The organism is Photorhabdus akhurstii, assembly GCF_018448925.1.
GTDB classification, from domain to species: domain Bacteria; phylum Pseudomonadota; class Gammaproteobacteria; order Enterobacterales; family Enterobacteriaceae; genus Photorhabdus; species Photorhabdus akhurstii.
Genome location: NZ_RCWE01000001.1, coordinates 115,344 through 440,986 on the forward strand (window position 1 = coordinate 115,344; position 325,643 = coordinate 440,986).

General features: G+C 42.0%; 264 protein-coding genes, 5 tRNA genes, 14 pseudogenes and 2 CRISPR repeat arrays. Of the genes and pseudogenes, 147 read left to right on the top strand and 136 right to left on the bottom strand.

Going from position 1 to position 325,643, the window contains the following annotated elements:
* Positions 1-103: 103 nt before the first annotated feature.
* Positions 104-1,393: a serine--tRNA ligase gene (serS, locus tag EAE93_RS00520; RefSeq protein ID WP_214038838.1), complete on the top strand. Its 1,290-nt coding sequence runs from the start codon at positions 104-106 to the stop codon at positions 1,391-1,393.
* A 117-nt stretch (positions 1,394-1,510) separates the two neighbouring features.
* On the opposite strand, the gene EAE93_RS00525 is transcribed toward serS, so the two are convergent.
* The 3 genes from EAE93_RS00525 to EAE93_RS00535 all read right to left on the bottom strand — a co-directional run bounded on the left by EAE93_RS00525 (position 1,511) and on the right by EAE93_RS00535 (position 6,710).
* Positions 1,511-2,311, bottom strand: coding sequence for a BPSS1780 family membrane protein (locus EAE93_RS00525; RefSeq protein ID WP_214038839.1), 801 nt, complete (start codon positions 2,309-2,311; stop codon positions 1,511-1,513).
* Positions 2,312-3,546: 1,235 nt separating this feature from the next.
* Entirely contained in the window at positions 3,547-4,341 is a 795-nt protein-coding gene (locus tag EAE93_RS00530) for a BPSS1780 family membrane protein (RefSeq protein WP_214038840.1), read from the bottom strand.
* A gap of 1,571 nt (positions 4,342-5,912) precedes the next feature.
* The gene (locus EAE93_RS00535; RefSeq protein WP_250150829.1) at positions 5,913-6,710 is read right to left on the bottom strand and encodes a BPSS1780 family membrane protein; all 798 of its coding nucleotides are present in this window, start codon (positions 6,708-6,710) and stop codon (positions 5,913-5,915) included.
* A 371-nt stretch (positions 6,711-7,081) separates the two neighbouring features.
* Between EAE93_RS00535 and EAE93_RS00540 the strand changes: the two genes are divergently transcribed.
* Positions 7,082-7,561 (top strand): Hcp family type VI secretion system effector, encoded by a 480-nt coding sequence (locus EAE93_RS00540; RefSeq protein WP_036806741.1) that lies wholly within the window; start codon positions 7,082-7,084, stop codon positions 7,559-7,561.
* Positions 7,562-7,907: 346 nt separating this feature from the next.
* Here EAE93_RS00540 and EAE93_RS00545 read toward each other — a convergent pair whose 3' ends face one another.
* Positions 7,908-8,753 (bottom strand): DUF4225 domain-containing protein, encoded by an 846-nt coding sequence (locus EAE93_RS00545; RefSeq protein ID WP_214038841.1) that lies wholly within the window; start codon positions 8,751-8,753, stop codon positions 7,908-7,910.
* Between the two features lie 502 nt (positions 8,754-9,255).
* On the opposite strand from EAE93_RS00545, the gene EAE93_RS00550 reads away from it, so the two are divergent.
* Together EAE93_RS00550 and EAE93_RS00555 are read left to right on the top strand one after the other, a co-directional pair.
* Positions 9,256-10,293 carry an Rpn family recombination-promoting nuclease/putative transposase gene (locus tag EAE93_RS00550; protein WP_214038842.1) on the top strand — a complete coding sequence of 346 codons (1,038 nt, stop codon included), beginning with the start codon at positions 9,256-9,258 and terminating at the stop codon, positions 10,291-10,293.
* Positions 10,294-10,410: 117 nt separating this feature from the next.
* Positions 10,411-10,731 (top strand): annotated as a pseudogene (locus tag EAE93_RS00555) (ISNCY family transposase); the annotation flags it as partial.
* 244 nt (positions 10,732-10,975) lie between these two features.
* Here EAE93_RS00555 and EAE93_RS00560 read toward each other — a convergent pair.
* The 5 genes from EAE93_RS00560 to ycaO all read right to left on the bottom strand — a co-directional run bounded on the left by EAE93_RS00560 (position 10,976) and on the right by ycaO (position 17,496).
* Positions 10,976-11,257 carry a hypothetical protein gene (locus EAE93_RS00560; protein WP_214038843.1) on the bottom strand — a complete coding sequence of 94 codons (282 nt, stop codon included), beginning with the start codon at positions 11,255-11,257 and terminating at the stop codon, positions 10,976-10,978.
* A gap of 140 nt (positions 11,258-11,397) precedes the next feature.
* Entirely contained in the window at positions 11,398-12,138 is a 741-nt protein-coding gene (pflA, locus tag EAE93_RS00565) for a pyruvate formate lyase 1-activating protein (RefSeq protein WP_040149173.1), read from the bottom strand.
* Between the two features lie 79 nt (positions 12,139-12,217).
* Positions 12,218-14,500: a formate C-acetyltransferase gene (gene pflB, locus EAE93_RS00570; RefSeq protein ID WP_214038844.1), complete on the bottom strand. Its 2,283-nt coding sequence runs from the start codon at positions 14,498-14,500 to the stop codon at positions 12,218-12,220.
* Between the two features lie 55 nt (positions 14,501-14,555).
* Positions 14,556-15,413 (bottom strand): formate transporter FocA, encoded by an 858-nt coding sequence (focA, locus tag EAE93_RS00575; protein WP_214038845.1) that lies wholly within the window; start codon positions 15,411-15,413, stop codon positions 14,556-14,558.
* A 319-nt stretch (positions 15,414-15,732) separates the two neighbouring features.
* The gene (gene ycaO / locus EAE93_RS00580; RefSeq protein WP_040149170.1) at positions 15,733-17,496 is read right to left on the bottom strand and encodes a 30S ribosomal protein S12 methylthiotransferase accessory factor YcaO; all 1,764 of its coding nucleotides are present in this window, start codon (positions 17,494-17,496) and stop codon (positions 15,733-15,735) included.
* Positions 17,497-17,634: 138 nt separating this feature from the next.
* On the opposite strand from ycaO, the gene ansB reads away from it, so the two are divergent.
* The 12 genes and pseudogenes from ansB (at position 17,635) to EAE93_RS00645 (ending at position 27,844) form a co-directional block, all read left to right on the top strand.
* Entirely contained in the window at positions 17,635-18,678 is a 1,044-nt protein-coding gene (ansB, locus tag EAE93_RS00585) for an L-asparaginase 2 (protein ID WP_214038846.1), read from the top strand.
* 169 nt (positions 18,679-18,847) lie between these two features.
* Positions 18,848-19,123: a type II toxin-antitoxin system TacA family antitoxin gene (locus tag EAE93_RS00590; protein WP_036781182.1), complete on the top strand. Its 276-nt coding sequence runs from the start codon at positions 18,848-18,850 to the stop codon at positions 19,121-19,123.
* An 8-nt stretch (positions 19,124-19,131) separates the two neighbouring features.
* Positions 19,132-19,623, top strand: coding sequence for a GNAT family N-acetyltransferase (locus tag EAE93_RS00595; protein ID WP_200883250.1), 492 nt, complete (start codon positions 19,132-19,134; stop codon positions 19,621-19,623).
* Positions 19,624-19,794: 171 nt separating this feature from the next.
* Positions 19,795-20,883, top strand: coding sequence for a 3-phosphoserine/phosphohydroxythreonine transaminase (serC, locus tag EAE93_RS00600; protein WP_214038847.1), 1,089 nt, complete (start codon positions 19,795-19,797; stop codon positions 20,881-20,883).
* 121 nt (positions 20,884-21,004) lie between these two features.
* Complete coding sequence (gene aroA / locus EAE93_RS00605; RefSeq protein WP_214038848.1) at positions 21,005-22,291, top strand: 3-phosphoshikimate 1-carboxyvinyltransferase; 1,287 nt, start codon at positions 21,005-21,007, stop codon at positions 22,289-22,291.
* A gap of 179 nt (positions 22,292-22,470) precedes the next feature.
* Positions 22,471-23,154 (top strand): (d)CMP kinase, encoded by a 684-nt coding sequence (gene cmk, locus EAE93_RS00610; protein WP_214038849.1) that lies wholly within the window; start codon positions 22,471-22,473, stop codon positions 23,152-23,154.
* A 179-nt stretch (positions 23,155-23,333) separates the two neighbouring features.
* Positions 23,334-25,007 carry a 30S ribosomal protein S1 gene (rpsA, locus tag EAE93_RS00615; RefSeq protein ID WP_036781169.1) on the top strand — a complete coding sequence of 558 codons (1,674 nt, stop codon included), beginning with the start codon at positions 23,334-23,336 and terminating at the stop codon, positions 25,005-25,007.
* A gap of 65 nt (positions 25,008-25,072) precedes the next feature.
* Entirely contained in the window at positions 25,073-25,357 is a 285-nt protein-coding gene (gene ihfB / locus EAE93_RS00620; RefSeq protein ID WP_011145915.1) for an integration host factor subunit beta, read from the top strand.
* A gap of 237 nt (positions 25,358-25,594) precedes the next feature.
* Positions 25,595-26,810, top strand: a pseudogene (locus EAE93_RS25250) (S-type pyocin domain-containing protein); the annotation flags it as partial.
* 1 nt (position 26,811) lies between these two features.
* Positions 26,812-27,069, top strand: coding sequence for a bacteriocin immunity protein (locus EAE93_RS00635; protein WP_036806785.1), 258 nt, complete (start codon positions 26,812-26,814; stop codon positions 27,067-27,069).
* A gap of 110 nt (positions 27,070-27,179) precedes the next feature.
* Positions 27,180-27,470, top strand: coding sequence for a nucleotidyltransferase family protein (locus EAE93_RS00640; RefSeq protein WP_036806788.1), 291 nt, complete (start codon positions 27,180-27,182; stop codon positions 27,468-27,470).
* A complete protein-coding gene (locus EAE93_RS00645) occupies positions 27,467-27,844 on the top strand; it encodes a HepT-like ribonuclease domain-containing protein (protein WP_036806791.1) in 378 nt (125 codons plus the stop codon). The genes EAE93_RS00640 and EAE93_RS00645 overlap by 4 nt, the downstream gene beginning before the upstream one ends.
* 37 nt (positions 27,845-27,881) lie before the next feature.
* Here EAE93_RS00645 and EAE93_RS00650 read toward each other — a convergent pair whose 3' ends face one another.
* Complete coding sequence (locus EAE93_RS00650) at positions 27,882-28,517, bottom strand: LysE family translocator (RefSeq protein ID WP_036806793.1); 636 nt, start codon at positions 28,515-28,517, stop codon at positions 27,882-27,884.
* Positions 28,518-28,521: 4 nt separating this feature from the next.
* Positions 28,522-29,334 (bottom strand): 2OG-Fe(II) oxygenase, encoded by an 813-nt coding sequence (locus EAE93_RS00655; RefSeq protein ID WP_036806796.1) that lies wholly within the window; start codon positions 29,332-29,334, stop codon positions 28,522-28,524.
* A 615-nt stretch (positions 29,335-29,949) separates the two neighbouring features.
* On the opposite strand from EAE93_RS00655, the gene EAE93_RS00660 reads away from it, so the two are divergent.
* The 6 genes from EAE93_RS00660 to kdsB all read left to right on the top strand — a co-directional run bounded on the left by EAE93_RS00660 (position 29,950) and on the right by kdsB (position 36,991).
* Entirely contained in the window at positions 29,950-32,277 is a 2,328-nt protein-coding gene (locus tag EAE93_RS00660; protein WP_044467025.1) for a ComEC family protein, read from the top strand.
* 34 nt (positions 32,278-32,311) lie between these two features.
* Positions 32,312-34,063, top strand: coding sequence for a lipid A ABC transporter ATP-binding protein/permease MsbA (msbA, locus tag EAE93_RS00665; RefSeq protein WP_105397288.1), 1,752 nt, complete (start codon positions 32,312-32,314; stop codon positions 34,061-34,063).
* A complete protein-coding gene (gene lpxK, locus EAE93_RS00670) occupies positions 34,060-35,055 on the top strand; it encodes a tetraacyldisaccharide 4'-kinase (RefSeq protein WP_214038850.1) in 996 nt (331 codons plus the stop codon). The genes msbA and lpxK overlap by 4 nt, the downstream gene beginning before the upstream one ends.
* Positions 35,056-35,450: 395 nt before the next feature.
* Complete coding sequence (locus tag EAE93_RS00675; RefSeq protein WP_036781154.1) at positions 35,451-35,666, top strand: cold-shock protein; 216 nt, start codon at positions 35,451-35,453, stop codon at positions 35,664-35,666.
* A gap of 389 nt (positions 35,667-36,055) precedes the next feature.
* A complete protein-coding gene (locus tag EAE93_RS00680; RefSeq protein ID WP_110086178.1) occupies positions 36,056-36,235 on the top strand; it encodes a Trm112 family protein in 180 nt (59 codons plus the stop codon).
* A gap of 3 nt (positions 36,236-36,238) precedes the next feature.
* On the top strand, positions 36,239-36,991 hold the full coding sequence (kdsB, locus tag EAE93_RS00685) for a 3-deoxy-manno-octulosonate cytidylyltransferase (RefSeq protein WP_214038851.1): 753 nt from the start codon (positions 36,239-36,241) through the stop codon (positions 36,989-36,991).
* A 133-nt stretch (positions 36,992-37,124) separates the two neighbouring features.
* Here the strand turns inward: kdsB and elyC are convergent, their stop codons facing one another.
* On the bottom strand, positions 37,125-37,943 hold the full coding sequence (gene elyC, locus EAE93_RS00690; RefSeq protein WP_214038852.1) for an envelope biogenesis factor ElyC: 819 nt from the start codon (positions 37,941-37,943) through the stop codon (positions 37,125-37,127).
* Between the two features lie 153 nt (positions 37,944-38,096).
* Between elyC and cmoM the strand changes: the two genes are divergently transcribed.
* The 5 genes from cmoM (at position 38,097) to EAE93_RS00715 (ending at position 45,755) form a co-directional block, all read left to right on the top strand.
* On the top strand, positions 38,097-38,876 hold the full coding sequence (cmoM, locus tag EAE93_RS00695; protein WP_036806807.1) for a tRNA uridine 5-oxyacetic acid(34) methyltransferase CmoM: 780 nt from the start codon (positions 38,097-38,099) through the stop codon (positions 38,874-38,876).
* Positions 38,877-38,886: 10 nt separating this feature from the next.
* The gene (gene mukF / locus EAE93_RS00700) at positions 38,887-40,209 is read left to right on the top strand and encodes a chromosome partition protein MukF (RefSeq protein WP_036806809.1); all 1,323 of its coding nucleotides are present in this window, start codon (positions 38,887-38,889) and stop codon (positions 40,207-40,209) included.
* Positions 40,190-40,912, top strand: a complete 723-nt coding sequence (gene mukE, locus EAE93_RS00705; RefSeq protein ID WP_214038853.1) for a chromosome partition protein MukE — start codon at positions 40,190-40,192, stop codon at positions 40,910-40,912. The genes mukF and mukE overlap by 20 nt, the downstream gene beginning before the upstream one ends.
* The gene (gene mukB / locus EAE93_RS00710; RefSeq protein ID WP_214038854.1) at positions 40,909-45,357 is read left to right on the top strand and encodes a chromosome partition protein MukB; all 4,449 of its coding nucleotides are present in this window, start codon (positions 40,909-40,911) and stop codon (positions 45,355-45,357) included. The genes mukE and mukB overlap by 4 nt, the downstream gene beginning before the upstream one ends.
* Before the next feature lie 128 nt (positions 45,358-45,485).
* Complete coding sequence (locus EAE93_RS00715) at positions 45,486-45,755, top strand: type II toxin-antitoxin system prevent-host-death family antitoxin (protein WP_036806818.1); 270 nt, start codon at positions 45,486-45,488, stop codon at positions 45,753-45,755.
* Positions 45,756-45,913: 158 nt separating this feature from the next.
* Here the strand turns inward: EAE93_RS00715 and EAE93_RS00720 are convergent, their stop codons facing one another.
* Positions 45,914-46,804 (bottom strand): N-acyl homoserine lactonase, encoded by an 891-nt coding sequence (locus EAE93_RS00720; RefSeq protein ID WP_250150831.1) that lies wholly within the window; start codon positions 46,802-46,804, stop codon positions 45,914-45,916.
* A 183-nt stretch (positions 46,805-46,987) separates the two neighbouring features.
* Between EAE93_RS00720 and EAE93_RS00725 the strand changes: the two genes are divergently transcribed.
* Both EAE93_RS00725 and EAE93_RS00730 read left to right on the top strand, forming a co-directional pair.
* Complete coding sequence (locus EAE93_RS00725; protein ID WP_105397196.1) at positions 46,988-47,683, top strand: helix-turn-helix transcriptional regulator; 696 nt, start codon at positions 46,988-46,990, stop codon at positions 47,681-47,683.
* A 123-nt stretch (positions 47,684-47,806) separates the two neighbouring features.
* On the top strand, positions 47,807-48,676 hold the full coding sequence (locus tag EAE93_RS00730; RefSeq protein WP_214038855.1) for a hypothetical protein: 870 nt from the start codon (positions 47,807-47,809) through the stop codon (positions 48,674-48,676).
* A gap of 314 nt (positions 48,677-48,990) precedes the next feature.
* On the opposite strand, the gene EAE93_RS00735 is transcribed toward EAE93_RS00730, so the two are convergent.
* The 46 genes and pseudogenes from EAE93_RS00735 to EAE93_RS25455 form a co-directional block, all read right to left on the bottom strand.
* Entirely contained in the window at positions 48,991-50,028 is a 1,038-nt protein-coding gene (locus EAE93_RS00735) for a fucose-binding lectin II (protein ID WP_214038856.1), read from the bottom strand.
* Positions 50,029-50,090: 62 nt separating this feature from the next.
* Positions 50,091-50,882, bottom strand: a complete 792-nt coding sequence (locus tag EAE93_RS00740) for a tail fiber protein (RefSeq protein ID WP_214038857.1) — start codon at positions 50,880-50,882, stop codon at positions 50,091-50,093.
* Between the two features lie 560 nt (positions 50,883-51,442).
* Positions 51,443-52,456 (bottom strand): Insecticial toxin, encoded by a 1,014-nt coding sequence (locus EAE93_RS00750; RefSeq protein WP_214038858.1) that lies wholly within the window; start codon positions 52,454-52,456, stop codon positions 51,443-51,445.
* Between the two features lie 64 nt (positions 52,457-52,520).
* Complete coding sequence (locus EAE93_RS00755) at positions 52,521-53,423, bottom strand: Pvc16 family protein (protein ID WP_214038859.1); 903 nt, start codon at positions 53,421-53,423, stop codon at positions 52,521-52,523.
* 24 nt (positions 53,424-53,447) lie between these two features.
* On the bottom strand, positions 53,448-55,532 hold the full coding sequence (locus tag EAE93_RS00760; protein WP_214038860.1) for an ATP-binding protein: 2,085 nt from the start codon (positions 55,530-55,532) through the stop codon (positions 53,448-53,450).
* Between the two features lie 9 nt (positions 55,533-55,541).
* The gene (locus tag EAE93_RS24235) at positions 55,542-57,899 is read right to left on the bottom strand and encodes a contractile injection system tape measure protein (protein WP_250150832.1); all 2,358 of its coding nucleotides are present in this window, start codon (positions 57,897-57,899) and stop codon (positions 55,542-55,544) included.
* 62 nt (positions 57,900-57,961) lie between these two features.
* A complete protein-coding gene (locus EAE93_RS00770; RefSeq protein WP_036806881.1) occupies positions 57,962-59,266 on the bottom strand; it encodes a tail fiber protein in 1,305 nt (434 codons plus the stop codon).
* 58 nt (positions 59,267-59,324) lie between these two features.
* A complete protein-coding gene (locus tag EAE93_RS00775; RefSeq protein WP_214038861.1) occupies positions 59,325-62,225 on the bottom strand; it encodes a hypothetical protein in 2,901 nt (966 codons plus the stop codon).
* Positions 62,218-64,923: a baseplate J/gp47 family protein gene (locus tag EAE93_RS00780; protein ID WP_214038862.1), complete on the bottom strand. Its 2,706-nt coding sequence runs from the start codon at positions 64,921-64,923 to the stop codon at positions 62,218-62,220. The genes EAE93_RS00775 and EAE93_RS00780 overlap by 8 nt, the downstream gene beginning before the upstream one ends.
* Before the next feature lie 84 nt (positions 64,924-65,007).
* Positions 65,008-65,424, bottom strand: a complete 417-nt coding sequence (locus tag EAE93_RS00785) for a hypothetical protein (RefSeq protein WP_214038863.1) — start codon at positions 65,422-65,424, stop codon at positions 65,008-65,010.
* Positions 65,421-65,867, bottom strand: a complete 447-nt coding sequence (locus tag EAE93_RS00790) for a GPW/gp25 family protein (RefSeq protein WP_214038864.1) — start codon at positions 65,865-65,867, stop codon at positions 65,421-65,423. Before EAE93_RS00790 ends, EAE93_RS00785 begins: the two co-directional genes overlap by 4 nt.
* A gap of 12 nt (positions 65,868-65,879) precedes the next feature.
* Complete coding sequence (locus EAE93_RS00795; protein ID WP_214038865.1) at positions 65,880-67,481, bottom strand: phage baseplate assembly protein V; 1,602 nt, start codon at positions 67,479-67,481, stop codon at positions 65,880-65,882.
* The gene (locus tag EAE93_RS00800; protein WP_040149145.1) at positions 67,478-68,161 is read right to left on the bottom strand and encodes a CIS tube protein; all 684 of its coding nucleotides are present in this window, start codon (positions 68,159-68,161) and stop codon (positions 67,478-67,480) included. The genes EAE93_RS00795 and EAE93_RS00800 overlap by 4 nt, the downstream gene beginning before the upstream one ends.
* Positions 68,148-68,342, bottom strand: coding sequence for a DUF5908 family protein (locus tag EAE93_RS00805; RefSeq protein ID WP_214038866.1), 195 nt, complete (start codon positions 68,340-68,342; stop codon positions 68,148-68,150). The genes EAE93_RS00800 and EAE93_RS00805 overlap by 14 nt, the downstream gene beginning before the upstream one ends.
* Positions 68,339-68,797, bottom strand: coding sequence for a phage tail protein (locus EAE93_RS00810; RefSeq protein WP_214038867.1), 459 nt, complete (start codon positions 68,795-68,797; stop codon positions 68,339-68,341). Before EAE93_RS00810 ends, EAE93_RS00805 begins: the two co-directional genes overlap by 4 nt.
* A gap of 35 nt (positions 68,798-68,832) precedes the next feature.
* Positions 68,833-70,008, bottom strand: coding sequence for a phage tail sheath family protein (locus tag EAE93_RS00815; protein WP_214038868.1), 1,176 nt, complete (start codon positions 70,006-70,008; stop codon positions 68,833-68,835).
* A gap of 54 nt (positions 70,009-70,062) precedes the next feature.
* Positions 70,063-71,463: a phage tail sheath family protein gene (locus tag EAE93_RS00820; RefSeq protein ID WP_214038869.1), complete on the bottom strand. Its 1,401-nt coding sequence runs from the start codon at positions 71,461-71,463 to the stop codon at positions 70,063-70,065.
* 11 nt (positions 71,464-71,474) lie between these two features.
* Positions 71,475-72,557, bottom strand: coding sequence for a phage tail sheath family protein (locus tag EAE93_RS00825; RefSeq protein WP_214038870.1), 1,083 nt, complete (start codon positions 72,555-72,557; stop codon positions 71,475-71,477).
* 171 nt (positions 72,558-72,728) lie between these two features.
* Entirely contained in the window at positions 72,729-73,178 is a 450-nt protein-coding gene (locus EAE93_RS00830; RefSeq protein ID WP_214038871.1) for a phage tail protein, read from the bottom strand.
* Positions 73,179-73,929: 751 nt separating this feature from the next.
* Positions 73,930-74,916, bottom strand: coding sequence for an Rpn family recombination-promoting nuclease/putative transposase (locus tag EAE93_RS00835; RefSeq protein WP_214038872.1), 987 nt, complete (start codon positions 74,914-74,916; stop codon positions 73,930-73,932).
* A 99-nt stretch (positions 74,917-75,015) separates the two neighbouring features.
* Positions 75,016-75,753: a hypothetical protein gene (locus EAE93_RS00840; protein WP_214038873.1), complete on the bottom strand. Its 738-nt coding sequence runs from the start codon at positions 75,751-75,753 to the stop codon at positions 75,016-75,018.
* Positions 75,754-75,906: 153 nt separating this feature from the next.
* A complete protein-coding gene (locus EAE93_RS00845) occupies positions 75,907-76,917 on the bottom strand; it encodes a hypothetical protein (RefSeq protein ID WP_214038874.1) in 1,011 nt (336 codons plus the stop codon).
* A gap of 153 nt (positions 76,918-77,070) precedes the next feature.
* Entirely contained in the window at positions 77,071-77,451 is a 381-nt protein-coding gene (locus EAE93_RS00850) for a hypothetical protein (protein WP_181148429.1), read from the bottom strand.
* A gap of 494 nt (positions 77,452-77,945) precedes the next feature.
* Positions 77,946-78,809 (bottom strand): cytotoxic necrotizing factor Rho-activating domain-containing protein, encoded by an 864-nt coding sequence (locus tag EAE93_RS00855; protein WP_036780567.1) that lies wholly within the window; start codon positions 78,807-78,809, stop codon positions 77,946-77,948.
* Between the two features lie 419 nt (positions 78,810-79,228).
* Positions 79,229-83,185: a putative adhesin gene (locus EAE93_RS00860; protein ID WP_214038875.1), complete on the bottom strand. Its 3,957-nt coding sequence runs from the start codon at positions 83,183-83,185 to the stop codon at positions 79,229-79,231.
* 201 nt (positions 83,186-83,386) lie between these two features.
* Positions 83,387-84,049: pseudogene (locus EAE93_RS00865) on the bottom strand (Pvc16 family protein); the annotation flags it as partial.
* A gap of 24 nt (positions 84,050-84,073) precedes the next feature.
* Positions 84,074-86,140, bottom strand: coding sequence for an ATP-binding protein (locus EAE93_RS00870; RefSeq protein ID WP_214038876.1), 2,067 nt, complete (start codon positions 86,138-86,140; stop codon positions 84,074-84,076).
* 9 nt (positions 86,141-86,149) lie between these two features.
* On the bottom strand, positions 86,150-87,712 hold the full coding sequence (locus EAE93_RS00875) for a contractile injection system tape measure protein (protein ID WP_214038877.1): 1,563 nt from the start codon (positions 87,710-87,712) through the stop codon (positions 86,150-86,152).
* 73 nt (positions 87,713-87,785) lie between these two features.
* On the bottom strand, positions 87,786-88,817 hold the full coding sequence (locus EAE93_RS00880; RefSeq protein WP_214038878.1) for a hypothetical protein: 1,032 nt from the start codon (positions 88,815-88,817) through the stop codon (positions 87,786-87,788).
* Positions 88,818-89,018: 201 nt separating this feature from the next.
* Positions 89,019-91,922 carry a hypothetical protein gene (locus tag EAE93_RS00885; RefSeq protein ID WP_214038879.1) on the bottom strand — a complete coding sequence of 968 codons (2,904 nt, stop codon included), beginning with the start codon at positions 91,920-91,922 and terminating at the stop codon, positions 89,019-89,021.
* Positions 91,919-93,727, bottom strand: coding sequence for a hypothetical protein (locus EAE93_RS00890; RefSeq protein WP_110086768.1), 1,809 nt, complete (start codon positions 93,725-93,727; stop codon positions 91,919-91,921). Before EAE93_RS00890 ends, EAE93_RS00885 begins: the two co-directional genes overlap by 4 nt.
* A 42-nt stretch (positions 93,728-93,769) precedes the next feature.
* A complete protein-coding gene (locus tag EAE93_RS00895) occupies positions 93,770-94,186 on the bottom strand; it encodes a hypothetical protein (protein ID WP_214038880.1) in 417 nt (138 codons plus the stop codon).
* Entirely contained in the window at positions 94,183-94,734 is a 552-nt protein-coding gene (locus tag EAE93_RS00900; protein ID WP_214038881.1) for a GPW/gp25 family protein, read from the bottom strand. The genes EAE93_RS00895 and EAE93_RS00900 overlap by 4 nt, the downstream gene beginning before the upstream one ends.
* Positions 94,735-94,746: 12 nt before the next feature.
* Positions 94,747-96,348 (bottom strand): phage baseplate assembly protein V, encoded by a 1,602-nt coding sequence (locus tag EAE93_RS00905; RefSeq protein ID WP_214038882.1) that lies wholly within the window; start codon positions 96,346-96,348, stop codon positions 94,747-94,749.
* Entirely contained in the window at positions 96,345-97,028 is a 684-nt protein-coding gene (locus EAE93_RS00910; protein ID WP_110086771.1) for a CIS tube protein, read from the bottom strand. The genes EAE93_RS00905 and EAE93_RS00910 overlap by 4 nt, the downstream gene beginning before the upstream one ends.
* On the bottom strand, positions 97,015-97,194 hold the full coding sequence (locus tag EAE93_RS00915) for a DUF5908 family protein (RefSeq protein WP_214038883.1): 180 nt from the start codon (positions 97,192-97,194) through the stop codon (positions 97,015-97,017). The genes EAE93_RS00910 and EAE93_RS00915 overlap by 14 nt, the downstream gene beginning before the upstream one ends.
* Positions 97,191-97,649: a phage tail protein gene (locus EAE93_RS00920; protein WP_214038884.1), complete on the bottom strand. Its 459-nt coding sequence runs from the start codon at positions 97,647-97,649 to the stop codon at positions 97,191-97,193. The genes EAE93_RS00915 and EAE93_RS00920 overlap by 4 nt, the downstream gene beginning before the upstream one ends.
* 13 nt (positions 97,650-97,662) lie before the next feature.
* Entirely contained in the window at positions 97,663-98,868 is a 1,206-nt protein-coding gene (locus EAE93_RS00925; RefSeq protein ID WP_214038885.1) for a phage tail sheath family protein, read from the bottom strand.
* A 48-nt stretch (positions 98,869-98,916) separates the two neighbouring features.
* Positions 98,917-99,909: pseudogene (locus EAE93_RS25255) on the bottom strand (phage tail sheath family protein); the annotation flags it as partial.
* Positions 99,910-99,988: 79 nt separating this feature from the next.
* Complete coding sequence (gene tnpA / locus EAE93_RS00935) at positions 99,989-100,417, bottom strand: IS200/IS605 family transposase (protein WP_040154654.1); 429 nt, start codon at positions 100,415-100,417, stop codon at positions 99,989-99,991.
* A gap of 68 nt (positions 100,418-100,485) precedes the next feature.
* Positions 100,486-100,902, bottom strand: coding sequence for a hypothetical protein (locus tag EAE93_RS24245; RefSeq protein WP_250150833.1), 417 nt, complete (start codon positions 100,900-100,902; stop codon positions 100,486-100,488).
* 11 nt (positions 100,903-100,913) lie between these two features.
* The gene (locus tag EAE93_RS00945) at positions 100,914-101,993 is read right to left on the bottom strand and encodes a phage tail sheath family protein (protein ID WP_214038886.1); all 1,080 of its coding nucleotides are present in this window, start codon (positions 101,991-101,993) and stop codon (positions 100,914-100,916) included.
* A 53-nt stretch (positions 101,994-102,046) separates the two neighbouring features.
* Positions 102,047-102,496 carry a phage tail protein gene (locus EAE93_RS00950; protein WP_110090354.1) on the bottom strand — a complete coding sequence of 150 codons (450 nt, stop codon included), beginning with the start codon at positions 102,494-102,496 and terminating at the stop codon, positions 102,047-102,049.
* 660 nt (positions 102,497-103,156) lie between these two features.
* Positions 103,157-104,071: an Rpn family recombination-promoting nuclease/putative transposase gene (locus EAE93_RS00955; RefSeq protein WP_214038887.1), complete on the bottom strand. Its 915-nt coding sequence runs from the start codon at positions 104,069-104,071 to the stop codon at positions 103,157-103,159.
* A 567-nt stretch (positions 104,072-104,638) separates the two neighbouring features.
* Positions 104,639-105,097 (bottom strand): tail fiber protein, encoded by a 459-nt coding sequence (locus EAE93_RS00960; protein WP_036778931.1) that lies wholly within the window; start codon positions 105,095-105,097, stop codon positions 104,639-104,641.
* Between the two features lie 343 nt (positions 105,098-105,440).
* Positions 105,441-105,860: pseudogene (locus EAE93_RS25455) on the bottom strand (IS30 family transposase); the annotation flags it as partial.
* A 779-nt stretch (positions 105,861-106,639) separates the two neighbouring features.
* Between EAE93_RS25455 and EAE93_RS00970 the strand changes: the two are divergent.
* The 11 genes from EAE93_RS00970 to EAE93_RS01020 all read left to right on the top strand — a co-directional run bounded on the left by EAE93_RS00970 (position 106,640) and on the right by EAE93_RS01020 (position 118,202).
* Positions 106,640-107,206 (top strand): type 4 pilus major pilin, encoded by a 567-nt coding sequence (locus EAE93_RS00970; protein ID WP_214038888.1) that lies wholly within the window; start codon positions 106,640-106,642, stop codon positions 107,204-107,206.
* Positions 107,207-107,380: 174 nt separating this feature from the next.
* On the top strand, positions 107,381-108,178 hold the full coding sequence (locus EAE93_RS00975; protein ID WP_214038889.1) for a prepilin peptidase: 798 nt from the start codon (positions 107,381-107,383) through the stop codon (positions 108,176-108,178).
* A gap of 108 nt (positions 108,179-108,286) precedes the next feature.
* Positions 108,287-109,873 (top strand): shufflon system plasmid conjugative transfer pilus tip adhesin PilV, encoded by a 1,587-nt coding sequence (pilV, locus tag EAE93_RS00980; RefSeq protein WP_214038890.1) that lies wholly within the window; start codon positions 108,287-108,289, stop codon positions 109,871-109,873.
* Between the two features lie 67 nt (positions 109,874-109,940).
* Positions 109,941-110,465, top strand: a complete 525-nt coding sequence (locus EAE93_RS00985; protein ID WP_105395977.1) for a hypothetical protein — start codon at positions 109,941-109,943, stop codon at positions 110,463-110,465.
* Positions 110,466-110,584: 119 nt separating this feature from the next.
* Positions 110,585-110,926 carry a toxin co-regulated pilus biosynthesis Q family protein gene (locus EAE93_RS00990; RefSeq protein WP_036778921.1) on the top strand — a complete coding sequence of 114 codons (342 nt, stop codon included), beginning with the start codon at positions 110,585-110,587 and terminating at the stop codon, positions 110,924-110,926.
* 4 nt (positions 110,927-110,930) lie between these two features.
* Positions 110,931-112,541 carry a PilN family type IVB pilus formation outer membrane protein gene (gene pilN, locus EAE93_RS00995; protein WP_214038891.1) on the top strand — a complete coding sequence of 537 codons (1,611 nt, stop codon included), beginning with the start codon at positions 110,931-110,933 and terminating at the stop codon, positions 112,539-112,541.
* Positions 112,542-112,592: 51 nt separating this feature from the next.
* On the top strand, positions 112,593-113,861 hold the full coding sequence (pilO2, locus tag EAE93_RS01000; protein ID WP_250150834.1) for a type 4b pilus protein PilO2: 1,269 nt from the start codon (positions 112,593-112,595) through the stop codon (positions 113,859-113,861).
* Positions 113,848-114,390 carry a type IV pilus biogenesis protein PilP gene (pilP, locus tag EAE93_RS01005; protein ID WP_214038893.1) on the top strand — a complete coding sequence of 181 codons (543 nt, stop codon included), beginning with the start codon at positions 113,848-113,850 and terminating at the stop codon, positions 114,388-114,390. Before pilO2 ends, pilP begins: the two co-directional genes overlap by 14 nt.
* Before the next feature lie 22 nt (positions 114,391-114,412).
* Positions 114,413-115,969: a GspE/PulE family protein gene (locus EAE93_RS01010; protein ID WP_040152839.1), complete on the top strand. Its 1,557-nt coding sequence runs from the start codon at positions 114,413-114,415 to the stop codon at positions 115,967-115,969.
* Between the two features lie 6 nt (positions 115,970-115,975).
* On the top strand, positions 115,976-117,073 hold the full coding sequence (locus EAE93_RS01015; RefSeq protein ID WP_036778911.1) for a type II secretion system F family protein: 1,098 nt from the start codon (positions 115,976-115,978) through the stop codon (positions 117,071-117,073).
* Positions 117,074-117,086: 13 nt separating this feature from the next.
* The gene (locus tag EAE93_RS01020; RefSeq protein WP_214038894.1) at positions 117,087-118,202 is read left to right on the top strand and encodes an ATPase, T2SS/T4P/T4SS family; all 1,116 of its coding nucleotides are present in this window, start codon (positions 117,087-117,089) and stop codon (positions 118,200-118,202) included.
* A 680-nt stretch (positions 118,203-118,882) separates the two neighbouring features.
* Here the strand turns inward: EAE93_RS01020 and EAE93_RS01025 are convergent.
* Entirely contained in the window at positions 118,883-120,196 is a 1,314-nt protein-coding gene (locus EAE93_RS01025) for an FAD-dependent oxidoreductase (protein WP_214038895.1), read from the bottom strand.
* 153 nt (positions 120,197-120,349) lie between these two features.
* Here EAE93_RS01025 and EAE93_RS01030 point away from each other — a divergent pair, with 153 nt between their 5' ends.
* From EAE93_RS01030 to EAE93_RS01045, 4 genes are all read left to right on the top strand, one after another.
* Positions 120,350-121,024: a TetR/AcrR family transcriptional regulator gene (locus tag EAE93_RS01030; protein ID WP_040152841.1), complete on the top strand. Its 675-nt coding sequence runs from the start codon at positions 120,350-120,352 to the stop codon at positions 121,022-121,024.
* Positions 121,025-121,357: 333 nt separating this feature from the next.
* Positions 121,358-123,106, top strand: a complete 1,749-nt coding sequence (ldtD, locus tag EAE93_RS01035) for a L,D-transpeptidase (protein ID WP_214038896.1) — start codon at positions 121,358-121,360, stop codon at positions 123,104-123,106.
* A 99-nt stretch (positions 123,107-123,205) separates the two neighbouring features.
* Positions 123,206-123,754: a YcbK family protein gene (locus EAE93_RS01040; RefSeq protein WP_036778900.1), complete on the top strand. Its 549-nt coding sequence runs from the start codon at positions 123,206-123,208 to the stop codon at positions 123,752-123,754.
* A 45-nt stretch (positions 123,755-123,799) separates the two neighbouring features.
* Positions 123,800-124,447, top strand: coding sequence for an MBL fold metallo-hydrolase (locus EAE93_RS01045; RefSeq protein ID WP_036807099.1), 648 nt, complete (start codon positions 123,800-123,802; stop codon positions 124,445-124,447).
* A 147-nt stretch (positions 124,448-124,594) separates the two neighbouring features.
* Here EAE93_RS01045 and EAE93_RS01050 read toward each other — a convergent pair whose 3' ends face one another.
* The 5 genes from EAE93_RS01050 to pncB form a co-directional block, all read right to left on the bottom strand.
* Positions 124,595-125,785 carry an amino acid aminotransferase gene (locus EAE93_RS01050; RefSeq protein ID WP_214038897.1) on the bottom strand — a complete coding sequence of 397 codons (1,191 nt, stop codon included), beginning with the start codon at positions 125,783-125,785 and terminating at the stop codon, positions 124,595-124,597.
* 222 nt (positions 125,786-126,007) lie between these two features.
* Positions 126,008-127,183: a porin OmpC gene (ompC, locus tag EAE93_RS01055; protein WP_269468815.1), complete on the bottom strand. Its 1,176-nt coding sequence runs from the start codon at positions 127,181-127,183 to the stop codon at positions 126,008-126,010.
* 505 nt (positions 127,184-127,688) lie between these two features.
* Positions 127,689-128,837 carry a porin gene (locus EAE93_RS01060; protein ID WP_214038898.1) on the bottom strand — a complete coding sequence of 383 codons (1,149 nt, stop codon included), beginning with the start codon at positions 128,835-128,837 and terminating at the stop codon, positions 127,689-127,691.
* Between the two features lie 336 nt (positions 128,838-129,173).
* Positions 129,174-130,574: an asparagine--tRNA ligase gene (gene asnS, locus EAE93_RS01065; RefSeq protein ID WP_214038899.1), complete on the bottom strand. Its 1,401-nt coding sequence runs from the start codon at positions 130,572-130,574 to the stop codon at positions 129,174-129,176.
* Between the two features lie 207 nt (positions 130,575-130,781).
* Positions 130,782-131,996 carry a nicotinate phosphoribosyltransferase gene (gene pncB, locus EAE93_RS01070; protein WP_214038900.1) on the bottom strand — a complete coding sequence of 405 codons (1,215 nt, stop codon included), beginning with the start codon at positions 131,994-131,996 and terminating at the stop codon, positions 130,782-130,784.
* A gap of 346 nt (positions 131,997-132,342) precedes the next feature.
* On the opposite strand from pncB, the gene pepN reads away from it, so the two are divergent.
* The 4 genes from pepN (at position 132,343) to EAE93_RS01090 (ending at position 137,547) form a co-directional block, all read left to right on the top strand.
* Positions 132,343-134,955: an aminopeptidase N gene (gene pepN, locus EAE93_RS01075; protein WP_214038901.1), complete on the top strand. Its 2,613-nt coding sequence runs from the start codon at positions 132,343-132,345 to the stop codon at positions 134,953-134,955.
* 205 nt (positions 134,956-135,160) lie between these two features.
* A complete protein-coding gene (locus tag EAE93_RS01080) occupies positions 135,161-135,430 on the top strand; it encodes a CCDC90 family protein (RefSeq protein ID WP_040152855.1) in 270 nt (89 codons plus the stop codon).
* A 369-nt stretch (positions 135,431-135,799) separates the two neighbouring features.
* Positions 135,800-136,810, top strand: coding sequence for a quinone-dependent dihydroorotate dehydrogenase (pyrD, locus tag EAE93_RS01085; RefSeq protein WP_110086814.1), 1,011 nt, complete (start codon positions 135,800-135,802; stop codon positions 136,808-136,810).
* Positions 136,811-137,001: 191 nt separating this feature from the next.
* On the top strand, positions 137,002-137,547 hold the full coding sequence (locus EAE93_RS01090) for a cell division protein ZapC (RefSeq protein ID WP_036778877.1): 546 nt from the start codon (positions 137,002-137,004) through the stop codon (positions 137,545-137,547).
* Between the two features lie 399 nt (positions 137,548-137,946).
* Here the strand turns inward: EAE93_RS01090 and EAE93_RS01095 are convergent, their stop codons facing one another.
* The 3 genes from EAE93_RS01095 to EAE93_RS01105 form a co-directional block, all read right to left on the bottom strand.
* Entirely contained in the window at positions 137,947-139,242 is a 1,296-nt protein-coding gene (locus EAE93_RS01095) for a glycosyltransferase (RefSeq protein WP_082302152.1), read from the bottom strand.
* A 241-nt stretch (positions 139,243-139,483) separates the two neighbouring features.
* Entirely contained in the window at positions 139,484-140,767 is a 1,284-nt protein-coding gene (locus tag EAE93_RS01100; protein WP_214038902.1) for a glycosyltransferase, read from the bottom strand.
* A gap of 273 nt (positions 140,768-141,040) precedes the next feature.
* Positions 141,041-142,156 (bottom strand): YcbX family protein, encoded by a 1,116-nt coding sequence (locus EAE93_RS01105; RefSeq protein ID WP_214038903.1) that lies wholly within the window; start codon positions 142,154-142,156, stop codon positions 141,041-141,043.
* 100 nt (positions 142,157-142,256) lie between these two features.
* Here EAE93_RS01105 and rlmKL point away from each other — a divergent pair, with 100 nt between their 5' ends.
* The 6 genes from rlmKL to rmf all read left to right on the top strand — a co-directional run bounded on the left by rlmKL (position 142,257) and on the right by rmf (position 150,276).
* Positions 142,257-144,374, top strand: a complete 2,118-nt coding sequence (gene rlmKL, locus EAE93_RS01110) for a bifunctional 23S rRNA (guanine(2069)-N(7))-methyltransferase RlmK/23S rRNA (guanine(2445)-N(2))-methyltransferase RlmL (RefSeq protein ID WP_214038904.1) — start codon at positions 142,257-142,259, stop codon at positions 144,372-144,374.
* A gap of 5 nt (positions 144,375-144,379) precedes the next feature.
* Positions 144,380-146,293 carry an ABC transporter ATP-binding protein gene (locus tag EAE93_RS01115; protein WP_110090339.1) on the top strand — a complete coding sequence of 638 codons (1,914 nt, stop codon included), beginning with the start codon at positions 144,380-144,382 and terminating at the stop codon, positions 146,291-146,293.
* A gap of 85 nt (positions 146,294-146,378) precedes the next feature.
* Complete coding sequence (gene pqiA, locus EAE93_RS01120) at positions 146,379-147,626, top strand: membrane integrity-associated transporter subunit PqiA (RefSeq protein ID WP_214038905.1); 1,248 nt, start codon at positions 146,379-146,381, stop codon at positions 147,624-147,626.
* A 20-nt stretch (positions 147,627-147,646) separates the two neighbouring features.
* Positions 147,647-149,296 carry an intermembrane transport protein PqiB gene (gene pqiB / locus EAE93_RS01125; RefSeq protein WP_110087079.1) on the top strand — a complete coding sequence of 550 codons (1,650 nt, stop codon included), beginning with the start codon at positions 147,647-147,649 and terminating at the stop codon, positions 149,294-149,296.
* Positions 149,293-149,865, top strand: a complete 573-nt coding sequence (pqiC, locus tag EAE93_RS01130; RefSeq protein WP_214038906.1) for a membrane integrity-associated transporter subunit PqiC — start codon at positions 149,293-149,295, stop codon at positions 149,863-149,865. Before pqiB ends, pqiC begins: the two co-directional genes overlap by 4 nt.
* A gap of 243 nt (positions 149,866-150,108) precedes the next feature.
* Positions 150,109-150,276 carry a ribosome modulation factor gene (gene rmf, locus EAE93_RS01135; RefSeq protein WP_071647033.1) on the top strand — a complete coding sequence of 56 codons (168 nt, stop codon included), beginning with the start codon at positions 150,109-150,111 and terminating at the stop codon, positions 150,274-150,276.
* A 1,125-nt stretch (positions 150,277-151,401) separates the two neighbouring features.
* On the opposite strand, the gene fabA is transcribed toward rmf, so the two are convergent.
* A complete protein-coding gene (gene fabA / locus EAE93_RS01140) occupies positions 151,402-151,920 on the bottom strand; it encodes a bifunctional 3-hydroxydecanoyl-ACP dehydratase/trans-2-decenoyl-ACP isomerase (protein WP_036807145.1) in 519 nt (172 codons plus the stop codon).
* Positions 151,921-152,004: 84 nt separating this feature from the next.
* A complete protein-coding gene (locus EAE93_RS01145) occupies positions 152,005-153,735 on the bottom strand; it encodes an AAA family ATPase (RefSeq protein WP_110087081.1) in 1,731 nt (576 codons plus the stop codon).
* Between the two features lie 206 nt (positions 153,736-153,941).
* Here EAE93_RS01145 and matP point away from each other — a divergent pair, with 206 nt between their 5' ends.
* Entirely contained in the window at positions 153,942-154,397 is a 456-nt protein-coding gene (gene matP / locus EAE93_RS01150) for a macrodomain Ter protein MatP (RefSeq protein WP_214038907.1), read from the top strand.
* A 129-nt stretch (positions 154,398-154,526) separates the two neighbouring features.
* Here the strand turns inward: matP and ompA are convergent, their stop codons facing one another.
* Positions 154,527-155,627, bottom strand: coding sequence for a porin OmpA (ompA, locus tag EAE93_RS01155; RefSeq protein ID WP_214038908.1), 1,101 nt, complete (start codon positions 155,625-155,627; stop codon positions 154,527-154,529).
* A 562-nt stretch (positions 155,628-156,189) separates the two neighbouring features.
* Positions 156,190-156,753, bottom strand: coding sequence for an SOS-induced cell division inhibitor SulA (sulA, locus tag EAE93_RS01160; RefSeq protein ID WP_214038909.1), 564 nt, complete (start codon positions 156,751-156,753; stop codon positions 156,190-156,192).
* 247 nt (positions 156,754-157,000) lie between these two features.
* Between sulA and EAE93_RS01165 the strand changes: the two genes are divergently transcribed.
* Complete coding sequence (locus tag EAE93_RS01165) at positions 157,001-157,603, top strand: TfoX/Sxy family DNA transformation protein (protein WP_214038910.1); 603 nt, start codon at positions 157,001-157,003, stop codon at positions 157,601-157,603.
* Positions 157,604-157,677: 74 nt separating this feature from the next.
* Here the strand turns inward: EAE93_RS01165 and EAE93_RS01170 are convergent.
* Positions 157,678-158,391 (bottom strand): annotated as a pseudogene (locus EAE93_RS01170) (YccS family putative transporter); the annotation flags it as partial.
* Positions 158,392-158,605: 214 nt separating this feature from the next.
* Here EAE93_RS01170 and helD point away from each other — a divergent pair.
* Positions 158,606-160,660, top strand: coding sequence for a DNA helicase IV (gene helD / locus EAE93_RS01175; protein WP_214038911.1), 2,055 nt, complete (start codon positions 158,606-158,608; stop codon positions 160,658-160,660).
* Between the two features lie 124 nt (positions 160,661-160,784).
* Here the strand turns inward: helD and EAE93_RS01180 are convergent, their stop codons facing one another.
* On the bottom strand, positions 160,785-161,243 hold the full coding sequence (locus EAE93_RS01180) for a methylglyoxal synthase (protein WP_036778843.1): 459 nt from the start codon (positions 161,241-161,243) through the stop codon (positions 160,785-160,787).
* 123 nt (positions 161,244-161,366) lie between these two features.
* Here EAE93_RS01180 and EAE93_RS01185 point away from each other — a divergent pair, with 123 nt between their 5' ends.
* Positions 161,367-161,780: a CoA-binding protein gene (locus EAE93_RS01185; protein ID WP_214038912.1), complete on the top strand. Its 414-nt coding sequence runs from the start codon at positions 161,367-161,369 to the stop codon at positions 161,778-161,780.
* A gap of 424 nt (positions 161,781-162,204) precedes the next feature.
* Positions 162,205-163,553: a CRISPR direct-repeat array (repeat unit 28 nt; unit sequence GTGCACTGCCGTACAGGCAGCTTAGAAA).
* 92 nt (positions 163,554-163,645) lie between these two features.
* Positions 163,646-163,973: a CRISPR direct-repeat array (repeat unit 28 nt; unit sequence GTGCACTGCCGTACAGGCAGCTTAGAAA).
* Positions 163,974-164,012: 39 nt separating this feature from the next.
* Here the strand turns inward: EAE93_RS01185 and hspQ are convergent.
* Positions 164,013-164,333: a heat shock protein HspQ gene (hspQ, locus tag EAE93_RS01190; RefSeq protein WP_036807155.1), complete on the bottom strand. Its 321-nt coding sequence runs from the start codon at positions 164,331-164,333 to the stop codon at positions 164,013-164,015.
* A 220-nt stretch (positions 164,334-164,553) separates the two neighbouring features.
* Here hspQ and yccX point away from each other — a divergent pair, with 220 nt between their 5' ends.
* Entirely contained in the window at positions 164,554-164,832 is a 279-nt protein-coding gene (gene yccX, locus EAE93_RS01195; protein WP_036807158.1) for an acylphosphatase, read from the top strand.
* Between the two features lie 13 nt (positions 164,833-164,845).
* Here the strand turns inward: yccX and tusE are convergent, their stop codons facing one another.
* On the bottom strand, positions 164,846-165,175 hold the full coding sequence (tusE, locus tag EAE93_RS01200; RefSeq protein WP_036807764.1) for a sulfurtransferase TusE: 330 nt from the start codon (positions 165,173-165,175) through the stop codon (positions 164,846-164,848).
* Between the two features lie 184 nt (positions 165,176-165,359).
* On the opposite strand from tusE, the gene EAE93_RS01205 reads away from it, so the two are divergent.
* Positions 165,360-165,447 (top strand) — tRNA-Ser (locus EAE93_RS01205).
* Positions 165,448-165,620: 173 nt separating this feature from the next.
* The gene (locus EAE93_RS01210; RefSeq protein ID WP_046396449.1) at positions 165,621-166,832 is read left to right on the top strand and encodes a tyrosine-type recombinase/integrase; all 1,212 of its coding nucleotides are present in this window, start codon (positions 165,621-165,623) and stop codon (positions 166,830-166,832) included.
* On the opposite strand, the gene EAE93_RS01215 is transcribed toward EAE93_RS01210, so the two are convergent.
* The 17 genes from EAE93_RS01215 to EAE93_RS01295 all read right to left on the bottom strand — a co-directional run bounded on the left by EAE93_RS01215 (position 166,833) and on the right by EAE93_RS01295 (position 173,751).
* A complete protein-coding gene (locus EAE93_RS01215) occupies positions 166,833-167,039 on the bottom strand; it encodes a helix-turn-helix transcriptional regulator (protein WP_036807163.1) in 207 nt (68 codons plus the stop codon).
* The gene (locus EAE93_RS01220) at positions 167,029-167,364 is read right to left on the bottom strand and encodes a hypothetical protein (protein WP_036807166.1); all 336 of its coding nucleotides are present in this window, start codon (positions 167,362-167,364) and stop codon (positions 167,029-167,031) included. Before EAE93_RS01220 ends, EAE93_RS01215 begins: the two co-directional genes overlap by 11 nt.
* Complete coding sequence (locus EAE93_RS01225; RefSeq protein WP_214038913.1) at positions 167,361-167,543, bottom strand: hypothetical protein; 183 nt, start codon at positions 167,541-167,543, stop codon at positions 167,361-167,363. The genes EAE93_RS01220 and EAE93_RS01225 overlap by 4 nt, the downstream gene beginning before the upstream one ends.
* Positions 167,533-167,844, bottom strand: coding sequence for a hypothetical protein (locus EAE93_RS01230; protein ID WP_214038914.1), 312 nt, complete (start codon positions 167,842-167,844; stop codon positions 167,533-167,535). Before EAE93_RS01230 ends, EAE93_RS01225 begins: the two co-directional genes overlap by 11 nt.
* Positions 167,841-168,062 (bottom strand): hypothetical protein, encoded by a 222-nt coding sequence (locus EAE93_RS01235; protein ID WP_036807767.1) that lies wholly within the window; start codon positions 168,060-168,062, stop codon positions 167,841-167,843. Before EAE93_RS01235 ends, EAE93_RS01230 begins: the two co-directional genes overlap by 4 nt.
* 67 nt (positions 168,063-168,129) lie before the next feature.
* Entirely contained in the window at positions 168,130-168,771 is a 642-nt protein-coding gene (locus EAE93_RS01240; RefSeq protein ID WP_214038915.1) for a hypothetical protein, read from the bottom strand.
* Positions 168,771-169,523, bottom strand: a complete 753-nt coding sequence (locus tag EAE93_RS01245; RefSeq protein WP_040150843.1) for an ORF6N domain-containing protein — start codon at positions 169,521-169,523, stop codon at positions 168,771-168,773. Before EAE93_RS01245 ends, EAE93_RS01240 begins: the two co-directional genes overlap by 1 nt.
* Positions 169,520-169,741, bottom strand: coding sequence for a hypothetical protein (locus tag EAE93_RS01250; protein ID WP_040150845.1), 222 nt, complete (start codon positions 169,739-169,741; stop codon positions 169,520-169,522). Before EAE93_RS01250 ends, EAE93_RS01245 begins: the two co-directional genes overlap by 4 nt.
* Positions 169,742-169,780: 39 nt before the next feature.
* Complete coding sequence (locus EAE93_RS01255) at positions 169,781-170,026, bottom strand: ANR family transcriptional regulator (RefSeq protein ID WP_036807182.1); 246 nt, start codon at positions 170,024-170,026, stop codon at positions 169,781-169,783.
* A 13-nt stretch (positions 170,027-170,039) separates the two neighbouring features.
* Positions 170,040-170,405 (bottom strand): hypothetical protein, encoded by a 366-nt coding sequence (locus tag EAE93_RS01260; protein WP_044467095.1) that lies wholly within the window; start codon positions 170,403-170,405, stop codon positions 170,040-170,042.
* Between the two features lie 133 nt (positions 170,406-170,538).
* Complete coding sequence (locus EAE93_RS01265) at positions 170,539-170,907, bottom strand: hypothetical protein (RefSeq protein WP_046393844.1); 369 nt, start codon at positions 170,905-170,907, stop codon at positions 170,539-170,541.
* A 19-nt stretch (positions 170,908-170,926) separates the two neighbouring features.
* Positions 170,927-171,118, bottom strand: coding sequence for a hypothetical protein (locus EAE93_RS01270; RefSeq protein ID WP_052105718.1), 192 nt, complete (start codon positions 171,116-171,118; stop codon positions 170,927-170,929).
* A 15-nt stretch (positions 171,119-171,133) separates the two neighbouring features.
* A complete protein-coding gene (locus tag EAE93_RS01275; protein WP_052105719.1) occupies positions 171,134-171,556 on the bottom strand; it encodes a hypothetical protein in 423 nt (140 codons plus the stop codon).
* Entirely contained in the window at positions 171,557-172,279 is a 723-nt protein-coding gene (locus tag EAE93_RS01280; protein WP_040150849.1) for a hypothetical protein, read from the bottom strand. It lies immediately after the preceding gene.
* Positions 172,272-172,463, bottom strand: a complete 192-nt coding sequence (locus EAE93_RS01285; protein ID WP_036807194.1) for a hypothetical protein — start codon at positions 172,461-172,463, stop codon at positions 172,272-172,274. Before EAE93_RS01285 ends, EAE93_RS01280 begins: the two co-directional genes overlap by 8 nt.
* Positions 172,464-172,545: 82 nt before the next feature.
* Positions 172,546-172,749 carry a hypothetical protein gene (locus EAE93_RS01290; RefSeq protein WP_036807197.1) on the bottom strand — a complete coding sequence of 68 codons (204 nt, stop codon included), beginning with the start codon at positions 172,747-172,749 and terminating at the stop codon, positions 172,546-172,548.
* Between the two features lie 399 nt (positions 172,750-173,148).
* Positions 173,149-173,751 carry a helix-turn-helix domain-containing protein gene (locus tag EAE93_RS01295; RefSeq protein ID WP_036807200.1) on the bottom strand — a complete coding sequence of 201 codons (603 nt, stop codon included), beginning with the start codon at positions 173,749-173,751 and terminating at the stop codon, positions 173,149-173,151.
* 126 nt (positions 173,752-173,877) lie between these two features.
* Here EAE93_RS01295 and EAE93_RS01300 point away from each other — a divergent pair, with 126 nt between their 5' ends.
* The 6 genes from EAE93_RS01300 (at position 173,878) to EAE93_RS01325 (ending at position 178,412) form a co-directional block, all read left to right on the top strand.
* On the top strand, positions 173,878-174,105 hold the full coding sequence (locus EAE93_RS01300) for a helix-turn-helix domain-containing protein (RefSeq protein WP_036807203.1): 228 nt from the start codon (positions 173,878-173,880) through the stop codon (positions 174,103-174,105).
* A 77-nt stretch (positions 174,106-174,182) separates the two neighbouring features.
* Entirely contained in the window at positions 174,183-174,422 is a 240-nt protein-coding gene (locus tag EAE93_RS01305) for a hypothetical protein (protein ID WP_044467096.1), read from the top strand.
* Between the two features lie 181 nt (positions 174,423-174,603).
* Complete coding sequence (locus EAE93_RS01310) at positions 174,604-175,431, top strand: hypothetical protein (RefSeq protein WP_250150835.1); 828 nt, start codon at positions 174,604-174,606, stop codon at positions 175,429-175,431.
* A 4-nt stretch (positions 175,432-175,435) separates the two neighbouring features.
* Positions 175,436-176,674: a DEAD/DEAH box helicase gene (locus tag EAE93_RS01315; protein ID WP_214038916.1), complete on the top strand. Its 1,239-nt coding sequence runs from the start codon at positions 175,436-175,438 to the stop codon at positions 176,672-176,674.
* A complete protein-coding gene (locus tag EAE93_RS01320; protein WP_105397266.1) occupies positions 176,674-177,648 on the top strand; it encodes a DUF7146 domain-containing protein in 975 nt (324 codons plus the stop codon). Before EAE93_RS01315 ends, EAE93_RS01320 begins: the two co-directional genes overlap by 1 nt.
* A complete protein-coding gene (locus EAE93_RS01325) occupies positions 177,648-178,412 on the top strand; it encodes an antitermination protein Q (RefSeq protein ID WP_110087043.1) in 765 nt (254 codons plus the stop codon). Before EAE93_RS01320 ends, EAE93_RS01325 begins: the two co-directional genes overlap by 1 nt.
* A 220-nt stretch (positions 178,413-178,632) precedes the next feature.
* Here the strand turns inward: EAE93_RS01325 and EAE93_RS01330 are convergent, their stop codons facing one another.
* From EAE93_RS01330 to EAE93_RS01340, 3 genes and pseudogenes are all read right to left on the bottom strand, one after another.
* Positions 178,633-178,992, bottom strand: a complete 360-nt coding sequence (locus EAE93_RS01330; RefSeq protein ID WP_046396441.1) for a helix-turn-helix domain-containing protein — start codon at positions 178,990-178,992, stop codon at positions 178,633-178,635.
* 68 nt (positions 178,993-179,060) lie between these two features.
* Complete coding sequence (locus EAE93_RS01335; RefSeq protein WP_036807218.1) at positions 179,061-179,321, bottom strand: type II toxin-antitoxin system RelE family toxin; 261 nt, start codon at positions 179,319-179,321, stop codon at positions 179,061-179,063.
* A gap of 337 nt (positions 179,322-179,658) precedes the next feature.
* Positions 179,659-179,784, bottom strand: a pseudogene (locus EAE93_RS01340) (RNA-guided endonuclease TnpB family protein); the annotation flags it as partial.
* 132 nt (positions 179,785-179,916) lie between these two features.
* Between EAE93_RS01340 and EAE93_RS01345 the strand changes: the two are divergent.
* The 17 genes and pseudogenes from EAE93_RS01345 to cas6f all read left to right on the top strand — a co-directional run bounded on the left by EAE93_RS01345 (position 179,917) and on the right by cas6f (position 196,781).
* Complete coding sequence (locus tag EAE93_RS01345; protein WP_036807221.1) at positions 179,917-180,300, top strand: hypothetical protein; 384 nt, start codon at positions 179,917-179,919, stop codon at positions 180,298-180,300.
* Positions 180,301-180,527: 227 nt separating this feature from the next.
* Positions 180,528-180,731: a phage holin family protein gene (locus EAE93_RS01350; RefSeq protein ID WP_036807224.1), complete on the top strand. Its 204-nt coding sequence runs from the start codon at positions 180,528-180,530 to the stop codon at positions 180,729-180,731.
* Positions 180,712-180,921, top strand: a pseudogene (locus EAE93_RS24255) (glycoside hydrolase family protein); the annotation flags it as partial. The gene EAE93_RS01350 and the pseudogene EAE93_RS24255, both read left to right, overlap by 20 nt.
* A 134-nt stretch (positions 180,922-181,055) precedes the next feature.
* A complete protein-coding gene (locus EAE93_RS01355; protein WP_214038917.1) occupies positions 181,056-182,117 on the top strand; it encodes a DUF6528 family protein in 1,062 nt (353 codons plus the stop codon).
* Positions 182,118-182,454: 337 nt separating this feature from the next.
* The gene (locus EAE93_RS01360; protein WP_214038918.1) at positions 182,455-182,928 is read left to right on the top strand and encodes a recombinase family protein; all 474 of its coding nucleotides are present in this window, start codon (positions 182,455-182,457) and stop codon (positions 182,926-182,928) included.
* 4 nt (positions 182,929-182,932) lie between these two features.
* Positions 182,933-183,581: pseudogene (locus EAE93_RS24260) on the top strand (IS481 family transposase); the annotation flags it as partial.
* A 196-nt stretch (positions 183,582-183,777) separates the two neighbouring features.
* Positions 183,778-184,320, top strand: coding sequence for a tail fiber assembly protein (locus EAE93_RS01375; protein WP_332007951.1), 543 nt, complete (start codon positions 183,778-183,780; stop codon positions 184,318-184,320).
* A gap of 236 nt (positions 184,321-184,556) precedes the next feature.
* A complete protein-coding gene (locus EAE93_RS01380; protein ID WP_415186272.1) occupies positions 184,557-184,793 on the top strand; it encodes a tail fiber assembly protein in 237 nt (78 codons plus the stop codon).
* A 305-nt stretch (positions 184,794-185,098) separates the two neighbouring features.
* Positions 185,099-185,995 carry a phage tail protein gene (locus tag EAE93_RS01385; protein ID WP_040152315.1) on the top strand — a complete coding sequence of 299 codons (897 nt, stop codon included), beginning with the start codon at positions 185,099-185,101 and terminating at the stop codon, positions 185,993-185,995.
* A gap of 484 nt (positions 185,996-186,479) precedes the next feature.
* Positions 186,480-187,085: a hypothetical protein gene (locus EAE93_RS01390; protein ID WP_214038920.1), complete on the top strand. Its 606-nt coding sequence runs from the start codon at positions 186,480-186,482 to the stop codon at positions 187,083-187,085.
* Between the two features lie 564 nt (positions 187,086-187,649).
* Positions 187,650-188,078, top strand: coding sequence for a hypothetical protein (locus tag EAE93_RS01395; protein ID WP_110090326.1), 429 nt, complete (start codon positions 187,650-187,652; stop codon positions 188,076-188,078).
* Between the two features lie 849 nt (positions 188,079-188,927).
* Positions 188,928-192,404, top strand: coding sequence for a type I-F CRISPR-associated helicase Cas3f (cas3f, locus tag EAE93_RS01400; RefSeq protein ID WP_214038921.1), 3,477 nt, complete (start codon positions 188,928-188,930; stop codon positions 192,402-192,404).
* A gap of 211 nt (positions 192,405-192,615) precedes the next feature.
* The gene (locus EAE93_RS01405; protein WP_181148487.1) at positions 192,616-192,789 is read left to right on the top strand and encodes a hypothetical protein; all 174 of its coding nucleotides are present in this window, start codon (positions 192,616-192,618) and stop codon (positions 192,787-192,789) included.
* 91 nt (positions 192,790-192,880) lie between these two features.
* Entirely contained in the window at positions 192,881-194,218 is a 1,338-nt protein-coding gene (gene csy1 / locus EAE93_RS01410; RefSeq protein WP_110087106.1) for a type I-F CRISPR-associated protein Csy1, read from the top strand.
* Positions 194,215-195,183, top strand: coding sequence for a type I-F CRISPR-associated protein Csy2 (csy2, locus tag EAE93_RS01415; RefSeq protein WP_214038922.1), 969 nt, complete (start codon positions 194,215-194,217; stop codon positions 195,181-195,183). The genes csy1 and csy2 overlap by 4 nt, the downstream gene beginning before the upstream one ends.
* A 23-nt stretch (positions 195,184-195,206) precedes the next feature.
* The gene (csy3, locus tag EAE93_RS01420; RefSeq protein WP_110087107.1) at positions 195,207-196,217 is read left to right on the top strand and encodes a type I-F CRISPR-associated protein Csy3; all 1,011 of its coding nucleotides are present in this window, start codon (positions 195,207-195,209) and stop codon (positions 196,215-196,217) included.
* A 9-nt stretch (positions 196,218-196,226) separates the two neighbouring features.
* Positions 196,227-196,781, top strand: a complete 555-nt coding sequence (gene cas6f / locus EAE93_RS01425; RefSeq protein ID WP_105397276.1) for a type I-F CRISPR-associated endoribonuclease Cas6/Csy4 — start codon at positions 196,227-196,229, stop codon at positions 196,779-196,781.
* Between the two features lie 418 nt (positions 196,782-197,199).
* Here cas6f and EAE93_RS01430 read toward each other — a convergent pair whose 3' ends face one another.
* The 9 genes from EAE93_RS01430 to EAE93_RS01470 all read right to left on the bottom strand — a co-directional run bounded on the left by EAE93_RS01430 (position 197,200) and on the right by EAE93_RS01470 (position 210,610).
* The gene (locus tag EAE93_RS01430) at positions 197,200-197,997 is read right to left on the bottom strand and encodes a PhzF family phenazine biosynthesis protein (RefSeq protein ID WP_214038923.1); all 798 of its coding nucleotides are present in this window, start codon (positions 197,995-197,997) and stop codon (positions 197,200-197,202) included.
* A gap of 639 nt (positions 197,998-198,636) precedes the next feature.
* Entirely contained in the window at positions 198,637-199,464 is an 828-nt protein-coding gene (iolB, locus tag EAE93_RS01435; RefSeq protein ID WP_036807260.1) for a 5-deoxy-glucuronate isomerase, read from the bottom strand.
* Positions 199,465-199,511: 47 nt separating this feature from the next.
* Positions 199,512-200,402 (bottom strand): myo-inosose-2 dehydratase, encoded by an 891-nt coding sequence (iolE, locus tag EAE93_RS01440; RefSeq protein WP_214038924.1) that lies wholly within the window; start codon positions 200,400-200,402, stop codon positions 199,512-199,514.
* 43 nt (positions 200,403-200,445) lie between these two features.
* Positions 200,446-202,350, bottom strand: coding sequence for a bifunctional 5-dehydro-2-deoxygluconokinase/5-dehydro-2-deoxyphosphogluconate aldolase (locus EAE93_RS01445; RefSeq protein WP_214038925.1), 1,905 nt, complete (start codon positions 202,348-202,350; stop codon positions 200,446-200,448).
* A gap of 75 nt (positions 202,351-202,425) precedes the next feature.
* Positions 202,426-203,559, bottom strand: coding sequence for a Gfo/Idh/MocA family protein (locus EAE93_RS01450; RefSeq protein WP_105395852.1), 1,134 nt, complete (start codon positions 203,557-203,559; stop codon positions 202,426-202,428).
* A 403-nt stretch (positions 203,560-203,962) separates the two neighbouring features.
* Positions 203,963-205,672 carry a solute:sodium symporter family transporter gene (locus EAE93_RS01455; RefSeq protein WP_105397280.1) on the bottom strand — a complete coding sequence of 570 codons (1,710 nt, stop codon included), beginning with the start codon at positions 205,670-205,672 and terminating at the stop codon, positions 203,963-203,965.
* Positions 205,673-205,797: 125 nt separating this feature from the next.
* Positions 205,798-206,784: an inositol 2-dehydrogenase gene (gene iolG / locus EAE93_RS01460; RefSeq protein WP_214038926.1), complete on the bottom strand. Its 987-nt coding sequence runs from the start codon at positions 206,782-206,784 to the stop codon at positions 205,798-205,800.
* Between the two features lie 363 nt (positions 206,785-207,147).
* On the bottom strand, positions 207,148-209,082 hold the full coding sequence (gene iolD, locus EAE93_RS01465; protein WP_250150836.1) for a 3D-(3,5/4)-trihydroxycyclohexane-1,2-dione acylhydrolase (decyclizing): 1,935 nt from the start codon (positions 209,080-209,082) through the stop codon (positions 207,148-207,150).
* A gap of 16 nt (positions 209,083-209,098) precedes the next feature.
* The gene (locus EAE93_RS01470) at positions 209,099-210,610 is read right to left on the bottom strand and encodes a CoA-acylating methylmalonate-semialdehyde dehydrogenase (protein WP_110090317.1); all 1,512 of its coding nucleotides are present in this window, start codon (positions 210,608-210,610) and stop codon (positions 209,099-209,101) included.
* 303 nt (positions 210,611-210,913) lie between these two features.
* On the opposite strand from EAE93_RS01470, the gene EAE93_RS01475 reads away from it, so the two are divergent.
* The 6 genes from EAE93_RS01475 to EAE93_RS01500 all read left to right on the top strand — a co-directional run bounded on the left by EAE93_RS01475 (position 210,914) and on the right by EAE93_RS01500 (position 214,253).
* The gene (locus EAE93_RS01475) at positions 210,914-211,747 is read left to right on the top strand and encodes a MurR/RpiR family transcriptional regulator (protein WP_036775810.1); all 834 of its coding nucleotides are present in this window, start codon (positions 210,914-210,916) and stop codon (positions 211,745-211,747) included.
* Positions 211,748-211,957: 210 nt separating this feature from the next.
* The gene (locus tag EAE93_RS01480) at positions 211,958-212,314 is read left to right on the top strand and encodes a hypothetical protein (RefSeq protein ID WP_214038928.1); all 357 of its coding nucleotides are present in this window, start codon (positions 211,958-211,960) and stop codon (positions 212,312-212,314) included.
* Positions 212,315-212,458: 144 nt separating this feature from the next.
* On the top strand, positions 212,459-212,794 hold the full coding sequence (locus EAE93_RS01485; protein WP_040152347.1) for a tRNA-binding protein: 336 nt from the start codon (positions 212,459-212,461) through the stop codon (positions 212,792-212,794).
* 56 nt (positions 212,795-212,850) lie between these two features.
* Entirely contained in the window at positions 212,851-213,558 is a 708-nt protein-coding gene (locus EAE93_RS01490; protein ID WP_214038929.1) for a helix-turn-helix domain-containing protein, read from the top strand.
* A 67-nt stretch (positions 213,559-213,625) separates the two neighbouring features.
* Positions 213,626-213,913, top strand: a complete 288-nt coding sequence (locus tag EAE93_RS01495) for a type II toxin-antitoxin system RelE/ParE family toxin (RefSeq protein ID WP_046394394.1) — start codon at positions 213,626-213,628, stop codon at positions 213,911-213,913.
* A gap of 16 nt (positions 213,914-213,929) precedes the next feature.
* A complete protein-coding gene (locus EAE93_RS01500; RefSeq protein ID WP_046394395.1) occupies positions 213,930-214,253 on the top strand; it encodes a HigA family addiction module antitoxin in 324 nt (107 codons plus the stop codon).
* A 65-nt stretch (positions 214,254-214,318) separates the two neighbouring features.
* Here the strand turns inward: EAE93_RS01500 and EAE93_RS01505 are convergent, their stop codons facing one another.
* Together EAE93_RS01505 and EAE93_RS01510 are read right to left on the bottom strand one after the other, a co-directional pair.
* On the bottom strand, positions 214,319-215,857 hold the full coding sequence (locus EAE93_RS01505; protein WP_214038930.1) for a peptide MFS transporter: 1,539 nt from the start codon (positions 215,855-215,857) through the stop codon (positions 214,319-214,321).
* Positions 215,858-216,586: 729 nt separating this feature from the next.
* Positions 216,587-217,528 (bottom strand): Kdo(2)-lipid IV(A) acyltransferase, encoded by a 942-nt coding sequence (locus tag EAE93_RS01510; RefSeq protein WP_040152354.1) that lies wholly within the window; start codon positions 217,526-217,528, stop codon positions 216,587-216,589.
* Between the two features lie 283 nt (positions 217,529-217,811).
* Here EAE93_RS01510 and EAE93_RS01515 point away from each other — a divergent pair, with 283 nt between their 5' ends.
* Together EAE93_RS01515 and trhO are read left to right on the top strand one after the other, a co-directional pair.
* Positions 217,812-218,048 carry a DinI family protein gene (locus EAE93_RS01515; protein ID WP_036807294.1) on the top strand — a complete coding sequence of 79 codons (237 nt, stop codon included), beginning with the start codon at positions 217,812-217,814 and terminating at the stop codon, positions 218,046-218,048.
* A gap of 252 nt (positions 218,049-218,300) precedes the next feature.
* Positions 218,301-219,359 (top strand): oxygen-dependent tRNA uridine(34) hydroxylase TrhO, encoded by a 1,059-nt coding sequence (gene trhO / locus EAE93_RS01520; RefSeq protein ID WP_040152358.1) that lies wholly within the window; start codon positions 218,301-218,303, stop codon positions 219,357-219,359.
* Between the two features lie 62 nt (positions 219,360-219,421).
* Here trhO and EAE93_RS01525 read toward each other — a convergent pair whose 3' ends face one another.
* The 6 genes from EAE93_RS01525 to EAE93_RS01550 all read right to left on the bottom strand — a co-directional run bounded on the left by EAE93_RS01525 (position 219,422) and on the right by EAE93_RS01550 (position 222,684).
* Positions 219,422-220,024 carry a response regulator transcription factor gene (locus EAE93_RS01525; RefSeq protein ID WP_036775796.1) on the bottom strand — a complete coding sequence of 201 codons (603 nt, stop codon included), beginning with the start codon at positions 220,022-220,024 and terminating at the stop codon, positions 219,422-219,424.
* Between the two features lie 203 nt (positions 220,025-220,227).
* Positions 220,228-220,482, bottom strand: coding sequence for a biofilm formation regulator BssS (gene bssS / locus EAE93_RS01530; RefSeq protein WP_036775794.1), 255 nt, complete (start codon positions 220,480-220,482; stop codon positions 220,228-220,230).
* 200 nt (positions 220,483-220,682) lie between these two features.
* Positions 220,683-221,735 (bottom strand): dihydroorotase, encoded by a 1,053-nt coding sequence (gene pyrC, locus EAE93_RS01535; RefSeq protein ID WP_214038931.1) that lies wholly within the window; start codon positions 221,733-221,735, stop codon positions 220,683-220,685.
* 219 nt (positions 221,736-221,954) lie between these two features.
* Positions 221,955-222,030, bottom strand: a tRNA-Asn gene (locus EAE93_RS01540).
* Between the two features lie 259 nt (positions 222,031-222,289).
* Positions 222,290-222,365: transfer RNA gene (locus EAE93_RS01545), tRNA-Asn, on the bottom strand.
* Between the two features lie 243 nt (positions 222,366-222,608).
* A tRNA-Asn gene (locus EAE93_RS01550) sits at positions 222,609-222,684 on the bottom strand.
* Between the two features lie 700 nt (positions 222,685-223,384).
* On the opposite strand from EAE93_RS01550, the gene EAE93_RS01555 reads away from it, so the two are divergent.
* On the top strand, positions 223,385-224,461 hold the full coding sequence (locus EAE93_RS01555; protein ID WP_214038932.1) for a hypothetical protein: 1,077 nt from the start codon (positions 223,385-223,387) through the stop codon (positions 224,459-224,461).
* A 138-nt stretch (positions 224,462-224,599) separates the two neighbouring features.
* Here the strand turns inward: EAE93_RS01555 and EAE93_RS01560 are convergent.
* Together EAE93_RS01560 and EAE93_RS01565 are read right to left on the bottom strand one after the other, a co-directional pair.
* Positions 224,600-224,675 (bottom strand) — tRNA-Asn (locus EAE93_RS01560).
* Positions 224,676-224,819: 144 nt separating this feature from the next.
* A complete protein-coding gene (locus tag EAE93_RS01565) occupies positions 224,820-225,326 on the bottom strand; it encodes a YlaC family protein (RefSeq protein WP_214038933.1) in 507 nt (168 codons plus the stop codon).
* A gap of 483 nt (positions 225,327-225,809) precedes the next feature.
* Here EAE93_RS01565 and cspE point away from each other — a divergent pair, with 483 nt between their 5' ends.
* Complete coding sequence (gene cspE, locus EAE93_RS01570; protein ID WP_010847246.1) at positions 225,810-226,022, top strand: transcription antiterminator/RNA stability regulator CspE; 213 nt, start codon at positions 225,810-225,812, stop codon at positions 226,020-226,022.
* Between the two features lie 452 nt (positions 226,023-226,474).
* Positions 226,475-227,173, top strand: coding sequence for an MgtC family protein (locus EAE93_RS01575; protein WP_036807306.1), 699 nt, complete (start codon positions 226,475-226,477; stop codon positions 227,171-227,173).
* Between the two features lie 460 nt (positions 227,174-227,633).
* Here EAE93_RS01575 and EAE93_RS01580 read toward each other — a convergent pair whose 3' ends face one another.
* Positions 227,634-227,771, bottom strand: a complete 138-nt coding sequence (locus EAE93_RS01580; RefSeq protein WP_157297572.1) for a hypothetical protein — start codon at positions 227,769-227,771, stop codon at positions 227,634-227,636.
* A gap of 256 nt (positions 227,772-228,027) precedes the next feature.
* On the opposite strand from EAE93_RS01580, the gene EAE93_RS01585 reads away from it, so the two are divergent.
* The 15 genes from EAE93_RS01585 (at position 228,028) to EAE93_RS01655 (ending at position 244,397) form a co-directional block, all read left to right on the top strand.
* Complete coding sequence (locus EAE93_RS01585) at positions 228,028-228,183, top strand: hypothetical protein (protein ID WP_157297573.1); 156 nt, start codon at positions 228,028-228,030, stop codon at positions 228,181-228,183.
* Positions 228,184-230,748: 2,565 nt separating this feature from the next.
* Positions 230,749-231,099: a flagellar transcriptional regulator FlhD gene (gene flhD, locus EAE93_RS01590; protein WP_036775787.1), complete on the top strand. Its 351-nt coding sequence runs from the start codon at positions 230,749-230,751 to the stop codon at positions 231,097-231,099.
* Between the two features lie 3 nt (positions 231,100-231,102).
* Positions 231,103-231,684 (top strand): flagellar transcriptional regulator FlhC, encoded by a 582-nt coding sequence (flhC, locus tag EAE93_RS01595; protein ID WP_105398504.1) that lies wholly within the window; start codon positions 231,103-231,105, stop codon positions 231,682-231,684.
* 136 nt (positions 231,685-231,820) lie between these two features.
* Positions 231,821-232,708, top strand: a complete 888-nt coding sequence (gene motA / locus EAE93_RS01600; RefSeq protein WP_036775785.1) for a flagellar motor stator protein MotA — start codon at positions 231,821-231,823, stop codon at positions 232,706-232,708.
* Entirely contained in the window at positions 232,705-233,688 is a 984-nt protein-coding gene (motB, locus tag EAE93_RS01605; protein WP_036807315.1) for a flagellar motor protein MotB, read from the top strand. Before motA ends, motB begins: the two co-directional genes overlap by 4 nt.
* Before the next feature lie 15 nt (positions 233,689-233,703).
* Positions 233,704-235,731, top strand: a complete 2,028-nt coding sequence (gene cheA, locus EAE93_RS01610) for a chemotaxis protein CheA (RefSeq protein WP_036807318.1) — start codon at positions 233,704-233,706, stop codon at positions 235,729-235,731.
* 59 nt (positions 235,732-235,790) lie between these two features.
* A complete protein-coding gene (cheW, locus tag EAE93_RS01615; protein ID WP_036775781.1) occupies positions 235,791-236,288 on the top strand; it encodes a chemotaxis protein CheW in 498 nt (165 codons plus the stop codon).
* A 167-nt stretch (positions 236,289-236,455) separates the two neighbouring features.
* Positions 236,456-238,150: a methyl-accepting chemotaxis protein gene (locus tag EAE93_RS01620; RefSeq protein ID WP_040152376.1), complete on the top strand. Its 1,695-nt coding sequence runs from the start codon at positions 236,456-236,458 to the stop codon at positions 238,148-238,150.
* A 53-nt stretch (positions 238,151-238,203) separates the two neighbouring features.
* On the top strand, positions 238,204-239,838 hold the full coding sequence (locus EAE93_RS01625; protein ID WP_214038934.1) for a methyl-accepting chemotaxis protein: 1,635 nt from the start codon (positions 238,204-238,206) through the stop codon (positions 239,836-239,838).
* A 6-nt stretch (positions 239,839-239,844) separates the two neighbouring features.
* Positions 239,845-240,741: a protein-glutamate O-methyltransferase CheR gene (gene cheR, locus EAE93_RS01630; protein ID WP_214038935.1), complete on the top strand. Its 897-nt coding sequence runs from the start codon at positions 239,845-239,847 to the stop codon at positions 240,739-240,741.
* A complete protein-coding gene (locus tag EAE93_RS01635; protein WP_214038936.1) occupies positions 240,734-241,786 on the top strand; it encodes a protein-glutamate methylesterase/protein-glutamine glutaminase in 1,053 nt (350 codons plus the stop codon). Before cheR ends, EAE93_RS01635 begins: the two co-directional genes overlap by 8 nt.
* A gap of 69 nt (positions 241,787-241,855) precedes the next feature.
* Positions 241,856-242,245 carry a chemotaxis response regulator CheY gene (gene cheY, locus EAE93_RS01640; RefSeq protein ID WP_036807331.1) on the top strand — a complete coding sequence of 130 codons (390 nt, stop codon included), beginning with the start codon at positions 241,856-241,858 and terminating at the stop codon, positions 242,243-242,245.
* 9 nt (positions 242,246-242,254) lie between these two features.
* On the top strand, positions 242,255-242,905 hold the full coding sequence (gene cheZ, locus EAE93_RS01645) for a protein phosphatase CheZ (protein ID WP_036807333.1): 651 nt from the start codon (positions 242,255-242,257) through the stop codon (positions 242,903-242,905).
* Between the two features lie 477 nt (positions 242,906-243,382).
* Entirely contained in the window at positions 243,383-244,168 is a 786-nt protein-coding gene (locus EAE93_RS01650; protein ID WP_214038937.1) for a class I SAM-dependent methyltransferase, read from the top strand.
* Between the two features lie 64 nt (positions 244,169-244,232).
* A complete protein-coding gene (locus EAE93_RS01655) occupies positions 244,233-244,397 on the top strand; it encodes a hypothetical protein (protein WP_161786670.1) in 165 nt (54 codons plus the stop codon).
* A 127-nt stretch (positions 244,398-244,524) separates the two neighbouring features.
* Here EAE93_RS01655 and EAE93_RS01660 read toward each other — a convergent pair whose 3' ends face one another.
* The 5 genes from EAE93_RS01660 to EAE93_RS01680 form a co-directional block, all read right to left on the bottom strand.
* Positions 244,525-244,887: a nuclear transport factor 2 family protein gene (locus tag EAE93_RS01660; protein ID WP_228999632.1), complete on the bottom strand. Its 363-nt coding sequence runs from the start codon at positions 244,885-244,887 to the stop codon at positions 244,525-244,527.
* 50 nt (positions 244,888-244,937) lie between these two features.
* Positions 244,938-248,132 (bottom strand): non-ribosomal peptide synthetase, encoded by a 3,195-nt coding sequence (locus EAE93_RS01665; RefSeq protein WP_214038938.1) that lies wholly within the window; start codon positions 248,130-248,132, stop codon positions 244,938-244,940.
* Positions 248,133-248,160: 28 nt separating this feature from the next.
* The gene (locus tag EAE93_RS01670; RefSeq protein WP_214038939.1) at positions 248,161-249,426 is read right to left on the bottom strand and encodes an MFS transporter; all 1,266 of its coding nucleotides are present in this window, start codon (positions 249,424-249,426) and stop codon (positions 248,161-248,163) included.
* Positions 249,423-261,869 (bottom strand): hybrid non-ribosomal peptide synthetase/type I polyketide synthase, encoded by a 12,447-nt coding sequence (locus EAE93_RS01675; protein WP_332007988.1) that lies wholly within the window; start codon positions 261,867-261,869, stop codon positions 249,423-249,425. Before EAE93_RS01675 ends, EAE93_RS01670 begins: the two co-directional genes overlap by 4 nt.
* A gap of 93 nt (positions 261,870-261,962) precedes the next feature.
* Positions 261,963-262,781 carry a 2OG-Fe dioxygenase family protein gene (locus EAE93_RS01680; RefSeq protein WP_040152384.1) on the bottom strand — a complete coding sequence of 273 codons (819 nt, stop codon included), beginning with the start codon at positions 262,779-262,781 and terminating at the stop codon, positions 261,963-261,965.
* Between the two features lie 1,266 nt (positions 262,782-264,047).
* Here EAE93_RS01680 and EAE93_RS25460 point away from each other — a divergent pair.
* Positions 264,048-264,304 (top strand): annotated as a pseudogene (locus EAE93_RS25460) (IS982 family transposase); the annotation flags it as partial.
* A 72-nt stretch (positions 264,305-264,376) separates the two neighbouring features.
* Here EAE93_RS25460 and EAE93_RS01685 read toward each other — a convergent pair.
* The gene (locus tag EAE93_RS01685; protein ID WP_036807346.1) at positions 264,377-264,676 is read right to left on the bottom strand and encodes a helix-turn-helix domain-containing protein; all 300 of its coding nucleotides are present in this window, start codon (positions 264,674-264,676) and stop codon (positions 264,377-264,379) included.
* A 92-nt stretch (positions 264,677-264,768) separates the two neighbouring features.
* On the bottom strand, positions 264,769-266,175 hold the full coding sequence (locus EAE93_RS01690; protein WP_036807349.1) for a carbohydrate porin: 1,407 nt from the start codon (positions 266,173-266,175) through the stop codon (positions 264,769-264,771).
* Between the two features lie 1,462 nt (positions 266,176-267,637).
* Here EAE93_RS01690 and EAE93_RS01695 point away from each other — a divergent pair.
* From EAE93_RS01695 to EAE93_RS01710, 4 genes are all read left to right on the top strand, one after another.
* A complete protein-coding gene (locus EAE93_RS01695) occupies positions 267,638-269,635 on the top strand; it encodes a dehydrogenase E1 component subunit alpha/beta (RefSeq protein WP_214038940.1) in 1,998 nt (665 codons plus the stop codon).
* Between the two features lie 9 nt (positions 269,636-269,644).
* A complete protein-coding gene (locus tag EAE93_RS01700; protein WP_214038941.1) occupies positions 269,645-271,198 on the top strand; it encodes a biotin/lipoyl-containing protein in 1,554 nt (517 codons plus the stop codon).
* Complete coding sequence (locus EAE93_RS01705) at positions 271,191-273,041, top strand: type I polyketide synthase (protein ID WP_036807360.1); 1,851 nt, start codon at positions 271,191-271,193, stop codon at positions 273,039-273,041. The genes EAE93_RS01700 and EAE93_RS01705 overlap by 8 nt, the downstream gene beginning before the upstream one ends.
* A 634-nt stretch (positions 273,042-273,675) precedes the next feature.
* Positions 273,676-274,098, top strand: coding sequence for a cupin domain-containing protein (locus EAE93_RS01710; RefSeq protein WP_036775759.1), 423 nt, complete (start codon positions 273,676-273,678; stop codon positions 274,096-274,098).
* 389 nt (positions 274,099-274,487) lie between these two features.
* Here EAE93_RS01710 and EAE93_RS24270 read toward each other — a convergent pair.
* The 5 genes and pseudogenes from EAE93_RS24270 to EAE93_RS01730 form a co-directional block, all read right to left on the bottom strand.
* Positions 274,488-274,659: pseudogene (locus EAE93_RS24270) on the bottom strand (IS982 family transposase); the annotation flags it as partial.
* Between the two features lie 186 nt (positions 274,660-274,845).
* Positions 274,846-275,103 (bottom strand): colicin E3-like toxin immunity protein, encoded by a 258-nt coding sequence (locus EAE93_RS01715; protein ID WP_040152392.1) that lies wholly within the window; start codon positions 275,101-275,103, stop codon positions 274,846-274,848.
* Between the two features lie 232 nt (positions 275,104-275,335).
* A complete protein-coding gene (locus tag EAE93_RS01720; RefSeq protein WP_052740038.1) occupies positions 275,336-275,569 on the bottom strand; it encodes a hypothetical protein in 234 nt (77 codons plus the stop codon).
* Between the two features lie 279 nt (positions 275,570-275,848).
* A complete protein-coding gene (locus tag EAE93_RS01725; protein ID WP_415186270.1) occupies positions 275,849-276,049 on the bottom strand; it encodes a CPCC family cysteine-rich protein in 201 nt (66 codons plus the stop codon).
* A pseudogene (locus tag EAE93_RS01730) lies at positions 276,034-277,602 on the bottom strand (S-type pyocin domain-containing protein). The gene EAE93_RS01725 and the pseudogene EAE93_RS01730 overlap by 16 nt, the downstream one beginning before the upstream one ends.
* A gap of 305 nt (positions 277,603-277,907) precedes the next feature.
* On the opposite strand from EAE93_RS01730, the gene flhB reads away from it, so the two are divergent.
* The 15 genes from flhB to EAE93_RS01805 all read left to right on the top strand — a co-directional run bounded on the left by flhB (position 277,908) and on the right by EAE93_RS01805 (position 299,417).
* Positions 277,908-279,059: a flagellar biosynthesis protein FlhB gene (gene flhB / locus EAE93_RS01735; RefSeq protein ID WP_036807372.1), complete on the top strand. Its 1,152-nt coding sequence runs from the start codon at positions 277,908-277,910 to the stop codon at positions 279,057-279,059.
* Positions 279,052-281,133 (top strand): flagellar biosynthesis protein FlhA, encoded by a 2,082-nt coding sequence (flhA, locus tag EAE93_RS01740; protein ID WP_214038942.1) that lies wholly within the window; start codon positions 279,052-279,054, stop codon positions 281,131-281,133. Before flhB ends, flhA begins: the two co-directional genes overlap by 8 nt.
* 368 nt (positions 281,134-281,501) lie before the next feature.
* Entirely contained in the window at positions 281,502-281,867 is a 366-nt protein-coding gene (locus tag EAE93_RS01745; protein WP_040152400.1) for a hypothetical protein, read from the top strand.
* A gap of 375 nt (positions 281,868-282,242) precedes the next feature.
* Positions 282,243-282,662, top strand: coding sequence for a hypothetical protein (locus EAE93_RS01750; RefSeq protein ID WP_040152401.1), 420 nt, complete (start codon positions 282,243-282,245; stop codon positions 282,660-282,662).
* An 821-nt stretch (positions 282,663-283,483) separates the two neighbouring features.
* Positions 283,484-283,927: a hypothetical protein gene (locus EAE93_RS01755; protein ID WP_214038943.1), complete on the top strand. Its 444-nt coding sequence runs from the start codon at positions 283,484-283,486 to the stop codon at positions 283,925-283,927.
* Between the two features lie 178 nt (positions 283,928-284,105).
* A complete protein-coding gene (locus tag EAE93_RS01760) occupies positions 284,106-285,677 on the top strand; it encodes a WD40 repeat domain-containing protein (RefSeq protein WP_214038944.1) in 1,572 nt (523 codons plus the stop codon).
* Positions 285,678-285,695: 18 nt separating this feature from the next.
* Positions 285,696-286,118, top strand: coding sequence for a hypothetical protein (locus EAE93_RS01765; protein ID WP_214038945.1), 423 nt, complete (start codon positions 285,696-285,698; stop codon positions 286,116-286,118).
* A 32-nt stretch (positions 286,119-286,150) separates the two neighbouring features.
* On the top strand, positions 286,151-287,638 hold the full coding sequence (locus EAE93_RS01770) for a hypothetical protein (RefSeq protein ID WP_214039015.1): 1,488 nt from the start codon (positions 286,151-286,153) through the stop codon (positions 287,636-287,638).
* A gap of 68 nt (positions 287,639-287,706) precedes the next feature.
* Positions 287,707-289,200 carry a hypothetical protein gene (locus tag EAE93_RS01775; RefSeq protein WP_214038946.1) on the top strand — a complete coding sequence of 498 codons (1,494 nt, stop codon included), beginning with the start codon at positions 287,707-287,709 and terminating at the stop codon, positions 289,198-289,200.
* A gap of 72 nt (positions 289,201-289,272) precedes the next feature.
* Entirely contained in the window at positions 289,273-290,748 is a 1,476-nt protein-coding gene (locus EAE93_RS01780; RefSeq protein ID WP_040152413.1) for a WD40 repeat domain-containing protein, read from the top strand.
* A gap of 48 nt (positions 290,749-290,796) precedes the next feature.
* Positions 290,797-292,260 (top strand): hypothetical protein, encoded by a 1,464-nt coding sequence (locus EAE93_RS01785; RefSeq protein WP_110087455.1) that lies wholly within the window; start codon positions 290,797-290,799, stop codon positions 292,258-292,260.
* Between the two features lie 54 nt (positions 292,261-292,314).
* The gene (locus EAE93_RS01790; protein WP_214038947.1) at positions 292,315-293,790 is read left to right on the top strand and encodes a hypothetical protein; all 1,476 of its coding nucleotides are present in this window, start codon (positions 292,315-292,317) and stop codon (positions 293,788-293,790) included.
* 1,041 nt (positions 293,791-294,831) lie between these two features.
* Entirely contained in the window at positions 294,832-296,313 is a 1,482-nt protein-coding gene (locus EAE93_RS01795) for a hypothetical protein (RefSeq protein WP_214038948.1), read from the top strand.
* A gap of 68 nt (positions 296,314-296,381) precedes the next feature.
* Positions 296,382-297,878: a hypothetical protein gene (locus tag EAE93_RS01800; protein WP_214038949.1), complete on the top strand. Its 1,497-nt coding sequence runs from the start codon at positions 296,382-296,384 to the stop codon at positions 297,876-297,878.
* Positions 297,879-297,926: 48 nt separating this feature from the next.
* Positions 297,927-299,417, top strand: coding sequence for a hypothetical protein (locus EAE93_RS01805; protein ID WP_214038950.1), 1,491 nt, complete (start codon positions 297,927-297,929; stop codon positions 299,415-299,417).
* 518 nt (positions 299,418-299,935) lie between these two features.
* On the opposite strand, the gene EAE93_RS01810 is transcribed toward EAE93_RS01805, so the two are convergent.
* Complete coding sequence (locus EAE93_RS01810; RefSeq protein ID WP_052739674.1) at positions 299,936-301,261, bottom strand: hypothetical protein; 1,326 nt, start codon at positions 301,259-301,261, stop codon at positions 299,936-299,938.
* 387 nt (positions 301,262-301,648) lie between these two features.
* Between EAE93_RS01810 and EAE93_RS01815 the strand changes: the two are divergent.
* A pseudogene (locus tag EAE93_RS01815) lies at positions 301,649-302,663 on the top strand (hypothetical protein); the annotation flags it as partial.
* Between the two features lie 295 nt (positions 302,664-302,958).
* Here the strand turns inward: EAE93_RS01815 and EAE93_RS01820 are convergent.
* From EAE93_RS01820 to flgA, 6 genes and pseudogenes are all read right to left on the bottom strand, one after another.
* Positions 302,959-303,675, bottom strand: a complete 717-nt coding sequence (locus EAE93_RS01820; protein WP_052739623.1) for a YrpD family protein — start codon at positions 303,673-303,675, stop codon at positions 302,959-302,961.
* A 359-nt stretch (positions 303,676-304,034) separates the two neighbouring features.
* Positions 304,035-304,193, bottom strand: a pseudogene (locus EAE93_RS01825) (IS630 family transposase); the annotation flags it as partial.
* Positions 304,194-304,222: 29 nt separating this feature from the next.
* A complete protein-coding gene (locus EAE93_RS01830; protein ID WP_040152426.1) occupies positions 304,223-305,353 on the bottom strand; it encodes a hypothetical protein in 1,131 nt (376 codons plus the stop codon).
* A gap of 338 nt (positions 305,354-305,691) precedes the next feature.
* Positions 305,692-306,132: a flagella synthesis protein FlgN gene (locus EAE93_RS01835; protein WP_040152428.1), complete on the bottom strand. Its 441-nt coding sequence runs from the start codon at positions 306,130-306,132 to the stop codon at positions 305,692-305,694.
* 11 nt (positions 306,133-306,143) lie between these two features.
* Positions 306,144-306,446 carry a flagellar biosynthesis anti-sigma factor FlgM gene (gene flgM / locus EAE93_RS01840; RefSeq protein ID WP_036807414.1) on the bottom strand — a complete coding sequence of 101 codons (303 nt, stop codon included), beginning with the start codon at positions 306,444-306,446 and terminating at the stop codon, positions 306,144-306,146.
* Between the two features lie 125 nt (positions 306,447-306,571).
* Positions 306,572-307,231: a flagellar basal body P-ring formation chaperone FlgA gene (gene flgA / locus EAE93_RS01845; protein ID WP_214038951.1), complete on the bottom strand. Its 660-nt coding sequence runs from the start codon at positions 307,229-307,231 to the stop codon at positions 306,572-306,574.
* Positions 307,232-307,469: 238 nt separating this feature from the next.
* Here flgA and flgB point away from each other — a divergent pair, with 238 nt between their 5' ends.
* The 11 genes from flgB (at position 307,470) to flgL (ending at position 317,646) form a co-directional block, all read left to right on the top strand.
* Positions 307,470-307,883 carry a flagellar basal body rod protein FlgB gene (flgB, locus tag EAE93_RS01850; RefSeq protein WP_036775736.1) on the top strand — a complete coding sequence of 138 codons (414 nt, stop codon included), beginning with the start codon at positions 307,470-307,472 and terminating at the stop codon, positions 307,881-307,883.
* A gap of 5 nt (positions 307,884-307,888) precedes the next feature.
* A complete protein-coding gene (gene flgC / locus EAE93_RS01855; RefSeq protein ID WP_036775735.1) occupies positions 307,889-308,293 on the top strand; it encodes a flagellar basal body rod protein FlgC in 405 nt (134 codons plus the stop codon).
* Between the two features lie 12 nt (positions 308,294-308,305).
* Entirely contained in the window at positions 308,306-308,995 is a 690-nt protein-coding gene (flgD, locus tag EAE93_RS01860; protein WP_036807424.1) for a flagellar hook assembly protein FlgD, read from the top strand.
* 27 nt (positions 308,996-309,022) lie between these two features.
* Positions 309,023-310,237 (top strand): flagellar hook protein FlgE, encoded by a 1,215-nt coding sequence (gene flgE / locus EAE93_RS01865; RefSeq protein WP_214038952.1) that lies wholly within the window; start codon positions 309,023-309,025, stop codon positions 310,235-310,237.
* Between the two features lie 18 nt (positions 310,238-310,255).
* A complete protein-coding gene (locus EAE93_RS01870) occupies positions 310,256-311,011 on the top strand; it encodes a flagellar basal body rod protein FlgF (RefSeq protein WP_214038953.1) in 756 nt (251 codons plus the stop codon).
* Positions 311,012-311,034: 23 nt separating this feature from the next.
* Positions 311,035-311,817 carry a flagellar basal-body rod protein FlgG gene (flgG, locus tag EAE93_RS01875; protein WP_036807432.1) on the top strand — a complete coding sequence of 261 codons (783 nt, stop codon included), beginning with the start codon at positions 311,035-311,037 and terminating at the stop codon, positions 311,815-311,817.
* Positions 311,818-311,891: 74 nt separating this feature from the next.
* Positions 311,892-312,644: a flagellar basal body L-ring protein FlgH gene (locus EAE93_RS01880; RefSeq protein WP_036807435.1), complete on the top strand. Its 753-nt coding sequence runs from the start codon at positions 311,892-311,894 to the stop codon at positions 312,642-312,644.
* A gap of 12 nt (positions 312,645-312,656) precedes the next feature.
* Positions 312,657-313,766, top strand: a complete 1,110-nt coding sequence (locus EAE93_RS01885; RefSeq protein WP_214038954.1) for a flagellar basal body P-ring protein FlgI — start codon at positions 312,657-312,659, stop codon at positions 313,764-313,766.
* The gene (gene flgJ / locus EAE93_RS01890; protein WP_415186271.1) at positions 313,766-314,707 is read left to right on the top strand and encodes a flagellar assembly peptidoglycan hydrolase FlgJ; all 942 of its coding nucleotides are present in this window, start codon (positions 313,766-313,768) and stop codon (positions 314,705-314,707) included. Before EAE93_RS01885 ends, flgJ begins: the two co-directional genes overlap by 1 nt.
* Positions 314,708-314,963: 256 nt before the next feature.
* Positions 314,964-316,607 (top strand): flagellar hook-associated protein FlgK, encoded by a 1,644-nt coding sequence (flgK, locus tag EAE93_RS01895; RefSeq protein ID WP_214038956.1) that lies wholly within the window; start codon positions 314,964-314,966, stop codon positions 316,605-316,607.
* Positions 316,608-316,680: 73 nt separating this feature from the next.
* Positions 316,681-317,646 carry a flagellar hook-associated protein FlgL gene (flgL, locus tag EAE93_RS01900; RefSeq protein ID WP_036807445.1) on the top strand — a complete coding sequence of 322 codons (966 nt, stop codon included), beginning with the start codon at positions 316,681-316,683 and terminating at the stop codon, positions 317,644-317,646.
* Positions 317,647-317,799: 153 nt separating this feature from the next.
* On the opposite strand, the gene EAE93_RS01905 is transcribed toward flgL, so the two are convergent.
* Positions 317,800-318,063 carry a hypothetical protein gene (locus EAE93_RS01905; protein WP_241509783.1) on the bottom strand — a complete coding sequence of 88 codons (264 nt, stop codon included), beginning with the start codon at positions 318,061-318,063 and terminating at the stop codon, positions 317,800-317,802.
* 612 nt (positions 318,064-318,675) lie between these two features.
* Here EAE93_RS01905 and EAE93_RS01910 point away from each other — a divergent pair.
* From EAE93_RS01910 to EAE93_RS01930, 5 genes are all read left to right on the top strand, one after another.
* Positions 318,676-320,643, top strand: coding sequence for a type VI secretion system Vgr family protein (locus EAE93_RS01910; protein ID WP_214038957.1), 1,968 nt, complete (start codon positions 318,676-318,678; stop codon positions 320,641-320,643).
* On the top strand, positions 320,643-321,569 hold the full coding sequence (locus tag EAE93_RS01915) for a DUF4123 domain-containing protein (RefSeq protein ID WP_214038958.1): 927 nt from the start codon (positions 320,643-320,645) through the stop codon (positions 321,567-321,569). Before EAE93_RS01910 ends, EAE93_RS01915 begins: the two co-directional genes overlap by 1 nt.
* Positions 321,570-321,601: 32 nt before the next feature.
* Positions 321,602-323,203: a hypothetical protein gene (locus tag EAE93_RS01920; protein WP_214038959.1), complete on the top strand. Its 1,602-nt coding sequence runs from the start codon at positions 321,602-321,604 to the stop codon at positions 323,201-323,203.
* Positions 323,204-323,252: 49 nt separating this feature from the next.
* Positions 323,253-324,254: a hypothetical protein gene (locus tag EAE93_RS01925; RefSeq protein ID WP_250150839.1), complete on the top strand. Its 1,002-nt coding sequence runs from the start codon at positions 323,253-323,255 to the stop codon at positions 324,252-324,254.
* Between the two features lie 182 nt (positions 324,255-324,436).
* Complete coding sequence (locus EAE93_RS01930; protein ID WP_214038961.1) at positions 324,437-325,480, top strand: hypothetical protein; 1,044 nt, start codon at positions 324,437-324,439, stop codon at positions 325,478-325,480.
* Positions 325,481-325,643: the final 163 nt, after the last annotated feature.

The following is a 325,643-nucleotide window of genomic DNA, read 5'->3' on the forward strand; positions in this document are numbered from 1 at the left end:
TATTGTTGCGGTAAGGTTGACGGGTAAAAATACCTTATGGCCCATCAACTTGTGTGGGCTTATTCATATCATCTAACTTAATAACGACAAGCACAGGACTAGCATGCTCGATCCAAACATACTGCGTAATGAGCTAGGCGCAGTCGCCGAAAAACTGGCTCGCAGGGGCTATACCCTTGACGTGGATACGCTGCGCAAACAAGAAGAGCGCCGTAAAGTTTTACAAGTTGAAACTGAAACCCTGCAAGCAGAACGTAATTCCCGATCGAAAGCTATTGGTGCGGCAAAAGCCCGTGGTGAAGATATTGATCCACTGCGTCAGGAAGTGAACCAGTTAGGTGAAAAGTTGGATACAGCGAAAGCCGAACTGGAAAAACTTCAAGCTGAAATCCGTGATTTAGCCTTAAGTATCCCTAACATTCCAGATGACTCTGTACCGGTAGGTAAAGATGAGAGCGATAATTTGGAAGTGAGCCGTTGGGGTGAGCCACGTAAATATGATTTTGAGATTCAAGATCATGTTTCATTAGGTGAGTTGACCAATGGTCTGGACTTTGCCGCCGCGGTTAAACTAACGGGTTCGCGTTTTGTGGTGATGAAAGGGCAAATTGCTCGTTTGCATCGGGCCTTAGCGCAATTTATGCTAAACCTCCACACAGAACAGCATGGCTATTTGGAAACTTATGTTCCCTATCTGGTTAACCATGAAACCTTATATGGTACGGGTCAATTGCCGAAATTTGGTGAAGACCTTTTCCATACCAAACCGCTGGAAGAAGAGGTGGAAAGTCATTATGCGTTGATTCCGACCGCTGAAGTTCCGATAACCAACCTGGTTCGTGGTGACATTCTGGATGAAAGTGAACTACCACTGAAAATGACTGCTCATACTCCTTGTTTTCGTTCAGAAGCGGGGTCTTATGGTCGTGACACCCGTGGTCTGATCCGGATGCACCAGTTTGATAAAGTTGAACTGGTTCAGATTGTTCATCCTGATGAATCAATGGATGCGCTGGAAGCGTTGACAGGTCACGCAGAGAAAGTATTGCAATTACTGAATCTGCCCTATCGTAAAGTCTTATTGTGTACCGGTGATATGGGTTTTAGCGCATGTAAAACTTATGATTTAGAAGTGTGGTTACCGGCTCAGAACACATATCGCGAAATCTCTTCCTGCTCTAACATGTGGGATTTCCAGGCGCGCCGTATGCAAGCACGTTTCCGTGGTAAAGAGGATAAGAAAACTCAATTACTTCATACCCTGAATGGCTCTGGTTTGGCTGTAGGCCGTACTCTGGTTGCCATTATGGAAAACTATCAGCAAGCCGATGGTCGCATTGAAATACCCGAAGTATTGCGTCCATATATGGGTGGTTTGGAGTATATTGGTTAATTATTGTATTAATGAAAAGCGCCAGATTTGGCGCTTTTTGCTGTCTATTTTATTAATTACAAATTTACTGAAAATAAAATTACCGAATTCAGTAAATAATAAATGTATCTTTATCTTTTAGTTCACTAAAGTCGATGATTTTTCCTTACCGATAAAAATGCTACGGTAAGAGGAATAATAACTGGCGAAATATATGGGTATAGAGACTAAAAGGCCCAAGCCTAAAGTCACGATAGAAAGCACCATCATTAACCCAAAGATACTAAAGAATAATAAACCGGGCAATAAATTCTTCTTCACTGCCTCCAGGCTCATTGATACGGCAGCACCAAATTTCAAATTATGAAGAATGATTAACGCTGGTGCAAACCAGGTTAAAGCAGCAGCAATAATGCTGAAGATGAATAGAATAAAGAAACTAAGAAATAATGGGGACAAATCACCCAGGAATATGTCAACAGGAATTTCACCATATTGACTAGCTAAGAAGATATTAATCACTGCACTACCGCCGGTAATAAACATTGCTATGATACCAAGGATCATAATACCAAACGATAAAGCACCAACGCCAAGTAGTGACGCAAAGTTTTTCTGAAATCCGCTGAATAACAGCCCGAATTCAAATTCTTCGGTAGTTCTCTGTTTTTCACACAGAGCAATAATGCCTCCGGCCAGTACTGAACCTAAAATCCCTGCAAATATCCCAAGGAAAGGAATAAGCTGTAAACCAGATATGATAATGAAATAAATGATACTAAGTAGTATCCACATACCCAATTTACGTTTGACGAGACTCCATGCTTGACTAATCCATTCCATACCTTCTGTGCTACTGAGGGATTGACCACCAGGGATAAATACCTCTTGATTGTTGGGTATAGTGTTGGAATTAAAATTTAGGCTCTTATTATCCATGTATTTTCCAATTTCATTATTAACTTGTAATTTATTAAATCGCTTTTTCTGTCTGAGTTTTCAAAGTTACAGTCAGCCGTAAAAAGCTGGCAAGTATAATATATTAAATTTATTAATCAACAAGTACTAAATAGGAGTAATTACCTAATGGATGTGGTGAATTTACAAGCAATGTGTTGTTGTGTGTTTTAGCTTTTTCAAGTGGTTTTATACTTACCTAAATAACTAAGCTATCTCTGTAAAATATTGTGGTTTCTATCATGAAAATTAATTAATATTTATATTTCAATGCCGATTTTCCATCATAGATTATTTAACTGGTTTATAAAAAAATTTGCTCTTGTGGTTGAAAACATCATTAAAGTTGGTTGTTTTGGGAATGGTTAACCTATTTACATCCTGATGATCCTTCTTCATGGGATATAAGCATTAATAAATTCAATTTTTGTTTTTTATTTTTCACCGATAGCTTTATTATAGACTGATTTTAAACCTGTTATTAGAAACCATTGTTTTAACTCCTGATTTTAATCGGTATAAGGTTTTAACGGTTGTTTTTACCACGCTTGATACCTGCCTTGTATTAAGTTTAATGTTGAGTATTTAAGATATGGCGGTTTTGAATAATAAATATTACATAATAATGCTGTGAGTAACAGGATTCGTGTATTTAATTAAATCAGCTTTTTATATAAGAGTTTTAATCCCTCTATATTTGTGCTTTTAAATGATCATGGTAGGTTAGTTAAATGTAAAAATCACTGATAAATGCATTAAGGTTATGATTTTTAAAAAATTATTATAACCGTGCAAAATATTTTGTTTAAACAAGTTTTCTTAATGTAGTTACCTGACGTTTTACCACTTTGTTAATCAATTTAAACCCCGTTTTTCCTGATGTTTTCTCTTATAATATCAGTATAGCATCGGATTTTTTATCCATTTTTAAAAATCCTTAATCACTGTTTTTACCTTTCATGGTTAACGCTTTTACCTGTTTTTTGTGAAAAGAGTGCTAAAAAGCATCTGCTTTATGTTCTGGGGTGAAAGTGTAAATAAATCAGGTTTAATCGAGAAAATGGCAGGAGTTTTCTCATCATAAAAAACAAACTTTGTTTGAAATAGTAGGGTTTCTCAATTATTTCAAGATTAAATAGCGCTTTTTTGTCTTCGTTATGATTTGCTGAAAATAAAGTGATTACTTTCAGCAAATAGTAGATGTGTTTTTTAGATAATTAAAATGTGGATGATTTATTCGTATTGATAAAAATGCTGCGGTAGGAGGAATAATAGCTAACAATAAATACCGGTATAGAGATTAGAAAACCTAAACCCAAAGTCATTACCGAGATTATGAAAATGACTGTCAAGGTGATGAAGAATAACAAACCGGGCAGTAGGTTTTTTTCCACAGCTTCCAGGCTCATTGACACCGCAGCACCAAATTTTAAATTATGAATAACGATTAATGCTGGTGCAAACCAGGTTAAAGCAGTACCAAAAATGTTAAAAATAATCAGAACAAAAGCACCAAGGTATAATGAAGAGAGATCATTTTCGAATATATCAACAGGAATCTCACCATCTTGGCTATCTAACAATATCTGATCCATTGTACTGCCGCTGATAATAAGCATTGTGATAATGCCAAGGAACATAATGCCAAACGATAAAGCACCAACTCCAAGCAGTGATGCAAAGTTTTTCTGAAATCCGCTGAATAACAATCCTAGTTTGAATTGCCCAGTCGTTCTTTGTTTTTCACACATGGTAATAATACCGCCAAGAAATACTGAACTAAAAATTACATAAAGTATCCCAAGGAAAGGAATAAATTGAATAGCTATTGTAATGATGCAATAAATAATACCGAGTAGTATCCACATACTTAACTTATTTCTGACGAGCCACCATGATTGACCAATCCATTTTATGCCTTCGCCGCTATTGAGGTACTGACCGCCAGGAATAAATACCTCCTGATTGTTGGATATAGTGTTGGAATTAAAATCTAGATTCTTATTATCCATGTATTTTCCAATTTAATTATCGATTTGTAATTTATTAAATTGCTTTTTCTGTCTGTACTTTGAAAGTCACGGTCGGACGTAAAAAGCTGGTAAGTATATTATATTAATTTTATTAACCAACAAGTACTAAATAGGAGTAATTAGCCAATAAAGTGGTAGATTTATAAGCAATAATTCTCTATTTGTTTGTTTTTTAACTTGAACTAATGGTTTTACCATTACTTAAATAACTAAGCCACCTTTGTAATATATTGTATCTTCTTTCATAGAGCTTAATTAATATTTCAATGCCGATTTTTCATCATAGATTATTTAATTGGTTATGAAAAAATTTACTCTTGTAGTTGAAAACGCTATTAAAATCATCCCTTTTGGGAAAACAGATTGTTTGATTAACCTATTCATATCATTATCTTATTGGTTATATAAGTATTAATAAAAAAGTTGTTGTTTTCACTGATAAGCTTTACCAAAAGAAGGTTTTATACTGTTATTAAAAACTATTGTTTTAACTTTGGGTTTTAATTGGCATAAGGTTTTAACCATTTTTTACCACTTTTAACATCTGCTTTTCATTAAGTTTAATCATTATGAAATATCGTATTTTTCGTTTAACCAACATTAATCATACTTTTTTTATCTTTACTGGCTCTGTTTTACCTTTATCTTATCTTGATAAATCAACCAGTAAATAGCATGATGATATAAAGATATACCTTTATGTTTTCTCGAATAATCCCTTTCTTTTTCAGGGTTTAAATCCCGACACATTAACCGTTTTATCCATTTTTTATTAGGTCATTTTTATGGTTTGCTGCATAAAATAATGGCGAGAAAACACCTTAATATCAATCTATTTGGGTAATATTCCTTTACATGCTGATTTCTTTTCAGTTCTCTATTAATGGTTAATAGATTTCGATTAAGTGTAATTAATTGCTTTTATAAAAAATTGCACTATAGTTAAATATTCCTGCCACATAAAAACCTTAATCTCTCTGTGTTCGTGCTTTTAAATGGTTATGGCAGTTTAAATAAATGTAAAATGATCGGGGGGATAAAATCGTCGATAAATGCATTAAACACGACGGGGAATAAGCTGTTTTTAGCGCCTGTACTTTTTTAAAATCTGGCATTAATGGTATTAAAATCAATGCTTATTTCTTTAATGGCTTTTAATCTTTTTAAATTTTTTTATGTTAGTCTAGTTAATCTAAGGATTTTTCGGCTTCTTTTAATGATTTATCTGATTTTTTGAAAACGTATTACGGCTATGTAAAATCTTTTGTTTCGGCAAGTTTACTTAATGCGGTGATTTGTCATTTTCCCATTTTGTTAATCAATTTAGACTTCATTTTTCTTGACGTTTTTTCTTCCAATATCAGTATAACTTCGGATTTTTTTACTCGTTTTAAATAATCCTTAAATGGTTTATGCTTTGCGGTAAGAATTCAACCTATAATGGCAATCAAACGGGGTTAAGAGGGAAAAATGGCAGGAGTTTCCCATCATAAAAAAACAAACCTCGTTTTAAATAGAGAGGCTTGCCAACCTAAATATCTTTTAGCCGATTAAAATGTTGATGATTTATCCTTACCGATAAAAATACTGCGATAAGAGGAATAATAACTAACTAAAAGTATTGGTATAGAGATGAGAAAACCTAAACCAAAAGTCATTATCGAGATTATGAAGATGATCGCGGAGGTGATAAAGAATAATAAACCGGGTAATAGATTCTTTCTCACTGCGGCTAAACTCATTGATATGGCAGCATCAAATTTCAGATTGTGGATGACAATTAGTGCTGGCGCAAACCAAGTCAATGCGGCATTCACAATTAAGAAAACCATCAGAATAAAGAGACTAAGAAGTAATGAGGATAGGCCATTTTTAAGCACTTCGGCTGAGATTTCACCATGTTGAACGGCTAGTAGGATATGAAGTACGGCACTACCACCGCCCATAAATAGTGCGATAACACCGAGGAGTATGATACCAAACGTTAAAGCGCCAACGCCGAGCAGTGACGCAAAGTTTTTCTGGAATCCGTTGAATAACAGCCCCAGTTCGAATTCTCCGGTAGTTCTCTGTTTTTCGCACACAGCAATTATACCGCCGATAAATACTGGGTTCAAAAGCCCGGCAAATATTCCAATAAAAGGAATAAGCACGAAACCAGCTATACATATAGAATAGATAATATAGAGTAGTATCCACATGCCCCATTTATCCTTGGCGAGTTGCCATGCTTGACCAATCCATTTCACACCTTCAGAGCTGTTGAGGGACTGACCATCAGGAATAAATATTTCCTGACTGTCGTCAGGCATAACATTGGAGTTTGAGTTTAGATTTTGATTGTCCATATAATTTTTCAAATAATGTGTTGATACATGATATTTCAAATCGCCTTTTTGACTTTATCTCGGAAGATGCAGTCAGATTGAGAGATTAGGTAAACATATTATATTAATTCTATTGTTCAACAAGCGTTAAATATAAGTAACGACCAGAAAAGATAAATAATTTCCTACAAAGTATTGCTAAGTGTTTCTAATTGTATCAAATTGATAATAATTGTAATAAAGTGTTTCAATGTTAACTGACGGCTGAATTTAATTAACTTCTAACCCATATGATCGGAATAATTTTAATCCCATTGGGTGTTTTTTTCTGTAGAATGGAAATCCCTACTAATAGTTAGTAGTTGGCATTTTAACGCTAAGAAGGAATACATATGTCAGACTTAATCTATTTAACCTTAAAGGGCCGTAAGCAGGGATTGATATCGGCAGGTTGTTCATCGATAGATTCAATAGGAAATAAAGGTCAGTTAGATCGTACAGATCAGATATTCATATATAACCTTAATCACTCTTTAACTTGGGATCAGTATGCCAGGCACCATCCGATAACATTTAAAAAACCTGTTGATAAATCGTCACCGCTTTTGGGAATAGCGATGTCAGAAAATGAAATATTGGACGGTATCTTTGATATTTACAGAGCGAGTCAATTCGGGATTCAGGAATTGTATTACACTATAAAGGTAATTGAGGCGACGATAGTTGATTTAGCTGTTTATCACCCCCATTCGATAACACATGCTGGCGCACAGCCGCAGGAAACTATATCTTTACGTTATAAGAGTATCACATGGACTCATCATATAGCAGGGACAAGTGCTTATAGTATTTGGGATGATCGCGTTTATTAATTTATTTGCCGGTAAAATAGTGTTATTTTACCGGCAAAATTACCATTTGTTTTTCCTATAATGTTTGCCGCATGCGATCATAAATGTAATGGTACACAAGAAAGATAGTATAAAAGAAGTGTATAGCATAAAATCATTATCTGATGTGGATACACTAAGAAATGGAATTTGACCAGTATAGGCAACATTTAGATGAAAAATATTAGACGCCATCATAAGTAATATAGCTAAAAGGTTAATGTAAACATCATAGGGAATTAAAAGTTTCTTAAAAGCACAATATAATGGATAGAGTGCAAGTAAAGAAAAAATAATATATAAATAGTCTATCATTCTATATCTTCCTTCAATATGATCTATATTGCCCAAAAATGGTATTTGCGTCACCGAAAATCTCTAAAGCTATCTCTTTGTAATTCATCGTTTCTATACCTCGTTGTTTTAAGCCAATAAGCAGATCAGCATTTATATACCGATATAATCTTTGATTGTCTGGTTCAAGCTTATAACCAAAAAAACCATTAATAGACATACCAACATCAACCGATGTATATACCACATCAGCATCGCGTTTATCCATTCCAAAAGCTTTTTCTCCAACCCCTTCATAGATGAATTTAACTGGCCCAGTATAGCTTTCGCGATAAAGGATATAATAACCACTTTCAATAATATTATTGAAGCCATGAGCCATCAATGGTGCTCCAAGTGCTGCTCCAACACCGCTATCAATAGCAAGAAATCCACCAATGAGTTGTATACTGCCAGATACAAATCCAATCCATGAGACAATCAAATTAACTGTCTCATTATTCCTACTTTTAGCATTTTCACTGTTTACCTTTTTCTTTACAACAATAGCTTGCCTTACACTCTTTTGAGAAAGCATTGAATCTTGCTCTTCTAATGATCGGATTTCTTCGTCTAATAAAGCTATTGCTTCAGAGATTGAGATCTCCCCGGTATTTATCTTTGATGTGTTTTCTTGGCAATAGGCCATGACTTCACCGATAAAATGGTCTTTGGCCAGACTCCATTTTACATATTTATCGGCAACTCGGTTCATAAGCATCATCAACTCATTTTGTTTATCCATTTGAATTTTTAGGAGTTTTCTTTCTTCATTGGTACTGTTATCCAAGTATCCTCTGGCGGAAGGATTTCTTTCGTAAAATTCATCTAAAGCATCCATAATAAGTAACCTGTTTCTTTGAAATTTAGTTTAACATAGCGTTATGTACTAAAAGTATACAATTGAAATTATAAGTCAAGGTTTATTTTTACTTGTAATTTACTCGTAAGGATACTTTTTTAGCGTGTTTTAAGACGTGGGATTATTAGCAAAATCCGTTATAAATTTTCTTCAATACAAATACTAATTTCTTTATTTATTTTCTGGATGTATTTTTTTATTTAAGAAAAGTGTGATGTAATTATTTTATATAAATTAATGCCTTGATTTTTTTCGATGCTTGATAAGCTTATTGTTATTAGCGTTGTTGTGAATATAATGTTTCCTCATTTTTTCTTTTCTGATATTTGATTCTATAGGCTCTTATATTAATGCATTCGGTAAAGACCTGCCTGAGAAAATATGGCAAGATGTTTTTGGTAACTTGATTGCGGGTTTTCCAGCGATATTATAGCTTTGATAATGAGTGACGATGACTAACTGATAAGACAGAGAAACGATTGTGGTAAAGAAAGAAAAACAACGGCCTCACCATGACGCATTATTTAAACATTTTTTAACGCGGCCCGAAACGGCCAGGGAGTTTTTATCCCTTTATCTGCCCGAAGAGATCCAGTCGTTGTGTGATTTAGCCACATTGAAACTGGAACCCGGCAGTTTTGTGGACCAGCATTTGCGTCAACTGCACAGTGATGTGCTCTACTCGGTTGAAACGGCCCGGGGACAGGGCTATATCTATTGTCTGATTGAGCATCAGTCTACCCCTGATCCATTAATGGCCTGGCGGCTGATGTATTATGCCATGTTAGCAATGGCGGCCCACCTGAAAAAAGGCCATACTGAACTCCCTTTGGTGGCGCCGCTGCTGTTTTATCATGGGGAGGTTCGGCCGTATCCTTACACAAACCGGTGGCTGGATTGTTTTACGCTCCCCGAACAGGCTGCCCGCTTATACCGTCAGGCGTTTCCGTTGGTGGACGTCAGTGCGCTCAGCGATGAAGAGATCCTGACGCATAAAGGGGTTGCCCTGATGGAGCTGGTGCAAAAACACATCCGCTGCCGGGATATGCTGGAATGGGTCCCCCAATTGGTGGAACTTCTGAATGGAGGGTATAATACAACTGAGCAGCGCAATGTGGTGTTACGCTATATTTTACTGAATGGACATACGCTGGATCTCTCCCAATTTGTCCATCAACTGATTGAACAATCTCCGGAGCATGAAACGATGTTGATGACTATTGCAGAACAGCTTGAACAAAAAGGGCGCGAGCAGGGCCGAACAGAAGGTCGAACAGAAGGTCGAATGGAAGGTCGAATGGAAGGTCGAACAGAAGGTCGAACAGAAGGTCGAGCTGAAGGTAGAAAGGAAGGTCGAGCTGAGGGCCGAGTTGAGGGCAGAGCTGAAGGTCGAGTTGAAGGTAGGGAGGAAGGTAAACTGGAAACGGCTTGTGCCTTATTACGGCATGGCGTGAGTTTGGACATTATTGTCACCAGTACCGGGCTGAGCCGGGATAAAATTGAAGCGTTAAAGCATTAAATTAATCTTCTCTTTCACAACAAAATGCCGATATTCAAGATCGGCATTTTTGTTCTTATTCAGGATGATGGCTATACAGAGGACTTTTACGTTTGCTCGGTGAAGCTGAAACAGGCCAGACTGGAACAACAATCTCCGGAGCATGAAACGATGTTGATGACTATTGCAGAACAGCTTGAACAAAAAGGGCGCGAGCAGGGTCGAACAGAAGGCCGAGCTGAAGGTAGAAAGGAAGGTCGAGCTGAGGGCCGAGTTGAGGGTCGAGTTGAGGGCCGAATTGAGGGCCGAGTTGAAGGCCGAGTTGAAGGCCGAGTTAAAGGTAGGGAGGAAGGTAAACTGGAAACGGCTTGTGCCTTATTACGGCATGGCGTGAGTTTGGACATTATTGTCACCAGTACTGGGCTGAGCCGGGATAAAATTGAAGCGTTAAAGCATTAAATTAATCTTCTCTTTCACAACAAAATGCCGATATTCAAGATCGGCATTTTTGTTCTTATTCAGGATGATGGCTATATAAGGGACTTTTACGTTTGTCCAGCGAAGCTAAAACCAGATTCGTTCTGTTTCGTCAAAATCTCAATTTGTTGTAAGGTATCAAAATTTACAAATTCTGATACCGGAGAATTTGTCACATAATGCAATGATTAAAAACCATTGATATTATGAAGGTGTTATTGCAACTTTAAAATGTCACTTCTGGAATGAAAGAGCGGGGGTGATTAGCTTTATCTTCTGAGGCGACCTTTTGCTGTTTTAATGAGTCGGATGATGAGCTATTAATAATTTCAATTTGGTGATGAGTGAATGATTTGACTTCATTCTGAAATTTCATTCTTAAAATATTATCTTTAATAGATTTTGATGAAGATAATGCTGATTCATTTACTGACCTAGCTGCAAGACTGCCCATTGTTGAATAATATTCACTGTTTCTATTGCGATCTCTGCTTAATATGAAGTCCATTTTTAATAAACCTTTTTATCCCAAATACTATATCCACTTGTGCGCACAGTTTGATCCTGGCAAGCTAGGGTTTGATATTTAAGATGGTTTTTCCTTCTGTTTTTAAACGTCATTTCAGAGATGGAAATTAAATAATTTAGTTAATACACAACCTTATGACCATAACTTTCCAGAATGTTTTTTACACTATCCATTGTCTCTTTTACAGGTGGTTTCACTCCTTCTAATTGATATTCCTCGCCCATAGTAATCCATTTATGTTTACCGAGTTCGTGATAAGGCAGAAGTTCGATTTTTTCAATATTTTTCATATCTTGGGTAAATTCCCCTAGCCTATGAACGGATTCATTATCATCGGACCAATCTGGAACCACAACGTAGCGGATCCAGGTTTTCTGGTTACGTTTAGCCAAATAGCGGGCAAACTCCAAGGTGCGATGATTTGAAACGCCGACTAATTTCTGATGGATCTCATCATTAAGTTGCTTCAAATCGAGCATCACGAGATCGGTTGCATCCATCAATTCATCAATAACCGGACCATAGCGGCGGACAAATCCATTAGTATCAAGACAAGTATGAATACCTTCGGCATGACAGGCTCGGAACCAATCACGTACAAATTCAGCTTGAAGAACTGCTTCGCCCCCTGATGCAGTAACACCTCCACCGGAAGCGTTCATAAAGTGACGATAGGTTGTCGCTTCTTTTATCAACTCTTCAACAGTCACGTCTTTGCCGCCGTGGGTATCCCATGTGTCGCGGTTATGGCAATAGAGGCAGCGCATCAGGCAGCCCTGAAAGAAAACAATAAACCGGATACCGGGGCCATCAACGGTGCCACAGGATTCGAAAGAGTGGATACGACCAAGTACCGACATAACAGGTTTGCTCCAAAACTGGCAGGATAAACGAATAGAAATAGAGGCCCCAGAATTCAGGGCCTTTGTTAACAAATTATTACATAGATTGGGTGAAAGTACGGGTAATCACATCCTGTTGTTGCTCTTTAGTCAGTGAGTTGAAACGTACGGCATAACCCGATACCCGGATGGTGAGTTGAGGATATTTTTCAGGATCTTCCATCGCATCGAGCAGCATGTCACGGTTCATCACATTGACGTTCAGATGCTGACCACCTTCAATTTCAGCTTCATGGTGGAAATAACCATCCAGCAAACCTGCCAGGTTAGTTTTACGTGTTTCATCATCTTTGCCCAACGCGTTCGGTACGATAGAGAAGGTGTAAGATATTCCGTCTTTCGCATAGGCGAAGGGCAGTTTGGCCACAGAGGTTAAAGAGGCGACGGCGCCTTTTTGATCGCGACCATGCATTGGATTGGCACCGGGTCCAAATGGCGCGCCGGCACGACGCCCGTCAGGGGTGTTGCCGGTTTTTTTACCATATACTACGTTAGAAGTGATGGTCAGAACGGATTGCGTAGGTACTGCGTTGCGATAAGTATTCAGTTTCTGGATTTTTTTCATGAAACGTTCAACCAGATCACAGGCGATATCATCGACACGTGAGTCGTTGTTGCCAAATTGTGGATATTCACCTTCAATCTTGAAGTCAACCGCCAAACCATTTTCATCGCGGATTGGTGTCACTTTGGCATATTTGATGGCAGACAACGAGTCAGCGGCGACAGACAGACCGGCAATGCCACAGGCCATAGTACGGTAAACATCACGGTCGTGCAGCGCCATCAGTGCAGATTCATAGCTATATTTATCATGCATATAGTGAATGATGTTTAATGCGGTAACATACTGTTTTGCCAGCCAATCCATAAAGTGGTCCATGCGGGCCATCACTTTATCGTAATCCAGCACCGCATCTTTCATAGGTTCTTCTTTCGGGCCAACCTGCATTTTCAGTTTTTCATCCACACCGCCGTTAATAGCGTACAGCATAGTTTTTGCCAGATTCGCGCGGGCGCCGAAGAATTGCATCTGCTTACCCACAATCATCGGGCTGACGCAACAAGCGATAGCGTAATCATCGTTGTTGAAGTCGGGGCGCATCAGATCATCGTTCTCATATTGTAAAGATGAGGTATCGATAGACACTTTTGCCGCGAATTTTTTGAAATTTATCGGCAGTTTTTCGGACCACAGGATGGTCATGTTAGGTTCTGGTGATGGGCCCATCGTGTATAGGGTATTCAGAAAACGGAAGCTGTTTTTAGTCACCAGTGTGCGGCCATCCAACCCCATACCCGCCAGCGATTCTGTTGCCCAAATTGGGTCGCCGGAAAACAGTTCGTCATATTCAGGGGTACGCAGGAAACGCACCATACGCAGTTTCATCACCAGATGGTCGATCAATTCCTGTGCTTCAACTTCTGTCAACTTACCTGCTTGCAGGTCACGTTCGATGTAGATATCCAGGAAGCTGGAAACACGACCGAAAGACATCGCGGCGCCATTTTGAGATTTAACCGCCGCCAGATAAGCGAAATAGGTCCACTGTATCGCTTCCTTAGCGTCAGTGGCGGGGCCAGAAATATCATAGCCATATTTAGCCGCCATCTCTTTAATCTGACCCAGAGCACGGTGTTGTTCAGCGATCTCTTCACGCAATTGAATAGTCATTGCTAGATCTTCACCGTTTTCCAGTTTTTCCTGCAATGAATTGAACTGAGCTAATTTATCATCACGTAAGAAATCGATGCCGTATACCGCAACGCGACGGTAATCGCCAATAATGCGACCGCGGCCATAGGCATCAGGTAGACCGGTCAGAACCCCGGATTTTCGGCATTTCAGAATATCTGGCGTGTAAACATCGAAAACCCCCTGATTATGCGTTTTGCGGTATTCAGTGAAAATCTGTTTCAATTTAGGATCGAGTTCACGACCATAAACTTTGCATGAGCCTTCCACCATTTTGATGCCGCCAAATGGGATCAGCGCACGTTTTAATGGGGCTTCCGTTTGCAGGCCAACAATAGTTTCCAGATCTTTTTCGATGTAACCTGCATCGTGGGAGGTAATAGTAGCAGCAACATCAGTATCAAAATCAACCGGTGCGTGAGTGCGGTTTTCGATTTTGATACCTTCCATGACTTTTTCCCATAAGGTATCGGTCGCCTTTGTCGAACCTGCCAGGAAAGATTCATCACCCTCGTATGGCGTATAGTTTCTTTGAATGAAGTCACGAATGTTGACTTCATTCTGCCAATCCCCCTGATTAAAACCTTGCCATGCGACAGAGAATTTTTTATTTAATTCAGTCATGATACTTCTACCTTTATAATAATCGAACTTTTGAGAAACTAAATAAGGGAGCGAATTAATGTTTTTGCCCATTACGCAGATAAATTGACCAGTAAGTTAAACCCACCAAAACGGCACCACCGATAATGTTACCAATAGTGACCGGAATTAAATTATCAGTAATAAAGTGTGAAGTGGTGAGTTGAGAAAATTGTTCAGGTGTCGCCCCTATATTAATCCAGAACTCAGTTGGTGAGAAATGCTTAATAATAATACCAAGCGGGATTAAAAACATATTCGCAATACTGTGCTCAAAGCCGCTGGCAACAAACATGCTTATTGGCAAGATCATGGCAAATATTTTATCCATTAAACTACGTCCGGCATAACTCATCCAAACCGCGAGACAAACCATTAAATTGGCGAGAATACCTAGAAATAGCGCTTCAATAAAAGAGTGATGCATTTTATGGTTTGCTGTTTGCAAGACATTTAAGCCCCATAATCCGTCGGCAATACGATATTGACCGGCAAACCAGATAATGGCGACGAAAAATAACGCGCCAATCAAATTACCGAGATAAACGTCAATCCAGTTTTTAATCATTTGATGCCAGGTTATACGCCCGGTCGCTTTGGAAATAATCGTTAGCACAGTGGAAGTAAATAAATCTGCGCCACACACGACAACTAACATTAATCCAAGGGAGAAGCAGATACCGCCAACTAATTTAGCTAATCCATAAGGGACAGATGCGGTTCCTGTAGTCGCGGTAATATAAAAGACAAATGCAATGGAAATAAAAACCCCGGCAGTTATTGCTGACAGATAAGTAATGGCGACAGGTTTAGTGGTTTTATAAACACCAATGTCATTGGCGATTTGCGTCATTACCGCAGGTGGTAATAGGTTAAAGGGGTTGTCAGCTTTCATACCAACATTCTCTTTATCATTAATAAGTTACGGTACGTAACGATAGTAACAAAGGCTTGAAGAAGGAAAATTGATATAGATCATAATCCCCTGACAGTAGACTCTGTTTTGGGGAATGAAAATGGTTGAAATTCCAATTAATTGATTGATTTTAATGTAATAAAAAAATTTTAAAAATTATGATATTTTTTTATTTAACCTATTGGTAGGGCATTTGATAAGTAAAATTACAGGCTAAATTGTTGTTTATTTGTTGTTGAAAATAAATTTAATTTAACCTGAATTTTACTTTTAATTATGAATTGTCTTTTCTACAGTTTTATTTTGCGTTCCAGAAATCGCGTTTTGCTTTTTGCAGTTTCTCATAAGCGGCTAATAAAGCCTGATGAGCGGGCAGTGATTTTAAATCTGAATCAACTGACCACAGGCCATAAAAACAGTGTTCACCAGAAATAGCTGCTGATGCTGCTTCGACAGCATCTTGCCCGTACATTTTTACGAATGCTTGATAATATAGTGTCGGCTCTTTATCCTCTTCCAGAGCAAGTAAAAGCAGTGTTTGCAAACAGCGATAATAATTAGCGCGTTCGGAGGTAAAGACTGAGGCGTTAAAATCTTGAGTCCACTCTACCCAAATTAAAGCCTGTTCCAAATCACCGCCAGCCAGTGCCAACATGGATTTCAATTCACCGACACGTAAATTGCTCCAGCCATTATCTTTACCCACCGCAATACCAAGCAATTCACGGACACGGGTAAAATCATCCAAACCTTCTTCATCTAATTGATCAATTAGTGCCAGATATTCTTCGGCTTGCCATTGGTTATCCGGTAATGCTAATAAAGTTTCCCGTAGATGGGTTCCCATCGTATTATTAGCAAGATGTAAATCTTCCACAGGATAAATATCAGACATCCCCGGAACCAGAATACGGCAGGCATAAACACCGAGGTGCTCGTAGTCAGCAATATAAACTTCGGCATCCAATTGTTTGAAGATTGCCATCAAAGTGGCGAACTCTTCTTCTGTCGTGCCGCTGAAATTCCAGTCAGTAAACGCGTAATCAGCATCTTGTTTAAACAAATCCCAACTGATTAAACCGCTTGAATCAATAAAGTGAGTCTCCAGATTGGTATGTTCTGCCACTTCTTCATTATCGAAAGTGGGCGCATTGAACACATCCAGATCTTTCAAACTGCGACCCTGTAATAATTCGGTCACAGTACGTTCCAGTGCCACACCAAATTCAGGATGTGCTCCAAAAGAGGCGAAACAGGTTCCGTTATTAGGATTAAACAGCACTACACAAATAACCGGGAATTGCCCACCGAGGGAGGCGTCATAACAATAGAGTGGGAAACCTTCATCCTGTAATTTGTTAACCGCGGCAACAACACCAGGATAACGATTCATCACTTCTTGGGGAATTTCTGGCAGGCTGATGCCTTCGGCGATAATACGATTCTTCACATAACGTTCAAAAACTTCAGATAGTCCCTGAACTCTGGCTTCATTCATAGTATTACCGGCTGACATACCATTGGAAACATAAAGATTGCCAATAATATTCATCGGAATATAGACGGTATGATGATCAGATTGACGAGTAAACGGTAGTGAGCAGATACCACGCTCTTCATTATCTGATTGCAAATCAACTAACTGACTGGCGCATAAGTCATTCTCAGGATCATAAAATTTACGTAACCGGTCATCCAGAATGCCTTCTGGTAAAGAATCATCGTCCGGTAAAGCAAACCATTTTTCATTGGGATAATGGACAAAATCACCGCTAGCGATAGCTTCTCCTAAATAGAAGTCAGCAAAAAAATAGTTGGTTGACAGGCGTTCAAAATACTCCCCTAAAGCAGAAGCTAAAGCGGCTTTCTTGCTGGCGCCTTTGCCATTGGTAAAACAGAGAGGACAATCGCGGTCGCGGATATGAACTGACCAGACATTGGGAACCGGATTCAGCCATGAAGCTTCTTCAATATTAAAACCAAGGCGTTGCAGTTTTTGCTGAAAACGGTTGATTGAGTCTTCCAGTGCGGCGTCTTTGCCGGGAATAAAGGTTTGCGTCATGGTATTCACTTATGAGTGCTCGTTATGGGGCGCTCATCATACGAGTTTTTTTTCAGTAGCTAAAGTCTGGTATGTATCACAGATTTATTGTTATCATCATCCATAATCTAACAGGATATTTTTTATTAAGGAAGAAGCATGAAAAAGATGAAACACACAGCTTTAGCCAGTTTATTGGTATTAATTAGTGGTTCTGCTATTGCTTTACCAAATATTACACTTTTGGCGACGGGGGGGACTATTGCGGGTGGCGGGAAGTCTGCAATCCAATCCAATTATGTTGCTGGAAGGGTTGCTATTGATGAATTAGTCAATGCTGTTCCTGAGATCAAAAATATCGCCAACCTAAAAGGTGAGCAGGTAGTTAGTATTGGTTCGCAGGATATGAATGATCAGGTGTGGTTGACGCTAGCGAAAAGAATCAACGCTGATTGTGACAAAACCGATGGTTTTGTTATCACCCACGGTACTGACACGATGGAAGAAACCGCTTACTTCCTCGATCTCACTACCCACTGCCAGAAGCCGATAGTCATGGTTGGCGCGATGCGCCCATCTACGGCGCTTGGTGCCGATGGCCCGTTAAATCTGTATAACGCTGTGGTGGTTGCCGGTGATCAAGCATCAGCCAAGCGTGGTGTATTAATGGCAATGAATGATGCGGTTATCAGTGGGCGCACTGTGGTGAAAATGAGCACCACCGAAGTTCAGGCATTCCAGCCAATTAATGCCGGTGCTGAGGGCTTTGTTCATAATGGCAAAGTCAATTATTATGCTGACGCTAAACCGAGAGCCAATCAGGCTATTTTTGATGTCAGTAAACTCGATAAATTGCCGAAAGTAGGCATTGTTTATAACTACGCCAATGCGTCTGATCTGCCGGCGAAAGCTCTGCTGAAAGATGGCTACCAAGGCATTGTCAGCGCCGGTGTAGGCAACGGTAATATGTACAAGGCGATTTTTGATACTTTGGCCCAAGCGGCTAAAGATGGGGTTGTGGTCGTCAGATCAAGCCGTGTACCGGTCGGATATGTTACTCAGGATGCGGAAGTGGATGATAGTAAGTACGGCTTTGTCGCTTCTGAACGTCTGAATCCGCAAAAGGCCAAAGTACTTTTACAATTGGCGCTGACTGAAACGCATGATCCGGTGAAAATTCACGAGATGTTTGTGAAATATTGATTCGTGATTCAGAGATAACAAATAGGGCGCGTGGGTGACGGAGTTCCGCGCTCTATAGCGAGGGAATGTGCTGATTAAAACTAGCAGTTGAAAGTAGTATTCTGCTCAAAAAGTAGCTAAGATATTATTTGTACGGAAATTTGCCGGATAATTTTAGTCGAGGTCAATTATGGCTACTTCCACCGCGCGTTTTGAGGCGCGTATGAATCCTGAGCTACATGCCCTGATTAAACGGGCTGCTGAAATTCAAGGACGTACTATGACTGATTTTGTTGTGTCTGCTGCACAGGATGCGGCGCAACGCGCAATTGAGCAGTCAGAAGTATTCCGTTTGTCTCTGGCCGATCAGCAATGTTTTGCGCAGGCATTGCTGAATCCACCGGAACCTACTCCAGCGCTTGAACGTGCATTCGCACGGCGCCGCTCTTTGTTACGATCAGAATGAGTTCCACGATGTTTGATGTTATGCAACTCAACGAAGAACACGATCGTGATTCGTTCTACAGTGGTTCAGAATTTCTAGATGGTTACTTTCAGAGACAGGTTGGTCAGGATGTTAGGCGCCGCGTAGCAGCTTGTTTTGTTGCGCTTCATGATCACCGGGTAGCGGGATATTATACTCTGGCTGCTGCCGGTATCCAGTTGACCAACCTCCCTACGGCTACTATTAAGAAATTGCCACGATACCCAACAGTACCGGCAGTACGGATGGGGAGGTTGGCCGTTGATCAGACATTTAGAAGTCAGGGACTCGGTGGAGCATTGCTAGCTGATGCTATTGAGAGGACCATTCGTGCCGAAATTGCGTCTTATGCGCTGCTTGTTGATGCAAAAGATGATAATGCAGTGCGATTTTACCGACATCATGGATTTATTGCTTTACCCGATTCGCCATTCACATTATTCCTTCCTCTCATAGCTGTAGATAAAAAAGGTAAAAAATAAGTGGTTCACTTGTAATAGCGCTGAATGAACAAGTTTATTGGCTATTTTTGCGATAGTTTTGTTCAACGTTTGAATAACCATTGCAGCAATGAAATGGGAATGGTACAACCGATATATCAGATTATTTATTGCTATCAATCATTGTTATTTCGTCAGAATAAGGTGAGGTAAATGAATCAGGTATATAATTTCAGTTCAGGTCCCGCTATGTTACCGATTGAAGTATTGCGTAGAGCTGAACAGGAGCTATGCAACTGGAATGGTATTGGGACTTCAATTATGGAGATCAGTCACCGCGGTAAGGAGTTTATCGCGGTAGCAAAGGAGGCTGAAAATGATTTGCGAGATCTATTATCAGTGCCTGAAAACTATAAAGTATTGTTCTGTCATGGCGGCGCCCGCGGTCAATTTGCCGCTATTCCGATGAACTTGCTGGGTGATAATGTTAAAGCCGATTATATTGATGGCGGTTATTGGGCTGCATGTGCAGCTAAAGAAGCCCAAAAATATTGTGCGCCGAATGTGATTAATATCAAAACCGAAATTAATGGCTTGAAAAGCGTTAAACCAATGCGTGAATGGTCATTGAGCGATGATGCGGCTTATGTTCATTATTGCCCGAATGAAACTATTGATGGTATCGCCATTCATGAACAACCAGATTTTGATGATAATAAAGTGATTATTGCCGACTACTCTTCTTCTATTCTTTCCGGGCCGTTGGATGTTAGCCGTTACGGTATGATTTATGCGGGAGCGCAGAAGAATATTGGTCCTGCGGGCCTCACATTGGTTATTGTGCGTGAAGATTTATTAGGCAAAGCCCGCAAAGAAACCCCGTCTATTTTTGACTATGCTGTTTTGGCGGAGAATGACTCCATGTTCAACACACCGCCGACGTTTGCCTGGTATCTCTCTGGCTTGGTCTTCAAATGGCTGAAAGAGCAAGGCGGTGTACAAGAGATGGCGAAACGTAATCAGGCTAAGGCTGAACTGCTTTATAGCGCGATTGATAACAGTGATTTTTATCGCAACCAGGTTGCTCCTGAAAATCGTTCCCTGATGAATGTGCCGTTCCAGATGGCTGATGCTTCACTGGATAGCCAATTTCTGGCAGAGGCTGATGCACAAGGGTTGCAGGCACTGAAAGGACATCGGATTGCCGGCGGTATGCGTGCTTCTATTTATAATGCGATGCCGATAGAAGGGGTTCAGGCTTTAGTTGATTTTATGGCTGATTTTGAGCGTCGTAACGGCTAATTTGCCAACCATTACCGGGAACAACGGTTCCCGGTCTATTCAAGGTAAAAAAATATTTCCTCGAACGTAAAAATGACTCATTTATAATTAATGTAATCGAGAATCGGAGAGCCTGTTATTTATGCAATCCCTGATGCTACAACCTATTTCCTCCATTAGTGGAACTATTAACCTGCCAGGGTCAAAAAGTGTTTCTAACCGTGCGCTATTACTGGCGGCTTTTGCCAAAGGTACTACCTGCTTAACTAACTTGTTGGACAGTGATGATATTCGCCATATGCTCAATGCCTTGGCTGCATTGGGGGTCAGTTATCGTTTATCTGATGATCGTACCCGTTGTGAAGTTGACGGTATTGGTGGGTTAATTACCCATAAAGGGCCGGTAGAACTGTTTCTGGGTAACGCCGGCACGGCAATGCGTCCTCTAACCGCCGCGTTGTGCCTGGGCAAAAATGACGTTGTTCTTACTGGTGAACCCCGAATGAAAGAGCGCCCGATTGGTCACCTGGTGGATGCTTTGCGTCAAGGTGGGGCGGAAATTGATTATCTGGAGCAGGAAAATTATCCACCGCTACACATCAAAAGCGGCTTTATCGGCGGCAAAGTAATGGTAGATGGCCGTGTTTCCAGCCAATTTCTGACCGCATTGCTGATGGCTGCGCCATTGGCAGAAAATGATTCTGAGATTCATATTCAGGGAGAATTGGTTTCCAAACCTTATATTGATATCACTCTGGCGTTGATGAAAAGTTTTGGTATTAGCGTAAATCACGATCAATATCAGATTTTCCATATTAAAGGCCAACAGCAATACGTTTCTCCGGGTTGCTATTTGGTTGAAGGTGATGCCTCTTCTGCTTCCTATTTTCTGGCGGCCGCAGCAATTAAAGGCGGCACTATACGGGTGACCGGAATTGGTAAACATAGCCTGCAAGGGGATACCAAATTTGCCAATGTGCTGGAAAAAATGGGGGCGAAAATTCGTTGGGGTGATGATTTTGTTGAATGTGAACGTGGCACCCTTACTGGCATTGATATGGATATGAATGAGATCCCTGACGCGGCTATGACCATTGCAACCACGGCGTTGTTTGCGGCAGGGGAGACCGTCATTCGCAATATATACAACTGGCGGGTAAAAGAGACGGATCGGCTCCATGCGATGGCGACTGAATTGCGTAAAGTCGGCGCAGAGGTGGAAGAGGGGGTTGATTACATTCGCATCACACCGCCATCAAGATTATTACCGGCTGAAATTGGCACCTATAATGATCACCGAATGGCGATGTGTTTCTCGTTGGTGGCACTGTCCGATACACCAGTTACCATTCTCGATCCAGGTTGTACAGCAAAGACTTTTCCCAACTATTTCGATCAATTGGAGAGATTAAGCCAGCGAAAGTCATAATTATCGATTATTATGATTCAATAAAGCGTATTTCTTTGAGCAAAATCTATCTACATGGCATGCGCTTATTTCGTTCACTCTTTGAGTGCATATAATAAACGGCAGATATTGATTATTTTATTGAGTAAATATTCAGCATCTGGTGAAGTGTTAACTTGCCATGCTAAAGGAGAACAATAATGGTGGCGATAGCCCCAGTAATAACTGTTGATGGGCCAAGCGGCGCAGGTAAAGGAACGCTATGCCAGGCATTGGCAGAGGCTTTAGGCTGGCAACTGCTTGATTCAGGAGCTATTTATCGAGTGTTGGCACTGGCCGCGATTCATCATCAGGTGGATATCCAGTCTGAAGATGCGCTAGTTCCTCTGGCTGCTAATCTTGATGTACGTTTTGTCCCTGGCAAAGGGAAGCTCAGTGTGATGCTTGAAGGCGAGGATGTTAGTAATGAGATCCGAACTGAAACGGTCGGTAATACTGCTTCGCAAGCGGCTGCTTTCCCTCGGGTTCGTGAAGCCTTGTTGCGGCGTCAGCGTGCTTTTCGGGTTGCGCCGGGCTTGATTGCCGATGGCCGTGATATGGGAACCGTGGTGTTTTCTGATGCCCCGGTGAAAATATTCCTTGATGCCAGCGCAGAAGAACGCGCGCGCAGACGTATGCTACAGTTGCAGGAAAAAGGCTTTAGTGTTAACTTTGAATGTCTTTTGTCCGAGATACAGGAGCGTGATTACCGCGACCGTAACCGGGCAGTTGCACCATTAGCGTCGGCTGAAGACGCATTAATATTGGATTCAACCAGTATGTCTATCGAGGAAGTTATCGACCAGGCGCTAAATTATGCGAAAAAAATTCTTTCAATTACCTGAACGATTTTAAGTTTTTAGCTTATAATTGGTGACGATGTACTAAAAATTGGGTACGCGGGTAGAGAATTTTTCCGCAAACTAAACAACCCTGTTACAGGAATCGTAGCGGGGCATGTAAAACAACCCCATTCGGCGGGAAGCTAAATGGACGTTAAATTAAAATCTTGAAGATCATTAACATGACAGAATCTTTTGCTCAACTCTTTGAAGAATCCCTGCAATCTATTGAAACTCGTCCAGGTGCTATCGTTCGCGGCATCGTTGTTGCTATTGATAAAGACGTTGTATTAGTTGATGCAGGTCTGAAATCAGAATCCGCTATTCCTGTAGAACAGTTTAAAAATGTTCAGGGTGAGCTGGAAATCCAGGTTGGTGATGAAATTGATGTTGCTCTAGACGCTGTTGAAGATGGTTTCGGTGAAACTGTTCTGTCTCGTGAGAAAGCAAAACGCCATGAAGCGTGGCTGATGCTGGAAAAAGCTTACGAAGATGCAGAAACTGTTACCGGCATCATCAACGGCAAAGTAAAAGGCGGTTTTACTGTTGAACTGAACGGTATCCGTGCATTCCTGCCTGGTTCTCTGGTTGATGTTCGTCCAGTTCGTGATACAACTCACCTGGAAGGTAAAGAGCTTGAGTTTAAAGTCATCAAACTGGATCAGAAACGCAACAATGTCGTGGTTTCTCGTCGTGCTGTTATCGAATCTGAAAACAGTGCGGAACGTGACCAATTGCTGGAAAACCTGCAAGAAGGTATGGAAGTTAAAGGTATCGTTAAGAACCTCACTGACTACGGCGCATTTGTTGATTTGGGCGGCGTTGATGGCTTGCTGCACATTACTGATATGGCTTGGAAACGCGTTAAGCATCCAAGTGAAATCGTCAATGTGGGCGACGAAATCGCAGTTAAGGTACTGAAATTTGACCGCGAGCGTACCCGCGTATCTCTGGGCCTGAAACAACTGGGCGAAGATCCTTGGGTAGCAATCGCTAAGCGTTATCCAGAAGGCACTAAACTGACTGGTCGCGTAACTAACCTGACTGATTACGGCTGCTTCGTAGAAATCGAAGAAGGCGTTGAAGGTCTGGTACACGTTTCAGAAATGGATTGGACCAACAAAAACATCCACCCATCCAAAGTGGTTAACGTTGGTGACGTTGTGGAAGTTATGGTTCTGGATATCGACGAAGAACGTCGTCGTATCTCCTTGGGTCTGAAACAGTGTAAAGCTAACCCGTGGCAGCTGTTTGCTGAAACTCACAACAAAAATGACCGTGTTGAAGGTAAAATCAAGTCTATTACTGACTTCGGTATCTTCATTGGTCTGGATGGCGGCATTGATGGCCTGGTTCACCTGTCTGACATCTCTTGGAACGTTGCTGGAGAAGAAGCAGTTCGTGAATACAAAAAAGGCGATGAAATCGCGGCTGTTGTTTTGCAAGTAGATGCAGAACGTGAGCGTATCTCTCTGGGCATTAAACAACTGGCAGAAGATCCATTCAATAACTACCTGTCTGTGAACAAGAAAGGCGCTATTGTTAATGGTAAAGTTACCGCGGTTGATGCTAAAGGTGCGACAGTAGAACTAGCTGACGGCGTTGAAGGTTACCTGCGTGCATCAGAAGCTTCTCGTGACCGTGTTGAAGATGCAACACTGGTTCTGAACGTGGGTGATGCAGTTGAAGCTAAATATACTGGCGTTGATCGCAAAAACCGCGTTATCAACCTGTCTGTTCGCGCAAAAGACGAAGCTGACGAAAAAGACGCTATCGCTTCTGTGAACAAACAAGAAGACGCAAACTTTGCAAACAATGCAATGGCTGAAGCTTTCAAAGCAGCGAAAGGCGAATAATTCAAGTGAATAACGGTGGATAACACGTAAGTGTTATCCAAGTGCGGTAGTTTAGGGAGGTACTCATGACCAAGTCTGAATTAATTGAAAGACTTGCTGGCCAGCAATCTCATATTTCGGCCAAAACCGTTGAAGATGCAGTGAAAGAAATACTCGACCATATGGCAATAACATTGGCAGATGGCGAACGTATAGAGGTGCGCGGATTCGGCAGTTTTTCTCTTCACTACCGTGCTCCGCGCGTAGGTCGTAACCCTAAAACCGGTGATAAAGTGGAGCTGGAAGGTAAATACGTTCCCCATTTTAAACCTGGCAAAGAGTTGCGTGATCGCGTGAATATCTACGATTAAGTTTGAAGATAACAAGTTATTGCTTATTCTAAACGGTGTTTCGATGCTGTTTTAGATTCATAACAAAGTGCTGGCCTTTTGGTCAGCACTTTTTTGATCTAATCAAGGCTCATATAAAAAGAGCTAACTTTTATACTGAGAAAACCTTCCCCATAATCCTGTCAATTTGACGTTGTGTCCCCTGTCCCCTGTCCCCTGTCCCCGGTCCTGTGTCCTCAGAAATCACTTGCATGCGAAACCAAGACTGAACCGGTAAATAACTTTGGTAGGATGGCGATATATCAGGTTCCGTTATCTCCTGCTCCGGTAACGGTATCAAAACCTGAACAGTCTCCGCAGGATAACAAACATCCACCCAAACCGGATAAATCGCAGGATAAAAAATTACCGTGGTATAAACGGTGGCTTAGCGGCAGCAAAGATAAAGCGGAAGCTGCTGCTATCGCTGTGGCTGCAACTACTCGTGGCGCTATAGCAGATAGTGAAGCGTTGGTAATGCGTTACATCGGTGGCGGCATTACCAGCGCCGGGCGCTGGCTGGCGGTACCAAATCCGTTGACAGTCGGATTAATGGGGCTGTTTTATTCATCCAGATTAAATGAAGGCGAAGAAGATTACTTAAACCAGCATCATCTTAGTGAAATTGCAGAACAGTTTGGTAAAGCGCCGACCCGTATTCGTTTTCGCTGGATAAGAGATGAAAGAAGCGGCAGGATAACGGTTCAGGGGTATCATGTCAGTCCGGAAAGTGGCTTGGATAAAGTGCCGGTTCGTATGATGAAACTGAATCAGGCCACCGGTAATTACGAGTTCTGGGAACAGGGAGAAAATCGGCCAACGATTCTATGGACACCAAGCGAACAGGAATTCAAGGTTCCACCGCATACCGGGAATGAGGAACAGCCGTTTATTCCGTCGCAGATAACGGTATTACCGATTCCAGATAAGGTGGGTAGCGATATTGAATCGTTGCCCATACCGGAAGAGAAGGATTTCCGCGATTATATTCTGGTATTTCCAGCCAATTTAGGTATTAAACCGATCTATGTGATGTTTAATACCCCTCGAAATCAACCGGGAGTGGTCACTGGTTGAGGGTAACTGGTTAAGTCTTGCAGGACAAGATATGGGCGCACCGATTCCCAGTCAGATAGCGGATAAGTTGCGAGGAAGGACATTTAATAACTTCGATGATTTCAGAAGGGCGTTTTGGAAAGAGGTTGGTAATGATCCTGAGTTGTCTAAACAATTTAAAAGAACCAATCAAGAAGATATGAAAAACAGTTTGTCTCCTTATTCACCTAAGTTAGAGCAAGTAGGTAGTAGACAAAAATATGAAATACATCATGTTCAGTTTATTAAAGATGATGGCTCTGTTTATGGACTCGATAATCTGCGAGTAATAACTCCGAAGCGACATATTGAAATTCATTCTAATAAAGAGGAAAAATAGGATGGAATTAAAAAGTAAGTTAGAAGAATATACTGAAACGGAGTTTTTAGAATTAATTAGCATGATCTTTGAGGGGAAATATTCTTCTGAGGCAGAGCACGATGCAATCGTAAACAATATTGTGAGAGTCTCAGAATATCCTGGAGGTACAGATTTATTGTATTATCCTGAAGATGGCATTGAAGATAGCCCGGAAGGTGTGCTTAAAGTAGTAAAAGAATGGCGAGCCAGAAATGGTAAACCGGGCTTTAAAGAATAACCAGCCTGGTCACTTGGTACCGACATTACTGATGGAAAGAGGACCTTAGTATTGCTTTCCCCCTGGTACCCCCATATTATAAAACTAGATTTTGTTGTGGAGTTAATGGCATGAAACCATCAATAGCCTTAGCTGCTAATCGGGAGGCCATCCGTCGCGTAGTGGAGTCTCATCGAGCCCGTAATGCCCGTGTTTTCGGGTCTGTTATACACGGTGATGACACTGAGGACAGTGACTTGGACATCCTGATTGACCCGACGCCGGAAACCACTCTTTTTGACATTGGCGCGATCCGGCACGAGTTGTTGCAACTGCTCGGTGTGCCAGTGGATGTGCTGACCCCGAAGGCACTACCAGAGAAATTCAGGGCGGTTGTTCTTGCCGAGGCGGTGCCTGTATGAGCCGTGATCAGCAGCGCCTTGTCGACTATCTGGCGCACATCCTCGAAGCCATCAAGCGTATCGACAGCTACACGGAAGACATGGACGAACTGGCGTTCCTTAACAACCGGTTGGTACAGGATGCCGTGATTCGCAACTTCGAGATCATCGGCGAGGCCAGTAACAACATTGGGAAACATTATCCCGATTTCGCCATTGCTAACCCTGAATTGCCATTGTCGTTTGCTTACCAGATGCGTAATGCTTTGGCTCATGGCTACTTCAAGGTGGATCTTGAGATTGTCTGGAAAACGATCCACAGTGCTCTACCGGGGCTTTACCAGCAAATTCTAGAATTAATGCCTAAGGATTCCCACGAAATTTCGTTTGACTAAAAACGTTATTGGACCCTCAGGCATAGCATTTCCTGACTTAAGAAAATTTCAGATTAAATAATGTTATTGAATATGAAAAGAAATAAATTCCAAGCATAATGAGGATTACACCGCTGGTGTAATTAATAAACTTGATAACACGGTGACTGAGCATTTTCCTGGAGAAGAATATCACAGTATTAATAAAGGCAACCCAAACAATAACGCCAATAATTGTCCCTGTTGCACCAATAGCTAAACTATATTTACCTGATGCAATATTGTTCAGTTGTGCACTGACAGACAGCCAGAAAATAACATTATATGGATTTAATAGTGTTAACAATACACCATCAAAAAATTGCCTATGATAGGGTTTGGAGATGATATTGATATTTTCCTCATTTTTCTTATTTATGAAGCTGGTAATACCAAACCAAATGACCATTAATGCCCCTAAAAAACCCAAAATAGGCATGAAAATAGTATTGGAAAACAATTGCAATATACCAAAACCTAAGAGTAATAAATAAATTATATCGGCAAAACAGGCGCCTAAACCAAAAACTACTGCGTGAAGACAACTGATATTCAAGTGTCTACGCATAATTTCGATATTTATAGGGCCAACGGGAGCCGCAGCTCCCAATCCTAAAAGAAAAAATGTTCCTAATGTACTGATTACATCAACCATATAATTAATTCCATAACATGAGATGTTTATTTAGTGATAATCCAATGAAACTTTGTAATGATATTCTGCACCCCTCGGGAAAACTACGAATAGCATGGGGTTTCCTGGTGTTTATTATGATCAAATCTCCTTGTTCTGGTTTAATAAGGACGGATGGCGGAAGCGTGCCTCGCCAATCATTTTCTGCATTATCTTCGATTAACTCAGTAATAGGGATTTCAGGAACATCCCACAGCTCTAACTCTCCTCCAGTTGCAGGCATGCTTATATAGATATTCACTGAGAATTGCCCCAACAAATTGACCGATTGTTGTTGAAGGCCATCAAAATGAGGTTGCTTTTCAACCATGAAAGAGCGTTCTGGCCTGTTCATCACTCTGGCAATACCCGCATGCATCTTTTTACCTTCAAAGTTGGCAATACTGGCCCCGGCGGACCATATTTCATCCAGTTCTAAACGAAATTTATCGAAAGGGGCTAATACTGGAGCACAGAAATTTCTGACGTTTCTGATGGCAGGTAGTGCATTTTCAAAGTATTTTTTATAGCTATCGCTATCTTTGGATTTGCCAAAAGTTGTATTGTAAGATGGACCGATTCTATCAACACCATAATCAACTAAAACAACTTCATCTCCTTTTTTCAAATCATGAGGATGACATTCTAGATTTTCGTGGGAGAGGAAAAAATCAGAGAGCTTGTCTGCAAGAGAGCTATCAACATATTTCTTTATATGGATTGCTAACACTTCATCATTAAATAGTTTAGTAAGATGATGTTCTTGCAGAGAGTCAGATACAATTATTTTGTTTTTCATAAAAACCACCTTATTGTATTTAACATGATTTTTTGATTATTTTCCATATAAAAATAGAATGGAAACATTAATTTAATGTTATTTAAACTTAATCAATGCGATCGTAATCACAAAACAAAAAGTGGACAGTCATTTAAGTAGTTTCACTAATTTAGTGATCAATAACTAAAGTAATGTCTGATAATAATAATTTCTATTGTTTTACATATGGTTAGGTTGATTGCTCTATTAATTCATAGATTTGGTTAATAATTTCAAAAATGAATTTAATATTTAATTATAATAATAAGTGGATAATGTAACTTCTTGTGAGTTCATGATAACTTATAATGTTTATTTATGTCTGTAATGAGGATTACAGACAAAACCTTACGAAATATTTTATTTGATATCAGTATAGCAATATTGGATTTGCGACCAATATATAACATTTGTTAAGTAATGAGTAGGTGGGGTTTTCTGTATTTGCGAAGCTGTTCGCATATATTTTTGAAAAGATTGCTAGCCTGAAATTAATCTGCGAAGGTGTTTGATAATTTTTCTTATGCTTCTGGCGGCATTGTAAAAAATAAGGAATACTCTGCTGGAAAAATAAAAGAGTAAGGATGAATAAGGATGTGGTTTTCAGTTTTGACAAACAAGATAACGAAAAATTGGAAACAACCTATACCAATCATTAGCGTGAATCAGGCTGCAATAGCTATTATTATCGGTATTGTACCCTTGCTTTTTCTACCGGAGTTACCACGGAAATGGCAGATTATTACATTGCTATTACTGGCGCTATTCTGTTTATTCTTGCCATTTTGTCTTTGCCGAATGATTTCAATTTCATTACTGGCATTTCTTATTGGGTGCTGGCAGGGAAATCATCTGCTCGAACAGATAATCTATTTTAGTGAGAAAGTGCATTTATCTCGAGTTATTATTGAAAGCTTATCATTAGATAATGAAGAGCAAGGCAGGATTATTCTGCGTATTATTGAGAATGAAAACAGAGTTGTTTTTCCGCCACTGTATGTTTCCGCTTCTTGGGATATTTCGCCCGAATCTCTGTGTGCTGGTCAAGAATGGCTGTTGAAAATGAAATTGCGACCGGTTCATAGTCAGCTAAATCAGGGGGGATATGATAGCCAGCGTAGGGCATTGGCTATCCGTCAGCCTTTAACAGGGAAAGTCATTCATGCTGAATTAATTGACGGGAAATGTAACTTACGTCAGCGATTAGTCACTCATATTGCACCGGATATTCGTGAATTGAAACATAGTGGTATTGCGATGGCATTAGCATTCGGAGAGCGTCGGTGGTTAAGTAGGGAGGATAATTTATTATTGCAACAAACAGGTACGGCTCATCTTATGGCTATTTCCGGGTTGCATATTACCGTTGCCAGTATGTTTGGTTGGTGGGTGGCAAGATTATTACAACTCTTCTTTCCCGTGCACTGGATAGGGCACAGATTTCCATTGATTACTGGTTGGATAGTGGCAATAAATTATGTCTGGTTATCGGGTTGGGGCATTCCGGCTATTCGTGCATTACTAGGTTTAACGCTCTGGCTATATTTACGTTACAAAAATATTCTCTGTTTCCCTTGGCAGTGGGCATTGTGGACAGCCGCAATGATTCTCTTATTTGATCCCCTGACTGTGCTTTCTGATAGCTTCTGGCTCTCTTTCTTTGCTGTGATGGCGCTAATGTTCTGGTTCTTTTGGGCGCCGTTGATTGAGCCATTTCGTTATGGTTGGAAATGGCTATGGCTGCGTGGGTTATATATGCAGATGGGTATGATGCTGATGCTTATTCCTCTCCAGCTATTATTATTTCATGGCGTCAATTTTTCTGCTTTATTGGCTAACTTCTGGGCCGTGCCAATCATCTCTTTTATTACTGTTCCGTTGATTATGCTGGCATTAATAAGCAATTTTTGTTCCTTTATTCACGCTTTATTATGGCAATTGGTCGATTACTCTGTAACCTTCTCTTTAATTCCTTTGCCAGTTTTGCAACAATCATGGAGTGAAACTGGCCGTTTTCCCTTCTTAATAACGTTTATTGGTTGGTTTGTTGTCATTATTTGGCGATTTGCTTGGTGGCAATCATATAAGTTACTGATTGCTATTTCTTTGGGGATAATGCTCTGCTATTTGAGGCGCAATGAAGAATATCTGTGGCGATTTTCTATGCTGGATGTTGGGCATGGTCTTGCGGTTATCATTGAAAAAGATGGCAAAGCGCTGATTTTTGATACCGGTAATCGTTGGGAAACCGGCAGTATGGCTGAAAGAGTGATTGTCCCTTATTTGCGTTGGCATCGATTAACGCCAGAGCAGATTATTATCAGTCATGATCATCTTGACCATACGGGCGGATTGGAATTCTTACAACAAAAATATCCTGGTATTGCTGTGAGAAGTTCTTTAATCAATCAGCGACATCTTCCATGTATACGCGGTGAACAGTGGCGCTGGCAAGAGTTGAGCTTCCGTGTATTATGGCCGCCGGTAAGATCATTACACGCAGGTAATGACGAATCCTGTGTCATTCGGGTAGATGATGGCAAACATAGCTTACTTTTGACCGGAGATCTGGAAAAACAAGGGGAATACAAGCTATTGGGAATAGAAAAAGAGAATTTAAAATCGACCATATTGCAAGTTCCACATCATGGTAGTAATACCTCATCTACAGCCGCTTTTATTCATACCGTCTCACCACAATATGCACTGGCCTCTGTTGCACGTTATAGCCCGTGGCGACTCCCTTCGGTTAAGGTGCAGCGACGTTATCGTAAAGCCGGGGCAGAATGGCGTAGTACCGCAGTATCCGGGCAGATAACGGGTTATTTTTATGGCGATCATGTTGAAATGATGAGCTATAGGCAACAAATTATGTCACGTTGGTATCATCAGTGGTTTGGTATTCGTGGTGATCATGAGTAGAATAACCCGCTATTTCTTTTGTGTTGGTAACTCAATAATGAATGATAAAGACCTTTCTACCTGGCAGACGTTTCGCCGACTATGGCCAATTATCTCTCCATTTAGGATTGGGCTAGTAGTTGCTGCGGTTGCACTGATCCTTAATGCTGCCGGTGATACGTTAATGCTTTCATTGCTTAAGCCTTTACTTGATGAAGGTTTCGGCAAAGCAAGCAGTGATGTACTGAAATGGATGCCGCTGATTGTGATTGCTTTAATGATTATGCGAGGGCTATCCGGGTTTGTATCAAGTTATTGTATCTCTTGGGTCTCCGGTAAAGTAGTGATGCAGATGCGTCGTCATCTGTTCAGCCATATGATGGGGATGCCGGTATCATTTTTTGATCAGCAATCTACAGGGACTCTGCTTTCCCGTATTACTTATGATTCTGAACAGGTGGCTTCCTCCTCTTCCAGTGCACTGATTACCGTGGTCAGGGAAGGGGCATCCATTATCGGCCTGTTTGTTTTGATGTTTTACTATAGCTGGCAATTATCTCTGATCCTGATTGTGATTGCGCCGATCGTGTCATTAGTGATTCGCGTGGTATCGAAGCGATTTCGTGATATCAGTAAAAATATGCAGAACAGCATGGGGCAAGTCACCGCCAGTGCTGAGCAGATGTTGAAAGGGCATAAAGAAGTGCTCATTTTCGGCGGGCAGAAAGTAGAGACTGAGCGCTTTAATAAAGTCAGTAACCATATGCGTCAACAAGGCATGAAGATGGTGACGGCTTCCTCAATTTCTGATCCGATTATTCAGCTTATTGCTTCATTCGCTTTGGCTTTTGTTCTCTATGCGGCAAGTTTTCCGGAGATTATGGACACACTGACCGCGGGTAAAATTACCGTGGTATTCTCATCAATGATTGCGCTGATGCGTCCGTTAAAATCTTTGACTAATGTTAACGCGCAATTCCAGCGGGGCATGGCGGCCTGCCAGACTCTGTTTGCTATTCTGGATATGGAACAGGAAAAAGATGATGGCAAATTGGAGCTTAAAAAAGCGGACGGTAATATTGAGTTCCGTAATGTGACTTTTTGCTACCCGACCAAGGAACTGCCGGCGCTACAAAACATTTCTATGCATATCCCGGCGGGGAAAATCGTCGCTTTAGTTGGGCGTTCTGGCTCGGGTAAATCTACAATAGCGAATTTGCTGACCCGTTTTTATGATGTCAATGAAGGTAGTATTCTGCTTGATGACCATGATTTACGGGAATATACGCTCTCTTCTTTGCGCGGACAGGTTGCTCTGGTATCGCAGAATGTGCATTTATTTAATGACACGGTAGCGAATAATATTGCTTATGCCAGTGAAAACCAATATAGCCGTGAAGAGATTGAGAGGGCGGCTGAGATGGCTTACGCAATGGATTTTATCAGGAAGTTGGATAATGGCCTGGATACCATGATCGGTGAAAATGGCGTATTGCTTTCCGGTGGTCAGCGTCAGCGTATTGCTATCGCGCGTGCCTTATTGCGTGATTCTCCGGTGCTGATTCTTGATGAGGCAACTTCGGCGTTGGATACGGAATCTGAACGGGCAATTCAGGCGGCATTGGATGAATTGCAGAAAAATAGAACCTCGCTGGTTATTGCACATCGTCTTTCAACCATTGAAAAAGCGGATGAAATTCTGGTGATTGAAGATGGGCATATTGTTGAACGAGGTAATCACCTCTCTTTGCTGGAGCAACAAAATGGTGTTTACTCACAACTACATCGGATGCAATTTGGACAATGATTGAGCGCATATGGTCAGGCCGCTCATGGCTTTATTTACTGTTATTACCTTTTTCAGCCCTTTATGGGCTGATAAGTGGCTTACGGTGGTTGAGTTATAAAGCAGGGTTGAGGCAATCCTGGAAAGCGCCTGTACCTGTTGTGGTCGTGGGTAATCTAACTGCCGGTGGTAATGGTAAAACGCCGGTGGTTATCTGGCTGGTGGAGCAGTTACAGAAAAAAGGTTATCGGGTTGGTGTTGTTTCCCGCGGCTATGGGGGTAAAGCAGAAAATTATCCTCTGCTGGTGACTGAAAATGTCACCACGGCTCAGGCCGGTGATGAACCGGTATTAATTCATCGTCGAACAGCCGCACCTGTGGCAGTTGCCCCAAGACGGGTTGAAGCAGTGAAAGCATTACTGGCAGATACGCCATTGGATATAATCGTCACTGATGATGGTTTACAGCACTATGCTTTGCAGCGAGATTTTGAAATTGCGGTTATTGATGGTGTGCGCCGTTTTGGCAATGGTTGGTGGCTTCCGGCTGGTCCAATGCGTGAATTATCTAGGCGATTGAATCGGGTTAATGCCATTATTACCAACGGTGGTTCCCCTCAGTCAGGAGAATTATCGATGACATTAGCTGGCGAATTAGCTGTGAATATGGTTAGCGGTGAAAAACGCGCGGTGAATCTGATACCTCACGCTGTTGCTATGGCTGGAATCGGGCATCCACCACGGTTTTTTGCGACCTTGCAACAGTTAGGCGCTGACCTGCAAAAGGAGTATGCATTTGCCGACCATCAACAGTACACACAAGATCAATTGTGCCATCTGGCTGATACAAACCAGAATTTACTGATGACAGAAAAGGATGCGGTTAAGTGTTTTAGTTTTGCTCAGCCAAATTGGTGGTATTTACCGGTAGATGCTCGGTTTCCTCAGGAAAAGGGAGAGATAATGTTGAACAAGATCTGTTCGTTATTGGAGATGAATAAAAATATTAAGTAAATTTAATGTTTTAATCAAAGCGGCCTCTAACCCGATGATAGTTAACAGGGAGACTCTCTTCTGCTCCCTACCAAAATGGTTCCCACCTTGCCAACAATTCGTACAATTTCAGTAATTTTTCAGATTTATTTGATTTTTCGCCATTGTTAACTGATATTAAAACTATCCATTAAGGATAAACGACTATTGTGTATTCTTGGTTCAGACATGTACGATTCTGGTAGGATATCCGCTCGTATCTGTTACTTAAACGATGCACTACTCGAATGAAATGTATTTCAAGGTCAAGGTATTGAAACTGAGATGAGGTTCTATTCGAAAATTGAATAAAGGGTAAAAAGACATCAAAAACAATATATTAAATTATTGTGAGATGGACAAATGGGGGAGTTATTATGACATTACAATTAAAGATGGGTAGAGTGAAATGGTTTGATGAGCATAAAGGATATGGTTTTATTTCTCCACAGGATGGGGGACAAGACATATTCGTCAATAGAAAAGCGATTGCTAATACAAAAAACAAGTCACTCACAGAAGGGCAGGATGTAGAATTTTCAATTATTCGTAAAGGTTATGATTTAACCGCAGCAGATGTGATAGCATTCTGAAACCCTATCAAAATCAAGCTATTTTATTGCCATTCTTTAAGTGGTAAAGAGGAAGCATTGAACCATATGCAAACAAAGGTAATCGTTTTTTTAAACGGACCTTTGGTAAAACCCGGAGGGTAGCGAAGTGAGTCATTTTTGACAACGACGCTTACTCTCCGGTTTTTTGTTTGCTGTTTATATTGATGATTTATTGGCAATTAGGGTTTGCGCCAATTACGCCTACCGAGATGGTTTTGGGCTTTCACCAGCTTGCCTGATTTTTCAGTGGATAGTGTTGGGAAAGGGATCGAAAGATCAAATAACAAGAGTTAACGATGATGCCAAGCTTATGTTATTCTGGGTCGCACTAAGTTGCACTAAATTAAAGCTCCATAATTGGAGGATGTATGGATCACCGTTTACTTGAAATTATTGCCTGTCCTGTATGTAACGGAAAACTCAGCTACGATAAAGAGAATTTTGAACTCATCTGTAAGTTAGATCGACTTGCGTTTCCTGTACGTGATGGTATTCCCGTCCTGTTAGATAACGAAGCCCGTGAATTACCTCTGGATGAGGAAAAATAAGGCATGTTCACCGTTATTATTCCAGCTCGCTTTGCTTCAACCCGTTTACCCGGTAAACCTTTGGCTGATATTCACGGCAAGCCAATGATTGTACGTGTTATGGAGCGGGCAAAGCGTTCAGGTGCTAAACGTGTCATTGTGGCAACAGATAATCATGACGTTGTTGATGCAGTTGCGGCTGCCGGTGGTGAGGTTTGCTTAACCAACGAAAATCATCATTCAGGCACCGAACGGTTAGCTGAGGTTATCGACAAATATCAATTTGCCGATGATGAAATTATCGTTAATGTTCAGGGTGATGAACCACTGATTCCCGAAGAGATTATTAAACAGGTTGCAGAGAATTTGGCGGGCTGCAAAGCAGGAATGGCAACGTTGGCCGTGCAGATTCATGATGCAGAGGAAGCTTTTAATCCTAATGCAGTGAAAGTCGTTATGGATAAACAGGGTTATGCGCTCTATTTCTCCAGAGCAACTATTCCCTGGGAGCGTGACCGTTTTATACAATCACGGGAAACGATAGGAGATAATTTCCTGCGTCATATTGGTATTTATGCCTATCGCGCGGGTTTTATCCGTCGCTATGTGCAGTGGGAGCTAAGCCCGTTAGAGCAAATTGAAATGCTGGAACAACTGCGGGTACTTTGGTACGGCGAGAAAATTCATGTGGGAATTGCATTAAAAGCGCCGGCAGTGGGTGTTGATACCCCGGAAGATCTGGTCGCAGTCAGAAAAATGTTTACTGAGACTGATTAGCAGTTTGAATTTATTTTTGGATTAACGAAAGCGCGTCATTTATTGCTGTTTATTTCTATGTTGTTTATTTCTATATTGTTTCTATTGCGCTTTCGTTTCTCCATCATTTTGACTTCAAGAAGTAGCTTTAGGATTATTTCGGTTGAGAATGCTCTGATTTTTGTGGCTGTTCCAAATCTTTCGACGGTTTAATGCGTTGCCAGAGGGTGCCTAAAGTTTCATACCATACCCGTTCTGAATGAGACAGATAGTAAGCTGAGGGCAGATATTTTTCCCAAGGATGTAATGGTGAAGTGATCGCTAATTGGTTAGCTGGGCCGGGAATGGGGTTTAACCCATGCTGTTGAAAAAAAGTTATCGCTCGCTGCATATGATTGGCGGAAGTCACTAAAATAAAGGGTTGTTTACCAATCAGTTTCTCAACCTCATTGGCTTCTTGCTCAGTATCCATTGGTTTTGTCAGTGCGATCGTATCTTCTGCGGGTACGCCGAGCGATTGGGCTACGACAGCGGCGACTTCCGCGCTGCTTTTAATATTCGCCCCTTTACCACCGGTAAAGACCATTTTAGAGCCGGGGTTCAGGCGATATAAGCGAATGCCTTCTGTTACTCGCGGCAAGCTGTTGTTAAGTAAGTTTGAACTGGGCGCCCAATTTGGGTTATAAGTGAAGCCGCCACCAAGAACGACGATATAATCAACCGGTGGATTGATCTGATTGGGATCAGATGTGGCGCTTTTAGCATAAACCGATTCTAGTGGTAACAGCAGCTTATCGGCAACAGGTTGTAAACTTAGCAAAAGTAGCGTGAGCCAACTGAGTGTCAGAATCGTTTTACCTGTTTTTTGCCAACGGGTAAACCACAGCAGTAATAAAGCAGCAAGTGAAATTAGCAATATTAATGGCAGAGGCATTACCATTGCGCCGAGGTACTTTTTAAATAAAAATTGCATTTATTTACCTTGATTTGGTTGAATTATAGCCATATGGTTCACAGTTTGTCGTCAAAAGTGGTTATATCAACGAATGCTGTGCGAAAATAGCAGTTAGCGTAATGAAATCTCAACAGATAAATCAAATCTATTCCATTAGTGAGGCAGTTTTTCATGCGGGATCGCAATTTCGATGATATTGCAGACAAATTCTCTCGTAATATTTACGGCACAACCAAAGGTAAAATCAGGCAAGCCGTTGTCTGGCAGGATATCAGCGAATTACTGGTTCAATTACCTCAGCGTTCACTGCGTATTTTAGATGCGGGTGGTGGTGAGGGAAATATGGCATGCCAATTAGCTGCATTGGGTCATCAAGTGATATTGTGTGATTTATCAGAAGAGATGATCCAGCGGGCAAGGCTGGCCGCGGAAGAGAAAGGGGTCAGCCAAAATATGCAATTTATACAAAGCCCGGTACAGGAAATTAGCCAATATATAGAGCAGCCAGTAGATTTGGTATTATTTCATGCAGTGCTGGAATGGATTACCGATCAGAAATATGTAATAGAAGTGCTAATGAATATCATTAATCCGGGTGGCGCTCTGTCTTTAATGTTTTACAATGCCAATGGCTTGGTGATGCGTAATGCTATTTTAGGTAATTTTCATTTGGCGACGCCCAATATACAACGTCGCAGAAAACGTTCATTATCGCCTCAGAATCCATTGGCGCCGGAACAGGTATATCAATGGCTTGATGAATTAAATATGACGATTACCGGTAAAACCGGTGTGCGTGTTTTTCACGATTATTTGCAAAATCGCCAATTACAGAGCGAAAACTTCCCGGCGTTGCTGGAATTGGAACAGCGTTATTGCCGACAGGAGCCTTATATCAGCTTGGGGCGCTACATTCATGTCATGGCACGCAAGCCCGCTTTAACAGTTTAAAGGACAAATTATGAGTGAATATTCCCAGACTGTCCCGGAACTGGTGTCTTGGGCCAGGAAAAATGATTTTTCCATCTCCTTGCCCGCAGAAAGGTTGGCTTTTCTGATGGCCATTGCGGTGTTGAACAGCGAGCGTCTGGATGGCGAGATGAGCGAAGGGGAGCTGGTTGATGCCTTTCGTGAAGTTTGCAAAGGATTTGAGCAAACTACAGAATCTGTCGCTGTGCGGGCCAACAATGCCATCAATGATATGGTGCGTCAGAAAATTCTTAACCGTTTTACCAGTGAATTGGCCGAGAGCAATGCAATTTATCGCTTAACCCCGCTTGGGATGGGTATCAGTGACTACTATATTCGTCAGCGGGAATTTTCTACCTTACGTCTTTCGATGCAACTTTCGGTGGTGGCGAGTGAGTTGCACCGGGCTGCGGAAGCGGCAGAAGAAGGGGGAGATGAATTTCACTGGCACCGTAATGTTTTTGCGCCGCTGAAATATTCTGTCGCAGAAATCTTCGACAGCATCGACATGTCTCAGCGCGTAATGGACGAGCAGCAAAGCTCGGTGAAAGAAGATATTGCGGCGTTGCTGAATCAAGATTGGCAGGCAGCGATTGCCAACTGTGAGCAACTGTTATCCGAGACATCAGGTACGTTGCGGGAACTCCAGGACACATTGGAAGCGGCCGGAGATAAACTACAGGCTAATTTGCTGCGTATTCAGGAAGCCAACATGGACAGTGGCGGATCAGAGCTGGTTGATAAACTGGTATTTGATCTGCAAAGCAAATTGGACCGTATTATCAGTTGGGGTCAGCAGGCGATTGATTTATGGATTGGCTATGATCGTCATGTTCACAAATTTATCCGTACTGCGATTGATATGGATAAAAACCGGATTTTCTCTCAGCGCTTACGTCAATCAGTTCAACATTACTTTGATAACCCGTGGACCCTCACCATTGCTAACGCCGAACGTTTGCTCGATATGCGGGATGAAGAATTGACGTTACGCAATGAAGAGGTGACGGGTGAACTGCCATTAGCGCTGGAATATGAAGAATTCAGTGAAATAAACGAACAACTGGCAGAAATGATTGAAAAAGCGCTGTTGATATATCGACAGGAGCAGCGCCCACTGGATTTAGGTGCAGTGTTAAGGGATTACCTTGCTCAACATCCGCTCTCTCGTCACTTTGATGTGGCGCGTATTTTGGTGGATCAGGCTGTACGATTGGGTGTGGCAGAAGCGGATTTCTCTGGGTTGCCAGCGGAATGGTTAGCGATTAATGATTACGGAGCCAAGGTACAGGCACATGTCATCGACACATATTGAACAATTTATGCCGGTTAAACTGGCACAGGCGTTAGCCAATTCACTTTTCCCGGAACTGGATAGCCAACTTCGTGCGGGTCGTCATATCGGGATAGATGATCTTGATAACCATGCTTATCTGATGGATTTTCAGGAGCAATTGGAGGAATTTTACGCCCGCTATAATGTGGAGTTGATCCGTGCGCCAGAAGGCTTCTTCTATCTGCGTCCCCGTTCAACGACCTTGATCCCGCGCTCGGTATTATCAGAGCTGGATATGATGGTGGGAAAAATCCTCTGTTATCTCTATCTCAGCCCGGAACGCCTGGCTAATCAGGGGATTTTTACGGCTCAAGAGCTGTACGAAGAGCTGATCTCACTGGCCGATGAGGGCAAGTTGATGAAGTTTGTCAACCAGCGCTCCTCCGGTTCCGATTTGGATAAACAGAAATTGCAGGAAAAAGTGCGCACGACATTGAACCGTCTGCGTCGTCTGGGTATGGTCTATATCCTGCCAAATGACAGTAATAAATTTACCATTACTGAGGCGGTATTCCGTTTTGGTGCGGATGTACGCAGTGGCGACGATCCTCGTGAAGTCCAACTGAGGATGATCCGTGACGGTGAGGCAATGCCGGTTGAAGGCGGCTTGTCGCTTGATGATAGTGAAAATGATGAAACACCGGATAACTCAGCAGAAGATGCGGGAGATGAACAACCATGATTGAACGCGGTAAATTTCGTTCACTGACGCTGGTTAACTGGAATGGTTTTTTTGCCAGAACATTTGATCTTGATGAATTAGTAACCACCTTGTCGGGCGGTAATGGGGCGGGTAAATCCACCACGATGGCGGCTTTTGTCACCGCGCTGATCCCTGATTTAACCTTGTTGCATTTCCGTAACACCACCGAAGCCGGCGCCACTTCCGGTTCTCGCGATAAAGGTTTGCACGGCAAGTTGCGTGCGGGGGTCTGTTACTCAACACTGGATGTGATTAACTCTCGGCATCAGCGAGTCATCGTTGGGGTGAGGTTGCAACAGGTGGCGGGGCGTGACCGTAAAGTTGATATCAAAGCTTTTATGATCCAAGGCTTGCCAACCGCGATCCAGCCGACTCAATTACTGACGGAAAATGTCGGTGAAAGACAAGCGCGTGTATTGCCATTGAATGAACTGAAAGATCGCCTTGATGAAATGGAAGGCGTGCAGTTCAAACAATTTAACTCCATTACCGATTATCATGCGCTGATGTTTGATTTGGGTGTGATACCCAAACGCCTGCGTTCAGCGAGTGATCGCAGTAAATTCTATCGTCTGATCGAAGCTTCTCTGTACGGTGGTATTTCCAGCGCCATTACCCGTTCCCTACGCGATTATTTGCTGCCGGAAAACAGCGGTGTTCGCAAGGCATTTCAGGATATGGAAGCGGCGCTGCGTGAAAACCGTATAACACTGGAAGCTATCAGGGTAACTCAATCTGATCGCGATCTGTTCAAGCACTTGATCACTGAAGCAACTTCTTACGTTTCCGCTGATTATATGCGTCATGCCAATGAGCGGCGTACCTATTTGGATCAAGCATTGGCATTGCGTGGAGAACTGTTTGGCAGCCATAGGCAATTGGCAACCGAGCAGTATCGCCATGTAGAGATAGCGCGGGAGCTGACTGAGCAGAATGGCGCCTCTGACGATTTAGAAACGGATTATCAGGCTGCCAGTGACCACCTGAATCTGGTGCAAACCGCCATGCGTCAGCAGGAAAAAATTGATCGTTATCAGGGAGATCTGGAAGAACTTTCCTACCGTTTGGAAGAACAGACAGAGGTTGTTGAAGAAGCGGGAGAGCTACAGGCTGAATATGAAGCCAGAGCAGAAGCGGCAGAACAAGAAGTCGATGAGCTGAAAAGCCAGTTGGCGGATTACCAGCAGGCGCTGGATGTTCAGCAAACCCGCGCAATTCAGTATCAACAAGCGCTACAAGCGCTGGAACGTGCTCGTGAACTTTGCCGGTTACCGGATCTTTCCGCCGATAATGCAGAAACATGGTTAGAAACTTTTCAGGCTAAAGAGCAGCAGGCGACAGAAGCCCTGTTGGTGTTGGAACAGAAATTAAGTGTTGCAGATGCGGCTCATAATCAGTTCGAACAGGCGTATCAATTAGTCAAAAGTATGGTTGGCGAAATCAGCCGCAATGAAGCGTGGCAGAGTGCTCGTGAATTACTGCGTGATTGGCCGTCACAGCAACATCTGGCGGATCAGGTGCAGCCATTGCGAATGCGATTGTCTGAACTGGAACAGCGCCTAAACAACCAACAAAATGCAGAGCGTTTACTAAACGAATTTTGCAAACGTCAGGGGCGGCAATATCAGGCCGAAGATCTGGAAGGGTTACAGGATGAACTTGAAGCCCGTCAGGAAGCACTGAGCCTAAGCGTTAATGAAAGTGGTGAGCGCCGTATGGAGATGCGTCAGGCGCTTGAGCAACTGAAACAGAAAATTCAGTCACTGACTGCCCGCGCTCCGATCTGGCTGGCTGCGCAGGATACCCTGCATCAGCTATGTGAACAGAGCGGTGAAACACTGGCAAGCAGCAATGACGTGACGGAATATATGCAGCGGTTGCTTGAACGCGAGCGTGAAGCGACGGTGGAACGTGATGAAGTTGCGGCGCAAAAACGTGATCTTGAACAGCAGATTGAACGCCTCAGCCAACCAAGCGGTGCGGAAGATAGCCGGATGATTGCGTTAGCGGAACGTTTCGGCGGGGTTTTGCTGTCAGAGATTTATGACGATATCACCATTGATGATGCGCCGTACTTCTCCGCCCTGTATGGACCCGCGCGACATGGCATTGTGGTGCCCGATCTTTCCTTGGTGCGTCCACATCTTGAAACGCTGGAAGATTGCCCGGAAGATCTCTATTTAATTGAAGGTGATCCGCAATCCTTTGATGACAGCGTATTTAATGCCGAAGAGCAGACCAATGCGGTACTGGTTAAATCTTCCGACCGTCAATGGCGTTATTCTCGTTATCCTGAATTGCCGCTGTTTGGTCGCGCCGCCAGAGAAAATCGTTTAGAAGCCTTGAATCTGGAGCGCGACACTTTGGCGGAACGTTACGCCACGCTCTCTTTTGATGTGCAGAAAATCCAGCGTGCGCATCAGGCATTCAGTCAGTTTGTGGGCAAACACCTCTCTGTGGCATTTGATGCCGATCCGGAAGCGGAAATCCGCGAACTGAGGCAGAGTCACACGGAACTGGAGCGTGAATTATCCCGATTTGAAGAGCAGACTCAACAGCAGCGCCAGCAATATACTCAGGCTAAAGAGAGCCTGACGGCATTAAATCGTCTGATTCCTCAAGTCACGTTATTGCTGGATGAAACCTTGATCGATCGCGTAGAAGAAGTGCGCGAAGAGCTGGACGAAGCGCAGGAAGCGGCTCGTTTCCTGCAACAACACGGTTCGGCACTGGTGAAGTTAGAACCGATGGTTGCGGTTCTGCAAAGCGATCCACAGCAGCATGAGCAGTTGCAACAGGACTATGAAACCGCTAAACAGAGTCAGCATCAGGCTAAACAACGGGCTTTCGCGCTGGTGGAAGTGGTACAGCGTCGTGCGCATTTTAGCTACAGCGATTCTGCCGGTATGCTCAACGAAAATGCGGATCTGAATGACAAACTGCGTCAGCGTCTGGAACATGCAGAATCGGACCGCAGCCGCGCTCGCGAACAACTACGTCAACAGCAAGCGCAATATTCCCAATTTAACCAAGTGCTGGCATCTCTGAAAAGTTCTTACGAAACCAAACAGGATATGCTGAAAGAGCTGCATCAGGAGATGAAAGAGATTGGTGTTCAGGCGGATGCGAATGCTGAAATGCGTGCTCGCGAGCGCCGTGATCGACTCCATGAAGCGCTCAGTACTAACCGTTCCAGAGTCAACCAGCTTGAGAAGCAGATCGCTTTTTGCGAAGCAGAAATGGAAAGTTTGCAGAAAAAACTGCGGAAATTGGAACGCGATTACCATCAAATCCGTGAACAGGTGGTTTCTGCCAAAGCGGGCTGGTGCGCGGTAATGCGCATGGTGAAAGATAACGGCGTTGAACGTCGCTTGCATCGTCGTGAATTGGCGTATATGGAGGGCGGCGCGTTACGTTCCATGTCGGATAAGGCATTGGGGGCGTTGCGTCTGGCAGTGGCGGATAACGAACATCTACGTGATGCGCTGCGTTTATCCGAAGATCCGAAACGGCCTGAACGTAAAATTCAGTTTTTCATTGCTGTTTATCAGCATCTGCGTGAACGTATTCGTCAAGATATTATCCGCACTGACGATCCGGTTGACGCCATTGAACAGATGGAAATCGAGCTGGCTCGTTTGACGGAAGAGCTGACTGCCCGTGAACAGAAATTAGCGATTAGCTCGAAGAGTGTGGCGAATATTATCCGCAAAACCATTCAACGTGAGCAGAACCGAATCCGAATGTTGAACCAAGGGCTACAAGCGGTTTCCTTCGGACAGGTTCGTGGTGTGCGGTTGAATGTAAACGTGCGTGAAAGCCACGCGATATTGCTGGATGTGTTGTCTGAACAGCAGGAACAACATCAGGATCTATTTAACAGCCAGCGATTGACCTTCTCGGAGGCAATGGCAAAACTTTATCAGCGCTTGAATCCGCAGGTGGATATGGGGCAGCGCTTGCCGCAAACCATAGGTGAAGAGTTGTTGGATTATCGCAACTATCTGGAACTGGATGTTGAAGTTAACCGCGGATCGGATGGCTGGTTAAAAGCAGAGAGTGGGGCGCTGTCGACAGGTGAAGCGATTGGTACCGGCATGTCGATATTGGTGATGGTGGTGCAGAGTTGGGAAGAAGAGTCCCGTCGTCTGCGTGGTAAAGATATTTCCCCTTGCCGGTTGCTATTCCTCGATGAGGCGGCGCGTTTGGATGCTAAATCCATTGCCACTCTATTTGAACTATGCGAACGCCTGCAAATGCAGTTGATTATCGCCGCCCCGGAAAATATCAGCCCTGAAAAAGGGACCACTTATAAACTGGTGCGTAAAGTGTTTAAAAACCACGAACATGTGCATGTGGTTGGGCTGCGAGGATTTGGACAGGATGCACCGGCAACTCAATTAATTTCAGATGTTACCGCTTAATTAAATGGGTGACTTGCAATAGTCATAAAAATAAAGAGAGTGCGCCACGGATGGCGCAAATAGTTATTTGGCTTGATGTTGTACCCAATGTTTGGGTGTGATTTATACTATATTGAAAAGGTCATATTATGCGGAAGACCACATATAGTGTTGCAAAGGGAAATCTTGCTTCGATTATGGATCAAGCTGTTAAGGATTGCACACCAACATTGATTACCAGACAAAATGGTGGAGATTGTGTCATTATTTCGAGTGCGGAATATGCAAGCCTTGAAGAGACTGCCTATCTGCTACGTTCACCGGCTAACGCTAAACATTTGCTCAAATCATTAGAGCAGGTGAGTAATGGAAATTTACAAGAAAGACAGTCACCAAAGAATCATAAACAAGATCTTTAGCTGCAACCTGTTATTTTAGATAGAAAAAAGGCTTTATTTATGGTCTGATAATTGTCGCTAAACAAAATACCGAGAACAGAGAATAAAGCCGATGATGATTATCTCCACTACAGTAATCTCAGTATGAAAAATAGAACTTACAGTAATCCAATAATCGTTTATGGCTTAATAACTTGATCTTCAATATTAAATTTGAATAATGCATCCTCGTTTAAAGTTCTTGGCAGTAGCATTTTAACAATAGGCAAAAACTTACCTGTTGCGTTTTTATAATCACGCTGATCTTTTTGTGCATCAGCTAAACCTGAATTTTCTGAATAAAAAAGGGCTTCAATAGGTAATTTATTAGGCTCATTTTCTTCCCAGATTGAAATTCTGATTTCATTCTGTTTTGGTGGAGTATTAGGAGTACGTGGAAGTTTTTTGATACTTTCTAACATTTGATAGAAAGCTATAGCTGGATTATTCACATCTTGAGTAACATTAAATCCACATTGAAAAATATCTTGAGAGTTTACTTTCCTATAATTTTTTATCCAATCATCGGAATTCATCACATTTTGTTCTTGGCAAGATTTACCTTTACCTTTCGACTTAGTGATATTTTCACCACAACCTTGATTCGCTCTCTCATTTGTATAGCCATCAATAGGAAATGCACACAATACAGAAAAATCGACTCTATCTTTAGGCGCTATATGTTCAGGGAAAACAATAAATCCATTTCTATATCCATAAGCTAAACGTTTAAACTTAGCGTCTTTCCTTAAATATGAAAAAGAAACACCACCACTTTTTATAGATGATGGGCTAGGTTGCCAAAATCTATAATCATTTGAATGTTTAGTGCCACGCAATATAACTCCAGAGCAAAGAAAAGCAGGTGATTGAGCATCACCACAATCTTTGACGGTATTATTATATTGTTGGGTCAATATATTAGCAATATCATTTTGTACATCGATTTTATTTTCTGTTTGCGTGAAAGAAAAAGTATTTTCTGAAAAAAAGACAATACTAAGGAGCAAACCTATGGCAGGCTTTTTCATAAAATCCTCACTTAATTTAAAGTGCGTTAATTGAAATTAAATTGTTCCCCATTTACTTCCTAGTAGAGTTTTTCATTGTTTTGCTTATATCACAACTATCAGATTTGATAGTTGTTCTAGTCAATTATTGGACTAATCTTAGTATTAACGTTTTGAAATATTTAACAATACTCAGGTTAAATTATGATTGACTTATATGAATTTTATTCGGATTGTGTTGTTGAGGAGTTTAATGATCTCCATTTTGTTATTAAAACCATTCAATCTATTACTGATATAGAATGGTATTCTCTCTTTTACTCTTCAACTAAAAGTAATATTAAAGAATCAAATTTCATCACCAATAATGATCAATTAGCCTTAAACTATCAAAAAGATAAATATATCAATAACAATCCAATTTTTGAATATTGCATAAAAAACACTATCCCTTTCATATGGGATTGCAATAAACTAGAAAAAAAATCACTTTTTTCCCATGAAATTAAAGATTATGGAATAAATCATGGCATATCTTTTCCTATGCATGGTATTAATCATGAGTTTGGAATTTTAACTTTATCTTTTTATTGCAAAGAAGATGATTATATAAGGACAATAAATAAAAATTTCAATCAATTAATAGCATTAAGAGACATAATACTACACTATTTAATTATTTTAAAAAACAAAAAAAACAACATTAAATTAAGTAAAAGAGAAAAAGAAGTTTGCTCTTGGTATTTAATTGGAAAAACAACATGGGAGATATCACGCATACTTAATTGCTCAGAAGCAAATGTTAATTTTCATTTTAAAAAAATTAGAGAAAAATTTAATGTTAACTCTAGAGGTGCAGCCATAATAAAAGCCATTGAAAATGGTCAAATAGAATTATGAAGCCTTGTTTTGCTATCAATTTTGATAGTTGTGATATAAGCAAAACAGTGAAAAACTTTATTAGGAAGTGAACGGAGAACAATTTAATTTCAATTAACGCACTTTAAATTAAGTGAGGATTTTATGAAAAAGCCTGCCATAGGTTTGCTCCTTAGTATTGTCTTTTTTTCAGCAAATACTTTTGCCTTCACGCAAACGGGAAATGAAACCGATGTACAAAATGATATTGCTAATGTATTAACCCAACAATATAATAATACCGCTAAAGACTGTGGCGATGCTCAATCACCCGCTTTTCTTTGCTCTGGAGTTTTGATGAGAGGAACTCGGCCTGGATTTAATTTTTGGAAGTTAAATCCATCTTCTATAAAAAATAATGGAGTTTCTTTTTCATATTTAAGAAAAGATGCTAAATTTGGCAATACATTTGCTAGCGTAAATGGTTTTATTCTTTTTCCTGAACAGATGGCCCCTGAGGATAAGATTAAAGTTCCTGTATTATGCTCCTATGTTATTGATGCGAATACTTGGGGGCGTCAGGGAAATTATTGTGGCGCACCGCCTAAACCCTCAGATGGAAAATCATGCCAAGATTTTGGTGTTTTCACCGCTCATCAATTAAATAAAGCTATTGTAAGAAAATCTGCATGGGGAGTCTGTGCATTTGATGTTAGACCGACGGCTAAAGATCCAGCAGATGCTTTTTATCAAACATTACTTGCAATGCCTTATCATGGTAATGGTTTAAATTATAATGAGATAGTCGTTCAACCTTGGGATGAGAATAAGCCACAAACATTACCTATTGAAGCCCTTTTTTATTCAAACAGTGCAGGTTTAATTAATGCACAAAAAGATCAACGTGATTATAAAGATGCAACAGGTAAATTTTTACCTATTGTTAAAATCGAATTACCTAAAGGTACAAATGTAAAACAGGCAACAGATGCTGTATTTACATTTAACCCTAAAGATCAAGTTGTGAGTCAGTAGTAAATATTGTAGTTATACCCTATGGATTTCAAGATGCATCGGAGCGGCAAAGGAGCGAATCCCCGGGAGCATAGGTAACTCTGTGACCGGGGGGAGCGAGTCGATTGTGTCATTATTTCGAGAGTGGAATACGAAAGTTTTGAAGAAAGCGCTTATTTATTACGATCATCAGCTAATGCTAAACATTTACTTAAATCATTAGAGCAGGTAAGTGGTAGGAGTTTGCAGGCAAGAGAGTTAGATAAATAAACGCTTTAATAAAGAAAAAGCGCCAAGAATGGCGCAATAATTATTCGAAACCAAGTATTTTTAGTTTATGTCAAAGGCCAATTTAAAAATACCACACTATCATTGTAATTATTATTGGTACCGTTTTCAGCACCGATAATAGCTGTTCCCGGTTTGCCATCAAATATATTATCGAAATAACGCAGCTTGCATGGTTTGCCATCCCCCTCAATCTCAATACAGACTTTGCCTGTACCTGATGCGTAGGCTTTAGTTGCCATTAGATTATTTTGTCCATCACTGATTAATGTATCTACCAGAAGATCGTCAATATATATATATACTTTTACAGTTTGCGGAGTATCTGTATTAGCGTAGGCTATCAGGGCAAATATAATACTTTGGGGTAACTGGAAACAATGTTTACCCGTGTCATTAGTACCACATGTTCCACTACAGACGCCACTATTGTCTCGGTGACTGCCTAATAAATCAATATCGACCGATACTGCCGCTTGAATATTTTTGAAGGCTAATCTTCTCCAACCCTCATTATCGCTGGAGATGATGATAGGTCCGGCATCAAGTGCATTCAATTTTTGATCGAACCGAATAAAAGAATCATCTTTGAAAAAATAAATAAAATTTCCATCAATAGTTGGCCACAAAATAGCGGCATCAAGGTTGGTACTAAATTCTGCATATTTCCCGGTCATTCCCCACCGGTCTGAAATAGTATTCATCTTAATTGTGTGTAAATCGATGGTGTAATCTACACAGTGTCTACCTTTAAAAAAACAAACAGTGTTTGTGGTCAATTCTATAGCTGCATCTATTCCATTTTCAAATTCTGTTCCTTCTAATCCAGGCCAGCCATCTACAATGAAATTTGGCTTATCAACGACCTGTGCTTTCGCGATATCGAATTTAAGACACAGTGAACCTTTGAAAAAATATAAAAAACCATTTAAATTAATAATATCGTCAATATATCTTTGGAACTCGGCAGGCAGGTTGGGCCAATCTTTATTGATGGGTTGGGGATAACCAATGTATGTGTTTAAACATTGATTATTGAATTTAATGTTTTCTTCATTCAGGAAGAAGTAACTAGATATATTCATTGTTATATATCCTTTGTAGTTATAAAATTATAGATAATTTAAATCTTTTTGGTGCAACGGAATTAAAGTTTCATAATAAAAGCTAATAGATAATAAGGAGGAATTATATCAACGCTATGGTTATGGGAAGGGGACGATGCTGTTGCCGGGTGATTATGTCCTTGTCCTCCCCCAGTGCCTGATGTATATGCGTAATTAGCACTGGTATTATATGTATCACTATTGTTATTTACTTCGAAAACAGTACGGCTGTCATTAGTCTTGTAAGTCTTAACATTATATAGCATTCCAATAGCAGCCCGATAAGCCATACCTCCAATATGGTTATGACTAGGTATTTGTGATTCTGTTAATATTGTATTTTCCACAGTAACATTTACCGAAACCGCAGTTAATGTTGTATCTATGGAAAAGTTTTTTCCATTCCCTCTCCCACTGGCTTTATTACTGCTTTTCCCTGTCTCAGAAATAGTTTCACTACACATGACAAAACGGCTTCTTAAATCTGGCGTTCCATTATTACCATCACAAAAAGCCCAGCCGGTAGGAGTATCTTTACCGGAGAACATCACAATCATTCCTTTTGGGAATACATTATTGGGATCAATACTGATTCCGCTACTGTCTACCTTAATACCATTATTTGCTTTAATTTTTACACTTAATCCATCTTTATCTGCTTTTAAGCCACCATCAGGGTTAATTTTTATTGCTTGTGTATAGTCATCACCCGGTTTTAGCGCTGAATTTGGATTATCAGTTCGACAGGGCGTTTTACCAACTTCATGGCGATCCATAGTATTGGTATTCTCTATATTGGATTCTGATGTGGACCGGTTATATTCTTTTTCCATTTTTATCACCTTGTATATAATATTGGGTTGTTTTATTTAACAATGAAATTGATGATTTTCCTTTATTTACTATTTGTATTTAAAATATAAAAACGTTTATTGCTTTGTTTTCATTGGTTTTGATAGCTACTGCAATAACATGATTTATAGATGTTATTATTTATATTTAAAAATTTAATTCAATGGTTATTTAAATAAGTTTATATGAAAAAACAATTATTGGGGGTGAATTTTTAGATACAGCATAAATTAATAACAGAGATTGTTAATGGATGTTGATTTCTCTGATTATTCAATTTCAATTATGACAAGGCGGGGATAATTAATAGGGTTGTTTTTATTGCTTGGGATAAGTGAATTGGTTTTATTCCTATGTTTATCGTTCTGCTGATAAATTAATATTCCCGTTATCTTTCAAGTTGCTTTTTTACTAGCAACAAAATGATAAGAAGCTCGTTAATCCATTTAACGAGCTTCTTAAAGATATAAAAAGAACACCATTTTTCGGTGTTAATAAGCCTGAGCTAATACAGATTAGTCATTCTTTCTTGCCGGTATTATTAATGAGATTTCCGATTAAATCTGGCCATGCCCGGTTTTTGTGGATTGGAAACAAATCCGGGATTTCCAGCGCCCGGTTTCCAGCTTGCTTTCATTTTTGCGCCAATACTATTATAAAACTGATTCAGTTCATCGATATTATTGGCAATGGTCCATTGCCCTTTACTGACGATAGCAATCGGAAATTCGCCGGGTTCAGCAACTGCTTTGACAATTCCTCCATGTCTTTTTATCTCTTCTTTTTCTTTATCCATCGCAAAAGCAGGATAGCTTACTTGAGGACCATGCCTGATAACATTATGTTCTGTATCTTCAAATGGTCGGTTTGAATCAGATTTAGCAATATATTTGTTAATGAGATCGATGATTTTCTTTTCTTCTGATGAATTGGATGGTACTGAATGTGGTTGAGTGGTGAAACTAATCATGTCATGCATATCATAATCACCGGTGAAAGGCAGCGCGGCCCAGTTCTTTTTTTCTTTCAAAGGAGCCAGATTTGCTTCGAGATTGTTTAAATCTATGGGATAAATTTTCCCATTGACCTGTTCATCTGATAAACCGTGACCGCTGCTCATATAAATACCTTCGAGACGTCCCGTTTCTTTATTCCAGTGACCGACATAGCCTTCAATACCCGCCTCCTGTACTTGCTTTATGACATTTGAAGCTTCATCTTTGGGATAAGCTTTGTTAATTGAACCGGGTTTAATGGTTTTTTCCAGAATATCATGTCCCTTGGCCGCAGCGCCTTTACCCAAGGCTCTGAGTGTTGGTTCGCCCGCTGCCCGAAAACTGACAGCAAAATTACCGAGTCTGGACGCTTTTTCAATTGCCTCCATATGGCCTTCCCAGATAAATTGTCTCTTAACTTCTTGGCGAACGGAGGAGTCGTTAGTCAGATTATTTGAAAGTGAAAGATGTCCATCAGAAGGGATTGATGATGGAGATGTTCTACGGCTATTTTTACTATTCTGTGTGGGTATTCTCTGAGAATTAGAATATCTTGGCATATTTATAAATCCTTGTTCATTAGTTTGATCTATTATCTGTATAATTTTCTCTTTATTAATGGTTTTATATTGAAGTTAAACCGTCAGAATTTTCTTTAGCGATAAGAATACCTACTCCATTTACTTTAACTATGGCTTTCTGGCTATTTACCCATGTAGAAAGAATATCTTTTATTTTAGATAAATAGGTTGAACGAGTAATACCCGAAACTTCAAGAATAACACTTTCATTTTCCTGATTATCATTATTATCTGTTGTAGGTTCGGTTATTAGATTCACTTTAGCCAAGGCAAAGCGAATATCTTCTGTACCACCTAATTCCGAACATAATTTATCTATTAAAGCTTGGTTTATTTGTGAATTATCCAGACTGGGTTTTTGAACCACCGAAGTGGATATTTGGCTAATTGGTGTCATATTGTCTTTAATATCTTGCAGTTTCATTGGTACAGTAATGGAATAGAGTAAAGAGAGGCGAGGGCGATTACCCAGGGCTTGCCAAAAATTACCTAAGCTATTTAAATTTTCCTGTTGGGGAATAACCCGGGTATAAGCACCGGGAATGCCGGTTAATTGGCGGTTGTTGATTAATGCATTTAAAATTCGCGTCATCACTTGAGCAGCTTGATTATTGGGTTGGCTGTCTGGGTTGGAGCTGTCACTAGAGGGCTTGCTGGCATCCCAGTAGGTGATTAAATAGTTACAATTGATATTGACCCATCCCGGTAATAATGTGTTAGTTATCGGGTTATAACGTCTTGATTCAGCGGATCGTAATTGTAGATCTTCATGTATTTCATAAAGAAATACACTGACTGTCGGTTCTGATTGAATAGAGTTAATTTCAGGTAGATCAAATCGAATATCAATTTTTTGACCGGAAATGTCTAAATATTGAGATAAAATAGTATTTAATGCTTGATTAATCTCGATAATCGCATTGTCAGAAGCAATGATGGTTGTCATATTTGTTCCTATTCTATTAAATATTTAAAATGCTAATCGGCCAGTTTTATTTAATTCAAGTATCACGGCGCGATCGATATGTTTATTTTCGATTTGTTCACTGTTATCATTTGCTGATAATATTGATGACAATAAAGCAATATTCCTGATATTAGCCCCGGTTAAATCAGCCCGTTTAGCCAGAAGGGAAAAATCAACTTCATTGGATAGTGTCAATTGTTCCGGCCAAATGACTTGCCACATTTTTTTATGTAACTCTTCATCAGGGTAAGTAAAACGGGTAATAAAGGTAAAACGGCGATTAAACGCGCTATCTAAATGACTGCGATTATTGGTGGCTAAAATCACTAATCCCGGATAATTTTCCAGTCGTTGTAATAAGTAAGATACTTCGATATTCGCGTGCCTGTCTTGAGCATCTTTGGTTTCGCTGCGTTTGCCAAATAGGGCATCGGCTTCATCGAAAAACAGCACCCCAGAATCCGCTTCGGCCAGATCGAAAATACGAGAAATATTTTTTTCCGTTTCACCGATATATTTATTCACTACGGTGGAGAGGTCAACTTTAATCAGATCAACCCCAAGATAACCCGCAATCACCTCGGCAGCCATTGTTTTGCCGGTACCCGATTCGCCGTAAAATAGGGCGCTAATACCAGTACCGTAATTGATTTTTTCCTGAAAACCGGTACCCAGAATTTGGTCACGGTAATTAATCGTTGCGATAATTTCTTTTAATTGTTGCGCTAATGTATCTGAAACCACTAAATCATTAAAACTGCGCTTTGGAGTAATTCGTTGAGCCAGTTTGCCGAAATTCTGTTGGGCGCGAAAACTTAATGCTTGACGCAGATCAGTTTCTTCCAGTTGGCCTTCTGGTTGCCGGATCATTTTATATTGATAAGCTTCTTCAAGAATCAGCGGTAATGTTTCCGCAGTAAAAGAGAAGCGCTGACATAGCTGAGTAATATTAATTTTTTGCGCGATATTTTCCGGTAAGCTTGTTTTTAGTAAAGTTTCTTTATCGGTCAGTGTCGCAACGGGCATATTAATTTGCACCATTGGCAGATGCTTAATCCAGACTAATGCATCTCCCGGCTCTACCAAACAAACCACGCGTAATTTCGGCTGATTTAGCAAAATAGATAAATTGTGGTGTAATATTTTCTTTGCCTCTGTAAGCAAAGAAAAATTGCGAATTAATAGACAGGCGTTATGTAGCCGGGTTTCTCGTATTGCGTCTGCGAGCAGGTCGGATATTAGGGTTGTGTTTTCTTCATCGGGCAGGAGGGCTAAATCAAGAGTTAAGGTATTAATGCCATGAGATGCCATAATATTACTGACTGCTAATTCTCTGGCGCTGCCTTCTTTTCCCCGAAGTATCACCAGTGGTCGTATTTCATTGGTTTCATTCAACAATATCTTTTCCAGTGAATGATACAGAGGCAGAGGATACCAATTATATGAAGCAGGTGTTTGCCAATTAGCACAGGTTATCAAGGGGGATAAAAGTGTTCGTTGTCCCGATAAAAAATGCCAGATCGCGTTGTGGGTTAAAAATTGCGTTTGTAACCAGATAGATTCTTCATGATTATTGAGCCGTAATAATTGGTTACTGATTAACGGTGTTTGCGGTAAAAAGCTGTTTTGTAGTAATTGCCGATCACCTTGGCGTTGGCTAAATAATTCAATGGCTAAAGTAAAACTGGGCCACTGTTTTTTACTGCTACCATTTAGAACGGCAAATAACGCATGATAACGGCTATCGAAATGGGGTAATAAACCTAATAATAAAACATCACGCTCAAATTCAGTCAGTTCAAAACGTTCGACTAATAATGATAATGCATCAAGGGCAGGGCTTGCCTCGATTTCTGGATCGCGAATAGGATTATTTACTTCAATTAACCAATGAGGAACTCCTTGCGGTGATATTAAACATTGTTCGACTTCATCTTCGGTCAGTAGAAAACTTTCCGGTAATGAGTCGTATTGGTCTCCCTTTTGATAATAATAGTGCTGTAATAGCAGATCGATACGTTCCAAATGGGGATAAATCCAGCGTAATTCAGCCATGCTACAGGGGGTATTTGTCAGTAGGTAATCCATATAAACCTTCTAAATATTTTTCCAGTCAATCTTTAAAGGGTGATCCAGCCAGGGAAGCTTGGCGATATTTAATGGCCACGGCCAATCGGTTAATAGCACATCAAATGGCTGATGCTCTACTGTGATGTTGATTTCCTGATCACTGATCAGCAATTCACCTGGTCGTTGTAAAAACAGTTGGCGAGCGTCATTACGGGTTAATTTTTTCCAGCCGGGAAGTTGGCTGATAATTGCGTCTAACCATTGATCTATTATCAACTGTTTTTCTGGTTCAACAGGCGCTAATTCAATAGGTTCGTTAACCATTAATCCGCACAGAACGTTATTCAATATATTTAGTTCTATCTGTATTTCTTCGTTTCCCCAAATCAGATAGTTGAGGAAATTAACTGCGCTGAATTGTGCTTGACGATGAATAAATATTTTATCATCAAGTAGGCCAAATTGATTAAATAATGCGGGTAGCATCGGCCATAAAACTAATATTCCAGCATTATTTACCTGATATTGAAGAGTTTGTTTAGGCAATAAAACTGATTCAGAATGTGTTTTATTGATATTCTGTAATTGGTTAGCGTTATTTCCTGTAATATGTCGGTTATTCGATATTGGTGATATTCTCTGGTTTTTGGATATTACTTCCTGATTTGTTGAATATTCATATCTATGAACATTTTTAATATCAACGTGAATAGCGGTTAATTTCTTGCTGGATTTATTTCTATCTGCATGGCCTGAAATAAAATGTTTTGGAGTATATTGATCTTCCTTAACATTGATGTTGTCATGATTGGTAGCAATTGATTTTTTATCGAGTATATCTTTATGCATATGATTTGAAATAAAATCCTCAGGTAAATATTGATTTTCCTGAGCATTAATATTGTCACGATTAGTAGCAATTGATTTTTTATCGAGTATATCTTTATGCATATGATTTGAAATAAAATTCTCAGGTAAATATTGATTTTCCTGAGGATTAATATTGTCATGATTAGTAATAATTAATTTTTCACCGACTCTATCTTTATCTATATGATTTGAAATAAAATGTTCAAGTAAATATTGCTCTTCCTGAGTATTAATGTTGTCATGATTAGTAATAACTGATTTTTTACCGAGTGTATCTTTATTCGTATGATTTGAAGAATAATGCCCAGATAAATATTGCTCTTCCTGAGGATTAATATTGTTATGATTGGTAATAATTGATTTTTTACTAAGTCTATTTTTATCCATATAATTTGAAATAGAATGGTCAGATAAATATTGATTTTCCTGAATATTAACATTGTTATGATTAGTAATAATTGATTTTCTACCAAGTATATCTTTATCTGTATGATTTGAAATAAAATGCTCAGGTAAATATTTATCTTCCTGAACGTTGATATTGTTATGATTAATGAAAATTAAATTTTCACTGAGTATATCTTTATTCATATGATTTGAAATAAAACGCTCGGATAAATATTGATATTCTTTAGCTGATAGATGTTTTTTACTGAGTTTTGCAACAGTAATAGTTTGCCAGATCTGTTTTAACCAACTATTTAATGGAGTATTGTAAGTGATAATTTGGCGAAATAACGTAATAATAGATGTTGCATTAAGTATACCACTATCTAATTCAGTGGTGATATGTAATAGCACTTTGGCATCCAGTTTAGGTATCTCCTGTGTATTATTTAGCTGTATATATTGTAATGCATTGAGTATCAGTTGTCCGGGGGAGACAGGCTCCCCCAAATATTGTGATCTGTTTATCCTTGCGGATAGTCTGTGGTTAATAGCGCTTAATAAAGTGGGTTGTTTGAGCATTAATAACCGTTGTAGACTTGGTTCAGATAAACAGCTTTTTGCTAAAAACAAAACCCATTTATCTTCTATTCCAGCTAATTGATTAATTAATTGCCGAATATTGGTGTCAATATTTTGATGATGAGTTTTAATCTCTATTGAATTGAATGCGGAATTTTTTTGATTTAAGTAATGAATGAAATCTTCAATATTAATTGAATTATTATCGTATAATAAAGAAGGTTTGTTGGTTATTTCCTGTAGTTTTGATTGTCTTTTCTCCTGATGATTAATTTGATATTGGCTTAATGCTTTATTTAGCGCAGTGTTAAGCCGTACAGGGAACAGTGAATTAAAGTTATGTAAACTTATTTCGCCAAGGTCCAGAGTTAATGTTTCTAAATAGATATCCTGATTAATGGGATATTGAGTAAAGAATGTATTAAATAACTTATTGATATCAGCCTGATTAAGCAGGGAGCCATGCAATACTTTTCTAGCTACCTGTTGATTATTAGCCTCAATAGTAATGGTAATCCGGTTTAACAGATTTGGCTCCGAAATCATATCAATATATCCTTGGTAATTAGAAAATAATAGATAATTTAAAGCTGTATTTATGGAAGGAATTAAATTTTCATAATAAATGCCAGAATATAATAAGGAGGACTCACACTTACTGTATGCTGATGAGCTGTTTCATTAACTGACGTTTGGTGATTGTGTGCTTTTCCGCCACCTATTTCGTTTGTTTTATGTAAGCTATAATCTTCGTTCGAGTCGTGAATAATTTGATTATTTAGATTATATCTATTTAACTGATTAGCCTTTTGGGTAACAAGTCCATACTCTGCTGCTTGTGTTATTTGCATTCTCATCCCTTCGATATGACTATGTGATGGTATTTGATCTATAGTTAATGTTGTGTCTTGGACATTAACACTTAGATTAGTTTTGTCCGCAGTGGTTTGGGCATTAAATGCTTTATTCTTATTATCTCCAGTAATGCGTTTATCGTTTGTATTACCTGCATCACTTAGTTTCCAGGCGCCTGAAACAAATCTATCGCGTAAATCTGGAGTACCGTTAGTACCATCACAAAATGCCCAACCTTGCGGTACTACAGAGCCAGAAAACATCACGATCATTCCTCTGGGGAGTACTTTGTCAGGATCAATACTGACACCTTTGTCATCAACCTTAATACCGTTACCGGCTTTAACACGAAATCTATAGCTTGGAGGATCACATTGCAGTCCATCGCCGAAATAAATACCCACTCCTTTTTCTTCCGTTACCATAATACCAGTAGTAGTATCCGGAGTTACATGTATACCCTTCCAATCAACGTGAATGCCAGAGGCACCCTTAGCATTTAATCCATCACCTTCTTCTACTCCCCAACCAAGTTTTACTGATATCCCTGTAGGTTCGACTTTAATTGTGCTATTTGAGGTTTTTACAGCGACGCCATTACTATCAACGTTAATACCGTTACTTGCTTTAACTTTTACACCGTCTGAACTCAGGCCCAATCCACTTACACCACTCCAACCATTACCGGAATTACCCCCCACTAATTTTAAATAAAGACCAGAACCGTCAGTGACTGTGATACCACCGCTCGGCCAACATTTAACGGCTATGCCGCTTGAATCAATAGAAATACCGCCGGTAGGGTTAGTTTTTACTTTCAGCCCAGAACTATTATCCAGTTCCAACGCTGAATTTGGATTGTTAGTTTGATCTGGTGCTTTGCCCACTGCTCGGCGACCGATATCAGCAATATCAATCAGGTCTGAATAATCAGTTTGCAGGGGAATACTGCCCGCTTTAAAACGATTTTTTAATTCATCTGATGAAGGCCCTATTGATTCAGGATTGGCATTTTCTGTATTGGATTGCGCAGTAGATAGATTATATTCTTTTTCCATTTTAGTGACCTTATATTGAGGTTTTTTTATAGTGCGATATTAATTTCTGCAACTATTTTTATTTAGATTGAATATTAGCTTGAATTTTAGGTACATATAATAACTGATTATCTTCTATTACCTTTTCGTTCCATTCGGTTCCAGAGTCGCCAATAACCTCTTTGCGTTGCTGTTCGGTGGCGATTCGCATATTACCCGTACCGGTTGCCTCTGAAGGTAAACGCCCTAACGTTAATGTTTCTAAAATATTATACGCTTCATCACCCAGAGGTGCGCCATTGTTCTGCCAACGCTTGTAAGTACTGGCAAAATTCTTAAAATGTTCTGGCGATAGCCAGTGGAAAATCATGGAAAGATGTGCCGGGAATTCAGCTAAGATTTCCGTTTTTACCCACGCCTCCAGTTTATAAGGATCGACTTTATCATTCTCAATAAGTTGACGATTAATTACCACACTGACCATAAATGAAAAGCGGTCAGCCAGGGCATATTTGTCATTGGAAAAATACCAATGGTAGCGCCATGCGTCTTCTGGTTTTGGAAAATTATATTGTTGGCCCGATATTTTTTTAATTAATATCCGACCTTTAATGCGATCAAATTCCACAACTTGTGCTTTAAGTTCATAATCGGTAGGCGAATCACTATTAGCTAATATTTTTGTCGCTGGCCCATAGGGGGTAATGACATATTTCAGCGTAATTTCATCATTCACTTCGAGCATCGCAGGGAAGGGGCTTTGGGTGCTGGAGGTGATCCAACGTTTATCTTCTGTTCCCGTTTGATATGTGTCACTGGCATAAACCAGTTGGTAATCCATATCCTCCATCCATACCGGGCTATTACACCAGCGTAAATTACCTTGCTTAAACACTTGTTCCACGCGGTTTAAATTGCGCTCTAGATCGGTGCTATTACGGGTGTTAAGAGAGAAGGCTTCTCCTGTAATATCGGTGATCATTTGGCCTCGTAATATGAATTTCCTGTCTCCCTCAATAATAATCAGATTAATGACCTGCCCGTGCAATAATTGGTCTGCCGTTCCTTTCTGGGTAATGATTAATTGATGATTTTTGACATTGGGATCACTTTTTATTTCCAGGTTATCGGGCTTTTGCTCGCTATCGAACTTTTTGTCAGGTTTTACCGGTAATAGCTGACGATGTTCAATCAGATAGAAAGGCAAATTAGCTAAGTTGGGGTTGTCTTTAAAACATTCTCCTCCTAAGCCAATGCGGGCGGCAATCCGTTTTTGCAGCGCGGATACTTTATCAACACGAATATTATTACGCTGATAGGTTAATTCAGGTTGTTGCGCCAAATAGCCGCGCTGAGTAAAGAGAAAATCCAATGAATCCAGAGTGAGTGGTCTGGCCGCACGATGGGTGCCAAAATATTCCAATAAATAATTCAGGATTGATAATTCTTTTGCATAATTTTGTCGATGGATACCGTCATCATTATTAATTTGGGAATCATTATTTAGTTGTTTGATTAAATTGGGCATGATCTCCTGATGGACTTTCTGACCGATAGTATTAGCTTTAAAAGGCCATTGTGTACCATATACCGCATTTCCCCGTTGTTTAAAGGCTAACAATTTTGGCAAAATAGCGAGTTCGGCGCAGCCGTTAGCCAGCATCTGTTCAAAAGGCAGCATAAATTGGTGCAAGTGTACTTGCTGTTGAGTTTCCGCATAGGTCTGTAATCCATAGCAGGCGGGTAATTTATTGCTGACTGGATAGTAGTCCAGAACTTTACGATGTTTGCCCCAGTTTAATAATTCGGGCTGTGTCTCAATCAATGGCTCAGTAATAACCTTGCTCGCTATATCTTGTTTAGAAACGGCGACTTTTACTCCACCTTTGGCGGTAATAGTGAGCGGGCTTGCTGGTGAGGAAATTAAGCCTAAGGGATCGTTACCCCATAGCCTGGGATAATATCTTTGAGCGATTGTCCAAGACCAATTATCGTCCGCCAACGGAGAAATATTTTCATCGTGTTTGCCTAATGCTAATTGGGTAATACTTTGTACCCCGGGGATAGCCAATAAGCGATTAGCCAAATGGCTGAGTTTTAATTCTGTCGGCTTGGTGTAATCTTTGGCCGCCGGTAATTCGGGTATCCAGCCGTGATGTAAATAAGGTCCCGCGAATATTTCTTCATTACTGTAGCCTAATTCTTTCATGGCCTGAGTGGTATAACGTAACGGTGTTGCCAGTATCATCTGTGCGGTTGTCATATAGACTTTGGCGAAGATGTCAGCAATATCTCTCACATCATCATCCAGCTCAATATCAAGCTGCAATAAGAAATCCGTCGGTTGTAGCCAGATAATTTTACTGACGGATTCCCCTAGGTTACGGTTATTTTTTAAGAAAGCCGCCAGACTCTGTTGTGCCAGTACCTTATCGGCCTCAGTTTCCCGGCTAGGGAGTAGATAAAGCCAGTAATTGCCTCTCAGGGTTAACTGTTGGCTATCTGGCGTCTGAATGAAACTGTATTCACGTTTCTGTTTGTTATACCAGTACTGATAACGTTCACTTTCAGGTTCACGAACTAGCTGCACATCGTTAAAGAAAAAATAACCTTCACTTTTGTCGTTAATATTATTGCTGCTATGTAAATCCAGTAAGGCCCGGCGATAATCTTCCGCGGTAATGGGGCCGCAGGTCAGCATTTGTTGTGGGCCGAATTCTTGTGGAAAAATGCCATCGTTCGATGTCTGTTCTTGCTTTTCGGGGGTAAGCAGATCGCGCAGGGGTAGCGAATGACGATAGGCCAGATCAGATGCACCGTAACAACCGGCTTCTAATAAGGTAATACCGGGATCATTTTCTGCTGTATTGCTCCAGAGTTGCCCAGACTGTTGCTCAACTACCGTCTTGGCTTGAGTGAGTAAGGTTTCAAAGGCGATATCGTCTTTAACGGTGGGAAACAGGGCATCCTGATTATCCATTGTTTGCTCCTTTATTAGCGGAACTCTTTTCTGACCAAACTAAAATCAGTACTTCATTATCAGCAGCCTCTACGCTGTCACCGACTGCTTCTGCGGTTTGGGGCGATTTTTTCAACGTTAAGTTGGTGACTCGTTCAACTAAAGGTGACTGCTGAATGGTGGCTAATAACGGGTAGTAATCAATGCGGTTACCGGTTGTGACGCCGATTGCGCTATCTTCTGCCCACGGCATATATTTTCGGCTGAGTTCCTGCTGTAACTGATGACGACCGTAGTCGGGATTAACCCCTGCGACAAATACCAGTTGATAGCTGATCAGCACGTCAACGTATTTGGGATTGTCGATTTTGAGAGTGGTCCAAGGGCTGCTTAACTGGCTTATCCAATCGGCCATTTCCGCCAGTCGGGCCGGATTCAGGATCGGGCGCAGCGCATCGTCGTTATCTTTGTAACGACTGTTAGGGATCACCGTCAGTTGTTGCGTTTCCGGCGCCGGGATTTTGGTTAATTCATTGGCGGAAGGGTATTTGACATCAAATATACTGATAAGATTCTCTTTCAGTAGCGTAACGATATTATCCCAACTTAAAGCACGGTTACGATGGGATAACCGGGGAGGAATTCGCGTGAGAAAAGCGGATTCTGTTTCTTTCGGATGACCGTTCCAGGATGCCCAGGGTTGTGTCACACGGCTAATGGCGTCGGACGCGCTGACGGTTTGCTTGATGCTATCGGCGGCTAATCCATTGATAAAGTGATCATTTTCAACAGTTTCTGGGTTGACTAATGTAGCAGTGGCGGCGTTATACAGTATGCCTTGCATTTTTGGGTAATTCTCAGGGGCGGTCTGTTGAGTGATCTCGGCTTTCAACCAGTATCGTCCTGACGGCATTAAGGCTGCCTGATTTGACGCGTCTTGTGGCAATAACGTACTCCATATTCCCCGGTCAAACAGGTTGTGAGTTTGGTCGTGGACCAGTTGATTTAATGGCTGCCAGGTGTTTTGTTGATTCAGATAGGACCAAAATAGCGTAAGTTGCTGAATACCGACCAGTTGCCAGTATAGGGATAAGGTTTGTCCTGGTGACACGTTAGTGAAACCCAAATAGAGTGCGTCATTGGCGAATGAAGGCGTTTCAGCGTTCGCGTTTCCCCAACCGAAAGGCGTGAGAGGATAAATGGTGTATTGCTCGGTTTTTACTTTAGCGCTGAATGTGATTTGCAATGCGCTGATTTGTGGGGTGTAGGGTAAATTTTTACCGGTCGGATCTTGCCAGTATTGGGTGTGCATAAAATCCTGTTCAGCCAATTCTATGCGCACTGACGCGGGCCAGTCATTAGGTGATGGGCTATCAGTAACAGAGTAGTCCATTGTCGGTAAGGTAAAACTCAGGCTTTGTCCTTGTGGCGCATCGGTTCCGCCAAATAACGATGGGGTTCCCGTGAGTTTTTTTCTTTCCTGAGGCGTGATTAAATAACCCTGTACTTTAAACGCGCTATTATCCGGTTCAGGGGTGTACCCTTTATACGAGGTTTTAAAACTCTTTGTCGGCAAGCCAACCCATTGAGGAATCAGGGTAAGCGTCGCGTTTTCAGAACCATACCATTCAGGGGCAACCAGATTAAAACCGGAACCCAACGATGGAAATTGACCAAAGGGGAAACTGGTTTTATCGGTTTGTTCAGTTCCGCCGTCAGAGGCATAGCGCACACTACGGTTGCCGTTAATGTTGATTGCAATCCCGGTAATTTTGGGCAAAGTGGGTTTTTGAGTCGTGCCTAATGTTAATACCGGTACGTCGAATGTCATGCCGTCAAGGTTATCTGGCGGGCTGGTAGGATCAGCGGTGGATGATAATCCCAGTTCAATATTCTTTTTGTCGATAAGTTTTACCGACAACGATAACCAGTGATCTTCTGTACTGATTTTAGCGGTGAGATGTTCCGCTTGACCTTCCCAATCATTTTCCAGCGTCAATGTAATGTGGCGTTCTCCGGCGGACATCGCAAATAAAGAGGAGGTAATCAGATAACCGGATAGCACCGACACATCATTAGCTGTCGGGCTAAAAAGTCGGATACCATTTTCAGGTAATGCAATGTTATCCGAAAGATTAAAAGGGATTGCCGATTGCCAGCCATTGTTGCCGTCTTTCCGATACCAACGCAGGTCGGTCAGCGCCCCTTGATTCGCCAATAAATCCGTGTCTGACGCATACTGTAACGAATTGCCTGCGCTATCTTGCCCGGCATCAAACAGTGTGCCTTGTGCTACCAGAAACTCCTCGTTATCCGTATTCAGGACAACGCTGATGGCGACACTATCCGCTTGGGCGTTTTTAGGATTCAGTCCCAGTAATTCTCGATAATAAAGATCACGGTGTCGTGCCGGGAAGGTGTTTAATAAGCGTTTGGTTGTTTCCAGTAGTTTTAAAAGAGCCAATATAAAAGCCTGATGTGGCGGTAAAAGGCCGTTGGCTTGATTAACTTGTTGGTAAATATTGGCTAATTGTTGAGGACTATTTTTTTGAATAAAGTAGAAACTGTCCCAGAACTGTTTTTTATCTTGATCGAAAGGGATGATTGCGGCGTACTTTTTAAGCCAGTTTAAAATATCCAATGTACTTCTTTCATCAAGTTTAAACGCAGTATTTGGCACAATAGCGGAGAGTTTATTATCTAACTCGGCCTGTCCCATATTGACACCACCTATTATTTGAATATATTCCTGATCAATTTTCAGGAGATCATGGTTATTTAGAAATAAGGTTGAAGGGAGGATTTATCCGGCAGTGACGCTATATTGGCTGGCGATAAAACGGCCTTTTCCCATACTCGGCGTTGTCACATCCGGGCCGCTCGATGGATTATTCGCCGGTTGTGTCGGCATGAAACGGGCGGTAAATTGCTGTCCGACAATAATCACTGTGGCGGTGCTGCGACAAAAGTTTGCCTGCTGGCTGGCATCCAATTGAGCAATGGTGACCATTCCCATACCGGGTATCGGGTGGCTAGGGGTAATATATTGCGCCTGAAATTGGACCTTTTTTTCGTCACCCACAATGGCGATCTTTTTGCCTTGGATCTGGGCGTGCCCGCTGCCTCTGATGGTCGCCGGCCCTAGAAAGGTGACTTGCCGGTTGCCGAATAACGGTTCAAATAGCAGATTGTCGCCATCCACCACTAGTTGCTTACTCATAGATGCACCCACACCTGGCCTTCGCTGACTTCAAGGATGCCATCAATTTGTTGGTTGATTTCGCTGCCTCTCAGGGCGTAAGTCACCTGAACATGCAGGGTGTTGGGCAAGTCCGTTCTCTGATTGACCTGGATTATCGTGATTTCCGCGCGTGGTTCATAACGCAATACCCGTTCTTCAATTCGGGTTTGGATTTCTGCTATCAGTGCATCATTGATATTGGCAAACAGATAATCATTCAGACCACAACCGTAATCTTCACGCATAATCCGTTCGCCGGGTTCAGTGAGAAAAAGAATTTTCATGCTTTGGCGAACATTTTCCGCACCTGCCGCCATTTGGACACCGGTGGATATTTCTGAGTGCGCATTATCTTGGATAGAAAATTGTAGCGGAAAAGCCCAACCCCGGCCATAAATATCGGCTAATATGTTGTCTGTCATTTTGCTGTCCTATTATTGTGTTAAGTTAATTTTCGCACCTTTAATATCGACGCCGGACTTTCCTGTGGCTGACAGGGATTTTTCCGCCTGTAGGTTAATTTCCTGACCTTTGGTGATAATATTCTTGGCCGAATCTAGCGTGATATCTTTATCCTGTTGCAGAGATAATGAATGTTTCCCGCTACTAAGAGCGGCAATTTTATCTTGATGATTGAATATTAGTTCTTGCTGATTATCCCCTTGTTTAATGACCAAGGTTTTTATTGGGTTTTTCTCACTGGGTTCTATTGGTGTTTTATTTTTCGGGTTGTGCATAGCGCCTAATATCACCGGGAAGCGGGGATCGCATTCAAAGAAACCGATAATCACTTCATCCCCCGGTTCCGGGTAGAAACAGAACCCGCTTTCATGACTGGCGTAAGGTTTACCCAGTCGGGCGAAAAGTGCGCTGTTGGTTAAATTCAACGCCGGTATCCTGACCGGAATTCTGTCTAGTGACTGTTTGTCCTGTTGGTATTTCTCCACAATCCCTACATGCAGCTCTTTAACCTGCGGGACCGCCGGTTCTGTCTCCGGCAACAAACCCAGAGTTAACCGGGTACGCCAACCTTGCCGTTGATTGATGGTCTGACTGACGCCGGTGATAACGCCTTTGCCATCCATTCCCTGACCAAAGCCGCTTAACGCCAGAACATCCCCCGGTTGATAGCGGCTATTCCCTGCAACTTCAACATTGCCGGAGACGTTATCACTGCGCAGGTTATTCAGGATGCCTTGCGCAAGGTATTTGGCTTGTTCATTATCTTGCGGATAACTGAAAACCCATTGCCATGTCTGATCGGTCAAAGTTGCCAAACTGTCTGGCGCGAGTTGACTACTGCCAAGCCGACTGTTTTTTGCCTGAGTGGCCTGAGACAGTTTTTGTTGTGCGATATTCCAGGATTGTACGCTCACTGTTTTGGGGTTGTGCCGGTTATCCCATTGCAGATCTGCCTCAAACAGAACAATGCCTTGATCGCCGGCACGTTGTTTAATCGTGTGCACCGTTGACTGATTAAGTGATTCCGGCGTCGCCAGCGTGACCGTTTCGTTACCGGGTAATAACCAGATATTGGTGGCGGCCAGTCGGCTTTTTAAGAATTTCCAGTCATGGCAGCGAAACTGGACCATTTGCTCATGCTCAGTTTTAAGCTGAGGCGCTTGTTTTATCGTGACGGGTATTCCTGCCTGACTGAATAGTTTTCTGATAATGGCTTCATCACTTTGTTGGCTGAATAGCTGTGAATGGAAATTGTCAGTGAGTTTTTGCAGTGGATGTTTCGCCGTTAGAGTAACCAGACTGTCCTGACCTTTGAACTTAAGCGCTTGCCGAACAATGATCCCCTTAAACAACACGGTTTTTTGCACTCTCACGATCAGTTCTTGATTTGGCCGACAGCTGGTGAGTTCAGCTTGCGCTTTAGCGGTGAAAATCGCGTTAGCGTCACCGGCTACGTTAAGGGTGATCTTGGCGGTGGGAATACCGTTGATTTGATGGTTGACGGTCAGACTAATGACAGAAAACTGGTTAAGGGTTTTTCCCGCTATTTTAACGTCTATCGCCGGTATCTTCATGCGTCCCCCTGTGCCTGTAGCGTTTGCCCCGGGGTGAAATCATCAAGATTATCCAGATTGTTTTGCCAGGCAAGGGTGAGGTAATCAATGCCGCCTGCCAGAGAAGCCCCGGCGCCTAAGGCGATTAACGGCAGCGAGAGCATATCGGTGACGCTGACTGCGGTGATCGGCGGTGATTTTAACTGCTGTTCAGTGGCTTGAATAACAAAGCTTTCGTCCGCGATCAGCGATAAAGTGGCGCTGGCTCGCAGCGGGGTGGCGTCCCGGTCAAACAGGGTGTAATTGATGGTAAGATCACTAGCCCGGCAAGCGAAATAACCTTTGTTTTCCCAACGCATTTTGCCCCATTTGATTTTGAGGAAGTGGGGTACGCTGGTGCTGGCATCCACCGTACACAGGGCTTTCAAGGTTGCGAGTTGGGTTTCTACCGGAATGTTGTTGCCCGGCATAGTGGCGTCAAATAGCAGAACTAACGTTAAACCGGCGGGTTGTGATAGCACGTAGCGGCTGCTTTGGCTGGCGTTGTTAACGCTTTCGTCCTGTTGATAGCGGGTTTGATAATCGAGCTGAATCCCATCAGGGTTATACATGGCCTGTAAGCTGCCGACGGAGATTTTCCCTTCCCGGTCTTTAAAGGCGGTCAGGGTGAGTTTGGACAGGCTGCGTTCAATTAAGCTCATAATAGCCTCCGGTTTCACGCAACGCCTCTAACACTTCCCGTTTGACGATTTCGATCAGGCGGGCGTTATCCAGCGTCTCTTGGGCTAATGTCGGTGGTGTGATGGGATTGCGTGTGATGGGATTACTCTCGGAATCAGTCACTTTAGCCCGAATAATCAGCTCCTTAATTTCGACGGTCATACTTTTACTCCTAACCAGCGCATATCTTGATAACGCAACTCCAGCGAGTTCACTAAAACGGTGTTGCTATTGGCGTCAAAGTCGCCGGTGGACCAGCGTACCGGTAGCGCGTTGCTTAATGTCCAGCTTGCCACGGGTAACGAATTTTCATTCAGTAACATAATCACGACATCGGCATAGACCGCTTTTTCGCCACGCAGGACGCGATCAAACACCCGCGTGAGTGGTGTCACGGTCATCACGCCACGCTCCAACATCAGACTGCCATGTTGGATTTTTTCGGCCAGCCAGGTATTTCTGGCATTTTCCCCGCCCTGGCTGTGTTGGGTGGTTTGCAGCTCGCGGCTCAGGCCCGATATCCGTTGAAAGGCGATATCCAGTGGGCTGGGAATGTTGTTAAAAAGAAAACTGGCGATAAAACGGTGTGACACTGCCGGGGTGTAGAGGTTGTTCATATTTTGCCTCTGTTTAACTTTTGCTTCTGTTTAACTTAGCGGGTGGTACCGGTACGGGTATCGAACGTCAGGCTTAGCTCAATAAATTCAGCCGGAATTAAGACTGCGAGGCTGATTTTCATGATCATTTTTCCGGCCCGTATATCGGCTTCACTCATCGATTCACCCACACCCAATAACACCTCAAACGCCTGATCTTCTTGGGTGCCTCGTAGCCCGCCGTTTAACCATAATTGACGCAACCAGTTGTGGGCTTGTCCTTTAAGTTTCATCCAAGTGATAGCGTTATTAGGCTCAAAGACAAAGGCGCGACCTAGTTGGGTCATATGGGCTTCGATATAAGAAACCAGACGGCGGATTTGGATATAACGCCAGAGTGAACCGGGCGTATTTTCCAACGTTCGGCATCCCCAGATCCTAATACCTTTGCCGGGAAAGCTGCGCACCAGATTCAGCGAGGCGCCATCCGGGTTAAAGAGCGTATTCGCTTCAATATAAGAGTGGACCGGGCTAATCACTTTGGCTAAGGCAATGTTGGCCGGCGCGGTCCATACGCCTTGTTGGTTATCGTTACGCTGGATGACGGCCGCCACTGCGGCGGTGGGTGAAAGTACGATAGGGTTTTGCGCGTTATCCTGATAGGCGCTTTTCAGCAGCGGCCAGTATACGGCGCCCCATTGTCGATCAGCGGAAGAGAACCGTTTTAAACACTCAGCGGCTAATGTGGGATTGTCTGGGGCATCCAATAATCCCATGATACCGCGTCGGCTTTTGCAAAGATTGAGCGCCGATTGCCAAAATTGTAACCAAAGATCTCTTTGAGTATAGGAAACCTCTGTCTGATTAAAGCGGATAACATCCGGGGTGATAATCAGAGTAATATCGTTCTCTGCGGAAATCGTTTGTGTCAGCCACGTTTGTTGCAGCGCGGTGATCAATGACGAAAAATCGCTTGATGGCTTCTCCGTACCCAGTGACAGCACATAAGCTTGCTGGCCGCCGTTTTCAAAGAAATGGCGCACGGAATAGTACATTAATCCTGACTCAGGAAATGACCGGGTAAAATCGGCCAGGCTGTGGAGCTTGATAGCGATTTTATTGACTGGCGATGAGGTGTAACCAATAAAAACCGGTATACCGATAAACGTGTCATCCTGTTTTGGGGATATCAGGTTTTCTGTGACGGTGACGCTCGGCTGTGTTATCTCCATTATCGTCTCCTTAGCGACTGAATAGACGCGGTGTTTAACCGCGTCTCAGTACGATTACTGTGCTACATGTTGTGAAAACTGAAGGATAATAAATTCAGCCGGACGTACCGCGGCCATGCCCACTTTGACAATCATTTTCCCTTGTTTAATGTCGTCGTCAGACATGGTGATACCTTTACCAATCTGAACAAAATAAGCTTCCTGAGGTTTATTTCCCGCTAATGCCCCTTGTTGCCATAAGGAATAGAGATAATTGTCAATGGCTGACTTCACTCGCTCCCAAGTAGGTTGGCTATTGGGTTCAAAAACAGCGGTGCGCATGGCTTGCTTGATATCCCGCTCTGCGCTGTTAAACAGACGTCGAACCGGAATATAGCGCCAGTTGTCATCATTTTGCAGAGTACGTGCGCCCCACACCACAAAGCCCCGCCCATTGAAATAGCGAATAGCATTGATGCCCTGTTGATTCATGGTGCCTTGTTCATCGTCATTGAGTCGTTCAGTGACATCATTGATACCGCTTAGCACGGCATTCGCCGGGGCTTTCCAGACACCACGGCTGGCGTCAGTGGCACAATACACGCCCGCCATTACTGCACTGGCAGGAATGACGTTGCCGTTGGCGGCTATTTTGTTCTGTATTGTTTGAGTAGCTTGTTGGTAGACAGCTAGATTTTTCTGTTTGAGTTGCGCCAGATTGGTGATTGCATCGAGTTTTGTTTCCGCATCTTCATAACCTGAAACAGCTATAGCACTATCTTCCGCTTGCATAAGTTGTGAGACTTTCACCGCTGGATAGTAAGTTGCGGTTTGCGATTGCACATTAACGCCAGGTATGCTGGTTTTAGTTTGGCTGTCAGCGATCAGAAAATAGCCGGCATTCAATAATGCGGGGGTTAAGCTGTTGTATATCGCGCTCTGGTAAGAAGAATCCTGTTCCGGGCAGACGATTAAAGTAATCTCCAGAGCTTGCTCAATTAATTCGGGGATTAATGCCGAAGCGGTAGCATCTTGGGGATTAGCAACCGGCAGGATATAACAAGGTCCACCGCCATTTTGAAAATAAAGTTTTACCGCGTCACTACTTGTTGTGTAGGTACCGACAGTCACAGCGTAAGTGTAACCGGAGCCTGTATCATTTGCGCTAAGAGAGATATCGGTTGTAGCAACAACTGCTGCATCGCCTGCAACTTTCTCGGAAGGCGGAGTGGGAGGCGGTGGTGTTGGCGTTGGTTTAGTCGATGTGATGGCGATTGACGTAATACAACCGACATTAAATAGATTGGTAAAATCCAGCCAGCTACTAACACGTACCGCTTTTAGGGGTGAGCTAGTTTTTTTAGGTTGGAAACGGCCAATAAAAACAGGTATTGCGGTATTCCCGTGGCTGACAGAGAGCGATAATGACGCATCTTCTTCAATATAGACGCCAGGATAAGTTGGTGTCGTTGGCATGCTGCCTCCAATTATTGTGCGATATTCTGCGTGAACTGCAAGATAATGAATTCGGCTGGACGAACAGCGGCCATGCCGATTTTGACGATCATTTTGCCCTGCTTGATATCGTCATCAGTCATGGTGACGCCTTTACCGATTTGAACAAAATAAGCCTGATCGGCTTTGTCGCCCATTAATCCGCCTTGCTGCCAGAGGGAATGGAGATAGTTATCAATGGCCCTGCGTACAGCTTCCCAAGTCGGTTGGCTGTTAGGCTCGAACACCGCGAAACTCATGGCGTTTTTAATGTCCCGTTCCGCGCTGTTAAACAGGCGACGAACCGGGATATAACGCCAGTTATCGCTGTCTTCAAGGGTTCTTGCTCCCCAGACCAGCGTACCAATCCTAGGAAAAGTACGGATCATATTCAGTGCTTTACCTTGGTTATATTTTCCTTGCAGATCGTCGGTCATCGGATATTTAGGTTGTAATCCGCCCTGAACAGGAACGTTGGCGGGGGCTTGCCAGACGCCCCGGCTATTATCGACACTGGCATAAATACCGGCCATGACGGCACTGGGTGGAATATCAATGGAGGCTTTATTTTCTCCCCATGCAGCGGTCAGCCAGGGGTAATAAACCGCGCCATATTGAGTTGCTGAATAAGGCTTAAGTACATCATCGGGTGTTTGGGTTGAGGTTATTTGATCCTTTGGGCCGTCAAAAATAGCGAATAATCCTTTGCCTAATTGACAAAGTGTTCCGACGGCGGTGGTGATCTCTTCTCCGGCGGCAACCAATAGCGTGACATCATCAAGTACCGGCACTTGCTTTTCTAAATCTTGCGTTTTGACGAGATAACCATATCCACCGCCGTTAATAAAATAGGCCCGCAGTGCGATATCAAGTTTATCGGAAGGATTAAATTGTCCACCTTTTAGTGTTAAATACTCCAGCCAGCTACTGACGCGAATATAGGGCTTACTTGATATTAATGAATTATTATTTGCGACGGCAAAAACAGGCACTGCCGTTGCACCGGAACGAACAGAAAGGGACGGTGAAGCGTCCTCTTCAATATAAACGCCGGGATAAGTTGGGGTTATTGGCATATTGCCTCCAAGTTATTGTGCGATATTTTGCGCGAACTGTAGGATGATGAATTCGGTCGTGATGAACCATGCCAATATTGATCATCATGTGTTAGCGCATGGATAATTGGCTATGTCAGACGATTGTTTTCTTTAATATAAACATCGGGATAGATCGTTATTGTGGATCTATTAAGGTGCCTGAATGGTGACTCGATCCGCGACCAGTGCGATTTCTTGAATGGCAATATCATTGCTGGTGGCGTCAAAAGAGGGGGAGGTGAATGACGTTGGGAAAGCGTTTGTCACATTCCAGGTCATTAGAATCTCGGTGCCGGCTTCGTTGGTCAGACTAATTGCGATATCTTTTTTCTCAACCTGATTAAGTTGAATCGCATTAATCCAGTCAAAAAGCTTAGTATCGCCGGGAAAGACGCCTTTACGCAGGGTAATATTGATCGATTGACGTTGGCCCGGCATTTTATAGTAATTACCGGTACCATCTTTATATTCGATGACGTCGTGAGAGATATCGAGTCCGGAAACATTGTTAAAAGGGATTTTCTCATCGCCAATAGAGACAACAAACCGATAAGCAGGAATGGGATAGTCAACAGCAATTTGTTCTGGAGTTATAGCCATGATTTTTTCCTTGATTGTTTACATTTGAAATATAAGGAAAACGTCTATTACTTTGTTTTCCTTATTACCTAACGATTGGGTATAGCTACCGCAACAACCTGATTTACATAGGTCTTTATTCGTATTAAAGGATTTGTTCAATGATTATTTAAATCACCTTTGATAAAGCGAGGTGATTATAGAGAATGAATTTTTAGGCGGTAGCATCAATTAATAATGATATTTATTTTTAATTGATGTGGCAGGTTTTAGTGATTTCATGTATCAGCGTTAATTTACTGCTTTCTGTAAACATGAAAATAAATAACAGGTGTGATTTTTATGTTGAATAATATCACGCGATTATGAGATTTTTCATTGCCTGGTAGTTTTGTTCTTTAATCATTTCAACGATAAATTAATTTTTGAATAAAAATATAATCATGAAAATGATTGCTAGTGAAATGAGTTAGAATATTTATTGGCGGTGAAAAAAGGGAACCGCGATTTCAGAAGCACGTGGATTCAAACCCGGTCTTTCGCTTGGAATGTAAATGTGCCGCTTCTATGTGTTTTGTGCATTGACTCAAGCATTTTTATGCCGATAACGTATCAACAGTAAGTTTGTCGGACATTTGTTCAAGTTCACTCTGGTGATTTCCATCACCGTTTCACGGCCAAGACCCATACCTCGGTGACTGTTCTGCCAGTCACCGTAAGATTCTCTTTTAACACGAATCGTTGAATACTGATTAAGAACTTTCAGCACGAGTTAGTGGCGTATTTGCTCAAGTTCGTTCTGACTCAGACCGGTGGTTTTCATCACTGTTTCACGATCGATTCCGCTGTTCAGCAATGCATGAGCAATTTTTAACGTTGCTTCCTGGCGTCCCTCCTGACGTCCCTCCTGACGTCCTTCCTGGCGACCTTCCTGACGTCCTTCTTGACGTCCCTCCTGACGTCCTTCTTGGAGTCCTTCCTGACGTCCTTCCTGACGTGCTTTATGTTCTAATCTTTGCGCTATTGTCATCAGTACCTCCTCATACTTCGGGGACTGTTCTGCCAGTCGCCGGATAAAACCCTCTGGATCGGCGGTATCTCCCGCCTGTAATAAGTAGTTTAGCACGCTTCTTAGCTGATCTTCCGTATGGTAACCATACGCCAGCAATATGGACAGTTTTTGCAGTGACCCCATCATGTCACGCTGCCAGATATGCTTTTGCACCATTTCCAGTAGCGCGACCCGTTTATGCGTTAGGATTTCATCATCCGAAATTACCGTCACATCTACCAGCGGGAATGGACTGGAATAGAGCTCCTTCGCCAGAGCTGGATCATCGAAGCAGTCGAGCCAATTGGTACTCCAGGGATACGGTTGTATTTTCCCGTGATAAAACAACACCGGAATGACCAGCGGCAATTTTTCATGTCCTTGCTCCAGATGCCGTTGCATGGCTGAAATACTGTAACGTATTAATCGGAACGCCATCATTTTGTCCGGGGAACTTTGGTGTTCGATCACGCAGTACACATAACCGTCACCTTGCACCGTTTTCAGTGAATACAAAATATCGGAATAATGCGCACGCAGATTGTCTTCAATAAACGACCCTGATGCCAATTGCAATGTATCCAGATCACAAACTGCCCGTAATGTGGCAGGCAAATGTATCTCTAGAAAGTCTCTGGCCGTATCAATATGACCTAGAAACTGTTTGAAAATAGCGTCATGTGGCGTTGGTGTATTTTTTTTCTTCATAGGCGGATAATAGCATACTTTTTTTATATTGAAGGAATATTAAGCAAGAAACTGAGCGGACTGTGATGTCTTGAATTTCCCTCTTAATCGAAGTTCAGGTTAATTATCAACATAACTTGTTACTGGATTGGTATTGGTATAAAAGCGCAAAGCCTGATCATTGCGACTAAAACAATAGCCTAAAATAACATGATAATCCGGAGAATTAATAATTTCTTCCATCTCCTGATAGGTAGTTTTTCTGACATCTTTGATATGTATTGGTTCACTCCTATCATATTCACCTTTTCTATCATCTTTGTCTTCATTAAAAAATAGCTTTTCACGTAAGTCTTTTCTTCTGACTCCATTAGTATTAGCATCCCAATTAAACCCAAAAGCATCACAGTGAGATCCCGTTAGGATTAAAATGGGTTTACCGTCATATTGAGGATTGGACGTAATCATTCTTATCGGGTGATTTAAATCATAATCTGTTATTGCGGTATCCGAACCATAAATTTTTTTACCATTAAATAATATAGAATGCCAATTTTTTCCACTGGCATTTCTTTTCTTAAGTTGTTGTTTGGTTAAAACAATTATTTTGGGATCACGCAACTGTTGAAACTCATTAGGTATATTCGGTTGCTTACTAAAAGCAGGACCTCTCATATTACTACTGCATAAATTATCAGTTTCTGATGTAGCCTCAGTCGTTCCTGCCATATGGAGTTTAGGGTTAAAAAGTGAATCGGTGGAAATCTCGCTTTGATGGCCTGTTTTGGCTGATTGGTGTTTCATTGAATTTATTTTTTTATTTGCGTAGCTATCTTTTTTATCGAAAGTGGAGTACATGTTATCACCTAAGTTTTGATTCAAATGTATATTAGGGGTAAATGAAATTTAAATTGTTGTTTATATTTTACTTTCATTTAAGAATTGATTTGATCAACCAACTCTGTAAGGTGTATGAGAAGAGATGATAATAAAATATCGATGATTAAATTTTTATTTCTCGACTTTTTTCCATTCCTTCACTTTCACGTTTCCTGGGATTTTTATTTCAAGACTGCCATTAAACTTACTATCTATACGTTCCAGAATCCCTTTTGCATCCAAACGCCCTAATTGAACTGGATTTATGCCAGATTGTTTTAATAATAATGATTTTAAGTCAGACAGTTTCCCTTTTACAGCAGGGGCTTGTGAAAGCTTTTTTTCGTGCAGCAAGTCAGGAGAAGCAAAAAATTCAGCTTCATCTAACCCAATTTCTTTAAGTTCAGCAGGGTTTTCTATATCAACTTCTGCAAAGTGAGTCGTATTAGACAGGAATTTTCTATCAGATACTTCTCCATTTATTGCTAACAAGAAGAAAGTAAATGCCGTATTTCCTAAACGGTTCCAATCATCTTCATTAGTATTGCTTCCTTGAGTACGCTTTAATGTTTTTTTTCCCTCATTGACTAAATTAAAATTTGATCCAATTTCATTAAATACAGGTTCTTCTATTTGGGCAGTCGTGTAATGCCTCAGCGTGAATTTCTTATCTTTTACTTTATCTAAAAGATTTGCAGGTGCTGTTTCAGAGGAGAATTTTATTTCATTATTGGTGATGTCATTCATTATTTCAAATGGCAATTTTCTATCGGAAGGGGAAAATCTATCTTTATACTGATTGAAAATATCTTCAGCTTTGGGTTTTTCATTCGGATTTTTGCGAGTGCCCGGTGTTACTGAGCTTTCTTTTTTCATCACCAAATCCGGTGTATGCTCCTGTGCTTTACTTTCACTGTCACCATTCTTTACTTCGGTTTCCAGTTTTTCGGTGTGCTGTTGATTTGGGGTGTCTTGTGCATTTAAATCTTTTCTATCTCTTCTATTTTTAGATGTATCGAGTTCAAGGTGTTCAGTTTGGTGCTCAGTTTGTTTACTGCTATTTGATCTTGCAGGAGCAGCAATAGCTTGAGCTGCTTGAGGGCTAATTTCGAATTTTTTTCTAAGTTCATTTATTATTGGCATGATATTACCACCTATGAATTTCGAATATTAAATAATATATGGATTAAATTAAACGCTAACACGAAAAAGTAAAATAAAAACATTAAAAATAATTAATTTTAATAAATAATTATTTGTTAAGTGAGTGTTTGCTATTTTAGTATGAAAATAATTTTAAATCCCAATTAACTTATCAGCATTTTCTTTAGAAACAACAATGCCGACACCATTTATCTTAACAATAGCTTCTTGGTTATCTTTCCATTTTACAAGCGTATCTTTTATTTGTGGTAAATAAGTTGTACTGGTAATGCCGTAAACTTCAACAATAACGCTTTCATTTTCTTGATTTAGATTATTTTCTGTATCAGGCTCGGTTGTCAGATTCACTTTAACAAGGGCAAGACGTACATCTTCTGTACCGCCTAATTCTGCGCATAATTTATCTATTAAAGCTTGGTTGATTTGTGAATTATCCAGACTGGTTTTTTGATCCACAGAAGCGGATATTTTACTGACAGGGATTACACTGTCAGAAGCAATGATAGTTGTCATGTTGACTCCAATTCTACTTAATTTTTAAAATGCCAATCGGCCGGTTTTATTTAATTCAAGTATCACGGCCCGTTCTATATGTTTATTTTTTAGGTTATTTTTCTATTGATTGGCATAAATAGGTTGGGTTGATTTTTCTGTTTATGATTTTACCGATGAATTAATAGCAAAGTACAAAGATAATCATACCTATGATTATCAGAAAAATAAATTAAAATGATTATTTTTTAGGTATATATTGTCTTGGTTATTTAATAACGTTTCTAGTATATGAGAATGACCATGTTGTATCCTGACTGTTGCAATAATGAAATAGAATCGGAAATTTATTGATATAATGGCACTTTCTTTTCAAGAAAGTTGCCATTATAGATTATTTATATAATCAATTCCTGCCTTATATTAATGATTATTGCAACTTGTTAATATCGAGATAGCTATCTCGGATATCAGGTTAGGCGCTATAAAACGGCGGATAGTGTAATTCGGACAGGCTATAACAACCGTTTTTTGAGTGAATTGATAACCTTAATACTATTACCGTTCTTGCCAGGGGAAACGATAGCATCCTCCGACAATACTTTAACGCTCACTTGGCCGTTATCATTAGCTAACAGCGCGTAGCTATAACCGGCTCTAATAGCGGGTTTTCCGGGTTTGATTTCATCATAGTTAAAAACGCTGACATTTTCTGCGGTATTGTCAATCACAACTGCCTGTTTTCCCATATAGGTAATAACACTCTGATCATACTCTGCAAAAATATTCACTAAATCGTTATTTTGTTTATTAACTGCAATTGGTTTGCTATCCGATAAAAGGGCTTTATGACTCTGAGCGGTAGTGACAACACCATCCTGCCCGGTTCTCCATTCATCATCGCCCGGTTTTTGGCCGGTATGGTAAGCAAAGAAATAATTATCCTTCACGGCATACACCATAGTGCAACCGCTTAACGCCCCTGACGTGACAATGATCGGATACCCGGGCCGAATATCTCGCAAGGCAATTTTTATTCCCACAGTTCCCGATGCGCCATTAACCACATTAATACCGGTAATATTGTGGTCTAATTTATTTTTTCCCCAATGCTTTCCTATAGCTCCTGAACCCGATTCTGAAGAGGTTACTTGATCACCACGAAATCCCGTAACAACATCATGAAAAGGGATCTCCTGACCAGAGTCACTATTTCTCAAAGAGCTCGCCTGCTCAAGCTGATTATTGCTATCATAACGATGTGCTATCACCGGTATATCGATTGGCGCATTATCACTACCCACCAGTAATCCCTTTCTCTTGAGCGGAGAAATATGCCCTTTATTAAGCTTATTATCCGCGGTGAAGTATTTTAACATTGATAATTCCTCTATAATAATTAAATTTTTTACCTTTAAGATTTATCTGATAATGATTGTTCAGATAATCTGATACTACGAATATAAATATTTAAATAATGCATCTATTTTCGACTGAGAAACAAACTCTCATAGGTGTTTCTTTAGTGCAATAGTTTTAGTTTACAGCATAATGTTATCCGTTTTTGTTTTGTTATTTAACTATGTGTATTTAATCATAAAGTTGAATAATGGGTATTTAATTGAGATCTATTTTCAGATTTGTCTTGTTTTTATTATCAACGTTTTGGTGCAATAATTATCTGATTAATCAGAAAAATAACAAAATGTATGGATTTGAAAAATTAATTATCATTGGAAATAACGAGGGCTATATTATTAAATATAGCCCCCGGGTTTTACATATAAATTATGGTATATTATTTAACGTCTATAATACTAAATTTCACTTTGATGTAATAACTGTTTTCACTTTCACGCTTTAGATATAAATTATTAACATCTAGAATGCTTGTTTCAAGTTTCCCATTTTCTTCTCTTCCGGCTTTAAAATCTTGGGAATTGCTATTAATAATATTTGCCAGATAGATTCCTATCATGTTTAGATTTATAACCTTTATTGCCAATGAACGAAAACCTTCTGAATCATTGATTTCTAAAATGACATTTCCATCTGATTTATCTCCGCCTTTAAAATGTAGGTGTTTGCCTACTGTTATTTCACTGAAATCAAGCAAGTTATTGCTATATACATTGAAGTTGGATAGAGAATGATTATCCAGTACTGTTTGTGTTTGCATTAATTCAGGGCTATCTTCTTCTCTGCCAGGTAAAAAGATATCATAATTTTCTTGTTTTAAAGAATCAGCAAAAGTAATAATTTTATCATCTGTTGTTACCACGCCAATCATATATTCGCTATAACTGAGAGTGTTATTGCTATTGGTAAATAACATCGATGTCAAAAGGTATTTTATATCTCGTGGTTCATTAAGATATTCATTGACATTAATAGTGGAAATCTCTCGTTTAGTTCTGTTTGAACCCTCAGCTTTAGGTTGTGGTAACGTTTTCAACTCTTTATTTTCCCAATACTTTTCATGTTCGTTTCTATAGCCGCGAGTGACTGCATAAGAACGAGTTGTACTTCTGGGTTTGCCGTTATCCCAGATTTCTCTACACGCTAATACATGAACATTTTCATAATTTTTCTCTTTAATGAATTCAATAAGGTCTTTAATACTGACTTTTTTATCAATAGGAACATTTGGGTTAATGCTTATTAAGTCAACAGCCGGTGTGCCATCATTTACCCTTATTACTGTTTTTCTGTTTTCGATTAATGCCAGAACATACTCTTTTTCTTTATCTTTTTCATACCATGAAAATTGATATTCTGCGACTTTGGGCACTGAACTATTTTTTAATTTTGAGGCGCTAATGCCTGTTGCATCTTCTGCCCTTAAATTTGTATGTTTTTCTATAATATTACCGATGTTCTTTAACTGTTCAAATTTCTTTTCAGTAAATAACGATTTTAATAAGTCATAATCTTTATATCTGTTAGGGAATGCTGCCCAGAATTTTTCATAATTTCCGCCAACCGCTGAATGAGGATTTAATTTATTAAATTCATTAACAAATCGTTCAATAAGTGGATCATCTAACCGGTATTCATCTGGCGCCCAAAATATAAGATTTTTATTTTTTGGAAATATAATTGGTCTGGCTGAATTCTCACGACCACCATGAGCGGAAAAAATAGCGGTTTTACTGGTAGCAGGATTTTCGTTTTTATCCCAGGCGGTATAGATATTGAATTTAGAGTTGGATTCATCAACTCCCACAGTATAATTTGAATCACTGTTGTCTAATATTTTAAATTTACCGACTTCTCCTTTATCCCTTAGTAGATAAAATGCATCCTGACGAGTATCCCCGGTCGGCGATCTAACAAATGTTTTAGGCCGATTGGCATTTTCGGTCAGTATCTTTTCTGATGAATTTGTTAATGCTTGAAATTTTCTATGTTTATTAATATAAGCCAGAGCATAAGCTGATCTGGCGACTCTGCCATTCCCGTCACCAAATGGATGAATTTCAATTAAAGTTGAATAGATAAGGAAAGGATCAACGCCATTAACGCTTTTTGTTCTTGCCAGATAATAAGGAAGAATCGTTTTGGATGATTCCATATGTGGAAATATCTGATCACCAAAACCACGATAATGTCTTAATGTAGCACCCGGCTTTAAACGATAGAGTTCATCGTGCAGTTGTGTCAATATATTAAAATCACTGATATCTTTGTCAATATATTTGGATAGTACTTTTGTGACATGGTGTGCGTCATTAGCGTTTGATGTACTTTTACTGACAATCCAATTGGCTGCTTTATTTAAATGACTGCTTCCTGAAATATCTTCAACATTAATTATTTTTCCTAGCTGATCTGAAAAGGTTAATTTATCGTCAAGGAAAGTTGATATATAATTAATTCGTTTCCTGTCATTTATTAAAGTATAACTTCTTGCTGCTACTTCATCTTCAAGCTTCCTGAATGATATTTTATTGATTGGACTCCCTTCATAATCTAATGTGATCGAATCCTTTATCATCTTATTAAGTTTTTCCCAGCCAACAATTTCAGCTAACTCTTTGGCCTCTTGCGTTTTCATCAGATGTGATTGTAAAACTTCTGTCTTTTTCTCAGTATTAAATCTTGACCAATATTTTCGATCAAAAAACCATTTATATCTATTGCGAATGTTTTCTAATCTCCACGGATTAGTGTTTGAACCGGGAATTTTCTTGACACTCTCTCTGGCTAATTGAGAATTTCCTCTATAATTAATGTTTATTTTTTTGATATTGAATTTATTAGTAATGTATCCACCGCTATTCTCAATTAACTTTGCGCCTTTAGCAATTTTTCCACTGATTGCCCGATTACTAAAAATTGCATGGAAAGCGGATGAAACAGCAAAATTAACCCAAGCCTCTTGTTGTAATGCGTGACTCTCCTCATTAGTGTTCACAATCGCTGATTGAATAAGTGGTATGATGGTATTGGCCGTAATAGTGGCTAAATAACCTTTGATCGGGCTGATAGGGAGAGTCATTGAGATAGCCTCGAAAAGCTGTCTGATTATATTAAGATAATAATCAGCTATAATTTCACTTTCCGTATAGCTTATCTCATCCATATGTTCTATATATTTATCAAGAAATTCGTCTACTGTTGTTCCTGTGGAACCAGAAAGTTTATTAATTCCTTCATTGATATAATATTTCACATCTTCATTGTTTCTAAATCTATTGATATATCTTTCATAATCACCGGTAACATCGTGCAATTTAATTAAAATATTTTCAATGTCGCTATTTAATAGATATTTTATATCTTTTCCACTATATTCAACTTTATTAAACTCTTTGTGATTGATGTTTCTAATTAAATCATAAACTGTGAAATATTTAGTTATGGGTTTTGGTTGGTTTTTACATACATCAAATTTTCTATTAATCTTAGGCTTGCATTTATCAAGCATTCTCTTTGAAATAATAACAGTAACTCGTTGATCTAAACGAACACGATTACCAGAAATTTCTTTAACTCTAGATTCAATATACTGATAAGGTGATAATATTTTTGAAACCGTATCTTCTGCCTTTGCTAATCTTTGAAGTTTTGTAATAACGTTCTGATTAAATTCACCTATTTTATTACCTAAATCATTATTAAGCAGATCTTGCTGCATTTCAAATGTGATCCCTTCAGGGAAAATAATTTTTTGTTTAATATCATCTGATATATTACCTTTCAGTAATCCCAGAATCGAAACTCTAGCAATACTATCTTCAATTGCAAGGCAAGTTTCTATGTCAATATTAGAAGTAAGATTATGCTCTTGGCGCCACCCTTCAAAGTAATCAATCAGAACTATGTCATTAAGTTCTTCATTGTCAAAATTAGATTCATGATAACGATCCAACTCTTCTGAATATTTAGTCTTTAAATATTGTAACGAAGTATATCCATAAAAATCATAATTATAAGGAATATGATTGGACATTACAGTAATAGAGTCAGCATCAGTTTCAAATTGCCGATTTTTATTAAAATAGATCATCTCCTCATATCTATTTTCTAACTCAGGTACTGAATAGGTTTGTTTATGAATATCCGTATGATGAAAGGCCCTGAAATATCTTGCATAGGGCACTTGTTCTACTCTCAATCTATGATAATTAAAATTTTTAGCGTGGTATATTTCATAAGCTTTGGTAAAGTCTTGTTCAGAAAAAATAGCGACAGGAATATCAGAATGATAACCGCTATAGGATTGTTCACTTATTTGATAATTAAATTTCATTTTATTGGTCTCTCTATTTTTTATTGATGGTGTTTTATTGCATGATGAGTGTTTTTGCTATGTTTTTTTGTTTGGCATATTTCCAATTATTAATTTCATAATGATAAATATATTAGGAGTAAATAATATATATTAGTTGTCATTGATATTTTTCCTATTATATCCAGAAACTTTTATATTTTTGGAGGTAAAGGTATCGGCTTCAATTCCACCTAAATCGGCACATAATTTATCAGTCAGAGCTTGGTTGATTTGTGAATTATTTAGGCTTGGTTTCTGAACCACCGAAGCAGAAATTTGGCTAATGGGTGTAATGTTGTCTTTAATATCTTGCAGTTTCATTGGTACGGTAATTGAATACATTAGAGAGAGGCGAGGGCGATTACCGAGAGCTTGCCAAAAGTTACCCAGGCTATTTAAGTTTTCTTGTTGTGGAATAATCCGGGTATAGGCGCCAGGAATGCCGGTTAATTGGCGGTTGTTAATTAATGCATTCAGAACACGAGTCATCACTTGCGCTGCTTGATTATTGGGTTGGCTATCCGGGCTTGAACTGTCGCTTGAAGGTTTATTCGCATCCCAGTAAGTGATTAAATAGTTACAATTGATATTAACCCATCCCGGCAATAGTGTGCTGGTAATCGGGTTATAACGCCTTGGTTCGGCAGAGCGTAATTGTAAATCTTCATTGATGTCATAAAGAAATACACTGACCGTCGGTTCCGATTGAATGGAATTAATTTCGGGTAGATCAAAACGGATATCAATTTTATTGCCATTGGTATTTAGATACTGGGATAAAACAGTATTTAATGCGTTATTTACTTCAATAATCGCATTGTCAGAAGCAATTAGGGTTGTCATATTTATTCCAATTTTGTTGAATCTTTAGAAAACCAATCGGCCAGTTTTATTTAATTCAAGTGTAACAGCTCGATTTAGATGTTTATTTTCGATTTGATCACAGTGGTCATTTTTTGCTAACATTGAGGCTAATAGCGCAATATTTCTGATATTAGCCCCGGTTAAATCAGCTCGTTTAGCCAGATGGGTAAAATCAATGGTATCGGATAATTTAATTTGTTCCGGCCAAATGACTTGCCACATTTTCTTACGTAATATTTCATCGGGATAAGCAAAACGGGTAATAAAGGTAAAACGGCGATTAAAAGCACTGTCTAAATGGCTGCGATTATTGGTGGCTAAAATTACTAATCCCGGATAACTTTCCAATCTTTGTAATAAGTAGGAAACTTCAATATTAGCATGTCTGTCTTGAGCATCTTTGGTTTCACTGCGTTTGCCAAATAAAGCATCCGCTTCGTCGAAAAATAGCACGCCGGAATCCGCTTCGGCCAGATCGAAAATCCGGGAGATGTTTTTTTCCGTTTCGCCAATATACTTATTCACCACGGTAGAGAGATCCACTTTAATTAGATCAACGCCAAGATGACCGGCGATCACTTCGGCAGCCATCGTTTTGCCAGTCCCGGATTCTCCATAAAATAGCGCACTAATACCGGTGCCATAACCGATTTTTTCCTGAAAGCCGGTAGCCAGAATTTGGTCACGGTAATGAATGGCGGCAATAATCTCTTTTAATTGTTGGGTTAATGCGTCTGAAATGACTAAATCATTAAGGCTGCGTTTGGGCGTTATTCGTTGCGCTAATTTACCGAAATTCTGTTGAGCACGGAAACTTAATGCCTTATGCAGATCGGTTTCTTCCAATTGACCTTCCGGTTGTCGGAGTATTTGGTATTGATTCGCTTCTATAAGGATTTGCGGTAATGTTTCTGCGGTGAATGAAAAACGTTGGCATAGCTCAGTAATATTTATTTTCTGAACGATATTATCCGATAAACTTGCTTCCAGCATGGTTTTTTTATCCGCCAGAGTCAGTACCGGCATATTAATTTGCACTATTGGCAGGTGTTTAATCCACATTAGTGAATCTTGTGGTTCTGCCAGACAAACTACACGTAATTTTGGTTGATTTAATAAATCGGATAATTCGCTATGTAATATTTTCTTTTCATCTTTGAGCAAAGAAAAATTGAGAATTAATAAACAGGCATCATGTAATCGTGTTTCCCGTACTGCATCTATCAGCAAGTTAGGATTACTTTCCTCCGGCAGTTGAGCTAAGTCTAGAGTTAAGGTATTGATATTATGAAATGCCATAATATTGCTTACCGCTAATTCTCTGGCGCTATCTTGTTTTCCTCTGAGTATTACCAGCGGGCGTAGTTCATCGGTTTTATTTAATAATATTTTTTCAAGTGAACGGTAAAGGGGTTGTGGATACCAACCGTGTGAGGCAGAAGCATGCCAATAAGCACAAGTTGTCAGTGGCGGTAAAATAACCCGTTGGCCTGATAAGAAATGCCAAATAGTGCTGTGAGTTAGAAATTGAGTTTGTAACCAAATAGGCTCTTCGTTGTTATTAAGCCGTAATAGTTGATGACTGATTAACGGTGTTTGCGGCAGAAGGCTATTTTGTAGTAATTGCCGATCACTTTGGCGTTGGCTAAATAATTCAATTGCTAAGGCAAAACTCGGCCACTGTTTTTTGCTGTTACCGTGCAGAGCAGCAAATAACGCATGATAACGGCTATCGAAATGGGGTAATAAACCTAATAATAAAACATCCCGTTCAAATTCAGTGAGTTCAAAACGTTCAACTAATTGTGATAATGCATTGGGGTTTTCTTCGATTTCAGGGAAATTAATAATATCATCTTGTTTAGTGATCCAATGAGGAATGCCTTGTGGCTTTGTCAGACGCTGGTTTAATTCATCTTCGGTAAGGAGAAAACTCTCCGGTAAATAATCGTATTTTTCTCCATTTTGGTAATAGTAATGTTGTAATCGCAGATCAATACGTTCCAGATGAGGGTAAATCCAGTGTAACTCTGTTGCCATGTAATGGTTGTTTTTAAGTAGAGAGTTCATATAAACCTGTTAAATATTTTGCCAGTCGATTAATAAAGAGCGATCCAACCAGGGAAGTTTGGCGATATTTAATGGCCACGGCCAGTCAGCCAGCAATGCATCAAATGGCTGTTGCTGGATGGTGATTTTGATTTCTTGCTCGTTTGTCAGCAATTCTCCCGGTCGTTGTAAAAATAGTTGGCGGACATCATTACGGCTTAATTTTTTCCAGCCGGGAAGTTGAGCAATAACGGTATCTAGCCATTGCTCTGTTATCAATTGCTTCTCTGGTTTAAGAAAGATTGATTCACTGTTTTCATCAGGCGTTAATCCGCACAGAATGTTATTGAGTCTCTTGCGCTCAGCCGGTGTTTCATCGGTTCCCCAAATCAGATAGTTAAGGAAATTAACAGCGCTAAATTGGGCTTGGCGATGGATAAATTTTTTCCCTTCAAGTAGGCCAAGTTGATTAAACAATGCGGGTAGTATCGGCCATAGTATTAATGTTCCGGCATTATTGACTTGGCGTGGAGAGTTTGATGCTGATAGTATTTTTTGATTTTCTGTGATCACCTTCTGATTTACCAGAGGTTGATGTTGCTGAATATCTGAAAAATTAATGTTATTCGTGGTTGATTTTTTACCGGGTGTATTTTTATCTATATGATTTGGCATAAAGCATTCCAATAGATATTGGTATTCTTCAACCGACAGATATTTTTGGCAAAGCCGTGAAACAGAAACGGTTTGCCAGAGTTGTTTTAGCCAACTATTTAATGGAATATTGTGGTTCATAGCTTGGCGAAATAATTTAATAACATATGTGGCATTAAGTACACCGTTATTAAGTTCAGTTGTAATATGTGAAATGATTTTTGTATTGGGTTTAGGTATTTCCTGAATATTATGCCGCTGTAGATATTCCAGTGCATTGAGTATCAGTTGTGCGGAGGAGACAAGCTCCTCCTGATATTGTGATTTGTTTACTTCTTCGGATAATCTGCGATTAATGGCAATGAATAAAGCGGGTTGCTTGATAGCCAAAAGTCGTTGTAGACCATGTTCAGATAGACAGCTTTTTGCCAATAGCAATATCCATTTGTTCTCTATCTGTGTTAATTGATGAGTAAGTTTATTAATATTAATCTCTTTATGATTGGTTATTGTCTCCAGTGTATTTAATTGGGAATATTGTTGATATAAAAAATGAATAAAACTCTTCGCATCAATTAAATAATTATCGCAGAATGCGGAAGAATCATCGGTAAATTTATTAGATATTAGTTCATTCAGTAGAATTTCTTCCTGATGGTTGTTTATCTGATATTGGTTAAGTGCTTTATTCAGCTCAACCTTGAGACGAACAGGGAATAATGAGTTAAATTCATAGGAATTTATTTCACCAAGATTAAGGGTTAATGTCTCTAAAGAGATATGCTGATGAATGTTATATTCATAAAAGTATGAGTTGAGTAATTTATGTATATTGTCTTGATTAAGCATGGAGCCATGCAATACTTTTTTAGCTACCTGTTGATTATTAGCTGCAATAGTAATGGTAATCCGATTTAACAGATTTGGTGCCCAAGACATATTAATATCTCATTTTTAACTAATAAATGTGGTAAATATAAATATATGTATAATACTATTCTGATTAACGAGTCTATTTTTTCATGATATATCTTGCATAAAATGCATTTATTCTTAAATTGCCTACTTGAACTTCTGTACTTTGTTCAACACCTATATACCCTACATTATATAAGAGCCAATCAACACTATTTATCTTTCTTGACCAACCTGAAATTAATGTGATCTCATTAGTCATGCCCTTGTTTAGATTAGGTGTGCCATTATTCCCATCGCACCATAGCCAACCATTAGGTAAACTGCCATTACTATAAAATGGTACAATTGTTCCTGAAGGAATAATTAAGTCCGCGAGTGCTGATGCAATTTGTTGAATATTAACACTTACACCATTTGAATTAACTGTAATACCATTGCCTGCTTTAACTGAAACACCACTATTATCAACAGTAATACCATTACTAGCCTTGACAGCCACATAATCGTAACCTGCATCAATGCCATTACCTGGGTTAACTGATATTCCATTGTCTCTATCAAACAGGCCATTGCCTATCTTTACAGATAAAACATCATTTTTGGGTTCTAATATTAATGGAGAAAAGGCATGACTGATAGGTTTTCCCATTTTTAAACTGACACCGTTACTGTCTACTTTAATACCTTCACCAGCTTTAACTTTTACCCCTTCATTAACTATTTCAATACCGTGATGATTATTGACTTCAAGCTTATCGTTGTTAATTCTCAATCCTCTGCCGGCATTGACTGCTAATCCGTTATTATCAACTGACAGGCTTTTATTCTTGATTTTTACACTTAATCCATTCTCATCTGCCTTTAAACCACCATTGTCGTTAATTTTTACCGCTAGTGCACCGCTATTATCCAGTTTCAGCGCTGAATTTGGATTATCTGTTTGACCGGGAGCTTTACCAACAGCCCAGCGCCCCATATCAGCAATATTAATCAGGTCGGCATAATCGGTTTGTAATGGAATACTGCCTTCTTTAAAGCGCTTTTTTAAATCATCTGCTGATGGGCCATTTGATTTGATATTTTCCATATTAGATTTTGCATTAGATAGATTAGATTTTTTTTCCATTTTTATCATCCTATATTATATGGTGTTAAATTATTATGACTTAAATATCTTATAGGTATTCCTGTATAATTAAACAGGAGAAGATATTTAATATTAAAATAAGTCTTTTGTAGTGCTATATTAATTTATTTTTATATTGGATAAATTAGTTTATATTTTTGCTACTGTCTTTATTAATAATTGCATTGAGTTTAGTTATGCCTACGGCTTAGGCACATATAATAATTGATTACTTGTTATGACTGTTGCATTCCATTGATTGCCAGATCCACCAATGACCTCGGTACGTTGCTGTTTAGTGGCAATTCGCATATTACCAATACCGGTTGCATTAGAAGGTAGGCGTCCTAAGGTTAAGGTTTCTAAAATATGGTATGCCTCGTCTCCTAAAGGTGCGTCATTGTTTTGCCAACGTTTATAGGTGCTGGCAAAATCTTTAAAATGTTCCGGTGATAACCAATGAATAATCATTGAAATATGCGCGGGGAATTCAGCTAATATTTCTGTTTTCACCCAAGATTCCAGTTTGTAAGGATCAACTTTGCCATTCTCAATTAACTGACGACTCACTACCACGCTGACCACAAATGAAAAGCGATCGGCCAAAGCATATTTTTCGCTGGAGAAATACCAGCGATAACGCCATGCTTCGGCCTCTTTTGGAAAGTTTTTATTCGGTGAGTCTTGGTTGCGTTTAATTAATATCTTGCCTTGAATACGATCAAATTTAACTACCCGCGCTTTGAGTTCATATTCGGGTGGTTCAGCGAGAACGGTACGAGCTGATATTTTTGAGGCTGGCCCAGATGGGGTAATCACATATTTCAGGGTGATTTCATCATTTTCTTCAATCATAGCAGGGAAGGGGCTTTGAGCACTGGATGTAATCCAACGTTGATCTTCGGTAGCATTTTTATATGTCTCGTCGGCATAAACCAATTGATAATCCATATCTTCCAGCCATACTGGGCTATTTTGCCAGCGCAGATTACCATCATTAAATTTCTGTCTTATTCTGTCCAGATTGCGTTCCAAATCGCTGCTGTTACGTGTACTAAGGGAAAAGGTATCTCCTGTTACTTCGGTGATCATTTGGCTCCGTAATATAAACTCTCTATCATCTTCAATAATAATCAGATTAATTACCTGACCTTGTAATAACTGACCTGCAATACCTTGCTGTGTGATGATGAGTTGATGATTTTTAGAGCCTGAATTCTCTTCAATTATCTTTAGATCGTCAGGTTTTTGTTTATCGTCGAATTTGGTATCGGGTTTTATCGGCAAAAGTTGACGGTGTTCAATTAAATAAAAAGGCAGGCCATCCAGATTAGGTGTTTTACTGAAACATTCCCCACCTAAACCCAAGCGGGCGGCAATTCTTTTTTGTAGCGCCGACACTTGATCAATCCGAATATTATTACGTTGATAGGTCAGTTCCGGTTGTTGAGCCAGATAGCCGCGCTGAGTAGACAAAAAGTCTTTGAAACCCAGTAGTGAGTTTGATGTAAGTGGTCTGGCGGCAAGTTGAGCGCCAAAATAGCCCAACAGATAATTCAGAATTGTCGCCTCTTTTATATAGTTTGGCTTCTGAATATGGTTATCAATATAGATTTGTGAATCGCGGCTTAGTTTTGCGGTTAAATAAGGAATGACTTGTTGGTGAACACGATGGCTGACTGTACCCGTTTTAAAAGGCCATTGCACACCGTGTACTGTTTCTCCCCGTTGTTTAAAGGCTAATAGTTTTGGTAAAAGGGCGAGTTCGGCACAGCCGTTAGCCAGCATTTGTTCAAAAGGGAGCATAAATTGGTGCAACTGTATTTGCTGTTGGTTGCTGGCATAGGTCTGCAATCCATAGCAAGCGGGTAATTTATTGCTTACCGGATAGTAATCCAGAACTTTACGATATTTACCCCAATGCAGTAATTCAGGTTGTGTATTAATCAGTGGTTCTGCAATAAGCTGCTTCTCTACATCATATTTGGTAACGCCAATTTTAACGCCCCCTTTGGCGGTAATGGTAAGCGGGCTGTTTGCTGAGGTAATTAATGCCAATGGATCGCTACCCCATAATCTGGGGTAATATCCTTGGGCGATTCTCCAGGACCAATTATCATCCGACAATTGCGTAATAGTTTTGTCGTGATTAGCTAATGCCAACCGGGTTATACTTTGCACACCTTTAATAGACAATAATCGGTTAACCAGATGACTTAGATTTAATACCGTAGCGCCGGTGTAATTTTTGACTTGAGGTAATGTCGGTATCCAACCGTGATGTAAATAAGGGCCGGAAAATATCTCTTCATGATTGTAACTCTGATCTTTCATAGCCTGAGTGGTATAACGTTTGGGTTTTGCCAGCACCATCTGTTCCGCCGTCATATAAACTTGGGCGAAGATATCAGGAAGATCAATGACGTTATCTTCAAGTTCAATATCAATCTGCAAGAGGAGATCAATGGGTTTCAACCAGATAATATTGCTGATGAATTCCCCCAGATTACGGTTATCTTTTAGGAAAGTTTTCAGCCTCTCCTCAGCCAGTGTTTTATTAGTTTCAGTTTCCCGACCAGGCAGTAAATAGAGCCAATAATTTCCTCTCAGAGCTAATTGGCTATCTGATCCGGAGTTTTTAAAGCTATATTCACGTTTTTCTTTGTTATACCAATATTCATAGCGTTCGTTTTCAGGTTCACGAATTAATTGGACATCATTAAAGAAAAAATAACTTTCGTTTGTTTCATTAACCGTGTCGCTGCTATGTAAATCCAATAAAGCCCGGCGATAATCTTCCGCAGTGATCGGGCCACAGGTTAGCGTTTGTTGTGGGCCAAATTCTTGGGGGAAAATACCGTCGCCGGGTGTTTGGTCCTCTGGTCTTGGCGTTAGAAGGTCTCTCAGCGGTAATGTGTGGCGATAGGCCAGATCGGAAGCGCCATAACAACAGGCTTCCAGTAAGGTGATGCCGGGATCGTTTTCACTGGTATTGCTCCAGCATTGGCCGGATTGTTGCTCAATCACCGTTTTGGCCTGAGCAAGTAGGGCATCGAAAGTAATATCGTCTTTGACGATGGGAAACAGGGCATCCTGATGACTCATTGGTTAGCTCCTTGGTTTGAGGGACGCTGTTCTGACCAGACTAAAATCAGCACTTCATTATCGGCAGCCTCGATCGCGACTCGGTTAGCGATGGTTAGGCTTAAATCGGTGACGCGTTCCACCAGAGGAGATTGCTGGATGGTGGCTAACAACTGGTAGTAATCAATGCGATTACCGACTGTCACGCCGATAGCGGCATTTTCTCCCCACGGCATATATTTTCGGCTTAATTGCTGTTGTAGCTGGTGATATCCGTAGTCAGGGTTAACGCCTGCGATAAAGGTCACTTGGTAGTTCACATTAACGTCAATGTAGGTGGGATTGTTGATTTCAATCGTTGCCCAAGGGCTGCTGAGTTGTTTGATCCATTCGGCCATCTCCGCCAGCCGAGCGGGGTTTAACGTTGGACGCAGCGCATCATCGTTATCTTTGTAACGGCTGTCAGGGATCACAATCAGTTGTTGTTTTTCCGGCGCCGGGATTTTGGTTAATTCACCGGCAGACGGGTATTTGACATCAAACAGGCTGACAAATTGTTCTTTTAATAAGGTGACAATGTTGCCCCAACTCAGCGCCCGGTTACGGTGAGATAACCGAGCCGGGAGCCGCGTCAGGAAGGCTTGTTCTGTTTCTTGCGGATGACCATCCCAAGAGGCCCAAGGTTGAGTGACGCCACTGATTGCAGGGGATGCATTGACCGGTTGTTTAATGCTGTCGGCGGCTAATCCGTTGATAAAGTGATCCTGTTCAACGGTGTCTGCGTTGACTAATGTCGCCGTGGCGGCGTTATACAACAAGCCCTTAATACGTGGATAATCTTGAGGATCGGTCTGATGAGTTATCTCGGCTTTCAGCCAGTAACGTCCCGTCGGCATCAAAGCCGCCTGATTTGCAGCATCCTTTGGCAATAAGGTGCGCCAGATACCCCGGTCAGACAAGTTATGAGTTTGATCGTGAACCAGTTGATTGATTGGCTGCCAGATATTTTTCTGGTTTAGATAAGACCAAGATAAATTAAGTGCTTTAACACCTTCTGACTGCCAGTATAAAGATAAAGTTTGCCCCGGTAATACATTGGTAAAGCCTAAGTAGAATGTGTCATGGGTTAATGACGATATATTTGCTTCGCCCCAATTCAGGTGGTCAGATTGAACCTCAAGATCATTGGATGTTTCGCTAAAAAGTTGAATGCCGTTTTTGGGGAATTCAATGTTGTCTGAGTCGCTTAATAGTATTGCTGATTTCCAGACATTATCAACTTTCCGATACCAACGCAGATCGGTTAACTTTCCCTGATTCGCCAGTAAATCCGTATCAGATGCATATTGTAACGGATTACCGGTATTGTCTTGCCCCGCATCAAACAGTGTTCCCTTGGCTACCAGAAATTCTGGGTTGTCAGTATTCAGAGTAATTTCGATAGCAACTTTATCCGCTTGCGCTTTTTTGGGTTTTAGCCCCAATAATTCTCGGTAATAAAGACTGCGGTGCCGGGCCGGAAAAGTATTTAATAATCGATTGGTTGTTTCTAATAGCTTTAAAAAAGCCAAGATAAAAGCTTGATGGGCCGGTAAAAGGCCATCTGTTTTATTTGCATTTTGGTAAATATCCGCCAATTGTTGCGGATTATTTTCTTGAATAAAGTAAAAACTATCCCAGAACTGTTTTTTCTCTTGATCGAAAGGGATTTCTTTTGCATAAGTTTTAAGCCAGTTTAAAATATCCAGCGTACTTCTTTCATCAAGTTTAAATGCAGTATCCGGCACAATAGCAGAGAGTTTATTTTCTAACTCGGCTTGTCCCATATTTTTATTACCTGTTATTTAGAATAAAGTTGAAGAGGTTATTTATCCGGCAGTGACCGCATATTGGCTGGCAATAAAACGGCCTTTGCCCATACTGGGGGCTGTCACATCCGGGCCGCTCGATGGATTATTGGCCGGTTGTGACGGGGTAAAACGGGCGATAAATTGTTGCCCGACCACAATTACCGTGGCAGGGCTACGGCAGAAGTTTACCTGCTGGCTGGCATCCAATTGAGCAATAGTGACCATTCCCATGCCGGGGACCGGGTGGCTCGGGGTAATATATTGCGCCTGAAACTGGACCTTTTTTTCATCACCTACTATGACGATTTTTTTGCCTTGGATTTGCGCGTGTCCGCTACCGCGGATGGTCGCTGGCCCCAAAATGGTGACTTGCCGATTGCCAAATAAGGGTTCGAACAGCAAAGTGTCGCCATCCACCACCAGTTGTTTGCTCATAGACTCACCTGTACTCGGCCTTCATTAACTTCAAGGGCGCCTTCAATCTGCTGGCTGATTTCGCTGCCTCGCAGGGTGTAAGTGACCTGAATATGCAGGGTGTTAGGGACGTCTGTTCTTTGGTTTACTTGGATCTCGTTGATATCGGCGCGGGGTTCATAACGCAATACCCGTTCTTCAATCCGAGTCTGAATTTCTGCCATCATTTCGTCACGGATATTGGCGAACAGATAATCACTCAGGCCGCAACCATAATTTTCACGCATAATCCGTTCGCCGGGTTCGGTAAGAAAAAGAATTTTCATATTTTGACGAACGTTTTCCGCCCCTTCCGCCATTGTGACGCCGGTTGCTATTTCAGGATGCGCACTATATTTATATGTACTATATTTATACGTACTATCTTTAATAGAAAAATTTTTAATAGAAAATTGCGGCGGAAAGGCCCAACCCCGACCATAAATGTCGGCTAATACTTTTTCGGTTAATGCTGTTTCGGTTAATACTTTTTCGGTTAATGCTTTATTGGCTAATGCTTTGTTTGTCATCTCATTACCTTATTATTGGGTTAAGTTAATCTTCGAGCCTTTAATATCAACCCCAGATTTCCCGGAAGCGGACAGCGATTTTTCGGCCGCTATTTTAATTTCTTGAGCATGGGTAATAAGATTCTTAGCGGAATTAAGTGTGATATCTTTATCCTGTTGCAAAGATAAGGTATTTTTCCCGCTATTTAATGCGAGGGTATTCTCTTTATTATCGAAGATTAATGCCTGTTGATTTTCCCCTTGTTTAATCACTAAGGTTTTCATTTGATTTTTTTCACTCGGTTCTAATGGTGCTTTGTTTTTCGGGTTATGCATCGAGCCTAATATCACCGGGAAGCGAGGATCACATTCAAAGAAGCCGATAATCACCTCATCTCCCGGTTCCGGGTAAAAGCAGAAGCCGCTTTCATGACTGGCGTAAGGTTTACCCAAACGGGCAAACAGGGTGCCGTTGGTTAAGTTTAACGCCGGTATGTTGACCGGAATACGGTCCAATGATTGGCTATCTCGTTGATATTTTTCCACGATCCCGACATGTAACTCTTTCGTCTGCGGTATAACTTGCTCGGTTTCCGGTAATAGCCCCAGAGTTAGCCGAGTGCGCCAGCCTTGTCGCTGAGTAATGGTGTGACTGACGCCGGTGATAATCGCTTGACCATCCATCCCTTGACCAAAGCCGCTTAATGCTAGCACATCGCCTGCTTGATAACGGTTATCTCCTTCGACCTCAAAATTCCCGGAGACGTTATGACTGCGGCGGTTATTTAGTATGCCTTGAGCAAGCTGTTTGGCCTGTTCATTGTCCAACGGATAGCTGAAAACCCATTGCCATTGTTGGCTGGTTAATGATGTCAGGTTGTCTATGGCGAGTTGATTGTGACCCAGGCCGCTGCTTTTTGCCTGATGGGCTGGAGACAGTTTTTGTTGAGCGATATCCCAAGATTGCACATTCACGGTTTTGGGGCTGCGTTGGTTATCCCATTGCAGATTCGCTTCAAATAACACGATATCCTGATGGTTGGCTCGCTGGTGGATGGTATGTATAGTTGACCGATTCAGTGATTCCGGGACGACTAGCGTCACGCTGTCGTTGCCGGGCAGCAGCCAGATATGAGTCGCGAGTAGCCGATTTTTTAGAAAAGCCCAGTCATTACAGCGAAACTGTACCATTTGCTCATGCACGGTTTTAAGCTGAGGCGCTGGTTTTATGGTGACAGGGATACCCGCTTGGCTAAACAACTTCTTGATAATCGCCTCATCACTCTGTTTGTTGAACAGTTGCGAGTGGAAGTTGTGAGTTAATTTTTGCAATGGATGCTTGGCGATCAGAGTAATAATGCTGTCCTGACCTTTCAGCCCTAATGTTTGTCGAACGATGATCCCCTTAAACAGCACAGTTTTTTCTATCTGCACGCTAAGTTCGTGACTCGGGCGGCAACTTGCCAGTTCAGCTTGCGCTTTGGCATCAAAGATATGACTGGCATCACCGGCGATCCCCAGCGTGATGTTGGCCGAGGGGATGCCATTAATATGATGGTTTACTGTCAGGCTGATAACCGTAAAGTGGTTAAGCGTTTTACCGCCTATCTCGAGTGTTATCACAGGTATCTTCATGCATCCCTCTTGGCTTGCAGGGTTTGTCCGGGGGTGAAATCGTCGAGATTATCCAGTCCGTTTTGCCAAGCCAGCGAGAGATAATCAATCCCGCCTGCCAAAGAAGCTCCGGCGCCTAAGGCAATCAACGGCAGGGAGAGCATATCGGTTACGTTAACCGCAGTAGACGGGGGTGATTTTAATTGCTGTTCGGTAGCTTGAATCACAAAGCTTTCATCTGCCGCCAGAGATAGGGTAGCGCTGGCCCGCAATGGCGTGGCGTCCCGGTCAAATAGGGTGTAACTGATGCTAAGGCCGCTAGCACGGCAAGCAAAATAGCCTTTGTTCTCCCAACGCATTTTGCCCCATTTGATTTTCAGGAAGTGGGGAACGTGAGTACTGGCATCCACGGCACACAAGGCTTTTAGCGTTGCCAATTGGGTTTCTACCGGGGTGTTGTTGCCGGGCATGGCGGCGTCAAATAACAGAACTAATGACAGGCCAGCCGGTTGGGATAATACATAGCGGCTGCTTTGGCTGGTGCTGTTAATGCTTTCATCTTGCTGATAACGGGTTTGATAATCGAGCTGGATGGCATCGGGGTTATACATTGCCTGTAAACTGCCTACCGAGATTTTCCCTTCCCGATCCTTGAAAGCGGTGAGAGTGAGTCTGGACAGGCTGCGTTCAATTAAGCTCATAATGACCTCCTGCTTCACGCAATGCGTCTAATACTTCCCGTTTCACTATCTCAATCAGGCGGGCATTATCCAGCGTTTCCTGCGCCAGTGTGCGCGGCGCGACCGGGTGACTGGCTGAATCGGTGACTTTGGCCTGAATAATCAGCTCTTTAATTTCGACGGTCATGCTTTCACTCCTAACCAGCGCATATCCTGATAACGTAATTCCAGCGCATTCACCAGAACCGTATTGCTATTGGCATCAAGGTCGCCGGTGGACCAGCGAACTGGCAGGGCGTTACTTAATGTCCAGCTCGCTACGGGAACTGAATGTTCATTCAGTAGTATGATAACCACATCGGCATACACTGCTTTCTCGCCGCGCAGGACGCGATCAAACACCCAAGTCAGCGGCGTGACGGTCATAACGCCACGTTCCAGAACCAAATTGCCGTGCTGGATCTTCTCCGCTAGCCAAACGTTTCTGGCATTTTCTCCGCCCTGACTGTGTTGAGTGGTTTGCAATTCACGGCTAAGTCCTGATATACGTTGGAAAGCAATGTCGAGTGGGCTAGGGATATTGTTAAACAGAAAACTGGCGATAAAACGGTGTGACACCGACGGGGTGGATAAATTGTTCATATTTTGCCCCTGTTTAATGGGTGAGTCCGGTACGGGTATCAAATGTCAGATTCAACTCGATAAATTCCGCTGGAATGAGCAGCGCCAGTTTGATCTTGATGATCATTTTCCCGGCTCGCAGATCCGCTTCGCTCATCGATTCGTCAACTCCCAGCAACACCTCGAAAGCTTGATCTTCCTGAGTGCCCCGCAGTCCGCCATTTAGCCATAATTGGCGTAGCCAGTTGTAAGCCTGACCTTTGAACTTCATCCAGGTGATGGCGTTATTCGGTTCAAAAACAAAGGCCCGGCCCAATTGAGCCATATGGGCTTCGATATAGGAAACCAGACGGCGAGTCTGGATATAGCGCCAAGGAGAGTCGGGGGTACAGTCCAGCGTGCGGCATCCCCAGATCTTTATCCCTTTGCCGGGAAAGCTGCGAACCAGATTCAACGAAGTACCGTTCTGATTAAACAGATCATCGGCTTCAATATGAGAGCGTATTGGGCTTATCACCTTGGCTAACGCGACGTTCGCGGGGGCATGCCAGACCGCCATTTGGTTATCGTTACGCTGAATGACGGCGGCCACTGCGGCGGTTGGTGAAAGTACAATCGGTTGACCTTGTTCCTGATAGGCGCTTTTTAGTCGCGGCCAGTATACCGCGCCCCATTGCCGATCACTGGAAGAGAGCTGCGTTAGACATTCAGCGGCCAGTGCGGGATCATCGGGGGCATCCAGCAATCCCATGATGCCGCGTCGGCACCGGCAGAGGTTAAGTACTGATTGCCAAAATTGTAGCCAGAGCTGAATCTTGTCGTATTGATCGATTTCTGAATCGGGAGCATCCATTTGATTCAGATAGACAATATCGGGGACCACAATCAGCGTGATAGCACTCTGTGCCGAAATCGCTTGTTTAACCCAATCTTGCTGTAGCGTTGTGGTCAATGATTGAAAATTGCCTTGTGGTTTATCAGAACCTAGCGACAGTACATAAGCTTGCTGGCCTCCGTTGTCAAAAAAGTGGCGCACGGAGTAGTACATTAATCCTGTTTTTTTAAACGACCGAGTAAAATCGGCCAGACTATTTAGCTTGGTGGAGGTTTTATCACTGACATGGCTATTTTCAGTCGGTTGAGTATAGCCGATAAAAACCGGGATACCGACAAATGCCTCGTCTTGTTGCTGGGATATCAGGTTCTCCGTGATGGTGACGCCGGGTTGTTTTATTTCCATTCTCGGTTCCTCAATAGAACAGGCGCAGCGAACCGCGCCTCAGTACGGTTACTGTGTTACATTTTGCGAAAATTGCAGGATGATAAATTCAGCCGGACGAACCGCCGCCATGCCAACCTTAACCACTATTTTGCCTTGTTTAATATCGTCATCGGACATGGTGACACTTTGACCAATCTGGACAAAATAGGCTTCCTGCGGGCTATTACCGGCCAGCGCTCCTTGTTGCCAGAGTTGATGGAGATAGTTGTCAATGGCTGACCGAACCCGTTCCCAAGTGGGATGACTGTTGGGTTCAAAAACGGCAATTCGCATGGCTTGTTTGATATCCCGTTCTGCCGCATTAAAGAGACGCCGAACCGGGATGTAGCGCCAGTTGTCATCATCTTGCAGAGTACGCGCGCCCCAGACGACAAATCCTTTGTTGCTGAAATAACGGATAGCATTGATGCCTTTTTGATTCATAGTGCTTTGTTCATTGTCGCTGAGTCGATCCGCGACATCGCTAATTCCGCTGAGAACAACATTCGCTGGTGCTTTCCAGACGCCCCGACGAGCATCGGTAGCACAGTACACGCCTGCCATGATTGCACTGGCAGGAATGAGTTTTTTGTTATCTGCAATTTTTTGTTTTATTGCCTTGATAACTTGTGCATAGAGTTTTGAGTTCTGCTTTTTGAGTTCCGCCAGATGGGTAACTTTTTCATCCTGATAACCTGAAATCGAGATGTTATTCTCCTCTACCTGAATAAGTTGTGAGACTTTAACAGCGGGATAATAAGTCGCGGTTTGTGATTGCAGGCTCACATTGAGTGCGGTTTCTTTATCCTGATTATCAGTGATAAGGAAATAGCCCTCATTTAATAATGAAGATGTCAGACTGTTATATATTTTGTTCTGGTAATTAGAATCTTGTTCAGGGCAGACGATTAAGGTAATTTCTAAAGCCTGCTTAATTAACTCAGGAATTAATGCCAGCGTGTGAGAATCTTCTGAATCAGGAATTGGCAGGATATAACAAGGTCCGCCACCATTTTGGAACTCAACAACCACCGACTAAAGTCGGTGGGTTAGTGATTAACGGACTGAAAGTCCGGATACGCATCGGCTGAACGATGCGTCAATTGTCCATCCTGAAGTTATCATCCGGGTTTGGTTCAAAATGATGCTCCAGATAAGCCTTTATCATCTCTTCCGTTAACTGACCCACCGTCGCACAAAAATAGCCTCTGCCCCAAAAATGCTGACCCCAGTAGCGTTTCTTTAGATGCGAAAACTCTTCAAACAACTTACTCGCTGTCCTTCCCTTCAGTCTCCTCATGATTTCTGAGGGAGATAATGTCGGGGGACTACTCACCAGTATGTGAACATGATCTTTGCTCACGACCCCTTTTAATATCCTGATTTCAAATGCTTCACATGTCTGACGAACTAATTCGCGCACCCGTATTGCTACTTCACCTATCAGCACTTTGTGCCTGTATTTCGTTACCCACACAAAATGGTATTCAATCTGAAATACTGTGTGACTACCGTATCTGTAATCCATGTTGCACCTCCCATGCAACACAGTATCTCAGCTAAAGCTGACCGACTAAAGTCGGTGGTTTTAACCTTTCATATGGAAGAATAAAGTTTTAAAGCGTCACTGCTTGTTGTGTAGGTGACGGTAGTTACATCGTAAGAGTCACTGTTATTTTTATCGTTTGTATCAAGCGTAATATTTTGGGCGGCAAAATTTTTTACATTATCTTTGGCTTTTGTATTGCCTTCGTTTTTCTCAGGATGGGAAGGAGCAGGTGGTGGAGTAGGTTTCGTTAATTTGACTGCTACCGACGTAATACAGCCCACATGAAACTGATTAGTAAAATCCAACCAGCTACTCACGCGCGTCACTTGTGGCGTTGCGCTGATTTTTTTCGGCGAGAAACGACCAATAAAAACCGGGATTGCCGTGTTCCCTTGGCTAACGGAGAGAGCCAGTGATGTATCTTCTTCAATATAGACGCCGGGATAAGTTGGTGTTGTTGGCATGTTGCCTCCGATTATTGAGCGATATTCTGCGTAAACTGCAAGATAATAAACTCGGCTGGCCGAACTGCCGCCAGACCCACTTTGACAATCATTTTGCCCTGCTTGATATCGTCATCGGTCATGGTGAGACCTTTGCCGATCTGGACGAAGTAGGCTTGCTCGGCTTTATTACCCATCAACCCGCCTTGCTGCCACAGGGTATGGAGATAGTTATCGATAGCGCGGTGGACCGCTTTCCAAGTAGGTTGGCTGTTGGGTTCGAAGACGGCGAAACTCATGGCATTTTTAATATCCCGTTCCGCGCTGTTAAACAGACGACGAACCGGGATATAACGCCAGTTATCGCTGTCATCAAGTGTACGAGCGCCCCAAACCAGCGTACCGCTCTTAGGAAAGGTACGAATCATATTCAGTGCCTTGCCTTGGTTATATTGCGTTTGCAGATCATCGGTTACTGGGTATTTAGGTTGTAATCCCCCTTGAATAGGAACGTTAGCGGGCGCTTTCCAGACCCCTTGGCTGTTATCGACACTGGCATAAATACCGGCCATAACCGCACTGGGCGGAATATCAACGGCGGTTTTATTTTCTCCCCATTCAGCGGTTAGCCAGGGGTAATAAACTGCACCATAAGCGGTAGGGGAATAAGGCTTGAGGACTTTTTCTGGTTCTTTTATGTCGGTATCACTTTGTGGGCCGTCAAAAATGGCAAATAACCCTTTGCCCGGCTGACAAAGTGTACTTACTGCATCTTTAATTTCTTCTCCGGCAGCAATCAGCAATGTTACATCGTCAAGTTTTGGCACTTGTTTTTCTAAGTCTTCGGTTTTGACGAGATAGCAATATCCACCGCCGTTAATAAAATAGGCACGTAGTGAAACGTCAAGGATATTCTTGGGATTAAATGATTCACCTTTTCGTGTCAAATAGTCCATCCAACTACTAACACGAATATAGGGTTTATCTGATCTTAATAAATTGTTATTTGCAACAGCGAAGACCGGCACTGCCGTTGCACTGGAACGAACGGAGAGTGCGGGTGAGGCGTCCTCTTCAATATAAACGCCGGGATAGGTTGGTACCGTTGGCATGTAGCCTCCAATTATTATGCAATATTCTGAGTAAACAGCTTGATAAATGAGTCTTAAGCTGCCTGAATGGCGACTCGATCCGCGGTCAAGGTAATTTCCTGCACGGCGACTTCGTTGCTGGCGGCATCAAAAGAGGGGGCGGTTAATGAGGTTGGGAAAGCATTTACCACGCTCCAGGTCATCAAAATTTCAGTACCGGCTTCGTTGGTTAAACTAATTGAAATATCTTTTTTCTCGACCTGATTAAGTTGAATAGAATTAATCCAATCAAAAAGTTTAGTATCACCGGAGAAGACGCCTTTACGCAGGGTAATATTGATCGCCTGACGTTGACCGGGCATTTTATAATAATTGCCTGTACCATCTTTATATTCGATGACGTCATGAGAAATATCTAGCCCGGAAACGTTATTAAAGGCGACTTTTTCATCACCGATTGAAACAACAAAACGGTAAGTAGGAATAGGATATTCAACAGCAATTTGTTCAGAAGTTGTAGGCATAATTTTTCCTTAATGAGTTATTTACGTTTAAAAGATAAACAGAGCGTTGTTGCTTTGTTTTTATTAACACTGAGGTTTTGATTAGCACTGAGCTATGGCTATAGCTACCGCAGCAACCTGCCTTGTGGCGGTTATTATTTATGCTGAAAAAATTTACTTCGAGATTATTTAGTTCGAATTTAATAAAGCGGCATGATTATAAGTAATGAATCTTTAGAGGGAATATTAATTAATAGTGCGTGATAATTATTAATTGGTATGGAAAAGGGTACCCATTTTGGGTATTGGTGCGGTTTTATTTGGCTTTAGGGGTAAGGAAATTATGAATGGAGAATTATTTTCTGTTTTGTCGATCAATTGAGGATAAAAAGAATTAGTAAATGAAGATCGTGTTGAGCCTATGATTTGCTTTTTTCGAAGGATAAATGAAACACAAGGGGATCAACCATAAGCCCTTCATTAATTCAAGGATTTATACCCGTTATCTTTCAAGTTGCCTCTTTGTTGGCTGTATTCACTCACCCCGGTCGCAGAGTTATCTATGCTCCCGGGGATTCGCGCTCTTGCTGCCGCGATGCGTCTTGAAATCCATAGGGTATAAATAAGAACAAAAATGCCGATCTTGAATATCGGCATTTTACTGTAAAAGAGAAGATTAATTTAATGCTTTAACGCTTCAATTTTATCCCGGCTCAGTCCGGTACTGGTGACAATAATGTCTAAACTCACGCCATGCCGTAATAAAGCGCGAGCCGTTTCCACTTTACCTTCCTCCCGGCCTTCCTCTCTACCTTGCTTGATACCTCGCTCAAGCCCTTTTTGTTCAAGCTGTTCTGCAATAGTCATCAACATCGTTTCATGCTCCGGAGATTGTTCAATCAGTTGATGGACAAATTGGGAGAGATCCGGCGTATGCCCATTCAGTAAAATATAGCGTAACACCACATTGCGCTGCTCGGTTGTATTATACCCTGCATTCAAGAGTTCCACCAATTGGAGGAGCCATTCCTGCATATCCCGGCAGCGAATATGTTTTTGCACCAGTTCCATCAGAGCTACGCTTTTATGTGTCAGGATTTCTTCATCGCTGAGCACACTGACGTCCACCAACGGAAACGCCTGACGGTATAAGCGAGCCGCCTGTTCGGGGAGCGTAAAACAATCCAGCCACCGGTTTGAGTAAGGATACGGCCGAATCTCGCCATGATAAAACAGCAGCGGCGCCACCAAAGGGAGTTCGGTATGGCCTTTTTTCAGGTGGGCCGCCATCGCTAACATAGCATAATACATCAGCCGCCAGGCCATCAGCGGGTCAGGAGTGGACTGATGTTCAATCAGACAATAGATATAGCCCTGTCCCCGGGCTGTTTCAACCGAGTAGAGCACATCACTGTGCAGTTGACGTAAATCCCGGTCCACAAAACTGCCGGATTCCAGTTTCAATGTGGCTAAATCACACAACAACTGGATCTCTTCGGGCAGATAAAGGGATAAAAATTCCCTGGCCGTTTCGGGCTGCGTTAAAAAATGCTTGAATAACGCGTCATGGTGAGGCCGTTTTTCTTTCTTTGCCACAATCTGTTTCTCTGTCTTATCAGGTAGTCATTACCACTCATTGCCAAGGTATAGTGTTTCTACCAAGTTACAAAAAACATTGTCTCAGATTTCCTCAGGCAAATCTTTACCGAATGAATTAATAGAAGAGCCTAAAGAATAAAATATCAGAAAAGGACAAACGAGAAAAAATATTATATTTACAACAACTACTTTATGAAAGCCATTCATTTCAATCAGTTTTTAACTTGCATTCGCATAATAATAATTCCTCCTCATCAAAATATCGATTACTTATATTTTCGTTAAAGAGGTATGGTTATGAAGATTTAGAGGAGGCAAGCTCCTCTCTGGTTGTTAATTAATAGATGATTTAAATCTATATTTGTGGAATAGAGTTAAAGCTTCATAATAAAGGCCAATAAATAATAAGGTGGAATTACATCAATGTTATGATAATGTTCAGGAGATGATGCTGTTGCTTGGTGATTATGCCCCTGTCCTCCTCCTGTATATGATGTGTAGGCATAATAATTAAGTCCTTGTGAAGGATTTTTCCATATTGGACTATCTGAGATATCGTAGGGATTATTTATTTGATATTTGATATTTGGTTTTGGTATCACTGGCGTTACCATAGTTCATTCCATACGAGTTCCAATAAGACATACCGCCAATATGTTTGTGACTAGGTATTTGTGACTCTGTTAATACTGTGTCTTGTACCATGACATTGACTGAAACTGTAATTGGTGTTGTGCTTTTGAAAAAGGTTTTTTCATCGAAGCTGCCACTGGCTTTACTACTATATCCTTTATCATAAAAACTATCCCCGCACATTACAAAACGGCTTCTTAAATCTGGTGTTCCATTATTACCATCACAAAAAGCCCATCCAGAAGGAGCGCTATCACCAGAGAACATCACAATTATTCCTCTGGGAAATATTTTGTTGGGGTCAATATTGACATTGTTTGTATCTGTTAAAATATTTTCTGGTTTAATATTAGTGTCTTCTATATCGGATTGGTTATGTTTTCTTTTCATATTTATCACCATATATAGTATTGAGTTATTATATAATAACTTATGGTTAATTTAATAATGAGGTAAGTGTTTATTAACTTTTATAATATATTAATCCGCCAGTTGTTTATAGATAATCTTTCCTCTATATTTGTCATTTATGGATTGCAGTTGAATATCATTAATTCGTGTTTTTTAATTATTATTAAAAAAATATTTTTTTGAGATAACTATCAGTGCATATAATGATCTTTTCATTTTTTTATAATTTGCTGAAAAAGTTTAACTTATTAGTCTAATATACATAAGGATTTTATGTTGAAATTAAATTATCACTTGGATTCACATAATAAGTGCAATATCGTTAATCCATAAGTAAATATGTTCGTACTCCCTTAAATAATTCATTCGGTGTTTCTTCTGTGTTTTTCGGGGATATTATTTAATCGGTTTGCCACAAAATTTATTTCCATAGTAGAGGACTTATTAAAATCGGTTCCCTTTGGAAAGTATTGCCTAATTAACCCATTGATATTCTCATAGATCCCTCTTTTCCAAGGCGAGTAAGGATGGAAAAGTATATTTTGGTTGCTAATTTTTTACCAATGATTTCATGATTTGTGAATTCCAAACTATTATCGAATTTTATGATTTTAACCCGTTGTTTTAATAGGTATAATACTTTTACTGCCGTTTTAGATGCTTCTAATGCCTGCCTGTTATCAAGTTTAATAATAATTGTATACAACGTCTTGTGGTCAACCAAGGTTAATAAGGCACTTTTTTATTTTATAGTTATCATTAATTGATATGGGATGCAAGATGAATTTATTAACGATGTTACATATCTACATATTTATATTGTTCTTGTAATTCAGACAAGGTAATTAATAGAGTTATTTTCTATTTGTCTGGATTAATGACTTAATTTTATATTTTTATCTGATCAACTTATGATCATTATATGTATTTCGTTCTGTTATTTAAAACATGAGATTGGTATTATTGTGCTTTAATTGAGTAGTAAATTCCCTATTCCTTTTTTACCGATTCTTCTAGCAATAAATAGCGAGCAAAAATTCGCTATCTGCATTTAAAAAACCTTGGTTAATTAAAGGCTTTTTTCTTTAACAAAGAGCACTCAGTGTTGAACACTGTTGTATGTCCCATTTTTACAAAAATGTGATCTGTGATAGGTCCGGTACAACAGGAAGTCTTAACAACAAGTTAATTTTATACATAAAAAATATTTATGTGTTATCGTTTTCAGCTAATTGGCAGAATAAAATTCATTGATTTTTTAATAGGCTATATCATCAGTTTTAATCGATATTCACGATTGAAATTAAAATATTTGATAGTTTTTGACGATCGTTTGTGTGATTTTTGAACGTTTTAAACAATTTTATTTTTCAAATTGTAATCTATAGGATTAATTTCAATATAAAACACTAAAGTGTTTTAAATGTTTTTATGTGTGTTATTATTGCGTTAATATTTTGTTTCATTTGGTGAGTATGTGAGTGGTAATGCGTCTCTTATTTTGATTTTGGAGTGATTAGCATGAATAAGAAAGTCAATGTACTACGTGGCGCTTGGCGCCAATCAGGTTTTACGCTGATTGAAGCATTGGTTGTGATGATTGTCGGCATTGTGATATTGGCCGCAGCAGCAGCCGGGATTGGTAAGTTGTTCCGGGCTTCGGAAATCTCAACTGAATCGTCGAATATTACTCAGATGGCCGCAAATTTGAAGTCAATTAAAAATGGCGCCAAAGGCTATGACAGTTTGGATAATAAGATCGCCATTAATTACAAAGTCGTTCCCGCCAATATGACTCAGGATGGTAAGACCGGGATTATTTTTAATAGTTGGAATGGCAAGGTAATCATTTCTCCGGGCGATGCCACCGCTCAAACCTTTAAGATTGAGTATCAAAATGTGCCTGATGAGGCTTGCCAGCAACTTTCGCTGAAATTGCGGGTTGCTGGTTGGTCGAAAATGGCCGTTGGGAGTGGGAAAGGGCAACAATCTGGCATAGAAATTAAACCAGATTCGACTTTGGCGCAAATTGAATCGGCATGTAATGCCAATGATGCAAATACCGTGACGCTTGTTTCTGCCAGTTAGGACATTGATTTTAAGACATGGATTGTTTTGATGTGATATGTGGCTTGGCAGGCTTGGTGAAGGCTTCTCAAGCTGCATTTTCTTAGTGATGGAAACAAGTCGGTTTCACTAGTTTTGTTGTTGTTCTCTTATCCAATGCGGTTCGTTGTGTGCTGAATCTGCCGGGAGATCATCATGATGATAGGGTGGTTGCAATCTTCTACCGGGTGTTTGGTTCTGGCATCCGGGTTGTTAGGGTTGTGTGTCGGAAGTTTTCTTAATGTGGTGATCTGCCGCTTGCCGATGATGATTTTCTCCGAAATCAATAGCAAGGCTGCCGACTTTAATCTCTGTTTTCCCCGTTCCCATTGTCCACGTTGCAGCCACGTGTTAGCGGCCCGCGATAATATTCCCCTGTTGAGCTATTTGTACCAGAAAGGGCTTTGTCGATACTGTAACGGTACGATTTCTATACGCTATCCACTGGTTGAAGGCGCGGTAGCGCTACTTTTTTCTTTACTAGCTTTGGATCTGGGGTGGAGTTACGAGTTGCTGGGGTTATTGGTGCTGAGTTCGATGTTGATCGCACTGGCGATCATTGATTTTGAACATATGCTGCTGCCCGATCAACTGACGCTTTCTTTGCTGTGGCTAGGGTTGTTGTTCAATCTGCATTCTGCCGGATTTGTGGCATTACCTTTGGCCGTCAGTGGCGCGGTTTGTGGATATCTGTTTTTCAGGCTGGTGGCGTGGATTGCCCGGCAATGGGTCCAGCGTGATGCGTTGGGAATGGGAGATGCTAAATTTCTGGCGGCGCTTGGCGCCTGGTTGGGGGTGGAAGCGCTTCCATTTATGATTTTGCTGGCAGCAAGTTTCACATTAATAAGTTATCTGGCGATTTGGAGACTACGCAGCATGAAAACGGCGCCACAGATACCTTTCGGCCCGGGTCTGGCAGTCGCGGGATTGATTATGGCGCTTTTCAATAGGTAGCCAGGCATAAGTGGGCCGCAGTGTCGTTCCCTTGGCGGGATCGCTTTTGGGGTAAATAGTTTATCGGATGGAGTAGATTTTCTTACTTACTATTAAGAAGGACTATTTATGCATGATGATGAGTCTGTATCTATATTGATGATAAGCCGCCATGATGCAGGTTTCACTTTGCTGGAAGTGACTGTCGCACTGATAGTACTGGCATCAATGATGGTGGTTGGCGTGGTTTACCTCAACAGACAGAGTGACATGCTGGTGAATCAGGTTGTCGCCGGGCAGATCCAACATCTTGGCGATGCGGTGGTGGATTATGTTAATGATAATTATGTCGCTCTAAGTCGTGGACCCACTCCGGCACCAATTAATTGGGCAGAGTTGCCCCCCTATTTACCTCCGGGGCTTGATCAGAATACGGTTAATCCGCTTGGTCAGAAATATGATGGTGTATTGCGAATTGTTATGTTGCCTAATGGCAAAAAACGCATTGATCCGTTGATTTATAGCGTTCCAGCAATGGCTAATGGAAAACAGCCTGATGTTGCTAAACATTCGATGAAGATTGCGCAATTGATTGGGGTTGGCGGCCTGTATTTGGATTATAAAAATCGGGATCATCGTAATCCGGCCACTTATTGGAATAGTTATGGTCAAGTCAATGCGCCTGGATCTTTTTCTGGTTTTTTCAATGATCAACCCAAGGAGATTGGCCGTATTTTTTATGCTCCGTTCATGCGGGATGCGTCAATCTATGGCCCGGGAACATTGGCGGGCGACTTGCTTCATCGACAAAAAATAGGCGGGCATCCAGAGTGGAATAGGATGGAAACCAGCATCAACATGGGCGGTCATAGTCTTGAGCAGGTGAATACTCTGTCGATGCAAGGCCCCGGTATGGTTAATGGTGTGAATAAGATCGCCTTTTCTGCCCGCTCTCAGGGAAACCCCTCCTATATTGAACAAAATAGCGACGGTGAAGTGGTTGTCAATCCAGAACATGGCACGTTGTTTATCCTTGATGGTAATGCTAATCCCGGTAATAAAGGGACTTTGGCTGCCGGTGATATTCATGCAGATAATAACGTCGTTGTTGGCAATAATTTAGTGATCAACACTCAAACTGGAAATCTTGTCGGTGGCAAGTGTCCTGCGTTAGGTAACCTCTCCATGAGTAAACAGGGAGAACTGTTGGTGTGTCAGGGGATTAATGTTGATAAGTCAGATTTGGAATGGAGAGATGCTAGTGGAGGCAGGCGGTTATTGGCAAATCAAGCGGTAATCAGCAGTGGTTATTGGCTTGCGTCGGGAATGTCGTCAGGAATAACAAGTAAGAGAGATGCCTATTATGTTAGCGGTGACGGCAAAGTAAACAGTCGGCGTCAGCCTTTTTTTAACAATTCAAATGCCCCTGTGTTAGTCACCGTCTCTACACCTCCGATTGCTAATAACCATCGTATGCGTTGCGTGTTGGCTGTGTATGAAGCGGATAAAAATGGCAACAGCCAAAAATCTGATTTACCGCTTGTTTTTCAACGATCTGGACTGGGGGATTATCCCGAAGAGAATTCCAAGGTAAATCTAAAGAATACAAGAATTTGCATAGTGTCATTCATTGCTGGACCACATCGCAAATATAACATTGCCAGCGTGTTCCATTCTTCCAAAAACAGTTCCCATATTTTGAGAAGTCATAACTGATGAGTAGCAGCATCTTGCGCATCTGATGATTTGGCGTTAACCAATCTAGAGTAATAGGAGAACATAAATGTGGCCATTAGCGATTGTTGGGATTGCCGTTGTATTTATCATGCAACTGATTTTTGGTGAGTTGTTGTATGAAGTGCGTGTGCAGTCAGTGCGTGCCAAGACTGATGTAGCCGCGCTGTTTCGTAGCTATGCTTCAGCCGGTGTGCAATTGCTTAATCATCATTCCGTTGGCGTAATCAAGAGTCGCAAGATGCAGCAGGCATTGACCACTCTACATATGACGTGGGTGAATACCGATGCCTGGTGTGACAACGTTGCCAGTCAGTGTCTCTGGGGGGGATTTATTTCAGGGACTCATGTCTATATTTTCCGCAAAAATATCCTCTCCGGGGACAATGGGTTGTTGCATGGCGCTTTCGGAGAATTACTTAAATGGAGCGCTGAACCCGATCAGATTGGTTTTAAGCAGGGTTCCAGACTCATCGACGGTAGAGGAAAACGGGTAGAGAGTCTGCTTGCCAGACGATTACCGGATGATGTTCGGAAGTTTGTATCTGACGGTGCGCTGGTGGAAATACTGTAGTTGTTGGAAATATTAGTTGTTGGAAATACTCGTTGTTGTTTCACAAGCGGGCTTTCTTTGGGTCGCTAGTCTTGGTTAACAGGTTGTTTGGCTTACTTTTTTTCTTTTTGGAAAGATCGATGAACAAAATAATCACATATGTTTTTACGGTACTTGTCTGTATGTCAAGTGTCGCCGTTTATGCAGCACCGATGCGTACACCCGTTCCTGTGGCGACGGTGTGGACAGCAACTCCGGGGCAAACTCTGCGCGATGTTACACAAGAATGGGCGAGTAGGTCTGGCTACCAAGTGGTATGGGATGCTTCCTATGATTTCCCTATCCGAGCAGGTCTGCGTTTTAATGGCACGTTTATCCATGCGGTAAGCGAGCTGTTCGAAGCCTATACGATGGCGAATCGTCCTTTTGTTGTCGATATTTATCAGGAACAGCGGCTTGTTCATGTACAGGCTCAGGGGTAATAACATGCATATCCAGTTTTTGACGTTTTCCAGATTGATATTGCTGCCCTGTATAGCGACTGGCCTGGCAAGTTGTGCAGCAATTTCTAATGTTGATCGGCAGGCAGATGCTGAGATGGCAAATGCTGACAGTATTATTAAGGAGTTACGCAATACTGCCGCCATGACGGCTGTGCATGTTCACGAGCATGGTTATTGGGTATCAACTAAGGAGATTCCATCAAAGAAGGAGGGTGAAACTGTTTCTTGCACGTTGACGCTGGAGGAAGCGGAGCCGATGACGTTGAGTCAGTTTGCGGAAAAGATCAAGCGTATCTGTGGCGTGCCGGTGCTGATCAGTGCTGATGCACGGTTTACAGTGTCTCCTCCCAGTTCGGCATCGGAGGTGAAAGAGAGTGGTCAGGAGGAGGTTGTTGTCAATTCGAACGCGCAGTCAATATCTGAGGGCGGTCAACCAGAAGAGATGAAAATAAACGTGCATTGGCATGGCTCCTTGGCAGGTTTGCTTGATTCGGTCATTTTGTCATCAGGATTGCATTGGAAAGTACACAATGGAGCAGTGCATATTTTCAAAACAGAGACGCGAGTGTTTCAAATATATGCATTGCCCGGTACGGATGCATTATCTTCCAGCGTGACAGCGACGACCAATGCCACGTTCGGCGGGGGCTTAAATGGAAGTGATAGCGGTAACGGTAACAGCGGTAGTTCCCAAACTCTCGCGACTTCTTTGACCCGTTCGGTTATGGATGAGATCCAAAAAGCAGTGGCAAATATGCTAACGCCTGGCGAAGGTAAGTTAACTTTGTCGATGGCGACGGCATCATTGGTGGTAACTGATTCACCCGAAGTACTTGATAGAATTAAGGATTATATTGATCAGCAGAACAAATTATTGACAACGCAGGTGGTGCTTAATGTCAAGATCCTTAACCTGACGTTCGATCGGGCTGATCAGTATGGCGTTGATTGGTCACTGGCCTATAAAGACGCTCATATCGGAGTGGGTGGCGCGGGCAGCGGTGTTACCGAGGGGGGGGATATCAGTACCAATATTCATATTCTTAAGGGGCCATTTAGTGACAGTAATTTACTGATCAAGGCATTATCGACCCAAGGTAAAGTCTCTATAGTGACTCAACCTTCGGTGACTACACTGAATTTGCAAGCGGTACCGATGCAGGTTGCAACCCAGACCGGTTATGTTTCATCAACTTCTAGTACCTCGACGCCACAAGTTGGCATTTCAGTAGGGATCGAACCAGCGACAGTGACGACGGGTTTTAATATGTTGATGCTGCCTTATGCAATGGCCGACAAGCAAATATTGTTGCAGTACAACATTAGTTTGAGCGATTTAAAGAGGCTGGAGAAGTTTGGCGAGAAAGCGACCGGTCAGGTGCAGTTGCCGACAATAGATTTACGCGCATTCAGTCAGAAGGTGAGATTACATTCAGGTGAAACACTGGTGCTATCAGGATTTGAACAGCAGTCAGATACCAGTGATCGTAGTGGTTTGGGCAGCCCGGATAATCAATTCTTGGGTGGGAGCCGTCAGGGCAAAAGAAACCATAATGTGATCGTAGTCATGATTACTCCTATAGTGGTAGATTGAATGGTGGTAGATTGAAAAATGACCCAGACTGAAACGGGCGCGGAGCGCGCTATGCAAATCAAACTATATGGTAAGACGTTGGTCGCAGGCATTATCTGGCGACCGCCTGTCACTGTGTTAACACGTTCTCACATACGCAGAAATGGGATTGCCGCAGGGTTTACCTTGGCTGTCCGGCATCGTGTTGGACGAAGTATACAGGTCGGGTATGTACCAAAGGAGTCAGGAGTGCCGGGTTGTTATTCATTGGCGGCCGTTCTTGCTAAAGCGGTGGATAAACCTAACTGGATAGGTGCGTTTCATTTGCCTGATGGACATTATGCATTGGTAGCGGTACATCAGGGCGCGATAATGGCTGGACGTGATTTGATCGGCACTCGTGAAGAGATCGAAGCGAAATTGCGTGATACGGTGCAGTTGGTAGAGGGCGCCAATGGGGTGTGGAATGCGATTTATGCGCCGAAGGAGTTTGAATCGCCGTGGTTGGAGGTGCCATTGGCGCAACTGTTGCCGCAGTCCGCGTTGAGAAAGTCTGTTGGTCAGCTTGAGAGTTTAACCGGCGAAATGTCGAAGCGCCAAATTAAGGTCTTTGCCATGACCGCAGGTACTGCGTTCTTGTTAGTTGGCGGTTGGTGGATGTGGCACATCTATAAGCAGAATACAGAAATAAGGGTACCGGATTTATCCAATGAGGTGGTGGAAGTTCCACCGCCGCATCCGTGGCTTGCGCAACCGACAATGGCGTCTCAGTTTTCTGCATGGAATAAAGCTTTAGCCAAGGTTCCCTTATCGCTCGTGGGTTGGCAGATTGAAGTCATTATGTTGGATGCTAATGCGGTTTCTGTGAGTTATCAGCGCCATGATGGGATGCCGATCAATGTTTTCCAGGTTGCTGCTATCAATATTTTCCGGGCTGGCCCGGTGATTTCCAATGGTGGGGAGCAGGCACAGGTATTGATACCGTTTGAGCAGTCGCAGAGTCATGATCAGGAAAACAACGACGATGTGTTGCAGTCGTCAGATCAGGCGCTGGTTGAGCTGATGTCTTATTTTCAGGCGCTAGGTTTGCCGCCGCCAACGTTGACTGAGGGAGCCTCCATTTTGCCGCCGCCTCCGCCCCCTTTGCCAGAAGGCGAAACACGCGAGTGGGCCAATCCTGATTGGCAGACTTATAACTGGACACTGACTTCTCAATTAGCGCCAGATGCACTGTTTTCAGGTAAGCCGCTCCCCGGATTGAGAGTGACCAGCGCCAGAATTGTGTTATCTGATGGTTTTCCTGAGTGGAAGCTGAGTGGAGTTTTCTATGCAAAAAATTAGCCAGCTTATAATCAGTCTATTTGTGGTGTCGGTATTTTCCCTGACATATGCGCAAACATCATTTACTGAGTTACCGGCAGTTCAGACGAAGCGCCATGTTGCACAGAAGCCTGCATTGCCAGCGATAACCACTGACAGCGTTGCTGCGCAACTGGAAAAGTTACAGACGGATTTGATGTTACTTAAAGCTGAAACCGCAAGGGCAAATGCTCAGGCTGAATTCGATAAAATTTCCAGAATGGTGAATAAAAGAGATGCCGTTAATAATGGCCTGCCTCTGGTTAAGTCAATCTTCGGGCGCAATGGGGCTCTGACCGCTACGCTCCGGCTTCGTTCAGGCGGCATCATGGATGTGAAAGCAGGTGAACAGTTGCCGAATGGTTATAAAGTGGTCCGCATTGATACCGGGGGAGTGACTTTCTCCAAACAGGGGAGATTCTATGAGGTAGGTCTTACGGCTACTAATGATGCATCATTGCTGGATAGCCTTGACTTGATGGTTGCGCCGCCGCTGCCGTTAAGCCGTTAGTTACTGATGGGTGGCGATATTTATGGAAATAACATGCTCCGATCTGTTGTGTATGGTCAGGCAGGGTGCAAAAGTTTTATCTGCCTTGAGCGGCGTACTTGAAATAGAGTTAGCTAACCGCAGTTTGATATGTCTTGTTGAGTTACCTCAGCAGAAGGGGCAATGCGTACTTGCCGTATCTGCTTCCCACCGGCTTGATCCCCATGTGCTGGCCTATGAAGAGACGGTTAAAAGACATGGCCTTATCTATCAGACTGTCACTTGTGGCATGGGGAGCATATTGGAATTGTACCGTCTCAGTAAGAGCGAGAGTCATGGACTGGGAGGGAGTGAATCGGATGTTCAGCGTTATATCATTCGCTTAATCGGCGAAGCGACTGAGGAACGGGCGTCAGATTTGCATATCGTTGCTCGCCGTAATTATTGTGAAATTCGTTGCCGTATCGATGGTTATTTGCGCTCAATAGGCCAACTGCGGCCAGAAGAAGGATTGCGATTATGCGCGACTATCTATCAAAGTATGTGTGATGTGGCAGAGCCGACGTTTAAACCGATGCAGGCGCAGCGTGCGCGAATGAAAGATGAGTTTCTGGCCGAGTGCGGACTTTCCGGGGCGCGTATTAATACCCGCCCGCTTGATCGCGGCATGTTGATGGTGCTGCGATTGTTGTATGCGGACAGCCCCGGTACGGTGTGCACTTTAAGTGATCTCGGTTATTTGCCGGAACAGTGTCAGATACTGGAAGAACTTATGGAGCATCGGGCTGGTGTGGTTCTCTTGTCTGGTGCGACTGGTAGCGGAAAGAGCACCACTTTGAAAGTTGTGATGCAGAAGATGATAACCGAGCAAGCCGGCATCCATCTGCTTACGCTTGAAGATCCACCCGAATATGAAATTGAAGGCGCTAATCAATCTCCTATAACCGGAGATCGAGGTGATAGCATTATTGTCGAACAGGAATGGGCGATGGCAATTGCTGATGCAATGCGACTCGATCCTGATGTGATTATGGTCGGTGAGATACGCGACGCAGTGACGGCAAAGATGGCATTTCGTGCCGCAATGACCGGCCATCTTATTTGGACCACGATACATGCAAACGATGCTTTAGCGATCTTGCCCCGCTTGCAGGATGAGGCTGTGATGGAGTCGCTATTAATGGATTCGCGTCTGGTGATTGGTTTAGTCAGCCAAGCGCTGATTCAGGTGTTATGTCCTCATTGTAAAGTTCCCCTGCGAGGGCATGAGCAAGAAGTTTCCGAGCGTCTGTTGAAACGACTCAATCTTTATTGTCAGCCGGAGTCGGTTTGTCTACAGGGGGAAGGTTGTGACTATTGCAAACAGTGCGGCACCTTGGGCCGAACAGTAGTCGCTGAAGTGATACGCACTTCCCCTGGCTTAATGCAAGCTTATCGAATGGGTCATCATCACGAAGCGACTCGATATTGGATCTCGGAGATGGCGGGATTAAGCAAGATCGACGCGCTTATTCGCAAAATAAATGACGGGATAATCGATCCCCGTGCCGCAGAACGTGTGATGGGGCCGATTATTCCTGCGATCCATCAAATAGAGTGAAACGCTATGTCCATGACCGATTTTGTTGAAAGACTGAACTATCGATTTGCGAAGATCCAGTTTGGTAATAAAGCGCGGATTCGTTTTTACGGGCATCTGATCATGATGCTGGAAAATCGTATCATGCTGATTGATGCATTACGTGAAATGTATAATATTGCCAGCAACGAAGGCCATAAACCCAACAATGGTTGTGCGTTGGTGTTAAGTAGTTGCTATGAATCTGTCAGTCAGGGCAGTACCTTGGCGGAGAGTTTACAGCGATGGATTGGTCCCAATGAAGTCGCGGTGATTGCTGCGGGTGAGCGTTCCGGCGACATACGTAGCGCTTTTATGGATGCGATCGCCATGATCGAAGCGGGTAGCAAGATCCGCAGTGCTGTTATTGGCACATCTATTTATCCACTTATACTCATCGGGATGATATGTGTCTTGCTGCATATTGTGGCTGGGAGTTTGGTGCCCAAACTGGCTGCTGTTTCTAAGCCGGAAACCTGGGATGGTGCGGCTTATACTCTTTATTTAATGGGAACATTTGTCAACGATTATGGATTTTATTCGCTGATATTGCTGGTGATATTGATCATTTTATTGTTGTTATCGCTATCTTTTCTGGGGGGGCGACTGCGAACAGTGCTTGACCGGTTTCCGCCGTGGTCACTGTACAGAACCATTCATGGCAGTATGTTCATATTGAATGTGTCGTTGCTGATTCGTTCAGGGATGATGTTGCAATCGGCGCTGGAATTGCTGCTGGAACAGGCGGGTTCCCGCTGGCTGTATGTGCGTATCGCGGCTACGCTCGAACATATTTCAATGGGGGCTGGTTTTGGTGAGGCATTGCGCGATACCGGTTACCGTTTCCCGGATGACGAGGCGATCAGTTATCTGAGGTTATTGTCACGATTGCAGGGTTTTGATCAATCAATGGCGAAGTTTGCACGGCACTGGTTGGATGAAACGATAGTTAAGGTTCAGATAGTGACGCGAGGCTTCCTGTTGGCTTCAATTCTTATGATTGGCGGCATGTTGATGCTGGTGGTGACGGCGGTATCGGGCATTGAAAACGCCATTGAACAGTCGTTATCTATGCCATCTGTTTAATTCGAGATTAACGATGAAAATCAGGCAGAATATTGAAACTGGAACCAGTGAAATTCAAGGAACAGGCGGCGTATGTCGTGAGAAGGCGTTGAATGAGCTGAAAGAAGCTTGCGGACCGATTATCCTCCGAGCGCTTGATGACAAAGACGTGGTGGAAATCATCATTAATCCTGATGGAAAACTGTGGATTGAATTGCATAACCAAGGCATGAATGAAGCGCAATCTCATTTTCCGGCGGATGCGGCAGAGCGGATTTTACTGATTTCAGCTTCGTTGCAAAAGTCAGATGTTGGCGTTGATGTAGGTCTGATTGAAGGTGAATTCCCATTGGGGAGCGCTCGGATTGCCGGTGTTTTGCCTCCGCTGGCAAATGCGCCGACTATTGCCATTCGTAAACACTCTCCGGTGGTATTATCGCTGTCTGATTACCGCAAAAGCGGCATTATTAAGCCGATAGGCGCTGCTGCCATGTGGTTGGCATCTGGAATAGCGAGTTATAAACGCAGTTTTGAACACCCAATTGAGGCAATTCGTGAAGCTGTGATGATGCGCAAGAATATTCTAATCGTTGGGGGTACCGGCAGTGGGAAAACGACGCTGGCTAATACTATTTTGTACGAGATTAACCTGCAATGCCCGAGTGACCGTATTGTGGCGATTGAGGATACGATGGAATTACAGCTTAATAATGCTAACCGGGCGCTGTTACGCACTAGTAAGGATGTGGATATGCGTCGCTTGCTGCGAACGACAATGCGTTTGCGTCCAGACCGGATTGTAGTGGGGGAGATTCGCGGCGGTGAAGCTTATACTTTGCTCAAGAGTTGGAATTCCGGCCATCCTGGAGGAGTAGCAACCATGCATGCCAATTCATCTGAAGAGGGGTTACAAAAACTGGCGCATTACATTTATGAAAATGAAGCGGCGCAGGGTTTTACGCCTGAGACTATCGGTTGGATGATTGCCAAAAGTGTGAATTTGGTGGTGGTAATAGAAAAGATCGCAATGGAACCGGGAAGAATGGTGTCAGAAATTTGTGAAGTTTCCGGGTTTATGAATGATCGTTACAATATGAATGTTTTGTGCTTACAAAGTAATGGATATTGTGAGTTTAAACCACGTATTTAAAGTGCGATGTTACAAATAATTCTGAAAATGATGATGAGAATATAAAAATAATAATAACAAATTTATCTATAATTTATTATTTTCTTCTATTAATTAAATGTTTGTTGTTTTTAAAATAATGATATTACAGGTTAAATAATTAAATGCTGCTGAATATTGATGTTTGTGGTTAAGAATGGTAATTGAATTTTAAATGTAAAAATACTGTGAATTATGTACAGACTCTCGGATAATTAAATGTAATGATATGAAGAGAATAAGGTTTTCTATTCTTTTTTACCTGTCTAAATGGTTGATTAATATGATTATATTTGTTTTTTATTATTTTCATTAATTGCTAATGAATTATCTGGATATTATAAATGAAAAAATTAATAGATTTAAAAATACATAGCTTCTTTAATTTTTTGTAGCCCGGACAATATAGATTTAAGCCATTGTAAATTTGGCAAAAACCTACCAGATAATCCGGGCATGGATTTTTATTATATTTTTTAGACAAGATATTCTGGCCGATACGATAGTAAATAATCGATTCTACCTTATCAAGTCTTTATTTTTCAAAAAGAAGTTATCACTGGTTTACCAAAACCAAACTCTATTCTTGAGCCGACGCAATATTACCGCAAATTCTTTGCTAATCGTTTATTCAAGTTATCTGGAGGTAAAGTGAAAGCCTCTTATTGCGTACTACTCAAAGAGTGTGTAGTACCTAATTTTATTTTTCCCTGGTGTTGCGCAGATTTTGTTATCGGGAATAGCACTCGCTTTATTGGCGGTAAAGTTTGTGCAACCCGAAGTACAGTTCGAAACAGTATTCGCTTGATCATCGAACGATCGGCTGCATTTAACGCGGTACGTAACGAAATTTCAACGGCCTCATTAGCATATGTTCGCATTTGTTGTTCATAATCTGAAATCGCTTTGATTAAATCTTCATGACCGGATGCTACCTGAGTCAGCGTCTGTGTGAGCAAAAGTGCGTCTCGAAGCGCTGTGTTTGCCCCCATTCCTACCATTGGCGTCATGTTGTGAATAGCGTCGCCAAGGAGTGTGACAGCGCTGGAACGCCAGGGTAAGAGGTGATCCATACTGCGTAACGGAATCACAGAGATGTTTTCCATATCACTCTGCTTAATTAGGGTATGCAGATTTGGGTCCCATCCAGCAATACGGGTACAGATCAGATCACACAGAGATTCCGCGGGAAAATCGGTAATCGTATTCGGGTAGCTATTCGTTGCTGCTGCGTAGGCCCACATGACAAAATCACCAATTTCTGTCGATGTGGCCTTTACTTGGGTATTGATCGGAGCACGCCATAGAGAGACAAACAATCCACCAGAGCTTTTAGGCACGATATTGTTGGGCGACCCATCCAGCAAATATGGAGGCAATGAGGCAGCAAGAGCTTGGGTAAGGCGCACGCGTCCAACGGTGAGTGTGACGCCAATATCAAGCCTTTTTATCGCGGGGAGGTACTGCTTGCGTACTCTTGAATTGCTTCCATCTGCGCCGATAAGAACATCAACATCTTCGTGACTTTTATCTGTGAAAAAAAGCCTGACTTTACCGTTTTGCATGTGTTCATAGCGCTCGAACGTTTTGTTCCATTGAACGGTATCTGACAGCCCCTCATTTAATACTTCTATAAGTTCGGATCTGCTGATTGACATCCGATCTTCGGTAATAATTTGTCCATCCTCCCTATGAATATTTCTCTGGGCTTCGAGAAGAAGGTGTAGATGTTCATCATAGAATCTTGTCTGTCCGCCGACAGGTTTTGAAATCTTTTTAAAGGTTAACCAGTTAGTTTCCGGTAGGCATTCCTGCATAGCCTGCTGGCCGAACGTATCGACGTAAATGCCATAACCGGGAAGTATGGATAACGTAGCAGAGCCACGTTCATAAACTTTCACTTTTATTCCATTTTTACGCAGGCCATGTGCCAGGCATGCACCACCAATCCCTGAGCCGATTATTCCAACGTTCATTTCTTTTTTCTCCATAAGTAGTACGATGTGATTCTGAAAGAATCATGGTGACTATAGCTGGCTAGGATCACAGCCATCAGTCGTGTTACTGCTATAGTCTTAATAATAGTATACCGTACCGTTCGGTACCAATAAAAATTTAGGTTTTTTTACATGACAAGTACACCTAAAGCCCAAACAGATCACAAAAGAACCCGTTCGTACTCTAGAATTTCAGGAGAACGAGTTAACGAGCTGTTAAAAATTGCTGCTCAGGTATTTGCAGAACGGGGTTTTGATGGTGCCAGTATCAATGAGATGGCGAAACGTGCTAATGCTTCGAAGGGAACCTATTATAGCCGATTCCCTTCTAAAGAAGAGTTGTTAGTCGCTGTCGTCAGGCAAAGAATAGAAGAAGTTGAAGTCGGTCTGGACAAGACGATGAACCGCGAACCAGATATTGGGAAAGCGTTAACCATTTTTGCAGAGGAAGTTCTCACGGCAATTCTCTCTGAGACAATGATCGCAAACTACCGGGTGGTAACGTTGGAGTCTCAACGTTTTCCGCAGTTAGGTAAGATCTATTATGAAAAGGGAGTCAAAAAGATCGTAGATTTTCTTGTCGAATATCTGGTACGAAAGATGAAGGAGGGAAAATTGAACATAGTAGACCCGAAAATCTCCGCAGAGGTGTTTATCGATGGCATCATTGGAACGCCAAGGCTTAAGGCTACTTTGGGTATTGGTTTACCGACTCCAGAGGAGAAATCTCAGCGAATTGCCATCGCTGTTCAGTCATTTCTCGCTGCATATGGTACAGCCTCATGTGATAGCGCTTCTTCATCATGATAGTCGCGTTGTTGTAGTAAACAGATGTAGTAAATCAGATGTAGTAAACCAGAAATTATTGTAGGAATGGCGTTGAATTGAGGGCCTGCCTGTTATCAGGTAGGTCTCTCTGCTGAATTAAGAAAGCGATTTGCATACCTTGAATTATAGACGAGACGCTTTGGCGTCTTTTTTGCTCTTGTATGCTGGGTTGACTGGCGATGGCTTATTATATTTCCTTTGCAGATAAATAGTTTACAATGTAAATAACTTGTTGTTTTTCTTTGATTAGAGTCTGAATTTGTCATAATTAAAATTAACTCATGAGAATGTTCTGAAGGTGGGTATGTTGATATGGTAAAAAGAGCGATAAAGCCACTGTGTATTTCGGTTATTTGTAGCACATCGATAGTAGCTGGATATGCTTTAGCTAATCATCAGAGTAGGATTATTGAAGGTGATATGCAAAATCTGCCAAAAATGCAGGTTGAAAAGATATCTGAGACAACCATACCCGAACAGGTACAAATTCAAACTGCTGCAATTTCAGAAACAGAGCGTCGTAAAATAGTGCGAAGCTGGTTACCAGCGCAAGTTAAGCCTGTTTTCTTTGACCAATTGGTTAGTTTGTACTCTTCCAATCAGATGCAACCTTTGTGGCAAGATAAAATCGCGGTTCAACGCTTTGAACAACAACTTTCAGAACTTGCATTGGCTGGCTTTCAGCCGCAATTTGGTCAATGGCTGACTGAACTCAATGATGCTCAATTGAGTCAGATGGGACGTGATCTCATTTTATCGGATGCTATGCTAGGTTATTTACAATTTGTTTCAGATGTCGGTCAGCAGGGCCAAAGCTGGCTCTATCGCACTATGTTATATAACAGCACTACACCGTACAAAAGCATTACAGCATACAAAATTGTATTACCTTCATCAGAAGTTGTGGATCAGTGGCAGCAAGCTATTATCGATCACAATGTGGCCGCTTATGTTGCAGCATTGGCGCCACAACATCCTCAATATGAAAATATGCGCAAGGAGATGATGAAACAACTGGCTGATAGTAAACCGTGGCCACAGCTTTCTGATAAAAGTGCGCTAAAACCGGGACAGAGTAGTTCTGATGTCGCTGTGTTGAGAGAAATACTTATTCGCCTTGGGATGTTGAGTGAACTGACAGCTCAAGCAGATCATATCTACGATCCTGAATTGGTGACTGCGGTAAAAAATTTCCAGCGTTGGCAAGGGTTGGCGCCGGATGGCGTAATTGGTAAACGCACAAGAGATTGGCTAAATACTTCACCTCAAACTAGAGCGGGTTTGATAGCGCTTAATATCCAGCGTTTGCGTATTATCCCAAGCCGTGTGTCTACAGGAATTATGGTCAATATTCCAGATTATTCATTGCATTATTATCTTAATGATCAGGAAGTGTTGGACTCGAAAGTGATCGTTGGTCGTCCAAGCCGTAAAACACCCATTATGAGTAGTGTGCTGAATAATGTGGTGATTAATCCTCCCTGGAGTGTGCCGACTAGCCTGGCAAGAAAAGATATCGCGCCACGAGGGCTTGATGATCCCGGATATTTTCAACGGGGAGGATACGTTATCTTTTCAAATTGGCGTGCTGATGCCAGTGTCATCGACCCTTACACGATTGATTGGAACGTGATTACGCCTGCTAACTTTCCTTATCGAATATGGCAAGCTCCGGGGCCGACTAACTCATTAGGCCGCTATAAATTTAATATGCCAAACTCGGAGGCTATCTATTTGCATGATACGCCGAACCATAACCTGTTTAACAAAGACATCCGAGCTATTAGCTCTGGTTGTGTACGAATTAACAAGGCTTCAGAATTAGCGAATATGTTATTGGGAGATGTGGGGTGGACTCAAAACAAGGTGGCTAATACCGTGAAACAGGGCAATACCGTTTATGTTAACATTCCACAGCGTATTCCTGTTTATTTGTATTATTTAACTGCTTGGGTAGATGAACAGGGGATTCCTCAGTACCGTACTGATATTTATGATTACGATAATAGTGTGAGACAAGGTTCCCAGTTTTTGTCAAAGTTGTTACCTTTACAAAACTAAATGCAACTAATTTTTGTTATTAGTTGTCTCATAGACCAGTGACCAGTGACCAGTTGCCTGGTGGTTTATTTTTTCCATAATCTGAGTAGATGTTTCTTCATGGATATAATTGATCATAATCGCCGTAAGTGGCTTTGTGTGGGGGCTGCTGCTTTAGGTTTGAGTTTTTTGCCGGGGCATGCTTTTGCGACTCTGGCAACTCCACGCCCACGGATTTTACGTTTTGACAACTTACATACGGGTGAAACGATTAAAGCCGAATTTTTTGACGGCTATCGTTACAACAAAGAAGAGCTGGCCCGCTTGGATCATCTGTTTCGAGATTATCGTCAAAATAGAGTTAAGACTATCGATCCTAAATTATTTGATCAGATTTATTTGCTGCAAATGATGATGGGGATTAATAAACCTGTACAACTTATTTCTGGTTACCGTTCACTAGTAACCAACAATCAGTTGCGCAAGCAAAGTAAAGGCGTGGCTAGACAGAGTTACCATACTCGCGGGCGGGCGATGGATTTTCATATTGAAGGTATTGAGCTTAGTCGTATCTGTAAGGCTGCTCTGAAAATGAAAGCGGGAGGAGTAGGATACTATCCACACAGTAATTTCGTTCATATTGATACAGGTCCTGTCAGGACATGGTAATCTGGTGAGTAACTATTTTGTTTTGACTATGGAGTAAATGAAATAATGAAATACCAAATTATTCCTGTTACTGCTTTTATGCAGAATTGTACCCTTATTTGGAATGAAGAGAGTAAGGAGGCGGCAATTGTTGATCCGGGGGGAGAAGCAGAGAAGCTGATCGCCGAGATAGAACGCCGTGGTTTGAAATTGACCCAGATTTTGTTGACTCATGGTCACTTTGACCATGTTGGTGCAACAGCGGCAGTCGCTAAACATTTTAATGTGCCGGTCTACGGACCGCAGCAGGAAGATGCTTTCTGGATTGAAGGCTTGCAAGCTCAGAGTCGGATGTTTGGCATTGAAGAATGCCCATCATTTGAACCTGATCGCTGGTTAAATGAAGGTGATGAACTACGAGTAGGGGGCGTTGATTTATCTGTGTTGCACTGTCCAGGGCATACGCCAGGGCATGTTGTGTTTGTAAATCATGCGGATAAACTGATTTATATGGGAGATGTTCTGTTTAAAGGGGGAGTTGGGCGTAGTGACTTCCCACGCGGTAATCACCAGCAGTTAATTAACTCAATTAAAGATAAACTTCTGCCACTTGGTGATGATTATGAATTTATTCCAGGGCACGGGCCAATGTCGACGTTAGGTTATGAGCGCCAGACTAATCCATTTTTACAGGATGAAGTACCAGGTTGGTGATGATCAACCCGTTCTATTTTCATTTTGATGTACTCAATGAGATTAATATCGCAATTGTGTCGAGTGTCGAATCTTCTGAATGATAAAAGCCGCTGAAATTCAGCGACTTTTTCAGAGTAAGGTAAATATAGTAAGGCAAATGTTAATTTAGAGTACTGCAACAATGGCTTCACATAGTGGAACCATGTTTTCCAACGTCAAACCAGCGACGTTAATACGACCGGAACTGACAGCGTATATGCCAAATTCCTCACGCAGACGTTCTACTTGTTCTTTTGTCAGACCACTGAATGAGAACATACCATTTTGGCTACTAATAAAGCTGAAATCCTGTTTTGCCCCTTTTTCCTGCAAGGTATTGACAAACAGTTGACGCATACGCTGGATACGTTCGCGCATGGTGGTCAGTTCCTGTTCCCAAGCTGCTTTCAGATCTTCATTTGACAAAATGGTGGTGACAACAGATGCACCATGAGCAGGTGGGTTGGAATAGTTCGCTCGAATAATCGCTTTAGCCTGACTGAACGCTCTTTCGGCTGTATCGCTGTCACTAGCAACAATGGTACAGGCGCCGACACGTTCATTGTACAGGCCAAAGTTTTTGGAGTAAGAGCTGGCAACAATCAGTTCATTGTGATTTTTCGCAAAAATGCGTAGGCCCTCTGCATCTTCATTCAGGCCCTTGGCAAATCCTTGATAAGCGAAATCAAAAAGAGGCAACCAGCCTTTCTCCGCAGACATTTCTGCCAGCTTAGTCCATTGTGCCGGGGTGGGATCGATGCCCGTCGGATTGTGGCAGCAACCGTGGAACAAAACAACATCACCTGCCTGAACTTCAGACAGGCTTGTTAGCATGCCTTCGAAATTCAGCGCATGTTTTTCAGCGTCATAGTATTTATATTCACGGACTTCCAAGCCTGCGGCGGAAAAAACGTTTTTATGGTTTGGCCAGGTTGGATTGCTGATCCAAACCCGTTTAGCATTAGTCTGTTTGGCAATGAAATCCGCAGCAATACGTAAAGCACCTGTACCGCCAGGGCTTTGTGCTGTGCGGGCGCGTTTATCTGTGACGACTGGGTGATCTTTGCCAAACAGTAATTCTTGAGTTACACGGCCAAATTCGGTTAAGCCGCTAATCGGCAGATAATTCTTTGTTGTTTCGTTTTCCAGTAAATATTGTTCAGCTTGTTTAACACTACTCAGAACAGGGGTTTCTCCTGTTTCATCTTTATAGACACCGATACCAAGGTTGATTTTATTTGTACGAGGATCAGAACGGAAACTATCGGCTAAGCCAAGAATAGGGTCAGCAGGCGCTGCTGTGATTTTCTCAAACATGTTTGTAATTCCAAAGCTCAGAGTTAAACCCAAAAGGGTAGTCAGGTTAACGCCGCTAAAACAGTTTGCCAACTATTTGTCGTAAAAAGAAGATAATCTTGTGAGGCAGTTTGCGGAGTGAGAATAAAGAAGGAAAACATAAGACTAAAAAAGCAGCACATAAGCGCTGCTTTCTCTTAATGATGTTTAACTTGTTCAGCTAAATCTATTTACCAACGGTAATTAGAATTGGTAAATCATACCTACGCCAACAACGTTGTCAGTGCTGATACCAACGTCTTTGGTGAATTCATTGCTATCCAACAGGTTGATTTTGTAATCAACATAGGTAGTCAAGTTTTTGTTGAAGTAGTAGTAACTACCAACAGAGATATATTTTACCAGATCGCGATTGTCGGATTCTTTCCCATCGTGATCAATGTCACCAAACAGGTTTTTACCTCTGGATTGAACGTATGCCAGAGATGGACGTAAACCGAAGTCGAACTGGTATTGGGCGGTCAATTCGATGTTCTGGGTTTTGTTAGCGACGCTTTCCCAGTTTACACCATCAACTTTTCCACCGAAACGAGTCATGTTACGGGTTTCACCGTACATGGCAGCCAGGTAGATGTTGTTGGCATCGTATTTAACACCAATGTTCCATGCTTCAGCGCGATCACCTAAGGCAGTAGAGCCAGTAGGTTTGTCTTTTTTACCTTCTTCTTCAATAACGTTAAAAGTAGTCTTTTGCGCAGAAGTACGGGCAGAGTTAGAGTATGCACCACCGACGCTGATACCGTAACCTACGTCATAGGTTGCAGCGAAACCGTAACCATCACCGTTGTCTTTACGGTTGACACGGCCATTAGCAGTGTTTTCGCTATTTTCACCCTGATATTGCAGAGCAAAGTTCAGGCCATCAACTAAACCGAAGAAATCGGTATTACGGTAAGTCAACAGACCAGTAGAACGGCCAGTCATGAAGTTATCAGTCTGCGCCATTGAGTCGCCACCGAATACTGGCAACACGTCGGTCCAAGCGTTGACTTCATAAACCACACCATAGTTACGGCCATAGTTCATTGAACCGTAGTCTGACAGTTTCAAACCAGCGAAAGCCAGACGAGTTTTAGTTTCTTCGTCAGTACCTTCTGCACGGTTACCTTTGATATTGTATTCCCAACGGCCAAAACCGGTCAGTTGGTCATTAACTTGAGTTTCGCCTTTGATACCCAGACGAGCAAAGGAGTTATCGCCATCTTCGCCGCTTTTGTTGTTAGCGAATTTGTGCTGGACTTCAACTTTACCATACAGATCCAGTTTGTTGCCGTCTTTGTTATAAATTTCAGCTGCATTTGCTGCGCCAGCAGCTAACAGAGCTGGGATTACTACTGCAAGAACATTGCGTTTCATCATTTATTATTACCCTCATTGGTGTTATTCGGACACCTGCCACTGCCAAAAATAATTCTTTAAAAATTTACGGAACTATTTGTGAGAGTTTAGTGTCGTCTGTTTCACTGTCAAGTGTTTCATTGGTTGTTATTTTTATCCACTCACAAAATGCGATAAAAAAGAAAATTTGGTAAAAATGTGAAACAAAGTGTTTCAAAATGTAAATGAGAGGTTGTTTTTTGAACTCTGGTCGGTCCAGTTTATTAAAAAAGAGAAAAATGGAGAGCAGTCAGTGGCGGAAGAAAATTACCTGTTTATCTTAATAAAAAGAGTAAAATATGATGTTTATTTCATCAGTCATATCTCTTATATGTAACTTACTGATATGCTTGTCGATGTGTTATATACCATTTTTTAACAGATACCTGATAATGATTATTCTTGAAAAAAGTAGTGCTCACTTTAAGTGAGCACCATAACATGTTAATTGGCTCTCCTATTAACCTGTCTAATTTATATCAGACGGCTAGAATTGATATACCAAACCTACACCTACCGCGTTATTTGTGTTGACATCGAGATGTTTGGTGTAGAAGTTGTCATGTACTAAGTTGATTTTATAATCCACATAAGTGGATAAATTTTTGTTAAAGTTATAATAAGAACCAATAGAGATATATTTTACCCAGTCCTGATGAGTGAAAGAAGTTGTTCCTTTGGATTGAACATATGCCAGAGATGGACGCAGGCCAGAATCAAACTGATATTGGGCCGTTAATTCAATATTACGGGTTTTTGCGGAGACGAAATCTTGGTAGCCGAAAGAGGTCATATTGTGAGTTTCACCATACATGGCGGCCAGATATACGTTGTTTGCATCATATTTGGCGCCAACGTTCCATGCCTTAGCTCTTTCACCGCGAGCGACAGAAGTAACGAGCCTTTCATGTGTAATAGGGCGGTCAGCATTGGAGTAGGCTCCCCCTACGCTGATACCATTGCCGATATCGTAGGTAACAGAGAGGCCGAAGCCGTCACCATTACTACCACCATTGGGCTTACTGCGTTCACCACTGCGCTTACGGATCGAATTGCGGCGGTTGTTGCTGTCTTCGTCGTTCTTACCTTGGTATTGCAGGGCGAAGTTCAAACCATCAACCAGACCAAAGAAATCTGTATTGCGATAAGTCAAGACACCGGTAGCACGATTAGTCATGTAGGTGTCAGCCTGCGACATGGAATCAGCGCCGAATACTGGCAGTACGTCAGTCCAGGCATTGACGTCATAGAGAACACCATAATTACGACCGTAGTCTAGGGAACCGTATTTAGCCAATTTCAGACCAGCGAAGCCCAGACGGGTTTGATTGCCTTCGGAATTGTTTTCCTCAGCTTTGTTAGCCTGAATATTGTATTCCCAACGGCCATAACCCGTTAGTTGGTCATTGATTTGAGTTTCACCTCTGAAGCCCAAACGAATGTAGCTTGCATCACCATCTTCACTATAGATAGGGGATTTATCTGAGCTTTGGGTAATTTTAGAGAATTGATGACGCGCATCAACTTTGCCATAGATATCCAGTTTATTACCATTTTTATTATAAATTTCAGCGGCATTTGCTACACCAGCAGTCAACAGTGCTGGGATGACCACGGAAAAGATACTACCTTTCATTATTGTTACCTTCATTTAATTACTATCGTTAATTACCGTCATTGGTGTTATTCGGACATCTGTTACTGACAGAAATAATTCCTTTAAGAAACTCGTTGAAATTATTTATGAAAATACCGTGATGTCTGAGTCGGGGCACAGTTTTTCATTAGCCGTGGACTTTATCTATCATTTAATTGATACAAATTGACGATTTTTGTAATAAAGTGAAAATAATATATTGCAAAATGTAAATGAAATAGGATTTTTGATCGTATCTTGAATTTGAAGAATAAAAAAAGCCAGCTTTTGCTGGCTTTATACATAATAATTTCTTATGTTTGTTTTACGCAATCATTAGAAGTTTGCGCTTCTTGGCGTACGCGGGAATGGGATGACATCACGTACATTTGGCACACCAGTCACGTAAGCAACCAAGCGTTCAAAGCCCAGTCCGAACCCTGAGTGAGGTACGGTGCCATAACGACGCAGATCACGGTACCACCAGTAATCTTCTTTATTAAGCCCCATCTCTTCCATACGTTTATCCAGCATATCCAGACGCTCTTCACGTTGTGAGCCGCCGATAATTTCACCAATGCCCGGTGCAAGTACATCCATTGCCGCGACAGTCTTACCGTCGTCGTTCATTCGCATATAGAAAGCTTTAATATCTTTTGGATAGTTTTTCACGACAACCGGAGCTTGGAAATGTTTCTCTGCCAGATAACGTTCGTGTTCTGAAGAGAGGTCAACTCCCCAGAAGACTGGGTTTTCAAATTTCTGGCCGCAGTTTTGCAGAATTTCAATGGCATCGGTGTAATCAATCTGAGCAAAGTCAGAATTGACAAACTTTTCCAGGCGGGTGATGACATCTTTATCTACGCGTTCAGCGAAGAATTGTAGATCATCAGCGCGCTCTGCCAATGCGGCTTTGAAAACATATTTCAGCATATTTTCAGCCAGTGAAGCGGCATCGTTGAGGTTGGCGAAGGCGATTTCCGGTTCAAGCATCCAGAATTCCGCCAGATGGCGGCTGGTATTAGAGTTTTCAGCACGGAAGGTCGGACCAAATGTGTAAACTTTGCTTAATGCACAAGCATATGCTTCACCGTTCAATTGCCCGGATACGGTCAGAAAAGCTTCGCGGCCAAAAAAATCTTGGTTGAAATCCACTTCACCTTTGTCAGTTAACGGCAGATTTTGCAGATCCAGCGTAGAGACGCGGAACATTTCGCCGGCGCCTTCTGTATCAGCAGCCGTAATCAACGGGGTGGAAACCCAGAAGTAACCATTTTCATGGAAGAAACGGTGTAATGCTTGAGCAAGAGTATGGCGCATACGAGTAACGGCGCCAATCAGGTTGGTGCGTGGGCGCAGGTGAGCGACATCACGCAGGTATTCAATACTGTGGCGTTTCGCGGCCATTGGGTAGGTATCAGGATCTTCAACCATTCCGATCACCACGACTTGGGTCGCTTGTAGTTCAAAATTCTGCCCTTGGCCTGGGGAAGCAACGACTGTCCCTGTTACTTCGACAGAACAGCCGGTAGTTAAATGCAGAATTTCATCCTGATAATTAGGCAAATTATTATTAACGACGGCCTGTAATGGATTAAAGCAGGAACCGTCATAGACGGCGAGGAAAGAGATGCCAGCTTTAGAATCTCTCCTTGTACGTATCCAGCCGCGAACGGTGACTTCACTATCAACCGCAACCCGGCCTTGCAGTACGTCGACTACAGGCGCTACGCTCATAGATTTCTCTCTTCTTTATATATCAGTTCAGGTTTGTGAAATTGAATATCCCCACAAGGGGCAACTTGTTCTATGTTACTTGCCCTGTTTCAGGAAACAAGAGGAAATCATCAATTTAAATGGTGAAATAGAGGGGAAAGGCGCTTTTCAGATGTGCTGCTGCGTTATCTGCCAGCAGCACAGTGGTATTTTGGCATGAAACTTGGGTTAACAAGCTTGTTTAACCTGAGGTATATCAAAAGCTGCGCGTAGCCTGTTAACAAACTCGTTATCTTCACAAATGGTTTTGCCAGGGCTATCTGAAAGCTTTGCGACTGGTTTGCCATTACATTCAACAAGTTTTATGACGATATTCAGTGGCTTAACCCCTGGAATATTACAGGTGAGTTGCGTACCGATACCGAAAATCAGGTTTATTCTGTTGTGGAAATGACGATAGAGCGCTAGCGCTTTTTGGAAATCCAAGCTGTCAGAGAAGACCAGCGTTTTTGTCATTGGGTCGATATCCAGTTTTTGATAGTGGGCGATTGCTTTTTCGCCCCATTGAACGGGATCACCCGAATCATGACGTAAACCTTGATAACTTTTGGCAAACTGGGCATCAAAGTCCCGCAGGAAAGCGTCCATTGTAATACAGTCGGTCAAGGCAATACCTAACTGGTTAGGATATTCTTTCAGCCAACTTTGTAATGCTTCTCGTTGGCTGTTAGCCAGATCCGGGCTGATTTGCTGATGAGCTTGAAACCACTCATGCGCCTGTGTGCCAACCGGAGGGAGCCCAAGCTGTTGTGCAAGTTGATAATTGCTAGTGCCAATTAGGTAAGGGAAATGCTGTTGCAGCTCACTGACGATAGCGTGTTGAACACAGTGTGAGAAGCGCCGACGTGTACCGAAATCCATCAGTTTGAAACTGGAGAGATCGATTCCTTCATTTTCAGCATTTTGATAGAACAGTTTGATCAACTTGCGTAGCTGATTAACTGCGTTTTCCACTGCATTATCTGGTGAGTGATAGCGATGAACTAATTCACTAATTAGCGCCAGTAGTGGAACTTCCCACATAATGACTTCATGCCATAATCCTGAAATACGGATAGCTAATTGGCCACCCTCTGTAACAGAAATATTGACTTGTTGTGGGTTAAAACGAAAAGTTTTTAACCAATCCAGATAATCAGCCTTGAAAAAAGGCAGACTGGAAAGGTAATTAAATTCAGCATCGGTTAATGCCAAATCAGCCATCGTATTAACTTGATAGCGTAATTCTGTGGCATATTCACCTAGCAATTCATCGCCGCGGCAGCGAAACTCTGCAACAACAGGCATGTGGCTGTAGCGGTGATACACTGCTTGTTGCATATGAAGTTTATAAGCGTCAGTATCAAGCAGTGATTTTATAATTGGGGTAGCGTCTAGTGTCATAGCGCGTTATGCATCCTCACGGAGCGTATTCGTATTAGCTAAATCGATAAAGTGGGAAGAGTATACCGAGATTATTTTGTTATTGAAGTCACATAACATCATATAGTTCACCAAAATATCGAAGCTAAACAGGGCCTTTGGTCAAATGTTATCATGTTATTTGATCATTAGGTGATGACAAGCACCAAAGAATAAACATATTCCTTACACAACATCATACTCGTTCTTAATGAATGTTTAACATCAGAAGGTGCGTTATTCACTCTTGAAATTCAACCTCTTTCTATGGCAGCGTAAGGCTTGGTATTGAATTAATTCCATCAGGTATGAAACAAAAAGGTTTCTTATGACACAACAGCGACAAGCTAAGTACCGCCGGGATTATCGCGCTCCCGACTATACGATTTCTGATATTGAACTCGATTTTAATCTTGATGCCGATAACACGGAAATTACCGCAATCAGCCAAATAAAACGTCTGAGTCACGAAATAACGCCATTAGTGTTGGATGGTGAAGACTTAACGCTGAAAAGTCTTCATGTGAACGGTCAACCGTGGGCGCATTATCGTGAACAGGAGGGGACGCTGGTCATTGAGCAGTTGCCGGCTCAGTTTACTTTGAAAATTGTTAATGAGATCCATCCATCGAAAAATACGGCGCTGGAAGGTCTGTATGTTTCTGGTGATGCGCTTTGTACCCAGTGTGAAGCAGAAGGGTTCCGCCACATCACTTACTATCTCGATCGCCCTGATGTATTGGCTCGTTTTACCACGCGTATCACAGCCGATAAAGCTAAGTATCCGTATCTGCTTTCAAACGGTAATCGGGTTGAGCAGGGAGAAACCGATGATGGGCGTCATTGGGTGAAATGGCAAGATCCATTCCCGAAACCATGTTATCTGTTTGCTTTGGTCGCGGGTGATTTTGATGTGTTGCGCGATATTTTTACGACGCGTAGCGGCCGTGAAGTTGCATTGGAGCTGTTTGTTGATCGTGGCAATCTCGATCGAGCTGATTGGGCGATGACTTCCCTGAAAAATTCTATGAAGTGGGATGAAACCCGTTTTGGCCTTGAGTATGACCTCGATATTTATATGATTGTCGCGGTGGATTTCTTTAATATGGGCGCTATGGAGAATAAAGGGCTGAATGTCTTTAACTCCAAATATGTGCTGGCGAAGTCTGAAACTGCGACTGATAGAGATTACCTTAATATAGAAGCTGTGATCGGCCACGAATATTTCCATAACTGGACCGGGAATCGTATTACTTGCCGCGATTGGTTCCAATTGAGTTTAAAAGAGGGGTTGACGGTATTCCGTGATCAGGAATTTAGCTCTGATCTTGGCTCTCGTTCTGTTAATCGTATTAATAATGTGCGTGTTATGCGTTCGGCGCAGTTTGCGGAAGACGCCAGCCCAATGGCCCATCCAATTCGCCCGGATAAAGTGATTGAGATGAATAATTTCTATACCCTGACTGTGTATGAGAAGGGCGCGGAAGTTATTCGTATGATTCATACCTTGCTAGGTGAAGAGCAATTCCAGGCAGGGATGCAGCTTTATATTCATCGCCATGATGGCAGTGCTGCAACATGTGATGATTTTGTTCAGGCAATGGAAGATGCGTCAAATGTGGATTTGTCACTTTTCCGTCGTTGGTATAGCCAGTCTGGTACTCCCGTACTGACAGTTCGCGACGAATATGATGCAGAAAAGCAGCAATATAAGTTGCATGTCAGTCAGATGACACCACCTGCCGCTGATCAAAAAGAGAAACTGCCTCTGCATATTCCTCTGGATATTGAGTTATATGACAGTAAAGGTCATGTTATTCCGCTACGTTATGATGGTCAACCGGTTCACCATGTATTGAATGTGACCAATGCAGAGCAGACGTTTGTATTTGATGATGTGTCGTCACTGCCGGTTCCCTCTTTATTACGGGAATTCTCAGCGCCGGTGAAACTGGATTACACATTCAGTGATCAGCAATTGGCATTCCTGATGAAACACGCTCGCAATGCGTTTTCACGTTGGGATGCGGCTCAGTCGCTGATGGCAAACTATATCAAATTGAACGTTATCCGTTATCAGCAGAAGCAGCCGATCGAATTGCCAATGCATGTGGTGGATGCTTTCCGAGCGGTATTATTGGATGAAGAAATTGATCCGGCTCTGGCGGCTCATATTCTGACTTTACCATCAGAAAGTGAGATGGCGGAGCTGTTTGCGATTATCGATCCTAAAGCGATTCATGAAGTTCTGGATGCAATCACTCGTACTTTGGCTCAGGAAATGGCTGATGAGTTTGCGGTGGTTTATAACGCTATCAATATCGGTGCATACCGTGTCGCTCATCAGGATATTGCTCAGCGCTCTCTGCGTAATATTTGTCTATATTATCTGGCTTTTGGTCATCAAGAGCAGGCCGATAAAGTGGTATCAAATCAATATCATCAATCTGACAATATGACTGATGCACTGGCGGCATTATCTGGTGCGGTGCTGGCAGAGTTGCCTTGCTGTGATCAACTTATGGCGGAATTTGATGATCGATGGCATCAGGATGGTCTGGTGATGGATAAATGGTTTAGCTTACAGGCAAGTAGCCCGGCGGCAGATGTGCTGGCTAATGTGCGTAATCTTCTGAATCATCGTTCATTTAGTATCAGTAACCCAAACCGGGTGCGTGCTCTGATTGGAACATTTGTTAATAATCCAGTTGCATTCCATGCTGAAGATGGCAGTGGTTATCAATTTCTGGTAGAAATTTTGACTGATCTTAACAGCCGTAACCCACAGGTTGCTTCTCGTTTGATTGAACCGCTGATTCGCCTGAAACGTTATGATGAAAAACGTCAAAACATGATGCGTAGTGCGTTGGAACAGTTGAAAGCATTGGAAAATCTGTCTGGTGATCTGTTTGAAAAAATTACCAAGGCATTAGAAAGCTGATAACTATTTATTGGGTTATCGGGCTAATGGTTATTAGCCCGATTTATCTTCTGGATAATAAATTTCTTCTTGCCAGCATTGGGTTGGAAGTAAAATGCCGTGGTCAGTATCTCATGGTAAAACTGATATGTGGTTAATTTTTATGTCTCTATTGTATTATTGTTAATTTAAGGGCGGTCAACCAGTAACTTTAGAGGATAAAAGAATGGCTTTACTTACAATGGATACACATACAGCAGTTAAGGCACTCAAAGCGTCTGGTTTTAACGATGAGCAGTCTGAAAAAATCGTTGAAGTTATTACAGAACTGCAAAACATAAGTGTTGTCGCCAAAGCAGATCTAACAGTTGCTACTGAGAGCATTAAAACCGATATTGGTACTATAAAAACAGATTTAGATTGGATTAAGAAACTGACATTAGCAGTTGGTATTGCTGTTGTTATTGCGGCATTGAAATACATTTTTATTGGTTGATGCTTGATACTTGTAGTATGAAAATTGCTCAAGATATTAAAGAGCATCCATTGGTTTACCCCCCCTTTGAGTTGTTCGAGAGAAGCAAAGTATCTTGGGCAAAAAAGTCAACGATTGTAGTCACCAGTGTATTCTTGTTATATCAATGCATTTTCCCGACTTTCACGCGCAACATCTAGGAGAGATTTGCGCCTAATTAGCATATTTCTGTAGATTCATCCCATATTATTCGGTTACTCTACCTGCCGAAATATTTTTAGGATTAAAAATGAGCGTTTTTTAGTTCAAAAATTTCTAAGTGGCACATGAATGTGTATAGTTTTACTTTTATAATTTAATGTTTATAAATTAATTAATAGGTTCAGAATTATGTGCTACCCACTAGTCAGGAAAGCGTTGTTCCAACTTGATCCGGAACGGGCGCACGAATTAACCTTCCGCCAGCTTAAGCGTATTACCGGTAGTCCTTTTGAGTTCCTGATCCGCCAGTCAGTTGCGACAAAGCCTGTTACTTGTATGGGTTTGTCATTTAAAAATCCTCTCGGTCTGGCTGCGGGCCTTGATAAAGATGGCGATTGTATTGATGCATTTGGTGCAATGGGCTTTGGTTTTATTGAAATTGGCACCGTAACCCCACGCGCTCAGGCAGGAAATGATAAGCCGAGATTATTCCGTATCGTTGAAGCAGAAGGGTTAATTAACCGTATGGGCTTCAATAATCTTGGTGTTGATAACCTGGTAGAGAATGTCAAAAAGACAAAATATGGCGGAGTTATTGGGATCAATATTGGCAAAAATAAAGATACGCCAGTAGAGCATGGGAAAGATGATTATTTAATCTGCATGGATAAAGTTTATCCTCATGCTGGCTATATCACAATTAATATCTCTTCACCTAACACACCTGGCTTAAGAACGCTTCAATACGGCGAAGCGTTGGATGATCTATTATCGGCGATTAAAAATAAACAGAGTGAACTTCAACAAAAATACCAGAAATATGTCCCTGTTGCGGTAAAAATTGCGCCAGACCTTTCTCAAGAAGAGTTGATTCAAATTGCAGATAGTTTAATTCGTCATAATATCGATGGTGCTATTGCAACTAATACAACGTTAGACAAGAGATTAGTTGAAGGACTTAACTATTGCCAACAAGTTGGTGGGTTAAGTGGTCGGCCGGTCCAGTTGCGTAGTACAGAGATTATTCATCAGCTCTCTCAGGAATTAAGCGGTAAAATTCCCATTATCGGTGTTGGTGGAATAGATTCACTTGTCTCTGCCAGAGAAAAAATAGCGGCGGGGGCTTCTTTGATACAGATTTTCTCTGGATTTATCTATCATGGTCCAAAATTAATCAAAGATATCGTCAATCATATCTAAATCTTGCTGTTAATTTATCATTGGGGGTTTATTTTTGCCCCCAACTCATCTATATTTGCTCTGAACATCTAAATTTTATCTGTATCTTCACGTGTCTTTTAATTATGGCAGGGCTTATTTCACTGAATAGCGGGCAAGTTATTTACAATCTGTTTGGCGATGTAAGTTTTTCTGGCGTAAAAGGATAACTCATGAACATTAAACCCGATGACCAATGGCGCTGGTATTTTGATACTGACCATGACCGTGTAATGCTCGACCTGTCTAATGGTATGGTTTTTCGTTCCTGTTTTCCTGCGAAGATGCTGACACCCTATGCAATGGGAGAAACTTCGTTCTCTGTAGAAGATGCGACGCTTTATTATTGTTTTGAAGAACAGACACGCCAAATTAATATTTCAGATGAATCCAGGGCTGAATTAATTCTTAATGCGTTAGTGGCTTTCCGCTTTATTAAGCCGCAGATGCCAAGAAGCTGGTATTTTTCCCGTTTTGCCATGATAGAAAAGCCGGTACAAGGCGAGCTAATTCAGGTACGGCTCCAGGATTGCGGGACAGATGCTGTATTCTTGGTCGTAGAAGCTGGAGATAGCGCGAGCCTTTGTCTGTTAGCTCAACCACAATTAACGTTATCCGATCGGGTAATGAGTTTTTGCGATCCAATTAAGATTATGAATGATCGATTGATGCCATTTGTGGAACCTGTTTGTATGCCAATTTATGGCACCGCGGTTTGATTTAGGTTTAAGATCCCATTGTTCCGTGATTTCCAAAGAGTAAAATCATTTTTTGAAAATAGAACGACAAGACAGAAGATAATCACTGTTTTTAATTGAGAAAATTGTTCTTTATCATCTGAGGAAATTTTACCGCATTCACATCTTCTCATCTGATTATGAGTAAGTTATTCTTTTCCTGTTTCCTGTTTCCTGTTTCCTGTTTCCTGTTTCCTGTTTCCTGTTTCCTGTTTCCTGTTTCCTGTTTCCTGTTGGTTATTATCACAGAAACTTATCCGTTATAGTAATAGCTATAGCTTACTCGTTTGAAGTTGGTGTAAAAATAGATAAGAAGTATTTTAATAATTCCCTCCCCTCTGGATAGCATTAGCTTTGAGATGGGGAGGAGATATAATGAAGTTAATTAGCACGATTTTCGAAGATTAATTGTTCTGCGTGATGGGATATTGCTGCTAATGCGTCGTGACTGGCGTAATCATCTTGGACGATTTGTGCCCGCTGTTTAAATAAATTTGTGCGCAGCATATTTTCCACTGTTTGCTTAAGCTGAGATTCCGTTGGTTGTGCTGTATCCAGATTAATACCGCATCCAGCCCATACGACGCGAAACGCTGTTTCCTGTTTACCTTCTCCCGTATCGGCAATGAGTACTGGTGTACCGTGGTTGAGGGCGTAATTAATGGTTCCATAACCCCCGTTGGATATTAGCAATGAAGCTTTTGGCAGCCAGTGCTCAAATGAGATAAATTCTTCGATACATGCGTTGTCAGGTATGTTTTCTGGCCGTATTTCTATTGAACTACCACCGGTGGTTGCTAATACACGCACAGGTAATGTAGCCAGTGCACGCAATGTGGGGAAAATTAACTGGTTTAGATCAGTATTAGACATGGTGCCCTGAGTGACTATAACCAATGGGCGTGGATCATCTTCTTCCCATAATTGCGGTGATTCTGTTATCGGAGCGGGGTTGGGGAGAGGGCCAATAAAATGGACTGTATCAGGCAATTCTTCTCGTGGGTACTCAAATGCCAGGGTTGAAAGTTGCAAAAAGCGATCAGAACCCAAAATGACTTCATCATTGAAAAATCTGGTTAACGTAGCGCATCCCGCCTGAGTTAATGCGTCATTGAAGCTATTCTGAACTTCGGTTATTAGTTGTCGTGTTTCCTCATCCACGAGTTGTTCATGTGTCAACTCTGATGGCAGTAATGCGGGGGGAATACGTGGTCCCCAGAAAATTGAATCTTTCGAAGAGTAAGCCAGAGGCGTTATGCCAATTATGATCACTGGAAGGCGATGAGTTTTTTCTTTTTGCAGCAGTGGCAATATGCCATAGAAACAGTTCTCGGCTATAAGGAGTTCTGCTTGCTGTTCATGGATGATTTGTTGTAGTTGGCGGTCAAGGAATGGGATTGGGGTACAGAAGAAATCTTTAAACGCTAGCGCCATTTGCAGATTTCCTGGAGGAAGGTGCGCTCGATCAGGAAAACGTTGTTTTAGGTGGCGGTAATCAAAGTCTATCTGCTCATCGAAGGGGATAAATGTTGCATTTAAATCTTCTACCTGTTGGCGAAATAATGCGCCGGTGAATACAGTTACCTGATGTCCTTGTGCTATCAGTGATTGAGTTACTTTTAACATCGGATAGACATGCCCGGGCGTTGCGACCGCTGCAATGACAATTCGTGCCATAACTTACTCCTTTGTACTGTTTTGATTTAATTACGCTAGTTAGCTCCTGACTCAGGGTGTGATCATTTCATGATTACTGTTACAAATTCATTGTAGTAATAATAATTTATCATGACAATAATCACTGTAATTTATTTTTTTATGAAGTTATGACATATGCCGATTTCCTCCCCTCTTAGTCTGTGTTAGCACTAAAATGGAGAGGAAAGACGAAAGTATCTAGGATTTGGTTACTGCGGCTTTATTCAAGAATTATTTGTTCTACGTGACGGGATATTGCTGCTAATGCATCATGTTTTGCGTAATCTTTTTGGACAATTTGCGCACGTTGTTTAAACAAGTCTGTACTCAGCATATTTTCCACTGTTTGCTTAAGTTGAAATTCAGTGGGGTGCGCTGTATCCAGATTAGTTCCGCATCCAGCCCATACAACACGAAAAGCTGCTTCCTGCTTGCCTTCTCCTGCATCTGCAATGAGTAACGGAGTCCCGTGGCTGAGAGCATAATTGATGGTTCCATAACCTCCGTTGGATATTAGCAATGAAGCTTTTGGCAGCCAGTGCTCAAATGAAATAAATTCTTCAATGCGTGCATTTTCAGGTAGATCTTTACTCAGTGTTTCTACCGATCTGCCACCGGTGGTTGCCAATATACGTATCGGTAATGTTGCCAGTGCACGTAATGTGGGGAGAATTAACTGATTCAAATCGGTATTAGAGATAGTACCTTGAGTAACTATAACCAATGGACGTGGATCATCTTCTTCCCATAATTGAGGTGATGTTGCTGTCGGTGCTGGATTGGGGAGGGGGCCAATAAAATGGACTGTATCAGGCAATCCTTCTCGTGGGTATTCAAATGCCAGAGTTGATAGCTGCAAAAAGCGATCAGCACTGATAATCACTTCATCGTTGAAAGGTCTGGTTAACGCAGAGCTTCCTGACTGAACTAATGCGTCATTGAAGCTATCTTGTACTTCGGCTATGAGTTGCTGGTTGGTTTCATCTACGAGTTGTTCATGTGTCAATTCTGGTGGTAATACCGCAGGTGGGATACGTGGCCCCCAGAAAATTGAATCTTTCGAAGAGTAAGCCAAAGGTGTTATGCCAATGACTATCACTGGAAGACGATGGGTTTTTTCTTCTTGCAGCAAGGGTAATATGCCATAAAAGCAGTTCTCGGCTATAAGCAGATCTGCTTGTTGTTCACAGATAATCTGCCGTAATTGGCGGTCAAGAACTGGGATTGGAGCTGAGAAGAAATTTTTGAATGCCAGTGCCATTTGTACATTTCCCGGAGGAAGTTGAGCACGGTCGGGGAAATGCTGTTCTAAATGACGATAGTCAAAGTCTATCTGTTCATCAAAAGGGACAAATTGCGCGCTTAAAGTTTCTACCTGTTGGCGAAATAATGCACCGGTAAATACGGTTACCTGATGTCCTTGTGCTATTAGTGATTGAGCGACCTTTAACATTGGATAGACATGTCCAGGGGTTGCGACCGCTGCAATGACAATACGTGCCATGACTTACTCCTTTGGTGTTTTTTCTGAGTGACTTAAGCTCCTGTTAGAGTGTAATCATTTTATGACAGTAGTTATAAATTCATTATGGTAATAATTAATTCATTATTGTAATAATAAATTCGTTATAACAATCACCGTTGTGATTGATTTATAAAATTTATTGATTTCCTCCCCTTTTAAGCGGTGTTAGCGCCACAATGGGAAGGAAGGATAGAGGAATTGGCGTTCAACGTGCCAATTTATGGCACGTTGGTTTGATTTTAATTTAAAGATCTATTCTTCGCTATTATTAAGAATAAGGTTGCTCTTTGGAATACAACAGCAAGCTAGAATATGTCCATCGTTTTTAATCGCTGTGGCTTTTAAAGGAGAAACTTCTCCCTTAACTAAAGAAATCTTACAGCATCCACATATTCCCGCCCGACATGAGTAGGGTACTTTAATTCCTTGTTGTTCCAGTTGTTCTAAAATGATTTGTTGATTATTACCTGTAAAGGTTTTCCCATTATATTCAATAGTGATAGATTGCTCATTTATTTTTGGTAAATCAATATCTTCAGCTTTTTCGCCACTGCCATATTTACGCGGATCTTTTTTAGCTAATATAGTGACATTATCTCCGATTCTAATAATACCACTCGAACGGGCAGTGAGATTCTGACCAAAATCGACATCACCATTTTCTGCTGTACGGAATGATTGCAATGTCGATAATGGCTCTCCGTTGGGATTTTTAATACCTTTATCAATGCTGACTGTTGTCAGAATACAGCGGCTACAGGGTTTGGGTAAATCAAAAATAACATCGCCAATCTGAATTGATTGCCAACTGTCTTCTGCAAATGCTTCCGTACCAGTAATAACAATATTTGGGCGAAATTGCTCTAATTTAATACTGGCCGGACAACGCTGTTGTAATAAATGAAATGAAGCTTCATTAATGAGTAGAAATGGATAACCATCAGCAAATGATAATGGAATGTTAGGGTGTTTTTTTACTCTGCGGCTTAATTCATGGCTTAACCAGCGTAATTGCACTGGAATATCAAAGAAACGACTTAACCATTGATTAATTGTTTCTGGTGCAATTAGGGCCGTAAAATGGTTGCCCCATACTTCCGTGGGCTGCTGTTCAGGTAGGAAATCACTGTAAAGTATGGTGGCATTTTCTCCGTTGGGCGCACGCAGATAAATACCGTTATTTAACATAGCCGGAGTAAATAACAACATTTGCGGATATTTACGGGCGGTAATAAAAGTTCCGTCTGTCGTTGTGACCATAAAATTGCGATCAAATATAAGGCCGCTTTCACTAACTAATGCATGGGAAAGTTGCAAACCACGCATAGACTTTACCGGGTGGGTATACAGGCGAGACAGAGTGATCATCCGTTAATCTCCATGAAACATTTTTTACACACGCAACTTTATGACATGTCATCTGGATTAGCTATAATGCGTAACAATTTTCTTTTTGGTGATATGTAACATGAACTCTCTGTTTGCCAGCACGGCGCGTGGATTAGAAGAATTATTGAAGAACGAACTGGAAATGCTGGGGGCGCAAGCATGCAAAATTGTGCAAGGCGGAGTTCATTTTCAAGGTGATGACAGAGTGATGTATAAAAGCCTGATGTGGAGCAGGCTGGCATCACGTATTTTGCTACCGCTAAACGAATTTAATGTCTATAGCGATTTAGATCTCTATCTTGGCGTTCAGTCTATTGATTGGAGCCAGATTTTCTCTATAGACAGTACTTTCTCTGTGCATTTCAGTGGCACAAATGAAGAGATACGGAATACGCAATATGGCGCACTCAAGGTTAAAGACGCCATTGTCGATAGCTTTATTCGTAAGTTAGATCAACGCCCCAATGTGGCAAAGCAACAGCCGGACATTCGCATTAATGTTTTTTTGAATAAAGAGAGAGCTAGTGTTGCATTGGATTTGAGTGGTGATGGTTTGCATGTCCGAGGTTATCGCGATCTTGCTGGTCAGGCTCCGCTGAAAGAAAATCTGGCTGCGGCGATTATTCTACGTTCAGGCTGGCAGATTGGTACTCCGATGATCGATCCTATGTGTGGTTCCGGCACATTATTGATTGAAGCAGCAATGATGGCGGCTGATCGTGCTCCTGGACTGCATCGTAACCACTGGGGCTTTATTGCTTGGTTGCAACATGATGAAGAAATTTGGCGTGAGGTGACCACAGAAGCGCAGATCCGCTTTCGTAAAGGTCTTCAGGAGACAGCTTCCCGTTTTGTTGGTTCTGATATTGATCGTAGAGTGTTGGATATGGCTCGGTCAAATGCTCGTAGAGCCGGGGTTGCACAGTTGATAACTTTCCAGCAAGGTGATGCCAGTCGTCTGGAAAATCCGTTATCAGAAGGTCCTGCCGGAACAGTGTTAAGTAATCCACCTTATGGTGAGCGCTTGGAAAGTGAACCTGCATTGGTTGCACTACACAGTTTATTTGGGCGGATAATGAAAAGCCGTTTCCCTAGCTGGCGTTTGTCTCTATTCAGTGCATCGCCTGAGTTGCTGAGCTGCTTGCAATTACGGGCTGAACGTGAGTTTAAAGCTAAAAATGGTCCACTGGATTGCGTACAGAAAAATTATCAGTTGTCAGATAAACCACACTCATCAGAGATGAATGTGGCGGAAGATTATGCCAACCGCCTGCGCAAAAATGAAAAGAAATTAACTCATTGGGCGAAACAGCAAGGGATTGATTGTTACCGTCTGTATGATGCTGATTTGCCAGAATACAATGTGGCTGTTGACCGTTATGCGGATAAAGTGGTGATTCAGGAATATGCTCCGCCGAAAAGTATTGATACCAATAAAGCGCGTCAGCGTTTATTCGATGCTATCAGTGCAACGATGCAAGTTCTTGGACTCTCATCAAATCAATTAGTACTTAAAACCCGTCAGCGTCAGAAAGGTAAAAACCAGTACGAAAGAATGGCAGAAAAACGGGAATTCTTTCTGGTAAATGAATATGACGCAAAATTCTGGGTTAATTTAACTGACTATTTGGACACCGGCTTGTTCCTTGATCATCGTATTGCCCGGAAAATGCTAGGTGAAATGAGTGAAGGAAAAGATTTTCTGAACCTGTTTGCTTATACCGGATCAGCGACAGTACATGCTGGGTTAGGCGGCGCGCGTTCAACAACGACGGTTGATATGTCTCGCACTTACCTTGAATGGGCTGAACGGAACCTACAGGCTAATGGATTAACAGGTCGTCAGCATCGGTTGATTCAGGCAGATTGTCTCGCTTGGTTGGCTCGGGCCAGTGAACAGTTTGATTTGATTTTTATTGATCCGCCGACTTTCTCCAATTCTAAACGAATGGAAGATGCATTTGATGTACAACGCGACCATATCATGTTGATGAGACAGCTTAAGCGCTTGTTGCGTCGTGGGGGAACGCTGATGTTCTCCAATAATAAACGAGGTTTTAAAATGGATTTTGCTGAGCTGGAAAGAGTTGGCTTGGTGGCGGAAGAGATCACCAGTAAAACTCAGTCGCAGGATTTTGCCCGTAACCGTCAGATTCACAACTGCTGGCTATTACGCCATGCTGGTGAGGAAAAATAATTACTATGTCGTTGATCAATTTATCTGGTGCGTGGTTGTCGTTCAGTGATGCGCCATTACTTGATAATGCAGAATTGCATATAGAAGAAAATGAAAGAGTTTGTCTGGTTGGTCGTAATGGTGCTGGAAAGTCGACTTTGTTACGGGTATTAGCAAAAGAGCAGACGTTGGATGATGGTCAGGTTATTTACGAACAGGATCTGGTTGTTTCCCGTTTACAACAGGACCCTCCCCGTGATGTGGAGGGGACGGTTTTTGATTTTATTGCCGAAGGTGTTCAGGAGCAGGCCGAATATATTAAATCTTTTCATCAGATTTCCCGTCTGGTGGAGCAAGAACCGAATCAGAAAAACCTCAACCGCTTGGCGGAATTGCAGGAGGTGCTGGATATTCGTGGGCTATGGTCACTGGACAGCCGTATTAATGACGTATTGAAACAGCTCTCTTTACCTGCGGAGGCAAGGCTCTCTTCACTTTCAGGTGGTTGGTTGCGTAAGGCGGCATTAGGGAGAGCGTTGGTCAGTTCACCAAAAGTTTTACTGCTTGATGAACCCACTAACCACCTGGATATTGATACGATTGAATGGCTAGAAAATTTCCTGAAAGATTTTCAGGGTAGTCTTGTTTTCATTTCCCATGACCGTTCATTTATTCGCAATATGGCAACCCGTATTGTCGATTTAGATCGTGGTAAGTTAGTGTCGTGGCCGGGTAATTACGATAAATTTCTTGAAGGCAAAGAAGAAGCATTGCGTGTGGAAGAGATGCAAAATGCTGAATTTGATCGTAAGTTGGCTCAGGAAGAAGTGTGGATTCGTCAGGGGATTAAAGCGCGTCGTACTCGTAATGAAGGACGTGTCAGGGCATTGAAAGCATTACGTGTTGAACGTTCCCAACGCCGTGAAGTAATGGGAACCGCTAAAATACAGATGGAAGAAGCGAGCCGTTCCGGCAAAATTGTCTTTGAGCTGGAAAATGTAAACTATCAAATTGGTGAAAAGAAACTGGTCAATAATTTCAGTGCGCAAATTCAGCGTGGGGATAAAATTGCACTGGTGGGACCAAATGGTTGCGGCAAAACAACTTTATTGAAACTAATGTTAGGTGAGCTGCAATCTGATAGTGGCCGTGTTCATTGTGGTACTAAACTAGAAATTGCTTATTTTGACCAGCATCGGATAGCACTTGATCCGGAAAGAACCGTAATGGATAACCTGGCAGAAGGTAAACAGGAAGTGATGGTGAATGGTCGTCCTCGCCATGTTCTGGGTTATTTGCAGGACTTTCTGTTTCATCCAAAACGGGCAATGACACCGGTTAAAGCGCTTTCTGGTGGTGAAAGGAACCGGTTGTTACTGGCGCGTCTGTTTCTGAAACCCAGTAATTTGTTGGTGCTTGATGAGCCAACCAACGATCTGGATGTGGAAACATTAGAGTTGCTGGAAGAGCTGGTAGACAATTATACAGGTACTGTATTGCTGGTGAGTCATGATCGTCAATTTGTTGATAACTCTGTGACCGAATGTTGGATTTTTGAAGGTAATGGTGTGATCAATAATTATGTTGGTGGTTATTACGATGCTCAGCAACAGCGCGAACAGGTTGTATCGTTGCGCCAGCAAAATGGGAAAAAACTGCAAACGGAAGTTAAAGTAGAAAAGATTAAGGAACCGCCAAAAAATTCTCGTAACAAAATGAGCCACCATTTATTACGAGAGTTAGAGCGATTACCATCATTGCTGGAGAAATTGGAAGAAGAGCTTGATCAGTTACAGTCTCAAGTGAGTGATCCTGACTTTTTTAGTCAGCCTCATGTAGTAACCCAAAAAATACTGACTGAGTTGTCTGACAAAGAGCGAGCATTAGAAGCTGCTTTTGATCGTTGGCATGAATTGGAAACATTGAAAAATAACCAATAGTTAACATAATTAGCAGAATCATACCGCGGAATTTTTCCGAGTATGATTCTGTGGATATTCCCAATTTCCTTACAGGAGAAAAACCTTGTGTTCCAGTAGCCATCATCATGAAATGGTATTGTGCCCTCAATGTGATTTGCTGGTGACATTGCCAGAAGAGGTTCAGGGAACGAAGGCGGTTTGTCCTCGTTGTAAGACGACATTAGTTACATGGTGGAAAGAACCTAAACATCAGCCAACAGGTTATGCAGTCAGTGCATTATTTATGCTGTTAATGGCTTGCTTGTTTCCGTTTGTTAGCATGAGTGTGGCGGGAATTGGCAGTGAAATTACCTTATCTCAAATCCCTCAGGTGATGTTTAATGAAAATTACGTCAGTGTGGGAACATTCTTTTTGCTCTGTGTTCAACTGGTGCCTGCGTTTTGTATGGTAGCGATTATTCTCTTGTGCCAGGGTGTTGTTACTTCTCAGAAGATAAAAGCTTGGTTAGCCAAGGTTTTATTTCAGATGAAAAGCTGGTGTATGGTTGAAATCTTTCTGGCAGGGGTATTAGTCAGCTTTGTTAAATTAATGGCTTATGGTGATATTGGGTTAGGTTTAAGTTTTTTGCCATATTGCCTGTTCTGCCTTCTCCAGGTGAGAGCATTTCAATGTTTGGATCGCCACTGGTTATGGAATCAGATAGCGCTCGCACCTAAGGTGAATATATCGTTACAGGCAGGAAAAGCGGGGTTAGTGCAGGGGGTTCGATTATGTCAGTGCTGTACAGCTATTTTACCGGCAGATCAGTTAGTTTGTTCACGTTGTCATACTCGTGGACATGCCCGCCGCCGTAACAGTCTGCAATGGACAATGGCACTGATAGTGACGGCTTTAATGCTTTATATTCCTGCTAATGTCATGCCAATGATGGTGACCGAATCATTAGGTAATCAGAATGATTCCACTATTATGGCTGGAGTGATACTACTTTGGAGCGTAGGTTCATATCCGGTAGCTTTAGTCATTTTTATTGCCAGTATTATGGTGCCATCACTGAAAATGCTGGCAATTGGTTGGTTATGTTGGGATGCCAAAGGTCACGGTAAACGAGATTCCGCCCGAATGCATTTTATTTATGAAGTTGTTGAATTTGTTGGCCGTTGGTCAATGATTGATGTATTTGTTATCGCAATATTGTCATCATTGGTACGTATGGGGAAATTAATGAGTGTCTACCCTGCTATGGGGTCAGTTATTTTTGCTTTAGTTGTGATCCTGACCATGTTTGCGGCAATAACATTTGATCCGCGTTTAATTTGGGATAGAACCAACGTTAAACATTCGTTATAAGGCAATGAAGGAGTGTCAAGGTGACGGATAAAGTTGAAGACCAGAGTCAGGCTAAAATCGATAAAATTAAAAGTTGGTCGCCAGTCTGGATTGTACCGATTGTCACTGTGCTTATTGGTGCCTGGATACTGTTTTACCATTTCAGCCACCAAGGGCCGGAAGTAACGTTGATTACTTCTAACGCGGAAGGCATTGAAGCCGGAAAAACTAAAATTAAAAGCCGTAGTGTGGATGTCGGCGTGGTTGAGAAGGTCATGCTGAGTGATAATCTTAGTCAAGTTATTATTAAGGCCCGGCTGAATGATGGTATGGAAAATCTATTACGCAGTGATAGTGCTTTTTGGGTCGTGAAACCGCAGATTGGTCGTGATGGAATATCTGGTCTTGGTACTCTTCTGTCCGGGGCTTTTATTGAACTTCAACCGGGAAAGAATGGTGATGAAGAAGATAAATTTAATTTGTTGGACTCACCCCCATTGGCCTCGCCTGATGCAAAAGGTATCCGTGTCATCCTAGTCAGTGATAAAGCCGGTCAGCTTAATCCGGGCGATCCGGTGTTGTTTCGTGGTTATCGGGTTGGTTCTGTTGAAACCAGCGAGTTTGAACCGAAATCGCATCTGATGAGATATCAGCTATTTATTAATGCGCCTTATGATGGTTTGCTGACAACCAATGTGCGTTTTTGGAAAGAGAGTGGTATTACCCTTGATATGTCTTCCCAGGGGGTGCGTGTTGAAATGGCTTCTTTATCAACGCTATTTGGTGGTGGTGTCAGCTTTGATGTACCTAAAGGTTGGGAATTGGGTGAGCCAATTAAAGAAAAAGCCACTTACAAACTTTTTGATAACCAAAGAAGCATTCAAGATTCTTTATATACCGAACATAAAGATTATCTGTTGCTCTTCTCTGATTCTGTCCGAGGATTACAGCCGGGTGCGCCGGTGGAGTTTCGTGGTATCCGTATGGGAACTGTGGCGAAAGTACCGTTCTACTCTGAGGGAATGAGACAGCGGCTGGATAATGATTTTCGTATTCCAGTACTTATCTCCATTGAGCCGGAGCGCTTTGAGAAGGAATTGGGGGAAGGGTTTGATGTTGAGAAAGAGCTGAATAGCATAACCAAACGCGGTCTGAGAGCCTCTCTCAAATCAGGTAATTTGTTAACGGGGGCACTGTTTATTGATTTGGATTTTTATCCGAATGAAAAAGGGTGGGTTGGCCCGTATGAAATTGCAGGCTATCCGCTATTGCCAACAATCAGTGGTGGTCTTGCTCAAATTCAACATAAGGTTATTGCAGCGTTAGACAAAATTAATAATATGCCGGTTGAGCCAATGTTTAATCAGGCTATTCGCACTTTGGAAGAGAGTCAGAAAGCTATCAGAAAAGCACAGCAGACTCTTGATGAATTGAATAAAGTGCTGGCAAATCCTGAAACCAAAGATCTGCCAAAAGACATACAGAAAACATTGCAGGAGTTTAACCGCAGTATGCAAGGTTTCCAACCTGGCTCACCGGCTTATAACAAGATGTTGGATAATATGCAGCGATTAGATCAAGTGTTGAGTGAACTGCGGCCTGTGCTGAGAACGCTGAATAATAAGAGCAATGCGTTAGTTTTTGAGGCTAAGCCAATTGAAGATCCAGAACCGAAAAGGGCTAAAAAATGATGAGAAGAGTGGCATTAATTTTAGTGATTTTTATTTCTGCTTGTAGCCGTCAGCCAGAAAGAACTTATTATCAATTGCCGGTAGTCACAATAGCATCACAAAAGAGTGCTATTGTGCAACATGATCGCCAATTATGGGTACAACGAGTCATGTTGTCCGATTATCTGTCATCCTCCGGTGTGGTATATCAAAGTAGTGATGTTAGTTATATCAGTGCGGCGAATCACTTGTGGGCAAGTCCACTTGAACAGCAGTTACAGCAAGTGTTGGTAGCGGAATTAACCGTAGCGCTGCCACAGCGTTTAGTGTCTGCCCAACCATTGGTTAATAAACCAGATACTTTGGATGTAACAGTAACCAGTTTTCATGGTCGTTATGATGGTAAGGTGATTTTGCAAGGTTACTGGACATTAACTTGTCAGGGGCGTGAGTTAAGTGTCATTAAACAGCCCTTTAATATAGAGCTAAAACAGGAAGAGGATGGATATGATGATTTAGTTCGCACATTGGCAAAAGGATGGGGTCAGTTGGCGCAAGCTATTACCAATCAATTAATTTCCCAATCGTAACCCTCAGCCATTCTCCGGGTGTAAAACCTTTACGCTCGGAGAAAATTGGTATTATCAGCAGGATAAAAATTTCTCTTTATTATTAATACCTTATTGATTTTCTCTGTACTAATATAACAAATATTACATTAATATGAATTTCTTGACTTGATTTTCAAAATTTATAGGGGTATTTCTAAATTGTGGTTGGATGAATGATGACCACTGTTTTCTTTTGATCTAGCTTATGAGGTAAATAAGAGCATGAAGAGACAGAAACGAGATCGTTTAGCACGTGCGTTATCGAGAGGGTACCATGCAGGTATTTTGGGGCGCTCAAGGGAGCATTGTCCCTATTATTCATTAGATGCCCGTTCTCATTGGTTAGGAGGATGGCGCCAGGCTATGGAAGACAGGGCGATGATGGCTTAGTCTGCCAAACTGATGTATAGGTTAGGTGAGAAAAAACCACCATTTCTTAATCGACGTGTATATATCCCAAATTTAATCTGACAGTGACTGATTGCTTATTACAGATATCTGTCAGATTGAATCCTGTTGGTAAATTTATTTAACCTATTTAATAAAACATCATATGATGGATATGCTGATGCACTGAGTGTAGTAAATAGGGTATGTATAGCAATTAATGTGAATTAATGTGTTGGTTTCCTATTTCTTTGTATTGTTCTTTTTGGGATTCCGTTTGCGAAATTTGATGAAATAGAATTCATGGCCGCCAGCTCATACATCCTATTTAACCTCCAATATGGCTGATATTGCGGCCATTCAGTAATTTATCTACTAACGAGAGGGATAATTGCAGTAAGCAGGGTTTGATAAACATTTATGACGTATTTGAACCCTATAGAGAGGGCTATATTGCACATCTTCCCCGACTGCTATGGCTACATTCTCATGACTTGAATAGGCTGTTTGAAGCAATGATAAAAGTATCGACCCGGCACTATAAGTACATACCCACCGAAATCCTCGGGCGCGAGTAGGAGTGACTATTTTTCCATAGCAATCTCCATTACTGTTAGATGCTTCTATCATTTCGATGGTGCCTTCGATCTTATTTATTGCTGTGGCAGTTGGTGTAATAGTTAATGCTACGATTATGAGCAGTATTTTTCTGATGTTCATATAAATTACCCTTGGTTGTGTTTGTTAATAATAATAAATTTTATTGATGTTTTTGCCTGTTACTAATATGCTTTTTGAGCTTATTTGATATATCAGGTCAATTTGATCATAGCACAATTTGTCAATTGCATGCTAATTAGCCAGCAATAAACTAGATGCTTATATTGCAGGTTATTGAGATGTGGTTTTGTGCTATTCTTAGCCGAGGTAGGTTGGAGCTAGATTTTGAATCTCATATTCTAAGATATAACTGGAATTGCCTTTGAAGAGCAAAAACAATACCAAGTATTTTTCAAGCAAATATTTTTTTCAAATAATGTGCTGTTTGCTTGGTGGTGTGCTTTTAGCGAAAAAGGTGAAAAGCAATTAGCCAGTCACCTTCCTTTTCGATACGTTACTGATTATTGATTAGAAAGCACTGGTATCTTTAAACAAGCCCACTTTCAAATCCGTTGCTGTATAGATGATTTTACCATCTACTAACACTTCACCATCAGCCAGTCCCATAATCAATTTACGGTTAATAACGCGTTTAAAGTTGATACGGTAAGTGACTTTTTTCGCCGTTGGTAATACCTGGCCGGTGAACTTAACTTCGCCAACGCCAAGGGCGCGGCCTTTGCCTTCTCCACCTAACCAGCCAAGGAAGAATCCAACCAATTGCCACATGGCATCAAGGCCAAGGCAGCCGGGCATTACCGGGTCATTAATAAAATGGCAGTCGAAAAACCATAAATCGGGGGTAATATCCAGCTCGGCTTCTATGTAACCTTTATCGTAGGTACCACCGTTTTCTGTCATTTCAATGATGCGATCCATCATTAACATATTACCAGATGGTAATGGAGGCCCATTTTTTCCAAATAACTCGCTACGCCCAGATGCGATAAGATCTTCTTTTGTGTAGGATTTACGTTTATCAACCATAATTATCAGATAGCCTTATATTTAATGTAGGGTAAATAATAGAGTACACTTGTACGCTGAACAACTCCGATCAGACATTCTGAATTAACCCAACCAGCGAAGAAACCACGGGAATTTAGGCCGTTCTTGATTATTCGCCTGTGTTATACGTTCTTGTATCATAGCTAACAAGTGTGTTTCTTGTTGATCATAATAAGGGATACCTGTTAATAAAGGCAGCGCTTCAGAAACATGTTTTACTGACCATAAATGGAATTTTTGCTCTTTTACCGCATTTACAACGGCTTGATTGAGACATAAATGACGGATGTTCGCCGCTGGTAGGATAACTCCCTGTTGACCAGTTAGTCCTCTGCGATGGCATACTTCAAAGAAACCTTCGATTTTTTCGTTAATACCGCCGATGGGTTGAACGTAACCAAATTGATCTACTGCACCTGTGACCGCCAGTTGTTGATCAATGGGTTGCAGGGAAAGCGCGCTTATCAGTGCGCATAATTCAGCAAGAGAAGCACTGTCGCCGTCAACTTCACTATAAGACTGTTCAAATGCAATAGATGCAGAGAAAGGCTGCGGTTGATCCAACTTTAGCTCGGAAATCAAAAAGGCTTGCATAATCATCATGCCTTTCGCATGGATATTGCCACCTAACTCGACTTTGCGTTCAACATCAATAAATTCCCCATCTCCTATATGAGCCACGCAAGTGATGCGGGATGGTTCTCCTACTGAATCAGGGTGGCCGGGGTACTCCAGCACAGATAATCCATTAATTTGGCCAATGACCATGCCTTGGGTGCGGATAAGAATCTGGCCTTGATGAATTTCCTCTAAACCGCGTTCTGGCAGATAGTTGTGACGCCAGCGGCGATTCTCCTCTGCTTGTTTAATAGATTGAGCTGTAATCTGATTTTCTTGCTGATAGAGTGCGGCGGTGGTGAGTTGCCGCTGTAGCCAAAGAATATCCAAAGGCAGGTGGTATTGATCTTCTACATAACGAGTTGCTTGTTGGACAAGCTCAGGCCAGGCATTATGATTCAACGGAGGCAATTGCCATTGTTGAATAAGCCCATTGATATAATTGCACCACAGGCTTAAATCCTGCTCATTATGAAATGGCATATCCAGATCAAATTCACCATACAGAGCGCTTTTGGCTAATTCAGGTTCTGTTGCCTGAAACTCTTCAAGGTTTAGACGATCTCCAACCAGAATCAGACGTAGCTTTAATGGCATCGAGGGGATAGGTAATGGTAGCGATTTGTTGCTATCCGGAGACAACCATTCAAAGCGTTGCTGAATAATCATCTGTTTCAGGCGAACCCACATTAATGGCTGAGAAAGTAGGGTACGTAATGGCAGAATAAGTACACCGCCATTTACCTGATGAATTAGACCGGGTTGTAAGTGAATTTCTCCGTTGTGAGAGTGGAAGCAGCCAAATAATTGCTCTGCTTCTATCCATTCACGATAGGCCACGCGTAACTCAGGTGTGAAATGGCCTTCTGTTGATGGTTGCCAGCTAATTTTTTGTTGCTGGATGTGATAATTGCCACCAATTTGGGGAAGTTCTTTCGTGAGTAATGGATGGATAGACTCAGCTAATGCTGACAAATAAGTATCACATTCTTCAGCTTTCAATAGCATAAAAGGCTGGCGGGAATCCATCCGGCAAAAAAGCTGTAAACCACTATGTAGCCGTGATTGAACGGCTTCCATACTGGCAGGTGCCTGTTGGGAAGCAGAATGAAAGAGCGCATCATAAGGCGCGCAATTCGGCAGTAATGCCTGCCAGTCTAGTTTGTTAGTGGTCAAAATGATCGCTATATATTGTAAAGTAGGAAAGTGCCGATTATACAAGATTAAGATATAAACCAACATGCTTGAATGTTTGCTATCGTAGACACTTTATGTAAAACATAATTTGATCAAAAAGCAGAGATTAATCAGTTTGGCTATAAGCAATTTACTAAAATAGTTGTTATGCTTATTTTTAGTTACGCTGTCACTGAGAAAGTAAGATGAAATATCAACAACTGGAAAATTTGGAATGTGGCTGGAAATGGGCTTATCTGATGAAAAAACATCAAGAAGGCGAGCTAATTACTAAATATATTGAAAGCAGTGCGGCTCATGCAGCAGTTGATAAACTCATTGAACTTGAGAGTGAGCCGGTAAGGGTACTGAAATGGATTGAGCAACATATGAATCCTGATTTATCCAACCGAATGAAACAAACTATCCGCGCTCGGCGTAAACGGCATTTTAATGCGGAACATCAGCATACTCGTAAGAAATCCATCGATTTAGATTTTCCCGTGTGGCATCGCTTATCTGCGCTTTCTCAGCGACGGGGTAATACGCTGTCAGAAACTATCATCCAGTTAATTGAAGACGCTGAACGGAAAGAAAAATATGCCAATCGGATGTCTAGCTTGAAACACGATTTGGAAGCTATTTTGGGTAAGAAAGAGTAATTTCAGTTGTTATAGATTGATATCGCGCAACAAGCTCCTTAAAGTAGATTCACCGTAAGTAAAAGAAAACCCCATTTGGCAATGAGGTTTTCTGCGCTTTTGATGATTAATTATAACCAAGAAAGGCTATTATTGAGCGGATTTTGCTTGAGTAACAACTTCTTTAATGCCCTGAATTTCGATCTCTACGCGACGATCGGGCGCCAGGCAGTTGATTAGGTTAGGTTTACGAACCTTATCACAGGTAGAACCAGTGACTGGATTTGCTTTACCGTGGCCTTCTGCGCTGATGCTGCCGGTAGGGATACCTTTAGATACCAGATAGTCAACTACGCTTTGAGCACGTTTTTGAGACAGTTTCTGATTGTACACGTCTTTACCGATACGGTCGGTGTAGCCTAAAACCAGTACCTTGCCTTGATTTGGGTCGATGTTTGCTAGCTCAGTATAGAGTTGATCCAAAGTATGTTTACCTTCGGTTTTCAGCTCAGAACTTGCAAATTCGAACAGCACGTCAGAACGCAGGGTAAAGCGCTTATTTTCAACAACGGGTGCTGGAGCTGGTGTTGGAGCAACAACCGGAGCTGGAGCGACAACTGGGGCTGCTGCTTCATCTTGGCCGAAACGGTAAGAAACACCTACGCTCAACAGACCGTTATCAGGACGTGCGCCTACTGAGCCTGCGTCACCGATATTGTTAACCCACTGGTAGTCCAGACGAGTAGCCCAGTCTTTAGTTATCGCATACTCAACACCGATGGCCGCCAATGGAGAAACACCGGTGTCATGATTTTTCAGATGAGTATTGGTTGCGCCGTAATTTGCTTTGGAATCTGCCCGCCAAACCATACCGCCTAAGCGAGTATAGATATCCAAGTCATCCATAATTGGATAGCTTAGTTTGGTTGCCAATTGGAAACCGTGGGCTTTGAAGGCGCCATTATTGACGCTGCCTTTGTAAGACATACGTCCTAACCAGTCATAACCTATTTCGAAACCCAGGTATGGATTGGCTTGATAACCTAAGAAAGCACCCGCACCCAATTGGTTTTTATGAGTAGGGCCATTACCGATTGCATTGGTATAACCGTTGCCGTAGAAGTTTACGTCATGGTATTGGGACCAACCCAACTTACCACCGGTATACCAAGTGTTGTCTTTTGGAGCTGCTTGCGTTGCAGTTGTGAAAGCGGCCACTGCCACTGCTATCGCGATAGCTGTCTTTTTCATTTTAACGCCTCGTTATTATCATCACCCAATAGGCAATTGGCTTTGGAAGCCTTTTTGCTTACTGCCTATCCCATTAGGCTTTCATTTGCCATTCTTTGTAATAAAAGCGAGCACTGAATTGTGCTCAAATTCTCCGGTACCATTATTGTGTGTACACTTTGAATTTTGCGCGTTTCTATGTTCACTATTCATCCATAAGAATGGCTTGCACTAATTTTAGCATCTTTTAATATCTACTAAGATAGGCTGTCGAGCCATATTGATTAAAAACTCAGTTAGAGGAATGCTGCACTTTTTCATAAAACCGATAGACTAAACAATACAAGGGTACTAAGTGCAGTAACCTTTAATGGTGTAAAGTCTACAACGAAGTTAAAAAGTTACAAGTGCCCCTTGATTAATAGAGTAAAAAATTTAAAAGGTAATGTATAATTTTTTTAAAAAATTTACTATTCTTTACAACTAATCTTGCCTTAATTAATTGATTTTAATTGTGATTAGTGATTTTCGGTCTGGATTGGTTATTTTGTGTTATAAATATTGCGATAATTCCTAGTTTTGGTCAATGATAGTAAATGGAATGGATTTTTAGTAAATCTGCTCGCGATTCAGCACAGTTGGTTTCTTTATTTACATCTTGTGGGCGCATAATAAAGCCCAGTGCATTACCTTTTTGTGCCGCAGCCTGTAATTTTACGGTGTCTTTTTCTGATAACTTTGGTAACCAGCCAAGTACCACGCTGTAATTACCACTCGCCAATGCTCTTTCCATTGCTTCTACCGTTGTAATGGAGCTGATGCGATTTAATTGGACAATCTTATCTAAAGGTAATCCAGAGTTAATTAACCATTGACGGCTTAGTTTCTTATGTGGACTAACCCATAGCAACCAGCGAGCCTCATTTCCTGATTGGCGTAACAGAGGTAGCAATATACGATTAATGATAGCTTGGTTATCGCTATATTGGTTATCACTATAGATCAATTCACTCACTATACCTTCTTTACCCTCTTTCACTACCCCCTCTCTTTTGGCTGAATTATCTTGTGTAGGCGAAGAGAGTGATAGCTGCTTTTTGGTTGACTGATGTTTAGAAGGGTAAACCCAGGATGATTGAATGCCCATAATGAACCTCGCCACGATTAACTGTATTAATATACAGTATCTTCATATCAGGCTAAGATCAAGTCTATTTTTTCAAAGAGCTTCGCAAATATTGACTGTAAATGGCTGTAAACTCATTTAACCATTGGCAGAGAAAATTGAATTGCGTATGTTTTTAATTACTTGTTCCTGTTATTTATTTTACTAATAACTGGGACAAATCTATGGATAAGAGATTTATTTGTACAAAACTCATGGAGTGATCTGTATGTTTTTGTCTGAGGTGCGTTTTACTCAACTCAAAAATGGTTTTTCGTCGTTTGGAACATTGACAAGGAAGCCACAGTTTGGCGGTTACAGCCTGTTATCTGATGGGATTATGTTCGCTATTATTGCTGATGGAGAATTATATTTACGAGGAAATGGACATGCTGAAGTATTATTTAAAGCCAGAGGAATGAAAAACTATATTTACTCGAAAAAGGGAGTGCCTGTAACTTTGCGTTATTACCAAGTGGTTGAATCACTTTGGCAAGATCAAGAGTTGTTATCTCAATATGCGTATTTGGCTTATCACTACTCATTTATTGAAATTGCGGGTAAAAAGAAAATGCCGGAGCGCTTGAAGGATTTGCCTAATCTTGGAATGTCTTTAGAACGCCAGTTATGGAAAGTTGGAATATGTAAAGTTGAAGATTTACGGTTGTTAGGTGCGAAAGCCAGTTATTTAAAACTGCATCAATATAAAAGAAAATCTAATATTAATTTATTGCTTGCTTTGGCTGGTGCAATTGAAGGATGTCATTCAGCCGTTTTACCGGTACAGATCCGTAATGATTTATTACGTTGGCACAAGGAACTGGCTTGTTAGATCTTTATCGAGAATAGCTAATGAAAGGGGCAGTCAACTGCCCCAGTATATCAATCTGGTTATAATTGATTAATTTATTTAATGACATTTACAATTTCAGGTGACAATCCTATTAATAAACCAGTTTGTTGCAATACCAGTTGCTCTTTGCTCTTTGCTATTTCTTTCTGCCGGAGCTTGCTCAATTCTTTTCACTATGTTGACAGGTATTTGCTTAATTCTATCATCATCTATTAATGCCGGTTTTAATGCTGTATCGACATAACAAACAGCATCATTAAAAATGTCTAGAATGACTTTAAATTATCCAATTTATCTCGGTGTGCTTCCAGCGCGGAGATGTAACTTAGCATGGTGTGATTTAGGCACAATAACCGGAATGCTTTTTCTTGAACAGTCTGGTCACTTTTCGGTTCAGCAGACATGTTTGAAATAACGGATGCCAGTTCAGCGTCACTATTATGGGCATCACGGTGGGCAATTCGATAGCTCAATCCATTATCTTTTCCCTGATAATATTGAACTAAAATGGCATCAAGGTAGCGACAATTGGTGTTCATCGTGCGATTTATCACTTGTGATAACTGGCGGAATTTCCAGTCTTGCCAGATGAAATTTACCGCTAACAAGTTGAAGCATAATAGTACCAGTAATGTGATAAACAGAGTTGCATGTGCATACTAGGTATTGCGGAAGGTGAAGAATAATACGCCATAAATAACAATTTGCCCACGTAGGCCAGCGTCAATCCGTCGTAAAGACGGTTGCGGCCTGAGAAGTGGGAAGCCTCGCCGTTTTTTACGGCGGGGAGCAGTCACGATACGGTTATAATAGAGAAAATGACTGTTATAAAGAAAACGGTGCGGACCGGAAAACAGTTAGCACAAAATACCCCTGAGGTAATAATAACGGTCATAAGTAACATTATGATAAAAGGTTTATTAGTGATAAAAAACGCTTATAAGACATAATTCAACTATTTTTTAGGTATGGCGCTCAATAATGGAACTTAAAGCAACACAAATTGGCCAACGTCTTGCTCAGCATCCTTATAATCGGGTGCGTTTGCTGAATGCGGGTATTGAAGTCAGTGGTGAAAAGCATCAATACCTTATCCCATTTAACCAGCTAATTAATATTCAGTGTAAACGAGGTATTGTCTGGGGGGAGTTAGAGTTTGAACTGCCCAATAGACAAGCAGTTCGTCTTCATGGCACTGAATGGCAGCAAACTCAGCGTTTTTACCATTATCTGCTTGGTGAATGGCAGAAATGGAGCCAGGAAATGAGTGATATTAGTGCTAATGTGCTGGCAACTCAGGTTAGTGAAATCAACAGAATTGACCAACAGAATCGCTGGTTTAAAAAAACGGATTTATTCCAGTTGCAACAGCGGATTCAGGCAGCGTTTCAGGCTTTACCATTGCCGTTACAACGTCTGGAACAATTTGATAATTGCAGGGAAGGGTATCAAACATGTTTGAGCTGGCTTGAGAATGGCGAGAAGCTTGTTGAAAAGATGAATCTGCAATGGACAGAACGTATGTTGGAGCAACATCGTGACTTTTTTCAGCGGGTAGAAACATCTCCGTTAAATCTTTCTCAGAGTTTGTCTGTTGTTAACGGTGAAAATTCAATTCTGGTTCTTGCTGGCGCAGGGAGTGGAAAAACATCGGTGTTAGTTGCGAGAGCGGGTTGGTTATTACTTCGCCAACAGGTGATTCCCGAACAGATATTATTGTTAGCGTTTGATAATCAGGCTGTAAGTGAGATGAATGAACGGATTCATATCCGTCTTGGTGTGAATGATATTAAAGTAAAAACGTTTCATGATCTGGCGTTGCATATCATTCAGCAAGGAAGTAATAAAGTACCCAAAATCAGCGAGCTGGAAACTGATGAGCAAAAAAGAAGAGATTTTTTGATTAAACACTGGCAACAACAATGCAGTGAAAAGAAAGCGCAAGCCAAAGGTTGGCGAGAATGTCTGACGGAAGAGTTGAAATGGGAAGTGCCGGAAGGTGAATTTTGGCACGATGAACAACTTGCTAACCGTTTGTCAGACCGGCTTGAGCGTTGGTTGGGTTTGATGCGTATACATGGTGGTAGCCAGAAGGCGATGATAGAGCAAGCTCAGGAAGAGTATCTGGATCGGTTTCAAAAATGTATTCGCCTGATGGGGCCTTTATTAAAAGCGTGGAAATCTGAATTAAAAACAGAAGGTGCTGTTGATTACTCAGGGTTAATCCATCAGGCGATGAATATTCTGGATAAAGGGCGGTTTATCAGCCCGTGGAAGCATATTCTGGTGGATGAGTTTCAGGATATTTCACCATTAGGGGCCAAATTGCTCGCTGCATTGCGAGCACAAAACAGCCAAAGCTGTCTGCTTGCCGTAGGGGATGATTGGCAAGCAATATATCGTTTCAGTGGTGCGGAACTGATGTTGACTACCGTATTTGCTGATTATTTTGGTAAAGATGCTGAATGTGTATTGGATATCTCTTATCGGTTTAATGATAGGATTGGTGAGGTTGCAAACGAGTTTGTGCAACAAAACCCAAATCAATTAAGTAAGCCACTAAATAGTTTGATTAAGGGTAATAAAAAATCAATTGTCATTCTGCCAGAAGATCAGCTTGAATCTTTATTGAATAAAATGAGTGGCTATGTCACTGAGCAGGAAACGATTTTATTACTAGCACGTTATCACTATTTGAAACCTGAATTACTGAAAAAAGCAGCAACTCGCTGGCCTAAATTGAAAATAGAGTTTATGACTATTCATGCTTCCAAAGGACGACAAGCGGATTATGTCATTATTCTTGGCTTGCATCAGGGGAAAGATGGTTTTCCTGCACCGGCAAGGGAATCTGTGATGGAGCGGGTTTTATTGCCGCCGCCGGAAGATTTTCCAGATGCGGAAGAGCGTCGCCTTTTGTATGTTGCATTAACACGGGCGAAGAAGCAGGTGTGGTTGATGCAGGATAAGAAGAATCCATCGGTGTTTGTGTGCCAATTAGAGCGACTAAATGTGCCTGTTCAACGTAAACCTTGAGGTTTTGCTTTGGCTGAAATATTCAGGGCTATCATGGGATACCTTTGCTGGAAATCTCACTCTTGTTTTTTCCTAGTATCTGACTTGGAGAAAACGTGTAGTTGTAGGTATATGTTGCAAAGACTTATTTCAGACGTTCATTTAAATAATTTTGATAATCAGGCACTTGAATACTTACTGATTCAGAAAACAGAGGAGAACTAACAATAAAATCCGCAGACGCCAGATTGGTTGCTACGGGGATATTCCATACTGTAGCAAGGCGTAGCAGTGCTTTTACATCAGGATCATGAGGTACGGAATTAAGCGGGTCCCAGAAAAATATCAACACATCAATTTTCCCTTCTGAGATTAGAGAACCAATTTGTTGATCTCCACCCATTGGGCCACTAAGCATATTGGTAACGGGTAATCCGGTTTCGTTCTGAATCAGATTACCGGTTGTGCCGGTAGCGTATAAATGGTGTTTCTTGAGTAAATTCTTATGTTTTTTGGACCAGGTTAATAGCGAAATTTTACAGTGGTCATGTGCAATAAGCGCTATATTTTTAGCGGTTGCCATTGTGCGAGTTGTCAATTCCATGAGAATGCCTTTTAGTAATCGTTATTGTGTTTTCGAACGTAGTTAGCTCAATTGATAACAATGTTTATCATATGCATCGTAATAAATAAACAAAGTAAAACACCGAATTTTGAGGAGAAGTAAATGAGTGACCAGCAAATTGCAGACATACTAAAACGAGTAAAAATTATCGCTCTGGTAGGAGCAAGTGAAAAAACTACGCGTCCAAGTTATAAAGTTATGGCTTATTTACTGGAACAAGGCTATCAGGTGATCCCTGTCAGCCCGAAGCTTGCCGGACAAACATTGCTTGGGCAACGAGTGTATGCACAACTGGCAGATATTCCACAACCTGTTGATATAGTTGATGTATTTCGTAATGCGGAAGTTGCATATGACATTGCGCAAGAAGCTATAGATATCAAAGCAAAAGTGCTCTGGTTGCAACTTGGTGTTATTAATGAGCAAGCAAAAGTATTAGCAGAGGAAGCAGGTCTGGAAGTTGTTATGGATCGCTGCCCAAAAATTGAAATTCCAAGATTGGGACTCGAAAAATAATATTTTTCAGTTTGTAGTTACTTAGTTTCTAATCAATGGACGAAGGGAGCCTGGCACCAATATCTAATACAAACTTAAGGCGTTGGATGAGGAATGGTGCCCGGGTTCCGAGTGTTCAAAATAATGCTTAAGTTGGATATTGAGTTTACTTTTCTAGACATCTTATAAAATCTATTTTTGCAGTTATTACAATGTATTAAGGAACATTTGGTTGTTTTTGTGGTGGCTAAATTTTGCCAGAATCTACACTTTTATTGCTATAAGATATGGCGCTTTTGCTATGCCCCAGTTTTGACCCTTTTTTATCATTAAAAAATAACCTATTGATTTAAAAGAAAAATTAAATATCGCCTAAAAAAAGGGTTTTTTCATTTTTTATCACTATATTCTTTAACAGTCAGCAACTTAAGGTTAATATGTAACAGTGCACTGCCGTACAGGCAGCTTAGAAAAAGATAGAGGAACGTTTAGCATTTGCATTCTTGTGCACTGCCGTACAGGCAGCTTAGAAAAGAAGACCGAGCGACTCCTAATGCTCTTTTACGTGCACTGCCGTACAGGCAGCTTAGAAAATAATATACGCCGTGGTTTACTTTTTAGACCAGTGCACTGCCGTACAGGCAGCTTAGAAATGACGCGGATAGGTACGAGTGAGAATGAAACTGTGCACTGCCGTACAGGCAGCTTAGAAAAAACCGACAATGCACGAGTTGAAAATGATAATGTGCACTGCCGTACAGGCAGCTTAGAAATGGAACCCCAGTCGTAAAGCAATATTTAGAGTGTGCACTGCCGTACAGGCAGCTTAGAAATTGTCGCTGTGACAGCCCGCTTGCCGCGCTTGGTGCACTGCCGTACAGGCAGCTTAGAAATTCGCTAACCAAAGTATCAGAAGCCATTCTTTGTGCACTGCCGTACAGGCAGCTTAGAAAAAGTGGATCAATTCAGCTATGCTAATGTCCTAGTGCACTGCCGTACAGGCAGCTTAGAAAGCTACGGCAACAGAAAAATAACAGACTGATTTGTGCACTGCCGTACAGGCAGCTTAGAAATAAACGTTGGGTAGTTAGTCCGGACTTACAGCGTGCACTGCCGTACAGGCAGCTTAGAAAAGTGATTCCTCCGCATTACAACTAATTCCATAGTGCACTGCCGTACAGGCAGCTTAGAAAGATGGCTATTGTCACATAAGGTATTATTACCCGTGCACTGCCGTACAGGCAGCTTAGAAAACAGCAACAAATTATCGCTCAACGTAATGAAGGTGCACTGCCGTACAGGCAGCTTAGAAAATTTGCCTTGCATATTGCCAATAACACCGAATGTGCACTGCCGTACAGGCAGCTTAGAAACTAATGTTGCTTTTGTCATTAATGACATTAAAGTGCACTGCCGTACAGGCAGCTTAGAAAAATTCCATTATCTACCGGTGCTTTAATTGATAGTGCACTGCCGTACAGGCAGCTTAGAAATACTTGTACCTCTGAGTTCTCATCGTTAGCTAGTGCACTGCCGTACAGGCAGCTTAGAAATTCATCTAAACAACTATTGCCATACAAAATCTGTGCACTTCCGTACAGGCAGCTTAGAAATTAGTGATTCCACAGGCATTAACTACACGACCGTGCACTGCCGTACAGGCAGCTTAGAAATGATTTAACTCTGCATTGTTCTGACTGAGCGTGTGCACTGCCGTACAGGCAGCTTAGAAAAAACTTTCATTTTGGTCATTAATTGACATATAGTGCACTGCCGTACAGGCAGCTTAGAAATATTGATACCTCTCAGTTCAGGTTTCCAATATGTGCACTGCCCGTACAGGCAGCTTAGAAATGCACGTAGCCGTTGTATTCCAGAGTACGATAGTGCACTGCCGTACAGGCAGCTTAGAAACAAGTTTAAATTAATTATGTCTGAGCATCAGAGTGCACTGCCGTACAGGCAGCTTAGAAATAGAATGACAATGGCTTATTTAGATTGTGAATGTGCACTGCCGTACAGGCAGCTTAGAAAAAGCAGGAAGACCGGAAGCACCGAGGCTATCAGTGCACTGCCGTACAGGCAGCTTAGAAAAATATGCTTTGAAACCACGGCGTACCTTCGGTGTGCACTGCCGTACAGGCAGCTTAGAAAGGCTCGGCACTCATCAGGCGGTGACAATGCGTGTGCACTGCCGTACAGGCAGCTTAAAACACGATAACTGCCTTAGGTTGTTTAGGTATAAATGGGGGATTAGTTGCGCAGCCTTGGGGCCAGTAGCTGATTGCGGATAGATTCTGCTAGTTCATCTAGAGAAGGTTGCTCTGGATGTTCATCAGATGTTTCATAGGCTAATTGCGCTTCAGCCAAATAAGTATGTACAGGTTGACCGTTGTCATCTTCCATCACAACGTGATACCAGGGAGCGGAACGCAAGGTAGCATTGGATGCAATGTCATCCTCTTGGGGTTGTTCCAGAGAGTATTCCACATCAATATCCACGATGACTCCTAAATAACCAAGAAGCTTGTGACGTACTTGTTGGCCGATACCGAATTTGCTGGCGATAATCATAGTCACCTCCAAAGAAGATCTTGCATTGACATTGATATAAGGGCAGTAAGGTGAATTACAAGAGCATACCCGGTGGTTGAAGCCTTTTTTTGCTTTAATTGTGAGTGTGACTTCATCTATTTCAGGTTAGCTGTAGTAAATATAAAACACAACCAACAGTCGTGTGCTTAACTATATATGTGAGCGATACCGCAAGGTAATTGGGTTGATAGGGGTAAATATGATTAAATCTGGGATAACAATTTATGTTTATGGCCGGGTTCAGGGAGTTGGGTTTCGCTATCAAACTTTTCGTTGGGCGAAATTTAATAGGCTGACAGGTTATGTCTGTAATTTGCATGACGGCAGTGTCAAAATCGTAGCTTATGGTGACAGTGAACAACTAAATAAATTAACCCATTGGTTGGAGCAGGGTGGTCCACCGGGAGCACGAATAGATAACCTTTCCTTTCACACCTGCGCAGTGGAGGATGTTGCAGATTTTAGCGTCCGCCACTGAGCTAGGTTATTGATTAGATACATTTTACCGGTTTCGGCAGCCCGGCAATTTTAGTTGCCTGCTTTGCCGGTCCTTTGGGAAACAAGCGGTAAAGATAGCGACTGTTGCCTTTTTCTTCGCCATACTTTTGTGCGATTGCTTTTACTAACATACGGACAGCCGGGGATGTATTAAACTCCTTATAAAATTCCCGGATAAAAAGAATGACTTCCCAATGCTGTTCAGTCAAAGTGATTTCTTCCTGTTCGGCGAGGAGTAAAGCTATTGCTTCCTGCCAGTCACTACTGTTTTTCAGATAACCTTGCGCATCGGTTTCGATTTCTTGACCTTCGAATACCAACATAATCATTAATAACCATCAAAGAAAAGTAGCCGTAATTTAGCAAAAATCACTTCCGTACCCAAGGATAGGATGCACATATGCGGATAAAATAAGCCAACGACCATGAAAAAGAGTAAATTTACGGCAATCGAACAGAAGGAGACTTTACATCTTTCTCGGTGCTGTTTATAGTGCACGCCATTGCGGAGGGGTGGCCGAGCGGCTTAAGGCAGCGGTCTTGAAAACCGCCGATGGGAAACCATCCGAGAGTTCGAATCTCTCCTCCTCCGCCAATTACACTTCTACTAACATCTCTTAAAGTCTATTTTCTTCAATAAAATCAAAGAGTATAGAAAAAACAAGTATCTTAAAGGCTCTTGGCATCTCTTAAAATCAACAGGAATTTGTGTATAGTTTTGTGTATAGTTTTTCCTGTACAAATTTTCCTATACACATTGGTGAGATGATGAAGCTAACAGACATGGCTATCAAGAAAGCCAAACCGGAAGAAAAGTCTTACACGTTGTCTGATGGAAACGGGCTTTCACTATTGGTAGAACCGAACGGCTCTAAAGGGTGGCGATTCCGCTATCGTTTTGATGATAAGCAGAAGATGATCTCTTTAGGTACTTACCCGGAGGTACCTTTAACGGAAGCCAGAAGAAGAACGGCAGAATGCCGCTCAATGGTTGCTGGTGGCATTAATCCTTCCGAAGCCAGAAAGCGGCAAAAACGAGAAAATATCATCACGTCAGAAAATACTTTTGAGAAAATCACTCGCGAGTGGTACGAAAAACGCAAAGATAGATGGTCGGCAGGGTATCGCTCTGACATGATGAGTGCATTTGAAAATGATGTCTTTCCTTATATTGGAGACAGGCCAATAGCAGACATAAAACCACTGGAATTATTGGATGTTCTTTCAAGAATGGAAAAGCGCGGGGCAACTGAGAAGTTAAAAAAAGTCCGTCAGCGTTGTGGTGAGGTATGGAAATACGCCGTTATTACAGGTAGAGCTGAATATAATCCAGCCCCCGATCTTGCCAGTGCGTTTATCCCCCATAAAAGAGAGCATTATCCTCACTTAAAAATCGATGAACTCCCAGAATTTTTAAGGTCCATTGATAAGCATATGAGCAGCCAAGTAGTTAGGCATGCATTGAGAATTTTGATTCTTACAGGATTGCGCCCTGGTGAATTAAGAAATCTGGAATGGAGCGAAGTGGATTTAGAAAAGCGAATGGTAGAAATTTCTGCCGAAAGAATGAAAATGCGCAGGCCGCACTGTATTCCTTTATCTGATCAAGTAGTGACTTTGTTCCAGCAGTTGCACCCAATTAGTGGTGACTATCAACATGTATTCCCTAGCCGAACGGATTATAAAAAGCCAATTAGTGAAATGGCTATAAATGTTATGATGAAACGCATGGGGTATGGCGGTAGAGCTACGGGACATGGATTCCGTCACACAATGAGCACCATATTACATGAGCATAGCTTCCCATCTGAATGGATAGAATTGCAGCTTGCTCATGTTGATAAAAATAGCATCAGGGGCACGTATAACCATGCCCTTTATCTGGATGGACGCAGAGAGATGCTTCAATGGTACGCTGATTTTATGAATTCCCTAGAATACGGGAAAGATATTATTAATAGTCGCTTTAAAAATGACTAACTACGCATTATCTTCAATTGAGCAGCGGGATTTATTAATACGCTGCGCAATCCATTCATTGATTTCACACTCTATAAAGGCAATTGAACGAGGACCAATTTTAACTGGTTTAGGGAACTCCCCTTTATCTATTAATTTATAAGTCCATGACTTGCTATAACCCGTTCTATTTAAAACCTCATTTAATCTAATTAGCTTATTTGACATATACATCACTCCCTTTTCTAATATAACCGTTCTCCAAAATTATCCTTGCCACTGTTGCCGGAGTTGTTTTATCGCTCCAGGTAAGATCATCAATCAGGAAGTTCAGTTCAGCAGCAAGTACGGATTCTAAATCTTTGGGCCAATACTCATATGCAATATCGCTGTAATGAGAGTTCTTGATGACCTTAAGTGTCAGTAATACCATCTCTTCCGATGCTCTATCGGCTTTTCTGTAACCGGCATCCCAAACAGCATCGGTGATATCAGATGGATCACCCCATGCCGAGGCTATTACTTGGGTTAAGTGGAATGAGTTATTGATCATGCTTTTTCCTCGGTGTTATCGGCCTCGAATTTGATATAGTCGAGACCATCGGCTTGAGCTTTGTGTAATTCTTTAATAAATTGCTCTTTTGAATATCCAAGGCTTTTGGAAACGATATTTAATACTTGTTCATTTTCAAGAAGCTCATCTATTTCCATTGTGATTTTATTATTGCTCATGATCACTTTTCCTCTGGTGACTGACGGTATCTATATCTTGTCCGCAAAAAGGGCAGTAATTCACCATAACGCCAGTGCCGACAAATTCACCAGAATGTAACTGAACGATATCAGTACCCGGCTCTCCATTTACTACCTGTGGCGCTGGTGCCAGAGGAGGGCATTTGCCCTCGTGGATATAAAAATTACGTTTCATGCGGCGGATGATCCGCTGTGTATAGTCCCTGCCATCGTCGATATGGAATGTCGTCCTGATCAGTTCATCATCGGTATCTGCTATCTGGTTGTGCTCTTCCGTCACTGTTCGCTCTCCCTGCAAATGATTTTGTAGGCCCGCAATACGTGCGTTGTTTTGCCAGTGATAGTAGTTTTCCTTAATAGGAAACCGACAGACGAAGCACGAACGGGTACCATTAACAGGGCGGCATCGACACAACGGTTATGCTTGCGGCGTTCAGTGATGAAACTGGCAACGACGATCTGTGCAATGTTACCCTTGTCTAAGTATTCGATTTTCATCGCAATGACTCCTATTGTTTGCCAGCGCATTAAGATGAAAGTTTTTCGTTATCATCTGAGCCTCCTGTCAATGAATAATCGGCATGGTGTTAAACTCGCCAGCCTCTGCCGCTTTGATTAATTTATCGTGCAAGATAGAAAGCCCTTCGCGCCCTTTATCAGATAGCCGATTGCCGATCTCTGGTTGTATATTGATAAAAGACATGTACATTCTGACCGCCATATCCGCCCCGTCTTCGCTACCGGACTTCTCAAAGGCGATCCCCTCAATATGGGTTGCTAACATCATACGCTCTGCTAATGGGTATATCGTGATTGCCGCTGTACCATTATCGTAGATGGCTGCGGTATCAGTGCCTCCCTTGCCGTTATCAACTTCACAAGTGCTGTTTCCGTCTATTTGCTTTTGCACAAACGAGGCTGACACAACCCAACGCCACAACATTAACCGCTGTTCACTGGTTGGTGCATAGAAGCCCGCTTTACAGCCATGAAGAATAGCCACTATCAATTCAAAGCCCAGTAATAAATCATTGTCATATTGACCCGCGTCCAACGATACCAATGCCTCCGCATAACTCATGACTTTGGTGTTCGCGGCCTCAGTAATGACAATGACGCCATACTTGCCGTAATCAAATGCTGTTTCAGTGTGTTGCTTTATTGCGCCCATGATTACCCCTGCTGGCTTAGTGTGATGTTTGCTCATTACCTACCCTCCCAACCGATAACTTGGAACAGCCCCATTTTTGGGTGATACCATTTGGATTTACGTTGTTCAGCTTCACCCATCATCAGACGGAATGCGCTCATAAAGTCCTCTTTAAATATGATTTTCATCGGGCGAGGTTGTCCGTCTGGTGTCATGATGATGATGCTGTCCGTTGGTACGTTGTACTGTTCGGCCAAGGTACGGCATTTGGCATTGGTTAATCCTGATTCAGTCGCAGCCAGAGAGAACCCAATCCAGCCTACGGGAATAGCTCCGTGTTTGATTTGCTCAATGGTTTCATGAACCTGTTCAACCTTCTCATCAATGCGGTTAATCTGGCGCTGTTGTTGGGCGGCATGACTGGCGATCCTGGCAATCATTTCAGTCTCGCTCAGTACCGTTTGCGGTTTACGGAAATAGTTGTTGACCAGTTCACGTTGAACCTGCCACGCAATATCATCATTGAATGGCTTGGTTAACATCAGATAACCAGACTCAAAAAGCACAATGCCGTTGGGGGCGAACTTGGAAAATAACCCGTCAGGGAGGTTGGTACGTATATCGTCCTGACCTAAGATTTGATAATCCACTCCACACACAAAGCGCTGATTGTTTCTGTTGAATGCGGCTTTAGCTGTTCCATCTGGTCGCTCGTGAACCTGATCAATCATTGAGAACGTCACAATGCGCTGACCTTGATATTCCACGACAGGCATTTGGGTTTTATTGATGGTGATTAATTCTTTCATTGTTTCATTTCCTTAATTTCAATTTTCATTTTCTTGGCATGGCGGCGCATGGAGCGATTAAGTGGCATTAATATGTCTCCGTTATGCGTCGAATAAGATTCAATGAACTTTTGGGAATTGACATACCCATCTGTGGACCCTTCTTTTATTTGAAGGAGCTGAGGTATTGTCATGCCTTCAAATCCTTGCTGTGTTTTACTTCTTCTCCTTTTCGCCATTACATCCCCTCCGCTTTATCAATGTGGACCTTTAGAGCATCAGCGAGTTGTTTCGCTTCTCTCTCTTTTGCGACGCTGTTTATAATCTTCCTGCCATTGTTCATAGCGCCCTTGTAATGAATGACGTTTTAAATTTAGTTCAACACGATATTCAGCCCATTCACGGTTAACTTGGTGTTTGGCGTGTTCAGCGACTTTGTTCCAAAAAATAGCCGCTGTTTCATATTTTTCTTCACGCTCACTTTGAATAGCTCTTTGTGAGAAATTAAAATGGGTAATATTCACTAGGAGTCCTTATTTACTGAAAGGTATATTCTGGTGAAAATCCGCCGTGTTTAGCTCTTTCTGAAATTAATTTAATAAGAGCACGCATAAAATCATTTCCTTCACCCGTTAATCTATCACCATGTTTTGATAAACAATCACTGTAACTATTTAAAATATAATTATCCGCTTTACATCGTGTATATTCGTTATAAGCAGGAAATTCGAAAAATACATGCAAAGTTTTCTTTAATATCTCTTCCGACAATTCAACAGTGCACATAGAGCCATCATGAAGACTAACAGCGATACAATAGCTATTGGTCTTCTTTAACATTGCATCGAGTTTTGCTGCTATTAAACGATTTCTGTATCGTTCAATTAATGTTTGATTCCTCATAGATCTACTCCTTTTATAGGGTGTAGGAGTCCTCAGCAATCAAGCTGTAGTTAAAATTTAACTAACTTATATAATTGGCAATATTTTACATTTAAAACTCCCCCCTGTTTATTTTAATTAATGCGTCACAATGTTATTTAGCAGATTCTTCTGTTAAGTGAATAAGACGTGAATTTAAGTAATAATAATCAATATTATCAGAACACCATGTGAACCAATTTATATCACCTCTTTCTGAAGTTGTCGCTGTATAATATTTGTCACCTTCCTTTAACTCATAATCAACAGGTTTAGGAAAGTTGACTTTGCCGACTATTATCATCTCAGGCTTGCGGCGATATTTAAAATCTGGATGCCAATGCGGATGATGAAAAATATCTTCCCACGTTCCATCTGCGGCATCAAAAATTTCCCAAAGCTCATACGGCTTATCTGTTCTCAAAGCATCTTGTGCATATTGCAACATTAATTCAGCGTGTACGTGTTTTTTATTTTCTGACATTATTTATCCCTCTATGTAATTAAGTACGTTTAACTTCCACGACCTCAGCATCAACTGTTTCAATAATAGTTTTGCTATCTGGCATACAAACCCGACGTATCCCTTGAGCAGCTTTTTCAGCTCCTCGATATGTTTTATATTTGTTGCGGAAGGTTTCTTTTGTTACTCGTCCTGTGCGATAGTTTTTGGTTGTGATGATTATCTTAAACATGGTTAATCTCATTAGCTACTTGGTAGCATTAATAAATTCTTTTCTTAATCGCTCATATTCACAGAAAGCGTTAATATATTTTTTGCGTAGTGCATCTATTTCTTTTCGACGCTTAAGCAGTAATCTTATTCGCCGTACCGCTCTCTTTTGACATGAGATATACTCAGGTAGTAATTCTCCTATTGTCCAATTCACTACATTGTTTTCACCAATTATTGGCTGGGCTGGGTAATTGGTTTCGCGTCCGGCCCGTTTAAATACTTTTTGCGTCATAATATTCGCTAGCTTATTAATGGCACTACTACGACTCCGACGCTTGTAAGAACGGCCATGACGACTAACAACATAGACAGGTAATGTATGTATGCTGAATGCATCATCAATACCGCCATCATCGTCATCAAAGCGGGAATAATCGATTTTTTCTAGTTTCATCATTTAAGCTCCTTCCAGTATTCTTATTTCTTGTGCAATATCGCTTGCCAGACTAGAAGCGAGATTTGTTAATGTTGCGGTGTCTGTATTGGCCTCATCAGTAACAGCTTTACTAACAGGTATCATTAATGCCTCAAGATGTTCAGATTTATCTAATAAATCTTTAAGTTTTATTTTACTGATATTGATTTCATTATTTTCTATTTTAGGTTTCTTTTGACCTTTAATCGTTTTTATCTGCGTCTCCATCGTTTCTGTTTCTTTTAGTAGCCCAAAAACCAGATCTTGTAACGCACCGATGGCATAAGATTCATCACATTCTTTTCCATATGATTCTTGCCATATTTGGAGAAGTACTTCTATCTGTTTTGTTTTTATCTCCACGCCTGAGAAAGAGGTCTCTAAATCAAACATAATATCCTCTTTTTTTGTTGATTCATTTATTACATCTATATTCGCAATGTCAATTAAACTGGCAAGCTGTTTAATTACTTCTAAGAGCAAAAGACAGTCCGGTCTGCCTTTGTTTTTCGATGAGGCATCAAATTTATCGTAAATATTTTTAAGCTTAACTAATTCATTAAAGAAATTATCATTATCAGCAAGATTTGGCTGGCTATTAACCACGGCTACAAATTGATCATGGAGTGCAATGTAGCTTTCCCAGATAATTTTAGCTGGAGTTATATTGGTAGTCTGTGGTGAAGATAATATTGTATTAAGCATGCTTCACCTCATTTACTTGCCCCATCCAGACAATGAAATACCCTGATAGCATTTCAGATAACGCATATTTGGCTTGCTGATAACTTTCAGCCACATATTTAACTTTAACAATGAGCTGTTCAGTATCTGCGTGTTTTGTGACTGCAAAAATAAAAGTCTTTGTGGTATTATCTGTTTTGAACATAGTAATCATGCCTCAAAGTGTTTATTCTGTTCAGGCTCTGGTATTTGATTAGTGTCGGTGCCAGAGCCGTCTTTAAATCAGTTCAGTCCAAATTAAGCTTGTCTGTTCCCAGTGCGGATTCAAGGGAGCAATTGACTTCATAGTTAATATCACACACAAGAGCAATTAGTTCGCACAACTCGCCTGAACATTTTTCTTTGTCAGCCATACTCGTAATGACTTCATAAAGTGAACAAGCCAAACCTGAGCGGTATTTTGCATCGTCTAAAGTAATTGGTTTACGCATGATCTACCTCCATGTTGTAGCGTTTTATTGCTGAAAAAATAAAAGTCTTCTTGAACATAATAATCATACCTCGGTGTGTTTATTGTCGTTCCTGCTCATTCAACTACTTCTGTTTCTTCTGGTGATTAAATCTATCACCTTGGTGGTATTTAATCTATCACTATAGTTCTAGTTATTCTAGACCTATAGTAATAAAAAGTTATTTTTTATTTTATAATATTGAAATAAAAGGAATTTTTAAAAAAACAAAAAATGTTTTTTTATCTTGATAATTGTAATGATTTAGTTAAAAATCAAGATACTGTGCGTCTAAACAGTATCTTAAGGGGAAGGAATGCCAGACCTATTGCGAACGCACCCAGGGATTTATGCTACAACAATCGAAATTGAACGGGGTTATTATCGTCTTCGTTTCATATCGCGGAACAGGTATACAATAACACCCACTAATTCAACATCAGGACTGATAGGAGTTAATGGTACCCTAGCGTCATCAACCGATAGAAAGCCGAAAGCACCACCTTGTACAAAACGATATACAGAGTAGTTTTCTCCTATGCGCGCATATACCAAATCATTGTTAGCTGCTTTTTCTGATCTATCGATTACAACTAAAGAACCTTCTGGAGCTTCTGCGCAGCCAGTATTTTGGGTGATTCTATACGCTCTGTACGCGTCAGATGATTCAAAGAATCCCGGAATCATAATTGTATCGCCTGTATCACTATCGGCATCATAGATTTTTACAGGAAACGATTTAGTGCACTTTACCACAACTGAGGTGGGTGAGTTATCTGGGTGCATGGGACCACTGCCATCACTAAGCCATTCTGGGCGCACACCGAGAACTCTAGCCAACTCAACAACTTTAGTAGTGCTTTGCGCTTTTCCTGTGGTTAACTTCCATATCATGGACTGAGCCATGTCTACTTCTTTGGCAAGAGAAGACTGTGTGAAGTCTTTCTTTCTCATTGCCTCTTTTAGTCTTTTCGCGAATGTCATACCCACCTCTTCAATAAGTTTTGTTAATTCTATCTCTAAAGTGATATCTTTGCAAAAACACTATAGTGATTGATTTATCTTTTTGGTGATATTAATATCACTATGGAGTTAACGAGAGGATGGAGTATGAAAAATCTTGCGGTAGAAAAGGCTATAAAAATTGTGGGTAATCAAACGATACTTGCCAATGCATTAGGGTGTAGACAGTCATTAGTTAGCGCTTGGTTGCATGGGAAGAAGCGTGTTTCTGTCTCATCTGTTCCTGACATTGTGGACCTTACAAAAGGCGAAGTTCAGCCTCACGAATTACGCCCAGATCTGCCAAAGGTATTCCCACCACCTGGAAATTATTGACCATGTTCCCTAATTCCTACGCTCAAGTATCAATGCCATCTCAATATTTTCTTGATGACGGCAAGTGAATACAGGAGATGTTACTGAGTCTTGATCCGGCTACACGGGCAAAAATCACGGTGAAGTATGCCGAGGTTTATCAAGCGGCTTGGGATGAGGAACCAATTTCATATCGGAAAGATAACACGGCACGGCGTCATGCGAATATCTGGTTAAGGGAGTTTGTCAGGAAATATGCAAGAGTGAGTCAGGGTTATACCGAGAAGCCGCTTAAAGCACTGCCAGAGAACCAGCCCCAATCTGAGGCAGCAGGATGATCGCAGTGGTCTCAGGCAGTACGGAAAAGGCTGTGTCTTCTGGCTGTGGGATCACTAGGGCTAAACATGAGAAAAATAGTCAAATGAGAATGATTATCAAAGTGGGTAAAAAGCCAAAAAAAGTGGCAGGCACGGAAAAGTATTAAATAAGTACCCCCTTATTTTTTCAGGACAAATGAGAATGATTATCAAAAACGAAAAAGCAGAAAAGATTATCAAAAAACATTGTGCTCTCGTGAGCCGGAAGCCTGCGCGAGCTGTTGCTGAATTAGTCGCTGCTGGCATGTCAGAATCTGAGGCCGCTGCTATGGTTAAGGCCAACGCGCCAGCCCGGAAAACACACAAACCTCACAAACCCCACAACAGCCATGCAAAACCGGTGGATCTGGAAGCACTGAGCACCCACTACATCGTAGTTGGTGATTATGACCTGTTGAGCCTCAAGCATCAGGACGCATTGATTGCCGCCATCCGAAACGGAAAAGGCAAAAGTTCATGGCATGACGAGCCAATGGCGGTGACGCTGTTCGGGTTAGTTAAAGCCTATCCGATTATCACGACAGCCGAGGTGAATAAATTCCTCAGTCGTGGGGCATTCATCGACAGTATTCCGTTGTTCATTGACGGGGAGATGATCGAGGGTGAAGCCATGCCGTCAGCGAATAACGACAGCGTGAAGGGGGTTTTTCGCGCAGTTAAGCAACTGAAAAAAATCACTGACCACCTGGTGGATACAGGAGAATTAATCTTTAAAAAATACCTCGACCGTGTACCGACTGACGAAGATGTCAAACACGCAGTGGGTATCGTTGCGCCTGTAATCATTAATCCCTATTTCCACAAAATTAACTATGAGCGTCAATACAACGATATGCCTGCGTGTGAACACACTGAGGACAGTAAGCGGATTATCAATGAGTGGAAAAAAGAACTGAAAATCAAAGGGGCAAGAAACCGAACAGCGATACTTTGGCGAGCATGTTTGATTCGGTTCTTGCAAAGGAGATGAAATAATGAACATTCCATCTCAAAGAGATTATGTCACTAATACCGACTTATTCGCAACCTTATGTGGTACTCACCAACTTGTTGATGTCGCTATCACGCTGATAAAGGAAGACCGAAATCTTGAAGCGGAAAGTATATTACGAAGGGCGAATACAGTTTCTCCGTTTCTGGGAAACTACTATCAACAGCTCTTGAAACCCACCACGATGAAAGAGCTTATCGCTAAAGGCGAACTCAGCACTTATGAATTTTATGCCCCCGCCAAGCCGGACCTGAAAGGCGTAAAACTGACTTCCAGTGATGACTTTGGGCAGGATTACAAAGAGGACCAGCTAGCCGAGATTATGGGTGATTCAACGCTGGTCGGCGATATCGTCAGGAACTGGCTGGAGAATGGTAACGATGAACCAACGATTTGCTTTTGCGTCAACGTGGCCCACGCCAATTTTATCACGGTCGAATTTAATAAAGCGGGTGTCAATGCTGAGGTCATCATTGCTGAAACACCCCCGGAAGAAAGACAGATCATCATCCATCGGTTTGAGCAGGGTGTAACAAAAATATTAGTGAGTGTCGGTACGCTGATTGCGGGGTTTGACAGTGATGTCCGGTGCATCATCTATGCCCGGCCTACCAAGTCAGAAATCCGATGGGTGCAATGTCTTGGCCGCGGATTACGTACTGCCCCCGGCAAAGAAACCTGCATGATATTCGATCACAGTGGAAGTGTTCACCGACTCGGCTATCCCGATGATATTGAGTATGACGCATTGCCCTCTAAAAGCGACGGCATGAAAGACAGCTCCCGCAGCATTGATAGCGACAAAGCTGAAAAGCTACCGAAGGAATGCCCCAGTTGTCACTTTATGAAGCCGGTAGGTGTTTATGTTTGCCCTAAGTGTGGTTTTAAGCCTCTGAGTGGTGAAGATGTGGAAGTGGATCGTTCTCGAGGGCTGAAAGAGCTTAACGGCAAGGATCGCGTCTATAGCAAGGCAGAGCGTCAAAGCTGGTGGTTCCAAATCAAGTATTACCAGCGCCAGCGAGCTAACCAAGGCAAGCCTATCTCTGATGGCTGGTGTGCGCATACTTTTAAAAGCAAGTTCAGTGAGTGGCGCGATGGTTTAAATGACCATCCGGTAGAGATCACCCCGGAAGTGAACAATTTCATCAAATGGAAACTGATTTCGTGGATAAAAAGCCAGGAGGAAAAACAACTCAGTTCAGCCCCGCAGGGAGATAACTGATGAAAACAACGGATGCAGTGATCGGCAATTGGTCGAAAGTTTTTGAATATTACGACTTGCCACCCATTACAGGGAAAAAGCATTACAAAGGGAAGTGTCCGATTTGCGGTCAGAAAGGAAAATATCGCTGTGATGATAAAGGCGGTCGCGGAACCTTTATTTGCGTCTGTAATATTGGTGACGGTTGGAAATTACTTGCACTGACTCAGAAGAAGGATTTTAAAGCGCAGGCAGCAGAAGTTGATGAAATTATTGGCAATATGTATCTCCGTCAGCCTGAAAGCGCTCAATCTTTTGTCAATAAAGATGACCGGTCATTACTTCGTGACAAGGTGATTAGGAAGTATTCCACACTGGTGAACCTGCGCGGAACGTCAGCCGAAAGTTATTTGCGCAACCGGGGGATTAACTGTTTACCCGTCGAGCAGGTCAGGTATTGCAATCATCAGCCCGTGGGAACGAAAGCTTTTCAGGCCATGTATTCTCTGGCTACGGACGATAAAGGCGCGCTTTGTTACTTGCACAGGACGTTATTAGAGGGTGACAAAAAAGCCAATATGGATCTCGCCAAACAGACCTATTCCCTACAGTCTGATGATTATTTAAAGCACACAGGCTCTGTTGCTATCCGCATGTTTCCAGTTTCATCAACATTAGGGATCACTGAAGGCATAGAAACGGCTTTGTCATGTAAACAGATATACGGTTGCAACACCTGGCCAACTATGAACGCGGGATTCATGGGGAAATTCCGGGTACCGAGCGGGGTTAAACACTTAATTATTTTCGCTGATATGGATCTGCATTCAGCGACCGGGCACGCAGCAGCGTTTGAGTGTGCCAGGGGCAATCTCGTTGCCAAAAATGATGTAGAAACGGTCAGTATTCGCTGGCCTGATTATGGTGATTTCAATGACGTACTTGTTAACGGTGATGAAGTACGTGAGCTATCTTTTAAGAAGTGGGTGGAATAATGAAACTCGAATCAGCATTAAAACATTTCAGCCCGAAAGGACTGGTCGTCAATAGTTCACCGAAATGTACATCAACAGACCGGATCACCGGTACTGATGTGATGGCGGCATTAGGCATGGCCGAATCTAAGGCTGCATTTGGAATGGCGGCGTTCTTGGGTAAACACGGCGTCAGCAATGAAGATACCATACGGACCGTTGAGCAACTGACTTTGTATGCCAAACGTCAGGTACCCAAACTTATTACCAAAGCGGGTGGGCGCCAGTTAGGAAAATGCCTGGTGATCTTGGCAAAAATGGCTTTTGAGGAATATTCCCGGTCAGCCGCTACAACCAGCACATGCACACATTGCAATGGACGCGGGTTGATATCAGTTCAGCGTGATGTGATTAAGTACGCAGGGTATAAGGACGTGATAGAGCAACGGGTAGAAACTGAGCGTGTAGATGAACTTTGCTCTCCTTGTAACGGTAAAGGGATTGTATCCAGCCGTTGTCGTTGTAACGGTACCGGGAAAGTCGTTGATCACGAAGCGACGAAAGCGACGGGCGCGCCAGTAATTAAAATCTGTGAGCGTTGTTCTGGTCGCGGTTATAGCCGCGTACCGTCCTCAGTGGCATATACAGCAATTAAGGCTCTCCTGCCCGATTTAAACGAAAGGACATGGAGAAGGAACTGGAAGCCATTCTATGAAAAGCTGGTGGCGAAATGCGATATTGAGGAGAGTAGAGCAGCATCCGAATTCAGTAAAGTGACACAATAAAAAACATATAGACAGTTTGCATTTTGTCCGCAATTGGTTTATTGTCTATAAACAGTGGGAAATTGTAGCTATGCTCACTAACGAACATTCAGGCCCGCCGATGAGCGGGTTTTTTTATTTCTACCAGTAGCAAACTCAAGGTTTACAACTAGATGGCTGTGCATAGCATGGCTTTTTGTCTTTCAGCCAAAGTAAACGGCCCCTGAGCGGGGCCGTTGGGTTACGGAATTAGTTGTTCTGGAGTACAGTTGTATAATGCAGCCAGTTTTTCTCGTGTGCGCTTCTGTGGTCGATCCGAAGCCTCCCATTGAGACACGGTTGATTGAGCTGTGTTGAGTTTTTCAGCTACCTCATGCTGAGACAGCCCACGATAGATGCGCCAGGCTGCCAGAATAGAAACATCCTGATCAACCATAATGGACACGACGCCGTTAGGCACGGTCACATCATCATATTTTGACGGAGTGTATGGCACATCCTCCCAATCTTCCTTTGTGCTGAGAAGTTTTTCGTATTCAGCTACTGGCAGGACAACATATTGAGGTTTTCCTGCTTCATCATTTATGTATTGCATTTTCATGTATTCATCCGAGTGGCCAAGAGTCGCGGTGAATTTAATAATGAGGAAATGGCGGGTTATTACCCCGCCTAGTACGTTGTCGATGTTCTCCGTTTGACTGCCATTATCGAGCAGATAACCGGCTCGCCGTCAGTGATTTCGAAGATTATCCTGTATTCACCAACCCGTAGTCTGTATTGGTTATCAAGGTCATGAAGCTTCTTGATGTCCAACGTCACTGCGGGGAAAGTTTCAAGCTGGTTAACCTTCTCATTGATAGCTTTCCGGTATCTGGTATCGATTGAAAGCAACTGTTTTCGTGCCTTCCTCGTCCATTGAACCGTAACCATCGTTTCCTCATTTGTTAAAGAGCCTATCCGCTTGGGATGATTAGATAATACGATTTTAATCGTATTATGTCAATAAAATGCGATTTAAATGCGATTTAAATGCGATATTGTTTTCAGGTCGCGCATGGCGTGGCCTTTCTTATTGATAGGTAAAATCTTCTTTTCAGTCTGCTCTATAGGTGATGCTGTATTTGTATACAGTTGTGGTGTTCAAGGCAGTAGCATTTTTATGATTGTTTTTGCTTCTCTCTTTTTAGTATCAAGAATTACTTTAAAGAACTTTGATATAACTCAGTGACTGCTCCCCGCCGTAAAAAACGGCGAGGCTTCCCACTTCTCAGTCCGCCACCGTCTTTATGACGGATTTGCGCTGGCCTCCGTGGGCAGAAACGACGAGTCCCGCCGTCTGTAATTCTGTTATGCCCTTGCGCTGGATGTTGAGCGCCGCATTGATATCGCGGTTTACCGGCAGATATCCATTCAGTCAGGAGACGTCGGAGTCGCTAGCCCTAAGGCCCTCTGGGCTTTTCGCCTGATATCCCCGCCCGCACTGGGTAAGGGTTTACGGCGGTTTTTGCTAACGTGGAGGGGAGATATGAAATATTATATAAAAATATGTATATTTATCGCATTTACCCTCACTATTACTACGTGGTACAAAGGTTGGTTTATAGGTCTTGATGACGCTACTATTCGTTCAGCCGCAACCGTTGCTGCGCAAGTATCTGCAACACTATTAGGATTTTTAATCACAGGCTTATCGATACTTGCATCCGTGTCTGGCAATAGGTTGTTGAAAAAAATGCAAGCCTCAGGGCATTACCGTGTTTTGCTAGAGAAGATCTTTATGGTGTCAATATGGTATGCACTTTCTCTTGTTATCAGTTGCTGGACAGTGATATCACCACAACAATTTTTATATGTTAGTGCTTATGTTTGTGGGTGTTCTTATCATCGGTATTTATGCTGGGTGATATAGGGTGGAGATTTCGGTTAGTTTTGAAGAATATTTAACCCCTATATAATTACCCAACTTGACCTTGTAGTACTCACGCTATCGACTCATAGTCTAAATCCGGTGATTTATATAGTTCAAATTTAGTACTCCAGTTTTTTCGAATAACTCATTCTAGGCTGCGATTATTCGCGGCCTTTTTCTTTTCACGCCCGTTTAACGGGGTCTTAATCCCCAACGGGGGTGGAAATATGAAACTCATGGACAAATACACAAGTCCGTCAGCTTATTGTTGGGGGATGCTAACGGCTATGCTTGGAGCGCTGTCATTGAACGACTGGGCACTTATTATCGGCATTATCTGTACTGTTGGAACCTTTTCAATTAATTGGCATTACAAGCGAAAAGAATTCCAGCTAAAGCGGGAGAGCAGAAATAATAAAGACCAAGATTAAATTAAGTGCTGCCGTTATTGGTCTTGCGCTCTCCGGGGCGAGTGCTACGGCTATATTGTCACAGTTCTTAGACGAGAAAGAAGGCAATTGGCTATCAGTATATCAAGATGCTGGTGGTATCTGGACAATTTGTCGTGGCATAACCCACATTGATGGTCAACCCGTCAAAAAAGGAATGAAATTAACCGCCACACATACTCCGTTTAGTGAACGGAACTTAATTAAAAAAAGTGCCGGATAAAAAGACCAGCACTTTGTCAATAATCTGAATGGTATGATTTATACCATTGTTTATCTGAAATAAACCTGAGGTTAGGAGAATATATGGATAACATGTCGCTTCTTGTTGGGAACAGGAAAAAAAACAAAATACAAATATATAAACTCAATATTTGTGGAGAAAAGTTAACGCTTACTGATAAGGATGTTGTATGGGAATCACCCAACGTTCAGTATATGACGGAAATAAAACCCATCTTATACAACGGAAAAAAATCAATATTATCCACGACAAGTAATGGTGTAATTATATTCGAACTTTCAAAGGAGAAGAGAGTGTTATTTCACAAGGAAATAACAGGCTATCAAACAAACATACATTCAGCACACTCACTCCCTGATGGAAATGTTGTGATAGCGGACTCATATGGATGGCTGGGCATCTTACCCGCTGGGGGAAACAATGTTGAAATCCCACAAGAGCAGGTCCCGTGGTACAAATTAGCTCATGCTCATGCTCTCAGTTATGATGAAAATGCTCATAAACTTTATGCAGGTGGCTACACAACTATCAAGAAATACACTTATCAGGTGAAAGATAAAAAACCTGTACTAACTGAAGAGGCCAGCTATGATATAAGTGACTACTACTTAAGATGTAAAGTTTATAACAAGTGCAGCGAGAATGCCGACTGGGAAGATGGAGTTCATGATATGTATCAGGTTTATGGTGAAAAATCGGGAATGTACTTCTTATCGACAGGGGAAAGGTGCTTTTTATTTGATTCCACTAAGTTAGATAATGTTCCTAGCGGAAAAATCACACTTGATGAGTTCAAGCCATTCTATGAAATTGACAGTAAAATATCTCAGGGACTCGAAAAAACCGCGAAAGAAAAAAAAGTTATTCTGAAGAAAGGTGGAATAAAAGCCGTCTCTGGTTTTATTGATCAGGAGAATTTTTTAACTATTGCGCATGCAGCACCATGGTTTACCACTGACGATAACTATTTTCATGAGGGAACTCATCTTATTTTTTCAACAAAAGTGGACGATATTATCGACTTTGACATTACGGACAAAAATAAAATAAATTTCTCCCCATCTTCAACAGTATCTTTCTATAAGGCACGCTTGCTTGACAAAAACTGGATGCCCGATCTGTAGATACTGGCGCACTGAATTATTTTAGTGACATTCCTCCGAAAAAATAATCCTGTTAATACATATTGTCTTCCTGAAGGAAGATAGTGAGACTAATAGAAGTGCATCTTCCCTCTCAGAAATTAAAACACATAAGGGGGGATTGTAACGGCTCAGATAGAAATTCTGTGAAGATGCATTTGAAATATCTTAGCCCTGTGAACTGGCTAAATTGTATTTTACAGGTACACCCAAAACGCACAGCTCAGTGAGACAGTTTTTCTGTCTCATTTGGGTTGTTTTTGTCTCATCCTGGTGTGACGTTTTCATCATCTAGAGTTAAACGAGACAGTTCTCAATTATGGCTCTTTACGGTTATGCCCGCATTTCAACCAGCGACCAGGATCTCACCCTGCAAACACAAACACTCCGTGCTGCTGGTTGTGAAATCATTCGTTCAGAAAAAGCCAGTGGAAGCAGCCGAACCGGAAGGAGTGAGTTGCAGCTGTTGCTGGAATTCCTGCGCCCCGGCGATACGTTGATGGTGACCCGCGTGGATCGCTTGGCTCGCAGCATTAAGGACCTGCAGGATATCGTGTATGCCCTTAATCAGCAGGGCGTAACACTCAGGGCAACGGAACAGCCTGTAGACACGCAAACGGCAGCGGCGAAAGCCCGTGGCGTATATCGCGGAAGAAAGCCCTCAATAGATCCTGCTGAGGTATATCGCCTGTACACCACTGAGAAGATGGGCGCTACGGCAATTGCCCGCCAGCTCGGGATCGGGTGGGCGTCAGTCTACCGGACTCTGGAAAATTATGAGCAGCTGGTGTAGCACTAGCGATCATGGTCAGCCCCGGGTTCTGCAATCGTCCGAACTGGAACATTACTGTGAACTGATTGCCGCACTGAAATTACGTACTACTAACAAATCTGGCCGCCATCTGTCGACCGGACGGGCAATACAGTTGCTGGAAGAGCATGGTGTGGCGACTGTTCAGGGATTGATCAGAAGTCCCAAAGGTTTACTTCGAAAACAGACAGTCAATCGCTGGCTTTCCCGCTGGCGTCTGGAGCAGCCCCGCCTGTCACGGGAGCCTCCGGCGGTAAGATTTCAGGCTGAAAACAGTAATTGGCAGTTTGATATGTCACCGTCCGACCTCAAACATATTGAGCGGCCTGACTAGGTAGACCCTGCGCGGGGCGAACCCACACTGATGCTGTTCAGCGTGGTGGATGACCAGAGCGGTGTCGCTTACCAGGAATACCGGTGTGTACGGTGAAGATGCGGAGTCAGCGCTGCGCTTTCTCTTTAATGCCACGGCGCTAAAAGTCAGACCTAGTTTTCCTTTCCAGGGCCGCCCGAAAATGCTGTATCTCGATAACGGTCCGGTGGCCAAAAGCCATGTATTCCAGAATATGATGCAGTCCCTGAAGGTTGACTGGCTGACGCATACACCGGCAGGCAGGGACATTGGTTATCGTACCGATATTTTTACGCTGGACGGGATCACCGGCAGCCAGCGTGAATACATCCAGTGGCTGCTGAAAACCAGCACCGGTAAGGGTAAGCTGGAATATATCCTGACCACTGAGGCTGTCGACCTGCTGGCGATGAAACTCCGGACTCCATTGCAGGTGCAATTGCATCTGAAGCTGGCGATGGAAGCAGGATACCAGACAGGTGAAAAACCGATCACCGCCAAGCTGGTTGAGTCCGTGCTTTCGAGAATTTATCGCTTCAGATATTGAATACGTCATGCTTGGAGTTAGTCTATCAGCAGGAGCTTATCCTGATGCTCCTGAGTTACCGAAGTCTGACGGCGAAGCTGTTTGCCACAGTGTAGATAAACGCCGTTGGGAAATCGTCCCGGATTATCGCGGAAAAATCACTTACGACACATTAACACGTACTCAACGGGAAATCACTGAACTGGGTGAATTACCTGAAACTCTGACTTTCGAGCAACCGGCCACCAATTTTGATAAATGGGATGGTACAAAATGGGTCACTGATAATGTCGCTCTGGAAGCAAATCAGATTGGACAAGCGGGGCAGAGGCGTGTAGCTGTGTTACGACACGCGAATGAATCCATTGCATTATTGCAAGATGCTGTTGATTTAGATATCGCTACCGAAGCAGAAAAATCCGCTTTACTGACATGGAAAAAGTACAGAGTGTTGCTGATTCGTGTAGATGTGAATCAAGCGCCTGATGTGCAGTAGCCGGAAGTGCCGAAGTGAAAACAGGGCCGTGAGGACCTTATTGTTCATAGCGATAACAGCTTACTTTCCCATTGTTCGATAATTTCTCTCTTCTCTTTCAGATAGTCATATTTAGTAATGAGATTTTTTGTGTATAGTAATATGTATAGTTTTATTTTTATTATTAATTTAATTGTTATTTATCAATATATTAGTGTTGTTATTTGAATCTCTCCTCCGCTCGATAAGTTGAAACAATAAAACCTCAAGATAAAGACCTCTTAAAATTTCATCAAATCAACGATGCAAAACAACAGCAAGCAGCATTGTTACAACAAGCAAATGAAACACTCTCATTGCTACAGCACTCTGTTGATTTAGACGTCTCCACAGCAACAGTGAAAGCCTCTCTATTCGAATGGAAAAATTTATTCGTGTTGACGTTCTGCAAGCGTCTGATGTTCAGTAGCCGGAACAATCGATGGCTTGAATAAACAGGTCGTTCATACAATGGTTTTGTTGATGTTTTAGTTAGGATATTGAAAGAGATTCAGCCTATAACTTGAAATAGAAAAATTGTAGTAAGAAATGAAAGAAGGGAGAGATTAGTAACTTCTTGATATTGAATTGCTTATTGTAATCAATTATACAAAATTAGTTAACCTTATAAGGAATAAGAACAACACTTTATTATTTTTCTAAACTAGACTTTGATTGTCATGAGTTGCAAGGTGATTGTTTTTATATTGATTTAAATATATTGATTGTGAAATAGCATTATTTAATTTAAGGAAGGTATATGAACCAAAAAAATGATTTTAAAGCATTTTCTATTAGTGATGATGCTAATGTAGTGAGTCAAGAAAAATATGAAGAAAGTCAGAATTTACAGACGGGGTTTCCACCAGAGAATGTTTCTACTCATGTGTTAAATAAGGTATTACGCCAATCCTCAATAATATCATCTGTTGTAGCTAATTTTATTGCGGAACGATCTGGCGCTGAGGTTTTGGATAATGGGGATATAGCCAAGCTTACTGCACAATTAAATCAAGCATTAGAACAAAAAATTGCAACAGACATTCCCAATGCTTCATTAACACAAAAAGGTGTTGTTCAGCTTACAAATGTGATTGGTGAGAGTGATACATTGGGAGTCACACAAAAGCTTGCTCAGGAAATAGTAAATTCATTACGTGAATATACAGATAATCGAATTGAAACAATCAGTGAAGTTCCTGTTGGTTCTCCTATTCCCTGGCCATTGCCTCATCCACCTACTGGCTATTTTACTTGTAACGGTTCAGCTTTCGATAAATTACAGTACCCAAAGTTAGCAGAAGCTTATCCTGAGGGTAAATTGCCCGATTTAAGAGGTGAATTTATTCGAGGTTGGGATGATAAACGCGGTGTTGATAGCGGCCGTAGAATTTTAACTTCTCAGGGGGATGCCATCAGAAATATTGAGGGTTCATTCGCTGGCATGATAGCGCCAAACTATCATTTGGCAACAAGAGGGGCTATTTATGCTAGTCAAGTTCTTGGAATAGCCTCAGATGGCAGTTTCAAATCATTAAATGTCTCTGATGGGGATACTCCATATGGCTTTGGATTTCTGGCGTCAAGGGTTGTTCCTGTAGCCTCAGAGAATCGTCCTCGCAATATCGCATTTAACTATATTGTAAAGGCTGCATAATGATAGGGCCATTTGGCCCTTATTGTTCACAGTGATAGCAGCTTACTTTCCCATTATTCAATAATTCCTCTTCTTTATTTCAGATAGTCGTAATTTAATAATGATACTTTTATCATTGCAGTTATTTGGTGAGATATATTACAAACAGTTTTATCTGTAAAGTTAATATTTATTTCTGAGTGGTTAATTTTTTGAATTTATTAATAACGCAAAGGTGGTGTGGTAAATATAATTGGATGTAAAATATATTCATTAGCTTACTAATATAATATTTGGTGGCTTAATTGGTTGGCTCTTAATTAGCTCATTTAATAGTGGGATATGTAAGTTGTATCCAAAAATGGTTAGTATTGATTTACCTCATAATGAATAATAATTGCCGTTATTTTGTGATTGGCACCTAAATATAGGTTTTTAAAATTTACTTTTGCTTTTTTCAAAGGTAAATAATAGTTAAGATATTTTATTTATAAAATGAGATTGAGTGATGAAGGGGTTTGGTGTTCTTATTCTAATTGTGGGAATTATTGCTATTTTTACTGCTTTTAATATGGATGTTAGTGTTTCGACTGGCTATGGTGGTCGAGTTAATAACATAGGGTTAATAGCACAAAGGCAAAATTTTATTTTGATAAGTTGTTTCGTTGTTTTTTGTGGCTTAATAATGATCTTGTTCGGTAACAGAAAAAAGGATAATCAAGAGAACTACGTAAACTGTCCATTTTGTGCTGAAAAAGTTAACCCAATGGCTATTAAATGTAAGCATTGCGGGTCTGAGATTAAAGAACAAATGGAACTAAAAAAAGAGAAAATGGAGCTAGAAAAACTTAAAAGTTTCACTCCATCAGAACTTGCTCCTTTTTCATTTTATCGGTGGGGGAGAGACGGTAACGAGCTGGTTGAAGATCGGATTAAAGAATTAGCGGAACGATTAATTAAATCCAATCCAGAAAAAACGGTTAATGAGATTGAAAGCTATTACCGCATAGAAATAGAAAAGTTGGCTAAGAGACTACCCAAACAACTCAGGAAAGAATTTCATGAGAAATATACTTATTGGTTATATGCATCGAAATCTCAAAATAGTTAATAAAAATCCCTTGGAAATAAATTGTTTTTTAATAAACTCTGATATTTTAAGTAGTTCAGTGAAACAATATAAAATCACATGGATGTGAATTTGTCTTGATTTTCTGATGATAATGAATACAAATTGATGCTTGATAACGGTTTATTTTATTAATCTTTATATTAGACAAATTCCAAATGATTTTTTATAATTGATTTCAATTGAAATTCATGTGATTTTTTAGAATTAAAAATAATGGTTTATAGGTTTTTTAATGCAAAGGATTAATTTGGTTTATATGAAAAATCAATTTGTTTAAATGGTTTTTATTTGCAATAGTATGAGTGATTTAAAGTTGTCTTTTTAAAACATTAGGATTTAATAAAGTTTCTTGTTGATGGGTAAATTTATTTATAATCGGGTTAAATAATTGGCTATAAAAAATATGGAATGGAAAAGTTAATGAATGATTTAAAGGAATGTGAAATTATTTATTCATAGAGTCATAATATTGCATTTGTTAGTTAAATCAGGAGTAGTTGAATTCTATTTTCATACAGTAACTATACCAAAGGGGATTGAAACATGATGTATTCAGTTAAAGGTGTTCAATATCAAACATTGGTAAATATCCCTAAAAATATTGGGTTAGGATATTCGGGGCGTGACGGTAAAGTTCACCTTATTGATGGTGAATTCCTATTTTATGGTTCTGTTGATATTCAAGGTGAGAACGGGCCTATCAATAAAAAAACGGAAGTTGATGCTAACTGGACGGTAAAATTTAATGAAATGCCTTGCGATAGTCAGGGTAATATCTTGCTCAAATCTCACTGGCTTAGTCCTGCGAGCAATGATAGCTGGCTTGTAAAAGATAAAATGCGGCTCATGATTCTTTGCTCAAAAGAACCAACTCATCGATTAATTCTTGAGACCGGTGAAATCATTGATAATAAAGTTGACAACGATTATCTTCGTAACATGATATTTTCTTACACCATACTACGGCGCTAATAGTATGCGATGCGTTTAACTTAAAAAAATGCTCTGATATTTTCAGGGCATTTCCTTAATTATGGAGATAATTTACCATTGTTCAGATAGAATGGAATATTAGATATATGAGAAAACAACCTGATGTTTTTATTTAATGATGGGAGTGATTGCTGAAACTGTTTGTATAAGTGATTGATATAATGGTGGTATATTAGGTGGGTGAATTATTATAGGATTATTAGCTAATAAGATAGGTGAATAAAAATAAAGTAATTTATGAGTAGAGGAGTTTAATTGAAATGGTGGCAGTAAATAATCACTTTTTATCTGTAATGTTTATATTCAATCTCGTAATGACAGTGATATAGATTATATCTCTAATCAAGCTAATTATGTTGCTGAAAATATAAATTGTAGACTTGGTAAATTGGGTAATATTGAGCTTTTCAATATTTAAATTCATGGTGAAATTAATACAACTGTTGGCGTATTGGATGATGTCACTATTGAAAAGGGGCTGCGAGATTAAGAGGTACTGATTTTTGTTGATAATCGAATTCAGTGAATTGGCTTCATCATCATTGAACGCTTTATAGGCAACAATTCTCACTTACTGCACAGATCTTAGGACAGACGACTTAAGTATGTGATGATATTTTTGCTGCTACCTTATTTTTACCCTTTTTTTGAAGGGAGTTGTAATTGATTGATTTTATGGATAAATTAATTATCACTTATAAATGGTTTTTTTCATTTTTTAATAGTTATGCTATTTAAAAATCAACAAGTTAAAGTTAATATGTAATAGTGCACTGTCGTACAGGCAGCTTAGAAAATTCACTAATACTCAACAATATTGCAGGTAATGTGCACTGCCGTACAGGCAGCTTAGAAGCGGCAATGGCTGGAGAAGATGAACAGGAATTTCGCCAACGCTGTATTAGTGGATTTCAAAAATCTGAGGCATTGGACACTATGATTGATGCCCTGCATGCAAACAATTGCTCAGCAACTGAGTCAGGTGGCACGATGAATATTCTTTTAGTCTCTCAATGTAATAAACGCGCGCTAACAGAAACCCGCCGAATTTTGGATCAATTTGCTGAACGTAAAGGTGATAGAACTTGGCAAACGGCTATCACACTGGAAGGTTTAAATACTTTGCGTAAGCTATTGCGTAAAACGGCACGTCGTAATACGGCGGTTGCTTGCCATTGGATAAAAAGTGGTGGTCAAACTGAACTGTTATGGATAGTCGGGAATTTGCGACGCTTTAACTCTCGGGGAGTTGTACCTACAAATACAACACAACGTGATGTGTTGAAAAGTCAGGATGAAAATCACTGGCATAGTGTAGAAGCTATCAGTTTATTGGCGGCGGTTGCCGGGTTATTTCATGATTTTGGTAAAGCTAATGCGTTGTTCCAGCAAGGTTTACGAGGAGACGGGCGGTTTCAACCGTACCGACATGAATGGGTATCTTTGCGGCTTTTTCAGGCATTTGTTGATAAGCAAGATGATAAGGAATGGTTAACTTCGTTGAGTCAGATTGAGTCTGGTGATGAGGATAAGATTCTTTCCCGCTTGGTTAAGGATGGTATCAATTCCTATGCAAACCCTTTTACTGATTTACCGCCATTGGCAACCACTGTTGCTTGGCTAATCCTCTCTCATCATCGTCTTCCTGTTTATCCTAGTTATGACGATCGGTATGTACGCAGACCACAATTAAAAGATATTGATAGTTGGCTGACTAAGCACTTAGAACCGTCATGGAATTCAGTCAACATGGATAATAAGGTCTGGAGTGATCAGGATAAACATGATGTCTGGACATTCCCAAATGGTACACCTATCCGCAGTCAGACTTGGCGTCAGAAAGCACAAAAATTTGCGCGAAGAGCGCTGCAATCAGCGTCATTATCGCAATATGGCAATCTGAACCAGCGTTTCACCAGTCATATGTCTCGACTGGTTTTAATGCTGGCCGATCATCATTATTCATCGTTGCCTGCAACTTTGGGTTGGCAGGATGTTAACTATGGGGTATTTGCCAATACTGATAAGACCACCGGCAAGTGCAAGCAGCGATTAGATGAACACAATATTGGTGTTGGGCAGAATGCTTTATTACTAGGGAGAAACTTGCCACATATCCGCAAAACGCTGCCTGCGATTACCCGGCACAAAGGATTTAAACAACGCAGTAAAGATGAAAAATATCGTTGGCAGGATCAGGCGTTCGATGTTGCATGTGCTTTACGTGAACGTTCAGTAGAACAGGGTTTTTTTGGCATTAATATGGCTTCTACTGGTTGTGGTAAAACTTTTGCTAATGCACGCATCATGTATGGATTAGCTGATGAAAAACAAGGATGCCGTTTCTCCATTGCTTTGGGGTTAAGAACGTTAACGTTACAAACCGGTGATGCATTACGTAAAAGATTGTACTTGGAAGAAGACGATCTGGCGGTGCTTATTGGTTCTCAGGCAGTGAAAGAGTTGCATCAACTTCAACTTCGTCAAAAGGAGCTTGAACCTGATGTGGGTAGTATATCCGCGGAAGCATTATTTGCAGAACATCAATATATTAGTTATGACGGCAGCTTAGATGGTGGTTACTTGGGGAAATGGTTATGCAAAGATAAGTTGAACGAAAAAAATGATAAACTTAACGAACTACTTAGCGCACCTGTGCTGGTGACAACCATCGACCATTTAATTCCCGCCACTGAGGGTATTCGTGGTGGAAAGCAAATTGCACCCATGCTGAGGTTATTTACTTCTGATTTGGTGTTGGATGAGCCGGATGATTTTGATATTAACGACTTGCCTGCTTTATGTAGGTTAGTGAACTGGGCAGGGTTATTAGGTTCGCGGGTATTGTTTTCATCGGCCACATTACCTCCTGCGTTGATTCAGACATTGTTCAATGCTTATCGGGCTGGACGCCAAGATTATCAATTAGCATGTGGTCAACCAGGTGCTCCGGTGAATATCTGTTGTGCTTGGTTTGATGAATATGAAACAACGCAACAGGATGTGGTCGATGCATATCAGTTTCAGGAACAGCATAACATTTTCGTTAATAAGCGTATTGGCAGGCTTAAAGAAACGGTGCCATTGCGTAAAGCTGAACTTGTACCGGTTATTTCTGAAAGTTGTGAAGTTAATGATGTTATTAATACTATCGCCGAAGTGATGAATCGCTCTATATTGAAGTTGCATGAAGAACATCATCAAACCCACTCATCGGGTAAAACCGTCTCTATTGGTTTAATCCGTATGGCAAATATTAATCCACTAGTTGCTGTTGCACAGCGGTTATTACAAATACCATCCCCTGAAAATGTGCGTATCCATTATTGTGTTTATCACAGCCAGCATCCTTTGGCGATACGTTCTCATCTTGAACATCGGTTGGATTCAACGTTAACACGATACGATGAAGAATCGTTGTGGCAGGTGGCGGAAATTCGCAAAGCATTAGAAGAGACACCAGAAAGGCATCATATTTTTGTGGTAATAGCAACCTCTGTAGCTGAAGTAGGGAGGGATCACGATTACGACTGGTCCATTGCCGAACCCAGTTCAATGCGTTCATTGATACAACTTGCTGGACGTATTCAACGTCATCGACGAAAAGAACCACGGGTGCCTAATCTGCATATTCTGGCGAAAAACTATAACGCACTTAAAGCGACTAATTTAGAACATCCGGTTTATTGTCGCCCAGGGTTTGAATCGAAAGATTATCTTTTTGCTAGTCATGATTTACATGAATTACTGGAACCTTATCAATATGAACTAATCAGTGCATTGCCGAGAATAAAGGAACGCGATAATGCTGGAGATAGTTCACCGTTTGAAAATTTGGTCGATCTTGAGCATCAACGTTTATGGGAAGAGCTTCAAGGTGTTTCTGATAATGAACATGGTTATTGCTCAGCACTTTGGTGGCGTAAACAAGCCTCATGGTGTGCGGAACTTCAACTCTATAAGCCATTTCGTAAGCCTGAAATTGGTTATAAATCTGATCGATTGTATTATCTGTGGCTTGAAGAAGAGGGTGAAAAGGCGAAATTTATGGCTCCAGACAGTGGTCCTGCTGGGATAAAAGACGATGGTAAGTTTAAGGATGTACAGGAGCTATTGTTTGCGTCGGGTGTAAATATTTGGATTGAACTTGATACTGAGACAATTTACCAAGATCTGGCTGATACCCATGAGATGGAACTAAAAGATATCAGCCAACGCTTTGGTGAGATTTGCCTCAGGAAAAAAGATGGCGGAGACGCATGGTGTTATCATCCGTTTTTAGGGGTATTTGGCGCACCTAGTTGAGTGCGCCGCTGCCTGTACGGCAGTTGGTTTCTACCTAAGATTAAGACAACATGTTTCTAAGCTGCTTATACAGCAGTTCTTGTATAGTTAAGTATTTTGAAAAATTAAATTCCATATGTAATTTCATACCTAAGAATAAGACGACATGGGTTGATCATTTTATCGGTGTAGTATAAAGTGTATCTGTAAACAGTTCATTTTAGGAACAGCGATGAAAAGAAAATCTAATAAGAAACCCGGTAAGGCAGGAAATCTACTGAGTATGGTTATCATGCTACTTATATATCTGCCCTCCGTGACTGATTTCCATAAGGAGCCAAGTGTTGTTCAAGGTCAAAAAGCAATCACAATATCTGTTACTATCAGTCAAGGTTCTGCTAACTAGTAGATTGATTGACTAATAAGCATAGCGTTATCTCTCTGTTTGAGAGATAGCGTATTCTGATAACCATTATTGATAAGGTGAAATAGAGGTTATGAATGAAAATGGGTTGAGTCGATTTATTACTGATTATATTGGAAACCGTAAACAGCCAAAGCTGGAGGCTTTTGATAAAGAAGCGGAAAAGAGACTGGCAAAGTTAACATCTTCGGAGGATATAACACTGGTTCAGCAAGAGATCGCTGAACAGCGTAAGGCGTTGGAAGAACATTATGAAGTCAGGAATTGGTTAGATGATGCCGCTAACAGGGCAAAGCAAATCAGTTTAGTGACACATGCTCTGAAATTTACTCATAGTGATGCCAGAGGTAGTAGTATTTTTGCGACATCATCAAATACAACTGGAAAATATCTTTCTACTGCAACTTTGTATAAACCTGTAATCGATTCAGTTGGTAATGCTGCTGCGCTTGATGTTGCAAAATTATTGCAAACAGAATACCAAGAAGATTCATTGGTGGCGTGTTTAAATCGGGGAGATTATTCAGCATTAGCTGAATTGGCGGAAAATGAACAGCAACTTGAACGTTGGGTGAATGGATTTCGTCAAGCTCTATCAGATGAAACGCTTTCCTCACATAAGCTGGCAAAGCAACTTTATTTCCCGATAAATAATGAGAGTGGTGAGTATCATTTATTAAGTCCATTATTTTCGTCATCTCTGGCTCATGCGATGTATCAGCGTATCGCTGAAGCCCGTTTTGGTGAATCATCGAAAGAAATTAATAAGGCAAAGAAAGAAGAACGTTGGCATCCTGAAACTAGAGTAATTTATCCCAATACGGCTGTGCAGAATATAGGTGGAACTAAGCCGCAGAATATTTCTTACCTTAATAGCGTACGAGGTGGACGAGCTTGGCTTTTATCTTGTTCTGCTCCTAACTGGCAAAGTAATATCAAGCTGCCGGAACGGCACAGATCCATTTTTGAACAGCGTAGTCAGTTTGTTCGGTTATCTTATCGTACTGTCAGATTGATGCGACAATATCTATTTCGTGCACAAAAACGTACGGAAGAAATTCGACAGAATCGTCAGGCATATATTGATGAAATTATTGATATTTTATTTAGCTATGTTGCTAGTGTACAGGATCAGGTTGAATTTAAAGGTTGGAGTGCGAATTGTAAATTAAAACGTTCTCAGCAGCTTTGGCTTGATCCCTATCGTTGTCAACAGGATGAAATATTCAAATTTGAACGTGAAGGTGGAGACTGGAAAAAAGAAATTGCTGACGATTTTGGTCTTTGGTTGAACAACGAATTGCGTCATGAACGGTTAGAATTTGGATTAACTGAACGTAATGAATGGGCCTCTGTGTTTAAAGAACGACTACGTGAATTTGAGTATGAATTGCCAGAGGTGCCGCTATGAGCCATTTAATTATTTTACGTCATATTTGTGTAGAGAATGCTAATGCGATTACTGGTTTAACCTATGGTTTTCCGGCAATCACTCATTTTCTTGGTTTTACTCATGCACTTTCACGTAAGTTACAGCAAGGCCATGATTTAAGATTAGAAAATTGTGGCGTTATTTGTCATAACCACCAACTACATGCTCATCAGTCTGATCCTATTAGGGATAAAGTCTTTGCTTTAACCCGCAATCCATTAACCAGAGAAGAAAAGACAGCTTCTTTTAATGAAGAAGGTCGTATGCATATGACAGTTTCTTTATTAATAGAATGTTCTGGTGAAATTGCTGGCGATGCAGGGGCTGACGAATTGGAACAATATTTACTAGAAATATGTCCAACTCAAAGACTAGCAGGTGGTACTATTATTGAAATTGCTAAAGTTAATGTTATTGCTTTTCCGCAGGAAGGGCAGGCAACCCGTAAATTAATGCGTCGTTTACTACCGGGTTTTGCCTTGCTAGATCGCTCTGAATTGTTAGCTAAACACTACGAAGAATTAAAACAGGATAATCCTCAAGCAGAGATGATTGATGCTTGGCTTGATTTTTCTACTATTAAAATGCGGGCAATTCCTACTCAGGATGATAAGCAACCTGAAATTGGTGATCCTGCATATTGGGAATATATCCCCAAACCTGCTTCGGGATATTTAGTCCCCTTGATGACGGGTTATCAAGCGATATCACCATTATATTCCGCCGGGAAAGTAGATAAAACTCGTGATCCTAATACTCCATTTCGTTTTGTAGAAGCAATCTATGGGGTAGGCGAATGGAAAAGCCCGCACCGTATTAATGATATTCGCCAGTTACTCTGGTGTTATGACTATCAAGAAGGAGAGGGTGTATACAGGTGTGGTAATCAACAGACTGTTTCCCGTCAATCCAAACCCAATAAGAAAGTAAGAATAATCGACTGATTAATTTAAAGAAGGATATCTACATGTCTAAATCCACTATTAAAACAGCTTCTGTACTGGCATTTGAACGTAAACTTTCTAACTCTGATGCTTTAATGTTTGCTGGAAATTGGAAACAAATTGACGGTGAATGGAGACCTATTGCTATTCAGGAAAAAGCTGTCCGGGGGACGATTTCTAACCGTTTGAAAAATGCATTAACCAGCGATCCAGCCAAACTGGATGCGGAGATTCAAAAAGCAAACCTGCAACGTGTCGATGTTGCCGCATTGCCTTTTGATGCGGATACCCTAAAAGTTAGTTTTACATTACGGGTCTTAGGCAATCTTTCAACACCATCAGTATGTAATGATCAGGATTATCAAGCTGAACTGGCAAACGTGATTAACGGTTATATCGCTGAACATGGTTTCAAAACACTTGCAGCACGTTATGCAGAAAACTTGGCTAATGGACGGTTTTTGTGGCGTAACCGAGTTGGAGCAGAAGAAATTAAGGTTCGCGTAAGTGGTAAGAGTGGCAAATGGTGGGAGTTTGATTGCGAAAATTTCAGCCTACGTGAATTTGGTAAGGTAGACGGTGATTTAGCTGAACTTGCCGCCGAAATTGCAGAAGGATTGGCAGGCGATAGATCAACATTATTCAATGTTGAGGCATTTGTTCGTTTGGGGCATGGACAGGAGATTTTCCCTTCTCAAGAGTTGGTTCTCGATAGTAACAGTAAAAAAAGCAAAGTGTTGTATCAAGTCAATGAGATCGCTGCACTTCATTCGCAAAAAGTGGGTAATGCGCTCCGCACTATTGACACGTGGTACCCAGACGCTACGGAATTAGGTCTTGGCCCAATAGCGGTTGAACCCTATGGTTCTGTCACCAGTCGTGGTAAGGCTTATCGTCAGCCTAAAGTAAAAATGGATTTTTATACTTTGTTAGATAACTGGGTTGTTAAAGGAAAAGCGCCAGAAGTAGAGCAACAACACTATGTTATGGCGACGCTAATTCGTGGCGGTGTTTTTGGTGAAAAAGGTGAATAAGGGGATCAGATGGATTATTACTTTGAAATCCGTGTTCTTTCCGATCCTGAATTTAGCCAGCAAGACCTTATGGAAGCGTTATTTGCTAAACTGCATCGGGCTTTGGGGCAAGTAGGTAACGGACGTATTGGGGTCAGTTTTCCCCGTGCGAGAAAAACACTGGGGGATACGCTAAGGATTCACGGTGCAAATGAAGCATTGAATGATTTGCAGTCTTTATCTTGGTTAAAAGGACTTCGGGACTACACTGAAATGACTGATATTCAGCCAATTCCCCAAGAAACTAAGTACTGTTGTGTCAGCCGAGTGCAGGTTAAAAGTAGCGTGGAGCGGCTTCGTCGTCGTTCAATTAAAAAAGGATGGTTAACGGAGGAACAAGCCTTACAACGCATTTCTATCAGCAAAGAGCAACGTACTCATTTACCATTCTTGTTTCTCAAAAGTTTGTCATCAGGTCAAAGTTTTCTGTTGTTTGTCAAACAAGGGCCAATACAAGACAAACCGACATCAGGAGTTTTTAGCTCGTATGGATTAAGTTCATCAGCTACCGTCCCTTGGTTTTGATCCTTTTTTAGCGGCTAATTATAACTTATTGATTTATTTAAGGGATTAGCCGCTGCTAATAAAAAGGGTTTTTCTGCTTTTTATCATTATGTTCTTTAATAATCAGTAAATTAAAGGTAGTATCTAACAAGTTCACTGCCGCACAGGCAGCTTAGAAAATGACTAAAAATACAGAGTCTTTAATATCCGCGTTCACTGCCGCACAGGCAGCTTAGAAACATGTAGGCATATCATTTACAAACGGAACAACGTTCACTGCCGCACAGGCAGCTTAGAAATTGCTTATTAGAATACGTTGCCGAGCTTGTTTGTTCACTGCCGTACAGGCAGCCAGAAAAAAAGAGTTTTGCTTTATTAATAGCAGAACTCTTTTTTTCCTTAAAATTTTGTATTAATAATACTTATTGACGTGTGTATCTTAAGAAATATTTAGGGAATTGAGGACGATATGCCCGTAGGAAAATAATGTGGCTTTGCCTGATAAATGCACCCGATCTCCATGTAATTCACACATAATGTCTCCACTGCGTTTTGACAATTGGCGTGCATACAATCTCTGTTTATTTAAACGGTCGCTCCAAAATGGGGCTAATACACAATGTGATGATCCGGTTACTGGATCTTCTGGTACGCCCTTAGCAGGTGCGAAATATCGGGAAACAAAGTCAATTTGTTGTTCACCCAGTGCTGTTATGACAACTCCTGGTAAAGGCAGAGTGGCTATTTTGTCAAAATTAGGTTTTGTATTTAAAACTTGTTCTGCGGTTTCTAGTAAACAAATGTAGCGATTATGAGAGACAAAAAGTTCGGATATTTTCTGACTTAATGCATTTTCGATATCTGCTTGTAGAGCGGACTCTTTTTTGTAAGTAGCTCTGGGTAAATCAAGTGTATAAGTACCGTTGCCATGATAAACGGCAATATTCCCGGAGCGAGTTTGAAATACGATGGGATTATCAGTAATGGATAAATGTTCAACCATTACGCAAGCTGTCGCTAATGTTGCGTGCTCACATAAATCAACTTCAACTTTTGGTGTAAACCAACGTAGTTGGTTATCGACTAGGAAAGCAGTTTCTGAGAGATTTATTTCCATAGCAATAGATAATAGAGTTTCATCTGGAAGCCAATTATCTAATATAACAACAGCGGCTGGATTACCAGAGAATGGGCTATCGGTGAATGCATCGACATGATAAATGGGTAGCGAAGTCATTTGTATCTCTCTTAAAATAGAATTAGTCATGAAAAAGGGATCAATCTTCTTAATTTTTATAAAAAAATTGCCCGCTATTTTATACAACTATATGTGATCGTAAAAAGAGTAAGCAGCTCAGTTTTAGGATATTTAGCTGGTTTTCTGAAGCATTGGGTATCATTGCATTAACCAGATATGCGACCCTATTTTTACCCTTTTTTTGCAGTTAATTTTAACTTGTTGATTTTTATATAATATTATATTGTGCTAATAAAAAGGGTTTTTCTGCTTTTTATCATTATGTTCTTTAATAATCAGTAAATTAAAGGTAGTATCTAACAGTTCACTGCCGCACAGGCAGCTTAGAAAATACCTGATACTACAATTGAGATGTGGTCTAAGTTCACTGCCGCACAGGCAGCTTAGAAAATCTGGGAATAATTCAGCATCACATTGACAGAATTCACTGCCGCACAGGCAGCTTAGAAACGATAGCATTCGGGTTAAACCTTGATTCTTCTTGTTCACTGCCGCACAGGCAGCTTAGAAAATACGAGCTAAAAACTCCCGGTATTGGTTTGTGTTCACTGCCGTACAGGCAGCAGCGCACTCGATTGAGTGCGCTAAAAAAGCAACCTATTTTCTGTTCGATATGCATCAATTGATATGTTTTTGTGCATATTCTTCACTATTAACCCATTGGTGGTCTTTTTCCCAGGTAAATAGCCATTTACGAGTTGGTCCGGCCATTACGTTGAGATAATAGTTGTCGTAACCGGCAATGGTTGCCACTGGGTGGTAGCCTTTGGGCACTATTACCACATCCTTGTTGTAAACAGCCATTGATTCATCCAGTGAACGGTCATCGGTATAGACACGTTGCATGCAGAACCCTTGAGATGGGTTCAGGCGATGGTAATAGGTTTCTTCCAAATAGGTTTCCTGTGGCGCATTGTCGGTATCGTGTTTATGGCTAGGGTAGGAGCTGGTACAGCCTTCACCGGTAAAGACTTCAACCACCAACAAGCTATTAGCAGGTTTATTATCCGGTAGGATGTTGTGAACATAGCGTCGGTTGTAGCCATTGCCACGTTGTTCTGCATCAATATCCTGTGGCGTAATCAGTCGAGTCGGGTAGCTTCCTTTACCCGGAGCTTGGCATACCGCGAGTTCAAGAGCGGTATCGGCAATAATTTCAACAGATTCCCCCGCAGTGATGTAAACGGCATAAGGTTTTTTGCGTTCAAATGGCTGCATGCGATCGCCAATATGCTCAAACCGTTGATGTGGCGTAGTCACTGTGGCTTTGCCTGCCACCAAAACCAGACAGGTTTCATTTTCTGATGCGGGTAAGGTGATTTTTTCACCCGAAGCCAACTCATAAACATCGAAGTGGACATACTTCCAGTTTGCTGATTCCGGCGTGATATGTTGAGTTCGTTTGTTTTGATCCGGTGGATGATATTTTGATAATAATTTGGACATATTATCTACCCTCAGTACTATTTTTGCATGAATCAGGTTGTGATTAATTAAAACAATCCGGCATCTCTGGCAAATTTGCGTAAATTGTTATAACCCATCGTTGCGTAGGTGAATGGGTGAGCAATAGCAGGATCTTGTTCTGCTTCAACTACCAGCCAGCCTCCATAATTTTGTTTTTTCAACACTTGGAAAATTGCCGGATAATCAACGCAACCATCTCCCGGCATCGTGAATACACCACTCAGCACCGCATCAAGGAAACTGGTTTTACGGTTTTTTATATCGTTGAGTACATCAGGACGGATGTCTTTACAGTGAACATGATTAATGCGTTTTGCCCAGCGTTCTGTGACAGTCAGTGGATCAGCGCCAGCAAAGGTCAAATGACCGGTATCCAGCAATAATCCAACTTCATCACCGGTATTTTCCATCAGATGATTAATATCTTCCTCAGTTTCAATAACCGTTCCCATATGGTGGTGATAAGCAATCTGAACACCTTGTTTTTGGGTGTAACGGGCAAATTCAGTCAATTTTTCACCATATTCTTGCCAGCGGTTAGCTGGAAATTGAGGGCGAAGATGAACTGGTTTATTTTGATCGCCGTGAATGCAGTTTGTCACTTCCGCAAAGACCATGACATTAGCCCCCAGCTCGCGTAGCAGGGTCAGGTGAGGTTGTACCGCCTTAATCTCTTCCGCTACTGAGCGGGTGAGTAATTCGCCAGAGTACCAACCAGATACCAGCATGAGATCATGGGCGGCAAGAATGGGACCCAATACGTTGGCCTGACGAGGGAATTTATTGCCCAATTCAAAACCGGTAAAACCTGCTTGGCGGCCTTCTGTTAAGCAGGTTTCCAGTGGTGTGTCTGCGCCGAGAGTGGGTAAGTCATCATTAGTCCAGGTTAGAGGGTTGATACCAAGTTGAACAGCCATGATGGTGCTCCTACTAATTGAATAAAATAATTTTATTATGTTGCTATCCGCGCTGACGCCATAGGCTAATCAGGTTGTGATAGTTGGTTTTTATTTTCTGAATCAATCGGTTATCATCAATCTCATTTTTTAGCCATTTTAGGGATGGTTGACCAAATAGGGTTCTTCCGACAGTAAAACCTTTGACGATAGATTTGCCGGCTGCGGCATTAAAACCCATTTCCAGCTCTTCTTGTGAAGCGTCAAGACCAAGAATAACGACGCCTCGGCAATAGGGGTCTCGTTGCTGGATGAGATAGTTAATGTTGTCCCAACTTTCAGAACTGAGAGGTGGGAGTTTCCACCAATCCGGTTTAATGCCAAGGTTATAAAAGCGTCTAAGTGCGCGAATATAGAATTCATCTGAGTGTTTCATTTCCGCAGGTAGAATCACTTCCAGTAAAAGTTCGTGACCAGATTTACAGCATGCGGCATAAATTTCCCGAACTTTTTTCTCTTGCTCTAGGCGGAGTGGGTGAGCGTCTTCTGGATGGAAAAACACCAGACATTTGACGATGTGTTCAAGCGGCCAGTCAATCAGTTGGGAACCGATGTTGCCATGTTCCAGACAAAGCGGGCGAGAGCCAGGTAGCTCAATTGGGCGGCCTATCCACCAACCTTGACCGGTAATTTCGTTTAAAACATCCTGACCAAAAGTGCTGTCACATAACAGGCCTATTTTTCCTTGTAATCCTGCTTCTGTGGCAACTTCTCGGCTGGCGCGCAATAGAAGTTGTTTTAATGATGAAATACGCTTGATACTGGCATTTGCTTGTCGGGCTAATTCGATAAATTGAATACGATGATCAAAGGCCATTACGCACAGTTCATCCCATTGATTTTTACGGGCGCTAATACGGTGGAGGTGATTAAGTGTTTCATCCAAATCAGGGCGTAGTATTTGATTAGCGCGTGATAGATAGTTATCAAGCTCTGTTTTATCTGGCATTGCCGGGGCGCATCCATGACGAGAAACAACTAATGCGCCACAAGCATTAGCGTAGGTACAGGCTTTTTCCCAACCTTCGTTATTAAGATAGCCGCGTAACAAGCCGGACATAAAAGCATCCCCTGCACCGAGTATGTTAAGCACATCGACACGAACACCCTGTATGGTAATGCCATTATCCAAATCATTAGGGATTTCAGCGGTAAAAACAGAGCATCCCAGTGATCCTCGTTTGCAAACCAATGCAGCAGACGTGAGTTTACGAATGTTGCGTAGTGCTTCGATGGTATTTGTGGAACCACCGGCAATATGGAACTCTTCTTCTGTGCCGACAATGAGGTCAAATAGCGATAATACTTCCTGTAACTGAGCTGTTACCTGTTCCGATGCGATATAACGTGTTTCACCGTCTCCCAGAGAAGTTAATCCCCAAAGTACCGGGCGATAATCAATATCCATGACTGTTTTCACACGGTTGCGGCGGGCGTAGTTAAGGGCCGTCAGCACCGCATCGCGAGTGTTAGGATGAGAAAGATGTGTTCCGGTGATTGCCAGACAACGGGCTGATGCAATGTATTCTTCACTGAAATCGTCACGGGTAATTGCCATATCGGCGCAGTTATCACGATAGAAGATCAAGGGAAACGTTGTTTTATCTTTGATTCCTAGCAGCACCAGTGCCGTAAGGCGTTCTTTATCAATAGTTAGATGGCTGGTATCACAGCCAACACTTTGTAACTCTTCCCTAAGGAAACGTCCCATATGCTCATCACCGACTCTGGCTAGCATGGAGGATTTAAGCCCCTGACGAGCGGCGCCATAGGCAACATTACCGGAAGAACCCCCAAGATATTTTGCAAAACTTCCCATGTCTTCCAGACGTGCTCCGATTTGTTGGCCGTAAAGGTCAACGGCGATTCGTCCCATGCAAATAACATCAAATTTTTTTTGCTGCTCCATTGAACCATTCCTTATTAAGTACAACATCAAGTGTTGCTATGATTAGCTCCGACAGTGGAGTGTTGATAAGAAGAGTTAATTAATTTCAGTGACATTCACCCAACGTTGTTCCTGATAAGAACGAGCAATGGCATCCAAAATACGTGAGACTTTCCATCCTTCGGTGAAATCTGGCCATATCTCTTTATTGCTGGCGATGCCATTGATCAAATCTCTGATTTCCACTGTTTTTTGATCATTGAAACCGATGCCGTGACCTGCGCCGTGACAGAATGGCGCATAGTCAGGATGTTCCGGTCCAATAAGAATGGTTTTAAAGCCTTGGCGGTTTGCCGGTTCATCGTGACGGTAAAGTTTCAGTTCGGCCATTCTTTCTTGTGTGAAGCTCAAAGCGCCTTTTGTTCCTGTAACGGTGTAGCTCAAACCCATTTTGCGGCCGCAGGCAACACGGGAGGTTTCAATAACACCCATTGCCCCACTGTTGAAACGCACCATAGCATGTGCTTGATCTTCGTTTTCTACCGCAACCATAATGCTAGAGCCGGTTTTTTCCGGGCGTTGTTTGATGACAGTGGCCATGTCTGCGCAAACAGTTTCGATATCGTCAATCAGGTACTGCGCCATATTGATGATATGAGCAGCAAGATCCCCTAATGCACCTAATCCAGCTTTATCTTTGAAACAGTGCCAGTGAATAGGGGTGAATGGATCAGCCATATAATCTTCGTTATGAGTGCCGTAGAAGTGAATGACTTCACCAATTTCACCATTCGAAATGATCTCTTTAGCCAGTTGTGCGGTGGGGTTTTTCATGTAGTTAAAACCGACTAATGTTTTCACGCCGGCTTTTTTGGCGGCTGCGGCCATTAATTGTGCATCAGTTGAGTTTAGTGCCAGTGGTTTTTCACAATAAACATGTTTGCCATGTTTGATTGCTTCGAGAGCCATCTCTTTATGAAGGAAATTTGGTGAGCAGATATCAACAACATGAATATCGGGATCTGATACTAATTTGCGCCAATTGTCAGTAAAGCGCCGGAAACCTAATTGTTCAGACCGTTTTGCGGCGAGTTCAGCAGAAACTTCCGCTACCATTTCACAAACTAGTTTGCCTGCCAGAGGGAAAACAGTAGGTGCTTGTGCGTAAGCAATGGCATGCGTCCGTCCGATGTAACCAGTACCGATTAGGCCGATACGAATCTCTTCCATATAGCTGTTTCTCCAAATAGAAGCGGATAGGTCGTTTGTTGTTGCAGTCAATTTTTTAGTGTTTGCCAGTAGCCTTGGTTGTTGTCATACATCTGTTATAGGAAATGTTTATTTCATTATCAACTTAAATGGAAATATTAATTTCAAATTGTGATCTGATAAGGGTTTTTTAGCTAACGTCGCGTTATATAGGGTTAATTTTCTGATTAATTAGGTACCATTCAGAGGTAAGAGCTGAAAAAATAGAATGTTAGAATTTTTGTTCCATTTATGGCTTGGTATATATGGAATTAGTTAGCAAAAAGAATCGCTATACTCCCAGGATTTCCTCTTGCGAATATGGGATACAGGGAAATCCTGGTTGTAGGTTATTCTAATAATAATGTTGGGGTAATAAAGTTAGCTAATTATCTTTATTCGGCTTTTGGGGCGTATTATTTATTACAAGTTTCCTGAATAGTGTTTTACCTATCTGGTATAGCGCATAAGATAGTATTAATACAGCGAACGAATAATAAATAATCATGATTGCCTTGGGAACATTATGTGCGAGAAATACGTACATAGAAATTGAACAGAGTGTAATTAACCATGCAACCGGTTTCACCATAGACCACGGCGTAATATTTACCTGTTCGGTATAAATATCTTCAAATGGTTTAGCTGGAAAAAAGTAGCCAATAGCCAACATGAAAATAATATTGAGAATAAATAAAATGCCAACCAGGTGAAAAAAGTGCAGGTTAATTTTTAAAATGAAATTACAGATAATATAGGCAGACATACCGAATAATAGGCCAAGTTTAGCAGCAATAGGCGGTACTCGTTTAGTCATCAGACCGACTAATACCACACTGAGAATTGGCGCGTTAAAAATCCCCTGTAATTGTTGAATGAGATAGAACAGACCATCCGGTGCATTAGCGACTAACGGTGCGACGATCATGGTGATTAACGCTAATCCGATCCCTAAATATTTACTCATAGCGACTGTTTGAGTTTCGGTGGCATTTTGGTTGATTCGCTGTTTGTAAATATTGACGATAAACAGTGTCACGGATGAATTAAGTCCGCCACTGAATGTGGAAAATACGGCGCCAACGACCACAGCGGCAAAGAAACCAACCAATACTTCCGGCAGAATTAGATGGACTAATTCTGGATAGGCGTTATCTGGATTATCTATTTGTCCTTTGAAAATATGGAAAGCAATAATGCCGGGTAGAATAATAATAGATGGCATAATGAGTTTAAGGAAAGCACACAACATCACGCCTTTTTGTCCTTCCGCTAGATTTTTTGCACCCAGGGCTTTCTGGACAATGGATTGATTGGTACACCAGAAAAACATATTGGAAACAATTAGGCCGGTAAATAGCGTGGAGAAAGGAACCAGAGAATCTTCGCTGCCGATGGAGTTAAATTTATCAGGATTAGATTGATAAACTTCAACTAATCCTTGCCAGGCATTGCCATTGCCGACATAGAGCAGAGCAAAAATAGTCACCATTAACCCACCAACGATTAAGCCAATGCCGTTAATGGTATCTGCGGCGGCAATGGCTTTAATACCACCAAAGATGGCATAAACCGCACCTAATCCACCAACGCCCCAAACCATAATCCATAATGCCGTAGTCTTATCAATACTGAATACATTGGAAACCTGGAATAGACTTTCTAATGCAATTGCGCCGGTATACAGCACAATGGGGAGTAGTGAAATGATATACATAGCCAGGAAAAGAATTGAGGTAATAAGCAGCGTATTTTTATCAAATCGGCGTTCAAGGTATTCCGGGATGGTTGAAATACCGAGTTTCAGATATTTAGGCAGGAAATAAATAGCAAATAGAACGATTGTTACAGCGGCTATCACTTCCCAAGCCATAACGATAAATCCGGCTCGGAATGCTAATCCATTCAAACCGATTAAATGCTCTGTGGACAGGTTCATCAATAACATAGAGCTACCAATATAAACACCTGTGAGAGATCGTCCGCCAAGAAAATAGCCTTCAGTAGATTCTGTCAGACGAGCATTATGGGTTTTGTAATAAGCGAAGCCAGCCACTAATAGGGTAAAACCAATAAATGAGAGAAAAGCTAACATACTATCCTCCAAGCCTGATTGACTGTTTTCAGGCAGCAATATACTGACGGGAAAGCGGCCTTTCCCGTTTTTACGATGAAAATAAATGTAAGTCAGTTAGTTTTAGTTAGAGATGTAGGGCTGTTTTATAATTTGATTTCTTTCCCTAATTGCAGAGATTCGAGTGCTTTATCAGACAGATAAAGTGCTTGTTCGCCATCGGCGCCACTACATTCTGGCGTGGCGCGACCAGCCATGACATCGACAAAATGGTCCCATTCAGCAATGTAGGCTTCCCGGTAACGTTGCAAGAAGAAATGCTCTGGCTTGGCTGTTAAACAACCACTGTTTTCCCAGAGTTCAACGCTGTTTTCTTTAATATTACCTGCGCTAAGCAGCCCTTTTTCACCATGTAATTCAATCCGTTGGTCATAGCCATACCCGGAACGACGGCTATTGGTAATGGTTGCCATTGCCCCTGATGGGAATTTCATAACGATAAAGGCGGTATCGATATCACCCGCTTGCCCAATAGCTGGATCAACCAGATTGCTGCCTTGAGCGTAGATCGAACAGGGTTCCTCACCGATAATAAAACGTGCCATATCGAAGTCATGTATTGTCATATCCCGGAACATACCACCAGAAACTTTGACATATTCAGCAGAAGGAGGTGAGGGATCACGGGAAATAATCAGCAGAGATTCGGCTTTTCCTATTGCGCCGGCGTCAAATAGTGTTTTTACTCGGCGGAATTGCGGATCGTAACGACGGTTAAAGCCAACAAATAAGGGAACCTGATACTGTTTAACGGTTTCAAGGCAATGACGAACACGTTCAATATCAAGATGAACCGGTTTTTCACAGAAGATTTTTTTATGATGTTTTGCTGCGAGTTCGATCAGGTCTGCATGTGTATCTGTTGCCGAGGCGATAAGAACGCCATCTATTTTAGGGTCGGACATTGCCTGTTCAATAGTTTGTCTTTTTGTTTGATATTTCTGTACTAAAAGTTCAGCACTTTTCTGATGTGGATCGACAACGGAGTAAAGAGAAGTTTCTTTATGATGAGAGATATTTACCGCGTGTACTTGTCCAATTCGTCCGGCGCCAAATAATGCAATGTTGAACATGGATGCTCCTTGATACCTAGGTATCTGCTTATGAGATACTTTAAAATATATCAAATAAAACATTTATTTCAATTTTTAAATATTTGGAAATTATATTTTTGAGTGCGGCGTAGCATTTTGTTAATAACAATATTAGATTTGTGTTAATTAGATCACGTAAAGTAAGATTTATGCTGGATGATTTTGGGTATTTATCTTTTAAAAACAAATTATAATATGCATTAGACTAGGTGGTTGCTACGTTTGGTCATAGAGATTGAGGGAAGAGAAAAAGTCATTCGTTTTTAGAATAAGAATTTCAAAACTAGCATTAAAATGATTAGAAAAGGGAAAATGGCCTGCTGTCTTACAGGCCATCACTTTTTAATATTGGCGTACTTTGGTTGCAACCATCTCCTTTATTTTCTTTGCGGCAGATTCTATAGCTGGATTTTTCGCTACTTGCGCAGTGCCTATTCGCCACCATGATTCATAATCATGCGTCATCGTTTTAGGCAGCACTTTGATATCTATGAGTACCGGTACGGTCTGTTTTTGGGCTTTCTGTAATGCGTCAAGCAGTTGTCGCTCATCGTGGACTCGGTAACTTTTGCAGCCGTAGCTTTCTGCATTTTTGGCGAAGTCGACTTTAATCAGTTTGCCATCCATGTTGCCGCTTTCTGGGTTCCGGTAACGATTTTCTGTGCCGAAACTGCCCATCCCTTGGCTCATTTGTAGATTATTGATACAGCCGAATCCCGTGTTATCAAACAGCAACACGATGATTTTGATATTTTCCTGTACTGCGGTTTGCAGCTCTGAATGAAGCATCATATAAGCGCCATCACCGACTATGGCATAAACCGGTTGGTTGGGACAGGCTAGTTTAGCGCCAATAGCAGCGGCTATCTCATAGCCCATACAGGAATAGCCATACTCAAGATGATAGGTATCCGGTTGTTTGGGTTGCCATAATCGTTGTAAATCGCCAGGAAGGGAGCCTGATGCGCCAACAATAATCGCTTCTGGCTCCAGATATTTGTCTAATAATCCCAATACTCTGGTTTGTGGCAGGCGGGTTTGTAATGTCTGGCTGTACTCTTCCAATTTATCATCAAGATGGCCGGGAATTTCTGGTGTGAAATCTGCCTGATATTCAATATCGAACAGACGATTTAACTCTTTGCGCCATGCCTCTCGCGCTTGATGAATCTCATCTTGATAGCCACTGCGATAATGCAATTGAGTAAGCTGCTTCGCAATAGCGTTTAACCCTGCTTGGGCGTCTGATACAACGGGGATTGCATCCAGTTTACAGGCGTCGAATTCCGCTACGTTGATAGTAAGAAATTCGACTTTTGGATGCTGAAATAGCGATTTGGATGCCGTGGTGAAATCACTAAACCGGGTGCCAACGCCAATAATCAAATCGGCTTCTTTGGCTATCAGGTTGGCAGCAAGGCAGCCAGTTGTGCCTAAACCGCCACAATTTAGGGGATGGTCGGCAATTACGGCGCTTTTACCTGCCTGTGTTTCAGCAAAAGGAATATTGAAGTGTTCTGCAAATTGACGGAAAGCGTTATGTGCTTCTGAATAGCGCACTCCGCCACCGCAGATGAGCAAGGGTTTTTTCTTGCGGCTTATGAGCGCCACGGCATCGTTAATCATGGCGATGGAAGCAGGGCGGCGCTCAATGCGGTGAATTCGTTTTTGAAAGAAATAGTCAGGAAAATCCCAAATCTCGCCTTGAACATCTTGTGGCAAACAGATTGTGACGGCGCCGGCATCAGCGGGATCGGTTAGAACTCGCATCGCATTAATCATAGCGCTCATTAGCTGTTCTGGTCTGGAGATACGATCCCAATAACGAGAAATCGGGCGGAAACAGTCATTGGTGCTGATAGTATAGTCATGGAACTGTTCAACCTGTTGTAAGACTGGATCAGGTTGGCGGCAGGCAAAGAGATCGCCGGGTAATAACAGCAGAGGAATGCGATTAGCTGTGGCAGTTGCCGCGGCGGTTACCATATTGGCGGAGCCAGGGCCAACAGATGATGTTACGGCAAAAATCTGTTTGCGTTTTTTCTGTTTAGCAAAACCTGTGGCGATATGGGCCATACCTTGCTCATTGCATCCTTGGTAAACGGTTAAGTGACCGGGATCTTGCTCCAGCGCTTGCCCTAATCCAACCACATTGCCGTGACCAAAAATGGTAAAGATTCCTCTGATAAATGGATATTGTTCTCCGTCTGCTTCCACATATTGCTGGTTCAAGAACTTCACCAATGCTTGAGCCGTTGTCATTGTTGATTTGCTCATATTACAGAACTCCATTTTATTCCATTGTTGGCATCACAAAACTGCTGGAATGATGTTCTAACCTGATACTTGCCGGCCAGCGGCTGGTAACGGTTTTCATGCGGGTGTAGAAGCGAACGCCATCATTACCGTGAACGTTAAGCGGACCAAAAATTGAGCGTTTCCAGCCACCGAAGCTGTGGAAGGCCATTGGTACCGGAATGGGGATATTGACGCCTACCATACCTGCTTGTACATCTTCGCTAAACTGGCGAGCAGTTTCTCCGTCGCGGGTGAATATCGCGGTACCATTACCATATTGATGGACGTTAATTAATGTTAATGCGGTGGCATAATCGGGTACACGGACAATTGATAGAACGGGGCCGAAGATCTCTTCTTGATAGATTTTCATCTCTGGCGTGACGTTATCAAACAGCGTCGGGCCAATAAAATAGCCATTTTCATAACCCGAAACCTTGAGTTGACGGCCATCAATTAACAGACTAGCCCCCTGTTTTTCGCCACTATCGATGTAATCACAGATTTTAGCTTGGTGTTGGGCAGAGATAACGGGTCCCATATCGTTTTCTTTCGTTGCGACAATACCGGGACCGACAGACATTTTGCTGATCTGTTGACGTAATTTTTCAATTAATGCATCTGCCGTTTCATCCCCAACCGCCAATACAACAGACAATGCCATGCAACGTTCGCCGGCTGCGCCAAAAGCCGCGCCTGTAATAGCATTGCTGGCCATATCAAGGTCGGCATCTGGCATCAGAATACAGTGATTTTTTGCACCACCCAGAGCCTGACAGCGTTTCCCGTGAGCTGAGGCGGTAGTGTAGATATATTCAGCGACAGGAGTCGAGCCAACAAAGCTGACAGCTTGTACACGTGGATCTGTTAGTAGTACATCAACGGCTTCTTTATCGCCGTTGACAACATTAAATACGCCATCGGGTAAACCGGATTGTTTAAGTAATATTGCTAATTCAATCGCGAGAGAAGGATCTTTTTCTGAAGGCTTCAATACGAAAGTATTCCCTGTCGCTAATGCGATAGGAAACATCCACATAGGAACCATTGCCGGGAAGTTGAAAGGGGTAATGCCGGCACAAACGCCTAAAGGCTGCATTAATGAATGGCTGTCTATACCTGTTCCGGTATTAGCTGAATGTTCACCTTTTTGTAGATGAGGAATGCCACAGGCAAACTCAACCACTTCCAGACCGCGAGTTAATTCACCGATGGCATCTGAATAGATTTTTCCATGTTCTTCTGAAATCAATCGCGCCAGTTTGTCTATATTGGTTTCCAGCAATGTCTTGAACTGGAACATGACACGAGCACGTTTGAGAGGTGAAACCTTAGACCATTCACTGTAAGCCTGATGAGCGGCTTCAATTGCTTGTTCAACTTCATGGGCTGTGCTTAATGTTACCTGGCGTATCTGTTTTCCCGTCGCTGGATTAAAAACTGGAGAAAAGCGGGTGCTATGACTAGGAATGAGTTGCCCATTAACGTAATTCTGTACTTGTTCCATTCTGAGCCTCTTTTGCGGATTTGATGTTAGTACTGAATCAGAAACTTTGATAATAGGTATATGAAATATTTATTTTATTTTCAATATGATTTGGAATAAAAGGCAATTAGTGTGATCAGAGTAAAGTTTTTATGAATTACCGATAATTAGGTGACTAATTAGATGTTAATCAATATAGTGATAATAATAAATCATTACAATGAATGGATTATGTGTTTCATTTTTAACTATAAAAATGAAATATGATTCAGCTTATACTGCAAAACGATTACAATTGCTGGCGATAAATTTTATGGGGGATTTATGTCTGTCGCATCGAATCTGAATGAGTTTCAAGAACAAGTCCGTTCACGCTATAGTGAATTGAGTAAACGCCTGCAACAAGTAGCTCGATATGTGCTGGATAATACCAATAGTGTCGCTTTTGATACTGTTGCTGTGATTGCCAAAGAAGCTGATGTTCCTCCATCAACATTAATTCGTTTCGCTAATGCGTTTGATTTCAGTGGTTTTAATGAAATGAAACAGCTATTCCGCATGCATATGGTGGAAGAAACCGCCAGTTATGCAGACCGGGCCAGGTTATTTCGGGAATTGGATGGCGAACAGGAGCCGCCGGAAGATCCTCAGCATATTTTGCAGGAATTTGCTCGTTCAAATGTGCAGGCTATGCAGCAGCTCGCTGCCAGAACGGCCCCCGAAGATTTAAGGAACGCCGTAGACTTATTGGCTCAAGCTAAGAATATTTACATTATTGGACTGCGCCGTTCTTTTAGTGTGGCGGCTTATCTTTCTTATGCATTGAACCACTTGGAGTGTCGCCCTTTACTCGTGGATGGTTTGGGAGGAATGTTTAGGGAGCAGATTAATTTAATTGGGGAAAAAGATGTTGTCGTTTCAATCAGTTTTACCCCTTATGCAGAAGAAACCCTGATGGTCAGTGAACGGGCGGCGAAAGCCGGGGCAAAACAGATTGTGATTACCGATAGCCAGATTAGCCCGCTTGCCAGTTTTAGTGATGTTTGTTTTGTGGTTAAAGAAGCACAGGTGGATGCATTCCGTTCTCAGTCTGCTACGTTGTGTTTAGTGCAATCTTTGGCAGTTGCTCTGGCTTATCGGCAAGGAAACCCGATTTAATTATCTTGTATTTCTGGATTAATTTTATTAATGACTCATAGCCCGCATATTTTGGCGGGTTAATTCTAACGGGTTGCTAGAAGCTCAATTTCAATAAAATATAAACCTGATGTGGATAATCCTCTTGTTGTGTCTAAATGCTATTGATTCCTATTGGCAATAATTATTTAATGGTTGTGCGAAGTTATGGTTTTGAAGAGGGACAATAGGATGATTAAAGGATCGCGTTACGTTTTTGCTGTTTTATCTGCAATTTCTTTCCAGGCATTTGCCTCAAATTTTGATTATAAAAGTGATATTCCAGTTGATAATAAGCCATCTGAGGAGTATTTAAAAAAACGGGAAAATCTTAAATCCGAGCATTGGGATGTGAATGAACTCATTGCAGATAATCAAGCGGCGGAGAAACGGGAACTGGCAAGGCAGTTACGAGAAGATGAATCTAATCGGAAGAGTCGAGAGTTTAATGATCGTGTCAATGAGAAAATCCGTCAGGATATTGAACGTGCTGCGCGTATTAAAGAGAATAACGGTATGACCAGAGATAACTTTTTTGATCGGGAATAACCGTGACTTAAAGCAACTCGATAGTGAAGTGAATGACCTGTCGGAAAAAATAGGCAGTTTGTCGACAATTATTGACGCTCTTTCGAAAGAATTTTCTCCAATAGCATGTGAATATAATCACTTCGCACTAAAGGAGAAGAATATATGGAACAAATCGAGTGGGCTGACTTTGAGAAAGTCGATATGCGGGTTGGCACAATTATTTCAGTAGAATTGAATCCTAAAGCCAGCAAACCTGCCTATAAATTACAAATTGATCTTGGCGAGTTGGGCGTTAAAAGTTCAAGCGCCCAGATAACTGTGCATTACATACCTGAACAATTAATTGGCCGTCAGGTTCTTTGTGTATGCAATTTTCCACCAAAACGGATTGCTGGTGTTAAATCAGAGGTGTTGTTAACCGGCAGTATGGATGAAAATGGTGCGGTGGTGATCGCAGAATTTACTCTTCCTGTCCCGAATGGTCATAAGTTATTGTAAACCAAGCTATTTTGTTGTCGAATAAATGGAGTGTATTTTAATCAGCGACAATAAATATGGCTGTTCAATTACCTTCATTACATTTACGCCAGTATTCTGCTGAAACAATTAGCCATAGCCACCAAGGGTTATGGCAGTTCGTTTTTGGCTATAACGGACAACTTGAGTTAAACGTAGAAGGACAACAAAGTACCGTTAGTTTTGGAAATGTTGTTATGATCCCACCGGATGCGAAACACAGCTTTTTCGCTAGTGGTGAAAATCAGCAATTGGTGCTGGAGTTGCCTTCGGCACTGTTTAATCAATTACATAGTGATTCTTTCTGGCAACCCTTACCTGATTCTGCCCTTGCTCTTATTAAGTGGTTGCATGATTACCCTCAGCCACCCGCTAATCACGCTGATGCTGCCCGTTTGCTGCTTGCTCAACTACCACAAGTAGGCTCGTCTTCAACGTTGATAGTCAAACTGCGTCAGGGGCTTGTTGGGCGTCTGCATGAGAAAGTGACGGTGATGGATATGGCTGATATTTGCGCAGTATCTGCCAGTACCTTGCGTCGTAAACTGTTTATGGCGACAGGGATGAGTCCAATGGCTTATTTGAAAACATGTCGGATGGAATTTGCCTATAACTTGTTGGCTTACAGTGATAGGACTCTGGCTGACATTGCTTTTCTGTCTGGTTATGCCTCCCAGTCAGCTTTTACCTTTGCATTTAGTCAACATTATGGTTGTACTCCAGCCAGGTTGCGTAAAGCCAAATGATATTTTCAGCATTTTATGACTTGATGCACAATATGATTGTGCGTAATATACAAACAACGAGGATGTTATGGCTGTTGAATTCAAGGATAGATGGCTAGAAAGATTTTACGAACAGGATTTACCGCACAAATGCATACCTGCATCTTTACAGCGTGCGCTATACAGAAAACTACAAATTCTGGATGCATCGGTTAAAGAAGCTGATTTAAGAATCCCTCCGGGAAACCATTTTGAACATTTAAATGGTTATTTAAGGGGATGGTGCTCAATAAGAGTAAACAGGCAATACAGGCTTATTTTTCAATGGATTGATGGTATTGCAGTTGATACATATCTGGATCCTCATAACTATTAAACTGAGGGAAATAATAATGAGAAATACAAAACGTCGCCCTGCGACAGTGGGTGAAATATTGGTGAGTGAGTTTCTGGCGCCTTTGAATATTGAAATTAATATGCTTGCGGAAGCTATGGGTGTTCACCGTAATACATTAAGCAGGATTGTGCATGATAAAGGTTCGCTGACCGTTCCTATGGCGATCAAATTGGCAGCGGCTTTGGGGAACACCGCAGAGTTTTGGCTGAATATTCAGCATGCCGTTGAACTATGGGATGTGCGTAATCATGCATATCAAGCGGAGTCATTGAATGTGAAACAGATAGTTAAGCCATCAATCATAACGGCAGTGCATTGATGGATTTGTTGTTAAGGGCATAAAGCCATCTGAATCATAAGATGGCTTTATGCTGATTATCGATATTATTGAGCTTTTGCTTCTGATTTATCAGCATTGTTAAGCAAGCGACGAATAGGGACAACTAACATCATCAATACGACTGCGCAAATAACTAGAGCCAAAGATACACGGGAGAACAGATCAGGCAGGCTGTCCAGTCGATCCGCGCGTACATGCCCGCCGATCAGGCCAGCAGCCAGATTACCCAAAGCATTTGCACAAAACCATAAGCCCATGACCTGACCGCGCATTGGGGATGGGGCCAGTATCGTCACCGTTGCGAGTCCAATTGGGCTAAGGCACAGTTCACCGAGTGTCAGCAACAGAATACTTGCGACCAGCCAGAGTGGAGAAACAGTTTCACCTGTTGCTAATACATTCTGGGCCGCTAGGATCATCAAACCAAAACCACCGGCACCGAACAGAATACCAATAATGAATTTACTGATACTGCTTGGGTTAATATTACTTTTGGCCAATGCAGGCCAGAGCCAACTGAATATGGGGGCCAGTAGGACAATGAATAGTGCGTTGATTGATTGGAACCATACTGTTGGGATCTCAAATCCCATCACTAAGCGGTTAGTATAATCATTGGCAAACAGGTTAAATGAGGTTGGTTTTTGCTCGAATGCAGACCAAAAGAAGGCAGAGGATACTAACAGAATAAAACAAACTAACAGACGGGAACGGTCACTACCACTCAAACCAGCAAACAGGAACAGATAGATAAAGTAAAGTATTACACAGGATGAGATGACATAGACCATCGTGCTGGCCACGGCCACTGGATTAAATGGAATAATACCGAGGGCAAGTAGGGCAATGATCGCCATCATAGAGAGAATAGCGGTCAAAACCCATTTGCCGACATTTTTACGTTTGACTGTAGGGCGATCCCAGTTTGAATCCAATCCACCCTCTTTGTCGTAACGGCGCATCAGGGGAACCGCGTAGAAGCGGAATATCAGTAGGGCAACTAGCATTCCTAGCCCACCAATACCAAAACCCCAATGCCAGCCATAGTCTTGAATTAATAAGCCGGTAATTAATGGAGAGATAAAGGAACCGAGATTAATCCCCATGTAGAATAGGGAAAAACCCCCATCACGGCGTGGATCATCTTTTTTATACAGTGTGCCGACCATCACGGTGATACAGGTTTTAAACAGCCCTGTTCCTAATACGATCAGTAGTAAACCGATAAAAAACAGGTGATGACTCGAGAAAGCGGAAAGAGCGATAGACAGATGCCCTAATGCAATAATGATCGAACCATACCAGACTGCTTGACGCTGACCCAACCAGTTATCCGCCAGCCAACCACCGGGTAGTGCGGTCAGATAAACACTACCTGCGAAGATACCGACAATGGCAGCGGCCTGTTCACGGGGAATACCCATACCACCATCATAGATGGTTGCAGCCATGAATAAGATCAACAGTGGACGAATGCCGTAGTAAGAGAAACGTTCCCACATTTCTGTGAAGAACAAAGAACTCAATGGGTAAGGATGCCCAAAAAAAGTTCTGGTTTTTGTATTGTCAATGGAAGATTGCATCTAAGTTTTCCTATAAGACTACACTCTAGGAGTGCGGTGTGTGTGACAAATAAAGCTTTTAAAAAGCTCTTTCAAATTTAGGTTTAGAGCAAACAAAAAAGCCACATTTTTATTAAATGATGTCATGTCTTGTTAATATATTTTTAACATATTTTCCGGTCAATTTTATTAACAAGTAGGATATCTCTTACTTATATTCCACTTTTCAGAGCAAAATCCGACATAAATCTCATTTCTCATAATTGATAGGTTAAAATGAGGATGAAGCCTATTGACTTACTTCTATTTATATTCAATGTATTTTTATGGAAAAAGTATTTTAAAATAATAAATTAAGTAATAACTATAATATATAAGACATCTTTTTAAGGGCTAGATATTAACGGTAATAGTGAAAGGTAGGAAAAGTAAAGTGATTTGATTGTCAACTTGGTATTTATTCGGAAATATTAGATTACTCCTTATTTTTTATATAAAAATTAGAAATAAATTAAATTAAAAAGTATAACCTCAACATTGAAATGAGATATACCCTATGGATTTCAAGATGCATCGCGACGGCAAGGGAGCGAATCCCCGGGAGCATAGCAAACTATGTGACCGGGGTGAGTGAGTGCAGCCAACAAAGAGGCAACTTGAAAGATGACGGGTATAGTCAATTATTGGGTTGTATGGTATGAGAAAGCGATTATGGCTGCTTCTTGGGCTGAGAAGCAGCCGTTAATGAATTTAATGGACTTTATCAGCTTGCCCGTACAGAGAAGGCATACCCTTGGGTCGGGTTTTAAAACGACGATGTAACCACATGTATTGATCAGGTGCTTGTAAAATTTCCTGTTCTACGACTTTGTTCATGAAGGCAGCCGCTTTCACTTCATCGTCTTTTGGAAATCCTGCTACTGCCGGTTGAATAATCAGTTCATAACCTTTTCCTTCAGGCAGACGACGGGGGGTAAATGGGATCATTGCCGGATCAGCGAGACGTACAAGTATTGAAGTGCCGGTGGTTGTTGCAGCATGTTCAACAGCAAATAACGGTGCAAATACACTTTTTCGCGGGCCGTAATCATGATCGGGGGCGTACCAGACAATTTCGCCATTTTTTAGGCAGCGGATCATGCCCTTGACATCTTTTCTATCCAACATGTATTTGTTGGAGCGTAGTCGTCCCCATGTTTGTAACCAATCCATAACCGGATTATCGTTCGGGCGGTAGACGCCAATGCCTGGATTGAGCAAACCGAGAATACGGGCGCCGAGTTCTAACGTCAGGAAGTGGATACCAATAACAATAATTCCTTGCCCGGTAGTTTGAATTTTCTGAATATTTTCTCGCCCAGTCACTTTAAACCAGCGTTCTATCCGCCAGTCAGGCCAAAACCAGGCCATACCCGTTTCAAATATTCCCATTCCGACGGATTCGAAGTTTTTTATTAATAGTGCGTCGCGTTTCTCCTGTGACATATCAGGAAAACATAGCTCAAGATTTCTTTCGGCAACTTTGGCTCGTTTTTTCAGAAAGCGCATAGAAAACCTGCCCAGACGAGTGCCTATCCAGTAAATAACGGGATAGGGGAGCAGAACCAGTAAGTAAAGCAGACAGATACCAAACCAGGTAGGCCAATAACGGGGATGAAGTAGTGAACGTTGAAAAGAAGGTGCTTGTATCATGGATTCTCGGGTTTTTATAGTTCCAATAAGATGGAAAAAATAGTTCCTCTATTGTGACATTTTTTAACGGGATATCGAAGTTTTCAAATGTGAAATGTTTATGATCTCAATTTTAGTCGATGGTGGTGTGCTTATTTATTATCCCGTTTTGCCATTGGTGAAAGAATGATAGTTCATAATTTACTGATAAATAAAAATTAAAATAGTTTTACAGAGCTATTTACAATTCATGTAGATAATATTACTGTTTATATAAACAGTGTTGTTTGTGGAGGGAAAAATTATGCATGTAGAAGTCACTATCGATAAGTCTAAAAAACTGCCAAAAGGTGCTGTCCCTGCGCTTGCTGAAGAACTGGATAACCGTCTTAGACGTCGATGGCCTGATATTAAAACCAATGTAAAGCTGGCAAGCCATGATGGGCTATCTGTTCGTGGCGGCAATCTTGATGACAGGAAAGCCGTTGAAGAGATTCTACAGGAGACATGGGAAAGCGCTGATGATTGGTTCCAGCCCTGATAAGGATTAAGTTACTGCCAGTTAAACCTGCGGGTTGTCGGCTGTTTGACTTATCTATCCTATTACTTGTGTGCAAAGGGCTGCATGCTCGACTAATGGGAGGGACGCCTCCCGTTTTACCACTGATTTCCTATCGCTGCGTTACAAATGACTACTCGTTGAAAATCATTTTCGTTATCATATTACGCTTGATAGCGGAGGCTATCACTTATACATCCCTATTTTATGACTTGAAATTCAGGAAAGTACACCATGCCAGTGTTACACAACCGCATTTCTAATAGAGAGCTGAAAGCACGTATGTTGGCGGAGACCCAGCCTCGTACTACCATCTCTTTTTACAAATATTTTAATATCTTAGATCCTCTGGCTTTTCGTAACAGCTTGTATCAACAATTTACCGACCTCTCAGTATTTGGCCGGGTTTATATTGCGAAAGAAGGGATCAATGCTCAGATAAGTCTGCCAACTCATAATTTGGAAGCATTCAAGGCGTTATTGTATAGCGTTGATCCTGCATTGAATAATTTGAGGCTGAATATTGCTCTGGATGATGATGGGAAATCTTTCTGGGTTCTGCGTATGAAAGTACGTGACCGCGTAGTGGCTGATGGGATTGAAGATGAAACTTTTGATCCATCAAGAACCGGCGAGTACCTTAAAGCAGAGCAGGTCAACCAGATGCTGGATAATCCTGATACGCTATTTGTCGATATGCGCAATCACTATGAATATGAAGTCGGGCATTTTGAAAATGCAATTGAAATTCCTTCTGATACGTTCCGTGAACAACTGCCAATGGCGGTGGAAATGTTGCAGGATAATAAGGATAAAAATATTGTAATGTACTGCACCGGTGGTATTCGTTGTGAAAAAGCCAGTGCTTATATGTTGCACAATGGCTTTAAAAACGTCTATCACGTAGAGGGCGGTATTATCGAATATGCCCGTAAAGCGAGGGAACAGGGATTACCGGTACGTTTTATTGGTAAAAACTTTGTCTTTGATGAGCGGATGGGAGAGCGTATTTCAGATGAGGTGATTGCTCATTGCCATCAATGTGGTGCGTCTTGCGATAGTCATACTAATTGTAAGAATGAAGGGTGCCACTTGTTATTTATTCAGTGCCAAGAGTGTGCGACTAAATTTGAAGGCTGTTGTAGCGAAGCGTGCAGAGAAGAAATAAGGTTACCGGAAACCGAACAGCGTTCTCGCCGTGCCGGTCGTGAAAATGGAGCTAAAATATTTAATAAATCCCGGCATCGCCTACAGGATGGATTGAGCAGTACTTCAATACAGTCTGTTGAATAATGTGATTAATCGCTGGCACAGAGAGCAATGTGCCAGCTTATTCGATTTAGTTAAAGGAGACTTTAATAGAGATATTTAAATACATTGTAAATAAAGCAGAGTTCAATTCTATTACGCACATTCATCTTTTCAGTAATGTGTCTTTTATGGGAATAGACTGTGCTACTACTGATCTTTAACTTTTGTGATATCTTGTAATTAGGCGTTTCTTTCATCCAGTAATCGATAACTTTATGCTCTTGAGGACTGAAGATAGAGCAACATTGGTCGACTGTCGCTTTATGTCTCTGAATTTCCTGCAATGTAGTTTTGCTAATTTTATTAAGCAGATAGGTAAGATTTTTCTTTGCCAGAATAAAAGCATTATCCTTCAATGCAATATGATTGTCACAATAAGGATAAGCGCTATTAAGGTATATATATATACGCGTGTTATCTATAAGAGTAATAAATTTCTGTAAATCGGAACAGTAACTGGCATGATGGCAATAGTGTGTCAAATTAGCCAGAACGATATCAGGAGAAAAATGAGTTACAATATCTATAGCCTCGTTGATTGAAGGCGAGTCAACGATTTCAAGATTTTCAGCATTATCGCTCTGCTTTAAAAATTCGCTGATACCTGAACGGGTATAATAGCACTCTTCAACAACTAAGATTTTCATTATTGTACATCCCTGTTCCTGTTTGGCCAAACTCACAATAAACGCCCCATATATTAGTAGTCAACTCGGCAATTGTGATGGTTAAGTTAACTTAATCCGAAATTATTATATAGTGATATGGTATTCCAGACAAAATCTTTGAGATGAATTGATGTGTCTCCTAGCCGGACACCCATTTATACGGGTGTCCGGGTTTAAGATTATTAATGTTTCGTATGGTTTAGATCGCTGTATTCTGAAGATTCGATCTTTTCAATTCCTGCCTGGAGGATGTATATCAATTGCTTTGCAATGTCAGTTGTCAACCATAAGGTGCGATCTACCATGACATGTTCTGGTGTTTGATCTTGGGAGGACAAATAGTGAAGGCGTAGCATCATTGCATCATATGTATCAACGGTACTCACATCCCAACCTACAACAGGATGCGTTTGAATAACCTCATCTTTACTGCCCATAAAACCTCCTAATCAGATCACTGCATTATTTATTAATATCATTGACTAAGAGCAAACTACCTCATTCTCGAATGAGTCATTAGTTAGTATATGCTTTTTAATGAAAGTAAGAAGGTTTTTTGTTAGGAATTATGAGTCAATTTGTTGGTGTATTGATAACTATGTAAATTAATGGGGATAATGACTATCCCCATGTTATATCAATCTATTACTTTCACATCCCAACGGGCATCTTCGCCAGCTAAAAATGGAGTAAGTCTTTCTTCATTGCAATCGATATGTTCAATGATGGTAGAAGGTTTGCGAGTCAGTTCGATAAAGCCTTCATTGACAGGCAGCCCGTAAAATTTAGGACCATTAAGTGAACAGAAGGCTTCAAAATGCTGTAATGCATTTATCTCTTCAAACACGGTTGCATAAGCAGGTAACGCTGATGGTGCGTTAAAAACGCCGGCACAACCACAGGAGGATTCCTTTCTATGTTGTGCATGTGGTGCCGAGTCTGTGCCCAGGAAGAAGCGATCACAGCCACTGGCGACGGCTGCCCGTAAAGCCTCTTGGTGCACATTACGTTTCAGCACAGGCAGACAGTACAGGTGTGGACGAATCCCGCCAACCAGCATATGGTTGCGATTGAACATGAGATGTTGTGGAGTTAATGTCGCTGCCAGATTGTCATCGCTTTCCAGTATATATTGTGCAGCTTCTTTGGTCGTTATGTGCTCAAACACAACTTTCAGTGCTGGGAACTGGTTACGTACAGGCTCCATAACTTGTTCAATAAAACGGGCTTCTCGATCAAAAATATCAATATGAGAAGCAGTAACCTCACCGTGAACGAGCAGAGGCATCCCCAGTTTTTCCATCACTGCTAATAGTGGATAAATATTCTTTATATCAGAGACGCCGTGACTTGAATTGGTTGTGGCATTGGCAGGGTAGAGCTTACAGGCGGTAAAAATGCCTTCTTTATAGCCTATTTCTATCTGAGAGCTTTCGGTAGTGTCAGTAAGATAACAGGTCATAAGAGGTTGGAAGTTATGTCCTTCGGGAATGGCTGCCAATATTCTATCCCTATAGGCTTTGGCACTGACCACTTCTGTAATCGGCGAAAGCAGATTAGGCATGACGATAGCTCGGCCAAAGTAATGACTGGTATAGGGAACGACAGTTTTTAGCATTTCACCATCACGGAAATGAATGTGCCAGTCATCAGGGCGGCGGATTTTTATTGTGTATGATTCAGTGGTCATGAGAAACCGGCTCCAGTATATATGATAGGAACGAAAGATGCTGAGTTCAGCATATTCAGGCCGGGAATGGATGATAAAGCTAAAATGGTCGAATAGCTATTAATGAATATAATTTTTAGCAAAATTATCAACTAAATCAATTAGGTTAGGGTAATCAGAGGTGGATTTTCTTATAACAAAGGGAAAAATAAAATATGAGGGTAAAAAAAGAAATGAAGTTGGCTCCTCCAACTGGACTCGAACCAGTGACATACGGATTAACAGTCCGCCGTTCTACCGACTGAACTATGGAGGAACTCCTTCACAACGAGGCGTATATTAGTGATATGTTTCGGCTTTGTCAAAGTAGAAAATAATAAAAATAGTTTGTTTGCTGTAAAAATACACTTTCTGTTGTGTTTTTATGCTAATTAATTGAGGGTTGATGGAATTTTATTCCGTTAACGTGAGTTGAATAGAATTATTTTGCTTATGTTGTGAGTAAATAGAAGTGGAGAATTAAGTAGGGAGGTCAGAATAGCAAAAATCCCGCATTAAGCGGGATTTTCATAATTTGGCTCCTCCAACTGGACTTGAACCAGTGACATACGGATTAACAGTCCGCCGTTCTACCGACTGAACTATGGAGGAACTCCTTAACAACGGGGTGCATATTAACGGTATGTTTTTGCTTTGTCAAAGCGGAAAATAACAAAAATGGTTTGTTTGCTGACAAACTAAACTTATTGATCTGTTTTTATGCCGAATAAGGGGTATTTGCTGGAGATGTATGCTATAGGAAACAGGTTGATCAGAATTATTATATTATGCTGTAAGCAAATGGTGGAATTTAGGAGTGCAAGAAGCCCGCACTAGGCGGGCTTCTTATGAATTTGGCTCCTCCAACTGGACTCGAACCAGTGACATACGGATTAACAGTCCGCCGTTCTACCGACTGAACTATGGAGGAATTGTCCTTGACAACGAGGCGCATAATATCTCGGTATTTTAGGCTTGTCAAAGGGGAAAAGTGAAAATTGAGTTTGATTGGTTAACTGGTGTTCAAAATGATATTTTTCAGTCGATTAAATTTTTCAGTTCAACAAATATGAGAATTAACTGATGTTTGTCTATGATAATTAGATGGTGAAAATATCATCTATATTTTCTATTTATAAAATAATTAATCATGAGCATTAAAAATATAATCAAATATACATCAGATAATTTTATTTTTGGGTTATTTATGGTATTTTTATATTTAATGGTAATTTTCCTATTTTATCTGTTTTAACAGATCACTTATTGTATTTTGATATTTATTATCGGATTTTCTCGTTTATACTTATTAACTGAAAAAGTAATTTGTTATCTGAGCTATGATTTGGCAATCATGATTTTATCCACGCCAGATCGAATATTAAAGGGTTTGCCATTGATAATAAAATTTCATTTACTGCTAGTGCACTAAGATATTCTCAATTTAATAATATATTTGTATGTGCATATAAATGTAATGAAATGAATAAAAACTATTTCAGAAAATATCTTAAATTAAATAGTTGGTGAGGAGGTGAAATTAATTTTAAATATAAAATAAGAAAATAATATCCCCCCGAAAAGAGTGGCTAATTTTCTGGTGGTTTATATAAAACAGATGAGGAAAGGTCATGAAGTTTTTAATTAATACTGATGTCGCTAACTGGGTTTCACATAAAGATTGGTTTGACGTTCCATTGCGATTATATGTCGTTCTACAGGATGATGACGGTTCTGTACCATTAGATACTTACAAAAGTAAAATTGTAGTGAATGGTTTGAATGAGGGCGAATATGAAGTTGTAAGTAGCGATAACGCATTCAATCCTGTTAGTAGAGCATTTGAAATATTAGTAAAAATTAAAACAGATCAGAAGGTTAACGCTACAATTGGTTTTGAGGCTGAAGTCACGGATGCGAGTGGTGGTGTGGTAGCGAAAGCGGTTCTGAATCGATTTAAATTGAAATCAGTAGGATTGGTAGCACCTGTATATCCAGCGCATTATGATAATGTCATTAGTGGTGATGATATAAAAGCAGGAGTTAAAGTACTTTTCACTGATTCCAATATATTAGATAAACATGAATTGAAATTTGTTTTTGATAATAACAATGTTGAAGTTGTTCCTGGTGTACAAAATAGTGGTGATATTCGTAGTTTGCCTGTAAAAAATGCTCTCCTTACTGAAGGTAAGCATGATAGCCTTTATTATACTATTAGTGAAAGCGGTACTGCTAGATTTTCGGCTGTTCAACGTGTACTTGTAGAACTTGATGAAGGTTCTGAGACGGTTCAGGTCCATCGCGATTTGGAAGTACCTTACATTGAAGAGTATGATGAAAGTAGGGGTCGACCAATTGGTGAAAGTATTATTGAGTATGACATCAATATTTCGGTTAGCGATGTTAAACTTAAAGACAAACAATTGAAAAAAGGTACAGTACATATAAGAGGATATTCTGCTGACGATCGGGATGCAGGGCAGTTGGTATTAAAGATAGATTCTTTACAAAGTAGTGAAGATAATGTTTTCAAATTAGCTGTAATTAATCCTGAAAAAAATGCCGATAGTCAACCGGGTGGAATTGATTTCTTTAATTATATAGGTAATGGCCTGGTGAAAATTCATTACGAAATATCATTTGTTGGTGAAGCGAATATATTGCATAAATCTAAAGAGAAAACTTACAAGGTAGTTTTGGACTAACTGGCTTGGTGCTCACGAATGTGTGGCTGTTTACATAGAAAAAAGCCCAATTCACATTGGGCTTTTTGCATGTTAACTACTTTTTCTAGCTATTTCATGCACACTAGAGATCCTCTTTAGCATCTCTAGACTTAAATTTGGCTCCTCCAACTGGACTTGAACCAGTGACATACGGATTAACAGTCCGCCGTTCTACCGACTGAACTATGGAGGAATCGTTCTTGGGAACGGGGCGGATATTAGCGATCAATGGAAACATTGTCAACGCAAAAAAGCGTACTATTTTGTTATTTGTTTGTCATATGAGCGCATTGCTTTATAACCGTGCTATTTTGCTGAAATTGAGTACCTTTGTTCATTATCGACTACCCATGATCGGTAACGATGTTGTTATATGTGATTGTTCAGGAAATGCTATGATATAAACATCATAAAAATGAATTTCACCTTTCATTTGTATAATACGTTTGATTTCATCTTTTATTGCTAATGGAACATGGGGATGAGAACAAAGCTCTTTGATTGCGCAATCTGAGATTTTTTCGCTGACGAACCATTCGCCGTTGTAACATACTCGTAGATCAAGTACTCCGATATCATCAAACCGATACACTGGTTTGATTTCGAATAATAAAACCGCTGACATAATAATGAAGAGTACAGTAAAGGCTAGCAGTGAAAGTGAACTAAAATATGGGGCGTACCAAATAAGTGCCGCGAGAAGCAGGTAGGATACAACCATAGCCAGGCAAAGGTAAGGATGGTTACTGATAAACTGGCTGTTAAAACGAGGTTTACCATCACGTTGTTCTTCAATGTTGATTCGTTCAAGATCCTGAATCAGTATCTGTTTAATGATATTCATATATTGACCTGATTAAGCAAAGAAAAAGAGAAATATTTTCATAACTATTTGTCTTTAAGGTTAGCATGGGGTAGGTAATCTTACGTAGATCAGTTGTCTTATTTTAATCTGCCAACTGTTATTGACTGAGATTAACATTAATGCTTTCATTAAGATAATGGTTGAATAAATCAAAAAAATTTATAACGAGTAACTCTAATTGTTAAATTGTTGTTCTAATAGTGAGCATAAATATTTTTTTTAAAAAACCAATGCATAAAAAGGTTGCTATTCCTTTTCTATCATGAGTTAATGCAGCCGGCCTGATAAACAGACCTACTTTATGTACGACATCTTGAGTTAATGAGTTATGTGTAAGTGTTATCCTCAGATAGCCTTTGTTGACGCGTTTCCTTCTTAGTGCCTCCATAAGTAATAGCTGATATAACTGGCCAATACATGCCCAATGGTGGCAAAATTTTTTTGATATATAGGAAAGTCACAATGTCTGACAAAATGAAAGGTCAAGTGAAGTGGTTCAACGAGTCTAAAGGCTTCGGTTTCATCACCCCAGCTGACGGTAGCAAAGACGTATTCGTTCACTTCTCTGCCATTCAGGGTAACGGTTTCAAAACTTTGGCAGAAGGCCAGAACGTAGAATTCACCATTGAAAATGGTGCTAAAGGTCCAGCAGCAGCAAACGTAACAGCTATCTGATTGCTTGGATGATTTTTTAAGCCTGTCGCTATTTTCTATAGCGGTGGGCTTTTTGTTGGTTAGAGTCATATCTTTCTTTACTTATTAATTACTCCTGATTATACTTCGTGCAAATTTTATTGGAGAGATAGCCATTGGACAGTCAAAGTTTTCAGTTAAATAGACAATAAAACGGCAAGCTGTTTATCCCTTCCGATTTGCTGCTTGCCAAATAAAGCGGGCAGTACCACTCAAAATATCTGAGCTGTACTTACTCAAAAAATAGCGTTATCTGGTACTTAGTTAAGTAACCAAGATAGTATATTGGGTTTTTATTATGCTGTTATATATTTACGCTTTGTTACCTCCAGGTATGGACAGAAAATAGGGCTGAATTAAACATTCAGCATACATTTCTGTGTGCAAAATAAATGCACATGATTATTTATCCATTTGGTTGTATGGAGAATGTCATGTTAATAACTCCTTTTGTCTTTCATTTATTATCGGCTATGTGTTTTGGTGCATTAATTGGTGCTGAGCGCCAATGGCGCCAACGTATGGCAGGTTTAAGAACTAATGCATTAGTTGCGACCGGCGCAGCGGTTTTTATCCTTAGTTCAATAACAACTTCACCCGATAGCGCCGGTCGTATTGCTGCGCAAGTTGTTTCAGGCATTGGTTTCCTTGGTGCTGGTGTCATTATGCGCGAAGGCATGAATATTCGTGGATTAAATACCGCAGCAACCCTGTGGTGCTCGGCTGGAATTGGTGTGCTGTGTGGTCTTGGGCAATATTGGCTAGCCGCGATAGCAACTGCGATCATTCTTTGCGCAAATATATTGTTACGTGAAGCCGCTCAACGTATTAATTTACAACCCAAGCAGCAGGCCATTGATCAGGTACAGTGCTATAAAATTCACATAGTGTGTGACAGTGATGACGAAATTCTGGTGAGAACTTTGGTATTACAGGCTCTCAATGGAGTAGCTGTGAGGTTACAATCACTGAGTTTCGCTGATAGGGTTCAGCCTGGAAAATTTGAAGTGCGTGCTGAAGTGTTAGCAACACTGGCGGAGCAAAAAGAGATAGAAGCAATTGTTTGTCGTATAAGTCTGGAAAAGAGTGTTAGCTCAATAAACTGGAAAATGGCTTCTGAACCACCGATCTGAAAATCTTTTGTACAAAACAGTAATCACTAGTTTGATACAGAATCACCATTGACAAATGGTGTTTCGTCATAAGAAGCAAACAAGCGTTGCCTATGGTGTGTTTTCCCGGTTAGGCAACGTGTAATTAAGAAACCATTTAGCACTATTTTCCGAATAATCAAGGTGAATATTTCGCCTGTAATGCTTTTATTTATATGCTGGTGATTTTGGAAAGGATAAATTACAACACAAAACTGTTCAGATTTTGATTAGAACAGTGGTGACAGTATTGCATTGTAGTTTGCCGATCTTGGTCAAACAGTTACTATTGCTACAATTAAATCTATCGTTGACTGTAGATTTCATATTACGTTTGGTCGTAAGCTAGTTTGATTACAACTTTGCTTTATACCAGTAATAATTTTGGATGATATTGTTGATTAATGGATTCACCAAGTAAAAGTCGTTCGATGCAGTATTTTTAGCCTTGGTCATTGTTGCTGGATGGATTGTTAACATTGCTATCCTCATGCCAGAATTTAGTCGTGGTAAACCTGATATAGGTATCATTCGCGGGTACAGAAAAATTGATGAGTTGATATTTAATTTGGTTTGCCATCAGTTGCTCGTTACTGCTCAGAATTTTCAGTGAAAATATCAATTATTTTCAAAGGTTAAGTAGAAGAAATGATCTTAGTTTGTTCTTATATAAGAGTAAAATAGATAATAATTCTGCTTGATGAAGAATGCCGTGGAAAAATAATGGAAGTAGCCAGTGGTTACTACCAGACAAGATTTTAGGGCATTAATTTAATAGTTCGATATTTATCCGATGATAAAGTAAAAACGCGGGTCATCTTTATGGTGATGAAAGAGTGATGATATTACAGGAGTTACTAACTTTCCTTGAGCCAGTAGAGATGGGAGTAGTCTCTGTTATTTCTGTATTAAGAGAGAGTGAAGTGGTAGCAAGAGTTCTTACCAAGGATAACACTGCTATTAGTGTCAGGATTTGTCGTGGCGTAGGGTGAGAATTCAAAGTTATTTTAGCATTCTAACAAACAGAGCTGATGGCTACTGAAATCTTGAGAAATGAAATCAAATTGGTATTTAAACTGCGCATCGTAAAAATCTTGTGTTGAAAAGAACGGGTATACGGTTGGTTTCTTGATGATAACATTAATGATGTTATGGTATTGAGATCCGCTAATGTAGGAGTTTTTGTTAGCAAAGGTACAGATAGTGCAAAAAAAGCGATAGGTATTACCAGTCTTGGTAAGAACTTAAGGGAGTAAATGAGGGGTAGTTAAGAGAAGAGAGCGAGTATTATCAAGTGCTTGAATATAACGGCAAGTTTTAACTTTGGTAATGTTTTTTCAATGTTGATTAGCAGAGCTTTTATTCCATTCTTTCTGGTACAAAATATTCGTTTACTAGTACAAGATCTGATGAATGATATTTCTTGGCTTTTTTATATCGGGATAAAATGGATTAAACAGTTCCTGAGGAGAACATTATGAATGAGGTATTAAAAATATTGGGTATTATATAGTGTTGGAGGAGCTAGCTTGGGGCATTTTGGGTTGTATAGATATATATGTGTGTATTTGTTATTTTTTTAGTTAATAATTCTGTTTGTCGAGTTTTATTTCTGCCAGATTAGTGTATTGAATTGTTACTTTCTAAAATATTTCTTGTTCATATATTGCTCGTATAAAGGATGTGTTTTGTCTAAAAAACAGGAGCATTTCCAGTGTTATTGATTACATAATTGATAATGATTCTCGATCGCTATATTCCATTTTTGTTTGATGAACTATTGGGTTTAGCGCCTTTATTCTGAGAGTATTTTCTGTGATTAGGTTAGGTTGTAATCGGTTGTTGCATTAACTGTCATGTTTGATGAATAATTATAATTACTTGGAAAATTATCACTACTATTTATATGGGTAATAAATTTCTTATCAAAATCCTATTTTTTCCATTTTTTCATGAAATATCAGGGTATTTCTGTTACCAATAATTATTAATTTCATTATTTTGGTTGTAAATTATATTGGTTTTTTATTTCTACTCCTATTAATTATTTTTGCAATAAATATCAATTAATTGTTTTTTCTCTGTATAGTTAATTATTTTATATATTCATATCGTATGAAAAAGTGACGTTTGTGATATACACTAATGACGTCATTAGCTATGTTTTTATATGTGAAAATAATGTTTTTGGGATGGTGATCGTAAATATCATATGAAATAATGAAAGACGAAAAAATGACTTTTAATATTTTATTTTTTTTGTATTATGAGAATATGTGAGTTCGGAAATGGTGTGTGTTTTTTATTTAAATATTAATCTGTAAACTATCCATTTCTTGTATTATATAAATGGTGGTAATTTAGTTTATGATGGATATTTAGTAAGGTTATATATTTTTGTGATTTGAAAATTTTATTGTTGGAATTGTATCTCTTATGGAACTTTAAAGCAGGTTTTAAGGGTAATAAATCACATTCAATCCGTTTAAAATGCCTAATGTTTTTAAAATATATATATTGATAATGTGTAAATTTAATTAATGGTTAATTTGAAGTACGAAGATTCAAGATGAAAAAGATAAAGTAATCAATCGAAGGATTTTGCGTATTGTTATATTATAAGGCATGATTTTTGATAAATTTTTCTAATGTTTTTTGTCGCTATTTGGGTTGTCAGGAGTCGAAATAGACCGGTTTCTCTGGTCATCTCTATGCTGGATATTGATTGTTATGCAATCAATAAAATGTTGTTATAGTTGTTTTTTTATTCATTATCTTACTGTATTTTATGCTATTTTTGTATGGTTAGTGTTATCTGAACGTAGTGGTATACATTTTTAGTTAAGCCTTTGGGTTAAAAAAAGTACAAATCTAAACGAAAAGTGATCATACCAGTATCTTTTTTGCAACCAAATTTTACATAAAATTAATCTGCTTTATCGTACAAATGGAGATGCCGGATCTCAGAATAAGATTATTGTTTACACTTGTTACTCAAGGATAAAACTGTCTTTTTGGGTGTTAGTTTGACTCAGGGTGGGATTTTTTATCGTTATTTTAAATTTATAAGTTTAATAGATCGTATAAAATCAAAAAATATATCTAATATTTTTATTTAGATAATTTAACTTATTAAAATTGAGAATTCGGATTTTATTTAATTGTTTGAATGTTTAATGAGCAACTCATCGATTAAATGCATATTAAAAGCCCTTGTTTTTGTGAGTTATGTCACATAGTATTTAAAATTGCGCTCTCTTTCCGTTGTATAAGTTGATGATTCAGGAGTAAAGTTGTTCCGTATTAAGAATATTCTTAATCGCCAATGAAAAATGTTATATCAGGTAACGCAATAATACTTTTGTAGCTCACTACCGTAATATTTTTGAAGTTGGATGAATCAAAAGTAATACAAAGGATGGTTACTACTCTGACTAAGCCAGTATATTTTAGTTATGTAAGAGATTATTAATCCCTAAGCTATTTTAGGAATTTTGTCACGAGTGGTTTTTCGAACACTTAACTGATTTTTTAATGTAATCGGACGGGATAGAGAAATGAGTACGGTTGAATTGCTCAAACATATTTATGACATAAATTTATCGTATTTGCTTTTAGCTCAGCGATTAATTAACCATGAAAAAGCATCAGCGATGTTCCGTTTAGGTATTAGCGATTCTATGGCTGATACGTTGTCTGAATTGACATTACCTCAGTTGGTCAAGCTCGCTGAGACTAATCAATTAGTCTGTAATTTCCGGTTCGAAGACAGTGAAACTATTCAGCAGCTTACTAGGGAATCTCGTGTGGATGATTTACAACAAATACATACAGGCATTTTGTTATCTACTCATTTGTTTCAGAAGTTATCTTCGAAAGACGATACGTCAGTGAAAAAAAGAGCATAAGAGATGGCCGAGAAAAGTATAGTTCAAGAAGCTAAGGATATACAGTTGGCGATGGAACTCATCACTTTGGGGGCACGGTTACAGATGCTTGAAAGTGAAACACAATTGAGCAGAGGGCGATTAATTAAGCTTTATAAAGAATTGAGGGGGAGTCCCCCGCCCAAAGGGATGCTGCCTTTTTCAACAGATTGGTTTATGACGTGGGAACAGAATATTCATTCATCGATGTTCTATAATGCCTACCGTTTTTTACTCAAGAGTGGTTATTGTGAAGGTGTAGAAGCTGTTGTTAAAGCGTATCGACTCTATCTTGAACAATGTCCCCCTGTTGAAGGAGACTCTCCGGTTTTGGCGTTGACTCGTGCCTGGACTCTGGTACGTTTTGTCGACAGTGGTATGTTACAACCTTCGCAGTGCCGTACCTGTGGTGGAACTTTTATTACTCATGCTCATCAACCTGTGAATAGCTTTGTTTGTAGCCTTTGCCAACCGCCATCACGCGCAGTAAAAAAACGTAAACTTTCCTTTCAGTCTGCCGATACTAATTCACAACTGCTGGATGGACTTGCTCAGCACGCAGTATGAATTTAAATGGGAAAATTATTCCTACAGGTTACAGATTTGTACTTTTTCTCCTGTAACCTGTATTGAAACCACAACCATTCTGGATTCAGACTGTTCAACTTCCCATCCGCTCACCAACTTAGCTAAAGGATATCGCGTGTTAGTACTTTTAGGATATATCGTAGTTTTTGGTGCGGTAATCGGTGGTTACCTGATTGTAGGTGGTCATTTAGGCGCACTTTATCAACCCGCTGAATTTTTAATTATCACTGGTGCTGGTATCGGTGCTTTTATTGTGGGTAATAACGGAAAAGCGATTAAGGCAACATTGCGGGTTTTGCCAAAGGTAATGCGTAGATCTAAATATAACAAAGTGATGTATATGGATCTGATGGCGCTGCTTTTCCGGTTGCTAGCAAAATCCCGTATGCATGGTGTCTTAGCATTAGAGCGAGATATCGAACATCCTCAGCAAAGTGATATTTTCACCCAGTATCCGCGTTTGCTTAAGGATAAGCATTTGATGGATTTTATCACTGACTACATGCGGTTGATTGTGAGTGGCAATATGAATCCTCATGAAATTGAAGCTTTGATGGATGAAGAAATTGAAACTTATGAACAGGAAAGCGAGATCCCGGCAACCAGTTTGACGATGGTTGGAGATTCTCTTCCTGCTTTTGGTATTGTCGCTGCTGTTATGGGGGTTGTTAATGCTTTGGGTTCGGCAGATCGCCCGGCAGGAGAGCTTGGTGTGCTGATTGCTCATGCAATGGTTGGGACATTTCTTGGTATTTTGCTGGCCTATGGTTTTATTTCTCCACTGGCGACATTGCTACGTCAACGCAGTGGTGAACACATTAAGATGATGCAATGTATTAAAGTGACATTGTTATCCAGTCTGAATGGTTACGCTCCACAAATTGCTGTTGAATTCGGCCGTAAAACACTGTACCTCACAGATCGTCCTTCTTTCACTGAGTTGGAAGAACATGTTCGCCGGGTAAAAGCACCAGTCCAGCAAGAAACTGAAGAACAAGCATGAAGGCGCGTAACGTCTCTGTCATTAGAGTAAAAAGACGTAAAAGAAATGGCGTCAAACATCATGGTGGTTCATGGAAGATTGCTTACGCTGACTTTATGACCGCCATGATGGCATTTTTTCTGGTTATGTGGCTGCTGGCAATTTCCAGCCCGCAAGAACTGACCCGAATTGCAGAATATTTCCGTACTCCGTTACAAGTGGCAATCAATAAAGGGGAGCGTAGCAGTGATAGCTCCAATCCTATTCCAGGAGGGGGGGAAGATGTGCTTCATCAGGAAGGAGATATTCTGCGTCAGGTTGAAGTCGTTGAAGCTAATGATGAGGCTCGCAAATTAAATAGGCTGCGTGAGCAACTTGATCAATTGATCATTACTGATCCTCGCCTTAAAGCATTACGCCCACATCTGTTGATTGACATGATGGATGAGGGGTTGCGTATCCAGATTATTGACCGGGAAAACCGGCCAATGTTTATGGTTGGCAGTGCAAAAGTTGAAAGTTACATGAGTGACATTTTACGGGCTATTGCACCAATTCTGAACGATATTCCCAATAAAATCAGCTTATCCGGTCATACTGATGACTTGAAATATGCCAATGGCGAACGTGGTTACAGTAACTGGGAACTCTCCGCAGATCGGGCGAATGCGTCAAGGAGAGAGCTGTTGCTAGGTGGGCTGGATGAAGGAAAGATATTGCGGGTAGTTGGCATGGCTGCAACGGTTCGCCTGAAACAAGAAGATGCCAGCGCGCCGGTTAACCGTCGCATCAGTATTTTAGTGCTCAATAAACAAGCGGAAGAGCGGATTGAACAGCAAAACACCGGCAGCGACTCCTTGATTATTAATGATAGTAAGGAAATTCACGAGGTGATTGGAAAGGATTCGGCTGAAAGCAGGTCAACACAACAGTCCAATGAAATCACAGTATCAGCTCAGCCAGCATCCCTAAATGCTGAACTTAATCGTGATACCGACTAAGGTGACAAAGTAACAATGGATATTACCGCGTTTTATCAGACCTTTTTTGATGAAGCAGACGAATTGCTGGAGGATATGGAGCAGCATCTATTGCAGCTCGATCCTGATGAACCAGATCAGGAGCAATTGAATGCTATTTTTCGTAGTGCTCACTCAATAAAAGGTGGCGCTGCGACTTTTGGTTTTATCAAGCTACAGCAAACCACGCATGTTTTGGAAAATTTGCTGGACAGCGCCAGACGAGATGAAATGAGTCTGACGACTGATATTATCAACCTGTTTTTAGAAGCGAAAGATATTATGCAGCAACAGTTGGATGCCTATAAAAGTTCTCAGGAGCCGGATGAAAGTGCGTTTACCTACATCTGTGAGACTTTGCGCCAGCTTGCATTGGAAGTACAGGAAGAGAATGAAAGCGGGGCTGAGTCTATCATAGATGCGGTGACGCCAGAGGTGCCTGAATCTGAGCCGGAATTAAAATCGGAGCCTGCTGCGACTGAAAACCAGCAAGGTAGAGTTCGGGTTCACCTTTCTGGTCTGAAAGAGCGTGAAGTTTCTTTGATGCTTGATGAGCTGAGTAATCTGGGGGAGGTTTATGATGCAGAACAGACTAGGGATAGTGTTGAAGCATCATTGGTAACATCAGCCACAGAGGACGATATCACCGCAGTACTCTGTTTTGTTATTGAACCGGAACAGATCACTTTTTTGCCGGTAGCTGAACCTAAAGACAAAGTTAAAAATCAGGATACAGCTAAAGTCGTTAAAACAACTACGTCGGAAAAAGGTTCAGCACCGCCTGTCGGGCGTCCTGCGCCGACACCACCGGCTGGATCGCCACGTCAACGGGCAGAATCTTCCAGTATTCGGGTTGCGGTTGAAAAGGTTGATCAACTGATAAACCTGGTTGGTGAACTGGTCATTACCCAATCTATGTTGGCTCAGCACTGTAACGCTCTTGAACCGACTTCACATGGTGATTTGCTAAATTGCATGGTTCAGTTACAGAGAAACTCCAGAGACTTGCAAGAATCTGTGATGTCTATCCGCATGATGCCAATGGAATATGTGTTCAGTCGTTACCCGCGTTTAGTCAGGGATCTGGCTAGTAAGCTGAATAAAAAAGTGGATCTCACTTTGGTTGGCAGTTCCACTGAGTTGGATAAGAGTTTAATCGAACGGATTATTGATCCGCTGACTCATTTAGTCCGTAACAGTCTGGATCATGGTATTGAAGAACCAGAAGCTCGGCTTGCTGTGGGTAAACCTGAAACAGGCAACTTGACACTTTCTGCTGAACATCAGGGAGGAAATATCTGTATTGAAGTCGTGGATGACGGCGCCGGGCTAAATCGCGAAAAAATTCTGGCTAAAGCGATATCACAAGGGCTATCAGTTAGTGAAAACATGAGTAACGAAGAAGTTGCCATGTTGATTTTCGCGCCTGGTTTTTCCACTGCTGAGGTTGTAACGGATGTATCTGGCCGCGGTGTAGGAATGGACGTGGTTAAGCGAAATATTCAGGAAATGGGTGGTCAAATCCAGATTAACTTCCAGGCCGGTAAAGGGACAGTGACGCGGATTTTGTTACCTCTGACACTGGCAATCCTTGACGGTATGTCAGTGAAAGTGAATGACGAAGTGTTTATTTTGCCATTGAGCGCGGTAGTCAGTTCTCTTCAACCGCAGGAAGAAGATATTTATCCACTGGCTGGTGATGAAAAATTACTGCATGTCAGAGGAGAATATTTACCACTGATTAAGTTATACCGCGTTTTTGATATTCCTGAGGCAAAAACAGATCCAACTCAAGGGATTGTTGTGATTGTACAAAGTGCCGGTCGTCGTTATGCCTTACTGGTTGATCAATTAGTTGGTCAGCATCAGGTAGTTGTGAAAAATATCGAAAGTAACTATCGCAAAGTGCCCGGGATCTCTGCTGCCACAATTATGGGAGATGGCAGTGTGGCGTTGATTATTGATGTTTCTGCCTTGCAGCAACTCAATCATGACCAATTGGCGCTCAGCAAAGCTAAAAAATAAGCACTGAATGGGGAGCATCCCCAAAGAAAATCGTCAATCTCACAGTAAAAGGTAAGATCATGTCGTCCATAGAAGCATTTAATAAATTGTCGGGAGAAACTGCCGGGGAAGGCTATCTGGTTTTTACCCTAGGTGACGAAGAGTATGGTATCGAAATACTGAAAGTACAGGAGATTCGGGGCTATGATCAGGTTACTCGTATTGCGAATACTCCGGCTTTCATTAAAGGAATAACCAATCTACGTGGCGTTATTGTGCCTATTATTGACCTGAGAATTAAATTTGCTCAGGAAACAGTTACCTATAATGACAATACCGTTGTTATTGTTTTGAATCTGTTAAACCGGGTGGTTGGTATTGTAGTTGATGGTGTTTCGGATGTTTTATCGCTCAAAGCTGAGCAAATCTGTCCGGCGCCTGAATTTGCAGTAACATTATCTACCGAATATCTAACAGGATTGGGTTCACTTGATGATCGCATGCTGATTTTAGTGGATATCGAAAAACTGCTTAATAGTGAAGAGATGGCGTTGGTAGATTCAGTGGCTAAAAACTAATCATAAAATGTGACTGCCATCATCGACAGATGGCAGTTACTTTTTGTCTATATTCCCGTTAAGTCCAGATCAGAAAAAATATTCAAATTTCTTTTATTCAACCAGTAAAGTTTCCTTTGGTGATGCCGATAACAGAGCCATGCTGATCTATTGTAAAAAGGGAAAACATGTTTAACCGAATGAAAATAGTGACCGGACTGATGGCGGTCATCATATTATTTGGTGCTCTGCAATTTATATCCGGAGGGCTTTTCTTCCATGAGTTGAAAAGTAACAAAGAAAATCTAGAAATACTGGATAAAATGCGTGAACAGCAGACATTTTTAAGTGACACTTGGGTTAACTTGTTGCAGGCCCGTAACAGTTTGAACCGTGCTGGCATTCGCTACATGATGAAAAAAGATGAAGGTGTCGATAATTACTACACATTAGAGCAGTTACTGACTGATGCCAGAAGTAACTTGTCTATAGCGGAACAGCGTTTTGAGCAATACGAACAGACCGCTAAATTGCCTATTCATGAATCAGAAAGCCTTAATCGCCTTAAAAAATCCTACGATGTTTATATTTCAGCACTACATGAACTCATTGTTCTGATTGAACATGATCGGGCGGTAGAATTTTTCAACCAGCCAACGGGCAAATATCAGAGTGCTTTTGAGGAAGAATATAACTTCTATTTGACCCAAAATGATCATCTTTATTCTGATGTTGTATTTGATGCCAATATCTCCTACAGAAATGCGATGATTATGTTGGGTATTATCATGCTGATTCTGGTTTCAGCCATGATTTTCAGTTGGGTTAGCATCAAGCATAGTTTGATAAATCCACTAAACAAATTATTGGAGAATATCAAGGCGCTTTCTACCGGTGATTTGACCCAAAATATTACTGTTTCAGGCAGGAATGAAATGAGTACGTTAGCCGTTGGCCTGAAACATATGCAAAAAGAGTTTATCACTACTGTTACCAGTGTTCGTCAGAGCAGCGAAAGTATTTATAACGGAACCAGTGAAATTGCCGCTGGAAATAATGATCTCTCCTCGCGTACTGAGGAACAGGTTGCTTCTTTGGAAGAAACCGCCGCTAGTATGGAGCAATTGACTGCAACTGTGCGTCAAAATGCAGAAAATGCTCGTCAGGCAAGTAATCTGGCTGATAGTGCTTCTGACGTTGCCCGTCAGGGTGGGAAAGTGGTGGCGAATGTTGTACAGACAATGCGTGAAATTGCCGGCAGTTCTCAGAAAATTTCCGATATTACCAGTGTTATTGATGCTATTGCGTTCCAAACTAACATCTTGGCGTTGAATGCCGCAGTGGAAGCCGCACGTGCCGGCGAACATGGGCGAGGTTTTGCTGTTGTGGCAGGCGAAGTGCGTAACCTCGCACAGCGTAGTGCTGAGGCGGCAAAAGAGATCAAAGCATTAATAGAAGATTCAGTAAGCCGCGCGGATACCGGTTCAGTTCTGGTTGAGAGCGCCGGTGAAACAATGAATAACATTGTCAGTTCAGTAACCCGCGTCACTGACATTATGGGGGAAATTGCATCTGCATCCGATGAACAAAGCAGAGGAATAACTCAGGTTGGTCTGGCTATCTCCGAAATGGATCGTGTCACACAGCAAAATGCGGCTTTAGTTGAGCAATCCGCTGCGGCTGCGACTGCGCTGGAAGATCAAGCGGCGGGATTGAAGAAATTGGTTTCTCTGTTCCAGTTACCGAGTCTTGACGAGAAGCCGCAGTCTGAAACAAAAACTGAGCATTTGCCTGTGGCTAAGACTCCTCCGGCTAAATCGAATCCACTGGTGTTGAAGAAAGTCAACAATGTGGAAGAGCAAGCTAATTGGGAAACATTTTAAAACACTAAGCGATAACCACGGCTGCATATGCAGCCGTTAACAGAGGTGATTACATGTTAGGCAGGCTTCGTATATCAACCAGTTTATATCTGTTACTGATGATGTTTTGTGTAATGCAGATAATCTCAAGTGGTTTATCACTTGGAATCATTCACGCAGATCAATCCTATATTGAACGAATTGATCTGGGAACACAGAAGAGGGATACCTTAGGATTGAGCTGGGCCGCTTTGCTACAATCGCGTAATACACTTAATCGAATCGCTGTAGGGAAAACGCTGCAACAATCTGAAGCTCATGTTGAGAGTATGGTCGCTAATGTTAAGGAGACCTTGGATAGGGCTGAGATGCATTTTGCCGAGTTTATTGCGCTGCCTAAATTAAATGAAGAAGACGGCAGTAGTGTATTACTGGCCTCGGTAGAAACCAGTTATAAGGAATATATCAGAGCGCTTAGAGAACTCTCAGCGTTTTTAGAAAGTGGTAATTATGATGCCTTCTTAAACCAGCCGACAGAAAAGTATCAGCAGCAACTTGAGTCTGATTTCAATCATTATATGCAGTATATCGGCGAGGAGATTACAACCGCCGTTCAAGATGGTCGTCTTTATTACCGAATTTCAGTTGCCATGTTTGCAGGTGCGATCTTAATGGTATTGGTTGTTGCCTGGGCGGCTCATTGGTGGTTGAAAAAGAATCTTCTCAGACCTTTTGCCAATATGCGTAGTCACTTTCAGAATGTTGCGGAAGGGAAACTCAATAAAGAAGTTTCTGTTTTCACTCAAGATGAAATTGGTGAAGTGTTCCTCAAATTACGCGAAATGCAACGTTCACTGGTTAATTCCATTACTTTGGTAAAAGAGAATACGAACTTAATGTATAGCGGTATTCAGGAAATTACTCAGGGTAATACTGATCTCTCTTCCCGTACTGAGGAGCAGGCTGCATCACTGGAAGAAACAGCCGCCAGTATGGAACAACTGACAGCAACTGTACGTCAGAATGCGGAAAATGCTCGCCAGGCCAGTGAGTTGGCGGTATCTGCATCGAAAACAGCCTCTAAGGGAGGTGAACTGACCGTTGATGTTGTGGAAACAATGGATGCAATTGCCAATAGCTCACAGAAAATCAGTGCCATCATCAGCGTTATTGATGGCATTGCATTTCAGACCAACATTCTGGCGCTGAATGCGGCGGTAGAAGCCGCACGGGCAGGTGAACAAGGTCGAGGTTTCTCTGTTGTTGCTGGCGAAGTGAGGGATCTTGCTCAACGAAGTGCCGAAGCAGCGAAAGAGATTAAAACATTAATTAATGAATCCGTTCAACGGGTAAGCCAAGGCTCCGAATTAGTTAGCCATGCAGGAAAAACCATGAATGAATTGGTCGTTTCTGTAAACCAGGTCACGGATCTGATGGCTGAAATTGCTGCGGCATCGGATGAACAAAGTCGGGGTATTCATCAGGTAGCACAAGCTGTTACCCAGATGGATCAGGTTACTCAGCAGAATGCTGCATTGGTTGAACAGTCAGCCGCGGCAGCGGCGGCACTTGAAGACCAGGCAGATATTTTGGTGCAAATAGTGGCACAGTTTGAGTTACCAGATAATTCAGAAAATAGGCTTGAAAATGAACTTTCACTGACGCTGAGGTCTGCGGATAGCGAAGGGGCAGTCAGTCAGACTCGTTGAGGCCAGATGAAATCAAATTTAATTGCTTCAGCGACAAGTAGTTTGCCACCTTCGCCGCTGAATCACATGATTCAGCGTTATACCATGTCGGATGCGCATTTTGGGCGCATCTGCCAGCTTATATATCAACGTGCGGGTATTGTGCTGGCCGCACATAAACGGGAGATGGTTTACAACCGTTTAATTCGGCGTTTGCGTACCCTTGGAATACGTGATTTTGGGCAATACTTGTTCATTCTTGAAAACGACATCAATAGTGAGAGTGAGGAGTGGCAAGAATTTATCAATGCGTTGACAACTAACCTGACGGCTTTTTTCAGGGAAGCTCATCATTTTCCTCTGTTAGCTAAACATGCAAGTAAGAAGAGTGGATCGTACCGGGTATGGAGTGCGGCGGCATCGACAGGAGAAGAGCCATATTCGATTGCAATGACGTTAAGCGATGTGTTGGGAGAGCGTTTTCAGCGGGTAAAGATTATTGCCAGTGATATTGATACCCATGTACTGGAAAAAGCCCGCAAAGGGGTTTATCGATTGGATGAATTGCGCCAACTGACCGATCAACAGAAAAAGCGTTACTTTTTTAAAGGTGTTGGATCTTATGAAGGTTATGCTCGTATCCGGCCCCAACTTGCTGACATGGTGACATTCCAGCGTCTAAACCTGTTAGATCCCCATTGGCCGTTTGAAGAGAAGTTTGATGCCATCTTTTGCCGTAATGTTATGATTTATTTTGATAAAAAGACGCAGGAACGGATACTGCGTCATTTTGTTGCTTTGTTAAAACCCGATGGATTGCTCTTTGCAGGGCACTCTGAAAATGTCACTCAAATAAGCCGGGAATTCTACTTGCAAGGACAGACCGTTTACGGTGTAGGCCGGGCAAGGAGAGGTCATGAATAAGATAACTGTTCTTTGTGTCGATGATTCAGCGCTTATGCGTCAAATCATGCGAGAGATCATCAATAGTCACCCGGATATGGAGGTAGTGGCTTGTGCGCCAGATCCACTGGTGGCACGTGATCTCATTAAAAAGCATAATCCACAAGTACTCACGCTGGATGTTGAAATGCCGCGCATGGATGGTATTGATTTTCTAGAAAAATTAATGCGCTTACGGCCAATGCCTGTGGTTATGATCTCTTCTCTGACAGCCAAAGGTTCCGAAATCACATTAAGGGCATTGGAACTTGGTGCTGTTGATTTTGTAACCAAACCTCAATTGGGTATTCGTGAAGGCATGTTGGCTTACAGTGAGCTTATTGCGGAGAAAATACGAACAGCGGCACAGGCTAAATTATCTGTGCCAATAGCTACACCGATAAATTCTGTGCCTTTAAGTTTTAAGCCTCTGTTGTCCAGTGAAAAACTGATAGCAGTTGGTGCTTCTACTGGCGGAACAGAAGCAATAAAGAATTTGTTGCAACCGTTACCTATCACCAGCCCGGCACTGCTTATTACTCAACATATGCCACCTGGTTTTACTCGTTCCTTTGCTGAACGGTTGAATAAACTTAGCCAAATTACCGTAAAAGAGGCTGAAAATGGTGAACGGATTTTGCCGGGGCACGCTTACATTGCTCCGGGTGATCGCCATATGGAACTGTGCCGTAATGGTGCTGATTACCAGATTCTAATCACCGATGCACCGGCTGTTAATCGTCATCGTCCGTCTGTAGATGTGTTATTTCGATCAGTGGCTAAATTTGCCGGGAGAAATGCTGTCGGTGTGTTGCTGACCGGCATGGGCAGTGATGGCGCAGCAGGTTTACTGGAGATGAAACAAGCAGGAGCGTACACATTGGCGCAGGATGAAGCGAGTTGTGTGGTATTTGGTATGCCGAGAGCCGCGATACAGATGGGGGCGGTGGATGAGGTGATGGACATACATAAAATAAGTAAGAAAATGCTGGCAAAAATAAGCTTAGGGCAGGCTGTCCGTATTTAACGGTTGTCGGATAAATTTAATTTTTTTAGCGGCTCTGTGCTGACTGGTAAATAATTTCAAGGAGTTTTTATGGCGAATAAGGATCTGAAATTTCTGGTGGTTGATGATTTTTCAACCATGCGTCGCATTGTTCGTAACCTTTTAAAAGAATTGGGCTTTAATAATGTAGAAGAAGCTCAAGATGGGGCAGAAGCCCTGGCTAAAATTCGTTCATCTCACTTTGACTTTATTATTTCCGATTGGAATATGCCCAATATGGATGGTTTAGAGTTGCTAAAAGTCATTCGTGAAGATGCCCAATTGGCTAAGATACCGGTTTTGATGGTGACAGCAGAAGCGAAGAAAGAAAACATCATTGCCGCCGCACAAGCCGGGGCTAGTGGTTATGTTGTTAAACCTTTTACCGCAGCTACTCTGGAAGAAAAGCTCAATAAAATATTTGAAAAACTGGGCCTCTAAGGAGAGATAATGAGAGTAAATCCAGTCATGCCAAGGGATGAGACCATTAGCGCCAGTGAAATTATCAGCCGTATCGGCCAGCTTACGCGCATGTTGCGTGATAGTTTACGTGAGTTGGGATTGGATAAAACTATTGCTCAGGCGGCTGAGGCAATACCTGATGCGAGAGAACGTTTGGACTATGTTGTACAGATGACAGCGCAGGCGGCGGAAAGGGCGCTTAATTGCGTTGAAGCGGCGCAACCTCGTCAGAATGAATTAGAGTCATCGGCAATATCACTGAAAAAACGTTGGGATGAGTGGTTTGAAAACCCAGTTGAGATGCCTGTGGCACGTTCATTGGTTATGGATACCCGGAATTACCTCAATACGGTACCTGAACATACCGCATTCACTAACGCTCAACTGCTAGAGATCATGATGGCGCAAGATTTTCAGGATCTTACCGGTCAGGTTATTAAGCGGATGATGGATGTTATTCAGGAAATAGAAAAACAGCTAGTGATGGTATTAATGGAAAACATGCCGGCTGATCAAGTGATAAAAACCAAGAAAGAGACAGACAGTTTGCTAAATGGTCCGCAGGTGAATCAAAATGGCGTGGGTGTTATCGCTAATCAGGCTCAAGTTGATGATCTACTGGATAGCTTAGGTTTCTGAATAAACGTGGCAGGGGTAAACCTGCCACTCAGGATTAAAGATTTTCTGGAAATTGTTGACCACTACATAATAGAGACCGGATAACTTTTATCGTCAGACGGTGGGTTATGTGTCCAACGATATCTGCCTCCAAAAGTGCGCAGATGTACCGCAATTTTGTTCTCCCTTTCAGGCCACGGGAGTTTTCGTTCGCCACCCGATATGTAATTATTGCAGCTAATGGATCATAAATAATAACGTATTATCGATTGGATTGAGCGAGGTTAAATTTTTGTTTGATGATGAGAATAGCTTCACCTCTATTCATAACATTGACAGCTTAACGAAGGCGGTTTTATTGCTGAAACGTCATTAGCGGATTTTTATCCACCATCACGAACAAATATTGGCTGTTGTCCGTGCAGGTGGACGACTCAATTACATTTTTAATCAATTGCCCTAAAACCCATCACCAATAGAGAAGGAGCAGAGGATAATATGACACAGCATAAAGAAAAATTTGATGGTTTGGCTAAAGGTTATGATCGCTACCGCCCTCGTTACCCGCAGGTACTTTTCCGTGAAATTTGCCATTGGCTGCCTAAAGACAGGGCATTGTCTGTTGTCGATATTGGTGCCGGAACTGGCATTGCTCTCGAAGGGCTGGCAAATCTGCTTGGTCAGCAACACCACTACACTGCCATTGATATTTCGCAGGATATGATCGACACCGGTAAACAGAAACTGCCGTGGGTCAATTGGTTACATGGCAGTGCTGAACAGCATCTCGCCAATGTGGGTAATCCTGACTTAATCATGGCAGCACAATCTTTTCAATGGATGGATCGGGCAACGGTGTTAAATCTGGTCAGAAACAGTTTGGCAGAGAATGGCATCATAGCGATCCTGCAAAATAACCGAGATTACCGGCATAGTGAATTTTTGAATGAGTATGAAAATCTTCTGGAAGAATTAAGCCCTAACTATAGCCGTCATTATCGGAATTTTGATTATGCGCAGGAATTGAATACTGCATTCCTGCATGAAAATGCCCTCCATATTACACTCAATACCTGCTGGAGTATGCCTATTCCCGGCGAAGCATTTATCGGGATGAGTCGTTCATCGACTCAAGTGCAACGTGCTTTAGCTGCCCACGGTGAGTTATTTATCGGAAGATTAAAAATGCTGGTGGATAAATATCAATTTGAGGGAAAATTGGAAATTTTATATGAAAGCCAACTGTTTATGGTTGTTAAGCGGGTTAATTCTGGAAATGAATAATGTCAGAAATAGCGATCAGCTTCTCTATACCAATTGAGGAAAATATCAAGGGAATATTGGCACTTTGCAAGACGTTTATCTGCCATTTGTGGTTGATTTTATGCCGACAGCACTGAATGAAACGCTTGTCAGTATTATGGAGAAGCTAATTTATTGGAAAATTGCTAAATATGGTAATCAGGTTGTTGCCATCCATGTTGTTACATATGACAACTGCTACCAAAGGTGAAACAGTTTACAGCCGCTGTTTCACCTTCTCTTTGGAAGCCGACTAATATAACAAAAGCGTAGCGATAATATCTAAACCAAATACAACATCCAGAGAGCGCCAAATTTTTATTACAGCGATATCCTACTTAATGAGGTACTTCAAATTTAAAGTAATCGCTGAGGAGAGTTATCTTATCGTCCATAATTTCGATTAATGTCACGCCCATATTGCTATAAATATCACTATTTTTACGACGCCCTTCATTTTCCCAAATAACGCAAGCTTGGTTATTACTAGCAATGAAACCAGTTTGCGTAAAATGTAAATATTCAAAATTTGAGAACAGTTTCTTGAGAAAAATAAGCGACATCTTTTTACCTACCATTGGAGGAATACCCGGATAATAAAGTGAAATATCTTCGGAAAAAATATTATCCAGTCGTTTAAGGTCATACTGATTCATTGAGATAAGAAGTTCTGCGGTTAATTCATTTATTCGGTTCATCATGTTTTGTCCTCTGTTTTATTTATTTACCGACATAATCGTGTTATTTAGGCTTAGCTGACGACTTCATTTTCCTGCTGCAAAACGTTCAATCGTTGCACCAGTTGGCTGACCCTCGGTGCGTTAAATAGATCGCGCAACGTGATTTCAACGCCGAAGTCACTACGCACTCTTGCTATTACCCGCATTGCAACCAAAGATTCGCCGCCAAGCTCAAAGAAATTGTCCTCTGGAGAGATATTTTCTAATCCCAACAACTCGGCAAACAGACGACAAAGTGCGAGTTCCTGTGGACTGGAAGATTCACTTTCATTGACTACCGCACTGTTCCATATAGGTTTCGGCAACGCTTTACGATCTAACTTTCCATTAATGGTTAACGGGAAGTGATCAAGTTGCACTATGGCCGCTGGAATCATCGCTTCGGGCAAGCGTGTGGCTAGACTGGACCGTATTAGCTGTGGTTCAAGGGTAATACCCTGATGAGCAATGACATAACCCACCAACCGCTTCTGTTGACCTTCATCTTCACGCACAATGACCTCGGACTGCACGATATCAGGGTGTGCATTTAGCGCTGCCGCCACTTCGCCCAATTCAATACGGAAGCCGCGGATTTTAACCTGATCGTCAGTGCGGCCAAGGAAGTCCAATACCCCATCCCGACGCAATCTTGCCAGGTCGCCAGTGCGATACATACGCGCATCTGTGCCGACAAAAGGATCAGCTATAAAGCGTTCAGCCGTGAGCTCAGGACGATTTAGATAACCACGCGCTACTCCTGCGCCGCCCACATATATCTCACCCACAAAACCTACCGGAACCGGACACTGAGCTTCATCAAGAATATAGATACTGAGATCATCAATAGGTTCACCAATAAGGCTTGAAGCAGGCTGCGCAATGACTTCACGTGAAAGAGGGAAATAGGTCACATGTACAGTGGTTTCAGTAATACCATACATGTTGATCAATTGAGGTGCGTTATCAGCGTGTCTTTGATACCACTCCCCCAGGATATGGGCATTCAGCGCTTCTCCGCCAAAAATCACTATGCGCAGCGCCAAACTCTGCCCAAGCTTAGGGGCTTCGCGATCAGCATGGATCAGCGCCTGAAATGCTGAGGGCGTTTGGTTTAACACCGTCACTTTTTCGCTAACCAAAAGCTGCAAAAAATCTGTAGGTGAACGGCTGACTTCCCAGGGAACAATTACCAGTTTTCCGCCATTCAACAATGCTCCCCAGCACTCCCAGACAGCAAAATCAAAAGCATAAGAGTGAAACATTGTCCAACAATCAGTTTCAGAGAAATTAAACCAGCGTTGAGTACTTTGTAGCAAACGCATCACATTGTGATGAGTCACTACCACGCCCTTGGGTACACCGGTGGAACCAGAGGTGTAAATGATATAAGCGGGATGTGCTGAAATCAGCGGTTGCAAGCGCTCTTTATCAGACAGATCAGCAACGCTTTGCATTTCCAGATGGGCGATCAACTCGGGATCATCTAGCGATAATATGGGGGTATGGGTTGCCAGGCGTTGCGCAATTTCACGGGTGGTGATCACACAAGCGGGTTTAGCATCGTCAATCATAAAATCAAGACGACTTTGCGGATAATCCGCCTCCACTGGCACGTAAGCAGCCCCAGCCTTGATGATAGCCAGCAGTGTCACCATCATCTCAATAGAACGTGGTAAGCAGACCATAACACGCTGTTCCGGGCCTATTCGCCGGGATACCAGATAGCGTGCCAGTTGGTTAGCACGTTGGTTCAATACCGTATAGTTCACATTCTCCTGTTGATAAGTCAGCGCCACATTATTCGGCATTGCAATTGCTTGTTGTTCAAAGCGTGAGGTCAGTGTTTCCTCATTATTTGATTCTGTGCGCCGTGCAGGTAATAGGCTCTCTCCCAGGTGCCAGCCTGGCAATGTCAGTTCACCAATGGGGCGTGATATATCTGCCAGCAATTCAGTGATGAAGTGCTGAAAAAGAGATTTTTGAAGGTCAATATCGTGGGAAGTGTAGAGGTTATCATTGGTATCGAGCGTAAACTGCAAATTGCCGCCTTCGTCATGATAATAAATGGTCACAGAGAGGTCTTCTACCGGCCCACTGGACAAATTTTTGGTACGCCCAAAGTTACCCGCAAAGCTTACATTGCTGTTAAACAGCATCACATTAATATTCTGCGCAAACAAGCGGGGGGCAGAACCATTTCGCTGTAAATCACGATAGATATCTTCAGAGCGATACTGCTGATGTTTGAGCAACTGGCGGATTTCCTGGCTGACCTGTTTACTAATGTCGCCTATGGAATGAGCAGGATCTATTGTCAGACGCAGAGGTAATACATTAGATACCATGCCTGGAATACTACGTAACGCACGCCCTGAACGCGCAGTGACTGGCATACCTAAAGTAATATCCTGCTTATCGGTCATACGAGAAATCCAGGAAGCAACGATAGCAATAATAATTTGTGCCATACTGCTTCCGCTCTCTTCACTCAGAGTATGCAGAATGTCGTTGACCTTTGCCGGGATTTCACACTGGGTGCAACTGAACGAACCTAAGTCGGCGAACTGACCGGGTTTCGCCCCTACGGCAAGGCTCTGTGGCTCACTTCGTCCTGCCATATACTGTGACCACCACTGGCGGTCATGTTGAAAATTTTCCGAGCGGCGATATTCTTCATCAAAAGCTAACAGATCGCTAAGGGGGCCGAAAGGATTTTCCAGCTCATCAGCGCCAGTAAATTTCTGGGTGTACAGTTCAGCAAGCCGCTGAATCAGCAACGTAGTGCCAAAGGCATCACTAGCCAAATGATGGACACGAATAAACAAAAAATAGTGTTCATCACTGATTTTTAGCAGCGCAAAACCAAACAACGGCCCCTGTGTTAACTCCATCGGCCGCACCAATTCAGCCTTCATCCAGATTTCAGCTTCTGTTAACGCATCCATATGGTTAGATAGATCAATAAGCGGGCAACTCCATTGCAGATTAGTAACGATCTGTTGCTGTGGTCCTTGTGGGTGTTGCACAACTATCACCCGTAAACATTCAGCTTCATCTATCAACTGGGACAGTGCTGTGTTAAGTGTCTCAATATCGATAGCGCCTGAAATATCAATATAACAACCCGTATTATAAATTCCTGCGCTTACATTTAATTGTTCAGCCAGCCAAATTTCCTGCTGTGCTGCGGTCAGGGGGTAATAGGTTCCTTGATGTTGTTTCATAATTAATCCTCACAGGCTGGTGATCTTTTTATTTATACAAACCGCGTAATTTAATGTCTGCCTGAGAACCACGTAGCAAAATCAATATGGCGCAGAAGCAAACAACGACAGCAATAACAAAGGGAAGACCTTGAAAATAGAGAGATTGTCCCTGACGAGATGAAAAATGCAGCAAGAATGCACCCAACAGCGGTGAAGCCGTGATCGCCAGACCCAACATACAGTTCTGCGCTCCCAGATACTCCCCTTGTCGCTCATTGCCTGCACGCAACGAAATCAAAGCACGAAGCGTTGAGTCGCTGATCAACGCCAGTGCATGCAAAGCAATTGCCCCCGCAACAATAAGGGGTGATACGGCCAGGCTATAAGCGATAAACGCCAACATATAGAGTCCGTAACCGATGATCGCTGTGCGGTATTCGTTACAGCGCGTCACGAACATTTTTAGCAACCAAGTTTGCGTTATGATAATCCCGATGCCGAGCCCGGTGAGAGCCAGACCGTTTTCACGTGGCCCCCAGCCCAAACGTATTTCATTGAGTAAGACAAAACAGGCCAGAAAAATACCGTAAACCACCATGCCAAGAGCTGAAGCATAAACCAATCGTCTCAGTACCCCATCCGTAGCCAGTAGTTTCAAGCTGCCCACAGGATTGGCCCGGCGCCAGTCGAACGAGCGCCGGTTCTCTTTGGTCAGACTTTCGTTCAGAACAAACATGGCGGCAATAGCGTTCACTGCTGCCAGTGAGCCAGCAATTACAAACGGAAGGCGAGGTGTAATCATGCCTAATAACCCACCAAAGGCAGGCCCGGCAACCATGCCGAAGCCGAGAACACCACTGACCAGACCAAAACGCGCGGCTCGCTGTGCTTCTGGCGTAACATCTGCTACGTAAGCCGATGCAGCGGAAGTACTGGCGGCAGTGGAACCCGAAAAAAATATACCGGCCACCAGCCATCCCAGCGACGGTGCGGTTGCCACCAGCGTATAGCTCAACGCTGTTCCAAACAGTGTTGCAAGCAGTACCGGTCGCCGTCCCCAAGCGTCGCTAAGCGTTCCTAACAGTGGGGCGAAAAGGAACTGTGCAAAAGCATATAGTGAGACAAATAACCCGATTAACGGCACACCCGCTTCCGGTGGTTGCGGGGCAATCTCCCGTAACAGATCGGGTAAAACGGGAAGGACAATTCCGATACCCAGAGCATCCACAGCCAACGTCATTAGGATGACGGCCAATCGGCGTTTATGCTGTCGGTTTTCAGGAAAGTGAACCGTTGGGGAAGAATCGCTCATACCTGTCCCCCTTTTATGATCAACGGAAAGTGATGGATTATCGCCTGCGATACATGTGCCACGTGCTCTTCCATCAGACAGCTATAATGATTCCCCGGCACTTCTGCGATGCGAATGGGCAGGCTGGAGAACTTCTCCCAACCCCAGGCGTTGGTCTCCCGGATTTCTGGTACAACAACCCCTTTCGGTAAGGGTTCCATCGCTTTTATTAACAGCATAGGAATTGGCGACTGTACGGGTATTGGACGATATTTCGGGGACATATCCGATGCGGCCCGATAGACATTGAACAATCCGCTAATCGAGCTCATATCATTCTGTGCGTGAATCAACGAAAAACGTTTTAGTTGCTCTTGGATATAGCTCAGTAACGCTTCACGTGGTAATGCACGCATTTCGTCGTCGTCCAGGCTGTCGATCATTTCCAGTCGGTCAGTATAGTAGGCAAAAATACCAAGAATAACTTTGGCGATATCAGCATCTTCCTGATACGGAACCGGTGCATAGGGTGGTGCGGCAGAGTCGAGTAGTATTAGAGAACCGATGCTTTCTCCCTCAGCATGAAGCTGCCGTGCCATTTCATAAGCCACCTTGCCGCCCAATGAATGACCGCCGATATGATATGGCCCCTGCTTCTGTACCGAACGCAAACAGGCAATGTAATGCGTTGCTATTTCTTCCACTGATTGATGCGGCGCAGTTTTTCCATCAAGCCCCAAATATTGCATACCGATAAATGGCAGTTCTCGTGGTAACGCCGCGGCCAGAGGCATAAATTGGGTAACATTGCCGCCCATACCCGGCACACAAAATAGGGGTGAGTAATTACCATTACCGCCGTGATTAATTGGCACCAGACAGTAGCGGATATGGGCATTCTCAGGAGCTTGGCTCTTTTTATCGTCAGATAGAGAACGGACAACACGTGCCATTGTCGGCTGTTCGAGAAACTCCGCCAGCGTCAGACAGTGTTGGAAATGATCACGCAAACGGGAGATCATCTGTGTTGCCAACAGCGAATGGCCACCCAGTTCGAAGAAATCATCTTCCAGGTTAATCGTCTCTTCACCCAGTAGCTCATACCACAATTGACGAACCGCTTCCTCTGGGCTGGCAGAATCAGATATCGCTGATGAATTCTGTAATTGCGCACTCCGAACAGTAGTAAATTTACTGACAACGATCTGTGCTTCCATTCCGGCGATAGCCAGATCGAAAATAGCGCAGCCCTCTTGATTACTGAGACCAATCACACTTTCTTTACGGCGGGCAGCATAATCCACGGCCATTCCTACTTCTGACCAAGTATCCCAGTTAACTGACGTTACCGGTATAGCCTGTTGTCGCCAGTAGTGCGCTACAGCATCAAGATAACGGTTCGCCGCCGCGTAGTCTGCCTGACCAATGCCCCCTACCAATGAGGCAAGTGAAGAGCACAACAGAACAAAGTCGAGAGGGTCCTGACTAATCGCTGTCATCAGTTGCTGGGTACCACTGACTTTTGCCGCCATCACATGCCGCCAGCCCTGCGATGTGCCATGCTCCAGCAATCCACTGGCTTCAATACCCGCGGAGTGAATCACACCGTTGATAGCGCCAAATTTTGCCCGCATCTGTGCCAATGCTTCATTTAATGCCACACCGTCAGCAACATCGGCGCGTAACATCATGATTTCAGCGCCCGATTTCCGTAACACATCGAGTAAAGCTTCACTTGCCGCATTAGTTCCCCGGCGGCTCAAAATACCGAGTTTAACCTTGCTGCATTGATTGCTGATGTGACGTGCCAGTGACTGACCGATACCCCCCAGTCCACCCGTAATCAGATAAACACCACCATCACGCAGAATTTGTCGGCGAGGTATCTCATCAAGCTCAGTAAATGTCTGTAATTCACGTTCACCCTGTTTAAGCGAAATGCTGGTAACCGGTATTCCTTCTGTCGTCTCTTCCGGTTGCATATCCGTATACAGTTCCGCAATCAGCGATTGATATGTAGCAAAAGTGTCATCATTTAGATCGATATGACGTGCAGAACATCCCGGATACTCGGCCGCCAATATTCCGAGCAAACCAAGCGCGGGTGCGGCATGACAGGCTTCTAGCACTTTGGCTGCCTGTAGTCCGCGGGAAATCAGGGTAATATTAAAAACCCTGTGATGACCGGTAAGTGCTTTAATTGCAGCCGCCAGTTGTTCAAATGCAGCCTCTGGTTGAGAAATCCCCGCCGCAGTCCAGCACCAGATAATACGTTCTGGTAGCACTTGTTGTTGTATCAGGCAATCTATCAGTCGTTGATAATCTTCGGGTTGATCCTGACGCAAACTAAAGCGGTAAGTATCCTGTTGCAGAAATTGATCAGCATCTTCAACAACAATACTACCGGGCGCCGCCGCTTGCCATAAATCACTCAGTCCAGCGGCTTGGGCGCCAAAAATCAGCCACGGCGCACGATTTTGCTTTGCTTCGCCTAGCGGCTTCGGCAGCCATTGAGGGTGACGACACCACTGGGCTACATTCGCCTCACGTGCTGGCTGGCGTGGTAAGGAATTGAACTGGCGTAAATTGTAACCGTGAATTTCAACCAGCACCTGCTTGCAATTCTGACTCTCATCCCAACTAAATAGCGTTATGTCATAAGTCCGAGGGGCCGTCTCAACCGCCAGACTGTAAAATTCGGCGCATAATGGTTGATGCAGCGTCAGCGAACCATAATGGAACGGTATTGAAGCATCGCCCGGCAACAGACAGGCATGTAAGAATACCGTGCCTAAATCGAGTAAAGCCGGATGTAATGCAATATCAGGCAAATCATCGATAAATGCCGGATTGAGTCGCAACTGCGCCAACGCACAGCGATCACCCATCCACACACCTGCAATGCATTGCCAGCGCGGTCCATAGTCAGCAAATGCTTGATTGAAACGCTCCGATGCTTCTGCAACTTCTTCAAGCTGCAAATTCCGACGTAACTCATAAGGTGAAACAATCTCTGCTGGTGGAGAGCATACGGCAGTAACATTGCCGTTTGCATGGAGTTGCCACATGTCATCACCATCACCGCGAGATTCCAGCGTAAAAGCAAAGCCGTTATCAATGGCGGTCAAGCTGATGCGTATCTGACGCTCAACACCTGCCGATAATACCAACGGCGAGGGGAAGTAAACTTCACTGAAAGTAGCCGTGCCGCCGGGTTGCAATTGGTGAAAAGCACGACGCACTAATTCCAGGCAACCTGTGCCCGGTAATACGCCTTGCCCTTCGAAGATGCGATGTTCATCAATAAACCAGACATGATCATCTAGCTTACAAGTAAACTGTGTGACTCCCTCTCTATCTGATAACTGTGTGAAAGTCGGTAATTTTCTCCGTTGTGTACTTATGACGGCGGCTGATGTAGTGACAGGATGTTCCAACCAGAGATGTTGGCGTTGGAAGGGGTACGCTGGCAGCATAACCCGATGTAATTTGTGTGAATGACCAAATGCAGCCCAATCGATAGCGACTCCTTGCTGCCACAACTGCCCGATGGCATTAAGCAGCACCTCTTCATCCGATTTCTGCTGATGAGTACGGCGCATCGTGGTCAGTATCTGAGCTTGGCCTATTTGCTGTAGATCTTTCAGCATGCTGGTCAGCGCACTCCCGGGACCTACTTCAAGCAGGATTGGATTGTCATAACGGTTCAGCAGCGTAAGAATACCATCATAGAAGCGTACTGGCCGACGCAGATGATCTCCCCAATAACCAGAATTATCGCGATCCTGTTCACTGAACCAACTGCCGCTGATGTTGGATATCATCGGAATGGTACCAGATTGTAGCGTGAAGCCTGCGCTGAATTCCCGCATCTGTTGTGCGGCAGCATCCATCAATGAACTATGAAATGCATGTGATGTCGTTAGTCGTCGGCAAGAAATACCGGCCTTGTCGCATTCTTCTTCCAGTACAGCGATATTGTCATGGCTGCCGGTTATCACACACTGCTCAGGCCCGTTGAACGCTGCAAATTCACACTCTGGCGCCAGTGAAACCATGCGTGCAGATGATGCCTGTACTGCCAGCATTGCCCCTGTGGGCTGACGCTGCATGATTGCAGCCCGATTTGCTACCAATGCCAGTGTATCTTCCAGCTCGAGCATACCCCCAACACAGGCCGCAACCAGTTCACCGAGGCTATGACCAATCATTGCTTGAGGTGTAATACCCCAAGCTTGTAACTGGCGGGCCAGAGCATACTCAACAGTGAACAGGGCAGGCTGGGTATAACGTGTAGCATTTAACCGACTGATAGCATTGTCACGTTCCGATTGCGGATAAATTAACTGCCTGATATCCAGTTTGATGTGTGGCTGTAGCAGTTCGGCGCAGCGATCAAATTGCTGGCGGAATACACCATCACGCAGATAGAGCGACTGGCCCATTTCAATAGACTGACTGCCTTGTCCCGGAAACATAAAAATCACCGGCCGATGCTGTTGTTTGCGACTAACCGTCTGCGGCGATAGCCGGTGTAGTTGATTGATTAATTGCTCCCGATCTTTTCCCATCACAAAAGCACGCTCACTGAAAGTGCTGCGTCCTTGCTGCAAAGTCCCGGCAATATCCGCTAATGGCTGATTACCGGTAGTCAGTGCTACTGCCAGGCGTTCCCCTTGCTGAATCAACGCTTGCGGCGTTTTCGCTGAAATCGGCAACAGATGCCAGCGCTCGTTATCTAATATACGGTCATCTTGCTGACGCGGAGCTTCTTCCAGAATAAGGTGCGCATTCGTGCCGCCAATGCCGAAAGAACTTACACCGGCACGACGTGGCTTACTGGTTTGCGGCCACGGGCATGCGGTATTGATCACGGAAAACGGGGTCTGTTCGAAGTGGATTGCAGGATTGGGTTGATGATAGTGAATACTTGGCGGCAAAGTCTGGTGACACAACGCCAACACGGTTTTGATGACTCCCGCGATACCGGCTGCCGCATCAATATGTCCTATATTTCCTTTCACAGAACCTATTGCACAACTCCCTACAGGCAACACTTCACTATCAGACAGTTCCAGGAAAGCCTGAGTCAGCGCACGCACTTCTATCGGATCGCCTAAAGTGGTTGCCGTACCATGTGCTTCGATATAACTGATGCTGGCAGGCGATACCCCGGCATTACGCAGCGCGTCTTTGATCACTGAGGATTGGCCGTCAATACTTGGTGCTGTGTAACTCACCTTTTGTGCACCATCATTATTGACAGCAGAACCTTTAATTACCGCATGGATGGTATCGCCATCTGCCAAAGCAGCGGACAGACGTTTTAGTAATATCATCCCACCGCCACTGCCGCTGGCTGTACCATTGGCCGCAGCATCAAATGGTCGGCAGAGGCCATCTGGAGACATAATTCCACCACTGACATGGACAAAGCCAACCTGTTGCGGATCGAGTGCTACAGCACCTGCCAACGCCATGTCACATTCACTGCGTCGTAAGCTTTCGCAGGCAAAGTGAATAGCGGTGAGTGATGACGAGCAGGCGGTGCCGATACTGACAGCCGGTCCGCTAAGGTTCAGCTTGTAAGCGGCACGTGTGGCGATAAAATCCTTGTCATTACCTATTTGCCACTGACCGGGATCGAGGTGCATCCGGTCTTTATTGGGCATGACGTTTTCCAGCAGGTAATAGTTGAAGCCACTACTGCCAAAGACGCCCACCGAACGCGGTGTACTATCATTGCCATAGCCGGATAATTCCAACGTTTCCCATGCCATCTCAAGAAACAACCGCTGTTGTGGGTCCATCACCTGCGCTTCACGTGATGAATAACCAAAGAAGCGTGCATCAAACTCGGCACAACCCTCCAGCAAACGTGCGCGTTTGACAAACTGTGGGTGACTTAACAGCGCTAGATCGACACCACGTTGTAACAATTCCTCGTCAGACAACTCCACACTGGCATCATAACCCGCCAGTAATCGCTGCCAAAAAGTGTCGAGATCCGGTGCTTGTGGGAAGCGGCCAGTCATACCAATAATCGCAATAGCATTGCTATCCTGAGTCGAAACATCCAACGTTGGTGTTGTTGTCTTTTCAGTGACTATCTGCGGTGTGACTGCGACAGGTGTTTTTTGCTGCGATAGCGTGTCCAGTAGTTGAGCCTGTTGTCGAATGGTGGGATGAGCGAAAATATCGGTCACAGACAAGTCGCCGCCAAACGCCTCGTTCAATTGCTGGAATAGCGCCATAACCCGTAAGGAGTGGCCGCCAGCATCGAAAAAGTTTTCGTCATAATCTATCTCATCTCTCTCCAGCAGTTCACGCCAGATAGCCTCAACGCGACTAAGTGATGACACAACTTTGGCTGGCAAAGGGGAAGATTGATGCTGACCGGCACGCGTCAGTTTCATTTCAGCCAACGCTTTTAGATCGACTTTGCCCGTAATGCCGGTAGGCAGTGCATCAAGAAAGAACAGCGCTGTCGGCACCATCACTTCACTAACTTGTCGGCGTAATGCGCTCAGGATCTCACTGCGGCTGGTTTCGCCAACAATGTATCCCGCCAACTCTTTATTGCCTTGGCTATCGGTGATCGCCAGCGCTTCGGCCTGACGTACACCCGGTAACGCACTTAGGGCGGCACGTACAGCATTCAGTTCAATTCGATGACCACGGATTTTTACCTGACGGTCAACCCGACCAACAAACTCCAGCGCGCCATCCATGCGTTGGCGCACAATATCGCCGCTACGGTACATGCGAGCTTTTAATTGCGGTGCAAAACTATCGGGCAAAAACACCTCAGCGGTTTTTTCATCCATACCCAGATAGCCCTGTGCAACACAGGTTCCCGCTAAATAAAGTTCACCCAATTCTCCCGGCGCCACGGGCTTTCTCTGTTCATCAAGCAGATAGAAGCGAACATCGCCCATTGGACGCAGCACCAGATTTTGTCCTGCGGCATGATAATCGGTAAGGGATACCACAATCGCACATTCAGTAGGGCCGTATCCATTCATCAGTCTGCGCCCTACAGACCAGCGCTGGGCGACTTCGGGCATACAAGGTTCACCAGTTACGATAAGCACCTGGAGATTAGGCAGCGGTACTAACGGCACTATCGCCAACGCAGAAGGTACAATCCACATATGCGTAATCTGTTTATGTGCCAACCATTCTGTCAGATTACTGCCAGGCAACAGTTGCTGTTTCTTACCGAAGACCACGCAAGCGCCTGTTGCAAGCGCCGGAAAAATTTCACCCAACATCACATCAAACACGGGAGAAGAGTACTGCACTATGCGAGAAGAAGGTTCAAGCCTCAGCTCATCGCGGATTGCCAGAATGTTATGGCAGACACTGCGGTGGGAGACAGCAACACCTTTCGGTTTACCCGTCGATCCCGAAGTGTAAATAACGTAAGCGCAATCATCCGGCTGGCAGATAGCCGCCATAGTCATATAAGGTGCATTGGCTATATCTAACTCATCGATATTAATTGGCGCCAGACCAAGACGCTGGCACAGAGGCGCGGTTTCATTTCGGCACAATATCGCTTTTATTTCCGCATTATCAATCACATACCGATTTGCTGGTTCGGCATTGTCAGGAGCCAGTGGCACAAACACCGCACCAATCCGGTTAATTGCCAGCATTGCCGTGACATTATGTGGATGATGTCCCATCAGAATGCCAACTCGATCACCACGGCCTGCACCTGCTTGTTGTAGTTGCTGCGCCACATATGCCGTTAATATATCAAGCTGCTGATAATTCAGACTCAATTCATCACTTTCCAGCGCCACATGTCTGCCATACCGGGATAGGCTCTGCTGAAACAACTGAAACATTCCCTGTGGCTTATCAACAACAAGTTCTGATTGGGCGCTACTGCCAGCATTAACCGTCAACAAATTAGTCAATGTTGTATCTGGTTTTTCAATGACTTGTGGCAACATAGCTAGCAAATGCTCACTCATCCGTCTCAGAGTGACGGCAGATAACACCCCCGGCATTGCCATAAAGTGAGCGTAAACCTGACCATTTACACGGTTAATAGCCAGTTCCAAATCAATTTTGGCGCGATAATCCCCCAACTCGACATCTGAAACTTTCATGTCTCCCAATGTTGCATTATTGGGTTGATCTAATTCACAGGAAAAAATAGTTTGGAAAACAGGATTCTTACCCGCCACACGAGGCAAATTAAGTGTTTGTACCAAATAATCGAACGGCAAATCACGATTTTCAAGAATGTCGAGACTAACCTGTCGCGTATGCATCAGTAGTTGCTGAAAAGTTTGCAACTCACGGCTATTGATACGTACCGGCAAAGTATTAGCAAAGTAGCCAATCAGCGCATCCCATGCAGGTATGGTGCGCAGCGACACCGGTGTGCCGACTATAAGATCCCGCTCACCACTTTGCTGACGCAACAGGAGTGCAAACAGACTCAACCAGACCATAAACGGTGTACAGTTTTGCTCGCGAGCCAGTTTCTCTACACCTTCAACATACACATGGGGAATAACACAACTTATTGCCGCCGCTTCGTCGGTTGGTGCAACCATATCATTCAGTATCAGAGTCGCTGGCGCATCCGCCAATTGTTGACGCCAGAAATGAATCTGTTGCTGTACCGCCGGTTCAGTCAGTCGAGTGCGTTGCCAGGTAATGAAATGCCCATAGTTTGCTTCTAACACGGGCAGAGTGGGGGCTTTACTTGCCAGACGTGCCTGATAGCAGTGCCGTAACTCATCAAAAAGTATTGCCAGCGAACGACCATCGGAAATAATGTGATGCAGAGTAATACAAAGCACGTGCTCTTGCGGGGACAGCGTAAACAATACCGCTCGGATGAGTGGCCCATTGGCGAGATCGAAACTTGCCATCACTTCTTCCCGCAATTTCGATGCCAGCGCAGACTCGCCGCCGGAGATATTTTGTTGGCGCAGAGGTAGCGTTAATTCAGACGCAACCTGATAACTGGGTTCAAAACTGGATGTTCCATCTGGCCCGCTTACTTTGCTGACTTGACTGGAGAATGTGGTACGCAATACATCATGACGTTGCACTACGTCATTCAATGCCTGCGTTAACGCACTAAAATGCAGATTACCATGCAGACGCAATGTAAAAGGCACGTTGTAACTGCAATCATCCGGCTGTTGCATCGCAATCAACCACAAACTGCGCTGACCGAATGAGAGTAAATCACTGACCTGCGAAACGTGCTGTACAGTAACATGTTGTTCCGAGCTATCCTTTTCAACACAGTCCAGTAACGAGGCCAACCCGACGATAGTCGGATGATTGAAAATAGCGGAAAGCTTAAGCTGAACATCAAATGTCTTATTGATCTGTATAATCAGATTGGCAGCAATTAATGAATTGCCACCACAATAGAAGAAATTATCTTCCGTACCGATGACCTGAACCCCTAACGCCGTTCTCCATAATGCCAGCAATTGTTCTTCGCGGGCGTTAGCTGGTTCTGTCATAGATTCCTGATTTTCTGGCAGCGAAAAATCTGGAACCTGCAAGCGCTTACGATCAACCTTCCCGTTGGGGGTGGTTGGTAATTTATCGAGAAACACGAAAGCACGCGGCATCATATGGCCGGGTAGCCGCAGGGACAAATAACCACGTAACGTGTCAGTATCAGCGGATGACACAACATAGGCGACCAACACTTTATTATTTGTACTGTCATTACAGGCGACAACCGCACACTGGCGCACATCTGCGTGTTCTAATAATGCGCTCTCCACCTCGCCTAATTCGACGCGAAAACCGCGAATTTTAACCTGATGATCACTGCGACCCATGAAATCAATAGTGCCGTCAGCCAGGAAACAGCAAACATCTGAGGTGCGATAAAAACGCGTACCACTAGCATCTACCACAAAACGGCCCTGGCTATCGAATTTGCCGGTAATAAATTTCTCTGCCGTGAGTTGAGGATTATTGAGATATCCTTTTGCTACGGTGACACCAGCAATCAACAATTCACCACTAACGCCAATCGGCACTTGTTGCAGGTGTTTATCAACAATGAACAGCTCACAGCTAGCCAGCGGCCTGCCTAATGGAATGACTCGCCCGGTTTCCAATGGATGTGTTTCTGGATCAAAAACAGTGCTATCAATGGTGGCTTCCGTCACACCGTAAGAACCGAGAATACGCGCATCGGGGCGGCACAGCGCTTGCGCTGCATGCAGCTCATGACTAAACCAGACATCAGCTCCACACACCAATGTTGATAATCCATCCAGACGTTTCCCATTATCCTGACAGAACTGAATTAATTGACGCAGCACTACAGGAGGAAAATCACCGAAGGTCACGCCTTCGCTCATCATCAAGCGGTGCATTTCAGGGGCATCTAGCAACCACTCACGCGGACACATCACCAAGCATCCACCGCAGCCCAGAGTACGACTGAAATCCCCTATACTGAGATCGAAAATCGGTGCGGCAAGTTGTAGCGATACCGGCTCACCGGGTTGGGTGAAACGATAGTCGTGACGCCAGGCATGGTACGATGCATGCAGACTCCCGTGGCTCACCTCCACCCCTTTTGGATTACCGGTTGAACCAGAAGTGTAGATAACATAGGCGGAATCACTCTCCTGAACTGGCCAAATTGGCTGTACATCCGGCGGCGCGGGTTGACGAAACAGCCCGTCAACTTCCAGCACGATGGCACGAAAATCAAGCAAACCAACAGCATCCTGTTCACTGGTGAGGATCAGTACCGGTTGTGCATCATTTATCTTATCGGCGAAGCGAGGATCAGAGGGGGATAACGGCACATAAACCGCACCGGCAGAGAGAATAGCGTAAAAAGAGATGACAATTTCTGGCCGGTAGCTCATAAATACTGCAACTCGGCTACCCGGTTCAACGCCGCACTGGCGCATCTTCGCGAGCAGGCATTGCGCGTATTCGTCCAGTTGAGCATAGGTGAAACGTTGATCACGCCAAACAATAGCTGGTGCATCTGGATTATTACGCACCTGTGACTTAATGCGTTCAGCCACTGAAATAAATTCCAATACAGGTAGAGGTTCTGCCGGCCGGGAGAAGCGAGCCAATGTCTCCAGCTCTTCTGGCGGCAACATGCTACATCTGGCGACAGAACGCTCAGGTTCACTTAACAAGGAATCTAACAATTTCTCATAGTGATTCACCATGCGAGTAATGGTGAGGTTATCAAACAAATCGGTGTCAAATTCAACCAGACAAAGTAGTGAATTTGGGGATTCTTCTATCGATAACGTTAAATCATATTTAGCAGTGCCAGAATGGATAAATTGTACTTCTGTTGCTAACCCATCTAGTTGTAATGCTTGTCCCGGACTCTTCAAATAATCAAACATAATCTGAAAAACAGGGGCATGACTTAGAGAACGCAGGGGCTGTACCACATCGACAATCTCATCAAATGGCAAATCAGCATTTTCATAGGCATCAAGCAATATATCGCGCGCTTGAACCAATAGATCACTGAAATTTATCCCTTCGTTAAAGCGAAAACGCAACGGTAATAAATTGATAAAAAAACCAAGACGGACATGTTCATCAATATTGTGACGATTCGCAAATGGACTACCAATAACGATGTCTTCATCGTGTGAATAACGATTCAGTAATACTGCAAAAGCGGAAATCGCCACCATATAAGGTGTCAATCCATAACGTTGGCAGATTTTAGAAATACGTCCAACGAGAGATAAAGGAAGTGACTTCTGATATACCGCACCGCGTCCTCGTTGTTCTAATAGCCGTGGCCGATCTGTAGGTAATTTATGTAGTTCAGGCAATTCCGCGAGTTGTTTTCCCCAATAGCTGCGTAAGCGTTGCCGACGAGCGCTATTCATATGAATATCTGTTACAGAGTCATTGACATGCGGGTAGGTAATTGTCGCTAACTTAGGCTGTTGGCCTGCTTTATACCGGTTATAGGCATGGCTAAAATCATTAAGAAAAACGTGAGTAGACCAATCATCAAATACAATATGGTGAAGAGTAAATATCAACTGATGATCGTTTTCTTGCCGACGAAGCAATAAACAACGAAAAGGCAAATCACTGCTGAGATTAAAACAATATTTGGCTTCGCTATCACAGATTGACTGTATTTTGGTTTCGCGCTCTTCCAGGGAATAATCGCTGAGATCACTGATACGTAATTCGGGCCACTGCGGATTCAATGCTATCTGCAATTCACCATTGAGAACATGAAATTGTGAACGCAATACCGGATGACGCTCAATCATAAAAATAATAGTTTGTTCAAGCGCTTCCCTATCTAACGTACCACGTAAACGTAGCGAAAATGGCACGTTATATAATGCTGAGTCCATATTTCCTTGGCTGATAAGCCATAGCCTGCGTTGAGCGGGTGTTGGTAATAAGAATGGAACATTTGATAAGGTGTTTGAATAATTACTCACAAAATTTTTCCTAAGATAAAAAGATTCTTGCAGCTTAGTGATTGCCGTAAAAACTATCACCCTTGATTGCCAGCCACTTTCATAGCAAAAGCGCTACTGGGGACACCTGTCACTCTGTTCGAGTGGGCTGAAATCAATCAGAATGATAGTACGGACTCCAACACTGGCGTTTTCATCGCAAATTACGGGATTGATGTAATGACAAATCGCCGCATCATCGATGATGTAGCTATCAAGGGGATCATTAAGGAGAAAGCGAGTTATTTCGTGAGCAGGTACTGCTTCAAGCTGGCAATTAGCATAATAAGGGGGCGCGATATGTGTTGCACCGCCTTCGACATTGCAACGTTCAATCAAATGTACAGCGGTGAACGGTTGACCGTCACGGTGGAAACAGTTAGGTGTAATTTTTGCCGGTTTACCCGGTAGTGCTTGCATTCGGATCAGATGTACACCACACAGCAAACGAGAATAATGTTCTGCCATGCCGGTTAAACTCAGATCGTGCCAAATGAGTTTATTAAGTAGTCCTTTATTAAGTATCTCGTCAGACATGCGCAGGAATTTGCGTACCACACCACCAAATTCAGGCTGATATTCACTTCCCTGATGATAATCAATCTCTATGCTGCCATCCGGCTGCTGATAACCTGTTTTCCAATCAATAGTTTCTGTTTCCCAGCTCCATATTCCTTCACAATAACTGCGGTGACGACCGCCTTCACCAAATCGATCTAACGGCAGTGATTTCGATAATTCACAGAGAGAGATAAGATCGATTTTTTCACTGTCAGAAAGGTCAAGATCGGCAGCATTGAAAGTAGCAAAACCTTGTTGGTGCAAGCTATTGCGGATATGTGCGGCGGTAAGATGGTAACTATCTGGTGCATTAGTAAATATATTCCAGCCCATTGTAATATCTCTTTATTAGGGTGAACTAAAATGACATCGTATTGAATTAATTACGATATCTTAGGAAGAACCAGTTACATCAAAAAATTATTTAGTTATATTTTATGATTTGAAAAAACACCTATAAATAAGAATATCGAAGTTCCGCATAGTTAAGTGAAACAACATTGCCATGCTTTTTTTCGATCTACAAAATCAATTAATCAATTTCTGACAAATCAGATAGTGAAGAATATTGCTAGATAAATGAGAGAGATAATTTTAAATAAATAGGCCATTAGACAAACCTACTAATTATAATAACTGTTTTTTGAGTGAATTAATGACCTCAATAGTATTGTCTTTCTTGCCGGGTGAAACAATAGCATCCTCCGACAATACTTTGACATTCATCTTTCCTTTATCATCCCTAGCTAGCAGCGCATAAGGATTAGTAAAGTCAATTTTTTTATCTAAATTCTTAATTGATCATTTCATGACTCGCAAATTCTAACCCATTATTAAACATCATTATTTTAACCCTTTTTTCGTGGGTAAAACGCCTTCACTGTAGCTTCCGCCAATCACATAAACAGCCCAACAATAAAAATATTTTCACTAAAATTTAATTAGAAAATAGATCGCAAAGTATACAATGTCAACTTGGGTTTTTATTTTTTATTTGGCAAATAAATTTTACATATAAAGAGGTGTTAGAATATTAAATTTAATTGATTTTAAATCTAGTATATCATCAACTCAAGAAATTAATGGACTATCCAGTGCTAGTTTAGTTGGTAGTAATAAAATTCTGTCATTTATATTGTTTGAATATAAATAGATTGCCAGTTTTTCAAATATCAATCTCTTCTTGCTATCTTCGGAAGGAAACGTGGATTTAATTTTTAATACTAATTTTTTATTGGTACGATCTTTTCCTAATTATTCTTATAGGAACAATACGATATTCATTAAACTCTACCTTCCATTTATCTGCTTTACGGATCTTAGTCTTAATGCTGGTATTCAACATAGATTAAAATAGAGTTTCAAACCATATAAATAATTGGGGAATGATAATAAAATTTGGGTAATGGGTTGAGCGTTGTGTGTTTAATGACAACTAATATGTTTTAAAAGTATTTATAATATAATTGTTAATTTTTCAATAAGTTAATTAATGGGAAATATGTTTCTATGTTATTTGCTTTTATTTTTTTAGATTAAATATAATGCTAAAATATATAATCAAGGTGAAGAATGTAATATATTATTGATGTGTCTTTTGATTGTGGTGAACTTTTGGCGGTTAAGTTGACCTAAGGAAATAAGGATTTGTCACAAGCCTTGTGCGATGAGCTGAGAGTAGAAGGAATAACATTAATCACTCATGTCCGTAGTAATATGAAGGCAAAAGCGTTATCTCTCTGGGTTTTTTATTGGAAATTGTCGCCGGACTAATTGCTTATACATTCCAACCTAAAAAACTGAGCTCGAATTTATGGGATTGTGATATCGCTATTTTTAAACGAAACCGAGATTAATTAAACTAAAGTGCTGGATAAAAAACCAGCACTTTGTCAATAATCTGAAGCCCGCTCTGCGGACTTTCTTATTTAAAGGTGGAAAGCTATGCGCTTACCTGTTGGAAGAGTCACCTCAAGGCTTAATTCACCGCCCAATGCTTTCACATAGCGCTTAAGTGTTGATAGCCTTGGATCATTGTCAGTTTGTTCCATCCGAGCAACGGAAGGCTGTTTGACTCCCATAACGGCGGCTAATTCTGTTTGTGAAATTTTTAGCTCATCACGCAGTTGGTTAAGGGCGATCTGGATACTGGCTTCTTCAACCTGTTCCGCGACTCGTGCCTGCATTTCAGGACTTTCTTTAGCCAACAGTTCTCTGTAAGTAGCCATGATTATTTCTCCCGTTTCGCAAGATGTTTACGGTACTCGGAAAGATAAAACTAACAACTTGGCTCTTGATGATCATTATAATAATCATTAAGTCAGAAGAAATATTTAAATCTGGCGCGTGCGCCGTAGCGTCGGTCATTATTACTGTTGGCAATTTTGTTGTTATCATTCGCCTCCAGCATGGAGACATAGGCGCCAAGATAGAGATTAAAGTTCTTCATATTCATAATACTAGGAATCTGATATGACATATGGATGGTATTTATATCGTATTTACCCGGTTCGCTGAATGGATGATTAATACGCGCGGTCATATTGTCGGTATTGAACGTTTCGATATTGTTGTGGGCATAGATATAACCCAGTTCGAAACGATGCCACATCACATTAATTCCGGTCGTGAAATTGTGTTCATCTGAGGCATCCAGATAGGCGGTATTCAGGTTAGCGACAATGCCATCATCAGGATTAGTTTCCAGACCGTTCCAACTGAGTGTCAGGCCGTAACCATTGCGTCTGGATTGATCGACCCATTGCCCTTGGTTATTCTGGTAGCCATAGGCGTTATTGACGATATTACTTTCCATTGCTACGGCTGCACTAAATTGATCTTTTTTCCAGGCTGCTACCGGGCGCAAATAGGCGACATTTTTTTTATTTTCCAATGTATTGCCGTGGTAGGTGCTATCTCGGAATAGCGAAGTGCCATCTTCAAGTAAAGTATTGAGTTCGAAATACCAATTGCCGACATATTTGCTCAACATCAAGTTGCCGCCGCTGTTACTGCGGCCACGTCCTTCTTTCATCATGTAGATATAGCCGAAACCATCGGCATACAAATCGTTGGCGGTATTACCAGAATACTGAATAAAAGTGTCTTGGTTGAGTGGGAACATATCGTAAGCTTCGAAACGCCCGATTTTTACCTGCCAGTTTTTCTCATTGCCGAAGAAGAAAGCGGCGTCGTCGAGATTCATTTTGCCGGTCATGTCTGCCAACGGTTGCACTCGAAAGCCGGCAAAATTGTTGTTTTGATCGCGGCGGTAACCGTCCAGCCCGACCAAAATGCGGCCATTAACATTCCAACGTTCTTTGTCGCCAGGTTTCCAGTCTTTATTACCGTTGGTTTTAAGTGAGGTAAGCTGACCGGTTCGGCTGGCGCCGTCGAGGTTGAATTCCACATCGCCGTACAATTTTAGATCGCCAAAATCATTCATTTTCAAGTTGCTGGTTGATAAAGCTTTGTTTTCCAGCGAAGTGGTACTTTGTGCTACTTGAGTAGCCTGTTGTTTGGTCTCGATAGCGTGCTGTTCCAGTCGCTGTGCGCGTTGCTCCGCGATTGTAGCTCGTGCTTCCGCTTGGGCGGCTCGTTGTTCTGCTTGTTGTAGTCGCTGCTCGAGTGCATCAAGACGTGCTTCGATGCTGTTAGCAGGTGAAGCAAGGGCAGAAGTTGCAAACATCAATCCTGGTGTGACAATCAAATAGCGAAGATTTTTCATGGTACTCTACCCTTTTGGGATATTGGTTATTATATCGTAGTTAAATTATCAAGCTGGTTTTCTAGATTAAAAGATAATTGAGTTGGTTGGCAGATCGCAATCAAGTCTACTTACCGGATAAAGCTATTGTGATCGAATACGCAAATTCGGTAGAAAGATAAGTAACGGTGGGATGAATGTTCACCACTGGGTGTTCTGGTTTGAGCTTGCAAGATCGACAGGAATGATTGGCATGGTGAAAGTGGTGGAGTTGTTTATCTATGTTAAACAAGAGGACTATCAAAGCCGTTGTTATTTAAAAATGAGAAAGAGTTTTTGAAGTGGAAATAATCGCATGAATTAATCATTTTACAAAGTGTGAAAATGATATTTCTTTATTATCATTTTTTTAATTTATTATTTGAATGATTGATAATATATTCAAAGGGTTATGAAATATATTTTTATATGTTGATATCCTACTAATTGCATTATAATATCAGCGCTGTTTGGGATGATAAATTCATAATAATCATATAGTTAAATTTTTTGGTGCCCTTTTTGTGATCATTCCCGCATTACTACAATTTTTTTTATGATAAAACATAGGAGATAATAAGCTAAATTTTAATAAAATATCAGGATTGATGCTGGATGATTTCGTCAATTCAGCTTTATCTATTGTTTGATATGAGGAGGTCATTATTGATATTCATCACAAAACATAATGAATTCTAATGTGAACATAAAGTCTCAAGTTCGATTGATATAATACGTGTTATTATTGAGGCTATGTCTTGGTTAAACATAAAAATACCTAATGAAGAGCTTGTCGAAAAAATCTGATCACTAAAATAATTTAGCAAAGTAATGAATTATTCCTATGTCTTATCATTGCAGGATTTAAAGACAGGGTTTTAAAGAACTGGTAAGAGCCTGTTTTTTAATTGTATTAGTTGTATTGTATTAACTGTATTGTAATCATGGAAATGCCGATGTTTGTTGGCCCTGCTCTTAACGAATGGCTGTTGTTCATCGGTTGGAGTTTTTTAAATGGTGTCACATTATGTTCAGGACAATGCTAAAAATTTAGGGAATACCATGACAGCCGGAACCATTTATGGTTATGGAGATAATTTTTCCCCCCATGTTAGGTGTATATACCCTATGGATTTCAAGATGCATCGCGACGGCAAGGGAGCGAATCCCCGGGAGCATAGCAAACTATGTGACCGGGGTGAGTGAATGCAGCCAACAAAGAGGCAACTTGAAAGATGACGGGTATAAACGTAATTAAAAATTGTGACCGTATACCTCTATCTTTTGCAATTCGTGTAGGCAATAACCCTACGTTCGCTTCTTTTATCGGGATCTATAGTCTCTCAAGTAATCATGAACGGGACTACCCCGTGTTCGCTTTTTTATCAAGCATTAAGCGCAATAACGACAACTACCACGTTAACTATTTGTGAGGAAAAAGAGAGTGATAGACGTACAGATCAATGAAGTACCTCTTAAGGAACACAGCCCTTCAATGGATAACTGTCTGGATGAACAAAAGTTACTTTATGACATGCTGCTGTCACGGGAATTTGATAATCGTAGTGCGATAGTCACACGACAAGGCCGAGCTTGGTTCCATGTATCGGCTGCTGGACATGAAGGGCTGGCAGTACTGCCGCAGCTTATGGAAAAGAATGATGTGCTGGTTCCTTACTATCGTGATCGGGCATTAGTATTAGCGCGTGGTATGTCTATTACTGAAATGACAAGGGAACTGATGGGAAAGGGTACTTCTCACTCAGCCGGCCGCACCATGTCGAATCATTTTTGTTCCAAAGAGCATAATATCTTCTCGGTAGTCAGCCTGACGGGAACCCAATGTATTCCTGCGGCTGGCGCTGCTTGGGCAAGCGCGTTGGACAATAAAAATGGGCTTGTCGTGTGTGGTGTCGGCGATGCGGCGACCCGGCAGGGAGAATTTTATGAAGCGGTCAGCTTTGCGGTTGAAAGGCGTTTGCCAGTCGTTTTTGTGGTTTCCGATAATAAATTGGGTATTAGTACCTCGACGGAGAAGATGGCTCCGTATCGATTGGGAATATTTAACGAGTGTTGGATTCGCCGTGTTGATGCTCGTAAGCCGGAGACTTTGTTTCCTGTCGCACAAGAGGTATTCAATAAGGCGCGCTTTGAGCGGACTCCCTGCATATTGGTTTGTCGTATGGATCGGTTGGATTCTCATTCCAACTCAGATTCTCACAAACTGTACCGTACCCAAGATGAACTGGAAACACTACAGGACCCTATTGAAAATTATGTCGCCTATTTGAAGGAAAAGGGGGCGATTACTGAGCAAGCGCTGGCTGAACAAAAAGAGCGCATTAAAGCTGATGTCGCGGAAATATTTGAGCGTGTTTATCACGAGGAAGAGCCTGATCCGGCAAGTGTCAGTACCTATTTGTGTAATCGTGAAAGCGCTCCTGTTGTACATGTTGAGATGGAAGCCGAAGAAACGCAGTTTAAAGCGGTGAATCAGGTTTTGGACGAGGCGTTGAGCCAGAATCCGAAAGTGCTGATATTTGGTGAGGATATTGAAGACCCTAAAGGGGGTGTTTTTGGTTTCACCCGTGGCTTATCCACTCGCTATCCTGATCGCGTTATGAATGCTCCCCTTTCAGAAGCCACGATTATTGGCTCATCGGTTGGGTTATCCGCCTGTGGTTGGCGTCCGATTGTCGAACTGCAATTTATTGACTTTGTTGGATTAGGTCTCAATCAGTTACAGTCGCAGCTTGGCACTTTAAGTTGGAGAACGGTAGGGAAGTGGCGCTGTCCGGTGGTGATATATGCGCCTTATGGCGCTTATCTCCCAGGAGGCGGTATATGGCACAGCCAAAGCTCGGACGGTATCCTGGCGCATATTCCCGGTATTAATGTTATGGTTCCAACGACACCGGCTGATACCGTCGCATTGTTCCGTACCGCGTTAAGTCTGGACATGCCGAGTCTGATCTTGATTCCTAAACACCTTATGAGAGAGCGCCATGAGCGTCGGTTGGTGACGCCTGTGTCGCTTGGGCAGGCAAATATCGTCAGGGCAGGAAAGGATATTACACTGGTTGCTTGGGGAAATACTATTCAGCTTGCGACGATGGCGGCTCTTCAAGCGGAAAAAGACAATATTGACATTGAAGTGATTGAATTGCGTAGTCTGGTACCTTGGGATAAACAACGGATTGCGGAATCTTTGCGCAAAACCGGGCGGCTTATCGTTGTGCAAGAGGATACCCGGACGGCCAGTGTTGGGGCATCTATTATTGCTGATCTTTTGGATGAGAATGACAATTTCTTCTCTTTACTGGCCCCTCCGCGCCTGGTGACGCGTGAAGATATTCATATTCCTTTTAATCCTTGTTTAGAGAAAGCTGTTTTACCCGGCACGGATGACATTTTAGCTTCCGTCTATGCGGTAATGAGCTAAGGAGAACTTATGGCACAGTTGTTTATTCCCCCGATGGGAGAAGGAACCACGGAAGTCGTCATCATCCAGTTACTTAAGCAGGTGGGAGATCATGTCAAGCGTGATGAGCCTGTTTATGAAATGGAGACGGATAAGGCTGCCTTTACCATTGAGTCTGATGTTGAAGGGATCTTGGAAAAATGGTTGGCTGCGGAAAATGATATTATCCCTGTTGGAGCGCCTATTGCAGTCATTAGGGCCGTCGGTGAGGCGGCAGAGCCTTCCCCGGTCAGTGAAGAGTTAACGCCTCCGCCGGAGAAAGTGAAGGAAGTAGAAAAAGTAGAGCAAGTAGAGACTGTTCCTGAGGTATCTGCTCCTCCTGCGCGTATTCCGCCAAAAACCCGTCAATACGCACAAGAACACCAAATTGAGCCGCACATTCTTAATCAACTGGCGGAAAAATATGGCACATTATTGCCAAGCCATATAGATGATTACCTTCAACAGCACCGCGAAACTAAGATATCAGAAGAAACCAGGCCATCAGAAAAAAGCAATGCAGAAGATAGCAATGTCGGTTTTCTGTCAAGAGATCAGCAGCGTCTTAATCGTGCAATACGGCTGAATAGTGCTGCCGTACAGCCGTGCTGGGCAGCTAAACCCTTATCGATTGAACTTGTTGATAACGCCATTCATCATTTAACGGAGACTTCCGGGCAGCAAGAGTGGATAACGCCATTTCAGGTCATCACTTATGCGATTTCTCAGGCATTGAAAAAATTCCCAATGTTGCGTTCAAGACCGCTTGATCAAGAGCGCTATCACACTTATACGGATATCAACCTGGGTATTGCTTTTCTGGATGAAAAAGGCGATTTGAGTTCATTAAAGGTACCGAAAACACAGACAATGGACTTTTTTGAGTTCAGACAGCATCTAAATAGCGTACTTGATCCAGATGCGGAAAAACTGCCTGTCGATGTTGATGTTCCTATGATGGTCTCATATACCGGCAACGATGGCGCCACCTTTGCCGTACCGGTTATTGTGCCGCCTTCCCAGTCAACATTGTTCATTGGCGCTCCTCACAACAAAGAGATGAACCTCGTTCTGGCGTTTAATCACTATCTGCTTAATGGGGTCGAGGCGTCTGAGTTTCTGACCGAGATTATTGCTCAGGTTCGTACTCTGTCTGGATCACGATCGATTGCGCATCAGATAGAAGCTAAACCGGTTAAATCGGTTGCTGGGCAGTTACGTACGCTGCTGGCGGATTTCCTGAATTGGGATGAAGATTTCACGGAATCAATGATGCAGCGCACTTGGGCTGATTTAGGTATTGATTCGCTCAAGGCAGTCAAACTTGCAGAGCGGATGTCAGTGCATTTTCGTCGAAAATTATCGCCAACGCTGTTCTGGCGTTATAGCTCGCCACATCGATTGATTGAATATCTTGACACAGCCAAAACTGAACTGACTGAGAATAAACATTCCTTAGATGACTTTATTAATGCGATGCGAGGTCTTGACGGCGAAGCAGCATTAAGGTTACAGCGCCTCATAGAAGGAGGAAAGCGTGGATAATCTGCATCACATATATCATTCGCTTAGCCCGGATGAACAACGGATAGCTAAATCCGCCTTGTTGGAACATTTAAGTTCCATTACCCCCTCGGTAAGTAGTGTGGGTGATACGAAACAGATGCCTGTTGCTATTGTGGGCATGGCTTTCCGACTTCCTGGGGCGGAAGATTCACCGGAACAAATGTGGGAGATCTTAAGAGCCGGACACAGTGTAATAAAAGAGATTCCAGAGCAGCGGTTTGCATCTGGAAAACCTTACGTCATTCCATTGCCGAAAAAAGCCTTAAAAGCCGGGTTGCTTGAGAGTATTGATGGTTTTGATGCGCCATTCTTTGGCATTTCTCCGCGAGTCGCGGCCATGATGGACCCGCAACAGAGAATGCTGTTGGAGCTGACCTGGCAGGCGATCGAAGATAGTGGTGCTAATCCGCTTGGCTATTCAGGATCAAAGACGGGTGTTTTTATTGGTTCGTGCAGTAATGATTACCGTGAACTGGTTGCGGCCGATATGGCGATGGCAAATGCTTATGCAACGCCAGGGACACTGAATTGCCTGCTGGCTAACAGATTGTCATTTTATTACAACTTTATTGGTCCGAGTTTACAAATTGATACTGCGTGTTCAAGTGGATTGACAGCACTGACACTCGCGGTGAATTCATTGCGTTCTGGGGAGTGCCAACAGGCGATCGTTGGCAGTGTTAACCTATTGAGCAACACATTCAACATGGCTGCTTATTACCGAGCGGGAATGTTATCTAAAGATGGTTGTTGCAGGGTTTTTGACGCAGATGCTAATGGTTTTGTCCGTGGTGAAGGGGCCGTGTGTCTGTTCTTGAAAACGCAAAAACAGGCATTAGAGGATCGAGATCCTATTTATGGATACGTTCGGGCATCGGCGGTCAATCATGGCGGGCGTGCTAATTCACTGACTTCACCTAACCCTGAACAGCAAATTGCGTTGGTCAAGGATTGCTTGCAACAGGCTGGCGTCTCTGCGGAGCAAATCAGTTACCTTGAAGCACATGGAACAGGAACCTCATTGGGTGATCCCATAGAGTTCAATGCGCTTAATGAGATCTTTAATCGCGATGAATCAAGAGAAACGCTACAACCTTGTTATATCGGCTCAGTAAAAGCCAACATTGGGCATTTAGAAGGTGCTGCGGGGTTAGCGGGTATTGTTAAAGTTCTATTAATGTTGCAGCATAAATCCATTGTGCCTTGCGCCGCGTTTCAGCGCTTGAACCCTGAAATTGATAGTGTGGATTCGCGCTTACAACTGGCGACAGAGGAAAATCCTTGGCGGGTAGGGGCAGGGCAAAAGCGTTTCGCTGGACTCAGCTCTTTCGGATTGGGTGGCAGCAATTCCCACGTCATTCTGGAGGAGGCGCCAACGCAAGCGCCGCAACAGATTAAAGCCAATTTGGAGGGGTATTATTATCCCATCTCGGCTAATAGCCAGGCATCGTTACAAAAGATGGTGGCTATGCTAGGGGATTTTATTGAGAACGATGAAAACATTGAGCTGCCAGCGGTTAGCTGGACATTACAGTTTGGCAGGGCAGCGTTACCCCATCGAGCACTGTTTGTTGCCACATCACGACAGGATCTGCTGAGGCAGCTACGGGATTTTGCTTCGTCTACGTCAACTAAAGAAGATCAATGGCTTCATATGGCAGAGGACGACTCTCGATTCTTATGGTTACAAGGTCAGGATGTAGATTGGCGTACCTGTTGGCCTTCCGGGCAGAAACCGTTGCGTATTCGGTTGCCCAAATATGCTTTTGAACATCGGCATTACTGGTTACCGCACAATGAAACTGTGGTTGCAAAACAGTAGGCAGTGAAGCGGAACAGAAAAACCAGAGAACATAGTGGAAACCCCACAATCTCGAAAGAGGTTGTGGGGTTTGTTTTGTTTGTCTTATGTTCCGATTTGCATTGAAAGAGGAGCCTCGGCGGATTTGGCTAAGAAATTAGTATTTAATTTAATTAAAACGATGCTCAAGCAGTTAAAGGGTATTTTTATAATGAATATTTTAGTTGCTGTACTAAAATAAAGAAATTGCGTTTATACATCTTTAAAATAGTTATTTTTAGTGAGGGTTAAGGTTAATTTAATTAGTTTCATTATTGTCCTGGCTTAATAATGTAATTAACCTAATTTTTGGTTGGTATTATTTTAAACTTAGGTTATCTTCTACAAAGATATTTAAAATAATCGTTTTTCAGTGATTGTTATCACAAAGTGAATATTTGTAAAATACTACTATGGAATTACATATTTCTGTTTGATATATTGTTAATAACCAGTTAGTTTCTTTATCGATATAATTTTTTGATGATTGAAATTTTACTGGGAAATATTATTTATTTATTTATTTGATAAAGAGATAGTGTTATTTCAATTAATAAAGAGAGATGATAGTTACTTTAAAATAAAATCTTATTTATAGAGATAAAAGGAAAGTAATATGGAATTTATTAAAAATAGATTTTGTCACTGGAACGGTGAACATCTCGTTGTCGATACAATGGCTAGAAGTCATAAAATGGTAAACAGCATGGGAACGGGCGAGGGATTAGTTTCGTTTGATGGCTTTGGTGCTGATCTAATTCGTTTCAGCAAAGATGAAGGGATGCAGAATCATACTCACTTAGGGCATCATATCTTATTTGTCCTCTCAGGAACGGGTTATGTTATTTATGCGGGTGAAAAGCATAAAATAGAACCTGGAGTTTGTTATTTTGTGAATGGACAAATAGATCACGCGATTAAAGCAACTAGCGATTTGGTTATGCTTGTTGTCGGTAATAATCATTGTGCGGTTGATTCGCAAGATAGGACGACGCTGGTGCCATATAGAGAAGGAACCCCAGAAGAATTAAAGGTTTAACTTGGGATAAATTGAATTAAGCATATGCTAGTGCTTGGTGAGTTGCGAGAATGCCATGATATTCTGCCAGAGATAAAGTATCTAAGATTATATTCATGAAGATAATTATAGATCAGGACAAGTAATTTGAGTGATAAAAGGATTATATAAGATTTTTCAATTAATATATATGAGCATCTCATGAAGGGGATCAGGTACTAGCCTATGAAATATGAAATTTACTGAAAATAAAATGGAGAAATATATTAGAGATAATGTTTGTTGTAATGATAACGGTGAAAAGGACTATTGAAATTATTTTAATCTAATATTCAAATTGGAAAATAATTTCAATGAGTGGTAGTAATGAGTTTCGAAATGGAAATTAGCTTAAATAACCTGAGCTCTGGTTAAGCTGTTACTAACATATCCATTTCTAAGCAGGAAATATTCAGTGACTTTGTTCTCTTTGTGACAATAAGTTATCTGTCGCCCTAACACATTTAACATTAATCCTTGCACACTACAGTGTCGTGAATGTTCTATCTGAGAAATATTGGGTATCCGTATTTGGGGATTGATGAACCAACTAAAGGATTCCCTTTCTCGATATTTATATCCCGTATTTAATAGTTGAGTAGTGTCAGTCTCAGTGCTACGGTGAATATGAGGCTATTATCTCAATTGAAACTTTGGAGGTCATGGAAGGCTCATTGCCCAAACGAGCAAAGGTATTGATAGCTATCATACTATCCGCTGAATCTCTGTTTACCACAAATCGCGATAATCAAAAGAGATTTGATAGTCATAAGCTGATAAATCAATTTGATGCCTGAAATAGGTCTGTAGAATACTCACCCATTTAGATTCCACATCAAAGCCGCCGTTATTGATATTACTTTCTGTTGATATGCCTAATCCACTAACCATAATATCAGCATCATCTTCAAAATCTTTGGAATATTCACATCCTTCCCCTAATTCTGTTTGTTTATCAAACCACTCCAATCTTAATTTTAATCCCATTATATATGCCTCACAAATATTGTCTAATATTTCCCCTTTTGATAGCAGGGTTTAACTCTTCCCAGTCTTATAATCTATGAACTTTTCAATCTGTTAACTAATGAATTGGCTCTTCAAGAAAAACCATCTCTTTTATTGACTACCAACGTAATTCTGAGGTGAGTAAAAAAGTCAAAGATTCAACCTGTTCAGTGGAATCATTAAGAAAAAGGACGTCAAGGTTGTCATAATATCAATCACCATTCATCAACGGCTCAAATAAGATTGCATGTACACGGAGGTCAGGCCGATAAAGAAAGCGAATTTCTGCCTTTGGATATTGATCATTCAGCTTACGAATATAGGCATCAAAGCCACCTATTAGGCCAATTACCGGAATTCGTTTCGGACCACTGCTAGAATCCGGTTCTCCCATCAATTCTCTAACAGTAATTTTATCCATTTGATGAAAAAGTGGAGTTGGCATCTCACCACAAGATATTATTCTTGAAATCAGCTTTATATACTTATTTCCGGTATATTATTCTAGTTCGTTTTTTTAATTCCATCTTACATACTCTCTCATTCTTACAGAGTTTATTATAGTTATAACTGAGCTCTGCTGGTCGCAGAACTCAGTCCTTATAAGTCACTATTTTTTATTGATAATGTTATGCGAATAATTCATTTGATAGTAATTTCATATAAATATTAATCACTTACAAGAAAAGCAATGAAATACTACAAAGAATATTTGACTCCAAAATCAATCTTTCTTTGAGAGATAGAGTTTTTTCGCATCTTCTAAACTCATAGAATTAGCGCCTCCTGAAAAATGTGGGTCTGCTGATTGAACAGGATCATCCTCCCAATTACATATCGGACATATTTCATATTCGCCTAAACGCTCGATTGTCCGTTTACCACAACATGGACAAGTGTTATATCCCATCATTGTCTGTTCCAATATTCTATTCCTCTTTCCGGTTTAAACATTGTCCTGGGAATACCATCTTTGCTCTTTGACGCAAATGTGTTCGAAAGTGGATGATAAAAAATTTCATCACCATTTGCTCTCTTTTTCCTCAAGGTTCCATTAGGAGGATTATTAACAAAGTCATGAGTAGCATCAACATATTCTTTGGAGTTTTTGAGTTCAGGAAATTCATGCTTATGTTTTTCCCAATGATTATATGCATTTGATACAGGTAGTAATTTCTTTGTTTTAGTCCAAATCTGAGTGTCCTTATTTTTACTCAAATACACATACACCGGTGGCATATTCGGGATGGGGAGTATCAGAATATAATCCCGAAAATCCTTCTCTTCCGGCATTGGCAACGATTCAATATCGCTGCCGACTTTATCCGGGATCGGCAATACGGTTATCTGCGACGGAATAAACGGCTGTTCCTCATTCCCGGTATGGGGTGGAACTTTGAATTCCTGCTCATTTGGTGTCCATAAAATCGTTGGCCGGTGTTCTCCCGGTTCCCAGAACTCGTAATTACCGGTGGCCGGATTCAGTTTCATCATATGAACCGGCACCTTATCCAGACCACTTTCCGGGCTGACGTGATACCCCTGAACTGTCATCCTGCCGCTTTCTTCATCTCTGATCCAGCGAAAACGGACACGGGTCGGTGCTTTACCATACTGACTGGCAATTTCACTAAGATGATATTCGTTTAAGTAATCCTCCTCACCTTCATTTAGTCCCGATGAATAAAACAGCCCCATTAGTCCGACTGTCAATGGATTCGGCGCCGCCAGCCAGCGCCCGGCACTGCTAGTGCCACCGCCAATGTAACGCATCACTAGCGTTTCGCCATCCGCCACCGCGCTGCGAGTCGTTGCAGCTACAGCAGTCGCAGCGGCTTCGGCCTTATCTTTGCTGTCGCTAAACCACCGTTTATACCAAGGTAACTTTTTATCCTGCGGCTTATCCGGTTCTGGTGGGTGTTTCTTGCCTTACGGAGGTTGTTCAGGCTTTGGTTCCGTGACTGGCGCGGGTGATGATTGAACCTGATATATCGCCATCCTACCGAAATTATTTGCCGGTTCTGTTTCTGTACCGGCATCGGTACAGCCTTTGCCCCGCTGGCGGGATTTGGCAAATACCGGGATCGGTGGAGGCGGTGCCTGTGTCACCGGTGGAGATGTGTGCTGAACTGTTGTCGCTTCCTTCACCGGTGACGAGAAGTTTTGCGCTGTCATATGAGCAGGTTGTTGACGAGGTTGTTCCTGCTTCTCGTAGCTGTCCATAACCGAGTTAATAAACCTGGCCCGACAAGGGCAGGTACTCACGCTGTCCAGTGTGCCGGCTAATCGTTGCCCCATATCAAACATGTCGGATATGCCGCCGACAATTGTGTAAGTACCGGGATGTTTACCACAGGTAACTTTATCCCCTTCACGTGCGGTTGCCCGCCCGTTAAATGTCATGGTGTGATCACCAGTAATAATCTGTCCGCCGCAGGTGGTTTTGTCACCAACGAGCAGGTAATACCCTATTGCCATCTGCTTCACTTCCCCTTTGACTAACCACATTAATCTTTTGTTTAACTAAAATAATTACCGTATCGTTACAACTTAAAAGGTAATAATTGATCAGTAATGCAATATATTTGAGTTAAAGAGATATAGAAAAGTTCAGAAATTAATGAAAATAAAATCGAATTTTTTGCGGCTAGCTCTATCCCGCAAATACCCGGTCAAATTTCTCATTGTTCCAGCCATCGGATTTTTTCTCTTTTGTCATGCTAACCGCTATTTGATTCCATATTTTCTGAGCGATAGCGTTTAGGAATCTGACAAGGAAAGCCGTGGCCGAAGATAGCGATCTTGAGAAAACAGAAGAACCCACGCCCCATAAGCGGGAAAAAGCTCGAAAAGAGGGGCAGATAGCCCGCTCCAGAGAGCTGAGTTCTATCTTGATGTTGACCAGTGGCCTAAGTTTGCTCTGGATGAGTGGTCAGTCCATGACGCATGAATTGTCGTTGATGGTGTTTGAAGGGTTTAACTTTGATCACAGTATGGTCAGCAATGATAAACAGATGGTTCAACAGATTGGCAGGTTGCTGCAACAGGCTGTTTTGGCTTTGTTGCCGGTTTTTGCTGGATTAGTGTTAGTTGCATTAAGTGCGCCAGCGCTATTGGGTGGATTAGTGTTCAGTACCAAATCCATCAAATTTGATGCGAAAAAATTAAATCCCATTTCTGGCCTGAAACGTATTTTCTCAATGAATGCGTTAGCGGAATTATTCAAAGCACTACTTAAAGCGGGATTTGTCGGCATTGGCGCCGCTCTGTTTCTTTGGATGAATTGGCCCGACATGTTACGGCTGATAGCTCAACCGCCACTGTTGGCGCTGGATGATGCTATGCAAATGCTGATCTTCGCCGGTTATGTGGTTGTTTTCATGTTGATACCGATGGTGGCTTTTGATGTTGTTTACCAGATATACAGCCATTTGAAAAAACTGAGAATGACCCGGCAGGAAATAAAGGATGAATTTAAAGAACAAGAGGGGGACCCACATGTTAAAGCGCGTATCCGTCAGCAACAACGGGCGGCTGCCCGTCAGCGTATGATGGCGGATGTACCGAAAGCGGATGTGATTATCACCAACCCAACTCACTATGCTGTTGCGTTGAAATATGACGAAAAAGCGATGAGTGCGCCAAAAGTATTGGCGAAAGGGGCGGGGCTAATTGCTTTACGTATTAAGGAAATAGGTACAGAGAACCGCATTCCATTACTTGAGGCGCCGCCGCTTGCCAGAGCACTTTATCGTCACAGTGAAGTCGGCGGGCATATTCCCGCGACACTTTATGCAGCCGTCGCGGAAGTCATTGCTTGGGTCTATCAACTGAAACGTTGGAAACGGGAAGGCGGCTTGAAGCCGAAGAAACCTGAAAATCTGCCAGTGCCGCCAGCACTGGATTTTGCTGGAGAAAATAATCGTCATGGCTAATCTGGCCTCTATACTTCGTTTACCGGGCAATATGAAAGGCTCGCAATGGCAAATGCTTGCCGGGCCGGTATTGATCCTCTTGATTTTGTCGATGATGGTATTGCCATTGCCGCCATTCATGCTTGATTTGCTGTTTACATTTAACATAGCACTATCAATCATGGTGTTGCTGGTGGCGATGTTTACCCGGCGTACGCTGGATTTTGCCGCATTTCCGACCATTTTGCTGTTCTCCACGTTATTACGCTTATCTCTTAACGTAGCTTCAACCCGTATCATTCTATTGGAAGGGCATACTGGCTCTGCGGCGGCTGGGCGTGTTGTAGAAGCATTTGGTCACTTTCTGGTTGGTGGCAATTTCGCTATCGGGATTGTGGTATTTATCATTTTGGTATTGATTAACTTTATGGTCATTACTAAAGGTGCAGGGCGAATTGCCGAAGTGGGCGCCCGTTTTGTGTTGGATGGCATGCCAGGTAAACAGATGGCAATTGATGCCGATTTGAATGCCGGATTAATTGGTGAAGACGAAGCGAAGAAACGCCGGGCGGAAGTGACCCAGGAATCGGATTTTTATGGTTCGATGGATGGCGCCAGTAAGTTTGTGCGCGGCGACGCGATTGCCGGATTGATGATTTTGGTTATCAACGTCGTCGGCGGCTTAATTGTGGGTGTGGCTCAACATGGCATGAGTCTGGGGGACGCGGGAGAGACTTATACCCTGTTAACCATTGGTGATGGTCTGGTTGCACAGTTGCCTGCGCTGATTATTTCGACTGCGGCCGGTGTGATTGTTACCCGTGTAGCAACGGATCAGGATGTTGGTCAGCAGATGGTGACTCAACTGTTCAACAATCCCAGAGTAATGATGTTGAGTGCGGGGGTTCTCGGATTATTGGGTATGGTACCGGGAATGCCAAACTTTGTTTTCCTGTTATTTACCGCGGCATTGGCCGGTCTTGGCTGGTATCTATATCGTCGCGCTGATGCGCCGGTGGTAAATACAGAAAAACCAAAAATAGAAGAGCAACAACAGGCATCGGAGGCTTCATGGTCTGACGTTCAGCTTGAAGATCCTTTGGGTATGGAAGTGGGATATCGCCTGATCCCGATGGTTGATTTTCGGCAGAATGGTGAGTTATTGGGGCGAATCAGCGGCATTCGTAAGAAATTTGCCCAAGAGATGGGATACTTACCGCCGGTTGTTCATATCCGAGACAACCTTGAACTGGCTCCGGCGGGCTACCGTATTCTGATGAAAGGGGTAGAAATTGGTCGCGGTGAAGCGCATCCGGGACGTTGGCTGGCGATTAATCCCGGTGGCGCCGTAGGGGAATTGCAAGGTGATATCACAAAAGATCCCGCTTTTGGTCTGTCTGCGGTTTGGATTGATGACAGCCTCAGAGAACAAGCTCAGGTTCAGGGATATACTGTGGTTGCCGCCAGTACGGTTGTTGCGACCCATATGAATCACCTGTTGACGCAATATGCGAATGAGTTATTTGGTCGTCAGGAAGCGCAACAACTGTTTGAGCGAGTCAGTCAGGAGATGCCGAAACTGACGGAAGACTTTATTCCTGATGTTGTTAATCTGACAACCTTGCATAAGGTGCTGCAAAATCTGTTGTCCGAACAAGTACCCATCCGGGATATGCGGACGATTATTGAAACTTTGGCTGAACATGCGCCAGGGCAAACTGATCCCTATGAATTGACATCTTTGGTTAGAATCGCGCTTGGCCGAGCAATAGCTCAGCAGTGGTTCCCCGGTGCGCAGGAAATTCAGGTAATCGGATTGGATGCTGGCCTTGAACGTTTGTTAATTCAGGCGTTACAAAATGGCGGAGGTCTGGAACCGGGATTGGCGGATAACTTACAACGACAGGCGACGGAAGCACTACAACGTCAGGAAATGCTGGGCGCACCTCCGGTACTGTTGGTTAATCATGCATTACGCCCGCTGTTGTCGCGTTTCTTGCGTAGAACTTTGCCTCAATTAGTGGTTTTATCTAATCTTGAAATCAGTGATAACCGTCAAATTCGTATGACAGCGACCATTGGTGGTAACGGGTAGTTGTATCAATAGAATTAATTGTGGGTCATTTAAAAAATGGCCCACTTATAATCATCTTCCAATATTAATAGTCATTTTTAATCATCAAAATGAATAATATCAATGCCGGGTTCCCCTGGTTTAATATTAGCTTAATTATGACAGAGGCAAAATTAGAAGTGGATAAATAGGCTTAATAAAATAATTAACTAAAATCTCATTGTGATAATTATCACTTTTCTAATCATTATTAATTGATTTTTATGGTCTCCTTCTGATTGAGTTAAGTTATCAGTATTTTCCTTATTTTAATATGGCTGAACGGATATTGCATAGGTAATATCTAGCAGAAGTTTGGCAAAGTTAATTAATATGAATAAGGGGTTGTTATGATAAATAAAAAAGTGAGTGTTCTTGCAGGATTGTTTTTATCTTTAATTGCTGGAACAGGAGTAGCAGCTGAAAAAGCATCGGCTGATAAAATAGAGCAGGAAGCTGTTCCAGGCGATTTTACTTGTTTAAAATACCTGCCTGCTGACGGTGATTATACAGGAAAATTAGTTTATGCTTTTTCTGTAGATAACTGGGGCTATAATTGGTATTGGTTTGTGAGCTTAAACTCGGATGATTCGGGATGTGTAGGGATTGATAAAACCAGTGTAAGACATGATAATATTGCTTATGACGCCTTTGCTCAAAGTAAGATTTTAAAAATTAGAGTCAGTAAAAATCGTATAACAGGAATAGCTCAGTAATTTTATTCACTATTATTGATGATTTTATTTAAAATACTTTATCGCTAAACCAGTGCATTAATTGCGCTGGTTTTACGCTATGTTGATATAAATAATGGATATAATCTATATTTTATTTATTTCCAATATGCCTTTTACTTCAAATTAATAAATGATGATTTTATATCCTGGCTGATATTAAAAAATTTTCTAAATAGCTCAAAAACAGATCAAATCATACGGAGTGAGAATAATAAATAACGGGCTAAATAGTCGAATGTTGAATAAAAGAATGATAAAGGAAAGATAAAAAATAATACACAAAATTGGGTGACGAAAAAGGAAAATTCAGTAATATCGGATGCCCTAAACAATTCAAAAGGATGAGAGTTAAATATGTATAAAAATATGTTAAATCCCGTAACATTAAGAAAAACAGCAAACGGACCTCAACTAAAAGGAAATGAGGGGACATATGACACATCAATATTAAAAGGCAGCCCTGTAGGACGAAGAGATATTGGGAATTCCGTACCACTACCCGCTCAGGCAGAAGTTTTTCAAAAAGTTGTTGACGAAAAAATAGCAAACTTCAAAACAAAGGGAAATCCAATATCAATTGTTGTCTGGCACAATAGCCGGACGGGGCTTACCCATATCATGGATGGTCAGCATCGATTTATTGCTGCATGTATACTTGGAGTACCGGTTAATTTGACATGGAAAAAGTTCGGCATACCGCCTAATCAGATAGACTGGAGTGGTACAAAATTCTCAGATGGAATACCAGCTAAAACCAAGATATTTGGAAAATAATCGATTAAATTAATGTGTATTAAGCACAACTTGAGCTGATACAACACCTTGAAAAATTGAGAGTTACCGGTTTTGGTATAGATTTGAAATCCTAAACAAAACGTCAGGTAACTCTCAGACTTCATATTACCAGTCCTATTATCAAATATATAAATCTGGAGGATGAGCTCTATTTTTATATTTTGTTAATTTTAAATCTCTATATTTCTAATTCCTTACAATTAACTAATAAACATCTTCATTTAAATGGATTATTAATCATGTTGGAAAAATTAGTTTTAATTGTTGTATTTAGTCTGATTCGCTAAATGTTTTTATTATGTAGCAGTGAGATGTCTTGGTATAAATATGTAACATTTATAAACATCATTGATTATTATATTTGCTCTAATAAAATCCTTGGTTGATTAGTTTAAATATAATTAAATTAATGGTTGTTGCGATACCAGTGGAATATTGTTTAAACGGTATTTTTTTTATGTGAGATTTTTAAAAAAAAGTAATTAAAAATTTATTAAATGACTGGCAAAAATTCACTTTTCTATAATGCTTAAATATAGCTGATTGTTTCACACGAAAAACGAATAACGTAGTCATGTTAAATATTAAATAAGTGTTATCGGAAGCGAATCTGCCGAGGGCAGTTTCAGTTATACCCTATGGATTTCAAGTTGCATCGCGACGGCAAGGGAGTGAATCCCCGGGAGCATAGCAAACTATGTGACCGGGGTGAGCGAGTGCAGCCAACAAAGAGGCAGCTTGAAAGATGACGGGTATATAACACATAACCAAGGTCTGACATTATTAATAGGGGGAACATTATGTCCACCGAACCGCCGCTATATCAAGAAGATATTGTCGTGATACATGTTGCTACACCCAGTGATTTGGCTAAGTTTGCCGATCAATCACTCTTCTGGAATGAAAAAACCTATGAACAGATGAGAACTGCGGAAGTGTTGTTTACACCCGCCGGAGAAACTCCACCTGGTCTGGGCGTTAAACATGTCGCTACACCCGATAATTTGGCGAAATTTGTCGATGAAGAAGGTTACTGGAATGAGAAAACCTACAAACAGATGGAAGCTGTGAGGGTGTTGTTTATACCAGCAGAGAAAATACGTGGTGTGGGGATTAAACATGTTGCCACGCCCGACGATTTGGCGAAGTTTGCCGATAAAGAACTCTTCTGGAGTAAGAAAGACTACGAACAGCTAAAAGCCGCAGAGGTGCTGTTTGTACCCAGAGAAGGAATGCCCGGTTAGGGGGAAATATATCGCCACGCCAGACGATTCGGCAAAATTTACCGATAAAGCGGCCAATTAGAATGAAGAGAAACATTAAGAGGGGGATAAAGCCAGAATATTGTTTATCTCGAAAATAAAAGAATAGAACGGCGTGTAACAACGTTAATTTATTTGTCATTCTGCATTGGAGGTATTAATGGCTCACAACAAGATATTTACATCCAGCGAGAATAATTTGTTGGATAAAGAGGAAGTTAAATCCTGGTTTAAATTGTATTCCCTGCCGAAAAGTGAAAATTATGTTCAATTGGTGCAAATAGCGGCGGAAGGTCGGCGTTTAGCTGGGCTGGACCCAGGTCAGATCGATAATAATCCAGGGGCAGGATTGAACCGGGATCTGGATGAAGTGAATTTACTCTTAGTGAATCCCGGTGATGGGGTGCATATCGGAGAAGACCGTGAAATTGCTGTCAATATTGATAAGAACAGCGGCTTACAGTTTATTAATGGCGAATTGGGGTTACGTCCCGACTTTAAATTGTCGCTGGAATTGTTTGAGAGTTTTACGGAAGAACAACAAAGAGAACTTTACCGTTGGCTGATCCATGCTGGGGAGATGGCAGCGAGTACAGTGCAGTTGCCCGCATTTGACTTGCCGGCCAACGGTGACAATAAAAACCTTGGTTCTGTTGTCAGTGTCAGCGGCGATGGGAAAACTATCGCGCTTAGTGGGGCAGAAGGAAAGGAACCCGTATATCTATTTTCTTATACCGATAACGGTTGGCGGCAGCAATTCGCTGATTACGTTAGTGGTTATGGCGGCAGAGCGCTCAGCCTGAGCAGAGACGGTAATGTTCTCGCGGTGGGCATTGATAACCGCAACAGTGATGGCGGGCATGGTTCAGTGTTTATTTATCGCAAATTGTCAAATGGCGCGTGGGAGAAATCGGCCAAACTTTGGCTTAGTGAGGCGAACGTTCAGCAGCATTTCGGTTGTTCTGTGAGCCTGAGCGCAGATGGCACCCTATTAGCAGTAGGTGCTTATGGCTGGGGATCGGGTTCACTGACTAATTGTGGCGCAGTGTATCTTTATCAGTATGACGGGAAGAAATGGTCACAGCTTGGTGAGCGTCTGACCTTAGCTTCTCCGGCACAGGGCGATATGTTTGGCGTCAAACTGAGCTTGAGTGCCGATGGTTCAACCTTAGCAGTGGCGGCAACAGGGCGTAATGGTAATAACGGTGAAGTGACGCTATTTCATCGTCACGGGGAATATTGGCAGCCGCGACCGCCGCTCAATTCGCTGACTTCGCCTTTAACCATCAGCAGTGACGGCTTTGGCGCCAGTCTCAGCCTGAACGATAGCGGCGATATTTTAGCGGTGGGGTGTCCGGGAGAGAAGAGCGATGTTGGTGCGGTCTATTTGTACCAGCGTTACCGTAATGCATGGCAAGCTATGGGGATACTGAGAGAAGCGGTGACTGCCGGGGAAAGGTTTGGCAGTGAACTCTCTTTAAGTGGCGACGGTCAGATACTGGTGGTGTCAACACCTGTTGGTAAAGATAACACAGGTGTGCAAACCGGTGCAGGATGGTGGTTTAGCTATCAGGATGAACAATGGATTATGCAGGGCAGATTACTGGCAGTGGATGGGGAATTAAACCATAAATTTGGCGCCGGCATTTGTCTTAGCGGTGACGGCAATACGTTAGCGATTGGCGCCAGTGGCTGGAAGAGTGGAGAAGGGAAAGTTTACCTTTACGACTAGCTGAATGAGGAAAAAACGATGGCAAAAGAGATAACAGATGAAACGGTTAGCCAGCTTAGTGCTCACTTCGCCCCTGGCAAGATCCCGACTGAGGCGGCATTTTATTCACTGATTGATTGGGCCATGTTGTGGCGACAGCTTTTTGGTTGGCGGGATAGTGATCAAACTTATCATCCGGGAGTTGGGTTGCAGGTTATCGACAACCGTTTGGCGGTTAAGGTTGGTGATGGCATCTCGTTGGAACCGAAAGGGCTTGCGTTAAAGCTACAGCTCGACGGGGGATTGATGTTAGATAAATCCGGAGTGCTGTCGGTGGATGGGACTGTAGCGGTTTCGGCCCAAGCTTTTAAATTGCTTCCTGAGGAGACGCAGAAACAAATTGCCAAGTTGTTATTGAATGCGGGCACAGGAGGTAGAAAACAGATGACAGATGACAGATGACGGTGACTGTCTAATACGGCTTTTGAGGACATATTATGACTGATAAAGAAATTAGTTCTGTTGATTCATTGAAAGCGAGTTTTAAGTCCGGTGTTCCGCCCGCGCCTGAAGCCTTTTTCCATTTGATTGATGAGGCATATAAGGCATATGAAATCATTGATGGCGGTAAGGGGGATGGCCCAGCCGCAGGGCTGAAACGAGATGATAAAGGAAAACTGGCTCTCAACACTCACCTTTCTGGTGGGTTAAACCTTGAACAGGGGGCTTTGGCTCTATCACTGAAGCCAGAAGGTGGATTCTCTTTTGATGGAGGAAGGCGTCTGAAATTGGATGCCGATCGGCAGGTTCAGTTTGCGGATTTCTTCAGTTTATCGCGGTGGGAACGGATGGAGATCACGCAGTTGTTGGGTTTTAAACGTACCATGATGGCGCGTATGGTTTCTCCTTCCCCTAAAGCGAATGAACATTTTGGCACTTCTATTAGCCTGAACGCGGCGGGAAACTGCTTAGCGGTTGGGATGGATAATAAAGTCTGTGTGTATACGGGCCGGAAGGGTGAGTGGAATATAAACGCTCCCGCTGTGTTTGAGGATGATCAAGATAAATCTCGTAGTTCCTGGTACGTCAGTTTGAATGCGGTAGGAGATTGCCTGGCGGTGGGATACTTGGTGGAATACTTTCTTAATGATAAAAAAGTGAAGGCTTGTGTGTATACGCGCACGAATGGCGTCTGGAATATCAAAAATCCCATTGTGTTTCCGCTGGAAGATCAACGTGGATACTCTGGTGGTCACAATGTCAGCTTGAGCGCCACAGGAGACTGTCTGGCGGTGGCGGGCGACTCTTGGTCCTACATATATACACGCACGAATGGGATTTGGGATACAGAAAACCCCTTTAAGTTGATGAGCTCGTTTATCAAGGTTTGTCTGAGTGCCTCGGGAAATTGTCTGGCGGGATATCGTGTTGATTATTCTCATGATCCAATAAACGTGGTTTATGTGTATACACGCATGAATGGGATTTGGGATAAAGAAAACCCCATTAAGTTCATGGCTGCTAAAGATCGTTCATCCAGTTTTAATCGGATTTTTAGCCTAAATGCAGAGGGAGATCGTCTGGCGGTGGGGGTAGATTATGATATCCCCACTAAGGGGAAGGTTTATCTGTATACGCGCACGAATGGGATCTGGGATACAGAGAGTCCCATTAAGTTTTCGGCTCCTGCAAGTGACGTAACGTATTTTGGCAGTGCTATAAAACTGAATGATGTAGGAAACCGTCTGGTCGTGGGAGCGGCTTCCAGGGTGTATGTGTATACCTGTCTAAATAATCAGTGGAATATGGAAACACCTATCGAGATTTTGAACCCCTCAGGCAATTCGGACAATTTAAATGGTTTCGGTAAGGCTGTCAGTTTGAATCGGTGGGAGACGAGTTTGGCGGTTGGTGCAGTTTCAGCCGAGGTTGGTTCTGTGTCTGAAGCTGGTGCAGTCTATGTCTTTGAGAATGTCAAATAGAAGGAAGACAGAGGACAGAAAACAGAGAACAGATGACGGCGACTGTTTAATACGGCTTTTGAGGAAATATGATGACTGATAAAGAAATTAGTACCGTTGACTCATTGAAAGCGAGTTTTAAGTCCGGTGTTCCGCCCGCGCCGGAAGCATTTTTCCATTTGATTGATGAGGCGTATAAGGCATACGAAATCATTGATGGCAGTAAGGGGGATAGCCCAGCCGCAGGGTTGAAACGAGATGATAAAGGAAAACTGGCTCTCAACACTCACCTTTCTGGCGGGTTAAACCTTGAACAGGGGGCTTTGGCTCTATCACTGAAGCCAGAAGGTGGATTCTCTTTTGATGGAGGAAGGCGTCTGAAATTGGATGCCGATCGGCAGGTTCAGTTTGCCGATTTTTTCAGTTTATCGCGGCGGGAGCGGATGGAGATCACGCAGTTGTTGGGTTTTAAACGTGTCATGATGGCGCGTATGGTTTCTCCTTCCCCTAAAGAGAATGAACGCTTTGGCACTTCTATTAGCCTGAACGTGGCGGGAGACTGCTTAGCGGTTGGGATGGATAATAAAGTCTGTGTATATACGGGCCGGAAGGGTGGGTGGAATATAAGTGCGCCCACTGTGTTTGAGGATGATGAAGCTCAATATCGTAGTTTTTCATGGGATGTCAGTTTGAATGCGGCGGGAGATTGCCTGGCGGTGGGATATTTAATTGACGCTCGAAAAGCGAAGGTTTGTGTGTATACGCGCACGAATGGCGTCTGGGATACCAAAAGTCCCATTGTGTTTCTGATGGAAGAGCAATATAGAGACTCTGGGGGTGTGAATGTCAGCTTGAGCGCCACAGGAGATTGCCTGGCGGTGGGGGGCGACTCTTCTTTTGCCTATATATACACACGCACGAATGGGATCTGGGATAGAGAAAACTTCATTAAGTTGGTTATCTCGTCTGACTTGTTTACCAGGGTTTGTCTGAGTGCCTCGGGAAACTGCCTGGCGGTGTATAGCGCCGATTATTCTTATTATCCTCAAGTCAATACAGTTTATGTGTATACCCGCACGAATGGAGTTTGGGATACAAAAAAACCCGTTAAGCTCATTGCCTCTAAAAATCGTTCACTCAATCTTAATTGGATTTTTAGCCTAAATGCAGAGGGAGATCGTCTGGCGGTGGGGGTAGATTATGATATCCCCACTAAGGGGAAGGTTTATCTGTATACGCGCACGAATGGGATCTGGGATACAAAAAGTCCCATTAAGTTTTCGGCTCCTGCAAGTGACGTAACGTATTTTGGCAGCGCTATCAAACTGAATGATGTGGGAAACCGTCTGGTCGTGGGGGCGGCTTCCCGGGTGTATGTGTATACCTGTCTAAATAATCAGTGGAATATGGAAACACCTATCGAGATTTTGGACCCTTCAGGTAATTCAGACAATTTAAATGGTTTCGGTAAGGCTGTCAGTTTGAATAGGTGGGAGACAAGTTTGGCTGTTAGTGCAGTTTCAGCCAAGGTTGGTTCTGTATCTGAAGCCGGTGCAGTCTATGTCTTTGAGAATGTCAAATAGAAGACGGAGGACAGAAAGCAGAGAACAGAGAACGGATGGCAGCGACTGTTTAATACAGCTTTCGAGGAAATTATGATAACTGATAAAGAAATTAGTACTGTGGACTCATTGAAAGCGAGTTTTAAATCTGGTGTGCGGCTCATGCCGGAAGCCTTTTCCCATTTGATTGATGAAGCATATAAAACATATGAAATCATTGATGGCGCTCAGGGTGATGGCCCAACCGCGGGGCTGAAACGAGATGACAAAGGAAAACTGACCCTCAACACTCAGCATTCTGGCGGGTTAAACTCTAATCAGGGTGCTTTGGCCTTATCACTGAAACCAGAAGGGGGACTCTTTTTTGATGGCGGAGGATATCTGAAATTGGATGCCGATCGGCAGGTTCAATTTGCGGATTTTTTCAGTTTATCGCGGCGAGGGCGGATGGAGATCACGCAGGTGTTGGGTTTGAAGCGCACCATGATAACGCGAATTGTTTCTCCCTTCCCCAAAGAGAATGAGCGCTTTGGCACTTCTGTTAGCCTGAACGCAGCAGGAGACTGTTTAGCGGTTGGGATGAACAATAAAGTCTGTGTGTATACGCGTCGAAAGAGTGGTGAGTGGAATACAAGCAAGCCTATTGTACTTGAGGCTTATGCGACAGAATATTATCTCTCTTCATGGGATGTCAGTCTGGATGCGGAGGGAGATTGTTTGGCTTTGGGAAACAGTTCGCCCTCTGTGGTTCGTGTATATACGCGCACGAATGGCGTCTGGGATACAAAAAATCCCATTGTGTTTCCGCGGGTTGCCCAATACTTTGGTATGAATGTCAGCTTGAGCGCCGCAGGAGACTGTCTGGTGGCTGGGGGAACATACTACTCTCAGTTCCTTATATTTATGCGCAGGAATGGGATCTGGGATACAGAAAACCCCATTCAGCTTCCGATTCCTACGGGTTCTTATGATTTTGGCGGGATGGCCCGCCTGAGTGCCTCGGGAAATTGTCTGGCGGTGTATGGTTATTCAAGCACGATTTATGTGTATACACGTACGAATGGGATCTGGGATGGAGAAAACCCTATTAGGTTCAGGGTCCCTGAAGGTGAATTACGTGGTTTTACCAGGGTTTTTAGCCTGAATGCAGAAGGAGATCGTCTGGCTGTGGGGGGAGATACGGATTATTATAACCCTACTGATGGGAAGGTTTATCTGTATACGCGCACAAATGGGATCTGGGATACAGAAAATCCCATTAAGTTTTCGGCTCCTGCAAGTGATGTAACGTATTTTGGACGCGCTATCGAACTGAATGATGCGGGATATCGTCTGGCAGTGGGGGCGGCTTCCAGGGTGTATGTTTATACCTGTCTAAATGATCAGTGGAATATAGAAACACCTATCGAGATTTTGGACCCTTCAGGTAATTCAGACAATTTAGATAGTTTTGGCGGGGTTGTCGGCCTGAATAAGGCGGGGACGAGTTTGGCGGTTGGTGTAATTTCAATGAAGGTTGGCTCTGCGTCTGAAGCCAGTGCAGTTTATATCTTTGAGAATGTCAAATGATGTCCATACAGAAGACAGTGACTGTCTAATACGGCTTTTGAGGAAAATATGATGACTGATAAAGAAATCAATATCGTTGACTCAATGAAAGCGAATTTTAAATCTGGTGTGCGGCTTATGCCTGAAGCCTTTTCCCATTTGATTGATGAGGCATATAAGGCATATGAAATTATTGATGGCGCTCAGGGTGATAACCTAACCACAGGACTGAAACGAGATGGCAAAGGAAAACTGACCCTCAACACCCAGCATTCTGGCGGGTTGAATTCTAATCAAGGCGCTTTGGCCTTATCACTGAAACCAGAGGGGGGACTCTCTTTTGCTGGGGGAGGATATCTGAAATTGGATGCCGCTCGGCAGATTCAGTTTGCGGATTTTTTCAGTTTATCGCGGGGAGCACGGATGGAGATCACGCAGTTGTTGGGTTTGAAACGTACTCTGATAACGCGCATTGTTTCTCCTTCCCCCATAGAGGATGAGTACTTTGGTAGCTCTGTTAGCCTGAACGCGGCGGGAGACTGCTTAGCGGTTGGGTCGAATCGTAAAGTCTATGTGTATACGCGCCGGAAGAGTGGTGAGTGGAATATAAGCAAGCCGATTGTGTTTGAGGATACTGAACCTGGATATGTTCTATCTTCATGGCGTGTTGGTCTGGATGCGGCGGGAGATTGTCTGGCGTTGGGAGAGATATGGCAAGAAGTGGTTCATGTATATACACGCACGAAAGGCGTTTGGGATACAAAGCATCCCATTGTGTTTTCGCGGGTTGCTGTAAAATTTGGTGAGAATGTCAGCTTGAACGCCGCAGGAGACTGTCTGGTGGCTGGGGGCCAATACTCCTCTCCGTTCCGTATGTTTATACGCACGAATGGGATCTGGGATACAAAAAAAACCATTCTGTTTCCGGCCCCTTCGGATGCTTATGAGTTTGGCGCGATTGCCCACCTGAGTGCTGCGGGAAACCGTCTGGCGGTGTGTGATGATTACATTTCCGCGATTTATGTGTATACACGCACAAATGGGATTTGGGATACAGAAAACCCCATTAAGTTCCGTCGCCCTGATCATGAATCATCTAATTTTAGCAGGGTTTTTAGCCTGAATTCAGAGGGAGATCGTTTGGCGGTGGGTACGAAATTTTATGGACTCTCTGATGGGACGGTTTATCTGTATACGTGCACGAATGGGATCTGGGATAGAGAAAATCCCATTAAGTTTTCGGCTCCTGCAAGTGACGTAACGTATTTTGGCCGCGCTCTCGAACTGAATGATGCAGGAGATCGCTTGGTAGTGGGGGCGTATTCCAGGGTATATGTGTATACCTGCCTAAATGATAAGTGGAATATGGAAACACCTATGGAGATTTTGAATCCTTCAGACAATTTAAGTGGTTTTGGTGGGGCTGTCGGCCTGAATAAGGCGGGGACGAGTTTGGTTGTTGGCGCAGGTCCAGTCAAGCTTGGTTCTGAGTCCGAAGCCGGTGCAGTCTACATCTTTGAAAATGTCAAATGATGCCCATACAGAAGACAGATGACGGTGACTGTCTAATACGGCTTTTGAGGAAATATGATGACTGATAAAGAAATTAGTTCTGTTGACTCATTGAAAGCGAGTTTTAAGTCTGGTATGCGGCTCATGCCGGAAGCCTTTTCTCATTTGATTGATGAAGCATACAAAGCATATGAAATCATTGATGGCGTTCAGGATGATGGCCCAACCGCGGGGCTGAAACGAGATGACAAAGGAAAACTGACCCTCAACACTCAGCATTCTGGCGGGTTAAACCCTGAACAGGGAGCTTTGGCCTTATCACTGAAACCAGAAGGGGGACTCTCTTTTGCTGGGGGAGGATATCTGAAATTGGATGCCGATCGGCAGGTTCAATTTGCGGATTTTTTCAGTTTATCGCGGCGAGGGCGGATGGAGATCACGCAGGTGTTGGGTTTGAAGCGCACCATGATAACGCGAATTGTTTCTCCCTTCCCCAAAGAGAATGAGCGCTTTGGCACTTCTGTTAGCCTGAACGCAGCAGGAGACTGTTTAGCGGTTGGGACGAATAATCAAGTCTATGTGTATATGCGCCGGAAGAGTGGTGAGTGGAATATAAGTAAGCCGATTGTGTTTGAGGCTTTTGAAGATGACTATCATAGATCTTCATGGGATGTCTCTCTGGATGCGACGGGAGATACCTTGGCGTTGGGAAACATGTCGCCGTATCTCGCTGATAACCGAGGGCGGGTTTGTGTGTATACGCGCAGGAAGGGCGTCTGGGATACAAAAAATCCCGTAGTGTTTCCGATTGGAATTGAATACTTTGGTGTGAATGTCAGCTTGAGCGCCACGGGAGACTGTCTGGTGGGTGGGGGCAAACACTACCTTCCGTTCCGTATATTTATGCGCCGGAATGGGATCTGGGATACAGAAAACCCCATTCAGATTCCGATCCCTTCGGATTCTTATGAGTTTGGCTGGATTGCCCACCTAAATGCTGCGGGAAACTGTCTGGCGGTGCGTGATTACGCTCCCATGATTTATGTGTATACACGCACAAATGGGATCTGGGATGGAGAAAACCCCATTAAGTTCAAGGTCCCTGAAAATAACCTATCAATGGGTAGGGCTTTTAGCCTGAATGCAGAAGGAGATCGCTTAGCGGTGGGGATAGAGTTTTATAACTCCACTGATGGGGAGGTTTATTTGTATAAGCGCACGAATGGGATCTGGGATAAAGAAAATCCCATCAAGTTTTCGGCTCCTGCAAGTGACGTAACGTATTTTGGCCGCGCTCTCGAACTGAATGATGCAGGAGATCGCTTGGTAGTGGGGGCGTATTCTAGGGTATATGTGTATACCTGCCTAAATGATAAGTGGAATATGGAAACACCTATGGAGATTTTGAATCCTTCAGACAATTTAAGTGGTTTTGGTGGGGCTGTCGGCCTAAATAAGACGGGGACGAGTTTGGTTGTTGGGGCAACGTCAGAAGATGTTGATTCTAAATCCAAAGCCGGTGCAGTTTATGTTTTTGAGAATGTCAAATGATAACTATAATCACTAAACTGGATATTAATTCGGAGATGTCGGATTGCTTTTTAAAGTCCTTGGACTTTCCGCCTTATATTCCCGTCCGCATTATATGAAGGTTTACGGCGTTTTTCGTTAAAAGAGTGTGTTAGCATCATGATTAATTAATTCAATTGTTCTCTTATTTAGTTTTTTTGTAAAGTTATTGACGGAACAGAACAATCTAACAATTATTTTGTTTTTTTACCTCAAACATGGAAAATAAACACATGATAACATCTGAGAAAAACTAATAAACATAACAGGGACATATTTTAAAAGGATGTGGTGTTATCATTTCGGGTGATTTTATATTATTTTAATTTAGTGGTAATTGTGTTTATGAGGAGTTTTAAATTTATTTATTAACCATTATTCTTGTCTTTATATTGGTTTTATTTGCGATTGCGAATTATTTAACATGGGTAATTATGATTTTGATATTGTTTGAATATGTGCTAAGTTTTCTTTGAAAATTAAAATGAAATACATTTATTGAATGATAATAAAAAGATTATCTTTAAATAAATATGCTTTATTATGTTATTGATTATTTTGTTGTTTTTTTTGGTGTATTTTTTAATGGATTGATTTTAATCTAATTAACTTTATGGTTGTTGCGGTAATTATAGTTCTTGAATTGTTATTTAAGCGATATATTTTCATGTGAAATTTTATAGGAACAATTAATTTTTTATTAAATAACTGGCAAAAACTTACATTTCTATAATGCTTAATAATATCAGATTGTGCTATACGAAAAGTTAATGACATATTCAACTTAAATATCAAATCAGTGTTATCTGGGATGTGTTTTTAGAAGATAGCAACATACCTGAGGTAGTCAGTGAAGTTAAGTAGCGCCAAACCTCAGGATATCGAGCTAAAAGGTGTGAAGGCATTAATTGTGGTATATTTCGTAGTCAGTGCCGTCACTTAATTCCATCGACTTTAACGAAGTGGATAAAACATTAACAGAAACCGATGGCAGTGACGGCCTAATACGGCTTTTGAGGACATATGATGACTGATAAAGAAATTAATACCGTTGACTCATTGAAAGCGAGTTTTAAGTCTGGTGTACGGCTCATGCCTGAAGCCTTTTCCCATTTGATTGATGAGGCATATAAGGCATATGAAATTATTGATGGCGCTCAGGGTGATAACCTAACCACAGGACTGAAACGAGATGGCAAAGGAAAACTGACCCTAAACACCCAGCATTCTGGCGGGTTGAATTTTAATCAAGGCGCTTTGGCCTTATCACTGAAACCAGAGGGGGGACTCTCTTTTGCTGGGGGAGGATATCTGAAATTGGATGCCGCTCGGCAGATTCAGTTTGCGGATTTTTTCAGTTTATCGCGGGGAGCACGGATGGAGATCACGCAGTTGTTGGGTTTGAAACGCACCATGATAACGCGCATTGTTTCTACCTTCCCTAAAGAAGATGAGCGTTTTGGCGCTTCTGTTAGCCTGAACGCAGCGGGAGACTGTTTAGCAGTTGGGATGAATAATCAAGTCTGTGTGTATACGCGCCGGAAGAGTGGTGAGTGGAATATAAGCAAACCTATTGTGTTTGAGGCTTATGAAGATGAATATTATAAATCTTCATGGGATGTCAGTCTGGATGCGGCTGGCGATACCCTGGTGTTGGGAAACATGTCGCCGTATCCCACTTATAACCAAGGGCGGGTTTGTGTGTATACGCGTACGAAGGGCTTTTGGGATACAAAACATCCCGTTGTGTTTCCGATAGGACCTGAATACTTTGGTGTGAATGTCAGCTTGAGCGCTGCGGGAGACTGTCTGGTGGGTGGGGGCAAACCCTACCCTCCGTTCCGTATATTTATGCGCCGGAATGGGATCTGGGATACAAAAAAACCCATTCCGATTCCGATCCCTTCGGATTCTTATGAGTTTGGCTGGATTGCCCACCTAAGTGCTGCGGGAAACTGTCTGGCGGTGCGTGATTACGCTCCCATGATTTATGTGTATACACGCACAAATGGGATCTGGGATGGAGAAAACCCCATTAAGTTCAAGGTCCCTGAAAATAACCTATTCGTGGGTAGGGCTTTTAGCCTGAATGCAGAAGGAGATCGCTTAGCGGTGGGGATAGAGTTTTATAAATCCACAGATGGGGAGGTTTATTTGTATAAGCGCACAAATGGGCTCTGGGATACAGAAAATCCCATTAAGTTTTCGGCCCCGGCAAATAGCGTATATTTTGGCGGTTCTCTCGAACTGAATGACGCGGGAGATCGTCTGGCAGTGGGAGCGGTTTCCCGGGTGTATGTGTATACCTGTCTGAATAATAAGTGGAATATGGAAACACCTATGGAGATTTTGAACCCTTCAGGCAATTCAGACAATTTAAATGGTTTTGGTGGACCTGTTGGCCTGAATAAGGCGGGAACGAGTTTGGTTGTTGGGGCAACGTCAGAAAGTGTTGATTCTAAATCCAAAGCCGGTGCGGTTTATATCTTTGAAAATATCAATTGATGCCCATACAGAAGACAGAAAACAGAAGACAGGTGACGGTGACTGTCTAATGTGGCTTTTGAGGAAATATGATGACTGATAAAGAAATTAGTTCTGTTGACTCATTGAAAGCGGGTTTTAAGTCTGGTGTTCGGCTTATGCCTGAAGCCTTTTCTCATGTGATTGATGAGGCATATAAGGCATATGAAATCATTGATAGCGCTCAGGGTGATGGCCCAACCACAGGGTTGAAACGAGATGGCAAAGGAAAACTGACACTCAACACTCATCATTCTGGCGGGTTACACTCTAATCAAGGCGCTTTGGCTCTATCACTGAAACCAGAAGGTGGACTCTCTTTTGATGGGGGAGGATACCTGAAATTGGATGCCGATCGGCAGGTTCAATTTGCGGATTTTTTCAGTTTATCGCGGCGAGAGCGGATGGAGATCACGCAGGTGTTGGGTTTGAAACGTACTATGATAACGCGAATTGTTTCTCCCTTCCCTAAAGAGAATGAGAACTTTGGTCACTCTGTTAGCCTGAACGCGGCGGGAGACTGCTTAGCGGTTGGGATGATTAATAAAGTCTATGTATATACGCGCCGGAAGAGTGGTGAGTGGAATATAAGCAAGCCGATTGTGCTTGAAGCTTATGAAGATGAATATCATAGATCTTCATGGGATGTCTGTCTGGATGAGGCTGGCGATACCCTGGCGTTGGGAAACATGTTGCCGTATCCCACTTATAACCGCGGGAAGGTTTGCGTGTATACGCGCACGAATGGCGTCTGGGATACAAAACATCCCGTTGTGTTTCCGACTGGAAGTGAATACTTTGGTGTGAATGTCAGCTTGAGCGCCGCAGGAGACTGTCTGGTGGGTGGGGCCAGACACTACTCTCCGTTCCGTATATTTATGCGTCGGAATGGGATCTGGGATACAGAAAACCCCATTAGGCTTCCGCTCCCTCCGAATTTTTATGAGTTTGGCTGGATTGCACACCTGAGTGCCGCGGGAAACTGTCTGGCGGTGCATTGTCACGATTCTTCTTCTGGTCCCACAATAAGCACGATTTTTGTGTATACACGCACAAATGGGATCTGGGATGGAGAAAACCCCATTAAGTTCAGTCACCCAGAAGGTGGATCATCTAGTTTTAGCCAGACTTTTAGTCTGAATGCAGAGGGAGATCGTCTGGTGGTGGGTACAGAGTTTTATAAATCCACGGATGGGGAGGTTTATCTGTATACGCGCACAAATGGGATCTGGAATAGAGAAAATCCCATTAAGTTTTCGGCCCCTGCAAGTGGCGTATATTTTGGTAGCTCTCTCGAACTGAATGATGCGGGAGATCGTCTGGCAGTAGGAGCGTCTTACAGGGTATATCTGTATACCTGTTTGAATAATAAGTGGAATATGGAAACACCTATGGAGATTTTGAACCCTTCAAACAATTTAAATGGTTTTGGTGGACCTGTTAGCCTGAATAAGGCGGGGACGAGTTTGGCTGTTGGTGCAACGATAGAGAGTGTCGATTCTAAGCCCAAAGCCGGTGCAGTTTATGTTTTTGAGAATATCAAATGATGACCGTATAGAAGACAGGTGACTGTCTAATGTGGCTTTTGAGGAAATATGATGACTGATAAAGAAATTAATACCGTTGACTCATTGAAAGCGAGTTTTAAGTCTGGCGTTCGGCTTATGCCGGAAGCCTTTTCCCATTTGATTGATGAAGCATATAAAGCATATGAAATCATTGATGGCGCTCAGGGTGATGGCCCAACCACAGGACTGAAACGAGATGGCAAAGGAAAACTGACCCTCAACACCCAGCATTCTAGCGGGTTAAATTCTAATCAAGACGCTTTGGCGCTATCACTGAAACCAGAAGGGGGACTCTCGTTTGATGGGGGAGGATATCTGAAATTGGATGCCGCTCGGCAGATTCAGTTTGCGGATTTTTTCAGTTTATCGCGGGGCGCACGGATGGAGATCACGCAGGTGTTGGGTTTGAAACGTACTATGATAACGCGAATTGTTTCTCCTTCCTCCAAAGAGGATGGATACTTTGGCACTTCTGTTAGCCTGAACTCAGCGGGAGACTGCTTAGCGGTTGGGATGAACGATAAAGTCTGTGTGTATACGCGCCGAAAGAGCGGTGAGTGGAATATAAGTAAGCCGATTGTGTTTGAGGCTTTTGAAGATGAATCTCATAGATCTTCATGGGATGTCAGTTTGGATGCGGTGGGAGATTGCTTGGCGTTGGGAAACAGTTCGCTCTCTGTGGTTCGTGTATATACGCGCACGAATGGCGTCTGGGATACAAAACATCCCATTGTGTTTCCGCGGGTTGCTCAATACTTTGGTATGAATGTCAGCTTGAGCGCCGCAGGAGACTGTCTGGTGGCAGGGGGCCAATTCTACTCTCCGTTCTGTATATTTATGCGCAGGAATGGGATCTGGGATACAGAAAACCCCATTCAGCTTCCGATCCCTACGGATTTTTATGAGTTTGGCGGAATGGCCCACCTGAGTGCAGCGGGAAACTGTCTGGCGGTGCATTGCTTCGATTCTTCTTCTGGTCCCACAATAAGCACGATTTTTGTGTATACACGCACAAATGGGATCTGGGATGGAGAAAATCCCATTAAGTTCACTCACCCTAAAGGTCAATCATCTAGTTTCAGCAGGGTTTTTAGCCTGAATGCAGAGGGAGATCGTCTGGTGGTGGGTACGCAGTTTTATAAAACCACCGATGAGGAGGTTTATCTGTATAAACGCAGGAATGGGATCTGGGATAAAGAAAATCCCGTTAAGTTTTCGGCTCCTGCAAGTGATGTAACGTATTTTGGCCGCGCTATCGAGCTGAATGATGCGGGAGATCGCCTGGCAGTGGGAGCGGCTTCCAGGGGGTATGTGTATACCTGCCTGAATGATCAGTGGAATATAGAAACACCTATCGAGATTTTGGATCCTTCAGGCAATTCAGACAATTTAAATAGTTTTGGAGGGGCTGTCGGCCTAAATAAGGCGGGGACGAGTTTGGCTATTGGTGTAATTTCAAGGAAGATTGGTTCTGCGTCCAGAGCCGGTGCAGTTTATGTTTTTGAAAATGTCAAATGATGCCCATAATTGCTAATACTAAGTTCTAAGTTGGATGTGCCTGATCACGCATGCACCATTCCCGTTGTTATCGCGTTTTTTGAGAAGAACTGGCTAATGAGTCAGGAATCGGATCATTCATAACAGCAAATAAATCTTTAAGAGGCAGGCTTTCAACTCAAATCCCACTTTTTTGCGATAAATCTCACATTTATTGAATATTTACAATTGACCATGTTCTCAGCACTGATAATAAATCTCATTTATGATAATATTACAGAAAATTTTTAAACTGAGTATATATAAAATGCTGGTTGCTCTTTTTTTGTCGATATTTGTTATTTTTTTTATGCTATCTATGTTGGTTAATTATTTTTTTATACTAGGAAGAGATTTCAAAAAAACTATATTGATATCATTATTAATGACTATTATTGCAATATTCAGTCACGTTTTTCCTCAGGTTATCTATCAGTACCTTTTTTAATTGGGTATTTGGCATAAGGTCGCGCACTTAATGCGCGAACATAAGAATATTATTATTTATTCTGTTTAATTAATGGTTTGATTTTATTTTCATAAATATTTTTTTCGATCTGAAAATTTACATTTTCCTGCCATTCTCCAGTAATTTCAAATGGCTCTCCACCCCAATTGATATCTTCCGTCTTCCAGTTAAATGTATCATATGGATCAGTAAAATTATCATATAGTTTATAATTTATTACACCGGATATATTATATTTATCACCTGCGTTTTCTGCCTTAATATTTATCAAATTTCCACTAATCGTTGCACCTCCAATAGCCCACAGAGGGTCGATACCTGGTATTTTTGATTCCTTAGCAAAATCATAACCATTTTTAAAATCAATTCGTTCACCATTCTGGATTTGTGAAATAAAACGAGATTGAATACTCCCTTCTGTTCTTCCAAATGCATTTGGCTTCTGCATTAATATACGAATTCTATCATGCACACCGATTTCAGAGAGCGTGAGTTCTCGACCTGATTTTCCTGTAAAATGAAAAAACATTCCCAACCCACTCATGCTATTATCTGTAGTCAATAATTTTTTAGTATTTGTTTTGATCTCTTCTTTTGCCGGTGTTATTTTGTTTAATACATTAATGAGTTCATGTTTTGCATTATATAAATCCATCGCTGGTGCTACAACGTATTCATTCCAAACCCCGATCCAATCTCCCTGATATCCAAGCACGGCTTTTGCACTTTCAATGAATGCAATTGTAAAAATATGTTTCTTATTAGAGTTTGCATATTTTAGAAAGTTTCCCATATTATGACCATTAAAAGATATCTTTTTAATAGCCAGATCTTTTATTTTTTCTTGTCTAAAAGACTCTTGATTTTTAATATATTTTTTTAAATTATTCTTTTGCTCAATCAATAACTTGAAATCAGCAACATTTTTCTTTAGTGCTTCGGAGGAGTTCTTAGGAGCTAATTTATTTAATATGACCAACAACATTTCCGCTTTTAGAAGAGAGTCGTCAAAATCATAAGAAACGTTTTTCTCAGAATCTTCTAATTCTTTTGTTACATTGGTTAATTTTTTATCAATAACTTCAAGATCGTTTTCTCTAAAGTAATGGTCTACGTCTTTATAAGGAGTTCCAGGTTGTCCCCAGGGTCTATTAATGGGTGGTGTCCAATTATAGGTTGGAGGCTGTGTTGGTTTATTATAGATACCTGTATAATGAGTAATGCTATGCCCGCCACCCGGAACCCCAGGAAAAACGGGGGTTGTCGTTGTTGTCCAGCCATTTCCATGATTGATCGTACTTCCCGGAGGAAAAACACTGCCAAGGGGAATAACAGGGCCGAAATTAAAATTAGACATAAAAAACCTTTTGATAAATTTAAAATGTATTTTTGTTAAAGAACGCGATTATTGAATTAAAATCAATAGCTACTTTCTTGTCTATTATTTTAAATATCTTTTAATAACATTTTAAATAATTAAAGATGTAATATCATAGTTAATAAAACTATTATCATGTTATAGTTGATGCGTAATACTATTCTATTTAGTTGAGAATAAATTAAGGTATGCCAAATACACAAGTTGTAACGACTCGCATTCCATCAGTCCGGGCTTGCAATAATTGCAAATGAAATTTTTGCTCTGGTACTGACCTGTTGTTTGGTTGTATACCAAGTTGATGTCAGACCATCATATGAAAAGTGTCGATTTTAGTATTTTATGACGCTCCCTGTACTGCTTTGTTTTACAGATTTTTTCAGTTTATCGAGGCGGGAGTGGATAGAGATCGCACAGTTGTTGGGTTTAGAGACGCACCATGATGACGCGAATTGTTTCTCCTTTCCCGAAAGAGAATGAGCGTTTTGGCACTTCTGTTAGCCTGAACGCGGCAGGAGACTGTTTAGCGGTTGGGACGAATAATCAAGTCTGTGTGTATACGCGCCGGAAGAGTGGTGAGTGGAATATAAGTAAGCCGATTGTGTTTGAAGTTTTTGAAGATGAATATCAAAGATCTTCATGGGATGTCTGTCTGGATGCGGCGGGAGATACCCTAGCGTTGGGAAACATGTCGCCGTATCTCGCTGATAACCGAGGGCGGGTTTGTGTGTATACGCGCAGGAAGGGCGTCTGGGATACAAAAAACCCCATTCAGCTTCCGATCCCTTCGGATTCTTATGAGTTTGGCTGGATTGCCCACCTAAGTGCTGCGGGAAACTGTCTGGCAGTGCGTGATTACGCTCCCATGATTTATGTGTATACACGCACAAATGGGATCTGGGATGGAGAAAACCCCATTAAGTTCAAGGTCCCTGAAAATAACCTATCATTGGGTAGGGCTTTTAGCCTGAATGCAGAAGGAGATCGCTTAGCGGTGGGGATAGAGTTTTATAACTCCACAGATGGGGAGGTTTATTTGTATAAGCGCACGAATGGGATCTGGGATAAAGAAAATCCTATTAAGTTTTCGGCTCCTGCAAGTGACGTAACGTATTTTGGCCGTGCTCTCGAACTGAATGATGCAGGAGATCGCTTGGTAGTGGGGGCGTATTCCAGGGTGTATGTATATACCTGCCTAAATAATAAGTGGAATATGGAAACACCTATGGAGATTTTGGACCCTTCCGACAATTTAAGTGGTTTTGGTGGGGCTGTCGGCCTGAATAAGGCGGGGACGAGTTTGGTTGTTGGCGCAGGTCCAATCAAGCTTGGTTCTGAGTCCGAAACCGGTGCAGTTTATGTTTTTGAAAATGTTAAATGATGACTGTAATCACTAAACTGGATATTATTTTCTATCGGTGGCACACAACAGAATATGGGTATCTAGTAATTATTTCGCTTTTCACCTTCAAATATGGAAAATAAGTGCATGATAATATCTAAGATAAATTAATCAAACATGACAGGGGTATAATCAGAGAAATCCTGCGGCAGTGTAATTGGGAGGAATAGGGCGTTGTAAGTATATTTTCTTCACAATGTCGGTAAAAACCCAAAATAGCCAGTTCCTTAATGCACTAGGAACTGGCTTAAATTAAAGATTAATCATGACACTATCATACTTTTGATTTTTGAATTGTAATTGTCGCTTTACCGTGGGTTACATAAACCGACGCTTGCTTTGTTGCATAAATCACAGGTTTAAGAACGGTATTATCTATCACAATATCACTAAATTTAACCTGATATTGTCTATCAACTTTAATTCTATTACCAGTGACAGTAGAGAATAACTTCCAATTATTTATTTGTTTAGAATTTATATTAGTCTTGGGAATCTCTAAAATAGCCCTACCGATATAGCCTATATTGGAGGAACCCTGATATATTGCTCTGGTTGCGCCATTTAAATATCTATATACCGTCAATTGTACTTCCTTGCCGGGTAAAAAACCATTTATATCACTAAACTCTTCTGAGCCTTCAGTAAAAGATCCACTTCCAAACCCTTCTACGGACATAATTGGCTGCCAAACATCATATGTAGGGTTATATTCAAAACCAATATTTGATTCAATCTCTCCTGAGAAACTGGCATAGATATATGGTGTTCCGTCATATACGTAAAACGCATACTGAGTTTTCATCACGGGTAGAGTAATTTTCGTTGTTAAAATATTTCCATTACTATTAAGATTAGCTCTTCCTCCGATACCTACTATAGTTTCCTCACGAAGATATATGGGTTGGGTTTCGGTAGTATCAAATTCAGATATTTCAGATACGTCCTCTTCATGTGTATTAATCTCTGAAAGAGATTTTTCATTTGTCATGAAAGACTCCTATATTACTAAAATTAAATGAAATGAGAAAAGAAAAAATGCTTTTCTATATATTTTTACACTACACGTATAACTCTACATTATAAATCTTCAAAATAGTAGTTAATTTGAACTCTAGATTTAAGTTTAATGGTTTTTTTATTGATATAAATTTAATAAAAAACCGATGGAACGTTTTTTTCTATTGGGGACAATATAGCTTAACAATAATAAGTGTTTTAAATTTATTTCAGATTAGAAGATTGAAGAAAAATATAAAACTGGCGGATTAGACTAACAAGTGCAATTTTTCAGAGAGGCGGTCAGTTGTTATAATAGGCATCTTTCCCGCCACAGGAAAATGCGTTATAGCCTTTGCACATCCAGCCATAAGCGAGTTTCGTCCCTTGCGTGGGATAGACGCCATCAGTGAACAGAATGGACTCATTGTTTCCGGTTTCCTGCTTCAGTTTCCCGTAGGTTTCCATAAAGGCCCGTTGTTGTTCCGCGTTGAGCCTATGTGGCACGCCAGTCGAAATTTCTGTCAGACTCAGCGGATTCAATATTGTTTGAAAAAATAATCGATAATCTCCTGCTGAAGTTCAAAGGCATCACGTCGTTCCGCAAGGTGGCTTTTTAGTACAGTAAGTGAGCGCAGGCTTTCGCGCTGTTGGGTTTCGTTTTCTATATTTTGTCGCAATTTTTTGCAGTGTTCGCGGAGGTTATTTTCTATTATCTTCGATGTGTTACCTCCCAGCGTGCTCCAAACTATGCCCGGTAACGAATCAGATTTTTTTAGCTGATTAAGCTCATTGGCTAATATGTCTATACGTGCTTTGAGCAATTTATTAATGTCGGATATATCTCGGCTGTTAAAACTGAAAGTTGGATCAATGTACGTGTGGTACATGTTTATTATCGTCCAGACATCATTATCTTTCTTGGCTTGTGATAACTGTACCATCAATTGGTTTTTTTTCTTTTTCTCATCTAAATCCTGTTCACGATCCGGATGCAGTAACTTGGCTATTTTTCTATACATTTGGCTCACTTCCTGCGATTTAAACAAAGAATCCAGTTTTTTCTGGTCTTCTGCCGCAGGGTCGAAGTCAGAGGTCTCTTCTGCATCATATTCATCGTAGAAATGTTCTGATTCCCGTTGAAAACGCTGTTCTATGGTGGCACGCATTTTTTCAGGACTTTTCATCATATCAAGTAATTCTTCATCAGATATTTCTTCATTAAAATCAAAATATTCACCAAAAGTCTGCCGGATATCAGCCATCTGTTCTGGCGTCGGAGTTTCGTGTTCTTTTAATGCGTTAAGATTGGAAAAGTGATCGGTTAATTTATTGAGATCAAGGTTTTCGTTAAAGGGATAATGACATAATTCATCAAGTTCTTCTTCTATCCAGAAAAATAATTCTCCCCGTTGGTTTTTCCCCAGCGATTTTTTGTCGGCAAATGAAAGCAACCGTGCCGTTTTATCATATTTAGATTGTATATATTGATGCTCTATCGGCAAAACCTCCTGTTGAAAGCGGATGAACAACGCATCTTGCTGCTGTTGTAGTTTGGCGATCTTCAATTGGTATTTTTCGATGGACTTCCAGTAAGCTTTGAATTGTTGCTGAGGTGTTTTTGGTATCTGTTGCCCGCTCGATTTTCTTTTTTTCAGCTGCTTGTGCATCAATATTGTTCCTGAAGTTGAAACTCGTATATTGCGTAGTTAAAAATTATATTGTCAATACCCGTTGTCGTTTATCCCTATTCTGCAATATATTTTTGTAACACGCAAAACATTATAGTTGTTCAATTATTACATTGACTTACAAATGGTGATTTTTGCTAATCTTTTCTTACCCGACTGTAACAACAGTTTCACAATACATTTCGTCTGAGTTATTTATGCTGGAGGATTCCATTCCGTGAGCAGTTAAGGAGTTCGGATTAAACAGGAAAGCGGCGCTTACAAGTACTATCAACAATAAAAAGCGGCACTACCGCAATGGGCGGTAATGCGCTGAATTAAACTTGAGCTCTATGGCCGGAAAGCGCAGAATGACGGGCAGCTTGGCCGTCTGAGCCATAAAGAGAAGGGCTATGGTGGCTTTTTAGAAAAGCGATAGCTTGGCTATTTAGTTCAAGATGTTGGGTTAATAGCAGGCCGTTATGGGTATTTAAATCACGAACCTGGATAACCGCTTTGCCGATCTGTTGCCATAATGTGGCAAGCAAAGGTTGCTTATCATAAGGTGCAATGATGTTTAATGCTTTGCTCAAATTAAGACGTTGCTGTTCTGAATGGCTAAGCGCAGATAACAAAAAATTCTTTCGTTCTGTTATCTGGTGCAAATCTCGTGCTTCAATAAAACCCTCGCACAGAATACGCTGTTCTTCCGCCATAGTTTGGGTCAGCGAGGTCAAATAGGTCACTTGCTGTTCGAGTAATTGTTGTAGTGCTTCCATAGCGGGTTCAATTATTTCTTATCGTACTGAAAGTTTTCGGCGGCTTCTTTGAGCAAGGCATCTGCGATTTTACCGCTGTTCATTTTTAAGGTTCCTTGAGCAATAGCTTCTTTCAACTTTTGCACCTTTTGGATATTGATATCCTGGCTGCTTGGTTGAACCAGTTTTGTTTGTGCTTCGCTCAGTTTTACTTGTGCATCGCTGCTTTGTAAGGTAACGCCGGAGGTTTTGCGGGTGCCTTGGGCGCTTTCATTAGTTGGTCGCTGTTGAACGGCAGCGATAGCTAATAAGGGGTGAGTGCGTTCGATACTCATAATTATTATCCTTTATGGCCAGGCATAGGTTCACCTATGGATCGGAGCAGGTTACATGCCATTTGCATACCTGCAAATCGTGCTCTGCTGGTTATATCGGCACAGTGAAAGAAAACTTTAGTAACTTATAACATGATTTTTACACTGCCGTTTTCTAATGCCTGGCCGGTTATAACATGCCCTGAATTCATTCGAACCCTGACTTTATCAGAAATGGCGGCGTTATTAATAGCTTTCCCTTCATTCCGTATCTGAAAGCCATTCCCCTGAATGATCACCACCACACTCTGGCCTGACCGTACCGTCCACGGACGGCGTAACATATTACGTGTAATGACTTGTCCTGCCGGGATGTTACGTATTGTAATGCTGTTTTTTATTTCATTTTTGTTAATAACCAGATCATGGGGTAATTTTTCCAGTAATCCGCTTCTGACCTGAAAATCGTCCTCTGATAAAACATCATTACGTGAGATGGTTCGGCGGGTAACCAGATAATTTCCTGTCACACTGACAGCGACTTGAATGAATTTGCGTTGTTGATGGCAGATAACAGGTAAGGAGAGATTTCCCCAGTTTTGACCACCGATAGCGGGTTGAATTTCTGGCCGTTCACACTGGGGCCATTGTTGTTCAGGGGTTCTGATGTTAACAGAAACTTTGTGATGATTATCCTTATGTATCTGCTGGAAATAGTGCTCTATAGCTTGGGGTAAATTATTGCCCCATGCCATCGAAGTGATAAAGAAAAATGCGAACAGCCCGATAATGTTTATAGCGTGCATCTTCTCGCTCTCATTATTTCTGTCGGTCAATACGCTGCTGTTTAGTCGCGTATATTTAGTCGCGTGTAAGTGTACCTGCATCGAATATCAGTCAATGGGATAAATAGCAATCCAATTAGCGTCTATTCACCCGATAGGCTTTTCCTTCTGCGTTTATTCTGTTTACTGCGAATTTCGCGATCGTGAAAAGCGCGATTAAAAGTTCACAACACAGGTCAGTCACATCAGAGGGAGGAATATGCTCGATAAATTAGATGCAGCCTTTCATTTTCAGCAGGAAGCCCTGTCATTGCGATCTCGGCGGCAAGAAATATTGTCCGCTAATATCGCTAATGCGGATACGCCCGGTTATCAAGCGCGGGATATTGATTTCGCCACACAACTGAAAAAAACCATTGCACACGGTCGGGTCACCGGAAACGGGATCGGGCTGACGCTGACATCCGATCGGCATATTCCTATTCAGCCTCAGAAGAGAATGGAAATGGACTTACTGTATCGGGTGCCTTATCAGCCAGCGATGGATGGCAACACGGTAGATATGGATATGGAACGCAGCAATTTTATGGATAACAGCTTGAAATATCAGGCTGAACTGACTGCGACCAGCTCTCAGGTTAAAAGCATGATGTCAGTCTTACAGCAAGGATAAGGGCAATGTCTTTACTCAGTGTTTTTGATATTGCCAGTTCGGCATTATCAGCTCAATCCCAACGATTAAATGTCAGCGCCAGCAATATGGCAAATGCCGATAGCGTTGCGGGGCCTGATGGTCAGCCATATCGGGCTAAACAGGTGGTTTTCCGTGTTGCCGCACCGGCAGGGCAGGAAACCGGCGGCGTCAGAGTCAGTGAAATTGTTGATGATCCCACTCCTTTTCGCCTTGAGTATCAGCCGGGACACCCGTTGGCTGATGAAAAGGGTTATGTGCGGATGCCAAACGTTGATGTGGTCGGGGAGATGATTAATACCATTTCCGCTTCCCGTAGTTATCAAGCCAACGTTGAAGTGCTTAATACAACTAAATCGATAATGTTGAAAACATTAACGTTAGGTCAATAACAGGAGCGGCTCATGGCTATTACCGGTTCAATAAATGGATCTCTGAATAACATGACTGTTGGTGAGTTAGCATCGAACGGCAAGAAAAAGAACAGTGAAGAGCTGAATAGCAACTTCATGAAATTGCTGATCGCGCAAATGAAAAATCAAGACCCAACTAACCCGATGAAGAACAATGAGCTGACTTCCCATTTGGCGCAGATTAACACCCTGGCGGGGATCGAAAAGCTGAATACCACACTGGGGTCTATTGTCGGTCAGATAAATAATAATCAGCCTGTACAGGTATCGGCTCTGATTGGGCGAGGCGTGATGATCCCTGGGGATACCATCCTGGTGGGTTCAAAGGAAAATGGCAGCGTCAGCACGTCACAATATGGTATTGAGCTGGCAAGACCGGCGGATAGTGTAAAAGTCACCATCACTGATAAGCAAGGCGGGGTTGTACGCCAAATTGATCTCGGCGCGTTGGAAGCGGGTGTTCATAATTTCACTTGGGATGGCATAAGAGAAGATGGCGCTGTAGCTGAGGAATCCGCTTATAAATTCACCATTACAGCCAGCTATCAAGGCAGTCCGAGCGTATTTCAGCAACTGAGGCACGCGGAGGTGAAGGGGGTTACTCGTGACGCGGATGGCGCTAAGTTAGATTTAGGGCGGATCGGGGCCGTCACAATGGATCAGATACGTCAGATTCTTTAACCAGCAAGAATTTTAACGGAGAATAATATGGCTTTTTCACAAGCAGTAAGTGGTTTGAATGCCGCGGCAGGTAATTTGGATGTTATTGGTAATAATATCGCTAACGCGGCGACATATGGTTTTAAATCCAGCACGGTTGCTTTTTCTGACATTTTTGCCGGTTCTCAGGTGGGGCTGGGGGTGAAAATATCGGGTGTTAATCAGAATTTTAAAGATGGTACGCCGACGACGACCAATCGCCCACTTGATTTGGCGATCACTCAAAGCGGTTTTTTCCGTATGCAAGGCGGTGATGGTAAGATCTACTATTCCCGTAACGGTCAATTCAAGATGGATGAGAACCGTAATATTATCAACATGCAAGGCATGAAATTGACCGGCTATCCCGCAGCCAGTATCAATGGCGGCGCACCGGAGATTCAGAAAGGGGCTAACCCAGAGCCGATTACAATACCTAAAAGTATGTTGGCGGCTAAGGCGACAACTAAGGTTACGATGACAACCAACCTTAATTCGATGCATAAAAAACCGACAGATGCTTTCTCGCCGGAAGATAAGGATTCCTATAACTATCCTGCCAGTATCACCACTTTTGATAGCCTGGGTAACCCACATAATATCAAGGTCTTCTTTGTGAAAACGAACGATAATGAATGGCAGGTTCATGCTCAGGATAGTGCGGTAGAGGGCGCTAAAGCCGCTTCGTTGGGGACGTTGAAATTTGATGGCAACGGTAAACTGATTGGTGACAATAATCAGTTTACATTTAATGTTCCCTCTCTGAATGGTTCTAATGCTGCTGATATCACTATTGATTTTAATGGCAGTAAGCAGCAGAAAATTGATGCTGATAGCATATCGACACTCAAGACAGACGGTTATGCCGCAGGTGAATTCAGTGGCTACCGTATTGAGTCAGATGGCCGCGTTGTCGGTACCTATTCCAATGATCAATCCCAGTTATTAGGTCAGATCGTTTTGACTAACTTTGCTAACCCGGAGGGGCTGGCAGCGAAGGGTGATAACGTTTGGGTAGAAACGGGGGCTTCTGGCAACCCGGTTGTCGGCATTGCGGATTCTGGCGGCTTTGGCAAATTGCTCAGTGGTTCGCTGGAAGCATCCAACGTCGATATGAGCCAGGAACTGGTTAATATGATCGTGGCGCAGCGCAACTACCAATCCAGTGCGCAAACCATTAAAACCCAAGATCAGATCCTGCAAACGCTGGTCAGTATGCGCTGATAATTTCAGGATAGCATTATGGATCATGTCATTTATACCGCAATGGGCGGCGCTCGTCAGACACTAGAGCATCAGGCGGTGACGGCAAATAATCTGGCGAATGCATCGACGCCGGGTTTTAAGGCGCAACTGGCTGCTTTGCGGGCGGTGCCTGTTGAAGGGGCCGCCTTTAACACCCGAACTTTGGTTGTGGCTTCAACGCCGGGTTCTGACAATCGTCAGGGGCCGATGAACTATACCTCTCGTCCGTTGGATGTGGCGATTGGACAGGGGGGATATCTGGCGGTTCAGCTTGAAGATGGTACTGAGGCTTACACGCGTAACGGCAGTATTCAGATTTCAGCGGAAGGTCAGTTAACTGTTCAAGGTAACTTGTTGATGGGGGACAACGGCCCGATAAATATTCCGCCGCAGGCTGAGTTAACCTTGGCGACGGATGGTTCTATATCTGCACTGATTCCTGGTGATCCGCCAACACAATTGGGGCAACTTGGCAGATTGAAAATGGTGAAACCGGAGAGCGATCAGCTAGTCCGCGGTGATGATGGTCTCTTTCACATGACGGAACAGGCGCAAGGGTTACAGGGTGATGCCTTGCCAGCCAGTGATGAGATGAAATTAATGTCCGGTGTGCTTGAAGGGAGTAACGTCAACCCAATGGAAAGCATGGTGAGTATGATTGCTAATGCCCGCCGTTTTGAAATGCAGATGAAAGTCATCCATAGCTCAGATGAAAATGCACAACGTGCTAATCAGCTATTAGCAATAAGTTGATTTAGACACAGAGGATAAAACCGATGATCCGATCATTATGGATTGCTAAAACTGGGCTGGATGCTCAGCAAACTAATATGGATGTGATTGCCAACAACTTGGCAAACGTCAGCACCAATGGTTTTAAACGCCAGCGTGCCATTTTTGAAGATCTGCTTTACCAGAACATTCGTCAACCAGGGGCGATGTCATCGGAGCAAACCCGCCTGCCTTCTGGTTTACAGATAGGTACTGGGGTGCGCCCGGTAGCAACAGAACGTATACATAGTCAGGGAAACTTATCTGAAACTAATAACAGCCATAATGTTGCTATTAGAGGAAAGGGTTTCTTTCAAGTTCAGTTACCTGATGGTACCAGCGCCTATACCCGTGACGGTTCATTTCAGGAAGATCAAAACGGGCAGTTGACGACCGCTAGCGGTTTTTTGATCTTCCCTACCATTACTATTCCTGATAATGCGACGGACCTCACCATTAGCAGTGATGGTATTGTCAGTGTGAAAGTGCAGGGGCAATCCGCATCTCAGCAAATAGGTCAATTTACCCTGACAACCTTTATTAATGACAGTGGGTTAGAAAGTATTGGTGAAAACCTTTATGTAGAGACTAGCAGCTCTGGCGTACCGATTGAAAATACACCGGGAATCAATGGCGCCGGGTTGCTCCAGCATAAATATGTCGAAACATCTAACGTCAATATCGCAGAAGAATTGGTCAACATGATTCAAACTCAGCGTGCTTATGAAGTTAACACTAAAGCGGTGTCGACGTCTGATCAGATGCTACAAAAACTGACTCAGTTATAACCTAATCGTCAATCAGAACCGCGGGGAAACACTCAGTTTCCCCGTTATTCAGGGATAAATAAAGAGTATCGAAGATGGATACAATGGCTGTTGCCGAGACCAGCGCTGTTTGTCAGTTCCGCCATTTACGGAAAAATGTGGCGAATAAATGGCGTTGTAGTATAGCACTGGCGGTATTGTCACTAACGGGCTGTGCGTATATACCGCAAAAACCCCTGGTTGAGGGAGCAACCACCGCAGCACCTTCTGCGGCAACCGCGCCAGTCCCTAATGGCGCTATTTTTCAAGTAGTACAGCCGGTTTATTATGGTTATCAGCCGCTATTTGAAGATCGCCGACCCCGAAATATTGGCGATACCCTGACGATTACATTGCAGGAAAATGTCAGCGCCAGTAAGAACTCTTCGGCCAACGCCAGCCGTAATGGGAAAAACACATTTTCCGCAGCACTGACTCCCCGTTTCCTGAAAGGGTTAATTGGCGGAGATAAAACCGATCTGGATATGGAAGCCGATAATACTTTTGGTGGGAAAGGCGGCGCTAATGCGAATAACACCTTCCGAGGAACGATTACCGTGACGGTCGATCAGTTACTGGCAAACGGTAACTTACATGTGGTCGGTGAAAAGCAGATTGCTATCAATCAGGGAACCGAGTTTATCCGTTTCTCCGGTGTCGTTAACCCACGGACAATTAATGCTAATAATACCGTCAGCTCCAATCAGGTCGCGGACGCCCGCATTGAATATGTGGGGAATGGCTATATTAATGAAGCGCAGCACATGGGGTGGTTACAGCGTTTCTTCCTGAATGTCGCGCCATTTTAACAGGGGATGGTTATGATAAAACAATTTGCTGCCAGCCTTCTTCTTGTATTGCTGACTCTGGTGACAACGACAGTATCCGCAGAACGTATCCGTGATCTCACCACGGTTCAAGGAGTACGGGAAAATGCGTTGATTGGTTATGGATTAGTGGTTGGATTGGATGGAACCGGCGACCAGACGACTCAGACGCCATTTACCACCCAAAGTTTAAGCAACATGTTATCCCAATTGGGGATTACCGTTCCTCCGGGAACCAATATGCAGTTGAAAAACGTGGCTGCCGTGATGGTCACTGCGAAATTACCGCCGTTTGGCCGTGCCGGGCAGAATATTGACGTAGTGGTTTCCTCACTGGGGAACGCTAAAAGCTTACGTGGCGGTACTTTGCTGATGACGCCACTAAAAGGTGTTGATAATCAGGTCTATGCTCTGGCGCAGGGGAATATTTTGGTCGGCGGCGCCGGCGCCAGCGCGGGGGGAAGCAGTGTAAAAGTCAATCAGCTCGCGGGTGGTCGGATTAGTAACGGTGCAGTGATTGAACGCGAATTGCCTACGCAGTTTGGTGAAAATGGCACACTGAATCTTCAATTAAATAACGAAGACTTCTCATTGGCGCAGCAAATCAGCGATACCATCAATCGTATGGGCGGAGCGGGAACAGCAACGCCGCTGGATGCCCGTACAGTACAATTGCGTATGCCGAGAGATAAAAGTGAGCAGGTTAAATTCCTTTCTCATGTGCAGAACTTGACCCTTCGCGTTGATGTCGGTGATGCCAAAGTAATTATCAACTCTCGCACCGGCTCTGTCGTGATGAACCGCAATGTCATGCTGGATAGCTGCGCGGTTGCTCAAGGGAATCTTTCTGTCATTGTTGATAATCAGGTGGTTGTTAGTCAGCCAAATACACCGTTAGCCGGTGGCAGTACCGTTGTCACCCGTAATCCCGCTGTTGCTGTCCGTGAACAAAATGGCGCGTTGCAGCAGGTTAACGCCAGTGCAAGTTTGAGCCATGTTATTCAAGCATTGAATGCATTGGGTGCGACCCCGAATGATTTAATGTCAATCTTACAGGCAATGGAAAGTGCGGGTTGTCTGCGGGCGAAACTGGAGATCATTTGATGAATGATTTATTAACCCTGCCCGGTGCGGCTTATGATGTCCAGTCGGTTAACACGTTAAAATCCAATCTGGCAAAAGATCCACAACAGGGGCTACGGCAAGTAGCCCAACAAATGGAAGGGCTTTTTGTTCAGATGATGCTGAAAAGCATGCGTTCAGCTCTGCCTAAAGATGGCATGTTGAGCAGTGAACAGACCCGTCTCTATACTTCGATATACGATCAGCAAATCGCGCAGAATATTGCTCAGAAGGGGTTAGGTTTTGCCGATATGATGCTCAAGCAGCTTTCTAGCGCTAAAACTGCCCCTGGCGAAATAGCGGGTAAGATACCCATGACGCTGGATAACGAAGTTTTGCAAACCTTGCCAAGGCAGGCGCTTGAGCAATTTATCCGTCGAACGGTACCAAAACCCGAGACGACGCCTAAACCGCTGCCGCTGAACAGTACGAATTTCGTATCCACGCTCTCGACCCCTGCCCGGATAGCCAGCCAACGCAGCGGTATTCCTCATTTGCTGATTATTGCTCAGGCCGCATTAGAGTCTGGTTGGGGGCAAAGAGAGATTCTGACCGCTGATGGCAAGCCAAGTCATAATCTGTTTGGTATTAAAGCGGGTAAAGGTTGGAAAGGGCCGGTAACTAATATCCTGACCACAGAATATATCAACGGCGAGCCTCAGAAAATGAAGGATAACTTCCGTGTTTATGGCTCTTACGTGGAAGCGATTGAGGATTACGTCAAATTACTGACAGAAAGTCCCCGTTACGCCAACGTTGCCCGCTCTGTTACCCCGGAGCAAGGGGCGTATTCCTTACAACAGGCAGGTTATGCGACCGATCCCGGATATGCGAAAAAACTGGTCTCAGTTATTCAACAGCTAAAAGATGCCGGAGAAAAGGCGGTGAAAGCCTATACCTACGATTTGAGTAAACTATTCTGATCGCTATTTTGCTCAAGTTTTATTGAGTTCAGCCGATAAATTAAAGCAGTTTAGACTTTGTTTTTAGTTATACCCTATGGATTTCAAGATGGATCGCGACGGCAAGGGAGTGAATCCCCGGGAGCATAGAGAACTATGTGACCGGGGTGAGCGAGTGCAGCCAACAAAGAGGCAACTTGAAAGATGACGGGTATAGCTGAAAGATTGTTTGCCGCCGCTAGCGGAGACATTAAATAAAACGTAAAAGGATCTTCTGATGTCCAACAGTCTTATTAATACTGCGATGAGTGGCCTTCAAGCGGCTCAAATTGCTCTGGGAACCGTGAGTAATAACCTCGCAAATTCCAAAGTTCCTGGTTATAACCGGCAATCGACAGTTGTCAATCAAAACGGCGGCACGATGACGTCCGTTGGCTATATCGGAAATGGCGTTACTGTCACCAGTATTAACCGTCAATATAATGAATTCATTAATCAACAACTGTCTGAGGCTCAGGCGAAACAAGGTACATTAACCACTTATTCTCAGCAAATTTCCCAGATTGATAATTTGCTGGCAGACAAAGCGAATAACCTGTCAAACACCATTGATGACTTCTTTACCAGTTTACAAAATGTTGTCAGTAATGCGGAAGATGATGCGGCCAGAACGACAGCGATTGGTAAATCAAAGGGGCTGGTAAACCAATTGCAAGGCGCGGATGCCTTCCTGCGTAAAATGGAAAATAACATTAATCGGGGAATAGCTAATTCGGCTGAATCTATTAATAACTATGCGCAGCAAATTGCTAAACTCAATGGGGAAATTACCCGTATGAGAGGCGGTGGTAGTGCTGAGCCGAATGCATTATTGGATCAGCGTGATCAATTGGTCAATGAACTGAATAAACTGGTTGGCGTGAGTGTGACTCAGCAGGATGGTGATTCTTACAATGTCACTTTTGCGGGGGGATTGACACTGGTTCAGGGAACAACCGCTTACCGAGTAGAAGCGATTTCATCTAATGCGGATAGCAGTCGCATTACATTAGGTTATGATCGTGGTTTTGGCGATGTTGTTGAAATTGATGAAAAATTCATTGACAAAGGGCAATTAAGCGGCACATTACGGGCGCGTAGTGAAGTGCTGGATAATTCCCGTAACCAGTTAAACCAATTAGCGTTGGTATTGGGCGATCAATTTAATCAGGTTCACCGTGCTGGTTTTGATTTAAAAGGCAAACCGGGTGAAGATTTCTTCACATTTAATAACCCGGATGTGGTTGCCAATAGTAGAAATAAAGGTTCTGCTGATTTTAAAGTGGAATATACAGATACCTCAGCGATAAAAGCCAGTGATTATCATATTAGCTACGATGGGGCTAATTGGAAAATCCAGCGTGCCTCTGATAAGGCGGATATTGCCGCCAAAGTAACAGGTAATACACTGGAATTTGATGGATTAAAAGTTGAAATTGACCCAACCAATGCAAAAGAGCATGACCGATATACACTGAAAGCGGTCAACGGTGTTATTGGCAGTATGGCGGTTAATATTAAAGATGCGTCGCAATTGGCGGCTGCCGGTGCTAAAGATGGTGGGGCGAGTGATAACGTCAATGCCAAAAAACTCATTGAATTGCAGAACAAAAAATTGGTAGAGGGGAAAGCATCATTTTCTGGTGCTTATGCTTCGATGGTCAGCACCATTGGCAACCAGACCAGCACGGCGAATGTTGATTTAGAAACTCAGAATAATATTACTAAACAACTTTACGCTGAACAGCAGTCGGTTTCTGGCGTCAACGTAGATGAAGAATATGGCGCATTACAAAACTTACAGCAATATTATCTGGCGAATGCCCAAGTTATCCAGACTGCCGCAACGTTATTTAATGCCATTTTGGATCTCCGTCGCTAATAAACGTGCCATTTAATAAAAATAGCCTGAGATATCTTGGGCATTTAGCTGAATATTTAAAAGGAATGAAATTGTGCGCGTAAGTACCAATATATTATACGATCAGAAAATGACGAATATCACTACAGCTCAGTCGAAATGGATGCAGCAAGGAGCACAGCTATCCAGTGGTCAGCGGGTGATAAATCCATCCGATGATCCGATGGCGGCATCTCAGGGGGTCATGGTCGCTCAAGCTGAATCTCAGAACCAGCAATATATAACGGCTCGCTCGTTTGCTAAGAACGCGATTTCCATGCAATTGAGTGTGGTATCCAAAGCTGTCGGGGTGGTGCAAAATATTCATGAAAGTTTGGTCGCCACAGTAAACGGCGTATTGAGTGATGAAGATCGTAACTCGTTGGCTATTCAACTGACCGGGTTTAAAGAACAACTGGTGAATTTGGGTAACACCACCGATGGTAATGGCCGCTATATTTTTGCCGGTTATAAAACGGATGTGAAACCTTTTGATGAGAGTACCAGCGGTACAGTTAGCTATCGAGGCGGTTCTGAGGAAATGACGCAGAAAGTAGATAGCAACCGCTCTATGATTATTGGACATACCGGGGAACAAGTCTTTCTTTCGTCTACCAGTAACCCGATAAAAGAGCCGGATGGCAGCCCGAGTGAATCTGATATATTTAAAACCATAGACATGGCGATTCAGTCATTAAAAACACCATTTGTCGAAGCAGATCAAAAGAGTCGTGATGATGCGCTGGAATTGTTGAATAAGGCTAACCGCGGCGCTCGCAACGCGTTGAATAATATCTCTTCGGTGGAATCGGTATTGGGTTTACAACTGAGAGAAATAGAAGACTTAGATAGTTTGGGGGCGGAACGCAGCCTGGCGAATAAAAGCCGTTTGAGTCAACTGGTTGACGTAGAATGGAACTCAGCGATTTCGAATTATTATCAACAACAAGCCGTACTTCAAGCATCGTATAAGACATTTACCGATATGAAAGGCATGTCGTTGTTTGAAATATTTCGTTAATTCGGTTTTCCTCATTTATATTAATCGCTGGTTTTCAGGCCAGCGATTTTTCCAATTGAATGTATTTAATTGTGACAATTAAATATCCTACATATTTTCAGTTAAATAGATAATGAAATAGAAATTTTCATATTAAAAATATATTGTTGAAATTTAAACTTCCGCCAGTGGATGAACGGGGAGAAACTGAGTAATTACCGCTTCTGCGTGTTGGTAGTTACTGAGATTAATAACTACAACTTTGTAGAAGTAAACCGCGTTAGGTACTCTGCGGAAAAATTTAGTTTCACCGGGTTGAATGTCGATAAAAGCATACTGATTGTAATCTCCGAATGGAGGCGCCCAGTAATTTACTGCTCTAATTGGTGCGGGACCTCTATTTTCTATATTGAAACTAGGATGATGAGTAGTAGGCATTATTATATTTCCACCAGTATAAAGCTCAAAAGTTTGATTAGGGTTTATATATATCAGTCTCATTTTATTGTTTCCTTATCATGACGATTTTTATGTTACATATAGTACAGATAATCTTATCTGCGAAATTTAACTTAACACTTTCCCATAACAGTTAAATATTGAAATTTATCAGTGATGTAAAAGGAATAAGATAAATGAATTTATCTTATTTGAATTCCAATCTAATAAATAAAAAAATATATTGTTGTTTGGAAATATTACGCTAATTTTGTCTTCTCTTTTATTTTTATTACTGATTTAGGCCAGCAATTTTGGTTAATAAAATCATTATAATTCATTTTAACGTAACCTATTCAATATATTGAAGTTTTATGCCGAAACCCCCTCTTTTTATTAGAATAAAATATCGTTATTTCAAAAAAATAAGTTGATTATTTCTTCCATTTCCTACCCTCCCGTTCATATGTTGAACAGGGAAAAGTTTGGTTAATGAATCTGCCGGTGAATATGTTCGGTAATCATTTAAGTAAAAGAGGGTGAAATTATGGTTGTTTTACATGATCTGTTTAATTCCCTGAGCCTCGACCTCACGGGATCAGGAGGAATGTAATGGCAGATTCAGGATTGATTTTTACACTTACTGCGGGCTCTCTCCCGGAGAAAACTTTTGCTGTGGTGGAGTTTACTCTAGATGAAGCGCTGTCAGAGTTATTTTGTCTGGAGGCGATATTAACCAGCGCTGATCCGGATATTAATTTCGCTGATGTTCTGGATAATTTTGCGACACTGACCGTTTATCGTGATGGAAAACCCGAGCGCAGTATAACTGGGATTGTGACTCAGTTTGAACAAAGCAGGACAGGTCGTCATCGCAGTCATTATTCCTTGACCATTCAACCTGCTTTATGGCGTGCGGGATTACGGGTTAATTCCCGTATTTTTCAGCATCAATCTGTGACTGAGATTATTGACATATTATTGAAAGAAAATGGCGTTAGAAACTTCTATTGCCAATTGCGTTATGAACATCCTGAACGGGAATTTTGTGTGCAATATGATGAGAGTGATCTGGCGTTTCTCCATCGTTTATTGGCTGATGAAGGGATGTTTTATTATTTCGATTTCACTGAGGAGCGAGGTGAACCGATAATTATTTTCATTGATTCTCATCGGATAAATAACAAATTTTCATTGCCTTATCACCCAGAATTGGACGCTACAGGAAGCCAATGCAGCATCAATCGATTCTGCTGGCGTGAACAGGTCGGGATTGCCAACATTGTGTTGCAGGATCGTACTTTTAAAAATCCGCGGTGGGGGGCAGACTATTACTATCACGAACGCCAAATTAATCACCAGCGTTCAGATTTGCCCAGTTACACTTACTATGATTTTCCCGGGCGCTTTAAAGATGAGCGTGGCGAGCGCCTGAGTCAATATCGTCTGGAAGCACTCCGCACTGACGCTATGTTTGGCCGCGCACAAAGTGATTGTTTTGCCTTGGCGCCGGCATCAGGGTTTGCGCTTACTGATCATCCGAAAGAGCAATTTAATACCCTGTGGCTGGTGATTAAAATCAGCCATTACGGTAGACAGCCGCAGGCGGATGAATCCCGTTTCGGTGAAATGGGGACGACCTTAACGAACAGCTTCACCTTTGGCGATCGCAACCGGGTATGGCGCCCCTTGCCTTATCCCAAACCGCGCATTGACGGCCTGCAAGTTGCGACAGTGGTTGGCCCGGAAGGGGAAGAGATCTTTTGTGATGAATACGGGCGCGTGCGGGTACAGTTTGCTTGGGATCAATATGGCAAATTCAATGACCACAGTTCTTGTTGGATCAGAGTCAGTCAGGCTTGGGCTGGTAATCACTGGGGCATGATTGCTATCCCCCGAGTGGGGCAGGAAGTGCTGGTGGATTTTCTGCATGGCGATCCAGATCAGCCAATTATTATTGGGCGTACCTATCATGCCACTAACATTGTGCCTAACCGTCTGCCGATAGCAAAAACCCAGATGTCAATTCGCTCAAAAACCCATAAAGGGGAGGGTTTTAATGAACTGAGATTTGAAGATGAAAAAGATCGAGAAGAGGTATTTATTCATGCTCAGAAGAATCTGGCGATTAAGGTGCTGAATTCCCGAGATGAACGAATTAATTACAACCGTACAACCAGCATTGGCCATGATGATGAACTGGTGATTGCCAATAACCGCAAAATAACGGTTGATGGGCAGCAGGAACATAAAACCATCGGGAACTATGTTGTTCAGGTTGAGGGTGACAAAACTTTGCAGGCCGGCGGCAATGTGGCACAGAAAATTCAGGGTATGCTCAGTATTGATACCAATGGTGATATTACGGTGCAAAGTGGCAACAAAATCAGTCTGAAAGTAGGTAATAGCTTTATCGTTATTCATGCTGATGGTGTCGATATCAAAGGTCCATCGATTAATCTGAACTCTGGGGGGAGTCCCGGGGATTTATTGCGCCCGGCGAATCCGGTCATTTTGCAAGCTGCCGCCAGTGCCGGCTCCTTGTTTGTTGCACACTGTCCGAAGGAGGATAACGACTGATGGCCGCTGAAAAATATTATGTCGTCATTGACGGTGCGATTGAATACCGATTGTTTTTTATCTTGGAAAATTTTAATCCCCCTGCGGTTTGTCTTTATGACGAATCTTTACCGCCTGAGCTGCTTAAGGCGGCGCCTTACCTGGTGGAGGTGACAGAAAAAGTTGGACTGTATTTAGAGGAATGGCAAACATGTTGGGGGATTTGTCTTCACTCAAAAGCGGATATGAAAACATTGCGTCAGCATTTACGCAAATATCTTCAAGTATTATTACCCGATCAAGATAAACCGGTATTTTTCCGATTTTATGATCCGCGCAATATCTGGGAGTTTCTCAGTGTCCTCAGTGACTGGGAAATTCACTGTTTTCTGGGGCCGATAAATAAAATTAGCACTTCTCTGATGGGCGTTAAGCATGAAGATAATTTTCACGCGGCCAGAAAACAATTTCCCGCAGAGGCATGCTCCAGACAAAAGATGTTGCGGATCACAACAAAGCAATATGCTCAGTTAAATGAGCTATTCGAACAACGATACATTAATAAACTGACGCGATTTATTAATGAAGTCAATTACTATAATGGCGCCGGTACCATAGATCTGCCATACGACTCCCTGTCGGCACATTCAGACCGGATATTGAAAAACCCGCTTCCTGATACACATTATTCTCCCGCCTATATGGATGAGGCGACATTTATTCAACATAAAACCTTAGCGGAGGATTGTTTTTATTTTTGTCAGGATAATGAAATCACGGATGAACGTGCCATTGGCGGGTTTCTCTATTTGCTGATGGCGAGACATATCAATCAGTTTGAGCAAATCCCGCAGGCATGGTTAACCGCACTCAGAGACCCCCAGTGGCCGGGTTATTATCGGATGGAAACATTATTAAAAAGCGAATTGGGTTTTATCCCCGATTAGGTAATTAAAAGGTAATTGATAAGGTAATAGATATGGCTGAGCAAACTATTTCATCCCGTGCCGGTGTTGCCTGCATGACATGCGACAACCCGGACCCCTGTATTTATAAAATCAGCGTCACTTTTGGTCGGAATACTCAGGTATGGCCTGAAAAGCCGGTAATTAAGATGAGCCTGATTGATAATGGAAAAGGTCAAAAAGGGACGATACAGATTGAAGGTAAATGTAATAACACGGCTAAACATCATGCGGTGCTGACGGGGGGACAGAAAGAGAAAACGCTAGAATTTAATGCGCCACAGGAGGTGACATTATTTTATAAAGATCAACTGAAAGACGCTGAGATTGAAAGTGACCTGGAAAGTGTCTGGTTTTATTTATCTAATCTTGCCAACCCGACAGATATGTACAGTGAGCCGCGTTATTATAAGTTAATAACTCAAGGTTGCCTGGATAGTCGACAGTACGCGACGATAGCGGTTTACCCGTCGGTCAGTTTTATGGTTTCGGTTGGATTGAGCTTTGATTTTTCTCATGGAGAACGTTCTGTAAAGGAGCGGCGTGATGAACAGAAAAAAGCGCGTCTGGCGATGGAAAATGTCAAGCCTAAAAATGGCAATAAACTGCGCAGTGGGTGGACAACCCATACGGACCCATTTTATCTGACCCGACAGACGGCCATTAACGTCGAATATGCTTTAACGGTTCAGGATATGGATTACTCGGCGAAGTTTGCGAAAGTGAATAAGGTGAGGAAAACCCTGCCCAATTTAGAGGTCATCAATCGGGTGGAAAAACTGCTGGGTTATACCAAAGAATACCTGGCGCCCGATCCGGATTCAAAAGGCACCCGCAGCTACCAACTGCTTGAGCTCAAAGTGGACCCCATCAATATTGGGCTGGCTTATGCTTATGACCGAACTACTTCGATGGATGACCGTACCCATTTTTTGGGTTTCAGTGCCGCGCCTTTTCTGGGGATGACGGCAAAACTGGATCTCATTCAAATGGGGGCGGCGTATTGCAAGATAAAGAGTGTGGCAGCCAAATTCAGGGAGGCGCTGGCCCGCAGGAATTCAAATGATAAAAACTATTTAGATCTGGAATGTTGCATTATTTTGACATGCAATCTGTCCTTTCAATTGGGTGCCGCTTATAAACAAAAGCAGTGGACTTTTGACGCCGGTGATAAGAATGATTTGAAATTGAGTCTGGAAGGAAAAGCGAATGTCGCCTTTAAGACCCATATTATGATAGTAGAAGTCGCAATAGGAGCGGGTGTGGCTATAAAAACAGCGGCGGGTTTTGAACTTGATCAACATGATAAAGGGATCGATCTGGCTGGCTACCATAATGGGATTGTTGCTGAGATTCAGGTAGCTGCTGATGCAAGGAAAAATAATAGTAGAAATTCTATAATCGAAGTTAAAAAGAAGTGGAAATGGGTTATTGCCGATCCGTTAAAAGTCAGTGAATCCCCGTTAAGAATTAATCTGATAGGAGAAGAGAGGCCTGTTACTCGACCGGAGATAGTCCCAGGTGCTGAAACTGCATCGTGGGAAATGGGTTATGACCCTAACTTTAAGCCTAAGATGGATAACATCCCGTTTATCACCGGATTACCCGGAATGTGAGGATAAAATGAGATTGAAACTGTTATTGCTGTTATTAGGAGTTATTATTATGTCAGGTTTAGGAGTGATGGTAATGCAAGGCGCTAATGCAAATGAACCGAGGTTGTATATTCGCAGTTTATTCGATATCCAATATGCCTTTTGTGATATTAAAACCAATGGCGTAACGGGCATGGATAACCGTGATTCGGCTCAAGAAGGACGGGGATTTGGTACTGCCAGCACGGCCTCTATGTTATTCTTGGCAAATGGTGAAAATGAAGTCAGTCTGGAATTTGGCGCATTGGGTTGGTTTTCCTCAGATACGTTATCAGATAAAAACCGCAATCACTTTAACCCTGAGGCCAAATGCACGCTGGAACTGACGGCTATGCGTGGTAAAAAAAGTGAAGTATTGACGGCAATTGAAGTGGCAATTGATAAAAATGGTCAGCCTGTGGCAACAACGCCCGCGAATGAAGCGAAATATGCTGCTATTAGCACACCGGTGGTACGCCATGTGGTACAGGCTCAAAATGTAGAAGATGGGCATGTAGAGAAAAAGTATTTTAATCCGAAAGAATTTCCTCCTAATATGACTTTGTACCGATTTAGCCGTAGTGTAAAAATCAGTGGCTTACCTGATTGGGAATGGGTGAAGGCAACCCCTTATACCGATACCCCAGAGCAACGTCGGCAATTGCAACAGGCTTATATGTCGGTCTGGCAGGCTTATAATGCCAAAGATATAAATACTCTTAGGGAACAACAAAAAATTGCGCTTAGAGCTTGGGCTTGGGCCACTGATGAAAGTGAAGAAAGTGTTTTTGCCGATCAACCTATTAACAGTGATATAAAAGAAAAAAGTTTCAAAATGATACCGATTAATTGGGATGACTATACCGTTAAAATAATGAATCAGGGCAGAATGGTTAAATTAGTGAATAAATCAATTTTAGAATATTCTCCAATATCCTATTACACTGTTAATAATGAAGATGGCGATACTTATTTCAGTACTACCGCACCAATTTTCTCATTGATTAATGGTCGTTTTGTTCAGGTAATTTAATGGATAGCAATATCGGGTTATTTGACCCGATATTTTCTCTTGATGGAAAATGCAATAAAAGTCGGTAATATCGATACAGCATTTGGTGATTGTAAAACGACACTGGGATTGTGGGTTTGGTTAATATTAAAGTTGAATAATATTCCACTTATCACCGGGTTACACCGGAACGTGAGGATAAAATGAAATTAAAATGGTTATTGCTATTGTTAGGCGTAATTACTATATCAGGGTTAGGTGTGGTAGTAATGCAAGGTGCTAACGCAAGTGAACCGCGGTTGTATATTCGCAGTTTATTCGATATTCAGTATGCCTTTTGTGATATTAAAACCAATGGCGTAACGGGAATGGATAACCGAGATTCAGCCCGTGAAGGCCGGGGACTTGGTACCGCCAGTACAGCTTCCATGCTATTAATGGCAAATGGTGAAAATGAAGTCAGTCTGGAATTTGGCGCATTGGGTTGGTTTTCCTCAGATGCGTTATCAGATAAAGACCGCAATCACTTTAGCCCTGAGGCCAAATGCACTCTGGAACTGACGGCTATGCGTGGTAAAAAGAGTGAGGTGTTGACAGCGATAGAAGTGGCAATTGATAAAAATGGTCAGCCTGTGGCAATAACACCCGCGAATGAAGCTAAATATGCTGCAATTAGCACACCGGTGGTACGCCATGTGGTACAGGCTCAAAATGTAGAAGATGGGCATGTAGAGAAAAAGTATTTTAATCCGAAAGAATTTCCTCCTAATATGACTTTGTACCGATTTAGCCGTAGTGTAAAAATCAGTGGCTTACCTGATTGGGAATGGGTGAAAGCAACCCCTTACACGGATACACTTGAACAGCGTCAGCAATTGCAACAGGCTTATATGGCGGTCTGGCAGGCTTATAATGCTAAAGATATAAATACTCTTAGGAAACAACAAAAAATTGCGCTTAAAGCTTGGGCTTGGGCGACTGATGAAAGTGAAGAAAGTATTTTTGCTGATCAATCTGCTTACAGTGATATCAATGAAAAAGGTTTCAAGATGAAACCAATTAATTGGAATGACTACACTGTTAAAATAATGAACCAGGGAAGAATGGTCAGGTTGGTGAATAAATCAGACCCAGAAAGTTCCCCAATATCCTACTATTACGTTGATGAGGAAGATGGAGATACGATTTTGGCTACTGTTGCGCCGATTTTCTCATTAATTAATGGCCGTTTTGTTCAGGTAATTTAATGGGTAGCAATATCGGGTTATTTGACCCGATATTTTTACTTGATGGGAAATGCAATAAAAGTCGGTAATATCGATACGGCATTTTGTGATTGTAAAACGACACTGGGATTGTGGGTTTGGTTAATATTAAAGTTGAATAATATTCCACTTATCACCGGGTTAC

Coding starts and splice junctions, on each gene's coding strand:
- EAE93_RS00810 (WP_214038867.1), bottom strand. CDS start 68,797: ATGAACAACCTCTACACCCCGGCAGTGTCACACCGTTTTATCGCCAGT.
- EAE93_RS01095 (WP_082302152.1), bottom strand. CDS start 139,242: ATGGCACGAATTGTCATTGCAGCGGTCGCAACGCCCGGGCATGTCTAT.
- csy3 (WP_110087107.1), top strand. CDS start 195,207: ATGTCTAAATCCACTATTAAAACAGCTTCTGTACTGGCATTTGAACGT.
- EAE93_RS01310 (WP_250150835.1), top strand. CDS start 174,604: ATGATTATCAAAAACGAAAAAGCAGAAAAGATTATCAAAAAACATTGT.
- EAE93_RS00970 (WP_214038888.1), top strand. CDS start 106,640: ATGAATAAGAAAGTCAATGTACTACGTGGCGCTTGGCGCCAATCAGGT.
- EAE93_RS01745 (WP_040152400.1), top strand. CDS start 281,502: ATGATAAATAAAAAAGTGAGTGTTCTTGCAGGATTGTTTTTATCTTTA.
- flgA (WP_214038951.1), bottom strand. CDS start 307,231: ATGCACGCTATAAACATTATCGGGCTGTTCGCATTTTTCTTTATCACT.
- EAE93_RS01880 (WP_036807435.1), top strand. CDS start 311,892: ATGGATACAATGGCTGTTGCCGAGACCAGCGCTGTTTGTCAGTTCCGC.
- EAE93_RS01830 (WP_040152426.1), bottom strand. CDS start 305,353: ATGCACAAGCAGCTGAAAAAAAGAAAATCGAGCGGGCAACAGATACCA.
- EAE93_RS01555 (WP_214038932.1), top strand. CDS start 223,385: ATGAAGTTTTTAATTAATACTGATGTCGCTAACTGGGTTTCACATAAA.
- EAE93_RS01300 (WP_036807203.1), top strand. CDS start 173,878: ATGAAAAATCTTGCGGTAGAAAAGGCTATAAAAATTGTGGGTAATCAA.
- EAE93_RS01335 (WP_036807218.1), bottom strand. CDS start 179,321: ATGGTTACGGTTCAATGGACGAGGAAGGCACGAAAACAGTTGCTTTCA.
- EAE93_RS01760 (WP_214038944.1), top strand. CDS start 284,106: ATGGCTCACAACAAGATATTTACATCCAGCGAGAATAATTTGTTGGAT.
- EAE93_RS01685 (WP_036807346.1), bottom strand. CDS start 264,676: ATGGCTACTTACAGAGAACTGTTGGCTAAAGAAAGTCCTGAAATGCAG.
- ompA (WP_214038908.1), bottom strand. CDS start 155,627: ATGAAAAAGACAGCTATCGCGATAGCAGTGGCAGTGGCCGCTTTCACA.
- EAE93_RS00770 (WP_036806881.1), bottom strand. CDS start 59,266: ATGGAAAAAGAATATAATCTATCTACTGCGCAATCCAATACAGAAAAT.
- bssS (WP_036775794.1), bottom strand. CDS start 220,482: ATGGGCAGTAAAGATGAGGTTATTCAAACGCATCCTGTTGTAGGTTGG.
- EAE93_RS00985 (WP_105395977.1), top strand. CDS start 109,941: ATGTGGCCATTAGCGATTGTTGGGATTGCCGTTGTATTTATCATGCAA.
- csy2 (WP_214038922.1), top strand. CDS start 194,215: ATGAGCCATTTAATTATTTTACGTCATATTTGTGTAGAGAATGCTAAT.
- EAE93_RS24245 (WP_250150833.1), bottom strand. CDS start 100,902: ATGCCAACAACACCAACTTATCCCGGCGTCTATATTGAAGAAGATACA.
- EAE93_RS00825 (WP_214038870.1), bottom strand. CDS start 72,557: ATGCCAATAACCCCAACTTATCCCGGCGTTTATATTGAAGAGGACGCT.
- EAE93_RS01025 (WP_214038895.1), bottom strand. CDS start 120,196: ATGAACGTTGGAATAATCGGCTCAGGGATTGGTGGTGCATGCCTGGCA.
- asnS (WP_214038899.1), bottom strand. CDS start 130,574: ATGAGCGTAGCGCCTGTAGTCGACGTACTGCAAGGCCGGGTTGCGGTT.
- EAE93_RS00950 (WP_110090354.1), bottom strand. CDS start 102,496: ATGCCTACAACTTCTGAACAAATTGCTGTTGAATATCCTATTCCTACT.
- rpsA (WP_036781169.1), top strand. CDS start 23,334: ATGACAGAATCTTTTGCTCAACTCTTTGAAGAATCCCTGCAATCTATT.
- pqiC (WP_214038906.1), top strand. CDS start 149,293: ATGATGAGAAGAGTGGCATTAATTTTAGTGATTTTTATTTCTGCTTGT.
- EAE93_RS01360 (WP_214038918.1), top strand. CDS start 182,455: ATGGCTCTTTACGGTTATGCCCGCATTTCAACCAGCGACCAGGATCTC.
- EAE93_RS00920 (WP_214038884.1), bottom strand. CDS start 97,649: ATGAACAATTTATCCACCCCGTCGGTGTCACACCGTTTTATCGCCAGT.
- EAE93_RS01495 (WP_046394394.1), top strand. CDS start 213,626: ATGGCTGTTGAATTCAAGGATAGATGGCTAGAAAGATTTTACGAACAG.
- EAE93_RS01885 (WP_214038954.1), top strand. CDS start 312,657: ATGATAAAACAATTTGCTGCCAGCCTTCTTCTTGTATTGCTGACTCTG.
- yccX (WP_036807158.1), top strand. CDS start 164,554: ATGATTAAATCTGGGATAACAATTTATGTTTATGGCCGGGTTCAGGGA.
- EAE93_RS00790 (WP_214038864.1), bottom strand. CDS start 65,867: ATGACAGACAACATATTAGCCGATATTTATGGCCGGGGTTGGGCTTTT.
- EAE93_RS01635 (WP_214038936.1), top strand. CDS start 240,734: ATGAATAAGATAACTGTTCTTTGTGTCGATGATTCAGCGCTTATGCGT.
- EAE93_RS01620 (WP_040152376.1), top strand. CDS start 236,456: ATGTTTAACCGAATGAAAATAGTGACCGGACTGATGGCGGTCATCATA.
- EAE93_RS01250 (WP_040150845.1), bottom strand. CDS start 169,741: ATGGCGAAAAGGAGAAGAAGTAAAACACAGCAAGGATTTGAAGGCATG.
- EAE93_RS01500 (WP_046394395.1), top strand. CDS start 213,930: ATGAGAAATACAAAACGTCGCCCTGCGACAGTGGGTGAAATATTGGTG.
- EAE93_RS01405 (WP_181148487.1), top strand. CDS start 192,616: ATGAAAAGAAAATCTAATAAGAAACCCGGTAAGGCAGGAAATCTACTG.
- serC (WP_214038847.1), top strand. CDS start 19,795: ATGAATCAGGTATATAATTTCAGTTCAGGTCCCGCTATGTTACCGATT.
- pflB (WP_214038844.1), bottom strand. CDS start 14,500: ATGACTGAATTAAATAAAAAATTCTCTGTCGCATGGCAAGGTTTTAAT.
- EAE93_RS01505 (WP_214038930.1), bottom strand. CDS start 215,857: ATGCAATCTTCCATTGACAATACAAAAACCAGAACTTTTTTTGGGCAT.
- flgM (WP_036807414.1), bottom strand. CDS start 306,446: ATGAGTATCGAACGCACTCACCCCTTATTAGCTATCGCTGCCGTTCAA.
- EAE93_RS01315 (WP_214038916.1), top strand. CDS start 175,436: ATGAACATTCCATCTCAAAGAGATTATGTCACTAATACCGACTTATTC.
- EAE93_RS01470 (WP_110090317.1), bottom strand. CDS start 210,610: ATGGAACAAGTACAGAATTACGTTAATGGGCAACTCATTCCTAGTCAT.
- pepN (WP_214038901.1), top strand. CDS start 132,343: ATGACACAACAGCGACAAGCTAAGTACCGCCGGGATTATCGCGCTCCC.
- EAE93_RS01805 (WP_214038950.1), top strand. CDS start 297,927: ATGATGACTGATAAAGAAATTAATACCGTTGACTCATTGAAAGCGAGT.
- EAE93_RS01700 (WP_214038941.1), top strand. CDS start 269,645: ATGGCACAGTTGTTTATTCCCCCGATGGGAGAAGGAACCACGGAAGTC.
- EAE93_RS00750 (WP_214038858.1), bottom strand. CDS start 52,456: ATGCCAAGATATTCTAATTCTCAGAGAATACCCACACAGAATAGTAAA.
- EAE93_RS00855 (WP_036780567.1), bottom strand. CDS start 78,809: ATGTTAAAATACTTCACCGCGGATAATAAGCTTAATAAAGGGCATATT.
- EAE93_RS01710 (WP_036775759.1), top strand. CDS start 273,676: ATGGAATTTATTAAAAATAGATTTTGTCACTGGAACGGTGAACATCTC.
- cheA (WP_036807318.1), top strand. CDS start 233,704: ATGGATATTACCGCGTTTTATCAGACCTTTTTTGATGAAGCAGACGAA.
- EAE93_RS01755 (WP_214038943.1), top strand. CDS start 283,484: ATGTCCACCGAACCGCCGCTATATCAAGAAGATATTGTCGTGATACAT.
- EAE93_RS00880 (WP_214038878.1), bottom strand. CDS start 88,817: ATGGAAAAAAAATCTAATCTATCTAATGCAAAATCTAATATGGAAAAT.
- EAE93_RS01450 (WP_105395852.1), bottom strand. CDS start 203,559: ATGGAAGAGATTCGTATCGGCCTAATCGGTACTGGTTACATCGGACGG.
- EAE93_RS00945 (WP_214038886.1), bottom strand. CDS start 101,993: ATGCCAACGGTACCAACCTATCCCGGCGTTTATATTGAAGAGGACGCC.
- mukE (WP_214038853.1), top strand. CDS start 40,190: ATGTCATCGACACATATTGAACAATTTATGCCGGTTAAACTGGCACAG.
- EAE93_RS00850 (WP_181148429.1), bottom strand. CDS start 77,451: ATGACAACTATCATTGCTTCTGACAGTGTAATCCCTGTCAGTAAAATA.
- EAE93_RS01350 (WP_036807224.1), top strand. CDS start 180,528: ATGAAACTCATGGACAAATACACAAGTCCGTCAGCTTATTGTTGGGGG.
- aroA (WP_214038848.1), top strand. CDS start 21,005: ATGCAATCCCTGATGCTACAACCTATTTCCTCCATTAGTGGAACTATT.
- trhO (WP_040152358.1), top strand. CDS start 218,301: ATGCCAGTGTTACACAACCGCATTTCTAATAGAGAGCTGAAAGCACGT.
- EAE93_RS00905 (WP_214038882.1), bottom strand. CDS start 96,348: ATGAAGATACCTGTGATAACACTCGAGATAGGCGGTAAAACGCTTAAC.
- focA (WP_214038845.1), bottom strand. CDS start 15,413: ATGAAAGCTGACAACCCCTTTAACCTATTACCACCTGCGGTAATGACG.
- EAE93_RS01720 (WP_052740038.1), bottom strand. CDS start 275,569: ATGCCAACTCCACTTTTTCATCAAATGGATAAAATTACTGTTAGAGAA.
- pilV (WP_214038890.1), top strand. CDS start 108,287: ATGCATGATGATGAGTCTGTATCTATATTGATGATAAGCCGCCATGAT.
- matP (WP_214038907.1), top strand. CDS start 153,942: ATGAAATATCAACAACTGGAAAATTTGGAATGTGGCTGGAAATGGGCT.
- EAE93_RS01660 (WP_228999632.1), bottom strand. CDS start 244,887: ATGATGAACCGAATAAATGAATTAACCGCAGAACTTCTTATCTCAATG.
- EAE93_RS01780 (WP_040152413.1), top strand. CDS start 289,273: ATGATAACTGATAAAGAAATTAGTACTGTGGACTCATTGAAAGCGAGT.
- rmf (WP_071647033.1), top strand. CDS start 150,109: ATGAAGAGACAGAAACGAGATCGTTTAGCACGTGCGTTATCGAGAGGG.
- EAE93_RS00925 (WP_214038885.1), bottom strand. CDS start 98,868: ATGGAAATAAAACAACCCGGCGTCACCATCACGGAGAACCTGATATCC.
- cheY (WP_036807331.1), top strand. CDS start 241,856: ATGGCGAATAAGGATCTGAAATTTCTGGTGGTTGATGATTTTTCAACC.
- lpxK (WP_214038850.1), top strand. CDS start 34,060: ATGATTGAGCGCATATGGTCAGGCCGCTCATGGCTTTATTTACTGTTA.
- EAE93_RS01920 (WP_214038959.1), top strand. CDS start 321,602: ATGGCTGAGCAAACTATTTCATCCCGTGCCGGTGTTGCCTGCATGACA.
- EAE93_RS00805 (WP_214038866.1), bottom strand. CDS start 68,342: ATGACCGTCGAAATTAAGGAGCTGATTATTCGGGCTAAAGTGACTGAT.
- EAE93_RS00530 (WP_214038840.1), bottom strand. CDS start 4,341: ATGGATAATAAGAATCTAGATTTTAATTCCAACACTATATCCAACAAT.
- EAE93_RS00815 (WP_214038868.1), bottom strand. CDS start 70,008: ATGGAGATAACACAGCCGAGCGTCACCGTCACAGAAAACCTGATATCC.
- cspE (WP_010847246.1), top strand. CDS start 225,810: ATGTCTGACAAAATGAAAGGTCAAGTGAAGTGGTTCAACGAGTCTAAA.
- EAE93_RS01330 (WP_046396441.1), bottom strand. CDS start 178,992: ATGAAAATGCAATACATAAATGATGAAGCAGGAAAACCTCAATATGTT.
- cheW (WP_036775781.1), top strand. CDS start 235,791: ATGTCGTCCATAGAAGCATTTAATAAATTGTCGGGAGAAACTGCCGGG.
- EAE93_RS01810 (WP_052739674.1), bottom strand. CDS start 301,261: ATGTCTAATTTTAATTTCGGCCCTGTTATTCCCCTTGGCAGTGTTTTT.
- EAE93_RS01820 (WP_052739623.1), bottom strand. CDS start 303,675: ATGACAAATGAAAAATCTCTTTCAGAGATTAATACACATGAAGAGGAC.
- pyrC (WP_214038931.1), bottom strand. CDS start 221,735: ATGACCACTGAATCATACACAATAAAAATCCGCCGCCCTGATGACTGG.
- serS (WP_214038838.1), top strand. CDS start 104: ATGCTCGATCCAAACATACTGCGTAATGAGCTAGGCGCAGTCGCCGAA.
- EAE93_RS01280 (WP_040150849.1), bottom strand. CDS start 172,279: ATGCTTAATACAATATTATCTTCACCACAGACTACCAATATAACTCCA.
- pilO2 (WP_250150834.1), top strand. CDS start 112,593: ATGCAAATCAAACTATATGGTAAGACGTTGGTCGCAGGCATTATCTGG.
- EAE93_RS00780 (WP_214038862.1), bottom strand. CDS start 64,923: ATGGGACAGGCCGAGTTAGATAATAAACTCTCCGCTATTGTGCCAAAT.
- EAE93_RS00840 (WP_214038873.1), bottom strand. CDS start 75,753: ATGTACTCCACTTTCGATAAAAAAGATAGCTACGCAAATAAAAAAATA.
- ompC (WP_269468815.1), bottom strand. CDS start 127,183: ATGATGAAACGCAATGTTCTTGCAGTAGTAATCCCAGCTCTGTTAGCT.
- EAE93_RS00720 (WP_250150831.1), bottom strand. CDS start 46,804: ATGAAAAAGCCTGCCATAGGTTTGCTCCTTAGTATTGTCTTTTTTTCA.
- rlmKL (WP_214038904.1), top strand. CDS start 142,257: ATGAACTCTCTGTTTGCCAGCACGGCGCGTGGATTAGAAGAATTATTG.
- EAE93_RS01290 (WP_036807197.1), bottom strand. CDS start 172,749: ATGCGTAAACCAATTACTTTAGACGATGCAAAATACCGCTCAGGTTTG.
- pilP (WP_214038893.1), top strand. CDS start 113,848: ATGCAAAAAATTAGCCAGCTTATAATCAGTCTATTTGTGGTGTCGGTA.
- EAE93_RS00730 (WP_214038855.1), top strand. CDS start 47,807: ATGAAAAAGCCTGCCATAGGTTTGCTCCTTAGTATTGTCTTTTTTTCA.
- EAE93_RS00990 (WP_036778921.1), top strand. CDS start 110,585: ATGAACAAAATAATCACATATGTTTTTACGGTACTTGTCTGTATGTCA.
- cmoM (WP_036806807.1), top strand. CDS start 38,097: ATGCGGGATCGCAATTTCGATGATATTGCAGACAAATTCTCTCGTAAT.
- EAE93_RS00910 (WP_110086771.1), bottom strand. CDS start 97,028: ATGAGCTTAATTGAACGCAGCCTGTCCAGACTCACTCTCACCGCTTTC.
- EAE93_RS01510 (WP_040152354.1), bottom strand. CDS start 217,528: ATGATACAAGCACCTTCTTTTCAACGTTCACTACTTCATCCCCGTTAT.
- EAE93_RS01245 (WP_040150843.1), bottom strand. CDS start 169,523: ATGAAAGAATTAATCACCATCAATAAAACCCAAATGCCTGTCGTGGAA.
- EAE93_RS01265 (WP_046393844.1), bottom strand. CDS start 170,907: ATGTCAGAAAATAAAAAACACGTACACGCTGAATTAATGTTGCAATAT.
- pflA (WP_040149173.1), bottom strand. CDS start 12,138: ATGTCGGTACTTGGTCGTATCCACTCTTTCGAATCCTGTGGCACCGTT.
- EAE93_RS01235 (WP_036807767.1), bottom strand. CDS start 168,062: ATGAAAATCGAATACTTAGACAAGGGTAACATTGCACAGATCGTCGTT.
- EAE93_RS01795 (WP_214038948.1), top strand. CDS start 294,832: ATGATGACTGATAAAGAAATTAATACCGTTGACTCATTGAAAGCGAGT.
- EAE93_RS01275 (WP_052105719.1), bottom strand. CDS start 171,556: ATGATGAAACTAGAAAAAATCGATTATTCCCGCTTTGATGACGATGAT.
- EAE93_RS01040 (WP_036778900.1), top strand. CDS start 123,206: ATGGATATAATTGATCATAATCGCCGTAAGTGGCTTTGTGTGGGGGCT.
- EAE93_RS00655 (WP_036806796.1), bottom strand. CDS start 29,334: ATGAAAAACAAAATAATTGTATCTGACTCTCTGCAAGAACATCATCTT.
- EAE93_RS01080 (WP_040152855.1), top strand. CDS start 135,161: ATGGCTTTACTTACAATGGATACACATACAGCAGTTAAGGCACTCAAA.
- EAE93_RS00835 (WP_214038872.1), bottom strand. CDS start 74,916: ATGAAGAAAAAAAATACACCAACGCCACATGACGCTATTTTCAAACAG.
- flhD (WP_036775787.1), top strand. CDS start 230,749: ATGAGTACGGTTGAATTGCTCAAACATATTTATGACATAAATTTATCG.
- EAE93_RS01775 (WP_214038946.1), top strand. CDS start 287,707: ATGATGACTGATAAAGAAATTAGTACCGTTGACTCATTGAAAGCGAGT.
- EAE93_RS00875 (WP_214038877.1), bottom strand. CDS start 87,712: ATGTCTTGGGCACCAAATCTGTTAAATCGGATTACCATTACTATTGCA.
- EAE93_RS01240 (WP_214038915.1), bottom strand. CDS start 168,771: ATGAGCAAACATCACACTAAGCCAGCAGGGGTAATCATGGGCGCAATA.
- pncB (WP_214038900.1), bottom strand. CDS start 131,996: ATGACACTAGACGCTACCCCAATTATAAAATCACTGCTTGATACTGAC.
- EAE93_RS01870 (WP_214038953.1), top strand. CDS start 310,256: ATGGATCATGTCATTTATACCGCAATGGGCGGCGCTCGTCAGACACTA.
- flhC (WP_105398504.1), top strand. CDS start 231,103: ATGGCCGAGAAAAGTATAGTTCAAGAAGCTAAGGATATACAGTTGGCG.
- iolG (WP_214038926.1), bottom strand. CDS start 206,784: ATGTTCAACATTGCATTATTTGGCGCCGGACGAATTGGACAAGTACAC.
- EAE93_RS01395 (WP_110090326.1), top strand. CDS start 187,650: ATGATGTATTCAGTTAAAGGTGTTCAATATCAAACATTGGTAAATATC.
- EAE93_RS01835 (WP_040152428.1), bottom strand. CDS start 306,132: ATGGAAGCACTACAACAATTACTCGAACAGCAAGTGACCTATTTGACC.
- flgD (WP_036807424.1), top strand. CDS start 308,306: ATGGCTATTACCGGTTCAATAAATGGATCTCTGAATAACATGACTGTT.
- iolB (WP_036807260.1), bottom strand. CDS start 199,464: ATGTCCAAATTATTATCAAAATATCATCCACCGGATCAAAACAAACGA.
- EAE93_RS01060 (WP_214038898.1), bottom strand. CDS start 128,837: ATGAAAGGTAGTATCTTTTCCGTGGTCATCCCAGCACTGTTGACTGCT.
- EAE93_RS01915 (WP_214038958.1), top strand. CDS start 320,643: ATGGCCGCTGAAAAATATTATGTCGTCATTGACGGTGCGATTGAATAC.
- EAE93_RS00525 (WP_214038839.1), bottom strand. CDS start 2,311: ATGGATAATAAGAGCCTAAATTTTAATTCCAACACTATACCCAACAAT.
- iolE (WP_214038924.1), bottom strand. CDS start 200,402: ATGGCTGTTCAACTTGGTATCAACCCTCTAACCTGGACTAATGATGAC.
- EAE93_RS01045 (WP_036807099.1), top strand. CDS start 123,800: ATGAAATACCAAATTATTCCTGTTACTGCTTTTATGCAGAATTGTACC.
- EAE93_RS00740 (WP_214038857.1), bottom strand. CDS start 50,882: ATGGAAAAAGAATATAACCGGTCCACATCAGAATCCAATATAGAGAAT.
- EAE93_RS01115 (WP_110090339.1), top strand. CDS start 144,380: ATGTCGTTGATCAATTTATCTGGTGCGTGGTTGTCGTTCAGTGATGCG.
- ihfB (WP_011145915.1), top strand. CDS start 25,073: ATGACCAAGTCTGAATTAATTGAAAGACTTGCTGGCCAGCAATCTCAT.
- EAE93_RS01785 (WP_110087455.1), top strand. CDS start 290,797: ATGATGACTGATAAAGAAATCAATATCGTTGACTCAATGAAAGCGAAT.
- flgC (WP_036775735.1), top strand. CDS start 307,889: ATGTCTTTACTCAGTGTTTTTGATATTGCCAGTTCGGCATTATCAGCT.
- EAE93_RS01580 (WP_157297572.1), bottom strand. CDS start 227,771: ATGGCAAACCAAATTAAATATCAACTCATCAATTTTTCTGTACCCGCG.
- EAE93_RS01305 (WP_044467096.1), top strand. CDS start 174,183: ATGTTACTGAGTCTTGATCCGGCTACACGGGCAAAAATCACGGTGAAG.
- tusE (WP_036807764.1), bottom strand. CDS start 165,175: ATGTTGGTATTCGAAGGTCAAGAAATCGAAACCGATGCGCAAGGTTAT.
- EAE93_RS00760 (WP_214038860.1), bottom strand. CDS start 55,532: ATGGATTACCTACTGACAAATACCCCCTGTAGCATGGCTGAATTACGC.
- ansB (WP_214038846.1), top strand. CDS start 17,635: ATGAAAAAGATGAAACACACAGCTTTAGCCAGTTTATTGGTATTAATT.
- EAE93_RS01320 (WP_105397266.1), top strand. CDS start 176,674: ATGAAAACAACGGATGCAGTGATCGGCAATTGGTCGAAAGTTTTTGAA.
- EAE93_RS01515 (WP_036807294.1), top strand. CDS start 217,812: ATGCATGTAGAAGTCACTATCGATAAGTCTAAAAAACTGCCAAAAGGT.
- EAE93_RS00715 (WP_036806818.1), top strand. CDS start 45,486: ATGCGGAAGACCACATATAGTGTTGCAAAGGGAAATCTTGCTTCGATT.
- EAE93_RS01650 (WP_214038937.1), top strand. CDS start 243,383: ATGACACAGCATAAAGAAAAATTTGATGGTTTGGCTAAAGGTTATGAT.
- mukB (WP_214038854.1), top strand. CDS start 40,909: ATGATTGAACGCGGTAAATTTCGTTCACTGACGCTGGTTAACTGGAAT.
- kdsB (WP_214038851.1), top strand. CDS start 36,239: ATGTTCACCGTTATTATTCCAGCTCGCTTTGCTTCAACCCGTTTACCC.
- EAE93_RS01260 (WP_044467095.1), bottom strand. CDS start 170,405: ATGAGGAATCAAACATTAATTGAACGATACAGAAATCGTTTAATAGCA.
- EAE93_RS01750 (WP_040152401.1), top strand. CDS start 282,243: ATGTATAAAAATATGTTAAATCCCGTAACATTAAGAAAAACAGCAAAC.
- EAE93_RS00890 (WP_110086768.1), bottom strand. CDS start 93,727: ATGGGACAAGCCGAGTTAGAAAATAAACTCTCTGCTATTGTGCCGGAT.
- EAE93_RS01445 (WP_214038925.1), bottom strand. CDS start 202,350: ATGGAGCAGCAAAAAAAATTTGATGTTATTTGCATGGGACGAATCGCC.
- EAE93_RS01225 (WP_214038913.1), bottom strand. CDS start 167,543: ATGAGCAATAATAAAATCACAATGGAAATAGATGAGCTTCTTGAAAAT.
- EAE93_RS01665 (WP_214038938.1), bottom strand. CDS start 248,132: ATGAAACAACATCAAGGAACCTATTACCCCCTGACCGCAGCACAGCAG.
- EAE93_RS00590 (WP_036781182.1), top strand. CDS start 18,848: ATGGCTACTTCCACCGCGCGTTTTGAGGCGCGTATGAATCCTGAGCTA.
- EAE93_RS00975 (WP_214038889.1), top strand. CDS start 107,381: ATGATGATAGGGTGGTTGCAATCTTCTACCGGGTGTTTGGTTCTGGCA.
- EAE93_RS01930 (WP_214038961.1), top strand. CDS start 324,437: ATGAAATTAAAATGGTTATTGCTATTGTTAGGCGTAATTACTATATCA.
- flgG (WP_036807432.1), top strand. CDS start 311,035: ATGATCCGATCATTATGGATTGCTAAAACTGGGCTGGATGCTCAGCAA.
- EAE93_RS01525 (WP_036775796.1), bottom strand. CDS start 220,024: ATGAAAATCTTAGTTGTTGAAGAGTGCTATTATACCCGTTCAGGTATC.
- EAE93_RS01480 (WP_214038928.1), top strand. CDS start 211,958: ATGATTAAAGGATCGCGTTACGTTTTTGCTGTTTTATCTGCAATTTCT.
- EAE93_RS00800 (WP_040149145.1), bottom strand. CDS start 68,161: ATGAGCTTAATTGAACGCAGCCTGTCCAAACTCACCCTGACCGCCTTT.
- EAE93_RS01355 (WP_214038917.1), top strand. CDS start 181,056: ATGGATAACATGTCGCTTCTTGTTGGGAACAGGAAAAAAAACAAAATA.
- EAE93_RS01345 (WP_036807221.1), top strand. CDS start 179,917: ATGAAATATTATATAAAAATATGTATATTTATCGCATTTACCCTCACT.
- EAE93_RS01385 (WP_040152315.1), top strand. CDS start 185,099: ATGAACCAAAAAAATGATTTTAAAGCATTTTCTATTAGTGATGATGCT.
- EAE93_RS01455 (WP_105397280.1), bottom strand. CDS start 205,672: ATGTTAGCTTTTCTCTCATTTATTGGTTTTACCCTATTAGTGGCTGGC.
- EAE93_RS00725 (WP_105397196.1), top strand. CDS start 46,988: ATGATTGACTTATATGAATTTTATTCGGATTGTGTTGTTGAGGAGTTT.
- EAE93_RS00820 (WP_214038869.1), bottom strand. CDS start 71,463: ATGCCAACGACACCAACTTATCCTGGCGTCTATATTGAAGAAGATGCG.
- EAE93_RS00755 (WP_214038859.1), bottom strand. CDS start 53,423: ATGACAACCATCATTGCTTCTGACAATGCGATTATCGAGATTAATCAA.
- EAE93_RS01430 (WP_214038923.1), bottom strand. CDS start 197,997: ATGACTTCGCTACCCATTTATCATGTCGATGCATTCACCGATAGCCCA.
- flhA (WP_214038942.1), top strand. CDS start 279,052: ATGGCTAATCTGGCCTCTATACTTCGTTTACCGGGCAATATGAAAGGC.
- EAE93_RS00535 (WP_250150829.1), bottom strand. CDS start 6,710: ATGGACAATCAAAATCTAAACTCAAACTCCAATGTTATGCCTGACGAC.
- EAE93_RS01565 (WP_214038933.1), bottom strand. CDS start 225,326: ATGAATATCATTAAACAGATACTGATTCAGGATCTTGAACGAATCAAC.
- fabA (WP_036807145.1), bottom strand. CDS start 151,920: ATGGTTGATAAACGTAAATCCTACACAAAAGAAGATCTTATCGCATCT.
- EAE93_RS01905 (WP_241509783.1), bottom strand. CDS start 318,063: ATGCCTACTACTCATCATCCTAGTTTCAATATAGAAAATAGAGGTCCC.
- EAE93_RS01800 (WP_214038949.1), top strand. CDS start 296,382: ATGATGACTGATAAAGAAATTAGTTCTGTTGACTCATTGAAAGCGGGT.
- motB (WP_036807315.1), top strand. CDS start 232,705: ATGAAGGCGCGTAACGTCTCTGTCATTAGAGTAAAAAGACGTAAAAGA.
- EAE93_RS00540 (WP_036806741.1), top strand. CDS start 7,082: ATGTCAGACTTAATCTATTTAACCTTAAAGGGCCGTAAGCAGGGATTG.
- EAE93_RS01220 (WP_036807166.1), bottom strand. CDS start 167,364: ATGATCAATAACTCATTCCACTTAACCCAAGTAATAGCCTCGGCATGG.
- EAE93_RS01105 (WP_214038903.1), bottom strand. CDS start 142,156: ATGATCACTCTGTCTCGCCTGTATACCCACCCGGTAAAGTCTATGCGT.
- cheZ (WP_036807333.1), top strand. CDS start 242,255: ATGAGAGTAAATCCAGTCATGCCAAGGGATGAGACCATTAGCGCCAGT.
- EAE93_RS01715 (WP_040152392.1), bottom strand. CDS start 275,103: ATGGGATTAAAATTAAGATTGGAGTGGTTTGATAAACAAACAGAATTA.
- EAE93_RS00640 (WP_036806788.1), top strand. CDS start 27,180: ATGAAACCATCAATAGCCTTAGCTGCTAATCGGGAGGCCATCCGTCGC.
- EAE93_RS00885 (WP_214038879.1), bottom strand. CDS start 91,922: ATGAGTCATCAGGATGCCCTGTTTCCCATCGTCAAAGACGATATTACT.
- EAE93_RS01185 (WP_214038912.1), top strand. CDS start 161,367: ATGAGTGACCAGCAAATTGCAGACATACTAAAACGAGTAAAAATTATC.
- flgJ (WP_415186271.1), top strand. CDS start 313,766: ATGAATGATTTATTAACCCTGCCCGGTGCGGCTTATGATGTCCAGTCG.
- cmk (WP_214038849.1), top strand. CDS start 22,471: ATGGTGGCGATAGCCCCAGTAATAACTGTTGATGGGCCAAGCGGCGCA.
- iolD (WP_250150836.1), bottom strand. CDS start 209,082: ATGAGCAAATCAACAATGACAACGGCTCAAGCATTGGTGAAGTTCTTG.
- EAE93_RS01020 (WP_214038894.1), top strand. CDS start 117,087: ATGAAAATCAGGCAGAATATTGAAACTGGAACCAGTGAAATTCAAGGA.
- EAE93_RS01215 (WP_036807163.1), bottom strand. CDS start 167,039: ATGTCAAATAAGCTAATTAGATTAAATGAGGTTTTAAATAGAACGGGT.
- EAE93_RS00635 (WP_036806785.1), top strand. CDS start 26,812: ATGGAATTAAAAAGTAAGTTAGAAGAATATACTGAAACGGAGTTTTTA.
- hspQ (WP_036807155.1), bottom strand. CDS start 164,333: ATGATTATCGCCAGCAAATTCGGTATCGGCCAACAAGTACGTCACAAG.
- EAE93_RS00775 (WP_214038861.1), bottom strand. CDS start 62,225: ATGGATAATCAGGATGCCCTGTTTCCCACCGTTAAAGACGATATCGCC.
- EAE93_RS01010 (WP_040152839.1), top strand. CDS start 114,413: ATGGAAATAACATGCTCCGATCTGTTGTGTATGGTCAGGCAGGGTGCA.
- csy1 (WP_110087106.1), top strand. CDS start 192,881: ATGAATGAAAATGGGTTGAGTCGATTTATTACTGATTATATTGGAAAC.
- tnpA (WP_040154654.1), bottom strand. CDS start 100,417: ATGGATTACAGATACGGTAGTCACACAGTATTTCAGATTGAATACCAT.
- cheR (WP_214038935.1), top strand. CDS start 239,845: ATGAAATCAAATTTAATTGCTTCAGCGACAAGTAGTTTGCCACCTTCG.
- sulA (WP_214038909.1), bottom strand. CDS start 156,753: ATGGGCATTCAATCATCCTGGGTTTACCCTTCTAAACATCAGTCAACC.
- EAE93_RS00860 (WP_214038875.1), bottom strand. CDS start 83,185: ATGAAATTTAATTATCAAATAAGTGAACAATCCTATAGCGGTTATCAT.
- EAE93_RS01100 (WP_214038902.1), bottom strand. CDS start 140,767: ATGGCACGTATTGTCATTGCAGCGGTCGCAACCCCTGGACATGTCTAT.
- EAE93_RS01680 (WP_040152384.1), bottom strand. CDS start 262,781: ATGGGCTGGAATATATTTACTAATGCACCAGATAGTTACCATCTTACC.
- cas6f (WP_105397276.1), top strand. CDS start 196,227: ATGGATTATTACTTTGAAATCCGTGTTCTTTCCGATCCTGAATTTAGC.
- EAE93_RS00915 (WP_214038883.1), bottom strand. CDS start 97,194: ATGACCGTCGAAATTAAAGAGCTGATTATTCAGGCCAAAGTCACCGAT.
- EAE93_RS00785 (WP_214038863.1), bottom strand. CDS start 65,424: ATGAGTAAGCAACTAGTGGTGGATGGCGACAATCTGCTATTTGAACCG.
- helD (WP_214038911.1), top strand. CDS start 158,606: ATGGAACTTAAAGCAACACAAATTGGCCAACGTCTTGCTCAGCATCCT.
- elyC (WP_214038852.1), bottom strand. CDS start 37,943: ATGCAATTTTTATTTAAAAAGTACCTCGGCGCAATGGTAATGCCTCTG.
- EAE93_RS00895 (WP_214038880.1), bottom strand. CDS start 94,186: ATGAGCAAACAACTGGTGGTGGATGGCGACACTTTGCTGTTCGAACCC.
- EAE93_RS00795 (WP_214038865.1), bottom strand. CDS start 67,481: ATGAAGATACCGGCGATAGACGTTAAAATAGCGGGAAAAACCCTTAAC.
- EAE93_RS00675 (WP_036781154.1), top strand. CDS start 35,451: ATGACATTACAATTAAAGATGGGTAGAGTGAAATGGTTTGATGAGCAT.
- EAE93_RS00960 (WP_036778931.1), bottom strand. CDS start 105,097: ATGAAAAGAAAACATAACCAATCCGATATAGAAGACACTAATATTAAA.
- EAE93_RS00830 (WP_214038871.1), bottom strand. CDS start 73,178: ATGGCTATAACTCCAGAACAAATTGCTGTTGACTATCCCATTCCTGCT.
- EAE93_RS00845 (WP_214038874.1), bottom strand. CDS start 76,917: ATGCCAATAATAAATGAACTTAGAAAAAAATTCGAAATTAGCCCTCAA.
- EAE93_RS00595 (WP_200883250.1), top strand. CDS start 19,132: ATGTTTGATGTTATGCAACTCAACGAAGAACACGATCGTGATTCGTTC.
- EAE93_RS01295 (WP_036807200.1), bottom strand. CDS start 173,751: ATGACATTCGCGAAAAGACTAAAAGAGGCAATGAGAAAGAAAGACTTC.
- mukF (WP_036806809.1), top strand. CDS start 38,887: ATGAGTGAATATTCCCAGACTGTCCCGGAACTGGTGTCTTGGGCCAGG.
- EAE93_RS00645 (WP_036806791.1), top strand. CDS start 27,467: ATGAGCCGTGATCAGCAGCGCCTTGTCGACTATCTGGCGCACATCCTC.
- flgB (WP_036775736.1), top strand. CDS start 307,470: ATGCTCGATAAATTAGATGCAGCCTTTCATTTTCAGCAGGAAGCCCTG.
- EAE93_RS01690 (WP_036807349.1), bottom strand. CDS start 266,175: ATGAAAAATCTTCGCTATTTGATTGTCACACCAGGATTGATGTTTGCA.
- EAE93_RS01670 (WP_214038939.1), bottom strand. CDS start 249,426: ATGAGCGATTCTTCCCCAACGGTTCACTTTCCTGAAAACCGACAGCAT.
- EAE93_RS00870 (WP_214038876.1), bottom strand. CDS start 86,140: ATGAACTCTCTACTTAAAAACAACCATTACATGGCAACAGAGTTACAC.
- ldtD (WP_214038896.1), top strand. CDS start 121,358: ATGGTAAAAAGAGCGATAAAGCCACTGTGTATTTCGGTTATTTGTAGC.
- flgE (WP_214038952.1), top strand. CDS start 309,023: ATGGCTTTTTCACAAGCAGTAAGTGGTTTGAATGCCGCGGCAGGTAAT.
- EAE93_RS00735 (WP_214038856.1), bottom strand. CDS start 50,028: ATGAATATATCTAGTTACTTCTTCCTGAATGAAGAAAACATTAAATTC.
- ycaO (WP_040149170.1), bottom strand. CDS start 17,496: ATGACGCAAACCTTTATTCCCGGCAAAGACGCCGCACTGGAAGACTCA.
- EAE93_RS00545 (WP_214038841.1), bottom strand. CDS start 8,753: ATGGATGCTTTAGATGAATTTTACGAAAGAAATCCTTCCGCCAGAGGA.
- EAE93_RS00900 (WP_214038881.1), bottom strand. CDS start 94,734: ATGACAAACAAAGCATTAGCCAATAAAGCATTAACCGAAAAAGTATTA.
- EAE93_RS00650 (WP_036806793.1), bottom strand. CDS start 28,517: ATGGTTGATGTAATCAGTACATTAGGAACATTTTTTCTTTTAGGATTG.
- EAE93_RS01910 (WP_214038957.1), top strand. CDS start 318,676: ATGGCAGATTCAGGATTGATTTTTACACTTACTGCGGGCTCTCTCCCG.
- EAE93_RS01050 (WP_214038897.1), bottom strand. CDS start 125,785: ATGTTTGAGAAAATCACAGCAGCGCCTGCTGACCCTATTCTTGGCTTA.
- EAE93_RS00680 (WP_110086178.1), top strand. CDS start 36,056: ATGGATCACCGTTTACTTGAAATTATTGCCTGTCCTGTATGTAACGGA.
- EAE93_RS01475 (WP_036775810.1), top strand. CDS start 210,914: ATGTCTGTCGCATCGAATCTGAATGAGTTTCAAGAACAAGTCCGTTCA.
- EAE93_RS01180 (WP_036778843.1), bottom strand. CDS start 161,243: ATGGAATTGACAACTCGCACAATGGCAACCGCTAAAAATATAGCGCTT.
- EAE93_RS01575 (WP_036807306.1), top strand. CDS start 226,475: ATGTTAATAACTCCTTTTGTCTTTCATTTATTATCGGCTATGTGTTTT.
- EAE93_RS00560 (WP_214038843.1), bottom strand. CDS start 11,257: ATGGACTTCATATTAAGCAGAGATCGCAATAGAAACAGTGAATATTAT.
- EAE93_RS01090 (WP_036778877.1), top strand. CDS start 137,002: ATGAACATTAAACCCGATGACCAATGGCGCTGGTATTTTGATACTGAC.
- EAE93_RS00660 (WP_044467025.1), top strand. CDS start 29,950: ATGTGGTTTTCAGTTTTGACAAACAAGATAACGAAAAATTGGAAACAA.
- EAE93_RS24235 (WP_250150832.1), bottom strand. CDS start 57,899: ATGATTTCGGAGCCAAATCTGTTAAACCGGATTACCATTACTATTGAG.
- EAE93_RS01015 (WP_036778911.1), top strand. CDS start 115,976: ATGTCCATGACCGATTTTGTTGAAAGACTGAACTATCGATTTGCGAAG.
- EAE93_RS01210 (WP_046396449.1), top strand. CDS start 165,621: ATGAAGCTAACAGACATGGCTATCAAGAAAGCCAAACCGGAAGAAAAG.
- EAE93_RS01165 (WP_214038910.1), top strand. CDS start 157,001: ATGTTTTTGTCTGAGGTGCGTTTTACTCAACTCAAAAATGGTTTTTCG.
- EAE93_RS01030 (WP_040152841.1), top strand. CDS start 120,350: ATGACAAGTACACCTAAAGCCCAAACAGATCACAAAAGAACCCGTTCG.
- EAE93_RS01325 (WP_110087043.1), top strand. CDS start 177,648: ATGAAACTCGAATCAGCATTAAAACATTTCAGCCCGAAAGGACTGGTC.
- EAE93_RS01625 (WP_214038934.1), top strand. CDS start 238,204: ATGTTAGGCAGGCTTCGTATATCAACCAGTTTATATCTGTTACTGATG.
- pilN (WP_214038891.1), top strand. CDS start 110,931: ATGCATATCCAGTTTTTGACGTTTTCCAGATTGATATTGCTGCCCTGT.
- EAE93_RS01925 (WP_250150839.1), top strand. CDS start 323,253: ATGTCAGGTTTAGGAGTGATGGTAATGCAAGGCGCTAATGCAAATGAA.
- EAE93_RS01485 (WP_040152347.1), top strand. CDS start 212,459: ATGGAACAAATCGAGTGGGCTGACTTTGAGAAAGTCGATATGCGGGTT.
- EAE93_RS01790 (WP_214038947.1), top strand. CDS start 292,315: ATGATGACTGATAAAGAAATTAGTTCTGTTGACTCATTGAAAGCGAGT.
- EAE93_RS01285 (WP_036807194.1), bottom strand. CDS start 172,463: ATGTTCAAAACAGATAATACCACAAAGACTTTTATTTTTGCAGTCACA.
- flgK (WP_214038956.1), top strand. CDS start 314,964: ATGTCCAACAGTCTTATTAATACTGCGATGAGTGGCCTTCAAGCGGCT.
- EAE93_RS01765 (WP_214038945.1), top strand. CDS start 285,696: ATGGCAAAAGAGATAACAGATGAAACGGTTAGCCAGCTTAGTGCTCAC.
- pyrD (WP_110086814.1), top strand. CDS start 135,800: ATGTGCTACCCACTAGTCAGGAAAGCGTTGTTCCAACTTGATCCGGAA.
- EAE93_RS01270 (WP_052105718.1), bottom strand. CDS start 171,118: ATGTTTAAGATAATCATCACAACCAAAAACTATCGCACAGGACGAGTA.
- EAE93_RS01490 (WP_214038929.1), top strand. CDS start 212,851: ATGGCTGTTCAATTACCTTCATTACATTTACGCCAGTATTCTGCTGAA.